The 461373-nt window shown below is 62.1% G+C and carries 419 protein-coding genes, 2 tRNA genes and 11 pseudogenes (1 of these 432 running past the window's edge); 216 read left to right on the top strand and 216 right to left on the bottom strand.

Features of this window, described 5'->3' with window-relative positions; translation table 11 throughout:
• Positions 1-432: pseudogene (locus RJT37_RS11570) on the bottom strand (IS4 family transposase) (its annotated part extends 681 nt beyond the left edge of the window); the annotation flags it as partial.
• 593 nt (positions 433-1025) lie between these two features.
• Here RJT37_RS11570 and RJT37_RS11565 point away from each other — a divergent pair.
• From RJT37_RS11565 to RJT37_RS11535, 7 genes and pseudogenes are all read left to right on the top strand, one after another.
• Positions 1026-1187, top strand: a complete 162-nt coding sequence (locus tag RJT37_RS11565) for a hypothetical protein (protein WP_313684593.1) — start codon at positions 1026-1028, stop codon at positions 1185-1187.
• Entirely contained in the window at positions 1184-2938 is a 1755-nt protein-coding gene (locus RJT37_RS11560) for an asparagine synthase-related protein (protein ID WP_313684591.1), read from the top strand. Before RJT37_RS11565 ends, RJT37_RS11560 begins: the two co-directional genes overlap by 4 nt.
• A gap of 186 nt (positions 2939-3124) precedes the next feature.
• Positions 3125-3487, top strand: a pseudogene (locus tag RJT37_RS11555) (transposase domain-containing protein); the annotation flags it as partial.
• A 280-nt stretch (positions 3488-3767) separates the two neighbouring features.
• Complete coding sequence (locus tag RJT37_RS11550; RefSeq protein WP_313684589.1) at positions 3768-4208, top strand: hypothetical protein; 441 nt, start codon at positions 3768-3770, stop codon at positions 4206-4208.
• A gap of 324 nt (positions 4209-4532) precedes the next feature.
• The gene (locus RJT37_RS11545; protein WP_313684587.1) at positions 4533-6380 is read left to right on the top strand and encodes an McrB family protein; all 1848 of its coding nucleotides are present in this window, start codon (positions 4533-4535) and stop codon (positions 6378-6380) included.
• A gap of 4 nt (positions 6381-6384) precedes the next feature.
• Positions 6385-7623, top strand: coding sequence for an McrC family protein (locus RJT37_RS11540; protein ID WP_313684585.1), 1239 nt, complete (start codon positions 6385-6387; stop codon positions 7621-7623).
• Between the two features lie 190 nt (positions 7624-7813).
• On the top strand, positions 7814-8725 hold the full coding sequence (locus RJT37_RS11535; RefSeq protein ID WP_390209153.1) for a glycosyltransferase family 2 protein: 912 nt from the start codon (positions 7814-7816) through the stop codon (positions 8723-8725).
• Between the two features lie 140 nt (positions 8726-8865).
• Here the strand turns inward: RJT37_RS11535 and RJT37_RS11530 are convergent, their stop codons facing one another.
• From RJT37_RS11530 to RJT37_RS11520, 3 genes are all read right to left on the bottom strand, one after another.
• Entirely contained in the window at positions 8866-9123 is a 258-nt protein-coding gene (locus RJT37_RS11530) for a hypothetical protein (RefSeq protein WP_313684581.1), read from the bottom strand.
• Positions 9124-9286: 163 nt separating this feature from the next.
• On the bottom strand, positions 9287-9544 hold the full coding sequence (locus RJT37_RS11525; RefSeq protein ID WP_313684579.1) for a hypothetical protein: 258 nt from the start codon (positions 9542-9544) through the stop codon (positions 9287-9289).
• A gap of 212 nt (positions 9545-9756) precedes the next feature.
• Entirely contained in the window at positions 9757-11457 is a 1701-nt protein-coding gene (locus tag RJT37_RS11520) for a DUF5797 family protein (RefSeq protein WP_313684577.1), read from the bottom strand.
• Between the two features lie 1020 nt (positions 11458-12477).
• On the opposite strand from RJT37_RS11520, the gene RJT37_RS11515 reads away from it, so the two are divergent.
• From RJT37_RS11515 to RJT37_RS11500, 4 genes and pseudogenes are all read left to right on the top strand, one after another.
• Positions 12478-12750 carry a GIY-YIG nuclease family protein gene (locus RJT37_RS11515; RefSeq protein ID WP_313684575.1) on the top strand — a complete coding sequence of 91 codons (273 nt, stop codon included), beginning with the start codon at positions 12478-12480 and terminating at the stop codon, positions 12748-12750.
• Positions 12751-12855: 105 nt separating this feature from the next.
• Positions 12856-15660 carry a DUF5797 family protein gene (locus RJT37_RS11510; protein WP_313684573.1) on the top strand — a complete coding sequence of 935 codons (2805 nt, stop codon included), beginning with the start codon at positions 12856-12858 and terminating at the stop codon, positions 15658-15660.
• Positions 15661-16288: 628 nt separating this feature from the next.
• Positions 16289-17172: pseudogene (locus RJT37_RS11505) on the top strand (IS1595 family transposase).
• Between the two features lie 61 nt (positions 17173-17233).
• Positions 17234-18871, top strand: a complete 1638-nt coding sequence (locus RJT37_RS11500; protein WP_313684572.1) for a glycoside hydrolase 5 family protein — start codon at positions 17234-17236, stop codon at positions 18869-18871.
• A 173-nt stretch (positions 18872-19044) separates the two neighbouring features.
• On the opposite strand, the gene RJT37_RS11495 is transcribed toward RJT37_RS11500, so the two are convergent.
• A complete protein-coding gene (locus RJT37_RS11495; protein ID WP_313684571.1) occupies positions 19045-19443 on the bottom strand; it encodes a DUF5518 domain-containing protein in 399 nt (132 codons plus the stop codon).
• Positions 19444-19766: 323 nt separating this feature from the next.
• Here RJT37_RS11495 and RJT37_RS11490 point away from each other — a divergent pair, with 323 nt between their 5' ends.
• Complete coding sequence (locus RJT37_RS11490; protein ID WP_313684569.1) at positions 19767-20108, top strand: ArsR/SmtB family transcription factor; 342 nt, start codon at positions 19767-19769, stop codon at positions 20106-20108.
• A gap of 1 nt (position 20109) precedes the next feature.
• Positions 20110-20427 (top strand): DUF7521 family protein, encoded by a 318-nt coding sequence (locus tag RJT37_RS11485; protein ID WP_313684567.1) that lies wholly within the window; start codon positions 20110-20112, stop codon positions 20425-20427.
• Between the two features lie 44 nt (positions 20428-20471).
• Here the strand turns inward: RJT37_RS11485 and RJT37_RS11480 are convergent, their stop codons facing one another.
• The 5 genes and pseudogenes from RJT37_RS11480 to RJT37_RS11460 form a co-directional block, all read right to left on the bottom strand.
• Positions 20472-21380 carry a CPBP family glutamic-type intramembrane protease gene (locus RJT37_RS11480; protein WP_313684565.1) on the bottom strand — a complete coding sequence of 303 codons (909 nt, stop codon included), beginning with the start codon at positions 21378-21380 and terminating at the stop codon, positions 20472-20474.
• A gap of 329 nt (positions 21381-21709) precedes the next feature.
• Entirely contained in the window at positions 21710-22000 is a 291-nt protein-coding gene (locus tag RJT37_RS11475; protein ID WP_313684563.1) for a hypothetical protein, read from the bottom strand.
• Positions 22001-22294: 294 nt separating this feature from the next.
• On the bottom strand, positions 22295-22669 hold the full coding sequence (locus RJT37_RS11470) for an HVO_A0114 family putative DNA-binding protein (RefSeq protein WP_313684561.1): 375 nt from the start codon (positions 22667-22669) through the stop codon (positions 22295-22297).
• Positions 22670-22769: 100 nt separating this feature from the next.
• Positions 22770-23029 (bottom strand): annotated as a pseudogene (locus RJT37_RS11465) (toxin-antitoxin system TumE family protein).
• Between the two features lie 1049 nt (positions 23030-24078).
• Positions 24079-24411 (bottom strand): hypothetical protein, encoded by a 333-nt coding sequence (locus tag RJT37_RS11460; protein WP_313684559.1) that lies wholly within the window; start codon positions 24409-24411, stop codon positions 24079-24081.
• 876 nt (positions 24412-25287) lie between these two features.
• On the opposite strand from RJT37_RS11460, the gene RJT37_RS11455 reads away from it, so the two are divergent.
• The 3 genes from RJT37_RS11455 (at position 25288) to RJT37_RS11445 (ending at position 27172) form a co-directional block, all read left to right on the top strand.
• A complete protein-coding gene (locus RJT37_RS11455) occupies positions 25288-25518 on the top strand; it encodes a DUF433 domain-containing protein (protein ID WP_313684557.1) in 231 nt (76 codons plus the stop codon).
• The gene (locus tag RJT37_RS11450) at positions 25518-25841 is read left to right on the top strand and encodes a DUF5615 family PIN-like protein (protein WP_313684556.1); all 324 of its coding nucleotides are present in this window, start codon (positions 25518-25520) and stop codon (positions 25839-25841) included. Before RJT37_RS11455 ends, RJT37_RS11450 begins: the two co-directional genes overlap by 1 nt.
• 170 nt (positions 25842-26011) lie before the next feature.
• A complete protein-coding gene (locus RJT37_RS11445) occupies positions 26012-27172 on the top strand; it encodes a hypothetical protein (RefSeq protein WP_313684555.1) in 1161 nt (386 codons plus the stop codon).
• A 445-nt stretch (positions 27173-27617) separates the two neighbouring features.
• Here the strand turns inward: RJT37_RS11445 and RJT37_RS11440 are convergent, their stop codons facing one another.
• Both RJT37_RS11440 and RJT37_RS11435 read right to left on the bottom strand, forming a co-directional pair.
• The gene (locus tag RJT37_RS11440) at positions 27618-27908 is read right to left on the bottom strand and encodes a hypothetical protein (protein WP_313684553.1); all 291 of its coding nucleotides are present in this window, start codon (positions 27906-27908) and stop codon (positions 27618-27620) included.
• 214 nt (positions 27909-28122) lie between these two features.
• Positions 28123-28395 (bottom strand): hypothetical protein, encoded by a 273-nt coding sequence (locus tag RJT37_RS11435; protein WP_313684552.1) that lies wholly within the window; start codon positions 28393-28395, stop codon positions 28123-28125.
• A gap of 73 nt (positions 28396-28468) precedes the next feature.
• On the opposite strand from RJT37_RS11435, the gene RJT37_RS11430 reads away from it, so the two are divergent.
• The gene (locus tag RJT37_RS11430) at positions 28469-28639 is read left to right on the top strand and encodes a hypothetical protein (protein ID WP_313684550.1); all 171 of its coding nucleotides are present in this window, start codon (positions 28469-28471) and stop codon (positions 28637-28639) included.
• A 59-nt stretch (positions 28640-28698) separates the two neighbouring features.
• On the opposite strand, the gene RJT37_RS11425 is transcribed toward RJT37_RS11430, so the two are convergent.
• Positions 28699-28971: a hypothetical protein gene (locus RJT37_RS11425; RefSeq protein ID WP_313684548.1), complete on the bottom strand. Its 273-nt coding sequence runs from the start codon at positions 28969-28971 to the stop codon at positions 28699-28701.
• A 190-nt stretch (positions 28972-29161) separates the two neighbouring features.
• A complete protein-coding gene (locus RJT37_RS11420) occupies positions 29162-29389 on the bottom strand; it encodes a hypothetical protein (protein WP_313684547.1) in 228 nt (75 codons plus the stop codon).
• Positions 29390-29768: 379 nt separating this feature from the next.
• On the opposite strand from RJT37_RS11420, the gene RJT37_RS11415 reads away from it, so the two are divergent.
• The 3 genes from RJT37_RS11415 (at position 29769) to RJT37_RS11405 (ending at position 32143) form a co-directional block, all read left to right on the top strand.
• On the top strand, positions 29769-30488 hold the full coding sequence (locus tag RJT37_RS11415; RefSeq protein ID WP_313684546.1) for a hypothetical protein: 720 nt from the start codon (positions 29769-29771) through the stop codon (positions 30486-30488).
• A gap of 330 nt (positions 30489-30818) precedes the next feature.
• On the top strand, positions 30819-31397 hold the full coding sequence (locus tag RJT37_RS11410; RefSeq protein WP_313684545.1) for a TlpA family protein disulfide reductase: 579 nt from the start codon (positions 30819-30821) through the stop codon (positions 31395-31397).
• A gap of 2 nt (positions 31398-31399) precedes the next feature.
• Positions 31400-32143 (top strand): cytochrome c biogenesis CcdA family protein, encoded by a 744-nt coding sequence (locus RJT37_RS11405; RefSeq protein WP_313684543.1) that lies wholly within the window; start codon positions 31400-31402, stop codon positions 32141-32143.
• Between the two features lie 1043 nt (positions 32144-33186).
• Here the strand turns inward: RJT37_RS11405 and RJT37_RS11400 are convergent.
• Positions 33187-33855, bottom strand: coding sequence for a helix-turn-helix domain-containing protein (locus RJT37_RS11400; protein ID WP_313684542.1), 669 nt, complete (start codon positions 33853-33855; stop codon positions 33187-33189).
• An 83-nt stretch (positions 33856-33938) separates the two neighbouring features.
• On the opposite strand from RJT37_RS11400, the gene RJT37_RS11395 reads away from it, so the two are divergent.
• Positions 33939-34754, top strand: coding sequence for an SDR family oxidoreductase (locus RJT37_RS11395; protein ID WP_313684540.1), 816 nt, complete (start codon positions 33939-33941; stop codon positions 34752-34754).
• A gap of 680 nt (positions 34755-35434) precedes the next feature.
• On the opposite strand, the gene RJT37_RS11390 is transcribed toward RJT37_RS11395, so the two are convergent.
• The gene (locus tag RJT37_RS11390; protein WP_313684539.1) at positions 35435-36394 is read right to left on the bottom strand and encodes a quinone oxidoreductase family protein; all 960 of its coding nucleotides are present in this window, start codon (positions 36392-36394) and stop codon (positions 35435-35437) included.
• A gap of 188 nt (positions 36395-36582) precedes the next feature.
• On the opposite strand from RJT37_RS11390, the gene RJT37_RS11385 reads away from it, so the two are divergent.
• Entirely contained in the window at positions 36583-37254 is a 672-nt protein-coding gene (locus RJT37_RS11385) for a helix-turn-helix domain-containing protein (protein ID WP_313684538.1), read from the top strand.
• Positions 37255-37501: 247 nt separating this feature from the next.
• Here the strand turns inward: RJT37_RS11385 and RJT37_RS11380 are convergent, their stop codons facing one another.
• The 3 genes from RJT37_RS11380 to RJT37_RS11370 all read right to left on the bottom strand — a co-directional run bounded on the left by RJT37_RS11380 (position 37502) and on the right by RJT37_RS11370 (position 40000).
• A complete protein-coding gene (locus RJT37_RS11380; protein ID WP_313684537.1) occupies positions 37502-37717 on the bottom strand; it encodes a PLDc N-terminal domain-containing protein in 216 nt (71 codons plus the stop codon).
• Positions 37718-37835: 118 nt separating this feature from the next.
• Positions 37836-39299, bottom strand: coding sequence for an amidohydrolase family protein (locus RJT37_RS11375; protein WP_313684535.1), 1464 nt, complete (start codon positions 39297-39299; stop codon positions 37836-37838).
• Positions 39300-39625: 326 nt separating this feature from the next.
• On the bottom strand, positions 39626-40000 hold the full coding sequence (locus RJT37_RS11370; RefSeq protein WP_313684534.1) for an ArsR/SmtB family transcription factor: 375 nt from the start codon (positions 39998-40000) through the stop codon (positions 39626-39628).
• A gap of 135 nt (positions 40001-40135) precedes the next feature.
• Between RJT37_RS11370 and RJT37_RS11365 the strand changes: the two genes are divergently transcribed.
• Positions 40136-40642: a GbsR/MarR family transcriptional regulator gene (locus tag RJT37_RS11365; protein ID WP_313684532.1), complete on the top strand. Its 507-nt coding sequence runs from the start codon at positions 40136-40138 to the stop codon at positions 40640-40642.
• Between the two features lie 14 nt (positions 40643-40656).
• On the opposite strand, the gene RJT37_RS11360 is transcribed toward RJT37_RS11365, so the two are convergent.
• A complete protein-coding gene (locus tag RJT37_RS11360) occupies positions 40657-41208 on the bottom strand; it encodes a hypothetical protein (RefSeq protein WP_313684530.1) in 552 nt (183 codons plus the stop codon).
• 39 nt (positions 41209-41247) lie between these two features.
• Positions 41248-42045 (bottom strand): hypothetical protein, encoded by a 798-nt coding sequence (locus RJT37_RS11355; protein ID WP_313684528.1) that lies wholly within the window; start codon positions 42043-42045, stop codon positions 41248-41250.
• A 123-nt stretch (positions 42046-42168) separates the two neighbouring features.
• On the opposite strand from RJT37_RS11355, the gene RJT37_RS11350 reads away from it, so the two are divergent.
• Positions 42169-43098, top strand: a complete 930-nt coding sequence (locus tag RJT37_RS11350; protein ID WP_313684526.1) for a hypothetical protein — start codon at positions 42169-42171, stop codon at positions 43096-43098.
• A gap of 26 nt (positions 43099-43124) precedes the next feature.
• Here the strand turns inward: RJT37_RS11350 and RJT37_RS11345 are convergent, their stop codons facing one another.
• Entirely contained in the window at positions 43125-43892 is a 768-nt protein-coding gene (locus RJT37_RS11345; RefSeq protein ID WP_313684524.1) for a hypothetical protein, read from the bottom strand.
• 264 nt (positions 43893-44156) lie between these two features.
• On the opposite strand from RJT37_RS11345, the gene RJT37_RS11340 reads away from it, so the two are divergent.
• Positions 44157-44984, top strand: coding sequence for an IS5 family transposase (locus RJT37_RS11340; RefSeq protein ID WP_313684522.1), 828 nt, complete (start codon positions 44157-44159; stop codon positions 44982-44984).
• Positions 44985-45113: 129 nt separating this feature from the next.
• On the opposite strand, the gene RJT37_RS11335 is transcribed toward RJT37_RS11340, so the two are convergent.
• Complete coding sequence (locus tag RJT37_RS11335; RefSeq protein WP_313684520.1) at positions 45114-45404, bottom strand: PadR family transcriptional regulator; 291 nt, start codon at positions 45402-45404, stop codon at positions 45114-45116.
• A gap of 143 nt (positions 45405-45547) precedes the next feature.
• On the bottom strand, positions 45548-46060 hold the full coding sequence (locus RJT37_RS11330) for a TspO/MBR family protein (protein WP_313684518.1): 513 nt from the start codon (positions 46058-46060) through the stop codon (positions 45548-45550).
• Positions 46061-46241: 181 nt separating this feature from the next.
• On the opposite strand from RJT37_RS11330, the gene RJT37_RS11325 reads away from it, so the two are divergent.
• Both RJT37_RS11325 and RJT37_RS11320 read left to right on the top strand, forming a co-directional pair.
• On the top strand, positions 46242-46451 hold the full coding sequence (locus RJT37_RS11325; protein ID WP_313684517.1) for a hypothetical protein: 210 nt from the start codon (positions 46242-46244) through the stop codon (positions 46449-46451).
• A gap of 246 nt (positions 46452-46697) precedes the next feature.
• The gene (locus RJT37_RS11320) at positions 46698-47408 is read left to right on the top strand and encodes a YIP1 family protein (RefSeq protein ID WP_313684516.1); all 711 of its coding nucleotides are present in this window, start codon (positions 46698-46700) and stop codon (positions 47406-47408) included.
• Positions 47409-47505: 97 nt separating this feature from the next.
• Here RJT37_RS11320 and RJT37_RS11315 read toward each other — a convergent pair whose 3' ends face one another.
• The 4 genes from RJT37_RS11315 to RJT37_RS11305 all read right to left on the bottom strand — a co-directional run bounded on the left by RJT37_RS11315 (position 47506) and on the right by RJT37_RS11305 (position 50853).
• Positions 47506-48267: a hypothetical protein gene (locus tag RJT37_RS11315; RefSeq protein ID WP_313684514.1), complete on the bottom strand. Its 762-nt coding sequence runs from the start codon at positions 48265-48267 to the stop codon at positions 47506-47508.
• A gap of 96 nt (positions 48268-48363) precedes the next feature.
• A complete protein-coding gene (locus RJT37_RS20790; RefSeq protein ID WP_486620753.1) occupies positions 48364-48477 on the bottom strand; it encodes a DUF8011 family protein in 114 nt (37 codons plus the stop codon).
• 657 nt (positions 48478-49134) lie between these two features.
• Positions 49135-50127 (bottom strand): hypothetical protein, encoded by a 993-nt coding sequence (locus RJT37_RS11310; RefSeq protein WP_313684512.1) that lies wholly within the window; start codon positions 50125-50127, stop codon positions 49135-49137.
• Positions 50128-50706: 579 nt separating this feature from the next.
• Positions 50707-50853, bottom strand: coding sequence for a hypothetical protein (locus tag RJT37_RS11305; protein WP_313684511.1), 147 nt, complete (start codon positions 50851-50853; stop codon positions 50707-50709).
• Positions 50854-51025: 172 nt separating this feature from the next.
• Here RJT37_RS11305 and RJT37_RS11300 point away from each other — a divergent pair, with 172 nt between their 5' ends.
• Positions 51026-51598, top strand: a complete 573-nt coding sequence (locus RJT37_RS11300) for a transposase (RefSeq protein ID WP_313689948.1) — start codon at positions 51026-51028, stop codon at positions 51596-51598.
• A gap of 364 nt (positions 51599-51962) precedes the next feature.
• On the opposite strand, the gene RJT37_RS11295 is transcribed toward RJT37_RS11300, so the two are convergent.
• Entirely contained in the window at positions 51963-52133 is a 171-nt protein-coding gene (locus tag RJT37_RS11295) for a hypothetical protein (protein ID WP_313684509.1), read from the bottom strand.
• Positions 52134-53365: 1232 nt separating this feature from the next.
• Entirely contained in the window at positions 53366-54604 is a 1239-nt protein-coding gene (locus RJT37_RS11290) for a PQQ-binding-like beta-propeller repeat protein (RefSeq protein WP_313684507.1), read from the bottom strand.
• A gap of 213 nt (positions 54605-54817) precedes the next feature.
• On the opposite strand from RJT37_RS11290, the gene RJT37_RS11285 reads away from it, so the two are divergent.
• Entirely contained in the window at positions 54818-55312 is a 495-nt protein-coding gene (locus RJT37_RS11285; protein WP_313684505.1) for a hypothetical protein, read from the top strand.
• A gap of 281 nt (positions 55313-55593) precedes the next feature.
• Here the strand turns inward: RJT37_RS11285 and RJT37_RS11280 are convergent, their stop codons facing one another.
• Entirely contained in the window at positions 55594-56079 is a 486-nt protein-coding gene (locus tag RJT37_RS11280) for a hypothetical protein (protein WP_313684503.1), read from the bottom strand.
• A gap of 539 nt (positions 56080-56618) precedes the next feature.
• Between RJT37_RS11280 and RJT37_RS11275 the strand changes: the two genes are divergently transcribed.
• Entirely contained in the window at positions 56619-57299 is a 681-nt protein-coding gene (locus RJT37_RS11275; RefSeq protein ID WP_313684501.1) for a DUF8127 domain-containing protein, read from the top strand.
• A gap of 59 nt (positions 57300-57358) precedes the next feature.
• Here the strand turns inward: RJT37_RS11275 and RJT37_RS11270 are convergent, their stop codons facing one another.
• The 3 genes from RJT37_RS11270 to RJT37_RS11260 form a co-directional block, all read right to left on the bottom strand.
• Entirely contained in the window at positions 57359-58180 is an 822-nt protein-coding gene (locus tag RJT37_RS11270) for an IS5 family transposase (RefSeq protein WP_313684499.1), read from the bottom strand.
• A 146-nt stretch (positions 58181-58326) separates the two neighbouring features.
• The gene (locus RJT37_RS11265; protein WP_313684497.1) at positions 58327-58806 is read right to left on the bottom strand and encodes a hypothetical protein; all 480 of its coding nucleotides are present in this window, start codon (positions 58804-58806) and stop codon (positions 58327-58329) included.
• A 61-nt stretch (positions 58807-58867) separates the two neighbouring features.
• The gene (locus RJT37_RS11260; RefSeq protein ID WP_313684495.1) at positions 58868-59803 is read right to left on the bottom strand and encodes a hypothetical protein; all 936 of its coding nucleotides are present in this window, start codon (positions 59801-59803) and stop codon (positions 58868-58870) included.
• A gap of 237 nt (positions 59804-60040) precedes the next feature.
• On the opposite strand from RJT37_RS11260, the gene RJT37_RS11255 reads away from it, so the two are divergent.
• Positions 60041-60628, top strand: coding sequence for a DUF8121 family protein (locus tag RJT37_RS11255; protein ID WP_313684493.1), 588 nt, complete (start codon positions 60041-60043; stop codon positions 60626-60628).
• Positions 60629-60798: 170 nt separating this feature from the next.
• Here the strand turns inward: RJT37_RS11255 and RJT37_RS11250 are convergent, their stop codons facing one another.
• Positions 60799-61212: a hypothetical protein gene (locus tag RJT37_RS11250; RefSeq protein WP_313684491.1), complete on the bottom strand. Its 414-nt coding sequence runs from the start codon at positions 61210-61212 to the stop codon at positions 60799-60801.
• 360 nt (positions 61213-61572) lie between these two features.
• A complete protein-coding gene (locus RJT37_RS11245; protein WP_313684489.1) occupies positions 61573-61791 on the bottom strand; it encodes a hypothetical protein in 219 nt (72 codons plus the stop codon).
• Between the two features lie 89 nt (positions 61792-61880).
• On the opposite strand from RJT37_RS11245, the pseudogene RJT37_RS20670 reads away from it, so the two are divergent.
• The 3 genes and pseudogenes from RJT37_RS20670 to RJT37_RS11230 all read left to right on the top strand — a co-directional run.
• Positions 61881-62063: pseudogene (locus RJT37_RS20670) on the top strand (hypothetical protein); the annotation flags it as partial.
• 8 nt (positions 62064-62071) lie between these two features.
• Positions 62072-62380, top strand: a complete 309-nt coding sequence (locus RJT37_RS20665; RefSeq protein WP_313689945.1) for a helix-turn-helix domain-containing protein — start codon at positions 62072-62074, stop codon at positions 62378-62380.
• Positions 62340-63146, top strand: coding sequence for an IS630 family transposase (locus RJT37_RS11230; RefSeq protein WP_313689942.1), 807 nt, complete (start codon positions 62340-62342; stop codon positions 63144-63146). Before RJT37_RS20665 ends, RJT37_RS11230 begins: the two co-directional genes overlap by 41 nt.
• 692 nt (positions 63147-63838) lie before the next feature.
• Here the strand turns inward: RJT37_RS11230 and RJT37_RS11225 are convergent.
• A complete protein-coding gene (locus tag RJT37_RS11225; protein ID WP_313684487.1) occupies positions 63839-64513 on the bottom strand; it encodes an AIM24 family protein in 675 nt (224 codons plus the stop codon).
• A gap of 814 nt (positions 64514-65327) precedes the next feature.
• Here RJT37_RS11225 and RJT37_RS11220 point away from each other — a divergent pair.
• Positions 65328-65548, top strand: a pseudogene (locus tag RJT37_RS11220) (IS5/IS1182 family transposase); the annotation flags it as partial.
• Between the two features lie 209 nt (positions 65549-65757).
• Here RJT37_RS11220 and RJT37_RS11215 read toward each other — a convergent pair.
• From RJT37_RS11215 to gcvT, 7 genes and pseudogenes are all read right to left on the bottom strand, one after another.
• Positions 65758-66606: pseudogene (locus RJT37_RS11215) on the bottom strand (aldehyde ferredoxin oxidoreductase C-terminal domain-containing protein); the annotation flags it as partial.
• 88 nt (positions 66607-66694) lie between these two features.
• On the bottom strand, positions 66695-66946 hold the full coding sequence (locus RJT37_RS11210; RefSeq protein WP_313684485.1) for a hypothetical protein: 252 nt from the start codon (positions 66944-66946) through the stop codon (positions 66695-66697).
• A gap of 227 nt (positions 66947-67173) precedes the next feature.
• Positions 67174-67443 carry a hypothetical protein gene (locus RJT37_RS11205; protein WP_313684484.1) on the bottom strand — a complete coding sequence of 90 codons (270 nt, stop codon included), beginning with the start codon at positions 67441-67443 and terminating at the stop codon, positions 67174-67176.
• An 84-nt stretch (positions 67444-67527) separates the two neighbouring features.
• Positions 67528-68973, bottom strand: a complete 1446-nt coding sequence (gene gcvPB, locus RJT37_RS11200) for an aminomethyl-transferring glycine dehydrogenase subunit GcvPB (RefSeq protein WP_313684482.1) — start codon at positions 68971-68973, stop codon at positions 67528-67530.
• A complete protein-coding gene (gene gcvPA, locus RJT37_RS11195; RefSeq protein WP_313684480.1) occupies positions 68970-70337 on the bottom strand; it encodes an aminomethyl-transferring glycine dehydrogenase subunit GcvPA in 1368 nt (455 codons plus the stop codon). The genes gcvPB and gcvPA overlap by 4 nt, the downstream gene beginning before the upstream one ends.
• A gap of 5 nt (positions 70338-70342) precedes the next feature.
• Positions 70343-70717 carry a glycine cleavage system protein GcvH gene (gene gcvH, locus RJT37_RS11190; RefSeq protein WP_313684478.1) on the bottom strand — a complete coding sequence of 125 codons (375 nt, stop codon included), beginning with the start codon at positions 70715-70717 and terminating at the stop codon, positions 70343-70345.
• A 51-nt stretch (positions 70718-70768) separates the two neighbouring features.
• Complete coding sequence (gcvT, locus tag RJT37_RS11185) at positions 70769-71866, bottom strand: glycine cleavage system aminomethyltransferase GcvT (RefSeq protein ID WP_313684476.1); 1098 nt, start codon at positions 71864-71866, stop codon at positions 70769-70771.
• Positions 71867-72331: 465 nt separating this feature from the next.
• Between gcvT and RJT37_RS11180 the strand changes: the two genes are divergently transcribed.
• Positions 72332-73078: an IclR family transcriptional regulator gene (locus tag RJT37_RS11180; RefSeq protein ID WP_313684468.1), complete on the top strand. Its 747-nt coding sequence runs from the start codon at positions 72332-72334 to the stop codon at positions 73076-73078.
• Between the two features lie 69 nt (positions 73079-73147).
• On the opposite strand, the gene RJT37_RS11175 is transcribed toward RJT37_RS11180, so the two are convergent.
• The 6 genes from RJT37_RS11175 to RJT37_RS11150 all read right to left on the bottom strand — a co-directional run bounded on the left by RJT37_RS11175 (position 73148) and on the right by RJT37_RS11150 (position 79983).
• Positions 73148-74305 (bottom strand): cobalamin-independent methionine synthase II family protein, encoded by a 1158-nt coding sequence (locus tag RJT37_RS11175; protein WP_313684466.1) that lies wholly within the window; start codon positions 74303-74305, stop codon positions 73148-73150.
• Between the two features lie 116 nt (positions 74306-74421).
• Positions 74422-74901: an ester cyclase gene (locus RJT37_RS11170; protein ID WP_313684464.1), complete on the bottom strand. Its 480-nt coding sequence runs from the start codon at positions 74899-74901 to the stop codon at positions 74422-74424.
• A 203-nt stretch (positions 74902-75104) separates the two neighbouring features.
• A complete protein-coding gene (locus tag RJT37_RS11165; RefSeq protein ID WP_313684462.1) occupies positions 75105-76094 on the bottom strand; it encodes an ester cyclase in 990 nt (329 codons plus the stop codon).
• A 365-nt stretch (positions 76095-76459) separates the two neighbouring features.
• Positions 76460-77461 carry an ester cyclase gene (locus RJT37_RS11160; protein ID WP_313684460.1) on the bottom strand — a complete coding sequence of 334 codons (1002 nt, stop codon included), beginning with the start codon at positions 77459-77461 and terminating at the stop codon, positions 76460-76462.
• A gap of 329 nt (positions 77462-77790) precedes the next feature.
• Positions 77791-78810 carry an ester cyclase gene (locus RJT37_RS11155; RefSeq protein WP_313684458.1) on the bottom strand — a complete coding sequence of 340 codons (1020 nt, stop codon included), beginning with the start codon at positions 78808-78810 and terminating at the stop codon, positions 77791-77793.
• Positions 78811-78981: 171 nt separating this feature from the next.
• Complete coding sequence (locus RJT37_RS11150; protein WP_313684456.1) at positions 78982-79983, bottom strand: ester cyclase; 1002 nt, start codon at positions 79981-79983, stop codon at positions 78982-78984.
• Between the two features lie 160 nt (positions 79984-80143).
• On the opposite strand from RJT37_RS11150, the gene RJT37_RS11145 reads away from it, so the two are divergent.
• Positions 80144-80938 (top strand): MBL fold metallo-hydrolase, encoded by a 795-nt coding sequence (locus RJT37_RS11145; protein ID WP_313684454.1) that lies wholly within the window; start codon positions 80144-80146, stop codon positions 80936-80938.
• A gap of 58 nt (positions 80939-80996) precedes the next feature.
• Here the strand turns inward: RJT37_RS11145 and RJT37_RS11140 are convergent, their stop codons facing one another.
• From RJT37_RS11140 to RJT37_RS11115, 6 genes are all read right to left on the bottom strand, one after another.
• Entirely contained in the window at positions 80997-81896 is a 900-nt protein-coding gene (locus RJT37_RS11140; protein ID WP_313684452.1) for an NAD(P)-dependent oxidoreductase, read from the bottom strand.
• Positions 81897-81992: 96 nt separating this feature from the next.
• A complete protein-coding gene (gene aldA, locus RJT37_RS11135; protein ID WP_313684450.1) occupies positions 81993-83435 on the bottom strand; it encodes an aldehyde dehydrogenase in 1443 nt (480 codons plus the stop codon).
• A gap of 175 nt (positions 83436-83610) precedes the next feature.
• Positions 83611-84477, bottom strand: a complete 867-nt coding sequence (locus RJT37_RS11130) for an ABC transporter permease (protein ID WP_313684448.1) — start codon at positions 84475-84477, stop codon at positions 83611-83613.
• Complete coding sequence (locus RJT37_RS11125) at positions 84477-85367, bottom strand: ABC transporter permease (RefSeq protein ID WP_313684446.1); 891 nt, start codon at positions 85365-85367, stop codon at positions 84477-84479. The genes RJT37_RS11130 and RJT37_RS11125 overlap by 1 nt, the downstream gene beginning before the upstream one ends.
• A 1-nt stretch (position 85368) precedes the next feature.
• Positions 85369-86418, bottom strand: coding sequence for an ABC transporter ATP-binding protein (locus tag RJT37_RS11120; RefSeq protein WP_313684444.1), 1050 nt, complete (start codon positions 86416-86418; stop codon positions 85369-85371).
• Between the two features lie 239 nt (positions 86419-86657).
• A complete protein-coding gene (locus RJT37_RS11115; RefSeq protein ID WP_313684442.1) occupies positions 86658-87830 on the bottom strand; it encodes an extracellular solute-binding protein in 1173 nt (390 codons plus the stop codon).
• 167 nt (positions 87831-87997) lie between these two features.
• On the opposite strand from RJT37_RS11115, the gene RJT37_RS11110 reads away from it, so the two are divergent.
• Complete coding sequence (locus RJT37_RS11110) at positions 87998-88768, top strand: IclR family transcriptional regulator (protein WP_313684440.1); 771 nt, start codon at positions 87998-88000, stop codon at positions 88766-88768.
• Between the two features lie 600 nt (positions 88769-89368).
• Positions 89369-90721 (top strand): hypothetical protein, encoded by a 1353-nt coding sequence (locus tag RJT37_RS11105; protein WP_313684438.1) that lies wholly within the window; start codon positions 89369-89371, stop codon positions 90719-90721.
• 96 nt (positions 90722-90817) lie between these two features.
• Here the strand turns inward: RJT37_RS11105 and RJT37_RS11100 are convergent, their stop codons facing one another.
• From RJT37_RS11100 to RJT37_RS11090, 3 genes are all read right to left on the bottom strand, one after another.
• Positions 90818-91759, bottom strand: coding sequence for a VOC family protein (locus RJT37_RS11100; RefSeq protein ID WP_313684436.1), 942 nt, complete (start codon positions 91757-91759; stop codon positions 90818-90820).
• A gap of 54 nt (positions 91760-91813) precedes the next feature.
• Positions 91814-92596: an HpcH/HpaI aldolase family protein gene (locus tag RJT37_RS11095; RefSeq protein WP_313684434.1), complete on the bottom strand. Its 783-nt coding sequence runs from the start codon at positions 92594-92596 to the stop codon at positions 91814-91816.
• A gap of 92 nt (positions 92597-92688) precedes the next feature.
• Positions 92689-93054 (bottom strand): VOC family protein, encoded by a 366-nt coding sequence (locus RJT37_RS11090; protein ID WP_313684433.1) that lies wholly within the window; start codon positions 93052-93054, stop codon positions 92689-92691.
• A 279-nt stretch (positions 93055-93333) separates the two neighbouring features.
• Here RJT37_RS11090 and RJT37_RS11085 point away from each other — a divergent pair, with 279 nt between their 5' ends.
• Positions 93334-94281 (top strand): NAD-dependent epimerase/dehydratase family protein, encoded by a 948-nt coding sequence (locus tag RJT37_RS11085; RefSeq protein WP_313684432.1) that lies wholly within the window; start codon positions 93334-93336, stop codon positions 94279-94281.
• A gap of 154 nt (positions 94282-94435) precedes the next feature.
• Positions 94436-95617 (top strand): aminotransferase class I/II-fold pyridoxal phosphate-dependent enzyme, encoded by a 1182-nt coding sequence (locus RJT37_RS11080; protein ID WP_313684430.1) that lies wholly within the window; start codon positions 94436-94438, stop codon positions 95615-95617.
• 543 nt (positions 95618-96160) lie between these two features.
• Here the strand turns inward: RJT37_RS11080 and RJT37_RS11075 are convergent.
• Complete coding sequence (locus RJT37_RS11075) at positions 96161-97099, bottom strand: ketopantoate reductase family protein (protein WP_313684428.1); 939 nt, start codon at positions 97097-97099, stop codon at positions 96161-96163.
• 145 nt (positions 97100-97244) lie between these two features.
• Between RJT37_RS11075 and RJT37_RS11070 the strand changes: the two genes are divergently transcribed.
• On the top strand, positions 97245-97658 hold the full coding sequence (locus tag RJT37_RS11070) for a dCTP deaminase/dUTPase family protein (protein WP_313684426.1): 414 nt from the start codon (positions 97245-97247) through the stop codon (positions 97656-97658).
• Between the two features lie 97 nt (positions 97659-97755).
• On the opposite strand, the gene RJT37_RS11065 is transcribed toward RJT37_RS11070, so the two are convergent.
• The 4 genes from RJT37_RS11065 to RJT37_RS11050 all read right to left on the bottom strand — a co-directional run bounded on the left by RJT37_RS11065 (position 97756) and on the right by RJT37_RS11050 (position 102119).
• Positions 97756-99081 carry an ATP-grasp domain-containing protein gene (locus RJT37_RS11065; RefSeq protein WP_313684424.1) on the bottom strand — a complete coding sequence of 442 codons (1326 nt, stop codon included), beginning with the start codon at positions 99079-99081 and terminating at the stop codon, positions 97756-97758.
• Positions 99082-99447: 366 nt separating this feature from the next.
• On the bottom strand, positions 99448-99849 hold the full coding sequence (locus RJT37_RS20535) for a DUF7970 domain-containing protein (RefSeq protein ID WP_345785365.1): 402 nt from the start codon (positions 99847-99849) through the stop codon (positions 99448-99450).
• The gene (locus RJT37_RS11055) at positions 99846-100721 is read right to left on the bottom strand and encodes a ParA family protein (protein ID WP_313684423.1); all 876 of its coding nucleotides are present in this window, start codon (positions 100719-100721) and stop codon (positions 99846-99848) included. The genes RJT37_RS20535 and RJT37_RS11055 overlap by 4 nt, the downstream gene beginning before the upstream one ends.
• 648 nt (positions 100722-101369) lie before the next feature.
• Positions 101370-102119 (bottom strand): helix-turn-helix domain-containing protein, encoded by a 750-nt coding sequence (locus RJT37_RS11050; RefSeq protein ID WP_313684421.1) that lies wholly within the window; start codon positions 102117-102119, stop codon positions 101370-101372.
• Positions 102120-102248: 129 nt separating this feature from the next.
• On the opposite strand from RJT37_RS11050, the gene dps reads away from it, so the two are divergent.
• The 5 genes and pseudogenes from dps to RJT37_RS20530 all read left to right on the top strand — a co-directional run.
• Complete coding sequence (gene dps, locus RJT37_RS11045) at positions 102249-102908, top strand: DNA protection during starvation protein (protein WP_246989069.1); 660 nt, start codon at positions 102249-102251, stop codon at positions 102906-102908.
• A gap of 46 nt (positions 102909-102954) precedes the next feature.
• The gene (locus RJT37_RS11040) at positions 102955-103338 is read left to right on the top strand and encodes a 2Fe-2S iron-sulfur cluster-binding protein (RefSeq protein WP_313684416.1); all 384 of its coding nucleotides are present in this window, start codon (positions 102955-102957) and stop codon (positions 103336-103338) included.
• A 7-nt stretch (positions 103339-103345) separates the two neighbouring features.
• Positions 103346-103831 (top strand): thiol-disulfide oxidoreductase DCC family protein, encoded by a 486-nt coding sequence (locus RJT37_RS11035; RefSeq protein ID WP_313684414.1) that lies wholly within the window; start codon positions 103346-103348, stop codon positions 103829-103831.
• A 22-nt stretch (positions 103832-103853) separates the two neighbouring features.
• Positions 103854-104003 carry a DUF7563 family protein gene (locus RJT37_RS20660; RefSeq protein WP_425604806.1) on the top strand — a complete coding sequence of 50 codons (150 nt, stop codon included), beginning with the start codon at positions 103854-103856 and terminating at the stop codon, positions 104001-104003.
• Between the two features lie 630 nt (positions 104004-104633).
• Positions 104634-105278 (top strand): annotated as a pseudogene (locus RJT37_RS20530) (site-specific integrase); the annotation flags it as partial.
• A gap of 1008 nt (positions 105279-106286) precedes the next feature.
• Here the strand turns inward: RJT37_RS20530 and serS are convergent.
• Positions 106287-107669, bottom strand: coding sequence for a serine--tRNA ligase (gene serS / locus RJT37_RS11030; RefSeq protein ID WP_313684412.1), 1383 nt, complete (start codon positions 107667-107669; stop codon positions 106287-106289).
• A 1438-nt stretch (positions 107670-109107) separates the two neighbouring features.
• On the opposite strand from serS, the gene RJT37_RS20655 reads away from it, so the two are divergent.
• Together RJT37_RS20655 and RJT37_RS11025 are read left to right on the top strand one after the other, a co-directional pair.
• Positions 109108-109656 carry a metal-dependent transcriptional regulator gene (locus tag RJT37_RS20655; protein WP_390209060.1) on the top strand — a complete coding sequence of 183 codons (549 nt, stop codon included), beginning with the start codon at positions 109108-109110 and terminating at the stop codon, positions 109654-109656.
• A gap of 28 nt (positions 109657-109684) precedes the next feature.
• Complete coding sequence (locus RJT37_RS11025; protein ID WP_313684410.1) at positions 109685-110182, top strand: molybdopterin-dependent oxidoreductase; 498 nt, start codon at positions 109685-109687, stop codon at positions 110180-110182.
• Between the two features lie 78 nt (positions 110183-110260).
• On the opposite strand, the gene RJT37_RS11020 is transcribed toward RJT37_RS11025, so the two are convergent.
• Positions 110261-110902, bottom strand: coding sequence for a helix-turn-helix domain-containing protein (locus tag RJT37_RS11020; RefSeq protein ID WP_313684408.1), 642 nt, complete (start codon positions 110900-110902; stop codon positions 110261-110263).
• A gap of 180 nt (positions 110903-111082) precedes the next feature.
• Here RJT37_RS11020 and RJT37_RS11015 point away from each other — a divergent pair, with 180 nt between their 5' ends.
• Positions 111083-112624, top strand: coding sequence for a COG1361 S-layer family protein (locus tag RJT37_RS11015; RefSeq protein ID WP_313684406.1), 1542 nt, complete (start codon positions 111083-111085; stop codon positions 112622-112624).
• A gap of 9 nt (positions 112625-112633) precedes the next feature.
• Entirely contained in the window at positions 112634-115129 is a 2496-nt protein-coding gene (locus RJT37_RS11010; RefSeq protein WP_313684404.1) for an efflux RND transporter permease subunit, read from the top strand.
• Between the two features lie 75 nt (positions 115130-115204).
• Here RJT37_RS11010 and RJT37_RS11005 read toward each other — a convergent pair whose 3' ends face one another.
• Both RJT37_RS11005 and RJT37_RS11000 read right to left on the bottom strand, forming a co-directional pair.
• Complete coding sequence (locus RJT37_RS11005) at positions 115205-116317, bottom strand: hypothetical protein (protein WP_313684402.1); 1113 nt, start codon at positions 116315-116317, stop codon at positions 115205-115207.
• Positions 116318-116857: 540 nt separating this feature from the next.
• Complete coding sequence (locus tag RJT37_RS11000; RefSeq protein WP_313684400.1) at positions 116858-117049, bottom strand: hypothetical protein; 192 nt, start codon at positions 117047-117049, stop codon at positions 116858-116860.
• A 474-nt stretch (positions 117050-117523) separates the two neighbouring features.
• On the opposite strand from RJT37_RS11000, the gene RJT37_RS10995 reads away from it, so the two are divergent.
• Positions 117524-117799 (top strand): DUF7521 family protein, encoded by a 276-nt coding sequence (locus RJT37_RS10995; protein ID WP_313684398.1) that lies wholly within the window; start codon positions 117524-117526, stop codon positions 117797-117799.
• A 16-nt stretch (positions 117800-117815) separates the two neighbouring features.
• Here RJT37_RS10995 and RJT37_RS10990 read toward each other — a convergent pair whose 3' ends face one another.
• The 4 genes from RJT37_RS10990 to RJT37_RS10975 all read right to left on the bottom strand — a co-directional run bounded on the left by RJT37_RS10990 (position 117816) and on the right by RJT37_RS10975 (position 122923).
• Positions 117816-119567 (bottom strand): cbb3-type cytochrome c oxidase subunit I, encoded by a 1752-nt coding sequence (locus RJT37_RS10990; protein ID WP_390209066.1) that lies wholly within the window; start codon positions 119565-119567, stop codon positions 117816-117818.
• 475 nt (positions 119568-120042) lie between these two features.
• Complete coding sequence (locus tag RJT37_RS10985; protein ID WP_313684394.1) at positions 120043-120696, bottom strand: hypothetical protein; 654 nt, start codon at positions 120694-120696, stop codon at positions 120043-120045.
• 36 nt (positions 120697-120732) lie between these two features.
• The gene (locus RJT37_RS10980) at positions 120733-122703 is read right to left on the bottom strand and encodes a heavy metal translocating P-type ATPase (protein ID WP_313684392.1); all 1971 of its coding nucleotides are present in this window, start codon (positions 122701-122703) and stop codon (positions 120733-120735) included.
• A 4-nt stretch (positions 122704-122707) separates the two neighbouring features.
• Positions 122708-122923: a heavy-metal-associated domain-containing protein gene (locus tag RJT37_RS10975; RefSeq protein WP_313684390.1), complete on the bottom strand. Its 216-nt coding sequence runs from the start codon at positions 122921-122923 to the stop codon at positions 122708-122710.
• A gap of 192 nt (positions 122924-123115) precedes the next feature.
• Between RJT37_RS10975 and RJT37_RS10970 the strand changes: the two genes are divergently transcribed.
• On the top strand, positions 123116-123640 hold the full coding sequence (locus RJT37_RS10970) for an ArsR/SmtB family transcription factor (protein ID WP_313684388.1): 525 nt from the start codon (positions 123116-123118) through the stop codon (positions 123638-123640).
• Positions 123641-123834: 194 nt separating this feature from the next.
• On the opposite strand, the pseudogene RJT37_RS20525 reads toward RJT37_RS10970, so the two are convergent.
• Positions 123835-124111, bottom strand: a pseudogene (locus RJT37_RS20525) (heavy metal translocating P-type ATPase); the annotation flags it as partial.
• 243 nt (positions 124112-124354) lie between these two features.
• On the opposite strand from RJT37_RS20525, the gene RJT37_RS10965 reads away from it, so the two are divergent.
• The 6 genes and pseudogenes from RJT37_RS10965 (at position 124355) to RJT37_RS10945 (ending at position 131700) form a co-directional block, all read left to right on the top strand.
• Positions 124355-125197, top strand: a complete 843-nt coding sequence (locus RJT37_RS10965) for a hypothetical protein (RefSeq protein WP_313684386.1) — start codon at positions 124355-124357, stop codon at positions 125195-125197.
• Positions 125198-125250: 53 nt separating this feature from the next.
• Positions 125251-125763 carry a gluconate 2-dehydrogenase subunit 3 family protein gene (locus RJT37_RS10960; protein ID WP_313684385.1) on the top strand — a complete coding sequence of 171 codons (513 nt, stop codon included), beginning with the start codon at positions 125251-125253 and terminating at the stop codon, positions 125761-125763.
• Positions 125760-127415 (top strand): GMC family oxidoreductase, encoded by a 1656-nt coding sequence (locus tag RJT37_RS10955; RefSeq protein ID WP_313684383.1) that lies wholly within the window; start codon positions 125760-125762, stop codon positions 127413-127415. The genes RJT37_RS10960 and RJT37_RS10955 overlap by 4 nt, the downstream gene beginning before the upstream one ends.
• Positions 127367-127607 (top strand): annotated as a pseudogene (locus RJT37_RS20520) (P-loop NTPase); the annotation flags it as partial. The gene RJT37_RS10955 and the pseudogene RJT37_RS20520, both read left to right, overlap by 49 nt.
• A 384-nt stretch (positions 127608-127991) precedes the next feature.
• On the top strand, positions 127992-130970 hold the full coding sequence (locus RJT37_RS10950; protein WP_313684381.1) for a PAS domain S-box protein: 2979 nt from the start codon (positions 127992-127994) through the stop codon (positions 130968-130970).
• Positions 130971-131040: 70 nt separating this feature from the next.
• The gene (locus tag RJT37_RS10945; RefSeq protein WP_313684379.1) at positions 131041-131700 is read left to right on the top strand and encodes a DUF7344 domain-containing protein; all 660 of its coding nucleotides are present in this window, start codon (positions 131041-131043) and stop codon (positions 131698-131700) included.
• Positions 131701-131718: 18 nt separating this feature from the next.
• On the opposite strand, the gene RJT37_RS20650 is transcribed toward RJT37_RS10945, so the two are convergent.
• Positions 131719-131976: a HalOD1 output domain-containing protein gene (locus tag RJT37_RS20650; protein WP_390209058.1), complete on the bottom strand. Its 258-nt coding sequence runs from the start codon at positions 131974-131976 to the stop codon at positions 131719-131721.
• 2445 nt (positions 131977-134421) lie between these two features.
• Here RJT37_RS20650 and RJT37_RS10940 point away from each other — a divergent pair.
• The 5 genes from RJT37_RS10940 (at position 134422) to RJT37_RS10920 (ending at position 139595) form a co-directional block, all read left to right on the top strand.
• Complete coding sequence (locus tag RJT37_RS10940; RefSeq protein ID WP_313684377.1) at positions 134422-135591, top strand: outer membrane protein assembly factor BamB family protein; 1170 nt, start codon at positions 134422-134424, stop codon at positions 135589-135591.
• 239 nt (positions 135592-135830) lie between these two features.
• The gene (locus RJT37_RS10935) at positions 135831-136553 is read left to right on the top strand and encodes a hypothetical protein (protein WP_313684375.1); all 723 of its coding nucleotides are present in this window, start codon (positions 135831-135833) and stop codon (positions 136551-136553) included.
• Entirely contained in the window at positions 136553-137860 is a 1308-nt protein-coding gene (locus RJT37_RS10930; protein ID WP_313684373.1) for a hypothetical protein, read from the top strand. Before RJT37_RS10935 ends, RJT37_RS10930 begins: the two co-directional genes overlap by 1 nt.
• Positions 137861-138626: 766 nt before the next feature.
• Complete coding sequence (locus RJT37_RS10925; RefSeq protein ID WP_313684371.1) at positions 138627-138941, top strand: hypothetical protein; 315 nt, start codon at positions 138627-138629, stop codon at positions 138939-138941.
• A 57-nt stretch (positions 138942-138998) separates the two neighbouring features.
• The gene (locus RJT37_RS10920) at positions 138999-139595 is read left to right on the top strand and encodes a helix-turn-helix domain-containing protein (RefSeq protein ID WP_313684369.1); all 597 of its coding nucleotides are present in this window, start codon (positions 138999-139001) and stop codon (positions 139593-139595) included.
• A 147-nt stretch (positions 139596-139742) separates the two neighbouring features.
• Here RJT37_RS10920 and RJT37_RS10915 read toward each other — a convergent pair whose 3' ends face one another.
• Together RJT37_RS10915 and RJT37_RS10910 are read right to left on the bottom strand one after the other, a co-directional pair.
• Positions 139743-140732, bottom strand: a complete 990-nt coding sequence (locus RJT37_RS10915; protein WP_313684367.1) for a sulfite exporter TauE/SafE family protein — start codon at positions 140730-140732, stop codon at positions 139743-139745.
• A 295-nt stretch (positions 140733-141027) separates the two neighbouring features.
• Positions 141028-141453, bottom strand: a complete 426-nt coding sequence (locus tag RJT37_RS10910) for a hypothetical protein (protein WP_313684365.1) — start codon at positions 141451-141453, stop codon at positions 141028-141030.
• 107 nt (positions 141454-141560) lie between these two features.
• On the opposite strand from RJT37_RS10910, the gene RJT37_RS10905 reads away from it, so the two are divergent.
• Both RJT37_RS10905 and RJT37_RS10900 read left to right on the top strand, forming a co-directional pair.
• Positions 141561-142583 carry an NAD(P)/FAD-dependent oxidoreductase gene (locus RJT37_RS10905; RefSeq protein ID WP_313684363.1) on the top strand — a complete coding sequence of 341 codons (1023 nt, stop codon included), beginning with the start codon at positions 141561-141563 and terminating at the stop codon, positions 142581-142583.
• 63 nt (positions 142584-142646) lie between these two features.
• The gene (locus tag RJT37_RS10900; RefSeq protein WP_313684361.1) at positions 142647-143867 is read left to right on the top strand and encodes an MFS transporter; all 1221 of its coding nucleotides are present in this window, start codon (positions 142647-142649) and stop codon (positions 143865-143867) included.
• Positions 143868-143890: 23 nt separating this feature from the next.
• Here RJT37_RS10900 and RJT37_RS10895 read toward each other — a convergent pair whose 3' ends face one another.
• The 5 genes from RJT37_RS10895 to RJT37_RS10875 form a co-directional block, all read right to left on the bottom strand.
• Entirely contained in the window at positions 143891-144634 is a 744-nt protein-coding gene (locus tag RJT37_RS10895; protein WP_313684359.1) for an NAD(P)H-hydrate epimerase, read from the bottom strand.
• 212 nt (positions 144635-144846) lie between these two features.
• A complete protein-coding gene (locus tag RJT37_RS10890; RefSeq protein ID WP_313684358.1) occupies positions 144847-145017 on the bottom strand; it encodes a hypothetical protein in 171 nt (56 codons plus the stop codon).
• Positions 145018-145036: 19 nt separating this feature from the next.
• Positions 145037-145534, bottom strand: a complete 498-nt coding sequence (locus RJT37_RS10885) for a dihydrofolate reductase (protein ID WP_313684356.1) — start codon at positions 145532-145534, stop codon at positions 145037-145039.
• On the bottom strand, positions 145531-145800 hold the full coding sequence (locus RJT37_RS10880) for a hypothetical protein (RefSeq protein ID WP_313684355.1): 270 nt from the start codon (positions 145798-145800) through the stop codon (positions 145531-145533). The genes RJT37_RS10885 and RJT37_RS10880 overlap by 4 nt, the downstream gene beginning before the upstream one ends.
• Positions 145801-145888: 88 nt before the next feature.
• Positions 145889-147538: a glutamate synthase-related protein gene (locus tag RJT37_RS10875; RefSeq protein ID WP_313684353.1), complete on the bottom strand. Its 1650-nt coding sequence runs from the start codon at positions 147536-147538 to the stop codon at positions 145889-145891.
• Between the two features lie 240 nt (positions 147539-147778).
• Between RJT37_RS10875 and RJT37_RS10870 the strand changes: the two genes are divergently transcribed.
• Positions 147779-148183 carry a hypothetical protein gene (locus tag RJT37_RS10870; protein WP_313684351.1) on the top strand — a complete coding sequence of 135 codons (405 nt, stop codon included), beginning with the start codon at positions 147779-147781 and terminating at the stop codon, positions 148181-148183.
• 96 nt (positions 148184-148279) lie between these two features.
• Here the strand turns inward: RJT37_RS10870 and RJT37_RS10865 are convergent, their stop codons facing one another.
• The 3 genes from RJT37_RS10865 to RJT37_RS10855 all read right to left on the bottom strand — a co-directional run bounded on the left by RJT37_RS10865 (position 148280) and on the right by RJT37_RS10855 (position 152646).
• Positions 148280-150259, bottom strand: a complete 1980-nt coding sequence (locus tag RJT37_RS10865) for a thiamine pyrophosphate-binding protein (protein WP_313684349.1) — start codon at positions 150257-150259, stop codon at positions 148280-148282.
• Positions 150260-150787: 528 nt separating this feature from the next.
• Positions 150788-151168 carry a winged helix-turn-helix transcriptional regulator gene (locus tag RJT37_RS10860; RefSeq protein ID WP_313684347.1) on the bottom strand — a complete coding sequence of 127 codons (381 nt, stop codon included), beginning with the start codon at positions 151166-151168 and terminating at the stop codon, positions 150788-150790.
• Positions 151169-151320: 152 nt separating this feature from the next.
• On the bottom strand, positions 151321-152646 hold the full coding sequence (locus tag RJT37_RS10855; RefSeq protein ID WP_313684346.1) for a putative ATP-dependent zinc protease: 1326 nt from the start codon (positions 152644-152646) through the stop codon (positions 151321-151323).
• A gap of 174 nt (positions 152647-152820) precedes the next feature.
• Between RJT37_RS10855 and RJT37_RS10850 the strand changes: the two genes are divergently transcribed.
• Both RJT37_RS10850 and RJT37_RS10845 read left to right on the top strand, forming a co-directional pair.
• Positions 152821-153864, top strand: a complete 1044-nt coding sequence (locus tag RJT37_RS10850; RefSeq protein WP_313684344.1) for a succinylglutamate desuccinylase/aspartoacylase family protein — start codon at positions 152821-152823, stop codon at positions 153862-153864.
• A 121-nt stretch (positions 153865-153985) separates the two neighbouring features.
• The gene (locus tag RJT37_RS10845) at positions 153986-155188 is read left to right on the top strand and encodes a hypothetical protein (RefSeq protein WP_313684343.1); all 1203 of its coding nucleotides are present in this window, start codon (positions 153986-153988) and stop codon (positions 155186-155188) included.
• A gap of 113 nt (positions 155189-155301) precedes the next feature.
• Here the strand turns inward: RJT37_RS10845 and RJT37_RS10840 are convergent, their stop codons facing one another.
• The 6 genes from RJT37_RS10840 to RJT37_RS10815 all read right to left on the bottom strand — a co-directional run bounded on the left by RJT37_RS10840 (position 155302) and on the right by RJT37_RS10815 (position 161608).
• Positions 155302-155799 (bottom strand): redoxin domain-containing protein, encoded by a 498-nt coding sequence (locus tag RJT37_RS10840; protein ID WP_313684340.1) that lies wholly within the window; start codon positions 155797-155799, stop codon positions 155302-155304.
• 200 nt (positions 155800-155999) lie between these two features.
• A complete protein-coding gene (locus tag RJT37_RS10835) occupies positions 156000-157874 on the bottom strand; it encodes a PAS domain-containing sensor histidine kinase (RefSeq protein WP_313684338.1) in 1875 nt (624 codons plus the stop codon).
• Between the two features lie 71 nt (positions 157875-157945).
• Positions 157946-158731 carry a sulfite exporter TauE/SafE family protein gene (locus tag RJT37_RS10830; protein WP_313684337.1) on the bottom strand — a complete coding sequence of 262 codons (786 nt, stop codon included), beginning with the start codon at positions 158729-158731 and terminating at the stop codon, positions 157946-157948.
• A gap of 67 nt (positions 158732-158798) precedes the next feature.
• Positions 158799-159155, bottom strand: coding sequence for a hypothetical protein (locus RJT37_RS10825; RefSeq protein WP_313684335.1), 357 nt, complete (start codon positions 159153-159155; stop codon positions 158799-158801).
• Positions 159156-159339: 184 nt separating this feature from the next.
• On the bottom strand, positions 159340-160788 hold the full coding sequence (locus RJT37_RS10820; protein WP_313684333.1) for a dihydrolipoyl dehydrogenase: 1449 nt from the start codon (positions 160786-160788) through the stop codon (positions 159340-159342).
• Positions 160789-161005: 217 nt separating this feature from the next.
• Entirely contained in the window at positions 161006-161608 is a 603-nt protein-coding gene (locus RJT37_RS10815) for an LURP-one-related/scramblase family protein (RefSeq protein WP_313684331.1), read from the bottom strand.
• 546 nt (positions 161609-162154) lie between these two features.
• On the opposite strand from RJT37_RS10815, the gene RJT37_RS10810 reads away from it, so the two are divergent.
• Both RJT37_RS10810 and RJT37_RS10805 read left to right on the top strand, forming a co-directional pair.
• On the top strand, positions 162155-162625 hold the full coding sequence (locus RJT37_RS10810; RefSeq protein WP_313684330.1) for a VOC family protein: 471 nt from the start codon (positions 162155-162157) through the stop codon (positions 162623-162625).
• A gap of 256 nt (positions 162626-162881) precedes the next feature.
• Entirely contained in the window at positions 162882-164483 is a 1602-nt protein-coding gene (locus RJT37_RS10805) for a long-chain-fatty-acid--CoA ligase (protein ID WP_313684328.1), read from the top strand.
• A 46-nt stretch (positions 164484-164529) separates the two neighbouring features.
• On the opposite strand, the gene RJT37_RS10800 is transcribed toward RJT37_RS10805, so the two are convergent.
• From RJT37_RS10800 to RJT37_RS10790, 3 genes are read right to left on the bottom strand one after another with little or no spacing between them, the layout of a single operon-like run.
• Positions 164530-165087: a Zn-ribbon domain-containing OB-fold protein gene (locus tag RJT37_RS10800; protein ID WP_313684327.1), complete on the bottom strand. Its 558-nt coding sequence runs from the start codon at positions 165085-165087 to the stop codon at positions 164530-164532.
• Positions 165084-166280 carry a thiolase C-terminal domain-containing protein gene (locus tag RJT37_RS10795; RefSeq protein WP_313684325.1) on the bottom strand — a complete coding sequence of 399 codons (1197 nt, stop codon included), beginning with the start codon at positions 166278-166280 and terminating at the stop codon, positions 165084-165086. The genes RJT37_RS10800 and RJT37_RS10795 overlap by 4 nt, the downstream gene beginning before the upstream one ends.
• 5 nt (positions 166281-166285) lie before the next feature.
• Entirely contained in the window at positions 166286-168232 is a 1947-nt protein-coding gene (locus tag RJT37_RS10790) for a 3-hydroxyacyl-CoA dehydrogenase/enoyl-CoA hydratase family protein (protein ID WP_313684324.1), read from the bottom strand.
• Positions 168233-168653: 421 nt separating this feature from the next.
• Between RJT37_RS10790 and RJT37_RS10785 the strand changes: the two genes are divergently transcribed.
• The 5 genes from RJT37_RS10785 to RJT37_RS10765 are packed head-to-tail and all read left to right on the top strand — an operon-like array spanning position 168654 to position 173592.
• Positions 168654-169949, top strand: coding sequence for an ABC transporter substrate-binding protein (locus RJT37_RS10785; RefSeq protein WP_313684323.1), 1296 nt, complete (start codon positions 168654-168656; stop codon positions 169947-169949).
• Between the two features lie 5 nt (positions 169950-169954).
• Positions 169955-170974 carry a branched-chain amino acid ABC transporter permease gene (locus tag RJT37_RS10780; protein ID WP_313684322.1) on the top strand — a complete coding sequence of 340 codons (1020 nt, stop codon included), beginning with the start codon at positions 169955-169957 and terminating at the stop codon, positions 170972-170974.
• Positions 170971-172080, top strand: a complete 1110-nt coding sequence (locus RJT37_RS10775) for a branched-chain amino acid ABC transporter permease (protein WP_313684321.1) — start codon at positions 170971-170973, stop codon at positions 172078-172080. Before RJT37_RS10780 ends, RJT37_RS10775 begins: the two co-directional genes overlap by 4 nt.
• Positions 172073-172888 (top strand): ABC transporter ATP-binding protein, encoded by an 816-nt coding sequence (locus RJT37_RS10770; RefSeq protein ID WP_313684319.1) that lies wholly within the window; start codon positions 172073-172075, stop codon positions 172886-172888. Before RJT37_RS10775 ends, RJT37_RS10770 begins: the two co-directional genes overlap by 8 nt.
• Positions 172885-173592: an ABC transporter ATP-binding protein gene (locus tag RJT37_RS10765; protein ID WP_313684318.1), complete on the top strand. Its 708-nt coding sequence runs from the start codon at positions 172885-172887 to the stop codon at positions 173590-173592. The genes RJT37_RS10770 and RJT37_RS10765 overlap by 4 nt, the downstream gene beginning before the upstream one ends.
• A gap of 85 nt (positions 173593-173677) precedes the next feature.
• On the opposite strand, the gene RJT37_RS10760 is transcribed toward RJT37_RS10765, so the two are convergent.
• Positions 173678-174298: a winged helix-turn-helix domain-containing protein gene (locus RJT37_RS10760; RefSeq protein ID WP_313684316.1), complete on the bottom strand. Its 621-nt coding sequence runs from the start codon at positions 174296-174298 to the stop codon at positions 173678-173680.
• Between the two features lie 186 nt (positions 174299-174484).
• Here RJT37_RS10760 and RJT37_RS10755 point away from each other — a divergent pair, with 186 nt between their 5' ends.
• Positions 174485-174922 carry a MaoC family dehydratase gene (locus RJT37_RS10755; RefSeq protein WP_313684314.1) on the top strand — a complete coding sequence of 146 codons (438 nt, stop codon included), beginning with the start codon at positions 174485-174487 and terminating at the stop codon, positions 174920-174922.
• An 85-nt stretch (positions 174923-175007) separates the two neighbouring features.
• Here RJT37_RS10755 and RJT37_RS10750 read toward each other — a convergent pair whose 3' ends face one another.
• Genes RJT37_RS10750 through RJT37_RS10740 form a run of 3 tightly spaced genes read right to left on the bottom strand, consistent with a single transcriptional unit; the run spans position 175008 to position 177627 of the window.
• On the bottom strand, positions 175008-175859 hold the full coding sequence (locus tag RJT37_RS10750) for an SDR family NAD(P)-dependent oxidoreductase (protein ID WP_313684312.1): 852 nt from the start codon (positions 175857-175859) through the stop codon (positions 175008-175010).
• Between the two features lie 26 nt (positions 175860-175885).
• Complete coding sequence (locus tag RJT37_RS10745) at positions 175886-176842, bottom strand: electron transfer flavoprotein subunit alpha/FixB family protein (RefSeq protein WP_313684310.1); 957 nt, start codon at positions 176840-176842, stop codon at positions 175886-175888.
• On the bottom strand, positions 176839-177627 hold the full coding sequence (locus RJT37_RS10740; RefSeq protein ID WP_313684308.1) for an electron transfer flavoprotein subunit beta/FixA family protein: 789 nt from the start codon (positions 177625-177627) through the stop codon (positions 176839-176841). The genes RJT37_RS10745 and RJT37_RS10740 overlap by 4 nt, the downstream gene beginning before the upstream one ends.
• 154 nt (positions 177628-177781) lie before the next feature.
• Between RJT37_RS10740 and RJT37_RS10735 the strand changes: the two genes are divergently transcribed.
• Together RJT37_RS10735 and RJT37_RS10730 are read left to right on the top strand one after the other, a co-directional pair.
• Complete coding sequence (locus RJT37_RS10735; RefSeq protein ID WP_313684306.1) at positions 177782-178927, top strand: acyl-CoA dehydrogenase family protein; 1146 nt, start codon at positions 177782-177784, stop codon at positions 178925-178927.
• A gap of 82 nt (positions 178928-179009) precedes the next feature.
• Entirely contained in the window at positions 179010-179771 is a 762-nt protein-coding gene (locus tag RJT37_RS10730; RefSeq protein ID WP_313684304.1) for an IclR family transcriptional regulator, read from the top strand.
• A gap of 446 nt (positions 179772-180217) precedes the next feature.
• On the opposite strand, the gene RJT37_RS10725 is transcribed toward RJT37_RS10730, so the two are convergent.
• From RJT37_RS10725 to RJT37_RS10715, 3 genes are all read right to left on the bottom strand, one after another.
• Entirely contained in the window at positions 180218-180604 is a 387-nt protein-coding gene (locus RJT37_RS10725) for a Rieske (2Fe-2S) protein (RefSeq protein WP_313684302.1), read from the bottom strand.
• Between the two features lie 2 nt (positions 180605-180606).
• The gene (locus RJT37_RS10720; RefSeq protein WP_313684301.1) at positions 180607-181746 is read right to left on the bottom strand and encodes an amidohydrolase family protein; all 1140 of its coding nucleotides are present in this window, start codon (positions 181744-181746) and stop codon (positions 180607-180609) included.
• 367 nt (positions 181747-182113) lie between these two features.
• Positions 182114-182881 carry an IclR family transcriptional regulator gene (locus RJT37_RS10715; protein ID WP_313684299.1) on the bottom strand — a complete coding sequence of 256 codons (768 nt, stop codon included), beginning with the start codon at positions 182879-182881 and terminating at the stop codon, positions 182114-182116.
• A gap of 134 nt (positions 182882-183015) precedes the next feature.
• Here RJT37_RS10715 and RJT37_RS10710 point away from each other — a divergent pair, with 134 nt between their 5' ends.
• The 9 genes from RJT37_RS10710 to RJT37_RS10670 all read left to right on the top strand — a co-directional run bounded on the left by RJT37_RS10710 (position 183016) and on the right by RJT37_RS10670 (position 195363).
• Complete coding sequence (locus RJT37_RS10710; RefSeq protein ID WP_313684297.1) at positions 183016-183810, top strand: IclR family transcriptional regulator; 795 nt, start codon at positions 183016-183018, stop codon at positions 183808-183810.
• 445 nt (positions 183811-184255) lie between these two features.
• Positions 184256-186271 carry a hydantoinase/oxoprolinase family protein gene (locus tag RJT37_RS10705; protein ID WP_313684295.1) on the top strand — a complete coding sequence of 672 codons (2016 nt, stop codon included), beginning with the start codon at positions 184256-184258 and terminating at the stop codon, positions 186269-186271.
• Positions 186268-187227, top strand: coding sequence for a uroporphyrinogen decarboxylase family protein (locus RJT37_RS10700; protein ID WP_313684293.1), 960 nt, complete (start codon positions 186268-186270; stop codon positions 187225-187227). The genes RJT37_RS10705 and RJT37_RS10700 overlap by 4 nt, the downstream gene beginning before the upstream one ends.
• Positions 187228-187345: 118 nt before the next feature.
• Positions 187346-187687, top strand: a complete 342-nt coding sequence (locus RJT37_RS10695; RefSeq protein ID WP_313684291.1) for an acetone carboxylase subunit gamma — start codon at positions 187346-187348, stop codon at positions 187685-187687.
• Positions 187684-189858 carry a hydantoinase/oxoprolinase family protein gene (locus RJT37_RS10690; protein WP_313684290.1) on the top strand — a complete coding sequence of 725 codons (2175 nt, stop codon included), beginning with the start codon at positions 187684-187686 and terminating at the stop codon, positions 189856-189858. The genes RJT37_RS10695 and RJT37_RS10690 overlap by 4 nt, the downstream gene beginning before the upstream one ends.
• Entirely contained in the window at positions 189855-191915 is a 2061-nt protein-coding gene (locus RJT37_RS10685; RefSeq protein WP_313684288.1) for a hydantoinase B/oxoprolinase family protein, read from the top strand. The genes RJT37_RS10690 and RJT37_RS10685 overlap by 4 nt, the downstream gene beginning before the upstream one ends.
• A 19-nt stretch (positions 191916-191934) precedes the next feature.
• On the top strand, positions 191935-193272 hold the full coding sequence (locus tag RJT37_RS10680) for a phenylacetate--CoA ligase family protein (RefSeq protein ID WP_313684285.1): 1338 nt from the start codon (positions 191935-191937) through the stop codon (positions 193270-193272).
• Between the two features lie 142 nt (positions 193273-193414).
• On the top strand, positions 193415-193885 hold the full coding sequence (locus RJT37_RS10675) for a helix-turn-helix domain-containing protein (protein WP_390209057.1): 471 nt from the start codon (positions 193415-193417) through the stop codon (positions 193883-193885).
• A 185-nt stretch (positions 193886-194070) separates the two neighbouring features.
• A complete protein-coding gene (locus RJT37_RS10670; protein WP_313684283.1) occupies positions 194071-195363 on the top strand; it encodes an MFS transporter in 1293 nt (430 codons plus the stop codon).
• A 41-nt stretch (positions 195364-195404) separates the two neighbouring features.
• On the opposite strand, the gene RJT37_RS10665 is transcribed toward RJT37_RS10670, so the two are convergent.
• Positions 195405-195728, bottom strand: a complete 324-nt coding sequence (locus RJT37_RS10665; RefSeq protein WP_313684281.1) for a DsrE family protein — start codon at positions 195726-195728, stop codon at positions 195405-195407.
• A 121-nt stretch (positions 195729-195849) separates the two neighbouring features.
• Between RJT37_RS10665 and RJT37_RS10660 the strand changes: the two genes are divergently transcribed.
• A complete protein-coding gene (locus tag RJT37_RS10660; protein WP_313684279.1) occupies positions 195850-196455 on the top strand; it encodes a class I SAM-dependent methyltransferase in 606 nt (201 codons plus the stop codon).
• Between the two features lie 39 nt (positions 196456-196494).
• Positions 196495-197304 carry a nucleoside phosphorylase gene (locus RJT37_RS10655; RefSeq protein ID WP_313684277.1) on the top strand — a complete coding sequence of 270 codons (810 nt, stop codon included), beginning with the start codon at positions 196495-196497 and terminating at the stop codon, positions 197302-197304.
• Between the two features lie 94 nt (positions 197305-197398).
• Here the strand turns inward: RJT37_RS10655 and RJT37_RS10650 are convergent, their stop codons facing one another.
• A complete protein-coding gene (locus tag RJT37_RS10650) occupies positions 197399-198481 on the bottom strand; it encodes a DUF2092 domain-containing protein (protein ID WP_313684275.1) in 1083 nt (360 codons plus the stop codon).
• A 96-nt stretch (positions 198482-198577) separates the two neighbouring features.
• Between RJT37_RS10650 and RJT37_RS10645 the strand changes: the two genes are divergently transcribed.
• Together RJT37_RS10645 and RJT37_RS10640 are read left to right on the top strand one after the other, a co-directional pair.
• Complete coding sequence (locus RJT37_RS10645; protein ID WP_313684273.1) at positions 198578-199279, top strand: ABC transporter ATP-binding protein; 702 nt, start codon at positions 198578-198580, stop codon at positions 199277-199279.
• Entirely contained in the window at positions 199279-200514 is a 1236-nt protein-coding gene (locus RJT37_RS10640) for an ABC transporter permease (RefSeq protein ID WP_313684271.1), read from the top strand. Before RJT37_RS10645 ends, RJT37_RS10640 begins: the two co-directional genes overlap by 1 nt.
• A gap of 50 nt (positions 200515-200564) precedes the next feature.
• Here the strand turns inward: RJT37_RS10640 and RJT37_RS10635 are convergent, their stop codons facing one another.
• Positions 200565-200849, bottom strand: coding sequence for a DUF7967 family protein (locus tag RJT37_RS10635; RefSeq protein ID WP_311172069.1), 285 nt, complete (start codon positions 200847-200849; stop codon positions 200565-200567).
• 163 nt (positions 200850-201012) lie between these two features.
• On the opposite strand from RJT37_RS10635, the gene RJT37_RS10630 reads away from it, so the two are divergent.
• Both RJT37_RS10630 and RJT37_RS10625 read left to right on the top strand, forming a co-directional pair.
• Positions 201013-201477, top strand: a complete 465-nt coding sequence (locus RJT37_RS10630) for a hypothetical protein (protein WP_313684268.1) — start codon at positions 201013-201015, stop codon at positions 201475-201477.
• Positions 201478-201670: 193 nt separating this feature from the next.
• Positions 201671-202054 (top strand): SaoD/DsrE family protein, encoded by a 384-nt coding sequence (locus tag RJT37_RS10625; RefSeq protein ID WP_313684267.1) that lies wholly within the window; start codon positions 201671-201673, stop codon positions 202052-202054.
• Between the two features lie 11 nt (positions 202055-202065).
• Here RJT37_RS10625 and RJT37_RS10620 read toward each other — a convergent pair whose 3' ends face one another.
• The 8 genes from RJT37_RS10620 to RJT37_RS10585 form a co-directional block, all read right to left on the bottom strand.
• A complete protein-coding gene (locus RJT37_RS10620) occupies positions 202066-202425 on the bottom strand; it encodes a 4a-hydroxytetrahydrobiopterin dehydratase (protein ID WP_313684265.1) in 360 nt (119 codons plus the stop codon).
• 302 nt (positions 202426-202727) lie between these two features.
• A complete protein-coding gene (gene solA / locus RJT37_RS10615; protein ID WP_313684263.1) occupies positions 202728-203861 on the bottom strand; it encodes an N-methyl-L-tryptophan oxidase in 1134 nt (377 codons plus the stop codon).
• A 68-nt stretch (positions 203862-203929) separates the two neighbouring features.
• Positions 203930-205036 carry a Rossmann-fold NAD(P)-binding domain-containing protein gene (locus tag RJT37_RS10610; protein WP_313684261.1) on the bottom strand — a complete coding sequence of 369 codons (1107 nt, stop codon included), beginning with the start codon at positions 205034-205036 and terminating at the stop codon, positions 203930-203932.
• 303 nt (positions 205037-205339) lie between these two features.
• Complete coding sequence (locus RJT37_RS10605) at positions 205340-206320, bottom strand: ornithine cyclodeaminase family protein (protein ID WP_313684259.1); 981 nt, start codon at positions 206318-206320, stop codon at positions 205340-205342.
• A 92-nt stretch (positions 206321-206412) separates the two neighbouring features.
• Entirely contained in the window at positions 206413-207861 is a 1449-nt protein-coding gene (locus RJT37_RS10600) for an aldehyde dehydrogenase family protein (RefSeq protein WP_313684257.1), read from the bottom strand.
• A gap of 61 nt (positions 207862-207922) precedes the next feature.
• Positions 207923-208888, bottom strand: a complete 966-nt coding sequence (locus RJT37_RS10595; protein WP_313684255.1) for a hypothetical protein — start codon at positions 208886-208888, stop codon at positions 207923-207925.
• Positions 208873-210591: a hypothetical protein gene (locus RJT37_RS10590; RefSeq protein WP_313684253.1), complete on the bottom strand. Its 1719-nt coding sequence runs from the start codon at positions 210589-210591 to the stop codon at positions 208873-208875. Before RJT37_RS10590 ends, RJT37_RS10595 begins: the two co-directional genes overlap by 16 nt.
• Positions 210592-210670: 79 nt before the next feature.
• Positions 210671-211066, bottom strand: a complete 396-nt coding sequence (locus RJT37_RS10585; RefSeq protein ID WP_313684251.1) for a universal stress protein — start codon at positions 211064-211066, stop codon at positions 210671-210673.
• Positions 211067-211268: 202 nt separating this feature from the next.
• Here RJT37_RS10585 and RJT37_RS10580 point away from each other — a divergent pair, with 202 nt between their 5' ends.
• The 3 genes from RJT37_RS10580 to RJT37_RS10570 all read left to right on the top strand — a co-directional run bounded on the left by RJT37_RS10580 (position 211269) and on the right by RJT37_RS10570 (position 215075).
• Positions 211269-212897 carry a BCCT family transporter gene (locus RJT37_RS10580; RefSeq protein WP_313684250.1) on the top strand — a complete coding sequence of 543 codons (1629 nt, stop codon included), beginning with the start codon at positions 211269-211271 and terminating at the stop codon, positions 212895-212897.
• An 81-nt stretch (positions 212898-212978) separates the two neighbouring features.
• Positions 212979-214115, top strand: coding sequence for a dipeptidase (locus RJT37_RS10575; protein WP_313684248.1), 1137 nt, complete (start codon positions 212979-212981; stop codon positions 214113-214115).
• Between the two features lie 192 nt (positions 214116-214307).
• Positions 214308-215075 carry an IclR family transcriptional regulator gene (locus tag RJT37_RS10570; RefSeq protein WP_313684247.1) on the top strand — a complete coding sequence of 256 codons (768 nt, stop codon included), beginning with the start codon at positions 214308-214310 and terminating at the stop codon, positions 215073-215075.
• Positions 215076-215579: 504 nt separating this feature from the next.
• On the opposite strand, the gene RJT37_RS10565 is transcribed toward RJT37_RS10570, so the two are convergent.
• Positions 215580-216743, bottom strand: coding sequence for a pyridoxamine 5'-phosphate oxidase family protein (locus RJT37_RS10565; RefSeq protein ID WP_313684246.1), 1164 nt, complete (start codon positions 216741-216743; stop codon positions 215580-215582).
• A gap of 278 nt (positions 216744-217021) precedes the next feature.
• On the opposite strand from RJT37_RS10565, the gene RJT37_RS10560 reads away from it, so the two are divergent.
• The 5 genes from RJT37_RS10560 (at position 217022) to RJT37_RS10540 (ending at position 220667) form a co-directional block, all read left to right on the top strand.
• A complete protein-coding gene (locus RJT37_RS10560) occupies positions 217022-217456 on the top strand; it encodes a universal stress protein (protein WP_313684244.1) in 435 nt (144 codons plus the stop codon).
• Positions 217457-217794: 338 nt separating this feature from the next.
• Entirely contained in the window at positions 217795-218247 is a 453-nt protein-coding gene (locus tag RJT37_RS10555) for a pyridoxamine 5'-phosphate oxidase family protein (protein ID WP_313684242.1), read from the top strand.
• Positions 218248-218392: 145 nt separating this feature from the next.
• Positions 218393-218698 (top strand): hypothetical protein, encoded by a 306-nt coding sequence (locus RJT37_RS10550; RefSeq protein ID WP_313684241.1) that lies wholly within the window; start codon positions 218393-218395, stop codon positions 218696-218698.
• 206 nt (positions 218699-218904) lie between these two features.
• Positions 218905-220047, top strand: a complete 1143-nt coding sequence (locus tag RJT37_RS10545; protein WP_313684239.1) for a pyridoxal-phosphate-dependent aminotransferase family protein — start codon at positions 218905-218907, stop codon at positions 220045-220047.
• A 221-nt stretch (positions 220048-220268) separates the two neighbouring features.
• Positions 220269-220667: an ArsR/SmtB family transcription factor gene (locus RJT37_RS10540; protein ID WP_313684237.1), complete on the top strand. Its 399-nt coding sequence runs from the start codon at positions 220269-220271 to the stop codon at positions 220665-220667.
• Between the two features lie 63 nt (positions 220668-220730).
• On the opposite strand, the gene RJT37_RS10535 is transcribed toward RJT37_RS10540, so the two are convergent.
• Complete coding sequence (locus RJT37_RS10535) at positions 220731-224699, bottom strand: PAS domain S-box protein (protein ID WP_313684235.1); 3969 nt, start codon at positions 224697-224699, stop codon at positions 220731-220733.
• A gap of 114 nt (positions 224700-224813) precedes the next feature.
• Here RJT37_RS10535 and RJT37_RS10530 point away from each other — a divergent pair, with 114 nt between their 5' ends.
• Positions 224814-225512, top strand: coding sequence for a hypothetical protein (locus tag RJT37_RS10530; RefSeq protein WP_313684233.1), 699 nt, complete (start codon positions 224814-224816; stop codon positions 225510-225512).
• A 109-nt stretch (positions 225513-225621) separates the two neighbouring features.
• Here RJT37_RS10530 and RJT37_RS10525 read toward each other — a convergent pair whose 3' ends face one another.
• A complete protein-coding gene (locus RJT37_RS10525) occupies positions 225622-226803 on the bottom strand; it encodes an outer membrane protein assembly factor BamB family protein (protein WP_313684231.1) in 1182 nt (393 codons plus the stop codon).
• 130 nt (positions 226804-226933) lie between these two features.
• Positions 226934-228474 (bottom strand): annotated as a pseudogene (locus RJT37_RS10515) (HVO_2922 family protein).
• Between the two features lie 233 nt (positions 228475-228707).
• On the opposite strand from RJT37_RS10515, the gene RJT37_RS10510 reads away from it, so the two are divergent.
• The 12 genes from RJT37_RS10510 (at position 228708) to RJT37_RS10455 (ending at position 240984) form a co-directional block, all read left to right on the top strand.
• Positions 228708-228890 carry a hypothetical protein gene (locus tag RJT37_RS10510; protein WP_313684229.1) on the top strand — a complete coding sequence of 61 codons (183 nt, stop codon included), beginning with the start codon at positions 228708-228710 and terminating at the stop codon, positions 228888-228890.
• 328 nt (positions 228891-229218) lie between these two features.
• A complete protein-coding gene (locus RJT37_RS10505; protein WP_313684227.1) occupies positions 229219-229827 on the top strand; it encodes a hypothetical protein in 609 nt (202 codons plus the stop codon).
• A complete protein-coding gene (locus RJT37_RS10500) occupies positions 229827-230540 on the top strand; it encodes a QcrA and Rieske domain-containing protein (RefSeq protein WP_313684225.1) in 714 nt (237 codons plus the stop codon). The genes RJT37_RS10505 and RJT37_RS10500 overlap by 1 nt, the downstream gene beginning before the upstream one ends.
• Entirely contained in the window at positions 230540-231979 is a 1440-nt protein-coding gene (locus RJT37_RS10495) for a cytochrome b (RefSeq protein ID WP_313684223.1), read from the top strand. Before RJT37_RS10500 ends, RJT37_RS10495 begins: the two co-directional genes overlap by 1 nt.
• Entirely contained in the window at positions 231976-232158 is a 183-nt protein-coding gene (locus RJT37_RS10490) for a DUF8120 family protein (protein ID WP_313684221.1), read from the top strand. Before RJT37_RS10495 ends, RJT37_RS10490 begins: the two co-directional genes overlap by 4 nt.
• Positions 232155-235103, top strand: a complete 2949-nt coding sequence (narG, locus tag RJT37_RS10485) for a nitrate reductase subunit alpha (RefSeq protein WP_313684219.1) — start codon at positions 232155-232157, stop codon at positions 235101-235103. The genes RJT37_RS10490 and narG overlap by 4 nt, the downstream gene beginning before the upstream one ends.
• A gap of 68 nt (positions 235104-235171) precedes the next feature.
• Positions 235172-236164 carry a nitrate reductase subunit beta gene (narH, locus tag RJT37_RS10480; protein WP_313689936.1) on the top strand — a complete coding sequence of 331 codons (993 nt, stop codon included), beginning with the start codon at positions 235172-235174 and terminating at the stop codon, positions 236162-236164.
• Positions 236161-236985, top strand: coding sequence for an ethylbenzene dehydrogenase-related protein (locus RJT37_RS10475; RefSeq protein WP_313684217.1), 825 nt, complete (start codon positions 236161-236163; stop codon positions 236983-236985). The genes narH and RJT37_RS10475 overlap by 4 nt, the downstream gene beginning before the upstream one ends.
• Entirely contained in the window at positions 236982-237713 is a 732-nt protein-coding gene (locus tag RJT37_RS10470) for a molecular chaperone TorD family protein (RefSeq protein WP_313684215.1), read from the top strand. The genes RJT37_RS10475 and RJT37_RS10470 overlap by 4 nt, the downstream gene beginning before the upstream one ends.
• Positions 237710-238615, top strand: a complete 906-nt coding sequence (locus RJT37_RS10465) for a DUF8068 family protein (protein ID WP_313684213.1) — start codon at positions 237710-237712, stop codon at positions 238613-238615. The genes RJT37_RS10470 and RJT37_RS10465 overlap by 4 nt, the downstream gene beginning before the upstream one ends.
• Positions 238612-239445, top strand: coding sequence for a HEAT repeat domain-containing protein (locus RJT37_RS10460; RefSeq protein WP_313684211.1), 834 nt, complete (start codon positions 238612-238614; stop codon positions 239443-239445). The genes RJT37_RS10465 and RJT37_RS10460 overlap by 4 nt, the downstream gene beginning before the upstream one ends.
• A gap of 69 nt (positions 239446-239514) precedes the next feature.
• Positions 239515-240984 (top strand): P-loop NTPase, encoded by a 1470-nt coding sequence (locus tag RJT37_RS10455; protein WP_313684209.1) that lies wholly within the window; start codon positions 239515-239517, stop codon positions 240982-240984.
• 153 nt (positions 240985-241137) lie between these two features.
• Here the strand turns inward: RJT37_RS10455 and dpsA are convergent, their stop codons facing one another.
• Both dpsA and RJT37_RS10445 read right to left on the bottom strand, forming a co-directional pair.
• Positions 241138-241686: a DNA starvation/stationary phase protection protein DpsA gene (dpsA, locus tag RJT37_RS10450; RefSeq protein WP_313684207.1), complete on the bottom strand. Its 549-nt coding sequence runs from the start codon at positions 241684-241686 to the stop codon at positions 241138-241140.
• Positions 241687-241824: 138 nt separating this feature from the next.
• On the bottom strand, positions 241825-242616 hold the full coding sequence (locus RJT37_RS10445; RefSeq protein ID WP_313684205.1) for a GTP cyclohydrolase III: 792 nt from the start codon (positions 242614-242616) through the stop codon (positions 241825-241827).
• Positions 242617-242784: 168 nt separating this feature from the next.
• Here RJT37_RS10445 and RJT37_RS10440 point away from each other — a divergent pair, with 168 nt between their 5' ends.
• The 3 genes from RJT37_RS10440 to RJT37_RS10430 all read left to right on the top strand — a co-directional run bounded on the left by RJT37_RS10440 (position 242785) and on the right by RJT37_RS10430 (position 244614).
• Entirely contained in the window at positions 242785-243639 is an 855-nt protein-coding gene (locus tag RJT37_RS10440; protein ID WP_313684203.1) for an HAD-IIA family hydrolase, read from the top strand.
• Between the two features lie 51 nt (positions 243640-243690).
• Positions 243691-244281 (top strand): DJ-1/PfpI family protein, encoded by a 591-nt coding sequence (locus tag RJT37_RS10435; RefSeq protein ID WP_313684201.1) that lies wholly within the window; start codon positions 243691-243693, stop codon positions 244279-244281.
• Positions 244282-244437: 156 nt separating this feature from the next.
• Positions 244438-244614 carry a hypothetical protein gene (locus RJT37_RS10430; RefSeq protein WP_313684199.1) on the top strand — a complete coding sequence of 59 codons (177 nt, stop codon included), beginning with the start codon at positions 244438-244440 and terminating at the stop codon, positions 244612-244614.
• Between the two features lie 29 nt (positions 244615-244643).
• Here RJT37_RS10430 and RJT37_RS10425 read toward each other — a convergent pair whose 3' ends face one another.
• The 3 genes from RJT37_RS10425 to RJT37_RS10415 all read right to left on the bottom strand — a co-directional run bounded on the left by RJT37_RS10425 (position 244644) and on the right by RJT37_RS10415 (position 246783).
• Positions 244644-245042, bottom strand: coding sequence for an OsmC family protein (locus RJT37_RS10425; protein ID WP_313684197.1), 399 nt, complete (start codon positions 245040-245042; stop codon positions 244644-244646).
• Positions 245043-245127: 85 nt separating this feature from the next.
• Positions 245128-245844, bottom strand: coding sequence for a metal-dependent hydrolase (locus tag RJT37_RS10420; protein WP_313689933.1), 717 nt, complete (start codon positions 245842-245844; stop codon positions 245128-245130).
• Positions 245845-246138: 294 nt separating this feature from the next.
• Positions 246139-246783, bottom strand: a complete 645-nt coding sequence (locus RJT37_RS10415; protein WP_313684195.1) for a phosphoribosyltransferase — start codon at positions 246781-246783, stop codon at positions 246139-246141.
• A gap of 113 nt (positions 246784-246896) precedes the next feature.
• Between RJT37_RS10415 and RJT37_RS10410 the strand changes: the two genes are divergently transcribed.
• The 3 genes from RJT37_RS10410 (at position 246897) to RJT37_RS10400 (ending at position 248408) form a co-directional block, all read left to right on the top strand.
• A complete protein-coding gene (locus tag RJT37_RS10410; protein ID WP_313684193.1) occupies positions 246897-247529 on the top strand; it encodes a dienelactone hydrolase family protein in 633 nt (210 codons plus the stop codon).
• Positions 247530-247718: 189 nt separating this feature from the next.
• Positions 247719-248207, top strand: a complete 489-nt coding sequence (locus tag RJT37_RS10405) for a DUF2267 domain-containing protein (protein WP_313684191.1) — start codon at positions 247719-247721, stop codon at positions 248205-248207.
• A 117-nt stretch (positions 248208-248324) separates the two neighbouring features.
• A tRNA-Ser gene (locus RJT37_RS10400) sits at positions 248325-248408 on the top strand.
• Between the two features lie 410 nt (positions 248409-248818).
• On the opposite strand, the gene RJT37_RS10395 is transcribed toward RJT37_RS10400, so the two are convergent.
• The 6 genes from RJT37_RS10395 to RJT37_RS10370 all read right to left on the bottom strand — a co-directional run bounded on the left by RJT37_RS10395 (position 248819) and on the right by RJT37_RS10370 (position 252033).
• The gene (locus RJT37_RS10395) at positions 248819-248968 is read right to left on the bottom strand and encodes a DUF7557 family protein (RefSeq protein ID WP_313684189.1); all 150 of its coding nucleotides are present in this window, start codon (positions 248966-248968) and stop codon (positions 248819-248821) included.
• A 423-nt stretch (positions 248969-249391) separates the two neighbouring features.
• A complete protein-coding gene (locus RJT37_RS10390; protein ID WP_313684187.1) occupies positions 249392-249841 on the bottom strand; it encodes an Hsp20/alpha crystallin family protein in 450 nt (149 codons plus the stop codon).
• A 328-nt stretch (positions 249842-250169) separates the two neighbouring features.
• Complete coding sequence (locus RJT37_RS10385) at positions 250170-250616, bottom strand: universal stress protein (protein WP_313684185.1); 447 nt, start codon at positions 250614-250616, stop codon at positions 250170-250172.
• Entirely contained in the window at positions 250613-250747 is a 135-nt protein-coding gene (locus RJT37_RS10380) for a hypothetical protein (RefSeq protein WP_313684183.1), read from the bottom strand. The genes RJT37_RS10385 and RJT37_RS10380 overlap by 4 nt, the downstream gene beginning before the upstream one ends.
• Positions 250748-250764: 17 nt before the next feature.
• Positions 250765-251517, bottom strand: a complete 753-nt coding sequence (locus tag RJT37_RS10375) for a proteasome assembly chaperone family protein (RefSeq protein ID WP_313684181.1) — start codon at positions 251515-251517, stop codon at positions 250765-250767.
• Positions 251518-251595: 78 nt separating this feature from the next.
• Positions 251596-252033: a universal stress protein gene (locus tag RJT37_RS10370; RefSeq protein WP_313684179.1), complete on the bottom strand. Its 438-nt coding sequence runs from the start codon at positions 252031-252033 to the stop codon at positions 251596-251598.
• A gap of 282 nt (positions 252034-252315) precedes the next feature.
• On the opposite strand from RJT37_RS10370, the gene RJT37_RS10365 reads away from it, so the two are divergent.
• From RJT37_RS10365 to polX, 3 genes are all read left to right on the top strand, one after another.
• Positions 252316-252549, top strand: coding sequence for a universal stress protein (locus RJT37_RS10365; protein WP_313684177.1), 234 nt, complete (start codon positions 252316-252318; stop codon positions 252547-252549).
• Between the two features lie 3 nt (positions 252550-252552).
• A complete protein-coding gene (locus RJT37_RS10360; RefSeq protein WP_313684175.1) occupies positions 252553-252699 on the top strand; it encodes a zinc finger HIT domain-containing protein in 147 nt (48 codons plus the stop codon).
• Positions 252700-252813: 114 nt separating this feature from the next.
• Positions 252814-254535 (top strand): DNA polymerase/3'-5' exonuclease PolX, encoded by a 1722-nt coding sequence (gene polX, locus RJT37_RS10355; RefSeq protein ID WP_313684173.1) that lies wholly within the window; start codon positions 252814-252816, stop codon positions 254533-254535.
• A gap of 106 nt (positions 254536-254641) precedes the next feature.
• Here polX and RJT37_RS10350 read toward each other — a convergent pair whose 3' ends face one another.
• From RJT37_RS10350 to RJT37_RS10340, 3 genes are all read right to left on the bottom strand, one after another.
• On the bottom strand, positions 254642-255046 hold the full coding sequence (locus RJT37_RS10350) for a helix-turn-helix domain-containing protein (RefSeq protein WP_313684171.1): 405 nt from the start codon (positions 255044-255046) through the stop codon (positions 254642-254644).
• A gap of 56 nt (positions 255047-255102) precedes the next feature.
• Complete coding sequence (locus RJT37_RS10345; protein ID WP_313684169.1) at positions 255103-255738, bottom strand: helix-turn-helix domain-containing protein; 636 nt, start codon at positions 255736-255738, stop codon at positions 255103-255105.
• A gap of 213 nt (positions 255739-255951) precedes the next feature.
• Entirely contained in the window at positions 255952-256122 is a 171-nt protein-coding gene (locus RJT37_RS10340) for a DUF7560 family zinc ribbon protein (RefSeq protein ID WP_313684167.1), read from the bottom strand.
• Between the two features lie 127 nt (positions 256123-256249).
• Between RJT37_RS10340 and RJT37_RS10335 the strand changes: the two genes are divergently transcribed.
• From RJT37_RS10335 to RJT37_RS10305, 7 genes are all read left to right on the top strand, one after another.
• Positions 256250-256981 (top strand): fumarylacetoacetate hydrolase family protein, encoded by a 732-nt coding sequence (locus tag RJT37_RS10335; RefSeq protein ID WP_313684165.1) that lies wholly within the window; start codon positions 256250-256252, stop codon positions 256979-256981.
• A gap of 53 nt (positions 256982-257034) precedes the next feature.
• Positions 257035-257646 (top strand): gluconate 2-dehydrogenase subunit 3 family protein, encoded by a 612-nt coding sequence (locus RJT37_RS10330; RefSeq protein ID WP_313684163.1) that lies wholly within the window; start codon positions 257035-257037, stop codon positions 257644-257646.
• Between the two features lie 46 nt (positions 257647-257692).
• Positions 257693-259270, top strand: coding sequence for a GMC family oxidoreductase (locus RJT37_RS10325; protein ID WP_313689930.1), 1578 nt, complete (start codon positions 257693-257695; stop codon positions 259268-259270).
• Between the two features lie 87 nt (positions 259271-259357).
• Positions 259358-260455, top strand: coding sequence for a histidinol-phosphate transaminase (gene hisC, locus RJT37_RS10320; RefSeq protein ID WP_313684161.1), 1098 nt, complete (start codon positions 259358-259360; stop codon positions 260453-260455).
• Positions 260452-260988: an adenylate kinase family protein gene (locus tag RJT37_RS10315; protein ID WP_313684159.1), complete on the top strand. Its 537-nt coding sequence runs from the start codon at positions 260452-260454 to the stop codon at positions 260986-260988. The genes hisC and RJT37_RS10315 overlap by 4 nt, the downstream gene beginning before the upstream one ends.
• A 28-nt stretch (positions 260989-261016) precedes the next feature.
• Positions 261017-261634: a CDP-alcohol phosphatidyltransferase family protein gene (locus RJT37_RS10310; RefSeq protein ID WP_313684157.1), complete on the top strand. Its 618-nt coding sequence runs from the start codon at positions 261017-261019 to the stop codon at positions 261632-261634.
• Positions 261635-262030: 396 nt separating this feature from the next.
• A complete protein-coding gene (locus tag RJT37_RS10305) occupies positions 262031-262432 on the top strand; it encodes a secondary thiamine-phosphate synthase enzyme YjbQ (RefSeq protein ID WP_313684155.1) in 402 nt (133 codons plus the stop codon).
• Between the two features lie 91 nt (positions 262433-262523).
• Here RJT37_RS10305 and RJT37_RS10300 read toward each other — a convergent pair whose 3' ends face one another.
• Both RJT37_RS10300 and RJT37_RS10295 read right to left on the bottom strand, forming a co-directional pair.
• Positions 262524-264953 (bottom strand): DUF2309 domain-containing protein, encoded by a 2430-nt coding sequence (locus RJT37_RS10300; protein WP_313684154.1) that lies wholly within the window; start codon positions 264951-264953, stop codon positions 262524-262526.
• Positions 264943-266430, bottom strand: a complete 1488-nt coding sequence (locus RJT37_RS10295) for a proton-conducting transporter transmembrane domain-containing protein (RefSeq protein ID WP_313684152.1) — start codon at positions 266428-266430, stop codon at positions 264943-264945. Before RJT37_RS10295 ends, RJT37_RS10300 begins: the two co-directional genes overlap by 11 nt.
• Before the next feature lie 388 nt (positions 266431-266818).
• Here RJT37_RS10295 and RJT37_RS10290 point away from each other — a divergent pair, with 388 nt between their 5' ends.
• A complete protein-coding gene (locus RJT37_RS10290; RefSeq protein ID WP_313684150.1) occupies positions 266819-267835 on the top strand; it encodes an amidohydrolase family protein in 1017 nt (338 codons plus the stop codon).
• Here RJT37_RS10290 and RJT37_RS10285 read toward each other — a convergent pair.
• The 4 genes from RJT37_RS10285 to RJT37_RS10270 form a co-directional block, all read right to left on the bottom strand.
• On the bottom strand, positions 267832-268317 hold the full coding sequence (locus RJT37_RS10285) for an Lrp/AsnC family transcriptional regulator (RefSeq protein ID WP_313684148.1): 486 nt from the start codon (positions 268315-268317) through the stop codon (positions 267832-267834). The genes RJT37_RS10290 and RJT37_RS10285 overlap by 4 nt on opposite strands.
• Before the next feature lie 208 nt (positions 268318-268525).
• A complete protein-coding gene (locus RJT37_RS10280) occupies positions 268526-269089 on the bottom strand; it encodes a hypothetical protein (RefSeq protein ID WP_313684146.1) in 564 nt (187 codons plus the stop codon).
• Positions 269090-269308: 219 nt separating this feature from the next.
• Positions 269309-270436, bottom strand: a complete 1128-nt coding sequence (locus tag RJT37_RS10275) for an aminotransferase class V-fold PLP-dependent enzyme (RefSeq protein WP_313684144.1) — start codon at positions 270434-270436, stop codon at positions 269309-269311.
• Positions 270437-270506: 70 nt separating this feature from the next.
• Positions 270507-271802, bottom strand: a complete 1296-nt coding sequence (locus RJT37_RS10270; RefSeq protein WP_313684142.1) for an outer membrane protein assembly factor BamB family protein — start codon at positions 271800-271802, stop codon at positions 270507-270509.
• A gap of 142 nt (positions 271803-271944) precedes the next feature.
• On the opposite strand from RJT37_RS10270, the gene RJT37_RS10265 reads away from it, so the two are divergent.
• From RJT37_RS10265 to RJT37_RS10225, 9 genes are all read left to right on the top strand, one after another.
• On the top strand, positions 271945-272931 hold the full coding sequence (locus RJT37_RS10265) for a metal-dependent hydrolase (RefSeq protein WP_313684140.1): 987 nt from the start codon (positions 271945-271947) through the stop codon (positions 272929-272931).
• A gap of 495 nt (positions 272932-273426) precedes the next feature.
• Positions 273427-274605: an FtsZ/tubulin family protein gene (locus tag RJT37_RS10260; RefSeq protein ID WP_313684138.1), complete on the top strand. Its 1179-nt coding sequence runs from the start codon at positions 273427-273429 to the stop codon at positions 274603-274605.
• Positions 274602-274919, top strand: coding sequence for a hypothetical protein (locus RJT37_RS10255; protein WP_313684136.1), 318 nt, complete (start codon positions 274602-274604; stop codon positions 274917-274919). The genes RJT37_RS10260 and RJT37_RS10255 overlap by 4 nt, the downstream gene beginning before the upstream one ends.
• A gap of 1 nt (position 274920) precedes the next feature.
• Entirely contained in the window at positions 274921-275997 is a 1077-nt protein-coding gene (locus RJT37_RS10250) for a hypothetical protein (protein ID WP_313684134.1), read from the top strand.
• On the top strand, positions 275994-278072 hold the full coding sequence (locus RJT37_RS10245) for a hypothetical protein (protein ID WP_313684132.1): 2079 nt from the start codon (positions 275994-275996) through the stop codon (positions 278070-278072). The genes RJT37_RS10250 and RJT37_RS10245 overlap by 4 nt, the downstream gene beginning before the upstream one ends.
• A complete protein-coding gene (locus RJT37_RS10240) occupies positions 278042-279340 on the top strand; it encodes an FtsZ/tubulin family protein (RefSeq protein WP_313684131.1) in 1299 nt (432 codons plus the stop codon). Before RJT37_RS10245 ends, RJT37_RS10240 begins: the two co-directional genes overlap by 31 nt.
• 3 nt (positions 279341-279343) lie before the next feature.
• A complete protein-coding gene (locus RJT37_RS10235; protein WP_313684129.1) occupies positions 279344-282379 on the top strand; it encodes a hypothetical protein in 3036 nt (1011 codons plus the stop codon).
• 1 nt (position 282380) lies between these two features.
• Positions 282381-283526 carry a hypothetical protein gene (locus tag RJT37_RS10230; RefSeq protein ID WP_313684127.1) on the top strand — a complete coding sequence of 382 codons (1146 nt, stop codon included), beginning with the start codon at positions 282381-282383 and terminating at the stop codon, positions 283524-283526.
• Positions 283513-286221, top strand: a complete 2709-nt coding sequence (locus RJT37_RS10225; protein ID WP_313684125.1) for a COG1361 family protein — start codon at positions 283513-283515, stop codon at positions 286219-286221. The genes RJT37_RS10230 and RJT37_RS10225 overlap by 14 nt, the downstream gene beginning before the upstream one ends.
• Before the next feature lie 20 nt (positions 286222-286241).
• Here RJT37_RS10225 and RJT37_RS10220 read toward each other — a convergent pair whose 3' ends face one another.
• From RJT37_RS10220 to RJT37_RS10190, 7 genes are all read right to left on the bottom strand, one after another.
• Positions 286242-289370: a PQQ-binding-like beta-propeller repeat protein gene (locus RJT37_RS10220; RefSeq protein WP_313684124.1), complete on the bottom strand. Its 3129-nt coding sequence runs from the start codon at positions 289368-289370 to the stop codon at positions 286242-286244.
• Between the two features lie 120 nt (positions 289371-289490).
• The gene (locus RJT37_RS10215) at positions 289491-290777 is read right to left on the bottom strand and encodes a hypothetical protein (protein ID WP_313684123.1); all 1287 of its coding nucleotides are present in this window, start codon (positions 290775-290777) and stop codon (positions 289491-289493) included.
• A 15-nt stretch (positions 290778-290792) separates the two neighbouring features.
• On the bottom strand, positions 290793-292799 hold the full coding sequence (locus RJT37_RS10210; RefSeq protein WP_313684122.1) for an ICP22 family protein: 2007 nt from the start codon (positions 292797-292799) through the stop codon (positions 290793-290795).
• A gap of 109 nt (positions 292800-292908) precedes the next feature.
• Positions 292909-294354 carry a hypothetical protein gene (locus tag RJT37_RS10205; RefSeq protein WP_313684121.1) on the bottom strand — a complete coding sequence of 482 codons (1446 nt, stop codon included), beginning with the start codon at positions 294352-294354 and terminating at the stop codon, positions 292909-292911.
• Positions 294354-297749 (bottom strand): tubulin-like doman-containing protein, encoded by a 3396-nt coding sequence (locus RJT37_RS10200; RefSeq protein ID WP_313684119.1) that lies wholly within the window; start codon positions 297747-297749, stop codon positions 294354-294356. Before RJT37_RS10200 ends, RJT37_RS10205 begins: the two co-directional genes overlap by 1 nt.
• 80 nt (positions 297750-297829) lie before the next feature.
• Positions 297830-301207 carry a tubulin-like doman-containing protein gene (locus RJT37_RS10195; RefSeq protein WP_313684118.1) on the bottom strand — a complete coding sequence of 1126 codons (3378 nt, stop codon included), beginning with the start codon at positions 301205-301207 and terminating at the stop codon, positions 297830-297832.
• A 160-nt stretch (positions 301208-301367) separates the two neighbouring features.
• A complete protein-coding gene (locus RJT37_RS10190) occupies positions 301368-302828 on the bottom strand; it encodes a DUF4397 domain-containing protein (RefSeq protein ID WP_313684117.1) in 1461 nt (486 codons plus the stop codon).
• A 336-nt stretch (positions 302829-303164) separates the two neighbouring features.
• On the opposite strand from RJT37_RS10190, the gene RJT37_RS10185 reads away from it, so the two are divergent.
• The 4 genes from RJT37_RS10185 to RJT37_RS10170 all read left to right on the top strand — a co-directional run bounded on the left by RJT37_RS10185 (position 303165) and on the right by RJT37_RS10170 (position 304882).
• Positions 303165-303443 carry an ArsR/SmtB family transcription factor gene (locus RJT37_RS10185; RefSeq protein WP_313684116.1) on the top strand — a complete coding sequence of 93 codons (279 nt, stop codon included), beginning with the start codon at positions 303165-303167 and terminating at the stop codon, positions 303441-303443.
• A gap of 63 nt (positions 303444-303506) precedes the next feature.
• On the top strand, positions 303507-303788 hold the full coding sequence (locus tag RJT37_RS10180) for a DUF8036 family membrane protein (RefSeq protein WP_313684114.1): 282 nt from the start codon (positions 303507-303509) through the stop codon (positions 303786-303788).
• A gap of 150 nt (positions 303789-303938) precedes the next feature.
• Positions 303939-304064, top strand: coding sequence for a hypothetical protein (locus RJT37_RS10175; RefSeq protein ID WP_311171987.1), 126 nt, complete (start codon positions 303939-303941; stop codon positions 304062-304064).
• 158 nt (positions 304065-304222) lie between these two features.
• Complete coding sequence (locus RJT37_RS10170; RefSeq protein WP_313684110.1) at positions 304223-304882, top strand: helix-turn-helix domain-containing protein; 660 nt, start codon at positions 304223-304225, stop codon at positions 304880-304882.
• Between the two features lie 28 nt (positions 304883-304910).
• On the opposite strand, the gene RJT37_RS10165 is transcribed toward RJT37_RS10170, so the two are convergent.
• Both RJT37_RS10165 and RJT37_RS10160 read right to left on the bottom strand, forming a co-directional pair.
• Positions 304911-305687: an MOSC domain-containing protein gene (locus RJT37_RS10165; RefSeq protein WP_313684108.1), complete on the bottom strand. Its 777-nt coding sequence runs from the start codon at positions 305685-305687 to the stop codon at positions 304911-304913.
• Positions 305688-305736: 49 nt separating this feature from the next.
• Complete coding sequence (locus tag RJT37_RS10160) at positions 305737-306009, bottom strand: hypothetical protein (protein WP_313684106.1); 273 nt, start codon at positions 306007-306009, stop codon at positions 305737-305739.
• A gap of 147 nt (positions 306010-306156) precedes the next feature.
• On the opposite strand from RJT37_RS10160, the gene RJT37_RS10155 reads away from it, so the two are divergent.
• Positions 306157-307527 carry an aminomethyltransferase family protein gene (locus RJT37_RS10155; protein WP_313684104.1) on the top strand — a complete coding sequence of 457 codons (1371 nt, stop codon included), beginning with the start codon at positions 306157-306159 and terminating at the stop codon, positions 307525-307527.
• A 72-nt stretch (positions 307528-307599) separates the two neighbouring features.
• On the opposite strand, the gene RJT37_RS10150 is transcribed toward RJT37_RS10155, so the two are convergent.
• The 5 genes from RJT37_RS10150 to RJT37_RS10130 form a co-directional block, all read right to left on the bottom strand.
• On the bottom strand, positions 307600-308415 hold the full coding sequence (locus tag RJT37_RS10150; protein ID WP_313684102.1) for a universal stress protein: 816 nt from the start codon (positions 308413-308415) through the stop codon (positions 307600-307602).
• Between the two features lie 304 nt (positions 308416-308719).
• A complete protein-coding gene (glyA, locus tag RJT37_RS10145; protein WP_313684100.1) occupies positions 308720-309967 on the bottom strand; it encodes a serine hydroxymethyltransferase in 1248 nt (415 codons plus the stop codon).
• 126 nt (positions 309968-310093) lie between these two features.
• Positions 310094-310948, bottom strand: a complete 855-nt coding sequence (locus RJT37_RS10140; protein WP_313684098.1) for a methylenetetrahydrofolate reductase — start codon at positions 310946-310948, stop codon at positions 310094-310096.
• A 151-nt stretch (positions 310949-311099) separates the two neighbouring features.
• Positions 311100-312443 carry a DUF8073 domain-containing protein gene (locus tag RJT37_RS10135; RefSeq protein ID WP_313684096.1) on the bottom strand — a complete coding sequence of 448 codons (1344 nt, stop codon included), beginning with the start codon at positions 312441-312443 and terminating at the stop codon, positions 311100-311102.
• A 164-nt stretch (positions 312444-312607) separates the two neighbouring features.
• Complete coding sequence (locus tag RJT37_RS10130; RefSeq protein WP_313684094.1) at positions 312608-313561, bottom strand: succinylglutamate desuccinylase/aspartoacylase family protein; 954 nt, start codon at positions 313559-313561, stop codon at positions 312608-312610.
• Between the two features lie 157 nt (positions 313562-313718).
• Between RJT37_RS10130 and RJT37_RS10125 the strand changes: the two genes are divergently transcribed.
• The 3 genes from RJT37_RS10125 to ilvA all read left to right on the top strand — a co-directional run bounded on the left by RJT37_RS10125 (position 313719) and on the right by ilvA (position 318573).
• Positions 313719-314456 (top strand): creatininase family protein, encoded by a 738-nt coding sequence (locus RJT37_RS10125; RefSeq protein WP_313684092.1) that lies wholly within the window; start codon positions 313719-313721, stop codon positions 314454-314456.
• A 284-nt stretch (positions 314457-314740) separates the two neighbouring features.
• Positions 314741-317290, top strand: coding sequence for a GcvT family protein (locus tag RJT37_RS10120; RefSeq protein WP_345785391.1), 2550 nt, complete (start codon positions 314741-314743; stop codon positions 317288-317290).
• A 20-nt stretch (positions 317291-317310) separates the two neighbouring features.
• On the top strand, positions 317311-318573 hold the full coding sequence (gene ilvA / locus RJT37_RS10115) for a threonine ammonia-lyase (protein ID WP_313684089.1): 1263 nt from the start codon (positions 317311-317313) through the stop codon (positions 318571-318573).
• 64 nt (positions 318574-318637) lie between these two features.
• Here ilvA and RJT37_RS10110 read toward each other — a convergent pair whose 3' ends face one another.
• From RJT37_RS10110 to RJT37_RS10095, 4 genes are all read right to left on the bottom strand, one after another.
• A complete protein-coding gene (locus tag RJT37_RS10110; protein WP_313684088.1) occupies positions 318638-319609 on the bottom strand; it encodes an electron transfer flavoprotein subunit alpha/FixB family protein in 972 nt (323 codons plus the stop codon).
• Complete coding sequence (locus tag RJT37_RS10105; protein WP_313684086.1) at positions 319610-320365, bottom strand: electron transfer flavoprotein subunit beta/FixA family protein; 756 nt, start codon at positions 320363-320365, stop codon at positions 319610-319612.
• 2 nt (positions 320366-320367) lie between these two features.
• Entirely contained in the window at positions 320368-322902 is a 2535-nt protein-coding gene (locus tag RJT37_RS10100; RefSeq protein ID WP_313684084.1) for a GcvT family protein, read from the bottom strand.
• A 309-nt stretch (positions 322903-323211) separates the two neighbouring features.
• On the bottom strand, positions 323212-323346 hold the full coding sequence (locus RJT37_RS10095; RefSeq protein ID WP_313684082.1) for a hypothetical protein: 135 nt from the start codon (positions 323344-323346) through the stop codon (positions 323212-323214).
• Between the two features lie 233 nt (positions 323347-323579).
• Here RJT37_RS10095 and RJT37_RS10090 point away from each other — a divergent pair, with 233 nt between their 5' ends.
• Positions 323580-325763 carry a heterodisulfide reductase-related iron-sulfur binding cluster gene (locus RJT37_RS10090; protein ID WP_313684080.1) on the top strand — a complete coding sequence of 728 codons (2184 nt, stop codon included), beginning with the start codon at positions 323580-323582 and terminating at the stop codon, positions 325761-325763.
• Positions 325764-325937: 174 nt separating this feature from the next.
• Complete coding sequence (locus RJT37_RS10085; protein WP_313684078.1) at positions 325938-326381, top strand: universal stress protein; 444 nt, start codon at positions 325938-325940, stop codon at positions 326379-326381.
• A gap of 125 nt (positions 326382-326506) precedes the next feature.
• Here the strand turns inward: RJT37_RS10085 and RJT37_RS10080 are convergent, their stop codons facing one another.
• Entirely contained in the window at positions 326507-326668 is a 162-nt protein-coding gene (locus RJT37_RS10080; RefSeq protein WP_313684076.1) for a hypothetical protein, read from the bottom strand.
• A gap of 572 nt (positions 326669-327240) precedes the next feature.
• On the opposite strand from RJT37_RS10080, the gene RJT37_RS10075 reads away from it, so the two are divergent.
• Complete coding sequence (locus RJT37_RS10075) at positions 327241-329010, top strand: BCCT family transporter (protein ID WP_345785364.1); 1770 nt, start codon at positions 327241-327243, stop codon at positions 329008-329010.
• Positions 329011-329360: 350 nt separating this feature from the next.
• Here the strand turns inward: RJT37_RS10075 and RJT37_RS10070 are convergent, their stop codons facing one another.
• Positions 329361-329579, bottom strand: a complete 219-nt coding sequence (locus tag RJT37_RS10070) for a hypothetical protein (RefSeq protein WP_313684073.1) — start codon at positions 329577-329579, stop codon at positions 329361-329363.
• Between the two features lie 48 nt (positions 329580-329627).
• Positions 329628-330194, bottom strand: a complete 567-nt coding sequence (locus tag RJT37_RS10065) for a hypothetical protein (protein ID WP_313684072.1) — start codon at positions 330192-330194, stop codon at positions 329628-329630.
• 99 nt (positions 330195-330293) lie between these two features.
• Between RJT37_RS10065 and RJT37_RS10060 the strand changes: the two genes are divergently transcribed.
• A complete protein-coding gene (locus RJT37_RS10060; protein ID WP_313684071.1) occupies positions 330294-330713 on the top strand; it encodes a hypothetical protein in 420 nt (139 codons plus the stop codon).
• 91 nt (positions 330714-330804) lie between these two features.
• On the opposite strand, the gene folP is transcribed toward RJT37_RS10060, so the two are convergent.
• Entirely contained in the window at positions 330805-333303 is a 2499-nt protein-coding gene (gene folP / locus RJT37_RS10055) for a dihydropteroate synthase (RefSeq protein ID WP_313684070.1), read from the bottom strand.
• Positions 333304-333661: 358 nt separating this feature from the next.
• On the opposite strand from folP, the gene RJT37_RS10050 reads away from it, so the two are divergent.
• Positions 333662-335386, top strand: coding sequence for a formate--tetrahydrofolate ligase (locus tag RJT37_RS10050; RefSeq protein WP_313684068.1), 1725 nt, complete (start codon positions 333662-333664; stop codon positions 335384-335386).
• 21 nt (positions 335387-335407) lie between these two features.
• Here the strand turns inward: RJT37_RS10050 and RJT37_RS10045 are convergent, their stop codons facing one another.
• Positions 335408-335668: a hypothetical protein gene (locus tag RJT37_RS10045; RefSeq protein ID WP_313684066.1), complete on the bottom strand. Its 261-nt coding sequence runs from the start codon at positions 335666-335668 to the stop codon at positions 335408-335410.
• Complete coding sequence (locus tag RJT37_RS10040) at positions 335637-336197, bottom strand: hypothetical protein (RefSeq protein WP_313684064.1); 561 nt, start codon at positions 336195-336197, stop codon at positions 335637-335639. The genes RJT37_RS10045 and RJT37_RS10040 overlap by 32 nt, the downstream gene beginning before the upstream one ends.
• A 513-nt stretch (positions 336198-336710) precedes the next feature.
• On the opposite strand from RJT37_RS10040, the gene fdhF reads away from it, so the two are divergent.
• Complete coding sequence (gene fdhF, locus RJT37_RS10035) at positions 336711-338834, top strand: formate dehydrogenase subunit alpha (protein ID WP_313684062.1); 2124 nt, start codon at positions 336711-336713, stop codon at positions 338832-338834.
• Positions 338835-338893: 59 nt separating this feature from the next.
• Here the strand turns inward: fdhF and RJT37_RS10030 are convergent, their stop codons facing one another.
• Together RJT37_RS10030 and RJT37_RS10025 are read right to left on the bottom strand one after the other, a co-directional pair.
• Positions 338894-340717, bottom strand: coding sequence for an aldehyde ferredoxin oxidoreductase family protein (locus tag RJT37_RS10030; protein WP_313684060.1), 1824 nt, complete (start codon positions 340715-340717; stop codon positions 338894-338896).
• An 86-nt stretch (positions 340718-340803) separates the two neighbouring features.
• Positions 340804-341184 carry a Rid family detoxifying hydrolase gene (locus RJT37_RS10025; RefSeq protein WP_313684059.1) on the bottom strand — a complete coding sequence of 127 codons (381 nt, stop codon included), beginning with the start codon at positions 341182-341184 and terminating at the stop codon, positions 340804-340806.
• A gap of 182 nt (positions 341185-341366) precedes the next feature.
• Here RJT37_RS10025 and RJT37_RS10020 point away from each other — a divergent pair, with 182 nt between their 5' ends.
• From RJT37_RS10020 to RJT37_RS09995, 6 genes are all read left to right on the top strand, one after another.
• Positions 341367-342761 carry an NAD-binding protein gene (locus RJT37_RS10020; protein WP_313684057.1) on the top strand — a complete coding sequence of 465 codons (1395 nt, stop codon included), beginning with the start codon at positions 341367-341369 and terminating at the stop codon, positions 342759-342761.
• Between the two features lie 59 nt (positions 342762-342820).
• Positions 342821-344683, top strand: a complete 1863-nt coding sequence (locus tag RJT37_RS10015; protein WP_313684055.1) for a BCCT family transporter — start codon at positions 342821-342823, stop codon at positions 344681-344683.
• A 158-nt stretch (positions 344684-344841) separates the two neighbouring features.
• The gene (locus tag RJT37_RS10010; protein WP_313684053.1) at positions 344842-345801 is read left to right on the top strand and encodes a tetrahydrofolate dehydrogenase/cyclohydrolase catalytic domain-containing protein; all 960 of its coding nucleotides are present in this window, start codon (positions 344842-344844) and stop codon (positions 345799-345801) included.
• A gap of 183 nt (positions 345802-345984) precedes the next feature.
• Complete coding sequence (locus RJT37_RS10005) at positions 345985-346404, top strand: VOC family protein (RefSeq protein WP_313684052.1); 420 nt, start codon at positions 345985-345987, stop codon at positions 346402-346404.
• Between the two features lie 139 nt (positions 346405-346543).
• Positions 346544-346711, top strand: coding sequence for a hypothetical protein (locus tag RJT37_RS10000; RefSeq protein ID WP_313684050.1), 168 nt, complete (start codon positions 346544-346546; stop codon positions 346709-346711).
• Positions 346712-347052: 341 nt separating this feature from the next.
• Positions 347053-347286 carry a hypothetical protein gene (locus tag RJT37_RS09995; RefSeq protein ID WP_313684048.1) on the top strand — a complete coding sequence of 78 codons (234 nt, stop codon included), beginning with the start codon at positions 347053-347055 and terminating at the stop codon, positions 347284-347286.
• A 501-nt stretch (positions 347287-347787) separates the two neighbouring features.
• On the opposite strand, the gene RJT37_RS09990 is transcribed toward RJT37_RS09995, so the two are convergent.
• The 5 genes from RJT37_RS09990 to RJT37_RS09970 form a co-directional block, all read right to left on the bottom strand.
• Positions 347788-348456, bottom strand: a complete 669-nt coding sequence (locus RJT37_RS09990; protein WP_313684047.1) for a DUF7546 family protein — start codon at positions 348454-348456, stop codon at positions 347788-347790.
• 110 nt (positions 348457-348566) lie between these two features.
• A complete protein-coding gene (locus RJT37_RS09985; RefSeq protein ID WP_313684045.1) occupies positions 348567-348779 on the bottom strand; it encodes a CbaC protein in 213 nt (70 codons plus the stop codon).
• Positions 348779-350566 carry a b(o/a)3-type cytochrome-c oxidase subunit 1 gene (locus tag RJT37_RS09980; protein ID WP_313684043.1) on the bottom strand — a complete coding sequence of 596 codons (1788 nt, stop codon included), beginning with the start codon at positions 350564-350566 and terminating at the stop codon, positions 348779-348781. The genes RJT37_RS09985 and RJT37_RS09980 overlap by 1 nt, the downstream gene beginning before the upstream one ends.
• A gap of 1 nt (position 350567) precedes the next feature.
• On the bottom strand, positions 350568-351089 hold the full coding sequence (locus tag RJT37_RS09975) for a cytochrome c oxidase subunit II (RefSeq protein WP_313684041.1): 522 nt from the start codon (positions 351087-351089) through the stop codon (positions 350568-350570).
• A gap of 4 nt (positions 351090-351093) precedes the next feature.
• Entirely contained in the window at positions 351094-351363 is a 270-nt protein-coding gene (locus RJT37_RS09970) for a ba3-type terminal oxidase subunit CbaD (protein ID WP_313690061.1), read from the bottom strand.
• Positions 351364-351463: 100 nt separating this feature from the next.
• Here RJT37_RS09970 and RJT37_RS09965 point away from each other — a divergent pair, with 100 nt between their 5' ends.
• The 6 genes from RJT37_RS09965 to RJT37_RS09940 all read left to right on the top strand — a co-directional run bounded on the left by RJT37_RS09965 (position 351464) and on the right by RJT37_RS09940 (position 357310).
• On the top strand, positions 351464-351673 hold the full coding sequence (locus RJT37_RS09965; RefSeq protein WP_313684039.1) for a DUF8131 family protein: 210 nt from the start codon (positions 351464-351466) through the stop codon (positions 351671-351673).
• 42 nt (positions 351674-351715) lie between these two features.
• Entirely contained in the window at positions 351716-352531 is an 816-nt protein-coding gene (locus tag RJT37_RS09960) for a sulfite exporter TauE/SafE family protein (RefSeq protein WP_390209065.1), read from the top strand.
• A 6-nt stretch (positions 352532-352537) separates the two neighbouring features.
• Entirely contained in the window at positions 352538-355117 is a 2580-nt protein-coding gene (locus tag RJT37_RS09955; RefSeq protein ID WP_313684035.1) for a heavy metal translocating P-type ATPase, read from the top strand.
• A 151-nt stretch (positions 355118-355268) separates the two neighbouring features.
• Positions 355269-356138: a universal stress protein gene (locus RJT37_RS09950; RefSeq protein WP_313684033.1), complete on the top strand. Its 870-nt coding sequence runs from the start codon at positions 355269-355271 to the stop codon at positions 356136-356138.
• A gap of 58 nt (positions 356139-356196) precedes the next feature.
• Entirely contained in the window at positions 356197-357189 is a 993-nt protein-coding gene (locus RJT37_RS09945) for a class I SAM-dependent methyltransferase (RefSeq protein WP_313684031.1), read from the top strand.
• 47 nt (positions 357190-357236) lie between these two features.
• Positions 357237-357310: transfer RNA gene (locus RJT37_RS09940), tRNA-Thr, on the top strand.
• 275 nt (positions 357311-357585) lie between these two features.
• Here the strand turns inward: RJT37_RS09940 and RJT37_RS09935 are convergent.
• Both RJT37_RS09935 and RJT37_RS09930 read right to left on the bottom strand, forming a co-directional pair.
• Positions 357586-360222 carry a calcium-translocating P-type ATPase, PMCA-type gene (locus tag RJT37_RS09935; RefSeq protein ID WP_313684029.1) on the bottom strand — a complete coding sequence of 879 codons (2637 nt, stop codon included), beginning with the start codon at positions 360220-360222 and terminating at the stop codon, positions 357586-357588.
• A 428-nt stretch (positions 360223-360650) separates the two neighbouring features.
• Positions 360651-361667, bottom strand: coding sequence for an AI-2E family transporter (locus RJT37_RS09930; protein WP_313684027.1), 1017 nt, complete (start codon positions 361665-361667; stop codon positions 360651-360653).
• Positions 361668-361822: 155 nt separating this feature from the next.
• Between RJT37_RS09930 and RJT37_RS09925 the strand changes: the two genes are divergently transcribed.
• On the top strand, positions 361823-362113 hold the full coding sequence (locus RJT37_RS09925; protein WP_313684025.1) for an amphi-Trp domain-containing protein: 291 nt from the start codon (positions 361823-361825) through the stop codon (positions 362111-362113).
• A 202-nt stretch (positions 362114-362315) separates the two neighbouring features.
• Here the strand turns inward: RJT37_RS09925 and RJT37_RS09920 are convergent, their stop codons facing one another.
• The 3 genes from RJT37_RS09920 to RJT37_RS09910 form a co-directional block, all read right to left on the bottom strand.
• The gene (locus tag RJT37_RS09920) at positions 362316-362585 is read right to left on the bottom strand and encodes a hypothetical protein (RefSeq protein WP_313684023.1); all 270 of its coding nucleotides are present in this window, start codon (positions 362583-362585) and stop codon (positions 362316-362318) included.
• Positions 362586-362732: 147 nt separating this feature from the next.
• On the bottom strand, positions 362733-363161 hold the full coding sequence (locus RJT37_RS09915) for a universal stress protein (protein ID WP_313684021.1): 429 nt from the start codon (positions 363159-363161) through the stop codon (positions 362733-362735).
• Positions 363162-363278: 117 nt separating this feature from the next.
• The gene (locus tag RJT37_RS09910; protein ID WP_313684019.1) at positions 363279-364364 is read right to left on the bottom strand and encodes a sodium:phosphate symporter; all 1086 of its coding nucleotides are present in this window, start codon (positions 364362-364364) and stop codon (positions 363279-363281) included.
• A gap of 379 nt (positions 364365-364743) precedes the next feature.
• Here RJT37_RS09910 and RJT37_RS09905 point away from each other — a divergent pair, with 379 nt between their 5' ends.
• The 3 genes from RJT37_RS09905 to RJT37_RS09895 all read left to right on the top strand — a co-directional run bounded on the left by RJT37_RS09905 (position 364744) and on the right by RJT37_RS09895 (position 368479).
• The gene (locus tag RJT37_RS09905) at positions 364744-365991 is read left to right on the top strand and encodes a Zn-dependent hydrolase (protein ID WP_313684017.1); all 1248 of its coding nucleotides are present in this window, start codon (positions 364744-364746) and stop codon (positions 365989-365991) included.
• Positions 365992-366675: 684 nt separating this feature from the next.
• On the top strand, positions 366676-367434 hold the full coding sequence (locus tag RJT37_RS09900) for an SDR family NAD(P)-dependent oxidoreductase (RefSeq protein WP_313684015.1): 759 nt from the start codon (positions 366676-366678) through the stop codon (positions 367432-367434).
• A 52-nt stretch (positions 367435-367486) separates the two neighbouring features.
• Positions 367487-368479 carry an arsenic resistance protein gene (locus RJT37_RS09895; protein WP_313684014.1) on the top strand — a complete coding sequence of 331 codons (993 nt, stop codon included), beginning with the start codon at positions 367487-367489 and terminating at the stop codon, positions 368477-368479.
• Between the two features lie 71 nt (positions 368480-368550).
• On the opposite strand, the gene RJT37_RS09890 is transcribed toward RJT37_RS09895, so the two are convergent.
• Together RJT37_RS09890 and RJT37_RS09885 are read right to left on the bottom strand one after the other, a co-directional pair.
• Complete coding sequence (locus RJT37_RS09890) at positions 368551-369849, bottom strand: hypothetical protein (protein WP_313684012.1); 1299 nt, start codon at positions 369847-369849, stop codon at positions 368551-368553.
• Positions 369846-370499, bottom strand: coding sequence for a hypothetical protein (locus RJT37_RS09885; RefSeq protein ID WP_313684011.1), 654 nt, complete (start codon positions 370497-370499; stop codon positions 369846-369848). Before RJT37_RS09885 ends, RJT37_RS09890 begins: the two co-directional genes overlap by 4 nt.
• A 513-nt stretch (positions 370500-371012) precedes the next feature.
• On the opposite strand from RJT37_RS09885, the gene RJT37_RS09880 reads away from it, so the two are divergent.
• The 3 genes from RJT37_RS09880 to RJT37_RS09870 all read left to right on the top strand — a co-directional run bounded on the left by RJT37_RS09880 (position 371013) and on the right by RJT37_RS09870 (position 374973).
• Complete coding sequence (locus tag RJT37_RS09880; RefSeq protein WP_313684009.1) at positions 371013-371792, top strand: IclR family transcriptional regulator; 780 nt, start codon at positions 371013-371015, stop codon at positions 371790-371792.
• 507 nt (positions 371793-372299) lie between these two features.
• A complete protein-coding gene (locus RJT37_RS09875) occupies positions 372300-373970 on the top strand; it encodes a class I adenylate-forming enzyme family protein (protein WP_313684007.1) in 1671 nt (556 codons plus the stop codon).
• A 70-nt stretch (positions 373971-374040) separates the two neighbouring features.
• Positions 374041-374973 carry an SDR family NAD(P)-dependent oxidoreductase gene (locus RJT37_RS09870; RefSeq protein ID WP_313684005.1) on the top strand — a complete coding sequence of 311 codons (933 nt, stop codon included), beginning with the start codon at positions 374041-374043 and terminating at the stop codon, positions 374971-374973.
• Between the two features lie 73 nt (positions 374974-375046).
• On the opposite strand, the gene RJT37_RS09865 is transcribed toward RJT37_RS09870, so the two are convergent.
• From RJT37_RS09865 to RJT37_RS09855, 3 genes are all read right to left on the bottom strand, one after another.
• A complete protein-coding gene (locus RJT37_RS09865) occupies positions 375047-375460 on the bottom strand; it encodes a Zn-ribbon domain-containing OB-fold protein (RefSeq protein WP_313684003.1) in 414 nt (137 codons plus the stop codon).
• Entirely contained in the window at positions 375457-376632 is a 1176-nt protein-coding gene (locus RJT37_RS09860; RefSeq protein WP_313684001.1) for a thiolase domain-containing protein, read from the bottom strand. Before RJT37_RS09860 ends, RJT37_RS09865 begins: the two co-directional genes overlap by 4 nt.
• A 294-nt stretch (positions 376633-376926) precedes the next feature.
• A complete protein-coding gene (locus RJT37_RS09855) occupies positions 376927-377745 on the bottom strand; it encodes an enoyl-CoA hydratase/isomerase family protein (RefSeq protein ID WP_313683999.1) in 819 nt (272 codons plus the stop codon).
• A gap of 142 nt (positions 377746-377887) precedes the next feature.
• On the opposite strand from RJT37_RS09855, the gene RJT37_RS09850 reads away from it, so the two are divergent.
• Positions 377888-379285 carry an aspartate aminotransferase family protein gene (locus tag RJT37_RS09850; RefSeq protein ID WP_313683997.1) on the top strand — a complete coding sequence of 466 codons (1398 nt, stop codon included), beginning with the start codon at positions 377888-377890 and terminating at the stop codon, positions 379283-379285.
• Positions 379282-380466 (top strand): NAD(P)/FAD-dependent oxidoreductase, encoded by a 1185-nt coding sequence (locus tag RJT37_RS09845; RefSeq protein WP_313683995.1) that lies wholly within the window; start codon positions 379282-379284, stop codon positions 380464-380466. The genes RJT37_RS09850 and RJT37_RS09845 overlap by 4 nt, the downstream gene beginning before the upstream one ends.
• Before the next feature lie 149 nt (positions 380467-380615).
• Here the strand turns inward: RJT37_RS09845 and RJT37_RS09840 are convergent, their stop codons facing one another.
• From RJT37_RS09840 to RJT37_RS09830, 3 genes are all read right to left on the bottom strand, one after another.
• The gene (locus RJT37_RS09840; RefSeq protein ID WP_313683993.1) at positions 380616-381752 is read right to left on the bottom strand and encodes an acyl-CoA dehydrogenase family protein; all 1137 of its coding nucleotides are present in this window, start codon (positions 381750-381752) and stop codon (positions 380616-380618) included.
• A 70-nt stretch (positions 381753-381822) separates the two neighbouring features.
• The gene (locus RJT37_RS09835) at positions 381823-382812 is read right to left on the bottom strand and encodes a C-terminal binding protein (RefSeq protein ID WP_313683991.1); all 990 of its coding nucleotides are present in this window, start codon (positions 382810-382812) and stop codon (positions 381823-381825) included.
• Between the two features lie 165 nt (positions 382813-382977).
• Entirely contained in the window at positions 382978-384660 is a 1683-nt protein-coding gene (locus RJT37_RS09830; RefSeq protein ID WP_313683990.1) for a thiamine pyrophosphate-binding protein, read from the bottom strand.
• 161 nt (positions 384661-384821) lie between these two features.
• Here RJT37_RS09830 and RJT37_RS09825 point away from each other — a divergent pair, with 161 nt between their 5' ends.
• The 3 genes from RJT37_RS09825 to RJT37_RS09815 all read left to right on the top strand — a co-directional run bounded on the left by RJT37_RS09825 (position 384822) and on the right by RJT37_RS09815 (position 387621).
• Complete coding sequence (locus tag RJT37_RS09825) at positions 384822-385952, top strand: amidohydrolase family protein (protein ID WP_313683989.1); 1131 nt, start codon at positions 384822-384824, stop codon at positions 385950-385952.
• The gene (locus tag RJT37_RS09820) at positions 385949-386308 is read left to right on the top strand and encodes a Rieske (2Fe-2S) protein (protein ID WP_313683987.1); all 360 of its coding nucleotides are present in this window, start codon (positions 385949-385951) and stop codon (positions 386306-386308) included. The genes RJT37_RS09825 and RJT37_RS09820 overlap by 4 nt, the downstream gene beginning before the upstream one ends.
• 176 nt (positions 386309-386484) lie before the next feature.
• Positions 386485-387621 (top strand): amidohydrolase family protein, encoded by a 1137-nt coding sequence (locus tag RJT37_RS09815; RefSeq protein WP_313683986.1) that lies wholly within the window; start codon positions 386485-386487, stop codon positions 387619-387621.
• A gap of 7 nt (positions 387622-387628) precedes the next feature.
• Here RJT37_RS09815 and RJT37_RS09810 read toward each other — a convergent pair whose 3' ends face one another.
• Positions 387629-388018 carry a hypothetical protein gene (locus RJT37_RS09810; protein WP_313683984.1) on the bottom strand — a complete coding sequence of 130 codons (390 nt, stop codon included), beginning with the start codon at positions 388016-388018 and terminating at the stop codon, positions 387629-387631.
• A 209-nt stretch (positions 388019-388227) separates the two neighbouring features.
• A complete protein-coding gene (locus RJT37_RS09805) occupies positions 388228-389115 on the bottom strand; it encodes an EamA family transporter (protein ID WP_313683982.1) in 888 nt (295 codons plus the stop codon).
• Between the two features lie 89 nt (positions 389116-389204).
• Here RJT37_RS09805 and RJT37_RS09800 point away from each other — a divergent pair, with 89 nt between their 5' ends.
• The 13 genes from RJT37_RS09800 to RJT37_RS09740 all read left to right on the top strand — a co-directional run bounded on the left by RJT37_RS09800 (position 389205) and on the right by RJT37_RS09740 (position 404291).
• A complete protein-coding gene (locus RJT37_RS09800; RefSeq protein WP_313683980.1) occupies positions 389205-390626 on the top strand; it encodes an aldehyde dehydrogenase family protein in 1422 nt (473 codons plus the stop codon).
• A 170-nt stretch (positions 390627-390796) separates the two neighbouring features.
• On the top strand, positions 390797-392290 hold the full coding sequence (locus tag RJT37_RS09795) for an amidase family protein (protein WP_313683978.1): 1494 nt from the start codon (positions 390797-390799) through the stop codon (positions 392288-392290).
• 132 nt (positions 392291-392422) lie between these two features.
• Positions 392423-393598, top strand: a complete 1176-nt coding sequence (locus tag RJT37_RS09790; protein WP_313683976.1) for an ABC transporter substrate-binding protein — start codon at positions 392423-392425, stop codon at positions 393596-393598.
• Positions 393599-393794: 196 nt separating this feature from the next.
• Positions 393795-394925 (top strand): ABC transporter ATP-binding protein, encoded by a 1131-nt coding sequence (locus RJT37_RS09785; protein ID WP_313683975.1) that lies wholly within the window; start codon positions 393795-393797, stop codon positions 394923-394925.
• Positions 394926-394927: 2 nt separating this feature from the next.
• Positions 394928-395833: an ABC transporter permease gene (locus tag RJT37_RS09780; RefSeq protein WP_313683974.1), complete on the top strand. Its 906-nt coding sequence runs from the start codon at positions 394928-394930 to the stop codon at positions 395831-395833.
• Positions 395826-396629: an ABC transporter permease gene (locus tag RJT37_RS09775; RefSeq protein ID WP_313683973.1), complete on the top strand. Its 804-nt coding sequence runs from the start codon at positions 395826-395828 to the stop codon at positions 396627-396629. Before RJT37_RS09780 ends, RJT37_RS09775 begins: the two co-directional genes overlap by 8 nt.
• Before the next feature lie 131 nt (positions 396630-396760).
• Complete coding sequence (locus tag RJT37_RS09770; protein ID WP_313683972.1) at positions 396761-397822, top strand: zinc-dependent alcohol dehydrogenase family protein; 1062 nt, start codon at positions 396761-396763, stop codon at positions 397820-397822.
• Between the two features lie 517 nt (positions 397823-398339).
• On the top strand, positions 398340-399893 hold the full coding sequence (locus tag RJT37_RS09765) for an ABC transporter substrate-binding protein (RefSeq protein WP_313683971.1): 1554 nt from the start codon (positions 398340-398342) through the stop codon (positions 399891-399893).
• Between the two features lie 16 nt (positions 399894-399909).
• On the top strand, positions 399910-400836 hold the full coding sequence (locus RJT37_RS09760; protein WP_313683970.1) for an ABC transporter permease: 927 nt from the start codon (positions 399910-399912) through the stop codon (positions 400834-400836).
• A gap of 2 nt (positions 400837-400838) precedes the next feature.
• A complete protein-coding gene (locus RJT37_RS09755) occupies positions 400839-401777 on the top strand; it encodes an ABC transporter permease (RefSeq protein WP_313683968.1) in 939 nt (312 codons plus the stop codon).
• Positions 401774-402748, top strand: a complete 975-nt coding sequence (locus tag RJT37_RS09750) for an ABC transporter ATP-binding protein (RefSeq protein ID WP_313683967.1) — start codon at positions 401774-401776, stop codon at positions 402746-402748. Before RJT37_RS09755 ends, RJT37_RS09750 begins: the two co-directional genes overlap by 4 nt.
• A complete protein-coding gene (locus tag RJT37_RS09745; protein WP_313683965.1) occupies positions 402745-403854 on the top strand; it encodes an ABC transporter ATP-binding protein in 1110 nt (369 codons plus the stop codon). Before RJT37_RS09750 ends, RJT37_RS09745 begins: the two co-directional genes overlap by 4 nt.
• Positions 403855-403979: 125 nt before the next feature.
• Positions 403980-404291 carry a hypothetical protein gene (locus tag RJT37_RS09740; protein WP_313683963.1) on the top strand — a complete coding sequence of 104 codons (312 nt, stop codon included), beginning with the start codon at positions 403980-403982 and terminating at the stop codon, positions 404289-404291.
• Between the two features lie 290 nt (positions 404292-404581).
• On the opposite strand, the gene RJT37_RS09735 is transcribed toward RJT37_RS09740, so the two are convergent.
• Positions 404582-405094, bottom strand: coding sequence for a DUF4188 domain-containing protein (locus RJT37_RS09735; RefSeq protein ID WP_313683961.1), 513 nt, complete (start codon positions 405092-405094; stop codon positions 404582-404584).
• A gap of 241 nt (positions 405095-405335) precedes the next feature.
• Between RJT37_RS09735 and RJT37_RS09730 the strand changes: the two genes are divergently transcribed.
• From RJT37_RS09730 to RJT37_RS09715, 4 genes are all read left to right on the top strand, one after another.
• On the top strand, positions 405336-405794 hold the full coding sequence (locus tag RJT37_RS09730; RefSeq protein WP_313683959.1) for a hypothetical protein: 459 nt from the start codon (positions 405336-405338) through the stop codon (positions 405792-405794).
• Positions 405795-406292: 498 nt separating this feature from the next.
• Positions 406293-406661, top strand: a complete 369-nt coding sequence (locus RJT37_RS09725; RefSeq protein WP_313683957.1) for a helix-turn-helix domain-containing protein — start codon at positions 406293-406295, stop codon at positions 406659-406661.
• Positions 406662-407301: 640 nt separating this feature from the next.
• Entirely contained in the window at positions 407302-407538 is a 237-nt protein-coding gene (locus RJT37_RS09720; protein ID WP_313683955.1) for a hypothetical protein, read from the top strand.
• Positions 407531-407884: a type II toxin-antitoxin system PemK/MazF family toxin gene (locus RJT37_RS09715; RefSeq protein ID WP_313683953.1), complete on the top strand. Its 354-nt coding sequence runs from the start codon at positions 407531-407533 to the stop codon at positions 407882-407884. The genes RJT37_RS09720 and RJT37_RS09715 overlap by 8 nt, the downstream gene beginning before the upstream one ends.
• Positions 407885-408074: 190 nt before the next feature.
• On the opposite strand, the gene RJT37_RS09710 is transcribed toward RJT37_RS09715, so the two are convergent.
• The 5 genes from RJT37_RS09710 to RJT37_RS09690 form a co-directional block, all read right to left on the bottom strand.
• Positions 408075-408614 carry a PIN domain-containing protein gene (locus RJT37_RS09710; RefSeq protein ID WP_313683951.1) on the bottom strand — a complete coding sequence of 180 codons (540 nt, stop codon included), beginning with the start codon at positions 408612-408614 and terminating at the stop codon, positions 408075-408077.
• Positions 408615-408935: a hypothetical protein gene (locus tag RJT37_RS09705; protein ID WP_313683950.1), complete on the bottom strand. Its 321-nt coding sequence runs from the start codon at positions 408933-408935 to the stop codon at positions 408615-408617.
• Between the two features lie 178 nt (positions 408936-409113).
• Complete coding sequence (locus tag RJT37_RS09700) at positions 409114-409422, bottom strand: chorismate mutase (RefSeq protein ID WP_313683949.1); 309 nt, start codon at positions 409420-409422, stop codon at positions 409114-409116.
• Positions 409419-410276, bottom strand: coding sequence for a shikimate kinase (locus RJT37_RS09695; protein ID WP_313683947.1), 858 nt, complete (start codon positions 410274-410276; stop codon positions 409419-409421). Before RJT37_RS09695 ends, RJT37_RS09700 begins: the two co-directional genes overlap by 4 nt.
• A 98-nt stretch (positions 410277-410374) precedes the next feature.
• Positions 410375-411040 (bottom strand): MaoC/PaaZ C-terminal domain-containing protein, encoded by a 666-nt coding sequence (locus RJT37_RS09690; protein ID WP_313683945.1) that lies wholly within the window; start codon positions 411038-411040, stop codon positions 410375-410377.
• A gap of 116 nt (positions 411041-411156) precedes the next feature.
• On the opposite strand from RJT37_RS09690, the gene RJT37_RS09685 reads away from it, so the two are divergent.
• Positions 411157-411621: a DUF5796 family protein gene (locus RJT37_RS09685; RefSeq protein ID WP_313683944.1), complete on the top strand. Its 465-nt coding sequence runs from the start codon at positions 411157-411159 to the stop codon at positions 411619-411621.
• A complete protein-coding gene (locus RJT37_RS09680; RefSeq protein ID WP_313683943.1) occupies positions 411621-411851 on the top strand; it encodes a DUF7508 domain-containing protein in 231 nt (76 codons plus the stop codon). Before RJT37_RS09685 ends, RJT37_RS09680 begins: the two co-directional genes overlap by 1 nt.
• Positions 411852-411885: 34 nt before the next feature.
• Here the strand turns inward: RJT37_RS09680 and RJT37_RS09675 are convergent, their stop codons facing one another.
• On the bottom strand, positions 411886-413025 hold the full coding sequence (locus RJT37_RS09675) for a DR2241 family protein (protein ID WP_313683942.1): 1140 nt from the start codon (positions 413023-413025) through the stop codon (positions 411886-411888).
• A complete protein-coding gene (locus RJT37_RS09670; protein WP_313683940.1) occupies positions 413018-413911 on the bottom strand; it encodes a CbiX/SirB N-terminal domain-containing protein in 894 nt (297 codons plus the stop codon). The genes RJT37_RS09675 and RJT37_RS09670 overlap by 8 nt, the downstream gene beginning before the upstream one ends.
• A 165-nt stretch (positions 413912-414076) precedes the next feature.
• Here RJT37_RS09670 and RJT37_RS09665 point away from each other — a divergent pair, with 165 nt between their 5' ends.
• Positions 414077-414598 carry a DUF7523 family protein gene (locus RJT37_RS09665; RefSeq protein ID WP_313683939.1) on the top strand — a complete coding sequence of 174 codons (522 nt, stop codon included), beginning with the start codon at positions 414077-414079 and terminating at the stop codon, positions 414596-414598.
• 7 nt (positions 414599-414605) lie between these two features.
• On the opposite strand, the gene RJT37_RS09660 is transcribed toward RJT37_RS09665, so the two are convergent.
• Positions 414606-415568 carry an L-lactate dehydrogenase gene (locus RJT37_RS09660; protein WP_313683937.1) on the bottom strand — a complete coding sequence of 321 codons (963 nt, stop codon included), beginning with the start codon at positions 415566-415568 and terminating at the stop codon, positions 414606-414608.
• A 139-nt stretch (positions 415569-415707) separates the two neighbouring features.
• On the opposite strand from RJT37_RS09660, the gene cysS reads away from it, so the two are divergent.
• A complete protein-coding gene (cysS, locus tag RJT37_RS09655; protein WP_313683935.1) occupies positions 415708-417192 on the top strand; it encodes a cysteine--tRNA ligase in 1485 nt (494 codons plus the stop codon).
• 421 nt (positions 417193-417613) lie between these two features.
• On the opposite strand, the gene RJT37_RS09650 is transcribed toward cysS, so the two are convergent.
• Positions 417614-417901, bottom strand: coding sequence for a DUF357 domain-containing protein (locus tag RJT37_RS09650; protein WP_313683933.1), 288 nt, complete (start codon positions 417899-417901; stop codon positions 417614-417616).
• A 153-nt stretch (positions 417902-418054) separates the two neighbouring features.
• Between RJT37_RS09650 and RJT37_RS09645 the strand changes: the two genes are divergently transcribed.
• The 4 genes from RJT37_RS09645 to RJT37_RS09630 all read left to right on the top strand — a co-directional run bounded on the left by RJT37_RS09645 (position 418055) and on the right by RJT37_RS09630 (position 423122).
• The gene (locus RJT37_RS09645; protein WP_313683931.1) at positions 418055-419122 is read left to right on the top strand and encodes an NAD(P)/FAD-dependent oxidoreductase; all 1068 of its coding nucleotides are present in this window, start codon (positions 418055-418057) and stop codon (positions 419120-419122) included.
• Positions 419123-419393: 271 nt separating this feature from the next.
• Complete coding sequence (locus RJT37_RS09640) at positions 419394-420818, top strand: MATE family efflux transporter (protein ID WP_313683929.1); 1425 nt, start codon at positions 419394-419396, stop codon at positions 420816-420818.
• 224 nt (positions 420819-421042) lie between these two features.
• A complete protein-coding gene (locus RJT37_RS09635; RefSeq protein ID WP_313683927.1) occupies positions 421043-422650 on the top strand; it encodes a BCCT family transporter in 1608 nt (535 codons plus the stop codon).
• 187 nt (positions 422651-422837) lie between these two features.
• Entirely contained in the window at positions 422838-423122 is a 285-nt protein-coding gene (locus RJT37_RS09630; protein ID WP_313683925.1) for a DUF7545 family protein, read from the top strand.
• Positions 423123-423186: 64 nt separating this feature from the next.
• Here the strand turns inward: RJT37_RS09630 and RJT37_RS09625 are convergent, their stop codons facing one another.
• The gene (locus RJT37_RS09625; RefSeq protein ID WP_313683924.1) at positions 423187-424032 is read right to left on the bottom strand and encodes a ZIP family metal transporter; all 846 of its coding nucleotides are present in this window, start codon (positions 424030-424032) and stop codon (positions 423187-423189) included.
• Between the two features lie 177 nt (positions 424033-424209).
• Here RJT37_RS09625 and RJT37_RS09620 point away from each other — a divergent pair, with 177 nt between their 5' ends.
• The 4 genes from RJT37_RS09620 (at position 424210) to RJT37_RS09605 (ending at position 428422) form a co-directional block, all read left to right on the top strand.
• On the top strand, positions 424210-424674 hold the full coding sequence (locus tag RJT37_RS09620; RefSeq protein WP_313683922.1) for a YbaK/EbsC family protein: 465 nt from the start codon (positions 424210-424212) through the stop codon (positions 424672-424674).
• Between the two features lie 125 nt (positions 424675-424799).
• Positions 424800-426893 carry an acetate--CoA ligase family protein gene (locus tag RJT37_RS09615; RefSeq protein ID WP_313683920.1) on the top strand — a complete coding sequence of 698 codons (2094 nt, stop codon included), beginning with the start codon at positions 424800-424802 and terminating at the stop codon, positions 426891-426893.
• Positions 426894-426904: 11 nt separating this feature from the next.
• On the top strand, positions 426905-428059 hold the full coding sequence (locus tag RJT37_RS09610; protein WP_313683919.1) for a phosphotransacetylase family protein: 1155 nt from the start codon (positions 426905-426907) through the stop codon (positions 428057-428059).
• 186 nt (positions 428060-428245) lie between these two features.
• Positions 428246-428422, top strand: coding sequence for a hypothetical protein (locus tag RJT37_RS09605; protein WP_313683918.1), 177 nt, complete (start codon positions 428246-428248; stop codon positions 428420-428422).
• Between the two features lie 127 nt (positions 428423-428549).
• Here RJT37_RS09605 and RJT37_RS09600 read toward each other — a convergent pair whose 3' ends face one another.
• The 18 genes from RJT37_RS09600 to RJT37_RS09515 all read right to left on the bottom strand — a co-directional run bounded on the left by RJT37_RS09600 (position 428550) and on the right by RJT37_RS09515 (position 447222).
• Positions 428550-429161: a plastocyanin/azurin family copper-binding protein gene (locus RJT37_RS09600; protein ID WP_313683916.1), complete on the bottom strand. Its 612-nt coding sequence runs from the start codon at positions 429159-429161 to the stop codon at positions 428550-428552.
• A gap of 110 nt (positions 429162-429271) precedes the next feature.
• Complete coding sequence (locus tag RJT37_RS09595) at positions 429272-430057, bottom strand: CBS pair associated ParBc domain-containing protein (protein WP_313683914.1); 786 nt, start codon at positions 430055-430057, stop codon at positions 429272-429274.
• Between the two features lie 90 nt (positions 430058-430147).
• Positions 430148-431617 (bottom strand): DHH family phosphoesterase, encoded by a 1470-nt coding sequence (locus tag RJT37_RS09590; protein ID WP_313683912.1) that lies wholly within the window; start codon positions 431615-431617, stop codon positions 430148-430150.
• Positions 431618-432097: 480 nt separating this feature from the next.
• Positions 432098-432235, bottom strand: a complete 138-nt coding sequence (locus RJT37_RS09585) for a hypothetical protein (protein WP_313683910.1) — start codon at positions 432233-432235, stop codon at positions 432098-432100.
• Positions 432236-432465: 230 nt separating this feature from the next.
• Complete coding sequence (locus RJT37_RS09580; RefSeq protein ID WP_313683909.1) at positions 432466-433980, bottom strand: NADH-quinone oxidoreductase subunit N; 1515 nt, start codon at positions 433978-433980, stop codon at positions 432466-432468.
• Positions 433980-435506 carry a complex I subunit 4 family protein gene (locus tag RJT37_RS09575; RefSeq protein ID WP_313683907.1) on the bottom strand — a complete coding sequence of 509 codons (1527 nt, stop codon included), beginning with the start codon at positions 435504-435506 and terminating at the stop codon, positions 433980-433982. The genes RJT37_RS09580 and RJT37_RS09575 overlap by 1 nt, the downstream gene beginning before the upstream one ends.
• Positions 435503-437524, bottom strand: coding sequence for an NADH-quinone oxidoreductase subunit L (nuoL, locus tag RJT37_RS09570; RefSeq protein ID WP_313683905.1), 2022 nt, complete (start codon positions 437522-437524; stop codon positions 435503-435505). Before nuoL ends, RJT37_RS09575 begins: the two co-directional genes overlap by 4 nt.
• Before the next feature lies 1 nt (position 437525).
• Positions 437526-437828, bottom strand: coding sequence for an NADH-quinone oxidoreductase subunit NuoK (gene nuoK / locus RJT37_RS09565; RefSeq protein ID WP_313683903.1), 303 nt, complete (start codon positions 437826-437828; stop codon positions 437526-437528).
• Positions 437828-438187 carry an NADH-quinone oxidoreductase subunit J gene (locus RJT37_RS09560; protein WP_313683901.1) on the bottom strand — a complete coding sequence of 120 codons (360 nt, stop codon included), beginning with the start codon at positions 438185-438187 and terminating at the stop codon, positions 437828-437830. The genes nuoK and RJT37_RS09560 overlap by 1 nt, the downstream gene beginning before the upstream one ends.
• Entirely contained in the window at positions 438184-438444 is a 261-nt protein-coding gene (locus RJT37_RS09555) for an NADH-quinone oxidoreductase subunit J (protein ID WP_103992159.1), read from the bottom strand. The genes RJT37_RS09560 and RJT37_RS09555 overlap by 4 nt, the downstream gene beginning before the upstream one ends.
• A gap of 187 nt (positions 438445-438631) precedes the next feature.
• Positions 438632-439093, bottom strand: a complete 462-nt coding sequence (locus RJT37_RS09550) for a NuoI/complex I 23 kDa subunit family protein (protein WP_313683896.1) — start codon at positions 439091-439093, stop codon at positions 438632-438634.
• On the bottom strand, positions 439090-440148 hold the full coding sequence (locus RJT37_RS09545) for a complex I subunit 1/NuoH family protein (RefSeq protein WP_313683894.1): 1059 nt from the start codon (positions 440146-440148) through the stop codon (positions 439090-439092). The genes RJT37_RS09550 and RJT37_RS09545 overlap by 4 nt, the downstream gene beginning before the upstream one ends.
• Positions 440148-441818, bottom strand: a complete 1671-nt coding sequence (locus tag RJT37_RS09540) for an NADH-quinone oxidoreductase subunit D (RefSeq protein WP_313683892.1) — start codon at positions 441816-441818, stop codon at positions 440148-440150. Before RJT37_RS09540 ends, RJT37_RS09545 begins: the two co-directional genes overlap by 1 nt.
• Before the next feature lie 82 nt (positions 441819-441900).
• The gene (locus tag RJT37_RS09535; protein WP_311172825.1) at positions 441901-442611 is read right to left on the bottom strand and encodes an NADH-quinone oxidoreductase subunit B; all 711 of its coding nucleotides are present in this window, start codon (positions 442609-442611) and stop codon (positions 441901-441903) included.
• Positions 442608-443021 carry an NADH-quinone oxidoreductase subunit A gene (locus tag RJT37_RS09530; RefSeq protein ID WP_313683890.1) on the bottom strand — a complete coding sequence of 138 codons (414 nt, stop codon included), beginning with the start codon at positions 443019-443021 and terminating at the stop codon, positions 442608-442610. Before RJT37_RS09530 ends, RJT37_RS09535 begins: the two co-directional genes overlap by 4 nt.
• A 172-nt stretch (positions 443022-443193) precedes the next feature.
• On the bottom strand, positions 443194-443844 hold the full coding sequence (purE, locus tag RJT37_RS09525) for a 5-(carboxyamino)imidazole ribonucleotide mutase (RefSeq protein WP_313683888.1): 651 nt from the start codon (positions 443842-443844) through the stop codon (positions 443194-443196).
• A 100-nt stretch (positions 443845-443944) separates the two neighbouring features.
• Positions 443945-445120, bottom strand: coding sequence for a 5-(carboxyamino)imidazole ribonucleotide synthase (locus tag RJT37_RS09520; RefSeq protein ID WP_313683887.1), 1176 nt, complete (start codon positions 445118-445120; stop codon positions 443945-443947).
• A 155-nt stretch (positions 445121-445275) separates the two neighbouring features.
• Positions 445276-447222 (bottom strand): flippase activity-associated protein Agl23, encoded by a 1947-nt coding sequence (locus tag RJT37_RS09515; protein ID WP_313683886.1) that lies wholly within the window; start codon positions 447220-447222, stop codon positions 445276-445278.
• A 236-nt stretch (positions 447223-447458) separates the two neighbouring features.
• On the opposite strand from RJT37_RS09515, the gene ribH reads away from it, so the two are divergent.
• Positions 447459-447863, top strand: coding sequence for a 6,7-dimethyl-8-ribityllumazine synthase (ribH, locus tag RJT37_RS09510; RefSeq protein ID WP_313683885.1), 405 nt, complete (start codon positions 447459-447461; stop codon positions 447861-447863).
• On the top strand, positions 447860-449008 hold the full coding sequence (locus RJT37_RS09505; RefSeq protein ID WP_313683883.1) for a pyridoxal phosphate-dependent aminotransferase: 1149 nt from the start codon (positions 447860-447862) through the stop codon (positions 449006-449008). Before ribH ends, RJT37_RS09505 begins: the two co-directional genes overlap by 4 nt.
• 128 nt (positions 449009-449136) lie before the next feature.
• Here RJT37_RS09505 and RJT37_RS09500 read toward each other — a convergent pair whose 3' ends face one another.
• On the bottom strand, positions 449137-449769 hold the full coding sequence (locus tag RJT37_RS09500) for a cyclase family protein (protein ID WP_313683881.1): 633 nt from the start codon (positions 449767-449769) through the stop codon (positions 449137-449139).
• A 153-nt stretch (positions 449770-449922) separates the two neighbouring features.
• Here RJT37_RS09500 and RJT37_RS09495 point away from each other — a divergent pair, with 153 nt between their 5' ends.
• Together RJT37_RS09495 and RJT37_RS09490 are read left to right on the top strand one after the other, a co-directional pair.
• A complete protein-coding gene (locus tag RJT37_RS09495) occupies positions 449923-451419 on the top strand; it encodes a sodium:solute symporter family protein (protein WP_313683879.1) in 1497 nt (498 codons plus the stop codon).
• Positions 451419-451646, top strand: coding sequence for a hypothetical protein (locus RJT37_RS09490; RefSeq protein ID WP_313683877.1), 228 nt, complete (start codon positions 451419-451421; stop codon positions 451644-451646). The genes RJT37_RS09495 and RJT37_RS09490 overlap by 1 nt, the downstream gene beginning before the upstream one ends.
• A gap of 59 nt (positions 451647-451705) precedes the next feature.
• On the opposite strand, the gene RJT37_RS09485 is transcribed toward RJT37_RS09490, so the two are convergent.
• Positions 451706-452668, bottom strand: a complete 963-nt coding sequence (locus RJT37_RS09485) for an NrpR regulatory domain-containing protein (protein WP_313683875.1) — start codon at positions 452666-452668, stop codon at positions 451706-451708.
• Between the two features lie 224 nt (positions 452669-452892).
• Here RJT37_RS09485 and RJT37_RS09480 point away from each other — a divergent pair, with 224 nt between their 5' ends.
• The 4 genes from RJT37_RS09480 (at position 452893) to rbcL (ending at position 457662) form a co-directional block, all read left to right on the top strand.
• Positions 452893-453090 (top strand): hypothetical protein, encoded by a 198-nt coding sequence (locus RJT37_RS09480; RefSeq protein WP_313683873.1) that lies wholly within the window; start codon positions 452893-452895, stop codon positions 453088-453090.
• A gap of 1 nt (position 453091) precedes the next feature.
• Positions 453092-454108: an agmatinase family protein gene (locus RJT37_RS09475; RefSeq protein WP_313683871.1), complete on the top strand. Its 1017-nt coding sequence runs from the start codon at positions 453092-453094 to the stop codon at positions 454106-454108.
• 111 nt (positions 454109-454219) lie between these two features.
• Entirely contained in the window at positions 454220-456241 is a 2022-nt protein-coding gene (locus RJT37_RS09470; RefSeq protein ID WP_313689927.1) for a DEAD/DEAH box helicase, read from the top strand.
• 113 nt (positions 456242-456354) lie between these two features.
• Positions 456355-457662 (top strand): type III ribulose-bisphosphate carboxylase, encoded by a 1308-nt coding sequence (gene rbcL / locus RJT37_RS09465; RefSeq protein ID WP_313683869.1) that lies wholly within the window; start codon positions 456355-456357, stop codon positions 457660-457662.
• 42 nt (positions 457663-457704) lie between these two features.
• On the opposite strand, the gene RJT37_RS09460 is transcribed toward rbcL, so the two are convergent.
• The 4 genes from RJT37_RS09460 to RJT37_RS09445 all read right to left on the bottom strand — a co-directional run bounded on the left by RJT37_RS09460 (position 457705) and on the right by RJT37_RS09445 (position 461039).
• On the bottom strand, positions 457705-458334 hold the full coding sequence (locus RJT37_RS09460; protein ID WP_313683867.1) for a DUF2238 domain-containing protein: 630 nt from the start codon (positions 458332-458334) through the stop codon (positions 457705-457707).
• Between the two features lie 85 nt (positions 458335-458419).
• Positions 458420-459400 (bottom strand): ribose 1,5-bisphosphate isomerase, encoded by a 981-nt coding sequence (locus RJT37_RS09455; protein ID WP_313683865.1) that lies wholly within the window; start codon positions 459398-459400, stop codon positions 458420-458422.
• Positions 459401-459491: 91 nt separating this feature from the next.
• Positions 459492-459929: a thioredoxin gene (gene trxA, locus RJT37_RS09450; protein WP_313683863.1), complete on the bottom strand. Its 438-nt coding sequence runs from the start codon at positions 459927-459929 to the stop codon at positions 459492-459494.
• A gap of 102 nt (positions 459930-460031) precedes the next feature.
• Complete coding sequence (locus RJT37_RS09445; RefSeq protein ID WP_313683862.1) at positions 460032-461039, bottom strand: sodium:calcium antiporter; 1008 nt, start codon at positions 461037-461039, stop codon at positions 460032-460034.
• Positions 461040-461373 lie beyond the last annotated feature (334 nt).

Raw genomic sequence — 461373 nt, 5'->3', positions numbered from 1 at the left:
GTAGCCGTCGTTCTCGTCGCTCAACTCGAAGCGGCGGTACTTGAAGTACGCTAGATCGAACAACACCAACTGATCTTCCAGCCGAGACCCCGTGGAAAATTCGGTGCCGTCGTGTTCTTTCTCGTCAGTGACGCTGAACCGATCAATCGTCTGGTCGGTGACGTTGTGGAGCAGGTGGAGTCGCGCTCCACCCTGCTCCACTCGCCATGGTTGGTAGGTGTCTGCGAGGAACCGGTACAACCGTAAAACAGTGCAGTCAGCGATCATCACGTCGCGGAACCAGTCGATGTTCGCGTCGACAGTACTTCACACGGTAACCTCGTCGAGCACGGCATCAACGAGGTCACGCAGATACTCCGCAAGCGTCGGTATCAGCCGCTGATAGAACCCGCTCGGTCAGAGTGAGGCGGTGGAATTGTAACTACGATAAAAACGTTTTCAGTCATAGAGTACTCAGAAAATGGACCGCCTCATCCTTATCTGAACACCGCCGGTCAGCAAGAATGAAGACGTGGGTTGCCCCATAGAGAGTTCACGACATCATGGAGGTCACTCGATTGCGACGTTTGGTCTTGCCCTCAACGTTCATGCACCGGCCAATCACGCGAGCTTGATGAAGCTGAATACGACCGATTCACCGAATCTATCCACGATTCTCCCGAAGAAGACGTCTTTGATTCGCTTGCATCTATAGAGCCACCAAATATCTACAACACTCTTGTGAAGCAGGTTGTTGATATCGAGCCCGGTCTTCTGTGAGATTCCCAGACCGCTGTTCAAGCTGATCCAAACGTGGTTTAGAAGCAACTCGTGCCGTGTTGGCTACTCGGCTAAATCGCAAGACAGTGATCCATCAACAATGTACTTCACAAGAGCGTATCTACAATTATTTCTGTCTGTGAGTATAATTATGCCACCTAGAGCGGCTTGATCGAGTTAACCTTGACTCTATTCAAGTTACTATTGAGAATTGAATAACGGTTCTCTACCCAAGTATATATGTAAGTGGTGCAGACATATGCGGTATGGCGTATACGGGGACAGATCCAGATGGAGGAATTGGATATGTGACTAAGGATGATCCGGACCCAAAAGAGTACGTCAAATCTAAAGTCCAAAATATAATTGCGAAAGTGGCTGGTATATTTAAGCCAACTTCAAGATATGGATCCGAGGAGGATGAATGACCGGTCTGTGTGCCGCATATGGAGACTCTGCTTCTGTCAGAGATACCAAGCAATTAGCAGAGGTGATGGACTATCGTGCATTAGGCGGCTATGATTGTATCTCGTTTTCAGACTGTACTCTTTGTCATTTACACTATAATTCGACAGACAAGCCGCATATAGACTCGCAGCCATTTGTTGAGGATAGTGCTGCAATTACTTTGGATGGTAGCATTGATAACCGAAGCGAGGTGCAAGATATACTCCGTCAGCATAGTACCACCACCTATGCTAATCTGACAGACGCCGAATTTCTCCTCTCTGCATATAGGGAGTTAGGTGCTGATTCCTTCAACCACATCTATGGGTCCTATGTTGGGGTAATCTACGATCGGACTACAAATAAAACCATTATCTTTCGTGGTTTATCAGGGGGTAGACACCTATATTATGCTAAAGAGGTACGGGGAAATACTACTCTCATAGCTTCAGAGGTCGAGGCATTGCTGCAACATCAAGCGGTAAATAGTACGGTCCATAAACAATCTGTATCAAATTACATATCTGGATCTATTAGTAGACAGCCAATATCCTTCCATTCTTCTATCGAACGGCTTCGTCAAGGCGAATACGTAGTGATCTCCGGTAATGAAACATCTCATCATCGTGTCGTAGCCAACGACGATCCAGTGGATGATTCAGGAGGATATTGTGCTAGTCAACTCCGCACGCAGATTACCCAAGCAATAAGCGATCGGGCTAAGAGTAAAAAGTCCGCTGGTGTGATGTTGAGTGGAGGACTAGATTCTTCAGCAATTGCTGCTGAGATGGCTCGACAGAAGGGAAGTCAGTCTGTCAAAGGATATTCCCTAATTTTCCCAGATGAAGAATCAATTGATGAGACCTCCAACATTCGTTCCCTGACCCAATCTTCAAACATTGAGTGTATTGACCTCCGGAAATCTGTTAAGCAGCTTTTTGACGAATACAATCCATTCAGGTATACATTCGGTCACCCATGTATCGATATGAGTTTGCCAATATTTGAAGCGATATTTGACCGGGCCTCTGCAGATAACATTGATATTCTTCAGACAGGTATTGGCGGAAACCTCCATGATGGGAACCGGCTATTTTATTCTGATTTAAGCTCCCTCGGAGAGTATCAAAAGATTGCACAAATTTCTAACGAAGACAGCGTATCTGCTTTGACTATCATATTGTATGCGTTGCTTCCGAGTATATTTTCGACTACTAGGGCGATTACAGAAATAGATAAACTAAATTCGTCCCCACCATCTCTTCATGAAAACGTTCTACCAACACATATGGAACGTTTTAGTCGACTAGAAACGCTCCGAACGTACATTAATTTAACTAACCCATACATGGATTATGCACTTGATGCCTGCCGACAAGTTGCATTATCACACGGAATAGAACTTCAGCATCCATTTTTGGATGGCCGCATTCTCAAAGCGTTGTTCCAAACACATCCGGCTGATCGGTTTAAAAACGGGTATTGGAAGGCCACATTTCGAGACGCTGTACGTAACTTACTTCCACAGGAGATAGTACGAACGCCGGTGTCAGAGAACACCTACAACCGTATCTCTGAACAATTTTCAAAGTTATATATTCAAGAGATGGATACAGAACGTCAAGCAGGTCGAAACACATCTAGCCAAGAGGAAGTATGGAGGAGAATCTGTGCGACAGAGTGGGTTAGAGAGGTTAGTGTTAACGGAGAAATAGATACACCACTTTCCTGACTTCGGTGAGTATGTAGAGCCGCTTACTTTGGCTTTGGTTTACCCAACTAATCGACTACACCTTCGCTGAATTAGCTGTTTGGGGTGGAAACGCGGTCGTGTTTAGTTAAGGATGAAGAGTGAGGCGGCGTGATTTTGTGGTGGTCTATGCCAGAAATCAGCCGCCTCAGCGGATGTACAGACTAGATTGATTTGGAGTTGTTGGAACGACAGCGGACACCTGAGCGTGCGATGAAGCTCAGTATTCAACTCCAGTTAGCGGGACTATCGCTGTCGAATACCGTCTCTATTCTCGAAGAGTTGGGTGTCGAGCGATCTCGCAAAGCAATCCACGACTGGGTGCAGAAGGCCGATCTACAGCCCGCAGAAGATCGAAGCCCGAATCACGTTGCGGTTGACGAAACCGTGATTCGAATCAACGATCAGCAGTTCTGGCTGTATGCTGCGGCTGCTCCCGATACAAACGACCTGCTGCATCTGTGGTTATTTGTAACGACAACGACTGCACTAACCGAGATTTTTCTGCGAGAACTTCGCCAGAAACACGACTGCTAACAATCTCTAATCGATTCCTGCCGGACCGAACATCAGGTCTTCACATTGAGATCAACCGTAACCAAAGCTGAATCTCGACGAACGTGTTGGTCAACTTCGTCCAGTAAGTGAAACACATCGGAGTAGTGGCCGCCGAAACACGAGGTCACAGCAGCGTGGGCAGCAAGTACGATCCAGCGGGGAAACTATGGATAGTTCGGGATCGGCAAGCGGGGAACTCGGCACTCCAGTACGTAGGTTTATTTGAGGCACTCGTGAGGCTGTGAATATCGAGATGTCTGAACGTTCAACGGAGGCGCTTGTTTCGGCGTACCTCTCGGACCGGGCGTGGGACGACCGTCGTGAAGCGGTGGTGAAGACGTCTGATATTGTACGGGAGACAGCTTCCGCTCTTCTCGAATCGGGGGTGGTTGGAACGCAGGAGTTGACCGCGTTGTATCGGCTCTGTATGAATGACAGTACGTACCCTGTATCGAGTAAGCGCAGTGAAATCGACGAGTTAGCCATTCCAGAAGAGACGAAGACATCACTCAAAAACCGCGTTGATGAGTCCGTTGGGACCGTTGGCGGGTTGCTGTTCCCTGTTGAGGTACCGGACGACGTCGAAGACGCAGTAACCGAGTGTCTTGACCAGTTATTGGCTGCGGACGATGGAGAGCAGTTGGACGATGCGGTACGACGGTTGGCGAGTGTGGATCTTCCAAACGTGGAATGAGGGAAGATCTCGCCGATCCTCTATTATCTGCATCCGGAGTACTACCCGGTCGTGAACAATATGTCTCGCTCCGGGATGGCGGAGTATTTTGCTGAGGAGATCTCGAATTCGCTCGCTGACTATCCGGATACTGCGGCGACGTATCGGTCGGTTCGGGATTCCTACGGGTTTCAAGATAATTTCCGGGATTTGGACTACTTTTTCGTGTGGGTGAATCAACGCGAACGGACGCAGGAACGCGTGTCAGTGGCGACTGACCGGTCGTATTATTGGGTGAATCAGGGGAATCAGGCTGAAATCCGGGATGAGTATATTCGAGCGAAAATGGATGGGGTGTGGCACCACGATCTCGACCAGGTTGACGCAGGGGACGTGGTATTCCATAATTTTGAGGATGAGTTGATCGGGATTTCGACGGTCACTGACTGGCGGGAACAGTACGCCTTCCAGGATGCGACGTTCCAGCGGGTCGGGGTTGAGTTCCAGTGGTTTGACGAACCCGTGTCGGTCGATGCTGAATTGAAGGGGCAACTCGACGATCCAGAGTTCCAGCAGAAGTACTATCCGGTGAACTCTGAGGGGAATTTGAAACAAGCGTACTTAGCGACGTTATCGCCCGCTGCTGCGGAGTTCCTGTTGGATCGCGTTGAGGGGTGGAGTCAACTCCGGACGGTAGACGCGGACCGAGAGGCCAGGAGTCCGATTCCTGAAAAGCCGGATGAGGCAACGACGTTAGCCCGGCAACTCGAAGACGAGAAACAAATCGTGCTGTACGGGCCGCCAGGAACGGGGAAGACATACACGGCGGAGCGATTCGCTCGATGGTGGGTCGCACAGCAAGACCACAGTGTGGCTGTCGAAGACCGGGTTGAGACGGTCACGTTCCATCCGTCGTTCACGTACGAGGACTTTATTGAAGGGTTAACCGCGGAGGCTAGCGACGACGGACAAATCGCGTATGAGGTTCAAGATGGGATTCTTAAGCGACTGAGTGAAACGGCGACCGACGCGTATGAGGAGGCGCAAGCCACCGGGACAGATGCACCGCGGTTCGTCCTCGTTATCGACGAGATCAACCGTGGGAATCTCGCGCAGATCTTCGGTGAAACGATCACGTTGTTGGAAGCGGACAAACGCGGCACGACGACGGTTCGGTTGGCCCATTCGGATTCGGAGTTTACGCTCCCGCCGAACCTGTACGTGATCGGGACGATGAACACGGCGGATCGGTCGATTGCGCTGGTTGATGCGGCGTTACGTCGACGGTTCCGTTTTATCTCGCGTCCACCGGCGTTCGACGCTGTGGTTGACGCATACGGTCTTTCTGAGGCGTCTGTAGAGGAGGGGAATGCGTTCGAGTCGCTGCTGGCGACGTCGATCGCAGCATTACAGGAACTGAACGATCGGATCGTCCAGTCGGCTGATCTCGGGAAAGGCAAGCAGATCGGGCACACGCGACTGTTCGGTGTCGACGCTGCGGAGGACATCCGTGATGTGTGGCGATACGATATTCTGCCACTGTTGGAGGAGTACTACTTCGGGCAGTTCGACCGGATTCGACAGGAATTGTTCGACGGCGGCGGCGAGGCGCTTTTCGACTGGCAGCGGAAACAGATCCGGGACTTCACCGTGCACGAGTTAGGCGACACGTTGAGTGCGTTCGTTGAGGGAGATGTTGAACTTCCGAGTGCCGCGCGGCGTACTGGTGGGGCCTCGGAGAGGACGCGGAGACAGTGGGACCGGGACACGTTCTTCGATACGATCGAAACGTCGTTCGATGACGAAATCACGGCTGTCTGCCGGGATTTCTTCGAGTTCGGGAGTACGGAAGCCGACCGCGTCGGGTACGGCACGGGGAAACAAACCGGGGCCGCGCAGTTCTACTGGGACGCCTACCGGGACGGTGATTACCTCGTGTATGAGCTTCGCACTGACGGGACGCTGCAGTTCCGGTTCTGGGGGGCCGAAAAGTACGACCCGGAGTTGTTTGAGGTGTTCTTAGACCGTATCAGACCGGTGCTTGAAGATCCAATCGACGTCGAGTACTTACTGTCCGAGGAGTTCACACGGTTACAAATCCCGCTTGAACGGGTACAGGACGACGAGTCCCGAGAACGGGTGAAAGAGGCGATCCGGACGTTCGTGACCGATGCCGCAGACCAAGCACCCTAACAGGATGTCATCAACTGCTGGTGACACACGGACGATCGAACTCGGGGAACACGATCGTTCAGCACCGCTTCGACTCTCCGAACCAGTACTAGAGACGATCGAATCACGGATTAACGAGTCAGCGACGCGACTGGGCTACGAGTACACCCAAGACGGGCGCGTCCGGCTGTCCTCATCATCGTACGTCGGGCTCGTGGCACTGCCGAACGGAACGCAGGTACGGATCAGACCGAAAGCTGCGGGCGGGAATTCCCTGCGATTGTTGTTGTACGCACACGGAGCGACATCGAAGACGATCGATGCGACGGTCGAAGCGCTGCAAGGCGACGTGTTCTTGGACGCGATCGGATCGTTGTTTGTGACGCGACTACAAGCACTCCTCAACCACGGCTTAGGGAAGAAGTACCGGACGACGGAAGCGCGTGAATCCCACCTCCGCGGGCGGCTTGACCTGCAGCGACAACTCGCCCGCGGCGGTGTCGGTGACTCTGAGTTCGCAGTCGAATACGAGACACTCACACACGACACGGTAGCGAACCAAGCGGTACTCTACGCGACACACGTGGTCGCCCGCCTTGTCACGGACCGCTCGCTGCAGAATGCGCTCCGGCAACGTGAACACCAGCTCCGACGAGACGTGACGCTCAGACCGGTCCACGGCGCGGAATTAGAGCAGATCCATTTAGATCGCCGCCACGACCATTACGAAGACATCCTCCGCCTTGCGAAGATCATTATTCAGGCGTCGTTCGTCGATAATCTGCAGGGCGGGACCCAGGAAACCTACGGGCTGCTCGTGAATATGAACCGGGTGTTCGAATCGGTCGTTGAGCGTGCCGCAACTGAAGGAGTTACAGATGCGGCGTGGAGTGTTGAGGCGCAATCTCACATCACCGGGCTCGTCACTGGCGGCCCACCGACAGTCAATATGTATCCGGACTTCGTGATTCGTGACGACGACGGACAGGTACGACTCGTCGGCGACGCCAAGTGGAAAACCGGATCACCGAGTCAGTCGGATATCTATCAAATGACCTCATATCAACTGGTGGATGATGTACCTGGGCTCCTCTTGTACCCTTCCCAGGACGGCGCGATGACGACAGACTACCGCGTAGACGACCGCCTTTCCTTGTACTTGCGAGAGTTACCGACAGCACACGACGTGACGGACTCCGAGTCACTCGGGGACGTATTATCAAGTGCGGTTACCGCTGTAGTCGAATCGCTCACGATCAATTGAGTGGCTGTACAACACTGTGTGGTGTGGCTGGAGTGCTCGTCAGAGACAGCACGCGAAACTCTCTGCTGGTCCTGAACTCACTCCTATAGAGGGGGGGTAGAAGAGTCCCCGCAGCCGAGGTAGGAAGCGTTCAATATAGTCGTAGCATATATCGAACGACTTTTGCGATATTTCCACGAGACAACAAACGATCATGTCCCCGCCGACAACCGTCCTCCTCCCGACAATAACGTGGTCGCCGGTCATCGCCGAGATCGCCACGCAACTCGGCCCATCCGATGAATTACTCATTATCTGTGACGACGCGTCTGATCCAGTTGCCGACTATGACGAGGAATTCCAGAACGTGCGGATCATCGTGGCTGGCGAACCCACGGGCTGTTCTGGCAAAGCACACGCGCTCGCAACAGGGATGGACGAAGCAACCAACCATCGCATCGTCTGGACTGACGACGATTTCCATCATCCTCAGGATTGGCTGGCTACGTTCCACGAGGCCTACGACAATCATGGACCTGTTTCGGAACTCTACTTCTTCGTCGGGAACGACCCTCTCTCAACGCTGCTTGAACCGATTTACGCCATCGGCGGTACGCTCGGGACGTACGCTGATGACAAACCGTGGGGCGGAGCCGTTATGTTCGAGCGTGATGATCTCGATTTGGAGTCGTTCCTCCGGGACCTCCGACGGACTATTAGTGACGACCAGTTGCTCTCAGAGTATCTAGAGACGACGACACTCAAGCGGATTCACCGGGTTGAGATCGGTGGGACAGTCCGTGAGACGCTGGAACGACACGTGCGGTTCACACAGATCATCCATCAGCACAACCCCTGGGATACGGCCACTATGGGCCTCGTTACGTTGCTGCTCGCAGCATTCAGTTTTGTCGCCCCTCTGTACGCAGGAATCGGTGTGACTCTCTTGGCCGCAGGTGTGTACACGTACTTCGGCGTTTGGCGCTGGACGGCGCTGCTGGCCTCTCCCGCTATCATCCTCCAGGTACCGTTGCTAATATACGCACTTGCACGCCGCACGTTCGTCTGGGGCGGGCGCCGCTACCGATGGCAGAGCAAATTCGACGTGGAAATCGTCGAGTAACCCTTTCCTCTCCTGTCCGTCACTAACATCGAACAGTAATGTGACCAGTACGCACGCAGACCCTCACGGCTGATTCGACAGTAAAACAGCGAAATAAACACCGTGGTACCCTTTCTATGACACCCTGGGAGCCTTCTAGGTTACTGTTTTCCCCGAAGCAGGTCGATTTGAGACCTCAGTTCCTCTTTTTCCATCTCAGCATCACCGCGCTCGCCTTGTTTTTCGATAGTGGTAGACTCTGAGAGTCCACCCGCAATCTTTTGCAGATCGGTGATTTTCTTTCTGTTCGCCTGACGCGGAGGCTTCTTTTTAGACGGCGCGATGGCGGCATTCTTCGCGCGGCGAATGCGTCGGAGTTGTGCCTTGATTTCTCGTTTACTTATTTTCTCAATAGTCACGATGACTCGACTTCGTCTTACCTGTACTTAAACACTCATAGCAATTCAGCATCCCTCCACCGATTTGGATGGATTCGCAGGTACAGCACAATGAGTTAGTCGCACACAAACGCGTGAAATACAGCCTTGTACAGCGTTCTATAACACCATCTCCTATCCGGTCTCACTCGGGATCCCGCGTCGTCGTATGTGTAGGATGATCCGGGCCATCAGTCACGGAGACGGTGTTGCCGTCTTCGTCAAGAATGATGATTGACTCGCCGCGGCCTGCCGTCGTTTGCGGCCCCTCGGAAAGGGAGTCGATTTCCGTGATTTTGTACGCGAAGTCGTCGTCGGAGGGTGCTTTCCACTCGTCCATTTTGATCACGCTGTACTGTTTCTCCTCGGGGTGGAGGTCCTCGTGGTCCTTCCAGCCAGCCATACGCGGTATGTCGTGAATCAGCGTGAAAAGACTCAGGTGTGAGAGGATTCTGGACACTGCGGGTGGAGCCCTGACCGGGAGAGACGAACTGGACGGGCGTCGGGGTCGTGCCGATGGGTGCTGGTACCCTACCACCGCGTGCAGGTGGGAGCGGTCAGTGATGCGATACTCATTCGGGGTGAGTTTCAATCCCGCCGAATTGCGAAGCGATGCTATGATCGTGTGGCAACCAACTGTCGAGCTTCCGCTGTCGGTCGAAGCATCCGGTTGTCGTCGCGTCGGTAGTAGCCGTCGAGTTCGGATTCGAGATAGGCGTGAATCTCAGCCCCGGTCTCCACGTCCCACGCGTCGGCCAGGTCACTGTTCGTCGCCGGTGCGAGCTCGACAAGGTCGCTGAGTCGGTTGAGCGCCTGATCGGACAGGGTGTGTCCAGGTTCAGCGTCGTGATGCTGGGTGAGCGTGTCGAGCAGGGACACTTCTTGAGCGAGTTCGTCGTCAATGGCGGCTGCTGTGTCCGCAAGGTAGGCCTGCATCGTTCGAAATGTCGCTTGGTATTGGTCCGGAACGCGAAGCGGGTCGGAATCCCGTTCCCACTGCCCGTCTCGCTGATCGTGCATCGGTGTCCAGTCGTCGTCACCGCGGACAGCGGTGAGCCATTCGTGAAGCGTACTAGCATACCGGGCGAGACACACTGCTTTCCGGATCCCGGTTGTCTCGAAGTACTCCGGGGATGTGCCATCGAGTGTGATCTGGACCCGGTCTGACTCGATGGTTCCGTCGATCTCCTCCCAACTCGCCACGAGGTCGATCTGGTCGGCTGGCGGGCCAGCGAGACGGACGAGGATAACTCCGCCCCGGGTTTCGCCGTCGGTAGTCGGCGACGGGAACAGTGTTGCGACGGACAGAATGTTCCCAGTCGATCGGTCCGCATTTGGGGTCCCGTAAATCGCGTCAATGTCGACGTCTCCATCCAGCTCTAACTGTAGGTCGAACACGAGTGGCGTGACCATATACTCGAATTCGTCGTCGAGTCGTTGCTTGAACTCGGTCGCCGAGTGGACGAAGTGGTGGTTGGCTCCGCGGACGTTTGAGAGCGAGGCAGCTAACTCAGGGTTTTCGTCGAGTCCCATTCCGACGAACGTGGTGTGGATCCCTCGCGCTGCCGCTTCGGTGACCGTTTCAGTGATCGTGTTCTGCCCGGTCGCACCGGTATTCGGCATCATATCGGTGAGGAATACGATCCGGTTCTCGACCTGTGTTGGATCTGCGCTGTCGTAGTCACCGAGGAGATCGATCGCTGTCTCAAGGCCTGCACTCATATTCGTGCCACCGCCTGCGGTCACGTCACGAATGTGCCCCCGAATCGCGTCGATTTCCGTCTCTCCGACGAGCGTGAGGGGTTTGGCGACGTGCGCCTGCGAGTTGTAGAGCACGACGCCGAACCGGTCGTCTGCTTCGAGATGCGTGGTGAGGGCTGCGAGGGATGCTGTCGCCGCAGCCATTTTCGTCTCAGTTGACGGGGAGTCTACTGACCGTTGGTGCCCGGTTTCATCGTAGTAGTACTGATCGAACTGACTGTTCATCGATCCGGACACGTCAAGTACGGCGACCAGATTGAGTTGACGACGTTCGAATGCGTCGACGCCGATCGTCGAATTGAGGCCGACTGTCAGGTAGTGTTCGGTCTGGCCTGTGAGTGGATGGGTGGTGACAGCTGTACTGTACGACGGGTAGAAGAGACTCGCACGATCGGTGCGGTCATCGCCAGTATCGAAGTAGTAGTCGTAGAACAACCCCTCGGTCGTGAGCGCGTCTTCTCCGGGGAGGTACCCTTCAGCAATGTTGTCACGGAAGTTATCGACGTCTTTGGCGCCTCCGGTCGCCATCCCGAGAGATTCCGACGCATCAGCCATCGACGAATTCAGCATCCTATGCTCAACTTGGTCGTTAGCCGGACGCCCGCCGTGTTCGAGATATCGTTTTAATTCACCATCAAGGATAGTAAGCGAGCACGACTCACACTGATAGTGAGGCTGCGGGGCGTGGGGACGCTGTCTTGTGTCTCGAAACGGTCGCCACTCGTCGCTGTCCGACAGCCGCTGCAGTTCTGACTCACTGGTGAGCACGAGATGTGAGCCTTCGTATCCGTGTTGTCTGAGCGCGTCACTGACCGCCTGTGGGGATGAGTGAAGTCCAGGAAAGAAGGTCAGCTCCGAGCCACAGTCAGGGCAGGGATGGGATGCAGCTTTTTTGAACTGAGCAGGGAACGCGTCACGAACGGTAAAATCAAGGTCGACACCGAGCCCATATTCTATGCGGTACGTCTCTTCGTCTACCAATGACCGCCGTTGGTCACCCACACTCCCGACGACGAATTGATTCCCATCGGTGTCTTCAACTTCGAATAACCCAACACCAGGTGGAGAATCAACACGGCTCAGAACGGAAACCTTGATTTCTGAAAGATAATGGCCGTGAGTGATCTCAGATTTACGTCCCATCTTGTACCGTGGGTCGCGTAATTGTTTATAGTTAGTGTGCGGGACTCAGTATAATCTTGACAGGATCTTGCTGCCAAGGGTTTGTCACTGTGTAACACGGATCCAAAGATACTGCTCTGTGAGAGGATTAATTCTTTCACCTGACTGGTCGGACGAGGGTTCGTGGTTAATCCGGCGCTCATCTGCGGCGGTCGCGTGCAATACCGGTTCTCGAAATCCGTGGATGAAAAAGTCCGCAACGATGTGCTCCCACGGATCCCCGCCGACCGGTGGCAGGACCTCAATCGCCCACTTCCTCTCCGGTTCGACACGTCGCTTGACGCGGTAGTGCTTGAGGTGTTGCCGCACTGTACCGGGTCGTTTCGCCGGTTTGCTGTGTATGTCGTAGAGTGCCGACACACACGACGATGGCGGCAGCACGCAGCGACTGAGTTGGGCAAACTGAAAAGCGACCGGTGGACTGGTGGACTCAACCAGGCCGAACGGATCATCTACGTCGGAGTCACGGTCAACCTCCAGCGACGGTTGTTGGAACACGTTGACGCGATAGATAGTGATGGCGCGGAGTTCACGCAAGTGTTCCCGCCGCTCCGCGTGCTTGACGTGTCGTGGTACCGTAGTTACCGGCGTGCTCACCGCGCAGAAAAGCGGGTGGCAGATGCGATCTCGGAACGGTTTTCGACCGATTACGTCTACCAGTCGTAACTCTGGCAGAAGAACCGAACGCATCGGGGATATATACGTAGCGGGGGTGATAGGTGTGATGTGATTCCTTGGTGGGTCTATCAAGAAGTTGCTCGTGAACTGGATGTGCCCAGTGCGACGATGCAGCTTGTTGTGCTCCTTGCTGATGGCGGGTATCTCATCGATGATCAGCCGCCGTACTTAGATTATACATTTCCATACGAATTCAGGACGAACAACGCGTGGCTCGCTGACGCGCCCGAGGAAGGGATCGAGTTTCTCAAAACCACCTATGGAAGTGACGCAGCAGTGGCTGGACTCCTCTGGTGTGTTGGCACCGAGGTTGCTGATTACACAAGCGAAGAGCTTGAGATGGCGAATTCGATTCTCGAATCGCACATCAAGGAGTACCTGAACGAGACGGTCAAAACGGAGGCTACGAGCGACGAGGTCAATCGTGTCATAGACTTCGTCAGTCCAGACGAGGAATCGACCGTGTCACAGATGCTGTCTCAATCGTCGACAGGGACTGGAGAAGACGGAGTTCTCAACCGGTTTGAAAAAGCAGAGTACGAGTCGAAAGACACCCAGGCGTACTGTGATTGTTGTGGTGCGACGCTTTCCAAACCGTTCCAATACCGTTGCCAAGCGTGTGGGGCTCGATTCCCCGGGTGGTTAGCACTAGTGTACGACGAAGGAGAGGAAGAAGGGAAATCGAAGTGGCGACAGCAGTTAGACGTAACTGTCGTTAGTCAGAACCGACCGAAGAGTGTCCTCATCCTCCAATCGGACGCGACGCTCCCAGGGTGGATTGAGGAGGGTGGTCGCGTTGGACACATTACCGATGCTGGACTGAAACCGATCGGGAAGGTCGTCAACACCGACGCCAAAGAGATTCAACTGGATTACGAAGGCACGGCGGCTGCTGGACTGACGGAAGGGGAGGCAATAACGATCTGTTCGTCGGAGTCGAGTATTGCGATCACGCAGCAGGCAGGGTTCCTGTTTGAGATGCACCAGGAGTTCTCACGGTGGCGGAATGCCGTAGATCCGCTCCCAGCTGTCGCGCGACTGGCTAAGAACGCCCCCCGATTGATCGACACGTTAGACCAGCCGACGCTCGATCGGCCAGAGCCCGAGACGCCGTCGAGTTGGACAGGACTCAGCGGGTTTGAACTAGACGACTCACAAAAGAAGGTGATCGCCGAGATTTGTGGGTTAACGCCGGGTGACCTATCCTTAGTAGTCGGACCACCGGGGTCAGGGAAAACGGAAGTGATTGCGAAGGCAGCGTCTGAACTGGCAACTCAGGGCGAGCGCGTGCTCGTAACGTCGCACACGAACATCGCTGTTGACAACGTTGTCGAGAAACTGGCGGCGCAGGGTGAGCATCGGGTGGTCCGCGCTGGGCGACCGGAAAAACTCTCGAAAGGGTCGAAGGAGCTGATGCTGTCGAAGGCGATCGAAACCAGTGATGATGAGACGGTGTCCGAGGTGCTTGCGGAGGTGGAAGCGTTAAAATCGAATATCAGCAGGCTTCGAGACAAAATTGGGAATCTACAAACGACACGGGCAGTCGAACGGTCCAGCCCGACCAACACGAGTCACTCGGCAACAGTTTCAGAAGAGATTGAGGAGAAGCAAGCTGAATTAGCGGAGCTCAGACGGACCATCCAGCAATTGCAGGACGAAGCGGAGGCGACCTCAACGCGAAGCGCCGACATCACCGGAGCGACGATTATCCGGTCGCAACTCGGTGGGCTCGCACAGGTAGAGTTTGATACCGTTATTATTGACGAGGCAAGCCAGATTCAGGTACCCCTCGGACTCTTAGGGATGGTGAACGCGAAAAAATGGGTGGTTGTCGGGGATCACAATCAACTCCGCCCCGTGATCAAGACCGTCAAATCGAATGATGGGAGTCCGCCAGCGGACGCGTCGATCTTTTCGTTCCTCCGCAACCGGTACGGAATAGAACGGTGGCTCACACACCACTATCGGAGCCACGAGGATATTATCGGCTTTGCGCAGCAAGAAATGTACGAGAATCGAATCACAGTTGCGGATTCCTGTCCGGAAAGTCACGACTGGAACCCAAGTTCGCCTGTAGACTCGAAAGCAGCAGCGATCGCTGACGGACCTCCAGTCGTCTTCGTCGACGTGGATGGAGCGGAAGCGTGGCGGAAACGGTTCAGCGGATCAATCAACACGTCAGAAGTTGCGGTTGTCAGTGAATTAGTTGAACAGTTCGTCACGCAGAGTTCGATCCCGTCCGAAGAGCTGGGCGTGATTACGCCGTACCGTGGCCAGCGAAGTATGATTGCCGACGCCACACCCGAGTTTGGCGAAGTTGAAATTTCGACGGTCGACGGCTTCCAAGGACGAGAACGAGACGCGATTATTTTCAGTACGGTAAACTCCGAGACAGGGGGGCTTCGGTTCTCGGGGAATCCGAACCGCTTCAATGTCGCCTCAACCCGCCCAAAAACCCGGTTTATAATGGTTGGCAACCGGTCAGCGATTGAGGCAAACGCTCCCGTCGGTAACACGCTCCGAACCTTCATCGAGTACGTCAACGAACACGGCGGGATCTTCGATTGGGAGGCTGGTGAGTGGGTGAATCATCGGACGCCTAGTTCCCAGTCCGATGACGAAGAGAGGTCGACAGACGAAACTGGAGACGACGATCAGATCGCCAAGACCGAAAACGAAGTTGTGCGGACGGACCGGAACTACGCACGGATCAAAGATCTCATTCGATTGGCTCCGACGTCGAACAGCGAACTTGCGAACGAATGGGGGCTGGCCGATGGGAAAACCGCGTTGGAGTTCCTACGGGACGAGTTACCAGGCTGTTTTGAACGCGATGAAAATCGAGCGATAAGACCGACCGCAAAGGCACGAAAAGAACTACAATCACGTGCCAAGTGATTGAGAGAGCCGTAGACTAAGGGGACATCACAGAGGCCGGACGAATCTGAGCAGCTCCCCACTCACAGAGACCGGAATTCGAAGGTGAAGTTCCCGCACTGTTGGCCGATCATCGTCCAGGACGGCTCATCGCTAACCGTCCTGCACTCGCTTCGGCCAGTGGGAAGCCACCGTACACGGCTGCGGAATGGCGTCGGGCACGGGAGATGATTCGAGCCGAGGCGCAGAAGATTCGGTTCCGGTTTGAACAAGCGACGGGGATCGTGGCTGAACACGAAACGGACGCGAAGCGAACGTGGATTGCGGAACTTGTTGAGGCGCTGCCGATACCGACGATTAATATTCTGCAGCGATAGACCCGTTGAAGGCGTCTTCGAACTATTCACAAGTGATTGCTTTCACCGAGGTACAAGTCGTACTCGCCAGTAGATAGACCTACTTCTTAGTACCCGGAGGGTGTCCCAATGCTGAGGACGTGTAAAGGAGTAACCGTCGTCGATCTGGACTCATCTACAGCGTGATGATTTATATCATAGTACGCTCTTGGGAAGCAGGTTGTTGGTCAGGTAGAGCTGCCGCTGGAGAAGCGTAGCGGGCAAGGGTGACGCTGCCGCGTCACCCGAATGCAATGTTCCCGTTTGAGTTGCTGAACTCAGAGGCGAGCGCCGCGAACCTGCTGGAGCAGGTTCGCTGGCGCGATGGCCTCTATTGCCCGCGCTGCCGGTCTGAATCAGTGATCAAACACGGCAGCTATCGAGAGTATCAGCGGTATCTGTGTAAGGATTGCGACCGCACGTTCAACCCCAAGACCGGCACGATCTTCGCGACGCGAAGATCGGCCTCGACAAGCTCTTGTTTGCGTTCTATACGTTGCTCAGGTTCAACACGAGCATCCGCCAACTCGACGCTGAACTCGACGTGTCGTATAGGTCACTTCGGCGGCGCGTCGAGCAGTTCGCCAGAACGCTCGACGCGCCAGCCATCGATCTTGTTGGCCCGGTCGAAATCGACGAAGTGTACGTGACTGCGGGGTTGAAAGGCCGCGAGCGCGACCAGGAGTCGCGCTCGCGTGGTCTCTCGAAACGTGGTCGCGGAAGCTATGACGAGGACAAACCGCCAGTATTCACACTTGTTGATCGTGGCAGCGATCAGCGATACGTTATCCCAGCGAAATCGGCTGACGAATCGACCGTGCGACTCCTCCTCGGCGACCGCGAGGAGGAGTCGCTGACCGTCTACACCGACGGATTTCGGGCATACGACCCACTCGAAGACGACGAGAACTTCCAGCGAGAAGCGGTGATTCACGGCGATGGCGAATACGTCGATGGAGACGCACACGTGAACACCTGCGAGAGCCACCGTCGCGCCAGCGACGCGTGGCTCTCGCCGCATCGAGGCGTCTCAAAAGACAAGCTCACGCTGTATCTCAGAGCGTTCCAGCTTCGCCGTCGAATCTTACGCAAACCCGGTCAAGAAGCTCTCAAAGAGGTCGTTCGAACTGTGCTCTGACTCACCAACAACGTGCTTCCTATGAGCGTCATAGTATAGATAAGCAGTTTACATTCTGGGTATGTCCGATCAGAGAGCGTCTCGCCGTCGTGTTCTTGCGGCGCTTGGAGCAACGGGAATGGGAAGCTTCGCAGGGTGTAGCGGTCTCCTTAAAGAAGATCCAACAGCGGATGGCAGTCAAACGGCTGGATCCTCACCCGGCTCTACCACTGATAGCTCTTTGAACACAGCTATTGCTAATGGTGATGCGCTTCGAATTACAGAATTCTCGTACGAGGAGACGTCTGTACGACAGACGGATGTCGTCACCCTCACGCTAACTGTTGCTAATGAAGCAGTAGAACCCGTAGAAGCAGATCTTGTATTTCAAACGGTTGAAGACGAACTTCACGCTGAAACGCAGTCAATTCCATCGGAGAGCACTACGACGGTGACTGCCCAACGAGAACTGCTTCAGACCGGTGAATATCCGTTCCAGGCTGCGGTCGTGTATGATGGGGCGGTCGTTGCAACCGTGGAAACGAGTATTAGTGTCGATGAGTTCCCGTCTTCGTTTGTGGGTGTCGAAGGGACTGACTTTACCCTCAACGACGGAACGATTTATTTGTCCGGTGCAGACGCGAACAGCGAGTTCCTCGTTGGGTTGACCCATCCGCATCACAAGCAGCTTCGACCGCTAGTGTTCGATGGCTTGGAACACATCGGTGCATCGGTCTTACGGCTATTCGTCAGTACCGCGCCGGTTGAGTATGGCGGCCCGTTCCCAGGCGAGGACAATGAGAAGTTCTTCAGACGGTTCGATATGGCGGTTACAGAGGCAAAACGACGAAATATTCGGTTGTCAATTCCGATTATGTCCGGGGGCCCGCACTATGATGCCCATCCCGTAGATCACCTCGTAAATCACGTCCCGGGATATGTGTACGCTGCCGAGACAGCAGCTGAGATTGATGATTTCTATCGAAACGAAGAGTGCATTGAGTTGTATAAAGAATGGGTTGAGGAATTGCTGACTCACGAGAACCACCTTACTGGTGTGGAGTATCGACACGACCCGACAATTATGATGTGGGAACTCGGGAACGAGATTGCGTGGACAGAACCGTGGACGCGTGAGAGCCAGACACTTCGCCCGTGGATCGAAGAAGCCGGGCCGTACGTGAAAGATCTCGCGCCGGATCAATTACTCACGACTGGAGTTCACGGATGGCCGGATGGTCGGAATGACTTCGTCGGGGATTATCAACCGGACTGTATTGATGCCTGTTCGCTACATTATTGGGTTGGTCCTGGTCACTACGATCTCTCGGAATCGGAAGCCGAGGCCTTACTTAAGGAGAAAATTGAGGCCGCTCACGACCGGTTGGAGAAACCGCTGTGGTTCAGCGAATACAACTGGGGACATCCAGCCCATCCTGATTCGCCGGGAGAACTCGCCGATGGATTCCTTGAAGAGCGGAACGGCAAACTCGAAAAGTGGCATACCCGTCTAGACGAATCTGATGTGGCTGCGACTGCAGTTCACCAGGTGAGTCCAAAAGAGGTGGTTGAAGGGTTGATGGAGAGGAAACGAAGCAGCACAACGATCTATCCGTTTGAAGATGACGGGACAGTCGAAGAGCTCCGTCGGTACGCTCGGCTGACACGGGAGAAGTCGACGGCAACAGCGGTCCCAGAGCTGGCTGACAGTGAGAGCTGAACAAACGAAAACACCATTGTAGAATCCCTCAGAGCGTTGGCCGTCTACTGCGTAGTGATTGATCGGTAAGTCACCTGGGCTGAGCGATTCCGGTGTGGGTATGGGAAGCCTTCTATGACACCCTGACGACGCCATCGTACTTTCCGATGACGTTCATATCGACGCCTCGTCACTTACCGTGTTACGCGGCTGCGACGATTAGTGACGGAGTCCGCTAGCCACGTCCCGATTCGGACGCCTACTTCACCGGCAAGCGCGGCGATTCCGAACCCGGTAATAATGAATCCGAACAGGAGCACACCCTCTGCGAGTTTGAACCACACCGGTTCGGTGAATCCTGCTGCGGCGACATACGTGTCGAAGACGGCCCAGAGAACCGGGAGTCCGCCAAGGATCCCGACTTGGATCCCCGCACGGCTTGTGTCGCTGTTCGACTGAGTAAGTAAGTAGCCAGTCAGGAGCCCGCCGAGCACCACGGCTCCCAATGACACCTCGGACCCGGTTTGCCAATAGCTGAACGCAGTGCACGGCAGCGCCACTCCCCCACCGAGAAGCACACACTTCCACCGCATCGAGATGTTTCGAACCCGGGGACCAACACGCGGCATTATCTTTAGGGACTACTCGCGGCGGTGACCACATAAATATCCGAATAACTGAAACGGATATTGCATCTACATCCAGTCACTCGATTACTCACACGTACGCTCCCTAGGCACTACTCACATACCCGGTCCGGGGTACCGTCTGTGTCTGTACGGTCTCTCCGACATCCGCCCCGACCGACAGGCGTACAGGTGACTGGCCGTTTCTCGTAGCTTCACCGACTGAAGCCAGACAGAACACGTGGAACGGCACAACACATATTGACACGACAGGAGATGGACCAGGTATCGTGTCCGACGTGCGAGATCCCGAAGCACTCGCAGATCTGCTCGGTGACGAGTGTGCACGCACGATTCTCATTGAGGCGAAAAAGGAGCCTCGCTCGGCGGCCGAACTGAGCGACTGCGCCGGGGTTTCAGAACCGACGGTCTACCGGCGACTCGAACGACTCCGCGAGTACGACCTGATCACCGAAGACATCCAGCCAGTCACCGATGGGAAGAACTACAAACTCTACCGGACAGAACTCGACGGCATCGAACTCGATCTCAGTGAGGACGGTTTCGAGATCACGGTCTCACGGCGGGAACGGATGGTTGACCGCTTTACGCAGTTCGTAGAGGGCCCCTGATATGCTCAATGTAACGCTCCAGTCGATCGGTCTCGAAACGCTCCGAACCGTCCGTCAGGCCAGCGAAGTGATCATCATACTCTTCGGGCTGGCAATTAGTTATCTCGCCTACAAAGCATACCGACAGAACCAGAGCCGTCCGATGCTGTTCATCGCAGTCGGGTTCGTTCTCGTGCTGTTCGTACCGGGCGCTACAGCGGTTGTCCTGTATCTGTTGCTGGACGTGCCCAGCCCCATCGTCAACAGTATCAACCAGTTCTTCGAACTTGCCGGTCTTGGATTGATTCTCTACGGCCTGTGGACCCCACGGCGAGACTGACACTACTTCTCGAATGTCGCAATCGACGCGGTCCTATCGAGGCGTCAGTCGGACGGGTCGGTAGCGCGGCGACCGGTAGAGGGGCTCTCGGCCACGGCTCCGTCAGCCGACCGGGAAGCCGTCCAGCGCGGCCGGACGGCTTCCCTGTGTGAGAGTGTTTCAGAACCATAACGGACGACGAACAAGGTAGCGAGGACCCCAAACGTCCCAGCCAGAATCGCCGCATATGGGACCGGCACCGCTGCCGCGCCACCGACAGCCTGCCCGGGGACGTTCACCGCGGCATTGATCGTCCCGTGAAACAGTACGGCACCGAGAACGCACCCGTCCGACGCGTTGTAGTACCACGTGAGGATGACAGCAAAACAGACCACGCTGGCAGTGTACAGAAGCGGTGAGAGCTGGTACACGTCGTAGACGAACATCGGGACGTGCCAGAGCGCCCAGACGCCACCGATGAGAACACTCGCGGTGAGCGCACTGAATCGCTTCTGGAGATGTGGGAGTGCGAACCCCCGCCACCCGAACTCCTCGTTCCCGCCGGTGAACACCGTCGCCATCACCAAACTCGTCAGGAAGAGCGGAGCCAGTTGCCCAAGCGAACTGCTGTCGGGAAGCCCCACGAGCGAGAAGACGACCACACCGATTCCGAGAGCTCCGACCACCGGGATCGCAACTGCGAGTCCGTACCAGCGGAGTGGTCGTCGCCAGTCAAACGCCGCTGCGAGCCAGGCGCGGACTGATTCACCGCGGAGACGCGTCACGACCGCTCCTGCAGCGCCAGGGCCGAAGGCACCCAGTGCTATCCCGAGGAATCCTAGTCCCGACCGCGGGACAGTTACCGAAAACGTCACCATCCATACCGTCCAGGAGAATCCGATCGCCAGTGCGGAAAACACCACGACCGGATGGTCATTGATCAGTCGTGCGAGCAGCGAGCGGGGTGATTGCATCACACTCGGGTAAACGGGTTGGATACCTCTCAGGGCCACCGACCGGCTTCATCTGCTGAAGCTACCGTCCACTCTTATCCCACCCGTCGATTGACCGGTACCAAACCAGGAGATCCACTTACCGGAACGCGTTGACGGGACAGAACCTCAACCGTTCTCTAATATAACCAGTAGTACCGCTTGAATCTTACCTGCTGTCAGTGACCAGTTCTACTGACGGACTGATTCATCCAACTTAGCGTGGAACCGCTACGACCGCTGTACCTTTGTTCTATATTGATCACGCGTGGATTATCCAGTAACGTTAAACGGAGATAGAATCGGAGCCATTACCTCGTGGATAGAACCAATCCACCCCCTACAGCGATGAGTCCAACTGGAGTGATGACTGCCGGAAGCGGGATACCACACTCATTCACTCCATCGGGTGTATACAGCAGATTTGAATCCTGAACTCCGATAATGCTGAGTCCTTCCTCCTGTCCCTCTGGGACACCCACATCAGTACAACCGCCGAATAGCATCCCGGGGAATGTACCAAGCTGCGCGAGGACAATACTCAACCCGATAATAAGTAAAACCCCGCCCAGAATTTTTCGCCGTTTGAGTATGGCAGCCATCACTCACTAATTCTACTGCTGGAGTGTAAGAACGAGGGAGAGTCAAAGAGTTCCAGTACCCATCTCAGGCACTATACTGATTGAGACGTGGGTTCTCTTGTATTGAGTGGGACATAAGTTTCCTGTAATGAGCGATTCCTGTTTAGTGTGGAAAGGCTTCGAAGACGTTCTTACACGCTAGCGGGCGTGCCGCCGTCATCGACAGCTCTTACTAATATAGTAGCGTTCGCAACTGATTGCTCATCCGATGGCACGCAGTCCTGCGATCAGATGAGCGAAGACTTGCGAACGCTACTATAGGTAGTCAATATGCATCTCAATTCGGTCGAAGGGTACGATGGGTTGCATCGCGCCGCCAGGCCCGCCGTCTTTGAGGTCTAGAATTCCGAGGACCTCCAGTTGCTTTAGATCCGAGTGGACATCGGAGACATCCCGATCGGCGAGGCGGGCGGTCTCGCGCATACTTTCAGGGGCGTGCTTGGCGATCGCTTGGATAAGTTCCAAGCGGAGCGGTGTGAGGCTATCGACGAGGTTGTCATAGCTGCCGAACTGGAGTGTTACTTTCTTGTCCTCGGCGTCACGGTCGTCGGTTTCGGCAGCTTGGATGAACTGGAAGGTGTCCTCACGGAGCTGTTCTCGGTCACCGACGGTGATGTGGAGCGTGGTCATAGTCGCGTTAGGATGGTAGTTGTCGTCGTGGTGTCGGTTGGTGTTCAGTAGGGCCGCGCGGATCGCCGTCGACGACTTCTCAGTACTCGTCCGCGCTCGCTTAGAACTCCACGAGCACCTCCTCCATTCCGGGGAGTTCGATATCGTCGGTAGTGCCGACGGCGGTGTGGAGTTCGTGCCCCTTCGTATCCTCGTGGGCGTTGTCGTACCGGACGAGTGTGAGGTCTTCGGGGGTGCCCAAGTGGAGCGTATACTTCCAGCCCCACGGGTAGGGTCGGTAGCCTCGGTCGGTCGAAGGACGACGTTCTCAACGAGACTAGCGGCAACGTGACTGTACTGGAAGCGAGGCTCCTGAGCCATCCCGTATGTGTTGGGTAGTCACACAACATCATAGGATCAGCGGTGGTGGAGACGAACGCGAAAGCCAGCACTTCTCACCTAGCAACGAGTCTGACTGTGACATTATTAGGTAAGAACGGTACGATGATCACGGTTGTTGAATCGTCAACAGGTGTTCCAACAGGGGTGTGTTCAGAACAGCCGCTTTGATCGGCCCGTTGACTTGGGAGCAAACGATTCTGTCTGCGTGAGAAGGCTCAGCAGGCAAAAAAATTTATAAAGACCGGCAGGGTTGACTCTGTTGATACCGTTGCTCAGTTTGATGATCATCCCTGGATAATGTATGTGAAGTGACTAGGTTTGAATCGGGTGTCACGTAGAGACGTTCTGTACGGACTTGGTGTCGGTGTGGCCGGTAGCGTATCGGTAGGTGTAGCGGGGACCAATTCGGTTCGAGCCCGGCAGGGGGCAGTGGACGCGTCGGTGATTTTCAACGATCAACAGTCGGCTGGGCGGACGCTTACAATCACTCGCGCCGCGTCGCCTGTTGATGCCTTCGTGATGATTCAAGATCAGAATGGGAAAATTCTCACTGCTGGACCTCAGCACCGCGTTAATCTGGATGCTGGTGAGGTAGTCGAGAACACTCTTTCACGTTGGTATCATCGGTTTCAGAGTCCCAACGTCTTGTTGCGCAGTTACAAGAGTCGAACGGCGGATCCCTCAACAGTACTTCTGCGTACGTAACCGTCGGATCTGGAGATCCTGCTGAATCGAGCGGGAATGAGACCACGGGTCAAGAGGTAGAGTACCGAGATTGGACGGTCGATACAGTAGCGGAGGTTGAGCCTGACGGAGCCGCAGTGGTCACAAAGACAGTGTCCGGTTCAGAGCTCCCTACGGAAGGGGTAGAACTATAGTAGCCTTTGCAACTGATTGCACATCCGATCGCACGCAGTCGTGCGATCGTGTGAGTGAAGACTTGCAAACGCTACTATAGGAGTGGCCGGGTTTAGGCGGTTCTCTGATTCGGATTCGTAGAAACAGCTTTATTGAAACTGTCGCACCCTTCAGCGATCAGCTGTTTCAGATGATAATTTGTCTGGAGAATAGGATTTCAACAGAGCCGAGAGCTGCGATGTACCAGTAATGACGGCGTGGATGAACGCTAGTGGGGCAGCGAGGAGGAACGCGAGTCCGAGACCGAGTTTTGTGAGGGTGACGAGCAGGCCCATCGTCAGTAGCTGGTGATCCGGGGGGTGGGCAACTGGAATGGGTTGTGCTGTACGGACCAGGACGTGATTGTAGGCGGGCTCGTCACGTCGACGGGCTTTCGCTGACGTGTAGACGTCCCGCGTGGCCCAGATCTCGTAGTCGGTGAGGCCATCGAAGAACGCCGCCACGGTCGTGTGCGCGGCCTCCGTGCCCGTCTCGTGCGTGTGAATCGTGTTAGGCCGTCAGCGGCAACCGCGTGCGTACCAGTCGCTTCGTTCGGCCTGACGACTCAACGCTTGGGATTCCTCCGGATTACCGGAGGAGGATGTCAAGATAGATCACGATGAGGCCGTGACCGACGCCATACCACCCTCTACAGACCTGACACCAACAGACCTGACTCACTGAACGGTACCCCAGTGCCCATAATTTACCCGTATGGCGGAACGAGTAGGGCATACCTCGGTTCGTATGAATACGATAGATCGCACTCAACAATCTCCGGATGGTGTTCACACTCCGGCTATCCAGTGTGATGCGTGCGAGTCCGCTCTCAATTCTCAGGGCGATCACAGGATCACCGTGCTACTACTGGATCACCTCACCGTGCCCGTTGTCGGTTGCGAGGATCATCTCGAGCGATTCGCCGCTGTGTGTGGGTACACGACTGAAGAGACGGCTACACTCTTGGACCACCGGCCAGCTGGTGGGATCCGTTGTCCAAGCTGTCAACTCTCGGTGTACAATACAGAACAGCCGGTCGTTCCGGTCCAAGACGGGGCCGTTGCCATCCTTGCGTGTCCTGAACATCAAGCAGAGGTCGTCACTCGGTTTCAGACAGGACTCGACACGCAGTCCCAGTTAACAGCGTCTCTCGAATTGTCATCGTAGGGTGTAGGAGAGGGAGGGGGTCAAAGCGGAGAACGGTGTCAGCGGACTCGTATCACAGTCAGTATGTTGCGTTCTCAGACCCGAATCAGCTCCGTGACTATGCGTGAGCATTAACCGAGACGAGACGGTTCCTCCGACCCTGTTTTTAAGTCGGTGTATGGCCAATCTAGCGTATGGGAATCGTCCGGGATTCAGAACACAGCGACAGTGCGCCGACGATCGAAGGGACGGGAATCCGGGTCAAAGATATTGCCTCGGCGTACGAACACAGCGGCTACGATCCCGACGAGATTACGCAGCTGTACCCCGATCTCAGTCTGAGTGACGTTCACCGGGCACTCGCATATTATTACGACCACATCGATGACTTCCGGTCGCCCTCGTCCGAACCAACGTCCGCATAATGCGACCGCTGTACTGCGACGAAAGTATCTGGATTCCCGTCGCTGATGGACTTCGCCGCCGCGGGTGGACAGTCCACACCGCCCGAGACGAGGGAACCCTCGGTGACCCTGACGGTGACCAGTTGCGGTACGCGGTCAAACAGAACTGGCTTCTGTTGACGTTCGATGATGATTTTCTCTCACTCGTCGAAGGCCAAGGGTTGGAACACAGGGGATTGCTGTATGTTCGACAGGCTGGACGGCAGATCGGCGATGTCGTGAAAGTCGTCGATGAACACCTCCAGTACAGATCCGAGGAGGATCAGTCGATCCAGTACCTGTGAAGTAGCGATACTCTCCCGTCAGTAGCGTCACTGGATATCGATCTGAACGCGCACATACAGGTGTCCACCCGTTCGTTGACAACCCACACGGAGTGGTCGTCGCTTCCGAGCGTCTCATCTCGGCACCCTTGCCATAGCTTCAAACACGTCCCCGTTGAAACGCAGTCAAGATGGACGAACCGGCGGTGTTTGAACAGGTGGTCGACGAGCTGGAAGCACGGTCGTACCAGCCGCTCGTCCACGTGCCGGGCGCGCACGAGGCGACGTACGCGGACGTCCTGGAGCGGTGTGACTCGCATCGAATCACGATTGGCGGACGGTACCCGGACGTGCTGGGCTTTACAAACACAGATCGCGTCTTTGCAGTGGAAGTGAAGGGGTCGTCGGGGCTGCTCCGCGGGATCGGGCAAGCACTCACGTACCAGCAAGGGGCGCACGTGTCGTTCTTGGCGGCTGCCGAGGAGACGGTGCAGCACCACGCGGAGTTGCTGCAGGCGAAAGGCGTGGGGGTGATCGGCGCGACAGACACCGGCGTTGCGACGTGGACGTCGCCGCCGACGTCGGAATCCCACGAACAAGTCGTGGATATCGAAGGGCAACTGTCGGTGCGGCTTCGGCAAAGCGACATCAGCGGGGATATTGCGACGTTGTCGCTCGCCCAACCGGTGAATTACCTCGCGCCGGTCGTGGCGATCGATCAGCACGGCCCGCTTGCCGGGGATGAACTCGTTGATGTCTTGGCTGCAGAGTACGCGTTCGGGGCCGGTGACAGCGCCCGTCAAAGCGCGGTGGCGTTAGGCTTACTGCAGGGGGGCGACCGCTATTCGTTAACCGAGCAAGGCGAGTTGGCGGCGACAGTCCTGCACGGGCACGGCGTGGCGACGCTGGCGGAGCTTGACGACGTCAAAGCCGATGTCGGGCGTTCGACCGTGTTCGAGACACACCAGCCGCTGGCGATTCTACTCCGGAACTGTTATGAGCGCCACCCGGAGTTCCGGTTGTTGTTGGATGCGTTGCGGAAAGAAGGCCCGCGGATCCAGTTCCCGGCGTTGCTTCGCCGGTTGGTTCACGAGTACCCGAACGTGTTCCTCAACACGTTCTGTACGCGGTCCGGACGGTCGAAGGCCCGAGAGTTGATCGAACGCGGGCAAACTACGCGACTGTACGAGGACGAGGCCGTCTGGAAGGACGTGATCCGGACGAACATCCTGTTCAACTTCGTCCAACAGTTGAAGCACATCGGCGTGCTGGCCGCGGACACACGGAGTCACAGCGGCGCGATTAGCGAGTACGACCCCGACGCGAAACCGTGGGTATTGCGAGACGCGTGACGGAGTATGTGTCCACGGCTGTGCTCGTCACGCCGACGCAGACACTAACGAATCGTGGTTTGAGCTGCCATCGGGTCGAAATGGATGTCTTAGACGTGTGTACCGCCTTCAGAGCAAGACGACAACTGCGACCGAACGGCCCTGATCAGGACTCGTTCAACGTGGCCGAATAATCATCGCGCCGCAATACGAACGGCTGACTGTGGGCGAAGGATACCAGCTGTAGTAGAGTGTCATAGAAGAGTTACCCCGGTGTTCATTTCACGATCTTACAGCCGAATCAGTCGTGAGACTTTGCTTGCATATGGATAATTTTGCCGTGTTGAATAACGACCTTTGGGTCACGATGAAACAATACCTGCCTTGTTATCACCAGAAATTGACCACTAACAAGCCGAATTAAATTCTAATTGCCTCGCTGGTACCGCTATTCACCACACGTTTTTTATGAATCTGCGTCTGAGCTCTCGGCTTGATATATTTGCGTATCAGACTGGGCTTCATCACTATTCTGATCAGATATTTCTGTATCTCTCGCCTCTCCGATTGCGCTGTCGAGTCGGTCACGGATCTGTTCGGCGACCTCAACGCTGTATGGCTCGTGCATCCCGCCGGTCTGGATCCAGACTTCCCCTTCTTCCGCATAAATATCGACGATAGAGAAATCTGGATTCTTGCGGTCTCGTTCCTCACCAAACTGCGGCGCGTCGTCGACAGTGCCCTTCGTATGCCCCATACCCGCTGATCGTGTTATCTTACTATAAAATTGGTCGTTCATCTGTTTCGAGTGGTGGTCGTTACACTGACGGTGACAGCAACTCCGCTGTATTGCACGCGGACCGTAGTAGGATGTGGATGAGTCGCATTCACTTCCGGTATGTACTTTATGTCTACTGATCGATTCACATATTCTGCGTAGCGTATCACCTCATAGAGACTCGGGATGAAGATCATCTATCGACGGCCTCGTTCTGTTCGAGTACGTGCAGGCTGGCGGCAAGAACGATGCCCCAGCCGAGCCCGGCGGCGTGACCCACGAGATTCGGTGTCGCCCCGGTAGCGTTAAGCGCTGACAGCGGTGGAAAGAAATCCCAGAGCAGTGTGCCGAGAACGACGCCAGTGAGGCCCAAAACGACCGTTTCCGGCACCCACGCGAGTCGAATGCCGGCATCCGACTGCGAGTGCGAGGCTGTGAGATACCAGCCACCGGCGACCACGGCCACGACGCCGAGACCAACAGTGCCAGTGACGGTGGCGCTCGCACTCCCGGTAAGGCGAATCCCGATGATAGCGACGATGAGCGCGCCGCCAGTGCAACTGACTGCCCACGCGACGGTGCTGCTGTGGCGGGCCTGTACGAACCGTCCGACGGCGACGATGAGGACGCCCGCAAAGCCAGCAACGATGTCGGAAAACCCGTACGTGACTGGGGTCCCGCCCGAGTACAGGACTGGCAGCAGCGCGTAGCTGGTGAGGCTCGTGAGGATTGGAAGGACGAACAGCAGGGCAAGTGTGGTTCGCCAGAACTAGCGTCGCACATTAGATGCCAGACTGTACAGGTACGGGAACCCGACGATGCGGACGTACCCGTCCAGGTTCTGGAGGAGGTGCGGTTCGGAGGCGTGGACGTACGCTGCGGTGAGCAACGTATACCCACGGACCTGCCCGTGATTGAACACGAGTGCGTCCCGGACGGAGAGTGGTGCGGAGTAGTGGATCCCGGCGAGCACCAGCGCGATGCCCACAAGCTCGATGACGTCACGGGGGTACGTCGGGAGTTGATACGGAGAGAGTGTCATAGCTGTAACAGCGCGGAAACCCACCCGTGAACAGTAGTTGCTGAATCGCGTGCACTTAGCGTTTCGGCGATGGAACGGATACGACTCAGAACTCCGTGCACCGGGTGCACACAGTTTAGAGCCAGTAAGAGAACCAACCGAATCTGTCCCCTTTCCCACTTCAGCAACTACTGTTTAGCCGTGGGTTAGCTTATTGACGGTACCGCTGGATACCGATCCAACTCAGGGAAATGAGTCCGATGAGTGACAGCGAGACAGCAAAGAAACTAGCTTGGGTGCCAAGAACGCTGGCGACTCCGAAGAAATTAGTCCGGTTGAAATACCCGACGCCGAGGAAGACGCTGACGACAACGACGGCAGCACCGAGACGCATCCCGAATTCTTTCAGGAAATTTCCGAAGGTAAAGTCACGAGCCATATCGCATTCCTCAAAAGATACTCACTTGGCGTTGGTGGAATTGTACCAAGCGGACACGAAGGGTCTGAATATCCGGGGCGTGATCTGCCGTCCTGCGCGTTCGAGCTCCGATTCACTAGCAAGGGGTCTAACTGAAGCGCCTGAATAGCGCGCTGAAATGACGGTCAGGATCTTCGGGAAATCCCTACGTCTCCGCAGCGAACACTACCACGAAGAAGCACAGCGTCGATGAGACTCACATTTCAGTTTCCGATGGGTTGACAGAGACCCCCACTGATGTCTGCGGACGCATATGAAGCGTCGGACTGCCGGTATCTTGATGGGTATGCTTGCGGTGGTGTGTTTCGGTCTTGTCCTTTCTGCCGTGTATCCGGCCACGATGACGGAACCACACGCAGCGAACGCTCCGAGCGAGCGATTCACCGTTGGTGAGACGGACTCGTTCAGCGCGACGGGGAGTCTCGTCGTGGACGGACAGGTGAGACTGGCATTCGACGGTGTCGTAACTGCTGATGGCGCCTGGTACCAGCGGGTTGTCGATGGCGATGTTGTGTCAGCGGCATACCAGCCCGACGCAACTGGCCCGGTCTACCACAAGCGAACGATTCCGGGGAGTGACAACGCCGAGCAGCAACGGGAACTGATTGCTGAGGATGAGAACCGCGTACTCGTCGATGAAGACCGGGATGGTGACAACGTGACAGTCATCGTCAAAGAGAACGGCACCGGCGTCACGCAGCCGGTGTCAGGAACGGCATCGGTGTTCGTCAACAGTTTAGTCGTCGCCGGATACGAGGCCGAAGGAACTGATTCGTCGGACGAGACAGTCTATAAGCCACAGTCAGGCTGGTACGACGGTCGAGAGCCGTACCGAATTACAGACGCCTCAGGTGCGGTACGGACTGACGCTGATTCGCACGTCGTCACAGCGGCGAACGTCTCCTGGGACACAACAGAACCTGCGGGAACGTACGCGGAGTACGTGCTGGTCCGGTCGTTCAGCGACGACCCGACGACGTACCGGATCACGTTCGAGTTTGAATCAGGCGACGCCGATCTTGAGCGACCACCGTGGGTAAGATCGAATCGATCTCACTAACAGTGTGTCATAGAATGTCACGGGAGTATTTCACGACTTCACAGCCGGATCAAGCCCAAGACTCTGCCTGTGCACCTTTTTTCCGCTCGGGTCGGCGAAGCCGACCGCTCGCGCAAAAAATCTGCACCAAAAAAGCCCGACGGCGACCGGCGGTCGCCGTCGGAGAACCGCTCGCTCACTCCGTTCGCTTGCGGATGCTATCGGACGGTAAACGCCCTATACTGAACGATTCGTCGTGAGACACCAGCACACTACTGAAGAACAGTCAAACACACGCTGAAGCTTTCGTCGCAAATATCGCATTTCACGACCGCATTTCAGACACAACATATGCCCTCCAGAACTCGTCGATCCGTCCTGGCAGCGATCAGCACTGGACTCGCCCTGAGCTTGGCTGGCTGTGCTGGTCAATTGGGGTCCAGTACGAACACACCGCAAGGTGCAACGAACACGAGTGTCGAGAACGACGATACCGACACAGACTCACAGTTAGCGCTCCCCTCAGTCGTCACTCACGACGAGTTTCCCGATGGGGACGTCGTCCTCAAACCGGACGGGAAAGTTGTGGTTCTGAATTTCTTCACGACGTGGTGTCGGCCATGTCAAGAAGAGATGCCAGCGTTCCGGAAACTCCGGGCCGAATACGACACGGAAACCCTCCATTTAGTTTCGATCACGCCGGAAGTGGACGAAGCACTGATCAAGGAATTCTGGAACGAATACGACGGCACCTGGCCCGTGGTAAAGGACCCAGGTCTCGTTGCGACTGATCGATGGAATGCGAACAGCTACCCAACAAACCTCGTGTTCGACACCGATGGAACACCGGCCACCGGAGAGAACCCGGAGGTCAGAGCCCGGACGTTTGACCAGTTCAACTCAATCATCGCCCCACTAGTGGAGTCGTGACGATGGCTGGACTAGCTCTCCCAGCGCTCTTTGGGCTCGCGTTTTCCGCTGGGGCGGCGACCTTCTTCGCCCCGTGCGCGTTTCCACTCCTGCCTGGCTACCTCTCGTATTTTCTGGGCGATACTGTTTCGACCGCCGATGGTGGGACCCCAGCAGCAACGGTGGAATCGGTGCCGATTGTCGCGCGAATCCGTCGCCCGCTGGCGCGTGCGGTCCTGGTGAGCGTCCTCGCTGGTGCCGGGATGACGGTTGTGTACGTCAGTCTTGCAGGCACTGCGGCCTATTTCGGAGCGCAAGCGCTCGCCGACATCGCAGTACTGGAAGTCATCGTCGGGAGCGTGTTCATCATCGCTGGGGGGCTGATGGTAGCTGGGTGGAAACCCTCCCACTCAGTGATTCGGCTGCCGGAGCGAAACCGGTCGCTCAGCGGGTTCTTCATCTTCGGTGCGCTGTACGCCGGGGCCGCAGCTGGGTGTACTGCGCCGTTGTTCATCGCCGTCGTCGCACAAGGAATAGCAGCCGGTCCAATGCTCGGTGTCGGGATTACGCTTGCGTACGCGCTGGGGATGAGCGCGGTGCTCGTTGCATTCACGTGTGTGACCGCCCTCGGTGGGTCATCGCTCACGGCAGCGCTCAGATCACATACACAGACGATCTACCGTATTGCTGGCGTACTGCTCGTCTGTTCCGGTGCGGCAGAGATCTACTACTACGTGTACGGCTTCCCGGAGGTGCTCCCACAATGAACCTATCCACTCAGTTGACCGCTGTCTGCGTCGTGTGTGTCATAATTACTGCGGGATGTGCTGTCCCACCTACCTCTTCGCAGTCGTCGCCTGCGTTGACTCCGAGTGACGTTACTGATACGAACACACTGATTCAAACGCATACTGCGACGCTTCGATCACAGCCGTTTACCGTTCACTCAACGACGACTGTCACGAACGAAACGTTCCAAGTGACAACCAATCAGACGTGGACAGTCGACCCAACCCCGCCTATACGGGCGCTCGCCGTTCGGACATCGACAGCCACCGGGGATACGTCAGTGGGAGCTCAACAGGCACCTTCCCGAGTTACAGCGTGGCGACACGGCACTGATACAACAGTTCGTGTCGATACCGGGACCGAGACCCACATCCGCGAAGTCACGTTACTCAATTCCTCTGTTCGACTCAACAGAGCACTCCACCGGCAACTCCTGTATAAATACAGCACGCGGCAGAACACGACTGTCGAGACAATCACTCGGAATGGAACCCGCTACTACCGGGTGCAAGCGAGTCTGAACGACACACACGTCACGTCAAATGCCTCGATGACACTCCTCGTCAACGGAGCGGGATACGTTCAGCGGATCGAGACGAAACAAACAGTCACGTACCGATCTGGGCCACGAGTCGTTACTGAAACAGTCCAGTTCAACCGAGTTGGCACGGCCACAGTCGATACTCCCCCGTGGGTAAACGAGACCGATCGGTTAGGATAGTCCGATAGTTGACCCGATGTGAGGCTATACACTCTAGAGGCGGAGCAGGCCGAGTGCCTCAGGGGCAAGCCCCGAGGCGATTCACGAACTGTGTACTGCACGCAGGAAGTGAGCCGCGCACACTATAGTAGCGTTTGCAACTGATTGCACATCCGATCGCACGCAGTCGTGCGATCGTGTGAGTGAAGACTGACAAACGCTACTATAAATGCCCTGATTCCGACGCTACCAGGAATGATACAGTATCGAAGTACAGTGATTCTCGTTTGTCACTACAACAGAGGACACGTATCAGGTAGATTACCTATCTCCGGCGTAATGTGCCTGAAGTGTCCGCGCTTCAGCTTTCCGCAAGTGTTCAGCAACAGTACTTGGCGCACAGTCTAGTTCCGCAGCAATATCTTCCTGACTAGTTCTCCGAGGGATGTCGTAGTAACCCATCTCTACGGCCGTTTCGACAACTTCGCGTTGACGGTCAGTGAGATAGGCTTCGATAGCAGTTGTCGTACCAGCAAGGCCGCCTATCGATTCGATAGCTACGTCAACAGGGACGGAAACATCTTCGATTGCATCCTGAACCTCGTTGTCAGGACCGAACATCGAGAATACTACCGTCCCACTTGGTTTGTATTCGATGGGAGGAACGACGATAAGACCGCCAGAGGAAATGGGTCCGAACATCTCTTGAAGCGAATCGGTCGTCGCATCCCGGACGTACACGTAGAAAGACCGCTCATCGATACGTTCCAAATCGTATCCGACGACCTCCGGGGTCTCTTGCATCGCGTTTTCAAGCGCGTCAGCGTCGCCGACGACGTAATGGAGGATACCTAATGCGTCACCAGTGTAGTTCCACTGTTCTGCGGTCGCTCGCTTGATGAATGGTGCCTCGGTTAGCACGCCGTACATCGGATGGATTTTGCCCGCCCGTCCATCATCGGCAGTGATGCGAACTCGGACGTGTTTCATAAGCGTCAGTACGCAATCATAAATATAAACCCACCGAGCAGACTCGGCGATACTCACTCTTGTTGAGCGACGAATTATTCCATATGATCCAAACGCTGGTGACCGGTGCAACAGGGAAACTCGGAACGGCACTCCGACCGCGGCTCACAGCGGAGGGCCACGCTATCAGAGCGGCTAGCCGCTCGCCCTCGGACGAATCTGGAGAGAGTGTCAACTGGGTAGAACTTGACTTGACCAAGGATCTGGACATCAAGTCGGTGCTTGAGAACATCGATGTTGTCATCCACACGGCGACGGCGCCGCAAGGCGACACGGAGGCGGTTGACGTACAGGGAACGAAACGACTTCTTGAGGCGGCCGAAGTGACCGGTGTGGAACACTTCGTGTACCCCTCAATCGTGGGTGTAGATGATATCCCGTTTTCCTACTATGAACACAAGGCTGTCGCTGAAACAGCGGTCGAGGAAAGCGATATTCCGACGACCATCGTCCGTGCGACGCAGTTCCACTCGTTCGTCGCTGAAATGCTGGATTTAGTAGCGAAATTCCCGGTGTGGCCTCTCCCGACAACCATACAAGCCCAACCCATCGCTGTCAGTGAAGTGGCAGACATTATTGTGGATCACGCGACGCTGACAGCGCACGATCGGATCGACCCCATCGGCGGTCCTGAGATTCACTCGGTGCGTGAACTCGCACAGGCATACCGCGATACGCGTGGTCTCCGACGACCCATTCTTAGTGTCCCCATCCCGGGTGACACTGTGGCGGCGTTTCGGGATGGCTATGCGACCTGTCCCGATCACAAGGTAGGGAGACTCACGTGGGAGGAGTGGCTCGCGCAACGATACGCGAACGGGCTAGACGAGGCTTCCACTCAGATGAAGTCACCAACGTGATCGCTGATGGATCGACGAACGGTCATTCTCACTACGGTGGGTGGACACATATTGTTGACCGTACTCCACGCGCTGGTTCACGTCGCTATCCCGGTCATCCCCGACGGAGAGGTAGCGGCTTTCGCTACAGTCTCATTATACGTTCTTCCTGTAGCAGGTGCAGGATTCGCGGTGAGTGGCTATCGACGAATTGGGGGTGCAGCCTTGGTTACGGCTGGCATCGCTATAGTAGCGTTCGCAAGTCTTCGCTCATCCGATCGCACGACTGCGAGCGATCGGATGAGCAATCAGTTGCGAACGCTACTATAGCTTCGTTTTCGAAGGGTCGTTCCACTTCATCAGCAATCCCGACCACGTTGCACACGTTGCGGAGCATACGTTATTCGGTGTGACAGCGATACTGACCACCGTAGGCAACCTCCTTTTGATTATGGCAGCATAGGTCTCAGCCCGAACGCGTCGGTAAGTTCGCAAGAACACTCTAACGACTATTGCGATGGACTAAAAGTCGGATTTGAGAAATTAACTTCCGTTGATAGTTTTGGAAGTGATTATTCGCCCTGGGATCTGTTCAGGACAGAGTACTGGTACGTCGGCGTACCGGTCTCTTCCACGGGGAGAACCTTCGTGGCGTCCGCCTTCCACCGCCTGTGAACTGGCCCCTCGTATTTCACCTTAGGTTACGGGGTCACGACAAGTTTCCCGACGTAGCCGCCAGCGAGTAGGTCTTGGTGAGCCCGATTGGCGTTCTCGAACGTATACGTGTCGGCGACGACCGCGGTCAGCGCATCCTGCTTCATTAGGCGGATTAGACGCTCCAATACTGGACGTCGGGTCGGATGATTATCCATCTTCAGCGGATAGATGGTCACTTCCTTATTGTAGAAGGGCCGTCCGTTCGTCTCCGGGATGTGGCCCATCGTACTGATAATTTGTCCGCCTTCCGCTAGGACTTCCAGATCCAAGTCAAGGTACTCTTCGAGCCGATGATCAAGGATCGTTTCCACGCCAGCGCCGTCAGTTGCGGCGAGGATCTCGTCGGCGAGCGCGTCACTATTGTAATCGAGCGCTGCGGTTGCTCCGAGATCCTGGAGTCGATCGCGCGCCCCTTCGGTTCCGGCGGTCGCAATCACCTCAGCGCCACTATGCGCGGCGATCTGGACTGCAGCGTGCCCAACTCCGCCGGATCCACCGTGGATCAGGACGCGATCACCCGCTTGAATACCCGCCAGTTCTTCGAGGGCTGTCCACGCCGTCGCACCCACGTTCCCGATGGCTGCGCCGACCGTCCACGCCACATCATCGGGGAGGTGCGCGACTTTCTCGGCTGGAACAGCGGCGTATTCGGCGAAGGTCCCGCCTTCCACTCTGTCCATCCCGGAGATGAAGACGCTGTCGCCCGGCTCGAAGTCTTCGACATCCGACCCGACCGCTTCGACGACTCCTGCGCCGTCGCCCCCGGGAATCGTCGGGAGCGGGAGATCACCGTACTGGCCAGCGCGGAACATCACGTCGACCCGGTTGACGCTGGCAGCTCTGATTTCAACAAGGAGTTTGTCGGGTTCGGGGGTCGGACGGTCCACCTCGTCGACTTGGAGCACGTCTGCGCTGCCGTGGTCGTGGTAGCGGACGGCTCTCATCGCTTGCCCACCTCGGTTTGAGGGGCCGCACTGGCACTCGACCGAACGATACGGCACTGCACGTCGCTCGTGACTGGGTTCGTCGTCATCACATCCGAATGATACAGTGCTATTGGGGTAGCGGTTCTGTGGAGTATACTCCAGGGATTTATATTGGGCAGCGGAGAGGAATGTCGAACGAAACACGTATGAAACACATCCGGATCACAGTCCGTCCGGACCTTGACCGGGCGCCCGGGTTTCTCCAGTACTTGCTGGAGGCAGATGCCGTCGAAGAGGCACGCGCGATGGACTGGAACCGTGGAGAATCAGCGCGGTCGACGCACCTGTACGCGATCGATGGGGATGGTGCGACGTTCGTCGAGTTGGCACGCGAGACAGACGGTATCGAAGCGGTCGAAGGTGCGGCTACCGACACCGGCGTGACGTATGCACTCGTCACGTTGCGGGACGCGGCGGTTCCGATATTCGGCGGGTCTGCGACGGCGATCGATCGCGCTGGACTGGTGGTGCGGCGCCCGCTTGTCTACCGTGAGGGCCGTATCCACGGGCACATCGTTGGCGACCCCGACACGTTACAGTCGACAATCGATGGCCTCCCGGCGGCGGTGAGTGTCCAAATCGACGCAATTCAGGAGTTTCCGAGCGCTGCGGTGGATCCGTCGACGACGCTGAGTGACCGCCAACACGAGGCGCTTCAGGTGGCCGTCGAGTTGGGGTACTACGACACACCGCGAGGAGCCACTCACGCTGACGTCGCAGCGGAGTTAGGCTGTGCACCTAACACCGCGAGCGAGCACCTCCAGAAGGGAGAAGCGAAACTTGTCAGGGCCGGACTTACAGCGTTCACGCCGTCGTAGGAGTAGGACACTGGAGGAGTGCGCAGCTAGTCCAGATCTCTGGTGTATGCGTGGTGTAGGATGTATATACCTATGATAAGCGTCCCAACAGTCGAAAGTATCTGAACTCTATTCGTAGCTGAATACTCCGCTAGACTCATTCCTAGGCTGAGGGAGCTGAGAATCACCGCTATGTATCCGGCAATGATCACCAACCACGGATACCGCAGCACTCGCTTCACAGCGGACATATTTCTAGGGGATCTGATCACCGCTTATCTCGGCCCAGTAGCAGGTAGAGTACGAACCCGAGCAACGGAGCGAGAAACACGACAATCGCCCAGAGAGAGGCGGATTGACTGCTATTCTGCTGTGCATCACGATAGGTCCACACAACTAATACGATTCCGACAATGAGGAGTAACAATCCAAAGAAGACAAACAATCCGGCTGCTGCGGACTGCAGGGGTACGGGGGAGGGCATACGGGCTATCATCCCATCGAAGTGTATGGTTCTTGTGGTGCTATTGTTTGTTCAGCTGAGCGGACGATTCGATCAGTGGACCGTTTCTCACCACAGTTTGGATTGTGACCATTTTTCACTATCTGAATCGATCTTTGAGGTGTTGCAGACCCAGTCGAGCCACGAGATGTGCTGGTCCTCGTTTTGGGAGGTCACGAGCGGTACGAAGATGGCTTGGCGGGTCACTTCCGCCGATATCTATCTCCCACCCAATTTCGTCGCTGAACCGTTCGACAGCGGCGGTAGCGCGTTCACACACGGCATCGGGGTTCATTGACCGAACCTCGTTGTCGTGCATCAGTAACTCACCGTCAACAATCGTTGACGCAACGTCGTCAGCCGTTGCTGTATTCACGACGACTGCTGGAATGTTCGTCTTCGGGATGAATTTGGGATCCGATAGGTCTAGTAGTATGAGATCCGCGTGCTTGCCGGGCTCAATGCTGCCGAGTTCGTCGGCGACGCCGAGCGCCTTCGCCCCGTCGATCGTAAGCATCCGGACCAGTTCCATCGAGTGGAACTGGTTCGTTCCAAACGAGAGGTTGGCCGCTAGCCGTGCCTGTCGGGCTTCGCCCAGCAGATCGCTGGAATCGTGCCAGTAGTGATCGTCGAGACCGAGTCCAACTGTTGTCCCTGCCTCCCGCAACGCAGGGACTGGTGTCCACTCGGTCTCACCATCTGGCTCCCAGTAGCAGAAGATTGACGGACAGTGGGCGACGGACGCGCCGGTTGCTGCCATCCGTTCGATATCCTCTTCGTCAGCAACGCGGAAATGTGCGGCGACGAGTCGTTTATTGAGTAGTCCAACCTCGTCCAGCAGTGAAAGTGAATCATCAGCGTCGTTCGCCCGGGCCATCGTATTGCTCGCGTCTAGTTCAAGTAGATGCGTGTGGACTGGAAGGTCGGGGTAGTCCGCCGCAAGCTCGGCAGTCCGTTCCCAGACGGCCCGAGAACACGACCAGTCGTCGTGGGGGCAGACTGTCGCTTGTACTCGCCCGTCGTAGCTGTCGTGATACTCCTCGATAAACGAGCGAGCGCGCTCGAATTGGTCGTCTTCGGGGATATCCCAGAACAAGTCGCTGATCCACGGGCCAAAGAAGCCTCGGAGTCCAGCCTCCCCGAAGGCTTCAGCCCCGCGACTCGGCAGCGCGTCCATCGCGTTCGTTGTCGTGATCCCGCTCCGGATGAAATTCAACGCGGCGAGATCACACCCCGCCTCGACGAGATACTCGTATTTGCCACGACCGAGCTGTTCACAAAGGGCAGTCATCTCGGCGAACATCTCGCCGAGGCTCATCTCGCTGAACGCCCCGATGAGCGCGGTCAGTTCCAGATGCGCGTGGGCGTTGATCAACCCAGGCATCACGAGGCGGTCGCTGCCATCGATGACGGTCTCGGCAGCTGTATCGGCGTCGTCCGATTCGGATGGTCGGACCTCTTGAATCACCCCCTCGTCGATGACGACCGTCCCGTTCCGATACAGTTGGTTGTGCTCGTTGACTGTCAGCACAGTCGCGTCGTGAATCAAGATATCTGGTGACATATCTAACCTATTCGTGGAGTTCGATCTCGATCGGGTCGCTGGATTTGAGGTTCGTACTGGCAATCAAATCTGGGTTCGGATCGGACGCAAGCTTGAACGTGTACGAGTCGAGTCACTGGATGCCGAGCGCATCTACGAAGTGGCCATACGGGAGCGGTAACGCCTCCAGACGCACACTGGTTGGGAAACGTCTCTGGCCGGGAGCACCCCGCCCGAAAAGGTGCTACTCCGACGTATCTCCGCACGGCCCGTACTCCGAGCCGTGAATCAGTACAGCCACGGCATCGTGAACCGATATTTGTGATCAAGGGAAAGCCCGCGTCGCTTCACCGACGGTCCGGCGAGCGTTCCGGTTCCTGATGAGTCGAATCGGCAAACTGGACGACTAATTCTTCAATTGTGAGGGCATACACGGTCATTTCCTTTCCTTTTTCGGAGTACCACGTTCCAACCGGCGTGACGAGATCGACATCACGAAGCCGATCCAAATGATACGTGACGTTCTGGATCGACTGCCCGATAGCGGTCGCAACGTCGGACGCCGTCCCCGGCTCTCGCTTGAGCGTGGCCATGATTTCCTGTGCTGTATCCGATGACAGAACCTGGAGGATATCGGAATGGGTCTCTCCACCGATGACGACGTCGGTCTGTTTCTCTGGGGTGTATTCGACTGACGGCTGGTGAGGGAGCGCACTGGACATTGACTTTGGGATGATTCGTTTTGTTTGTTCGGCTCACTCCGAACAAACGAATCAAACGATTTAACACTTACGGAGTCTTTGGGGTAGATATGACTCAAGAGTGGCCTCATCACGCCGACACACGAGGGATAGTGTATGAGTGAAGGCGACCGTGACCTCGCACGGGAACGTATCATCGAATCGCTGGAACAATCAGCCGAGGTGTATGGACTAAGCCGCAGTGCTGGACGCATCTACGGTGTTTTGTATTTTGCCCCGGATCCGCTCTCAATCCCGGAACTCGTCGAAGAAACCGGGTATGCCAAATCAACCGTCAGTAACGTAACGCGGACACTCACACGCATCGGGTTAATCCATCGTCGCTCCTCGGAAGGCGGCGGACGGCGAGTACAGTTCACGGCAGAACGCGAAATCTGGTTTATCCTGCAGGACGTATTCCAACAATACATTCAACGCGAGATCCAGACGACCCTGCGAACGATCCGACGAGCTGAAGAGCAACTCTCGGACTCAGAAGCCAGCGAAGCCGAACGGATCCGTGATCTTCAAGCGACCTACGAGGATCTTGAAGAGATCATCGAACTTGCATCAAACCTCTCTGCTGCCGAACTCCGTGAGGCACTCGAAACATACGAGGAGTAGGTTCCCGGCTCCCCTCACCAATACACAGTGTAGGTACAGCGACCGTCTCCGTTCCGGCGACAGGTAGCTCCGGTTTCCTCAATGAATACGAACGAATCCATCGACGCGTAGTGTTTCGCAACGCCTCTGATCAGGCCACGATCGAACGGACACGGGTACGGGTTGTAACACGTGACTGTCCCGGCCCGGTCGTCGGTTTGCTCGAATCGATACCACCCAATCTCTCCACCCCGGTGGTTCCGTTGATACGCCTCGTCGATCGATTGGAGCCCCGCAGGTACTGTGTCAAACTCATTCGGCCACTCGGCGACATCCGGAATTTGTTCACCGAGTCGGTCTAGCACGTGTGGTTGGAGCTCCTCAGCAATCGCCTCAAAAGCATTCAACCACGCCTGTTGTGGATACCATTCGTCAGGCGCTGGATCAGTAATCCCCTCGTCCGCTAACGCGTTCAACGCCCGTTCTTGATAGGCCGCAGAAAACTTCCCCATCCCTTCGTTGACAATCGTAAGCACCGTCTGCCCGTTGATTTCAACATCCTGATCGAACGCCTCGTAAGAAACCATTATTCCGTGATTCCGAGTCGTTCAACATAAATCCACGAGTCACGTGTCGGGACAGCCACTGCTCCACTCAGCCCCTGCGTCTTCGAACGATGGTCGCGTAATGGTGGTCGGCTCGTTATAGTCGGTGAACCGGAACGTGATCGTGGCGACGCCAGTGGCTCCGTTACCACGCACGTGGATTTCGCGTTGGACCTTCCGGACCTGGTTCGTCTCAGTGTCGATCCAGACACGGACTGTCGCGTTGTCGAGCGTTGCGCTGCCCTGTGTTCCGATGTTCCCCGTGGGGAGGTTCTGATCTGTTTGGAGTTGGTCTTCGGTAGGGTATGCGGTCACGACGGCAGTCTCAGTACCGTTCATAATGTGGGTCCCGTTCCAGTAGACGTTCGTGCGGTCCAGCAGCGTCAGTTGTTGGCCGAGCGGTGTGTAGTTGAACCACGGCGTTGATTCCGTGAGATTGTAGCGTGCCCACCCGAGTCCGGAACACTCGGTGGTGAGCGTATACCCATCCACGTACGCCCGTCGTGTATCCCGCAGGCCAACTTGAGTGTCTCCTTGAGCACCGAGCGTCACGTTCATCCGCTGTCGATTTGTGTTAACGACTCCATCACCCGCTATTTCGATGGATTCCGACCGGCTGTCATCACGGATCCGAACCTGGCCGTCGATCGAAACCCGGTAGGCCGTCACGTTCTGGGACGCGTTCTGGGCGTGCGTTACCGCATCGACCGCCTGTTGATCGCTGGGCGGGGCCGATGACCCGGTCAAACCCTGACACCCGGCAGTCACGACGAGCAAAACGACCACGAGCGCACACAGGGTCGAGCAGGGGAGCTGCACACCGACCCATCAGTCTCACGGGCAAAAGCGACTGGGAAATCTCAAACAACGGTTTGATTCACCTGTGTCGCTGCCTGCCGCCGTCACGGAGGAAGTTAAATACGAGTTCGTTGTACTTGGTTTATGTCTCTCCAGACCCGGACCGGCTCCGCTGTCCGTGGTACGTATCCGCTCGCAGTCGAGCTGGGACTCATTACGGCCCTGTTGATCGGCGTGTACCTGTGGCGGGAACTCGTCTTCGAAGTCGTACCCGCCGTGGGTGGTACGCCGCTGACAGTCGGTGGGACAGTGGTTAGTGCGTTCGTAGGTGGTGGCGTCCTCGTACTCGGGCTGGTCGGCTTCACTGCTGTGTACGTCAGATGGCGATACATTACTGTCGGACTCGGACTTCCGGCTCGTACTGACGGTGCATTAGTCGGTCTCGCTGTTCTCACACCCATTGTCTGTGTGGCGATTACCAAACTCACTGGTGCTGTGACTGCCGTGCCGTACAATTCGTTGACCAAAACCTCGGTTGCGTCCGACGCGGCTGTCGTACCTCTCCTTCTCATTACGGGGCTTGGGGTGAGTATCGGGGTGCCAATGCTGGTGGTGGTGTGTCAGGTGCTCATCCAAGGAGGCTTCGAGCAGGTCGTCAGTGCTGACACAGCGATTGTCCTGACAACCGTCCTGGCGGGGTTCGCAATGGTAAGCGGGACTGGCGGCCTCTCGACCGTCCCCGAGGCAGGAAAACTCATCGGTGCGGTCGTCTTCACGCTCTCCTTTGGCGTAGCCGTGTACGTGAACGAACGCGTTGACCGTACGTGGCTCCGGTATCTCGGGTTCGTGCCTGTCCTCCTCGTTACTGTAATCAGTTTCCTTTCGGGGATTGCGGGGATTGAGACGATCGCCGGAGCGCTATATGCGGGGACGCAACTTGCTGTACTCGGCATCGCAGCCTACACGTACACTGAAACGGAGTCTCTCCTTGTCCCAGCGATGGCCTATACGAGTCTCTTCTTGGCGAATAGGGCTGTTGTGGTCGTCTTCGAAGCAGGGATGCAAAACTGGTGATGTGTAGTAACAGGAAGCCTACCTCTTCACTGTAGGTCAGTATCGGTGGTGGTGTCCCACGTGAGTCCGGGTAGGGACTTACTGGCGATGTCAGCGATGAATCGCATCGTCATTATATTTGCAGCGAGGCCGAGGATCCCGCCGCCGATGATGCCGAGTGCCAGCCCGATCACTGGAATGTTCAACACGAGTGCCGTGGCTATCGGGGAGATTCCGAGGACGAACAACGCGAACCCAGCGGTGTACGAAACGTACGGGCCGCCTTGCGTTGCCAGCGCGTAGGACCGTTGAGCAGCGTCCACGACGCCGGTTTGGTGTAGTACAATCAGGTACGGAACAGGGTAAAACAAGTACCCGAGAATCACGAACCCGACGAGAGCAACGAGCAGAATCACGAACGTTGTACCGCCGAACCCTCCGGTGACGGCGCTGGTGCCGATGATACCCGCTGCAAGCGGCAATAACAGAAGGGTTGGAAGGCTCGTGATGATGAGAAACGGGATGAAGTGTCGCTTGCAATTCAAGACGAACGCGTACAGCTCCCCGTAGAGGCTGTTTCGAATACTGCCGAAGTACCCGGCAGTCAGCACCGCTTGAACCACCAAGAGTGCAGGCACAGTCACGATAGCGACGGGTAGGAACTCGATCGGAAGTCCCGTGTTGACGTTAACGCCGGAGTTTGGGACGCTCACGAACTGCCAAACGGTGATGACTGACACTGGCAGCCCGAATTTGAACCCGATGTGCCCTCCGTCGAACCTGAGGATCGCCAGCAGCTTGTTCGTGTTGAACAACGCGAAGAGGATCGGAACCCCCGCTAACGGGAGATGCTGCAGCGCACGTTCCCAGCCATCGGTGAGACGAGTCGTGAATTTCGGCATCAGAACGCTCTGAAAGCCACGGTCAGTCTATGGTGACACCCCGACTCCGTGCCTTGTCGTTGTCCGGGAGTGGATGTCATTGGAGGCGATTGGTTGCGAGGGCTCTGGTGAATCGCTGGACAGCGTCGGCTTCGACCGTCAGAACTAGTGGAATGAAGCGGGAAACCGCCGATGCCTATGTCGAAGATCTCCCGCTTCACGAAGAAAGCGGTTCAGTTAGCTAAAAATGCTGTCGGTGGCCGAGGCGAAGTCGCCGCCCCCGAAGGGGGTGGCGGCTTCGCCGACTACGCTGTCGTATCGCTCCATTGTCTTCGAGTTTACTTGGAGAAGTCCTACCGTGAGACGTTAGATCTGCTGAGCGAGATGCCACATATTCTCGGGGAGATCGGCCTCGACGCGGCCGATCTCTCGCATCACTCGACGCTAGTGAAGTGGTTTGACAGGATCAAGACAGCACTCTGGCGAGTGCTACTGCGCCTCTCGGCGCAGCTGCACGATCCGAGCGGTCACGCCGCGATCGACGCGACGTTTTTCGACCGCGAAAACGCCAGCAAACACTACTGCCGCCGGACGAATTACCGTGTTCAGACGCTCAAAACAACTGCTCTCGTGGACACAGAAAGCCACGCGATTCTGGACGTTCACTGTACGACCGAGAAACGTCACGACACACAGCTCGGCTGGCAGGTCGCCCGCCGCAACGCGGGCGACCTCGCCAGCCTCGCTGCGGACAAAGGCTACGATTGGATGGAGTTACGCGAGAAACTCCGCGAAGACGGCGTGAGACCGCTGATCAAGCATCGTGAGTTCCGGCCCATCGATCACGCGCATAACGCGCGGATCGATGGGCCTCGATACCGTCAACGAGCGATGTGTGAGACGGTTTTCTCGACGATCAAGCGCACGCTCGGCGACGCCGTGCGTGCGCGACCTTGGTACGGTGAATTTCGTGAACTCGTCCTGATGTGTGCGGTTCACAACATCAAGCAGGCGGTGAAACCGTGAAATCACGCTACGTCTGGCGATTCACCACGGCCGGATCGCCACACCTACGCTCCGACCGAACCTGCCACGTACTCCGGCAAACCTTCCACCACGACCCCGCAGGAGAGCCGGACATCGTATGTACGAGGATCACTCAACGATGTTTTCCCCGTTGAGGTAGGTATTTTCCCACTCTCGACGAGCGGCGATTTCCCGGCGGCCACGGCGCGTGATCTCGTAGGAATTGGTTCGACGGTCAATCTCGCCTTTCTCAACTAGTCCTTTGTCGACTAAGGTATCGAGATTCGGGTAGAGACGACCGTGATGGATTTCTCCTTCGTAGTATTCCTCAAGTTCGGCTTTGATAGCCAGTCCCTTTGGTTCATTCAACCCTACAATAGTGTACAAACAATCCCGTTGGAACTTTGTGAGGTCGTACATCGTGTTGTCCCCATACTACTGAGATTATCTAAATAAATGTGGGCTGTCGAACCACCAACGACGTATTGGGAGACTCTCACATTGGGTAAGCAACCGATGCGGATACTTGCGGACGCAGCCACGGTGTGTACTGCCAGTCGAGATCAGTTCAGTACCCAGAATCGGTAATTGAGGTACGCGGCAAAAGAGACCCACAGGAGGTATGGGACGAGGAGCAGAGCTGCACGCCGATCAACCCGGTTGAACGTCCACATTGTTGCGACGATGAGCAGCCAGAGCCCGCAGATGACGGCGAGGCCCAGCCCGATCTCTTGCAATCCGAAAAAGACGCCTGACCAGCCGAGATTGAACACGAAGTGGAGTGTAAAAACGCCGACTGCGAGCCGGACCGCAGCCGGTGACTCACCCGCCTGTCGCCAGACCAGCCACAGCGCGACGCCGACGAGCCCGAACAGGATCGTCCACACGGGGCCGAACACCCAGTTCGGTGGCGCAAGCGCCGGACGCTGCAGCGTCCCGTACCACTCCCCAAGCCCCTGGGCGGTAAGGAGCGCGCCAGACGCGCCCACCACTTCAACGGTGAGGACAGCAAGTCCAAGCGCGAGCAGCGGACGCGTCCGAGCGAGTTGGTGTGTCTTCGTTTTGACGGAGGGCACACAGTTCGATTCAGGGCACAGTCACAAAGATATGTGCCCCTCACGCAGCGAGAACCCGCTCTGGTACGTCGTGAGTTGGCCCGTTAGTGAGTTTACGGCCTCACAGCCGAATAATCTGTTAGAAAGCGTGTACAACGTGACTGGCTGGACTTTTTTCAGTCACGGCAACCGAAACTGGGGTATGGTACAGGTAGGAGTGTTGGTAAATGCGGTCGGGCTTCTCATTAGTATTACAGGTACCGTGGTCCTGTTCCAGCATACGACCAGCGAGTACCACTCGGCTATCGGGGATATCGGGTCGATAGCAGTCGCATATCTCGGTGTAATCCTCCTTGGAATCTCAATATCAATCACAGGAATCGGACTTCTACTACGAACGAACTCCGAGTAAGCAGGATACTGTAGCGTCGAACGATGAGCCTCCAAAACAGATTACCGATCGATACATAGTCTATCCGACGCGATACGAGAGTTCCTTAGACTGAGCGATTCCTGCTATTTGCGACTCATCTCTGACACACGCCTACGTCACGTCATTTTCAACAGATACGGCGTCAAGCGACAGGCCGATCTCGTCGTCACCAGGTCAAACCCTCTTCCGAGACGTTTTTCGCAGAGTCGATGCCAATCTCTTGCTATGCCGCCCTCCACGCCCCTCCTTCGACCGGATCGGTTCTTCGCTGAACGGGACACCGCCGCAGGACGCATTCTACTCGTTTTCTGTCTCCTCGTCTTCTCACTCCCTTTGGGAATCTGGGGTGTCGGGCAGGTACTCAAACTCCGGATCGACGGCACAGTACTAGTTGAGAACCCGAACCGACCCTCGGAGCGTTTCTGCGAGGGGGCTCCAGCATCGATGGACGTCGGCTGTGACGCCCCGGCACAGATCGAACAAAATATTGATACGGTCCTCTCCGAGGCGATTGGCCAACTCATCGGCCCGGCACTCCTCGGGACACTCATCGTGATCGTCGTCGTCGGTGGGTTACTCCATTTCGGCTCGTGGGTCCTCGGCGGTGAGAACGGCGTGGCGGCCTCGTTCGCCGTTGCGCTCTGGGGACTCGTCCCCTCGGTGGTCAGTCTGCTCTTCGGTCTCGGCCTCCTGTTCGTCCTCGTCGACCCGATGACAGTGACGCCAGCAAGCGATCCCGCGGTGGTGACTGCCCAGCTGCAAACGGATCTCACACCGCTGCAACAATGGAGTCCGCTCATCACGGGGATCACGACGCTGTGGAGCGCGATCATTTGGCGATTCGGTCTCCAACACATCCGCGGCTTATCATCCGGTGCAGCGACCGGTGTCGCCGGGAGTGTTGCAGTGCTCCTGTGGCTGGGGTCGTTCGTGTAGGCCAGCGCTCCCACAACGCGAGCAAGACAGCACTCCTAACTGCTGTTGCAGTCCGAAATATATCGAGCCAAGAATTGCAACAGCGCCATCGAGTCCACTACAGCACGCCGAGGAGAACGACTCCAAGGAGTATACTTGTGAAACTAACGAGCAGTCCGACAATTGAGGATTTCGTCATACGGAAGACTGTGTTTCCCGGTGGGCGGTCCGAGACAACGAGGGGATCGATCCCCGTGGCATCCTCAGTACTGCGTCCAACGACTGTCACACTGTCACCGGTTTCAGCCCGCTGTTCGCTGTATCGACGGGATCCGAGGGCGAGGAATCGGAACAGCGGCTGGAGAACTGCCGGTGGATCACGCCACACCGTCGTTTCGGGAATGTCATCGTGATCCCGTTCGAACGTCTGGATTTGTTCCAGCCGCGCCTCGTCAACCCGTTTCGTTGCGATGATGCGTTTCGTGAGTGTGACTGTGCGTGCCGGTTTGATGATGGGAACCGAGCCTGCGCTTGTTTCGACAGTGAATTCAACAGCACCGGTCGCTTCGTGAATCGTCACGTACCACGGAATCGGATTCAGAAGGTTGAGCCGCCGTTCCTCAATTTGATAGCGGAGTGCGACGCATTTCGTTTCACTGAACGGCGCTACGAGAGCGGCATCGTGGTGGGCAACTGTTCCTGACACTCGGACAAGCGACCCAGCCACCGAGTCGCCCGTATCCGATATCTCGGTGGCACGGTACACGCTCGTTGCTCGCCATACATATCGTGCACTCACAGCGAAGACAACGAGCCCGACAAGAAGCATCGCACCGCCAAAGAGCGTCGTTATAGAGGGCTGGAATGGAGGACTAGCCATTATGTGAATGTTCGATGGACTTCTGAGTAATCAGGTTGCTTACTGAGATATCCGAATTACTGAGCAGATGTATACTACAACCCTTTCGATGAACAGTTACGGTGTCACCAAGAGGGCGGCCCACCAGGCGAGAAACGCACCGACTGAGACAACTCGCAGTACGTCTGCTCGACGCCGCTGGTCACGCGGAAGTAGTTCGGCTCCACCCATAAGCACAAACCCGACCCCTAACAGGACGTACTCCGGATCGACGCTGAAGAACGTCCCTTGCGCATCCCCGACAGGGAGTCCGGCGATATGAGTCCACCTATCACGATCCCAAACCCGACCTGGATCCGATCGAACGTGCCGTTACGCGGCTCTCGAAAGAACGCCGCCTGGATTCGTTGCTGGAGGGCCGTTTACGGACAGATAGCGGACGGGCCAGTGCGTATCCTCCAAGCAAGAGACACACCACGCCTGTCGCTTCTGTCACTACCATCTGTTGTCTAGTTGGTGAGGGTGTCATAGAACATTTCGCACACCACACAGGATTCATTCAATACAGGGCGTTTACCGTCCGATAGCATCCGCAAGCGAACGGAGTGAGCGAGCGGTTCTCCGACGGCGACCGGCGGTCGCCGTCGGGCTTTTTTGGTGCAGATTTTTTGCGCGAGCGGTCGGCTTCGCCGACCCGAGCGGAAAAAAGGTGCGCACGCAGGGTCTTACGGCTTAATCAACTGCGAGGGTGTGAAATAAACACCGTGGTAACTCTTCTATGACACCCTGTAGTTGGTTCCAACTGGCGAACGCGTTCTAACCCTTCTGCCAGTCCCGTCGGAGACCCATTCGATCCCGACGCGTGGGACACCAGTCACCGGTTCGAAGTTACGTCTCCGGCTCAGTACTGAAGCGAAGGATGTACTCGTAATAGACGTCTTCGTATCGGATCATTTCGTCCTGGGTCGAGCGGACGCCAGCGTCTTTCCGGATGTTGCCATCGATGTAGGCGCGTTTGTCGAGTGCACGCAGAAGCTCCGCGTAGGCATCCGAAAACGGATGGGTTTCGCTGTACTCGTCGGCGCTGGCTTCGGCGAGGATCCGTTGGGCCTCGGTCGAAAGGTCAGTCTGTGAGACGCGCGCACCGACGAACGTGGCGGTGAGGATAGCCTCCATCCGTTCAGGGTCATCGGCAACAGGTTCTGCTGTCGGTCGGTACACCGGTTCGTGGAACTGCTCCCGGCTGACCGCCACTTCGTAGGTCGTGTCCCGGTACGTGACGTAGTCAGGACCGTCCTCGGCCAGGAGCTCGCTGTCATTACGAGCCGTCTCGCTTCGATACACGTACCCGCCACGCTGGACCAGCCCCACCGGATAGCCCCCCGCGTTGCCACGGGCCCGCGCGGCCATCTGTGCGATCTGGATGGCCCGCTGGTCGGCCTCAGGTAGCGGCCCGTCCTCACCCCCGTCGATGGTCCTCTCCGGGTCTTCCGCGGGCTCGAACAGTCGGAGCACCGGGTGGGTCTCGGTAACTTCGTCGACGATAACCGAGCCCAGTTGATAGTAGGTCCCCTCGTGCACGACGTAGGCGGGATCGTCGGGGTCGGCGAAGAACGGTTTCCGCAGTTGCGTCGTGTACGACTCGTCGTTCAACGCGGCATCAAGCGCTTGCACGTCCCAGTTGTCGTCGGGCTCCTCGCGCTCGTGCACGTACCGCTCTCGGAGTGGCCCGTCGACCTGCGCGAGTGACAGCCTCAGTGCCGTGTCGGCCCCCTCGGTTGCGGTATCGTTGCCGACTCCCCCACACCCTGCCAGGACACTGAGTCCGGCGGCCAGACCGCTCGCAAGTACGTGTCGACGAGAAAGCGAACTGTCGTGCATACAGCATCATCACCACAGATACCTAAAGTCATTCTCGAAGCACAAAGCAACGTTTTAATTAACCGGCTTTGTGAGGGACTGAATCTGTATAAATCACGCCGATTCAAGTGTTTCTGCCCACGCAATGAATCTCTCAAAGACAAAGAACACGGCGAGAAACACGACGGCAAATACGAACTACCGACGCACATCAAACTGCCCTGTGAAGGCTAAGACGTTGAAAATGTACGAGATTGACGCACCGACAAACCCTGCTACGTAGAGCGTTCTTCGGAGGTTCTTGAGCTACCCACCGCTGAACAGTAGTTGCTGAAGTAGGAGAGAGCCGATTGTCGTCGGGTTCGTTGTCTCGGTACGGTCGAGACAGCCGAGGCCAAACAGGTGAGTCGCGCCGCCTCGTCAGCGCTGTTCCCGGAGCTTGATTTCGGTGTTGCGGATAACGGTACCTATCCGAGCGAGGACTTCCAGCGAGTCCTCGCTCGGATTGCCTTCGACAACGAATTTGCGAACGCTGGCGCGAAAGCGTATCAACTCGCCCGTGGCGACGATGTAGATGTTGGAGCCGAGTCACGGAATCCACTAGCAAGAGCGCTGCTGTATCATCTTCGTGGACTTGACGCGGACGCGGTCGACGATCAGTTCGACCGCGTCCTCGATGCTGTCCTTGACGAAGCAGCCCGCAACCGGTTGTTCACGCGTCCCGTCGACGTTGCGATCGACGTTCACGACTGGCTGTACTACGGCGACAGCGACACACCGCACGTCTCACGGACTGATCCTGACCGGGGAACCGACTGCGCCTACAAGTTCGCCACCATCTGTATCGTCGATCCAAGCGTCCGATTCACGCTTGGGTGGGTGGCGCTGGACGGTGACGAGACCGACGAGTTGACGGAGGATCCGTCAACTCGTCTCCCAAGCACGGGAGTACGTCGACATCAATCGTGTCTATCTCGATCGTGGCTTCTATCGCGTCCATCTCGCGTTGGCGCTGGAGGAGTTGGGCGTCGAGTTCGTTATGCGTGCGCCACAGACACGGAAAGTACAGCGGTTCATCGCCGACCACGACGAAGACACGTTCGTTGCAGAGTACGAGATGGCGCGGTCGAACCCGCCGACGGGCCGGACGACAGTCCGGCTCGTCGTCGTGCCACATCGCTCCCGTGAGAACGACTATTTCTGTCTGGTGACCAACCGCGAGGTCACGCGTGATCTCGCTCAACCGCTGGCAGAAGCCTACCGTCGTCGGTGGGGTATCGAAACATCCTATCGAAAGGTCACGGAGTTTCTCCCGAAAACGTCGCCACCGACGTTCTCTGTCCGGTTGTTCTACTTTCTGTTTGCTGTGGCGCTGTACAATCTGTGGGTGTTGACGAACCTACTCCTCACACCAGACCGGGCGGTCGGGAGCACTCCCGTCCTCCCGACCGCCCTGTTCCGGCAGTTTCTCGGTCCCATTCCGGACGGATAACAGTAGAGCCGGTGATTGACTCGGGCTCTCCGCCCGAGTCAGACCGCCGCTAGCTACTGGCAAGACTGCCAGAACATCCCTCGTCGAAGGATCTTGGCCAGCAGACAGCAGCCACTCTCTCCAAACGGCAGAGCTGAACCTGAGTAACACCGACAGCACGACGCTTTCTCAGTAGTTCCTGCGGTCGAATCAGCAACTACTGTGAAGTCGTGGGTTTTCGCCTCGTACTTTCTATAAGCTACTACAGTGCTCACTACAGGCTACCTCCTGAGCAAGTGCGGTGGCGCGCCGCTGTATGCCCCGAACGACAACATACGTCGAGTAAATGGCGGATATGGCGCGGATGCGGAAGAGGTGGCGTCAGTTACGCCAGCGCAATCCCGGCACCGACGGCAACACTCGTCAGAGCGAGGCCGACGAGCGCGACTGTGGTCCGGTCGTAGTGTCCGTCATCGTCGTCGGAGTCGAACTCACTGCGACCGATCAGAACGCCGAGACCGACAGTAACCGCGGAGAGGCCACCGGCGAGCGCCAACGCCGTCCAGATTTCGAGTCCGTTCTGTGCGACTTCTTGTGCAGCCGTCCCGGCGAGGAAGACGCCGGTTGCTATCGGGGCCGCGGCTGTCGCTCTGTTGGAGGGAATTTATGAAATTCTCGACATGATTCGGAAAACCGTGTCGATGCGTTCCATAGTCCGTATAGATGCCGCACAGACCGGAGAGCCCGATTACTAGCTTCCTTCCGGGGGAAAGGGGATCAGCCCCGTCAGGACTGCCAACGCCCCAATTACGGTTACTCCTCCACCGAGTTGGAGTATGAGTACGACTATCGACGTGTACCCCATCGCACCTTTGGCTACTTCGCCAAGCAAGAGGATACAGAGCCTGAGTTGGAACACGATGACAACTCGGGGGTTTCGGAGAGCCTGAGTCGAATTAATCGAATTCACAACTAATCTGTTACCTATGTGATTTGAAACTTTTTCTATCCCGCTATCGAGTCAACTACATTCGAAATATAAAGGGATTCACACGTCATTCAGTAAACCTGTATTTGTCTAAACACGATTTTTACTACCTCTCGTAAATAAGCCGACGTATGTCAAGGGACTGGTCTCGCCGTGGAATACTTTCCGCAAGTGGTGCACTCACACTTGGGGCACTGAGCGGTTGTAGCAGTCTGCGCGGTGATTCAACACCCCTCACAGTTCGCCTTGCTAACCCCAGTGACCGAACGTATCGCGTTGAGCTGGAGATCTTCAAATCGGATGCAACCACCCTAACTGAGGCGCAGATACTCGACGAATCGTACACCGTGGAACCGACAGACGGTTTCACACGCCTTACACAGATCAAAAATCAACCCTATCACGTGCGAGCCCGCTTCAACGGACAAGGCCTCACCTCTCCGCAATATCAGTACGAGTACTACACATCCTGCGGGAGTAGCGAGAATCTTACTCCGACGTTGTCGGTCACGCTTCATCCCAAGTCTGAACACGACTCCAGATTCATCACCTTCAGTCAAACCGAGTGTCCCTGAGACTCCCCAGCCTCGCAGTCATCTCTCTTTGATTAGCTATAGAGCGCCGATGCGTCGCGCAAACTGAACATTCGAAACAGGTTGAGAGGATTGTACTTTATCGATACGCAATAGTATTCGACAGCCGATTCAGTAACATTCAGTTGAAAACTACTACCGTAGGTCGTTCAATTCAGGCCTTATAATACCAGAGCCAGGAAATCGCCTTACTGAATGGGTCTGCCGTTACTCCGTCAGTATCGTAACTGAAGGCGTAGTGTCTTCTTGTGTCACGACGACACCTGTCTTTGCATCGATTGTGATGCCCGTCAGTGGATGACCTGGCAAGGCCCAGCGATCTACTACTTCGCCGTTAGTCCGGTCGATCGCACCTATCTTGTGGGGTTCCTCGGAAAGTGGGGCGTACACGTGCGTCCCGTTCATCGCCAGTGGACCGAATTCTATATTGTCGGTCTGGGGTCCGCTCCACTGCCGGTCCCCAGTGGTCGCGTCAAGCGCGATGACTGTGGAATGCTCCCTCCCGTCGTCTGAAAAGGTGATACACTGTTCTTCGTCGAGCGCGATGTTCGGATGGATATGTGTTGCGGTGGGAATTGATTCGGCCCACACTTGCTCACCAGTTGCCTTATCAAAGGCAACGAGCTGGCGGCCAACCCAGAGATACACTCGACTGGCCCCCACGACTGGCGTGGAGACATTGTCACTGATCTCACTGCGCCATTCGAAGTCTCCAGAAGTAGGATTAATCCTGACGAGTTCACCTGCAGCATCGTCACTGGCAGGTGTACACGCATAGACATTTTCGCTTCCGCTCGCAATACCGACCGGGTACTCCCGAGCCAAAGGAGTGCTCCACAGTTGCTTCCCAGTCTGGGCATCTAGGCCGACGATAGATCGGCTTCTAGCCGCAATCACGGCTACCACGCCGTCCACGAAGACCGGCGCAGTCCCCGCGTACCCGTACCCACTCCGATACTCCCAAAACACCGACCCGTCGTTGCGATCAAGCGCGTACGTTGTCGCTCCTTGAACGAATACCGTCTCACCGACGACCGTTGGCGTCGTAAACGGTTTGTCGTATGCGAACCGCCACTGTTCGACGCCTGACGCGGAATCAAGCGCAAGAAGGCCCTCAAACGACGGCTCGGAAGACTCTCCCTCCGGGGGCAATTGTACTGGGATCACGAGTTGATTGGGAGAAAAAACCGGTTGACCCTTCCACCAGTCGTCAAGGTCGAGTACGGTGGTCGGTGATGCCGTTGAAGTGAGAGAACCGGTGGTGACGCTCCGGCGTGTGCACCCGCCGTGTTTGCTTCGCCACCCGTCCGTCCGTGGCGTTACGGTGGCGTCACGATTGTGTACTCGCTTCAGAACCCGGGGAATAGCGTCCAGACAGCCAGCAAGCCCGGCTGTTACAGCGGCACCAACTCCAGCAAGGAGGTGACGGCGGGAGGAGGAGACCATACACCCGCCTTCCAGAAGGACGCTAAAGGGCCTTGTGACACGCCTGTTCTGTGAAACTACGTGTAGTGAACATACTGACAGGGCGATTTGAGATTGAACCCGTGTAGGTGGTAGCCGCGCAGAACAACAGAAGGATGTCACAAGAGATTCGCTTGTCGTAAATAATCAGTCCCCGTTCAGAGGTCTTATTCGAGATCAAGATTAACTGCTCATATGCCCTCCTCATTCATTCGAGGCAAGCCTCTTCAAGCCCTCAAACTCACGGTTGTGATAGGCGCCCTTGTGTTCGGCCTATCCTCCTATGCCGGGGTTCTCCCAGGAGGAGGTCTGAACGGCCTGCTCTACTTCGCGTTCTTTCCTGTCATTCTCGCTGTTGTGGTCGTCTCCGAAGCGCTGTATACGGGATACCGACTTATCCGAACTGATGATCCGGTTGCTCGGCTCACGGCTCGACGCGCGTATACGGTGATCCGCGCTATCGAGTTGATCGTGGCTGTCGTCGCACCGACGATATTCTACGTCCTCATCGTTCAGTTAGGTAGTGAGGTTGCTGGCCCAGGCGCTATCGGACTGTTATTTATTGGAGTCGGCCTTGGCCTGATAGTCTACGGCTCGCTCTTGCTACGGACGGTCACCGAATATTACTACTATCGCAAGCGTTCCTCCCTGTCGAGAACTGATGAGCACGGCAAGCACGCTACAGAATAATAGAGTATGTGGTCGCCTCAGTTCGTGTTATTCGGGTCGAAGGCGTAGTAGATGACAGCCATTGTAATTCCTATTACGACTGGTCCAAAACTTCCATCACCCGGAAGGAAGAGTCGCACAGCAAATACACCCCCAGCAGAGACGAAGCCAATGAGAAGCGCGTAGGAACCACGAGAGAGGCCACGCACTTGATCATCCAGCTGCTGGTACAGACCGCGTAGAGAGCCCATATACATACTGATCATCGTCGGACGAATGTGTCTTGTCGGAGTCAGTGGTGGTTACGGGTCAGTTCGAAGTCGGTTGATCACTTTCCGGGCGATTGCGCCAGCAGTGAACCCGGTAACCGCAACTCCGGCCCCGATAATGGCGAGAGCGATCAACCCGTCTAACTGGACGACATAGCCGATGCGTTCGATAAGTGGCCGCGGCGAAATGTCCGTCGCCCACTCCGCCCGCCATCCGAGGAACCCAACGTACGTGAGTCCCCATCCAGTTACTAACCCGACCTGCCGATAACCTGTCCAGCACGCAGCGATCAGTCCGACGACGGCAGCGTGGAATGGAACGAAGACGACACCGCCAGAGTGATAAAAGATATCCAGTTCGTACGCGAGGAACGTTACCCCGAAGAGTCCGAGTGCCACCCCGATCAGTGCCGTCTGTTGCGGCGGCCCTTGTTTCGATCCGAAGAGGATTCTGCGGATAATAGTCGTAATCTCGGCTTGGCTCGTGGGAGACGGAGATTGGTGTTCCCCTGCGGTCATACTCACCTCTTTTGCGAGCGACGGCTAATATCCCCCGTACGGACAAAACCAGATTGCAGTAACAGTGAGTTGATCCATATGGACCCACGTGGAGGGCATCACTCTCGTTCGTGCTGTCTCCACCACCCCGGTATCTGAGCAGTACACTGCGAACTGCGTTCGGCTCGGGAGACTCGCAAACGCGATCTGCTGGCCACCTCAGTAGCTCTCGATTGGACGCACCGAACGAGCACAGCTCATACACAACGGGTACGCGATTGACATCCTCCTCCGCGTAAACGCGGATGAATCCCACGGCACCGCGCCGCTGGTTTGGGATATTAGGGTTTGCAGTCTACCGGCTCTGTTGAAATCCTGTTGGTCAGATACTATCTAAGGTGAAACAGCCGGTATGTGGCTGTCGAATCTATGATTTCGTAATAGTGAATTCAGGTCGTATTTTTGAGTCCTGCGAGCCCCATACGCGGTCCCTCTCCTGAATACTGGATGTCTCCGCTTCATCCGTACGATTTTCAGTTAAGCGACGAACAGGGTTTCTTATGGATTGGTCTTCTGTTACGCAATACCGCAGTGAAGCCGTGATCGTTGTCGGCTTCATTTTGCTTCTGAACCCGCTAATCGTGGGCACGTTTGACATCGGTGATCCGGACAGGTATCGATACGAGGCCAGTGAAGTCTCGTTCTCAGCGAACGGTACCTACACGTTCTCGACCCATCCCGTTCCTCTCGACTCCGATGTGGCGTGTTTTGGTGACGTTCCGAGTCGTTCCTGTGTGCTTGAGCGAGCTATCCACACCAACGGGGGTATCACGTACGATGGGCCCACGAAGCACTTCATAAACAACGAATACAGTTATGTCCACATATGGGAGGAAGGATTCTTCCAACCCGTTAGCGAAGAGCGGCAGAACGGGACTGTCTGGTACGGACTTGAGGCCGTCTCACAAGAGGAGGCACTCAGATATATCGCAACACCCCTAGAAAGGACTGACAAAGGCGTCCGAACCGCCATCGAAACTGGCGGCTACGAGACATCCGACGAACTCTCCGGTGCTCACGAACTTGTTCGGTTTAATGACAGTTACTACGTCGTTTATCCAACCGTGGTGCAGGAACATCAGGGAACAGAGCGGAGCCTAACAGTTATCGTACTCCAGTGGCTGCTCGGAATTGCTGGTGCAATACTGATTCTCCGCGGACAACGTCACCGAGTCGAATGACAAACAGCTGGATATCAGCCGCCTGATGACCCGAAATATTGTCCGTCTATATTCAACGTTCAGAGTGCTTTGTCGATGTTGTGAGTGATACAGGCGATCACAAGTTCACGGAACTGCTTCCACCAGCGTCGTGAGCGGACGAATGCGCCATATTTCCGTTTAATGCGAGAGTTTACCGTTTCGTTCTGACTACGTTGCCCGTAGAGGTCGGCGTCCAACCGGAAATTCCACGCCTTGTGGAGCGGCGAAAATTCTCGATGCTTTATGATAGGACGAACACCATCTTCACTGGCTAACGCCCGAAGCTTCTGGTCGTCGTATCCCTTGTCACCGAGGAGAATCGCTACCACACCGGTGTTTCGCTTGATGAGCGACGGTGCGATCTGTGAGTCGTGTTTTCGTGTCGTCGTCACGTGTAAGTCGATAATTGCGTTCACTCTCGTGTCCACGAGAAGTGTAACTTTCAACTGTTGAATCGGTAGCTTCGTTCGTTTCGTGTAGTACTTCGAGGCGTGACTCCGGTCAAAGCCAGAGGCATCGATTCCGACGACACCGTTGGTCGGGAGAAGCGTGACTGAGAGATTGAGAAGAACCCGCCAAACAGCTATGTCAAGGCGATTGAACGCCTTACTCAACGTCGAAGGAGAGGGAATTTCCGTCAGATCAATAGCACTCCGAATCCGAGGCATCTCGATAAGTTCGTCAAGGAGCGTCCGGTATATCGTATTCTTCCGTACCTTGAGACAGAGGAGGACGATGTGTTGATGAAGTGTGTACCGCCGTTTCGAGAATTTCGATGAGTAACGAGCGACAGCTCGCCGAGCCAAGTGATACGCTTGCTCAACGAACCGGAGTAACTGTGACTTCGGGAGGGCTTCCATTCGGTCAGACTACCGGGCGAACCTGTAACTCTCTGAGGATTTCAACAGAGCCAGAGCAGTCGAACCGGGGGATCAACACGGGAATTGAGTCGTTCCCGTCGGCGTCTATATTGAGGCCAGAAGCTAGTTTTTGAGAGGGACTGTATTCAACTGAGGGGAGGGGCTTGGACAGGCGGACGGCCAAGCAACCGCCACGCCGTCACGACGAAGATGATACCTGTTACGCCGGTACTGGCCAGTGGCGTCGGGTTGTCTGTCGGGGAGATGAGTGGGCCGCCGACGAATGCACCGAACCCCAGTGCGATGAGTCCGATGATGAGACAGACACTGCCGAGTGTCTGCAGCCAGGCTGACTGGTCACCATCGGTGGCACGAAGTTTCTGAGTGATACCTGCACCACTCACGGCGAGTACATACAGGAACAGCGGGAACGCGATCGGGTAGTAAGGGGTGAGAAACGGGAATGCTACCTCGGTGAGGTCGTAGGCGACGATCAGGAGGTAGGGCAGGATCTGTGTGGGTTGGAATGGAACGAATTTCAGGAGATACAATACGACGATGATCGCGTACGCGATGGCGACGTCACGACCAAGGAGGGCGTTCCGGAGTGTTCGACGGGAACCCATAGTTGCGTGTAGATGGGGCGGATATAAATATCAGGCCCCTCTCGGAGGACTGAGATTGACGCTAGTCTGCGTCGGTAATGTAGAGACCGTATCGGTACAGCGTGTCGTCGTACCAGAGGTGATGGCCGTTTGCGGCAGTCTCGACGTGTTCGAGATCGAGTACGTCAAGTAGCGTAGCGTACTCCGTTGAGAGCGGGGTCGTTTCTCGGTACGTGTCTTGTGCGGTGACTCGTTCGAGTAATTGTCGAACAGCCGCATCGAGTCCAGCTGGATCGAGTCGCGTATCGACTGTGGCGGCTAAAGCGGTGTCTCTGAACGCGTCTGTGGTCGTAGCGACTTCGATTGCGAGTGTCGTGTATGCTGGCTCGTATAACTGTTCAGTAGTGACGTTGAGACGGTAGGCCCAGTGGCCGTCGGAATCCATCGCTACAATACTCCCATCAAGATCGGCAGTGAGGCGGCTGTTCAGTTCGTACGGTCGCCGCAGGACGTAGGCATCATCCTGAAGGAGGTCGGCACTCCCACTTTCCCCGTTCGTGACGGTGTCACTGTGGAGGATTTTGATGACGCGGCCAACAGGTCGGGCGAGTGAATCGACCGTCGGGACATCCTCGGGGACTTGCTCCTCGGGGAGCGGCGTGGCACGGACGAGTGGCCGCTCCAGTCGCCGTTCGCCAGTGACGACGATTTTCGTCTGGTAGTACCGGTCATCATCGGTGACGAACTTGTCCTCGGGGAGCGGCTTGTAGCCGTAGGTTGTGTGCCGACCGTCGGGGAGTATGTCGGCTAGCGCACGATTAGCGGGCTGGTCGTATACGTCTTCACCTGGTTGGTAGAGGGCGTATTCGACGAGCGGTTGTTCAATACGATCGAGTGAGAACCGATATTCTTGTTTCGGATCCGTGGAGGAATCAGGCGTGAACGAGGCACAGCCTGCAAGAGCTGTGGCTACCGTTGTTCCGGCGAGGTGGAGGGCCGTTCGCCGTTTGAGGACCATACCGGTTGTTCTGCATCTCGGGTTGTCAATCTGTCGTGAACAGTTCGCCCCGACAACGCCACTCTGTGGTAACCTGCTCGCTGAGGCTGCCGTAGACGAGTTCCCCCACCACATCGGAACCGGTCACTACAAGTCATAGAGCGCGCAAGGGTGCCAGCCAGATGTGAGAGCGATCAGACCCAAATGCGGGTTTGAGCATTCTTCACGCCTTTATCTACTGACAACCTCCTTCCCCACGTGAACCGACGGACGTACTTTACATCGCTATGTGCTGCTGGCATCGCCGCAACAGCAGGATGTAGTACAATTTCGGGTCGCAAAACACTCTCTGAACCGACCGTGAATACGGACTCAAGCGGGAGGAAGGCTCTTATTTTCACAGCGAACGACGAGGAAGTCGGTCACTTGGGTGTCGATGGAAGCGTTACATCCGGACGTATCGACCTCTCGACTGAGATCTGGCACCAAGATGGGACGGCTGTGGAATCGATCAAACTGAGCGTCTGGATGCCTGAAACAGCAACAGAATCCCCCGCCGAGGTCACCGTCGTCTCACCAGTGGAAGGAGATAGTTCTCCACCACCATCGGTGGCACTCTATACGCCTGATCAGGCGCTCGGAACAGTCATCAAGATTACCGATTTAGACGACCTCGCAGACGAAACGATCAGCACGCTCAACCTCATCGTAATTCCGGGTTCGGAAACGGCGACACGCCTCACTATTCACACCACCATCGAACTCTCGAGTGGCGGCACCCTCGGTAGTGACTACACGCTGGATGGCGAACTCCAGTTGGCGTATCCACAGCTCACCGACAAGTGACGGAACGGCCCTCAACTGGTTGAGAATCAGTTACCACCACTTGGGTTACAGCCGTGAGTTGAAGGCTGTTTCAGACAGATTCCGTTGAAACTGGCCAGCTTGGACCACTCACGGCAGACTAGTAACCTAGTACCACAGTCGCTGGACCGCTCTTGCTCTGAGACGTTCGATCAGTACCCGTCGTAGCTGGTGCTGAGATCAAGCCGACCAGTATCGATCGTAGCTGGAGATTGACTCGGTCGTTCGGCCTCTATCGGACGAACGTAGCCCACCCGGAGATCGTCAGTCGCCTCTACCCAGAATTTCTCGACAGATGCCTGTCCAGCAAGAGGGAGTTCATTAAACGCAGTCCGTCGAGCCTGTGCGTGGAGATGGTCACCCGCATCGTTCACCGGTCCTAACGCGATTTTGTAGTTCACGCGACCGAACTCAGCCGTCAGTGTTTCGTGTCTCTCCGACGGTACGGAAACCGATGCCTCATCAATAGCTGGCTCAATATACTCTGGGTCGAAAGCTCCGAAGACCTCGTCTCGATCACGGTCGAACTGTAATCGAAGGATATCGGTCAAGACGGGTGGATCCATCCGGCTGAGTTCGACCTGTATCCTCTTTTGCCATACCAGTCCGGCTGCGCGCTGTGTCGTCTCTGCCGTCGTCGGACGCCCCGTGACGTTCGACTGATCAGTAGTCGAACAGCCAGTGAGAGAGGCGACACTGCCCGTCGCACAGAGCGAAAGGAATCGACGACGTGAGCGGGACGAGTTCACACCGGAATGAACTGTTCCGTTTGGTGTATGTTTTTCCCTCACGACTCGGTGACAGATGTCGTAGACTTGTAGACCCGTTCGACCAGTTGCTTCACCGACGAGATCGTGACACGATCATTCCGTGAAGTCGCTCAGCGGCGACTCGTCGTTCCTGAGATTCGTACGCCTGGTGCGGGGTCAGCCGCTTTGTGCGTCCAGTCGCTCCACGTCACTTGCACTTCGAGAGACCGCCGGTGTCTGAGAAGGACCGACGTGCTGCCCGAGACACGTCCCCACGACGAGGAGGCCGACCCCACCCATCAGCACCCCCAACACTGGAGCGATCAGCAGGAGGAGACCGGCGACCCCAAGATCAAGGGCGCCGATAACTACGGGATAGAGTGATTGGTGCGTCATCCTGTCTTCGTCTCGGTGTCGGATCAGCAAAAAGTCACTCAAGACTCAAACACCCACTAGTGTAGCTGCAGACTTGAACTGGCCAGGTTATGCTCTCAGAGAGCATATCTACACGAATGAGCAGGAAACAGCACGACATTACTCTCTCCGAGGAAGACCGGAACACGCTGGAGTGGTTCAGTTCTACTGGTGAACGCAAGGCCGAGGACATCACGCGGGCGCGGATTCTCCTGAAGGCCGACGAGGGGCTCACAGACTCGGTCATCCGTGAGCATCTCGGCTGCTCGATCGGTACTCCCTACCGAACTCGAAAAGCGTACACGGACGAGGGCTCGCGGCGATTCATCGCCGCAAGCCCGACCGCGTCTACGAGCGGAAACTCGACGGGGTTACTGAAGCACGCCTCATCAAACTCGCCTGTAGCGATCCCCCAGAAGGCCGGGGCCGCTGGACACTGCACCTCCTAGCCGACGAACTCGTCACCCTCGACGGGATCGACTTCGAGTCGATCTCTCACGAGACCTTACGACAGGCGCTAAAAAAACACCCTGAAGCCCCATCTCTCCGACTACTGGGCAATTCCAGCTGAGGAAGATGCCGACTTCGTCTACCATATGGAAGACGTGCTCGATCTCTACCACGAACCGTACGATGAGACCCGTCCAGTCATTTGCTTCGACGAAACCAGCAAGGAACTCCACGTACGCGACCCGCTCTCGGCCCTCCCGGGAGCGGGCGCGCGGATCGACACACACTACGAACGCAACGGCACACAGATGGTTTATCTCGCCACTGAACCGCTGACTGGATGGGTTGCCACCGCAGTCACTGATCGGCGTCGTACCACCGAATGGATTGACCGTATGGTCGAACTCGCTGATGAGCACTACCCGGATGCGGAGTGCATCCGGGTGGTGCTCGACAATCTTAGCACCCACAATCCTGCGGCATTCTACCGATTCTTCCCGCCCGACCAAGCACACGCGTATCTCAATCGCTTCGAGTTTCACTTCACGCCGACACACGGCAGTTGGCTCAATATGGCCGAAATCGAAATTGGTGCACTCAAGCGCCAATGCCTTGATCGACGAATCCGCACGCAGCGACCCTCCAGTCGGAGGTTGCTGCGTGGCAGGCCGGTCGAAACGCCGCTGACGGACTCATCGACTGGCAATTCACAACCGACGATGTACGTATCAAGCTACGCCAACTCTACCCGATGCCTCTCGAAGAAAACTAGCGGGACTACGGTTGAAGCTACACTAGCACGATCTAAAATCCGCAATAGCTCTCAGCTATTCATCGACGTGAGAGAGGGTTCAATACTGGTGAAATGCAAACCAAGAGATTCATAGTCATCAACTATCGACGGTTGTTCCGTCTCGGGGATTGCCTTCGGTTTCGGCGCCTTCCGTCCGGTATACTGTCTCTTCGGGTGTATCGTTACCACCATAGGAACTCCAAATCCTGTTCTCAGTTCCACGAACTCTCCGTCGTCTTGTGAGTCTCTGTCGATAATAGCGAGTCGAGGGGGGCCGTCTACCCTCTCGTCACTTTCAGTTGAGTGGAATAGCTCCCAGTCTCCTCTGTGAGTTGTCATTTGGTGCGACAAAGTTGCTCCTGAAGACTGGCAAATCAGCGACTTCGTATGGAAGAGACAGTAGAGGACCGATACTGAACTTCAGCCTTGGAAGCTCGTTTGAGAAGGATAACAGCAATACCGCCCAGAACGAGATTGGATCCCAGCAGAACAACTGTTGCAGGAACGACTGTATTCCAGAGCCCAGTAAACGCCGTTACCTCAAAGACTGACATCACGTCCGATTCTCCCACTACACTACTCCCATCCAAAGTGGTTCGCCTCACCTGGCGTTCAAAAGTTGCGCTAGCTACTCTATAGCCCATCTGGACTACGCGATTCCTTCTGCAGGTGGAGGAATAATAGTAGCGTTTGCAACTGATTACTCATCCGAGCGCACGCCGTCGAGCGATCAGCTGAGCGAAGACTTGCAAACGCTACTATATGCTATGGGACTCGCAATCGAACCTACTGATTCTGACTCTGGGTAACGGAACCCTCCTCGTTCGGTTGGACCACGACGAACCCGTCTGATCCGGTGAACTCCATTTGGATCGATTCACCGGATGTCTGCCCGATTTCGAGTTTCTTGTTCATTTCGACCGACGGTGAGAGGTTCGCACTCCAGGCGACGGTCGCGTCAGGATCGGTGAAAACGGGCGGTTTCAGGACGATCGGGTCACCGTGCGTCGTCAACGCGATTTCACCGGGGCCTGAGAGGTAGACGTTCGTGAGACCGCCGGCAGCGATTCCCGATAGACTACCGATAGTGTTGATCTCGTAGTCGATGCTGGCTTCAAATGCGAGCACATCATCGCCGTTGATCGAGAGCGACTCGTTGCGGTCAAGATCAAGTACCTGGACTTTCTTGCCCTGTTCGGCCACGTACAGGTGCCCGCTTCCCTCTGCTTCCATAACCGGTGTTCCTTCACCACTCACAGCCTCTTTTACGAAGCCGGTAATGCCACCTTCTGCCGATGACCGGCCAGTGAAGGTCATATCACCGGTGTATGCAACCATCGATCCGGCTTTAACCATCACCGTTCCATCAACCGGAATATCTAGGAGCCTATTGTTCGCTTTCTGAAATCCGCTTCTCCCTTCGGTCGGCGTGTTCGACACCGTGAACTCTTCTAAGTCCATCTGTACGACAAGACGTTCTATTGGCCTGAAATATAGACTTCTTGAAAACTAAAACCGAAATTTGAGAGACTCCCGTTCACCGCCTACTGACAGATCCAACTCGCTCAAGCAGGACTGAGAACTGATCGCCAGATTGTCTATCAGTTCCACGTACTATTCCAACGCTGATTTACAAATTCAAGGCCACAGGAGTGCAGCAAATACTCCATTCCACAATTTGTTTACCCGACCGAGATGGTAGCCCTGCTGGAAAGACTATGTCTGCACCAGTTAACGCATCGCCATATTACGTGCATTTGGTGAGTGCCACGCCGACCACCTCGCACCAGTCCCCTATAGTAGCGTTCGCAAGTCTTCGCTCGGCTGATCGCTCGACGGCGTGCGCTCGGATGAGTAATCAGTTGCAAACGCTACTATAACTGGGTGCCGAGATTCAGTGACTTCCACACCAATACATTACCAATGAACCACGGGAAGATTGCTTGGGGTACGATACATCAGCCATTACGAGGGACTTCCGGCTGTAGCCAAAACGAGTCGAGTCTCTGCGCTTGAAATGCCACTGCCGCGAGAACAAACAGAGCAGCGGTAGCCATCAGTACTCCGAGCACTGGGGCAACCACAAAAAGTACTCCAGCAAGTCCGATGTCGGCGGCCACGATAAAGATCGGATAGAGCGGAATATTCAACTGCGACATCATACGCCGTTATAGGAACGTCAAGGGCAAGAACCCACTCAAAACTCAAAGAGCTGTTGTAGGAAGGCTTCCTGAGGAGACGCTCCACTAGGAGCCACGAAGTATAGATACATTCACGGGTTCTGTTGAACGTCTCGCTCGGAGATTTGCCGCTGACCGGTGTCACCGGCATCGATGCGTCCGGGGTTGAGCGGGCGTAGGCATCAACTCACTACACGAAGCGAACGAATCTCACATCCAGCAGTTGAAGACAACGCTGTTGATCGATACAGCGACCAACGCCGTTCTCGACATTCACGTGACGACGACACGAAAGCACGATACCCAGATTGCGCCGGAGTAGCGAAAATCTATTCACTAGAGCACGAATGAGGGGATTTCAACGTGTTGCTCGATACCCAGGTCCCGTTTGAAGACTGTGGAGCAAGGTACTCAGTCGCCGAACTGAGTAAGCGGTGTCGATCCGACTGTGAGTCCTGATTGGGACAGTCAGAGGGGCCCACCGAGTAAGGTCATCGTCTCCGGCAATTGCAAGTTGATTTGCGGCTACAGCGATGTTACGGTGCCGCCCTTCGGAACAGTCCCGTCAGCGTTCCATCCGCGGAGTTCGTAATATTCGGCGAGTGCACTCTCCATTCCATCGATCTCGTAGGGCAGCGTATCATCGCTTCGGGTGAACCCCCGTTCGTTGTTGAAGTGGCGTTCCAGTTCCACGACCTTCGCACCGATCTGCAAAAGGTTCGTGTAAACTTCGCGGAACAAGCGCTCGTACCTCTCACTATTCATCATACTCCTAGAGAACTGATAAATTATTCCTGAGTGTATAAGCGCCCTGAGGTTCTCGTGTTCGATGACTTCGGCGGGTTTGTCGTTCTCGAACCCTTGCGGTGGGAGCGCTTGGACGCTGGGGACGAGCGGGTACTCCCGAACGAAAAAGGCCGAGTAGTTGTGGTCTGCACCGTGGTTTGACGTCGCGTACGACAGAGCTTGTCCGTTACAGACCCTCCCCTCGTGCGCCGGGAACTCCAGTCCCTTTGATGTCCAGTTCGGTACTCCGAGTTCCTCGTGACTCCGCGCGATGCCCTCGGCGAGTACGTCGCCGATCCCCTCACGATAAGCGATCTTGCGGACCGTATCGTGTACGAGTTCCGCGTCGCCGAATGCGCCTTCGCTGGCCAAGAAGGACGCGACTGTGTCGCCGCAGCTAATGGTGTCGAGTCCGAGTTCATCGCAGAGGTCGTTCGATTTCATTACGTCCACAATATCATCGACCGTACAATTCGATCTAAATGACATTACTGTTTCAAATTCTGGCCCCTCCGTTTCGACGCCGCGTTCTTCGTCCCTCGTCGGGAGCTTACAGGCGAACCCACACTGGGAGCACGTCCCATTCCGATTCCCGTGTGAAATCACCTGGAATCGGTAGCCATCCTCGTCGATCGCGTCCAGTAAGTAATCAGCGTTATCAACGAGAAGTTCGAGACTATTGAGCTGATGGCGGTGGTGAAGATCTGTCAGAAACCATCACGTCGTCTGTTTCGTCGTCGTCGAAAAACAACTGGAAATACAGTATTCCGGTCGTTTTAGCATCAACGGCACCGTACAGCCAGTAGTCGTCGTCCTTGATTCGGATCACCTTCTCATCAACCGCGAATTGATCCGAGCTTATCTCTGAGACGGTCTGTATTTCGGACTTCTGCACCCCATTCGTGAATGGGTGCGTGACCGCGTTCAACCCCAAACTTGTCGAGAATCTTACTTATATTCTTCAGCGGTATACTGGCAAGATATTTCAAATAAACAGTTAAATTATCGATTCAAAAGCCCTATTTGCTCTACAAGCTACAAGTCGACTACTCGATGTTATCACTAAAATAATTGAATACCTATATAAACCCTCAGAATTCCTCCGCCTCATCCTCTAACTTAACGCGGCCCATACAACAGCGCAGAGGCGTTTCATCAATTGAGCGTATGGATATCCAACTCCCGTTCGTTGGCTGGGGCTTCACGAATTGCTTCCGACAGCGTCGGGTGAGGGTGTATCGCGTCCGAAGGTCTCCCGTTGTCAGCCATTCGCTGGACATCGACGTCGATTTCGGCCGCTATTTCCATTTCTGACCCAGTCGGGGCGTCGTAGGCGACGTTCGCCGCCGAAATCAGCGCCTTCGAGGAGTTGCAGCCGCGGTTAAGACAGGTCCCACCGAGCGCATCCATCTCCACGAGCGCCACCTCAAGGTCATACTGGGCCGCTCGGATCGCAGCGACGTACCCGCCGGACTACTCCCCACGACGAGTTCCTCAGTGTCGTAGCGCTCAGTCGTCGTTATCCCTTACGTCCCGCCAGGAGAGCCGCGGATTCCGCGCGGCACTCGTCTGGTCGATACGTGCGGCCGCAGTCGTCGTGGGTGCCTCCGAGAGCTCTGCCGGCGTTTTTCGACTGGTCGCGGTAAACGCCTCTGCCAACACGTCGAGGTCTTCCTTGTTCAACGCCTCCGTCGGTTCGGTCATCAACGCCTCCTCAACAATCTCCGGCCACTTTGTGGTCGGTGGGTGGACTCCCTCGTCGAGCATTCCTTTCGCAAACTCCGCCGCGTCGACATCACCGGCACTGGCGACGAACTCGTGGTGGAACGGCCCGTACGGGATGTCGATGTCGATTTGAGAGGCCAGATAGTTGGCGTTCACGACGGCCATCGCGGAGGTGTCTTTCAATCCACCATCGCCGAGTCGCGAAATGTACGCGTAGGTCTTCAACAACACTAGCCAGTTGCCGTTGAAACCGTGGACCTTTCCGATGCTCTCATCGGGCTCGTAGAACTCGAAGAACCCCTCGTCGGTCTCGCGAACGTGGGGGTCGGGGAGGAACTCGGTGAGTTCTTCGACAACTCCGATCGGTCCCGCTCCCGGACCACCACCGCCGTGAGGCGATGCGAACGTCTTGTGTACGTTGTAGTGCATAATATCGAACCCCATATCGCCGGGGCGAGCACGCCCAAGTAACGCGTTGAGGTTCGCGCCGTCGTAGTACAGTAAGCCGCCCGCCTCGTGGACAGTGTCGGCGATCTCGGAGATATCGCGCTCGAAGAGGCCGAGCGTGTTCGGGTTCGTCAGCATCAGCGCTGCTGTCGAATCGTCTACGGCCTCTTCGAGTACTTCGACGGGCACCCGACCGTCCTCGTTGCTCGGGAGTTCGACGACGTCGTAGCCGGCCATCGCCGCGCTGGCGAAGTTCGTGCCGTGTGCCGATGCGGGCACGATTACCTCCCGACGCTCGTCGTCTTCGTTGTTCGACCGGTGATAGGCGCGCGCCACGAGGAGGCCGGTGAACTCCCCCGCCGCCCCGGCGGGCGGTTGCAGGGTGGCGGTCTCCATTCCGCCGATCTCCGCCAGATACTCCTGTAGTCCGTGGAGGACCGCGAGGGTTCCCTGTGCGTACTCGTCGGGACGGTCGGGGTGAATCGCACCGTCCTCCAACGCAGCGACGTCTTCGATGAACTTGGGGTTGTACTTCATCGTACAACTGCCCAGTGGATAGGGGCCGTGTTCGACCGAGTAGTTCATCTGCGAGAGCCGGGTGTAGTGGCTCGCGACCTCTGGTTCGGCCGGTTCGGGGAGGGTCAGTTCCTCGCGGACCAGCTCGTCGGGGAGGTCGACGTCGTCGTAGGAAACGGTCTGCATCCGCTTTTCCGACAGGAGCGGTTCGTTGACCACCTCGCCGCTGTCGGTCTCTCGCTCCCAGGTGGCCTGTCGGTAGTTCACGCGACCACCTCACGAACGGCCGCGACCAACTTATCCATCTCGTCGCTGTTGGTCTCTGTCACGCACACCTGGATCTCGAACTCGCCAACCTCGTGGACAAGAAAGCCGCGATCAGCCAGTTCCGAAACCACCTCGGTTGCGGGGCGGTCCGTCCGTGCGACGAACTCACGGAAGTGGTGACGATCGTCGACCGGAGCCGAGACGCCATCGACGGCATCGAGTCGAGCGGCGGCCTCGGATGCATTTATCACGCACTGCTCGGCGAGCTCAGCGAGGCCAGATGCGCCGAGCGAGGCGATGTGAATTGCTGTTCGCAACGCGACCCACGCCTGGTTCGTACAGATGTTCGAGGTCGCACGCTCCTTCCGGATGTGCTGTTCCCGGGTCTGGAGCGTCAGGGTATAGGCGCGCTGTCCGTCGTCCGTCTCGCTTATCCCGACGAGCCGTCCGGGGACCTGTCGGAGATACGCCTCCTTGACGGCGAACAGACCGAGTCCCATACCGTGGCTGGTCGGGAGGCCGAGGACGCTCGCATCGCCGATAACGATGTCGGCACCGAGGGCAGCCGGCTCCTTCAACAGCGCCAACGCGACCGGATCCGATCCGAGACAGAACGCCGCCTCGTGGTCTTCCGCGAGAGCCGCGACCGCCGACAGTTGCTCCTCGATCGCTCCCCGGGCCGTCGGTGATTCGGCGTACACCATCACGACGTCCTCGTCGATCAGTTCCGAAAGCGCGTCGAGGTCGGTGTTCCCCCCGTTTAGCGGATACGTCTCCGTCGTCAACTCCGCACCGTCGGCGTAGTTTTCTACCACGCTGCGTCGCTCCGAACGGACCGTCTCGGGGACGAGTACGCGCGACCCGCTGGTCTCTCGGACGCGGGCGGCGAGCAAAGCTGCCTCGCCGAGCGCGGTCGCGGCGTCGTACATCGAACAGTTGGCGACGCCGAGGCCGGTCAGTTCGGCGATCATCGACTGGAACTCGAAGAGCGCCTGGAGGAACCCCTGGGAGGTCTCCGGCTGGTACTGCGTGTAGGAGGTCAGAAATTCCGAACGCAGCGAGAGGTAGTCGACGACCGACGGCACGTAATGATCGTAGTGGCCGCGCCCGAGGAATTCGGTCCGGTCCGCGTTCCGTCCGAGCAGGTCCTCGATTTCGCTTCTGACCTCGTACTCCGATTTCGCCTCGATATCGAAGCTCCCCCGGAACGCGACCGCCTCCGGGACGTCGAACAGTTCTTCTACGCTGTCGGTACCGATCGCCGAGAGCATCGCTTCCACGTCCTGGGGCGTCTGTGGAGCGAAGGGGCTCGATTCGTCTGGATTATACGGCTGATCCGTTCTGTCGTCCTGTGTCTGTTGCATTGGCGTTATTCGATCTGTTTGCGGTAGTCGTCTGCGTCGAGTGCGTCGTCGGGAACCTGTCCGTCGACCTCGAAGAGCCAGCCATCCCCGTACGGATCGCTGTTGAGTAGTTCCGGTCGATCGCGGACAGCATCGTTCGTCGCGGTTACAGTCCCTGAAACTGGTGTGTAAATGTCTGAGACGGCCTTGATACTCTCTACGACGGCACAGGCCTTACCCTCCTCTAAGGTGTCGCCCTCCGCCGGAAGTTCGACGAACACGACGTCTCCGAGTTCGTCCTGTGCGAAGTCGGTGATCCCGATTCGTTCGGCCTCTTCGCGCTCGTCGATCCACTCGTGTGAGTCGGTGTACTGCAAATCAGCGGGTATTTCGTACGTCATCGTTTGTGAGAGTAGCTGGGGTTCATCTCTGTGGTCTGCATTCGGATCACGCTAGGCTCCACACGATTCGAGGAATGGCGTGTCGACGACGGTCGCCTCGACGGACCGGTCACGGATCGATACGGCCAGATCGGTTCCAGCAGCTGCAAAGTCGGGAGCGACGTACCCGAGAGCGATAGGGACCTCCAGTGTGGGACTCATCGTCCCACTGGTCACCCGTCCGATCAGGTCGCCATCGGCGGAGATCTGATGTCCGTGACGGGCGATCGCTCGCTCATCGAGGCGCAACCCGACGAGTTGTTCGTCGATCTCACCCTCTTTGGCCTGATCCAGGGCCGACCGACCGACGAAGTCTCGACCGTCAAAGTCGACGACGAATGCGATACCTGCCTCGAAAGGGTCGTGCGGTTCGTCTTCCGGGTGAAAGTCCTGTCCGGAGAGCAACAGTCCGGTTTCGAGTCTGAGGGTGTCTCGCGCCCCAAGTTCGCAGCGCGTGGTATCGTCGAACAGCCGGTCGATCGCTTTTGCCTCCTCGGCTGAGAAGAGAATCTCGACGCCGTCCTCACCAGTATATCCCGTTCGAGCCACGAGACACTCGACGTCTCCGACCTTCGTTGCCATCGAGGTGAACGGATCCAGCCTGTCGATCCGTCCCTCCGCCGCCGTATCGACCCGGTCGATCGCTTCCGGACCCTGTACGGCAATCATTCCGGTTTCGGCGGTTCGGTTCGCGATTCCTGCATCCAGATTCCAGCGGTCAGCGTGCTCACGCAACCGATCGAGTAGTTGCTCATCGTGTCCGGCGTTCGGAACAACGACGTACTCACTTTTCTCCGGATGATCGTAGACGACGATGTCGTCGATGATGATGCCGTCAGACCGGAGGAAACACGTGTATAGCGCCTCGCCCGGTTCGACACCTCGAACATCGCTAGGGGTGAGTCGATGCAACAACGTCTCCGCCCCCGGCCCATCGACAAGTAGCTGCCCCATATGACTCACGTCGAACAGCCCGACGTCTTCTCGAACGGCCCGGTGTTCCGCGCGGATCGAATCAAACGAAACGGGCATCTCCCACCCTCCGAAGTCTGTGAAGTCCGCGCCCGCTCGGAGGTGAGCTTCGTACAGCGGCGGTTGGTTAGGTGACACAGCAAATACTACGAATCTTCAAGTATATATGCGTTTTTGACTCGAATAATTTATTTTTATTTTATTTTGTCGCCCTGGTCTATCACTATGTGTGAATATTTCCCTCGATCAGGTTGAGACTCCGGATCCAGTCCGGGTCTGTCTGCACCACGATTCGAATCAAATTCCGCGTTTCCAGCCTGTCTACGGCGAATCTGGTGACTCACAGATCTGTGCGGAGGTTCGTACGTTGCTCGCGGTTCGATCGATACTGCCGGCAGATTCACGCTTGCCGAAAACAACAACTGTACACGTAGCTGATTCTGTAAGATTTTGTCCGCAACCGTGCATTTACTCTCCGTTCTACAGTCACGATCCAAGTATTCGCTCCCGAAACGGCGCTCGCCTCGGAAAGTACACAGTGCGAATCCCCGAAAAATTCGGTTCTCGTGAATATTTATATACTCTTCCGATCAATATTCTACTATGCTGGACCACGGACGTGAACTAACGACGACTGCTACCTCACTCCGGGTGGTTGATGTGATCAACCGTTTGGATGGTGCCCGGATGAGTGAGATCGCCGCAGAACTGGATCTGGCTAACAGCACCGTCCACGGCCACCTGACGACCCTTCGTAACCACGAACTCCTCGTGAAGGAGGGCAACGAATTCCATCTGGGAATCAAGTTCTTCCACCTGGGAGAGCAGGCGCGACAGCGAAAATCCGAGTACGGGATCGTTCGCCGGCACGCCCACGAACTGAGCAACCAACTCAACGAAGAGGTCGCATTCGCCATCACCGAGCACGGCCGTTCGGTCATCATCTTCGACGAAAACAACGACGCTGCAAAAGAGGGCTTCCAAGTGGGGAGATACTTCTATATGCACAACTCTGCGAGCGGTAAGGCGATGCTGGCAGAGTGGTCGCGCGAGCGTGTCGATAGAGTGATCGATCGCTGGGGGCTCCCCGAGGAAACCGAGAATACGATAGGGAGCCGAGAGGAACTGTACGCGGAACTAGAACGGACACGCGAACGAGGGTACGCAATCAACCGACAGGAGGCGCTCGAGGGACTGATGGCTATTGGGACGGCAATCACGAACCCCGACGGGAGTGTACTGGGTTCGCTCGACGTGTCGGGTCCGCCCTATCGGCTCTCTGAAGAACAGCTCGTCCCGGAGTTACGTGAGACTGTCTCACGGATCGAAACCGAAATCGCATCGCAATAGGGAGTTCTATCGTCCGCGTCTCGGTTCTCATCGGTACCGGCGGCGAGAACTCCTCTCGGTCAGGGGAAATCAAGAGAACAGTCGCTGGCTCGCGTTGTCAGCGCCCTGCGAGAGCGCCTCTAATTTGGCCCAGGCTATCTCCGGGTCGACCACGTGGTGGCCTGCCAGCGTCGCGAGACCGCAGTCGGGAGCCGCGAGTATCCGTGTGGGGTCCCCCACCACCTCTGCCCACTTGCAGAGACGGTCTGCGACCGTCTGTGGGTGCTCGATGATGTTCGTCTTGACGTCGACGACGCCCGGAGCCAATCGCCACTCGTCCGGGAGTGGATGTTCCTCGAACGCCCGCCACTCGTGGTGGTGTCTGGGGTTGGCATACTCGATCAACAACCCCCCGACATCGGCCTCGTAGAGAACCGGGAGGACGTCTTCGAGAGAGACGTCTCTGTGATGCGGCCCTTCGTAGTTGCCCCAACAGGTGTGCAACCGGATCTGCTCTCCGGGAATGTCCCGTGTGGCTTCGTTGATCGCCTCGATACGCCGACGGGCAGTAGCTTTGAATTCCTCGAGAGAGAGGTCTTTGAACTTCCGATGCCGCTCCGAAAGCAGGTCCGGGGCGTCGATCTGTAAGACCATCCCCTCGTCGGCGATCCGTTCGTACTCGTTTCGCATCTCTCTGGCCAATGCGAAGGTGAACTCGTCGTTCGAGTCGTAGTACTCGTTCCCCACCGAAGAGGCGATGACTCCCGGTGATGCGGCAGTCACAAACGACTCTGTGAATTCTACCTCCGTCCGGTCGACAGCCTGTCGGTACCGCTCGATCTCCGCATCGACGGACGACTCATCGACGTACCGGAGATCGTCGACGGCTACTGGCCTGGTTTGGGCCTCGGAGACGATATCCGGGAACGCTTTGCCGGCATAGGTGGGGAAGTCTTCGACGTCCGCCCATAGCGGACGGGGGATCGTCTGCTCGCTAAAGCCCTCCAGACGGTCGGCGACGTAGATGTGAAAGCCCGGACGAGACTGCTCCCCGTCGTTGGCGATATCGATGCCGACCTCAGCCTGCCGCCGCACGGCCCGGGTCGTCGCTTTCCTGACCGCGTCGTCGAGTTCGTTTCGATCGATCTCGTTTCCTTCCCCTCGTCGATCCAGTAACTCGATCAACTGCTCCGTCCGGGGAAGGCTCCCGACGTGAGTCGTAAGTATACGCTCGTCGCTTTGCTTCATTCTCTCTGAGAACTCCTCGTGAAGGTGCTCGAGAGCCTGTCCACCCGGAAAACTACGGAGCTGTCTGAGACTCCAACCCAGCACGCGTGTGTGCTCAATTTAGATCGTGAGTCCGCTTAGTAGTCGTGGATGGGATCGTCGTCCGGAGTGACGGCCTTGATGTATCCCAGTTTATCGTAGGCGATCCACTCTTCGACGTATTTCCACTCGCCGTCGACCTTCTGGATGAGACAGTTCGCGATGCCGAGATTGTCCTCGATTGTCTTTCCGGTCGGCGGTCCATATTCGGTCGGTCCGACGTTCTCGGCGGTGATCGTCCGCACCATCGACGTGTAGTACCCGTCTTCGGGGTTGCCCTCCCAGATGATCTTCTCGATGTTCATCTCCGTCTCGGGAAAGGCGTTCAGCCGAGCCAGGGTGTCTTCGACGAGCGCATCGGAGCCGACGATATCTCCGCCGCCGCCGTGGACCACCACGTCGTCGGCGTAGTACTCGTAGATCTTCCCGACGAGCTTCTCGTCCCAGATCTCCCTGGTGCTCTGCCGGATCATCCGTTCGACGTCGAGTTCGTCCGCCGTGCGCCAGTCTTCTGTCATTGACACGACCCCCCGGCCGCGTTCGCTACCCAGCTCTCGATATCTGTGACCGACCGTATCGCGGTTTCGAAGCTAATGTGCGTCACTAGTGAACCCTACTTGATGGTCGACAGCGTGTCTCTTAATTATTGCGTTAAGTCCGATCCCCGGTTCGTCAGTTGCCGACCGGATCATTCCAGCGGCTCGTCCCGATCAGCTGACGCTCAGAAGTACTGCCGATCGTCACGGAGCCGATCGAAAACGTCCACGCCCATCTGCTGGAGCAGATCGATCTTGTCGATGAACACCCAGTTCTCCGCGAGACGGTCACCCTCCCGCCGCCAGAAGTCCATCACGCGCATTTCGACTGGCTCTTCGGTCGCCGGAAGGCCCATCCACCCGTCGCCCAGGTGCGTCGCCCTGACGGACGGCCATCCCGTCGAAGCGCAGTAGTGGCCCTCGGCGAACCGGGCGACGTGGTCCCCGCCCTCACGGTCGGGGAACGCGGTGAGAAACGGCGCCTGGTGGTACTCCTGAAATCCATCGATCCCGCGAGTCGTGCCCGTCCCCGCCGGGCCGTACCACATAAAGTCCTCGTGCCAGAACGTCTCGAGACCCATTCCGTCGAGTCCCTCCTCCTCGTAGTCGTGAAGCCCGTCGATCATCCCCTCGACCACGTCAAGCGTCTTTTCGGACTCCTCTTCGTCCTGTTCGCCGAGGAGGACGCCGTCCTGCGTCGTCGGTCCTGGAATCACGACTTCCGGAGCGAGCGCCGGAACGAACCGATAGCCGGCCTGGCGCATCACGTCCAGAACGTCGACGAGCAGTCGGGTTTCGGCGATCTTTCCGTCTTCGACCCGGTGGAACTCGCCGTATCGAAGCCACGTCGCGTGCCCCGTCGCGGGAATATCGAGCCAGTCGTTCTCGAAGGTCCCGACAAGGTTCCCCGTCGCACACACCCATTCGCCGCCCTCGAACTCGCCACCGAACAGGATGTAGTCGTTCTTTTCCAGATCCGGGAACGATTCGAGGAGCGGTTCCCAGTAGGCGTCGGCTATCGCGTCGGTGCCTTCGACCGCGTTGATCGGCTCGGGGCCGTGCCACTCCGCGTCGGTATGGTAATAATCCGTGAGGAGGTCCCCAACACCCTCTGCAGTCGCCTCGTGAATTTCCTGTGAAAACTCGTGGACTAACCGCTTGCGTTCGCTCGTCATACGTTCACGCGTAAGTGGAGAGTAAGGCGGTAAAATAAGTACCGGTCGGCAGTCCCTGTCAGGATCGCTGAAATCCCTCGAATGGGGGATCGAGTACCCACAATAAGCACCACGAGTTATATCGGCGAGCACCCCTGTGGTTCTCATCAACGACTGTTATCGAGATTCGCCGTCTCCAGTCACCCGATCGATCGACTGCGGACGATCGGATGCGTCACCAGTTAGTCACGAGAGAATCGGGGGTCTGTGCGCTGTACTGTCGGCTGTGACGATGTGTGAATTTCTGGCACTTGCGGCCTGCGTCTGCCAGTATTAGAACCGTACCGGCACGTCCTCGTCGTGATCCGACACTGGGTCCCGGGCCACTAAACCGCTCCGGGATTGTTGCGGAGTCGTTCGAAAACGTCGACGCCAATCTGGTTGAGCAACTCGATGATGTCGATGAAGACCCAGTTCTCCGCCAGCAGGTCGCCCTCCCGCCGCCAGAAGTCGATGACGCGGAAGGTTACTGTCTCACCGGTGCTCGGGAGGCCAAACAGGCCGTCCCCGAGATGCGTGGCCTCACCGCTCGGCCACGCTGTCCAGGCGCAGTAGTCGCCTTCGGCAACACGGATGGCGTTCCCCCCGGTTCCGCGGTCGGGAAAGGCTTCCAACCACGGCCCTTGATGGAATTCCTGGAACCCGTCGACGCCACGGGTGGTACCGATGCCCGCCGGGCCGTACCACATAAAGTCCTCGTGCCAGTACGTGTCCATATCCATAACATCCAGATCCTCTCCATCGTACGAACCTAGCCCCTCGAAGATCATATCTTCGACCAACTGGAGGGTCTGTTTGGACGCTGATTCTTCTTGCTCGTCAAAGCGGAGTCCGTCCTGTGTTGCTGGACCCGGTCGAACGACTTCGGGCGCAAGTGCCGGGATGAATCGGTAACCCGCCTGTCGCATAACGTCGAGCACGTCAAACAGAATCCGCGTCTCTGCTATTTTCCCGTCCACCACGCGGTAGAGTGCACCGTACTGGATCCAGGTCGTCTGCCCGGTTGCAGGGATGTCGAGCCAGTCTTCGTCAAACGTACCGACAAACGTCCCTGCTGTACTGACCCACTGCTCGCTTTCGAACTCGTCTTCGAGGAGGATGTAGTCGTTCTTTTCGAGGTCTGGAAATGATTCCAGAAGCGGCACCCAGTACGCGTCGGCGATCGCGTCGGTGCCTTCGACCGCGTTGATCGGCTCGGGGCCGTGCCACTCGGCGTCGGGATGATAGTACTCGGTGAGGTGTTCTCCGACGTCCGCCGCGGTCGCATCGTGAACAGCTTGCGAAAACTCGTGGACTAACCGCTTGCGTTCGTTCGTGATAGGACTCACACCTACCTGACTGATCAATACAGTAAAATAACTATTGGTTGGTGATCTCTCTCGAACTGTACTCGGCTGATTCGACAGGAAGGCTGCGGCAACGCCGATGATACTACACCCGATATCCGCGGGTACCTGGTCCCGCCGATGACTGCTACTGATAACTCTCTCTGTGTCCCGACGAACGCCGTCTACGGGGGTGGTGCTCGGCGGAAAGGGACGAGCGTGATCACTATGACACGCCGGGGTTTTCGAAGTTCGAGATACTGGCGGCTGCAACGTGGGGGGAGAACGTGAGAAATCACAGAACTGCAGCAACTGGGTTTCGTTCCGCCCGATTACGACGTTCCGGTCCAGCGGACTGATTCGGGATTGTTTCGAAGTCGCTCGAAGACGTCCACACCGAGTTGCTCCAGGAGATCAATCATATCGATGAACACCCAGTTCTCCGCCAGCAGATCGCCCTCACGCCGCCAGACGTCGATAACCCGCATATCCGCGGAGTTTCCGGTCGCCGGCAGTCCAAGCCACCCGTCGCCGAGGTGCGTTCCGACAACTGCCGGCCATCCGGTCGAGGCGCAGTAGTTTCCTTCGGCGAGGCGGGCGTCGTGATGTCCGACTTCCCGGTCGGGGAACGCCTCCAGGAACGGATTCTGATGGAACTCCTGGAACCCTTCGATACCTCTGGTACTGCCGATGCCGGCGGGGCCGTACCACATAAAGTCCTCGTGCCAGTACTGTTCCATCCCCATATTTCCGAGGCCCTGTTCTTCGTACGAATTCAGTCCGTCGAACAGCATTCCCTCGACCAGTTCCATCGTCTGCCGGGATTCGTCTTCGTCTTGCGGCTCGAGGAGGACTCCGTCCTGGGTTGACGGACCCGGAACGATCACCTCCGGAGCGAGCGCCGGAACGAACCGGTATCCCGCCTGTCGGAGCACGTCCAGTACGTCGATGATGGTGCGCGTTTCGACGATCTTCCCGTCTTCGAACCGGTGGAACTCGCCGTATCGAAGCCACGTCGCGTGCCCTGTGGCGGGAATATCGAGCCAGTCGTTCTCGAACGTCCCGACGAAATTGCCCGTCGCACAGACCCATTCGTCGCCTTCGAACTCACCGCCGAAGAGGACGTAATCGTTCTTTTCGAGATCCGGGAACGCACGCAGTAACGGCCGCCAGAACTCTTCGACGAGTTCAGTCCTGCCTGTGAGTTCGTCGATCGGGGCGGGTCCGTGCCACTCGACGTCCTCGTGGACGTATTCGAAGAGCAGCTCGTCGACACTGTCCGCAGTCGTCTCGCGAACGCGACTGGAGAAATCGTCTAGTAACTGTTTGTTTTCCATCCTCTGTGTTGTCATAGCTCTCACCGATTGCGTCTTTCTCCTCGCGAAAAGGATAAAACACTGTCGGAGCCCCGAACGAATGGAGCGTTCCAAGTGTCGACTCGACAGTCGATTCCTTTTGATGACACTGTCGCGGGAACCGGAAAGCGACCGCTGATCCGTCGCTCATCGATGGCCTAGTGGCCGTCAAAAGTACTGCCGGTCGTTCCGCAGTCGCTCGAAGACGTCGACGCCGAGTTGTTCGAGCAGGTCGATCATATCGATGAACACCCAGTTCTCCGCCAGGAGGTCACCCTCCCGTCGCCAGAAGTCCATTACTCGCATCTCGACCGACGTCCCCGTCGCAGGAAGCCCCAGCCAGCCGTCGCCCAAGTGTGTCGCCTCCAAACTCGGCCACCCGGTCCACGCAGCGTACGTTCCCTCGGCCAGTCGGATGTCGTCGCTGTCAGGCCCCCGATCGGGGAACGCCTCGAGGAACGGCTGCTGATGGTACGCCTGAAACCCGTCGATACCGCGGGTCGAACCGATGCCGGCCGGCCCGTACCACATAAAGTCCTCGTGCCAGTACTCCTCCATCCCCATCCCCTCGAGTCCCTCGTCCTCGTAGGATTCCAGGCCCTCGAAAATCATCCCCTCGACGAGCTCCTGCGTCTGCTCGGTCTCGGCGGCGTCCGCACCGTCGAGGAGAATCCCGTCGGCCGTCGCAGGCGCCGGCGCAACGACCTCGGGGGCAAGTGCGGGCACAAAGCGAAAGCCGGCCTGCCGCATCACGTCCAGAACGTCGACGAAGAGTCGTGTCTCCGCGATCTTCCCATCCTCGAACCGGTGGAACGTCCCGTGTCTGAGCCACGTCGCGTGCCCTGTGGCGGGAATGTCGAGCCAGTCATTCTCGAAGGTTCCGACGAAGTTGCCTGCAGCACAGACCCACGTGTTGTCCCGAAACTCACCGCCGAAGAGGATGTAGTCGTTCTGTTCGAGATCCGGGAAGGACTCCAGAAGTGGCTCCCAGTAGCCGTCGTGAATCTCTGCTCGCCCGTTCAACTCGTCGATTGGGGCCGGACCCTGCCAGTTCGCGTCGGGGTGATAGTACTCCTCCAGTACGTCCGCGAAACGGTCGGCCCCTGTCTCCTGTATCGACTGTGCAAACTCGTGGACTCGCCGCTTGCACTGTCTCCGGTGATTGCTCATTGATATCTCCGGTCTGTAGCTTCACAACGCCGTTACAAAAAGGATGGGAGAACCGATCCACAGTGGATACTACCCCGAAGGCCTCAGCGATTCGATTTCCTCGTCGGCGAGACGGTCGAGGGACGATGGCTATTTGTATCTCGACGGAATCTCTCTTCGTATGTCTGAGACCGCTCCAGTCGTAAGAACGCTCGACATCGCCGATACCGTGTACGATATCACCTGGCAAGCCGCGGACGAAGGCCCCGAAATCACGCAGGGCGAGCGCCACCGAACCTACTTTTTCGACCTCCCCGGTGACGTGCCAACCCTCGTGGATACCTGCTTTCAGAACCGCGTCGAGTACCTCTTTGAAGGAATCGAACAGATCGGCGTCGAGCCCGAACGACTGATCATCACTCACCGGCATCTGGATCACGTCGGGGCGTTCGACGAGGTCGTCGACCGTTACGGCGTGGAAACGTGGGTTCCTGAAGACGACAACGTGGTCGAGATCGACGACTACGGGATCGACATCCAGACCGAGCCGGATCACCTCTTCGGCGACAACGAACAGATCGGCCGCTTCGAGACCGTACACGTCCCCGGTCACTCGCCCGGGAACTCCGTCCTCGTCGACGAGGAGGCAGGGATCGCCCACTGTGCCGATACGGTTTGCGGCTCCGACCGCCGCGGCCTCCCGCCCGGATATCTCATCCACCCGCCGCAGGCGACGCACACGAACCAACCACCTGAGGCCGCTGTCGCAGCGGAGAAGAACCTCGAAAAACTGCTGGGCTACGACTTCGACGTCGCTCTCCTCAACCACGGGACGCCGGTGTTCGAAGACGCCTCGAAGAAACTCGAACGATACGTCGACTTCGAGTCGAATTTCAGCGGCGACGGGCAGTCGATCCACGCCAACGATCGAAAGACGATCGACGCCGACGAACTGTACAGCCGTCTCGACGAGTAAAGTCGCCTACAGCCGTCTCGACGAGTAAAGTCGCCTACAGCCGTCTCGACGAGTAACGTTACTCGCCGCCGACCCGGTCTTCTAGTTCCTGCTCGAACATCTTCACGACCGCACCCACGTCTTCCTCACCGAAGCCCTCGTCGCTGGCCTGCGTGTAGAGGCGGTGAACCAGGCTCCCCATTACCATAGGGAAATCCTCCGAATCCGCCATATCGACGGCGAGGCCGACGTCCTTCCGGGCGAAGTCGACACTGAAACCCGCCTCGAAGTCGCGTTCGAGGACGCGCGGCATCCGGCTCTCGAACGCCACCGAGGTCGCACTTGCGTTCCCGAGGATCTCCCAGAGCCGCTCGCTGTCGATGCCGTATCGTGCGCCGAGCGCGACAGTCTCCATCGCCAAAAGCAGGTTCCCCATCGACATCGTGTTGTTCAGCAGTTTCATCGCGTGGCCGGCCCCTGAGGACCCAGCGTAGTGGAGTTCCGCACAGAGGGCCTGCAACACATCCTGTGCGTGCTCGGAGTCGAAGACGGCCTCTTTCCCACCGACGAGGCCAGTGAGCGTTCCGTCACGCGAGTTTTCCGGACCGCCCGTGATCGGTGCGTCCAGAATCTCCGCGGGTGTCTCCTCGACGGCGTCTGCCACGATTTCGGTCGTCGGCGGTGCGATCGTGCTCATCTCCAGAAACGTCGTATCGACAGACTCGTGTGCCAGTCCGCCCTCGCCGGTGTAGACCCCCTTTACGATCTCGGAGTTCGGAAGGCTCGTGATAGTGACGTCACTCTGTCGGGCCACGTCACGGCCGCTGTCGGCGACGATCCCGCCGTAGTCCGCGAACGCTTCCCGGGCCCCCGGCTGGAGGTCGTGTCCGTACACCTCGAATCCCTCGTCGAGCAGGTGCTTCGCCATATTGCCGCCCATTTTGCCGAGTCCAACGACTCCGGCTGTGGTCTCAACCATAGCAAAAATTCAGACTACCGTTTATTATATCTACCGACTACCGGAAGTGTGGCCGTTCGATGGGATCAGAGAGTCCGAGCTGTCAGCCGGAATCTCTCACTGGAAGTTGTGGTAGACCGACTTGATCTGCGTGTACTTCAGCGCACCGTGTTTGCCGTCCTCACCGCCCAGACCGGACTCCTTCCAGCCGATGTGATGGCCCTGCTGAGCGCCGCCACTTCCGTTGATAAACGTCTCACCGAAGTCGAGGTCCTCTGCGATCTGCATCGCGTCCCGATAGCTCTCGGTGAATACGTACGAGGACAGCCCGTAATGGGAGTCGTTGGCGTATTCGACGGCCTGAGCCACGGAATCCACCTCGATGATGGGAGCCACCGGGCCGAAGACTTCCTCGCTGACGACGTCCATCCCCTGGTCGACGTCGGCGAGGACGGTCGGTTCCACCCAGTGGCCGCCGTCGGTCGGGGGGTCGTGCACCGCGGCGCCGCCGGTGAGAACCTCTGCCCCCTGTTCGATCGCGCCTCGAATCGCTTCCTGCGTCTTCTCGCGTTCGCCCTCGCTCACCTGCGGCCCCATATCGGGGTCGTCTCTCGGGTCGCCGATCTCGAGTGCGTCCATCGCCGCGACGAACTGCGCTTGGAACTCCTCGCGGACGTCGGAGTGGACGTACACTCGCTCGACGCACGTACAGGCCTGTCCGGCGTTGATCGTCCGGGAGGCGACGATGTTCTCGACGGCGAGTTCGATGTCGGCGTCCGCGCAGACGATCGCCGGTGCCTTGCCGCCGAGCTCGAGGGAGACCCGCGTGAGGTCGTCGGCGGCGTTTCGCATAATCGCCTTTCCGGTATCGACGTTGCCGGTCATCGTCACGTAATCCACCTCGCTGTCGCTCACGAGTCCGGCCCCGACCGCACCACCGCCGGTAACGACGTTCAGTACTCCCTCGGGAAGATCGACCTCGCGGTCGACGATTTCGACGAGTTCGAGTGTCGTCAGCGGCGTCAGTTCACTGGGTTTCAGAACCGTCGTATTGCCCGTGACGAGGGCGGGTGCGAACTTCCGCACGAACACCGAGATCGGGAAATTCCAGGGAATGATCCCCGCGACCACCCCGTACGGTTTTCGCAGCAGACTGATGGACTGACGCGGTTCGCTCCCGGGCACGACGTCGCCCTCGATCCGCCGGTCCCACTCTGACATATACCGCGCGATGTCTGCGGCCGCGCGGATCTCGTACTCCGCGACGGACCGGGTCTTTCCCTGTTCGGCGACGAGGGTCTCTGCCAGCATTTCGGCGTGATTTTCGATCACGTCGGCGACTTCGCGGAGCAGATCGCCGCGTTCCTTCGCCGGGCGTCGTTCCCAGTCGTCCTGGGCGTTCCTGGCGGCTTTAGTCGCTCGCTCGACGTCGGCCTCAGTTGCGGAGGGGATCGATCGGATCTCGGTTCCCGTCGTCGGATCGTAGACCGGGATCGCCTCGCTGCCGCTCGGTTCCGTCCAGTTACCGTCGATGTATAGAGGTCTCTTGTCTGCAGCCATTCGAGCGAGGATTGGGACGAAAGAATAAATAAGTAGCTACTGAGAGCCGTTGGTCAGGGTCAGCTTCGAGAACAGAACCGTCCGAACGTTCACTTCTGTTGCCCGAGCGGTACTATCGGTGCGGTTAACGCCTCGATGACTGACGGAGAAAACGTGGCGGTGAATCGGATGTGTCTCAGGTGTCGACGGTGACAGCCTTGAAGCCGACCAGGCGGCCGATTAGCAACACGAGGACCAGCACCAGGAGGATCTGGACAGTCGCAGTGGCCGCGACTAGAGGGGACGATTCATACTGCAGGAAGAGGAACATCTCGACCGGCAGCGTCGTCGAGGTCCCACTCGAGAGGAACAGCGCGAGCAGCGAGTCCGTAAACGAGAGAATGAACGCCAGGAGGAACCCGGAGACGACCCCGCTTTTCATCAGTGGGAGCGTTACCTTTCGAAAGGCCTGAAACTTGGATGCGCCGAGGTTTCGCGCCCCTTCGACGAGTTCGGTGTCGACCGACTCGATCGCCGTCATCGCCGTGAGGAACGTGTACGGAATCGTGATGACCACGTGGCCCACTACGAGCTTTGCGAACGTCGGAACGAAGCCCAGGAAATTGAAATTGAGCGTTATCATCAGCGCCAGTGCAATGATCGCCGGCGGGATGATGAGCGGGGAAATGAAGTACATCACGACCTCGTTCTCGAAGGGGACCTCGCGACGGACGACGACGTACGCGGCGAGAATGCCGAGAACCGTCGAGATGGTGGCGGTGGTGACCGCGATCGGCAGGCTCACGAAAAAGAACGGGTCGAAGAACGAACTCACGAGGAACTCCTGGTACCAGCGCAGCGAGATCCCTGACGGGGGAAACGCCTGGGATTGGGTCGGGCTCAGCGAGATCCCGATCACGATGATGATCGGAAGGATCAGCGTGGAGACCGCCAGTCCGAGCAGGCCATAGTAGAGTACCCGCCCAGCGACGACTGCAGGGGTCGAGAGCGACCGCGAGTCCCGGCCGGTCAGCACGCTCGAGAGGGCGCTGAGGATGACCATCAGTCCCATCCTGAAACCCCCATTCGGTCGCGGACGAATGTAAAGTAGACGTACACCAGGGCCGTCGTGGTGAGTGTCAGGACCGTCCCGACGGCGCTCGCGAAGGGCCAGTTGAGACTGCTCACGGCGCTGTCGTATATCAACCGTCCCATCGTCAGATCCGAACGGCCGCCGAGCAGGTCAGGAGTCACAATGGAGTTCATCGTGAGGACGAACACGAAGATCGTTCCCGTGAGCAGACCGGGGAGGCTTAGCCGGAAGGTCACCTTGAAGAACGCTTGAAGCTGGTTCGCGCCGAGGTTGCGCGCGGCCGGGACGAGCGAGTCCGGGATGTCTTCGATCGACGAGTAGACGGGAAGGACGACCAGCGGGAGGTAGACCCCGATCAGTCCGATCGTGACCGATAGCGTATTCCCGAAGAGGTCGAGTTTGAAACCCGCTAGATCCATAAGGATAGTGTTGATTACGCCGTTTGTGGAAAAGAGCACGATCCACCCGTAGACCCGAACAACTGTCCCGACCATAAGCGGGAGAAACACCGAGAACAGCGCAAGCTGCCGCCGCAGCGGCGTGGTCGTCGCAATAAAGTATCCGAGCGGGTATCCGAGTAGCACACAGAATGCGGACACGATGAGAGATAGCTTGACTGTGTACCAGAGCAGCCCCTGGTAGAACGGATTGAGCAGAAGCTTCTCGTAGTGTTCGAGTGTGAAATTCCACGTGATGATGGTCGTCGCACTGTACTCGAAGAAGCTGATATACGCCGCATAGAGGATTGGCAGGATCAGAAAGACAAGCAGATAGATTGCCGGAGGCAGTGCCGGCAGGTACTCATCTACCCAGTCTGCCAGCCTGCTCGACTGACTGAGATCGGAGATAGCACCCAGCATACTATGCCTCCACGAGCCCGTACGTCTCGAGTCGGACGGAGACATCGTCACCCTTGCCATACTTCGGTGCCCCCAGGGCGGTGGCGAGGAGCTCGTTGTTCCCGACCTGGATCTTGTACTCGGTCACCGAGCCCAGATGAACCGTGCTGCGCACAGTCCCCGGGTAGGTGAGTTCTCCGTCGGACGTGTCGTCTGGGTTGATCGTAATGTCCTCGGGGCGAATGTAGAGGAGATCGGTGTTCGCATCGGCGTCTGCCTCGTGCATCGGGAGCGTGATGTCGTCGTTGTCGAATGTCACCGTATTGTTCTGGTGATCGAAGGAACTCGGGACAAAGTTCGAGTCGCCGACGAAGTTCGCAACGAACTTCGACTGTGGGTCCTGGTAGATCTTCGACGGTGGCGCGTACCTGACCTTCTCACCCTCGTGGAGTACGAGGACACGATCCGACAGCGTCAGCGCCTCGCGCTGGTTGTGTGTCACGTAAATCGAGGTGATCTCGAGTCTGTCGTGGAGATCTTTGATTTCGCGGCGCATCTGCTCGCGGAGCTGGCGATCGAGGTCCGACAGCGGCTCGTCGTAGAGAAGCAAGTCAGGCTCCAAGACGAGCACGCGAGCGAGCGCGACGCGCTGTTGTTCCCCCCCACTCAAATTCTGGATGCCACGATCCTGGTAGCCCGGAAGTGACACGATTTCGAGGATGTCGGCGACGCGCTCTTCGATCTCCGCCTCAGTGAGGTTTTCCCGATGCCGGAGCCCGAACGCCACGTTGTCGAACACAGACATATGCGGGAAGAGAGCCAAGCGTTGGAACACGAGGCCCATATTTCGGTCCTCCGGCGGTAGCCCGATCATCTCGTTTCCGGCGACGACGATGCTTCCCGCAGTGGGGTCGACGAATCCGGCGATCGACTTCAGCATCGTTGTCTTCCCGGACCCCGACGGACCGAGGATCGAGACGAACTCTCCTTCCTCGATGTCCAGTGAAACGTCGTCCACCGCGACGAGGTCCCCATATTCTTTTCGTAGGTTCTGGATGTTTACAAACGACATATCTCGGCTATAACTGAGATACCGTTCTTTGTATTTAATCTTTGGGAATGGCGTGCACGACGCACGGTCCCGACGACGTGACTGATGCACGACCGGTAGCTGCTACACAAGTAATCTGTACTTACTTCTGACAGAGCTGATCGATCAAAACAGTGGTACGACGGCCACCCAACGAGAAACTACCGTAGAACGGACGATCGCTGATCCGGGTTAGTGGTCGTCGATTGTCGGCGACGGTACTATGCGCTAGCGATAATCTCCTTGAAGCGCTGTCCGTCTTCCTGTTTCTGCCGTTCCACCTGGAGCCAGTCGATGCCAACATCGTACCGCTCTCTTTGCTCTTCGCTCGGATTCATCATCGGATGGTTCTCGATGGTCTCCTCGGAGATCAGCTCGCTTGCAGCCGGATTGGCGGGCGGATATCCCATCACCTCTGCGAACTTGGCCTGCGTTTCAGGGGCCAAATTCCCGTTTCCGAGAATTTTGGCCTGCTCGAGACGGTCTTCGCTGGTGTGTTTGGTGATCGGGTACCCCCAGTAGTCCTGGACGCTTCCACCCTCCGGAACCGAGAAGCCCATCGGGAGATCCTCTTCGATCTCCAAATTCTCGGTGCGGGCCGAGAGGAACGGCGCGACGTACATCTCGTCGTTCAAGAAGAGATTCCGGGCCTGGTCGATCTGATCGAAGATGACAGGATCAGTCGTCTCGACGAACTCGCGGAGCCACTCGAAGCCAGGTTCCAGGTTGTCGAGGTCGCCACCCTTGATCTTGTTGATGACGTAGAAGTATTTCGAGCCCGCATTGTCCCAGGGCTCGAATCCGACTTTCCCCTCGAGGTCGGGATCGATGAGTGAATCCCAGGTATTGAATTCTTTGTCGGTCTTGTCCTCCCGGTAGGCGATACCACGGGGGAAGTACACGGTCCCACCCATATACTCGTTTTTGAACGCCGACGGGATGTCGTCGTAGTTGTCGAAGTCCGACTGTTTGATTAGTGCGTCGTTCTGCCCGAGGAGTTCGGCGCGCTGCCCGTCCAGTTCGACGAGTTCGGAGGGGGGATTTTCCGGATCTCGTTTCAGTTCTGAGGTGTACTGTTCGGACGAGGCGGTGATGTACTTGTAGTTGTGTTCCTCCTCGTACGGTGGCTCGCCGTTTGCGAAGGGCTCAAAGAATGCAGCCCGTCGGCTTTCTCCCCAGCTACCGCCGCCGCCGCTCACGCGCACAACGGCCTTGTCGCCACCGGAACTGGCAGTGCTTCCGTCACCGGAACTATCGCCGTCACTCCCGCTGTCGCCGTCAGTGGATCCTCCTCCACCTCCTCCGGAACAACCGGCGAGCGCGGCGATCCCGGAACCTGCGGCCAGCGATTTGACTACCTTCCTTCTAGACAGGGGGCTGCTATTGTCACCCATAGGCTCACATACCCAAGCACCAATATAAATGTTTCCCCTACGGAGTGATACGTGCATTCCGTATTTGCCGCGACCTTTCTTACGGTATCTGTTCAATACGTTTGAACGATGGCGTGACTCAGGGGTAAAAGAAAAGATTGTTATAAAACAAGAACCTACTCCGTGGTATGAATCCGCAAGGTAATATCCTCAAATCCGTCGACAAGGTGTTCAAGATTGTTGAACATCTCAAAGTGAACGGCGGAAAGACCGTCACAGAATTATCACAGGAATTAGATATGCCGAAGAGCACCGTCCAGGTCTACCTGAATACCCTCTCGAAGAACAAGTTCGTCGTGAAGAACGGATCAAAGTACCAGATTGGGCTACAGTTCCTACAGTATGGAATGTACGCCCTCTGGAGTGAACCCGTATTCCCGAACGTTAAATCGAAAGTCGAAGAGTTAGCGGACTCGACGGGGGAACTGGCGGCCTGTTTCGTGGAGGAAATGGGCGACGCTGTGTACGTCTACGGGACAGAGGGGGATCGAGCCGTTCGGACAGACCTCACGATGGGAGACCGCTCTGACCTCCACTGCACGGCCAGCGGCAAGGCGATATTCGCCCACCTGCCGGAAGAGCGAATCGAAGAGATTCTGTCATCGGATCCGTTGGAACGGAAGACCGCGCAGACGATCACGGACCCCGATGAGTTACGGGACGAACTGCGACGGATACGGGAGCGCGGTCACGCGTACTCCAGAGAGGAGTCGATCGAGGGAATGCGCTCGGTCGCCGCACCGATAATGCTCGACGACGAGGTCGTCTGCTCGATCAGCCTCGCTGGTCCCGCAAACCGGTTCGTCGGCGAACGATTCACCGAAGAGGTCCCCGACATCGTGAAGGGTGCCGCCAACGAAATCGAGCTGAAACTGACGTACTCGGAAAGCGGTCTGTGACCGGAATCCGCTAGAACTCACGCGTTCGACGTACCTCCCAACGCCTGGCCGCTCGGGTGAGTGTTCTGATCTGCTATCGCATCACATATGTACGACCGTTATATTACGTCGTTTTCACCAGTCGATATTACTGGTCCTGTCCGGAACTCGGCATAACCGCAACCGGCACGAAACTAACCTATTTCGACGGTGACCTTTAATCGAACTCTAGACAGATAACAGACGTACATACATTAGGAATATACCCCCGGATCCAGTCTGACAGCCCCTCCCCCGGTTGAAACAGTTTAAATCACAGGCGTACATATGTTATTCTATAGGTCTGGATCGAATGCCACGCGCCTTTTGCTGTTCAACAATATTAAACACAAATCTGGAGAAAGATCGTGAGGGAGCGATCGGAATTTTCGACCCCTGAGTCACATCCGTAATACAGTCTCGTTGAACCGTACGAGGTTCCGCATCGTACCACGACTCCCGCTGCTCGTGTGGGAAAACCGGACCTGTCGTCTGCGGACCTGGGGAAGCAGCCACGGAAGATAGGCTGAACTGCCGCTTCTGGACACAAAAGTTAAATACCGGAACCGTATCCACTGTTGTATGGCTGACCGAAGCCTACAGACAGCTTTAGATGCGGCTCAGGACCCAGTGGGAATGCTCCAGCAGGCCGGCGGACGCTGGGTCTGGCCACAGGAAGTGAAACGCGAATACACGAACTGGATGGACGAGCTACGCGCCGCACGCGAAACGTGTGTCCTAGCGGACCTCTCTCACCATCAGATGGACCAGGTGATCGAAGGTCCCGACTCCTTCGACCTCCTGAAGCGTCTCTGCACGAACAGCTTCGAGGGGTTCGATGTGGGGAAGGCCAAGCAGGCCATCTTCTGCAATCCCGACGGCAAGTTCATCGGGGACGGAGTCCTCCAGCGACTCGAAGAACAGACGTTCGTGATGAGCGGCAAGGTCCCTGCCGCCCATTGGGTGGCCTACAACGCTGAGACGGGCGAGTACGACGTCGAGGAAACCATCCATCCCAAGTCCTCGAAGAACGACGGCGATCCGCATTTCTACACCTACCAGGTTCAGGGACCGAACGCGCTCGACGTGATGCAGGAGATCGTCGACGAATCGCTGACCGACATTCCATTCTTCAACTTCAAGCGAGTCACGATCGCCGGCGAAGAGGTCCGAGCACTCCGACACGGGATGGCCGGCGAGGTCGGCTTCGAGCTGCAGGGCCCCTACGAGCACGCTGATCTGATCAAGGACGTGATCCTCGAGGCGGGCCAGGAGTACGACATCCAGCGGCTCGGCACGCGAGCCTACGAACCGCTGAGCGTGAAACTCGGCTGGGTGACGACGCACGTTCCCGCGATATACACTGGTGAGGAGATGGCGGAGTACCGCGAGTGGCTGGACGCCAGCAGCTACGAAGGGACGTATTCGATCGCCGGGAGCTACCACTCCGACGACATCAGAGATTACTACGTCAGCCCGATCGACATCGGCTACGATCATATGATCGAGTTCGATCACGACTTCGTCGGCAGCGAAGCGCTGGAACAGGAGGCCGAGGATCCGCAGCGCACGCGCGTGACACTTATTTGGGACGACGAGGATGCGATCGGCATCTTCGCGTCGCTATTTGACGACGATGGACTCCCGAACAAACTAATCGACCTTCCGCGCGACCGATGGGGTGGCCACCACGACAAGGTGCTCAAGGACGGCGGCGTCGTCGGCATCTCGAAGAGTTTCGCGTACTCCTACAGCGATCGCGAGATGATCTCCATCTGCTCGATCGACAGAGAGTACAGCGAGCCCGGCACGGAAGTGAGCTTCATCTGGGGCGAGGAAGGTGGACACTCGCCGAATCCGACTGTCGAGGCACACTCACAGACGAAGATCTCTGCGACTGTCGCCCCCAGTCCGTATCTCGACGATTCGCGATAAGTCGGATCCGACGGTCAAAGCGACGCGTAGCGTCTGACGGTTACTGATTCGCGGACGCGATCTGGAATTTCAACGGCGTGCTCTCCGTGTGCTCGCTCAGTAGTAAACTCGTTCGAGAGAATCGATACCGCCGATCCACTGGTGGTCGTCGCCGTCGCTGATATCACCTTCCTCCCACGCGACTGGCTCCCAGTGAGGATCGAGGGTGAGGTAACTCCCCGTGTTGAACTCGATCCGGTGGCCGCTATTCGGGTCCCGCGCGTACATAAATTCGCCCCGCGAGATCCCGTGTTGCCCGATTCCGTCGACCGGAACCCCGTGTTCGTTCATCGCGTTGTGAGCCGCAAAGAGGTCGGTCGGCGAATCCACCGCGTAGGCAACGTGGTGAAGCGCAGGGAGATCATCCTCGCTTTCGGACTGGACAACGGCGACGTCGATCTTGGCCTCACAGGCACTCAGGAACGTCCCCCACCGTGAGCCGTCGGCTTCGTCATAATACTCCTGTACCTGATACCCCAGTTCGTCACGGATCCATTCAGCGCACTCGCGCGCGTCGGGATCCCAGATCTGTACGTGATCGATGCGGTTCGGAGCGACGGGATTGTTACCGGACGGGTCGTAGACCCGGTTTTTTAGCTTCGACCGCCGCTCGGCAGGTGGCTCGGGTTTTTCCATCGTTCCGTACAGTTCGAACCGGTGACCGTTCGGTATCTCGAACCGGATCGCCTCCCCCTGGCCGGGTTCTGTCCCCTCATCGACCCGCGTGATATCGATTCCCTGCTCTTCGAACCGCTGTGCGAATGCCGCCACATCTTCCGGCTCGGCGGTCTGCCAGCCGATGTGATCGATGCGCGCCGTATCACCCGCTGTGAGGCTGAGCGAGTGGTGATCGTGCTCGTCGACTGCCCGGAGAAACACGGTTTCGTCGACTCTCTCAACTATTTCGAGACCCACGGCATCGTGGAAGAACGACAGCGATTCTTCCAGATCCGGGGTTTCGAGCGAGACGTGGCCTAGCCGTGCGACTTCGGGTGCCATACGTAGACGAATAAATTCATCCTACATAAATCGACCGGCAACTGCCCGTCAGGGTTAGTTGTCCTTCCGGATCGAGGTGAGCCGCTCCCCGAGCGACGCCTCGATAGAACCGAGGTCGCCACCGACGCGGAGGATCTGATATCCGTCCTGCTCTGCGTCCGCGATGGATTGGGGGTCGTTTCTAATCCCTCCCAATGGGACGTCTGCAGCGACACAGGCGTCTTCGATAGCCTCGATTTGCCTCTCCACTTCGGGGTGAGTCTTGTTCGTCGGATGGCCCATCTGCACTGAGAGGTCGGACGGGCCGATGAACACGAAACCCAGCTCCGGGACGTCCAAGATCGCGTCGAGGTCGTCGACGGCGGTCGTCTTCTCGATCATCACCCCGAGACAGACCTCGCTGTCCTCCGTCTGGACGTAGTCATCAGCGGTGCCCCAGTTACTGGACCGCCCGCTGGCCTTGCCCCGTTCGCCGGGTTCGCCATCGTACTCGAACCGTGTTGCTTCGACCGCCTCCCGGACTTCCTCGGCCGAATCGACACGTGGAATGAGGAGGTTTCGGACGCCCGCATCCAGGACTTTCCTGACGAGCGGAGGGTCGCCACTCGGCAATCGGACGAACAGTTCCGTGTTTCCGGCTTCGGCCGCCCGGGTGAGGTCCTCGAAGAGCCGACTGTCGTACGGACTCGGACCCATATGTTCGAAGTCGAGCCAGACGAAATCGACCCCCAGTTCCCCGAATACCTCGATGACGGTCGGCGAGAACGTCGATGCTCGTGCCCCGTAGACGACACCACCCTCTTCGATGGTTCGACGAAGGCTATTGTGCTGATCCATTCGCACCTTGGCGTCGTGACCGGGCTGTAGTAACTATTTCGATGAGTCGATAAAAGTAGTCCGCGAGGGGAACGGCCCGCCGGAGGTGCCGCTTAGTCGTCGTCCGAGACGATCTGGAACCGGTTCCCGTCGGGGTCCCGGAAGTTCGTGATCGTCCGTCCGGTCTTGTCGACGTCGTACGGGCCGACGATCGAATCGACGTCGGCTTCTTCGAGGCGCTGGGACTCCTCCTCGATGTCGTCAACGCCGAACGCGATGTGGTTGATTCCTGGGGTTTCCTCGCCGGAGACCGTGTGGATCTCGAAGAGCGGCCCCTCGCCATCACCTGGGACGTACTCGTAGGACTCGCCGTGGTGTTCCGTCTGGCGGTGCTGTTCGTATCCGAGCTTCTCGAGGAACTCCGCCATCTCGGAAGCGTCGCTTACTTCGATCTCGATGTGGTCGATTTCACCAATCACACGATGCTCTGCTGCAGACAAGTATAAAAAAACATCGCCTTCACGTCGTGATTCCCCAAACACGAGTTCGAATATAGGCGAATCGGTCTACATTGGACCCTCCGGGACCTGAGCTACGGTTGGGTTGCCGTTCGGAGAGGCCAGCGATAGCTGGCTCTTCGGTTGGATTGTCTGCAGGCACCCCAAAGTATTACTTAAGAGCATATTAATATCGCATACAATTATTGCAGGTTAGTATATTTATAACTGGTTGCCGGCAGTCCACCCAAATGCGCAGCAATGGACACAATATTAGTCACCGGAGCGCTCGGCCAGATCGGTTCCGAACTCGTGCCGACGCTCCGAACTCGATACGAGGACGTGGAGGTAGTGGCCAGTGACATCGAACCTGACCCGGATGTGCCGGGACCGTACGAAGCGGTGGATGTGACGGACCGCGCTCAGGTCGAGGCGGTCATCGAGAAGTACGATGTCGATACCGTGTTTCACCTGGCCGCCCTCCTATCCGCTGCCGGCGAACAGAACCCGGACAGAGCGTTTAACGTGAACGTAGGGGGGCTGCACAACGTGCTCGAAGTCGGACGAGAGTACGAACTCGATCGTATCGTGATTCCGAGTTCGATTGCAGTGTACGGGCCAGCGACTCCGGACAATCCGTCCGAACGCACGATCCGTTCCCCGACGACGATGTACGGGATCACGAAGGTGCTGGCTGAGAATCTCGGTGCGTACTACCACGAAAAATATGATTTGGACGTGCGGGGGATCAGGCTCCCGGGAATCGTGAGCCACAAAACCAGACCGAACGGTGGGACGACCGACTACGCCGTCGATGCCTTCTACGAGGCAGTCTGGGAGGGTGAATACACCTACTTCGTTCGGGAGGACACCCGGCTCCCGATGGTGTATATGTCTGATGCGATCGATGCGCTTATCGCCCTCGCAGAGGCTGACGAATCGGACCTACAGTATCAGTGTGAGTACAACATATCGGCTTTGAGTTTCACGGCCAAAGAGCTGAGCGAGCGGATCGAAGAGCGGATCAACGAGTTCGATGCTCGGTACGATCCCGACGAACGGCAATCCATCGCTGACTCGTGGCCGAGTACGCTCGATGATACGGCCGCACGGTCCGACTGGGGATGGTCAGCCGAGTACGACCTCGATAAGATGGTAGACGAGATGGTTCACAATCTCCGCCAGAGGACCGAAGGAGCGCTATCGTGATCCGAGTCCCAACTCAACTGTGCACTCTCACCAGACCACCGATCAGCTGCCGGGACCGAGACACCTCTCATACTGATCACGGCCGCAGCTCACCACAGAGAATCCAGCGACCGTCGGCGAGGACGGCGATCCAAACAACCGGACCAATCAACATATGACACGAGATACGACGGCATACCTGCGAGAAAAATACGAAGCGATGGACGAACGCGGCGAAACGTGGCCCCTCAAGCAACTACAGACAGCATCCCAGGCGAGGCCAGTTGTCGAAGGAAGGGAGGTGATAATGCTCGCCTCGAACAATTACCTCGACCTGGCAAACGACAGCCGTCTCCGGACTGCAGCCGTAGACGCAATCGAGAAGTTCGGCGTCGGCGCAGGGTCAGACTGGTCTATCGCCGGCTACACCGAACTGCAGGACGAACTCCACGACGCCATCGCCGACTTCAAAGGAACCGAGGGTGGACTATCGTATCAGACCGGCTTTTCGGTGAACGCTGGCCTGCTTCCACAGTTGCTTGACGACGGCGACGTGTACGTCTCCGACGAATACAACCACGGGAGCATCATCGATGGCATTCGGCTCTCGCCGGCTGACACTCGCGTGTACAGTCACTCCGATATGGCCGATCTTGAGCGGGTTCTACGGTCGGTGAGCAGCGAATTCAATCGGATCATCGTGGTGACCGACGGGGTGTTCTCGATGGACGGCGACGTGGCAAAGCTGGACGAGATTCACCGCCTCGCCGAGGAGTATGGGGCTATGACGTACGTCGACGACTGTCACGGTGAAGGCGTTCTAGGTGACGGCCACGGCATCACAGCCGAGTTCGGTCTGGAAGACGAAATCGACTTTCAGATGGGGAGCTTCTCGAAGGCCTGCGGCGGGTTCGGCGGGATGCTTGCGGGAGATCAACACGTCGTCGATTTCGCGTACAACACATCGCGGACGTGGCTGCTGAGCGCCGGCTATCCCCCCGCCGTCGCGGCGGCAAACAAACGCGCCCTCGAGATCATCGACAACGAACCCCAACGCGTCCGGGACCTGTGGAACAAACGCGAGTACTTCCAATCCGAGTTAGAGGGGTTGGGTTTCGATACGGGGCAAAGCGAAACACCGATCGTTCCGGTGATGATCGGGGACAGCAACACGGCCAAGCAGTTTGCCGAGCGATTGTTCGAGGAGGGCCTTTTCGCCCTTTCGATCGTCTATCCGATGGTTCCACGTGGGGAGGCGCGAATCCGTAATCAAATAAATGTCGGGCTCTCCGAGACAGATCTCAACGAAGCCTTACGAGTGTACGAACAAGTGGGGCGAGAACTCGACATCATCTGACTGGGCGGTGAGAGTCCAGCAGATCACCGTCACCGGGTGTGAATCCGGATAGTCGGCGGCCTATTTCGAGGTGCCTCTTGTCAATGACACCGGTCGGCGAGATGTCTGTATTTCCCATCCCAGCCGCAATTGAACGGTCAAAAAGCTGTCCGGTTCGTTGCCTCGTTATCTGGACCAGCGATTGTGCCGGAACCTGTTTTCTGGTACGCTTTGTTTCCCCGAAGATAGCACTATCAAATATTCTATCAAACATAATTCATCGAAGAATATAGTAGACACAATATGTACTCTACTTATTACTTTTAAATTTACTTAATACGCTTAAGAAGCTGCTTAACGGCTTGTTTAGTAGAATTTTTTAAATATTCTTATAATAATTACTAAGTGTTATATGATGTTTACTATATTATTTCATACAACGACTTGATGGCATCAGATCCGAGTTCGGAAAATCCCCCTGCGGCATCGCTCGAATGGAAACGATTCGAACTGATATGGTTACTCGACAGCAGGGGTTTCCGCTCTGTGACTTGAGGATTCCAATTATGATTTTTCGTCAGAGGCTTCCGCCCGGTCCGCCCAGGGCCGCAACATCGCGTAGACGGCCTCGTTCATCGGGACATCAACTCCCACCTCGGACGCGTGACGAACCACCGAGCCGTGGAGCACGTCCAGTTCCAGCCGCTTGTCGTGGGTCAGATCGTAGTGCAAAGACGAGTAGCTCTCGGGATCGAGATCCCGAGCGAATTCTATCCAGTCCGCAACGACGTCCGTCGGGAGGTCGACGTCTCTCTCCTGTGCCACCGCGGTCACCTCGTCGATAATCCGGCGGTACATCTCCCAGGTCGCGTCCGTGTCCCGGATGGTGCCGAGGGGGAGTCGCGTGGTCGCGGTCATCCCCGCCTGTGCACAAATGAACGCGAACTTCCGCCAGAGTTCTACTTCGATGTCGTCCGCTAATACCGCTTCGACTCCCCGGCTCGCGGACAGCGCATCGTCGAGTGCTGTAATCCGCGCCGTCCGTTCACCATCGAATTCGCCGTAGACGAACCGTGCCGGACCACCGGTGTGCTCGACGACACCTGGCTCCTTGATCGTCGAGAAGACGTATGCGACACCGCCGACGACGTGCTCTCGGCCGATCGCGTCGGCGAGCCAGCGCTCGTTGTCGACGCCGTTCTGGAAAGAGACCACAGCAGTCTCCGCTTCGAGCAGTGGATCGAGATCAGCGGCCGCGTCCCGAGTATCGTAACCTTTCACACAGAAGAGGACGTAATCACACGGTCCGATCTCGGCCGGATCGTCGGTCGCTGGGAGATCGACCATCGTGTCGCCGGCGACGCTCTCGACGCGCAATCCCTCCGATCGCAACGCGGCGAGGTGCTCGCCCCGAGCGATGAGGTGTACCTCGTGACCCACATCCGCAAGTCGGGCACCGAGGTACGCACCGATCCCGCCGGCACCGAAAATCGCGAACTTCATATCGAAACCACGCCGGAATCCCGCTAAAATATTGCGTTGCAGAGACCGGACTCGCAGCATCTTCCCCGTAGCAGACCGAGGCACAGTTACAGCAGCCCCTCGCAGTGGCTCGGGGTTTTTGTCGCTGGACGATCCACTTCGCAGTATGAGCGACCTCGTCGACGCGGTCGACGGAATCATCCACGAACCCAGTCAGGTTCGCAAAGACGGCGGAGTCGATCTCACCGTGACGGAGATTCACGAAGTCCGGTCCCCGGGACGGGTGGACTTCGGCGGTAGCGAACTCGAACCCGCGGAGTTGGAACCGCATCCCAGGGTCTGGCGGAACCCTGACGACGACTACCAGTGGTGGCACCTCGAATCGGGAACCTATCTGATCGAGTACAACGAGTCGCTGTCGGAGACTGCGCTGCTCCAGCCACGGACCGAGATTCTCGCACGCGGCGGGACGCATCCGACGGTCCGCGTCGAGGAACTGCCTCGCGTGCCGTTGACCGTTGCCGGGGCGGGGCTTCGTCTCAAAGAGAACGCCAGAGTCTCGACGCTGCTACCCAGGTGAGAGGACACCCCCGGCTGCGGCGGCGCTGGCGGACACTTCGGCTAAATAGCTCCCGACCGGCCGTCGCAGCGGAGTGTGGGAACCCAGCGCTCGTCGCTCATTCTTCGACGGTTACAGAGACATCGAGCGTGTACGATTCGAGCACGTCGCGGCCGAGGAGCACGGAGTAGGTCATTTCGGACCGATCGGTGAGGCTCGCGGTGACGGTCCGCCAAGTGCCGTTTATCCGCAACTGGACGTCGACGAGCGGACGCGTTTCGGTGTCGCTCCCGGCTCCGGAACGGACTTCCGTCGTTCCAACTAGCGGCCCGGCGCCGACGCGGCCCGCGAGTTCGACGTCGATGCTGGTTCGTTCCGCTCCGGTGTCCGATTTCGCGATCACCGCCGCCGCGTCGTCCCGGCCAGTGATCCTGACTCGCGTCGTGTACCCCAGTAGGTCGTCGTCACTGTCACCCTCGTCCAGCGGCGGCTTACACTCTGGGACCGAGTCATCGAGCGTCGATTCGAGTTCCGTTACCCGGGAGGGGTCGACGGTTCCCCCAGCGCGCTCTATGGCCAGCCGCGCGATATGGGGCGCCACGGAGACGCCCGTTGCTTCATAGAGTCCCCTGAATCCGGCCGTGGCGTTGACTTCGAGGATGTACCACTCGCCGTCGATCGGCATCAGGTCCACCCCCGCAATATCGAGACCGAGAACCGCCGTCGCTTCCATCGCGAGACGACCTGGTTCCGCGTCGAGTTCGTCGGTAATCCCCTCGACCTCGCCGCCGAGCGCCACGTTCGTCCGCCAGTCGCCCTCAGGAGCACGCCGTCGCATCGCGCCCACGATTTCGCCGTCGACGACGTACACCCGGACGTCCGACGGGTGCTCGTCGCTGTCGGTCAGAAACTCCTGGACGAACGACTGCCTGTCGTCGATCCGCGAACTCACAGAATCGGCTGGCCCCACGACAGACATCTGTTTTCCGTTGGTGCCGATGGTCTGCTTGTGTGCGGCGAGGCCGGGGAGCCGCTCGGGCCACTCCTCGAACCTCCGCGGAGAGCGGGCGAAGTACGCGTCCGGAACAGGGAGGTCGGCCGCGGCGAGCGTCATCCCGGACCGGTATTTGTGGATTGCGCTAGCGACGATCCCCGACGGGTTCACGGCCGGCGCTGTCGACTCATAGAGCGCTGCCAGCTGAAGATCCTCGAACCGGTGGTCGCTCTTCGTGAGCAGCAACCGGTTGACGAGCACGTCGACGGCCGGTGACAGCCCGACAGTCCCGTTTTCGATCCACGACGTCACGTTCTCGTCGCGGATCCAGACCGGCTCGTGACCCAGCGCTCGGACGGCGTTCAGAATCGCCTTCGTCTCCTTGCTGTTGTGCGGGCTCAAGACGCCGACCCGCTGTGTCCTGGACGCGGTTCTAGAGTCGGCGCTCACGGTGCGTGAAACGTCCGTCTTTCCCCCCGTACCAGGCGGGTCGGAATAGGTGGTCATCGGAGCGGGCGTCTTTCCAGATTCGCAGGCTCGGACGTTATCCATTCCGAGGGTGTGCAAAATAGTTACAACTGTCCTACCGAGTTATTCCGACGGTAACGTACGCCGACGTATCGATGACTACTCAGGCAGCCGAGACGGTCGGGGGGACAGTCCGAGCCGGTGATGCAACGGAGTTCCGCTTTGCAGTAAGCAAGACGTATCTCGGCGATCTGGTCCGGATTCCGGTCTCGATCATCAACGGTCCCCGCCGCGGACCGACGGTATGTCTCTCGGCTGCGCTCCCCGATTTTCTTTCCGGAACGGTAGTTACTCCTCGAATGTCATTCCGTAGCCCCACTCTTCGAGATGTGCTTCGACCTCGTCGAGGTGATTCAGGCCGGCCATCATCAGAGCTTCCCGAAGGTCAGTGAGTGAAACGTCGTCGTCGAAGCGGTCTTCGAGCTCCCGCTGGGCATCGCGTTCACTACTCTTGGTTTCACTCTGGAGGAACAACGGGACACGATCACGGCCATCCTGCACACTGTCTCGCCGGAATTTGTACGGGATCTGCATAGACCGCCGCTTTCGTGACGATTGCGTTGACTCAGCCTCTGTCGTTTTGATCTCGGTTCTGGATGACTCGGTCGTTGTCGCTTCCCCTCTTGTCTCCGAACTCTCATCACCTGATGCGAAGGGGTCCTCGCCAGCACCCTCTTTCATCCCCGTCATACGGATAGCACCTCGTGGTCGAGGTCACCGGGAGTCGGCGGATTCGGGGCGTCGATCCCGACTTGCTGTTCTAGGTGGCGCGCAATGCGATCGAACTGTGCGAGCGTTTCGATCTCATAGTCGCGTCGTCGATCGCGGATTTCCCGGACGTACTCGAACGCCGAACACTGCTGCATCCAACATCCCTCCATCAGCGACGCCCGCTCGCCGATGATCTCTGGTATCGGGTAGTCGATTTCGTCGAGAATCGTCCGCTGGTCCCGCGTATTCTTGAACCTAACCGGGATCGCTGCAAGAACGCCTACCTCGACGTCCAATTGACCCTCGAGACCGGCAACAAGAGATTCGAGGCCCTTAACGGCCGCTCGCCCCTTCGCACTCGGTTCAACAGGAATAACGAGTGAACGTGTAGCGTGGATGGCGTTGTAGAGATGCGGCCCCTCGGTCGCTGGCGGGTCACAGATGAGAACGTCGTATTTGTCTGGGACGCCGGCCTCGCGGAGGACGCGGAGCAACTGTGCGTGCATCCCGAACGCCTCCCCCATCGCCTCCGCTTGGTCTTTTTCACGCTGGAGGTACTCGGCGAGGTCCGAGAGCATATTGTGTTCCGGGACGATGTCGACACCTTCGACAGTCCGAACGAGGTCCTCGAAGTCGCCACTTGGTCGGCGAATCATATGCCGAACGAGATTATCGACCGACTGGGTTCGATCCGAGTCGACGCCGAAAAGTCGGGAGAGATCCCCGTCTTGGGGATCGAGTGGAACGACGAGTGGTTTCAGGCCTGCTCGAGCGTGTGCGACGGCCAGGTTCGCGGCCGTCGTCGTCTTTCCTACCCCACCTGCTTCACTGTACGTTGAGTACGCTAACATACCCACACCGTAGATACTACCCACCTTGAAAGTTCGGTACGTTCATTCATTACTGTAGTTAACTATGAGAACTACTGGATTATATCGTTAAATACAACTAGTGAACACAACTAATGAACACACTCAATGAATGAACTTTATGAATATATTACTGGTGTGTATTGATGAATAATACTGACGGCGTATAGTGGGCTCGGAAATAACGGACGGGCAGTGGTCAGTTATCGAACGACAGGACCGGTTACTGTCTCAGCGAATGCAACCCTCGCTAACATCCGTGCTCTCGACATCAGGCTTATCGCCTGCTCGGGTGCCGGGGCGACAGGGGTGAGTGAGATGCCGTCGATAATCTCCTCCGGAATCGAAATAACGTTGTGGTCCTCCGCGTTTTTCGAGGGGTGCTCCATCGAGGAGACGGAGTGAACCGGGGATCGCTGACATCATCGTCTCTACAGTTCGAGTGAAGAGAACGTGGTTGTCTATAGTAGCGTTTGCAAGTCTTCACTCACACGATCGCACGCAGTCGTGCGATCGGATGTGCAATCAGTTGCAAACGCTACTATAGTGCATAAACTGAACTGGAGGGCATTCTGGGCAGAAGACGAGACCAGCGTTCTCAATGCATATGGGGCTACCTCCCTGCTCCAATTAGAGTGTCTGCTCGACAAACTGCGACATAATGCGGTCTTCAGCAGTCCGAAGCCGATACTGGACCGTCGAACGGGGTTCGTCGAGTATTGATGCCAGATCGGCGACGGAGACTTTTCGGGGCCGCTCGTAGTAGCCGTGATCGACTGCCGCTTTCAACACCTTCCAGTGTTCCGGCGAGAAGTCCGTGGCGATCCGCTCGGTCGCGCTCCAGTTGCCAGCACTGGTGATATGCGACACTGAGAGTGACACTCCATCGCGAAGATGCGATTCCATCGTGTCGTATACATCGCCGATAGGGTAGTCACCGGGAAAGAGAACGCGCCAGCGGTACTCGTCGCCGACGCGGCGGGATTCGAACACCGTCCCCTTCCAGACGTGATCGAGGACGAAACGCGGGAGTGAGTGACATTTCTTGATCTCGCGACGGAGCGTGTAGATCGTCCGGCTTGTCTCTCGACGATCGAGGACCTGATACGACCGCTCCGTGTCGCAGTTCTCGACGTCGAAACACTCGTTACAACGGGTCTCGTCTAGAAACACCGCGTCGAACGCGCTCAGCGCTTCATCGGTCCCCTTCGCGTGATCCAGTCGCCACATATGGTCGGAGTTTACAAAGATCGCAGACGACCACAGTGAGAGACTCTCGTACTGCCGGAAGACGTCCATCAGCTCGTCGACTCCCGACTCGAACTGGAGGACGAACTCGAACTCACGAGTCTCGTCGACTCTCACGGGGTCTCCACTCATTTTCGTCTAAAGCTAATCACTCCTAAGACAAAAATACCGGCGCTTCGTACTCTAATAACTATTTGATACAGTATGTTGGTTATTGCTAAACCAAGACTGATTGCTACTCCCGGGGTACGTAAGAATGCGATGTCCGACGAGAAAGAACACGGAAGCGGTTCGGTGGAACCAGGTGACACGAGCAAACGAGTCGGGGCCGAAGTAATTCGCGAGCGTGGTGTCGACCCCGAGGAACTCCGCGAGAAACTGATCGACGCCATCGGGGCGGAGTTCACGACGTACTACTACTACACGAACCTCCGAATGCACCTCGCTGGCGAGGAAGACTACAAGGAAATCACCGAGGACGCCCGCCTCGAGGATCGGGCCCACTTCGAGCTGGTCGTGCCCCGGATCTACGAGCTGGAGGGATCGCTCCCAAACGACATCCGTGACTTCGCGGATCGCGCGTCCTGTCCGGACGCCGAAGTGCCGACGCCGATGGACGACAGCGGCGGGTTCGACACGTCCGACCTGGAGGTCGAGGACATTCTCGAGGTGCTGCTGGAGGCAGAGCGGTGTGCCATCCGGACCTGGAGCGAGATCTGTGACATGACTCGCGGTGCTGACCCGCGCACCTACGATATGGCCCAGCGGATCCTCAACGAGGAGATGGACCACGAAGCCTGGTTCATCGAGCTACTGAGCAAGGAACGGGACGACGAAATCAACCCGGCCGGCCACTTCGCCCGCGGCGAACCGGGCGATGCGCCTTACTCGACGAACAACCGGTTCAACGACTCGGCCTGATTCCAGTCGTCGGCGCTCCCAGCCCCACCTTCCCCTACTCCCCGTTATGACACAATCGTCGAACGAAACGTGGACCGTCACGATCGTCGTTCCCGAGGACTCGTCGCTGGACGAGGCTGGTGAGACGTACGATCTCGAAGTCGGCGCGGACGAGACGATCCTCGCGGCCGCGCGTTCGGCGGGTGTGTGGCTGCCGGCCGACTGCCAGCAGGGCTGGTGTACCACCTGTGCCGCCCGCCTCGTCGACGGCGACGTTGTCCACCCGAACGCTCGTCGGTACTACGACGAGGACGACGAGGCCGGCTACATCCTGCTCTGTACGGCGAAGCCACGAACTGACACGACTGTCGTCGTTGACCAGTACGACGACTTTCTGGAGTTCAGAGCGGCCAATGACCGGCCACCGGGCAACTCGAAACTGGACTCGTAGACAGATTATGAGTACGAATGATACACAGTCGACTGAAACGGTCGACACGGATCACGCAGAGCCAGCATACGAGGCAGTCCTCATTTTCGATGGGGAGTGTCCTTTCTGTTCGGCAGCAGCGACAGCACTCCGACGACTCCCCGAAGTTGGCGTCGTTGAGTGGAACAACGACGCTGCACAGCACCTCCTCGCGGCCCAGTTCGACGATCCGCCGTTCGCGCCGGTACTTGTAGACGCAAGGGCGGACCGGCTGTGGATCGGCCCGGCCGCTGCAGGCGAACTGTGTGACCGTGCTGGGATCCCGACGCTCGTCCAAGATATTGTCGCGGACAACTTCGAGCGCGTCGGTGACGCGGTGCGGGGCGTCGCCGGTGCGAAGCGGGAGCCAGCCGATCTCGACGGGACGCGTTCGCTCAATGCCGCTGCTGCTGCCGAGTATCAGACGCTCGCAGCGAACGCTCGACGGACCCACAGGACTGGAGGATCCCACTAAATAGACCTGGAGGACACAGGATATGCCAGTCTGTGAAACCTGTGACGAACACGTTTCCGAGCGGTTTGCGCGAGTGTTCGGTGACGAAACCGGACGTGTGTATGCCTGTCCCAGTTGTTCCGCAAATGCTGGGATCGGTGAGGTGACGCGTGAGCGACGGCCCGAGCGTTAGATTAGCATTCGTATCCAGTCTCAGTACTGTATCGAGCAATTGGACGGATATTTGACCGTATCGTCATCAGTCTGTCGACGTGGCTCCGAGATGTGAATCTCGCCGCAGTGTCTTCGGCCAGATCACCCAGGAATCCTACATCGACTGCGTAGTCTCAACTACCCCTTCTGGGGATTTGATATAGCGACATAACATATACCAGCCCATCCTGATTAATTCGAGGGGTGGGGACCTGGAAACTCCTGGATTCGACGAATCCACTCGGCTTTTCGCCTGAACCTGAGTATTCTGGTAATTACGACCACGTTGAAGTACCCCGCTGCGGGGTGAAGCTAGAATACTGCTACGACCTCGAAAGACAGAATTCGATGGTGACCGGTACGCATACGACATCGACGTCGAGACCTCTAAGCGATTCCAGTCTGCACTGATGACGGTAGGGAAATCACCGTCCAGGGAGTTTCAGTCTACGAAACGGGTGACTTCGAAACTGTCGAAAATCGTTTTCTGGACAAGTTGCTGCCGATGAGTAGCGGCTCGGCCAGTTCCTGTGCTCGCAGCCACCTGAGTATGCTAAGGACGGCTTCGAGATGGTTGAACCAGGCCGATCGAATTCGAGCGGTTCCTCCAGGGAAAAGCCGCGGTGGCGACGATGCGAACTGCCGATCTAATCGGGACGCGAATTCGAGCGTTTCGTCGTGTGGGCCGCCAACGACGGCGGCGATGAAGGCCGGACTGAGATCGGTTCAAACGACATCGACCGAACCCCACTTTGAGATCTCGAGGAACGCGTCTTTCGGGAGTACGCCCGATACCTCGCGGGTGATCACAGGCTCAAACAGACCACTGTACAAACCGATTACCGCTATATCTCTCCGTGGTGTGGCTGGTGTGTCAACGAGAGAAATCCCAAGCGCCCTACGCTCATCGGGCGAGCTCGATGACCGTTCCCCGAGGAGGACGGCAGCAAGCCCGGAGATCAGCAGGCTTGGGCATTCGAACAGCACCACGTCCTTTCGGGGTATATGACGAGCGAACCCGTGACGCCATCGAGATGTACACGGAATTTTCGGAGGATGCCGATTCCCTTCACAGACAGCGAGCGCGCGATGAGGCACTGAAAATCGCTCGTGACCGCAGCCTCGTGTTCGTCCTCACGTACCCGGCTGTCCGCGTATCGGGGAACTGCTCTGGGACACGAACGCCCTGCGCCGGCAGAGCGTTCGCTTGGAAGAGATTGCAGACGCTACTATATGGAAATGGGACACCGCCTCGAAAGTCCAGAATGGATCCGCAGGGATTTTGTTTCCTGCGACCTTTCTGATGGGATCTCACCCTGATTACATAACTAACGTACAGTTGTTATAACAAAGACATCCCTCAGCATCTATAGTAGTGTTTGCAAGTCTTCACTCACACGATCGCACGCAGTCGTGCGATCGGATGTGCAATCAGTTGCAAACGCTACTATAGGCGTGTCAGAAACAAAATCTGCGTGTACTTTTAGAGCACGCTGGTAAACATTTTGAAAACCCTCATCCCGAATACATTCGGGATATCACTACGAGCGTTGCGAAGCAGATCGAACCTTGGAGAATTCCAGTGGGCACTGTGCAGATAGGATCGAAAAGTGAGGGGGGTCGTATTTGCTTGGTACCTATACCAGAAATCAGCCGCTTCACCGAGTGTTCTGGCTTCCCGGAATGAGAGTCTCTGCAGCGAGAGTGTTCCGAATTACACCGAGGTTGATGAAACTGTAACTCGCGTGAATTGCCAGCGCCACTGGCTGTTTGCTGCAGTCGATCCCGACACGAACCGTTTGTTGCACGTGCGACTGTTCTCGACCATACCAAGCGCTGATCGACCTGTTGCTCGCAGGACTCCAAGAGAACCATCTCGTCGACGACGCGATTTCCTGGTCGACGGTGTGTCGTGGCTGCAGCGGCCTGCCATCGCCACTCGCTCCGCCATCCTCCAGAGGAATCGGAACGCCGTCGAACGTGATTTTAAGAGCTGAAAAGTCAAACTGAAGTGATTGCCAATCATTTCAGACACGCTGATCCGAACACAGCAGAAACGTGGTTACAGGCTTTCGCCGTCCGCTGCAGTCAAGTACTCTGATACTGTCGGACATAAGTTCGTGGAACAGTTCGGCACCTCGTGATGTCGAGAATTTCCGGATAGGTACGTCCGACAGTATGAGCAATTTCCCAGCTCCACAATAGAAATCACAACAGAGCATAAATAACGGGTTAGCCAGCGAACGGGCGACGACGGTCGCCGTTATTCCTTTTTGCCAGCGCCGACAGCACTCTCACCCAGAGGTTCCTGTCCCTCGATCCGCTCCTGACCGCTCATATAGGGGCGGAGTTCTTCGGGAACCGTGACGGTGCCGTCCTCGTTCTGGTAGTACTCCAGGATGGCGACCATCACCCGCGGGACCGCCAGCCCGGAGCCGTTGAGCGTGTGGAGGTACTCCGCGGACTCGTGGCGTTCGGGGCGGTAGCGCAGGCCGGCACGCCGGGCCTGAAAGTCCTCGAAGTTAGACACAGAAGAGACCTCCAGCCAGCGGCCGCCGACGTCGGGGCCGTCGTCCATATCGTCGCCGGGTGCCCACACCTCTATGTCGTATTTTTTGGCCTGCGTGAATCCCATATCGCCAGTACACATATCCAGCACGCGGTATGGGAGTTCGAGGCGGTCGAGCACTTCAAGGGCCTCCTCTAGCAGGCTCTCCAGTCGGTCGTAGCTGTCCTCCGGTCGGACGAAGTTCACGAGTTCGACCTTGTGGAACTGGTGGACGCGGACGTAGCCGCGCGTCTCAGTCCCGTGTTCACCGGCCTCGCGCCGGAAGTTCGGCGAGAACGCCTGGTGTTTCACCGGCAGGTCGTCGTCCAGCAGTATCTCGTCTCGGTACATATTCGTCACGGGGACCTCCGCGGTTGGGATCAGCCACAGGTCGTCCTCGTCGATGTCATCATCCTGGCGCGCGCCTACCCGATAGGCGTCCCCAGCGAACTTTGGAAGTTGGCCGGTCCCCTCCATCGAGGCGGAGTTGACTGGGATGGGCGGGAGCACGTCCGAATACCCCTGTTCGCGGTGGACATCGAGCATAAACTGGACCAGCGCGTGTTCCAGTCGCGCCCCCTCGCCCTTGACGAACTGGAAGCCGCCGCCGGTGACCTTCGCGCCCCGCTCGAAGTCAAGAATGTCCAGTTGCTCGCCGAGGTCGTAGTGGGGGACCACGTCCTTGGGGAGGTCACGCAAGTCATCGAACCCTTCGCGATAGCGCTCGACGTTGTCGCTTTCGTCCTCGCCATCCGGGACAGACTCGTGAGGGATGTTTGGAAGTCTGAGCAGCGCCTTCTCCAGTTCGGACTCCAGTTTGTCTGCTCGCTCCTCGACGTCTTGGAGTTCGTCTTTGAGTTCCTGGGACCGCTCAATAGCCGCTTGAGCTGCCTCTTCCTCGCCTTCCTGTTTGAGCTTGCCTATCTCGCTGGACACCTCGTTGCGTTTCTGACGCAGGCTGTCGCCCGTGGTCTTCAGTTCGCGCCACTCCTCGTCGATCGCCAGAATCTCGTCAAAATCGATGCCTGTGACGCCCTTGCGCTCGATAGCGTCACGGACCGTCTCTGGGTTCTCACGGACGAACTGTCTCGATAACATACCAGTCGATTCTTGATGGCAGAAATTAGGCGTGTCGATTCACGTCGTTCCTCTGGTATCTCCACTTAGTATTCGAATTCGGAATGGAATCCGAACAATCACCAGCTACTTAAAAAAATTCACACTGGAATCATAACATTCACTCATATATATCCGATTTTTCCGTATAGTGTCCACTGAACCTCGAGAACCCACCGTTATTGATTTTCGCAGCCGGGAGACAGTGAGGGCCAAACTCTATACAAAACTCGTGCTTTCTAATCATCGATTACGAACACGGGTGGCACAGGAGCTACAGGTTGCAAAGCCGTTATAGTAGCGTTCGCAATTGATTGCTCATCCGATCGCACGACTGCGAGCGATCGGATGGGCGAAGACTTGCGAACGCTACTATAGCTAACAAAACTCGCGGTGATTTTGGCGGTAGTTCTGACGGGCGCCGAGAGCTCGGAGCCACGATTTCGCTGTCCGTCGGCTGACGTGGCCGAAAATCATCCTGAAGGAGATAGTTCGTCTTTCTATATTTCAAAAAATATATTTGATGGAATTTATATTCTCGTGTCGAGTCATCCGGAACCGGGACCCATCTTCGATAAGGACGTTCACTAAGTAATCGGTGGTTTCGACGAAAAACTCGACGTTATCGAGTTGTGATTGGCAATGTCGTTCGGTCAAAGACCATCGCGTCGTCTGTTTCGTTGTCGTCGAAAACAGTCTGTACTGCGATATTTCGTTCGTTTCGGGATCAACCGTACCGTCCAGGGGGTAGTCGTCGCCGTCGGGGCGGGTCACATTTTTCGGCCGCAACCTGATCCGCACTCACCGTCGAACTCGGCTGTAGATCGGCTGTATGCTTCCAGGTATGAATAGCGATGTGAATGTGCTCTGCCCTTACTTATCGAGAAACTAACTTACCTCTTGAAATTATATATAAGATGATCTCGTATGCTGTTCCGGCTCTTCTCCGCAACGTCAACCACCGGATTCGGAGCGACCACAATCGTCGGGGGAACGGAGCAAGTCTGGACTTCCGCGGCGATACTGCTTATGTGCCTCGGGATGCGTACTGATGGTGCGGCTAGTTCGACGAGTGGGCGCAAACTCATCCGAGGGATTACGCTGATCGAGGTGACTGGCGGGGAAATTCGAGAGATATTCCGAACGTCGCATACTGTTCGGTATCGGAAGATCGACAACCGCGATATCAGCGAAGAACAAGCACAGCGAGAGTACACGGAAGCGACGGTTATCTTCATCCTCTGGAAGATGTCCATCGCTATGGGCGTTGCCGTACTGCTGCGTGTCCTCTCCCACTGCTGCGTGTCCTCTCCCCGCCTCATTCGCTGGAATACGTGATTTTCGCCGTGATGAGTGATCAGAGCGGCGATGAACCTGTTCGGGACTTGGTTTTCTTATCTCCACCTGGAAACGACAGTTGATGGCTGCGTCAATATCAACCGAACCACAGTCTGAATGTACATACCCGAGTGAGTGTGCAGACCGCCGTGATGGGAGATATCTCACAGCCGCGTACTGGCTCACAACAGACGATTCAAATCGAATCTCAACGAGTGCGCTCAGCGACCGTTTGGATGTGACGCCCGCGACAGTCACTGAGATGTTCGGTCGACTCGACGCAAGCGGGTTCGTCGACTATACAAAACACGCCGGCATCCGGCTGACTGATCGCGGAATGGCGATTGGCCGCGAACTTGCGTGGCGGCAGTGTATCGTCCGTCGCTTTTTCGCTATCGAACTCGACTTCAGGCTCGATGCGGACAGCGGGTACCGGTTCGGTTATGTTCTCTCTGGTGACGAAATCGAGACTCTCCGTAGACTAATTGGGAGTAGCCCTGAAGACACCTGTCATAACAACGCTACCCACGGAAATAACCGTCTGGGCGTTGTGGACGACACTACGAAATATAGTAGCGTTTGCAAGTCTTCGCTCACACGATCCCACGCAGTCGTGCGATCAGATGAGTAATCAGCTGCAAACGCTACTATAGATACATATGACAGCCCTGAAACCACACGGCGTTCCCGAGAATGTTGATTCGGAGAGGTGGCAACTTGCGATCACCGGCGCGGTCACACGCGAACTGACATTTGATAGAACCGATCTCGAAGAGTTGCCGCTGGAGACGTTTACGGCTGACTTCACGTGCATAGAGGGATGGGTGGCTGAGGACTGTTCGTGGCGTGGCGTTCGCGTCGATGTACTTCTCGATCGCGCCGAGCCGACCGCGGCGGGCAGTCACGCGCTCGTTCACGCGATGGACGGTGAATACGTGTGCTCGTTTCCCCTGGCAACACTCTCGAATGCCGTTCTCGCGATCGAACTGGACGGTGAGTCGTTACCGGCCGAACACGGTGGGCCCGCCCGCCTCGTCCCGACTGGCGACGCCGACTGCTGGGAGAGTGTAAAATGGGTTCGGGAAATCGAACTCGTAACTTCTCCCCAGCCCGACGATGATACCGCAAAAACCATTGCGCTTTCTCGGATCGAGTGACCGTCTCGCTCGACGATCCAGCCTCCCTCCTCTGTGTCGGAGGTTTGCCATCCTAGACGCCATCAGCCACCGAGAAAATCACGATTGATGATACCGATTCAGATATTGCTCGATGATTTTCCCTTCGGCTCGGTGCAGTATATCGCTACAGGTCGATTTCGTGATATTTAGTGATTCCGCGACGACAGTCAAACTAGCTTCCCGTGGCGTATCGTAGTATCCGGATTCAAACGCAGTGAGTAACACCTCTTCCTGACGTTCTGTTAATACGGTCTCTTCGTGTCCGTCGTTGAAATCCTGAACCGATTTGACATCGTATGCCATTCCCGCGCCGTCAAGTTCCTCTGACAGACGTGATAGTTTCGAGTGTGACGTTAGGATCTCCCAGGAAGCGACCCCGTCCGAAATAACGAACGGCGTTTGCAGCGGGATACCAACGCGGGAGACGGGACGGAGCAGTAACGCGTTTTCCGTTTCGATCTGAACGATCGTTTTGGTTTCGTTCTTCCAGAGGAGATCTAACTCTCGGATGTCTTCTTCCTCATTTGCTTGCGCTATTATTTGAACGATATTCTCACCGTGAATTTCGAGTAGCGCAGTAGCAATCCCAGCATCGTACTGTGTAGATACGACTCGAAGTACGACTTCCGGGTACGAAGCGGAGAGTCTCGCGATCCACAGATCTTCCGGGACGGTTACGTTGATTTTGGCAAGCGGCATTGTATCACTGTTACATATCCAACCGGATCCGAGTAGCTGCGAACATGTTGGATCGTTACTGACGTGTGTCGAATAACCGTTAGGGCGTGTCTCCTCCTTAACTATTCACGTGCTTAGAGATCATTCAAAACCCAGCAGAAAGAGGAGAGTAGTGGTCGGTTCGGGGATTTCTCCAAATCTATGAAACGCCCCCTACTGGTCGCCGTAGTCGTTCTCTCGCTTCTCGTCAGCCCGGTCCCGGTGGCAGGACTCACCTCCAACCCCGACCTCCGGACGGTGACTGCCGATCGGACGCTGACACCCGGCAGCGTCAATCAGGTGTCCTTCCAGCTAGTGAACGATCCTGACGGCCCCGACGACAAGGTGCGGACGGCGACCAGCGTTCGCGTCCGACCAGGCAACACCGGGCCGCTCAAGGTGGAGACGAGCGAGCTGTTCGTCTCTAAACTGGCTGACGGGGATCCGGCGGACCTGTCGATCCAGGTGGACGTACCGAAAAACGTCGAGAGTGGCACCTACCGAATCCCACTCTATCTCACCTACGAATACGACAACGGGGCGGCCAACACTGTCGAGCGTCGCGTCACCGAGCATCTCCGGGTTCGTATCGAATCGGGGCCGCGGTTTACCGTCGTCGACACCGACTCGACAGCCGCTGTCAACGGGCAGGGGACGCTCGAAGTGACGATGCAGAACATCGGTGATCGGGAGTCGGTCGATTCGACGCTGACGCTCTCGTCGTCGAGTCCGGACGTCACGCTCGGCTCCGATCGGTCGAGCACGCGATTCGTCGACGCCTGGCCGGAGGGCGAAAACCGCACGTTCGTGTTCGACACCCGCGTGAGCGATGCGGCACAGCCGGCCAATTACTCGCTTACCGCGCAAGTCGACTACGAGCGTCCCGACGGCACGACCGGATCGAGCCCCGGCATCACTGTCCCCTTTCGAGCGCTCCCCGAAATGACGTTCACGATTTCTGACGTGGACAGTTCGCTCCGCGTCGGGGAGACGAATACGTTGTCCGGTACTGTCACAAACACCGGTCCAAAGGTTGCGGAGGACGCCGTGGTCACCGTCACAGACCCGGGACCGACGATTACACCGATCGAATCTTCGGTCGCCGTGGGATCGTTGGACCCTGGTGAATCGGCGGAGTTCGCCTTCGAGGTGGACGTGACGAGTAGTACCGAGGCAGGGCCGCGGCAGTTCCAACTGTTCGTCGACTACTGGGATCAGGAGGGCGCTACCAGGCAATCCGACGTTCTCCCCACGCGGGCCGAAGTGCGGCCCGAGTCTTCCGTGTTCGACGTCGAACCAGTCGACGGCACGGTCGCCGCAGGCTCGGGCGGAGAGTTCAGGGTCACAGTGACGAATACGCGTGAGTACGCTGTGACCGACGTCTCCGCGAAAATATACGCGGATTCACCGCTGTCGACAGCCGACGACAGAGCATTCATCGAGCGTCTCGACCCCGGTGAATCACGGGAGATCGTATTCGAACTCAGTGCCGACAGCGATGCGACGGCCAAGACGAATTCAGTGAAGATGGACTTCCAGTACGAGGACGCCGACGGGGAGACGATCGTCTCCGACACCCATCGGGCAGCGGTCACGGTAATTGAATCTACAGACGACACTAACCTCCCGCTGATCGGGGGTGTCCTCGTACTACTGATTGGGACTGTTGCGGGAGTATCGCTGTGGAAACTTCGACGGTCGTGAGTCAGCGCAATGACTGACCAGCACGGTCTTGTCTCGGCAGTAAGCGATGGGATTGTCGACCATCCGCTAACGATCGTAGTGCTGTTTGTGCTGCTTACCGGCGGGTTTGCGACTGGAATTGGCGAGATCCAGATGGAAGGTGGGACCGAGCAGTTCTCCGAGGATGTCGAAGCATATCAAACCAATGACTACGTCGACGAGACGTTCGGTCCCGCTTTCGAAGACGAACCGGGCACGACTCTCTTACTCCAAGACAGCCAGAACGTCCTCTCGAAACAGAGCCTCGTGAGGATGCTCCGAGTCCAGCACCGGTTGTCGGAACGGTCGTCTCAGCGGGTTCTCCAGACGACGAGCCCGGCACAGTTAGTAGCCGCCGAACTGGACCCATCCGCGACGACGACCGAAGCGCAACTCAGGGTACTACGGAGGGCGACAGAGACAGAGGTTCAGCAGGCTGTCCGAGCACAAGGGGCCAATCCGAAATTCACTCGGCTGATCGGTGAAGATTTCAACGCCCGTTCTGCGTCCTCATCAGCCGCAATCGGCGTTGTCACTCACGATGCGAACGGCGACGACCAGTTTCTTCAGCAAATTCAACTCGAAGCGCAGCGAGTCGCAACCGCTGCTGACGGAGATATTCGGGTCTTCGGATCCGGGATCACCGAATACGAGAACACACAGGTCCTCCGAGATTCCCTGGCGGCGTCCATTCCCGCCGTAGTCGTCCTTTTGGTGCTCTTTTTGGCAGTCGCCTATCGTGATCCGTTCGATCTGCTTCTGGCAATCGTTGGACTGGTGATGTCACTCGTGTGGACGTTCGGCTTCGTCGGAATCGCTGGCATACCATTCACGCAGTTACAGGTGGCGCTCCCGCCGCTTTTGATGGCTATCGGGGTGGATTTCGGCATCCATATCATCAATCGCTACCGGGAGGAACTCGAAGACGCACCCGACACACTGTCAGAGGCCGAGACCGGGATCACAGCGGCAGTTCGTCGCACGATTTCACCGCTGATGGTGGCTTTCTTTATGGTTATGGGGACCTCGGTGATCGGCTTTTCCGCGAATATGGCGAGCGGACTGTCACCGATCGCTGACTTTGGACTCGTTGCCGCAGTCGGGATCGTCTCGGTGATGTTGATCTTTGGCATCTTTCTGCCAGCCGCGAAACTACTCGTCGAGCGACTCCGGAGAGACACGCCGCTCCCGTCGTTCACCTCGAAGCCACTGGGTGCGGAAGATTCGATGCTCGGCAGGGTGCTCCCGTATCACCTCTCGATCACGAGCAAGGCTCCGGTACTGTTCGTATTTGTGCTAGTACTGACTGCTGGCGCGGCAGGCTACTACGGACAGGATGTCGAATCCTCATTCGAGAATGAGGATATGCTCCCGCCCGAAGAGATCTCGGGGTATTTAAACTACCTTCCTGCGGAAATGCAGCCGGGGACGTATACTGTCACAGGAAACATCCACTTTCTCGAAGAGAACTTCGAGACGACGGACGACGACACGGTTACGATCTATCTCCAGGGTTCCTTTGCGGAGGATTACGCTCTAGAGTCGGTCTATCGGGGTGGCGAAGATCCACCCTCGTCGTTTGTCACTGGCGAATCCAGACAGGCAGAGGCGACGAGTATCTTGACCGTGATTGACAAGTACGCCAGGGAATCACCGTCGTTTGCTGCACTTGTAGAACGAAGCGACCGGACCGGCAACGGCGTTCCGGACGTCAACCTCGACGTTATCTACGAGGAACTGTTGTCTTCCCCGTACGAGGAGGAGGCGCTTCAGTATCTGACAGCGGACTATCGGGAGACGCGGGTCGTGTACTCTGTGGAAACAGACGCGACTGACGCCGCGATTACGACCGACGCAGAGTCCGTCGCCGAGACGTCGTTCAGGCATCAGGCGACCGAGACAGGTGACGTCGTCGTCTTCCAGCGCGTCTCCGATGAGGTCTACAATTCGGCGGTGACAGCACTATTGCTCGCGCTTACCTTGGCAGTGGTCTTTCTGACGCTCACTTATTATGCACTCGAACGGCGGCCAGCACTAGGAGTCGTGACGCTGTTTCCGATCCTGGTGACAGTGGTGTTTTTAGTCGCAACGATGCGGTTTCTGGATATTCCGTTCAACACGCTCACCGCGACAATTCTCTCAGTCACGGTTGGTATCGGGATCGATTACTCGATCCACGTCGTCCATCGGTTTGTCGAAGAGTACGACACCCGGGGCAACGGACTTGCTTCGGCACGAGTCACGCTTCAGGGAACCGGAGGTGCACTGTTCGGAACAACGCTCACGACAGCAACTGCCGGGATCGCACTGTACTATCTCTCGATTACACCGATTCTCGTCCAATTCGGCGCCTTGATCGCATTCAGCGTCACCTACTCGTTCATCACTTCGGTCGTCATACTGCCGGTCGTCCTCGTTCTGTGGACCAGATGGGAATCCGTCCGTGATGCGGTACAGATCGGATTCATCGGGGGGACCCCGAAATAGGGGACGGGGATGCATCTCGTTTTCTCTGCTCGCATCGCTCGTAGCAGTATCCCGCAGTGACAGGCGACTCGCCGGTCAGCGGAGTACCCGACCGGCCATCAGGTATGCGTATCCCGTGACTCCTATCAAAGCGCCGGTTGATCCGCCTACGTGAAGCCACGAGTTGTCGACGGCTATCCCAGTTACCTGAACGGCGGTTCCAGCCCCGAGGAGGAGGATCGTGGCGATTCCGGCTTGGTCGCTTGCGCCCCACCACTCGTTCGAAATCGGAAAAAACTGGTAGGCGTAGCCGATGATCGTCAAAAACAGGAAGCCGTTGAGTACGAGCGGCACGTGGGCAGCGATACTTGGTGTCCAGCCGAGACCCACCACGTTCGCAGTTGCGATACCAACAGCGATGAGGCCCGAAAGGCCTCCTAATCCGATGCCGTAGAGACCAATACGGCGGTTTTCAGTACGATATGCGACCACAGCGACGAGGACAGCGTATCCTGCCACTGCGATCAATTCGACGCCTGCACCGACGACGAACCACGGTGATTGCCAGAAATTTGCCGACAACAGACCCGGTGCCACGGCTCCACAGAGCAGGACCAGCCACGAAAGTGATGTCGGTGGCGTGACGTTGAAAAATCCAGTCAGTAGTCTGATTCCGAGCGCGAAAATGAGCAGCGCAGCAAATCCGGTCGCATAGAAATGGACCACTGATGGGAACGTGCTTTCGATTAGCGTCGGAAACGTGGGCACTAACGAAATGAAACCAACTGTGCCGATACAGAGGTAACCGACGGCGACGGGGATCAGTATCATAACGAGTTGTGTCGTCCACTGTGGCCGGTTTTCCGGCGGTCTCATCGCTGCCGGATCGGCTGCTAGTGCCGGAAGAACTGTCCAGAGAAGGCCACCGACAAAGATGCCGATACCGATGCTCCAGAGAAGCGTTCCAATCGAGGTAAGCACATATTCGGCTCCCCAGAGTTCACCTCCCAGTAGCAGTCCGACAGCCACGTACGTGATACCGAGGTGGACAGCAGGGAGCCACTCTGTCGTGAGTGTCTCCCCAACGTATGATGGTACCAGCAGATACGCCATCCCAAAAACCATCGGAAGGACGGCCCCGAAAAGGCCGATAATCCCGACCGTTCGATAGGAAGTATCGAATACAAATGCGACTTGGAGGGCGGCCATCGAGAGGGCGCTTCCCATCGCAAACAAGCGCGTCCACAGACTCACGCCCCCAGCACCAACCATATCTGAACGACGACAGCTCGACACTAATAACCTGTCCACAGCATCTGAAGCCTCGATTTCCCCTTTCGAGAGGCCCTGAGTCGAACGAGCATTCGGATATTCCCACTTCTGGACGCAGTAGGTATACGAGCGTTTGCAACTGGTTGTCTATCCGACGCCACGCCGTCGTTCGATCGAGTGAGCGAAGGCGTACAGACACTACAGAGGGTGCCCCGTCCAATAGAGGCCTCATAACGATTACTCTCGTCTCTTACCGCCGAGCGCCATCCCCGTTGGCGGCGTTCGGCGGTAAAAAGTGAGAGTAATCATTATCAAACGGGCTCGGTTACTGCGCGGAATTCCCGGAGATGATCGGCAGTTCAACTTTGTGATCCTGCGGAAAACTCACAGCAGAAGTCGCTCAGCAAAATCAATCACGCAATATGGTGGAGGGGTGAGCCATCCATCAAAAGATAGAGAAGTATATGGCTCTCAATGTTACTCCTCAGCAGTGGTGTCGTCGACGAACAACAGTACCTCCTCTCCAGGGTTCAAACCGTCGACGAGCAGGCCGAACTCGTCCTGTCCCGTGAACGAGCGAACACGAGGAGTAGGGGCCTCTTCGTCGTCCCGCTCACAAACGAGTTCGATGGTTCCGTTGTCGTCAGCTCGAAGTGTGAACTCCCGCATACATCTCTGTACGACAGTCCCGCGTATAGATGTACGCTCGGATTCGTGTGGAATGATCGACGAAGTTCCTACCGCAGTATCTCAGCTCCCGGCGACAACTCCTTGACGATTCACTTAGTCGAGTGAAGGAGACTGTCGCGTCGGCGGAACGGAAAAACCCGTCACCGGTCACTGTGGATTAGCTGGAGGCAGCGTTACTAGCGGAGTACACCTGCGAGATCATCAAATTCACCGGCAACTACCGAGTGAAGGTGTGAACCGTCTCGGGGTCAAGCCCCGCGGCATTCGCCTTGCTTTGCACCGCCGGTGTAGTTGATTCGTTCGCGAGATGCCTATCCGGTCGTATATGATGTCTAGTCTGTCTCTACTCCTCCCAATGAACATATTCGGCAACAGCTCCAGCAGAGATCACCGAGTATCGCCGTCCACGATGATCACCACTGTGAGAACTTTCCTGTTGCGGGGGAGACTCGTATGAGCGTCACACCGGTAGCCGTCGGGCTGAAGACGGTCACTCTTGCGCTGGGCGGATTGATCACGTTCTACTCGCTTCGAGCGTATCGGCAGACCGGCTCTCCCGCACTCAGAGCACTGACAGTCGGCTTTGGGACCATCACTCTCGGCGCTTTGCTCGCAGGCGTCGTCGATCAGTTCTTGCCGCTGGATCCCAGCCTCGCGCTCATCGTCGAAAGTCTGTTCACGACAGTCGGGTTCGTGGTAATGCTCTACTCGCTGTACGTCGAAGCATAACCGCCCGTCCGGGGGTTTACTCCCCGGTCTCTTCGTGCTCAGATTGCTTATGTGAATTGACCACGCTTTCGGGAGCGAAATCGATTCCCCCATCCACGAGCGCGGTCCGCCGTGTCTCTTCGAGCCACTGCCATTCGTTCGTGAGCAGGCCGTCCCGTTCGAGGTTCCAGGGATCGGCGCTATCGATCTCCTTCCCTTCGACCCACGATGACAGCAGGTTCCAGACGAAGATCAACTGCCCGACAGTGAGGACGAACACCCCGAGAGTCGCGAGCTGGTGGAGGTCGGTGAAGTATGCCACGGGACCGACAGTGAGATCGTACCCGGCGTATCGGCGCGGCATCCCGCCGTAGCCGAGGAAGATCATCGGGAAGAACGTGAGGTTGGTGCCGACCATCGTGAGCCAGAAGTGCCACTTGCCGAGTGTCCGCTGGTACCAGCGACCCGTGACAAGCGGGAACCAGTAGTAAATCGCTGCGAAGATCGCGAACGCGATGCCGCCCATAATGACGTAGTGGAAGTGGGCGATGACGTGGTACGTGTCGTGGAGGACCATATCGATCGGGATCGCAGCCTCGAAGACGCCGGTGACACCGCCGATGATGAAGTTCGCGATGAACCCAATACAGAACAGCATCGGCGTCGCGAGGCGGATCCGGCCGCCCCACATCGTCGTGATCCAGTTGAACGTCTTCACCGCACTCGGGATCGCGATGGCGATCGAGACGGCCATAAAGGAGGCTTTCAGACGCGGGTCCATCCCGGTCGCGAACATATGGTGCGCCCAGACGCCGAAAGAGAGGACGCCGAGAGCGAGCGTCGAGTAGACGACGAACTTGAAGCCGAACAACCGCCGGCCCGCAAAGCGCGGCAGAATGTAGCTAATGAGCCCCATCGGCGGCAACACCAGGATGTACACCTCTGGGTGGCCGAAGAACCAAAACAGGTGCTGCCACAGCATCGCGCCGCCCTCGCCGACGAAAAATGTCGTCCCGAAGTTACGGTCGAAAAGCAACATCACGATCGCACTCCCCAGAAGCGGGAACGCAAAGAGGATCTGCCCGGACTGCACCAGCACAGTCCACGAGAAGATGTCGAGGTTCGCCCACGATACGTTCTCACCGCGTCCCGTGAAGATGGTCGCGATGAAATTAATCGCGCCCATCGTCGCTGACACTCCCGTTAAATGCAACCCGAGCAGCATCAGATCGATCCCGGGGTTCGACTGCTGAACTGAGAGCGGTGCGTACATCGTCCACGCGGTCTGTGCCCCCTCGATCCCGACGCCGAGCGGGTCGAGGATGACACCGGCCCAGATGAGGATCGCTCCCGGCGGCAGCAGCCAAAAGGCGATGGCGTTGATCCGCGGGAAGGCCATATCGTCGGCGCCGATGAGCAGGGGGATCAGGTAGTTCGAGAACGCCGCGAGCATCGGTGTTCCGAACAGAAACAGCATCGTGATTCCGTGGGTGGTCAGGAGTGCGTTATACGTGGCTTCGCCGAGCAGGTCGACTGGTGGCGTCAGGAGTTCCGTCCGCATCAAGACCACAGCGATGCCACCCCACGCGAAGGAGAGCACGGCGAAGACGCCATAAAGAAGCCCGATGTCCTTGTGGTCGACAGTCGTCAACCACCGAAGCAACCCACCGGGCTTCTCGGCGTGGCCACGGACAGTCCCGGATTCACCGATACCGCCAGCGGGGGTGTACGATCGCCACGACTCGACCCGTGCAATCCAGGCGGCGACAACTAGCAGAAACAGTCCCATTACGGCGGTGAGTGCAAGTTGACTTGAACCGATCGGCATACACCCCCGCTTTTTTTGATAAGCGGACATCGTCCTTATCGGGAACATATTCGCGACGCAGTGAGAACCGTCTCGTACTGATTACTCTCGTCTCTTCACGCCGAGGGCCGTCAACGGGGTGGCACTCGGCGGCAGAAAGCGAGAGTGATCATAATCAGCGCAGGCGAGAGCCGTACCGAGCACGGATTTGGACCGGGAGATTCGAAAGCCACGTGACAGGCCGCTCAATCCGGGTCTCCGGAACCCGGATGATACACCAGCCGAATTCGAGACGGTCGTGTTCTTCGACGACGTGGCGACTCATCGTCACGGTGTTGTCCGTTTGCGCACCACAGCGCTGGCAGCGAAATTTCATCGTCTGAAATACTGAACAGCCACGCAGGAACGTTCGGGCGAATATATTCGTCAGGTACGGTTTGACAGCTCGGCGTGTCGGCTACACTCGTTCGACAGTGAACAGCGAATCATCAGAGAGCACAGCCTGAACGCGACGATGCCAGGCCGTAGCGAAGACCTCCCGCTGTTTTTCGTTGGCCGACCCGTCGAGAATCGTTTGAAGATTCCCGATCGCGGGGCCACCCTCTGGGACATCACTCACGTGGTAGGTCACTTGAACCGTTTCGTCGGTGTCGGTTCGTCGAAAGCGGAAGGTCGGCTCCGGGGTATCCGCGTCGAACGCCTCGAACAAGAGGAGGCCGAGACGGCCACCGTAGCCGCCCGCAAGGCCGCTGAATCCGTTGTCGTCGGTTGCGCCGGTGATGTACGAAATAATCCGGCTCATCACGCCATATGCGGCGTCATCCCGTGGGCCCGCTGCTTGCACCTCGATGTCGCTTCGGACAGGATATCCGTCAGGGTAGAGCGCGTCGAGCCCCCGCTGGGTGATCCGATAGGCGCCCGAGGCAGTCGGACAGGAGTGTCCCGCTTGTTTTACTACGTCCGAGTAGGCGATGACAAACGGATCGCCGGGTTTCAGGACAGCCAGTGCTTCTGCGACCGGATCGCGTATTTCGATCGGATCGACATCGTAGTCGGCAGCCAGTTCGGTTTCTGCGCGTGCCGAATCGCTCGGGGTCTTGGTTGGTGTCATAGTTTGTTAACGTGAAGTATTTGATTCACGTCGCGGTCAGTGTCGGAGGAGCCGCATCCCGTTGAGGATGACTGCCAGGACGCTGGCCTCGTGAACCAACATCCCGGCGGCGAGGGTAACGTAGTTGGTGAGCACACCCGCGAGAAGGACAGTCACGGTCAGCACCGCAAGGGCGACGTTCTCAAGGACGTTCCACCGGGTCGCCTTGCTCAACGTGACCGCATACGGAATCCGTTCGAGGTCGTCGGCCATCAGCGCCATATCAGCCGTCTCGATCGCGGTGTCCGTCCCCGCGGCTCCCATCGCGATACCGACGTCTGCAGTCGCCAGCGATGGTGCATCGTTGATACCGTCACCGACCATCGCAACGATGTGACCATCGTCTTGGAGATTCTCGATGACAGTCTGTTTGTCCTCGGGAAGCAGTTCAGCGCGGTACTCGTCGATGCCGACCTCCTCGGCGACTGCGGCGGCGGTCCGCTCGTTGTCGCCGGTGAGCATCACCGTCTCGATACCGGCGTTCCGGAGCGCTTCGACGACACCTGGGGCAGCCTCCCGGAGTTCGTCGTGCATCGCGATCACGCCGATGACGGTGCCGTCCCGCACGACGTGGACGGCCGTCTCACCGCGCTCCTCACGACCGCGGACGTACTCGGCGACAAACTCCGGAACGTCGATGTCGCGATCGTCCAGCAGTGCGCGGTTGCCGACGGTTATCTCGTGGCCGTCGGCGTGGCCGACGACACCCTTGCCGGCGACGACCTCGAAGTCGTCAGGATCGGGAACCGACTGGCGCCCCGCAGTTGTATCGTCTGCCTTTGCGACTGTCGCGCCACCGTCCGTCACAGCGGTCGGGCGCTCGCGAGCTGCGTCGACGATTGCGTCGGCGAGATGGTGTTCGCTTTTCTCTTCGACGGTCGCTGCGAGCGAGAGGACCTCCGCAGCAGCCACGTCGAATCCCTTGACATCGGCGACAGCGAGGGCGGTCTTGCCGCCCTCTTCATTCCGCGGCGGCGAAGCCGCCGCGCGCGTCTCACCTTTCGTGAGGGTGCCGGTCTTGTCGAAGGCAACCAGGTCGATCTTGCCGGCGCGTTCGAGGTGTTCGCCGCCCTTCATCAGCACGCCAGACCGGGCGGCGTTGCCGATGGCCGAGACGATACTGACCGGCGGCCCGATGACGAGCGCCCCGGGACAACCGATGACCAAAAGCGTCAGCGACAGGATCGCGTTCTGTGTAACCGCATACGCTCCGATGGCGAGCACGATGACGCCCGGCGTATAGTACCTCGCGAACCGGTCGATGAGACTCTCCGTGGGAGATTGAGCCTCTTGCGCCTCTTCGACGCGGCGGATGATGCGTTCGAGCGTCGTATCCGAGCCCGCACCAGTCGTCTGGATTTCCAGGGCCCCTTCCTGGTTGACCGTGCCCGCGTAGACTTCGTCACCGTCGGCTTTGTGGACGGGAGCACTCTCGCCTGTTACCGGCGCCTGGTTGACGGCACTCTCACCGTCGACGACGTCGCCGTCGACCGGGATTTTCTCGCCGGGCTTGACGATAACGGTCTCACCCTCCTCGACGTCGCGGGCGGGTACTTCCTGATGTTTGCCGTCGCGGCGCACAGTGGCCGTGTCCGGCGTCATCTCCAGTAGTTCCTGCAGCGCGGAGCGGGTCTTGCGCATCGTCCGCCCCTCGAGATAGCTGCCGAGACTGAACAGGAAGACGACGGCGGCGGCCTCCCAGTATTCACCGATGATGATGGCACCGATAGCAGCCAGCGTTACGAGCGTCTTGATACCGAGCGTCCGGTTTGTGACCTCGTGGTAGGCGGTTTTGGCGATGTCGTAGCCACCGACGAACGTGGCGAGGACGAGAATCGCGGCGCTTGCTATATCAAAACTCGTGAGGTGGCCGAGGCTCCAGCCGCCGCCGTAGAGTAAGCCACTCGTCGCCGTGACGATAGCCTTCCGGTGTTTGCGGTAGTACAGCGTGATCGATTGTCTGTTCATATTATTAGGCGATCTGGGGCGTGTAGCCCTGGCTTTCGATTGTCTGTGCGAACGCGTCAGGGTCGGCAACGCTGTCGTCGTACGTGACTTCGACGCGCCCGGTCGAGTAGTGGACATCGACGTCTTGAACGCCGTCAACGTTCGAGAGCGCGCGTTCGACCGTGGACGCACAGGTCGGGCAGTCGAAGTCGAGCACACGGAACTGGGTTGTTTCGCTCATCACGGTTCTACGTAGTACTCATACCGCAATAAGTATTTTTTAGATGATATGTTCAAATATAGACATTGGGTGTTGAAACAGTCCAATGGGTCATCTGGTGCTTCGAGGTCCCGACCGCAACGCCAATCGATTGAACCGTTCGTTCGTGGTGGTCTCCGCTACCTTTTCCCGCACGAGTCTCGCAATTCGGGTATGAGCGACTCCGATACCGACCATCCTCTCGACGACATCGCGATCAGGGATCCCCGTGTTTCGGACGCCATCGACGAACCGATGCGCGCGATGATCCTCGACATTCTGGCAGAGGAGGCACGGACAGCAGGCGAGGTTCACGGCTGCCTCGCTGACCGAGGGATCGACCGGACTGAAAACACCGTCCGCCACCACATCAACGAGCTACGGGACTCCGGACTTGTCGACGTCGTTCGCTTCGAGGAGGGACGTGGCGGCACGACGAAGTACTACCACGCCAATACGATCGTTCTCTCGTACTCCCTGCCGGATTCAGCCGATGCCGCCGTCGAGGAGATGATCGACGCCGTCGAGCCGCAGATTACGGACGCACTTGACCTGCTCACTGCGGAGTACGAAGCGTCAATCGAGGAAATCACGATGGAGATGCAGCCCTGCGACCATTGTCGGAATCAGAAGTACGAGACGTACGTCCTTCTGACGGTCCTGCGGCGTGCATTCGTCCGGGCTCACCGGCAACAATGAGTGGAGAAACCTGTCAGCGATGGCGACGTCCACCGACCGAACGGAAGTGAGAGGCTCCAGTTCGACTACCGAGCGAATCGACCTTTTAGGCGTGAAGCGGTCGAATTCGAAGCTCTCTACGAGGGCTCCTCGATCCTTCCCACGTACATACCACCACGCGAGTTCGAGATCACCACGGAGCCCGTTCAGCCAGGCTAGCCGAGCAACCGAAGCCCGTTCAGCGAGACGAGAACTTTCGAGCCTTCGTGACCGACCACTGCGAGCGGTCGTGGGATACCTCGGAGGAGGATCGCGACTGTGAGTGCGATTGCGCCGAAGGCAATTGCGAGATTGACGTGAGAGTCCGACGAGTCTTGCGTCCGGGGCCGAACACGTAGGGAATCTTGCTGAGGTCCTCACCCATCAACACAACGTCGGCAGTGTCGACGCGACGTCGGTTCCCGCGCCGGCCATCGCTACGCCGAGGGGCGCTTCGCTCACGCTGGAGATCTCGGACAACCCGCTCGTAGTGATGGTCGAGTCCGGAATTCTGTTCGCGGCGGACGGCACCGGGTGATACCGTCGGTCGTCGCAAGTTGCCGGTATCTCTACGCCGGTTCGGCGAACTCCGGAAACGATTGATGACCGACCTGACGACGGGCCATCACCGTGATATCCAGTTCCGGAGCGGATAAAGCCGCGGATAATTATATGCCGGCCCCGGGAAGTTCGGTTATGGCCACCGCACTCTCCCCGAACAGACGAACCGCCCTCGTCCTGGCGGTCGGCCTCGCAGTGCTCTGTGCGAACCTCTTTGCGGGATGGCTGTTCGGAGTCCCACTCGGATACGGGTTCGCGCTCCCGCTGGGGGTCTTTCTCGGGCCCGTCGGCGCGGTCGGAGTAGCACTCGGGGGCGCCGTCGAGGCGCTGCTCGCAGGGGAGGTGCCGGCCGTAGCGGTCGCCAGGGGCCTCTCTGACCTGCTTCTCGTCGGCCTCTGCTACGCGCTCTGGAACGGTCGAGTGGTCGCGAGACCGGCCGACAGCGCCCGCGCCGTTGGCGGGACGCTTATCGCCGCCGCTGCGGTCGCTCTCGTCGCAACCGCCTTCGGTAGCACGGCCCTTGCGACGTTGCGCTCGCTCGTCGGGCCGTATTCGGTTGCGCTGGCGGGTCCAGCGCTCCTCGGGGACCGGCTCCTTTCGGCCATCGTCGTCGGTCCCCCGCTGCTGGTGCTAGTGTCCGGAGCGACCAGAGTCGGGGTTGCGCCCCCGCTTCGAGGGCCGCGGGTCGGTCCAGCTCGGCTGGTGGCGGTGGGTCTCGTGACAGTCGCGTGGGCTGGGAGCGCCTTCACACTGAGTCTCCTCCGTGGGGACATTGTCGCGTTCGACAGTACCCGTGCGACTCTCGCTGGGGCTCTCCCGTCCTCGCTCGAACCGATCGTGCTCGGACTGTTGCTGGACGAATACTGGCTCGTGCTGGCGGGGTCGTTCATCGCCGCGACGCTCGCGGTCACGCTCTGCCTCTGGTGGCGCCAGCGAACACCGCGGGTGCGGCGTCAGAAAAGCCATCCTAATCGGTGAGAGCAGAGGTAGTTCCTCAATAACATAGTTCTCGCTGACGAACACGCGTCCCGATGGAGGTCACACGGAGAGACGCGCTCGCGGCCCTGGCGACGCTTGGCGTCGGTAGCGCAGTCGCCGGCGAGGTTCGCGAACCCGACAGCGACCTTCAGGACGTCATTCCGACCGTCGCGGCGGTGGCGTCGGTCGTTTACCCCTCGGCCGTCGATGTCACCGACGAGTACGTCCGCAACTACGTTGCCGGGCGGACACAATTACAGGACAACTACGAACGACAGGTCGTCGATCTGTGCTCGGTCCTGGACGCGAACGCACGGGACCGCTACGGGTCCGCGTTCCGCTCGCTGCCGATCCGGCGCAGGGAGACGGTGCTCCGGGAAATGGGCATCGACCGCGCCAAGTCCGCGCCCGACGGGACCGTCGAACAGCAGTTCAGGTACTACGTCGTCAACGACCTGCTGTACGCCCTGTACACGACGCCCGTGGGCGGGCGGTTGCTCGGCATCGAGAACCCACCCGGACACCCGGGCGGGACCGAGGCGTACCAACGAAGGGGCGAGCGATGACGGCGAGTGGTACTGCGGGAGCGGCGGACGTCTGCATCGTGGGGTCGGGGCCGGCTGGAGCCATCCTCGCCGCCTCGCTGGCCGGCCGCGGCCACGACGTCGTCGTCCTCGAGGCCGGCCCGCGGTTTGCGTTCGAGTCACGCACGGCGCGGATGGACCGAGCCTTGCGGCCGGAACACGACGACCTCGACGTCTGGGATATGGGTGGACCGCGGGACAGGTACACGTCCTCGGGGCCCTACGAGTACGACCTCAACCGACATCGCGTCAAGGGGATCGGCGGGACGACACTGCACTGGGGCGGGATGACGCCGCGACTCCACCCGGAGGACTTCGAGATGGAGACCCGCCACGGAATCGGGAGAGACTGGCCCATCTCTTATGAGGACCTCGAACCGTACTACCTGCGGGCCGAGGAGGCGATGGGTGTCGCGGGCGAGCCAAACCGGTTCAGCGGTCCGCGGAGTGGGCCATATCCGCTGGCGCCGGCGGAATCAAGTTACTCCGACGAAATCTTCGCGGAGGCCTGTTCCTCGCTCGGGATCGAACTGGTTCCGAAGCCGCTCGCAATAAACACCGAACCCTACGACGGCCGGAGCCAGTGTGTCGGGTACGGGACCTGTAGCCCGGTCTGCCCGTCCGGCGCCAAGTACGACGCATCCGTCCACATTCGCAAGGCCGAAGAACGGGGTGCACGCGTCGTCACCCGGGCGCCGGTCCAGCGGCTGGAACACGACGACAGCGGCGAGCGGGTCGTCGCGGCCGTTCACGCGACGCCCGACGGGGATACGCGGCGACAGCGCGCGCGCCAGTTTGTCGTCGCCTGCGGGGCCGTCGAGTCGATCAGGCTCCTGTTGCTCTCGACGTCGCCACAGTATCCCGATGGGCTGGCCAACTCCAGCGGCGTGCTGGGGGAGTACTTTATGGAACATCCTGGGGGCGGCCTGGTAGGCCGAGTGGACGAACCGACGCGACAGCACCTCGTCGGGTACGGGACGAGTATGTGCGAGCAGTTCTACGACCACGACAGCGGCCCGGAGGGATCGTTCCTCATCGACTTCGGCAACAACGCCGGACCCGAGCCGATCGACCTCGCCCTCGAACAACTGTCCGACTCTGGACGGATCATCGCTGGCGACGTCCTCGCTCCGTTCGAGGGAGACCCGTGGGGAGACGCGCTTCAGGAGCGCCTCTCCGAGGAGTACGGCGGCTACCTCCGCTGTAACGGCTGGGTCGAGCAACCCCCGCGACGGGAGAATAAGGTCTCGCTCGATCCCTCGAAGACCGACGACCACGGTAATCCCGTGCCGGACCTGACGCTCTCGTTCGACGGCCCCGAGAGTGTGATCCTCGAACGAGTCCGGGACCTCTGTCGGGAGATCCTCGAGGAGTGCGGGGCCACAGAAATCCACGGGCACTGGTCGCCCGACGACCCCTACGTCGGATCCCACCATATGGGAGGAATCCGTATGGGACGTGATCCGGCGGAGAGCATCGTGAACGCGGAGCTGCGAGCGCACGACCTGTCGAACCTCTTCGTGAGTTCGAGCGGCGTGTTCCCCACCTGCGGCGCGGCCAATCCCACACTGACTATCGCCGCGCTGACGCTCCGACTCGCCGACCACATCCACGGGAGACTCTCCGACGGGTGAGCGGACCGATACACTCCAGCGAGGAGGGCAATCCATTACCGATCCGTTCGGAGAGTATGGACGTACTGAGCGTCGGCCTGATGGAAACTGACGCTCCGCTCGCCTGCGCGGAGCGATGGCTCACGACGCGCTCTCTGCTCTCTTCGGGACACGGCGTGGCGGAACGACGACGTCCACCTGGTAGATCTGCCTCGGAACAGTTACGTGGCCTCGACCGCATCGAGCAAGTCTCGTAGTCGGGGTCGTTCGCAGGATCTTCGGCAACCCAGCGGTAGTAAGTTGGGCGCAAAGGGGCTTCGATGAAACAACCATTAGCCGTGTCAGCTTACACAGCCAACACACTCGCCAAGATAGATTGCGAGCGGGAGGGCTGCTGAAGATACATTGAGAAAGGCCAGTTGCCCTTTGACGAATTCTTCCGCTGTGAACAGTGGTCCGATGAATTCGCACTCTGAGTTCAGCAAATAAGTCGGGAACTGCGAGACCTCTATCGGGAACGCCGTGCGAGCTACAGATGATATGTACAGCACCCGGTACCGTCGACGGAACTATACTCCTTGACATTAATGTCCGATTATGAATTCTCACCCGTCACAGGACATTTACGCCGAAACCTTGGCTGTCTTCGATCAGAACGAGCAGCAGTACGAACCGCTCACCACCCCGGAAGTAGCGGACGTGCTCGACGCTAAACGTCGGACTGTGTACAAACGGTTGCAGAAACTCGTCGATCGTGGAGAACTCGAGACAAAGGAAACAGGCTCTAATTCTCGGGTCTGGTGGCGGCCACCGACTCCTTCATCTACGACGCTCCCTGACGTTAGCACTGACCGAAAACCCCGTTCCGAAGGCGATTCTCCTGATGAGAGTACTCCACCGGAAGTCGACACAACCGACCGAGTGTCATCACAGTCGGAAAAGGGGCTGAACGGCTCTCAGAGTTATCGGGAGATTTTCGAAGCAATTCCCGTTGGCGTTACCCTCCGCGATGCATCCGATGGCACACTCATCGACGTAAACCAGCAGTACTGCGAGATGCTCGGGTACAGCCGCGAGGAACTTTTGGCACCCGACTCCGAGAGAGCGCACGCCAACGTGCCGCCATATACTACCGCTAAAGCGGATCAATATATTCGACAGGCGGAAACTGACGGCCCCCAAACCTTCGAGTGGCTCGACCAGACAAAAGAGGGAGAGCAGTTGCCGGTTGAGGTCCACCTCCGACAGACAACACTCGATGGCGGGGACAAAATCCTCGCAGTTGTCCGCGATATCACCGACCGCAAGGAACGCAAGCGAAAACGCGAAGAGGCGAATCAGCAGCTGCAGGCGGTGGTAGATACCGTCGAGGCGGCGATCTTCATCAAGGATACTGAGGGTCGATATCAGCTGATGAACGACGAGTGTAAAAAACAGCTGGGGCTTGACCCGGGAAAAGAAATCGTTGGCCTGACTGACGAAGATCTGTTCCCACCGGAGACTGCTGAGCAGTATCACACGGACGACAAGCGCGTCCTCGAGCAGGGTGAGACGATCAGAGTCGAAGAATCAATCCCGATGTCGGAGGGAGTACAGACCCATCTGACGCTGAAGTCACCACTATTCGACGGTGACGGGCAACTGGCCGGCGTCTGCGCTGTCTCGACCGACATTACCGATCGGAAGGACCGCGAGCAGAAATTACAGGCTCGCTCAACAGCGATGGAATCGTCCATCGACGGGATGGCGATCCTCGATGCAAACGGCGAATACGCCTTCGTAAACCAGGCCCATACTGATATTTATGGCTACGACGACCAGGATGCATTCCTCGGTGAGACGTGGCAGATGTGCTACGACGAGGATGAAATTGGCAGGTTCGAGACCGAGATAATGCCGACACTCTACGATCAAGGTGCCTGGCGTGGGGAGGTACGCGGGCAGCGCAAAGACGGTACAACCTTCCCGCAGGAACTCTCGCTGTCGGTGACCGACGACGACGGCATTGTGTGTGTCGTTCGTGATATCTCTGGCCGTAAGGAGCGCGAAGGGGAACTCCGTGCCGCCCGCCGATTCAACGAGGAACTGGTCGAAAACGCTCCCTTCGGGATGTTCCGACTCGACGAGGACTTACAGATCACGTACGAAAACCCGCGGGCACATGAGATCGTCGGTCTCCCCGAGGACAGGGACTCGTCGCCAGCAATCGGTGTCGACATCCGAGAGCTTCCATCGATCGTCGAGACCGGCAAAGCGGATCTATTTACCCGTCTGCAAGACGGCGAAACGATCGAATTCGAGTTCCCATTCGAATCGATCTACGGCAAAGAGGCATACTTCACCGGACGTGGGGTCCCGCTGTATCGAGGCGGCGAGTTCGACGGTGGGATCCTGATGGCCACCGACATCTCGGATCACAGACAGTACGAACGGGAACTAGAACGGCAGCAGGAGCAACTCGAGGCCCTCAACGATCTCCACGGAGTTGTTCACGAAATCACCGAGGCAGTCATCGAGCAGTCGACCCGAGAAGAGATCGAGCGCGCGGTGTGTGACCGGCTGGCCGCATCCGAGTCGTATCAATTTGCTGCGTTCGCTGACATTTCGCTCTCGCTCAGCTCGGGCGACCAGGCGGGTCAGGGACCGACCGGGGAAGCCGTGCGAACACAGGAGATACAGATCGCACAGAACCCACTCGAGGGCTCGGACTCCGAACCGTGGCACCAATACGCAGAGGAGTACGGGTTCAAATCGGCGGCGGCGATTCCTATCGTTCACGGGGCCAGACTGTACGGAGTGATCAGCGTCTACTCGGAACGCACCGATGCGTTTGCCACGGAGGAACGGGAGGTACTCGGGCAACTCGGTGAGGTGATCGGCCACACGATCGCCGCACTCGATAGGAAACGTGCGCTGATGAGCGACGAAGTCATCGAACTCACGCTTCAGATTCCACAATTGCTGGAGTCGCGAGACGTTTCGGTGACGGCCGACGAGACGGTTACGATCAAGCGGACGATCCCACTGGGCGACGACGAGTATCTTATGTACGGGACGGCGACCCCAGATGCTCTGGATATGATATACGCGATGGGCGAGCAGTTCCCAGACTGGAAATCCGTTCGTACGTTCGGCGAGACGGACGGCGAGGTCCGATTCGAACAGCGTCTCTCGAGTCCTCCAGTGACCTCGATTATCGCAGATCAAGGGGGCCACTTTGAGGAAGGGCGGATCGAAGACGGGGAGTACAGCCTAACCGTCCATCTCCCACCGGGGGCTGATGTCCGGCAGATTATCGCCGATATTCGGGAGATATACCCGAGTGTGGAATCTCTCAGCCAGCGACAGATAACTCGTGAAGAATCCTCGCCACACCAGACACTGAGTCTCCTCACGGAAAAGCTGACCCAGCGCCAGCGGGCGGCGCTCGAAGCAGGGTACCACGGGGGCTTTTTCGAGTGGCCCCGTGACCGATCTGGCGAGGAAGTCGCCGAGTCGCTCGACATTGGTGCATCAACGTTCCATCAGCACATTCGAAAGGCCGAGAAGAAACTCCTTGACGTGGTATTCGCCTGAACCGGACTGTGACAACGTAGTCACAAATTTTCGGCGACCAAATTATAGTCATCCACGAGTTCTTGGAACTATGGACAGCGGCGAACAACTGCCGTCGGAGGACCACGGGGAGTATGAGCCCCTCTCGGTCCTGACGGATACGCGCCACCGAAAGGTCCTTTCTATCTTATTGGATCAGACGCATCCACTGACGGAACGGGACCTTAGCCTCCAAGTTGCGGCTCAAGAGACGGGTAAGGAACCGGCGGAGGTGGCCGTCGAGGAACACGAGACGATCCAAGTGGATCTGTATCACCGGTGTCTTCCGAAGTTAGAGGCTGCCGGATGGATCGAGCGGTCTCCGGAAGGAGTGATCACTACTGAGTCGCTTGTGTCCTGGGATGAAAACTCGTCGGCTCCCGATCTACAGAACCCTGAACATCCGTTCTGGGAGGCGGTTAGCACGCTTTTTGCACGCCCCCGCAGAATGGAATTGGTTTCAATCATTGCCAACCAACCCCCCAACCTCTCTCTGGAGGAATTGGCTACCGAACTCGAGGAGTGGGGGCCTGACTCTCGGACAGCTGAGCAACGTGAGAGCGAACCCGCCCTTCTCAGTACGCTTCATCACATAGATCTGCCGAAGTTAGCGGAGGCTGGACTGATCGAATATGATCACGATGAAAAAACGATCACCCGTACGCCTACCCTAATGACGCTCCTTAATCAGAGTGATCTCAACGACAGGTAGTCAAAAGAGAGATACCGATTAATAGGGTTCACTGACCCGTACGGACTCTGGTTCAATCGTCACTTCGTATTTCTCATACTCAAACTGTAGCTGATCAATCGAGTCCGAGGTCTCGAATAACCGATCTAACGAATCTACGTCTATGGATTCCTGCAATGGCGGCAAATCCAGGAGCGGTCTGTCCGCTAGAGGTTCAACGGCTCGTAGAACGGCCTCGCTGACATACTCTTCTTCGCCGATTTCGACGACACACTCCGATTGATTTGGATCAGTCACAATGGATAATGTGCCCTTCCCCCCCACAATTAAAATATCTTCTCTATGGAACTGGCCTCAACTATCGCCACAATTATTGCTCGGTATCTTTGAGAAATGAGAAGCGGGACGCGGTGTATCCAGTAGACGAGTCTCGACACACTTTGGCTCTGATAGAATCCGTCATACCATATTCGCAAGCGCGAATGTACGGGTGGTCCGATCCAGCTCACTCGAAAGCAACGAACACAACTCGCGCAGGAGAGCCCACCTTTTTATTGCGTCGGGTCGCGCGCAGCGCGACCACTCCTTGCAAAAAGCTGGACCAAAAACCGACCGACCCCCCCGTCTCCGGAAGAGCGAGCTCTTCCGTGCTCCCGTTCGCTCCGTCCAGTCGCTCACGGGAACTCCGGCGGCTCCGTCGGTGAACCGCTCGCTCCGCTCGCGGATGCTCGATACGCACTCTCGAACTACCGGCTGTTTCATACGGTATTGTGTCTGAAAAATGGCTTTCACCACGCATCCCCCATAACGTGGTCCCGAGTGGTTGCGATGAATCCCCAAACAAAGATCCACGTGAAAAGAATGACGAATGTAACCATCGTCGAGGATAGCAGGCCCATCGCTGCTGCCAGGTCTAGCAATACAGAGTACGAGAACAGGCTGATTACCACTGCGATAGTTGCTGCCATAACACACTCGAGAGACCGCCAGACCGTGTCGAATCGAGGGTTAGCACCTTTGATTTGTTGAGGACGCCCTCCCGTGTTTTTTGGTGTGGTCATACATACCACTATTCTAGACTTTGATGCTAATTCATTATAAATACACCGCACGGTTTTCATTCCATTATAGAACCAGTTGGTTCTGAACTCTTCGCAAGTGCGGTTCTACATCTGGGTCAGTAAATCTAAGCTGATACTGATTACTCTCGTCTCTTATCGCCGAGCGCCGCCAACGGGGATGGCGCTCGGCGGTAAACAGTGAGAGTAATCAGTATGAAAGCGACTAACGCAAACCGCTTGGTACAGTCACATCCGGTTTCGACACGTTCTCCTCTCCTATTTGTTGCTGGGATTACTGACAAAAGAGAGATCCAGTAACTGATACTATAGTGGCGTTTTGACCTTACAGGACCCTTTTGCAAGTAAGATAGAGATTCTCGGTGTGTCCCCGAATGAGCCCTCCACTCAGTTACTTCCGGGATTTGACTTTACAAGTCACCAGCGGGATCTCGGATTCGGTATCGGACTGCTTGTCCTTACTATTGGGGAGGCTAGTATTCGATACTACAGATTGATCACTGGGAGTACTACTCTCCATCCTGATGCACGGCTTGTATGGCGACCGCTAGCCCGGGCGGTTCACAATGACGCTGCTCTGTATGTGGCTCCCGCGACAGATAACAAAACACCGTTATTCGAGTTCCTCAATCTCCTTGTCGCAGCGACAGACGCGTATGCGTTCAGTTTTCTGCTCTTGGTCGGCTTAGCGAATGGACTGAGTGCCCTTCTTCTTTATCGCTTGTTTGTTCGACACACGATGTGGCGAACGGGTCTGCTCGCAGCGATCGGATTCGTTCTCGTCGTCCCAGTAATCAAAGGGCACTACATCAATGTTCGATCGTTCGCTGTCTGTGCGTTTTTGTTAGCACTTTCCAGTCGGCGAGCAGTATGCTGTGGGACTGCCGTCGCTGTCGCAGCCCTCTTTTCACAGTACCTGATCGTCGGTTTTCCCATAATCTGTTGGTGGATTCTCGCTCCCCGGGGAGATAGACGAACGGATACGCCACGAACGTGGCTGATTCGATTTGCCGGCGCGGCGATGACGCTCATCGCCGTTACCTACGGTGCCGTCTTCGTGATCTGGGGATGGCCATCATTTATTGGCAGTCTGTATTGGACGACTGGCGTTGCAGAGCAGTACTTCACCGCATATGGCCCGTCCGTATGGATCGGGCAGCGGGCTTGGTGGAAATATACCTTGGCACTCATAGGGATCATCGTAACTATCCATAGATTCTCGTCGGACCGGTCGGCGAGAAATCTATGAGGACTTACGATGATCCCTATCACAACTCGACTATGGCCGCTTCTCGTACTTGCCGCGGCTGGGACGATAGCTGTCGTTGCAAGACGAGTCCCGATGGGCGAACCGTCGGAGAGAGGAAATTCTCGATCACAACTCCTGACCCTTATTGTCGGGACCACCGGGCTGTTTAGTGCATTCCTGTTGGTAAGACCGTATCATACCTATTGGCTGTACCCGCTCCCGTGGTTGGTCGCATTAGCAGCCCTCGCTGTCCGGACAGCTGTTCCCGGATACACACTAACGCCAGCTCAGCGTTAGTGTCTGAACCGGCCTGCTGGTTCCGGAACGGCAATCGGCCGTTCCAGGAATGGTGACTGAGCGTCTCGGATGGAAAAACCACAAAACGTATTGAAGTAGCTCCCGCCGGATGGCTGTATGCCCTCCAGACGAAGTGTACTCGCCTCTATTGGGAGTCTCGCAACCGTGGCAACTGCTGGCTGTCTCGACGTCAGCAGCGACATAGATCCGGGAACCAGCACCGATACTGACTGGCCTATGCCGGATTTCGATAGCCGGGCCACTAGCTGGGCCCGAGATGCAGCCGCTCCCCGAGAGACCCCAGCGGAGCGCTTCCGAATCGACCTCCCGAGTCCGACCGATCGCCCCGTCGTCGCCGACGGGACCGTCTTTCTCCCGACAATGGGTGGTCTGATCGCGCTTGATACCGCCGACGGCGAGGAACAGTGGCGATATGCACCCGCGGAAGCTGCCCACTTTTTCCCATCTCCGGCAGTTCACGACGGAACAGTGTACGTCACCGGGGAAGATCCCGGCTTGGTCGCACTAGATGTCACCGACGGTACGGTCAAGTGGACTGTCGAGAGCGACGATCGAATGCGAGCGCCGCCCGCCCCGACCAGAGACTGGCGTGCGCTCTATGTTGGCGATGATGCGGGCCGAGTCGTTCGTGTGACTCCAGACGGCGAAATCGAATGGACTACCGACGTGTACGGATCAGTGACGCGGCTGGTCGCCCACGAACCTGCTGGGGTGTTCGTCGGGACGACGGCAGGCGAGGTCCACGCCCTGTATGACGAGCAGGGGGTCTGGCGGCAGCCGGTTCCGGGAAAGGTGACTGCACTCGCCGGGACCGAGGGAAGCGACGTCTACGCCGCGACCTTCGGTGGAGGGACTCTCCGACTCGCTGGCGGTGCCCACGCCGGGCGTCCACGCTGGCATACTCCGGACGGGCCGACAGCACACCGATCGTTCGTGCTAGCCGAGTCCAGTCTGTTCGGTACGGACGGGGCCGGACTTACGCGTCAAAACCACCGCACTGGTGAGCGTGACTGGCGGCTCGGGGACGACTACTTTTCAGCGCCAGCAGCTGGTGGTGATACAGTTTACGTCGGCGGACGAAGAGAAGTGGCAGCGTTCAAGATCAGCGGTGGCCTCGGAATCGGCGGGGCCCGTTTCGAGGCCCGGCGCTGGACCTACAGGTTTGGCGAAGGGTCCGGTGGTAACCCCACCGTCGCCGATGGCGCGTTGTTCGTTCCGATCACGGGAGGAGAAGACACCGAATCGGGGTTGTTGGCGCTGGAGTGACCGATCGATCACTCCACTCACAGCGAGGCCAGAGTGACTCTTTCAGGACTGCTTTAGTAGCGTTTGCAAGTCTTCACCTACTCGATCGCACGACAACGGGCGATCCGATGCGTAATCAGTTGCAAAGGCTACTACAGTTGGCAGTCGACGGCCGAACATACGGATCTGAGGTGAGCGCTCCGCACCCAGGGAAATATGGTTGGTTTTTAACACACTCCCACCCGAAAAACGGGTGAGTAATGGTCACCCCGACACGTCGTGCCCTCCTCCACGGAGCCGCGGGACTCGCCACCGGCCTCGCCGGATGTAGCGAAGTGCTCGACGGCTCCACCGAATCGACGCGCACAGCACCGCAAGCTAGCAGGAACGATGGTTCAGCGTCCGGATCGGTGACGGATCCAGAGATCCACCTGATCCGCGTAGACACTGATCGGCCACCGATATGGCTCGCAGAGTCGAACAGCGAATCAAGCGGTCGTCCGACTCCGAGCCAGCGTAACCGCTGGCGCGATTCCATCGTCGTCGACGGACCTGACCGTGCAGACAGTCTCGATATCGGGGAGCCCGTAGACCGCGAACAGGTCGAGTCGTTTGTCGCGGCAACGGACTTCACCACCGAGACAGTCTACGTCGAGATGGGAGCCGTAGAGGAGTGTTTCCGGCTCGATCTCTGCCACATCAGCTGGACACCGAGCAGTATCTCGACTGACTACACCCGGCGGACCAGACCGTACACGGCGCAGTGTGCAGTCGACGAGTGGGTGACCGAGGCCCGACTCATCCGGATTCCCGACGCGATCGAGGCCGACAACGTCAATAAATACTCGTCTTCAATCGGAACCGGAACCTGCGACCGGTACCGAGGCAACGCCGGGGAAGAGGCCCGAGCCGAGCCTCCAGCCGCCAACGAGAACGCTGTTCGAAAAGAAGCGCCACCGGTCGATTCCGGAGGTAGCCGGTGATGAACGAGGAGAGCGCGCCCGCGACAGATCGGGGCCGGATGACCCGCCGGGGGGTGCTGGCACTGGCCGGAACGAGCGTCCTTGCTGGCTGTAATGGCCTCACTGGAATTGGGGGCGAGCAGGAACCGACGATACGAGCCTCCGACCTGCCGGACATCGACCCCGACGAGGATCCGGACCCGGTTATACCCGAATCGGTTCCCGTCGACATCGCCCCAGATCACTTCGACGCTGCCCGGAACAGGGTCACGACACTACTCGCAGAGCTTCCGACGCCGCTGGGGCCGGGAGATATCCCGAACGGCTATATCCGCCAGCAACTCTCCGACGCTGCAACCGACGCCACCACCGGGCTCAACGACGCGCGCAATGCTCCGACGGGACTGGTGGCACTCGAGTCACTCCGGCGAGCACGTGCCGAGGCCCGGTACGCCGCCGCTGGGTGGGCAGTCGACGATCAGGATCTCTCGGTCGAGCCCATACAGCAGGAGTACAGGCAAACCGTCTCGGACGCCAAGTCGGTTCGGGATGCCCACGAGTACGTGGGGAGTGACCCTGTTCGAGCAGCGCTTGTCCACGCTCGTATTGAGAACACACTGCAACGAGTGATCGACAGTCGGGAGCCCGCAACGGAAGAGAACGGCCTTATGTACGTTGCAGAGTGGGGTGAGACAGCCGAGTCAGCACAGGCACACCTGGACGATGTACGCCATCTCGACGAGCAGTTCACGACGTCGCTGCCTGCGGACGCTGGCACTGTCGAGGAGACACTCACCGAGGCCGCCGAGTCGTTACTCGCGGACGTCCGGTCGCGCAGGTCGGGCTTACCGTCGGAGCCGACCGCAGAGGAGTGGGACATCCCCGAGCGGGTGATCGGCGACCTCCGCCGGGAAGCCGACGACGGGGTTGCTCGTGTCGCAGACGCGAACGGGCCAGCCAGTGCCGTGATCGACGCGCATAGACGCCTCACGCAGTTCCAGGCCCTGGACCGTCTACAGGAGCGTGTCGATGACGGCGAATTGTCCCGACCACAGAGTGCCGAGGCTGTCCGAGAAACCCGGTCGACTGCCTACGATGCTCTAAATGCAGCAATCGAGGAGAGTTCCGCACCGGATTTGACGCGAGCAGCCCTCACCAGTGCTGCGTGGCGAGTCGTAAGTGCCGACTGGGAACTCGCCCGGTACGAGGGAGAGATCGCCGTGTCACGTCTCGATACTACCATCGCTGAGTACACTATCGCGACTGCCATCGGACGGACAGCTCCAGGTATCTCAAAACAGGCTGTCGAGACACTGATGAGTAAGTAATCAGTGGTAACAACAAGGTCGTCAATAACCGAATCGAGGACGACGAAGGGACGGAAGATCCGGAGGGGAACATCGGTGTTGGCATCCTGGTCGAGGACAATATTGACAACGAATTCGATCCCGTCGCGGACAACAACAAAATCATTCAAAACACAATCACCGGCTTCGAAACTCGGGTCGAAGACGAAGGAGCTGCAACCAAAGTACGACCATTCGACCCCTGAGGATCGCCGGAAGAGACGAGCCATACGCTCTCCGCACAGGGGTCTCGTTCCGCTGCTTCGTCGAACGCGGTGTGGAGATATGCGCGGGCTGTCTCTGCAGTGTTTTACAGAATGCAAGGAGAATGCCCAAGGGTCGTTCGAAAATCGATGATTATCGTGATGACGAGACGCTCCGCGTCTCGAAGGACCTCTTTGACCGGGGTCAGGACAGCCACGCGGATGCTGAAATCCAGCAGGTGACGCGTGGAACGTATGCATCTTGAAAATCACAGGCCACAACGCCCGGCCTGCAATCCCGTTGTGGGATAACTCCGCGTTCACGAGGAGGAAGCCAACAGAGTATTCTCGTCTCAACACGGACGCTGAACTCCTTTGCACACTCGCGAACAAATTAATAGGAGATGGTCGGTACCGTAAGGAAACGACCAAAGTCACCGGCCCGACGTGCACCACTGCTGATTGCGGGTCTGTCGGTCGGCAGCTGTCTCACAGAATAGTCGGACGCCGCCCTGACGACACGCAAGAACTCACACTCCACCACGATGCCCGTAACAAGACGAAACGTCCTTTCGCAACTGGCAACTCAAACCGATGCCGAGCGACAGGAAACGACGACGACGGCGGCGCTCGCAGCTGCATTGGCCGTCGACGAGGACGAGATCGAACGGCATCTGGACGGGCTACTGGCGTGTGAGTTGGCCCGGAGAGACGCAGACGACAGTATCAGAGTGACCGTTACTGGTGAGGAACTACTGAACCTCGATACCGACGAACTAGTGATCGTCGAGCCTCAAACTGAGGGCGTCGAGCCTCAAACTGAGGGCGGCGAGCCTCAAACTGAGAGGTCGGACCGGTGACGGGGCGGAATTTATGACGGACCCACGTGATTGTACCCTAACGGAGATGCACCCGCGATGACCACCGACGAGAGGGACGGATCGATGGCAGATCGAGAAGAGATCAACTACGACCCCGCGTCGAGCCGGTATCACGTCTACGAGTGTCCCGATTGCGACAACGTCGTCCTCGCGCTTGGCCGGGACGAACCACCGATGTCGTGCCACGGCGAGTCGATGGTGCGCGTGACCGATCCAGATATCACCGTCAAACCCCCGGACGTCAAGCAGGTATTGCTCCAGGCGTTTGGACTGCCGAAAGCCGGATTGGATATCTGCCTGTGTGTCATCGGCGACGGCCCGCTCTCGGCAAACGAGGTCGCCGAGACGCTTGGCTACGACCGGAGCACAGTGACTCGCTACCTCAACAAGCTCGTGGACCTCGGGTTGCTCCGCCGATCGGAGCTCAATCGGGAGGGCGGCGGCGTCGTCAACGTCTACCACTCGATCGACCTCGAACGGATGCGGCGGGAGACCCTGATCGGCTTTTACGTCTGGGCCGGCGAAGCGGCCGCGCTCATCGAGGACGCGAACATCACGAAACAGGAGTACCTCGACGAGAACCCCAACCGGGAACTCCCGGACATCTTCTGGGAGGCCTTCCCCGACGACTGATACTGATTTCTCCCACTCGTTTCCGCCGAGCGTCGTCACCCGGGTGGCGCTCGGCGGCAAGAGACGAGAGGACTCAGTATGATCGGTCTCTTCCCTCGATCCTGTTTCCGCTCGCGGCGGGCGGGGAACCGGTTCCGCGTGCGCCCCTCAAGCAAGCAGTTCGCTCGCGAGGACGATCACGCCGACGAAGCCGAAGACAACCCCGAGGGCCGGTTCCATCACTTCACTCGGAACGTATTTGCCGACGCGCGTCCCGACGGTGCCGCCGATCAGGACACCGGGGATCGACCACGCGACGACGTACCAGACGGGTGTCGCCGCGAGCGCGTGGACCGCCGCCCCGGCAAACGCGGCGACGGCGAGCACGAACACGCTCGTCGCGACCGCGACACGGGGCGGCAGCCGACACCGGACGATCAGTTGTGTGGTCGTGATTTCGGGGAGGCCGGCGCTGATGAGTCCGGTCACGAAACCGCCGACGGTCGCCAGTCCGACACCCGGTAGTCGCCAGCATTTCGCGTACGTGAACGTCTCGCCGTCTCTCGACCGGATCGTCGTCTCCCCACGACCCTCGTTTTTTCGCCGGAGAAATTGCCCCTCGCCCTCACCCGGGACACAGTCTTCGGGCGAATCGTGAAGCACGAGGAACGCCCCGAGTGCGAGCAGTCCGATCCCGAAAGCGAGTTTGAGAAGCGTCGTCGGGACGTAGTGCGCGGCGATGGCCCCCACGACGACCGCCGGGATAGCGCCGAGGAGGAGCCACTTGGCCGTCGCGTAATCGACGACCCGCTGTCGGACGTAGTTCAACAGGCCGTTGCCCATCCCGAACACTTCGGTCAGGAGGCCGGCACCGATCGCCTGCGACGGCGAGAGCCCCACGGCTAACATAAAAAACGGGCTGAAGAACAGCGCGCCCGAAACGCCCGATGCCAGCGCCACTCCGGAAAACAGGATCGACGCGGGAAACACCCACCAGTGGGCCAGAAACTGTTCGACCGGGAACCCCGCCAGAAGCGGCACCGACTGGAGGAGGACTGATGTGGGTTCGACCGTGGAGGCTACACTCGAAAGCGGGATACCGAGCATCCCCAGTAACGAGACGACGCTGACAACGCCCAAAGCGCGAGTTCCCGTCATCGCTCCGACGCACTGACCGCTCGCTCGTGGGTGCCGACCGGACCCCGCCAGCTACTTCCGTTCGCACAGCCGGTTCTCCATTGCCACGAATGAATCGTCGTTTCCATCGTATCCAGTAACCCGAAATCTTCGCCGTTCGTCGAACCGAAACCCCCGTCGTTCGTGGTCCGGATCGGGTGTCGATCGCTACGGTCTCGATCCGGGTGAGTCGACGGCCGCCGAACCCCGTTCGGGAGGATCGAAAGCAGCCGATGCTCGCTCGCTGCCGCATCGCACGCGGCGGCTATCACACCGCTCACGCGAGAATGCCGAGACCCAGGAACGCGCCCAGCACGACCCCGTAGACGACGTGGACCGTCCCGAACATCACCATCATCCCCTTGTCGGGTTCCATCCCGAGGACCATCCGCATCCAGAACATCATCCCGCCGATCATCAGGACGATCCCGTACACGATCCCGAGTCCGATCGCGACCCCGAGAGAACCGAGTGATAGTCCGAGCACCGGAACGCCGACTGCGAAGACGACGCCGGCGACGATGCCGTAGATCAGGTGTAACACCATCCCCGGCATCGCGTGATCCCCGGGCTCTCCACCCGCGACCTTCGCGACGAGGCCCGCGGTCGGCGGGGGGTCGTCGTCGCCCATCACCATCATCAAAGCAGTCATTGCGATCGTTGCCGCGAGCCCGCCCGCCAGACCGGCGATAACTGATGCCATCGTTCGACCGAACAGACGAGAGACGCGTATTAAGCCACGACGCGGGTGTTGTACTCGCTTGCACACTCGCGAAAAGACCCTTGTACACCGCTGCGGAGGTGGTGTATATGAGCACAGATGAAACTCACCACGAGTACGAGGTCGTCGTCGTCGGTGGCGGCCCAGCCGGGATGACGGCGGCACTGTACAGCACGCGACTCGGACACGATACGGCAGTCGTCAACCGCGGCGGCGGCCGCGCGGCGATGATGCAGGAGGTCCACAACCTTCTGGGCGTCAAAGAGGAGACGAGCGGGGCGGAGTTCCTCGGTATCGGTCAGGAACAGCTCGAGGCCTACGGCTGCGACATCCACCGCGATATGGTCACGTCCTGCTCGCGCGAGGACAGTGAGAAACTGCACCTCTCCGGCAACAGCGGAACCTACGCCGCCGACCGGGTCGTGCTGGCGACCGGGTTCAACGACGTCAGACCGGATCCGCCGTTGCCGCGTACCGGCCGCGGACTCCACTACTGTCTCCACTGTGACGCGCATATGTTCGTCGACGAGCCCGTGTACGTGATGGGCCACGCCGAGAGCGCCGCCCACGTCGCGGGGATTATGCTCAATTTCACCGACGAGGTCGATATACTCACGCGGGGCCACGACCCCGAGTGGAGCGCGGAAACCGCGGAGATGCTCGACGGCCACCCGATCAACGTCGTCGAGGAGGACGTCTCCGGCGTCCAGAACGGAGAGGACGGGTGGCTGAAAGCACTGGAGTTCGAGGACGGATCCGTCAGAGAGTACAAAGGCGGCTTCGCGATGTACGGCGCGGAGTACAACAACGGCCTCGCGCTGGAACTCGGCTGCGAGATCAACGACGACGGCTCGATCGTGGTCGACGACCACGGGCGGACATCGGTCGACGACGTCTACGCCGTCGGCGACTGCACGCCCGGCCACAACCAGGTCCCGATCGCACTCGGCCAGGGCGCGAAAGCCGGGATCGACGTCCACTTCCAACTCCGGGACTTCCCGCGTGATCCGGACCTCCTCGACGAACAGGGGCCGGTCCGTTCCGAGGAGGTGCCGGGACTTCCCGACGAACTCCTCGAGCAGGCCGTCGACTTCCACACCTACGGCGAATGAGAGTGTCGGGAAGTTCTCGAACTACTGGCGCAGTCGGAAGAGCCGCACTCAACGAATGAGATAATGGCCGAAGACGTCACCTACGCTCGGAAATATCAGGTTCTCACAGTACTGGCGACAGCCGAATTACTGGCGATGACGCTCTGGTTCAGCGTCTCGGCAGTCGGTCCGGAGTTGGCGGTGGCCTGGGGTCTCTCAGCGACCGAAACCGCGTGGCTCACCAACGCGGTCCAGCTCGGGTTCGTCGTCGGCGCGCTCCTCTCGGCGCTTTTCACCGTCTCCGACGTGATCAAGCCGCGCTACCTGTTTTCGGCTTCGGCAGTCGTGGGTTCGGCTGCGACGGTTATCATTGCGACGAGTGTCAGTTCCTTTCTCCCGGCAGTGGTCCTTCGGTTCCTGACCGGAGTGGCGCTCGCAGGGGTATATCCTCCCGGGATGAAGATTATGGCGGGTTGGTTCCGAGCCGGACGGGGGTTCGCAATCGGCGTATTGGTCGGTGCACTGACCGTCGGTTCCGCGATGCCTCACCTCCTGCGCGGCGTCGGTGGCGTCGGACAACCCACACCCGTTTTGCTCGGTGCTGCGGGCCTCGCTACGGTCGGTGCCGTGCTGGTCCTGTTCGTGGAACCCGGCCCGTATCAGGCACCGGCGGCCCCCTTCGATCCGGGTGCGATCCGTCGGATCGTCGGGGACCGGGCGACGACCCTCGCCAACATCGGCTACTTCGGCCATATGTGGGAACTGTACGCGGTCTGGGCCTGGATTCCGGTGTACCTCTCTTTGAGTTTCACCGCGAGCGGTGGCGAGACCGAAGCCTTCGCCGCGTTGGTGACCTTCGGGACTATCGCGATCGGCGGGATCGGTGCCGTTCTCGCAGGCATCAGCGCGGACCGGTTAGGTCGGACGACCGTCACCAGTGCCAGTATGGTCACGAGTGGCGGTGCCTGCCTGGCCGCCGGGTTCGTGTTCGGTGCCCCGACGATCGTGGTCGTCCCGTTCGTCCTCCTGTGGGGGTTCGCTATCGTCGCGGACTCCGCACAGTTCTCGGCTGCCGTCTCTGAACTCGCCGACGATTCGTACGTCGGGAGCGCACTCACGTTCCAGACCGCGATCGGCTTCCTGCTAACGCTGGGCTCGATTCAGTTGACGCCCCTCGTCGCGGATCTGATCGGGTGGCGGTGGGCGTTCGCCCCGCTTGCAATCGGCCCCGTGGTCGGCACGGCTGCGATGCTCAGACTGCGTGGCCGTCCCGAAGCTAAGTTACTCGCTGAGGGCCGGGGATGACGATCCTCTCGTAGGGATCGTTCCTACTGACCGTCGGGCCCCGACCGTTCCAGTTCGACCCAATCACCGTCCGAAAACGGGGAATTGTACGCGATATCGAGCCGGTGGAAGACGACGTTCGGGATCCCGATATCCGCGAGATACAGGTCGTTCTCGACGGCGTGGAGTCCCGTTTTCGGAAGTGCGAGCGTCACCGTACGGTCGGGCCTCGCTCTGATTCCGTGTGTGTCTCCCGTCGTCGCGTCCAGTCCGGACGGCACATCCAGCGACACGACGGGCTCCGATCGACTGTTCAGTGCCTCGATGTAGTCACTCGCCGGCGGGCGAACCTCGCCGGCGATCCCGTACCCGATGAGCGCGTCCACGACGACCGGAGACCAATCCGCGCCGGCGAGTTCCTCGGTCCCGGTCGTGATCGGGACGGACATCTCGTCGAGAATCCGTGCCTGGTGAGCCGCCGCACCTGTCAGTTCCGACGGCGCCCGATCAAGCACTACCCGGACAGCCACGCCGCGGTTCGCGAGGTGCCGCGCAGAGGCCATTCCGCCGCCGCCGTTGCCGCCGTTGCCGGCCGCGATGACAACACCGCCTGCATCGTCGCGGATGTCCCGGACGTGCCACGCGAGCGCTCGCCCGGCGTTCTCCATCATCTGCAGCAGCTCCAGCCCCACTTCCTCGACGGCGACGCGGTCGACCTCGCGCATCTCCGCGGCGGTGATCGCTGTGACGCCGTTGCCGTCCACAGTGCGGAATTCGGTCCGGGTCATACCTCCCTGTTGGGCGGTACTGACAAATATTTCGCAGTGAGTGGGAGGTAACCATCGGTCGCTGTGCGGGGCGTGGCTGAGAATTCTGTCTCCTGCAGCAGCACGGACGGTGTGCACGTTCAGGACGTTCTTCCTCGGGACGCTATCCCGAGCGTCGGCCCCATCGTTCGGCCCCGAGTACTTCGGCGACGATGACGACGACGTGATGGTCGTCAACGGCGACCCGCCGAGAGCGTCGATTCGAGCCATTCGACGATGGCGACCCTTTCGTCGGGCGGGTCCTGCGTGTCGACGCTCATAAAGGTCCCCAGAAACTGGAAAAGCTCCGTCTGGTCGTTCGCGAGCGAAGCCTCGAGATCGTCGGGAGGTGGCGGGATTGTCATCCTCGAGACAACATTGTCCTCAGGACGATCCCCGCTCCCACTCTTCGAGCGTGAACCGGTCGTACGCCACGGTCTTGACCCGACTCCACTCGGCTGTATCCCACTCGGGGAAGTAGGCGTCTCCCTCGTACTCGCCAGGGATTCGACTCAGAACCATCCGATCAACGGCCGGCTGAAAGAGTCCGTAGATGCCGGCACCGCCGATCACGTATCCTTCTTCGGCCCCGAGCGATTCGACGGTCGCGATCGCCTCCGCGACGCCGGAAGCAGGGTACGCCGTCTCAACATCGTACCCGGTTTCCGAGCGGCTCAACACGATCTGGGCCGTCCCGGGAAGGTCACCACGCATCGAGTCGAACGTCACCCGTCCCAAGATTACGGGCGAGTCGGCGATCCGGTTGCGGTACTGCCGTTTGTCCGTCGGAATGCTCGGCCAGGGGATCTCACCGTCTCGCCCGATGACGCCGTTTTCCGCCACGGCCGCGACGCTCGTCAGTTCGACGTCTGTCCCCGTCATTCGCAATCCAGTTCGCAGTCGTACGTTCGGCTGTAGATCCAGTATCCGTCCCCCGTCGGCGGCATCGGCGAGGCGTGGTCCATCGAGAGTTTCGGATCGTTGTCGCGGTCGAGCGTCTCGACGAAGTACCACTCGCCGTCCGGCTCGGAGATGTTGACCCGGTACTGCCACACGTAGATCCGTCCCGGATCCACGTACACCGCATATGAGTCCGGGATGACGTCGTTGCGGGTCGGTGTCGGCTCGGGAGTCGTTTCAATCGCCATAGTCCATCGTGGTGCCGTACGGATTAGGAGCTATCGCGCGATGCCCTCGGGGACGCACGCTGGCGATACTTTTATTTTGGAGCTTTCGTCACTGGCCGACTCCCGCGTATTCGACGCCTGTCAGCTCTGCGATGTCTTTTTTCCAGGTCGTCAGATCCTGCCGGTTGAATCCCGCGAGGCTGTCGTGGCCGCAGGCGCGAGCCAGCATCTTCATCAGTTCGACCGTGGCCTCGAAGAAGTTCTGGAGCCCCTCCGCCGCGGATTCGACGACGACCCGGCTTCTGAGATCCTCCCGCTGTGTCGCGATCCCGACGGGACAGTTGTTCGAGTCGCAGGCGCGCATCCCGAGACAGCCGATCGCCTGCATCGCCGAGTTGGCGACCGCGACGCCGTCTGCGCCGAGTGCCATCGCCTTGAGGAAGTCCGATTCCGTCCGGAGTCCGCCCGTCGCGATGAGCGTCACGTCCGACCGGCCGCGCGAATCGAGGTGACGGCGAGCGCGGGCCAGGGCGGCCATCGTCGGGACGGAGATGTTGTCCTTGAACACGTCCGGTGCCGCGCCGGTCCCGCCGCCGCGGCCGTCGAGAATGATGTAGTCCGCACCTGCCTCAAGTGCGAAGTCGATGTCCTCTTCGACGTGCTGGGCGGAGAGTTTGAACCCGATCGGGATGCCGCCGCCGACCTCGCGGACCCGCTCGGCCATCGCGGCGAAGTCCTCGGGCGTCCGCAACTCCTCGAACCGAGCAGGGCTAACCGCGTCAGTGCCCGGCTCGAGGCCGCGGACCTCGGCGATGCGACCCTGGACTTTCTCACCCGGCAGATGGCCGCCGGTTCCCGTCTTCGCCCCCTGTCCGGCTTTGAAGTGGAACGCCTGGACCCGTTCGACGAGGTCGAGCTCCCAGCCGAACTTCCCCGTCGCGTACTCGTAGAAGTACCGCGAGTTGGCCGTCTGCTCTTCGGGGAGCATCCCGCCTTCGCCTGAACAGACGCCCGTGCCCGCGCGATCGGCCCCCATCGAGATGGCGACTTTGGCCTCCTCGCTGAGCGCGCCGAAACTCATATCGCTGACGAAGATCGGAATCTCCAGTTCGAGTGGGTTCTCCGCGTTCGGGCCGACGACCAGTTCGGTGTCGACGGGTTCCTCGTCGGCGAGCGGCCGCCGCGCCAGTTGCGCCGTCAGGATCTGGAGGTCGTCCCAGCTCGGGAGTTCGCTGCGGGGAACGCCCATCGCCGAGACGCTGCCGTGCTCGCCGATCCCCTCGGGGCCCTTCTGTGCGAGTTTCTGGATGTAGTGGGTGTACGGTTCCGCCTCCTCGTCCGGCTCGCCGTAGAACTCCGGGTTTGCCGCGCTGTCGGCCTGGTCGGGTTCCTCGTACGGCTGGGGGTTGTCCTCGGCCCACTCCGCGACTTCCGCGGCATCCACGTACACGGCGTCGTCGGCCTCGTCGACCCAGGCCGTGAACGTCGCCAGGACCTCGGAGTTGTCGTACTCGCTGATCCCCGTGTCGACGCGGTAGTCCCAGCCGTGGACGCCGCAAATGAGGTTGTCGCCCTCGACGCGGCCGTCGCCGAGCAGCACGCCTCGGTGGAGACACCGGCCGTACAGGACGGACACCTCCTCGTCGTACCGGACGACGACGAGGTCGACGTCCGCAACGCGTACGTGTCTCGGCTCCCGGTCCGGCAGGTCGCTCCACGTCGCGACGCGTTCTGGCGACTGAGCGTCGGTCCGGCTCATTCGTCTCTCCCTCGCTTCGAGCGGAGTCGGGACTGACGCGCATTTCGTTTTCGTCCGCCTATTCGGTACTCCTCTTCGCAAAACACCGTACTCGATAGTCGGTATTGCCTGCGTTCGTGTCCTGAAACCATACTGTTCACTTCCTGCAGAGTTCCCAGAGGAATAGAACTGCTGGGCGTGTGTGTAACCGACACCCACGCTCGCTGTGGCGCTATATATTTGCCCCCCGAATGATCGGGTATGGCAGACGAATACCCGGACCGACAATCCCTCGCAGAGATCGAAGCGACGATCGGATCGATCAAAAAGATGCTCGCCGTCGGCGCCGTCTTCGCCGCCGTGGGGTATCTGTTGATCGGTGCCGCGCTGTTCTTCGAGCTGACGTCGTTCCATCCGCTCTTGGAGAATTTCTTCGCGTCGTTCCCCGACACGAGTCTCGCGGGTGGCAGTGGTGGAACGCGCGGCGGCGCCGTCAACGCGACGCTTGCGGCGATCCACAAGTGGCCCTCGACGCTCCTGTGGCTCAAACTCGGCGGCGTCGGCCACATCCTCGTCGGCATCTTCATCGCCCTCGGTGCCATCGTCCGCGCACTGAGCGTGATGCCCCACCGGCTGAGCTACGAGATGGAGCGGGCACAAGAGTGATTCCCGAACGCGTTCAGAGCCGAGAGCAGTACCGCGACGGTCGATAGAAGAGTCTCGCCGCGGGAACACCCTCGATCCCCATCCTCGAATCCAGACTCACACGGGATCGGAATCGGTCAGGATCTCGACCAGTGCGGGGCCCTCGTACTCGATCGCACTTTCGAGCGCGTCGTCGAGGTCGGCGCTGTCCTCGACCCGGACACCGTACCCGCCGCAGTTCTCGGCGAAGGCGGCGAAATCCGGGTTCACGAGATCGGTCTGCCAGACGTCCCACCCGCCGGTCCGCTGCTCCTTGCTGATCTTCCCGAGCTCGTCGTCGTTGAGCAGGACGTGCGTGAGATCCATCTCGTATTTGACGGCGGTCGTGAACTCGCTCAGGTACTGGCCGAACCCGCCGTCGCTTGAGACCGAAACGACGGGACACCCCGTGAACCGCGACTCGGCTTCCTGCGTGGCCGCCCACGCGCCGAGCGCCGCCGGGAAGGCGAAGCCGATCGACCCGAGGTATCCCGACATGAGAACGGACTGTCCCTCCGGCTCGAAGTACCGGCCGAACGCGTAGGTGTTGTTGCCGACGTCGACGGGGATGATCGCGTCGTCGGGGACGATCCGACTCATCGCCTCGAAGGCGGTCGCGTAGTTGATCCCGCGCTCGGGCGGTTCCGCCCGGCGCGTCGACTTCTCCTCGCGCCAGATTTCCCACCGTTCTGCGAGCTCCTCCCGCTGGCTCTCGGCCGCGAGGTCGTCGTCGAGACGCGCGTCCAGTTCGTCGACCGTGACGCCGATCTCGCCCCACACCGGCACGTCGACGCTGTGGAACTTCCCGAGCGTCATCGCATCGAAGTCGACGTGGATGATCGGTTTGTACTCGGCGATGCCCGTGTGGTTCGAGAAGCTCGCCCCGAAGACCGCGAGGAGATCCGACTCGTTCATGAAGTGGCTCGCGATGGGCGTGCCGCTCCGGCCGAGAACACCGCCTGCGAGGGGGTGGGAGTCGGGGATCTGCCCTTTCGCCTTGAACGTCGTCAGCACCGGGCAGTCGAACCGCTCGGCGAGGTCGACGATGGCGTCCATCTCGAACCGGGCCCCGTGGCCGACGATGATGACAGGGCGTTCGGCGGCTTCGAGCAAGTCGACCGCGTCTCTGAGAGCGTCTTCGGGTGGAGAGATGTCGCGCTCGGTGATCCGGCCCTCCGGATCGCCAGCCTCGACATCCGCTGCGGACTGGGTCTGGATCTCGTCGGGGAAGATCAGATGGGAGACGCCGCGTTCGAGGATGGCCGTCTTCGCCGCCCGCGTCGCGAGTTCCGCGTGCTGGCTGTCCGGCAGCACCGTCGCCTCGAATTCGGCGACGTCCCCGTACGCGGCTTCGAGATCGACCTCCTGGAAGTTCCCCGTCCCGAGCACCTGCGAGTCGACCTGGCCGGTGAGAGCGATTGTCGGAGATCGATCGACGTTGGCGTCCCACAGTCCGGTGAGCATATTCGTCGCGCCGGGGCCGGCGATCGAAAAGCAGGCGGCGGGGCGACCGGTAAGCTTCCCGTAGGCCGACGCCGCGAACGCCCCGGCGCCTTCGTGGCGCACCCCGTAGTACGAAAGATTGCCCTGCGCGGCCTCCCGTCGGAGCGCATCCGCGAGACCGAGATTCGAGTGGCCGACGATGCCCCAGACCTGGCGGACACCCCAGTTTCGCAGCGTCTCGGCGATGACGTCCGAAACGGTTCGCTTGTGTGGCGTCTCCTCCGTGAATCCCACGTAGATGCCGTCCTCGCGTTCCTCGACCGGAAAGGTCTCGACACAGTCGTCGTGGGGGCCGGGCGTCTCGCCCGTGAGTGGATCGAAGTCCCAGCCGTGCCAGGGGCACCGGAGCTGTCCGGTCTCGATCGATCCCTCACCCAGCGGGCCGCCCTGGTGGGGGCAGTTGTTGTCGAGTGCGGCGTACTCGCCGTCGTAGTGTGTCACTGCGACCGTCGTTCCACCGCAGCTCACCGCTGTCACCCGTCCCTCGGGCAATTCGCCGTGTGAGAGCGCTTTGTACCACCGCAAGCCAGTTCCCGGATCGGTATCGGAGGTCATTCGTCCTACCGAACCGGCCCTATCCACCTAATTATAAGGTAACTAGGAGGTTACCGGGTGGCGGAGCGACGCGAAACTGCGGTTGCATCGGGTCACTCCGTTACCGCCAGGTTGCCGTGAGAATATATCCGTCGCCCACAAACAAAAAGATGGAATCGGCCATCGGCGACACGTGTTCCCCTCCCCCCACCGCTGGAGCCGATTCCGCCTCGACTTTTCGCAACAGTCGGCCTGTCGTGGAGGCTCGGCGGTTGTGGAGTACTCAGGTACCGACGTGTTTGCCAGTCTTCGCTCCCACGATCACATACTGTCGTGTAAGCGGCTGAACGACCGGTCGCGACGATAGCCCTCACCTCGGAAGCCGAAGAGGCGGCAGGTCAAGGTCCGATCCAGCGGGACTGTCCTGTCGGCGACCTCGCCGAACGGCCATCCCCGGGGCCCTCAGTTATCCCTGTTGGGCTCGGTTCGAGGTCACTGTTTCGAGAGATTCACAGCGGGTCGGTGACGAAGGCCACGGTCTCGCCCGTCTCAGTCGACCCCGTCGGGTTCCGCGAGGTGCTCGCGCCCCCAGTCCCGCATCGCGTCGATCACCGGTTCGAGCGACCGGCCGTGTTCGGTGAGCGAGTAGCGGACCCGGAAGGGCTTCTCGCTGATTACCTCCCGCGTGACCAGGTGGTTCTCCGAGAGGTCCTCCAGGCTGTCCGAGAGGACCTTGCTCGAAATCCCGTCGATGTCCTCCTTGAGTTCGTTGAATCCGCTGGGGCCGTGTTCGATGAGGCGGTGGATGATGACCGGGTGCCACTTCTTGCCGATGAGCGACGTCGTGGTCGTGACCGGACACCACTCCTCGCCGGCACACCAGACCTCCAGTTGCCCGACGCTGTCGGGTTGCTCTGTGCTCTCTACCATAGCCAGTGTCCTCCGTTCGTCGACATAATGGTCACGTATAGTAATCAAGTTGTATTATGTAATCTGATTCGGCTATTCAACGGAGATGCCACCTCCGGGAAATCGCGGGCGGAGTCGAGTGACACGTACTCGCGCGCATCGTGTCACACTGATCACTCCTCGACGGTCCGGGAGATATCGAGCGTGTACGATTCGAGCACGTCGCGGCCGAGGAGCACGGGGTAGTTCATTTCAGACCGATCGGTGAGGCTCGCGGTGACGGTCCGCCAAGTGCCGTTTATCCGCAACTGGACGTCGACGAGCGGGCGCGTTTCGGTGTCGCTCCCGGCTCCGGAACGGACTTCCGTCGTTCCAACTAGCGGCCCGGCGCCGACGTCCCCGGCGAGGTCGACGTCGATGCTGGTTCGGTCCGCTCCGGTGTCCGATTTCGCGATCACCGCCGCCGCGTCGTCCCGGCCAGTGATCCTGACTCGCGTCGTGTACCCCAGTAGGTCGTCGTCACTGTCACCCTCGTCCAGCGGCGGCTTACACTCTGGGACCGAGTCATCGAGCGTCGATTCGAGTTCCGTCACCCGTGAGTGATCCACCGTACCGCCGGCACGCTCTATGGCCAGCCGCGCGATATGGGGCGCCACGGAGACGCCCGTTGCTTTATAGAGTCCCCTGAATCCGGCCGTGGCGTTGACTTCGAGGATGTACCACTCGCCGTCGATCGGCATCAGGTCCACCCCCGCAATATCGAGACCGAGAACCGCCGTCGCTTCCATCGCGAGACGACCTGGTTCCGCGTCGAGTTCGTCGGTAATCCCCTCGACCTCGCCGCCGAGCGCCACGTTCGTCCGCCAGTCGCCCTCGGGAGCACGCCGTCGCATCGCGCCCACGATTTCGCCGTCGACGACGTACACCCGGACATCGGACGGGCGCTCGTCGCTCCCGGTCAGAAACTCCTGGACGAACGACTGCCTGTCGTCGATCCGTGGACTCACGGGATCACTCGGTTCCACGACCGACATCCCGTGCCCGTTGGTGCCGATGGTCCGCTTGTGTGCAGCGGTGTCGGGGATCCGCTCGGGCCACTCCTCGAACGTCCGCGGAGAGCGGCCGAAGTACGCGTCCGGAACAGGGAGGTCGGCCGCTGCGAGCGTCATCTCGGTCCGGTACTTGTGAAGGGCGTCGGCGACGACGCGGGACGGGTTCACGGCCGGCGCCGTCGACTCATAGAGCGCTGCCAGCTGGAGATCCTCGAACCGGTGGTCGCTCTTCGTGAGCAACAGCCGGTTGACGAGCACGTCGACGGCCGGTGACAGCCCGACGGTCCCGTTTTCGATCCACGACGTCACGTTCTCGTCGCGGATCCAGACCGGCTCGTGACCCAGCGCTCGGACGGCGTTCAGGATTGCCTTCGTCTCCTTGCTGTTGTGCGGGCTCAATACGCCGACCCGCTGTGTCCCGGACTCAGTCCGGGACTCGGCGCTCACAGAACGCGAAACGTCCGTCGTTCCCCCCGTACGCGGCGGGTTGGAAGCGGTAGTCATCGGAACGGGCGTCTTTACGGATTGACGGGCACGGAGGTTACCGGTTCTGGGGGTGTGCAAGACAGTTACAACCGCCCTATCGAACTATGTCTGCGGAGGACGTACGTGGGAACAGCGATGGCCACAGAGGAGGTCGAGGCGTTCACGTTCGACGGTGGACGGGTCGAGCCGGGAGAGACAGCGGAGTTCCGCTTTGCGGTGAGCGAGACGTATCTCGGTGATCCGGTCCGGATCCCGGTCACAGTCATCAACGGTTCTCGGGCCGGCCCGACGGTGTTCCTCTCGGCGGCGATCCACGGGGACGAACTCAACGGCATCGAGGTGGTGCGCGAGATCGCCCAAGAGTGGGAGCACGACGAAGTCTGCGGAACCATCGTCTGCCTGCCCGTCCTGAACGTGCAGGGGTTCACCACGCAACAGCGATACCTGCCGATCTACGAACGCGATCTCAACCGTGCCTTCCCCGGCAAAGCGGACAGCACGAGTTCGAACCGAATCGCCCACCGGATCTACCGCAACTTCATCGAACCCTGCGACCTCGGCCTCGATTTTCACACCTCCACGCGGGGGCGGACGAATATGTTCCACGTGCGCGCCGATATGGACAACGAGGAGACTGCCAGGCTTGCGCGAGCGTTTGGAACGAATCTCATCATCACTGGAGAGGGCTCCTCCGGAATGCTCCGTCGGGAGGCGACCGAAGATGGAATCCCCACAATCACCCTCGAGATGGGGGAGGCCCACCGCTTCGAGCGGGGGCTGATCGATCACGCCCTGGAGGGCGTTCGGAGCGTCTTCGCCGAGTACGGCATCTATCAGCAGGAGACGGTCCGCTGGCCAGGCTGGCGGACCATCGTCGAGGGCTGGAGCGAGAAGACGTGGCTCAGGGCGGACGCGGGCGGTATCGTCGAGATGCTGTACGAACGGGGTGATCTGGTCCACGAGGGCGAGACCATCTGTCGGATCACGAACCCGTTCAAGACGGACGAGACGGTCGTGGAGGCTCCTTTCACGGGACTGCTCGTCGGCGTGCTCGAAAATCCGGTGGTCTATCCCGGAAACCCGCTCTGTCACTTCATCAAAGTCGACGAACCACAGGAACGGATCATCGAGGACCGCACCGGGCGCCCGCACGTGGAGACGTCGTCGGGGGAGGAGTGAGCTTCTCCATTCGGTGCTCAGTTCGTAGTATACAGGCTACCAACAACGGTTAGAGCTGCCCTGATCGAGACGTAATATTTTATTGGTCGATTCATTCGGTACTGCCAATAGAGTACATCCGATGAGCACCCCACTCGAAGACTTTGGCTACCCGCTCGGGTTCGAGGTCACAGACTGGACATCGCCGTTATTGGACGCACCCGAACCGCGCCTCGGACAGTCACAGCAGACGCTCGTCCGCTCGCTCTCGGGGATGCAGAAGGAGGCGCTCGTGACCGATTCCGTCTCCGGGACCACGTGGCGCCTCGTCAGCGACGAGGGTGAATACCTCGACGGCGACGACATCGCGCCCGCGCCACTCGCGTTTATGACGACCGGGACGGTGAGTTCCTTCGCGACAGAACTCCTGGCGCTGGCTGAGGACCGCGGGATCGAGATCAACGACGTCACGCTTGTACAGGACAACTACTACACGATGAACGGATCGGCGCTCCGCGGGACGATGACGGGCGGCGCGCTCCCGGTCGAGTTGTCGGTCGACCTCGACGCCGATGCCTCTGCCGACACACTCTGTGATCTCGCGGAGACGGCGACGCGGACGTCGCCGGTCAACGGCCTCGTAACCGACGTCCGCGAGAGTACGTTCGAGCTGTCTCTGAACGGCTCAGCCGTGCCGGTGGAGGGGGATGGAACGGCAACGGCGACCTCCGTCGACGATCCAAAGGCAGTCTTCGACGATCTGGCATACGAGGCAGCGGAACAGGATCGACCGATCATCCATCGGACCGGTCGGACGACGGACCCGCTCCCGGACGCCGAAGAGAAGTACACGAGCGGCAGCGGATCGAGTCTCCGAGAAGACCAAGACCGCGTGCTCCACATCCGCGGCGTCTGCACCATCGGCGACGAAGGCGCCAAAACCGTCGAGGTCGAACTGTACAGTCCGATCGGCACGGTCTTCGAGTTACGGTCCGACGAACCGGCGAGCCACGGCGGGCGCGGTCGAGCCCCCCCGGTGATGACCTACGTTGCCGCGGGGCTGGGATTCTGCTTTATGACGCAGATCGGCCGCTACGCGGACATCGTCGACAGAGATCTCGACGCGTACCGGATCGTCCAGGACACTCACTTCTCGCTCGGAGCGAGAGAACGCCGAGAGGAACCCGGCGCAGCCGAACCAGTCGAAACGGCTGTGTTCCTCGACGCCGACGAATCCGAATCGTCCGCGTACGACATCCTCGATATGTCCGAACAGACGTGCTTCCTCCACGCACTCTGCCGGAGTGATCTCGAGGCCCCGAACGTCGAGGTCACGACGAACTGACTCTCTCGCTCTCCGGTCTCGTTCCCGTGAACGGTTGGGGATGTTGCATACTCGACACCCGACTACTGTCCCCCTCGGTGTGGAAAGTCGTGAAATCGGTTCGGAGGGGTTTCTCAGCGGGACGGAATCAGCGCCCCGAGGGCCTCTTCGATCTCCATCCAGTCGGGCTGTCGGCTCGGATCGTCCGTGCTCCAGGCGAAGCGAACCGTCCCCTCCGTGTCGATGAGGAAGACCGCGCGCTTTGCGACCCGTTTGTGGCCCTTGAACTCCTCGTAGAGGACATCGTATGCTTCTGCGACGCTTCCGTCTCCGTCCGAGAGCAGCGCGTAATCTAACCCTTGCTCTTCTGCAAACGCCCGATGACTGAACGATCCGTCGGTGGAGACCCCGAAAACTGTCACCGACTCCTCGAGACCGAACCACTCGACGTCGTGCAAGTCACACAGATTTTCCGTGCATTTGGGATGGAAATCGAACACGTAGAAGTTCAGGAAAACCGGACCGCCCCGAAGCGCGTCCGATAGCCGATACACCGACGGGTCCCCACCGTCCGCACCCACCCTCAGCCCCGGAAGGGCAAACTCGGGTGCCGCAGCTCCCTGGTCGATCATCCTTCGACTCGGAGCCTGCCCTGGTTTCGCGGGTCGATACAGCTGTCCGATGCCCTGACGCTCTTATGTTTCATACTCGGTCGTGAGTGGGATACACGTCGTATTAATGCTCTTTCGGGTGTGCAAAGCGTACCCAACGCCGCCCAGACTCGAACGGCCTCGGTCCTGTCCAATCGCCGTCCTACCGTGTGTCGGACGTCCTAGACCGCATCCTCACTGGAAGCGGTCGGGAGTTCGACGACGAAGACCGTTCCTGGGCCTCCAGCGGCGTCTTCGAACGCCGCGGCCGGTCCGTCTTGAACCCGCACGTCGCCGCCGAACCGTTCGATCACGGTCTCGACGAGGAACAGCCCGAGACCGGTCCCCTTGCTGTCGATGCCTTTCTCACCCTTGTCGAAAACCGAGTCCTTCCGTGCGTCGGGGATACCAGGACCGTTGTCGGTAATTCTGACGGCAACGTGACCGTCGCGCTCGGATGCAGATATCGCGACCTTCGGGAGCCTCTCGTCGTTGTGTTGAACGGCGTTCTCGATCAGGTTGCGAAAGGCGGAATTCAGCATTTCGTTCGCGGCGACGTCCACGGCGGGGAGCGGCTCCTCGACGGTGATCTGTGCCTCGGAGTGCGACGATCGACAGTTCTCGATTTCGGCTTCGAGCGTCTCTCGGAGATCCACTGGCTGTCGGTCCCCGTCCTCGCTGAGCATCACCGCAGACAGTTCTCGCGCCGTCCTCGTCAGGCCGACCGCGTGGGCAGCACTTTCGAGTACTGTCTCTAGATACTCGGCCGCATCACTCGCCTCCTCGACGTGATCAGCGAGCATCTCGCCGTAGGCGGTCACCAACTGGAGGTCGTTCCTGATATCGTGCCGCAACATCTGGTTCAGGACATCGAGGTTGTCCCGCTGTTCGGTGAGTTCCTGTTCGAGTTGCTTCTGTTCCGTTATCTCGGTACTCACCGCGACGAAGGCTCCGAGTTCGCCGGCGTCGTCCCATATCGGCGCGATCGTCTGGTCGGCGTAGTACTCGCTGCCGTCTGCCCGTTCGTTGACGATTTCGCTCTGCCAGACCTCCCCCGAGAGGAGCGTCTCCCACAGATCCGCGAAGAACGCTTCGTCGTGAGTGCCCGAGTCCAGAATGTGGGGCGTCCGCCCGATGGCCTCCTCGGCCGCGAATCCAGTCTGCCGCTCGAAGGCCGCGTTGACGTACTCGATCCTCCCGTCCGTGTCGGTGATGAAGACGGCGTGGGCGGCCTGCTGCACCGCCTTTTTGAACCGCCGCAACGCCCGTTGTCGTTCTTGTCGATCGCTTACGTCCCGGGCAACGCTGAGCAGCGCTGGATCGCCCCGGTACCGCGTTTTTGAGGTGCTGATCTCGACGGGGATCTTGCGGTCCGCAGCGGTCACAAGCGTCGTCTCGAACGTCACCGACTCCTCCTGTTTGACCCGCTCGACCAACGTGTCGTACCGTCCGGCGTCGTCCCGCGACGACAACTCACGCGGCGAGAAATCCAACAGTTCCGCTTCCGAGTACCCGAGACGCGTGACGGCAGCCTCGTTGACGTATCGCATCGTGCCGTCCGCGTCGTGGAGAAACACGAGGTCGTTCAGGCTATCGAGGATTCCCTCGAGTTCCGCGAAGGTCCGCTCTGCTTCCCGTTTTCGCTTCCGACGCTCGGTCACGTCCCGGAGCATCGCGACCATCCGTGTCGGCTCACCGTCAGTCTCACCTTCCGGGAGCACAGCTCCGGAGATCTCTGTCGAGACCACCTGCCCGGATTTCGTGACACAGTCGAGATCGTCCGTCCAACCGGAGCCGTTCTCGTACACCTGCGACAGAAACTCCGCTCTGATACGGTCCATCTCCCCCGGATGCAGGTCGGCGGGATCCAGCGACAGAAGCTCTTCGCGGGAGTATCCGAGCATCTCGCAGGCGGCCGGGTTGGCGTCGACGAACGCTTCGCTCTCGAAGTCGACGATCAGCACGGCGTCGTTGCTGTGACGGAAGATCTTCTCGTACCGCTGGGCACGCAGCGCCGAGTCGGAAGTGCCGTCCGAATCGGACCCGGAAACGGTCATACGACAGGTAGGTGTGCCGGTTCTGTTTAAAACCGCCGCGGGCAGGCAACCGAGGGACACAGACGCCCGGTTCAGGGGATGCCGAGTCCGCCAGTCACCAATCGGACCCCGACGACCGTCAACAGCCCGAGGACGGCGAACCGCCGCGTCCGCTCGGAGATGCCGCTCCTGAGCCGTTTGCCGACGGCGACGCCCGCGACTGCCGGCAGCGCGGCCGCAAGCGACGCGGCGGCGACCGTCGAACTCGGGTAGAGCCCCAGTACGCCCGCGACAACCACGCGAATGCCGTTCAGGCCGAGGAACACAAGCGCGACGACCCCGACGAAGAGACCGTGGGAGAGGTCGAAGCTCCGGAGGTACGCGATCAGCTGGACGCCGACGTTGGTGCCGCCGAAAAGCAGCCCCGACGCGGTGCCGACGCCGACCATCCCCGCTCGCGATCTGCCGAGATCGCTGTTGCCAACCACCGTCCACGCTGGCAGCGGGATCCGCCGCTGTGCGCTCAGGACGAACGCCAGTGTGAGGGCGCCGAGTCCGACGCGAAGCGGCGCTTCCGGGATCCGGTCGAGCACTGCCATTCCGACCACTGTCCCGACGAGTGCCGCCCCGATCAGCGGCCAGAACCGCCGGCTACACGTCCGCAGCTCCCGGCGGGAGAGATCGCTCACGAGAGAGAGGTTGACTGCGAAGATCGGGACGATCATAAACACGACCGCCGTTGCTGGATCGATCATCGTCGCCAGCGCCATCGTACCGACGACGGCGAACCCGAAGCCGGCGACCCCGTTGGTTGCGCCGGCGACGAGCACGACGGCTGTCACGATTGCGATCGTCGTCGGTGTGGCCGCCAGGATCATAGTGTACGACTTCGATAGATTCGGGGGTGCAAAACAGTGTGTGGGGTGCCGCTCCGCCGGAGAAGTTTCAGAAGGTGAGGACTTCGTAGCCTTCGTCGACAAGCGAGCGGATGCTCGGGTGGCCGTCGTGGTCGTCGAGGGTCACCAGCCCGGAGTCGGCGACCGCGTCCGCGACGCCGAAGGCGCCCGAACAGTAGTCACAGACGGCGCTGTCGTCGCGGACAGTCTGGTAGAGTCCGTGGAGGTCGTGGTCCTCGTCTTCGAGTTCCGGAATCCACTCCGTGCCCGCGCCGTCGAATATGACTTCGACGTCGTCGCCGTCCGTCTCGGCGAACTCTTTGGCGGCTTCGAGTCCGTTGACGATGCGACCGAGATTTTCGTGTCCCTCTGTGCCTGCCAGAATGATGACTGCTGCCTTCGCCATTACATACCCACCGACGGTCCCTGCGGGTATATGACGTTGGCAGGCGTGCGACGGACCTGTCTCCGCGACCAAGATTTAAATAAGGGAAGGGGTATCCGAGCATCAGGAAGGCCAGCAGATCCGAAACGGAAGCCGTCACGTGAGCCGAGGCAATTTGGGATCGGCGACGTCCGTTCGCGCTACCTCAATGGGAGTGCTCGTGTCCGCCGCGGGTGAACTGCCCCGAGAAGCCACGCTGGACGACCTCCGACAGTGCGGGGTGGATGTGGACCGACTCTCTGATGTCCTGTACCGTTCCCGACCCGGCCTTCATTGCGACGACGACCTCCTGAATCAGGTCAGAGGCCTCCGGCCCGATGATATGACAGCCGAGGATAGTCCCGTCGAGGTCGATGATCGCCTTCAGGAACCCGTCGGCGTGCATCGCGCTGCCGCGGGCCGTCCGGTCGTACTCGTACGTCCGGGTGGCATACTCGGTGCCGGCCGTGCGAAGTTCTCCCTCGGTCGCACCCACACCGGCGACCTCGGGGGAGGCGAACACCGCAAAGGGCATCGCAGTGTAATCGACCGGCGAGAGTTCCTCGCCGAAGAGGTTCCGGGCGACCGCCTGCGCCTCGTGGTTGGCGCTGTGTTTGAGGAGGTACTCCCCGACGATGTCGCCCAGCGCCCACACGCCCTCGGCGGTCGTCCGCAGGTACTCGTCGGTCTCGACGAACCCGCGGTCGTCGGTGTCGACGCCCGCGGCCTCGACGTTCAGCAGGTCGGTGTTCGGCGTCCGTCCGGCGGCGACCAGGAGTGCATCGCCAGTGACCGTGACGGCCTCCTCGTCGACCACGCCACCGTCCTCACCGTACTCGTAGGGCTTGGCTTCGACCGTCACCGAGCCGTCCGATTCCGAGACCGCGGTGGCCGCGTGGCCGGTGTGGACGGTGAAGCGCTCGGCGTACCGCTCCGTGAACGCCTCGGCGACCTCCCCGTCGGCGGTCGGCAGGAGATTCGGCCGCCGGCCGACGATGGTCACGTCGCTGCCGAACGTCCCGAAAAAGTGCCCCAGTTCGGCCGCGATGTACCCACCACCGACGACGACGAGATGGTCCGGCGGCGTCTCCAACTGGAGCGCTTCGGTGCTCGTCAGGTAGTCGACGTCGTCGATGCCCTCGATCGGCGGAATCGACGGTCGGGTTCCCGCAGCGACGAGGATCGTTTCGGCGCGCACGCGTGCTCCCTCGTCGGCGCCGTCGACGATTTCGACTGTCCGGCTGCCCGAGGGATCTCCCCCCTCGCCGGCGACGAACCGCCCTTCACCCTCATAGAGGGTATGTTGCGACGACGAGCGGAGTCCTCGGCGAATCGCGTCCGAATCCTCCGAAACGTCCTCGTTGACCTCGCGGACGATATCCGCGAACGCGACGTCCGTCACCTCGGCCTCGATGTTGAACTCGCCTGCGCGTTCGATCGTCTCCAGGACGTCCGCGTGGTAGAGTAACTGCTTCGAGGGGATACAGCCCCGGTTGAGACACGTGCCGCCGAGCGTCCCCTTCTCGACGATGGCCACCGACTGCCCGCGGTTCGCGGCGTTCGCGACGTCGAGCCCGGAACCGGAGCCGATCACCAGGAAGTCAACTTCGTCCATAGGGTACCCTCGGGGCCCTTGTGTAAGAATCATCCGCGGGCGTGCAACCCCGAACCCGACCGGCATCGAACGGTTGGGCTGATCGATCCAGTCCGGGGAGGCGTTCCCGCCCCTGGTCCTGCCAAGCGGACGCGTAGGGCCGTCGCGCCCATCCACAGACCGACTGGCGTCTTTCGTCGCTCGAATGAGTTACCGTGTCAAAGGCGAACCCGCCGACCTACTTGTTTTCGAGCGCGTCGAGAACACACGCGGTGGCGATCACCGCCTCCTTCGGGACCTCGCTGGCGTCGTCGATGGTGACAGTATAGGCGTCTCGGAGTGAGAACTTCCCCTCGATGTCGCCGACGTGATCGCCCTCGGCGTCGAAGATCTCGTATTTGTTCGGGACGAGATTCGCGACGGAGATCAGATGCCGAAGCGCCGCCAGCAGTTTGTTTTTCGATCGGATGGTCGCCAGCACCGCTCCCGAGTCGGGATCCCGAACCGTCCAGTTTTCCACGAAGAGCGAGAAATCCTCGTCGAGAACGACGACCTCCTCGCCGGTCCCCGCGTCGATGATCGCGTAGTTCCCGGCGATGTCGAGAATCCCACCGGCCTTCACGGTAAACGCGTCTTCGCCGTCGCCGTTGACAAAGGGGAACTCTTCTTTCATCTTGAAGAGCTTCTGCTTTCCGCGCAGGGCGACGTCGCCGGCGCTGTCTCGGACGACGTACTTGTTCCGGATCATCGACTGCTTGACTTCGTAGCGGTCGTCGTCCAGATCGATGGTGGAGATGTTGTAGGGCTGTGCCGATGACGGAGTTGAGGAGGGCTCGGGCATAGATAGCCAAATGGACTACGGTCGAAATAAGCTTTTCACTCGGTCTTTGACGAGTTTTTCCCCGTTGCTATCGCTAGAAGAGTTGCATAGAACCACAAATCACACTTGGAAAATATGTACTGGTATATGATATTTTTGCGATATCGGCAACGGTCCGGACTCGCAATTTCACGGGAAATATTCTCCCCTGCCAACGGTTAGCGTCTTTGTTGCTGACACGTCGTAGGTCTCGCCGTGTGAAGTTCGGATTCCTGAACCACTCGTATTTCGATCGCGTCGGTATTCAGCAAACAAAGTGGATAAAAGCCGAGATATCACCATCAATTTCCAAATATATAACGTGAATGTATAGTGTGATTATCTTACTTTCTTAGAGCTACCGTTGGTTCAAGCAGCTACCTGGCGGGAGTGGACCGAGTTCTTCCAGGGACATTCAAATGCAGTCTGTTGATGGGGTTACGAATCTGCCCCATATCCGTACCGTCCAACCGGGAGAAACGCGCTACAAAGCAGTTTTACGAGATGCTTGCAAACTCGGGAGACGAGATGGCGCCGAACATTCGTGTCGATCATATCGGTATCGCAGTCGAATCAGTCGCGTCCGCCGAGCCAGTCCTGACCGCCCTGGGCTGTGAGAAAATCATCGACGACACCGTCGAAGACCGCTTCCGCTGGGTCTACTACTTGGTGGGCGACGCATCAAGAATCGAACTCATCGAACCGCTCGCCGAAGACTCGTTTCTGACGGAGTATCTAGAGCGGCACGGACCCGGACTCCATCACGTCACACTCGAAGTCGCTGATATCGACGAGGTCATCGGATCGCTCGATAGCGCGGGCATCGAGACGATAGACCGCCGATCCTACGACGAGTGGACCGAGGCGTTCGTCTCGCCCCGGAACGAGACTGGCGTCCTGTTCCAGCTGATGGAGTACACAGACGCGTTCACCGACGGCCGCGACTTCGACGAGGAGTCGTTCTTTATGAATGGAGTGCGGTTGAGCACCGAAGAGTAGCGCCGGAATCCGTGTGCTGTGTCCACAGGGTACATTAATTTAGTTGCAGTCAGCGTGGCATAGTAATAGGATGGTAAACCTTATCGAAAGTTTAAAATCGATTGTTAATCAGTACACGAACAGCAGCGTGGGAAGGCAACGATTAGCAAAACCACCCCGTCGGAGGTGGTTGCTTACGGCCGCCGCTCGGGTCGCGGAAGCCCTCTCGGCGGACGACCCGCTTGCTTCCCACACCGTAACTCACGGCTGATCACCTATGCACCGACCACTACTCACGACGGACTTTCTGGATCGCGCAGTCGAACTGTTCGGCGACGACACCGGCGTCATCGCCGAAGACGGGACCGAATACACGTACAACGAGGTAGGCGAACGCGTCGACCGGCTCTCGGATGCGCTCTCGAAGTGGGGCGTCGAGAAGGGCGACCGCGTCGCGCTGCTGTCCCCGAATTCGCATTACTTCATCGAGACGCTGTACGCGACGATGCAACTCGGGGCGCTTTTCGTCCCGCTGAACTTTCGGCTACAGCCGGACGAGTACGACTACCTCATCGACGACTGCGCTCCGGACGTCGTCGTCGCCGATTACGACTACGCGGGGAAACTCGAACACCTCCGTGACGAGAGCGACGTCGACGAGTGGGTCGTGTACGACGCCGACCGCTACGACGGCGAGACCGGGGACTGGCACGACTACGAGTCCGTGCTGAGCGATGCCGACCCCGACGCGGTCGAACGGCCCGACATTAGCGAAGACGACGACGCGACGATTCTCTACACCAGCGGCACGACGGGTGATCCGAAGGGCGTCGTCCACACCCATCGCATCCAGCACTACCACGCGATGGTCCACTCTCACCACGTCGAGTTCGAGGACGACGACACGCTGCTTTGGACGTCGCCGATGTTCCACATCAACGGCTGGGGGCACATCTACGGCCTCACGGGAATCGGCGGCAGACACGTCATTCAGCGGCAGTTCGACCCCGCGACGGTGTTCGAGCGGATCAACGAGTACGACGTCTCCTACCTCGGCGGCGCGCCGACTGTCCTGAATATGCTCTTGGAATACTACGAGGACGCGGACGTCCCCTCGACGGGCGAGAAAGACGTCCGCGTCGAGACGGCCGCGAGCCCGCCGCCGAAGAAGACGATCAGGCGTACGGAAGACGAACTCGACTGGCGGATCATCCACGCCTACGGCGCCACCGAGACCGGTCCGATCGTCACCACCAGCAACTCCCGGCGCAAGATCGACCAGGGGGACAAATACGACATCATCAACAAACCCGGCTTCGCGACGCTCAACACCGAGATCAAGGTCGTCGACGAGGACGGCGACGTCGTCCCGACGGACGATCAAACGAAAGGTGAGGTCGTCGTCCGCGGCAACCAGGTGCTGGACCGCTACTGGAACAAACCCCAGAAGACCGAGCAGGCCTTCAACGACCGCATCGACGGCTGGTTCCACACCGGCGATATCGCCACCTGGGACGAGAACCACATGCTCACCATCGTCGACCGGAAGAAAGACATCATCATCTCCGGGGGCGAGAACATCTCCAGCATCGAGGTACAGGACACGATCTACGACCACCCGGAGGTGAAGGTGGCCGCCGTCATCGGCGTCCCACACGAGAAGTGGGGCGAGACGCCGAAAGCGCTCGTCGTCAAACGCGAGGGATCAGACCTCACCGAAGACGAACTAATCGAGTTCTGTCGCGACCGACTCGCCCACTACAAATGTCCCACGAGCGTCGAGTTCCGCGAGGACCTCCCGCAGACCTCGACCGGGAAGATCCAGAAGTTCGAACTTCGCGAGGAACACTGGGACGACGCCGAACGCGACGTGAACTGACCGGAGGGAGGCAGCCGTTCGACGATTTTTCGAAGGACCTGCTCGATCAGACCGGAACGAACCGGTAGAACACGCGATCCTGCTCGGTCGGCCCGTCGATGTCCATCACCTTCAGTCGGACCGGATCGCCGATGTCGAGGTCCTCGTACGCGGCGTCGTCGATACGCGCCGAGAGCCGCACCGGACCGAGGTCGACGACGCCGACGACGAAGGGCGGGTCGTCGGTCATCCCGATCGGCGCAGTGCCGCGCACCTCGGTGAACGAGTGCATCTCCCCCTCGTGGGGAAGGTCCGTGTATTCGAGGTCGTCGCTGTGACACTCCGGACAGACGATGCGCGGCGGGAAGTGGATCGCCTCGCAGTCGGCACACTCGGTGGTCGTGAGCGACCCCGCACGGAGGTTGTCGTAGAACTCGTGAATCTGCGTGTGCTCGGGATCTTGGAGGTCATAGAAGTCCAAGAGCACCGGGAACTCCACCGTCTCGGGGAGCGTGACTGTGCCCCGGGGCGGCCCCTGTTCCTCGCCGCCGTCGGTTCGGAGTCGCTCGTTTGCGCCGCTTCTCTCGCTGTGCTCGTTGCCCTGTGGTCGGTCGTGACTGGTCATTGTGGGTCCCTCGCGAGGGTCATAACACTGTGCACCGAGGCGCTGCCGCTGAGGTTGTGGATGAGCCCAGTCTCGGGGTCGTTCGGCACCTGGCGGGCGGTCGGCACGTCGCCGGCGAACTGCCGATAGACTTCCAGCGCCTGACAGACACCCGTCGCGCCGAGCGGGTGGCCACACCCGAGCAGGCCGCCGCGGGGGTTGACCGCGACGTCGCCGTCGAGGTGGCTGCGACCCTCCTCGATGAACTGCCCGCCTTCGCCCTCTTCGGCGAATCCGAGCTGTTCGTACTCGATGATCTCGCTGATAGAGAAGCAGTCGTGCACTTCTGCGACGTCGAGTTCCTCGACGGGATCCTCGATGCCAGCCTCCGCGTAGGCTTGCTGGGACGCCTCGCGCGCCTGCGGCCACGTCGTCAGCGATGGGATGTTGTTGACGGAGTTGCTCGCTTGGCAGGACTGGCCGCTGCCGGTGATGTACGCCGTCGTATCTGTACCCAGCTCCGCTGCTTTCTCCTCGCTGACGAGGATGACGCCCGCGGCCCCGTCGGTGATTCCGCTACAGTCCAGCAGCCGCAGCGGGGGTGCGATCTCGTACGACTCCAGCACGTCGTCGACGTCGACGTGCTTCTGGTACTGCGCGAAGTCGGTTTCTGCGGCGTGGCTCTTGTTCTTCGCGCTCACCATCGCGAGCTGTTCCGGTGTCGTTCCGTGCTCGTGCATATGGCGCTGGGCGTACTGGGCGAACCACGAGGGACCGTTGAGCCCGTTGACGCCGTCGAACTCGCGATCCAGCACGTTCGTCATATTCGACTGGATCTCCGGCATGTGCTCGCGGTCTATGTTCATCTTCTCGACCCCGAGCACGAGCGCGACGTCGATCTTGCCGGCTTCGATCGCCAGCCACGCGTAACGGAGCGCCGCCTGCCCGCTCGCGCAGGCGAGTTCGGTCCGCGCGAGCATTCCGTTCACGTCGACGCCGAGCAGTTCGGCGACGAGCGGCGCGACGTGGCTCTGGAACGCGAAGCGTTCCGGCTGGACTGCCCCGACGAACAGTCCCTCGACGTCGTCGGGCTCGATCCCCTCGACGTCGTCGAAGGTCGCTTTCCCGGCCTCCTGTGCGAGATCCTTCCACGTGGCGTCGCGCTCACCCCACTTCGTGAGCCCGCCGCCGACGATTGCTGCGTTCTGTGACATACGAATCAGTCCTCGAACTCCGGTTCGCGGTCGGCTCTGAAGGCCTGAACGCCCTCGATCATATCGTCCGTGGTGGTCAGGAGACCGAAGCCTTGGCTCTCCAGTTTGAGCCCCGCATCGAGGCTGGCGTCCTGCCCTTCGTTGATCACCTGCTTTGCCACCTTGAGCGCCGTCTTCGGGCCCGAAGCGATGTCGTCGACGAACTCCGTGACCGTATCGTCGAACGCCTCGGGGTCAACCGCGCGATTGACGATCCCCCAGTCGGCCGCCCGCTCGGCGCTGAAGTGGTTGCCGCGGAAGATGATCTCTTTCGCGCGCGGCTCGCCGACGAGGCGTGTGAGCCGCTGGGTCCCGCCGCCGCCCGGGATGAGGCCGAGGTCGACCTCGGGGCTGCCGAACGTCGAGGTCGCCGTGGCGAGACGGATGTCGCAGGCGAGCATCAGCTCGAAGCCGCCGCCGAGACAGAAGCCGTCGATGGCGGCGACCGTGGGTCGGTCGAAATTGTAAATCTGCTCGATCGACTCCTCGACGTCCATAATCTCGGTCGGCTCGTTGGCCATAAACCCGGTAATGTCCGCGCCCGCAGAGAAGGCGCGGTCGCCCGCACCGGAGAACACCACACACGAGACCTCGTCGGCGTCGTGGTCGTCCAGCGCGTGCCCGACTTCCGCGAACATCTCCTCGCTGAACGCGTTGAGGCGTTCGGTCCGGTCGAACTCGATCGAGAGGACGCCGCGGTCGTCGAGATCGACGTTCAGGAACTGGTAGGGCCACTCGCCAGTGTAGTCGTAGAAGCCTTTCCCGGCGTCGACGCCGGTCTCGCCGGCCTCGACGCGTTCGACGAGGTAGTCGGCGGGTTCATAACGAGGTGCGCCGGTCTCCTCGTAGAGCGTTTCGAGCTTCTCGAGGACGGTGTCGAGCCCGAGGTTGTCGCCGACGCGGCAGGTCCCGAGCGGGAACCGGCCCCCGAGCCGGACGCCGAGGTCGATGTCCTCCGGCGTCGCGACGTCGTTGCCGACGAGTTTGGCGGCCTCGTTGACCATCCGTGCCTCGATCCGGAGCGTATCGAAGTCGTCGCCGTCACCGGGTTCGTAGGTCGGTCCCTGGCCGTCCTCGTACTGATAGTAGCCGGTCCCGCTCTTGCGCCCGAGTGTTTCGTTTTCGACCATCTCGACGACCGACGGCGGGACCTCGTACTCGCTGGCGTCGAGGAAGTCGTAGGCGATGTCGATGCCGCCGTAATCGTTGAGCTCGAAGGGTCCCATCGGGTACCCGCGGTTGTACACCATCCCCGCGTCGGCGGCTTCGATCGTACACTCGTCGGTGTCGTACATCCACGCCGCCTCGCCCATAAACGGCACGAGGACGTTGTTGACGACGAAGCCGTGGACGTCCTTCTTCACGTCGATGCCGGTCTTCCCGATGGATTCGACGTACGCGTGAACGCGCTCGATCGTTTCCTGGCTGGTCTCCCCGCCGTGAACGACCTCGACGAGGTCCATCTTCACCGGCGGGTTGAAGTAGTGGGTGCCGACGACCTGTTCGGGGCGGTCCGTCGCGGCCGCCATCTCCGTGATCGAGAGGCCGGACGTGTTGCTCGCGAGAATCGCGTCTTCCGGGGCGTGTTCGTCCACCTCGGCAAACGTTTCTCTTTTGAGCTCCATCTTTTCGGGGACCGCCTCGACGACGAGGTCGGCGTCTTCGACGGCGGCTTCGAGGCCGGTGTATCCCTCGACGCGAGCAAAAACCTCCTCGGCTGACTCGTCGATCTGACCCTTCTCTTCGAGTTTGCCGAGACTCCACTCGATGTTGTCGAGGCCCTCCTCGACGAACTCCGTTTCGATGTCGCGGATTGATACCGTATATCCGGCCACCGCAGCAACCTCGGCGATGCCGTGTCCCATACTCCCGGCACCGAGGACTGCGACGTGTTGGACGTTCGACTCCTGCATCAAGTACTATGGGGATAACGTAGCTATTCAATCTTGTGGTGGAATAATCGATTGTATACAAAAATAGCATATCGAGGAAAGACTGGTTATTATAAAACACTCTTAGATACATTTTGTTAGCATCGCGTGAGTGGTCTCGCCTGGGAATCACAGTGATTGTCGCAAGTCCGCAGAGACCTCTCGCCGGCGGTATGAAGCGGACCGACGAATTGTTGGGAGAGTCGCTATCGGATCCTGCCGGACTCCGGCAGTCGGACACTGCTCGGGAGAGTGGCACGGACCTCTATCGTGCGTTCGGGGTAGCAGAGTATTTCTAACAAGATGTCTCTACTACCGGGTGCTCGTTTACTATCTACCAGTAAAGGGTATAAATCCTTAACGAAAGTATTATAATGTTATGTCCTAAGTGGGTGAGTGAACCATGAGTTCACCTACCAGACGGTCGGTTCTGAAGAAGGCGGGAGCGGCGTCAGTCATTGCTACTACGGGGCTTGCAGGTTGTTCCGGTGGCGGTGGCGACTCCGGTGGTGATGGCAGTGACGAGGATTCCGGATCAGGTGGAACGACAAGCCAGGACACTGGACCGAGTTCACTCCACGTGGGCGTGTTCAACCCACAGACAGGCCCCTTCGCCCCCTGGGGGTCGTCACTCAGGACTGGTGCGGAACTCGCGGCGACAGATCTCGAAAACGAGTTCGACATCGATATCGAGATCAGCACGTACGACACCGAAGTGAACCCGAGCGCATCGTTAGAGCGGATGAAACGCGCGGTGACGTCGGACGGGATCGACTTCGCGCAGGGGGCACTTTCCTCCGCCGTGTGTACGAAGATCGGGACGTGGGCGTCCGATAACGGCGTGTCGTACATCGCCGACGGCGCGTCCGACACGCTGACGGGAGAGAACTGTCTGCCCCATATGTTCAGCACGTACTCCTCGAACACGATGCTTGCCAGGTCCATCGGCTCGCGGATGGCCGACATCGCGGACAACTGGTACCTGCTTTACTCCGATTACATCTGGGGGCAGAACGCACAGGAGATCTACATTAACGAGATCGAAGCAAACGGCGGCACCGTCGTCGAATCCGAGGCGACCCCGTTCCCGAACGACGACTACACGTCGTTCCTCAACAACATCCAGAACTCCGAGGCGGACGGGATCGGTCTCGTCCTTCCGGCGCTGGACAAGCGGCTGGCGATGAAACAGCTCCGGAACAAGGGGATGCACGAGAACTTCAAGCTGATGGGACATCAGGCCGAGGACATCGCCTACTGGGGGCTGAACCAGGAATCGGCGGCGATGATGGACATCGCCTCTGTCGGCTGGACGAACTCGCTCGAAAGTGCCCAGGACTTCAGCCAGCGCGTCGCCGACGAGGGCAAGACGGACCCGTTCGTCCGCCACGCGAACGCCTACATCGCGATGGATCAGCAGGTCCGGGCGGCGCTCCGCGCGGGCTCCACTGACGCCGAGGCGATCCGCGGCGAACTGGAGGGACACACCGTCGAGAGCCAGAACGCACTCGACATTATGCCGGGCGAACTCGAGTGGCGGGCCTGCGACCACCAGCTCGTCCACCCGACCTGGGCCATCTCCGGTCGGGCGATGGAGGATATGCAGGACGATCCCTACAACGCGTGGTTCCAGATCGAGGCGACAGCCGCCGGCGAGGACGTGATGCGATCCTGTGAGGAGACCGGCTGCTCGTTGTGAGACGAATGAACGAAATTCCGATCCCTGGATCAAACCGCAGCACTACCCCCGCAGCCGCGCTCATCTGGGGCGCCTTGCTGCTTTTGACAGTGATGAGCGCAGTCGCGCGTCCCGGCCTGTTCGTCGATCAGGCTGTCGGGGGGCTCGTGTACGGGCTCGTGTTGGTGCTGATCGCGCTGGGGCTGTCTATCGTCCTGGGGTTACTCGGGATCGTGAACTTCGCCCACGGGGCGCTGTTTATGCTCGGCGCGTACTTCACTTTCCAGTTTATGGAGGTGTGGGGAGTTTCCTTCTGGGCCACCCTGGTCCTCGCGCCGCTGGCAGTCGGTCTCGTGGGTGTCGTCATCGAGCGGTCCGTGCTGCGCCACCTCTACGACGAAGATCCGCTGAACGGACTGCTGGCGACCTTCGGGATCGCGATGATGCTCGGGGAGGCGACCCGGGCGACCTGGGGCGGCTCGCCGCTGAGTGTGACGACCCCGGAGGTGCTCGATCTGGGATTGAACCTGGGCGTCACGACCGTCTCGCGTATCAGGATCTTCACCGTCGTCGTCTCGGTCGTCGTCATCGCGGCGGTGTACCTGCTCATCGAGCGGACCGACTTCGGGCTGTCCGTCCGTGCGGGGGTGCTCGACCGTGAGATGGCCGAGTTCCTCGGGGTGAATATGAACGTCCGGTTCATCTCGATGTTCGTCCTCGGGGCGGCTATCGCCGGGCTCGGGGGCGTGCTCCGCGGAAGCGCGGTCGGAATGGAACTCGGGATGGCGAACCAGTTCATCATCCTCGCGTTCGTCGTCGTGGTCGTCGGCGGCATCGGCAGTCTGTTCGGGAGCGTCGTCGCCGGGATTCTCATCGGCGAGGCCTCGTACCTGACGCCCCTGTATCTGCAGACGCTCGCCGACGTAACGAGCATCCAGGCGATCAACATCCCCGGAATCAGCGGGCTGGTTCCGTACCTGGTGATGATCGTGGTGCTGCTCGCCCGACCGCGTGGGCTGTTCGGTCAGGAGGGGTTCCTCGAATGAGCCACGAGTCCGACGAAGGCTTCGCGTCGAACCTCCCGCTGACAGCGCTGCGTCGGTATCAGGTCCCGATCGGTGCGCTGCTTTTGGTGGTCCTCGTGCGTCCGATCATTTCGCTCGACGCCCTCCTGGGCTACGGAGCGGTCGCCAACACCATCCTCATCTGGATGCTGTTTGCGGCGTCGTTCAATCTCCTCTTGGGGTATACGGGGCTGCTCTCGTTCGGTCACGCGATGTTCCTGGGGATCGGCGCGTACGTCACAGCGATCGGTCTCTCGCGGTTCGATTCGTCGTTCGTGTTCTCGGCGACCGTCGCCCTCCTGCTTGCGGGGGTAGTCGCGTACCTCATCGGCCGGATCACGGTCCAGAAGGGCGAGATCTACTTCGCGATGCTCACACTGGCGTTCGGGACGACCGCACACTTCATCGCGAATTTCAACCCCGCCGATCTGACCGGCGGGACGACCGGCATCGCCGGCGGCGCAGTCCCGGCGTGGATCGAGACTGAGCGCGGTCTCAAGTACGTGAGCCTTGGTGGCTTCGAGTTCGACTGGTACTACTTCGTCGCCGTGGCCGTGTTCCTCGGGTTGCTGATACTGTGGCAGATCGTCCGATCACCGTTCGGTCGGACACTCATCGCCATCCGCGAGAACGGGGAACTCGCCCGCGCAATGGGCATCAACACCTACCGGTACAAGGTGTGGTCGTTCACGCTGAGCGCGATCATCGCGGCCTACGCCGGCACGATCCTCGAAATCAACGAACAGGGCGCGACGCTCTCGCTTCTGACGGTCGTCACCAGCGGCGACGTCATCCTGATGACCGTCCTGGGCGGGGCGAACTACTTCTTCGGCCCGCCGGCGGGTGCGTTCATCTGGCTGTTCGCCGAGGACTACCTCACGGATTTCGAGATGCTCGTCTTGCCCGCATCGGAGCTACCGATCGTCAGCCTCGAACTGGCCGGCGTGCTCGCCTACTGGCAGTTCTTCCTGGGCCTGCTGTTCGTGATCGCGGTCCTCATCGCGCCGCGTGAAGGGGTCTGGGGACTCGCCAGAGGCGGTCTCGAACGTGTTTATGAACGATTCGGATCCGAGGGAGACGATGTCTGACCAGCAAATCACGACGACAGACCGACCGAACGGAGACAGAGACCCACAGTCCGCTGCTCTCGGCGCGACGGGCCTCACGAAACGGTTCGGCGGCATCGTCGCCGTCGACGACGTCGACCTCGCCGTCCCGGAAGGCGAACTGCGGGCCATCATCGGTCCCAACGGGGCCGGGAAGACGACGCTCTTCAACGTCCTCACCAACGCGCTGGCGCCGACCAGGGGCTCGGTGTATCTCCACGGCGAGGAGATCACCGACATCGCGCAGGAACAACGGCCACACCGCGGGCTGGCCCGGTCGTTTCAGTCCAACCAGCTGTTCAACGAACTGAGCGTGCTGGAGAACGTTCGCATCGTCGTCCAGACGATGGAATCCGGGCCGTTCTCGTTCGATCTGCTCGGCGAAGGCCGCACGCAGTACGTCGAGCAGGCACTCGACGTTCTGGATTCGGTCGGCCTGACCGACAAACGCGACGTCGAGGCGAAGAACCTCTCCCACGGAGATCAGCGACGCCTCGGGATCGCGATGGCGATCGCGACCGACCCGTCGGTGCTGTTGCTCGACGAACCGACGAGCGGTCTGGGATCCAGCGAAACCGAACAAGCCACAGATCTCATCGAGTCGGTCCAGGAGGATCTCGGCCTGACGCTGCTTTTGATCGAACACGATATGGAGATCGTCCTGTCGATCAGCGATCGCATCACCGTGCTCGATCAGGGACAGGTGCTTGCGACCGGAACCGCCGACGAGGTGCAGAACAACGAGGAAGTACAGGAGGCGTACCTCGGTGGGATGCGGGAGGAACTATGAGTCTACTCGAAATCACCGATCTGGAAGCCGGCTACGAGACCGGACAGGTGCTCTTCGGCGTCGATCTGTCGGTCGAGGAAAACGAGGTCGTCTCGCTGCTCGGTCGCAACGGCGCCGGCAAGACCACCACGATGCACGCCATCGTGGGCGCTGACGTGCCGCGTGTGCTCGGCGGTTCGATGACGTTCGACGGCCAGGACCTCCGGGCCCGCCGCAACTACGAGATCTCCGGGCTCGGCCTGAGTCTCGTGCCCGAAGGTCGGCGGTGCTTCCGGGATCTCACGGTCGAAGAGAACCTTCGGCTCGCGGCGAACCACGCCACTGATCCGCTGTCGGTCGAGGAGATGCTCGATCAGTTCCCGGAACTCGAAGAGATGCGGGACCGCCCCTCGAAGAATATGAGCGGCGGGGAACAGCAGATGCTGGCGATCGCCCGCAGTCTCGTGACGAATCCGGAACTCATCCTGCTGGACGAACCCTGTGAGGGACTCGCCCCGTACATCGTCCGCCGGATCGAGTCGATTATCGAGGAGATCAACGCAGAACGGGACGTGAGCGTTCTCCTCGTCGAACAGAACGTCGCGGTGGCGATGGCCGTCGCCGAGCGACATTACATCCTCGACGAGGGCGAAATAGTTACCGAGGTCTCGACCGCGGAACTCCGCGAAGACGAAGCGCTCAGACAGGAGTACCTGGGCGTCTAATCTCGTACGGTCGGCTGTACCGATTTGCCGGTGATCTCCTCGGACGGTATCGGTGATCGCCGCTAAAGGGCTACAACCGACCGTATCAGCCTTCCTCGGATTCGAGGTGATCGAACAGCCCCGGCGTCGTCCCGAACTTCAGCACGTTCGTCATCGTCGAACTGCGGACGTTGTTGACGACCTTTCCGTGTTCTTTGTAGAACTCGTGGAGCCACCGGGATTCGGCCTCCTGGCTCGGGAACATCATCACGGCCTTCCACTGATAGACGCCGTCCGCGAGGAAGTAGAAGATCGAGTACTGGCTGTCTCGGATGTGCTCCATCGCGTCCCGCCAGTTGTCCGCGAAGTGCTCCGGGTTGAACATAAACTCCATCAGCGCGAAGACGAAGTACGACTCGTGGGGGATGAGCGCCTCCCGAAAGACGCCTTCGTCACGCATATTCCGAATCGCCTTGCTCACGGTCACGTGACTCACGTCGATTCCGTGTTTCTCCGCTAACACGTCCGTCACCTCCCGCGCGGACAGTTGCGGATCACGGGCCAGTTCGCGGAGGATGATCACGTCGCGCGTCTTGAACTCCCAGTCCGGGGTGTTGTCGGTGGTTCCCCCATCGCCCTCCGACTGATCTCCTTCTGCGACCGCGTCGGTCGAAAAGAGCGCCTCAGCGACGTTCTCGTCCTCGACTCGGTCGCTCGGATCGACCATCTATGACCCTCCTTGGCCCCCGCCGTTCGTTCGAGATTCGCTCGACTCGGAAGCGATGAGGGTCTTCGTACGAAAATCCCGCCTCGAAAATGCGCGGTGGAAATTCATATGCGTTAAATCCGGACTGACTGGTAAATAATTTTCGTAGAACATTATTTATTGTAAAGGACTGTATGCTACACATCGATGCGCTACTACGAGGACTTCGAGGTGGGGGAGACTCGGACGTTTGGCGGCTACACGATCACGGAATCGGAGATCATCGAATTCGGCGAACAGTTCGATCCACAGCCGTATCACACGGATCCGGAGGCCGCAGAGGAGAGTATGTACGGCGGCTTGATCGCGAGCGGCTGGCATACGACTGCGTTGACGATGCGACTGCTGACCGAGCACTTCACAGCCGAAACCGACTTCCTCGGCGGCACTGCCGTCGACGAACTCAGATGGACCGAACCGGTTCGCCCCGGCGATACGCTCGGAGTGACGACCGAAATCGTCGCGAAAGAGCCCTCGACGGATCGGTACGGACGGGTCCGTACTCGAATACGCGTCCACACGCGGTCGGGAGACTCCGTCGTGACGATGGAAGCGGTGATGCTGTTCGGGTATCGGGACGCCTGATACCGACTGTTGTACTCCCTTGTCGGTGTCTGCCGGTACCGAGGGTGGCGAGCACTGGAAAAGTCACAACAGTATGAGAGAAGAGTCAGTTACGCTCCGGCCGGAGATCCGTCCGGGACCGGTTCGCCTCGTCGCCGAAGACTGATTCGATCCGCGTTTCGAGTGCATCGACGTCCCAGCCCCCCTCGTTGAACGCGACGCGCTCCAGTTCCGGGTTCGACACCAGGCCGACGCTGTCGCCGGCGGCCCGGATCGTACAGCCCGAGACGTCCGCCGCCTTCTCGCTTGCGAGGAACGCCGCGACGGGTGCGACTTTCTCGGGCGGATACTCCTCGGGATCGAGAAACGAGTCCGTCATCGTCGTGTGGGCTATCGGCAACAGGGCGTTGACGCGGACGTCGAATCTGTCGAGTTCGGCCGCTGCCGTGCGCATCAGCCCGAGCACACCCGCCTTTGCCGTGGCGTAGTTCGCCTGTCCGACGTTTCCGAACGCGGCCGGACTCGTCACGCAGACGAACGCCCTCCCGTCGGAGCGTTCCTCCGCGTTCGTCTGCCAGTGTCTCGCAGCGCTCCGCAACAGGCCGAAATGACCGCGGAGGTGAACGTCCGTGACCTGCTCCCACGCCGCGTCGGTCATCTTCGTGAGATACGAGTCACGAATCAGTCCCGCGTAGTTGATGATGCTGTCGAGTCGGCCGTATTCGTCGACGACCGACGCGACGAGCGCCTCGGTGTACTCGAAGTTCGTGACGTCGCCGAGATCAGTCGTGGCAGTCCCGCCGGCCGCTCGAATCTCCTGGGCGAGGGTCTCCGCTTCGGTCTCTTGGGTCGGCAGATCGTTGATGACGACCGTCGCCCCGTTGGCTCCCAGTTCGCGAGCGGTGGCGCTCCCCAGCCCCCCTGTACCGCCCGTGACGATGTGCACAGTTCCGTCCATTGTGTCGATTGCTCGTCCGCCCGAACCTACTCGAAGGCGTCGATGAGTTCCGGAACGACCTCGAAGAGGTCGCCGACGACGCCGTGGTCCGCAACGTCGAAGATCGGTGCGTCAGGATCCGTGTTGATGGCGACGATGGTCTCTGCACCTTTCATTCCGGCGAGGTGCTGGACCGCCCCGGAGATGCCGATTGCCAGGTAGACGTCCGGCGTGACGGTCTTCCCCGACTGCCCGACCTGCCGGTTCGGCGGCAACCAGCCGTTGTCCACGATCGGCCGGGACGCCGACAGCGTCGCACCGGTCACATCGCACAGTTCCTCGATCAGTTCGAGGTTCTCCTCCTCGTCGATCCCGCGACCGATACTCACCAGGAACTCCGCTTCCGAAATATCGACGTCGCCAGCAGCGACCGCCTCGAACCCGGTGACAGTCGAACCGACGGCGCTCTCGTCGATCGTGACGTCGGCCTCGCGGATTTCCGCGCGCCCGCCGTCCGGTGCCGGGTCCCACTCTCCCTCGCGGAGCGTCAACAGACAGGGGAGTTCGGTCACTTCGAGGTCGGCCTCGACTTTCGACCCGTACCGCTCCCGCGTCGCGATCAGCGATCCCTCCTCGATCCGCGCGTCGACCAGATTGGTCACGATCGGCCAGTCGAGTCCGCGTGCGACCGCAGGCGCGTAGTCGAGTCCGTTGACGCTGTTCGGCGTCACCAGAACCTCGGGCTCGATCTGGTCGCACAACTGTTCGATCGCCTGCGTGTAGACGTCGTGGTTGAACCCGTCGCCCTCCGCGACGGTGTGAACGACATCGACGCCCTCGCGATCGAGTTGGGCGGCGAACGTCGAGGGTTCCCCGCCGATGATGGCAACGTGGACCGCACTATCGAGGTCGTCGGCGAGACTCCGTGCCCCGGTGATGAGCTGGTAGCTGACGTCTCGGAGTTCGCCCTGTCTGTGTTCGGCGATCGCGAGCACGCCGCTCATCCGTCGATCACCCCTTCGTCCGTCAGTACCGTTGCCAGTTGCGACGCCTGCTCGTCAGGACTCCCGGACAGATATTCGGTTTCGCTTTCGCTCTCCGGGATCCGCATCTCACGGTGTCGCAGGCGTTCAGGAGGCGCATCGAGTCCGAGATCAGAAAGCGACTGAACGTCGAGCGGCTTCGCGTGCGCCTGGCGGATCCCGCGAAGGCTCGCATACCGGGGATCGTTGATCCCCGTCTGGATCGTCAACACCGCCGGGAGGTCGACCTCGGTCAGTTCTTCGACGCCACCCTCCAGTTCCCGGTGGACGTGTGCCGTCGTGGCCGAATCGTCGAGTTCGAGATCGTTGACGACTGCGGCCCACTGGTACCCGAGGTCGCGGGCAAGTGCGACACCGGTGGCTCCCCAGGCGTCCTCGCCGGACTGGACGCCGGCGAGCACGAGATCAGGCTCTTCCGTCTCGGCGACGGCGGCCAGGATCTGTGCTTTCGAGGTGGGATCGAGAACGGCACGGTCCTCGAGTGTGTCGTCCCAGACGCGCAGGGCGCGATCGGCGCCTTTCGCCAGTGCCTCCCGAACAACCTCCTCGCTCCGTTCGGGACCGATCGTCACGGCGACGACTTCGACGTTCTCCCGCGCCTCCTTGATCTGCACCGCTGCTTCGATCGCGTAGTCGTCCCACTCGTTGAGGTCGTAGGACAGATACTCCGCAGGCACAGCGTCTCCGTCGATCGCGAATTCGTCGTCTACTGAAGCCACCTCCGTCGCGGTGGTCAAGATTCGCATAATCCAAGTATAGTAACCAAGCGTTAATATTTATCGGTTATTTGCAACCGATATGAATCTGTAGACGAATATAGGTTTCCATCATAATCGTAATTCGGCCTAATCTGGCCATCGACCCCCCAGATTTAGGTGCTGTGAATCGCTACCAGCATCTATGGACTTCGAGATTCCGTCCGCACAACAGGCGATGCTCAAAGAGGTGCGCAAATTCGGCGAAAACGAGATCCGGCCGGTCGCGAGTGAATACGACCGGGAAGAGAAGTTCCCTCACGACATCCTCGAGCAGTCCGCACAACTCGGTCTGCTCGGGGCACAGTTCCCAGTCGAGTACGGCGGGGTAGACGCCTCTCCGATCGAGCGCGTGCTGATTACCGAAGAGCTGTTCGCTCACGACCCCGGAATCGCCCTGGCGATCACGTCGACCGATTTCGGGAGCGAGGTCCTGCTTGAATTCGGCACCGAAAAGCAGTGTGAGGCGTATCTCCCGCCGATTACCGACGCTGAGACGATTATGGGGGCGGCGATCTCGGAACCGCAGGCCGGTTCGGACGTCTCGTCCGTCGCCACCCGTGCGGAGAAAGACGGCGACGAGTGGGTCATAAACGGGAACAAGATGTGGATCACGAACGGTAGCGTCGGCGACTATTTCGTGGTGCTCTGCAAGACCGACCCCGACGCCGACAGCCGCCACGGCGGGTTCTCACAGATCATCGTCGAAGCCGACCGGGACGGCTTCGAGGCCGACAAGATCACCGGAAAGATGGGCGTCAGAGCGAGTGATACGGCCGAACTCGTTCTCGATAACGTCCGTGTCCCCGAGGAGAATCTCGTGGGAACGCGGGGGGAAGGCTTCTATCAGCAGATGCAGTTTTTCGACGAGACGCGCATCATCGTCGCCAGCCAGGGCGTCGGCATCGCGCGCGGGGCCGCCGAACGGGCAAAGGAGTACGCACAGGAACGGGAGCAGTTCGGCCAGTCGATCAGTGAGTTCCAAGCGATCCAGCACAAATTCGCGGAGATGTTCACGGACATCGAGGCGGCGCGGCACCTCACACGGAGAGCGGCGTGGGCCGTCGAGAACGACCACGACGACGCGACGAAACTCGCTTCCATGGCGAAAGAGTACGGATCCCGCATCGCCGTCGAGACGACGCAGGAGGCGGTCCAGATTTTCGGGGGATCCGGATACGTCAACGATTTCGACGTCGAACGCTTCTACCGCGACGCGAAGATCACACAGATCTACGAGGGCGCGACGGAGATTCAGAAGAACATCATCGCGCGCGAATTGCTCTCCTGATCTCCCCCGAAGGAGCCGATCTCGGATCGATTGCGTCTAACATATCCAAACGATTAATGAGATACGCCGGGGTATGGGATCTATGGAGGGATCGACACCCCCGATCAAATCAGTACTGCGGGCCTTCGAGGTGCTCCAGGCGATCTGGGAGCACGATCAGGTGGGTCCGTCAGAACTATCGGATCACCTGGATGTCTCGAAGAGCACCGCCCACGTGTATCTGCGGACGCTGGAATCGACGGGGTATGTCGTCAACGACGACGGAACGTACCGACTCAGCTACAAATTCCTCTCGATGGGCTCCCGGCTGAAGTTCCGGAGCAGACTGTTTCACACCGCCCGCGACGTGATGGCGGCGCTCGCGGAGGAAACCGGCGAGCTAGTCGCTCTCTTCGTCGAAGAGGACGGCAGATCGATCCTTCTCCACCAGGAGACCGGCGATCGATCGCTCCAGTTGGGTACCTATCCCGGGATGTCGCTTCCCTTGCACTCTCACGCGTCGGGCAAACTGTTTCTCGCTCATATGAACCCCCAACGGCGGAGCGAGGTCATCGATCGCTATGGGCTGGAGGCAGTCACCGAGGAGACGATCACTGATCGGGCGAATCTGGAGAGTGTCCTTGAGAAAATCCGCGAGACAGGGTTTGCCTTCGACTGTGATCAACAGGTGACGGGGATGGGAACCGTTTCGCTCCCCGTCTTCGTGGAATCCGAAGTCAAGGCCACGTTGGCAGTGGCTTCTCCGACAGGGAGGCTACAGAACGAGTCTTACCGCCAGGAACTGCTTCAGCAGCTCCGCGGGGCGGTGGATACACTCGGGATCAACTACCGGTATCAGAACTAATCCGATCCACGACGCCCCTGTGAAGCAAAGCGGCGTCATTTATCCAATATTGTTGGACGTATATCGTTCACAGCCTGTTACGAGCGAGCGAGATTTAAAAACTAGCGTGACCTCTGAAACTTGATCACTACCGAGTCCATTCTGTCGGGCTATTTCGGATCCCGCACTGACGGACGAAGCGATTCGCCGATATCCGCTATGTCCAATAATATTAGACGAAGAGGCGTCCAATCACGGTTGGATTTCCACAGCCCGAACATTTCCTCACCGCCGTACACCCCACTACCGGGGTCGACAGGACCAGAAAGCAGCTCTGTGACTTCCGCAGAGCTACACTGCCACGACGGTCCGGACGCTATCGATTCGGCAGCGCCGCGGGCGACACACTACAACCGCTACACGGCCACGACGGGTTGGATGCAAGGGTCGGGGTCCTCTCTTGGCTCTCAGATCCGGACGAAGACGTTCTCGTCACGGACTGCAACGTCGAACGTCGCGATGCGTTCCCCGGACACCTCGTTTTTCCCCGTTTCGAGGTCCCACTCCCAGAGGTGCCACGGACAGGAGACGGTGCATTTCTCCTCGTTTACGCCACCACGCGACTCGGTCCACGTGTGATCGGCGTTGATCTTCCGTTCGCCCGCCTTACACAGCGGGGCGTTCTGGTGCGAGCAGCGGTTGCTGATCGCGTACAGATCGCCATCGGCCTCGAAGATGGCGATCTCGATACCGTTTACGTCCACAGCGATTCCGTCGTTACCGGCTTCAAAGTCGGCTATTTCGGCGACCTTCGTGTACTCGTCGCCGTCGATGGTGGTACTTTCGCTTGACATTATCACAGGCGCAGGATCTCCCTGGCGTTTCCGTGCAGGATGTCGTCGCGCAGTTCCTCGTCCTCGCGGAAGGCCCGGCTGGTGAAGAACCACGTCGGCGGGTCGAGCGTCTGGTGTGGCCAGTCCGAGGAGTACATAAACGTGTCTCCGGCCATACTCAGATCGAGCATACTCCGCGCATCTCCGGCCCCGCGCGGCAACGCGAACGGCTGGGTACAGACGTAGATGTTGTCACGGAGGTACTCGCTCGGCGCCCGACCGAGGTACTCTTCGCCCTCCGGGAACTTCCGCGGCGTGATCTGGATGTCCTCGGGGTGCATCTCGTAGAACTCGTCCAGCCGGTACCGCAGGAACGGAATCCACCAGTGGCCGGCCTCCTGGAAGACGACGTTCAGGTCCGGATACTTGTCGAAGACGCCCCGCATAATCATATTCGCCGTGTTCACGATCCCGTGGATCGGCCAGTCGAGTCCGAGCACCTCAGTCCACGTGAGCATCTCGTCGCCGATGTAGGAGTGCTGGGGCCAGAAGGCCAGGGAGCCGTGGAGGATAAGCGGCAGTCCGAGCGACTCCAACTTCTCGAAGACGGGATCGAACTCCTCGACGCCCCAGGGTTCGCGCGGATCGAACCAGCTGTAGACGCCGACGACGCCGTCCTCGTCGCCCCAGCGATCGAGTTCGGCCAGCGCGTGGTCGACGTCCCACTTGGCGATCGACAGCGCCGTCGGGATCCCCTCGTCGACGAAGTGATCGAGCATATAGGAGTTGCCGGCCTTCAAGACGGCGTTTTTCAGCACCTGATGGTGCTGCTGGGGGAGCATATTCAGCCCCGCGTTGACGATGGGCGTGTCGATCGAGAACTTTTCACAGGCCTCCCGGACGTCTTCTGGATACTCCGCGCGACCCTGCGTGAACAGGCCCTCGGTCCCTTCGGAGATCGCATAGGCCGCGTCCCACTTGTCCGGCATCGGCCACATTCCGAACTCGGTCGTCAGGCGATCCAGGGCCCTGTCGTTGTCGACGTACGGGCGGAGTTCTTCCTCCAGGGGGTTCACGTGGAAATCCATGTCGATGACTTCCACGTCGGCGGCCTCCTCCGGAACCTCCACGTCGGAGTCGAGCCTCCTGATCGATGATTCCATAGTCGGAGTGAGGGAATAATATAATATATATTCTTCGGTATATTTTCGGCGGCCCACTCGTGACCTTCCCAATCCGGAGGGGACCGTCGACCGCATCGCATTTCGGTATACGGGAAACAGATCAGACTGGTAGTCCCGGACGGTCACGGTGGAAAAAGTCGGTGATAGCCGAGTTTCGGGGCGCTATGAAACGCTGATTGTCGAATTTGCCACGTCCTTCCCGTTCGAATTCGGGGTGCCAAATTTCGATATAGCCGAAAGAGTAGACCCTGAACGGGTTTTTAGATAACATATGTACCTCTGTTATTTCACATCGCCAAATATCTGCGTGTGATAGCTTTCCATCCCTCGGAGACGGGAACTCCCCCTACTCGTACGTCAGTTTGAGTTCTATCTCGTTCGATGCAGTGGTAACCAGTTCGATGAGTCGTTGTTTCCGTGACTCGGTTCGCATCCGTGCGACCGGTTCGGCGATTGCAACTGCCCCGTACACGCGGTCGTTGGCTATGATGGGCGCTGCGACGGCCGAAACACCCTCCGCGGTCTCGTGTTCGTTCGTCGCGTATCCCTGTTCGCGGATCCGATCCAGTTCCGCGGTGAGTTCTTCCCTCGTGGTGATCGATTCGTGGGTCCGCTCCGGAAGGCCGTGGCGCGAGATGACGTTCTCGACGTGTTCCGGGGGAGCGAAGGCAAGCATCGCCTTCCCCGAGGCTAGGCAGTGCATATACTCCCGCTTGCCCAGTCGCTCGTGCGTTTCGATGGACTGTTCGCCCATCTCCCGGGCGAGGTAGACGGCTTTGCCGGCTTCCTCCACCATCAACCAGACGGCGGCACCGCTTTCGTCTGCCGTCTTTTTCAGCGGCTCACGAGATTTTTTATAGACCGGGAATCGATCCCGCGCCGCGGCTCCGAGATCGAAGAATCGCAGCGTCAACCGGTATCTGCCGTCGTCCTTCGCGAGGTATCCTCGGTACGTGAGCGTTTCCAGATAGTCATAGAGCGTGCTATCGGAGACGTCGAGTTCGCCGGCGATGTCGGTGAACGTCGGCTCCCCCAACGCGTGGACCGTTTCGAGGATATCGAAGGTACGGAGTGCAGATTTGATCTGTCGGTTCGGTGGATCGCCCCCATTCATATGGGTGTACTCTCGGTATGGGCAATAAAAACATTCGCCTCCGACGTGGGCTCGGGCGGGAGAGGGTACGCAGACGCCGGAAGAAGCCATTTGGTAATAACAAAAACTAAGAGGTGGAGTGACAATGTGACAGTATGGCACACGACACAGGGAAACGAACTATCCAATCTATCGAACGTGGATGCGAACTGTTGGATTACCTCCGTCGGAACGGGCCGTCGACGATCGCCGAGATGGAATCACACTCGGCGCTCTCGGCGGGGAGTATCCACACGTATCTCTCGACGTTGAAAGATCACGGGTTCATCGAGCAGGAGGACTCACGCTACCGGCTCGGCGCGATGTTCATCCCGTTCGGCGTCCGTGTCCGGAACCGCTCGACCCTCTACCCTGCCTCGAAAACGATCATCCACCAACTCGCACACAGCACGGGCGGATGCGTCCATCTGATGACCGACTACGACGGTCGGCTCCTCATTCTCGACGAGGTGTACGGGGAGGATGCGGTCGACAAGGACTTTCACTTCAAAAAGCGTGGACAGCTTCAGCATGACATCCACTGTACGGCGGGCGGGAAATCGATCCTCGCTTACCTCTCGGAACAACGGGTAAACGAAATTCTCGACAGTCACGGTCTGCCCGCCCGGACGTCCCACACGATCACGGACCGCCAAGAGCTGTTCGACGAACTGAAGCGGGTACGCGAGCGGGGGTATGCGCTCAACGAACAGGAACACATGCCCGGTATTCGTGCGGTCGGTGCTCCCATCCGGCACGACGACAGCGGAGACGTGATCGGAACCGTCAGCGTGTCCGTCTCCGCGGCGAGCTGGACCGGTGATTTCTTCAGAAGGGAACTACCGACCATCGTAAAGAAGGCGGCAAACGAAATCGAGATACGGATTCACTCGCAGGAGCGCGATTCCTGAGTCGGCCGCCGGAATCTCGATTTCCCCCGCCGACCGTGATTTGCTAATACAGAAGTGTTCGATTCCAGTCGATGGTATAGTAGCGTTTGCAAGTCTTCGCTCATCTGATCGCACGACAGCGTGCAGTCGGATGAGCAATCAGTTGCAAACGCTACTATAGGTGCGACGAGACCGTCTCGGTCCGAGGGGCTGGTTCGTTTTATCGACATAATTCACTACTAAGCGATCGTAAACAATTGCAGCACGGTCGGACAGAGGCCTCCAAGCGACCGGTCATCGGAAGCCGTGTTATGCCGGGAGCGGATCTGAAACCGCTGAAAATGTCTATTTCGAACTGCGTTGGGAAGCTTTGGCAATCACAAATATTGATCCACACAGTGTGCCTGTTAGTATCAAACAATTGAAACGGAATGTTTATAATGATTGTTTACTATGGCCAGACCGTATGGCGGAGGAAAACTACTACGTAAGCGTAGACACAGGTGGCACCTTCACCGACGGATACGTGTCGTATCCGGGAGGGTCCACGACGGTCAAGGTCCCGACGACGGACCACGACCTCACGGTGTGTTTCCGCAACTGTATCGACAAGGCAGCGGACAAACTGGAAAAACCAACCGAGGAGTTTCTCGTCGACACCGACGTCATCCGGTTTTCGACGACGATCGGGACGAACACCATAATCGAGCGGACAGGACCGAAGATCGGACTCATCGTGACCGGCGGCAAGGAAGCGGACCTGTTTCGCGCGGAAGACGACAGCGGGCTACTCACGAGCGAGGACCTCGTTGTCGGCGTCGAAGAGCGGACCAGCGCCAACGGAGAGGTTATCGAACCCGTCGACGCCGACGAGGTGCAGTCGGCGGCGAAGACGCTGATGAACCGGGGGGCGAAGCTCCTGCTCATCAGCTTCGCCAACTCGTACCACGACGAGACCAACGAGGAGCGGGCCCGAACCGTCATCGAGACGGAGTATCCGCCCCACTACCTCGGTCCCAACCAGGTGCTCACCGCGAACGAGGTCAGTAGCCGGCCGGGCTACCGGACCCGGACCTACACCGCGCTCGTCAACGCGTACGTCCACCGCCCGATGGCCAGATCGTTGTACAAGGCGGAAGACGACGCCCGCAACAGCGGGTACTCGAATCCGCTTCTGATCGGGCAGTCGACCGGCGGCGTCGCCGGCGTCTCGAAGACCGTCGCGTTGCACACCTACAACTCCGGCCCCGTCGCCGGCGTTCTCGGTGCGGATGCGTTCCGGGAACTGTACGACCTCGACTCGGTGATGAGCGCCGATATGGGCGGGACGAGTATCGACCTGGGAACGATCGTCGATGGCGAACTCGACCGGAACCTCCTGCCGGAGGTCGCCGGACTACCGGTCCACGTTCCGATGATCGACGTCCACACCGCCGGCGCGGGCGGCGGGAGTATCGCGTCGGTCCGCGACGGGGAACTCTCCGTGGGACCGGAGAGTGCCGGTGCGGAGCCGGGGCCGGCCTGCTACGACCTGGGCGGGTTCGATCCGACCACGACCGACGCGGACGTCGCCCTGGGATACATCGACCCGGACTACTTCCTCGGCGGCGATCAGCAACTGAACGCCGAACGGGCCGAGGAGGCGATCGAGCGCCAGGTGGCCGACGCGCTCGACGTCTCGGTTGCGGAAGCTGCGTTGCAGATCCGAGAGCGCGTCGACCAGAACATCGCCGACAGCATCGAAACGCAGCTCGCCGAACGCGGGGAGGATCCGGAGGACGTCACGCTGATCGCCTACGGCGGCGCCGGTCCGACCCACTGCTGTACGTTCGCGGAAAAGGCCGGCCTGAGTCGCGTCATCACCGCGCCTGCGGCCGCGGAGTTCAGCGCCTTCGGCGGCGCCACGCTCGACGTAGAGCACCGCTACTCGGAGGCGTTCGGGGAAACGATCACCGGCGACGCGCCGTCGATCGACACTCGCGCGTTCGACCGGACCGTCGAACAGCTGGAGGCGGAGGCCGTTCAGGATATGGCCGGCGAGGGGTTCGACGAGGCGGACGTCCGGCTTCAGACGTCGATCCTCGCCCGCAGGGGGTCGGAGATTCGGGAAGTAACGGTCCCGTCCCGCCTCGACGGGGGGGACGACCTCGATCCGGTGATCCAGGCCTTCGATGCGGATGCCGAAGACGGGATCGATCTCGACACGGTGGTCCTCACCGCAGTCGGGCCAGTCGCTACCGAGACGCTGGAACCGCAGGATATGGAGGGTGAAGATCCGAGCCACGCCCGCAAGGGTTCCCGTGAAGCCTACTGGCCGGTCGACGGCTGGGCGGAGACGGGCGTGTATCAGCGGGAGGATCTCCGGCCCGGCAACGTCGTCGAGGGGCGGGCGCTGATCGAGGCGACCGACACGACCTACGTCGTTCCCTCGGCGTGGACGTACCGAATCGACGAGTACGGAAACGGAATCATCGAACGATGAGTTTCGGATCGCCGCCGGCCGTCGAGTACTTCGAGGGGTTCTCGGAGAGCCGTCCGTTCGTGCCGCTCGTCGACACGCTGGCGGCGGAGATCAATCAGATCCCCCACGAGGAGTTCCACCGCGACGCAACTCACTCGGCGAACAGCCGAAAGCGCGCCCAGCGGCTCTTCGAGCACGACGCGGTCGTGACCACGCTGGATCGGACGCTGTTGTGTGACGTCCTCGATGCCGCCGTCGAGTGGAGCGACCAGACAGACAGTTTCGTCGTCGAATCCGTCTCGGGCGCGACTGAGCTGAACGCGCCGTCCGACGTAACGGCGGCGGGTCGCGTCCCGGTCGCACTCGAAGTGACCGAACGGCTCGCTTCGACCCTCGACGACTGTGCGGTCGTCGGCGGGATCCCGGGACCGGTGGCGACGTTCAACGAACTGCTGGGCGACGCGAAAATCGACGCGAACCGGGGAGCAAACGAGCTGATCCGGGAGGTCTTCGGTGACTTGGCGCGGGCGTACGGCCGTGCCGGCGTCGACGCGTTCCTGGTCACCGAGTTCGCAAGCGGCGCCCAGTCGCTGTCTGCGGTCATCGAGGCGGACGTAGCGGCCCTGGAGATGCTCGGGAACATCGCGGAGTACTTCGGGGTCCCTGTGGCGTTCGTCCCCGAAGGTTTCGACGTCGATGTCGCCGCCGAGATCGTCGAAGCGACCGGCGTCGACGGCGTGTTCGTCGACAGCACGGATCCGGCGTCTGTGGCCGACAGCTTCCCCGACGTCCGCGTCGGGGGCGGGATCACGCCTGAACTCCTGGCCGAGTCGACCGGCGAGATCGAATCGACGATCGAGTCCCGGTTCGCGGGCGCGCCGACGTCGGTGTTCCCGGCGAGCGGCACAGAAATCCCGGCAGCGATCCATCCGACAAAACTCCAGGCCGCAGCTCGGGCGGTGGAGGCGACGCTATGAGCTGTCCCCATAGAACGCAGATGAGACGAACGAACGACTCACGTGATACGGCTAGACGAATCAGAATCGATGACTCGACCGAATCCACGCCAACAACACACGAACGGAGACTGAGAATATGAGCACGACGAAACAGATCACCGAATACCTGGAGATCGATCTCGACGACCGGACCTGGGTCTGCACGGAGTGTGCAGAGACCATCGGTCCGGCCGACGAGAACTACAAGCGGGGGTGTCTAGTTCGGGAACGCCATCCCCACGAGGTCCACCGGCCGCTGATCGAGGACGCGGAGTATTCGTTTGCGCCCGATCCCGAATGGGTGCGAATCGTCGAGTTCTACTGTCCCGGATGCGGGACGATGATCGAAAACGAGTATCTCCCGCCGGGACACCCGATCACCCACGACACCGAACTGGACATCGAGACGCTGATCGAACGTCACGAGGAGTCACAATGACGACGCGGATCAACATCGACGCGGGCGGAACGTTCACCGACTGTTTCACGGTCCACGACGGCGAGGCTGTCTCCGCGAAGACGCCGACGACCGAACACGATATGTCGGAGTGTTTCTTCCAGGGGATCCGCAAATGCGCGGGGCAACTCGAAGTCAATCTCGAGGATCTCATCTCGGACGTGGACTCGATCCGGTACTCCACGACGACCGCGATGAACCGACTGATCGAGCGGAAGGGTCCCAAACTCGGGCTGCTCACCACCGCAGGAGTGCAGGACTACCCGCAGATCGGTCGCGGGCCGCGCTGGGCGGACGGCCTCACCGACAGCGAGCAACGCAACATCTCCGACGCGAAGAAACCGGAGTATCTCGTCCCCGACTCCCGAACCAAGGGGATCCGCGAACGCGTCGACAGCGAGGGCAACGTCCTGCGCCCGCTTGACGAAGCACACGCCCGCGAACAGATCCGCGACCTCGTCGACCGCGGCGCGCGGGCGATCGTCGTCAACCTCCTGTGGTCCTACGAGTACCCCGAGCACGAACAGCGGATCCGGGAACTCGTCCGCGAGGAGTACCCCCCGTCGTATCTGGGAAGTATTCCGGTGTTCCTCTCCTCGGAGGTGATGCCGACGAAACAGGAGTACGAACGGACGAACACGACGCTTCTGGACGCCTACCTCTCGGAGTTGATGCAGGAACACATCGCCGACATCAAAGAGCGGCTGGAGGCGTTCGGTTACGAGGGCGACGTCCAGATGTTGCACAACACCGGCGGGATGGCCGAGTCCTACAAGACCACCGCCGTCGAGACGTTCAACGGCGGCCCCGTCGCGGGACTCAAAGGCGGCGAGTACCTCTGTGACCTCCTCGGCTACGAGAAGGCCGTCGTGACGGATATGGGTGGCACCAGTTTCGACATCGGCATTCTCACCGGCGGCGGCGTCCAGTCCTACGAGTTCGAGCCGATCATCGACCGGTGGCGGGTCTCGGGGACGATGATCGAGTCGAAGTCGATCGGTGCGGGTGGCGGCTCGATCGCGTCGGTCAACGACGAACTCGGCGGCCGACTGGAGGTCGGTCCCGAAAGCGCTGGGGCGGATCCCGGCCCCGCCTGTTACAACCGCGGGGGCACGAAGCCGACGGTCACCGACGCCGACGTCGTCCTCGGGTTCATCGATCCCGAGAAGTTCTACGCTGGGAACCAGCGGCTCGCCGTCGAGCGGGCCGAGGACGCGATCGAGACCCACGTCGCCGACCCCGCGGGGATGTCGATCACCGAGGCCGCACGGAACATCCGCCGGATCGCCGACGGGAATATGGGGAACACGGTCCGCAAGGAGACGATGCTCCGCGGGCACGACCCCCGGGAGTTCATCCTCTATAGCTTCGGCGGCGCGGGGCCGCTGCACGCGGCGTCGTTCTCGTCGTACCTCGACATCGACACGGTGGTGACGACGCCGTACTCGCCGGTGTTCTGCGCGATGGGCTCGGCCACGATGGACACGCTGCACATCTACGAGCAGTCACGGTCGATGTTCCTGCGGGAATCGGGCGAGGAAGCTGCGTACGAAATCGACTACGACGTCTTCAACGGCGTCGTCGACGACCTGAAGGCGAAGGGTCGACGAGACATCGAAAGCGAGGGATACGATCCCGACGACATCACCTACGAACTCGAACTCGACATGCGTTTCGGCGGGCAGATCCACGTCGCGCGGGTCGGATCGCCGCGACTCGAAGTCCACGACGAATCCGACGTCGAGGCGATCTGTGACCACTTCATCGACCAGTACACCGAGCGGTTCTCCTCGTACTCGGTGACGCCCGAACACGGGATCACGGTGGAGAACTTCGCGCTGAAGGCGCGCGTCGACAGCCCCGACATCGACCTGCCGACAGAACCCGTGGGAGAGTCGACTCCGGATCCCGCCCGAGACGGGGACCGCGACATTCTGTGGGCCGACGCCGACGAGTACCGTTCGACTCCCGTCTTCGAGTACGACGAGATGCGTCCGGGGATGACGGTCGAGGGGCCCGCAGTCGTCGACGCAGACTACACCACGACCGCCGTTCCCGAAGGGTGGACCTACCATCTCGACACCTACCGCAACGGCATCCTCGAACAGACGAGCGACGGAACTACCGACCAACAACCAGGAGGAACCCAATGACTGTCAATCGCGACCAACTGATCGACTGGCTCGACCTCGAAGAGCCCTCGGCGGAGGAACTGGCCTGTATGGACGAACTCGACCACGGGGACTACGAGATCTACTCCGAGCGCCTGCGGTTGATCCTCGACGAGGGGATCGACGTGTTCGTGCGTTCGGGGGTCTCGCAGTTCATCGCCGCCCGCGACCTGGCGGTCGCCATCTACACGCCGGAGGGCGACCTCATCGACTCGGCGGCCGGAGCATACCTCCACGTCGTCACGGGGATACCGCCGCTGAAGTACGTCATCAACAACTTCGCCGACGACGAGACGGTCGGCGTCGAGCCCGGTGACGTCTTCTACGCGAACGACGCGCTGTACGGCGGCATCCACAACCCCGACCAGATCGCGTTTATGCCGGTCTTCCACGAGGGCGAAATTATGGCGTGGGTCTCGGCGGCGGTCCACACCACCGAAACCGGCGCGATCGAACCCGGCGGAATGCCGATCTCCGCGCGGACGCGGCACGACGAGGGAATGAAACTCTCCCCGATCAAGATCGGCGAGAACTACCAGCTCAAGAGCGATATGGTCGAGATGCAGAAGAACTTCATCTCGCGGGCCCCGCGGATGCACGAGATCGACCTCCGCGCCCGCCTGACGACGTGCGATCGCGTCAGACGCCGGGTGAAGGAACTCATCATCGAGAAGAAGGGGCCGGACTTCTTCAGGGGCCTCATCCGGCGCAACATCGAGGAATCCCGCGAGGGCGCCAAAAAGCGCGTGGAGTCGTGGAACGACGGCACGTTCCGGACCGTCCACTTCGCCGACTCCGTCGGCTACGAGGACGGGCTCTGGCGTCTCAAGGCGACGATGGAGAAGGAGGGGCCGGAGATCCTCATCGACTACGCCGGGACGTCGCCGGAGAACGACGGGTCGTTCAACTCCCAGCCGGTGGCCTCGATCGCGCACACGGCGAACTACCTCTTTAGCGTCCCGTTCCACGACCTGCCGAAGAGCAACGGCACCTACGACCTGATCGACTTCGACATCCCGAAGGGCTCGATCCTCTACCCGGACGCCGAGGCGGCCACCGTGCAGGCCGTGATGGTCAATCAGGTCGTGATGGACTCGACTACGACGCTGTTCTCGCGGTCGATGTACGACGCGGAGACCGAAAACGAGCACGTGACGGCGCCGATGGCCAACACCGGCGCAGGCTATGCGTTCGGCGCGGTCAGCCAGCACGGCGAACCGGTCGCCGACCTGATGTCGCACGCGCTCAACACCGACGGAACCGGCGGGCAGGCCCGTCGGGACGGCGAGGACGAGGCCATCTTCCCGTGGTGTCCGTTCGGGCACGCCTCGAACATGGAGTTCGTCGAGAACGAGTACCCGTTCACCCACCAGTACTTCCGCCACGGGACCGACTCCTGTGGGCACGGCAAGCACCGCGGCGGGATCGGGATGCAGTTGGCGTATATGCAGCACCACGTCCCGGCGGTCGAGTGGCTGTCGATCTGCCACAACTCCAAACTCGTGACCGGGCAGGGACTGTTCGGCGGGTATCCCCCGCGCACGATCCCCGGGGTCACGATCACAGACTCCGACCTGAAAGAGCGGATGGCGAACGGCGAGTACGTCCCCGACGACCTCATCGAACTGCTCACGGAGCAGCCGCTCGATGCGGACTACAACATCACGAGTCACGTCCGCGAATCCCAGCCCTACGAGAACGGCGACCTGTTCGTCGGTCATTCCGGCGGCGGCTGCGGCTACGGCGACGCGCTCGAACGCGATCCGGAAGCCGTGATGGACGACATCGAGGCCGACCGCGTCTCCCACTGGGCGGCGAAGAACATCTACGAGATCGAGTACGACGAGGAATCGCTGACCGTCGACGAGGAAGCGACGGCGAAGCGCAGAGAGCAGTACCGGGAGCGCCGCCTAGAGGAGGCGGTGCCGTTCGACGAGTTCGAAGAAGAGTGGTCGGAGAAGCAGCCGCCGGAGGAGATCCTGCAGCATTACGGGAGCTGGCCCGACGCGGCGAAGGAAGGTCCCGTGATGCGGATGTAGCCTCCGGAGGCGACAAACTATGACCGAGACATACGATCAGATCGAAACGGCGCCCTGGAACGAGGTCCTCGCCCGCCACGAGTCGCTACTGAGTGAGCAACTCGCGTACCTGGCGGAGAACTCCGAGTACTACAGCTCGAAATTCCACGAGTGGGATATCGATCCGACCACGATCGACACACTCGCCGAATTTCGCGAGATCCCCTTCACGACGAAGGAAGACGAGCGCCGGAATCAGGCGAACCCCTCGCCGGAGCGGCCGCTCGGAAGCCACCAGGCTGTGCCGACCGAGGAGCTGAATCGAACGATCTCCTCCTCTGGAACGACCGGCAAACCCACCTACTTCGGACTGACAGAAGCGGATCGCGATCACTGGAACACGGTGATCGAGCGCTGTTTCTACGCGACGGGCATCCGTCCGGAGGAGACGGTGATCTTCGGCGTCGGACAGACGATGGTGCCGGGGGGGACGCCCTACTTCGAGGCGATGACAGAACTCGGCGCGAACGTGGTGCCCGCCGGCGGGGGCACCACGGAACGGCTGCTGTCCGCGATACAGGATTTGAACGCACCGGTGCTTTTCACAACGACTTCTCATCTCCGCTATCTCACGGAGCGTGCACCGGAAATTCTGGATCACGGCGTCGACGAGTTGCCCTCGGTCAAACTGATCGGCGGAGGGGGTCCCGGGATTGCAACCCCGGAGATCCGCCAGACCCTCTACGATGAGTGGGACGCGACCCTGGTCCGCGAGTTGATGGGCCTCGGCGACGTCATCGGCTGTATGTGGGCCGAATGCGAGGCCGAGGACGGGATGCACTACTGCGCACAGGGCCACGCCCACGTGGAACTGATCGACCCCGACACGGGCGAGGTCATTCCGTTCGAGGAGGGTACCGAGGGAGAACTCGTCTACACGCCGCTCGGCCGCGAGGCGACGCCGTTGCTCCGGTACCGTTCGGGAGATTACGTCCGCGTGACCGGGACGATCTGCTCCTGCGGGCGGACCTCGCCCCGGATGCAGTGTATCGGCCGCGTCGACGAGATGCTCATCTACAAGGGGATGAACGTGTTCCCGTCGGCAATCCGTGATGTCGTCGCCGAAGTCGAGGGAGCGCTCCCCTACGCTCGCGTGAAAGTCCCATCGACGGACACTGTGCACTTCGAGTCGCCGATACCGGTCGACGTCGTCTTGGATCCGGCGTCGGATCGCAACCCGAGCGACGTTGCCGAGGATGCGGCCGGCCGCATCCGCTCGCGGCTGAAAGTTCGGATCGACCCGAATCCGGTTCCGAAGTCGGCGATCGAACTCTCCGAATACAAGACGTCGCTTGTGGTGGTTGAAAACGAGTCGTAGGGACGAGCGCACTCGTCGGCTATCGCTCACCAGATCGGTGAATCAGTGTCAATCCGAAAAAACCACCAACACACCGGACGACCCGCTAGCTGGTCTGGCCAGATCATCAGAACTATTTACTCAAAATGTATTGGTAGCGCTGATGATCGACCTTTCGCACGTTACTACAGGAGAACTCAGAGCGGCGCTCGAGGACGTCGAACGAAAGAAGCCTACTCAGCGGCTGACAGCGGCGATCGCATACAAGAACGGAATTACACAGACGGAACTCGCTGAGTGGTACGGCGTCCAGCGGAAGACGATATACAACTGGCTTACGCGATTCGTTACGGCGGAAGACTCCGCATCGCTGGCCGCTTCTGCGAGCGACAGTCCCCGCCCGGGGCGACCGCGTCGACTCTCCGAGTCCGAGTTCCAACGGTTCAGAGAAACACTCCGAGAACCGCCCGAAAACGTCGGATTCGACGCATTTACCTGGACACCTGCACTCGTCCGACAGCATCTTCGGGAGACGTTCGATGTCGAGTATTCAGTATCGAGTGCCCGGCGGTTTCTGGAGGAGTTCGAATCGGGGCCCCGGTCCACACCAGGTCGGGCCACCGACAAGGAATGATCCTGATGAGTAAAGACTTCTGATATAACGGAGAAATCGATCTCGGGATGCGCGCTCGACCCCGGGCCGTAGTACTATATTAGTGATCGCCTTTCTCCTGCGGTCCTCGTGCAGTGTGGGCAGGTATGAGCATATCACTCCGCGGCCACTACCTTTGATTGGGAGCGGTGACAATCACACGGTAGATGCGCGAGTCGCCGCTCTTGGATCCACGAATCTTTTCGCTGGCAGTCGCGCGGATGGTCAGCGCGCTTGCGAACTCCTTTCTCGTCGTTGTGCTTCCGCTGTACATCGGAAGTCAGGCGGTCCGGCTTCCCGCGCTGACGGGATCGACAGTCACGGTTGCCGGGATTCGGATCGCCGTTAGCGTGGAACTGTTGATCGCGATCGTACTATCCCTGTTCGGGTTTCTCAACAGCCTGAGCCAACCACTGACGGGGTCGCTATCCGACCGAACGGGTCGCCGGAAGCCGTTTTTGCTCTTCGGGTTGGCGCTTGTCGCCAGCGGTAGTGCGGGGTATCTGATTTTCACAGACTACGTTCTGGTTCTGGCGATGCGAGGCTTGCAGGGTATCGGCGCGGCGTTTTCGATCCCGATCTCCGTCGCCCTCGTGAACGAACTATCCGATCCGGAGGAACGCGGCAACAACTTCGGCCTGTTCAACACCTTCCGGCTGCTGGGATTCGGCGTCGGCCCGCTCGTCGCAGGGGTCGTCGTCGCCGGCGGTCCATACGTGCTCACCGGAAAGTCGATCTCCGGATTCGACGCCGCGTTCCTCGTCGCGGTCGTCGGCGCTGCAGTGAGTTTCGCGCTCATCACGCTGTGGATCAGCGATCCCGAGCGGGCCGAGGAGACCGCCGGCGAGGATATCTCTATCCGCGTTCGCGGCGAACACGGCGGCTTGGACCCGGTCTTCGCTCTGGGGATCGCGACCATCGTGATGGCGCTGTCGATCGCCCTCTACGCACCGCTCGCGAACGTCATCAACGAACGGCTCAACCAGGGGAGTTTCCTGTATTCGATCCAGTTCGGCGCGACGGTGTTCGCGAACGTGCTGTTTCAGTTGCCCCTGGGGCGCTTGAGCGACACCTACGGGCGTCGACCGTTCCTGATCGGCGGATTCATCCTGTTGCTGCCGACGACGCTGGCACAGGGACTCGTCACCTCGTCGACGGGAATGATCGTCGCCCGCTTCCTGCAGGGTGTCGCTGTCGCCGCGGTGTTTGCTCCGTCGCTGGCGCTGGCCGGCGACCTGGCACGCGAGGGCGCGTCTGGATCGACACTATCACTCCTGACGATGGGGTTCGGCCTGGGTATCGCGGTCGGCACCCTGCTTTCGGGCCTGCTGGTGAGTTTCGGGTTCGTGGTGCCGTTCGTCGTCGCGACCGCCGGCGGAGCGATCGGTCTCGTGTTGGTAATCACGCAGGTGGTCGAACCTGATCCCGACGAGACGGTCGCCGCTCCCGCCGCGGACTGAACTGCTTCCGTTTCGATGAATTGAGCGTGTGGAGCGCTAGGCTATCCCACTGTGAGCACCTTGTCGGCGGACTCGACGATGTCGAGACAGTCTTCCATCGTTCCGCGGGGTCTGAGATCGTCCGCTTCGAGGTCTCGGGAGTCGAGACACGTCCCGCAGGCGGAGAGATGACCCCCGTTCTGGTCGTATTTGCGCATCACACCGTGCGGGTTGAATTTCGGATGGTCGAGGTCGGGGGCCTCGACACCGTCACCGAGGAGGAACACTTTCACTGCGTTTTCGGCGTCGAGCGCGGTGTTCGCCAGCCGAAACGCGTTCCAGACCCGTTCGGGATCGTTCGTTTCGAGGATGATTCCGAGGTCCATACTTGCGATTTCGAGAGCCGAAACTTGAACGCACACCCCAATTCTCCGACACAGGAAATCAGAATCGCAATTAAACCACGTCTCCCGCACGATACAAGAACTGTCGGGACAAAAATTACGTATGACCGATGTCGAGAGCTTCGTTCGCTTCTGTGAGAGCGAGTTCGGTACGGCCGTGATGGAACGTGAGGCCGCGTACATCGAGCAATACCTCGCTCCGGAGGACCGGATCCTCCACGTCGGCTGCGGGATCGGGGCGCTCGAAGAACGACTCCCGAAGTACGACGTGGTCGGCCTCGATCGCTCGCCGGCGATGATTCGGACTGCGCGAGAACGCGTCGCAGCGCCGTTCGTCCTCGGAGATGCGACCGCACTTCCCGTCGCGACCGGCGCCGTCGATACATTCGTTTCCGTCGCAACGCTCGGATTCATCCCCGATATCGACGCAGTGCTCGCTGAGGCCGTTCGGGTCCTCGATACCGATGGTACGTTCGTTGCGCTGATCCTGAATACCCGGTCCGAGTACGTCCGCTCGGGCCTCCGACGGGAGGGGTCCTACTTTCAGCGGCTGTTCCATCGGGATACCGACGCGCTGACGGATACGATTTTCGAGTACGTCGACGGTGACAGCGAATATTTCCTGGGCGTCGCAGACCGGACTGTCGTCGAGAGTAGGGATCCGACGACTGCCGCCATCGTCGCGGTTGTCGGAACGCCAGCGAGGTGACCACAATCTCCTTTGGGGGATTCCCCGAACACCCTCCGTATGACCGACTCGCCGGAACCCGATCGATCCCCGCTCCTCGAGGCGAAAGCGTTCGACGAATCCTCCGTGTTCACGCCCGACTCGCTGCTGGAAAACGCACGCCGCCAGAAGGACCTCCCCAAGCGATCGGTCCCGGATATCTGTGTTCTCGACCCCGACGGCGACATCGTCCGCCAGCTCGCTGCCTCGGGCGACGCCTCGAAAGACCCGACCTGGCCCGGCTACCACACGGATCTGTATCGGTTCGAGCGCAACGGTGAGGAGTTCGGAATCGTCGGCTGTGCCGTCGGGGCCTCCTTCGCCGTGCTCGTCGCAGAGCAACTATTTGCTGCCGGTTGCCAGTTTCTCGTTAGCATCACCTCCTCGGGGCAGATCATCCCGAAGGACGACCCCCCGTATTTCGTGCTCATCGAGCGGGCGCTCCGCGACGAGGGAACGAGCCACCACTACCAGTCCAGCGGTCGGTACGTGTCGATCGATCCCGAACTCGGCGCGCGTGTCGAGGACGCCTGCGACGCCGTCCCGCGACCCGTGTACCCGGGAACCACGTGGACGACAGACGCGCCCTTCAGGGAAACGGAGACCGCGATCGAACGCGCCCGATCGGAGGGTATCCTCGCTGTCGAGATGGAGGCGTCGGCCCTCTATACGTTCGCGGCGGTCCGCGACCGACCGGTCGTGTGTTTCGCGTACGTGACGAACCAGATGGGACAGACCGAGACGGATTTCGAGAAAGGCGACTCTGAGGGGAGCCGAGACGCGCTCGCGGTGGTCGACGCGGTCGCGACCGCCTTTCGGTCCGAGAAGTGAACTCGCGAGCTAGATCCCAGGACAACGGCCGAACGGCAAGGACGCGAGACGAAAAAAGTTGAGGGCGCCGAATTCGATGGGTGATTGGGAACCGTTATCGGGACAGGTCGCCGGCGACCGCCACAGCGCGGTCAGTGGATCCTTCGACGACGACAGCCGTCGTCACACCGTCGTCGGTCCAGGCGGCGATCGCGCGGTCCTCCGCAGTCGTGACGGTGACCGTCTGCCCGTCGATCGTCGTGGTGGATGCGTTCTCCGACACGCGATCGAACCGGTCTGTAGCGGTGGTCGAGACGATGCTGACGTTGCCGTCATCGGTGACGTAGCGTTGGCCGACGATCGTCTCGTTCTGTCGGACAGTGACGCTGGCCTCCGCGAACGTTCCGTCCAGGCGGGGCAGCGAGAGATCAGTCGCCTGCTGGGCGGCCGCGAAGTCGTCGTACTGATCGTGGGGCGTCAGCGCGATCCGGTTGTTCGGCGGTTCGAACGTACTCTCGTGGATCGAGACGTTGAATGCGGTCGATTCGACGGCGACGACAGTCCGGTTCGTTCCGTCGGTGGTGACCGCACGCACGACTCGGTAGTCGTCCTGGGCGACCCAAAGCGAGGTGGTAGCGTCCACCTCAGGGTGGGTGAGTTCGACCTCGTAGGTACTGATTCCGTCGACCGTCGGCGTCCCGACGAGCGTCGCCGACACGTTCGATTCGTTGAATTCCGGCGGCCTCTCGGGTGAGAGTTGTGCGTCGGACTCGCCCGGCGCCCCAGCCTGGCCGGTCGCAGTCGGAGAGAGATCGGGAGCAGCGCCGGCTTCCACCGCTTCAACGGGCCACGCGGCCGAGTGGTTCGGACCGACGGCCCAGACAACCGACCCGTTCGAGCCCGTCCGGTACGTCGTGCCGTCGTGGGTGACGATCGTCCGACTCCTGTTGTCGGCGGCGGCAGCGACTTCGACGGTCGCGGTCGTCGACGTGGTTTCGTTTTCGACTGTGACGCGCGCGGTGCTCGTCACGGTCTCGGCTGACTCGTACCGCTGCTCGACGCGGTCGAGGACCTCGTCCCCGGTTGGTTGCTGAAGCGACCCGAGCGCGCCCGTGACGGCCGCTGATCCCGCGAGGACAACAACGAGCACCACGAGAACGCCCAGCAGGCCGCGGCGTCCACCCAATCTCGGTAACATAACAGTTGATTACGACTGGACAGTAAAGTGTGTTCTTGCTCTCCCACGCCCGCTGGCGGAAAACGCTCATACCCGTCGCCCGCCAAATGCGATCGAATGGCGCAGGCAGACACCGATGACGTGGTTACGCTGTCGAACGTGCGGAAGACCTATCGGCTCGGCGGCATCGTCGAAGCGCTGGCCGACGTGTCGCTGTCGTTGCCGAGAGGATCCTATACGGCGGTGATGGGCCCGAGCGGATCGGGGAAGAGCACGCTGTTGAATCTCGTGGGGGGCCTGGATACCCCAACGGAGGGCCAGGTCACCGTGGCGGGACAGGACCTCGCGGCAGCCAGCGAGGCGGAGCGGGCGGCGGTTCGCGGCACGCAAGTCGGGTTCATCTTCCAGACGTTCAATCTGATGCCGCGGCTCACGGCGCTCGAGAACGTGACAATGCCACTCGTCTTCGACAACTGGGAGCGCTCTCGACGCCGTGAGCGGGCTCGAGCGCTGCTTTCGGACGTCGGATTGGGCGACCGACTCGATCACAAGCCGACAGAGCTCAGCGGCGGGCAGCGGCAGCGGGTCGCCATCGCCCGCGCGCTGGCACCGGACCCGGAGCTACTGCTTGCCGACGAGCCGACCGGCAACGTCGACACCGAGACTGGTGACCGAATTATGCGCCTGCTCGATGAGCTCCATACTGCCGGGAACACGATCCTGCTCGTGACGCACGAGCGACGGATCGCAGAGCGGGCAGAACGCATCGTCCACGTTCGGGACGGCAGTATCGAACGGACCGAGGAGCTGACCGACTGATGGATCCGCGTGAATCGTTCACGATCGCGGCCCGATCGATCCGATCACACAAACTGCGCTCGACGCTCACGGTGATCGGTGTCGTCATCGGGATTGCCTCGGTGGTCACCTTCGCGACGTTCGGCGCCAGCGTCGAGTCCGAGATCGTCGGGAGCATCGCCGATTCCGGGGCGAACAATATCTACGTGCTCGGGCAACCAGCCGACGAGGAAGGGTTCGAGCAGGCGCTCCAGCCGCTCTTTACCGAACACGATATCGACCGGCTGTCGGAGTTGGAGGGAGTCGAGGCCGTCATTCCGCGGGGATCGATCCCGGCCAACTCGGTGAGTCACGGCGGCGATACGGTCTCGATCCAGCAGCTCACGGCGACGACGCCGACCGCCGTGACGAACGAGACGCTCGTCGCGGGGCGGAGCTTCCGCAGCGGCACAGACGAGGTGGTCCTCAATCGCGTCGCCGCGGAGACGACCTTCGAGGAAAACATCACAGCTGGTGACGAAATAACCGTTCGCCGGACCGGCGAGACGGTGAACCTGACGGTCGTGGGGGTCGTCAACGGGACCGCGGGTGAACTCCCTGTCGGCAACTTCGGACCCCAACCGCAGTTCTACGTCCCTGCGGACCCACACTATCAGGCCGTCGTCGAAAGCCCCGCCACGAACGCCAGGCAGCGCGCGTATCCGCAGATCACGGTCGTCTCTCAGCCGGCCGAAACACTGGCCGTCACCGAAGCGATCGAAACGTATCTGGCGGAAGAATCTGACGCGGGGCAGCTTGCCCCCGCGGGCGTCGATCTGGTGGCGCGAACCAGCGGGGACTTCGCCGAGGAGATCAGCGACGTGATCGACCAGATCACCCGGTTCGTCACCGGGATTGCGGTGATCGCCCTGGTCGTCGGCGCGATCGGCATCGCTAACATAATGCTGGTCAGCGTCACCGAACGGACCCGCGAAATCGGGATTATGAAGGCGGTCGGAGCGCGGAACCGCGACGTGATGGAACTGTTTCTTCTCGAAGCGACGTTGCTGGGAACCGGGGGCGCGTTGCTCGGACTCCCGCTGGGGCTCGTCGTCGGCTGGGCCGCGACCCGTTACGCCGAGGTCGGGTTCGCATTCGCGCCGTACTGGACGGCGCTGGCCGTGCTCGTGGGGGTGCTCGTGGGCGTTGTTGCCGGGCTCTATCCCGCCTGGCGGGCGGCGCACGTCGACCCGATCGACGCCCTGCGGTACGAGTGATCATCTGGGAAGCTCCGCTACAGGGAATTCGGCGTACGGCCCGAGGGAGATCAGATGACGTCGTCTGGCGCGTGTTCGTCTGCCATCCGCGTGGCTTCGGCGGCATACCGCTCCCGGAGTTCCGGTTCGTCGACCGGCCCGAGATTGTCCGGGTCGGCGTCGACGGCGGCGGTCGTATCGCGTACGTCGGTAAAGGACGTCAGCGCCCGCTCCTTCCGGAAGTACTGCTCACCGTCGGTAGTGGCGTAAGTGAGGATAATGAGGTTCTGTTCGTCGTCGGAGTACGTCCGCTCGACCAGCCAGACGCGGACGGCATCCGCTGAATTCTGTTTCATACTGGTCTCTTCGTCGGTGAACCGGAAGTCTGTGGCGGTGAGATAGCCGCTGACGACCCGCTTGTCGAGTCAGCACTTTGGGAGCTCAGGAAAGCGGTAAAATGCATCCGCCGGAGACCACCACAAAGCGCTTACAGGACCGATCGAATTCTTCGGTACGCAGATGGTCCCTCCGTTCCTCACTACGAAGCCCCTCCAGGCGTGCAAGTTCCTCGGCGTGGCCGCCAGCGCCTTCGTTCTGATCGGCATCGTCTTCGAGATTGTTCCGATCGGGAGCATCACAGTGCTGTTTTTCGTGCCGGTCGTCGCATTCGTGCTTGCGGTGGTCATCACCGCCGAGACGGTACTCGCTGGCTATCGTGTCGTGCAAAAGGGAACGTCGCTTGCGGAGCGATCCTCAAGAGATCCGGTGTACAGCGTCGTTCGCGTGGGAGAATTCCTCTTTGCACTCCTGGCGGTCGGCGCGTTCGGTGTTCTTCTCGTGTTGCTCCCCGACGGACCAATGTCGGGACCGGGAGCGCTCGGTCTCTTCTACATACTCGTCGGTCTCAGTCTGCTGATTCTTTTCGGAAGTCTCGTTCGGTCGATCACCGAATACGTTCGATTTCGGCGAGGTAAGTCGACCTGAAATCACCGAATACGTTCGATTTCGGCGAGGTAAGCCGACCTGAAATCACCGAATACCTTCGATTCCGGCGGAGTAAGCCGACCTGAAAAATAGGAGCGAGCTCCGAGCGTTCACCTACAACGGTCACGTCAGAGACGTCGGTGATTCACGCCGCTGTCGGTAGAGGGAATCCTCATCGAACCGAGAGGCGGGTATGGATGTCGCGTACATCTTTGCGACTGCCGGCCAGACCATCGACTACGTTCTCGGAGAGATGATCCTCCCGCAACTGGAGACCGATACCCACGGCGTCGACGTCGCCGGGATGTTCTTCTTCCACGACAACACCTACGCGCTCCGAGACGGCGATCCGCTCGGCGACCGACTCGCCACAGTCGCCGACGAGCGGGACATCCTCCTGATGCTCTGTGACCAGTGTGCGACGAAGCGTGGACTCGCGGAGTTCGATCACACCGACGACGCGGGGCGTGATCATTACCGGTCAGTCGGGACCGTCGAAAACGCTACCGTCGGCTGCTTCCCCGACCTCTATGCGGCGCTCGGGGATGACGGCGTGGATAACGTCATCACCCTATAGGTGCGAGTCAGCTATGCGCCAGGCGCGTAGTCCTCGTGGATGCGATCCATCCGGGCGGCCATCACGAAGTCGGCGTGATGCAGGCCGTCGATCTTGTGTGTCCACATTTCGACGACCACTTCACCCCACGCCAGGTGGATGTCGGGGTGATGCCATTCCGCTTCTGCGAGTTCGCCGATCTCGTAGGTGAACTCCAGGGCGTCTCGGAAATCCTCGAACTCGTAGCTCCCTTCCAGGTGGTGCCCGTCGACGACGTCCCAGACGTCGGCATCGATCTGTTCGTACAGCGACGTCAACTCCTCGCCGGCGAGTGGTTCGTCGTCGCTCGTGCATGCCTCACACTCCTGATCTGCCAGGGCCTTCTCCGTCATACATAACGGATGGTTTTGGAGTCGGTTGAGTCTTTCCTCCGGATGAGTTGCCCCGGTCACCAAGATATTTATATAAATTTTCAGTGTAGTATATATTATTGTCTTATTTTAGTATCTGATGACAGTATGGTGGAGTTCGAAAAAGGATAGGAGCCAACAAACCGATTAATAACGATTAACAGGGGATTTTAATCCAGATACCCGAACTCCACTCCCACTTTCGTCCCATATATTAACTATTATTGATATCTGTTACGTTAGTATTATCCTCAAACTTCGAAAACTTCGCCAGGAGCCGGTTGTCAGTCGAATCGGTCCGCACCGAACAACCCGATGTCGAGGTCAGTTTCCCCGGAAATAGCCAGACTGGCGAGAATCTCTCCGATCGCGCTCGCGTATTTGAATCCGTGGCCGGAGAACCCCGCGCCGACGGTGATGTCCGATCGGTCGGGAAGCGTATCGACGATGAAGTGATTGTCCGGCGTATTTGTGAACAGACACGTGGCGAGTTGCATCGTCGGGCCCGCGCCCTCGGGGAACGTGTCCTCGGCGTACGACCGAAGGAGGTCTTCGTCGTCTTGATTCGGCGTTCTGTCCATCTCGTCGGGATCGACAGCGTTCCCGAAGTGATTGAACTTCCCGAGTTTGAATCCAGGCACGTCGTGTTCGGGGAATCCGTAGAAGTGGTCTTCTTCCGTCCCGTGGACGAAGACCGGGAAATTATCCGGCGCGAACAGGTCCGGATCGGACGTCCCGAACCACGCGAGTGCCTGCCGGACGGGCACCGCGTACGCCCCGAACTCGGGCAGGAACTCGCTCGTCCACGCGCCTGCAGTGATAACAAGCTTGTCGGCTTCGTACGTTTCCCGTGACGTGGAGACACGGATGTCTCCGTCCGATTGGGTAGTGAAGTCCTCGACAGGTTCACGGGCGCGGATTTCGGCACCCGCTGCGCGTGCCGCCTCGACGTGGGCGATGATACCCTGCTCGGGGACCAGAAACCCGCTCTCCGGTTGGTATACCGCGCGGTGGTCCTCGGGAATCCCGTACCCGGGGAATCGCTCGTTTACTTCGTCACCGGTGAGGATCTCGTGGTCGATATCGTGTTCCTCACAGGACTGTCGGGAGCCCGTGAACACGGTACTATCCGCTGGGCCTGCGTCGATACCGCCCGTGATGTGGAGCAGGTCCCGTCCGGTTTCCGATTCGAGTTCCCGCCAGTTCTCGTAGGCACGTTCGACGAGCGGGAGATACGCGGGATCTTCCGAGGGGGCCCGCCGGATGATTCGCGTGACCCCGTGGGACGATCCCATCCCGTGCGGGATGTCGTACCGTTCGAGAGCGAGCGTGTCGATGCCCCGGTCCGCCAGGTGATACGCTGCTGCGCTACCCATTCCGCCGACGCCGATCACGATCACATCGTAGTAGTCTGACATAGTGAGAGGTATCTACTCCTTCAATTTGGGCTCTTTCCCCTGAGATTTGTACCTGCTGATTCGACCCATCAGTACGGCTTGGTGAAGTACGGCTCTGAGAACAACCGCAGCGTCTGGCCGAGGTCTGCTTCCCGGGCGTTCTCGTAGACGTGGCTGGCCCAGGCGACGTCTTCCATCGGCAGTCCCGGCGCGAACAGGATCGAGGTTCCGTCGGTCGAGGCGGTGTCGTCCTCGCCGACGAGTTCGTGAAGCGCTCTGAGATCCGCGCGATCGATATCGAGCCCAACGCCGTAATCCACCGCCGCGCCGATCGCGTTGAAGATCTGCCAGTCGACCTGGTTGGCGAACTCCAAGGTGTTCTGGGGAATGTCGCAGAAGATCCGGTCCGAGTCGAACGCCGAAAGCGGCATCCGGAGGTCGCCCAGTGGGATCACCAGTGAATCTTCCTCCAACCACGAGGGGTCGATTTTCGGCGGCGGAGACGCAGTTGTGGCGACCACTGTCACGTCGGCGCCAGTCACCGCCTCGGCGGTCGAATCGATCGGCGTGATCTCGGCGTCGACGTCGTCTCGCATCTCCGTCTCGAAGGCCTCGGCTTTGGACAGTTCCGGGTGGAAGATCCGGATCTCTTCTAGGGAGTCCAAGGCTTCATCGAGTGCGAGAGCGGACGTCTGTCCGATCACGCCGGGACCGATGATCGTCGCGACGCGAGCACGGTCGCCCTGGATCTGTTTCGCGCCGATCCCGGCGACAGCACCGGTCCGCATCGAACTGATCACTTGCCCGTCGGTCAGGAACAGTGGCCGGCCGCTCGCGGGATCGTTGAGCGTGATCGTGTGCAGCGAGCGGGGCAACCCGTACTCGTCGGGATTCGTGACGTTCGATCCGTACCACTTGATCCCCATCTTGCGGATGTCGCCGCCGACGTAGGCTGGCATCGCGCTGAACCGCCGGTCGGGACCGCCACCCAGGTCTTCGCCCTCCAGTTTCCCCGGGAAGGTTGTGACGTGCCCGTGCATATGCTGCCCAGCATCACCCATCGCGACTCGGTTGCGGTTGTACAGGTCGAACGCGTATTCGATCGTCTCCACGCAGGGTCCCATCGCCGCGGCGCCCGCCTCGACTGCACCCTCCTGTGGAAGGAACGTCAGTTCTAGCGGCTGATTGTCAGGCATCATCAACCGTTCCGTAGCAAAACCATATATTTGTTGGGGTCGATCCAAAATATGTATGTCCGACTCAGAACCGCCGTACTGAACGACTACGTGTCGAGGATGCCGATGTTCGAGGCTGCGAAATCACAGGGAGAGCATTTTGGAGCGGGGCAGTCGTTACTTTCCACAGAAACCTCGGTCAGCACTCTGAAGCTACGACGCAGAAAAGATCGGTCCCGTGCTGGCGACCCCACTAGCGGATGCCGTTGTTGACCGATCGAAAAGCGACTGAGAGGTCTCGACCGACACCGGGAAACAAACGGTTCAGACGAACTCGAACTCGCTGATGCCGTTCGATGCTCCGGTTCTGTGGATGCGCTCCGCGAGCGCGATGTCGAGCGCACCCAGGCCGATCGGGACGAACAGCGTGAAATCGTCGGCAGTGATTTGGTCCTCGTACCCGCCGGTAAGAACCGACCCGATCGTGGTGTCGATGTCGTCCTCCGACAAAACGCCTCTCTCTGCGGCATCGGCGAGACTACCCCGCTGCAGACACTGGTCGACCTGATCGACGACGATGTGGTCTGTGGCGAGGATGGCATCGTCCGGCAGTTCCCGATACGATCCCAGCGCGATGACGAACGCCGCATCGTCGAGCCACTCGGCCTCGAGAACGGGCGTCTTGGAATCTGTGACAGTAATCACAGCATCCTGTCCGGCCGCCTCGGCGGGGGAGTCGGTGACGACGATTTCGGCGTCGGTTTCCGGTTTCAGGTCCGCTGCAAAGTCGCGTGCAGCGTCCGGGTCGACGTCGTATACGCGAAACTCGTCGATGTCCAGGAGACTATCGATCGTCGACACCTGGAAGCCGGCCTGGAATCCCGCGCCGAACACGCCGATCGTCGACGGAGTCTCCGCGGGGAGATGCTCGAGCCCCACGACGGACTGTAAGGCAGTCCGTACACCTGTCACGTACATCCCCTCCATCACGGCAGTAAACGCCCCGGTCTCCAGGTCGAACAGGAGAATCTGGGAACTGATCGGGATCTCCGCATCGAGATCCCAGGTCGCGACCGCCCATTTCATCCCCGCGACGTCGAGCCAGTCGACGTACGCGGGCATATCGATCGAGAAGGCGTTGTGGTGCGGCCATCCCCCGTCGTCCCCGAGGTGCATCGTGAGTTTCGGCGGATTCAGGACTCGGTCGCGGGCGAGTTCGGTGTACGTCTGTTCGACGGCAGCGAGCGAGTCGGCGAGGTCCAGGTGAGTACGGATATCCTCTTTCGCGTATAGTTTGGTAGCCATTGTCAGTGGGTCGACGGCGTCGGCGGATCGGTCGGGTGCAGTTGGTTGTGATGGCGGTACGTCGGGACGATTGCGGCGTCAGTCGACCGGGGTCACGGATCCGTTCGGTACACCACCTTCTCGTGCGTGTAGAACTCGTAGGCGCGCTGTCCCATCTCCTTGGCTTGTTCCGAGGAGGAGGCCTTCATTCCGCCGAACGGCATCTGGATCTGTGACCCGGTCGTAGTCCCGTTGACTTTGATGACGCCCGCCTCGACCTGTTCGGTGAACTGCCGCGCAGCGGCCATATCCGACGTGAAGATGCTGGCGGAGAGCCCGAAGGCGACGTCGTTGGCGACGGCGACGGCCTCGGTAAAGTCTCCGACTTCCATCACCGAAAGCACGGGGCCGAACACCTCCTCTTGGGCGATCTGCATCTCGGATTCCACGTCACCGAAGACGGTTGGTTCGATGAAGTAACCCGAATCGATGTCCTCGGGCCGGCTGCCGCCGGTCAGAAGCGTCGCACCGTCGTCGGCGGCGACATCGACGTACTCGAAGTTGGTCTCGTCCTGATCGGCCGACACCGCCGGACCCATATCCGGATCGTCCATCCCTGGCCCGATCGACAGCGACTCCGCGCGCTCGACGACTGCCTCGGTCACCTCGTCGGCAACGTCCTCGTGGACGATCAGACGGCTCGTCGCCGTGCAGGCCTGGCCGGTCAGCCCGAAGGCGCCGGCGACCGCCGCGTCGGCTGCCGCATCGAGGTCCGCGTCGGGCATAACCACGAGCGGGTTCTTGCCACCCATCTCGGTCTGGACTGGAATCCCGCGGTCGGCGACCGATTCCGCGATGTGTTGCCCCGTCCCCGTCGAGCCGGTAAACGAGATCCCGTCGATGCGTTCGTTCGTCGTCACCTCGTCGCCGACGGTCGATCCCGATCCGACGACCAGATTCAGTACGCCGTCCGGCAAGCCGGCCGCTTCGATCAGTTCGACGAGCCGCTTTGCGATCATCGGCGTCTCCGAGGAGGGCTTGAACACCACCGTGTTGCCGGTCGCGAGTGCCGTCGCGAGCTTCCACGACGGCGTCGCGATGGGGAAGTTCCACGGAGTGACGAGCGCCACGGTCCCCAGCGGCTCTCGGAACGTGTAGGTGAACGTCTCGGGATCGCTCGACGGTACGGTATCGCCGGTCGCCGTCCGGGCATAGCTGGCGATATAGCGGAAAAGCTCCGCGGCTCTGGACACTTCCGCGCGGCTCGAGGAGATCGGTTTGCCCTCCTCGCGGGTGAGCGTCGCCGCGAGTTCATCCAGGTTGTCCTCGATTCGGTCGGCGACGTCGTAGAGGATCGTGTCCCGCTCGTCGGGTGTCGTCGCCGCCCACTCGTCGCTCGCGGCGTCGGCCGCTTCGACCGCCGCTTTGGCTTGCGCTCTGTCCGCCTGCGGGAACGAGATGACGGGGTCGTCGGGTGCCGCCGGATCACGAACCGTCATCGTCTCGTCGCTTTCGCCCTCGATCCACTCGCCGTCGATGTACTGGTACTTTGTGTCTGTCATTTTATCAGTTTTCTGTCACTATTGCGTGTGTCGAATACGGTTGATCGCTCGTCGTGGACGCTCACTCGTTGATGTCGAACCCCGCACCCTGATACGAGCCCTCGAACTCGGGAGCGAGGATTTCGCTGCTGTACTCGAAGATATCCCGCCAGATCGACTCCTCGATTTCGACACCGTTGTTCAGCAGCTTTTCGACCCGCGGACCGACGCTACTCGGATGGAACGTCTCGGTGAACTCGGCCTCCCGCCGGTCGAGGAACTCCTCGACGGTGTTCTGTGCGCCGCCGGCGTACCGCGGATGGTCGGGATCGATACAGATCGTGACGAACCCGGATTCGACGTCGAGTTCGGAGCGTGCGGAGGCCTCCAGAGAGCTCCGCAGGAGCATCGTCAGCAGGTGTTCCTCGGCGGCGAGTTGCTCGTCGACGGAGGTGGTCAGAAGCGACTGAACCAGCGGGCTCTGCCGTCGCTGGTGTAGCCCCGCGTCGACGATTTTCGTGATCTCGGTCTGGGTCACCGACGGCCCGTCGAGTGTTTTCTCGACGACGGTGGGGTACGGCTCCTCCGGCACACCCAGGATGGCCCCCGATCCCTTCTCGTCGGCGTACAGTGTCAGCGCCACGTAGCCACGCTTCCCCGCCCGGTAGGCCTGGTGTCCGAGCGCGTCCAGCGTATCGTCGCCGGCGGCGGTGCTCGTACAGGCGATGCCGAGCCCGTTCTGCTCCGCCAGCGAACAGCTCAGGTCCACAGTGGGGTTGGCCGAGACGATACTCGGCTGGGCGCCGCTGTCGACGACGGAGATCTCGGCACCGTCTTCGTCGATCGACAGGCACGATCGATCGAACTCTTCGAGATCGCCTAACAGGCCGTGGAGCGTCGATAGCCCGGTTCCCCGGTAGGCTTCCATCCACCAGACCGTTTCGGCGTTCGCCCGAGCGGGGCCCTGGTCGAAGCCCGCCACGTAGAAACACCGTTCGGCGAGCTGTAGCACCTCTCGAATGCTCAGATGCATTAGTTCTCCCTCCATATGTCGGCTCGCTCTGGTTTCTCGGGATACAGCCAGTACGATTCGTCGCCGTGTTCGACGTCGACGGGCAGCGGCGCGCCCTGGAAGAACGTGCCGCGCACCCAGCCCTCGGATTTGGGGTGCGCCTTCTGGATTCCCCAGATTGCTTTGAGACACGAGATCAACGAAAGCGGGACGAAATCCCTGCCGAGCGGGTTCGCCCGGACCTCGGCGTACGGGAGGTTGTGGACGGTCTGGATGCGCTCGACAATGCTCCGGTGTTCCGGATGCTGAAGCAGGAACTCCGCGACTGTATCGGTCGCATCGAACGCCTGCAGGTCGAGTTCGAGGCGCTGGACCTGCCGTGCGATGTCGATCGGCAGCCCGTACTCCTCGTACTCGTGTTCGCCCCTGATCCCGAGGCGCGGCTCCTCGCTGTCGATGGAGCGATACCAGAAGTACCGCTGAGTGCCCGGTTCGGTCAGATCGATATCGAGGGCCCACTGGTAGCTCGAGAGGATCTGCGACTCGAGTCTGTCGAGCGTCATCCCGGGAACGATATCACTTTGCTCTTTGATCGTCAGCGTGTTCTCCAGTCCCTGAGAGACCTCCGGGTACACGTCGAGCAACAGGGAGTGCAACACCTCCTGGGTCTCCATTCCGAGTGTCTCCTCGGCCCACGCACAGAGATCAGCCCAGAGTGTCGGTTCGCCGGCGGCCTCCTCTCTGGCCGCAAGCCGGTCGTCGATCCGGGTCAGTCCGTCGGCGATAAGATCCTTCGACTGGAAGAAGTCCTTGGTGTCGCTCTCGTCGGCCCGGAACCACCGGATCGCGTCCCCGAGCAGGCTCTCGAACTGGCGGACTTCCTCGGTCGTGGGTTCGATCGTCTTCACTCTGGCCAAGGCGACTTCCCGGGCCCGGATCCAGGTGTGGATCAATTGGGGGTGGTTGATCACGTAGTGGATGATACCGATTCCGGAGGAGTTGCCGGTCCCGAGGTACCGTTTGATCTCGTAATCCAGCGTGGTTGCCTCGGAACTCCGAGAAGCCGCCATCTCCTCGGCGACGTCGAAGCCGTAGATTCGGAGCATCCAGATCGTGAGCATCTGCGCCATGTACGGCCCGCCCAGCGGGTGGTCGTCGTCCATCGCTTTGAACTCCTTCGTTCCGTTGAGTCCGTTGCCGTAGTAGCCCGACGAGCGCGTGAGATAACCGCCCTTCGCTAACCGATCGATGTCGGGCTGGTGACCGGCTGCCAGCGACTCGACGACATGATCGAAGGTGCTGGTACTCCGGTTCCCGCGCGTCCAGATCAGGATGTCGGACGTCGCGCGTCCCTCGCGCACCTTCGGCAGTTCCTCGTATTGGGACTCCATCAACTCTTCCGTCGGTTCTCCCTCACAGAGGAACCCCCACATATCCCAGTCCTCGGCGACGATCCGACCGGTGTGATCTCCCTCTCCGGCCTCGTGGGAGAAGACACAGAAGGAGAATCGACGCGACGGCGTGTCGATGCTGTACACCGCGCGGCCGACGCCGTGCTCGTCGTAGCCGCCCTCGGCGCGCTCGATCTCCCACTGTTCGCGCGTCATCTTGTCCATCAGGAGACGCGCGAAACTCAGCCGCGTCTGTTTGAGCGAGGCGAGCCGCTCGGGTTGCATCAGCTCCGATGCATCACGGAGCGGGCCCGCCTCGAATCTATCCATTTCTCTATTCACTGGCATTCATAACGGAGGTGCTCGCTCCCCAGATTAAAATCTTTGGGTGTTGGTGGCAGGCGGCCCGCGCGCCGCTTCACCACGATTAGCCGGTGACGACGACGGGACGTTCGGTGGAATAGATCACGTCCTGAGTGCTGCTCCCGACCAGTACCTTCGCGACGCCCGAGCGCTTTCGGCCGCCCATCACGATCTGGTCGGCGTCGATCTCGTCGGCGTGGTCGATGATCTCCCGCGAGACCGTCCCGACCGCCGCCGCGCGTTCGACGGCCACACCTGCCCCTTCCAACTCGTCGGCGGCGGCGACCGCCGAATCGACTTCCTCGAAGTCGCGTGGCCCGTCCGAGTACTCCTCGCGTGGCGTGACGTACAGAACCGTCGCTCGAACCTCGTCTCCGGCACCGGGAAGCGACGCCACGTATTCTGCCTGGTGTTTCGCTCGCTCTTCGTCCTGATCGACTGGTACGAGTACTTCGTACATCGTCTCACGATCTTTTATCCTAATATTTAAAATTAGGGGAGATTCACGATGATACAAGATCTGCTGGAGTGCACGGACGGACTTCTCCGTGGTAAGAGATGTTTCACGCCAATAGTCAGATTCCGTTTTCAGGTCGCGGAACGGGCCGCGACTACCAAAAATTATAAGTAATAAACACCTGGGAAGATTGGGTAGACATAGCATGTCAAGTTCGTCAGAAACGGGAGTCATCGGAGAATTCATCGACGAGATCGACCCGATCCCCTTCGTGGTCGGGGCGTTGGTGACGTTGGCCTTCGTCCTCGTGGCCGGGTTCAGAACAGACTGGATGAGTACACAGTTGGGCACCGCCTTCAACGTGTTCGGGCAGGGCCTCGCCTGGATGTACCTCGGTTCGATGAGTGCCCTCCTGATCGTCGGTGTTTACCTTATGTTGAGCAAGTACGGGCGCATCAAACTGGGTGATGGGGAACCCGAGTACAGCTACTTCTCGTACGTGGCGATGTTCTTCTCGGCTGGCCTCTCGGCGGGGATCGTGTTCTTCGGGCCGGTCGAAGCACTCACCCACTACAGCAGCGTGCCGCCGCTCTTTTCGAGTGGGATCGAAGCCAACACCCAAGCTGCGATGGTGCCGGCGCTGGCGTACAGCATCTTCCACTACGGCGTCCACGCGTGGGGTGGCTACCTCGCAATCGGCATTCCCGTCGGGTACTACGTGTACAACTACGGGATGCCGATGCGGACCTCGACCGCGCTCGCGCCGCTCATCGGCGAGGAAAACCTCGACGGTATCGTCGGCAAGACTGTCGACACGCTGGCAGTCGTCGCGACGCTCGGCGGCATCGCGACCGGACTCGGGTTCATCGCCCAGCAGTTGCTCGCCGGGGTAACGTATCGGACTGGGATCCAGTTCGGCAACGTCGAGACGATCATCGCAGTCGTCGGCATCACGGTGATCTTCACCATCTCGCTCGTTGCCGGCGTGGACCGGGGTATCAGGCGGCTGTCGGACTTCAACATCGCGATGATGGTGGTTCTCCTGATCGTCGCTCTCGTGCTCGGACCGACGCTGAACGTCCTGAACACCGGCGTGGCAGCGCTCGGAACGTACGTGCAGAACATCGGCCAGATGAGCCTCTTCACCGGGAGCGGCACCGAGGGCGGTGCCACGTGGACGTCCTTCTGGACGGTCTTCTACTGGTCGTGGTGGATCGCGTGGGCGCCGTTCGTGGGCCTGTTCCTCGCTCGGATCTCGAAGGGGCGCACCATTCGAGAGGTACTCTTCACGGCGCTCATCACGATGACGAGCGTTTCGTTCATCTGGTTCACTGTCGTCGGTGGCACGTCGATGTGGTTGCAGAACGCCGGCGCCGTCGACATCCTCGGTGCGGTCGGCGAGTACGGCGACGGCGTCGCCGGCTACGTGCTCTTCGAGTCGTTCGTGCTGGGAGACCTGTGGGGAACCATCTTCCTGATCCTGGTCATCACCTTCTTCGCAACCTCCGCTGACTCGTCGACGCTCGCGGTCGCGTTCCTGACCACAGGCGGGAAAGAGGATCCCTCGAGCCTCAACCGCGTGTTCTGGGGCGTCCTGCAGGGAGTCATCGCCTCCATCCTGATCGTCCTCGGGGGCGCCAGCGCGCTGCGGACGTCGGTCATCATCACCGGGGCTCCGTTCGCCATCGTGTGTCTGCTCGCATTCGGACTGTTCCTCGTGCGGTTGGGCCAGGATCACGACGCGATGGTGTTCGAATCCGGCTTCTCCTGGTTCAGTAAACCGGATCAGAGCGTGACACCGGACGAGAGCACTGTGCCGACTGACGACGACTGACGGCCGCTCCGCTTTTGATTCTCGATTTCTCGAAGGGCTCACAACCGAACCATTAATACCGTTCGCTGTTTCGTGCCGGATATGCCCGATCGAGCGCCCGTTTTCGACTATGCAGCCTCCGCTCCGTGGGAGCAGGTCATCAGAGCGTACGGCGGCCGCGAGGAACTCAACGAGGAGATCAGACGGCTGGTCGCCGATGGCGCCTCAAAAGACGAGTGCTGGGAGCGGATCTGGGACCACGAGGCCCGCCGGTTCGAGACGGACGCGGAGTTCCGGAAGGCTGTCCAGCGTGTCTATCAAACTGCGGGAGTCGATGTCATCAGCGTCACCCCGTGGGTCCACGAGCGGGGCGTCCCCGAACACGTGGGTCAGCGGCGCGACCTGTCGCGCTGGCAGTCACGGTTCACTGCTGCAGATTGGCTCCGGAAGATCACCTCTCCCCGAGACGTCCGGGAGGTGGCAGAAACGGACGAGGTGGGAATCATCCTGAACACTCAGAACGTCGGCGGTGCCATCGATGGCTCTCTGGAGACGATCGACGTCCTGTACAACGAGGGCGTCAGGATCTTCCAGCTCACGTACAACTACCAGAACCTGCTCGGGACCGGGTGTAACGATCCCTCCGAAGGTGGGCTGTCCTCCTTCGGCCGGGAGGCGGTGGACCGAATCAACGAACTGGGCGGCATCGTGGACCTGTCTCACTGTGGCAAGCAGACGACGCTCGATGCGATCGAATACTCGGACGATCCCGTGGCTGTCACCCACGCCGGCTGTCAGGCAGTTGCGGACCACTACCGCGGGAAGTCCGACGAGGAGATCGAGGCACTCGCCGACGCAGACGGATATATGGGGATCGTCGGTCTCCCGTGGTTCATCGCCCCGGGCGACGAAAACCCGACACTGGACGTCCTCGCGGACCACCTGGAACACGCGAGTTCGATCCTGGGGCCAGACAACGTCGGAATCGGAACCGACTTTTTCCCCGCGGATGCGCAGTTCCCCGAGGAGCTGTTGAGTTACTACAAGGAGTTCATCATCGGTCTCGGGTTCGACCGCGAAAAGGTCGAAAGCCGAACCATCGCGCGCGGTATCGGCGAGTTCGAGACCTACGAGGACTGGCCGGTTATCCCCCAGAAGCTCGGCGAGCGGTTCTCGGCAGCCGAAGTCGAGGGAATCCTGGGCGAGAACTTCCTGAACTACTGGGAGCGTGCGGTCTAACGCGTGACGGCCTAACGGGGGAGTCTGTTGCAACTGGTTGCCGATGTAGCCCGATCAGTTCTCTCGTGTTGAAAACCAGATCCACAGCCAGCAGTTTCGTTATGCAGATACCGAATCTTATCGATCGCTTTCGGGGGTATGTGCGTGAACCAGTTACGAACATATTAGTCGCTACAGGCCTTGCAGGGTAGTATGGGCCTTGACGACTCACCCAAACGATCCGTGAAAACGGCGGATACGATATTCGGGATTGTCGAATTCCTCCTCGAGAACGGTGGGTCGGGGGTGAAGGAGATCGCCGAGAGCCAAGAGATGGCCCAAAGCACCGTCCACAGTCATCTGGCGACCCTTCTCGATCACGAATACGTGGTGAAAGACGGAACGACCTACCGGCTGAGCCTGAAGTTTCTCGATCACGGAATCCACGTGCGGGGCGAACTACCGCTGACGCGGGCCGCGAAACCGGTTATCGAACAGCTCTCCGACGACACTGGGGAGGTTGCGTGGGTAGTGGTCGAGGAACACGGCCGGGCGGTGTACCTGATGAAAAGCAGCGGCGAAAACGCCGTGCGTACCCGTGGGCGGGTCGGGCGGCGAACGACGATGCACGACATCGCGGCCGGAAAGGCAATTCTCGCTCATCTGCCGGAGTCACGAGTAGGCGACATCATCGACGCCTTCGGCCTCCCAGAGCGGACCGACAACACGATTACCGAACGCGAAACGCTGGATGAGGAACTCGAATCGATCCGGGACCAGGGGTATGCGATCAACGACGGCGAAACGACTGAGAAGGTTCGCGCGGTGGCCAGCCCGATCATCTGGGACAACGAGGTCCGCGGAGCGGTCGGTATCGCCGGTCCAAAACATCGGCTGAGCGGTGAGCGGTTCACCGAATCGATTCCGACAAAAATCCTGGAAGCCGTCGATACGATCGAACTGAAGCTTGAGTATCAGTGACAAACTTGATTCGGTATTTGCATAACAGTCGGTTCAGTAGGAGATTCCGTTTCTTCGGAGTGTGAATCCTCCGTGGGACGACCAAATAAAACAGATGTACGCTTGTTATTTTCGAAATCAGTCTTCCACTGCAGGCCTCTCACCGAAGTGTCTGTTTAGCAGGTCTCGTTGGCTCCCCCGAGCGACTCTCACTGCGATTTCGACCGTAAACTGGGTTGTGAAGAATTATAAAATCAATTATAGTAACTATTTAGTATAATTTAGTATGTATTTTAAAGACACTGAGTAAATGAATTTTTTCCAGTTCGAGTATCGTATCTCACAACTTATCCACGCAGATTTTTATTTCCGACTGTTTTATTGTTGATTGGTTCTTGTTCTACGACCCCCCCAATACTACTATCTAATTTCAATTTTATATAAGAATATATTTTATTTCTTTTATTATAGCCGCAACTACTCCCCCGACCATCCGCTTACTGAGAGGATAGCTTCCTGGGACGATTACATCGATCCGACGCTCCGCCGGCCGGTGATCGACGTGGGTTCGAGAACGTACCAGTCGAAGTCGAGATTTGCGAGATCACGAGTGAAGATATCGACAGACGCCATCTCGCTTTCGGCGAACGCCGAGAGTCCGTCGCGATCACGGATTTCCTCGTTCGAGAGGCGTGATACTGACCCATCGACGATGACGCTCCGCCATTTGTCAGGCCGTTCGTACTGGGAGACTACGAGCGAAACTGCCGTCGACTCTTCCAGTCGTGATTGTTTTTCGCTCCCGTCGAAGGCAGCCATATGCATAAACAGTACCCGCTTGTCAGCGTCGTATCCGTACGAAATCGGGACCGCATACGGTGGCTCGCCGCTGAACGCGAGGGTCCCGTAGCCCTCGCTTTCGAGAAATGCGTCCATCTCCTCCGCCGACATACGCGCGCTCGCAAGGCTCCCGCCCGACGACTGGCTCCCGCCCGACGACTTTCGGTTCCGGGATTCGCTGGGTGCGTCTTCCTTTGTCCCGGGTGTTCCGGCTGACCGCTCTCGTTTGGCATCGGGCGCTGACGCCGATCCCGTCTCCAACGTCGATGCGTCCTGATCGACGACGTTCTCGAACAGCGACCGGAACAACTGGAGCGCTTGCTCGTCGGCGACGTCCGGCTGGAGGTGGGCGTGGACGTCGGCACCGGCCCCCTGAAGCGTCGCAAGCACGGTGTTGAGAAATCGGTAGACGAGTTCGGTGTCGTGGTAGGGAAGCAACGATTCGATATCCCGGAGGCAGATTTTCACCTGGCCCTCCTCCTGTTCCCACTTTTCGATCAGTTGGGAGAACGCGATCGAGATTCCAGTGAGATCGTCCGGGCTCACTCTGAATCCGTACAGCGGCGTCTGATCGCCGACCTCTGTCACTTCGGTATCTTCCTCCGCCTGCGGGGTGGTGATGATAACCGCCGCCTCGGACGGATCGTTGATCTGTTCGAGTCGTGTGTCCAGCGCGTCCCGAACGGATTCGAACGACTGCGTCGCTGTCACCTGCACCACTCTATACTCGCTTTCGTCGGTATCCGCGAAGACCTCCGTACACAACGCCTCCGAGAGATCGATTCCGGACGATTCCAGGTATAATGTCGGCCCGGAGCGCGCGGGCTGTCGCGGCTGTTCATTCGTCATAGTTCGGGCTTTCTGGTGGTGTGTATTATAATGATTACTCTCCCTTTGTACCGCCGAGCGACATCCTCGTTGGCGGCGCTCGGTGGGAAGAGACGAGTGTAATCACCATTAGGCGCTTTGCAGCTGCCTCTAGAGCCATCGATCCGGGTAGATACACACGAACGTCCCCGCTGGCTTGGGACCTGAACACTGATCTACCATCCGTCCCGGTCGAGCAGTTCCCGACGAGTGGTCCCCTCGACGTAACACTTACTTGATATTGAGTACAAAATATTCGTATGCGACTGTTGATCCCGTTCGACATCGTCCCGGTGGAAACTCAGGTGCCCCAGAGCGCATTCGGCGTCGCGCCTGCAAGTGAACGCGCAGTACGGTATGCGCTCGAGATTTATTGCGATCACGACGACCTCGAGATCATCGCGGTGCAACTCACCACCGATACGATCGATCTCGAGGAGAATATGGGTGTCGCCGAGATGCGGAAGATAGCTGACGAACTGGGCGCGAACGCGGAGATCTCGATGCACTCCGTACAGGATCTCGACTCGATGGCGGACCTGAGACAGGAGATTCTGGACGTCGTCGCCGAGGAGGACATCGAAACGGTCGTGATGGGCTACGAGGAGGACTCATTCGCCGATGCGATGTTCGCCGGCAGTACCCCGGAACAGATCCTCGAAGAACAGAAGACGCCCGTTGTGCTCGTTCCGTAACCCGAAGCGACCCGTCTGGACGGTGGTGCAAAATCGGGTCCTGAGGGAGGATCCGCTATCTCAGGCCGGAGGCGTCGTAACGGGGTGAGACTCACCCCTCCGCGGCAGTTCGCTGGTGAACTATCTGGAAGGCGTACAGAGCCGGCAGATGAGCACCCAAGCTATCGGGCCACGCTCGACGATAGCAGCAATAGCTCAACCACTAATTTTCCCGTATAAACGCCGATATTGTTTTCTAATGTCTCGCTAGTTACCCCAAATATAGTACTCTCCCACGTATTTATTCATATTTGGGAACTGAATCAAACCATTTATATCGGTGTTTCATATCAGGGACTATGACATCCGGAAACGAATCACTGTATGGCAAGCAGATGACGGAATCGGAGATCGATCAGTTCCTCGAAGAGCGCGGGTACGGCGTCCTTTCGATGGTGGCCGACGGCGTTCCGTACGGTATCCCGCTATCGTTCGGGTACGACGGGAGCGAACGCTTGTACTTCGTGTTCGTCGGATATTCCGAACAGTGGAAAAAGATGACTTTCGCCGATGAGTCGGAAACTGTGAGTCTCCTGGTCCTCGACGTGGAATCCGCATCGGAATGGCGGAGCGCGATCGTCACCGGCTCGTTCGACCGCATCACCGCCGAAGAGTGGGAACAGGCCCGTGAACTGATCGCAGAAAACGCCTTCAAGCCCGATCTGCTCGTCGACGTCGACCGACAGGACAACCCGCAGGTGTGGGTCCTCGAGGCCGAGGAAAAATCCGGGCGGGCCGTCGGGATAGACTGATACTGTCGGCTGTACCTACTGCAAGAAATTTGCGACCCCGAGATCGCGAAATTCTTCACAGACCGGCAGCCAGCAGTACGAGCTCCACCGATAACTGTGAGCCGACGCCCGATATTCATCCGTCTCCGGACCCTACGAGCCGTCGATGTCGACGGTGTGTGCGCTCTGCCGACGGCGGATCCCGACCGAACGACTCGCTGACCCCCAGGCCGTCCAAGAGCATCATCTCCGTCCCGAGCGCCGTGCGGAGAGCGCAACCGTGATGCTGTGTCGTCCCTGCCACAAACAGGTCCACGCGCTCTTCACCAACGAGGAACTGCGCGAAGGGTTCGATACGGCCGAGAAACTGCGGGAAGCCGATCGACTGGCGGACTACCGCGAGTGGATCCGCGGGACTGAGCATCTCAATATCGACGTCGACACGAGCCAGCACGTGCGAAATCGGCGATAAGCCCCCACGATCGCATCGTCCCGTCTCAGGTCGTGTTTCGTTACTGGATAGCTCTCCAGAAATGCTCTTAGGTGGATCTGAAAGGAGCCACGTTCCCGCTGATTCCAGTCCTCACCAAACAGGACCAGCAGGCCGAGGAGTGTGGGTAGCACGGAGGGAACCGATTCCTGTCCTTTTTATTTCACAGGTGACCTACCGGAAAGCGTATGCAGCAACCGCCAGAGACCGAGCCACTCAACCCGCCGGAACGAACCCTGATGGGGCCGGGACCGAGCGAGGTCCACCCCCGCGTACTCCGGGTGATGTCTGCACCGCTCATCGGCCACCTGGACGCCGCGTTCATCGAGATTATGAACGAGGTCCAGGAGCTTCTCCGATACACGTTCCAGACCGACAACAAATGGACCATCCCGGTCAGCGGGACCGGCTCCGCGTCGATGGAGACGGCCTTCGCGAACGTGGTCGAACCCGGCGAGACCGTCCTCGTCCCGACGAACGGCTACTTCGGCGGGCGAATGGAGTCGATGGCACAGCGGGCCGGCGGCGACGTCGTCACCGTCGACGCCCCGTGGGGTGAGCCGCTCCAACCCGACGACGTGGCCGCGGCCTTCGACGAGCACGACCCCGACGTGTTCGGATTCGTCCACGCGGAGACGAGTACGGGAGTCCTGCAGCCGCACGTTTCCGAACTCACGAGCATCGCCCACGAGCACGACGCCTACGTCATCGCGGACACGGTCACCTCTCTCGGCGGCGTGGAACTCCGCGTCGACGAGTGGGGGGTCGACGTCGCCTACTCGGGCGGCCAGAAGTGTCTCTCCTGCCCCCCGGGTGCGAGTCCGCTGACGGTCAACGATCGCACGATGGAGAAGGTACTCGACCGGGACACGGAAGTCCGCTCGTGGTATCTCGACCTCTCGCTTCTGGAAGGCTACTGGGGCGAGGAACGGGCGTACCACCACACTGCGCCGATCACGAACGTGTACGCGCTCCGGGAGGCCCTGCAGTTGGTCGCCGAAGAGGGGCTCGAAGCCCGCTGGGAACGGCACCGCGAGATGGCGACGAAGCTCAAGAATGGACTGGAGGATCTCGGCTTCGAGTTGAACCCAGACGACGAGTTCTGGCTGCCGTCGCTCAACGCAGTCCGTGTCCCTGACGGCGTCGACGACACTGAACTCCTAGACTACCTCAAGCGCGAGTACGACATCGAAGTCGCCAGCGGCCTCGGTGCGCTGGAAGGCGAGATTCTGCGAATCGGCTGTATGGGCTACTCCGCTCGCCCGCAAAACATCGAGTTCCTCCTCGCCGCCATCGAGGACGGGCTCGAAGCGCAGGGCTTCGAGCAGTAGCGGCTCCGAAACGCCCGCTCGGTCGACCGCGCCGCGCTGTCGTGGACACCCGTGGGTTCTCGATGGACCCCCTGCTCTCGTGGTGCCAGTCCGCTGCGGACACGTAGTCGGTGGGGAGCCCAGCGTCCCTTAAAAAAGGACTATCTATCTAGCCTGGCCAGTCACGGGGGTCGACAGTTGTAGTGAAACCGCTTGTAGGGATAGAACCCGACCGACTGTGTATGCCGCACCTCCTCTCGAAGGAACCGATCACTGACCGACCCGATCCGGAGCCCGAAGTCGTCGGACTCGATAGCCGCGATTCTGAGGACGTCTTCTCGGTGCTCGCCTCCGAGAGCGCCCGCTCGATCCTGGCCGAACTGTACCGGGACCCGGCGACGAAATCCGAACTCGCCGCCCGGGTCGGGACGTCGATTCAGAACGTCAGCCACCACCTGGAGAACCTCTCGGAGGCCGGACTCGTGGACGTGATCGACGAGTGGTACTCCGAGAAGGGACGGGAGATGGACGTGTACGCCCCCGAATCGAGCCCGTTCGTGCTGGTCGTCGGCAAACAGGACGCCGTTTCGGACGCCCGCCGGTCGATCGCTTCCGAGCCGACGCCGCAACTGGGCGACTGACATCGGTTTCGGAGCACGTGTCTGCCCGTGGGCGACCTCGATGATTCCGAAACCGTGGGGAGTTCACTCTTCACCGAACAGCAGCCCGAACGTCTCCCGTTCGGCGATCCGAAGGTGCTTGTTGAACGTCGGCTGCGTGATCCCGAGGCGTTCTGCGACCTCGCTGCCGTCGTGGTCCCGCGGCCACTCGAAGTATCCCGCCGAGAGGGCCGTCCGGAGCACTTCGAGCTGTCGATCGGTGAGTTCCGCGCGTACCTGGTCGCTCAGCTCCATCGGCGTCTGCTCCCGTTGCCGGTGCTGTCGTTTTGCGACCAGTTCCAGGGACGGCGCGATGTCGCTCATCCGCTCGACGAACGACCGGACGTCGGTCTGCGTCGGTACCTCGACTCTGATGACCGTCCCACCGGGATCCGCTCTAGCTTCGCGCAGTCGACCCCCGTACGCCGCCAGTGGAGCCCCGAACCACTCGTCGGTCCGCATCTCCACCACCAACGGGTCGGTCTCGGTTACGACGTTGACCGACCCGGGCAGCGACCGTCGCGCGAGCTCCGGCCCGTCCTCCGGTATGCCGCCGGCGAAACTGAAATAGACGCTCACGGAGCCGTCTTCCCGAGCGGCAGTCCGTTCGAGTCGCACGGTACAGTCGGCAGCGGTAGCAGCGCGAGCGAACGGGAGGGCGTCGCCCGGACCACGGAACTCCAGTTCGACGGTCTCGTCGGATTCGAGGGCTCGTCGCCGCTCGATCGCCGACAGTGCGTTCGCAATCGTCTTTCCCAGCTGTCCGAGCACGTCACGTTCGCGGTCCGCGAAGGCCTGCGGCGTGTCGGTGCCGATCGTCAGCACGCCGTGAACGATTCCCTCGTGCATCAACGGAACGGCACAGAGCGACTGGTAGCCCGCCGAAAGGGCGTTTTGCCGCCAGTTTCCGGACAGCCCCTCGTCCACTAGCGAGTTCACCACCCGGACCGATTCGTTGCGCCAGGCCGCCACGGCGGGGTGGGGATCTGCCGCACCGTCGGTCGTCGTCAGATCCATCGCCGCGACGTACTGTTCCCCGGTGCCGACGACTGCCCTCGCGGTGAGCCGGTCGCTGCCGACCTCGACGCCTCCGATCCACGCGAGATCGTACGGTCCGGCGTCGACGAGCCGCTCACAGACCGCGGTTTCGACCTCAGTACGGCTCGAGGCATCGGTAACCGCCGCCTCGACCTGCTGGGTGAGGCTGGCGATCCGGTCCAGGCGCTCCGCCCGCTCGGTCTGTGTCCGGAGCTGTTCTTCCTGTGCGGCCAGCCGTTTCTGCCCACGGAGGTGATTGAGTGCAGCTTCGAGCGTCGCAGCGAGGATGTGTGCCCCCTGAACACTTTCGGAATCGAGCGACTGCTCGGCCGTCCCGACCAGCAGGACACCGTGGTTCCCGAGTGTGAGAACCCGCCAGGCGTCGAGAGACTCGGGAATCCCCGATGTGCTCTCCGAGATGACACTCCTGGCGTCGGTCCCGGTCCTGGCGGAGGTCACCGGCTCCCCGGTCGCGAACGCGTCCCAGAGCGGCCCGTCGTCCGGTCCGACAGCATCGAGACCAGCCTCGGCGAGAAGCGGGCCGGCGAGCGACTCGGGGCGAAGCACGCCGTCCTCACCGTCGTAGAGGAACGCGCCGATCGCGGGCAACTCCAGTGTCTCACTACCCGCCGTGACTGCCGTTTCGGTGGCTTCTGCGGGGGAGTCAGCCGTCACGAGATCGTCGGTCGCCTCCTCGAACGACGCCACGCGTCGCTCCCGTTCTTTGCGATCGGTTACGTCGCGGTTCACGGCGATCCAGCGATCGACGTCGCCGCGGTCGTCGTACACGGGATATCCACGGACGCTGATCCACCGGACCTCGCCGTCCTCGTGTCGGACACGATACTCCAGTTCGTACGTGTCCTGTGGCTCGCGGTCCGGATCGGTGAGATCCGTGCGGATCCGTTCGTACTCCTCCCGGAACCACTCTCTGTCGTCGGGATGGACCCGTTCGATGAACGCCTGGGGGTTCTCGTAGATCCGGTCAGTCGGGATATCCCAGAGTTCCTCGAAGGACGGAGAGGCGTAGTAGACCTCCGTTTTGTCCGGCGAGGACATATAGATGGCCTCGTCGACGCGTCTGGCGATCACGCGGAGATTCCGCTCCGTTCGCTTCCGTTCGGTGACGTCGCGGCTGACGATCACGACCCGCGGCGGCCCGCGATCCCACTCGAGCGGGTAGTACTCGGAGTGCACCCACCGGATCCCCCCGTCCGGGCGTCTGATCCGATACTCGACGGAGTATCTGTCCGACGCGGTATCGGATTCCACGTCGTCGACGATGCGGTCGACGAACGCCCGGTAGTCACCCTTGTCGTCCGGATGGAGCGTATCGAAGAACCCGTTTTCGTACGTCTCCCGGATCTCGTCGAGCGTCTGCCCCCAGATCTCCTCGTACCCGGAGCTGAGGTACTCCGGGGGCTGTGAGTCCGTCGGCAGTTCCTCGACCGGGGTGAGATAGACCGCTTCGTCGATGCGGTCCAGGATCGCACGCAGGCGCTGCTCCGTGCGGCGGTGTTCGGTGACGTCCCGACCGAGCCCGAGATACCGCTTCTCGCCGCCGATTTCTGCCGTCGTCCCCTCGATTTCCAGCCAGCGATGCTCGCCGTCGGCGGTTTCGACCTTCCACTCGACAGGTTCCGCCTCTCCCGATTCCATCACTCGTTCGACGACCGCCCGGGCCTCGGACATCGTGTACCCCTCGTCGGTAACGCTGACCCCGTCGACGTTTCGGTCGAGGATCTCCTCGCGGCTGTAGCCCAAAAGCTCGCACATCGCCCGGTTGGCGTCGACGATCTCGCCGGTCTCGGGGTCGTTCACCGTGATCGGGCTGTTGACGCCGTCGAAGATCTGCGCGTACTCGCGTTCCCGGCGTTTCCGTTCGGTGATGTCGCGGACGCTTCCGAGGATGCGCTCTTCGCCCCGAATCTCGACGACGCTCAGGTGAACTTCGACCGGGAACGTCTCCCCGTCGGCCCGCTGGTTGCGCCACTCGAAGAGCTGTGGGCCCTCCTCGCGTGCCATCTCGATCTGCTCCTGTGTCCGCTCGTAGGCGAATTCGGGCGCGGTGACGACGTCGATCGTCTCCCCGATCAGATCCTCGCGGTCATACCCGTTCATCTCGCAGAAACGGCTGTTGACGTCGCGGATCTCGCCGGTTTCGGGATGGTGGACCACGAGCCCGTCCGAGACGTTCTCGAAGAGGTTGCGGTAGGTCACTTCGAGTTCGCGGCGTTCGGTCACGTCACGGGAGACGACGAACACCTGATCCGCCCCGGAAGCAGTGGCCGGCGTGATCGTCGCCTCCAGCAGTCGGTTGTCGCCGTCGGCCGTCTCGATCCCCCACTCGACGGTTTCGGGGTCGCCGGTCGTGGCGACCCGCCGCTGGAGTTCGTAGGCGCTCTCCCCCGTGTATCCCTCAGCCTCGACACTGAGCCAGGAAACGCCGCGGTCAAGTAGCGTCTCCCGGTCGTAGCCTGTCAGTTCGACCATCCGCTCGTTGACATCGACCAGGTTCTCGGCCCACGGGTCGTGCAGACAGACGCCGTCGTTGATAGTGTCGAAAAGCGTCCGCATCCCGCGCGGATCGCCCGCCGAGGTGACTGCCGTAGCGATCCGTTCCCCGACGAGATCGGGATCGGTGTCGAGCAACTCCCGAGGCATCGCCTCGTCGGCCCCGACGGCGAGCGCCTCGGTCACGCGGTCCGTAGTCCAGGTGTCGGCCAGGATAACGACAGCGACGGAATCCGACCCGTCGCCCCATCGACTGGCTGCGTCGACGACGTCGATCGTCGAGCACCCACCGTCGGCGACCACGCAGTCTGCCCGTTCGGTGTCGATACCACCGGCTGTCGGCTCGACCGCGTCTATCTCGAAGTCGATGCTGGCGTCGTCCTCCCATCCGGTCAGCGCCTCGACGACCCGATCTCCTCCCACCACTGCGATCTGCAGTGGACGGGCCCCCACGGGAAACATACACATAGTCCCTGGTTCGACGGTTGTAAATCGTTCGTGTGCGGGGTGTCGGAAGGTGAGCGGGGGCGAACCGGAGAAAATCACATGCCGTTGCGGAATAAACGGGGCACAACGATGTCACAGACTGACGACGCCGCCGATCCGCCACGAGCGTGGGTCGAGTCGTTCCACGAGAGCGAGGCGGAGGTCCGCGACGTGCTGGACGGGATCAGAGAGCAACATCTGCTCGGCGAAACCGAGGCGGTCCGCGAACGGTTACGGGCCTTCGGGGAGGCGGAACCGGGCATCTTCCGCCTCGTCGCGCTCGTCACCATCGACATCGAGACAGTCTACGACGACCTGGCGGAACAGTACGAGGACGGAGAGGCGCCGACCGAGGAACTCCGCGCCTTGGGCCGGGAGTATCAGCGGCTTTCGGACGAAATCGAACTGGTGTTCGCCGAACAGACACAGGATCTCCAGAACCCGATGCCGCAGGTGAAATGTGCGTTCCGGTACTCCGAATCGATCAAACTCCCCCGCCTGGGGTACGACGTCTACTCCGGGGACGTCAGGCTCTGTGAGTTCGCTCATCCCCCCTCGCAGGCACTGATGTTCGCCCGGACCCTTCTGGCGAGCACCCGGGAGTTGCTCGAACGCGTCGACGCGAACGACGACGAAATCGCGGCCAACGAGCGCGAACGCCTCGCGTACGTCTACGAATCCCTGACGGACGAACTAGAGGCCTTGGACCGGTACGTCACGCAGGGAACCGACGAATCGCCGGCCGAAGCGAACGCCCAGGAGGTGTACGACGACTGGTCGTTCAACTGAGGAGGGCAGTCGGCGACAGCACCAAGAAAATCAGAATGTTGTAGTCTCGTCCCGATGCTCGCCGGTATCGGTGGGTGCGAGTGCCAGGAAACTGTTACAATAGTCACTATTAGAGCTTTTCGCCACAGGACGAACAGTAACTGTCCCCCGGATCGACCGCGGCGCCACAGGCCGAGCAGTAGCGGGTCTCCTGTCCGGTGTCGGCGCCGGGCGTGAAGACCTCGGTCTCGGACGAGCCCGAAGAAGCGGGAGTCTCGCCGATCTGCTTCGGACCTGACCCTGCGCCGTCGTGGCCCTCCGGCACGTAGACGCTCGTCTCGTCTGCGCCGCCGCCGATCGGGACGGTGTACAGGTACCCCTCCTCGGAGCCGACGTAGAGGGTTTCGCCGGCGACGCTCGGCCGTGCGTAGACAGGGCGTTCCGTATCGAACTTCCAGTTGAGTCGCCCGGACGAGACGTCGATTTCGGTGACGGCCCCGTCGTAGGTCACACAGTAGACGACACCGTCGGTGGCGGTGGGGACGCCGACTTCCGCCCCGAACTGGGCCTGCCAGGCGACGTCGAACCGCCGGGTCGAGACGTCGAACCCGAAGGCGGTGTCACCCGCGCTCACCACGAGCGTCTCCCCCTCGCGGACCATCCCGCGGCACGGGGAGCGCCCGAGCGAACGTGCCGCAAGCGACGTCCCGGTCCCCCTGTCGAGGACGTGGAGGGTACCGGGGTGCGTCCCGACGTAGAGCACGTCGTCGACGACGACGGGCCCGACGTCGACGGGGCCGCGGGCGTCGTAACGCCACTCTTCGAACCCACTCCGCCGTCGGAGCGTGGCGACTTCGTGGCTGTCGCCGCCGACGTAGATGGTATCGGCGGCGACCGTGGGCGTCGCCGAGATCCCACCGTCGGCGTCGTACCGCCACCGTTCCCGGCCGTCTCGCGCGTCGAGAGCGTACACGCGACCGTCGTGGCTGCCGACGAACAGGTCGTCGCCCTGGACTGCGGGGGCGCCGTAGATCGCGTGGTCGGCCTCGAAGGTCCACACCTCCCGCCCGGTCCGGATGTCGAGGGCATAAAGCGTCCCGTTATCGGTGCCGACGAAAACCGACTCCCCGTTCGAGACCGGCGCGTGCATCAGCTGGGTGCCGCTCACGGAGAACTGCCACTCGATCTGTTTCGAGTGCTCCGTGACGGCCATTAGCTGGTCGTCGCTGGCGAGAAACAGGCGGTCGTCCGCCGCGCGAAGCGAGATGAGTGGCGTGGTCGGTCGCCACATATCGACGCTCTCGGAATCCATCGGGCGCCGGTATGACGAGCAGCGTGAAAAAATCGGCTGCTACACGAGCGCGGTCGGCTTCGCCGTGGGCCAGTCTCGAAGAACTCGCCGCTGGTTCGTCGGTGGAAACCGGGCGCCGACTGAAGATCGGTTACGCGTCCAGTTCCGCGCCCGGTGCGTTCCGCTTGACGCTCTCGATGCCGTCTCTGGCGCCGCTCCGGTCGCTGTATCCCTCGCCGCTGTCCAGCAGGATGTTCCCGTTGCGGTGGCGGAGTCGCCACCGGTGCTCGCCGGCGTTGTCCTCGTAGATCTCGAACGCCGCCGCCCGATTTCGAGGACGTCCGCGTCTGGCGCATATTCCTTTACCCGTTCGGCGGCCTCCTCGGCGCCGCTTCTCGATTCATACCCTTCGCCGCTGTCGGCGAGGATCTCGTCGTTGCCGGCGAGCAACCGCCAGCGGTATTCGCCGGCGTTGTCCTCGAATATCTCGAATTCCAGTTCGTCGATCCGCTCGCGGAGCCGGTCGATGGCCCGGTTAGCGTCGTTCCGCCGTGTGTACCCCTCGCCACTGTCTGCGAGGACCTCGCCGTTGCGGTGGAGGAGCCGGAAGCGCCACTCGCCGGCGTTGTCCTCGTACACCTCGAAGCCGGTCGGATCGAACCAGAGGTAATCCGCCGGCCCGACGTACTCCCGGAGGCGTTCGATCGCCCGCTTTGCGTTGCCGCGGGAGGCGTATCCCTCGCCGCCGTCGGCGATGATGTTCCCGTTCTCGTGCCGGAGTCGGAAGCGGGCCTCGCCCGCTTTATCCTCGAAGACCTCGAAAATAGCCTGGCTCTCCCGCTCTTCGACGGGCTCGAACTCCACCTCGGGTTCGGGGAGTTCCGCTTCCCGCTCGAAGAGGAGCGTCTCGGCGCCGAGCGCGTTCCGGCGGACGCTCTGCATTCCCTTCTGGGCGTTGTGCTTCCGGGTGTATCCCTCGCCGCTGTCGGCGATGAGATTCCCATTCCGGTGTCGGAGCCGCCAGCGCCACTCCGCTGCACTGTCCTCGTAGACCTCGAATCGAGCCTGACTCGCATAGAGGTCGTCGATCCGTGCTTGCAGGTCTGCCGTCACGGCTTCGCTGGCGTCCGAGTCGGCCTCGACTTCCGCAAGTTCGTCTTCGAGCCGATCCCGCTCCGCTCTGACCTCGGCCAGTTCCGATTCGAGCGCAGCGCCGCGGCGCTCGCTGCCTTCCAGATCTTCCTGGGTCACACCCGCAACGAGCGGCCCGAGGGCGCCGCCAACCCCGATGATTACGAGTCCGACCGCGTAGAGGGCAATTACCGGTTGATTGCCGGTCCCGACGAACCAGTTGTTCGGGAATATCAGGACGAACCAGACGGCTGCGAGGAAGCAGATCGCCTGTCCGAGGTACGCCGCATAGTTCGACCAGGACGCGAGCGGGAGTCTGATCACCGGCCCGGCGACAAGCATCGCCATTCCGACGGCCGCGATGAAGATACTCGCTTCTCGGACCGTGAACGCGGTCGTTCCCGGTGAGGAACTCGGCAGAAAAAGAAGGATGCCGAGCGTGCCGAGCACGAGACCTGTCAGGAACACCCAGTACCCCCTGACCTCGTCGTGCGTCGTCGGTTCGCCCACCCGGTCTCGGTAGATGCGATACAGGATTCCGTTCTCGTTACTAAATGACATAATCCATCATTATAATTATGGCCCCAACGTATAAATCGTGCTACGAGTTTGGTCAGATATCCGTATATTTGTGAGGTACATCACCACAAATATTCCGAGACGTGTCCGCTAATCTAACTGATAGGAAAGGATCGAGGGGATTCCCGCAAAAATTGGACCGCTACCACTACGTCCCAGTCGACGTTTTAGGTGTACCAAAACCATTATATCTGTCCGAGCGCCAACTCCGGGTGATGGACGGAATAAACGCGATCGACGCGAACGGACCGACCGAGTCCGACGGGGAGTTTGCGCCACCGGTGGCCGAAATCTCCGCTCACCAGTCCTCGCCTGATCGCGTCGTACTGACCGAAGACGGGAACTGCGACGGGTGGATCGCCTTCGACGTCGACGCTGCGGTTTCGCTCGATCGGTGACGCAGGAGCGGTTGCGTTCTCCCTTCTAATCGTCTCCGATACAGCGTGCGCTACCCACTTTCCGGCCGATCGGAGACTCGTCTGACTCCTGTGCTACCCACTTTCCGGCCGATCGGAGACTGGCTACAATAGGGCGTGATCCTCGGCGGTGCCTTCGCCGGGTGACTTCCACCAAGATGTTCGGGCCGTTTCCCGGAATCGGGGATCGCGGAAAGATATATTTTCCTTCATTATAAATCGGTCAGATAACACAGGAGCATATTCCGATGTTCCACCTCCGAAGCACCCGACCGTCCGATCGTGACCCTCACACACCGGGTGATGCGTGATGCGGCGGAAGACAGCGGTCGTCGTCGCCATCGTCGCCCTGGTGTTGATTCCGACGTGGTTCGTGGCTAGTCACGGTGAACCGCCCGCAGAGGAAGTCCAGATCGACCGGGGCGTCAGCGACATTCGGCCGCTCGAAGGCTTCGTCGATGCGCCGAACAAACTCTCGCCGAGCCAGGTCGGCGTCATCGTCTGGGTGGCGCTGCTGGCTTTGCTCGGCGTGGTGTCGTTCTTCCACCGGTTTATGAACCGCGCCGCACGGCCGCCCGAAGGGACCGGATCGCCCGGCGACCGCACGGGGGAATCGCCCCCTGAATCGGTCGCGGACGGGGGGACGATCACGCTGCCGTGGCTGGAAACGGAGGATCGCTGGGTCGTGGAGTATCACGGCGCCAGCGACGCCATCGAGGGACTGATCGCGATGGGCGGGTTGACGGTCCTGTCGATCACCTTCGCGGCCCTCTTCACGGGCGAATATTTGACGCTCGCGCGAACGCAGTACTTCGGCGTCTACGCGTTCGGGATGTTCCTCTCGTTGACTGGACTGACAGTCTCCTACTACGCGTGGTTTATGCCACACATCGAAGTGGCCGAACGGAGGGACCACTGATGAGCGAGAAACCCCCACACGTACCCGAAAACCGCCGGGAACGGGCTGATGAAGAGCGCCGCCCTTCCGCAGGAGAGACGCGACCGCCGGAGGACTGTCCCTGCGCTGCAGACGGATCGGCGAGGCCGACTATCTACGGGGAGTTCTGGCGCGACTCCAGAGCCGAGATGGAACGACGGGACTACGCGAAGGCGCTTGCGACCATCGGCGGCGTGACCGCCCTCGCCAGCCTGACGGCGCCGCTGATCGGTCTGACGCGGGTGTTCGAGCGGTCTTACACGGGGCCGGTGTACTCCGATGGCGTGGCGCTCGTCGACGACACGGGCCAGCGGATCTCCGAAACTCGCCTCGCGGAGGGTGAACAGCTGACCGTCTTCCCCGAGCCCCGGCCGGGAATCGACCGGGCGCCGACGCTTCTGGTCCGGTTCCCGGAGGACGCGTACGGCGACGGGACGAACCTCGAGTACACCGTCGGCGGCTACGCCGCCTACTCGAAAGTGTGCACCCACGCGGGGTGTATGGTGTCGGACCGCGACGACGACGTGCTGGTCTGTCCCTGTCACTCGGGGCGGTTCGACCCGCTCTCGGGCGCGAGCGTCGTCGGCGGGCCCCCGGGACGGGCACTCCCGCAGTTGCCGGTCACGCTGTCGAGCGACGGGTATCTGATCGCGACGGGCGACTTCGAGGGGCCGGTCGGCCCCGGGGGTGAATGATGCGCCGCACCGAGCGAATCTACGGGTGGTTCGACGACCGCCTGGGACTGAGCGAGGCCCAGTCGTTCCTCGGGAAGGCGTTCCCCGCCGAGGACTCCTTCCTGCTCGGGGAAGTCGCCCTCTTTTGTTTCCTGCTCCTGGTGCTCAGCGGCGTCTTCCTCGGCTTCTTCTTCGAGCCCAGCACGAGCGACGTCGAGTACGAGGGCAGCGTCGCGGAGTACCAGGGCGAGGAAATCCCCGAATCGTTCGCGAGCGTGCTGAACATCACCTACGACGTCCCCTTCGGAATGCTCATCCGGCGTATGCACCACTGGGCGGCCCACCTGTTCATCGCCTCGATGTCGTTGCACATGTTGCGGGTGTTCTTCACCGGTGCCTACCGGAACCCCCGCGAGATCAACTGGCTCGTCGGGACGGGACTCGCCGGGCTGTCGATGTTCGCGGCCTACACCGGCTACGCGCTCCCCTTCGACGAGTTCGCCAGTACCGCGGTCGGCATCGGCTACAACGTGACGCTGTCGATCCCGATAATCGGGGAACTGCTCGGACAGCTGGTCTTCGGTGGCGATTTCCCCTCGACCGCCACCATCCCGCGGTTCTACTTCTTCCACGTGCTCTTGCTACCGCTCGCCATCGCGGGGCTGCTCGCGGTCCATATGGCGATTCTGATACGGCAGAAACACACGGAAGCCGAGCGCGACGGCGACATCGAGGGCGCCACACCGGGAGAGACCGTCGACGAGACGGACGACAGCGTCGTGGTCGGTCTCCCGGCGTTCCCGAACCAGCTTGCGGTGAGCGCGGTCGTGTTCTTCCTGACGCTTGCGACCCTCTCGCTGCTCTCCGGGTTCCTGCCGGTTCACAACGTCGCAGCGTACGGCCCGAACGACCCCGCGACGACGCCGACGCTCATCATGCCGGACTGGTTCCTGATGTGGGGGTACGGTTTCCTGAAGCTCACGCCCTCGTGGATGAGTTTCGACGTGCTGGGCATCCACATCAGCGCCGAGTTCGTCGGCGGGTTGGTTCTCCCGGGACTCGTCTTCCTGGCGGTGGCCGCCTGGCCGTTCATCGACGACGTCTCCGAGCCGGTCCACTTTTCGGCCGATCCGATCACGCGACCGTGGCAGACCGCCGTCGGCATCGCCGGCGTGGTGTTCATCATGGTGGCGTCGATTGCGGGGATGGACGTCATCCTCGCGGAACTGCTCGGGACCTCCACGGCCGCACTCAAACCGTTCCTGACGGGCGCGCTCGTCGTCGTCCCGCTGGCAGCGGGGCTTCTCACGTACGCGACCCTCGGCGGCTTCGAGAGCGGGGGCGGGGGCGGCCCTGCGACGACCGCGGCCGACGGCGGGGTGAGCGGGGACGCGGCCGCAGACCCGGAAACCGATGGGCCGCCGTCGCCCGACGGAGACGGCGGGGGTGAGAGCGGATGACGACGACCCTCACCGCCCGGCAGTTCCGCTGGCTCGACCGGACGACGAAACTCTGCGGCGTCGCGCTCGTCGCGGCCGGTCTCGACGTCGGCGGCGATACGGCTGCCGGCCTGGCGCTCGGGGCTGCCGGTGCCGCGCTCGCGCTGACGACCGTCTTCATCGACACTGATACACAATGAGCAAACACCACGAGACCCACGACGACACGACCGACGGCGGTACCGCTCGCCGGGACTTCTTGAAAGGCATCGGCATCGCGGCCACCCTGGGACTGACGGGCCTCGGCAGCGCGGAGGATCACTACGCGATGGACGGCCTGGAAGTCGTCGACGACCCGATCGGCTCCTATCCCTACCGGGAGTGGGAGGACCTCTACCGCGAGGAGTGGGACTGGGATTCGACGGCCCGCAGCACCCACGGCGTCAACTGCACGGGCAGTTGCTCCTGGGAGGTGTACGTCCGCAACGGCCAGGTCTGGCGCGAGGACCAGGCCGGCGACTACCCGCAGTTCGACGAGAGCCTGCCGGACCCGAACCCGCGGGGCTGTCAGAAGGGCGCCTGCTACTCCGATTACGTCAACGCCGACGAGCGCATCCTCCACCCGCTCCGCCGGACCGGCCAGCGTGGCGAGGGCCGCTGGGAGCAGATTTCCTGGGACGAGGCGCTGACGGAGATCGCAGAGGAGGTGATCGACACGGTCCTCGACGGCGAGTACGACGCGATCAGCGGCTTCACGCCGATCCCCGCGATGAGCCCCGTCTCCTTCGCGTCGGGGAGCCGACTGGTGAACCTCCTCGGCGGCGTCTCACACTCCTTCTACGACTGGTACTCGGACCTCCCGCCGGGCCAGCCCATCACCTGGGGCACCCAGACCGACAACGCCGAGAGCGCCGACTGGTACAACGCCGACTACCTTATGGCGTGGGGGTCGAACGTCAACGTCACGCGGATCCCCGACGCGAAGTACTTCCTCGAGGCCGCCTACAACGGCACGAAGCGCGTCGGCGTCTTCACCGACTACTCCCAGACCGCGATCCACTGCGACGAGTGGATCTCCCCCGACCCCGGCACCGACACCGCGCTCGCGCTCGGGATGGCCCGGACCATCGTCGACGAGGGGCTGTACGACGAGGCCCACCTGAAGGAACAGACCGATATGCCGCTGCTCGTCCGCGAGGACACGGGGAAGTTCCTCCGGGCCGGAGAGGTCTCGGGGCTGCGCGTCGACGCCGACCGGCCGGATCACGTGTTCGTGATGCAGGACGCCGCCGGGAACGTGCGCGCCGCGCCGGGATCGCTCGGCGAACGCGACGGCCAACACGACGCCTCGGCGAGCATCGAACTGGACTTCGACCCACAACTGGCCGTCGACCGGACCGTCGGAACGACCGACGGCAGCGTCAGCGTCCGGTCAGTCTGGGACAACCTCCGCGAGGAGCTGTCGACGTACACGCCGGAGTTCGTCCACGAGGAGACCGGCGTCGGCCGCGAGACCCACCAGCGGGTCGCCCGGGAGTTCGCGGGCGTCGACCGCGCGAAGATCATCCACGGGAAGGGCGTCAACGACTGGTACCACAACGACCTCGCCAACCGGGCGATCCAGTTGCTCGTGACGCTGACCGGCAACCTCGGCCGGCAGGGCACCGGCGTCGATCACTACGTCGGCCAGGAGAAGATCTGGACGTTCAACGGCTGGAAGCAACTCACCTTCCCGACGGGCAGCGTCCGCGGCGTCCCGACGACGCTGTGGACCTACTACCACGGCGGCATCCTCGGCAACACCGACGAGGAGACCGCCGCCCGGATCCGGGAGTCGATCGACAAGGGATGGATGCCGCTGTACCCCGAGGAGCGCGAGGACGGGACGCGCCCCGACCCGTCGATCCTGTTCGTCTGGCGGGGGAACTACTTCAACCAGGCCAAGGGCAACGTCGCCTTAGAGGAGGAACTGTGGCCGAAACTCGATCTGGTCGTCGACGTCAACCACCGGATGGACTCGACGGCGCTGAACAGCGACATCGTGCTCCCGGCGGCCAGCCACTACGAGAAGTACGACCTCTCGGTGACGGATATGCACACCTACGTCCACCCCTTCACGCCCGCCGTCGAACCGCTCGGTGAGGCGAAGTCCGACTGGCAGATCTTCCGCGAACTCGCCGCGAAGATCCAGGAGATCGCGGCGGACCGCGGGATCGATCCGATCCCGGACCGGTCGTTCGACCGCGAGATCGACCTCGCCTCGATCCACGACGACTACGTCCGCGACTGGGAGACCGGCGAGGCGGGCGCTCTCCGGGAGGACCGGGCCGCCGCCGAGTTCATCCTCGAACACTCAGAAGAGTCCAATCCCGAAGGGACTGACGAACAGATCACGTTCGACGACATCGACGGGACCGACGAGGACGCCCCCGCGCGACTGCTCGCGGCGGGCGATCACTGGACCTCCGACATCGAGGACGGCGAGGCGTACACGCCCTGGCAGGACTACGTGCAGGACAAAGAGCCCTGGCCCACGTTCACGGGGCGACAGCAGTACTACATCGACCACGACTGGTACCTCGACCTCGGCGAGGAGTTGCCGACACACAAGGAGCCGCCGGATCCGATGACCGACTTCGTCGACGACGAGGGTGAGGAGGGCGACGACGGCGACGGCGACGCGGAGTACCCGCTGGGCTACAACACCCCGCACAGCCGCTGGGCGATCCACTCGACGTGGCGGGACAACGAGAAGATGCTCCGCCTCCAGCGCGGGGAACCGACGGTCTACATCAACCCTGAGGACGCCGACGCGCGGGGCATCGAGGACGGCGACAAAGTCCGGATCTACAACGAACTCGACGACGTCGAGGCGATGGCGAAGATCTACCCGAGCGGCGAGCCCGGGACCGTCCGGCACTTCTTCTCGTGGGAGCGGTTCCAGTACCCCGATCGGAACAACTTCAACTCGCTCGTCCCGATGTACATGAAACCGACGCAGCTCGTCCAGTACCCCGAGGACACCGGGGAGCACCTCTACTTCTTCCCCAACTACTGGGGGCCGACGGGCGTCAACAGCGACGTCCGCGTCGAGGTCGAACCGATCGACGACGCCGGGAGCGAAAACGGGGGTGACGACCAGTGAGCTCGCAGGCCGACGGGGACGACGACACCACCGTCGACCTCGCGGAGGGGATCGACCACCAGGTCGCGATGGTGATGGACCTCAACAAGTGCATCGGCTGTCAGACCTGCACCATCGCCTGCAAGACCAACTGGACCGACGGCGGCGGCCGGGAGTACATGTACTGGAACAACGTCAACACCCGCCCCGGCGCGGGATACCCCCGCGACTGGGAGGAGATGGGTGGCGGCTGGGACGAGGAGGGAAAGGAACGCACACCCGGCGAACTCCCGTCCGAGGAGGACTACGGCCGCCCGTGGGACTTCAACCACGAGGAGATTATGTACGAGGGCAGCGACGCGCCGCTCCGGCCGATGGACGACGCCGCCGACTGGGCGCCGAACTGGGACGAAGACGAGGGCGCCGGCGAGTACCCCAACTCGTATTACTTCTACCTCCCGCGGATCTGCAACCACTGCACGCACCCCTCCTGTGTCGAGGCCTGCCCCCGCAGCGCGCTCTACAAGCGCGAGGAGGACGGCATCGTGCTTGTCGACCAGGACCGCTGCCGGGGCTACCGCTACTGCGTCGAGGGGTGTCCGTACAAGAAGGTCTACTACAACGCGATGAAGAAGGTCTCCGAGAAGTGCATCTTCTGTTACCCGCGCATCGAGGGCGAGGGTCCCGACGGGGAGACGCGGGCGCCGGCGTGTGCCGAGGACTGCCCGCCGCAACTGCGGATGGTCGGTTACCTCGACGACGAGGACGGCCCCATCCACAAACTCGTCAACGAGTACGAGGTGGCGGTCCGGCTCCACCCCGAGTACCGGACCGAACCCAACGTCTACTACATCCCGCCCTTCGCCCCGCCACAGCACTCCGAACAGGGTGAAACCCTCGATGCCGAACGGATCCCCCGGACCTACCTCGAAGAGCTGTTCGGACCCAAGGTCAACGAGGCGCTCAACACCATCAACCGCGAGCGCGACCGCGTTCGCCAGGGGGAGGAAAGCGAACTGATGGACCTGTTGACGACCACCGAGATGGACGACCACTACCGGCTCGAAGTCTTCGACCAATGAACCGAAACGAACGCCTCATCACCGGACTGCTCGCAATCGTCGTGCTCGCGACCGTCGCGCTGACGCCGGCGGTCGTCGACGCGCGACCGGCCTACGAGATCCCCGTCTACTACGCGACGGAGGGCGAGACGCTCGCCGCCGCAGACGGCGAGGAGTGGAGCCGGGCGGCAGCAGTGACGGTTCCGCTCGGCAGTTCCGGGTCGGCGGTTCCCTCGTCTGACGACGTCTCGGTCGAGCAGATGCGGATCGAGGCCGCCCGGACGGAGAGCCGGCTCTACCTCCGCCTCTCGTGGGCGGACGGGACGCGCGACACCTCGGCCGACGAGATCCGCGAGTTCGCTGACGCCGTGGCGGTCCAGATGCCCGCGAACACGAGCAGCCGGCCGCCGATCGCGATGGGCGGTCCGGACAACCGCGTGAACGTCTGGTACTGGGCCGCAGACGGGCGAAGCGAGGAACTGCTCGCAGGCGGGCCGGGGACCACCACCCCGTACGAGGAGTCGCAGGTCACGACCGACGCGACCTACAGCGACGGGCGCTGGCAGGTGGTCTTCTCCAGACAGTTAGCCGCAGAGAGCCAGAACCGGACTGCAGTTCCGACGCAGTCCGATATGGACGTCGCGCTCGCGGTCTGGAACGGGTCGAATATGGAACGCTCCGGACAGAAAGCGGTCAGCGAGTGGTACTACCTGGCGCTCGGGCCGGACTCGGGCGGACCGCCGTACGAGATCATCCTCTGGACCGTCGCCGGTATCGGTATCGTCGTCACGACGCTCGTGACCATCCAGGGAGTTCGCAGAACGCGGGAGGGCGAGTCGTGACGACCTCCGAATCTCCGGTCGAGTCCGGAGACGACGAGCCGCCAGCGGCCGACGACCCACCAGCGGCCGACGACATCGCCACCGACCCGGCGGCCCGCGGTGCGGTCTACGCGCTGACCGCTCGGCTGTTCGGTGCGCCGGACGATGCGCTCTACGGTGACCTGACGGAGGGGTCGATCGACGCCGAACTGCGCGCGCTGCTCGACCGGACCGCACTGGACGTCGCACCGCCGGAGTTGGTCCCCGACGACGACCGGGAGACGCTCTCGGCGCGGTACAACGACCTGTTCGTGGTCGGCTACACCGAGGTCGTCGACAAGACCGACGGAACCATCGACAGCCGCGGCCCGCCGGTCTCGCTGTACGAGTCCGATTACCGGAGCGACGTGTCGTGGAACGACGTGAATCTGGATCTGGCGCGGGCCTACGAGTACTTTGGCCTCGACGTCGACAGCGACGAGCGCCGCAACCACGACCACCTCCGGATCCAACTGGAGTTTATGAGCTACCTCTGCCGCCGCGAGGCGGCGGTCGATCCGGACGTCGCCGCTGCCCGCCTCGACTTCCACGACCGCCACCTCAGGATCCTGACCGCGGGCGTCGCCGACGCGCTCGACGAGGAGCCCGGGACCGGGCTATACGGCCGACTGGCGGCCTTCCTCGATCGGTTCGCCGAGGCGGACGTCGACGACCTCGCGGAGCGACGAACGGGAGGTGAGACGCCGTGAGCGGCGGAGCACTCGGCAGCGAGCCGAACCCGGAGTACGACTCCGTAAAGAGTTACGCCGCCAGGATCGACCGTCGCTGGGTCGTTACCGGAGCGGGGGTCGTCAGTCTCGGCGCCGTCGCAGCCGTCAGACTGCTCGCCGTCCTCCACAACGCGCCGTTCGATCCGCTGGCCGTTCCCACCGGGGCGATCCCGGCAACGACGGCCGCCGTCTCGTTTCTCCTGGCGCTGTCGCTCGCTGCGGTCGCGCTCGCGAGCGCACGCTCGCCGGTCAGGATCGGCCTCCTCTTTGCGGCCACCTTCGGGGGGCTTGCCACCCTCAATCAGGCCGTCACGGTTCCGGCGGCCGTGGCGATCACCGGTGGCGGCGCTGTCGCGCTGCTGGGAACACTCAGCGTCCCCGAGACGTACCTGACGTTCCGACGGGTGGCTCTCGCCGCGGGGTTCCTCGCGGCGCTCACGGTCGCGCTCGGGAGTTCGGTCGGCCTCCTCGACGGGGGTCTGCGCGGCCTCGGCGGCGTACTCACGCTCGGGGTAGTGATCGCCACGGGGGTCCGTGCAGAGAGCGACCGGATCGCGCTCGCCGCCGGGGGAATCGCCGCGGCCGCCGTCGTGGGCGCGAGCCTGACCAGTCCCTTCGTTCTCGGGAGCACGTTGCTGGTCGGGTTCGCGATCGTCGGCGTCCCGCACGCCCTGGCCGCGCTCGCCGTCGGCGCGGCGGTGTCGGTCGTCGTCGTCGGTCTCCGGCGGGGCGAGTGGTCGCTCGCGGCCGGCGCCGGCCTGCTGGTCCTCGCGGGCGTGCCAGTCTCCGTCCCGCGGGCGATGGCGCTACTGCTCGGCGCGACGCTCGTCGTCGGCGACCTGGAGACGCTCCTCGGAGAGACCGGGGGTGAACCCGGATGAGAGACGAGGAGGAGGCGACCGACGGGCCCACCGATCCGCGCGTCGACCCGGAAGCGAGTCCCGGGTTCGGCGAGGATCCCGACGGCCTGTCCGACATCGAGGTGAGTCGCGACGTCACGATCGGCGAGGCCACGCCCCGGGAACTCCGAGCGAGCGATACCGCGCCGGTCGCCGACGCCGACGTCGCGGAGAAGCTCGCAGACCTCAGCGAGGGGGATGCCGTCGAACGTCGGCGCGCCGCGCTCGCACTCGGCGAGCACGAACCCTCGGGGGCGATCGTCGAGGGACTGCTCGCGGCGCTCTCCGACGACGACGCGGACGTCCGGCAGTTCGCCGTCGAGACGCTCGGGGAACTCGACGCCGAGGCGGCGGGGGAGGCGATCGTCGCCACGCTGGACGATCCCGATCCGTGGGTGCGCGCCGAGGCGCTCGTCGCGCTCGATCGGCTCGACCGAACGCGGTTCGAGTCCCACATCGAGGCGGCCCTGTCGGACGAACACCACGCAGTCCGCCGGAACGCGGCGGTGTCACTCTTCAAACTTCGAGGGGAGGAGACACTCGAGGTCCTCCTCGACCAGACGAGAGACGAGAGCGAGCGCGTCCGCGAGTGGGCGGCGCACCTGCTGGCCGGCGTCGACGACGACCGGGCCGAGAGACGGCTGGAGGAGCTGGCGGCCGACGAGTCCGAACCAAAAGTGGTCCGTAGCACGGCCGCCCGGTCGCTCGAAGCGGATCCCGGGAAGTTCCGCCGACAGTTCACTGGCGGCATCGAGGGCGGAACCGACGACGACCCCGCCGACAGTCGGCTGAACAGACAGCCGGACCTCTAAGAGGGCCGGCGAAAAAGGTGATGTACCCGATGATCGATTTTCTCTCACACGTGCGGGGGGACGGATACGATGACTGAAGAGCCGAGCGGGGACGATCCGGATGGTCGGACCGGCAGTGATCCGGATGGTCGGACCGGCAGTGATCCGGATGGTCGGACCGGCAGTGATCCGGATGGCCCATCCGGCAGTGATCCAGATGGCCCATCCGGCAGTGATCCAGATGATTCAACCGGCAGCGACACCGACACCCAGGCCGAAATCGACCCGGACGGATCGTCGACCGATGCGCCGGAGACGCTGGCGGACGCCGTCGAGGCAGCCCTCCGGGACGTCAGGGATCCGAACGCTGGCCTGTCGGTCTTCGAGGCGGGGCTCGTCGAGAACATCCACGTCGTCGACGGTCGCGTCACCATCGAAGCCGACGTGACCGACTTCCCGCCCCGGGACGCGGAGCTGGTGACGGAGACGATGGTCCGCGCCGTCGGCGACGTCGACGGCGTCGAGGCGGCACACGTCGAACACGTCCGACCGGAACCGGAACTCTCGGATAGAACGGTCGGGGTCGGCGCGGCCGACAAAATCGTCGCGGTCGCGAGCGCGAAGGGCGGCGTCGGCAAGTCGACCGTGGCGACGATGCTGGCGTGTGCCCTCGCCGCCGACGGGAAGCAGGTGGGCCTGTTCGACGCCGACGTCTACGGGCCGAACGTCCCGGAGTTGCTCTCGGTCAGCGGGCCGGTCCACTCCGACGACGACGGTAACCCGATTCCCGTCGACGCGAACGGGCTGGAGGTGATGAGCGTCGGTCTGCTGTCCTCCGAGGCACCGCTGGCGTGGCGCGGGGCGATGGCCCACGACGCGCTGTCTGAGCTGTTCGAGGAGACCGCCTGGAGCGATCCCGACACGCTCGTCGTGGATCTGCCGCCCGGGACCGGCGACGTCGCGCTCACCACGCTGCAGGACGTCCCGATCGACGGGGTCGTCTTCGTGACGACGCCGTTTCACGCCGCCGTCTCCGATACGCACCGCTCGCTACAGCTCTTCGAGGAAAACGAGGTGCCGGTGCTCGGCGTCGTCTCGAATATGGGCGAGTTCGTCTGCGAGGAGTGCGGGACAACCCACGACCTCTTCGACGGCCCCGATCCGATCGAGGCGCTCGATGCGCCGCGCCTCGCGGAGGTTCCTTTCACCGCCGAGATGCAGGACACGCTCGCGCCCGCCGACGCGGGGCTCCCCGACCCCGCCCGGGAGCTTGCGACGAACGTCGAACGCCGCCTCGAGGAGGTGTGGACCGTCGACGTGCCCGAGGACGCGGTCGATATTCGGGGGCTCTCGCCCGAGGAGCGCCACGAGCGGGTTCGAGAGCGGTTCGCAGCGCTCGATCCCGGCGAGGACTTGTTCCTGGTGAGCGACCGGGATCCCACGCCGGTCCGGAACTACCTCCTGGACCTCGCGGGGGAGGACGCCACCGAGATCCGTCCGTTCGAGGTCAAACGACAGAACCCGGAGACCTGGTTCCTCCGGACGGCCCGGCCCGAGTAGGGCTCGGTTCCGGGGGTGCATCGCCACCGCACTGCCACCTGATCGGTTCTGAGAGTTCGGAATGGATGCCGGAACCGCTCGGAAAAAACACCGCCGAAGAACGGGGCAGTCCGTCCGAGTGGGCGGGCGCTGGACGGCTGAATGGGCGCCGACTTACTGCGTCGCCGATTCCAGGACGAGCGAGTCGTCCTCGAGGTAGTGTTCGACGTGGTGTGCCGCGTCCTCGACCTCGATGAGGTTCTCCCGCAGCAGATGCGCGGTCGTGTGGTCGCCGAGGTTCTCCGCGAGTTCGACGTGGTCGCGGAGCGTCTCGATGATGTCGCCGTACATCTCCATATCGTTGCGGAGCGACGTCCGGATGTCGTAGACGTCCTCGTCTTCGGGCTCGACTGTGGCCTGTTCTTCGAGCGCGCTCATCCCGGCGACCGGGACGCCACCGAGCGCCTGGGCGCGTTCGGCGAGTTCGTCCGCGAACGCCTCGGCCTCTTCGGCGGCCTCGCCGAGGAAGAGATGGAGGTCGCGGAACTCCGCGCCCTCGACGTTCCAGTGGTGCTTGCGCAGCTGGTGATACAGCACGTAGGTCGACGCGAGGTCGGTGTTGAGCGCGTCGACGATCTGTTCGGCCTTCTCGGCGTCCATCCGGAGCGCTTCGCTTCCCTCAACCTCGTCGGCCTGCTGTCGGACTGTCCGTTGGGTGCTCATTGCGATCAACAGTTGGTTCGCCAGGGGCTTAATACTTTGAGTTTAGGAAATATATTTTTCTCAATCGCGAATCCTGGTGCCCCCGTACTGGCCGATACCGGATTTTTTTGACCGTGAATCGCCGGAGAGATACCGGTGTCAGTCCGTCGCCACTCCGACGTCTTCCTTGGGCGCGCTCAGTTCGACCGCCGTCCCGTAGTGTCGGCAATCCTCCAGCGCGTGCTTTGCGTCCATTCCCGCGATATGCGGGTTCTCCGCTTTCCCGACGCCCACTTTGAGTTCGACGCCCGCGTCGGCTTCCACCTGGGAGATAGCCCCGTGGTAGTCGTCTTCGTCCATCGCCGGACAGACGGAGATGATGTTGTCGCCGCCGACGAAGAAGGACAGCGCCCCGTGTTCCTCGCGGAGGTGCCGCATCAGGGTCGCATACCCCTGTTCGATCCGAATGAACGAATCGAACTCGTTGAGCCGGTCGGTGTACTTCCCCGTCGCGTCGTTGACGTCGAAGTGAGCGATCTGCACGTCCGACGGCGTCCGCCGGTCCGTCGTCAGGTAATCGCCGGCGAGCACCTCGCGACGCTCGCCGTCCTGTGCCGATCCGGCCTGCTGGAGCCCCGCTGTCGCCCGTTCGAGCGCTTCGATCGGCGAGGGATCGACACCAGTGCCGAGGCTGATCGAGACGGGATAACGGTTCCCGATCGACTCCTGGAGGAGTTCGTGGTCGTCGCGGTCGAGCCCGTTCGTGATCGCGACCATATTGTCGAAGCGCGTGAAGAAGACGTAGCCGTCGCGACTCCCGACGAACTGAGCCAGGTCGGCAAACAACCGCGATTGAAGCGTCTGGAGGTCCATCTCACGACGTGGATCCGGTGTCACGGTCCACGGCCCGTAGTTGTCGATCTGAATGAGTGTGAGCTGGGAGTTCGTCACGTCCGTCCCGAAGGACGTGACATATATCGGTCTTTCCGTATCAGATTGGTTTTCCGTCTCAGATCTGGAACGGAGCGGGGATGAAAGCGGCCGACCGGAAACCAGCCCGCTGCCGACCGCCACGAACCGCCCGCTACGTTCAACAGCCTCCCGTCCTAACCTCGGATGATGGGTGTTCGCGGAGTAATCTTCGATGTCGACGGGACGATCGTCCGGGGGGAGCAGCCGCTGGAGGGAACTGACGCCGGCCTGAACGCAGTAGAATCAGCGGGACTCGATCGGCTCTTCGTCTCGAACAACCCGACCAAACCGCCCGAGGCGTACGAGGACCGGCTCGCGAGCGCCGGGATCACCGTCGACGCCGACGAGATCATCACCGCCGGCACCGTGACCGCACGGTATCTCACGGAACGGCACGCCAAAAGCGAGATCGCGGTTGTCGGCGAAGCGGGGCTGGTCGATCTCCTCCGGGACACCGGCCTCTCCGTACTCCCGTACGGATCCAGCGCCGACGCTGTCGCCGGGAGAACAGACGGCGGCGAAGCCGCTACGCCGCCCGGAATCGACCCTGATGTCCTGGTCGCCTCAGTCGATCGAAGGTTCGACTACGAGACGCTGCGCGAGTGTCTGTGGCTCCTCGAGGATCCGGACGTCACCTTCGTCGGCACCGACCCCGACGTCGTCATCCCGGCGGCCGAGGGCGACATCCCGGGCTCCGGGGCGGTTATCGACGCGATCGCGAACGTCGCTGGGCGCGATCCGACCACGGTGCTCGGGAAGCCGAGCAAGCCCGCCCGCCGGATGGCACTAGAGCGGTTAGGGCTCCCGCCGGAGGACGTCTTGGTCGTCGGCGATCGACCCGATACGGACATCGCCTTCGGCAACCGTGCGGGGATGGCGACCGCACTGGTCCGGACCGGCGTGTCGGTCGAAACGGGGCGGAGTAGCCCCGATGAGGACCCCGACTTCGTCCTCGATTCGCTTGCGGGCCTCGAAGAGGTGCTGGCGACGCTGTCGGAATAACACGCACAATAGTTATAGACGCTGGGACGAAATAATCAGTGAGGTAAAACGATGGGCAAGAACATCCTGATGATCGTCGGCGACTTCGGCGAGGATTACGAGACGATGGTACCGTACCAGGCCCTCGAGATGGTCGGCCACGACGTCGATACTGTGTGTCCGGAGAAAGAGGCCGGCGAGACGGTCAAGACCGCGATCCACGACTTCCGCGGCGACCAGACGTATCTCGAGGAGCGCGGCCACGACTTCGAGGTCAACACGACCTTCGAGTCGATCGATCCCGCAGACTACGACGCGCTTGTCGTTCCCGGCGGCCGCGCACCCGAGTATCTGCGCACGCACGACATCGTTCTCGACACCGTCCGGCACTTCTTCGAGGAGGACAAGCCGGTCGCGGCGGTCTGTCACGGGCCGCAGATTCTCGCCGCCGCGGGCGTCCTCGACGGCTACGAGATGACCGCCTACCCCGCCGTTCGTGCCGAGGTCGAGGCCGCCGGCTGTTCGTGGGTCGACGAGGTCACCGTCGACGGCAACCTCGTCACCGGTCAGGCGTGGCCGGACCACCCCGAGTGGCTCGCGGCGTTTCTCGACCTCCTGGGGACGGAAGTCGAGGCGGGCGAACCGGCAGTCGCGGACGACTGATATTCGGTCGGACGGGAGCCGCCGGGATCGCACTCCCGAATTTCGTAACCGCTCTCGAACGGAGCCCAGACGGTACGAGCCACGCAGACGATCCCCATCGCGTGGTATGGTACCGTCTGACAAACTTTTATATAGCTTCGTCGCGAGATACCGTGTATGGAAAGTCAGCCGAACAGCCCATACGTCTACTCGGAGGATGCCCCCGAGCCCGTCGACCCGTACGTGTCCCACGACGAGGTCGAAGAAGATCCCCTCCCCGACCCGGAAGGCCGGGACGTCGTGATCGCCGAGGGGCGAGCGATGAGTTTCCGGGCGTACAATCGGCAACGGTAAGCCGCCGGATCACTCCTGCTACCGTCCAGTCAGAACGCGTCGCCGTGGACCGCCGCCTCCGCGCGCAGTTCCTCGCGGAGCGCCGAGTGGACGTGGCAGATGTCTTTCGCGCGGTCGAGGATCTCCGCGAGGGTGTCGTGGTCGAGATCGGCCTCGACATAGACGTCGAAGCGGATCGCTTCGAGGTCGTCATCGTCGTCGAGATCGGCGTCGGCGTCGATCTGGATCTTCCCGAGGTCGTCGTGGCCGCGCTGCTGGCCGCCGACCCGGAACGCTGGGAGGAAACAGGACGCGTAATCGGCGACGAGCACGGCGTTCGGGTTCGGTCCCGCCTCGTCCGTCGCGTCGATCGTAAGTTCGAAGTCGCCCACCTGACTCGTGCTTGCGAACCCTTCCTCGCTGATGGTCGAAGTCTGAATGTCGCTCATCGGATACACACAGGGTCGGGGCCATCTAAAGGCTGCCGACCGCCCGGGAATCGACGGTCCTCGGTCTCATCCGGGCGTTGCCCGATCACTCCAGAACGAACATCTCGTCGCCGTCGAGGACGTGGACCTCGGCACCTGTCCCGGTCGCCTTCACCTCGCGGACGAAGTCGTCGGTGTCGATCTCGATCGGGGGGAACGAGTCGTAGTGCATCGGGAAGACGTGATCGACGTCAAGCCAATCGGCCGCGATGGCCGCCTGGACCGGTCCCATCGTGAAGTGATCGCCGACGGGGAGCGCGGCGGCGTCGGGTTCGAGATACGGCCCGACGACGTCTTTCATTTCGGACATCAGGCCGGTGTCGCCCGCGTGGTAGAACGTCGTCGTGTCCGGATCGGACTCCTGGGTCGGCTTTTTGTCGCTGATGAGGAAGCCCACCGGCGTGCCGAGGCTGTACTCGTAGTCAGTGTTGAGCCCGTTCGTGTGATCGGCGCGGTGCATCGTCACGAACGCCTCGCCGCACTCGACGGTGCCGCCGATGTTCATCCCGATCGAGTCCGTAAAGCCGACCTTCGATTCCATATACCCGGTCATCTCCGGGACCCCGACGACCGTCGCGTCGGTGAATGCGCCGGCGTCGGCGATGTGGTCAGCGTGGCCGTGCGTCAAAAGCAGGTAGTCCGGCGTCTCGGCGTCCGCGGCCGAGAGATCTGTCTTCGGGTTGTCGAAGAACGGGTCGATCAGGAAGGTTGTGCCGTCGACGTCGACGTGCCACGTGGAGTGGCCGTGCCAGGTAAGTTCCATCGTCATATCCACGCAGTAATTCGAATGGATCGACAATAAAGCGTACTATCGAGAGACACTGCTGGTCGCAGAGCGGGCTACGGCGAACCGAATTCCCCCGCCGCTCTCGCCTTCGGACTCGGGGATCCGCGGTGACGTGTTTGAACCAATCCCGCGTGGAAGACGGCATCGAAGAAATCGATTGGTTCGAGTGAACAGTTCTCGTGGTCCGGAAACGACGCCGTCCTTCGAGGTTGCGGCCGGCCGAACGAACCGACTGCGGTCGAGCGCCCGCGCAGCAGAGCACAGCGGGAGTCACTCCCCCGAGTCGAGGTACGCTATTGCTTCTTCGTCACTGACCTGATCGAATCGGTCGTAGAACTGTCCGACTCCCCTGAAGTCCCTCGGCGTCTGGAGGCAGACGACTGCGTCGGCCATCTCCTCTAGCTCCCGAACGGTTTGCGGCGGGCCGACAGGTATCGCCAGAACGATGCGGTCCGCGTCGCTCCCTTCGAGCTTTTCCAGACACGCTCTGGCAGTCGACCCCGTGGCCACGCCGTCGTCGACGACGGCGACGGTCTTTCCAGTCAGGTCCGGTTCCGGCCGGCCGTCCCGGTAGCGGTCGGCCTTCTGACGCGCGTTCTCCGCCTCCTTCTCGCGCTCCCGGTCGAAGTACGCGTCGTCGGACCCCGTCCCGCGAAACGCCTCTTCGTTGCGCCAGACGCTGCCGTCGCTGGCGACAGCGCCGATGGCGTACTCCGGATTTCCCGGGGCGCCGATCTTCGACGCGACGACGATGTCCAGCGGCACGTCGAGTGCGTCGGCGACAGCCCGTCCGAGCGGGAGGCCGCCCCGGGGGATGGCGAGCACGATGTCGACGTCTGGCTCCTGCTCCCGAAGTGCCTCACCGAGTTGTTCGCCCGCTTCGGCACGGTCTCTGAATCGGTCAGGTTCTGGCATAGTCCCTCACTAGGGGTCAAGCGGGTTCGGCGACCTGTAGTCTGCGGATATTCTCGGGAATCGGTAACGACAGTTGCCATAAAGGCGGGCGAGAACGTCAATCCAGAGAAGAGATGACGGAGACTCAGCTACAGATCCCTGTCGACGATGTGGAACTCGAGGGGAACCTGGACGTCCCGGCGGAAGCATCGGGGCTTGTGGTGTTCGCCCACGGGAGCGGCTCCAGCCGGAAGAGCCCGCGCAACAACTTCGTCGCAGAGGTCATCCGAAAGCGGGGGCTCGGGACACTCCTTTTCGATCTGCTCACCGAGGAGGAAGACCGGGTTCGTGAGAACCGGTTCGACATCCCGCTACTCACGGACCGCCTCGTCGCCGTTACCCGGTGGCTCCAGGATCGCGACGCCACACGGGGATTGAACATCGGGTACTTCGGCTCCAGTACCGGTGCTGCATCTGCACTCCGGGCGGCCGTGCGTCTGCAGGGAGACGTCAGCGCGGTCGTCTCCCGCGGCGGCCGCGTCGACCTGGCTGAAGAGGTCCTCAGCGACGTTCACGTGCCGACGCTTTTCATCGTCGGCGGCGCCGACACGCAGGTGCTCGAACGCAACCGTGAGGCCTACGAACGACTCTCCTCTGAGAAGGAGTTACACGTCGTCGAGGGAGCGGGACACCTCTTCGAGGGGGAGGGTGAACTCGAGGAGGTCGCGGACGTGGCCGCCGACTGGTTCGCCGAGACACTCCGCTGAGCGCCCGCGGCACGTCGTCGACTCGGATAGAATCTCCACAAATTCTCGGCCGACGGGAAACTATTGATTTTGCACGCGAACGCGACACCTGTCCGTCCCAGGCGCGGTTGACAGCGAAAACGAGACTGTTTTCACGAAATGGGAAAGGCCGTCCGGTTTGACGTCTGAGAGCGTCCATTGAGTACTCGTATGAAATTCGATGAGTTCATCGGTCAACTGCAGCACCGACTGGAACTGTCCGGGACGGGCGAGGCAGTGCGAGCGGCCCGAGCGACGTTGTTGACGCTTGGGCAACGGATTCCGCAGGGGAACGCCGAGGACCTCGCCGCGTCGCTCCCGATGGAGATCAAGTGGTATCTGACCGGTGCAGTCCACGAACACGGCCAGCGGTTCGACTGGCAGGAGTTCGTCGACCGGGTCAGCGAGATCGAGAGCGCCGACCCCGCGGATGCGGCCTATCACGCACGCGTCGTCGTCGACCTCGTCCATTCGCTGGTCCCCGAGTCCGACTTCCAGCAACTGCGTGACTCGCTTCCCGAAAGCGAGGACGAGGAGAACTGGCGCAAACTCTTCGAAATTGTCGATGCTGGCGGCTGGGGCGACGCCGAGGAGGCACAGACGGGTGGCGGCCCACAGTCCGAAGCGACGGACCAGGGCGAAGGCGACGTAGGGGACTAACCTCTCTCAGAGACGTCGGAGTAGTCGGACCCGGACTCGATCGTCGGTGGCGGACGTCTCCGTTCCGGGACGGAGAGCGTCCGATCGCGTCCGGATTCGGTACGGATCGACCGCTGTGGTGGGATGACAGAGTGGACTAACGTGCCTGCCTGGAAAGCAGGTGGCCGAGAGGCCTCGTGGGTTCGAATCCCACTCCCACCGCGTAGCGGATTACGCGATCAGCCGATCTTCCGCTTACCGGATTACGCGACCGGCCGATCTTCCGCTTACCGGATTACGCGACCGGCCGACCTTCCGCTTACCGGATTACGCGACCGGCCGACCTTCCGCTTACCGGATTACGCGACCGGCCGACTTTCCTCGTACCTCCCTCATAATGTGATCTCGTCACGTATCGGTCCGGGTCCCCCGTCCCCCAGCGCCTCTCACCGGACGGTCCAATTCGCGAGAGTCCGACAGCACGACCGGCGGGGTCGAATAGGGACGCGGCTGGACTGCCTCCTGCTCACGTCGGCTTCGAGCAGTTCGAGGCCCTCCGGCCGCAGCTCGCAGGGCGGTCTGCGGATCTCCGAGGCGAATCCCCGCGCTGGCGGGTCACGCGGCAGTCGTGGTTACTCGGAGTAGCCTTCCGTGAGGAACGTCCCTTCCGTCTCGTACATCGACACCAACTCCTCGATGAACTCTTCGTGGGATTCGTCCTCCTCGAGGTGGCCGTCCAGTCGCTCTTTGAGTTCGTCACTGATTTCGAGCGTGTATGTCATAGTGGGCGACGGTGGGATTCCGTCACCAGTTGTATCGTAGTGCGGAGGTTAATACTTCACCCTGCGATTCTCGCCCCATAGTACTCACCGATCGATACTTTCGACTGGTTTCTGACGCCCCCGGCGTGAATTCTGCCTGCGATGTACGGGACGCTGAAGGGCTCTGTTTCGTCGCTGTCGTAGCACCGCTTCTGGGCGGCAGAGGGTTCATCGACAGGGATTACTGTAGCGGCGGTGACGTCTTCTTCGAGTGCCGCCCAATACTCCGATGCTCTCGTCAGTGCAGCCTCTGCCAGCTACAGTAGCGTATGCAACTGATTGCTCATCCGACCGAACGCCGTCGTGCGATCAGATGAGCGAAGACTTGCAAACGCTACTGTCGGATCCGTCGAAGGAAACGAGGAACCTCGTTGGTCTCGGTGATCAGTTGATGTCGATCTCGGTCGTCTCTGCGGCTGGTTCGGTCTTCGGCATCCGGACCGTCAGGACACCGTTACTGTAGCTTGCCGAGACGTCTTCGGCCTCGATGTCGACGGGAAGCGGAACGGAACGAACGGCGGATGCACGGCGACGCTCCTGTCGGATGTACTCGCTGGTCTCCTCTTTTTCGGACTCCTCGTGTTCGGCTTCGAGTTCGAGCGTTTGACCGGTCACTCGAACGTCGATGTCCTCGGAGTCGAATCCGGGCAGTTCGGCGGTCAACACGAGTTCCTCGTCGTGGTCTTCCAGATCGATCCTGATCGACGACGTCGTCGTCGTCGGTTCCATTGGAAGCTCCTCGCTGTCCCACTTTCGGGCTATCTCATCGAACTCTTCGTGCATTCGCTCGAAGACCTGCGTGAGGTCCTTGAACGGGTTTGTCGGTTTAGCCATCTCTGAACGAGAGTACGAGCCCAGACCGAATCAAAAGTTCCATCCTTCTCATCGCGCGGGAATACCGACGTGCTCGTGCCGGGGTGGTCTGCGGAGGATGACTGCGGTGGTTTTCCTGGATCGACTTCCGGGACGCGAAAGCGGGGCGGTCCAGCCGGTGACAGTCTGCGCCCGACGGTCCGTCACCGCCGTTGCTTTCGGCGTCGTTTTCGGTTCGGCCAGAGTCCGGATTTCGGTGTGCAGCGACCGCCGGGACCTGCTGTGGGACCGGCTCGATCGCACCCGGCCGCTCCCTGAGCGCGCACCGGCGGCGTCGCTGCCGGCGCTGTCATCGAACGAGCGTCACCGGAACCGACGCGCGACGCGCCACGATCTCGGCGATGCTTCCGTACACGGGCCGCTCGCCCTCGGTCCGTCCGTGCGCTCCGAGCACGATCTGGTCGACATCCTCCTCGTCGGCGTAATCGACGATGATTCGCTTCGGATCGCCGATCTCGGAGGCGGTGTCGACCTCGCGGTCGTGATCGGCGGCGATCTCACTGGCCTCCTCGAGGAGTCGCTCCGAGATCTCCTCGGCTCGCTCGTACCACTCTTCGGACCCCATCAGGGGCTCATACGAGGTGTCGAAGTCGGGGTACGCGCCGTAACTCGGCTCGAAGAGGTCCACCACGTGGAGGACGGTTATCGACGCGTCCGGGAACTCCCGCAGCGCGTGACGAAGGGCCTCGTGGGACAGCGGCGACCCGTCGACCGGCACGAGGACGTTCTTCGTCATTCGCCCGCCCCCCGGACGGTAGTCGGTCCGAACAGTTCCCGATCGGGTGTGAACCGATCGTCCTCCCTCTGGTGGTTCATCGGTACGCTCCCGTCGGATTCGGGTTCAGTAGGGGACTCTGGTACTTCCATTGGTCTGAGAACTCGTTTCACTGGTACATCCCCATCCGCGGTTGCTGTTGCTGTTCCTGCTGTTGATACTGCTGGAGTTGCTCGGCGATCTGTTGTTTCTGTTTTTGGATCTCCTCGGACTGTTCGAGGAGTTCTTCGGTGTCGATGTCGAACTCAACGAGCGGTTCCAGCGCGTTCTCGATGACGGCACGGGCGGCCCCCGGGTCGGGAATGTAGGGGTTCGAGCGGACGATGAGCACTGCCGCCGGAACGTCACCGTAGTAACAGTCCCGCAACAGCGCCCCGGTAACGCCGCCGATGACGCCGGACCCCTCCGCCAGGGAGATCCCCGCGTCGGTGATCTCCTCCTCCAGTCGATCGGTGGTGGCGACGCCGACGACGTCCCCGATCTCGCTTTCGGACTCCGCCGGTGCACCGGCGAGGAAGACGGCACGATCGAACTCTTCGGCAACGTCGCTCAGCACGCACTGACTCAACGATTCGACCGCCGTCGGATTGATCGGGACGTCGCTCTGAAGCGTCATTACGGCCGGATCCTCGCCGGCGTATACGCGGACGGCGTCCCGAACCCGACCCTCGTCGAACGACGCGACCGGCGGAAAGTCTTCGGAGACGATGGTCCCGTGTTGCTCTAAGTCGAGTTGCTTCGTGATCTGATCGACGGCGATCGACGCGACCAGTCCCAGCCCGGGAAGTCCCTCGATGAGCGTCGGTGATTCGGCCGTCAGTTCCGTCTCCTTCTGGAAGCGCGTCGACGAATTTGCGTTCACTACGTAACACCCATTCGGGTGAACGCCTCGTGGCCTCTTATCGACGGTCCTCGTTACCGTTCTGCGGGAACGGGGTGACTACGACTCCGACTCGGACAGCATCGGGACCGTCACCACCGGCACCTCGGACAGTCGAACGACCTTTTCGGTGACACTCCCGAGGAGATATCGATCCAGCCCCGTCCGTCCGTGGGTGCCCATCACGACGAGGTCGACGTCGTTCTCGTCGACGTAATCGAGGATCGCGTGGTGGGGTACCCCCTGCGCGACGGTTCCCTCGATCGTCTCGACGTCGGCCGCCTCCGCTTGCTGGATCACCTCGTCGATCGCCTCCTGGCCGATCTCTTCGAGCGCAGCGAGCGTCTGCGCGGACGTCGTTTCGACTGTCACGTTCGTATTGACAACGTAGAGGGTATGAAGCGTTGCACCGTACTTCGTAGCGAGATCGATACCGTGTTCGATCGCCCCACGGGTGCCTTCGCTTCCGTCCGTTGGGATCAGGATGTCGTCGTACATACGAGAACTCTCTCCCCGTATAAGTAAAACAGCCCCGTTCGTTTCAGAGAACCGAGAATCCATCCGGGCGTCCCGGTGGGAAAATACGAGGTGGAGATCGGCGACGGGCTGGAAGAAGCGACCGAATCGCTTCGGGAGGAGCTGAAACGTCGCTTCGACGTCTGAAAAGTTTGAATTCGATGCCTTTTCGGTTGCCGTTACCCGCCCTGCCCGCTCGTCTGAACAAGACCTCTCCCACGCGGGCAGTATACTTACGCCTCGATCCCGTAGGTGTCGACTCGGATGTGTCAAGACATCCTCGTCCCGACAGACGACAGCCAGGAGGCCGACGCCGCAGTCGCTCGCGCGCTCGATCCGGCGCGAACCGGCGAGGCGACCGTCCACGTGGTCGACACGAGCCTCGACCTGATCGCGATGGGAACCCGGGGCCGGGTCGCGGAAACGGATCGGCTGTTCGGGAGCACGACCGCGAGTATCGTCCGTCGTTCGACCGTACCGGTCCCGACAAGGAGCTAACCGATGAGCATCGAGGGCCTCTGTCAGATCTGTGAGGCGGCGCCCGCCGAGCACCAGTGTTCGCGCTGTGGGGCGCTCGTCTGCAGCAGCCACTACGACAGCAAAACCGGGCTCTGTACCGACTGCGCTGCGGAGCTCGGCGACCGGTAGTGGACCGGACCGTCCGGTCCGCACGGCGCTCCTGCCCGACTTACGAGTTCCTGGGAAGGAGCGTCCGGATACTTACCGGACGAGCGAGTAGCTCAACCCAGGAGGGAGACCGCAATGAAGAACCAGGAAGTGGCGGACATCCTCGATGAGATCGCCGATTTCCTCGAAATTCGGGAAGAGGAGTTCAAACCTCGCGCCTATCGGACCGCTGCACGGAACATCGAGTCCCTCTCGGAGCCGATCGAGGACGTGGCCGAGCGCGGCGAACTCACGGAGATCGAGGGGGTCGGCGACTCCATCGCAGCCAAGGTCTCCGAATACCTCGAAACGGGCGAACTGGAGTACTACGACGAACTCAAGGCCGATCTCCCGATCGACATCGAGGCGATCACCAGCGTGGAGAGTGTCGGCCCGAAGACGGCGAAGAGGCTCTATCTGGAACTCGGCGTTGCGACGCTGGAAGACCTCGAACGCGCGGCCGAGGAAAACGAGATCGCACCCCTGGACGGGTTCGGAGAGAAATCCCAGCAGCGAATTCTCGACCACGTCGAGCGGGCAAAAGAGGGGCAGGAACGAATGCTCCTGGGCCGTGCCTTCCCGATCGCCCGGGCCGTCGAGTCGCGGTTACGGGAGTCGGACGCGTTCGACCGGATCGACGTCGTCGGCTCGTTCCGGCGGCGCCGGCCGACGGTCGGCGACATCGACATCCTGGCCAGCGTGTCGGATCCCGAGGCGGCGATGACGGCGTTTTGCACCGACGACGACGTGAAGGAAGTCCTCTCGCGTGGCGAGACGAAGGCGTCGGTCGTGGCCTCGGGTGACCTCCAGATCGACCTGCGGATCGTCGACAACCCCGAGTACGGGGCCGCCCTCGTCTACTTCACCGGGTCGAAAGCACACAATATTACGCTCCGGAACCGGGCGATCGATCGCGACTGGAAGCTCAACGAGTACGGGCTCTTCGACGTCGGCGAGGTAGACGACGCACGCGGGCGACAGCGCGCGGGAGACCGAATCGCGAGTGAAACCGAAGATGCCGTCTACGACGCCCTGGAGCTTTCGTGGATCCCGCCGGAACTTCGCGAGGACACCGGCGAAGTCGACGCAGCGGCAGCGGGGGAACTGCCGGATCTGGTATCGACCGACGACGTCCGGGGCGATTTACAACTCCACACCGAGTATTCCGACGGGACCCACAGCGTCCGCGAGATGGCTGCCGCCGCCGACGAGCGGGGACTCGAGTACGTCCTCGTGACCGATCACGGTCCCCACGCTCCGATCCCGAGTACACTCGATTCGGCGGCGTTCGATGAGCAAAGAGCGGAGATCGAGGCGGTCGACGAAGACGTCGAGGTCACGATCCTCCAGGGCGTCGAAGCCGAGATCACCGAGAACGGACTGGAGATCCCTCCCGAGTGGTACGAGGCCTGCGACCTCGTGGTCGCGGGGATACACAGCCGACCGTCCGATCCCACCGAGCAGGTGATCCGGGCGCTCGAGGAGTTCCCGGTCGACGTCCTCGCACACCCGACAAACAGGCTGATCAACGAGCGCGATCCGCTGGAACTCGATATGGACGCCGTCGCCCGGACGGCCGCTCGGGAGAACGTCGCTCTCGAAATCAACGCGCAACCCGAACGGCTGGATCTCGTCTGGCAGGCCGTCAAAGAGCATCGCGACACCGTCGCGTACGTCGTCTCGACGGACGCTCACACGACCAGCGAACTGGACTTTCTGCATCTGGGCGTCTCACAGTCCCGACGCGGCTGGTGCGAGCCGGAACACGTCCTCAACACGCGTTCGCTTTCGGACCTGCTGTCGTTCTTCGAGAGCTGACACCGTTGCCGTCGATGATACTTCGGCGTGCGCTCGACGACAAGGCCCAGAATACGGGGCGAGTCCGCAGTGCCCCGGAACGGCCAGATGACTTCGATCGCACCGGTCACTGAGCGGGCGAACCGATACGTTCGGCGTCCCGCCGGTTCGCCACGTGCAGCGCTGTCTCCCCCGAGGGGGTGAGCGAGACGATCACGCTCTCCACCAGTCGACGATACTCGCTTGTGTGCTTGCCGGAGTTACGGATGCGAGTCCCTTCTTCGAGCAGTCCGGCGTCGGTGAGGTGATCGAGTTTCCGGTACGTCGTCGAGAGCGGCAGGTCGCACGTTTCAGAAACCTCGGCCGCGGTGAGTGCGACGTCGCTGGTCGCATCGAGAATATCGCGGCAATCGGGGTCGTTGAGCGCCTCGAGGAGTACCTGAATCGCGGTTTCGTCTTCTACCCTCCGGACGTGCTCCGCGGCCGGGTCGAGATGATAGCCGATCGCAGGTGATGGCAGTGATAGTCCCATATACGTACGTTTGTCATCCATCGGGAGGAAGGCGCACCCCCGATATCCGGGCAGGTTTATAAAAGATCGTCGAGAATCTTCGATTCCGCCGCAGTGAGATGTTCTCTGAAGGTGGATGGGTGGATGTCGAGTTCGGCGGCGACCTGCGTTGCGTTGGTCTCCCGCGGCCGCTCGAAGTATCCCATCTCGTGTGCGGTTTCGAGCACTTCGAGCTGGCGAGCCGTGATCCTGCCTCGATCCACCAGCACGCTGTCTCGGTCGTCCGCTTCCGTCGGCGACCGAACTAACCGCTTGATGTCCACCTCCGGAAACCGTTCGCGGAGTGCGCCGACGACCTCCTGGAGCTGGTCGTACTCGGCCGCATAGAACACCACGGTGAGTGTGCCCTCCGCTGCGATGTATCGAGTGACCGGACACCCGTGGGCACCGAGACATTCGCACGGACAGCTTACTCCGTCGCCGTGCGTCAGCCGGTATCGGTGCGTCTCCCCGTCTGAGAAGACCCGCGTGACGTCGCCGTCCGGGACGTGGTCTTCGTCCGTCGAAAATTCGGTCACGCTCTCCGCACAGTCGGGCGGGCAGATGTTCGGCGATATCGAGTCGATCGTCGTCTGGGCCGCCCCCGAGAGTTCCACGATCGGACAGACGTCGGAGGCGGGAATCTCGACTGTGGTTCGGATCCCGGTCGGCATAAACGCTCCTAGTGATCCTCGTGGCGGTGTATAATTATAGGGAGGTTACGATGGGTCGACCGTGCGGACGCACGCCGCGGAAGCGCTGAAGCGAGGGTGTCCGGCGAGATACTGAAGCAAGGTTGGCCAGAGAGATACTGAAGCGAGGGTGTCCGGCGAGATACTGAAGCGAGGTTGGCCGGAGAAATACTGAAGGGAGAGTCTCCGGAGAGATCACGGCGAGCCAGAGGTCGGGTTACGGACGAAGGCATCGGGCGTCACGGACGCCCCGCAGATGACACATCCCTGCTCGACGAGTTCGTCTTTCATCGACTCGTTCACCACCAGCCGTTCGCAGCACTCGACGCAGACGAAAACGTACTCTCCCCCCTCCACGCTGTTCATTGTGTGTTATGATATACAATCCCGAAGTAAATCACCTCCTTTGTTTCCAAGCACGTGAAAACGCCGCGCCCCGTCGGCCGGAGTCCAGATAGAAAGAACGAAACGCCACAGTGACGAATCCGCAGATATGCACACAGTCAAATTCAGAGACCCGGCCGGATCGACCCGACGCGGCGAGTGGCACGGCGATCACGTCTCCTTCGGCGGGCGGACGTACGACCTCGACGAAATCGACGTCCTGCCACCGTCTGAACCATCGAAGATCGTCTGTATCGGCCGCAACTACGCCGATCACGCCGCGGAGATGGACAACGAGATCCCCGACCGTCCACTCCTCTTTCTCAAACCCCCGAACGCGGTGGCGGGCTACAACGACACGGTGACGCTGCCGGCCGGCAAGGAACGGATCGACCACGAGGCCGAGATCGCGGTCGTGATCGGCGATGCGGCACGAAACGTCGCGGCTGACGAGGCGATGGAGTACGTCGCAGGCTTCACCTGCCTGAACGATCTTTCGAACCGCGATGACCAGCGGCAGGAGACAAACTGGGTCCGGGGGAAGGCCTTCGACAACGCCGCGCCGATCGGCCCGGTCGTCGCCTCTCCCGACGAGGTGCCCGAAGACGCGACGATCGAACTCCGCGTCAACGGCGAGACGCGCCAGTCCTCCTCGCGTGACCACCTGGCGTTTTCGGTCCCCGATCTCATCGAGGAGATCACGACCTACCTGACGCTGGAACCTGGCGATATCATCGCGACCGGCACGCCCGCCGGAGTCGCACCGCTCGAAGACGGCGACCACGTCGAGGTCGAACTCGACGGCGTCGGCGTCCTCGAACACGACGTCCGGATTCCGTAGCGGCGCTGTCCGGAAAGGCAACTCCTAAGTTTAGGCTAACCTAATCCGGGGGCGTGGAACTGACGCGACGCGACGCGCTGGCGGCACTGTCGGCCGCAGGGGCGACAGTTGGAGCCGGCGTACTCGTCGGCCGCCTGGACCCGCCGCGAGCAGACGCGGGCGCGGCCGACGCCCAGGAGTCGAATCCGACGGATTCGCCGGACCTCTCGACCGATCTCCTCGATTTACTGGATGCGGCCGCCGAAGTCGTCTATCCAGACGACGTCGAGGGCCGCCGGGCGTTCGTCGAGACGTACGTCCTGGGGCGCGTCGAGAGCCGCCCGGCGTACCGCACCGGATTGCGCGAAGCCGCCGCCCAGTTGGATGCGACCGCCCGCGACTGGCACGGAACGGCCTACGCTGACCTCGAACCCGACACGAGAGACCAGTTGATCCGCGATCTGGGCGTCGAAACCGCCGATCCGGATCCCGAGGGACCGATCACCGACCGGATCCGCTTTTATATCGTCAACGACCTCCTCTTTGCGTTCTACTCGTCGCCGACTGGGGGACGGTTGGTCGGTATCGAGAACCCGATCGGCCACCCTGGCGGGATCGAGAGCTACCAGCGCGCCTCGATGGAGGAGATGCCAGGCGGAAAAACGGGAGGTGGCGACGGTGAGTGATCGCCGCCGGGCCCGCAGTCAAGACGACGGCGGCGCGGGCGACGCTATCGACCGCACCCCGTCGTCGCGGGCGGACGTCTGCGTCGTCGGGGCCGGTCCCGCGGGCGCACTCGTCGCTCATCGACTCGCAGAGGCCGGGAGGGACGTGGTCGTCCTGGAAGCCGGCCCCCGATTCGACATCGCTGATCGGACGGAAGCGCAGGAGCGCCACATCCGACCCGGGATGGGCGACCCCTGGGAGATGGGCGGGCCGCGGGATGCCTACAGCACCGCCGGCCGGGAGTACCCGCTAAACGCTGCGCGGGTGAAGGGCGTCGGCGGCTCGACCCTCCACTGGCAGGGGATGGTGATGCGGCTGCACGAGCGGGATTTCGCGCTCGCAACGCGCCACGGTGTCGGCACCGATTGGCCGATCGACTACGACGACCTGCGCCACTACTACGCCGAAGCCGAGCGCGCGCTGGGAGTGGCGGGCGCGATGGACAACCCCTACGCGCCGCCGCGGGAGGAGCCGTTTCCTCTCCCGGCGTTCCCGCCCTCCTACTCGGATTCGCTCTTCGCGGAGGCCTGCGAGCGCCTGGAGATCGATATGCATTCGGTGCCGAACGCCCGCAATCCCGAGCCGTACGACGGCCGCGCGGCCTGCCAGGGATATGGGACGTGTAAACCGGTCTGTCCATCCGGGGCGAAGTACACCGCCGAATCGCACATCGAGAAGGCGAGGGCGGCCGGCGCGCGCATCGTCGACCGCGTTCCCGTTCAGCGGTTGGAACACGACGAACGCGGGGAGACGATCGAGGCGGCGGTGTACGCGACGCCCGACGGGACCGAACACCGGCAGCCCGCCGTGCAGTTCGTCCTCGCCTGCGGCGGCGTCGAAAACGCCCGACTGCTCCTCCTCTCGGCATCCGACCAGTATCCCGACGGACTGGCAAACTCCTCGGACGCGGTCGGCCGGTTCTTTATGGACCATTTGTTCGCGGGAGCCGGCGGGCGGCTCGACGAGCCGACGCGCCAGAACCACGTCGGATTCAACACCAGCGAATGCCACCAGTTTTACGACGATACCGAACCGGTCGAGGGCGTCAAACTCGAATTTCTCAACTACGCCGGCCCCTCACCAGTGATCGAGGCGCTCGGCGCCGACGCGTGGGGCGACGAACTGCTGAGTCGACTCCGCGAGTCCTACGGGACCCACGTCGCGATCGGCGGACTCGTCGAACAACTCCCGGATGCGGAAAACCGGGTCACGCTCGATCCGGACCGCCGCGACGACCACGGGAATCCGGTCCCGCACGTCGAGTGGTCGATCTCGGAGCGGACCGAGCGAGCGATCCGCCGCGCTAACGAGATCCAGCACGCGATCCTCGAGAAACTCGGCGCGTCGATCGAGTGGACTGTCGGCCCGGATGCCACCGGACCGGCGTTCCACCAGATGGGGACGACGCGGATGGGCGAGGATCCCGAACGGAGCGTCGTCGACGCCGACTGCCGGACGCACGACCTCTCGAACCTCTGGCTCGTCGGTTCGTCGGTTTTCTCCACGGGCGGGGCGATGAACCCGACGCTTACGATCGCTGCGCTGTCGCTCCGGGCGGCGGGGGCGATCGAGGAATCGCTGTAGGTCATCGCCGACGACTCGGAGACGGATTCGCCGTCTCCACCGATCCGAGACGTACCCTTCAAGACCCGCGGGCAACTGCGTACGTGTATGCAACCCAGGGACCTCTCCGCACACGAGGCATACGTACCCGGACGCGGGGCCGAGGAGGTGGCCCGCGATCTCGGGATGGACCCCGAGGAACTGACGAAACTGTCGTCCAACGAGAACCCGCACGGCCCGAGCCCGGACGCCGTCAGGGCGGTCGAAGCCGCCGCCGCGGACGTGAACGTCTACCCGAAGGCCTCCCACACGGATCTCACCGATCGGATCGCCGAGAAGTGGGAGATCGACGCCAAACAAGTGTGGGTCAGCGCCGGCGCCGACGGCGCGATCGACTACCTCTCGCGGGCCTTCCTGGAACCTGGCGACGAGATTCTCGCTCCCGATCCCGGCTTCTCGTATTATCCGATGTCGGCGCGGTACCACCACGGCGAGGTGTCGACGTATCCGCTCTCGAAGGCCGACGACTTCGAGCAGACCGCCGAAGGCGTTCTGTCGTCGTACGACGGCGAGCGAATCGTCTTCGTGACGACCCCCCACAACCCGACCGGCGCAGTACTCGACGGCGGGGAGATCCGGACCCTCGCGGAACGCGTTCACGACCAGACGCTCGTCGTCGTCGACGAGGCCTACGCCGAATACGCCGAGGAACCGTCGGCGATCGATCTCCTCGGCGAGTACGACAACGTCGCGATCCTCCGTACCTTCTCGAAGGCCTACGGCCTCGCCGGATTGCGAATCGGCTACGCGGCCGTCCCCAGCGAGTGGGCGGAGGTCTACGCGCGGGTGAACACTCCCTTCGCCGCCAACGAGGTGGCCTGCCGCGCCGCGCTCGCGGCGCTCGACGACGACGACCACCTCGAACGCTCTGTCGAAACCGCACGCTGGTCTCGCGAGTATCTCCGCGAGGAACTGGACGTGCCGACGTGGCCCTCGGGCGGCAACTTCGTGCTCTGTGCGGTCGGCGACGCCTCAGCCGTCGCCGACGCATCCCAGCAGCGTGGCGTCATCGTCCGCGACACCTCCAGTTTCGGCCTCCCCGAGTGTATCCGGATCTCTTGCGGGACCCGCGAGGAGACCCGCCGGGCGGTCGAGGTGATCAACGACGTCGTCGCTGACATCCGACCGGAGGCCGTCGAACTGTGACTCGGGTCGCGCTCAGCGGAACGCCGGGGACGGGAAAGACCTCTGTCTCCGAGGCAGTCCAAGCGCTGACGGACGTCGAGGTGGTCCACCTCAACGAGGTGGTCCGCGAGCACGACCTCGTGGCGGAACACGATCTCGACAGAGACTCGCTCGTCGCAGACATCGAGGCCGTCGGGGCGTGGCTCGACGACTATCGGAACGAGTCCGACGATGGGGGCGACCTCCTCGTGGAGTCGCACCTGTCTCACCTCCTCGACGTCGAGAGGGTGATCGTGCTCCGCTGTCACCCGGAGTCGCTGAAACCCCGACTCCGCGAGCGCGGCGAATCGGAGGCGACGATTGCGGAGAACGCCGAGAGCGAGGCGCTGGATCTGATCCTCGCGGAAGCGGTCGAGATGCACGGCGAGGACTCTGTTTGGGAGATCAACACGACCGACCGAACGCCGGAGGCAGTCGCTGAGGACGTCGTCGCCGCTATCGAGGGCGGGCTAGCGCCGCGGGTCGGCGTCGTCGACTTCGTCGAATACCTATGAGTGCGGTCCCGCTCGCTGGAGGACCCCGATGACCTTAGATCAGTACCGCGATCTCGCGGATCGGCTGTTGGAACCGTTCGTTGCCGTCGCTGACCGGCTGGGACTGAGTCCGGACGGCGTCAGCCTCGCCGCGTTCGGGTTCGCGGTCGCTGCCGGCGGCGCGTTCGCGGTCGGGTCGCCGCTGTGGTACGTCCTGGGTGCAGCGTGTGTGTTCGCGAACGGCTGGCTCGACCTCGTCGACGGGGCACTCGCCCGGGCGCAGGGTATCGAGAGCGACGGCGGCGACCTCCTCGATCACGTGCTGGACCGCTACGCCGACATCGCGATGCTCGTGGGGCTCGCGGCGGGTATCGATGCGTACGCGCTGGGCCTGGCAGCGGTGACGGGCGTCCTGATGACATCGTACCTCGGCACCCAGATCCAGGCCGTCGGACTCGGCCGGGCCTACGGCGGTCTGGTCGGACGGGCGGACCGGCTGGCGATCATCGGCACGGTGGCGGTCGTTGCGGCCGTGTCGATTGCCGTCCCCGCCGTCCCCGCCAGGCCCTTCGGACTCTCTCTTGTCGGCTGGCTGCTTGTCTTCTTCGCCGTGGTCGGTCACCTGACCGCGCTGCAGCGGTTCTGGGGCGCCTGGTCGGATCTCTAACAGACGGGTTACGAGCCGTTCGTGAGGCTTCTGATCCGGAGGGAGGAGACGCGTGTCCCCACAGACGGATGAGTGCGAACAGTCGGCACACGTTTCGCTCCCCGCGTCGACGTGCCGAGCTACCGCTGCCCGACGCGGGGCCGTTCTTACGTCACGGTGAGCGGTGGCCGCGCAATCTGATATAAACCTCCGGACGAGCCTCCCGGTGCAGGTCGGCGGGGGGAACTCGATCGAAATGCCATCGTAGCGAGAGCGGCAGGGGCCGATGAGCCCGAAAATCGGCAGTGGGATCCAAGCGTCACACGCGGCACGCCGCCGGTGACCGCGAATTCGGACCTCGAATGTCGACTCGGAGCCACAGCCAGACTAAACACGTTCTCTCTCGTACCCTCTGCTATGTCGATTACCGTAAAGTCGACAGACAAGACGGATACAGTGGATGTGACCGACGACGTCGCAGCCGAGGTCCCATCAGACCTCACCCGCGGCACCTGTACGGTGTTCGTCCAGCACACGACCGCAGGCGTCGTCGTCAACGAACCGGAGTCACGACTGCTGTCGGACATCGAAACCGCGCTCGGGCGGATCGTACCGGACGAGGAGCGATACAGTCACGACGAGATCGACGACAACGCCGCCGCGCACCTCCGTGCGATTTTCCTCGGCGAGAGCGTGACCGTCCCCGTCGTCGACGGCGACCTCGATCTCGGACGGTGGCAGTCGATCCTGTTCGTCGAGTGCGACGGTCCCCGGACGCGAACGCTGGAGGTCACGACGACCCCGGCGGTCAGCGACTGACGGTGATTGCAGCGCAGTCGAACAGAAACCCGACTAGCGATCCTCATCGAGGGAAACGGGTTGATGTGGGAGGTTTCAGAAGTCGCAGCGGCTAATCGTCCGCGACCGAGGCGGTCGCCGAGAGGTCGGGGCTGACTTTCGGCTGCTCCGAAATCCGCATCCACGTCAGTTCGCCGTCGTAGTGGAACGCCCGGTGATCCTGTGTCGGATCGACGACCGTCAAGGAGAGCCAGTGGTTGTCCAGCAGCTCGATCAGCTGGTCGTGTTCGGCGAGTACCGCAGTCACGCGGTCGACCGGCGCGTGGATGACAGTCGAGAGCCGGAGCGGCTGGTGGTAGGGCTCGTCGTCGGCGCTTCGGAGAGACTGCAGCGGCAGGCCCCCCATCAGATCGCCGCCGTTGCCCTGATAGACGCCGACGTTGCCGACGGGATTGTGCGTTACCTTCGAGCCACTCCCGTAGACGGCGTTGTCGACGGTCGCGAAATAATACTGCGTGTTGATCCACTGGGTAACCACCATCGGGCCGGTCAGGATCGCCGCCAGCGCGTCGCCGTCGGGATCGGTCCGCCAGTCGTAGGAATGCAGGAAGGACCGACCGTCCAGATCGAGGCCGTCGGTCAGCGAACGGGGTCCGACGACGAACCCGGCGTTTCCGGCGAGGCCCCACTCGGGCCGCGTCTCCGCCCAGTCGGCGGCACGACGCCGGGTCTCGCGGACTCCCGAGTCAGTCTCGGCGCCCATATCACCAGCCCGCTCTGCGGCCGCACCGGCGCGTGCGACTTCGAGGTCGGCACGCAGTTTTTCGATGTCGTTGGCGTGGGTCTCGGGGACATCTCCCGCATACAGTTCCACCTCGTCGGTCGTCGTGTTGTGTTCGCCCGCGAGGAATACCGTATCCTCCGGGACGTCGATCCCGCGCTCGCGGAGTTCACGCCTGACCGCGTCCTCGTTGCAGATTGTCGCCAGGACACGGGCGTTCGGGCCCCCGGGATTACCGGCGCACGCGCCGCAGTCGAGACTGGAATCGAAGGGGTTGTTCGCGGTCTGGCTGGCGTGCCCGGCGAAGACGAACACCCTGGCGAACTCCTCGATCCCCATCAACTCGAATGCCGTCGCGGCGTACTCGACCTTTTCGTCGAGCGTCAGGCCCGCGGGCAGGTCCCCTTCCGAGTCCGGATCGTGATCGACTGCCGGCGCACAGAAGTCCGCTTCGTTGGGGACGTGGGCGTCCTTCCTGTCGAGGAAGCCAGCGAAGCCTGCGGGACTTAGCGTCCGAACGGCCAGCGCAAGCCCGTATCCGACACCGGTGCTTTCGACGAAACTGAACGCCGTCGCGGCGTTGGACTTGAGGCTCTTGATCGCAGATTTTCCGACCTGCAGCGCGCTCTGCCAGCGATCGTACGCCCCCCGTGTCTCGTCGGTCGTCTGCTGCGGCCGGTCGCTGATCCGGTGTTCCGCCTCGAGGATCGGTGGACAGGCGTCCACGCTCACGTCCGAGTCGTACCCCGTATAGCGCATCGGAACCCCGAAGAAGCCGGCGTAGCCGTGGGTCTCGTAGTTGCCGGTGGATTCGATGTGACGCCGGATGATCTCAGAGCGCGTATCGATGCAGAAGACCAACTGCGCGTCCGGACGGTCCCCGCCACGAGCGTCGTCGAACGATGCACTCGCGTCGGTGAGCGACTCGACGAGTTCCGAGCGGTAGCTCGCTTCCCACGCGTTCAGCCAGACCTCGGGCAGCGGCACCCGGTCCGGATCCAACTCACCAACCTCTTCGACTTGTGGGGCCTCGCTCGGAGCGAGCGGTGCATCGAACTGGTCGGCGAGCACCAGCCGAACTGCGAGGTAGCCAGAGAGGGTAATCGGGTACGTCGACTGCCACTCGTCGCCGTCGGCCGCGCGCTGTTTGATGAACCCTGTCCACCCCGGAAGGCTCGCGAGGTGGAACTCGAAGATTTCTACCCACTGACCGACGGGGTAGTCGGTGAGACTGTCGCGAATCGCCTCGATGGGATCCGCCGGGAGCGTCGCGAGCGCGCGACTGTCGGGGATGTTGCCATCGTAGGGGGCAACGCCTCGGAACGCCTCGTAGAACCCCTGTTCGCGGGTCGGCATCTCCCACGCCGCACGTCCCTGATCGAGGAAGGCTGCCAGCCACTTCGTCAGGACAGCCTCGACCTGCTCCGTTTCGGGCGCCGCTTCTGACGTGCTGGTCGACTCTGCGGCAGCCAGCCGGTCCAGCGAGGTCTCCGGGTCCATCTCGTACCCGTTGGACCGAAGTTCCCGCTGCAACTCATACGGCTCAATCCGGCCGGCGTCCCAGGCGTCCCGGAACACGTCGGCGCTCGGGTAGCCGTCGCCACCGAGCACCTGTTCTGCGGCTTCGACGGCCTCGTGGAATGGCTGGTCTTCGAAGCCGGCCAGCGGGTTTGCCGTCACGAACGAGTGCAGCGGCCAGAGCGACCCCACCGATTCGGCCGCCGATTCGATGCTCTCCTCGATTGCGAAATCAGTACTCATTGTATTCCTCCGTAGCAGTCAGTAGGGTTTCGGCTGGTGGCTGGGTCGCGTTCACGAGCGCAACGTACAGGCGCCGGCTGCGTTTGTAGATCCCGGTCTCGATGGCGACGTACGCCACGACGAACGCGACGGCGACAAGTCCGTGGAGGACCGTCAACTCCGCCGGTTGCCCGACCGCGGGCAGCCCAGCCAGGAGCCCGGTGATCGCGCGGTAGACGGTGGCGTAGACCGCAACTGCCGGCAGCACGACAAGGGGGAGGGCTCCGTACCGGAGTGAGGTCGGAAGCGAGGCCTGTGTGACGACCTCGCGGCCAGCGTGGACCACGGTCAGGACGACGACGAACGTGAGCAGCAGTCCGCTGTCGAGTTTCGTTCCCTTGCCTGTAAGCGCGGCGAAGAGGCCGCCGCCGACCAGTGCGGTGAGACCGATACCGATCACGTCGACGGCGCCCAAGGCTCCCCACGATTTGGTCTGCCGGGGACTCTCGTGTTGGATCCGGCTTCCGGACACGAGGAACTGATAGGCCTTGTAGAAGCCATGGAGGATGAGGTGTGTGACAGCCGCTCCGAAGAAGCCGAGTCCGGCCTGGAGGATCATAAAGCCCATCTGCCCGATCGTCGAACAGCCGAGTTGGCCTTTGATGTCCGTCTGAACGGTCTTCAGGAGTTTTCCGCCCAGCGCACTCGCCGCTCCGATCGCGACGATGGCCAGCATCAGGCCGGCGTCGACGGTGACGACGGGCGCAAACCGCGTGAGCAGAACCCCGCCGGCGTTGACGAAGCCGGCGTGCATCAGCGCCGAGGCGGGCGTGGGGGCCGTCATCGACGAAAGCAACCACGTGTGGAACGGAAGCAGCGCCGACTGGATCATCGCCGCTAGCACCAGGGCAGCGGCAGCCGACAGCAGAATCGTCGACGGCGTCGTTGCGGTGGCGGAGAGGGCTCCGGAGATCGTCGTGGCCCCGGTTCCCCACCAAAGCACCGCGAGGGCTCCTCCGAGGACCGCGCTACTTGCCACGAAGTACCGACGCGCCAGCGAGGCTGCGGACTGCGCCTGTGGCCAGTTCTCGACGTGGCCGATCAGGTCGGCCATCACGAGCCCCATCGCAAGCCAGGCCAGGCCGAACACCGCCAGGTGGTCGGCTGAGACGAGAACCATCACCATCAGCGTGAACGCGAACACGCGGCCGAAAAACCGGTCTATCGTGCGACTGCCGGCCAGGTAGCGCCGCGAGTAGCTGTGGACGATCCCGCTGAAGAACGTGACGGTCACCCACATCACGACCGTCAGTCCGTCGACCTTCGCGAGGCCCGCTATCTCCCACCCACCGGTGTTTCGGAGAAACACAACCACTGCAGCACAACTCAGTATCCACAGCGTCCAGACGACTTTCGTCAGGACCGCTGGGACGCGTGAGTTGCCCGTCCGCGGGGTCGGAAGCTGTCCCACCGTCGTCGACTGCGTTTGTCCTCCCATCGTTTGATCCGTCTGCGACCGACAACTCCGCCCCGGATGATCTCGCATCCGGATAACGACTATCGGTCGCGATTACCAGAAATACGAACAGAACGCCTAATAAATCTATCTATATTACCAGAACGTTCTCCAAAACCAGATTATAGAACATTATGGTTTCGGGCGGTCAGTCGACAGTTCCCGAAACCGATAGCCGAATTGGATGGGTGCGTTTCCGAGGATCGGAGACCCTCACAGAGGGCTATCAGTCCATCACTGACGACTCGAAGTCACCAACGGCGTCTCAAGCCATAGCGGTCTCACAGGACGACTCTGTGAAATCAGAATACCGCTTCGTTCGTATTCTCCCGTCAGTAAATCATATCGTTACGGCGTTCGGGGTTCCAGTATGGAAGAAATCGCCGGGACGATCCTCGCCGGTGAATCGTTCGAGCCGGTTCGCGGGCGCGTGATGATCGACAACGGCCGCATCACGGCTGTCGAAGAGGCGGAGACAACGTCCCAGTTGATCATCCTGCCCGCGTTCGTCAACGCGCACACGCATCTGGGTGACTCGGTCGCGAAAGAGGCGGCCGTCGGCCACTCACTCGAGGAGGCGGTGGCCCCACCCAATAGTCTGAAGCACCGCCGGCTTGCGGCCGCGGATCCCGCAGAACTGGTGGCTGCGATGCGCCGGACGCTACGATATATGCAACGGACAGGTACGGTCTCGTGTCTGGATTTCCGAGAATCGGGAATCTCCGGTGCTCGTGCACTTCGGAACGCTGCAGAATCGGTCGATCTTGACCCGTTTATCTTCGGCTCCGGAGACGCGTCAGTTCTCGACGTTGCGGACGGATACGGTGCCAGTGGTGCCAACGACGACGATTTTCGCTCGGAGCGCGCTGCCGCCGCGGAGAGGAACCGGCCGTTTGCTATCCACGCCGGCGAACCGGATCCGACGGATATCGACCCCGCGCTCGATTTGGATCCTGACTTGCTCGTCCATATGGTACACGCGGAGCAGTCCCACCTCGACCGGGTTGCAGAGCAGGAAGTTCCGGTCGCGGTCTGTCCCCGTGCGAACGCCGTCCTCGACGTCGGCCGCCCGCCGATACGGGAGTTACTCGATCACACGACCGTCGCGCTGGGGACGGACAACGTGATGCTGAATCCGCCGTCGATGTTCCGAGAGATGGCCTTCACTGCGAAGCAGTTCGATGTGACCGCCCGAGAAGTGCTGCAGATGGCAACGAGAGCCGGTGCCGATATCATCGGCCGCGAGAGTGGTATCATCGCATCCGGGCGGCCGGCAGCGCTCGTCGTGCTCGATGGCGATTCGGACAACTTGACTGGTACGGCGGATCCGGTGGAGGCGGTGGTCCGACGGGCGACCGCGCTAGATATCGAGCGGGTCGTTGTCTAAGGGCTTTTCTCACGGGACGTTTCGGGATCGAATTTGCCGAAGGGTGTCGTCTCGTGACTCCGGACGAGGACCTCGTCGGCTACCGTTAGCCCCATATCGAGCAGTTCCTGTGCGACCGGAGTGATGTCGTTGTCCGATTCGCCGACCGCCGTCACGAGGAGATTCTGATCGCCGGTGACGAGCTCCTGAACCGAGACGACGCCGTCGATATCGAGGATGTCGGGCACGATGTCGCCGCGCTCGGGGATCGACGCTGTACAGAAAAGCAACATTCGGAGCGGGTACCCGGAGCGCTGATAGTCGACCTCGGCACTGTAGCCTTTGATCACCTCCTCCGATTCGAGCCGTTGGATGCGCTTGCGGACGGTACTGCTGGAGGTCCCGGTCCGATCTGCAATCTCCCCCGACGACATATTTCTGGCATCCTCCTGCAACGCATACAGGATCGCTCTGTCGACGTCGTCGATATCCTGATCACTCATAGGTGTATGTCCGCAGCACGGGTACTTTACCTTTGTACGTCTCCGAATCGCTCGGACTGATGGCTCTCTGCGTCGCCACCGTTTCGAGATCACACGATACACCAAAACGCCGGATCGGTCCGATCGAACCCTGCTGAATCAGAGGAATTAGGTATAGCAATCCTCAGTTCACTACTGGTGTCAACGGGAATTCCGAGACCCGGCGTGGTTAGCCGCCGAGACTGCTCAAGAACCCATCCGCGCTCTCTGCGTCTTCTTCCGGCTGTTCGTCGCCCCCGCCCTCGGGGGCGCTATCGTCATCATCCGCCACCGCTTCCTTCGATTCCTCGTTTTCTTCCGCCTGGGAGGGCGTCTCGACGTGACACGAAACGGAGGCCGACTCGCCGTTCTGGGTCGTTTCGACCGCCCATATCTGTCCACAGCCGAGCAACGTCTCCCAGTTGTCGCCGGCCTTGCGGTCGACCGACACCAGGATCTCGTCGGTTTCGGCATCGCGCCCGGCATATTCGATCCGGAGTAGTTCGCCGTACACTCGCAGTCCGGACGGCGAATCGAGTCGGGCCGGCGTCCGATCCGTCCGACCGTCGGGCCCCTCCACTACTACCTCGACGACCGGAACATCCCCTTCGGGTTGCTCTACTGTCACCTCCAGGGCGTTTTCCGTCACTTCTACCTCGGTTAGATCGATGAAGGAAGCCGATCGACCAGTGGCTTCCGCTACCCGTTGTCGAAGCGGTTCAAGCGGGACCCTGATAGTGTCGCGTCGTGGCATCTCTTGGAGGTTCTACAGCGGGGGGACGTATGACTTCTCCGGCACGGGACTTGAGCAGGCGAGATTCGTTGTCACCCGACCGAAGATCGACCAGCTGCCGGAATATAAATCACATACCGGTATATCAAATAGGTCTTGAAGGGTGGAGTCCCAGGGTACACTCCCGAACCGGAGTCAGCGAACCAAGAGCGATCTGGAAGGGAAAAAAGCGAGCGGAAGCTACCAGGCCAAGTCGTGCAGCCCAGTCAGGAGCCTGTCGACGTCCGCGGGCGTGTTGTACACGTGGAGCGAGGCCCGAACCGCACCCTCGGGTTCGGGGAGTGACCGGACGACGACGTCGTACTCCGTGCGGAGCCCCTCAACGATCGATTCGGGGTCGTCGACGCGAACGGTCACCAGCCCCGATTCCGGGTCCCGCGGGCTGATGAGCCGCCCGTCCGGAACGCCTTCGATGAACTGGACCGCGAGATCGCCGATGTGTGATTCGATCGTATCGAGCCCGATAGACCCGATCAGATCGACCGACGCCGAGAGTGCAGCGTAGGGAGCGGGGTTCGTCGTCCCCACCTCGAATCGCGGCGCCCCGGTTTTCAGCGTGTAGTCGACAGCGCCCGAGTCCTCGACGCTCCGGTATCCGATTGCGGACGGCTGGAGGTCGGCGACGACCTCGCTATCGACGTAAAGGAAGCCGCCGCCCCAGAGTCCGAGCATCCACTTGTGACTCGCCATCGCGACGGCGTCTGCACCCCAGTCGGTCACGTCGACGTCGTACTGGCCTGGGACCTGTACCGCGTCGACCAGGACAGACGCCCCGGCGTCGTGGGCTTCGGCCGTCAGTTCGCCCACCGGCAGCCGCGTCCCGTAGTTCCAGGTCAGTGCGCTGAGACAGACGAGATCCGCATCCGCGATTGCGTCGCGGTAGGCGTCGCGGTCGATTCGGCCATCGGTCGTGGGAGCAATCCGCACCTCACACCCGCGGCGTTCGAGCCGCTGCCAGGGAAGGATTCCCGCAGGGTGTTCCAGATCCGTCCGGACGATGACATCCCCCGGTTCCCATTCGAGTGCCGACGCGAAGCGGTTGATGCCGTCGGTCGTGCTCTGGGTCAGCGCGATCTCCTCGGTCTCGGCGCCGATGAAACTTGCCGCATCGGCGCGAACGTCATCGTACAGATCGAACGCATGCGGATAGGGACCCTCGTTGCTGGCTGCTTCCCATTCGTGGGCCTCAATCGCGTCCTGGGCAGCCTCCACGATCGGTCGTGGGGTCGGGCCGCTCGCGCCGGTGTTGAGATAGCGGACGTCGTCGAAGACAGGGACAGCGTCGCGGACCTCTGCAGGCGTCGTCATTAGATGCTGTTTTGCGGGGTCGGCACTTAGAGGCTGTCGACTGAGAGGCCGTGCTGACTGGAAAGCCGGCTCATCCGGAGTATACGCGCGTCCGGTGGTTCGAATCATCGCCGGCAGACCAGTCCAGAGCATAGACCACGCCGTCGCCGCTGTCGTGGTTAGCGACGATGAGTCGCTCCGCCGTTTGGAGCGCTCCGACGCTGCTGTTCCCGCCAGCGAAGGTCCACAGCGGTTCTCCAGTCTCCGAAGACACCAGATACACTGTCCCTCCCTGGCAGACGGTGAGGAATTTGTCGTCGACGTGACTGACAGTCTCCCGGGTGCTGAAAGTCCCGGACGTCTCGAACTCCCATTTTTGCGTCCCGGTTGAGAGAGTGAGGGCTTCGATGGTGCCGTGGTCGTAGATCAGAACCGTCCCTCCACGCAGAGCGGCCCCGGTTCCAGGTTCGTACGACCCGGTTTCGGAGTGCCATTTACAGGTCTGCGTATCCAGGGTGACCAGATGGACCGCGTCCGCTGCGCTGTCGAAAGTGACCGATTGAGCGACAACTGTCGCCTGAAACGTTCCGACAACGGCGTAGTCGTCGTTCGCTGCCAGTGGTCGGACGACGGGGAGCGTTCGATCCGGGGTGAACCGCCACTGCAGCGTACCATCTGTCGTATCGATAGCGACGAGCGAGCGGTCCCGACTACTCGTCACCGCGACTTCGTCGGTGAGAATCTGCCACGCCGGGTCGTCACTGTTCGTATATGGATTGACACCGACCCTTGGGTCGACGTCGGTGCTCCTCCACTGTCGAGTGCCGGTAGTGGTATCGAGCGCCACAAAGGCCCCGGGAGCGACCAACCCGCCGGTGTCGGTATCGACGGTGCCGACGCCCAAAAGACCGTGAGCCAACAGATCTGGAACCAACGCGTTCGCGTCCGAGACAGTCGTACGCCACAGTCGATTCCACGTCGACGAATCAACAGCCGTGACGGTATCGTCAGTCCGGTAGAACAGCGTTCGGTCGTCGACAACCGTATCAGAGAGGTCCGCACGCAGATCCCAGACCCGAGTCCCGGACTCAAGCGAGACTGCGACGAGCGTGACAGGGTCTTCGCCTAGCACATCACGCGACCCCTCCGAGACGATAGCGGCGTTCGAGGTTGTCCCCTCGATGGCAACCCGCTTCTCGAAGGTTTCCGCCCAGAATCTGTTTCCGGTCGCCGGATCGACGGCTGACAGTGACCGATCGCCGGCGACGAGCAAGGTTCCGTCCGCGGCCTCGACAACCTCCGGTCGGGCGCTCCCGACCGCCCCATCCGGTTCTGCTGCGGCCGCATCGTAGGTCCAGTGGATCGCGGGCCGGTCCCTAGCACCCATACGGCATCCATCCACGGAGACGCACAAATATATGCGGGTCGGAAAGACGTTGCTGAAATACCTGACATCCCGGGAGAGACCCGCTACCACGCCACATCCGGAGGCGAGCGCTTATGTACTCAGAGAGAGAATTATCGGGAACGTGTTTATTGGCCACGCCCTCCTCGCGTTCGCGCTTGCGGTGCTGTTTGCGGAGTGGCGAGGCTGGCCCGCCCGGCGTGCACTGACGCTCGGTGCCGTGATGGGCGCGTTTGCGGCACTCCCGGACGTCGACGTCGTGTACGCTGTCGTCGCTCTCGACGCCGGGCGGTTCCTCGGTAACGGGCTCCCGCCGTCGGCGTTCTGGGAGGCCGCAAACAGCGTCCACCGGTCGATGACGCACTCGCTGCTGATCGCGCTGGTGGCAGGCCCCCTATTCGGTATCTGGACCCTCCGCGGTCGGACGCCCAGAACCGTCGCGACTCGCTCTGTGGCGGCCGCCGTTCTCGTCGGAGTCGTCGGCGTCGCCATCGCCGTAAGCGGGCCACTCGGCGGAATCGTGATGGGCGCGTTCGTGGCCGTGGGCGTCGCCATCGCGGCGGCGACGCGTCGGGTGACGAACCTCTCGGCGCGAACCGTCGGGCTCGCGGCCACGATCGGCCTTCTCACGCATCCGTGGGGCGACCTCGTGACCGGACAGCCCCCACAGCTGTTGTACCCGTTCGAGACAGCAGTCCTCTCAGAGCGGATCGTGTTGCATCCGGACCCGACGATGCATCTCCTCGGAGCCTTCGGTATCGAACTGGCGACGATCTGGTTCGCCACGCTCGCGGTTGTCGTCGTCACGGACCGGACACTCTGGACCGTCACGGACGGCACTGCGGGGCTGGGAGCGACGTACGGCGCTGCCGCGTTCGTCCTGGTTCCGCCGACCCTCGACGTGTCGTATCACTTCGTGTTCTCGATCCTGGCGGTAGGCGCCGCCTGCGGCGTGCTCTCGTGGTACCGGACGAGGCCGAGGCTGCCGCCGGTGACGCGACCAGCGGCGGTTGACCTCGGCGCCGGCTTCGCCTACTGGGGGATCGCCCTCGCCGGAACGACCCTCGCGCTCGCCGGCTATGCGGCCGTGTACGCCGCGATGTGGCTCTGAAGCCGGGATATCGAGCGTCTCCGTCTACCTCGTGTGCAGAACTCCGTCTACCTCGTGGATGATACTCCATCCATACCGTGGCGATCTCCGTCTACGTCGGGGGCGATAGTGTACCAGATTCCCGACTCCGACCCGGCTGGCCGCGTTTCAAGAGGTGGTAGCAGCTCGCGACCGGTTCGACCCGCGCGGCGCTGCTCGCCGTTGGGTCTCCGAAAAATATCCGTGGGACGACGTCCGACGTTCGCTCGTGTACCCCTACCCGGGCGCCCGTCGAGGCGTTCGTCCGTGACCGTACAGGACAATTCAACGATACGAGTAAAAGTCTTGTGTATAATTCCGGGGGACGGGCCGGGGGCGCCCGTCGCTGAGTGCGTTCGATCGCGGTCCCGCACCCGGGGAAAGACAGGCGGCCGGGACGGAGTCGGATGATGGCGTCGGGACTCCCTGGTCGTCAAGTATAATAGGCCTGTTCCGAAAACTCACAGCAACTGTCATATGCAATATCTCTTTGTGGGGGCGGGGCAGGCGGGGACCCAGATCGTCGATCAGATATTCGCACACGACAACATCGACCTCCGGGCGGAGGCGATCGCGTTCAACTCGACGATCCAGGACCTCGAACGGCTCGACAACATTCCGCAGGAACGGTGGTACGGCATCTCGCGAAACCAGGGGCTCGTGGGCGGGACCGAACGAGGGTTCGAGGAACAGGTCACGGGCGGGTTCGGACAGACGCCGACCGCGTCCGACGAGGTGATGAAGCGAAACGAGGGCGAGGTCGGCCGCGTGCTCGACGAGGTGTACGCGGAACTGGAGGCGGATCCCTCGACGCTGCAGTACGCGTTCATCTTCCTGGGCTTCGGCGGCGGCACCGGCTGTGGGATCGCGCCGCATCTCGCCCGGGAGATCCGATCGTACTCGCCGTCGGAGATGGACATCATCGCTGTCGGTGTGCTTCCGAACACCCAACTGGTGGACGCGACAGGCTGGGAAGACGACGATGACGCTGGCGGCGGTCAGATCACCCAGTGTCAGAACACGGTGTTCGGCCTCGACAACCTCGAAACGGAGGTCGAGAGTATCGTCCTCGTCGACAACCAGCGGCTGGCGCTGGACGTTGCGCAGGGAAACGAGTTCAGCGACTACAACCGCTACGTCGCCGACGCGTTCCTCGACATCGTCCTCGGCGCCGAGCGGGAACGGACCGGCGGCGACCTCGACGTCCAGATGCAGGACGTCGATCTGCAGGACCTCGTCCGTTTCATCGACGGCGACGGGTTCCGTGCGGGGTACGCCACGCTCGGGCGCGGCGTTCGACAGACGGAGTCGCTACTCGGGTATCTCACCCCGGGGAAGATCGGTCGACGTCCGATACGGGAGACCGAACTGATCGCCGACGCCATCGACCGGCAGACCCTGGACGGGTTCACGCCGACCGACGCCGAAAGCGCCGTCGCAGTCGCGCAGGCGCCCGCCTGGTGCTGGAACGAAAAGGAGATCTCACTCGGTGCGGTCTACGACGAACTCCTGTACTACTGCTCGGATGCGAACGCCGGGTGGGCCGTGACGAAGCGCAATCTGGCGTCGGTGACGACAGCGTTCCGGTTCGAGCGGGAGAACCTCGATCGGATCGCGGAGATCGAACGTATCGCGGAACGGGAGGGATCGACGTGAGAGAAAAGGACACGCTTCGGTGGTGGCGCTCGCGGCCGAGAGCGACGCTTCTCGCGAGCACGATTGTGCTCGTCGTGGCCGCGGCCCTTCTGCTCCGGATCGGTGCGGGACCGGCAGCGGCACAGGGGACAGGCGACGCCGGGAACTTCGCCGCCCTCGTCGACCGCACAGAACGCAATCTGCGACTCGTCGCACGGATCAGCGAGGCGAACGCCGAGTGGATCAACCACCTGCGCGGCGTGGGCGCACTCGTGGGACTCGCGCTCGGAATCGGCATCGGATCGATCGCGACGTATCTGAACCGGAGGCCCTGAGATGCGAGTGAACGGAATCGTGCTCGGCGTGGTGGTCGGAATGGTGCTTCTTGCGGGAGTCGCCGCGCCGACCACGGCACAGTCGGGCGACGACGCGAGTTCGATCTGTCCGGGCACTGCGGGAGACAGCCTCGTGGTAGTGCTCCCGGACGGAACGGCAGTACAGCCCGGTGACTCGGCCACGCTATACGCCGGGACGGGGGGCGAACTCGTCCTCTGTTCCGGCGGTGAGTTCGACACCAACCCGACCGGCAGCCGCTGGGAGCTGAACGGCGACGCGATCGACGGCATAACGGTGGAGGGAAGCTCGGAGTACCGCTACGAGATCACCATCGCGAACGTGGACGAACGGGTCACCATCGACTTCGGGGCCGACTCGGCTATCTCCGGGCCCTCGGAAGTGAACACCCCCGATATCGAGGCCACGGCGGGAACCCTCGACGTCGTCTCGGTCGGCGGCTCGGGGCCGTACCGGATCTCCTTCGCCGACGAGGACCGGCTGACGAGGTTCCAGGATGCCAACGACACGTACGTGTCGACGGCAGGGGAGATGCGCACGGCAGCGGCGGAGATCAACGCCGACGGCGCCGCCGTCGATCGGGGTCGGATCATAGAACTCGATCAGACGACGGCGTTCCGGGACAGCTACGACACTGTTCAGCGGTCGCTCTTCGCCGCCGCGGCGGCCGGCGACGCGGATGCCACGGCCGCGATGGGGGCGTATGCGGATCACCGGGAGGAGACAGTGACGGCAGTCCAGAACGATCTCAGGGCGGCCAACGAGAAGCTCGGTTCCCGGGCGAGAAACGGGGCAACGTCGCTCCTCCTCAACGTAGTCGGCTTCCTGATCGTCGGCGCCGTCGTCGGCGGCGCACTCGGACGGTACGTGACGGGCAAAATCCTCGGCGAAGTCGCGCACAAGCGGAGCCGGACTTCGGCGGTTGACTTCAGTCCACGCCAGCTAGCAGGACAGTTGGGTGCTGCGGTGCTTCTGCTTCTGGCAGCGACGGGTATCGTATGGTACTTCGGGCTCGTCGATGCACTCGTGGCAGCTCTCAGGGCGGTGATCGGACTATGAAATCGACACGACGGGACGCGCTGACGGCCGGCGGTATCGTATTCGCACTCGCGCTCGCGGGACTCGCGGTGTTCCTGTTTTCGGGGTCTGGGGAGGCAGTGCTGTTCTTCGCTGGGGGGGTTCCGGTGATTCTGCTGGTGGGCGGATTGCTGTGGCACCGCCGCGTCACCCGCTCGTCGAGTGAGACCTCACCGCGGATCGAGTCCCGGAGTCGGGACCTCGCCGACGACCTCGAGGAACTGCTCGAAACCTACGAGCGGCTGGACCGCGAGACGCCGTGGAACCCCTCCGAACACGCCGACCAGATCGAGGATCTCAAACGTGGCGTGGAGAACCGTGGGTTCTCGGTCACTGCCGGAAACGGCGGCTACGACGTCGAGGTCGTCGAGTACCAGATGGGCGAAGGCCAGATCACTCAGTATCAGACGAACGTCGGGAACATCCTCGAAGACCGGCTGCGCGCCGGCTTCAGGGAGTTCGTCGAATCGAAAGTCGGAGAGATGAACGAGGGAATCGAGCGGCTGCGAGACGCGGATCTCCTCGCGGAACCCGAAAGCGAGGCGATGACCGTGGTCGGGGCCGATGCCGGGGAACCCACGGAGTTGACCGAGCGGCTCGAATCCCACCAGGAGGAGTTCAGGGATCGACTCGGCGATGCCGTCGCCCGCGTCCACGACGTCGCGGGAGAGCCCGTCGTCGACAGAGCCACCCTGGAGGCGTACGTCGCCGACGGCCAGTACCGGAAGGCTGCCGACCACGTCATCGAGGTGGCAGCGGAGATCGAGGACGCCGAGCGGTCGGAGTTCCAACAGAAGCGGGCGGAACTCGAAGACCTCATCGAGACGGTGCAGTCGTCGTCAGTGGCGGGGTACGCCTCCGACTCCCAGTTCCAGAAGATCGACGACGCCGAACGGGAGCTGGCCGACCTCGACTCCGCGTTCGATCTCGATCGGCTGGAATCGGAACTCCGGCCGCAGGTGTTGTCGGCGTGTGCCGAGATCATTTCGGATCTCCAGGACGAACTGACAGCATACCTCGGCACCTTCAGCGATGCTGACGCTCCGCCGGACTACTTCGAGCGGCCTGCCGTTCTGGATCGCTCTCCCCGCGAGGAATTGCGGGACGCCCCGGACCTACGGGCGTTCCGGAGCCGCTGGGAAGGGTTCGTGGACGATTTCGTCGCGGCGCTCGACGAGGCCGCCGACCGCGAGGGTGCCATCCTGGCGTACGACGACGCCAGCGGGAAGGTCGAGCGGACGCTCGCGACGGAGGGTGAGGTGACGCCCGGCGAGGTTCCGTACAACCCGGCCGCCCCGATGATGGAACTGTACGCCTACCGCAACGATGACGTGACCTACTTGGAGAGCCGGCCCGCGCTCACGCAGGGTGCCGACGTCGCGGCCCAGGAGTTCGATCTGACCGTCGAGGTCCGACTCGACCCGCCGGAAACCCGCGATGTTACGGTCGAAACGAGGATCAGAGACGAACGCCGACGCCTCACCCGGACCATCGATGGCGCCGGAACGTTCGAGTTCGACCCCCTGCTTGGCGGGAGCGCGACCGTGACCGTCTCGACGGACGACGACCGGTACGGCCGGCGGGAAACGGAGGTCACGCTCGATCGTGACCGGACGGTCGACGTGACACTGGCCGAAGAGACCGCGATCGACCGGCTCTGTGACGGGATGCGTACGGACGCCGAGCTCCTCCTCGACGAGGTAGCCGGCAGGGTCGACGCCCGCTACGACCAGCAGGGATATCTCACCGACGGGATGGACATCGGCGTCCAGGACAAATACCGCCCGTGTGTGCTCGCACTCTGGGCTGACGATGCCGGGCTTTCAGTCCGTGAGGAGAGCGACGGCGTGTTGGTGTACGACAGAGAACGCCTCGAAACGCAGTTGGCGGACCTCATCGATCAGAAACTACCCGACGAGAACGAAATGTGCTACGACGACATCCGGGAACGATACCTGACAGTGCCGGCGAGTGATGAACTCCTCTGCGACCTGCTGCGGCAGGTCGAAACCGAGGTCGACTTCGAGTGGACCGACGAAAAGGTGGTGATCGCCTGATGGCCGCCGACGACCGCGACGGGCGCGCCTACACGACCCTGGGAATCGTCGCCGTCGGGCAGGGCGGCGGCAACATCGCCATCCAGTTTCTCACTCGGAAGGACAACCCCGGGATCGACGAGCGAGTCGTGCTCGTCAACACGAACGACACCGACATTATGCGGAACATCGACCGCAACGAGTCGGACCTCGCGATCGATCGGGAGACGCTCTCCCGCGAGCACGTCGAGACGTTCGGCGGCGCCTCCGTCGGCGTCGGCAACGACTTCTTCGAGGGCGAACGCCTCGCCGAGGAGGACTTCGAGACTATCTTCCGGCCGATAAACAACAAGATCAGCGGCTCTGAGGCGCTGATGTACTCCGTCGCCCTCGGCGGCGGGAGCGGGAACGGGTCGGTCCCGTACATCATCGATCAGCTCTCACAGGGCCCGGATGGCGGAAAGACGGCGGATATGAACGCCGCGTGGCTCGACGGTATCACGCAGTTCGCTCTGGCGGCGTGGCCGTTCGACTACGAGTCCGCCCAGCGACACTACAACGCGATCTGTGGCCTCTCGCGGCTGTTGATGCGCGAGGACGGCGAGCCGAACGCCGATATGACGATCCTCGCGTCGAACACTCGGCTGAAGGAGCTCGCGTTGCAGGACGACGAAGACGACGTCCGACAGGACAGCCGCGGCGACTACGTCGACGACAAGACGCTGGTCAACGAGCGGATCATCGACGCCATCGACCTGTTCATCAGCGCCGGTCGGCTCTCGGAGAGCACCATCGACGTCAAAGACTACGTGGAGAAACCGCAACTCCACGGCGCCTACCACGGGACGTTCGGGACGGCGATGGAGAAACCGACCGGGCTGGACATCGACCTCGCGATCGAAAGCGCCGTCGAGAACGCATTTGTGCCGCTGGATCCCTCGACTGCGAAAGCGGCGTACGTGATCGTCCGCGCGCCCGAACGGAAGATGCAGTCGGGCGAAGTGACGATGGGCCGCGTCGGCGAGGGCTTCGCGAAGTGGAAAGCCGAGAACGGCCTCCGCGGGACAGTCGGGATGGAAACCCTCGCGCAGGCACCCGGCCGGCGCAACAGTATGGACGTGCTCGTCTTCCTGGCCGGCTTCGATCTCGGCCCCCTCTTCGAGGAGTCCTGGGAGTTCTACGAGACGGAGAAAGAGGGCCTCAGACGCGGCGAGTCGACCGATCAGCTCGCCCGGGTCAAACGGATCGAGGAGAACCTCAGACAGTACCGTAACCGGCTGGAGGAGTGACAGATGCGAGGAAACCGTCACCGATCACGGCTCGTCGCAGCGTTCGTGGCCGCCCTCCTCTGTCTCGCGGCTGTCGGGGCCGTCGTGCCGCAGGCTGGCGCACAGAACGGGGCCGTCGACGGCGACATCCGACAGACCGACGCGGGCGGACTGGCGGTCGAAATTCAGAATGGGACCGGGCCGTTCCAGGGCCAAAATGAGACCGTGACGATCAACGTCGCGGGCGCATCGATCGAGCAGGACCGAGCCCCCACCGGCGGCAGTTACACGTACCAACTCGAGGCCGCGCAACTGGCCGACGCGGACACGCTCGCCACCGACGACCTCTCGAATGCGACGGTCACCGTCGAACACGAAAGCGGCGCTAACTTCTCCAGAACGGGACTCGATCTCCGATACGCCCGGTTCGGCGACCGTTCGGGGAGCTTCACCGACGACGGACGGCTCCGGATGGGTTTCGACGTTGCAGTAGGACTCCCGGAAGGAACGACGATCCCCGTAGCCGTCGCGGTAGACGGGACGACGGCGGACGTCGACGGCACGCTCTCGCGATCGGATAACACCTCCGCGGTCGTGATCGATCGGGGGACGCTCGACGACCTCGGCGTTCTCGACGCGCCCCGGGAAGTGACTGTCGAAGGACGGACCGGCTATCTCGACGGCTCGACGACAGTCGACGTCGGGAACGTTGCCGCGGCCGCGACGACTGCCGAGCGGGATTCCGGGCGTCTCTCCCTATCGAACCCGCTTTTCGTCGAAGGGCGGACCTACGTCGTCGACGGACAACCGGCGAACGACGACGGCCAATATCTCGTGACGGTCGACGCCGCAAGCGACGGCGAACTCCGGCTGAACAGTTCGGCGCTGCTTGTCGCCTCCGAGATCGAGGTAACCGTCGAGCGGAAGGGGAACACGCTCCTCGACAGCGAGACAGTGGCGGTCGAATCCAGAGCGCTATTGGCCGACCCAAGCGACGATCGCACGACCGTTTCAGTTCCCGCGCTCGCCGAGGCGGACCGAACGGTCGCCGGCCTGTGGGTGAACACGAACGGGTCGGGCGTCCAGCACTTCGACGCGAGTCTGAATACCTCGACAGGGACGCTGTCTCTCGGAGAGTCAGCGTCGCTTCCGGCGGACACGACCGCACTCCTGATCGAGTTTGCGAACGGGGGATCCGCGTACGCGACGCTCGATAGCGACGGAGGCGGTGGCGACGGCGGTACGGGAGACGGGACGAACGCGGTCACGGGGCCGCTTGGAGGGCTTTTCCAGTCTATCACGTCCGACCTGTTCATCTTCGCTGGGGTCGCCGCCATCTTCGTCCTGGGGATCGTCGTCGGAGCGGTCGTCCTGCGCCGCAACCGCCGTCTCGGCCTCTCACCCAAGATCCCGTTCGTGGGCAGCTCAGGCGGCTCTTCACCCGGAACGTCGCCGGACGAGCCCCCGACGGTGAACGTAACGGTGGACGTCGTCGACGAACAACTCGGCGACTCGTACGCGGGGGCCGAGGCAGTCGTGGCACGAGAGGTCGAATCCGAGGGACGCAATCAGATGAGCGGCGACGCCCGTAGCCAAAGCAGCGGCTTGAGCGGAACTGGACGGCCCGACAGTCAAGGTGGCCGCCGAAACCGTAACCGTGCTAGAGATGGCCGAACCGGCGGCGGGATCCCGGGAAGCACTCGAAGCCAGGGAATCAACACGACGAACGACGAAGAGCGGATCAACCTCACCGGCGGCGAAGGCTCGACCGAACTCGAAGTCGGAACGTGGGCGTTCGAGGTCGTCGAAGCTGACGTGACGATCGCCCGACGGCAGGTCCAATTGGATCCAGGGATCGATCGCGATCGGGTGCCGATTTCGGTGCAGCCTCGCGAGATCAATGTTCGGGTGACCGGCGGACTCGACAACGAGCCGCTCGAGGGCGCTCGCGTCCGTGCCGAACCCGACGTCGGAACGGCCGATCCACCGAAATCGCTACCGACGGATCCCAACGGCCAGGCGGCCTTCCGGATCCCGCGATCAGCCTCGGCCGTCACGTTCGCTGCGGAGTACGATGACCTGCCCGGCGAACAGACAACGGTCCAGGCCGAGCACGCCGCGAAGTCGGGCGCAACCGTGGAACTGACACCGGAACTGGGGACGCTATCGATCGAGACGAGCGTCGGCGACCGTGAGTGGGCGGAGGTCGACGTCGAGGTGACACCCGTCGACGGCGACGCGGTGGCCTACGCGGAGCCGGGCACGATCACGACAGAGGAATCCGCGCAGGCGCGCCAAGAGGTCCCCGTGGGACGGTACGAACTCGCTGCCCACCCACAGATTTCGGGGCTGGAGACCGAGCGAAGCGTCGAGACGGTCACGGTCGAGGCCGATCGGACGACGAGCGTGACACTCTCCATCGACGCCACGTTTTCGCTATCGAACGCACAGCAAAAGCGACAGGCGGCGCTCCGTGATCGGATCGAAGCGCTGAGTAGCGAACCCGATCACGACGTCGCGATTCCGTACTACTACGGGACCGTGCTGTCGGCGGTCCTCGATCTGATCGACGAACTCGAAACGAGTCCCGAGCGCGCGCTCGAAGCGAACGTCGAACCGGGTTCAGCCGTCGATGCGGTGCTCTCGGCGGTCGACGAGGGGATCGGAGCCGTCGAAGGAGCGATGTCGGAGTGGCGGAACATCAAGCTGTTCCGTGGGATCGACGCGACCGTGGTCGAGGCGTCCTGGCAGGGTGACGTCGATCTGGAAACCTTCCTCGACCGCGCTGCCGAAGGTGCCGACCACCAGCGCCGGGCGCTGCGGGATCGGCTCGCCGAGACCGACGAGTTCCTCGATAAGCGGTGGAGCGAGGTCGGCGAAATCGGGCCCGCGCGGATGGTCCACGACGAGATCGGTGATCTGGCCCGACAGTCCGGGGACGTCGACGACGAACTGACGGCCGTCGCACAGGCGTACGTCGGCGTGTGTCTGCTCGATGCGGTCGAAGAGCTGTTCGAACACGACGCGCTTCGAGAGCGGCTCAACAGCGGGGGACACTGAGATGGGTGTCCACAGACTCCTCGGGGCGTTCGTGGTCGCGATGGTGCTCGTCTCCGCGACGGGCGCTGCGGCAACAGCCGCGGCGGCACCGTCCGCAGGAATGGGAGAGTCAGTCGCACCCATCAGCGAACCCGTCCCGGCAACAGAAAGAGCCCGGGAAGCGGTGGCGAGCGACGGCACCGTCGCGCCGCGTGATCGGAGCCAAGTCGAGGCCCCCGTCGACGTCGACGCGCCGGAGACGAGCAACGAGTTCCTCGCGGCGTTCCGCGAACTCTCGGACCGCGAGTCACTGGAGACCTACAGCGAGTTCGAGGTGATCCGGACGCAGGCGATCGTCGCTGTCCAGGCGGGCGAGTTCGACACAGCCGACAGAGAGCGGATGCGCGCGGTGCTGCGAACCCTCGTGCGGTTCGACCAGGCGTACCGCGCTGCGGCCGATGGGGACCTCTCAGGCGGCCTGCAGACCGCCCGGGAGACGCGGGAGACGCTGTCGACGCTCGAATCCGCCGGCGGGACGCAGTACAGTTCCCTGGCCGGCGTGGCGCTGGACCGCTTTTTCCGCTCGCTCGGGGAGCAGTTCGAGGAGCGCTCGCGGCAGGGGATCAGCACTCCGGAGCGGGTCGCCGCCCTGGAACGTGCCGGCGAGGCCTACCGCCTCGGCGGCGAGAGCGAGCGGTTCGCGGAAGTGACAGTCCGGGCAGAGAGCCTCGCGAGCGAGTACGAACGCGACCGCGCGGAGATGAACGAGTCGATCGCGGCGGCACAGGCGTTCGGAGAGCGCTGCGGCGAGACGTGTACGAGCCCCGTCGCCGCCGTCACGTCCCACACCGTCGGCGTGTTCAGCCTCTACAGCGACGCGCGTGCCGCAAACGCCGAAACCAGCGAGGCAGTCCGCATCGCGCAGTCGCACAACCTCGGCGAGCGCACCAGGGAGGTCCAGGCGATCGCCGACGACAGTTCCGGGACGCTGCTCTCGCTTGCGATCGGGTCGGCGCTCGTCGTCTTCGCCTACGCGCTCGTGCTCGCCATCCCCACGATGTTCGTCGCAAGCCGGATGTCCCAGTGGGCGATCGACCGACGGGCGGCGTCGGTCGGTTCGATACTCACACCGCGGCCAGCGGAGGTGACGACCGATGGCGGCGAGTGAACCCGTCCGGGCGCTCGCGGTCGTGCTCGCTGCTATCGTTGCGCTATCGGTCTTCGCAGGCCCGGCCGCCGCAGTGACCGGGAGCGTCGACCTCGACGAAGCGCTGGACAATCAGCAGCGCAGCGAGGACCTCACGTTCACGTTCACCGCCTCCCAGAACGGCAGCGTCGACGCCCCCGATTCAAATCAGTTCCAGGGCGGCGACGTCGTCTTCGAGTTCGACTCGTGGAACGACCTCGATAGCGGCGCGTCGGGATCGTCGTCCGGCTGGACAGTCGAGAACGGCCACACGTACGAGGTCACCTACGAGGCGACGGCGTACTCCGGGGCCAGCGGTAGTGAAGACTGGTTCGTCTCGATCGACTACGACGGCGGCGGGACCGCGGGAAGCGAGACGCTGACACTGAACGTCGACGTCCTCGAACCCGCCTTCGGTGGCACCACGCGCCCGGAGGAGACGGTGACGTTCACCGACGACAACACACAGACCGAAGACCTCGACGTCGAGTTCGAAAACACCGGACAGGGCGTGATGGTGCCGGAGTCGGTTTCGGTCGACAGTTCGCCCAGCGGGGTCGACGTCTCGGTGGATTCCCTTTCCGGACAGGTCGACGCCGGCAGCACCGGCACTGCATCGCTGGATGTAAGTGTCGATCCGTCGGTGTCCGAAGGCACCTACACGATATCGGGGACGATCACGGACAATCTGGGGAAGAGCCAGTCGTTCGATGCCGATATCGATGTGCAAAAGCCCCCGGTCCTCGCCGCCGACGACGTCGACGTGGGCGGCGTGCTGCGCGGCCAGTCCGAGACGGTCGAACTCACTGTCACCGAGACCGGCGGGTTCGAGGGGATCGACGGCGTCAGCGTGAACGTCGTGGGGACCGACGAGGACGGCTCCGTCGACGTCGAGGGCGCCGGGTTCGTCAGTACCGACGCGGGCGGCAGCGACACGGTCGACGTCGAGGTGACCGCGAACAGCGACGCACCGCAACACGCGGACCTCGACTGGCAGATCGAGCTGACGCCCGACGACCCCGACAGCCCGACCGAGACGATCAACGTCGACGGCGAGGTGTACTACCCGGCGAACCTCGGCTCCGTCGACGGACAGGGCGCACAGAACGTCTTCGACGTCCCGCGCTCGGAGGCCGACGTGCAGGTGACAGAAACCACTGTCAGCTTCGAGAACACAGGCGATCTGGATATGGAGGTGACGGACGTCTCCGCGAGCACGGACTCGCCCGACGTCGAGGCCAGCATCGAGGACGCTCCCGACACCGTGGGGGGCCTCTCGACCGGAGACGCGACCGTCGTGCTGGCAGCCGATCCCGACGCCGCCGAAGGCAGCCATTCCTTTACCGTCGACGTCGACACCGCCTCCGCCGGATCGGGATCGATCACGCGCGAACTCACGATCGACCACGTGCCGGAACTCGGCGTCGACCGGGAGACCGTGGATCTGGGCGACGTCACGGTGACGAACCGGCAGACGACGAGCGTCGACGTCTCGGAGGTGCTGGAATACGAATCGGTGCCGGACGTCGAGGTGACGCGCGTTTCGGGGCCCGATCAGTATCTGACGGTGGCCGAACAGCCGACGGAACTCGACGCCGGCGAATCGGCGCCGCTCGTGTTCGCCATCTCGTTCGACACGTCGGCCGAACTCTACGAACAATACCGGTGGGAGTTCGAGGTCAGCGGCGAGGGCGTCGAGACGCAGACGGTGACCGTGATCGCGCGGCCGACGCCCTTCATCGACAATATCTCCGAGCGCCTTTCGACGTACGAGGGCGGCTCGGGACCGCGCGCGGCGACGGCCAGCGGGATGAGTGAGGCTCTCGGCAGCCTCGAATCGCAACTCAGAGACGGACAGGAGGTCCCGGAAGGCGACCTCACGGAGACCATCGCCGCCGGCGAGACCGCCCTGTTGTTGCTTGAGTCACTCGACGCCGCCGACGCCGCGCGGTCGGAGAACGGGCCGGAAGCATCCCAGGAGGACGTCCTTCGAGCCCGAGCGACCCTGAACGCGATGACGGAGTACGTCGACCGCATCGAGTCCGAGCCCGTCGGCGCCGCCGCGGGCGAGTCGCTGGCGGCCGCACGGACGGCGACCGACGAACAGGTCACCGCCCAGGAGGAGTACTACCGCTCGCAACTGCAGGGAGACAACGGCGATCCCACGACGCTCCAGCGGGCGAACGCGAACCGTCAGCTCGCCCGGCTGGCAGAGATCCAGGGCGAAACGGAGCGGGCGGCAGAACTGAACAGCAAGGCCTCGGCAGCCTTCGAGACGTATCTCTCGCAGGTCGACGAAGCTGCGAGCGACGTCGAAACGGCGCGAACGACCCGGGCGTCGATCCGGGAGAGCGCCACCCTCGTGCTCTTCGAGCAGCCGCTCGTCTTGAACCCGGCGCGGCTCGATCCGATGTCGGCGAAGATAGAGCGGATGGACGCAGCCTACGCCTCGGCAGCCGAGACCTACGCCGCTGCCGGCGCGACCCAGGAAGCCGACGCAGTACGCACAGAGCGCACAGCGGCGAGCCAGCGTCTCCAGCTCACGCAGTACGGCCTGTGGGGTGCGACCGGGTTCTACGGCCTCATCGTCGCTGGCTTCCTCCTGAACACGGGCCGGAACCTCTACGCCTATCTGCAAGACAGACGGACCGTCCAGCTGGGCGCCGAGCTGCAGTGACTCGGTGGGTCACGCCCGATTCAGGACCGTTCGAAGGGCGTCGAGAGCGTACCGGGCTCCGTCGGTTCGATCGTCGCTTCGGGATCGTCGCCAGCGTCGACGGACCACGCTGCGGCGTCGGCTGACCGATCTCCCGTGACGACAAGCGTCGCCGTCATCGATTCCGCCGCCGATTCGTCGCTGTCTGTCCTGTCGTCACCGGCTGTCGCTTCGCTGTCTGTCGCGTTGTCGCCGGGTGTCGCTTCGCCGCCTGTCGCGTTGTCGCCGGCCGTCGGATCGTCGGCGAGAGAGGCGACCACCTCGACGGGGAGTTCGATCGCTTCGGCGTCCGTCGTGCATTCGATGCGGTGCGTCGCCGACTCGCCGGGCGGGATCCCCGCGAGCGTCGACGCCGAGTAGAGATACTCGTCGGGGACGTCGCCTTTCGCCTCCACCCGGACGTCGAGCGGCACGTCGCTGTCGTTGTCGACTCGGAGCACAACGTTGGTGTCTCGATCCCCGAGGACGTCTATCGCCTCCACTGCGACGGATACCGGAATCGACGCGCGTTCGCGGACCGGTGCGAGCGTGCGGATCGGCCGGTTGCGACCCTCGACCCCGACGAAGGTCAAAGACGGATCCTCCGCAGGGGTCCCTTCGTAGGTGGTGGCTCCGTATCCGACCGCGTCCGGAGAGACCTCGAAGTCATCGAAGGTGGCGCTCCGCGAGAACCCCCGGGAGCCGATCTCGACGACCGAACACGCCCGATCGCGATCATTCCGAACCGCCACGCAGACGTCCGTCTCGGTGGCGCGTTCGGACAGGACGGGCCGGACGACGAGCGACGACGGCTCGACGTCGACGGCCGTCTCGGGCAGCGAGGTCTCGTACTCGTCCGTCCGCGCGGTGATGCCGGGGATCGGCACCGGTGTGGATCCCCAGGCGGCGTGATATCGCAGAACCTGCGTCTCTTGTTCGGCTGGCACAGTCACGTCGATCGTTTCGGTGCCCCCGCCCGACGAGATGGTCACTGACCGCTGTTCCGTCGTCACATTGTCGATCGTCACCGTTTCCTCGACCGCATGTCCCTGCGGAACGGCGTCTGCGTCGAACTCGCGGGACAGGTCGATCGGATCGGGAGCCGTGAGACGGTTTTCGGCCGTGAGGTCGTCTCGCGTTTCCGCAGCCACCGTATCCCGGTCGGCATCCGCCGTCTCCGTGGGCGTCGCCGGCGCTGTCCTGTCCGACTCCGCGTCGGCTGACGATTCGGTCGCCGATGCCGACGACGCCGACGATGCCGGCGATGAGGGGTCGGAGCGATCGGATATCTGTTCGGTCGCCGAGTGTCGGGCCTCGGCTGACCTGTCTGTTGTCGAATCCGGTTGTTTCTCCCCGCCGGCCGAATCCGCGGTCGATCCCGTGGCTGACTGCGACGCATCGGCCTGCGCTCTACTCCTCTCGCCGAGGGCGGCGCGGTCGACCGCGACGACAGTCGTCGCCGCAGTGACCGCCGTCTCAGCCCGAACTTCCGTCCGGCCATCGACCAGTGACGGAATCGCGACCGTCAGTTCGGCACCGGGAGCCAGTGACACGGATCGCTCGAACCCGTCCGGGAGATCGTCGCCCGTGACGCGGAGTGAATCCACAATCCGCACCGAAGCCTCGTTCGAGAGACGGACGTCGACGAACCCCTCCTGGGCCGAAACCGAGAGGGAAAGCGGCTCACTGGGCAGCGTCACCGCTCGGCTGACCGGCTCCCGGGCGTCCGCCGGGACGATCTCGATCGTGTCGGTATCGAGCGGGATCGAGACCGTCCGCGCAAGCGACGACTGACCGGGGTTCGGTACCACGTCCTCGCCGGACGAGATCGTGAGTCGAGGGAGTTCGCTGCCGTCTTCAGTTCCCACAGTAACGTCGAACACTGCAGCTCCGTTCTCGATGGCGTGCCAGTCCGTCTCGACGGCGAGCGGGGACTGCCCGCCGCGGACGGTGAGTGGCTCCGCCGCTCGTGTCTCGTGCGACTGAGCGGCGCTGGGGGCGCCTCCTTCGAGAAACGCGACCGTCGCTGTCGCCGTCCCCGCCGCCGCGTCGGAGAGTGTGAACGTCACCGATGTCTCATCCCCGGCGTCCAGCCGAACGGCCCGAGATTCGGGCTGGAACGTCGCATCGTCGCTTTCGATCCGCACGTCCCCACGCACAGACGAGCCACGGCTCTCGATATCGACGGTGACCGCCTCGCCGACCCGGACGGTCGAATCCCGCACCGTCAGACCGACGGTCGGGAGCGACCCGGTGGGTCGAAAGACCTCGGCCTCGGTGTCGTCGATCCGGCAGGCCAGCGATCCCTCGGTCGTGACGAAGATTCGGCGCTCCCGGCTGCCAGAACGCCGAACCGCCTCGCGGCGGGACTCCCCGGCGTCGAACGTGTTGACTACCGTTACCTCGCCGGTGGCGTCGAGACTGAGGAGTCGGTCCCCGGCGGACGCGTAAAGAACGCCCGTTCCACGCGGGGCCAGCCAGTCGGTCTCCTGTTCGCGCGTCCACTGAATCTCACCGGTAGCGAGTTCGACGCCAGCAAGGCGACCACCACGAAGCGCAACGACGGCTAGACCGTCGAGGGCACCAACCGCAGTGATCGCCCCGTCGAGGTCGACTTCCGTCCGGAGCCGTCCCCCGGTATCGAAGACGGTCAGATACCACGAGGCACTGGCCAGAAACCGGCCATCACGCCCGGCCAGGTGGATTCGGTCGCTGACCTCAGCGTGCTTCCGGTCGGTACGGAACCGTATCGACCCGTCGTGAGCATCGAGGCCGACGAACTCGCCTGCGGCCGTCGCCGCGAGCACAATCGAGTCGCCAGGGAGCGAACAGAGCGCCTCGACGCCGGCGATGGTTGCGTCCCACGCCGGGTCGCCGTCGAGCGTGTACGCCTGGAGTCGCGAACTGACCCCCACGTACAGCAGGGGATCGACGGCGAGCCCTCGTGGTCGTTCCCCGATACGGATCTGTCTCGACTCCTCCGCGTCGGCTGTGAGTAGGGTGACGTCGCCGGATACCGAGCCGAGCGCGATCCGCGCGTCGCCGACGGCCGAGCGGACAACCGAACCCGTATCGACCGACCGGACCGGCTCATACGCGTCCGCAACGTCTTCGTCTCCTCGCCCGCTCACGGCTGTCGCCCCCGCTCGGCGGCCGGTCTCCCCGCGGCTGCGAGTTCGGCGGCATTCGCCGGCCTTCGATCACTCGACATAGGGGCACCTGTATCGTGGAGTGATAAAAAGTCAACTCCCTTAGGGGCCGGTAGCGGCGAAACTGTCCGTAGCCAAGACGATCACGACCAGGAGGAATCCGCCGACGGCAGCCGCGAGTGCCGTCGCCGCGGCGACCGCTCGAACCCGGTTTTGCCCCCGCTCCCCGGTCGGTTCGACCGCGACCTCGTACTGCGCGACGGTCGTCCGGAGCGTCTCCCGTGCGGCATCCTCGCCGGCGGCCGCGACGAGCGCGGAGAGCGCGTCCGTTGCCCGTTCGGCCTGAGCACGCGCGGTATCGGGGATCTGCTCCAGAGACGACTCGGCGCTGGGGTCGTCTCGCGCCACTCCGGTCCAGAAGACGGCGCCGAGCCAGACTACGCCGCCGGCGAGGCCGAGGAGGTGGAGCGGAAGGCGCTCCGGGGAGAACGGGACCACACCGGGCCAGAACGCCCCCGCGAGGAGGCCGAAGATGAGCGCACCCGGCAGGGCAAACCGGAGTGTCCGTCGGAATTCCCTCCGGTCAGCGGCCGATTCTCCGGTCCGGACGAGTCGGCGATCGAGGTCGCTGACTGGCTCGCTCCCGCTATATGCTACGCTGAGGGCCGTCGGGACGTCGACCCCCGACGCTGCTTCGGTTTCCTCGGCAAACGATTCGGTAGCTCTTCGGAAGGCGTCTACTGCGGCCTCCGCCCGCCGCCGGTCGAGCCACGCGTGGAACTCCGGGCCGGGCGCTACGCCGTCGGCCTCCCGGGAGGGTCGAACGTAGACGTCCGCGCCGGCGATGGTCTCGACGTCCGGCGTTTCAGTGACCGCGACGGCGTACTCGGGATACGTCTCCCGGAGATAACCGAGCGTCGCGGCCGCAGTCTCGTAATCCGGGACGAGCAGGTCGATCCCGCCGATCGCATCGACCGCTCCGCGGAGGTCCGCAGGGTCGAGCGAACTCGCCGCGAGGTCGCTTTCGACCGCGGCGAGTGCATCCCGCTCGAAGGCGGACCCGTCGGCGATGGCATCGAACAGTGCCTGCGTCCCGCCGATTCCGTGCTGGATCGTCCAGTCACGACTGTCGGCGACCTCCTGAACGTGTTCGACCAGTCGAGCCAGGAGATCCTCGTCGCCGTCGGCCTCGTAGGTCGCGACGAACTGCTCCGGACTCCGACGGTGGATCGTCACCTGTTCGCGGACCAGCCCCGCACCCGGATCGTAGAACATCGCGACACCGGCGTTGAACTCACGCTTGATCCGGTCGAGCCGTCGGTCGGGCGGTTCCCCTGCGGAGTCGTACACCGGGCGTCCGCCGCTGCCGTAGATGCGGAATCGGCTCATCAGAGACCCCCTTGGTTACTCGTTGATTCGCTCCATAAACTGCCGCGCGCCCTTGAGTACCGAGGCGGGCCCGCTCGTGTCGATTCGGAGTTCGTCCGTCCCCGCGGGTTCGTCGTTTTCGATCTCGTACCACAGCAGAAACAGCGGGTCCGCGTCGCGCCCGCCGAAGACCTGGTTGATCGCCCCGGTCTGCTCGCGGACGATCTCGTCGCGGACGTGTTCACAGAAATCTTCGTATGCGTCCGCTTGCGGGAGTTCGTCGGGTGATTCGGCCGCCTCGAAGTCCTCGAGCATCCAGTCGGCCATCGTGCCGACGATGACGATGTCCTTCTCGGGGTAGACCGACCGAAGCGACTCGTACCACAGGAGGTAATTTTCCAGGTCCTCCCGGTCGGGACCTTTGATCGCGTAGGTCTGCCCATTGTACTCGATCGGCCGGATGTCGGTCCAGCGGTGATCGTCTATCTCGTCGGGTGTGACGACCCTGTCCTGCAGATAGTCGGGGACGGTCTCACGGTCGATGACCGGGGCGACGAAGTCATCGAGCGGGAGCGTCAACACGATCCGGTCGGCGTTGTGAACACAGCCCCGCACGCCAGGAATCATCTGGTCTTGGTTGGCCGCCTCGCGGACGGCCTGGGTCGCCTGTTCCCAGGATGACTTCGGATCGAGACCGGTGTTTTCAGCTCCCCCGTCGGATCCCCCGAAGAGCCGACTGCCGTCGTCGGTGTGGTCGCCGAACGTGCGGCCGTTCTCCCCCCTCCCGAAGTCCCCACCGGCGTCCGGAATCGGGTCGGATTCAGGGCTTCCAACGTCGCCGCCGAGAGACTCTGACGTCTCCTCGGGATCGTCATCGAACGGCGCGTCCCACTCGCCGCCGTCGTCATCGACCGCCGCAGACGTCCCGTCCGATTCGTCGTCCTCCCCAGTATCGGAGAAGGGTACATCGAAATCGGATGGATCGCCGCCGTCGGCGACCAGTTCGGCTTCCTGGCCCTGTGCGATCCGCCGCGCCTCCGCGACGACCTCGTCGAGGATCTCACCGAGGACTTCGCCGGGGTAGTCGACGGCGCTGAATCGGACGCGGGTCGGGAGGAACCGCCCCCACGAGTACGGGAGTTCCAGCAGCGTCGGCTGACTCCCCCGGGCGTTCCGGGACCCCGGCTGGACCGACGACGACGTCGGATCCGGGAACTGGCCGTTCTCGATGCGCTGGCGCAACGTGCTCACGCGGTTTGCCGCCTGTCCATCGGGATCGACGTGGTCCCGGATGTAGAGGTGGATCCCGCCGAAGACGGCGCTTTTGCCGCTCCGTTTGGGGCCGATCATAATGACGTTGAGATTGCGTTCGTACGTTGTGAAGTACCGCAGCGACGGGAGGAGCACGGCAGCCCCGATGAAGTGCGCATAGGCGTTTGTCCCGTCCAGTCCCTCGAAGACGAACGGGCGGAACACGATCCCATCAGATACCGCCAGGACGGGGCTCTGATAGGCCACGTGCGCCTCGATGAGACCGAGAGCGACGAGCACCGCAGCGAGACGGAACATAATCCGGGGAATCTTCGGATACTCGCGGGGTTTCGTCGCGAGGCTATCGGGGGTGACCCCGCCGGCCCAGAGCGTGATGCCGGCCGCGACGAGCGCGGTGAGGACCGTGTTCGGGCCGAAACTTGTCGCCAGCGGCTCGATGAAGACACCCCGCGGGAGGAAGATCGTCGGGATTGCGACAAGCGTGGCGAGTGCGATGACGGCGCCCTGAACGTACTTGAACGAGTCCAGAAGCAGCCCGACGACGAGGCCGACGAACACACCGAGCGGGATGTAGTAGAAGAACGTCGCCGAGACGCCCACGGCGTTCATCGCCCCCCGCAGGGCGTTCCGTGAGAGCCCCCACGACCCCCACGCGGTCGCCAGCAGTTCGATGACTAAGACGCCTGCAGCGAGGAGAAGACCGATCGAGAGAAAGAACAGAAGCCGGCGCTGTCGCCTGTTTTGCGGTGTCAACGACGGGAATAGTGCCATACGTATATGAATATCGGGTGATATAATAAAAGCCTCCCTACGAAGTGAAACCACCCCGGCCTTACCTGGAGGCTCCGAAACGGCCCACAGAATCCGATCGGGACCTCGCTCAGAGGGACTGCAGGACGTCCTCGTATCCCTCACCGTCCTTCTCGTCGGAGACGGGGAGTACCCGCCCGCGGCAGTCGCTGCCCAGCCGCAGCAGTTCGGTGCGGAGGAACTGGAGGAACTGGCCGTCGTCGAAGGCTTCGGCCGAGTGAAGCGCGAGGGCCAACTCGCCGCCCGTCGCGACAACGTACACCTCCGGCATCGACGCCCCAGTGCACGCCGAGACGATTCCGTCGTAGACGCCGCCGCCGTCGTCTTCCCGACTGCCGTCCCTGCCGGTGTAGTCCCGGTTTCGCACCCACGATTCGTCGAAGTCAGCGCCCTCCTCGATCAGCGACTCCCGGAGCACGTCCGACATCGGCGCCAGCAGCAGGATGACGTCCGCGCGAACGAGACGGTCCAGATGCGCCCCTCCCGAACGGCGGAGCAGCGACTGCACGGATCCCGGCGCTGCGAGCAGGAGATGGCGACGGAACGCGAACCAGAGCCGCGAACCCAGCGAGGAGCGGCGCTCAGCGACCTCGGACATCGCGTCGGCGTCGGCCGCCGTTACCGGCCTGATGTTGTCGTAGGACACCTCCCGGCGCCGGGCGAAGAAGCCGTTCCCGGGACGGAACTCGAAGGCGACCCGGCCAGAGATTCGCGGGAGCGACGCTTCCTGGCTCCGGGCGGCGTTCAGAACGTCGCCGCCCTCCAGTGAGGTCGCCTCGTACCGCCTGTTGCGGTCCGCCGTGTCGTAGAGACCGCCCAGGAAGCGAGCGACGGTCTCCTCGTCGGGCGAGGAGATGACCACGTCCGTGACGTCGGAGTACCGCGTGAAGTAGCCCAACAGATACACCAGGGCGAACACGGAGCCCAGGTCGACAAGCGGCGTCAGCGGCCCTCCGGCCACCTGGTCGATCGTCGGCGTGTTCTCGACGACGACGATCGGGCTCTCGTAGGTGAGGTACCGCTCGACGAAACCCACGATCGCGATGCCGGCGACGACGGCGTAGAGCGCCCGGGCGGCGTTCGGAAACGCGGTCCGGCCATCGCCGAGGAGCGGCGGCGACGCGCCGACCCCGACCACGACGACACCGAGTGCGACCCCGACGACCGCCGGGACCGGATGCGAGAGGAAGTCGATCCGCCACCGTCCCAGCACGACCAGCGTGGGAACGAACACGAACACGACGGCCGCCAGGAGCAGCACGCCCTGGACGTGCTTGTCGTCGTCGAGCGCGAACGCGACGACGAGCGTGACCGTGAACAGGGCCGCGAAGACGACGACCCCGGTGATGCCCCAGCCCATCGTGCGGCCGAACCCGTGGACGAGATGGTAGACGAGGCCGTGATCGTCCCACGCCGCGATCAGCATCCGCGACGCCAACGCCGTGGCCACGAGGATGGCCACGAGCGCCCCGGCGAGCCGGAGCGCCACGGCCCGTCGCGAGTCCGACCGCGTCATTATTCGTCGGCCGTGAGATCGATCGTGCTACGGAAGGTCCGCTCCCCAACGTGATCCTCGAGTAAGGTCTCGACCATCTCCTCTTCGGTCGCATCGAGGAGCGTGTACAGATCCTCGGGATCGTCGAGGTTCAAAAGGAAGTCGCGGTAGACGAACCCACCCTCACCGTCTCCCCCGATGGTGTGGTCAGTCCCGTCGACTCCGTGGACGTGTCGGATGCGGACCGCCTCGCGAAGTTCCTCCCGCTGGGACTCATAGGAGTTCTTGTAGCCCCGGTTCGGCTGGAGGATCGCTCGAATGTTGTCCAGGAAGACGCCGCCGACGAAGGTGACCATCGAGAGGTCCCACGGGGCCCCGAAGCCGATCGACTCGTGGCTGTACCCGTTTGCGTTGCTCTCGAAGTGGAGCTTCGATTGGTCGAACGTCTCCTGAACCTGCTTGAAGATCGGGTGGCCGGGGTTCTGCTGGTCGGTCTCGAACGTCCGGCTCATAAACACGTTCCCGATGTAGTGGCCGTCGTAGACGGTGTTGCGGACGTCGGCGTAGTCCCCGCTGGCGCCGGTCTTGATCTCGATTCGGCGGCGCTGGAGACCGAGCGTCTCGTTGTTCTCGACGACGTTCTCCGCGAACTGCTCGAAGTGCGATCGGATCTTCTGCATCTCCTTGGAGTCGCTCCGGTCCCAGATTCGCGAGGCGGCGATGTCCTCGTACTGGAGCAGGCCGGACTGATCTTCCGACTTCGTCTTCTTGAGGTACGGACTCTCGGAACTGGACACGTAACTCGTCGTGTCGCCGGAGTCCGGACGGTCGGGGCCGGTGTCGGAGAAGGAGTCGTCGTGTTCCATCACGATCTCCCGGAGGTCCTGGTAGATGGTGGTGCGCCGGTCGGTCTCCTCGATCCGGTCTTGGAGAGCCGCACGTTTCGCCTCGACGGGGCCGAGGAACGCGTCGTCGAGCGCGCGGTGGACGATCCCCTCGTCCCGGTAGCCGCTCCCGTCGGCGAGCAGTGCGTCGAACACGTCCGCGGCCGAGTCTTCGTCCAGTCCCGTGGAGAGTCGCTCGCGGAGTTCGTCGGGCGCCTCGCCCGCGTCGCCGGGCCACTCCAGATCGAACCCGTCGCCGTTCCACTGCGTGCGGTACTCCTCGACGGTCTCCGCGACGTCGAACTCGCCGATCGTCGACTCGAACTCCGAGATGACGGACTCCAGACGGCGATCGCGCTTCTCTTCGAGGTCCGCGGCGACGTCGCCGAAGAGGTCCTCGGCCGCCAACGAACACTCGAAGTCCTGCTCGAAGTTCCCACGCTCGGCCGTCGGCTCGATGGTGACGAGGTCACGATCGACGCCGTCGAGGTAGCCGACGTACTCGTCCTGCAGTTCCTCTTTCTTGCCGAGGAGGTCACGAACGAACCCGGTGTTGTTCAGTTCGTGCCACGTCTCGTAGGCCTTCTTGGTGTACTTGACCGTGTCTTCGATCGCGGTCCGGTCGACGGGATCGAGGCCGACCTTCTGGAGCCGATCGTTGAGGAGCCCGAAGTCGAATGAGAAGGCGTTCGCCGGGATCTCCGAGGGATCGTTCGCGTTCGTGATCGTCCGGAACACGTCCTTGAGATCGTCCTGCAACTGCGACAGCTGGGACTCGATCTCGTCGGCGTGGTTCTGCAGTTCGACGAGAAGCTCCATATCGTCGGCGACGGCGTCCTGCCACGACTCCGCGCGGTGGTCCCGCATCGTCTCCAGGTCGGATTCGAGGTCGGTCAGCAGGTTCAGGTTGCGCTCGTGGCTGTCGGTCTGCTGTTCGAGTGTGTTGATGCGATCCGCGAGGCTCATCCCGCCGACCCAGCCGTCCCGGTCCGTGTGGATAGCCGAGTTCAGCGCCTCCCGAACCTCGTCTTCGTCGATGATCTTGATGACTCGCAGCAGGTTCGCCCGGAGTTTTATCGCACGGAGTTCGTCGCGGAACACCTCGGCCAGTCGCCGCTCGTCGGGCTCGGCGGGGTACTTGTCGTCGACGGGTTTGAGATTCTCCACCCGGTCGGGGAGGGTGGTGACGAGGTGCTTTTTGAACTCCTCGTCGGAGAGATCCGAGGTCTGCTCGCGGTGCGTCTTGACCCACCCCCCGAGTTGATCGCGCCAGTCCGCCAGCGCCTGGTTGTTGACGTGGCCGAACGTCTGTTCGTCCTCGATCCACGACTGGAGTTCGTCGAGGCGGTTGCGGAGCGCACTCGCCTCCTCGCCGCTGAGCGAGAACTGATCGTCGTTGACGTTCAGCCCAGCCTGCTGGGCCTTCTCCAGCGCGTCGCCGACGTCGCCGCTCCACTCGTCGATGAAGAACTCGTGCAGCGATTCGTACAGCGACAGCTCCGCATCCAGCGCCGCCCGCTTTTCCTTCCTGTACGTTTCGATGTTGCTCGCGATCTCACGGATGTCGCCCACGTCGTACCGGAGGATCTGGGGGACGGCGACGGTGAACGGCGCGTAGGCCTTCGGGATCCGGTTCGGTTTGCTCTCGTCGAGGAAGCTGGAGAAGTTGTTCGACGTCGCCTCGCGGGCGACGATGGTCTGGACGAGTGCGTCGTGGAACGTCTCGCGGTTCTCCAGGTCACGCGCGGGGCCGAACGGGACCACGACGATGTTGGTGAAGGGGTTGTCCCCCTGGAGCGCCAGATACTCGAGTTCCGACAGCGCAGCGAAGGCGTTCGCCGTGCGCCGGTCTTTCTCCTGCAGGCCGGGGATCGTCGCGATGAGGTGAACCTCGTCGACCTCGTCGGTGATGAGTTTCGCCAGATCGAGGAACATCCCCGAGCCGGTACCGCCACCGAGACCGACCACCATCGTCGCGGTCTTCCCGTCGATCCGCCGGTGGAGCGCCTCCATCCGACCCTCGTCGGTCCGGCTCGCGTGGAACAGTGCCTTGCTCAGGCCACGGCGACGGAGGACACCCTGAGCGTACCCGTCGGTCAGCATCGTGTCGTTGTTCTCCAGCCACCACGCGTCGATGCGGGCCTTGTTCGCGATCTTCCTGACCGTCGTCTCGGAGGTCAGTCCCGGTCGCGAGATCAGCTCGTTGGGTGCGTCGTCGAGTGGGTTGATGTACTCGAGCTCCGTGCTGACCGTGTCCTCGGGGCGACCGGACTGTCTCGCGATTCGCTTGATCCGGTCGTTGATCTCCTCGACCTGGTTTTCGTCTTTGTCCTGTTCGTTGGTGGCCGTGTCGATGATGAACGCGTTGAAGCCGTCCGGCGTGTTTCCGTTACGCTTCTCGACCCCCTCTTTGAGTATCCAATCTTGGGACAGGTAGTGTTTGACCGTCGTCTTGCCGGCGTTGCCGATGCCGATGATGTTGTCCGGCAGATTGAAGTACCCGCCCTGCCCGCTGTCCCCGTCACTTGACATTAGTTTTCTTTTGAAGAACGAACCGGTATAAGTATTGCCGTAGGGACAGATCGGGGGACGGAGTCAGAACGCGGCGGCTCTCAGCCGAGGTCGATGTCGACGGTACTCTGGAACGTCTCGCGGGCGACGTAGTCGTCACGCAGCCTGTCTACCAGGTCCGACTCCGTGGTGTCCAGCGGTGGTTCGAGGTCCTCCGGATCCTCGACGTCGATCAGCGAATCGCGGTAGACGTAGCCGCCCTCGCCCGCGTCGCCCAGGGTCGGATCAGTCCCGTCGAGACCGTGGGCGTGTCTGCACCGGACGGCGTCGCCGAGTTCCGACCGTTCGGACTCGTAGGCCTCCTTGTACCGATCGATGCCCCGGATGTTGTCGAGGAAGACGCCGCCGACGAACGTGACCATCGAGAGGTCCCACGGCCCACCGACGCCGAGCGACTGTGAGCCGTACCCCACACCAGTGCTGTCGACGGGGAGAGGCGCGTTTTCGAGTTCCGCTTCGACCATATCGAAGATCGGGTGATCGGGAGCGCTGTCGGACGCGAACGCCCGACTCAGAAAGACGGTGCCGACAGTGTAACCGTCGTAGACATTCTGCGCGTCGGCGGCGGCGTCCTCACCGGCCGGCGGTGACTCGATGCGGCCTTCTCGCAGGCCGACCAGATCCCCGTTCCGGCCGACGGTCTCCGCGAAGTGTCGGAACTGGCGTTCGATCCGCTCCATCTCCACCGAGTCGCTCCGGTCCCAGATTCGTGAGGCGGCGATGTCCTCGTACTGCAGCAGCCCCGATTGATCTTCGGCGCTCGTCATCGTGAGGTACGGGTCGTCGGTCCCTTCGCCGGAGGCGACGACATCTTCGGTCTCGGGCCGCGCCGGGCCGAAGTCGTCAAACCGCCTCCTGCGGTCCAGCAGGATCTCTCTGAGCAGTTCCTCGCGTTCCCGGCGGGATTCGAGACGCTCGAGGGTCGATTCGAGTTCCTCGCGTGCGGTCCCGACCGGCCCGAGGTAGGTCTCCTGAAGCGCTTCGCGGACGGTGCCCGGTGAGTCGCCGCCCCGACCCGGAGCGACCAGTTCGTCGAACGCCGCGTCGACGCGGTCAGTCTCGAACCCGGCTTCGAGCCGTCTGTGGAGCTGTTCAGGCGCGTTCTCGACGGCCTCCGGCCGCGCTATATCGATCCCGTCGCCGACCCAGCGCTCGCGGTGGGAATCTACTGCCGCGGCGTCGTCGACCGCCGCGAGCGTCCGCTCGAACTCTCCCACGACCGCGTCGGCGTGCCTCGCCCGCTCGTCGGCCAGCGCGTCCCTGATCCGGTCGAACTCGTCTACTGCGACGGAACGACACTCGAAATCGACCGTTCCGAGGTCCTCGCCCGCCGAAGGCGCGACGGCGACGTACCGGTCGTCGATCGCGGAGATGGCCTTCAGATACCGGTTTTCGGCCTCCTCCCGGCGGTTGAAGACCCGACCGGCGAAGCCGACACCCCGGTAATCGTACCACGCCTCGAACGCCTCGGCCGTCCGATGGATCGATCCCCTGACTGCGTGGGGGTCGATGGGTTCCAGGCCCACGGCTTCGAGCGCGTCGTTCAGCGGGGCGAAGTCGTACTCGAACAGTTGATCGGGGAGTTCCTCGGGGGAAGCCGCGCGGTTGATGCTGGTGACGGCGTCCTCGATCTCGTATTCGAGGTCCTCGAGCCGCTTTTGGATCTCGTCGCTGGAGGCGTTGATCTCCACGACCGCCTCGAGGTGGTCCGCGACGGCGTCGTGCCACGAGTCGATCGCCGCCTCCCGCATCTCGACCAGGTCGTCCTCGAGGTCTCCCAGCACCTCGAGGTTCGTCTCGATCTCTTCGATCTCGCTCCCGTGTCGGTCGAGTTGTTCTTCGAGGTGCCTCGCCCCGATCCAGGTATCGGCGTCGGGATCCATCGCCGCTGCGATCGCTTTCTCGACCGGTTCCGCGTCGGCGTCGCTCCCGCCGATCAGCTTCCGCGCCCGGAGGAGATCCGCACGGAGCGCGATCGCCCGGATCTCATCGCGGATGAGGCTGTCGAGTGCCTGTTCGTCCGGCTCCGCCGGATAGCGATCCTCGGGCGGTTGAAGCGTCTCCACGCGGGACCGGAGGCGGGCTGTGAGTTCCCCGACGAACTCCTCCGTTGGCCGGTCGCCGACTGCATCGCTGATCACGTCCCGCCAGTTCGCCAACTGATCACGCCACTCGTGATTCGCTTTGTTGTCGAGGGAGTCGAAAGCCTCCTCGCCGAGCCACGCTTCGAGTTCCTCGATCCGGCCACGGAGGAAGTAGGTGTCCGCCTCGTTCAGCCAGAACTCCTCGTTACGGCCGTAGACGCCGTCCCGGGCGTCATCGAGCGCCTCGCCCACGTCACCGCCCCACTCTTCGATCAGGACCTCCCGGAGTTCGCGGTACAGGTCCAGTTCTGCGTCGAGCGCCTCGCGCTTCTCATCCCGGTACGCGCGGAGGGTTCGGGCGACGTCCTTGACGTCTTCGACGGTGTACCGGAGCGTCTGCGGGACCGCGACGGTGAACGGGGCGAAGGCGGGTGGCAAACGGTTCGGTCCGCTCTCGTCGAATCGATCGACTGTGGCCAGGTTCTCCCGGGTGACGATGGCCTTCGTGACACCGTCGAGGAAGCCCTCGTGGTCGTCGAGGTGGCTGGCTGGGGCGAAGGGAACGAGGAGGATATTCCTGAACGGGTTCTTTCCCTGCAGCGCGAGATACTCCAGTTCCGACAGCGCGGCGTAGGCGTTCGCGGTTGCCTCGTCGGATTTCTCGGGGTCGGGCAGAATCGCGACCAGATTGACCGGGTCCTGGTGCTTGCTGGCGACCTGTTTTGCCAGGTCGACGGCCATCCCCGATCCGGTCCCGCCGCCGAGGCCGACGACGAACGTCGTCGAACCGTCCAGTTCCGCCGGTAACGCCGCCATTCGACCGTCGCCGGCCTGGCTCGCGTGGAGGAGGGCGTTGCCCAGTCCGCGCCGACGCAACAGGCCGTTGCCGTATCCGTCGAGCACCATCCGTTCGTCGTCTTCGAGCCACCACGCGTCGAGACCCGCGTCGTCGGCGATGTCCCTGACGGTGGGTTCCGAGGTCAACCCCTCGCGGGAGACCAGTTCGTCGGGGGCGTCCTCGATCGGATTGATGTACGTGACTTCGGTGGTGACGATCTCCGACGGACGTCCTGACCGCTCGGCGATCGCTTCGATCCGCTCGGTGTGCTCGCGGACCCGCCTCTCGTCATCCTGCTGTGAGGAGGTCTCGGTGTCGACGAGGTAGGCGTCGAACCCCTCCGGAATCACCCACGAGTCGAATTCCGCGACCCGCTGTTCGAGGATCCAGTCCTGAGACAGATAGTGATCGACGACCCGCTTGCCCGCGTGCCCGATCCCGACGATGTTGTCGGGGAACGCACACCGCCCCTGTGTCCCGTGATAATCGGCCGACATAGCCGGAACGAGTCTGTCGGATCAGATAAAACTGTGCGAAACAACAAACAGCTGACGAATCGTGGGGGGTGGAGATTCCCCGGGAAAATCGTGTGCGGGAACCGCCCGTCGGAGGGGCGTCAGCGAGGGACCACCGCGCGGAACGGTAGAGATCGAATCGCTAACTCATCATCGCGCCCGCGTCCTGGGCGACGATCAGATCGAAGGGCGTGTCCGCGGGCTCGTCCTCTGGCGTGAGGTAGCCGGCCGCAAAGGCCGTGTACACCGCTTCCCCGCTCAGCGCGAGGTCGAAGTCGGCGACGACGTCGCCGTCGTTATTCTCGGTGTCGCCGCGGATCTGAGCGACATACTCGCCGGCAGGTACCTCCGTGTATCCGTACTCGCCGTACGCGACGCCGTCGAACAGGGCGTCACCGGTAGACTCGACGGTCACGTCCACCGCGGGCGCGTCGGGCGAGGCGTGAACGACTCTGAGGCGGGCGGTGTCGGCCTCGGGCGCCGCGTTGTCGTCCTCCAGCACCAGCGGCTCGAACGGTTGATCGGCGTCTTCTGCGAGTTCGCCGACCGCGGCGATCGTGTACGCGTCGCCGGCCGCGACGTCGACGTCACCCGCGAACACGGATGCGTCGGGATCGCCCGCCGCGGTGATCTCGACCGCCCGAGAGCCGGCCGGCACGTCGAGATAGTCGCTGACGGCGCCGAAGGGTACATCTTCCAAGACTGCATCGCCCTCGACGTAGACGTCCACGTTCGGGGCGTCGGGTGAGAGATGCGCCACGCGAACGTTCGCGGGGTCGGCTCCGCCGTCGCCGCCCGCATCCTGCGCGACGAGCAGGTCGAACGGCGTGTCAGCGGGCTCGTCGTCGGGCGAGAGGTAGCCCGCCGCGAATGCCGTATACACCCCGCCGCCAGCCAGATCGAGGTCGAAGGAGGCGACGACGTCGCCGTCGTTGCTCTCGGTGTCGCCGCGGATCTGGACGGTGTACTCGCCGGCCGGGACCTCGACGTAGCCCGCTTCGCCGTACGCGACGCCGTCGAACAGGGCGTCTCCGGTAGACTCGACAGTCACGTCCACCGCCGGCGCGTCGGGCGAGGCGTGCACCACTCGCACGCGTGCTGTCTCGGCCCCGGGGTCGCTGTTGTCGTCCTCCAGAACCAGCGGTTCGAACGGTTGATCGCCATCATCCGCGAGTTCACCGACTGCGGCGATCGTATATGCTGCCTCCGCCTCGACCGGGACCGGTCCCGAGAAGACGGATGCCTGGGGGTCGCCCGCCGCGGTGATCTCGACCGATCGCTCGCCCGCCGGGACGTCGAGGTAGTCGCTGACAGCGCCGAACGCGACGTCCTCTAACACCGCGTCGCCCTCGACGTAGACGTCCACGTTGGGGGCGTCGGGCGAGAGGTGTGCGATGCGGACGGCCGCGGTCCCGGACGGCGTCTCGTCGGGAGTTTCGGTCTCCGTCTGGGTTTCCATCGGCGTATCCGTGGGTGTCTCCGTTGGGGCGTCGGTCCCGCCGCCACCACCGTCGCCGCTACAGCCGGCGAGTCCGATCGTGGCTCCGGTTCCGATTCCGAGCAGAACGCGTCGTCGCGTGGAAGTTGGTCTGTCTGATGACATCCACCAGAGTCGAGGTATGACAGGTTAATAATCGATTTCGCAACTCCGACTAAAATCTCCCTCAAATTCCTGTAAATTGTCTCTCAGAGGTCTGAAATGGCCCCTTCTTCCTTCGTGGTCGAAAGCGTTTTATGCACTATTCTCGGATATGTGAGGTGTGAGGAGCGCGCGAACAACACCGGCTCGAGCCGGAGGGGCACAAGCGGTAGTGGATCGCCTCCGAGCGGAACGGAACGGCCGGTTCGCCTGCGAGTGGTCGGCGTCGCCGGATTCCCCCGAGTGGGTACTCCGGTCCGCCGGTGGATTGATTATGGCGCGTAGAAAACCACTCGAAGGATGGATACGGTCCTCTGGCAGACGCTCGCCGGCACACGCGGAGGGCCGAACCGCGCCCGTATCCTACGCGCACTCGACAAACGACCGCGGAACGCAAACCAGCTGGCCGAGGATTTCGATCTGGCGTACAACACGATCAGACACCATCTCGAGGTGCTCGAGGACAACGGGATCGTCACCAGCAGCGATGCGAGTTACGGCACGGTCTACCTCCCGAGCGACAGGGCGAAGAACCACTGGGAGACGGTCGAGCGGATAATCACACAGCTTGAGGAGTAAAATGACACACGAACTAATCCACTGCCTGCCGAACGGCCCCGAAAGTCGACGGGGGGTGCCGAAATGAGTCTCGTATTGGACGCCGCCCGCGTTGCTGCGGCGCTCAACATCCTGCTCCTTTTGGTCATTATTGGTATCTGGGTGCAGACGTACCGTGAGATCCGTGCACCATTCACGCTGGCCTCCATCGTGTTCGCGTCGTTTCTCCTCGCGGAGAACGCAGTCGCGCTGTACTTTTATTTCACCGCCCCGGCGATGCCCGCGATCGCCGTGCAGGTGATGATGCTGCTGCAGATTCTGGAGACGGCTGGAATCAGCGTCCTCACGTATATCACGTGGCAGTGACGCGACCACGCCCCGGCAGCGACCGGTGACCGCTCGGCGGGAGTTAGGAGAGCTCGATGGGGGGGTCAGGGGACGTTCACGGCGCACGCCTGTGGCCCGCGACAGTGACACTTTTTGTGTGCGATCCCTATCTCCGATGGGGTGAGTAAGATGCCCCTGGTACCGCACTATCCGACCGACGAACCTCGGCGTGACCGTCGCACCCCGGACATCGACGAGATCGTCGACGACATCCTCGGGAGCGGCAACGACGACCCTCAACCGGTCGTCGGGTGACCCGAGGCTCCGGTGTGCGGCACCATTTTTTATTCCCCAGTCGAATTGACACACGACGAAGATCCGGGACCGATAAACCGACAGACACTATTGCCCCGCCGGAGACCGGACGATAACGACTGGCTCCGCCGACGATCGGTGGGGCAGAGGAACACACAATGTCGATCACTGCAAAGGTACACATTTCCCACGAGCATCTCGCGCTCATTCCGACGCTTCGGAACCTCGACGGCGTCAAGATCCGGGTAATCACCCAGGGGACGACCGATCCCGGGTCGACGAACTTCCCGTTTCTCATCGAGTACGACGACCACGAGGAACTCGAATCGATGCTCGAAGACGACGTGACTGTCGAAACCTTCGAGTTGGTCGACCGGACCGACGACACCGCCATCTACTACATCGAGCACACGCCCCAGACCAGGCTCATAAGCGGCGTCGTGACCGAGGAAAACGGCTTTCTCGTCCACACCGAGACGAAGGACGACGGCTGGCTGGTCCACCTGCTTTTGCCCGACCGCGCCGCGCTCAACTCCATCTGGGAGTACGCGATCGCAAACGACATCGCGCTCGACATCATCGAGATCTACAGCAACGAGGACGCCGGCGGGGAGTCCTCCTACGGCCTCACCGACGAACAGCGGACCGCGCTTCAGCTCGCCTTTGCCGAGGGCTACTTCAACGAACCCCGGGACATCTCCCTGAGCGAGGTCGCCGCGGAGATGGATCTCTCCTCGACGGCGATGAGCGGGCGGCTCCGCCGGGGGATGCGCAACCTCATCGCGGCGACGATTGCCGAGCGGGACCGCGACGAGTGAGCTGACAGCGGGCCGTTTTGTGCGGATATTAGCCGTGGACGGTTACGTCGTCGCCCACGCGAAGCCGTTGTCCACGGTCCGACTCCGGAACCCCGGCGATGAGCATCACCGAGTAGAGGTGCTCGAAGGCGTCGGCGTCGGCCCACACCGGGAACGTCTCCTCCCGTCGTTCGACGAACCGCTCTCGGAAGTCCGCGAGTCGCTCGCCGGTGTCCGGGTCGCGCTCGGGGACGACACACCGTCCGCAGGGTTTGATGCCCTCGAAACCGACACTCCCGATACGAAAGGTCGGGGCGTCCTCGCCGACGAATCGGTCCTCCCAGAACGCCGGGACGCCGTCGATCTCGATGTTCGCCCGCAACCGGCGTCGGACGCTCTCGGGCGTCAGGTTCTCGAACCACGAAGCGATCTCCCGCAGCGTGGCCGTACTGACCACCGACGGCCCGAGTTCCCGACGGTCGACGAACCCGAGCGTCGAGTCTCGCTTGAGTGTGAGATCGATCCCGAAGAAATCGCTGAACCACGTCGCAGCGCGCTCCCGCTCCTGTTCCTGATCGAGCACGAACCGCTGCGTCTCGCCGTCGGGCGTCGCCACCGCGAGCGTCCCCGTCTCCGGCTCGAAGTCCGTCGTGAGGTCGTGGACGCGGTCCGTCCGTTTCCCGTTGAGCACGTCGCCGTCTTCGTCGAAGAGTGCGAACTCGCGGTCGTGTTCGAGCGTCCCGCCGTCGAGGACGTCCGCGCCCTCAACCGCTACCCCGTCGAGTCCCTTCACCGGATACACTCGGAGCCCTGCCAGATTAGCCATCGACTGCTCGTTCGTCTCTCGGGGGTTTCATCGTTCGGTCCGATCGGCGTCACTTGGGCCGCTGTTCGCCGTCCGTCAGAGTCACCGGACGCAGTGCGGTAGCGTCTTTGTCGTAGCCGAGCCACCGGCTGAGCACGACCGCGACAAGCAGGAGATAGACGGGAAAGAGCAACACGAGCACGTATCCAAGAGCCAACGGCGACAGCACGCCGGTCCAGTAGAGGAGGCCGATGACCACCAGGCCGGCGACCGCACCCGCCGCTGAGCCGAGCCGGAACGCGCGGGCCGCATCAGGACCGGGGGCGGGTGGAGCCTCAACCATAGACCTGCTACGTTTTCCAGGAAAATAAACGGCGCGCGATATGGAGTGCTATACCACGGTGAACTCCCCTCGATCCCTTCGGAGGGGATAAATGTACGGTACTTTCAAGGCCACCTTTTATTTGGATATGAGGACGTCTTTTATCGGATGACAGGGGATCACCCAAACCACCCAAGTGTCGACCAGTCCGATCGCTCCGTCCCGCGAAACCTCCGACAGACCGGGGATCCGGGGATCGAAATGCTCGTCTCGACTCGCGTCCGCAAATCCCCGTTCTTCCACAAGTCGTTCGTCGAGAACGGCGCGTGGCGCTGTAGCGTCTACAACCGCATCTATCACCCGCGCGGGCTGGTCAAGCCCGAGGACGGCGGTGCCATGGCCGAGTACGACGCACTCACGAACGCGGTCACGCTGTGGGACGTCGCAGTCGAGCGCCAGATCCGCGTGAAGGGCCCCGACGCCGAAGCCCTGACGAACTACGTGGTCACCCGCGACGTGACCGGGATGGACCCGATGGACGGGAAGTACGTCATCCTCTGTAACGAGGAGGGCGGCGTGCTCAACGACCCGGTCCTGCTGCGCCCCGAAGAGGACGAGTTCTGGTTCTCCATCTCGGACTCCAACCTGATGCAGTGGCTCCAGGGTGTCAACGTCGACAACGACTTCGACGTCGAGATCGACGAGATCGACGTCGCCCCGATGCAGATCCAGGGCCCCAAGTCCGAGGACGTCATGGTCGACGTCGTCGGCGAGGAAGTCAAGGATATCCCCTACTACGGCCTGATGGAGGCCGAGATCAACGGCGCCAGCGTCCTCATCAGCCAGACTGGCTTCTCCGGCGAGGCCGGCTTCGAGATCTATGTTCGGGACGCCCACAAGGAGGCCGACAACGTGTGGGACCCCGTCCACGAGAGCGTCAAGGCCCACGGCGGTCGCCAGATCGCGCCCGGCCACCACCGCCGCATCGCCGCGGGGATCATGTCCTGGGGCCAGGACCTCGACTTCGAGACCTCGCCGTTCCAGGTCAACCTCGGCTACCACGTGCCCGACGACAAGGAGGCGGACTACATCGGTAAGGAGGAACTCGAGCGGCAGAAAGAGCAGATCGAGAACGGTAACTACCCGTTCACGCACAAGCTCGTCGGCCTCAAGATGGCCGGCGAGCCGATCCGCGACTACGCGCCGGACTTCTGGCTCATCTCCGACCCCGAGACGGGCGAGGAGTGCGGGTACATCACCTCGCCGTGGTGGAACCCGGATCTGGAGACCAACATCGCGATGGGCTACGTGCCCGCCGAGAAGATCCAGGAAGTGACGGACACGCCGCTCAACGACGAAATCTACGACGAGGAGCTCGACCTAGAGTTCCAGGTCCACCTCCCCGACGAGTACTCCGAGGAGCCCGGCGAGCCGACCTTCGCCACCTTCGCGAAGGTCCCGTTCAAGGAGTCGGTCAACCCGAGCGCCCGCGAGCAGGCCAAGCTCAACGCGCGCAAGGAAGCCGAAGAGAACAACTGATCGGCCGCGCAGACCCGCTTTCGGGCCACGGGTGAGGTTTCGCAGCGGAGTTGGAGACGGGGCCGACCGATCCTACCCGGTGAGCGTCACCGGCCGGTCGGCCGAAAGCAGCACGTCCTGCGTGATACTGCCGAGCAGCACTTTCTGCACCCCCGATCGCTTGCGGCCGCCCATCACGATCCCGTGAGCGTCCCGCTCGGCGGCCGCTTCGAGGATCTTCTGTGAGACGTTGCCGCCGATGCCGACGCGCTCGACGTCGATTCCTCGGTCGGCCAGGTCGTCGGCGGCCTCGACGGCCGCCTCGTTGTCCTCGAAGGAGTGCGGCGGCGCACCCTTGTAATCCTGCCCCGGGAAGACGTGCAGAACGACAGCTTTCACGTCAGGACCGGCGCTCCCGAGTTCGGCGACGTACGCCGCCTGCTTCCGGGCGTGCGATTTGTTCTCGCTGACGGGGACGATAACCGTCCGCGGCCCCTCTTCGATGAGCATCTCTGTGCCGGTGATCGTCACCGGTCGCTCAGTGGAGATGAAAACGTCCTGCACAGTGCTGCCGAGCAACACCTGAGCGACGCCGGACCGCTTTCGGCCGCCCATCACTATCTCGTGGCTATCCAGTTCGTCTGCAGTTCGGAGCACCGTCTCCACGACGCTCCCCTCCTCGACCAGACGCTCGACTGACACACCTTTCGCCTCCAGGTGATCGGCGGCCCCGACCGCCGCGTCGATGGAGTCGAACACGACGTCGACTGCGTCCGCGTTGCCGGGAGGGTCCACATACAGCACTGTCGCCTCGACGTCCGCGCCGCTCTCTGCCAGATTCGCTGCGTATCTCGCCTGATGGAGCGCTCGATCCACCTTCCTGTCGACCGGAATCAGCATACGGTACATACCATTCTAGTATAGTATTTGATATAACAAATAACCGTTCGTAATTCCCAGGAGCCGAGAATCCGTGCGTTTCACCCATCGAAAGCACGATTCGCCGATCGCACACGAACTGGCGTATCCGGCAGTTCGGCCTCCGATCTGCGGCAAGGGACGACGGTCGACGATGCACTGTCGGACGCCGCCGGTTACCAGATTGTTCCCCACCAGGCCCTTGTCCCGCACTCCTATACCGACTGATGTACTGTTTCCCGCTGTCAGAGCATCGTCCGGTGTGATCGGCGGTAAGCGACCACAGCGATCCACGTTAGTCGTACAGCGGGTACTCCTCTGTCAGCTCCGCAACCCGGGATGCGATCTCCGAGCGCACTCTTCGGTCGTCCGGGGCGTCCACGGCGTGCGCGATGAGATCGGCGACTTCGCGGGTGGCCGCCTCGTCGAACCCGCGAGTCGTGATCGCGGGAGTGCCGAGTCGGATGCCGCTGGGGTTGAACGCCGAGCGCGTCTCCCCCGGCACCGTGTTCGCGTTCATCACGATGCCCGCGGATTCCAGCGCCGCTTCGACGTCTTTGCCCGTCGTCTCCGGGTGGGAGGGGCGCAGATCCGCCAGGATGAGGTGGTTGTCCGTCCCGCCGGAGACCAACTCTAGACCGTGCTCCTGCAGTTGGTCGGCCAGCGCTTTCGCGTTCGCCACCGTCTGTTCGGCGTACGCCTGGAAGTCAGAACTGAGTGCTTCCTTGAATCCGACGGCTTTCCCCGCGATGTTGTGCATCAGCGGCCCGCCCTGTGTGCCGGGGAACACCGCGTTGTCGATGGCGTCGGCGTACTCGGAATCGCAGAGGATCATCCCCCCGCGCCCTGCACGGATCGTCTTGTGCGTCGAGCCCGTCACGAAATCCGCCACTCCCACGGGCGAGGAGTGCACGCCCGCCGCGACCAATCCAGTGATGTGGGCGATGTCTGCCAGGTGGTACGCGTCGACCGCGTCGGCCGTCTCCTGAATCCGCTCCCACTCGACCTCCCGCGGGTACGCGGAGTACCCCGAGACGATGATGTTCGGATCGAACGACGCCGCCAACTCGTCGAGGCCCTCGTAGTCGACGTAGCCAGTGTCGGCATCGACCTCGTACTGTTCGACCTCGTAGGTCTGCCCCGCGAAGTTCGCGGGATGGCCGTGCGAGAGATGCCCGCCGTGAGTCAAGTCCAACGAGAGGATCTTGTCGCCCGGGTCTAACATCGCGAGATACACGCCCATATTGGCTTGCGAGCCCGAGTGCGGCTGGACGTTCACGTGGTCGGCACCCCACAGTTCTTTGGCTCGATCGATCGCTAACTGCTCGACCTCGTCGGCGTACTCACAGCCCGCGTAATACCGCTCGCCCGGATACCCTTCCGCGTACTTGTTCGTCAGCGCACTCCCCTGGGCTTCTAAGACTGCCTCGCTGGCGTGGTTCTCGCTGGCAATCATCGCCAGCGTCTCGTTCTGTCGCCGCCGCTCACCGTCGAGTGCATCGGCGACGGCCGGATCGACCGCCGCGAGTCGCTCGCCTGTCATACAGGCGTAGGTGGGGCTGAAACCGGATAATTCCCCGTTTTCGGCACAAAATGACAATTGAGAATCAGAATGTGTCGGCGGCGACCTGCGAACTCGGGGTCCCCCGGAACGGACCAGAGCCCCCGATCAGCTGAGTCGGTTCTGCCGCCAGCGTTCGAGATCGTCCGTCTGATTGAAGGTGTAGACGTGAATGCCGCGGATCTTGTAGGTGTCGTCGTCGACGTACGGCGCCAGGCCGTCGATCAGATCGTCCGGTTTGTATCGCCCTCGCGACCCGACCAGTTCCTTGACGAACCCGAAGATACCCGTGGTTTTCCGGAGGAACTTCACCGAGTCGCCCACGCCGACCTTCCGGGAGATCTTCAGCAGTTTCTGGTAGTTCATCACGCCCGGAATCCCGATTTCGACGGGGAGGTCGATACCCCGGGCACGGAGGTCCTCGATCCACTCTAGGATCGTCTCGGGGTCGTAACACAGCTGGGTGACGATGTACGTCGCGTACGGCGCCTTCTTGTCCATCGCCTCCGCGAGGGTCTCCTCCGAGAGGAAGTCGTGTCCCTCGGGATAGCCCGTGATGCCGACATCCTCGAACTCGTACTCGAGGTCGTCGAGGGCGACGAGTAGATCGTACGCGGACTCGAACTCGCCGACGGGCTCTTCTTTGTCGCCACCGGGCACGAAGATGTCGGTGACGCCCGCTTCGGTGAGACGTCGGGCGATCTCTTCGAGTTGCTCGGGACCTTCGATGTAGCGAGCGGCGATGTGCGGAATGACTTCGTAGCCGGCCGCGGCCGCTTCTTCAGTGCGCTCGATCGTCCGCTCGATGCCCAGTTTCGGGGACGTCGTGATCGCGATGCTCGCGCCGTCGGGTAACTGGTCGATCTCGTCGTCGAAGCTGTCGAACGGCATCAGCTCGAATCGCGCCGCCGTCAGAAGATACTCTGCACCGTCGCTGGCTGCGGTTTGCGTGCCCAGTGACATCCTTACTGGTCGAAGGGAGGGGACACACTTCTGTCTGTGGGTACAACGAATAACCATTTTAAGTATAGTGCCGTTTGCAAGTCTTCACATACTCGATCGCACGACGTGCGATCGGATGCGTAATGAGTTGCAAACGCTACTATAACACCGCTCAGGCGCTGTCCGGAGCACACTGTCGGATCCGCGCCGCCACGGTGTCGTAGGAGACCTGTCGCTCCGGATCGTCGGAAACGCGGCGAAGCACGAGATCGAGGATGTTGAGTTGCTGCAGGAGGTGACGGGTCCGTGTCCCGGAAAGGTCGAGTTGTCGTTGCACCTCGTAGACAGTTCGGGCGTCGACGACAGCGTCGGCGACGTCCCGAAGCGTGAGCGATTCAGGGAGGCCGATCCCGTCGGCGAGGAGCTGTTCGTCGGGAAGCGGATCGGATCCCTGAGCCGAGTCGGGTGTCGACTCGATCGGATCCGCTTCGGGTGTCGACTCGCTCGGATCCGCTTCGGCTGTCGACGCACCAGTTGTCGTGTCTGCGAGCCCCTCGTCCGACTCGCTCGCCTGCACGTCCGGCGCAGCGCCGTCGGTGACGTCGCCGTCCGACGATCGGTCCGCCTTGTCGGTCTCGTAGGATGTCGGCGTGTGCACGCCGGCTTCGATGGTGTACCGACGGACGGTCTCCGCGGAGACGTCCATCACGATCCGGTCGCTCATCTCCGCGAACGTATCGCAGGTCTCGTAGAGCCGTCTGAGGTACGCGGTGTCCTCGTACGGTGGAACCGACTCGTCGCGGACGTCTTCGAGGCTCGAATCGGAGCCAGTCGCGTCCGCGGAATCCTGCCGGCCGGGTCCGGAAGCAGCGAGTGAGGAGACGGCGGTTTCGCTGCCGTCGGTTGCGCCGGGCGACGATTCAGCCGCTGTGATGGATGACAGCGACGACGAGGCGGCCGACGACGACTGTCCCGCCGCCGGGACCGAATCAGCCGAAGCCGATCCGATGGGGTCCGACGACTCAACTGCGCGGGAGTGGCTCGTCGGCTCGTCCACGGACGCGGCCTCGCCGCTGTCCACCTGAGAACTGGCTGTCGCTTCACGTTCCGGATTCGTGTCCGAGGGCTGTTCCGCCGCGGCTGCTTGTTGGGCTGCTGCGGTTTCGCCGATCACGATATCGAGCGTCACGAGCAGGTCGTCACCCTCGATCGCAGCGCCAGTCTGGCTGACGTCGACCGGCAGCCCGTCGGGGGAGCGATCGGCGATCGTCTCGACGAACGTCGGTCGGCGGTACGTCAGGCTGAGACCGTCCTCAGTTAGCGTGGCCGACTGCGGCGCAAACCCCACATCCTCGGAGACGGGGAGAGGAATCCCAACCTCGACCGTGGCGCACAGAGACCCCGCAGCCGCCTCCTCGGTGGACGCTTCTGTCCGGTGGACGGACCGGCCGTCGGCGTCGAGTTCTTCGAGCACCCGGGAGAGCGCAGCGAACGGAGAATGAGTCTGTGGCGCCATCTCACTGGTAACACGTATCACACTGTGATCTGTTAACGATGGGTGCGGAATACTGAGGGCTTTCAAGTGGTCAGGCTGCTGATCAGACGCGTTTGAAGTGGGCGAACGAGAGCACCACCAGTCGGGGCTCTTACAGATCGTGATGTGAGACTTCAGCACTCCTATCAGACGTCGGTCGCGATGCTCGCGAGCCGTTCGCCCGCAACGACGACGCCCCCGTGGCCCACGGAGTAGACAACGCCGTCCACGGTGGCTGTCACCGTCTCCAGGCGCTCGAACGACATCGGATCGAACACCGCGCCGAGTTCCTGCTCGGCTTCGACCTCGTCGCCGACGCCGAGATCGGATCGTAGCTCGAACAGCCCCGACGTGTCGGCAGTGACCCGGGGAGCGTCGTCCTGGAGCAGTTGTTGTTCGGGCGGGGACTCCGGGGCTGCCGGCAGCGACCCGAGTTCCCGGAGCACGTTCCGAACGCCCTCGACGCCGGTGTCGACAGCGGGTTGTCGGACAGTTCGACTGTTCGAGAGCTCCGCGGTGATGGCCGGCACGCCCGCTCGCGCCGCTGCGAGCCGAAATTTGCCGGAGAAATCGTCGCCGTCGATCGAGTCCGAGTCCGCCAGCAGGACCTCGGTGCCGAACGCCGACGCCAGAGCACGGGCGTCGTCGTCATCGGCACGGAAGCGGACGTGTTCGAGCATCTCCGGCATCCCGGTGTGGAGATCCACTGCAGCGTCGGCGGCTTCGACGAGCGGCCACAGGCTCGCGACGAGTCGCTCCTGGAAGCTTCCCCCCTCGTCGCCCGGCCAGATGCGGTTGAAGTTGGCGTTCAGCGCGTCGTAGGCCTCGGGCGTGAGATACGAGCGGTGGTCGAAGGCGAGGGGGTTTGCCACCGGGACGACGACGACCGTCCCGGCGAGGTCGGCGTCACGCAGGTGTCCGTGCAGCCGACGGAGCGCCGCGGGGCCGTTGAGTTCGATGCCGTGCTGGGCCGCCTGCACGAACACCGTCGGGCCGTCGCCGCCCGCGTACCGGTGGACAGTCACGGAGACGTCGCGTCCGGACGGGAGGTGTCCGAGGCGACGCTCGGTCGTCGTGTGCGTGGCCGGTTCGTAGTTCATACCGGGAGAGAGCCCCTCGGTGGCAAAAAGATCCCGTGCCGGGAAGAAATCCGGCACGTAAACAAGGCCCCCTACGGCGACCACGGACTGTGGGGAACGACGCGGGACCGACCGGGCGGTCCGCATTTTTATGGGACCGCTCGGCGAGGGATGGCGTATGGACCTGACAGCAGAGACGTGGACCGACGCGGAGACGTCGGATGCGGAGGTCGCGCTTCTCCCTGTGGGAAGCACCGAACAGCACGGCCCACACGCGCCGCTCGGGACGGACACGCTCAACGCCGAAGCCGTCGCCGAGGCCGCCGCCGACCGCTACGACGACCCTGTCGTCGTCGCACCAGCGATTCCGGTCGGGATCGCCGAGGAGCACCGCCGCTTCGCCGGCACGCTGTGGACCTCCGAGTCGACCCTCAGGTCGTACGTCCGCGACGTCGTCGGCAGCCTCGCCGCCCACGGCTGGGACCGCGTCGTCGTCGTCAACGGTCACGGCGGAAACATCGCAGCCTTGAAGGAAGTGACCGCGCGCATCGTCCGCCACGACGACGCCTACGCCGTCCCGTTCACGTGGTTCGACGAGGTGGGCGAACACACCTCGGAGATGGGCCACGCCGGCCCGCTCGAAACTGCGCTGCTCCGCCACGCGAACCCCGAGACAGTCCACGAGGATCGGCTGGACGAGGCGGCCGAGGGCGGCAGCGACCGCTGGGGCGACTGGCAGGGTCGTGTCAATCTCACGGTCGACGTAGAGGAGTTCACCGAGAACGGCGTCGTCGGGGATCCGCGAGACTCAAGCGAGGAACTCGGCGCGGAACTGCTCGATCTGTCGGCGGCGGCGCTCTGTGATCTCCTCGACGCTATCCGGGATCGCGACCCCGGCCCGCGGGTCGACCAGTAGGCCGCCGCGTTCGCCTCGACTATCGGAGCGTTTGCGAGTCTTCACTCGGTCGACTCGGAACTTGATCGCACGACCACGTGTGATCAGATGTGCAATCAGTTGCAAACGCTACGATAGATATCTCGGGTAGTTGTCACGCTGTGGATCCTGCCCGGGGCTTCGAGCCTGACGCGGTCTGTCCGGTGAACTGCGGATACCGGACCGTAGAGGCCTTATGACGGCCGCTCGCAGCACCCACCGTTGTATTTATCCCCGTGACAGGGTCATCGATGAACGGGACCGAAATGAGTGCAGAACTTCCGTCAGAGGCAGAAACCGTCGTCATCGGTGCCGGGGCGGTCGGCTGTAGCGTCGCCTACCACCTCAGCGAACTCGGCGCCGAAGACGTCGTCGTCGTCGATCAGGGACCGCTGCCGGTCACCGGGGGTTCGTCCGTCCACGCACCGGGGATCATTTTCCAGACGTCGCCCTCGAAGATCCAGACGAAGACAGCCCACTACACGAGTCGGCTGCTCAAAGACGCTGGTGTCTACGACGAGGTGGGCGGCATCGAACTCGCCCGCAGCGAGGCTCGGATGGACTTCCTCCGCCGGCGCGTCGAGTGGGCGGAATCGTACGGCCTGCCGGACCCACAACTCCTCTCGCCGGCGGAGGCCACCGAACACCTCCCGCTGGTGGACGAAGACGAGATCCTTGGCGGCTACTACTCCCCCACCGACGGTCGTCTCGACGGGATCGCCGCCCTCCAGTGGTACATCGAGCAGTCCGACGCCGACTTCTACGGCAACACGGAATTGACCGATCTGGACGTGGCCGGCGGCCAGATCAGCGCGGTCGAGACGAACCGTGGGACGATCACGTGTGACCGCTGTGTGCTCGCGACCAACAACTGGGGCTACCAGACCGGGAAGATGGCGGGGCTAGACCTGCCGATCGCACCCGTCGAACACCAGTACGTCGTGACGGAGCCGATGGCGGAACTCGCGGACGCCGAGTCGACGTTCGGCGAAAACACGGAGGGCCTCGACGTCCCGGGGAACCGGGACATCCAGGAGGCGATGAGCGAGAGCCCCACCCGGCCCGTCGGTCGCGATCAGGACAACTCGCTGTACTTCCGGACCCACGGCGACCGCCTCGGGATGGGGTCGTATAACCACGAGCCCCTCTCGGTTGATCCGGACGCGATGGGGACGAACACCGAGGACCGCCAGGCGTCGGTCCGCGGGTTCACGACGGAACACTGGGAGCGGCCGACCCACCCGGATCGCGAGAAATCCCCAAAGCAGGCGTTCGACGAACTGCTGCCCGCGAGCGCCGACTACGAGTACGCAGCCACCGAGAACGGGATCTTCGTGTTCACGCCCGACGGGATGCCTGCCGTCGGGCCGACAGCGGCCGTCGACGGCCTCTGGAGCGCCCTGGCGATCTGGTGGACCCACTCCGGCGGCTACGGCCGCATCGTCGCCGAGTGGATGGAGAACGGCGTGCCCCGGCTGCCGTCGGGACCGGTCGAGACCGGCGGTGTGCACGTCCGCCGGTTCGAGCCACACGCCGGCGAGAAAGATTACTTCGTCGACAAGGGGGCAAAGCGCTACGAGCAGGTCTACAGCATCGTCGAGCCGCGCTGGCAGCCCGACAACCACCGGGGGCTCCGGACGAGCCCGTTCTACGGGAAACAGGAGGAACTGGGCGCGGAGTTCTACCAGTCGGGCGGCTGGGAGGCCCCACAGTGGTACGAACACAACGCCGACCTCGTCGATCGTTACGAAGACCAGATTCCAGACCAGGAGGGCTGGCAGGGGATCAACCGATCGGCGATCGAGGGTGCCGAACACCTCCACACCCGCGAGGCCGTCTCGCTTTTCGATATGTCCTCGTTCAGCAGCATCATCGTCGGGGGCACGGACGCGGGCGCGTTCCTCCAGCGGATCTGCAGCAACGATGTCGACATCCCCGTCGGCAAGGTTCGGTACTCGCTGCTCCTGAACGAAGGGGGCGGCATCCTGGCGGACGTCACCGTGGTCCGACTCGACGACGACCGGTATATGGTCACCACCGGCGGCGGCAACTCGCCGGGCATCCACGGGAACTGGCTGAAAGAACACGCCCCGGAGACGGTGTCGGTCCAGATCGACGAGGGCGGGATGAGTACGATCGGATTGTGGGGGCCGAACGCGCGGCTTCTCCTTCAGCGCTGTACCGACGCCGACGTCTCGAACGGGGGGTTTCCGTACTTCACGGCGAAAGAACTCTACGTTGGCGAAGTGCCCGTGATCGCACTCCGCGTCTCGTATGTCGGCGAACTCGGCTGGGAGCTGTGGGCACCCACCGAGTACGGCCGGCGCCTCTGGGAGACGCTCTGGGAGGCGGGCCAGGATCTCGACGTCCGGCCGATGGGCGGCGGCGCCCTGGAGTCGATGCGGCTGGAGAAGGGCTACCGCCTCTGGGGAACGGACATCGACACCGACTCGAATCCCTACGAGGCCGGCCTTCCCTTCGCCGTCGACCTCGACACCGAGTTCGTCGGGAAGGAAGCACTCGAAGCCGCCAAGGCGGACGGCATCGACAACAAGATCACGCCGATTACGCTGGACGAGTCGACGGACATCCTGTCGACCGGGCGGCCGATACTGAAAGACGGCGAGGCCGTCGGCTACGTCCAGGCCGCCGACTTCGGCTACAGCATCGGCGAATCGATCGCGTACACGTATCTCCCGGCAGCCCACACCGAGGCCGGCACCGACGTGCAGGTCCGGTGTGAGGGCGAACTGTACGACGCGACTGTTCGGGACGAACCACTGTTCGATCCCGGCCGCGAACGGATTATCCGGTAGGAGCACACGAGCACGTAACGATGACAACGACAGATCACGAACCGGCGACAGACGAACTGCCAGTGCAATACGTCGACATCGAGCGGGCGCGCGAACGCCTCGACGACGACACCGTCGTCAAGCAGACACCGGTCGAGCGGAGCACGTCGCTCGGGGCGCTCGTCGACGCGGAGGTCCACCTCAAGATGGAGCACCTCCAGTGGACGGGGTCGTTCAAGACCCGCGGTGCGTACAACAAGATCAGCCAGGACGTCGAAGACGGCGTCACCGAGTTCGTCGCCGCGAGCGCCGGGAACCACGCCCAGGGCGTGGCGCTCGCAGCGACGCGATGCGGCGCGAACTCGACGATCTATATGCCCGAGGACGCGCCGCAGACGAAGGTCGACGCCACCCGGAGCTACGGGGCCACAGTCGAGTTGGTCGGCAAGGACTTCCAGGAGACGATGTCCCACGCCAAGGCCGCCGTCGAGGAGATGGCGGACGCCGAGTTCGTCCACGCCTACGACGACACCGACATCATCGCCGGCCAGGGCACTCTGGGCTCGGAAATGTACCACGACTGCCCCGACGCCGACACGGTGATCGTTCCGATCGGCGGCGGCGGCCTGATCAGCGGCATCTCGACGGCGCTGAAGCATCTCTCGCCGGAGACGCGCATCGTCGGCGTGCAGGCGACGGGCGCCGAGACGGTCCACGAGAGCCTCGACAAGGGGATTCCCGTCACGCTCGACGAGGTCGACACCATCGCCGACGGGATCGCAACCGGCGGCATCTCCGAGACGACGCTTTCGATCATCCGGGCCAACGTCGACGAAGTCGTCACTGTCACCGATACCGAGATCGCACAGGCGATCCTCTTCCTGATGGAGCGGGCAAAACAGGTCGTCGAGGGCGCGGGCGCGGCCTCGGTCGCGGCGCTTCTGAGCGACGACCTCGACGTCTCGGGGGAGATCGTGATGCCGCTTCTCTGCGGCGGCAACCTCGATATGACGCAACTGCAGACCGTCCTGGTCCACGCGCTGACCCAGCGAAAGCAGCGCATCCGACTCCGGGTGCGGATCGACGACCGACCCGGGAAGATGGAGGACCTCTCCGGCATCATCGCCGAGCAGGAGGCGAACATCCACAACGTCAGACACGACCGGTCGGTCGAGGATCTGGAGGTCGGCGAGGCGTATCTCGTGTTTACTGTCGAAACCAGCGGCGCAGAACACGCCGGCGGGATCGTCGACGCGATCGAAGCAGCCGGCTACAGCGTCGAGGACGTGACGCGCGGGTCATAGGCTAGAGTGGTCTCGTTTTCGGGTCGAAGAAGGAGTTCGGGAAGCCGCGAGTCCGGCGCTCGCCTCAGTCGGCGAGACCGCGGGTCTGCAGTTCCTCGGTGACTTCCGGAATCGTCTCGTGCAGGTCGGCGACGACGGCCCAGTCTGCCTTCTGGATGATCGCCGCTTCCGGATCCGTATTCACCGCGAGGATGTTCTCGGCGCCCTTGCAGCCGACCATATGCTGGACTGCGCCGCTGATCCCGGCGGCGATGTAGATCTCGGGGGAGATCTTGTTCCCAGTCTGGCCGATCTGGTCGTCGTGAGGCCGCCAGCCCTCGTTGACCGCGGCGCGCGAGGAGCCGACCGCGGCGTTGGGGATCTGCTCGGCGAGTTCTTCCAGCGCGGAGTAGTCGCCGTCGGTCCCGCGACCGCCGCCGATGACGACGCGGGCCTCCCCGAGCGGGACGCCCTCGATGTCGGACTCCTGGACGCGGGAGAGTTGCACCCGCAGGTCGCCGTCCTCGAGGTCCGGCGAAAAGGCGCTCACGTCGGCGGCGCCGTCGCCGCTTTCGGTCGGCGAGACCTCGTTGGCCGCGACCGTCAGGAGGTTGGTGTCGGCGGTGAGTTCGGCGTGCTCGATGAGCGTGCCACCCCACCGCTGTCGGGTGATCCCGTAGGTGTCGCCGACCTCGACGTCGGTGACCTCGGCGGCCATCGTCTCGTCGAGTTTCGCCGCGGCGTGCGAAAGCGTCTCCGCACCGCGGTCCGTCCCGGGCGCGATGACTGCCTCGGTGTCAGCCGCCTCGGCGCACTGGACGACTGCCCGGGCGTACGCCTCGGGCGCGTAGTCGTCGAGTTCGCCCTCGTCGACAACGTTGAGAACCGCGGCGCCGTAGGCGCCGACCTGTTCGGCGATGCCTTCGGCTTCCGGGCCGAACGCGATCGCTTCGAGCGATTCGCCGGTGTCGTCGGCGACGTCACGGGCGAGCGTCAGCGCCTGCAGCGAGACGTCGTCGACTTCGCCGTTGTCGTGTTCGACGAGTGTGAGTACCATCTAGACCACCTCCAGGTCTTCGAGAACGTCGACGACGTTCTCGGCGGCCTCGGGGCTCTCGCCGAGGATCTCGGCGGGGCTGTCGTCGGTCTCCGGCACTTCGAGTTCGACCAGTTCGAGGCCGCCCGCTTCCTTCTCTGGCTCGATGTGCTCGACGGAGGCCTTCCGCGCCTGCATCTTCGCACGCATCGACGGGTAGCGCGGCTCGTTGAGGCCCTCCTTGACCGTGACGACCGCCGGCAGGTCTAGTTCGTACACCTCGGAGCCGCCGGGGATCTCGCGTTCGGCGACGATCGAGCCGTCCTCGACCTCAAGCTCTTTGATCCCGGTGACGCAGGGGAGATCGAGCTGCTCAGCGACGTGGACGCCGACCTGGTGGTTCGCGGCGTCGGCAGACTCGTTTCCGAACAGCAGGAGGTCGTAGTCGGTGTCGTCGTCCTCGATCGCCGAGGCGATCGCGTTCGCCGTCGCGGCGGGGTCCCACTCATCCTCATCTGTTTCCAGCAGTATCCCGTCGTCGGCGCCCATCGCGATGCCCGAGCGGAGCTGTTCGGTCGCGTCCCCGCTGCCGAGCGTCAGGACAGTCGCGTTGCCGCCCTCGTCTTCGACGAGCTGGACGCTCTCCTCGATGGCACACTCCTCGTGCGGGCTGATGGTGAAGCCCAGCGAGGTGGTGTCGATGGACAGGTGGTCGTCCGTCAGCACGACCTTCGAGCCCGTTTCCGGGACGCGTTTGATGGCTGTGAGTATCTCCATGATCAGTAGTTGTTCTTGAACAGCCGTTCGTTGTCCGGGTCGAAGACGCCGCCGTAGCCGGCGACCTCGACCTCGACGGGGTAGTGCTGGCCGAAGTACTCGACCTGCAGTTCCTGGCCCTCAGTGGCGTACTCCTGCGGCAGGTAGCTGAGCAGGAGGTGCTTGCCGACAGACGGGCCGGTTCCGGCGGAGGTCACGTAGGAGCGGCGCCCCTCGTCGTCGACGAGGACGTTGCCGTCGCCGTCGAGGATGGGTTCTCCGCCCGTCATGAAGCGGCGCTCACCGCCGTCTGGTGCGTGGTCCGTCACGGACAGCGTACACAGGGTGGCGGTGTTCTCCTCGTCGATCGCCGCCGCGTAGGCGTCCTTGCCGACGAAGTCTTCGTCCTTGACGCCGTGGAGCGTCAGGCCGGCCTCGGCGGGGGTGTAGTCGATTTCGAGTTCCGCGCCCATCAGCCGGTAGCCCTTCTCCATCCGGCCGGTCTCGCCGTAGACGCCGGTACCGACCGGGCGGATGTCGTAATTCTGGCCGGCCTCGTGGATGGTGTCCCAGAGGCGCTGGCCCTTCTCCATCGGGGCGTAGATCTCCCAGCCGAACTCGCCGACGTAGGAGATGCGGAACGCCTTGGCGTTGACCGCGCCGATGGTGACGTCCTTCATCTCCGCGAAGTCGAAGCTGTCGGACGTCATCTCCTCCTCGGCGATGCCGTTCATCAGTTCCTCGGCGTCCGGTCCCCAGACGCCCAGGGTACACAGCTCGGAGGAGCGGCCGATGAGTTCGGCGTCGCCCTCGAGGTGGTTTCCGAACCACGTCTTATCCTGGCCGGCGTGGGCGCCGCCGGTGATGACGCGGTAGTGGTTCTCGCCGAGTCGGGCGATCGTCAGGTCGGAGACGAAGCCGGCGTTCGGCGCCAGCACCGGCGTGTACACCGAGGAGTCGACGTCGAGATCCATCGGCGCCACGCAGATCCGCTCCATATTCTCGTAGGCGTCGCTGCCGACGATGTCGAAGATGCCGAAGCCGGTGTCACCGATCATCCCGACGTTGTTCCGCAGGTGCAGATGTTCGCCGAGGATGATCTCGGACCACCAGCGGTTGTCCCACTCGTTGGGACGCTTGAGACCCTCGATCTCGTCTTCGTACTTCTCGACGAGGTCGGCGTTGGACTCGAACCAGCGCGGGCGCTCCCAGCCGCCGGCTTCGAAGAACTCGGCGCCGAGGTCCTTCTGCCGGTGGTAGAACCCGCTGGTGCGGAGCGGACGGACCGTCTGCCACTGCTCGCGCGGGTGGACGATGCCGTAGGTCTTCTGGAAGCCCTCGGCGCCGCGGGCCTTGACGAACTCCTGGTTCTCGCCGTACTCGTCGAAGCGGGCGACGTGGTCGTGGGCGACGATGTCGATGTCCGGGTGACCCTTCGTCATCCACTTCGAGACCTCCCGGGCGATCGCGGGCGCCTCCTTGATCCAGATGGCGGCGCACGACCAGAGGCCGTCGACCTCCGGAATCGGGCCGAGAAGCGGGTGGCCGTCGGGCGTGACCGACAGCAGGCCGTCGATCGAGTGACGGATGCCGGCGTCCGGATCGTCGAGGACCTCCGGGATGATCTCTAAGGCGTGCTCCATCGACTGCTCGAAGGCGTCCTCGGTGAGCGGCGGCTGGGTCGGCGAGAGCGGCGACTCCTCGATCGAGGGGACGTCGTCGACGTCCCAGAGGATCGGCCGGTGCTCGTAGGAGCCGACCTCGATGTCGTTGCCGTGCTGCCGCTCGTACATCTGGGTGTCCATGTCGCGGACGACGGGGTAGTTGATCTCGCCCTCGCCGTCCTCGAAGCGCTCGATCGGGCCGACAGAGACCATCTGGTGGACCGCCGGCGACAGCGGGATGTCGACACCCGCCATATCCGCGATCTTCGGGCTCCACAGCCCCGCGGCGATGATGACCTCGTCGGCAGAGACGGTGCCCTTGTCGGTCTCGACGGCGGTGATCTCGCCGTCCTCGACGTGGAGGTCCGTTACTTCCGTGTTCGGCGCGGTGCGGAGTGCGTCCCGATCCTTCGCCTCCTGGCGATAGAGTTCGCCGGCGCGGAGCGGGTCACAAGTGCCGGCCCCCGGGCTGTAGAAGCCGCCCTTGATGATGTCCGTGTTGATGTACGGGACCAGTTCCTCGACCTCTTCCGGCGTGAGGAGTTCGGCCTCCTCGCCGAAGGATTTCCCGGAGACGACGCGCCGTTTGAGCTCCTCCATCCGCTCTTCGGTCCGGGCGACCTCGATCCCGCCGGATTCGTTGAAAGTGTCGAACTCCCGGTAGATGTCCCGGCTGTCGGACGTCAGCTGGGTCATATCCTTGCTGTGGTCGACCGGGAAGATGAAGTTCGACGCGTGGCCGGTGGAGCCGCCGGGATCCGAGAGCGGACCCTTGTCGATCAGGAGGATGTCGTCTCGGCCCCGCTTCGACAGTTCTCCCACGAGAGAACTGCCGACGATACCGGCGCCGATGATAACTGTACCTGCGTTCGATGGGAAGTCGTTCGTGCTCATCGATTGCTAACCTCGTGTTTGATTTCGCTCGTCAGATGACGGTCGGTTCTCCGCTGGTCGGAGTGTGCTACGTCCACATATCTACTACTTAGGCCTAGCCCCATATGATCTTACGGTTACGGTGACTCCCCTAACAAACTGCCCCTGTACTATAGAACGTCATTTTATGCGCCCCGGCCGGCCGCGAATTCCTCGCGAGGGTCGCCGAGAACGGGCCCTCTCGTCGGCCGGCGGAACGTTGGTCACGACCTTGCGGGCGAGGCCGTCTCCGCTCCCACGATCCTACCGTATCGCGGCGGAGTGGGTTCGCTACAGTGCCAGAAAGAGCAGGAACGGGAGAACGAAAAGCAGCACGAACATCCCCAGTAGCCCGAGGCCGTAACTCAACAACGTCGCGATGCTCGTGGTCCACGCGGGATGATCAAGTTGGGCAGGGGGATTCATCGATTACAGGTTGCAGCGAATCAAACATAAGCGTGCGGGACGGGGCGGCGACTCTCGGGAGCGCGTTCCACAACCTGTTGTGAGAACGATAGTACGTTCGCCGGATACGGTGCGAATCCGCGTCTCGAACTCGAAACGGAGACACTCGGAGTCGCCCGTTTTCGGATCGGGGTCGCCGTTCCGCTGTCGAACGTACCAACCTTTATCATTGGATTCGAGAATCTCTAGCCGTTATGGTTGCCGAAGGGGCGACGACCCGACCGACGTTCTGGCGTATCGGCCACCTCGGCGAGGTGGTCTTCTACCTCCTCGCCGTGGTGACGATCCTGATCTTCCTGTACGGCGCATACAAGCGGGTCGACCGCTACACCGCCGGGACGGAAGACTGGTTCGAGCGGCTCGATAACCTCCCGGGGCGGATCGTCTCCGCGACGCGGATCGTCCTCTCGAACCGGAAACTCTTCGACCGCGACACGGGCGGCGGCGTGATGCACGCGTTCATTATGTGGGGCTTTCTGACGCTCCTGATCGGGACCACGATCCTCGCGATCGATATGGACATCTACCAGCCGATCACCGGGGCGCTGGGCACGGAGCAGTCCTTCTTCGTCGGCGACTTCTACCTCTCCTACTCCTTCGTGATGGACGCGATGGGACTGCTGTTCGTCGTCGGTGTCGGCGTCGCCCTCTACCGGCGCTACGCCGTCCGGAAAGAGCGCCTGTGGGGCAAACACACGAGTCTGGAGGACGACTTCTTCATCTGGGCGCTGTTCCTGCTCGGCGTCGGCGGCTACGTGACCGAGGGCATCCGCATCCTCGGCACCGGCTTCCCCTCCTTCGAGACCGTCAGCTTCGTCGGCTGGTTCCTCGCTGAGGTCTTCGCGGTCGCGGGGATGACCGAGTCGGCGGCGGCGGCGGTCTACCCGTTCGTCTGGTGGTCCCACTCGCTTCTGGCGTTCGCATTCATCGCAGCGATCCCATTCGGGAAGCCCTTCCACATGCTCTCGTCGTACGCTAACATCGTGGCACGCGACGAGAAGGCCGGCAAACGCCTCCCCGGCGTGCCCGCCGATCTCGACGCCGACACGGGCGCCGAGGCCATCGACGACTTCTCCTGGAAGGAGATCCTCGATCAGGACGCCTGTACGAAGTGCGGCCGCTGTTCGACGGTCTGTCCGGCGAAGGAGTCCGGCCGGCCGCTCGATCCCCGGGACGTCATCCTCGATCTGAAGCAGTACCGCGAGGACCTCGACGCGGGCGAGACCGAGGCGGTCGACATCGTCGCCGACGGCGGCGAGAGCGTCGTCGACGCCGCGACGATGGAGTCGTGTATGTCCTGTATGGCGTGTATGGACGCCTGCCCGGTCGACATCGAGCACCTGAAGTCGTTCACCCGAATGAACCGGCAGCTCACAGACCAGGGCGACGTCGACTCCAACGTCCAGGATATGTTCGACAACGTGATGGGAATGGGCAACACCTTCGGCGACCCGCCGGACGAGCGCGCCGCCTGGGCCGACGAACTGGACTTCGACGTCACCGACGCTCGCGAACAGGAGGTCGAGTATCTCTGGTACGTCGGCGACTACCCGAGTTACGACGACCGGAACAAGAAGGTCGCGCGGTCGCTTGCGAAGATTCTCGAACACGCCGACGTGGAGTACGGTATCCTCTTCGAAGAGGAGAAGTACGACGGCAACGACATCCGCCGACTCGGCGAAGAGTTCCTCTACGTCGACCTCGCGGGGTACCACGTCGAGCGCTTCGAGGAGGTCGATCCCGAGAAGATCATCTGCACCGACCCCCACTCCTACAACACGTTCAAAAACGAGTACCCCGAGGTCAACTACGACGAGTTCGCCGACGAGCCGCTGATGCAGTTCGAGTTCGACGGCGAGTGGAACCAGGATGGCGAAATCGACGTCCTCCACTGGACGCAGGCGATCGAGGAACTGGTCGAAGACGGCGGTCTGGGTCTGCAGGGGAACGAACTCGACTACACGGTCACCTACCACGACCCCTGTCACCTCGGCCGCTACAACGACGAGTACGAGGCGCCGCGGGAGATCATCCGCGCGACGGGCGCGACGCTCGCGGAGATGCCGCGCAACCGCAGTAACTCCTTCTGTTGTGGTGGCGGTGGCGGCGGCCTCTGGATGGACATCGACGAGGAGTCGAAGCCGAGCGAAGAACGGATGCGGGAGGCGCTCGAGGACACGCCGGCCGGCGACGCCGTCGAGAAGTTCGTCGTCGCCTGCCCGATGTGTATGACGATGTACGAGGACGGCCGCAAGACCGGCGGCTACGAGGACGACATCGAGATCGTCGACGTCGCGGAACTGCTCGTGGAGGCCATCGAGGCCGGCCCCGGCGTCGAGGCGAGCGGTTCGGGGCAGGCGGCCGGACAGGCGGACTGAGACGGACTGCCGCAACTTTTCACGTCACGATCCTGAGATCGGTTTCGGGAACACGGGGAGAACGCGGTCAGTGCGGCCGCCGACCTGTCGTTCGTACTGCTCCGGTGAACCGACACGAGCCCCGGTCTCGCGGAAAGTTATTTGTGAACGGGTCGTGACCGTACGTCCGGAGCGATGTACGAGGAGATACTCATCCCCTACGACGGGAGCGGCGAAGCCGAGAAAGGCGCGATGCACGGGATCGAACTGGCGGCGGCACTCGGCGCGAATGTAACGGCGCTCTACGTGATCGACCTGCCGGGGGCACCGCGGGCGCTGGCCCTTCGCGACGACGAAGAAGAGATGCGGGAGCGATACCGGGAGTACGGCGAGGAGGTGCTGGACGAACTCTGTGAGATAGCCGCCGAACACGGCGTAGAGTGCTCGACCGCGTTCAGAACCGGCTCTGTGGCCGAAGAGGTCGTCGACTATGCCAACGACGAAGGGATGGACGCCATCGTGATGGGTTCGGCGTACCGCGGCGCTATCGGCTCGCTGTTGGGTGGAACCGCAGAGAAGGTGGTCAGGACCTCGCGAGTGCCGGTGATAACCCAGCGGATGAACGTCGACGATATCTGAGCGGTGAGGCACACACCGAACCGATAGTAGCGTTTGCAAGTCTTCACTCACACGGTCGCACGACTGCCTGCGATCGGATGAGCAATCAGTTGCAAACGCTACTATAGTCGTAGAGCAGGCGAAGATCAGTTTTCCACCAGGTGATTTTCCCGGTAGTAGATGACGATGCTGGCACTCAGAAAGCTCATCCCCGCGACGGTGTAGTCGCCGAGAGTCATCTGGTAAAGCGCGAACGCGAAGAGGACGACGACGACGACGACAGCCACGGATGCGAGCAGGTTCTTCATATACGAACAGTTACGTCGCTCGGTATAAACGTACGGCTGTCCGATCAGAGAAACTGGCGACAGTGACCGCGGCCCTGCACGGACGGCGATCGGTGTCGTTGCGTACGAAACACAGATAGTCATTGTGCTGATATTTTGTGCAAGGAGCTCGGAGTTTTCAGATCTCGGAGACGATTTGTTCGCCGTCGCTCGTCAGCCCCCGGCCCGGTATGCAGGGTCGGTGTCTCCAGAGCCGCAGCCGCAAACCGGCGGAACTGGCGCCGATTCGGCGATATAGGCACCTCCCTTCCGCGAAAACGTCGGCGTTAGTGTCTTACTGGCGAATATTGCCCAACCTTTATTGTAATTGAACGACAGCGAATCTATGAGGTATAGTAGCATTCCACTCAGGAGTGACCAAACGACGGCGGGAGATAGTCGGATTGTCCCGACAGAAAAGCACAGTACGGCGACATAGACAACCGGTGTCACGGTCTAAATGACGACGGCACAGACGAACTGCCAGGCACGACTCGGCAATCGTACAATGATAACGAACGATCAAACGAGACAAGGCGAAACGGAGGGAATATATGTCAGATAAAGAAACGACTGGAGAAATGTCCGACGGGCTACAGGTGGAGCTGTTTCATCCGGAATCGGACCGCGAACCCGGTGACACGAACATAGCGAAGTGGGGGTTCGACGTCCATCCCGTGGTGTTCCCGGTAGCGCTCGTGCTCATCGCGCTGTTCATCGCTGCAACGATCATCCTCGGTGAGAGCGCGTCGGCCGCGTACACGTGGTTGTTCAACTTCATCGGGGAGAACTTCGGCTGGTTCTACCTGCTGTCGGTGAACATCTTCATCGTGGTGCTGTTGTACTTCGCGTTCGGAAAGTACGGGAACATCAAGATCGGCGGTGTGGAGGCCGAAAAGGAGTTCAGCGACTTCTCCTGGATGGCGATGCTGTTCAGCGCCGGAATGGGGATCGGCCTGATGTTCTTCAGCGTCCTCGAACCGGTCTTCTACTTCTCCAGCCCGCCAGGGTTCTGGGGAGTCGAAGCGGGAACCGGCGCCGCGGCCTCGGCAGCGATGGCCCAGACGTTCTTCCACTGGGGCTTCCACCCGTGGGCGATCTACGGGCTCGTCGGCCTCGGGCTGGCGTTCTTCTCGTTCAACCGCGGGCTCCCGCTGACGTTCCGGTCGATCTTCTGGCCGCTCTTGGGTGACCGCATCTACGGGTGGCCGGGGCATCTGATCGACCTCGTGACCGTCTTCGCGACGCTGTTCGGCCTGGCGACGTCGCTCGGCCTCGGTGTCGCACAGGTGAACCGGGGACTCGCGTACGTTTCAACGGAGATCCTTGGCGTTCTTGGAAGCTTCCCGAACAACACGATCTCACAGATCGTCCTCATCGCGGGGATCACCGCCATCGCGACGATGTCGGTCGCGGCCGGTCTCGACGGCGGGGTCAAGCGCCTGAGCACGGTGAACCTCTATCTGATGTTCATCCTGCTCGGCTTCCTGCTCATCGTCGGACCGACGATCTTCGTCCTCGGGACGTGGGTCGAAGGCCTCGGCGCGTACTTCGGCAACGTCGTCGAACTCGGCTTCTTCCGCGGTGCGATGGGCGCCGGTGGCGGCACTGTCACCGCCTGGACAGTGTTCTACTGGGGCTGGTGGATCGCGTGGTCGCCGTTCGTCGGAATGTTCATCGCGCGCATCTCGAAAGGACGGACGGTCCGCGAGTTCGTGCTCGGGGTCCTGTTCCTCCCGTCGCTGTTCTCGACGCTCTGGCTGTCGACGTTCGGCGGCAGCGCGCTACAGACCGCCGTCCAGACTGACGGCGCCGGCGCGGTCGTCGGCGCGTACAACGAACTCGGCTACGGCGCCTTCGAGACGCTCGGAATGTTCGTGATGCTCGAGCAGTACCCGCTCGGCGCCATCACGGCGTCGCTGGCGACGCTTCTCATCATCACGTTCTTCGTCACGTCCTCGGACTCGGGGTCGCTCGTCATCGACCACCTGACATCGGGCGGCAAACACGACGTGCCGAAGACCCAGCGCATCTTCTGGGCGGTCACCGAAGGTGCAGTCGCGGCGGTGCTCCTGTACGGGGGCGGCCTCGGCGCGCTGCAGACGGCGGCCATCACGACCGGGCTCCCCTTCGCGGTGATCCTGTGTCTGATGTGTTACACCGTCTATCTGGGGCTCGACAACGAGTACCAGATCCTCGAATCCCAGGAGTTCGCGGATCGGATCCAGAATATGACCGAGGAGGGCGACGTGGACGTCGTGACCACTGGCGGCGATATGGTCACGGACGTCCAGGGAGGTGACGAGTCAGCCAGCAGCGACTGACCTTCGGTATCACGCGAAACTAGTTTTGCGGAGCGGGGGCCGTTTTCCCGTCTTCCCGGTCGAACTGGGACACGATTGCGTCGGTAGTTGGTATTTTACCGCCCAATCGACAACCGACTGGAGGTCTCTCAGGGACATAGCAAACTCCCAGGAACCCCCGGCCGCTGGCGGGTCCGGATTCTAGGTCCGCAATCGGTTTCAACCCATAGTAGCGTTTGCAAGTCTTCACTCACACGATCGCACGCAGTCGTGCGATCGGATGTGCAATCAGTTGCAAACGCTACTATACTTTGCCGGCTACGGTCGGGGGACTGCCGCCGGAAGGGGTCGACGGTTCTTGCCTGCGGCGGTCAGTAGTAGTCCCACTCGTCGTCTGAATCGCCGCGGACCACCTCGTCGTCGTCGGTCTCCTCGTCGGGCCAGCGGACGCCGTCGCCCCGGAGCTGTTTGTACGCGTACGCCGCCATCGCGACAATGAACAGCCCCAGCACGAGCGCCCCGAGGATGCCGGCAAGCTGGGCGACAGATTCGAGCAGCCCGCCGCCGAACGTCTGGAGCATTGGCGCCATAGCTTACCTACGGAGGCGACGAGAAAGAGTCTTACCCACGCCTGCGAACTACCCGTTCCGCTCGGACTCGACGGTCCGTTCCCCGTGGATCCATTGCTGGGTCGTGCCGCCGAGCCCAACGGCGGGGAGGACGAACCAGGCAAACAGCGCGGGCGTCAACGGAAGCACGAGCCACGGGAGCGCGCTGAGTCCGGCACCGACGACCGCGCCTGGCCAGGGCCGCCTCGCCCCTTCCATCTCCGTGATGTACGAACCGACCACGAGATATCCGAGTCCCGCGAGCACAACAAGACCGATGCTGACGAGGACGCCAATACCGTAGACCAGTATCGGGCCGCCGGCGCCGACGCGAGCGGCCTGTGAGAGGACGTAGCCGCCGACGAACGCCACCAGCGCGAACGGAATAACCCCGTAGACGGTCCCGACCGCCGAGCCCTCGATCGCGCGATCGATCGCCTCTTCGACGATCGTTTCTCGGCTGACGAGGAGTCCAACCGCCGCAGCTAAAATCACCAAGAAAGAAAACCCCGCGTAGTAGACGGTCGGCAACCCGAGGAGCGCCGACGGATCGCCGATCTGCGCGGTGATGCCGACGATCGCGCCCTGATCAAGCATATGTGGAGGAGTCGGCGGAGCCACGGGAAAATCTGTCGACCGAGCAGGTCCCGCACACGACGCCGCGTCATTTATACTCGACAGGTCCTATGAAAGCGTATGGGACGGCTCCTGCGATCATTGCTCGGCGTCACAAAACGCATCGCCGTAGCAATCGCCAGGCCGCTCCAGCGGGGGGATGGGCCGAACAAGTTCCGACTGTCGGCGGTGGACACCGCGACAACGACGTACGACGGCGACGAAGGGTGGGCGAAGCGCCCGCCAGCGATCCTCGAATGCCCGCGGTGCGGCGGGGACATCCCACAGCGTCACTCCCGAGACGACATCGACTGTCCGCACTGCGTCGCCGAGTTCGACTATCAGGAGTTCCCGAATCTCGACCTGAAGCAGCTCACCTGTCCGGTGTGTCGCAGCGAGATGGTCCACGGCCAGCGGCACCCGGAGTCGTTCGACCTCGTCGAGTGGGCGACCTGTAACGGCTGTCGGTACCACTGGGAGTACAAGCATTCGTACTCCTGAACGACCCCGGCTCGGGCTCTCTGGCCGCTGAAGCCCGCGTTCGTCCTCTCCTCGCAGAAACCCGGAAGCGACCCGTATCCGAGGCGGCGGTTCAGTTCCCAGGATCCAACTGGCCGGTGGCAGCCCCGATTGCCGCGACGTTTTCTGCCACGTCGTGGACGCGGACCACGTCGGCTCCCCGGTCGGCCGCGATTGCTGTCCCGGCAAGGGTCGGTGTGAGCCGGTCGTCGTCGGCGTCGTCGACGGCTTTGAACATCGATTTCCGGGAGTGGCCGATGAGGACGGGACAGCCGAGCGCTTCGAGTTCGCCGAGGCGGTCGATCAGCTCAAAGGATTCGATCGCTGACTTGCCGAACCCGCAGCCGGGATCGATGACGATCCGGTCCCGGTCGATTCCAGCCCGTTCGGCGCGAATCAGCTGTTCGTTTAGTTCCGCCATCACGTCATCGACCACGTCGTCGTACGTCGGGTTCCGATCGGGATCGACCGGGACCGAGAGGCTGTGCATCAAAACGAGCGACGCGTCGTGATCGGCGACGACGAAGGGCATCTCGGGGTCCGCCAGCCCGGAGACGTCGTTGACGATATCGGCCCCCGCTTCCAGGGCAGCGTCCGCTACGGCCGCCTTCCGCGTATCGATCGACACCGGGACGTCGAACGCCGAGAGTGCTTCGATCACCGGCACGACGCGGTCGATCTCCGTCTCGGTCGGGACCGGTTCAGCACCGGGGCGAGTGCTCTCGCCGCCGACGTCGATGATGTCGGCGCCCGCGTCGATCATCTCCTCGGCCCGGGAGACCGCCGCCTCGTGGGCCTCGTACTCGCCGCCGTCGTGGAAGCTGTCGGGGGTGACATTGAGGATACCCATCACCGCGGTGCGGTCGTCGGTGATCGGCTCGAGCCCCGCGTCGGGAGCGGGGTCGACGGGATCCAGCCGCCGTTCGAGCTGTGCCGCCAGCCGCCGCAGTCCCAACCCCTCCGAGGCCAGGTCGTCAGCAAGCTCCCGGAACTGTGCCGTCGTGCCCCCCAGCACAGTCGCGACCAACTTCTCGGGGCTGCCAGTCGTTGAGCGCCGACACTGGCCGCCGATGTCGGTCAGCCGATCCGCGATCCGCTGCGCCTGGTCGGGCCGGAGGTACGTCCGGAAGAGCCGGCGGTCGATCTCCTCTGCCGTGGTCGACTCCCGGTTCGGGGCGCCACCGGCAGCGGTGCCGGATCCGTCCATTCTGCCGATGGGATCCTCCACGTCCGCTCGATCCTCGAACAGGGCGCCGACGAGGGAGTGCTCAGTGTGTGACGGGCGGGTTCGGGCCGTCGGCACGAGGAGCCGGGTCCATCGATCCCGGGCTTCCGCGACCGCATACAGCGATCCGGTGACCAGGACGAAGTCGTCGGGATCGGCCGCTTCGATCGCTCGTTCGGTCGCCTCGGGAACCGACGGAACCGCCTCGACAGTGTCGGCGTAGTCTTCGAGTGTGGCCGCGAGCGTGTCAGGGTCCTCTGCGCGGTCGAGTTCCGGCCGGGTCGCGTATGCGGCCGCGATCGGCGGGAGCGAGTCGATCATCTCGTCGTACGCCTTGTCGGACATCGCGGCGAAAACGAGATGCAGATCCTCGTACTCGTAGCGGTCGAGCAGACCGGCGAGCGTCGCCGTCGCCCCGGGGTTGTGGGACCCGTCGAGAGCGATCATCGGCTCCGTCGACATAATCTCGAAGCGCCCCGGCCACAGGACGGCTCTGAGCCCTTCAGCCATCGTGTCGGCCTCGACAGAGGCCACCTGGCGGGCGAGTGTGGCGGCGACGCCGGCGTTCGTGGCCTGGTGGGCGCCGAGCAGCGGGAGGTTCGTCTCGACCTCCCAGCCGGGGCCGACGATCGAGATCTCGTTTTCGACGGCAGATCGCATTCCGGTCTCGACTGCGACGACGTCGGGATCGGAATCGGGCGGCCCGACCGAGATGGCGTCGGTCACATCGCGAATGGCGTCGAGCGCCGCGCCGTCGGCGCCCGTGACCAGTGGAGCGTCCTGGGGGGCGACCTGTGCCTTGTCGCGTGCAATCTCTGCGATCGTATCGCCCAGAAGCTCAGTATGTTCCAGGCTGACGCTCGTGACGGCGCCGGCGACGGGGTCGACCGCGCTGGTGGCGTCGTATCGGCCGCCGATCCCGACCTCCAAGACCGCAACGTCGACGTCTTTCTCGCTGAAGTGGCGGAGCGCAACCGCGGTCAGCACCTCGAAGTGGGTCGGTTCGTCGTCGTCCGCCCGGAGACGGTCGATACACGGACCGATCTCTTTGGCGTAGTCGGCGACCTTCGATTTCGGAACCGGCCGCCCGTCGACGCGTACCTGTTCACGAAAGTCGTTCAGGCTGGGCGAAGTAAAGAGGCCGACGCTCACGCCGGCACGCCGAAGCACGCTTTCGAGCATCCGCGCCGTCGATCCCTTGCCGTTGGATCCGGCGATCTGTACGCAGTCGACGTCGAGGTGCGGATCGCCGAAGTGCGAGAGCATCCGGGCTGTCGTCTCGATGCCGAGCTTCGGCCGGCGCCGCTGAAACGAAGTGAGATAGTCGGCGGCCTCGTGATACTCCATATCACGTATCGGCGGCGGTTGCCTGATTAACCTATCGGGGTTGGACGCGCGTAAGTATAACTTTTCGTACGTTTGATCGTGGGCCGGTGAATCGAGTATATCGGACAGTTGATTGCGGCGGTACGTCCGAGGAAACTCGGGTTCTCCAGTGCTAGATGAGACCAAGGTCCCCCCAAAACGACCTGATATCGGCTATTCTCCGGTTCTTGCCGTTTCAGAAACCTGTTGTGTCCGCGGGTCCGGGTCCGACAAAATCGGATTACTCTGGGAACTGCCACAGATCACGAAACACGTCTTCTCCGAGATGTTTCACTTTCTTCCGATACCCTTACGTGACCGCCGCGGGTCATCACAAAGTATGACGGAATCAGACGGGGACGGCGGGTTCCCCACAGATTACGAGATCGCAAAGGCGACCGACAAAGAGCCGATCCTCGACGTGCTCGAACCCTGGGGCATCGGGAACGACGACGTCGAACTCTACGGTGACTACAAGGCGAAACTGTCGAAGGAGGGCGTCGATCGTCTCCGCGACAACGCCGAGAACAAAGAGGGCAACCTCGTCCTCGTGACGGGGATGACGCCGACGCCGATGGGTGAGGGCAAGACCGTGACCACGGTCGGCCTCGGGCAGACGCTCAACCACGTCGGCGAGGACGCGATGATCGCGATCCGCGAACCGTCGCTCGGGCCGGTCTTCGGCGTCAAGGGCGGCGCGGCCGGCGGCGGCTACTCGCAGGTGCTTCCGATGGAGGACATCAACCTCCACTTCACGGGCGACCTCCACGCGCTCACCTCCGCGCACAACCTCATCTCCGCGATGCTGGACGCGAAGATCTCCCAGAGCGACGAGTTCGACATCGACGTCAACGACGTCTCGTGGCCGCGCGCGATGGACATGAACGACCGCGCGCTCCGCGACATCGTCATCGGCCTCGGCGGTTCGAGCGGCGGCACGGCGCGGGAGGATCGCTTCCTGCTGACGGCCGCCTCGGAACTGATGGCGGTCCTCTGTCTCGCGGAGAATCTCGGTGACCTCAAAGAGCGCGTCTCCCGGATCATCCTCGCATACAACAAAGAGGGCGACGTGATCACCGTCGACGACATCGACGCGACGGGCCCGGTCACGATGCTCCTGAAGGACGCGATCAAGCCGAACCTCGTCCAGACCATCGAGGGGACGCCCGCGTTCGTCCACGGCGGTCCGTTCGCGAACATCGCCCACGGGACGAACTCGCTGATCGCCGACAAGACGGCCTTCGGGATGGGCGATTACCTCGTCACCGAGGCCGGGTTCGGCTCGGACCTCGGTGCCGAGAAGTTCATGAACATCGTCTGCCGCCTCGGCGATATGACGCCGAATGCGGTCGTGCTCGTCTCGACCGTACGCGCGCTGAAGTACCACGGGATGGGAATGTGGCCCGCCGACCTCGAGGAGGTAAAGAAGGCCGGCGTCGACGAACTGGAAGCCGGCTTCGCGAACCTGGATAAACACGTCCGGAACCTCCAGAAGTTCGGCGTCCCGGTCGTCGTCGCACTCAACCGCTTCCCCGACGACACCGACGAGGAGATCGAGGCCGTCGTCGAGCACTGCCGCGAGGACCTCGGCGTCGAGATCGCCGAGTCGAACGTCTTCGCGGAGGGCAGCGAGGGCGGCGTCGACCTCGCCGAGCACGTCATCGACGCGGTCGAGTCCGGCGACGAGGACGACTTCGACCACCTCTACCCCGACGAGGCGTCGATCAAAGAGAAGATCGAGACGGTCGCGACGGAAGTCTACGGCGCCGACGACGTCAACTACGTCGGCAGCGCCGAGGAGGACATCGAGCGCCTGGAGGACCTCGGCTTCGACGATATGCCGGTCTGTCTCTCGAAGACGTTCCACTCGCTGAGCGACGATCCCTCGAAGAAGGGCGCCCCGTCCGGGTGGGAACTCGACGTCCGCGAACTGTACCCCTCCGCGGGTGCGGGCTTCCTGGTCGCGCTGACGGGCGACGTGCTGGACATGCCCGGCCTGCCGGCGACGCCGGCCGCCGCGGGGATGGACATCGACGAGGACGGCAACATCAGCGGCCTGTTCTAGGCCGCGCGGTCGCGGGCGGATTCAGCGGTTTTCGACGCGGCTTTTTTGCGGACGTGATCGACCGAGCGCCTGCGCTGGCGAGTCGTGGACGCCGACAGCCGAACGGTCGATGACGCCGACTGCTGACCGGTCGATGACGCCGACAGCCGAACGGTCGATGACGCCGACAGCCGACCGATCGATGACGCCGACAGCCGAACGGTCGATGACGCCGACAGCCGACCGATCGATGACGCTGACAGCCGAACGGTCACTGGTCGCTGCCGAGGACCCACACCGCACGGTAGAGGTCCCAGAGGTCGCGGTCGCACCGCTCGGCGACCGATCGGTACGCGTCGAGATACCGCTCGTAGTCGCTCACGTCCGGCGTCTCTGGGTAGGCCTCGTCGAGTTCGCCCGTCTCCTGCAGCACCGACCACTGGCGCTCGTCGATAACGACGTAGTTGTCGGGATCGATGTACTGGCAGAACGCCGAGCCGACGGGCACGTCGACGCCCGCGAGGTCTGTCAGACGCGAGAGTTTCTCCGCGGCGCCGTCTGCCGCGACGGCACCGGTGATGGCGTCGTGGACCTTCTCGTAGTCGTTTTCGTCGTAGGCGTCCTCGATCGCCCGTCGGTCGGCGTTCGGGATCGTTCCCAGGAACCGACGGCCGTACCACTGGACGACCCACTCGGCGTCCCGCCAGCCGTAGTCGCCGCTGGCGAAGGTATCCGGCAGTAACTCGATGTGCTCGGCTTCGGCGGTCGATAGCGGCTGGACTGAAGGGTACTCGCGAACCTTCTCGTCGACGACGTCGGCAGTGAGTTCCATACGCGTGGTAGCCGCGCCAGGATCCTTATCCTGTCGACTGTGGGAGAATTTCGGGCGCTCGTCACCAGCCGCGAAGGTCGGAAAACTTTGTAGCTATTTCTCCATATTTCGCGGCTCTTAGCTCGCAGCAGCAACAGTCCCAGAATCTGAACAGCTGTAGGTCGCGTATTTTCGCTGCTTCCAAACCAGCAGGTGAAACCGCTGCGGAGTTCAGCAGCGGTCGCGCTGGCTCCCCTCCCGCCCCGTCGGGGCGAGTTCCGCCGCGCGCGAACCGGAATCCCCGCCGCGCAGCAAAAATCGTCCGCGATGTGACGGCTTTTGGAACGTCCCGTCGCCGCCTGTCAGCTATCGGCGGGACTGACAGTTCACTGTACGTTTCAGTCCCGAATTCCGGGTAAAACGGCCATTTCAGGTGTTCGTCCGGGTATCTCGGCGATCGTGTGTGAGAAAGATTGATACGGATGGCAGGGCAGGATACAATCGAGATGAGCCATCACGCGGAGGGATCACGCTATGTCGAGTGACGAACAGGATCAGGAACCGGTCAAGACCATCTGCCCGTACTGCGGTGTGGGCTGTGGGATCCAGGTACAGCCAGGTGAGGACCCGGGCGATATGCGATTCATGCCCTGGGGCGACGCGCCGGTCAACGACGGCCGCGTCTGCATCAAAGGCGGAGCGGCGACACAGGTCGTCGACCACGAGGACCGACTCACGGACCCGCTGATCAAGGAAGACGGCGAATTCCGCGAGGCCTCCTGGGAGGAGGCCTACGAGCGGATCGTCTCGGAACTCGAGGAGGTCCGCGAGGAGCACGGTCCCGATGCGATGGGCTTTTTCGGCTCCTCGAAGACGATGAACGAGGAGAACTACCTCCTCCAGAAGCTCGCGCGCCGCTACGGCACCAACAACGTCGACAACTGTACGCGGATGTGCCACGCCTCGACGGTGTGGGCGCTGCGGACGAGCCTCGGCGCGGGCGCGATGACCAACAGTATGGAGGACCTCAAAAACGAGGCCGACCTCTTCTGGATCCAGGGCGCAAACCCCGGCGAGCAGCACCCCATCGCCAACAGTAACTACTTCCGGCAGGCGGTGCTCGATGGCGCGACCGTCATCCAGGTCGACCCCCACGCGAACAAGACCACGCGCTCGTTCGACATCGAGGAGACCGAGCGCCACCAGCACCTCCAGGTCGAACCTGGTGCCGACATCCCGCTTCTCAACGTCGTCCTGAAGACGATTCTCGAAAACGACTGGGTCGACGAGGAGTTCATCGCAGAGCGCACCGAGGGCTTCGAGGACCTCGAGGAAACCCTCGAAGACTTCGACAAGGAGGAGGCCGCAGAGCAGGCCGGCGTCCCGCTGGAAGACATCGAACTCGCCGCCGAGAAGTACGCGAAGGCCGACAACGCCGCTATCTTCACCGGGATGGGGATGAGCCAGCACACCTGCGGCGTCGACAACGTCCAAAACGAGATCAACCTCGCTTTGATCACGGGCAACGTCGGCCGCCCCGGCACGGGCGTCAACCCGCTACGCGGCCAGAACAACGTCCAGGGGACAAGCGACGTCGGCGCGATGCCGAACGTCCTCCCGGGCTACCAGCTCGTCGACGACGACGAGGCACGCGAGAGCGTCGAGGAGGTCTGGGGCTTCGAGATTCCGGACGAACCCGGGCTGACGAACGTCGAGATCACCTCGAACATCGGCGAGAAGATTCACGGGATGTACGTGATGGGCGAAAACCCCGTGATGTCCGAACCCGACGCCAACCACGTCGCCGAACTCTTAGACGAGGTCGGTTTCATGGTGGTCCAGGACATCTTTATGACCGAAACCGCCGAGTACGCCGACGTCGTGCTGCCGGCGACGACGTGGGCCGAGCGCGGCGGCACCGTCACCAACACCGACCGTCGCGTCCAGCGGATGCGAGGGGTGCAGAAGGTTCACGAGAACACCAAACACGACCTCGAAATCCTCTCGGAGGTCGGCACCCGCCTCTTCGGCGAGGGCTTCGACTTCGACACCCCCGAGGAGGTCTTCGAGGAGCTCCGTGAGGTCTGTCCGATCTATCACGGGATGTCCTACGACGCACTCGGCGAGGAGGGCCTCCACTGGCCCTGCTATGAACCGGGCGACGAGGGCGACCAGTTCCTCTACGAGGACAGCTTCGACACCGAGAGCGGTCTCGGGCAGATCGAAGGTGTCAACCACCAGCCGCCGAAGGAGACGCCCGACGACGAGTACCCGCTCATCCTGACCACCGCGCGGCTGGAGGAACACTACAACACCGGGACGATGAGCCGCCGGTCGCCGCGGCTCAACAAGCAGTACCCGGAGAACTTCGTCGACGTCCACCCGAACGACGCCGAGCGCTACGGCATCGAGGACGGCGACAAGATCACGGTGAGGTCCCGGCGCGGCGAGATCACCGTCGAGGCCCACGTCACGGAAGACATCAAAGAGGGCGTCATCTGGACCACGCCGCACTTCGCGGCCGCCTCCGCCAACGCCCTCACGAACGCCGTCCTCGACGAGCGGGCGAAGATCCCCGAGTACAAGGCCGCCGCCGCCGAGATAGAGGTCGGGGTCGAGCCGTCCGACGCGGACCCGGAAGCGCCCGCAGACGACTGATCGGCCTCACACCCGCTATTCTGTCGCTGCCGGTTTTCGAACGAACGTCTCTGTCCCGCTCAGTCGTCTCTGCTCGCCAGCGACTCCGCGGCGACGGGCGTGTCGTCGTCGACGACGTCCAGGAGATCGAGTCGATCCAGTAGCGATCGCGTCGGAATCCCCTCGGGACTCCACCCGCGGGCGGCGTAGTACTGTTTCCGCAGGCGATCGAACCAGCCGTCGGTGATGGCTTGCCCTGCCGCCGAGCCGGACGCGAGCGGGCGCCTGAACGCGGCCGGTAGCGACTCGTCGGCAGCGTCGAACCCTTCGCGAACGTTGAACAGGCGGGTCAGCGTCCAGGTCCGCTCGCCGACCCGGAGCAGTTCCGCCGGGTCGGTCGGCGCGGTCGCGTCGACTGTCGACAGCCATTCGGCCCCGAGGTCCTCCTCCAGAGTGGCCCCGGCGAAGTCGTCGGCGATCAGACACCACAGAACCGACGTGATCGTCTGTTCGCGGATCACGAGTCGAACGCGATCAGCATCGTCCCAGGAGTCGCCCTCGAAGACCTCCGTTTCGACCGGAAGCGACCGCCGGTGGCACGCGCCGCGATCGCTGGTCGCGTACGCCAGCGCCGTCGTCGGCGATCCACGCGGATCGTAGGCGGGGACCTCCATCGACTTGATCGTCGGAACGAGGTCACTCCCGCCAAGTCGGTTCGCGGCGGCTTCGACGCCGTCCGCGAGCGCGTCTGGCGCACCCGGTTTTCGGGCCGCGATCGCCTCGATGAGTTCCTGTGCGGCCGCTTCGTCGCCGAAGGAGAGGTCGGCGTTGACTGCAGAGCCGAGATCGACGATCCCGTCCTCGTCGGCGCGGATCGCCCACGCGACGGCGTTGCCGGCGCTGATGACGTCGATCCCGAGCCGATCGCAGACGTCACCCAGCGTGGCCACGGCGTCGAAATCGTCGATCCCGAGGCCGGCGCCGAGCGACATCGGGGTCGCGCCGCGCGGCACAGACTCGCCCGTCTCCGTCTCGACGCGGAACCCGCCGGGGATCCCGCTGTCGTCGCCCCGTTCGCGGTCAATCGTTGCTTTCTTGGCCGCTTCGATGCCGATGTCCGTCGCGCTCTCGAAGGAGCTTTCCTGCCAGCCCCGGGTGGAGAGGACACCGACCTCGTCGGCGAAATCGACGGTTTCGAGCGTCGCACTGGCAGCGTGCCACCGGCCGACGTCGTGTTCGCGGTAGCGGCGTTCGTACTCGTCCCGGAGCGCCGCCACTCCGGCGGACGGCTCCGGTGGATGGCCGCGCGCGACAACGGCTTTCAGCCGCTTTGCGCCCATCACCGCTCCCGCGCCGCCGCGGCCCGCGTGGTGGTCGCCGCCGTCGGAGGCGATAGTCGCATACCGAACCTCGTTTTCGCCCGCCGGACCAACACAGGCGACCGCTCCGTCGTAGGCGTCGCAGGTTTCGACGACGTCGCGACCCCACAGTTCCGGTGCCGAAGACAGTGTCGCGTCGTCGTCTTCCAGTTCCAGTACGGTCGGGTCGTCGGCCTGGCCGGTGATGGCAACGCCGAGCGCGCCGTCCAGCGCGCCCACGAGCGACGTGGCGAAGCGGCCGCCGCTGTAGGAGTCCAGAAACGTGCCCGTCAGCGGCGAGCGGGTGATCGCCGCAAACTGCGGCTCACCGGGGAGGAGACCGCTCAGCGGCCCGAGCATAAACAGGAGGTAGTTGTCCGCTCCGAGCGGGTCGGTCCCGGGAGCCAGTCTGTCGTAGAGATACCGCGCCCCGAGTCCTTTTCCACCCACATAGTCGGTCAGCCACCGATCCGGGATCGGTTCGCGCTCGATCGTCTCCCGGTCGAGATCCACGTGGAGGAGGTGCTTCGAGGCCGCGGGAGTCATTCACGCAGAGGTAGCGCGCGAAGACTCATTAAGCGTTTGCTACGCGGAGGGACGCGATTCGACGTCTCGCGCAGTCCAGTTGGACGCTACTCGGTCGTCGCGATCGCCTCGATCTCGACGGCGGCGCCCTTCGGGACGGCTCCCGCCCCGACGGCGCTCCTGGCGGGCGGTTCCTCCTCGAAGAACTCGCTGTAGGCCTCGTTGAACGCGTCGAAATCGTCGATATCGTCGAGGAAGACCGTCGTCTTGAGCACGTCGGAAAGCGAGAGCCCCTCGGATTCGAGGATCGCCTCGACGTTCCGGAGACACTGCCGCGTCTGCTCGGAGACCGGTTCGTCGTCGAGGAGTTCGCCGTCGGTCGTCAGCGGCAGTTGGCCGGCCGTGATGAGGAGGCTGCCGTTCGTGGTCGCCTGACTGTACGCGCCGACCGCCGCGGGTGCATCGTCGGTGCTGATGGTTCGCTTCATACGCGCTTGACTTTCCTCTCGGACTTGTTAAAAGCCGGCAGACGGCAGCGACCCGACACATCGTGTCAGAGAACTGTATTGTTGTGGAGGCGACCGCCGGATGCGTCGGTCGCTACCGACCAACTCCGCCGGGCTCCCATCCGGGGGTATAGTTTTTACCTCGGGACCCGGACGTCACGGTAGTGGTTGACTCACACGACGAGTCCGGGGAGCGGCCGTTCGAGAAGATGTTTTACCCGACGGACCGGGTGCCGTTCGTGGAGTGGCGGGAGTTTTCCGGGGCGAAATCGACCGTCGCGCTGACGGTGGCGGTGACGGTGCTGGCGTTCGTGACCGGTCTCTCGAATTTGAGTCAGACGGAGGTCGTCGTCGACGGACCGCTCGCCGCCGTGATCCCGATGGCGGAGCCACTGGCCCGGTTCGGGGGCGTTCTCCTGGCGTTCCCGCTCTCCATCGCCGCGTTCGGCCTCCGGCGCAGAAAGCGGATCGCGTGGCTGCTCGCGGCGGCGGTGCTCCCGGTGCTGCTTTTGCTGCCGTTTCTGACCGGGCGTCCGACGGAGATTCCGCTGTTGATGCTGGTGATCGTCACCTACCCGCTGTTGCTCTGGAACCGCGGTGAGTTCCGGGACACGCTGGATCTCTCGTCGCTGCAGATCGCCTCGCTTTCGGCGATCATCGGCGTCGGCCTCTACGGAACCATCGGCGCATACGGCCTGCGGGAACAGTTCCTCGAACTCAACACGTGGGGGGACGCGTTCTACTACGTCATCGTGACGATCGCGACGGTGGGCTACGGCGACATCACGCCGGTAACAGCGGAGGCGAAGCTGTTTTCGCTTTCGGTGATCCTCTTCGGCACCGGCGCGTTCACCATCGCCGTCGGTGCGCTGATCGGCCCGGCGATCGAATCTCGGATGGCGGCCGCATTCGGAACTATGACTGCATCAGAGCTATCGCTCCTCGAGGACCACGTTGTGGTGCTCGGCTACGGCGACGTGACGGAATCGTTTCTCGATCGGTTCGGCGACGAGGCGGATATCGTCGTTATCACCCCGGACTCGACGGATACCTCGGAGTTGACCGACCGCGGGGTGGAGGTGCTGACCGACGACCCGACCGACGAAAAAGCGCTCGAAGACGCCAGAGTCGGCGACGCCAGGGCCGTTGCTGCCGCCGGCGACGACGACGCGAAAAACGTCCTTGCAGTGCTGGCGGCGCGGAACGTGAACCCTGACGTCCGGATCGTCGCGCTCGCGAACTCGGAGACGCACGTCGAGAAACTGCGCGCCGTCGGAGCGGACGAGATCGTCGACCTCCGGGCGGTCGGGGGGCAACTTCTGGGGGCTTCGGTCTTCGAGCGCGAACCGGATCTGTCGGGATCGACAGCCGCGACCGAAACGGCTGCTGGCGACGCAACCGACGCCACAGCTACTGAGGACGCCACGGCTACTGACGACGCAACCGACGCCACGACTCCGGGGACAAGCGCCGATTCCGACCAGAACGACCGTGAGGCCGAAGCGACGGAGAAACGGGACGGACCGGAGACCAAGGTCGGTTCCGAGGCGGACGAATGACCTCCCGGGCACCGCACCGAGCCGGCAGTATAATGGCGATTAACGGTAACTATTGACGTATGAGTGGAACGGATGCCGTCGATCCGGCCGAGAGCCTGGCGGGGCTGCTCCTGTGGCTGTTTATCGGATCCGGGGCGGTTGTTCTGGTCGGCTTCTTCTTCCCCTCGTTCGTCGGCGGGGCGCTCGGAGGCCAGACCTGGCTACTGCTGTCGTTGACGTTCTTCGGCTCCGGACTCGGTTACCTCGCCGCACTCCCCTACGAGGGGATCGAGAGGTTTTCGCGGACCTCGTCGCTCCTCCGGATCCGCCGCGGGAACGTCCGTGCACTCCTTTCGGATGTCGTCTTCGCTCACGATCCAGTCGTCCTGGGGTTGCCACTGCTCGTGTTCTCGGCGTACTTCGGGCTGCAGGTCCTCGTCCCGCCGGCGACGACCGCGGCTGTCGAGACGCTCTCCTCGGGTCTCCTCGAGGGGTTCGGTCTCCCGCTGCTCGTCATCGTGCTTCTGGCAGTGGGGTTCTGTGCTGCGCTGCTGTTCGGGCCGTGGGGCGATATCAAACTCGGCGGGGACGACGTCGACCCGACCTACACCTACCCGACGTACTTCGCGCTCATCTTCACCGCCGGGATCGCCGCGGGGATCGTCTTCTGGGGGCCCGCCGAGGCGCTGTTTCACTACCAGCAGCCACCGCCGTACTTTGACGTGGCGCCCCAGTCGGACGCCGCCATCGGTGCGGCGCTCGTGTACGCGCTGTTTCACTGGGGCGTCTCGGCGTGGAGCGCGTACGCGGTGATCGGGATCCCGATCGCGTACTACGTATTCGAGCGCGGCGCTCCTCTTCGTGTGTCGTCGATTCTAACGCCGTTCGTCGGCGTCGACGGGCTGGATTCGGCGTGGAGTCGGCTCGTCGACACCCTCGCCGTCTTCGCGACCATCGGCGGCGTCGCGACGTCGATCGCACTCGTCAGCCAACAGTTCCTCGCGGGCGTGGAGTTCCAGTGGGGCGTCCCGCCGGGCGGCATCGGGCCGATTCTCTTCGTGTCCGGGCTCGCAGCGGTCTACGTCCTCTCGTCTGTCTCGGGCCTCCACCGCGGAATTCGCCGAATCGCCGGGTTGACCGTGGTGCTTTTCGGCCTGTTCGCGCTGCTCCTGCTCGTCGTCGGCCCGCGCTCGTTCGTCGTCGACCGCGGTACCGACGCCGCCGGCGCGTATCTCGTTCACTTCCTCCCGATTAGCCTCTATTCGGGGAGTTCGTGGGTGACAAACTGGACCGTCTGGAACTGGGCGTGGTGGTTCTCGTGGGCGCCGTTTGCGGGCACCTTCCTCGCGGCGCTTTCGCGCGGCCGCCGGATCAGGACGGTCGTGTTCACGAGCGTGGGTGCCACGTCGGCGGCGACAGGCGTCTGGTTCCTCGTGTTCGGCGGGACGTCGCTGTCGATCCAGTCGTCGGGCCGCGCTGACGTCTTGGCGGCCATCGCCGACCGCGGGGGATCGGAGGCCGTCGCCGGCTTTCCGATCCTGTCGGCGCTGCCGCTGGGAGAGCTCCTGATGTTCCTGTTTCTCGCCCTCATCGTCGTGTTTATGGTGACGTCGGCGGACACCGCGACGCTGATTGTCGCGATCCTGGCCTCCCAACGAGGCGTCGCTCCTTCCCGAGGGAGTATTATCCTCTGGGGGGGATTCCAGGCTGCTGTCGCGCTGGCAGTGATCCTCCTCGGCGGCGGGGAGACGCTCCAGGCGCTTGCGGTGCTGACGGGCGCTCCCTTTGCCGTGTTGGCGTTGCTCGCGATGGGCGGCCTGGTGCTTGCCCTCTCCCGCGAGGAAGGCGGAAAGGAGCACACGTCGATCGTTCGACTGATTCTCCGCAGACTCCCGAACGTGCAGGCGCATCACGATATCGAACCACCGGATCGGAAAAAGTGAGTTCCACTGTCGGGAGAGCACGGCGTTGGACAGGCCCCACGGTATCAATACCCTGACTATTCACCGTCGCAACATAATGCCGTTCGCGAGGAACTCCCTATCGAACTCGGACACCGGCGTGTGCCACCCAAACTGCCGCGTCGTGACCATCTCGAACGATGACAACGATCATAGACGGCAACGAAATCGGCGCGCAGATCCGCTCGGCGGTCGGGGAGTGCGTCGAGACACTGACCGCGGCCGGCGGCGACCCCAAACTGGCCGCCGTACTGATGTGTGATGGCGGCGCAGGCCGCACGTACGTCTCGATGAAGCGACAGGCGTGTGCGGACGTCGCGATCGACTGCGATCGCTACGAAATCGATCCGGAAGCGCCCGCAGAGGCTCTTTACGAGCGGATCGAGACGCTGAACGGGGACTCGTCGGTCAACGGCATCACAGTGCAGACGCCGCTTCCCGATCACGTCGACGTGCGCGAGGTCCGCCGGCGGATCGAACCGGCGAAGGACGTCGACGGGCTTCACCCCGAGAACCTCGGCCGGCTTCTCACCGACGATCCGCGGTATAAACCCTGTACACCCCACGGGATCCAGATGCTTCTGAGTGCGTACGACATCGCGACTGAGGGAACCGACGTGGTGGTGGTCGGGCGCTCGACCGCGGTCGGCAGGCCCACGGCGAATCTGTTCTTCGGCCGGGGGCCGGGCGGTGACGCGACGGTGACCGTCTGTCACTCGCGGACCGACGACCTCGCCGCGAAAACACAGGACGCCGACATCGTCGTCGTCGCTGCGGGAGAGCCGGGGCTGATCGACGGCGAGATGCTGTCGGACGGCGCCGTGGTGATCGACGTCGGACTCAACCGTGTCGAGGCCACAGACGAGAGCGGGTCGCAGGTCGTCGGCGACGTCGACTACGACAGCGCCATCGAGAAGGCGGCCGCGATCACGCCGGTTCCGGGCGGAGTCGGACCGCTCACCACCGCGATGCTCCTGTACAACACCATTGTGGCCGCCAGCCGCCAAGCGGGCGTCGACGTAGACCTGCCGGAACAAAGCGACCTCGACGTCCCCGAAAACGGCGACAGCAGCCGGACTGTGACTATCGATTCTGCGTAGGTCGACTGAACCCTTTTGCCGACGGGTCGGCAGGACGTAGGTCGACTGAACCCTGTTGCCGACGGGTCGACAGAAGACTTGATCGCAGTCGATAGGAGACTCGGGCGCAGTCAAAAGAAAACTCGGACGCGGGCGACAGCTTTCGGTGGCTCTTTTCGGCCGCTGTCCGAACCGAGAGTGGAAATGAACGAACTCAGCGCTCACCACGTCGGAGTGACCGTTTCGGATCTCGATCGCGCCGTCGCGTTCTACCGCGACGTCCTGGGGCTCGACGTCCGTTCGCGGTTTTCAGTCGGGGGTGAGGCGTTCGCAACCGGCGTCGCCATCGACGGCGCCCGCGCCGATTTCGCCCATCTGGATGCCGACGGCGTCCGTCTGGAACTGGTCGCCTACGATTCGACAGACGCAACAGACGCCCATTCGACGCTCGATGAAGCCGGAGCGACGCACGTCGCGCTCGCGGTCGAGGACATCGAATCGTGGTACGACGGACTCCCGTCGGACGTCGAGACGCTGAGCCCGCCGCAGACGACCGAAAGCGGTACCACCATCTGTTTCCTTCGGGACCCGGAGGGAAACCTCGTCGAGGTCCTCTCGGAATGAAGTCAGACGTTTGATCCGCAATCGGGTGCTAGCATCGAATAAGATACGAATAAAATCGTTATAGACGAATAGGAAATAAAAATACCCGGAGGAGTACTAACCAAGCCTCATAGGGGTCCCGTGCATACCGATATATACGATGGCAACGAAAACGACCAACGATCGCAGCAGCACCAAATCACCGGAATTCGACATCTACCTCCCCGCGATGCCGATCTCCTCGACGCTTTCGAGCGTCGAGTCGTTCCTCGGCAAACACCTCGGCCGCCACGGCCGCGTCCTGATTCCGGACTCGTACAACAAGTAATACTGACCGACACAGGTCTGTGAAGAATTTCGCCGCCCGGGGCGGAGAGTATCCTGAAATAGTTTCTCCGACAGTATAAGCCGACCCCCCCACGGTGGTGCTCGCTCTCGTAGCGTGTGCAACAGATGATGCGACCGACCGCACCCAGTCGTGCGATTTGGTGTGTATTACTGTTTTTGTGCCGCCGAGCGCCGAAGGCGGGGATGGCGCTCGGCGGGAAGAGACGAGAGTAATCGGAGAACAGACGAACGCTACTGCAGGCTGAACCGCCCGAGCCGATTCCCGATTGCTGAAAACCGGATTGTGTTTATATGCTTACCGACCTCGTACTGTTATCTGAGATGAGTCATTCACAACCCAGTAAATCATTCGCGTTCGACCCTATCAAGACCGTTATCGGCGTCTTTGTGGTTCTCGGGATCGTTCTCACGGCGGTCGGTGGGTACGCGCTGCTGCAGACGTTCGGCGGCGGCCTGAGCGTGATTCCGCCTGAACTGATAATGACGGCCGTCTTCGGTGCGTTGCTCGTCGTGACCGCGCTCGCGACCCGCCGCCACGTGCCGAAGCGGCGCTGATAGTGATTACTCTCACTGTTTACCACTGAGCGCCGTCACCGGGGGGGTGGCGCTCGGTGGTAAGAGACGAGAGTAATCATTACGAGGGAGCGGCCACGCGTTTTCCGTTAGAACTCACGGACGGGCGCTGCCCGCCGAAAGGCTTACACCGAGGTGTGTGTTACTGATTCTCAACCGACAGTGGTCACCGACCCCACGTTCCCCGAGTGCTGTGTCACCTGTCCGCACCTGAATCAGGTCACGGCTTCGTGTACCCACGACCTCAGGCAGGTGGTAGTCCGAGAAGTCGACAGCGGCGAACCGTGCCCGGTGTACGTGAGCGAACGAGGGGAAGCGATGCGACAACTGGCAGAATCGTTGAGCGAATGACGGTTACCCTCACGGTTTCCCGCCGAACGCCGCCAGCGGGGGTTGTACTCGGCGGGAAGAGACGGGAGTAGTTGTTGTGAGAGCCTCCTTTTACAGGCTGTCAAATGCCACGGGGCTTGATCCAGAGGCGGATCACCGCCGCAACGTGCCCCACAGCGCCGCTATCGTGAACACGTAAAGCGCCGTCGACAGATCGTAGGCGTACGACGAAGAGGCCGCTCCGGCCACTGCCGTCGAGGCTCCGCCCAGAACGCCGGAGAGTGCCGCAGCGACGACTGGCCCGACGCAGCTCACGCAGGTGACGAGTCCCAGGACGCCCGAGAGGGCGCCTGCACTGGCCCGGGCGATGCTCGTGTACACGAGCGCCGTGAGCGCGAGATACCCGACAGTCTCGTATGGAACGAGCGACAGCGCCACCGGGCCATCGACCAGAAGCACGGGACCCCATCCCGGAATCGCGGGGAGGAGATCGACCGAGACTGGTCCACCCGATCCCACGGCGACCCATCCGCTCACCCACGCGAGCACGCCGAGGTACACGGTCGCGACGGCAGCGGCCGCGGCAGTCCGGCGGTCCGTGGGCCGGGGGACGTCGACCGCGCCGACGGCAAGCACCGCGAGGTTCAGCCACACGAACGGATAGAGGACGTAGCGTGGAGCCATCACGGCAGTGTCGCTCGTCAGCAGATAGCCCGCCACGACGACGAACTCGACCGCACAGAATACGACGAACTGTTTCGCGACTCGCACCGCTGATTCGGGAAGCGGGCCGCGGCGTTCGTCGGTGAGATGCAGTTTCATCGATTGTGTGGTCGCAGTAGCACCGTCTCGTGGTGAGTGTTCTCGTCGCTCCGGTGAGCACCGGACGAGGTGGGCCCACACCGGTAGAGGCGGGAACGATCAGTCTCGGATCACGACGCCGACGCGTCGTCGCCGGGGTCGGGTGACAACCGACCCATGACGTAGACAATCAAGAGCGCGACGAGGAACACGGCCTCAAAGACGATGACGGCGACGAACGGCAGATCGACGCCGAAGAACCCGGCTACCGTCCGTAGTTCGATCGCCACCGGGATCGAGAAGGCGATCAGGATCAGGAAGACGGACGGCGGTAGTTCGCGCATCAGCGCACCCCCAGAAGCGAGTCGACGACTGACTCGACCGGTGCCGTTCCTGCGAGGGAAGCGAGGGAGTTGTCCGACAGCGTTCCGAGGACGGTGTCGGCGAGCGCCTCCAGCGTGACGGGATACTCCGTCGCGGAACCGAGCAATCCCGCATCGGAGACGATGCTGAGGATCGGCAGCGTGTAGGCGAGGATCACGAGCAGGACCGCGATGCCGGTCCACAGCGAGAGGTTATCGAGGACAAGCGGCGCGCCGCTCGGCGGAGAGAGCGGTTCCGGGATCGTGTCGTCGACGGGCGTTCCCACCCGGTCGTCGGCCCACGTCGCGGCGATGTTGAACAGGAACAGCACGACGCTGAGGAACAACAACACGCCCCCGAACGCGATCTGCCACCGGATCTCGCTAACACTGCCGACTGAAGCGACGAAATCGAAGTTCTGGTACTGCGGTTCGGCCGTCCGCCGCGGGATGCCGAACAGCCCCGCGCGGTGCATCGCATTCGACATAAACACCATACCGACGAACCAGACGACGACCTGCAGGAGCCCGATCGGACGGCTGTACAGCGTCTTTCCGGTGATCTGCGGGAGCAGCCAGTAAGTGCCGGCCATGAACGTCAACGCCACCGCGGTGCCGACGGTCATATGGAAGTGTCCGGGCACCCACAGCGTGTTGTGAATGAGGTAGTTGATGTTCATCCCGGCGTTGATCATCCCCGAGAAGCCGCCGGCCGCGAACATCAGCCCCGCGAGCGCCATCCCGGTGAACGCGGGATCCCGCCACGGGAGCGCGCCGAGCCAGCGGAGATAGCCCTCGCCGCCGCGCTGCCGTGCGCCGTGTTCGACGCTGGCGACGACGGTGAAGGCGGTCAGAAGCGACGGTAAAAGCAGGAACATCGTGTTCGTCATCGCGATGAACTTGAACCCCTCGGCGATCCCGGGGTCGACGTACTGGTGGTGGATGCCGACCGGCGTCGACAGTAGCACGAACAGCACGAACACGACGCGGGCCAGCGGGTCGCTGAAGAGCCGACCGCCCGAGAGCTTCGGCAGCACCGTGTACCAAAGCAGGTACGCGGGCATCAGCCAGAAGTAGACGACCGGGTGGCCGAAGTACCAGAACAGCGTCCGCGTGAGCAGTGGGTTCACCGTGTCGATGAGCCCAAGCGACCACGGGATGAGGAAGAACACCACGGAGACGGCGACTCCGAGCGTCGAGACGTACCACATAATCATCGTCGTCAGTACCATAAACGCCTGCAGCGGAATGCGCTCGTCGGGGTGTTCGGCCCGCCACTGCCGGTACGCCAGGAACCAGTCGGCCCCGGCTATCCACGTACCGACGATGAACATCGCGAGGCCGATGTAGAAGATCGGATGTGCCTGCAGCGGCGCATAGAACGTGTACAGGACGTCGGCACTCATCGGAATCTCCGGGAACAACCCGGCGAGGATGGCGACCGCCGCGAACACCGCTCCGGTCGTCATCAGCCCGAACCACGCCCACGTCAATCGGATGTCCGGTGCGGGGTTATCGAAGCTCCGCGTGATCCCCCACTGGAACACGCCGGCCAGGAAGAAGATGGTGAACACGAGCGCCAGCAGCACGCCGTGGCCCGTCAGCAGCGTGTAGTAATCGACCGAATCGATGAAGCGGAACACGTTCGTACGGTGGAGCGCCTGGATCACCCCGAACAGCGAACCGATCCCAAGCGAGACGAACGCCACCACGAACGTTGCCTGTACGACTTTTGCCTCCGCCGGATACCTGTCGACGAACGTTGCCATCTCAGTTCACCTCCATACTCTCGTTCCACTGACTCTGCGGCACGACCTCGATCCGGCCCTCCATCGCGTGATGGGCGGAACCGCAGTACTCGTTGCATAGCAACCCGTATTTGTCTTCCGAGCCCTCCTCGAACTGCACCGTGATCGTCGAGATCTGGCCGGGGATCACCATCGTATTGGCGTTGGTGCCGACGACCTCGAACCCGTGCACGACGTCGCGCGAGGTGACGTGGAAGGTCACCTCCGAACCGGCCGGCACGCGGATCGGTTCCTGGGTCCCCGGCTCGAAGCCGAACTGGTAGGCGACCACGTAGACGTCGTACTCGTTCGGTCCGTCGGCGTAGGTGCCGGGTTCGCCGAACTTCGGATGTTCCTCGACCGCGTTCGGATCGATCTGGCCGCCCTCGTCGTCGACCATCGCGATTCCGGCCCCGACCGCGCCGTAGGAGACGGTCGCGATGAAGCCGACGATCAAAAGCAGTGCCCCCGCAAGCCAGATTTTCTCGTATCTGTGTATCTCCATTGTCTCACCCGATCACCGTGAGGTCCCCACCGAGAAACTCCACGAAGTACATAAATATCCACATCGCCCCGACGATCAGCATATAGATCGCGATGAGGATCAGCGTCCCCACAGGATCGAAATCGTCGTGGTCGATCTGTCTGACGACGCCCGAGCGTCCCGATCCGATCACGTATCCCTCGTCGTCGATCGCGTCCGGTTCGGGAATCGGAGGTCCACCGTCGCCAGAAGGAGTCGCCACCTGGTTCGCTTCCTCGTCCGACTCGGCTGACATACACGTCGCTATTGACTCGATGTCCTTGAACGAATCGACAGATTCCTACGTCGTGGGAATCGCCGAAATCGCGATTGGAACCCGGCCAATACTGGCCTCTATGCGATTGACGCCGCGACTCGCCGGATCGGCCGCACTGCTCGCGCTGCTGCCAGCCATCGCGTTCGGGGTCGCCATCAACTGGTGGGCAGGAGCGATCACACTTGTCAATATAATTATTATAGAGGTGTCGCTGTATCTCCTGATGTCCCCCACCGAGTCCGAGGGCCACGGCGGCCACGACGACGGTGGTGCAGACGAGGCGGTCTAATCCGGCGTGGCACCGCTCGAAGCCGTGGGAACGACCGTGACGATGTTGCTGAGAGGCGGGGCCCCTCCGCTCGTCGTCGACGTCGGCTCGGTCTCCGGTTCGGAGGTCGAAGCGGTGGTTTTCCTCGTCGTCGGCGCCCTGGGAGGTGCGCACTGTCTCGGGATGTGCGGACCGCTCGTGAGCGTCTACGCCGACCGGCTCAGCGAGCAGGAAGAACGCGACGTCGGGCTGTCGGTCCGACAGGTCAGACAGCACGGGCTGTTCAACGTCGGGCGGGCGGTCGGATACGCGATCGTCGGCGCCGTTCTCGCCACCGTCGGGGCGTTCGCCTTCGGTGCGGCGGACGCCGTCTTCGCCGTTGGTAACGGTCTCCGAGCGGCAACAGGGATCCTCGTGGGCGCGTTCATTATGACGACCGGTGCCGCGTATCTGGCCGGCGGCAGTGGTCTCCATCTCAGCCTCCCCGGACCCCTCTCAGGGGGCTTCGCCTACGTGAGCACGGCCCTCACGGGCCGGGTCGACGCCTTGGTGGGCGACTGGCGCATCGTGGGACTCGGGTTCGGTCACGCGTTCCTGCCCTGTCCGATCACCTATCCCGCGTACCTGTATGCGTTCACGATCGGGGACCCGGTCCGGGCGGCGTTGCTGCTCTCGCTGCTCGGAGTCGGGACGCTGCCGACGCTTTTCGTCTACGGAACCGCGCTCGGATCGCTGTCAGTCGGTCGTCGCCAGTCACTCCACCGCGTCCTCGGCGCGGCTTTTCTCCTCCTTGGGTATTTACCGCTCGCGCACGGATTGATGCTCGTCGGGATTCATATTCCGCATCCGACCGTCCCGATCTACCAGCCGCTCGGGTGACACCAGATGCCAGCTGACAACACGGACACTGACGCCTGCTCGCTCTGTGATCTGCCGACGCCGGACCCGCCGGTGGCCGACGACGAAGTTCCGGGCGCGTACTGCTGTCGCGGGTGTCTGGAGGTCGCCCGGTCGCTCGGGGGTCCCGAGGCCGCGGCCGACGCCGACATCGAGTCGGAACTGGGAGACACAGAAGGTGGGGAACCGGCCGAGGAGCCACCCGAGGACGCGGAACAGACCTATCTCTCTGTCGACGGGATGCACTGTGCGACCTGCGAGACGTTCATCGAAACGACCGCCGACGGCCAAGACGGCGTCTACGCCGCCGAGGCGTCGTACGCGACAGATATGCTCGCAGTCACGTACGACCCCGAATCCACCGACGTCGACCACCTGGGAGAGCGGCTGAGCCGTTACGGCTACGAGGTCTCCGACCCCGAGTCGACGGCGGGGGAAGAACAGTCGGGGCTCGCGACGTTTCTCATCGGCGGTGGCGTCTTCGGGATGATGGTGATGGTCTGGTACGTGCTGTTTCTCTATCCCACGTATCTGGGCTTCCAGCCGTTCGTCGACCTCGGCGGCTACGACGGGCTCTACATCCTCGGAAACGTCTGGGTGATGTCCTCGATCGTTCTGTTTTACACCGGCTATCCGATCCTCCGCGGCGCATACGTCAGTGTGCGCGCGGGACAGCCAAATATGGATCTCCTGGTCGCGCTGGCGGCCGTCGCCGCGTACGTGTTCAGCGTCGGGGCGATGCTCGCAGGACGAACGCACGTCTACTTCGACGTGAGCGTCGCGATTGTCCTCGTCGTCACCGTCGGCAACTACTACGAGGATCGGATCAAAGCCCGCGCCGCGAGCCGGCTCTCGGCGTTAACCAGCGCCCGGGTGGGGGAGGCGACACGGCTCACCGCCGATGGCTCAACCGAAACCGTCTCCGTCGAGGATCTCTCGGCAGGGGATCGAGTGGTCGTACGTCCCGGCGAGCGCATCCCGACCGACGGCGTCGTCGTGGCCGGTTCAGCGGCGGTCGACGAATCGCTGATGACGGGCGAATCGCTGCCCGACCGACGCGGCCCCGGCGAGGAGGTGCTCGGCGGAACCGTCGTTACCGACGAACCGATCACAGTCGAGGTCGGGGAGGGCGCGACGAGTACGCTCGATCGGCTCGTGGAACTGCTCTGGGAGATCCAGTCCTCGCGCTCGGGCGCCCAGCGCCTCGCGGACAAACTCGCGACTGTGTTCGTGCCGCTGGTGCTCACGCTCGGCGTCCTGACCGCCGCCGGATCGCTGGTGACGGGGACGGCGCCCGGCGCCGCGATCCTCGCGGGCCTGACCGTGCTGATCGTCTCGTGTCCGTGCGCCCTCGGGCTGGCGACGCCGCTTGCGGTCGCCGCCGGGATCCGCGACGCCGCGAAGGCCGGCGTCGTGGTGGCCTCCGAAGCCGTCTTCGAGGACGCGACGGACGCCGACGTCGTCGTGTTCGACAAGACCGGAACGCTGACCGACGGTCGGATGCGGGTGGTCGGCGTTCTCGGGCCGGACGGTCCGAGCGAACCGACAGCCGGCGCAGGCGACAGGCCCGCGGCAGACGGCGGCCAGATCGCAATCGGGGACGGCACAGCGGCCAGCGACACCACGGCGGAAACGGCACTGACACTCGCTGCCGCGGTCGAGCGCTACGACTCGCATCCGATCGCCGACGCCATCGTCGAGGCGGGACCCGACTCGCTGCCGGACGTGACTGCGGCGACGACGGACGCGAAAGGCGTGAGCGGTCGAGTGCCGTCGAATTCGATCCCCGCAGCGGAGACCGACGGGAGCGCGTCGAGCGAGGGGTCGCTCGACGTGGTCGTCGGGCATCCCCAGGTACTCCGCTCCGCCGGGCTGTCGATTCCTGACGGACTGGAGACGGCCGCCGAGGGGATCCGCGAAGCCGGTCGCGTGCCCACGTTCGTCGGCTGGGAGGGCGAGGCGAGGGCGGTCCTCGACGTCGGCGACACGCCGCGGCCGGGATGGGAATCCGTCGTCGCGGACCTGAGCGAGGAGCGGGAGATCGTCGTTCTGACGGGCGACGCCGAGCGGGCGGCCGAGTCCTTCCGTCGCCATCCGGCGGTCGACGACGTGTTCGCCGGCGTCCCGCCGGAGGCGAAGGCCCAGACGGTCGAGCGACTCCGCTCGCGGGGCACCGTCGCGATGGTCGGCGACGGCTCGAACGACGCGCCCGCGCTGGCGAACGCCGACGTCGGCATCGCGCTCGCGTCGGGGACCGACCTGGCGGGGAGTGCTGCCGACGCTGTGATTGTCGACGGGGGACTGGCCTCCGTGCCGTCGGTCTTCGAGGCCGCGCGCGGCACCAACCGGCGGATCCGGGAGAACCTCGCGTGGGCGTTCGTTTACAATCTGGTCGCCGTCCCGCTGGCGATCGCCGGCGTGTTGAACCCGCTTTTGGCGGCGGTCGCGATGGGCACCAGCAGCCTCCTCGTCGTCACCAACTCCTCGCGGTCGATCCTCGCGGGGCCGGCGGATCCGACAGAAGGAGAGTCGACGGCCACGGATCGGGAGTCCGGGAGTCGCCGGTGACGTCCGGATCGGGGAGCGGCGGAGCACAGCACCGCGGCGGCAGCGAAGGACTGGACCGTTGCGGGGGGCGGTCGCCACCGTGGCCCGGGGCGCTTCACCGTCTCGTCTCCGGAGGATCGGGTTTTTCTCTCCTCCCGACGAACGGCCCGCTATGAGCGATCGAGTCGACGTCGGCATCGATCGGATCCTGGTACCGCTTGACGGACACGAGGCTGCGGCGTCGGCACTCGATCACGCGATCACGCTCGCGGAGAACGTCGACGCCGGGATTCACCTGCTTTCGGTGGTCGACGCCTATCGGCTCAAAAGCGTCGACCAGCGGCGGTCGATCGAAGCGGAACTCGAAGACGTCATCGCGGATGCTGCAGCGGCGGTTCAGACAGCGGAGATCCCAGTTACCACAGCCGTCGAAGTGGGATTTCCGCACAAAGAGATCCTGAACGCCGTCGCGGACCACGACGCCGATCTGATCGCGATGGGCACACGCGGCCGGACGGGGCTCGATCGCCATCTACTCGGCAGCGTCGCCGAAAAGGTGGTCCGGCTCTCGACGGTTCCGGTGCTCACCGTCGGCGACGATGCAGTGGGAACGCGTCCGTATCGAAACATCCTCGTCCCGACCGACGGCAGCGACGCCGCACAGCCCGCCGAACGGCTGGGGATCGCGCTGGCCGGGCGGTTCGGTGCCACCGTCCACGCGCTCTCGGTCGTTCCCGAACTCCGGATCGGGTCGCGGGAGACAGAAGACGCGTACGAAGCGGCCTCACGGGACGCGATCGAGCGGATGAAGGAACACGGCGGAGAGAACACCGACATCCGCGGAGGGATCGAGCACGGCGTCCCCCATCGGACGATCTTGGATCACTGCGATGCGGTCGACGCAGACCTGATCGTGCTCGGGACGCACGGACGGACCGGCGTGGAACGCTTCGTGCTCGGCAGCGTCGCCGAGAAGGTCGTCCGCCTCGCCGAGCGGCCCGTGCTGGTCGTTCCAGCCCGGACTGGTGGAGGGACCGACTGACGAACCGTCCGCGGCCCGAAACGTCACGCTTACTCCGGTCGCCCGCGACCGTCGGAGTATGACCGTCCCCTGCGTCCGCGTCCCGACGAGCCGGGGCGAGGAGACGCGACAGGCGCTCGCGGAACGGGACCTGCTCGACGGGACGCACGAGATCGACGTCGAGTCGGGGGAGCTCTATATTCCGGTCACCGACGCGGCGGCGGTCCCCGAGGAATACGAGGTCGTCGAACGCGCGGTCCCGACACGGGAGACGCAGACCACGCCCGCGGACGTTCTCGGATTCGAGCCGTCCTACGAGCGACTGGGCGAAGTCGTGATTCTCGACGAGGACGACGACGCCCGTGCCCGGGAGATCGCAGAAGCCGTCGTCGAATCGGATCTCACCGTTCGCACCGTCGTCAACCGCGCGTCGAAGGTGAAAGGCGATCTCCGGGTGCGCGAGTGGGACGTGCTGGTCGGCGAATCGACCGAGACCGTCCACCGGGAGTACGGCCACGAGTTCCACCTCGACATCGCGGAGGTGTACTTCTCGCCGCGCCTCGCGACCGAGCGGCATCGTGTCGTCTCGCAGGTCGACGCCGACGAACGCGTCGTGGATATGTTCGCCGGCGTCGGTCCCTTCGCCATCCCGATGGCCGCTCGCGGGGCGACCGTCGTCGCCTGCGACCTCAACCCGACCGCCGTCGACTACCTCAGGGAAAACGCCCGGCGCAACGCTGTCGACGAGCGGGTGACCGCAATCGACGGCGACGTCCGGGACCTCGTCGGCGAGTGCGAGGGCTGGGCCGATCGCCTGGTGATGAATCTCCCGCACAGCGCCGACGAGTTTCTCGATACTGCTGTGGCACTCGCGGGCGAGGACTGTCTCCTCCACTACTACGACATCCAGCACGAGGACGATCCGTTCGGCCCCGGGGAGAGCGCCATCCGGGCGGCCGTCGCAGAGAGCGAAATCGACTACGCGGTGTCTGTCGAAACCGAGCGAATCGTCCGCTCGTATGCCCCCCACGAGTACAACGTCTGTCTCGACGTTCGGCTCACGGCGCGGTGATTCGGAAGCCTTTTCTTACTCATCGCAGTACGGTCGAGTGCGTCAGTGCCGGTGTAGCTCAGATTGGCAGAGCGATTCCTTCGTAAGGAATAGGCCGAGGGTTCAAATCCCTCCACCGGCTCTGCAGCAAAATTCTAGGTGGCTCACGCACTCTTACTGCGAGAGTGATCCAGAGGGAAACATCCGGACCTTTAGAGACAGACTCGACAGCGGCGACCGCGTCGACAGCGACGCCCACACGATGCGCTGTTGGCGTTCGAGGAGACATCCGGGAAACATTGTTCACCCGTATTGAGCGGCCTGTTACCCGATTTTCGTCTCCTTTCCCGCACCCAACTCGGGCTTGCCGGTCTCGCCCTCCGAACCGTCGTCTTTTCCGGGTGACATCGGGATATCTCAGTCGACCGTCGTCCGCTGGTTCGCGTCACTTCGATTCGAGTCCGATCGCCTGACGAACGCCGCGACTGCCAGGTAGAGCGGCAGACAGAGGGCAACGACGCCGGCGAGCACGCCCCAGTCCGCCAGCGAGAGCGGGACCGTCTCGAAGTACTGGTTGAGCGGCGTGTAGATGACCGCCAATTGCAGGGCGAGTGACGTCCCGACCGCCACCCCGAGCCAGCGGTTCGAGAGCGTGGGCGTCTCTCGCAGCCAGCGGATGACGTAGAGTTTCACGAATTCGAGCAGGACGAACCCGGTGAACACCATCGTCGTCACGTACGGCGTGACACTCGATGCGCCCGCGAGCGTGAAAAACATCAGGCCGAGCATCACAGTTGTCGTCACGGCACCGGTACCCCCCATCACGCCGAGCATTTCCCCGTCGATGATGCCCTGGTCGGGATCGCGTGGCGGCCTGTCGAGGATATCCTCACTCGTTGGGTCGGTTCCCAGCGCAAGCGCCGGCAGACCGTCGGTCAGCAGGTTGATCCACAGAAGCTGGACGGCCGGCAGGACCAGGTAGCCAAAGAGGGAAGCCAGAAAGACGATTGCCACCTCGGCGACGTTGGCCGACAGCAGATAGGCGACGAACTTCCAGATGTTATCGAAGATCGCCCGCCCGCGTTCGACCGCCCGCCCGATGGTGGCGTAGTTGTCGTCGAGCAGGACGACGTCGCTGGCCTGTTTCGCGACGTCGGTCCCCCGGATCCCCATCGCGACGCCCACGTCCGCGTTCTTGAGTGCAGGCGCGTCGTTGACGCCGTCGCCGGTCATCGCGACGATGTGGTCTCCGGCCTGAAGTGCCCGCAGGATCCGTACCTTGTGTTCCGGGGAGGTCCGCGCGAAAACGTCGACGGTCTCGACTAGGTCGGCGAGTTCGTCGTCGCTCATCGATTCGACCTCCCGACCCTCCATCACCTCGCTGCCCATCCCGAGCGATTCGGCGATCGCCGCCGCGGTGCGGACGTTGTCGCCAGTGATCATCTTCACGTCGATGCCAGCTCGCCGGGTTGCGGCGATGGCGTCCGCGACCTCCTCGCGGGGCGGGTCGATCATCCCGACCAGCCCCAGAAACGTCAGGTCGTCACCGGCCATCGCCTCGGCATCCTCGGCTTCCGCGATAGCGAGCACGCGGAGTGCATCGTCGGCGAAGGCCGTCGTCTGCGTGTTGATGCGGTCCCCGAGTTCGTCTGTCAGTTCCACTGTGCCGTCTTCGGTGCGCACCTGCGAGGACTTCTCGAGGACGACCTGCGGTGCACCCTTGACGTACGCCCCCTCCTCGTGAACGGTCCCCATCCACTTTCGTTCCGAAGAGAACGGGACCTCGTCGGTTCGGGGGTAGTCCGCGCGGAGTTGGTCGACGTCGATTCCGTGTTCGGCGGCCGCGGCGACGAGTGCCTGCTCGGTCGGGTCGCCGGAATCGAGCGTCGCGTCGTTGCAGAGTGCGCCAGCACGCAGCAGGTTCGCGACCCGAGCGGGCAGTGACTCGCCCAGGTCGTCGATATCGATGACGTCGTCGGGCAGCCACAGGCGATCGACCGTCATCTGTCCTCTGGTGAGTGTGCCGGTCTTGTCCGTGCAGATGGTGTCGACAGAGCCGAGCGCTTCGACCGCCGGGAGCCGGCGGACGAGCGCGTTCTCGTCTGCCATCCGTCGCACGCCGAGCGCAAGCGTCAGGGTCACCACAGCGGGCAGGCCTTCGGGCACTGCGGCGACTGCCAGTGACACGGCCGTCAGCCCCGCCTGGACCAGTGGCGTGTCCTGCAAGAGCAAGAGGGGAATGACGAGAGCAGCCAGCCCCACCACACCGATCCCGAGGTTCCGCCCGACCGTGTCCAGTTCCGCCTGCAGTGGCGTGTCGGTCTCCTCGGTCGCCGCGAGTTCGCTGGCGATCGCCCCCATCTCCGTGTCGTCACCGGTGGCTGTCACGACCGCCACACCGCGACCTCGCGTGACGTTCGTCCCCTTGTACACCATACTCTCACGTTCGGCCAGGGGCGTGTCCGCGTCGACCGGGTCGGGTGACTTCGCGACGGGCATACTCTCACCGGTCAGCGACGCCTCGTCGACCTCCAGACTCGTCGTCTCGAGTACTCGGGCGTCGGCGGGAACGACGTCACCGGCCTCGATCTCGACGATGTCGCCGGGGACGATCTCGGTGGCCTCGACCTCCGTCACTTCGCCGTCCCGGCGAACAGTTGCGATCGGCGCGGTGAGTTCCCTGAGCGATTCGAGGCTCTGCTCGGCACGGTAGTCCTGGACGAAGCCGAACACGCCGTTGGCGACGACGATGACGACGATGAGGACGGCGTCCACGGTGTGGTCGGCCCACACCGAGAGGATGGCCGCTCCGAGTAGCACCCAGATGAGCGCGCTGTCGAACTGTGCGAGGAATATCCGGAGCGTGGACCGCCCCGCACTGCGCGTGAACTCGTTTGGTCCAAACTGCTCGCATCTGCGGGCCGCCTCGTCACTCGCCAGCCCTGCCGGGTCGCTCTCGTGGGCGTCGAGGACGCGGTCGATCGACTGGCTGTGATCCAGGCCCGTCCCCGGTTCGTGGTCGTCACCCACGGTGGCTGACTGCGGATCGGTCATGGGTCGTTGACCCGTCGACTCGGCTCCGGACGGTCCTTCCGATCGGTTGGGGTGCCGGATCGTCGCTGTTGATCCACCCGCCCCCTGCACACCTCGCAGTCAGTCGAGTCGAGCGTCGACTGGCGCATAGAGCAGGGGTTGTAGGAGCATAGAGAAAAACCCGGCTGGTAGTTCTTGCCCGGACGAGAGGGACGAGTCAGATGGGGACGATGATCACAGTACGTGTGACGGCAGCCAGGCCGAGTACCGTCGTGCAGCTTCCTCAACTGTCGAGTTCTCGGACGACAGTAACCGGATCTGATGCACGCTTGACGACCGCTTGGGCGACGTTCCCGAGCAGTCGAGATGGCTACTGACGGCCGCCTCTCTGTTCGCGACTCTGTCAGAAATTTCGGAGATATATTGTTCGACTGATTAGGAACCGTCTGTCAGCCGATGTCTCTCTCGTCGAGCCGGGACCAGTTTTCCAAGCCAACGCGAAGAGCGGCTTTGAGTGCGCCGAGGATGACGGGGCCGAAGAACAGTCCCATAATCCCGAACGCGTACGCCCCGCCGAGGATACCGAGGAGGATGACGGCAGGATTGAGCTTCGCGTATCTGTCGACGGCGAATGGACGGAGATAGTCGTCGGTGAGCCCAACTACGACGACGCTGTAGACGAATAATCCGACCGCGAGCAGCGGTTCGCCAGTGAGGTACAGGTAGACCACCGCCCCGCCCCAGACGGGGATCGCACCGACGAGCGGAACCATCGCGAGAACGATCATAACGGCCGTCCAGAACACCGCATTGGGAACGCCAGTAACGACGAGCCCGGCTCCAGCGACGACCCCCTGGACGATGGCGACGAAGACGTGTCCGAAGAGAACGCCCCACATCACGTCGTTAATCTCGGTGTAGAGCGCGCGCTGGCTGTCCATTGGGAGGGGGACCGTTCGGTGGAGCCAGTTGACCAAGTCGTCGCGGTCTTTGAGAAGGTAGTAGACGAGAAAGAGTGCCAACGCGATCCCGATGAGGTGGAAGGTGATCGTCCCGAACGCTTGGGTCGACCGGTCGAATACGATCGTCCCGATTTCCCGCCCAGAGCTAACGAGTTCGCCTGCGATATCGACCTCTTGTCCGGTGAGTTCCTCGATCCGGGATTCGACCACCTCAAGCTGCACCGGATCAGTGTCGAAGTTCTGGAGGATCCGGTCGGCTCTATCCACGACAGTCGCGAGGACGACTACGAACGGTGCGACGAATCCGGCAACTGCCAGGACCACGAGCGAGAGGGCGGCTACCATCGGCGATACGTACGCTTCGAGGCGGATCTGCAGCGGATAGAGCACGTAGGCGAGGAGGACAGCACCGAGGACGTACTGGAGAAACGGCTGGATCAGCATGGCCGACAGCACGAGGAGGGTGACGACGAGGGCGAGGAGAAACCCCTTGCTGAGGTTCACAACTGTGAGTTCGTCAAGCGATGACAAAAAGATTCGATATCCATCACCGCTGTAGACCACTTTGACTGCCATCGACTGTCAGGGATATCCGGACTCAGCCGAAGCCAGTCGTCCACAGCCCCACTTATCCGTCTGTGTGTCAAACAAGATACCGTATGCCTGAAGAGGTCCTCTTTCAGTCAGAGGGATCCCAAAGTCGAGCGGAGATCGCGTCGTATCTTCGTCGAGTCGCAGACAAACTCGATGCCGGCGGCGATATCACCCTCACCGCCGGCGAGCAGTCAGTGACGATGACACCTTCTGCTCAACCGACGTTCGAGGTAAAAGCCGAGCGCGAAGGACCGACCGATAGTCCTGGTGAGTTGAGTATCGAGTTGGAGATCGAGTGGGCTGAAGGTGGAGATGTCGGAAACGGTGAACGCGGTGGTGGGTTGGAAATCGAGTGAAGGCGGTTCTCTGTGGCGAATCGGTGTTTTTGCGGAGATTACCGGCGAGGGTAGAGATTTCCTGGCTTGTATGGATTATTGTTCTGTCTCCGATTCCAAGACAATATCCCCGCTTGGCGGCATTTCTGTCTGACCCAACTGCCAGAGGTGCCGAATGAGTCTCCAAGTCGGATTCAACAACCACAAGAGACGAAGCACCCGATCACGACTCGATCTCTCTGATAATTTCGTCGGCTTGCTCACGAGCTTTTTGCTCACCCACGTTCTTCTGGATCAACACGGACTGGACTACCCAATCATCGGTGGCATCCCGCTTCCCCATCCGAACCTCGCTTCCCTCCGAGACGGAATCAGAGGTACGGTCAGCCCAGTCTGGCGTCCGAATTTGATCGAACTGGTCAGGGTCCCGATACCGAACGTGGATGTACTCGTCTTCTGTTGTAATCGACTTGGCCTCTGGAATTCGTGCCATAGCTGTTCGTAGGACAAGGAAATGCATAAATCAGCGGGTCAAATCGAAACTGAAGGGTCACGAGAAGTACTCGCCAGCTATCCAGATCGAGAGCCTTTTTCTCTGTGGTTCACCGTTTCAGGGCGAATCTGGAGGTACAGTTTGCGGTCACCTGACGACAGTCACAGGGACTGATGCACGCTTCATCACCGTTTCAGCGACCGAACCCATAAGCATTCGAGCGACACCCGAGCGTCCGTGGCTTCCGATGACGATCACATCGATGCCGTGTGTGTCCGCGTACTCGAGGATCTCGTCTGCGGCCTTGCCAATCTCGCTTGCCGTCTTAACTACCTGGTCGTGCTCGTCTGCCTTCGCCTCGGCCTCGGCAAGCAGTTCTGCCGATCGTTCCTGGGCCCGTTTCCGGAGCGTTTCGTCTCCGACCAGTGCTTTCGCGCTATAGCTCTCTTCGATGTAGTCGATAACGTGGAGGACAGTGATCGACGCATCCGAGTACACCTCGAGCGCGTGCGCCAGCGCCTTCTCCGACAGCGGTGTTCCATCGTATGCAACGAGTACCTCGTCGACGGCGTCCATACGCAGAGATGCGTGTCAGAGGCACATATAGGCGCGGGAGCACACGGGTCTGGGGAAAGAGGCGCCCCCCGCATTGGCAGACCTCTCCCGATAGAACAGACTGTCTCGGCCGCAGAACTAGATCGGAAGCAGGAACAGAAGTATCGGGAGGACAATCAACGAGATGAGAAACCCGGCCAAGTATCGACGATCAGTAACGAGTCGGGTTTGGATTGTCTCGACAGCCTGGAAGTACGTCGAGAATCGAACCAGTGTTCCGACCGTTATGATCGTTCCGACCGCCACAAGTGAGAGCACGATAGCCACGCCCTGTGGGGATTCCAGCAGTACGGCGATCACAACCGTGTCGAAGAAGGTGCCGATATTCGCCCCCAGGACGTAGGGAACGATCTCCTGCCGTTTGATGTAGTTGCGATTGTAGAGCGGCACGACGACTCCCAGTGAGAACGCGACGCTGGTCGTGACGCCGGTAAGGAGGATACCGAGTCCAAACGCGGTCCATTTGTGCTGAAATCGGCGGAAGAACCGCTTGCGGAGCCATTCGGTATCGATCCGCTTGAGCACCCGGTCGAAGAGCGTGAGGCTGCCGAACAGCACGAGAACGGCTACCACGAGTGCCAGACCCACACCGACGGTATCGACGATGGCACCCGTCACCGGATTGAATACCGCCAGTGGATCAAACGAGAGTTCGATCCGGTCACTGACGCCCCCGAATCCCGTCTGGAGTCTCGGCAACAGGAGATACCCGAAGACGGTCGCCGGCACATAAATCGAGTGGGACAGGAGGAACGTCAGTATCCCCAACCCAGTCGCCTCGCTGAACGAATAGCGCCGCTTCTGGAAGTAGTCCAGCATTCCGATCAAGAGTACGATAGCGGCGCCCCCGAGGCGTGAGCCAGCGAGCATCAGGAACAACTGTGAGGCCGTGAGGATCCCGGTCTTGAACAGCGAGACGGACAGGGCCGCCACTACTGATCCGTTGGTGAGTACGTACGTGGCGAGCCAGCTTGCACCCAGAGCCTGCCCACTCCCGGCGACGTACCGCCTGAAGAACCGTTCGAGCGGAACGGCCGCGGCCGCTGTGGACGCACCCAGCAGCTGGACTGCGAACAGGAATAGCAGCAGCGAGACGACAGCACCGACGATTACTGGCCCGGATTCGCGCCCTCGTGTCAGTATCTCATCGATGTTCGATGCCACGGATTCTATCTCTATAGCCTCGTGGTAAGCGCACAAAGGTTACGCCGTGAGAGGAGAGTTCCTGCTATGAGGGCGTGGTCGAACTCGGAAACAACACCCAGGGCCGGGTCGATTGCCGGTCGGTTCCAATCAGTGCGAGGGTTGTCTCACCCACGACCGGGACAACTGTATCAGCTGCCGAGGATTTCAACGGAGCCAGTTCTCCAGAACGCCAAGGCGGATGCGGCGAGGCTTGCTCCCGAGCCGGGTGCCCCACGGTCGGGGCCAACCGTCTCGTACTGTCGATCTATCCCGGCAAGGAACACAAGGCGACCTCCCAGGACGGTATTCGGAGAACCACCCCCCGTACATTTATTCGTCCGTCAGCGCAGGTACTGATATGGAAATCGACGCCGGACGGCTCCGGCGAGACATCACTGAAAACGCCCAGTTCGGTAGTGTCGACGCCGAAGAGGGCAGAGGGCGGACAGTACTCACCGGGAGCGACGCGGACAGAGAAGCCCGCGAGCGCCTCATCGAAGAACTCGAAACGATCGGCCTCGAGGTGCGTGTCGACGCCGTCGGCAATATCGCCGGTCGGTGGACGCCGCCGTCCTGCGATCCCGATGCGGCACCTGTCGCCGTCGGGAGTCACCTCGATTCGGTCCCGAACGGGGGCATCTTCGACGGCCCGCTGGGAACCTACGCCGCGGTCGAGGCGGTCCGGGCGATCCAGGAGAGCGAGGAGACGCCCGATCGTCCGATCGAAGTCGTCTCGTTCACCGGGGAGGAGGGCGGCCGGTTCGGTATCGGGACGCTCGGATCGTCCGTCGCGGCGGGACAGCGCCGGGCCGTAGAGGCGCTCGCGCTCGAAGACGCAGAGGGCATCACACTGGAAGAGAGCCTGGAGCGGATCGGGTTCGCCGGATCGGCCGAGATCGACGCCGGCGAGTGGGATGCGTGGCTCGAACTCCACATCGAACAGGGAACACGGCTGACGGAAGCAAGGGCCGGCGTTGGAATCGTCGATTCGATCGTCGGGATCACCAACTGTGAAGTCACGATCACCGGTGAGGCAGACCACGCCGGATCGACCCCGATGTTCGAACGGCGGGACGCACTCGCCGCCGCGTCGGCGTTCGTGCTCGACCTCGAACGCGCGGCCGAAGAGCTCGCCACGGAGAACGAAGCCGCTGTCGGGACCGCCGGCGAGGGAACCATCAGCCCAAACGCGCGAAACATCGTTCCCGAGGAGGTCCAGTTCCAATTAGACATTCGGGACGTCGCCCACGACACTATGGACCGACTGGTCGACCGCTGCCGGTCGAGCCTCGCACGACTCGAACGTCGTCGTGGCGTCGAGACGTCGCTCGAGCGCTACCGTGACAGCGAGCCGAGTCAGATGAGCGAGCGATGCATCGCCGCTGCCGAGGAGGCCGTCGAGACGGGCAGCATCGACGCGATCCGGTTACATTCCGCAGCGATGCACGACACCGCGAACGTCGCGGCAGTCACGGACGCCGGTCTGCTGTTTGCCCCGTCGGTCGATGGCGTCTCCCACTCGCCGCGGGAGTGGACTGACTGGGACGACTGCGCCGTCGCGACCGAGGCGCTCGCGGAAACTGTCCGAATCCTGGCAGCGACGTAGGTCGTGGGCCGGCTGCCACCATACGGAGGTCCTGGCGCTTTCCGAACCGGTCCTCGATGCAGGTCTATGACGCGATAAGCGATCAAGCCACCACAGCTCGAGGACGCACCCGGGAACGGCTACAAGCACGCGATCGTCGACGGCGGAACGTACTCTATGGCGGGCCAGGTTGCGATGGACGAACACTCGAACGTCATCGGGGAGGCTATCGAGACTCACGTGCGGAAGGCCTACGAGAACGCCGAGATACTCCCGGAAACGATCGACAAGGCGTTCGCTGACCCCGCGAAAGTCAGACCGTTCCGGGACACGAGCAGCTGGCGAACGAAGGCTGCCTCGTGGAGATCAACTCGAGGTCCCGCTCACGGACGAGGATGTGGACGGAATCGACCCCGACGGCGACGTGATTCGAGAGATCTGAGAGACGATCCGGCGCAGCCGTTCAGATCGATCGATGGTACACGACCGATATCCTCGCTTGATCGAGTGGACCAGATTCTCGGGATGATCTTCTTCGGGATCGGTGCGACAATCGTGAACGACCTGTCACCCTCGACCTGCTGCTTGTGTGGGAGTTGCCTGCGGTCCACCCACAGCAAACCAGTCGATACCTCGCTGTTCGATCACCGAGCCACAACCCCGAGTGTGCCCATCATTTTTTACAGACCCGCGCACAGTACCGCTATGACTTCCGAAGACCCCCTCGACGGAAAGGTTTCGATCGTCACCGGTGCCGGTGGCGCCATCGGCGCGGGAATCGCCAGACACCTCGCTGACGCCGGCAGCGACGTCGTCCTCGCCGTCCACAACGACGAGGACGTCGCAGAAGAGATCAGGGACCGGGGGCAACGCGCCCACACAGTTCAGGTCGACGTCAGCAACAAGGACAGCGTCGATGCGATGGTCGAGGAGGCGCGTTCGGAGTTCGGCCGCATCGACGTCGTCGTCAACAACGCGGGCGCCCTCACGGTGGGGTCGATTATGGAACTCGACGAGGACGACTGGGATCGGGTGATGGACGTCAACGCCAAGGGGACATTCCTCGTCTCGCAGGCGACCATCCCCTACCTCCGGGAGACCGAAGGGACGATCATCAACGTCTCGTCGATCTCGGGGATGATCGCCGCCCCGGACCACAGCCACTACGGGGCATCGAAACACGCCATCAACGGCCTCACAAAATCGCTGGCGATCGAACTGGCCGAGGACAACGTCACCGTCAACGCCCTCTGTCCGGGGATCGTCGCCTCGAAGATGTGGACCGAACAGCTCACCCCCGAAAGCGAGGAGTCCTTCGAGGAAACCGTCGATCGCGTCATCCCGCTGGGCCGCGATCAGACGCCCGCGGATATGGGCGAGGCGGCGGTCTATCTCGCGACGAGCGAGAACGTCACCGGCGAGGAACTCACCGTCGACGGCGGAATTATGCAGAACATCGTCTGATACTGACTGTTGTGAGCGGAGGTCGTTTCCCGCCCGGGCGTCAAGTCGGGATATGGACCCGCCGGACTGGCTCGAACGCCGACAGGTGGCCGTCTACGCGGTCGCCGTCGTCCTCGCGGTCGGGGTCGGCGTGGGACGTCCGGCCGCAGCCTCGTGGATCGAACGGCTCATCGATCCGACCCTGGCCGTCCTGCTGTACGTCACGTTCCTCGAAATTCCCTTCGTACGACTCCGCCGGGCGGTCAGCAACGGTCGATTTCTCGCGGCGGCACTCGGAATGAACTTTCTGATCGTTCCCGTCGTCGTGTGGGGGCTCACCCGGTTTCTCTCCGGGCGGCCGACCGTGCTCGTCGGTGTTCTCTTCGTCCTCCTGACGCCGTGTGTCGACTACGTCATCACCTTCACCGAACTGGCCGGGGGCGACGCAGAGCAGATCACAGCCACCACGCCCGCACTGCTGTTCGTGCAACTGCTTTTGCTCCCCGCGTACCTGTGGCTGTTCGTCGGCCGGGACGTCGCCGCAGTCATCGAAGCCGGACCGTTCATAGAGGCGTTCGTGGCGCTGATCGTGCTCCCGCTGTCGCTCGCGTGGCTCACTGAACTGTGGGCCGAGCGATCGGCCCGCGGGGACGGCTGGCAGCGCGCGATGGGGTGGCTCCCCGTCCCGATGATGGCCACGACACTCTTCGTCGTCATCGCCTCCCAGTTGCCCCGAGTTCGGGGATCGATCGCCGGTATCGCGACCGTTGTCCCGATCTACGTCGCGTTTCTCGTGGTGATGCCGCTCCTCGCCCGGACAGCTACGAGATCGATCGGGATGGACGTCCGCGAGGGACGGGCGCTGGTGTTCACGTCCGTCACCCGCAACTCGCCTGTCATCCTGCCGCTCGCGCTCGCGCTGCCGGCAGGTTACGAGTTGGTTCCGGCCGTCGTGGTCACGCAGACGCTCGTCGAACTGATGGGGATGGTCGTCCTCACGCGCGTCGTGCCGGCGTGGCTTCTCCCCGAATCAGACGTGGCAACCCCAGGGGTACAGTCGGGCTAGTCCTGCGACGGGGTCGACCGATTCCATCGCTGTGACGGCCAGCTCCTCCGGGCGGACGAAATCAAACTTGGTCACCGACCTGTGCCCGATTCGAGTCGTTCGAGAACGAAAGCAGTCGCGGCCGGAACTGCCCGAGCATAGAGTTCCGCCCGTGCGAGTTCGGCCTGCATCCGTACCGGGTCAGCGTATCCGTCCTCGATCATATCTGCGCCATATGCGAATACACCCAGTACAGGACGGGCGATGAGCGCTGCCAGGCGACGGTCCTCGGCGGTTTCGATCGCTTCGAGGGCTTCCCGTGCCCGCGCTGCCGTCTGCCTGACCGACTCGGCGGTCACCGGCTCCTGGTAGGCGCCCTCCCGAAGTCCGTCGATTACGGTTCGGAAGGCCTCGATAGCAGCGAGTGCCTGGCCGGCCTCAACCACGGCCGTGGCGTAGTTGCCGTCGGCCCGGTTCGCGTCGTGATCCTCCACCGCCGATTCGACCCGTCGTTTGGCATCGTCGTACAGCCACCGCCCTGCTGTTCCGGACAGGTCGGCCCTGAACGGGCGCTCGTCGGCGTCGAGAAACTCCCGGACGCTGGATTGCGTCCGATGGACAGCAAACCGGAGGCGGTCCGACGACTCGATCAGCCGTGACCACTGCGAGGGAGGATCGGTACGCTCGCTGAGATACGCTTCGCGCAACCGACGGGCATCAGTGAGAGTGGCCTGCGCGTGTTCGACTCGTCCCACGGCATCACCGGCCTGGAAGGGCTCACTGACCGGGGCCGACGGATACACCGGCGTCGGGCGGACTCGACGGCGACAGTCCGCGATCAGATCCTCGAGTGGGGCGTGTGCGAGCACTGCCTCGATTGGCGACGACGCTCGATACTCGTGAGCAGCGATGAACGAATGCAGCACCTCACGCAGCGTTTCACGACGGTTTGCAACGGCCTCCGCGTCGTCTTCGCCTATCGCCGCTCGATAGGCACCCCGAACGGTCGCCGCCGCCTCTCGACGGCTGCGCCACTCGGAGAGTTGTTCCCTCGGCCAGGGCTCCTCGAAAGCCTCGGTAAGTCGGTCTGCGGCGTGCTCTCGGTCTGACTGGAGTGATGCAGCGACGGCGCTGTTTGGGACGTCCGGATCCTCTGGCACCGCAGCGAGCAGTTCGCGAGCGCGTTCCTCGTGGGAGTCTGCAACCTTCGCCGGGACAGTGATCGGAAACGGCGACGGCGGCCACTCGATGGAGCCAATCATATCCGGCGAAAGCGACACGTCATCGGGACCGTCCTGCTCGTCGCTTCCGAACGGGAGCGCAGAACAGCCTGACGCTCCGGCGAAAGCGACGGTGGCAAGTCCGGAGAGCACCCGTCGACGTGACGTCATTCGTCGCCACCTCCGCGGGCGGGCGTCACGGTCGCGTTGAAATACTCGCCGTGCGGCGAGAGCCGACAGGAACTCGACATCCCGCGGCCGCTCCCCCTCGATCGTTCGGCCGCGATGGGCAGTCGGATCGCGAATCCTGCGGTGTGTATCTCGCCGGCAGCACAGTCGACATCTGCGGGACGGAAGGTTTCACAAAACTGCGCGTGTGGGTGCAGGTCTCCCCCTTCGAGTTCGTCCCACTCGACAGTGGCCGACTGGAGCCGAATCTCTTTGCAGGCCTCGACGGGCATCGCCAGGAGATACAGCGACGAGGAGTCGAAGTTCGTGGCCGCGGCGAACGACCGGAGTTCTTCGGCCTCCGGAACCGTCCCGAAAGTGAGTTCGTCGATCCCCGCTTCGGAGACGAGAACGCGGCGGCTCAAGCGAGCAAACCGGGCCTCCTCGTCGGTGACTGTCGGTAACTGCTCGCGAGTGGTGAATAACACGGCACCAGCCTCGTTGCGGACGGAACGCACGTCGTAGTCCAGAACTGAACGCCTGTTCCCGCGGCGGTCGATCGTCGGTCGCTCGGGCTCACCAGCACAGCCAGCCAGTGCGGCGAGTCCTGACGCGACCGCCTGGAGGGCGTGACGGCGGGTCAGGTCGGGCATCGTCACCGTCTTCGAATAGCGGTGTAAAACCTCTTTTGGACCACTTTACCGCAGGAATTCCGTTAGGCCTCGAAGGTCCCCAGTGAATTGTCGCCGTCCTCTTTCGGCGGCTAGCGACCGACGGCCTGGAAGGCCGAAGGGGTTTCGACAAATCCCGCGTGCGGCTACCCACTTCCACTCGCGGTCACGGAGGACCGAGCGGTGCTACTCGCCTCCCCTGCGAACCTCCCTTCAGGATGCCAGGGTAGTCAGCTCCTGAGATGGTAAGGGGGAGCGTCGGTCAGGCCGAAGTGAGTTTGTAAGGGGGAGCGTCGCTCACGCCAGGGAGAATTCTTCGAGTTCGTGCCGGCGGACTGGCTATGCTCGCGCTCAGTCTGCCCCGACAAGAGAAATATAATAATCTCTACAATAAGTCAATATTGTAATATCTCTTATCTATTTTACTGCGCGTGGGTAGCCGACCGATTGGTCCCCACCGAGTGAACTTTACTATCAGACATCCTACGACATAGTATGACCGGCGAATCACCGCGGAAAATACAGTCTCTGGAGACGGCGCATCGCATCGTTGAGGCGCTGCAAGAACTGGATGGGGCCGGTGCGAGCACGGTCGCCGATCACCTTGATATCGGCCGTAGCACAGCGTATCAGTATCTAATGACGCTCCGGGAGGATGGATACGTCACAAAACGCGACGGGATATATCATATTGGTTTAAAATATCTAGATCACGGGATGTATGCGCGCGACAATCACCCTATGATCGAGATATCGCGGCCCTCGCTCCGCGAGTTGGTAGACGAAACTGGGGAAATTGGATGGTGTACGACCGAAGACAACGGTAAACTTGTCACGCTTGATATTATTGTCGGTGAGCGGAATTTAAACACTAAATTCCGCGGACGCATCGGCAACCGGGAGTATATGCATGCACACGCCAGCGGAAAAGCAATATTATCGGGATACAGTGATGATAGGATAAATGATATTATCGACAGATACGGGTTGCCGGCGTACACTCCGCAGACGATCACCGACAAAGAAGAGTTGCTGACGGAGATAGACCGCGTGCGCGAGGACGGCGTGGCCTTCAACGACGGAGAGGCAATAAAGGGATACCGTGCGGTGGGTGCACCTGTGGCACTGGACGGCGAGACGATCGGGTCGATCACTATCGGCGGCCCGAAGAACCGGATGCCCGACGAGTACTTCGGGGAGACGCTCCCGGAACTCATCCGCGGGGTGATCAACGAGATCGAACTCCGCGGCTCGGTCTCGTCGCCGTGGCAGTGACGCTGTTCCCGCAGCGAGTCGAGTCCGTGGATTTCATAACATATGTACACTTGTTAATCTGCTTGTTGATCTGAGCAAATGGTGTATCGGCGACTACACGGCGCCGGGCAATCTGCTTCGGTAGAAATGTTGTTTGTATATATCAACGGATGTCGTGAAGCAATCGGCCAAAGTTGACTTCGAGCCTCCGCGAACAGGTTTAGTTTATAACTTGCCTCCACTCACTCCCGGAGGCCGAGCGGCTACGGCACTACCGAGCCACATCTTGGCCCGCCTTCGTTTTCGTATGTCGACGCGAAGCTGAACTCGACGAAGCGGAGTACATTCGTCCGTTATCTGTTGACGTAGCTCAATAGCAATTGGAGAGGACCACGATACTGTTTGTCATATGAAAACGAAATCCGACGCGCACGTGCAGGGCGGCGTCGGCCGAAGCGCTGGACTGGCGATACACTTTTGAATCCCGTTTGGTAATAGTGGTCACACACATCGCGGTAGGGGTAAGTGATGCAGGACTTCACAAACGAGACTATCATCTGGGAAGACAACGTCGTAACGCACCGATTGGATGCCTTCCCGCGGGTCGAGGAGACTGAGCACCGTGGAAGTACGGTCCGCGCGTACACGGACCGAACTGAGTCACTGTTCGAGCTATTTGCTTCCGCGGTCGCCGAGACGCCGGAACGGGAATTCCTGGTCTTTCCCCGTTCGGACCGCCGTCTGACATACCGGGAGGCAGCCGATCGCGTCGATCGGTTAGCCGCGGGACTACGATCAGAAGGGATCTCGATGGGCGATCGGATCGTCCTGCTCGTCGACAGTCGGATCGAATTCGTCGAATCGCTGCTGGCCGCGGCGAAACTCGGCGCCGTCGTGAGTCCGCTGAACACTCGCCACTCCCCGGAAGAGATCCGCGGGATGTTTACCGACGGCGATCCGGCCCTCGTGATCGTCGAAGACGAATACGCCGACAAACTCGACGGTTCGGCCTACGAGACCCCAAACGAGAGGACGTGCGTGCTGGACGCGATAGGGACGGCACAGCCATATGGCGGGTTACTGGATCACGATTCCGGGGAAGCGATCGACTCGTCCGTCACGTCGACCGACCTCCTGACGGTGATGTACACATCCGGCACGACAGGGCAGCCGAAATCGGTTCCGATCGACAACTTCCAGGGTGTCAACGCGACACTGAATAACGTCTACGTTCACGACATCCAAGACGCGAGCCGGATCCTCGTTCCATCGCCCCTGTTTCACGTCACCGGGCTCGTCTGCGGCCTCCTCACGTCTATCGCCGTCAACGGTACAGCAGTGGTTATGCGGGAGTACGACCCACAGCGGTTCCTCCGCTACATCGGCGCCGAGCGCGTCAACTACTGTATGGGGGTTCCGACACACATCGTCCTGGCCGCCGAGAAGGTCGACGAAGGGACACAGGACACGTCTTCCTTCGAGAAGTTCGCGTACGGCGGCGCGCCGATGCCGCCCGATGCGATCCCGAAGATCCGCGATGCCTTCCCCGACCTCCAGTTGTACCACTCGTACGGGAAAACCGAGAACTTCGCCGGTATTGCCGCGATGATCCCGAATCAGTACATCGACGACCACCCGGAGGTCGTGGGAATGCCGACCCCGACGATGAAGTTCGCCGTCGTCGACGAGAACTACAACCGACTGCCACCCGGAGAGATCGGCGAACTGGCGATGTACGGTCCCTTCGTGGCTGAACGGTACCTGAGTTCGCCGGAAGAGACCGACGAGGAGTTCCGCGACGGGTGGCATTACACCGGCGACATCGGCCTCATCGACGAGTCCGGATTCATCAGGCTCCGCGGCCGCAAAGGCAATATGATGATCCGGGGCGGAGAGAACATCTACCCCGTCGAAGTCGAGGACGCGCTCCTGTCTGTCCCCGGGGTTCGGGAGGCCGGCGTCACCTCGTTCCCCGACGACGTCCTCGGTGAGCGGATTATCGCTGTCGTCGCGCCGGAGGAGGGACACCGGGTCACCGAGGAGATGCTCAGGTCTGCCTGTGAGGAGCGGCTCGCCGAATACAAGATTCCGGATATCTTCCGGGTCGTCGACGAACTCCCGCGGAACCCAAACGGGAAGCTCGAACGGGGCGAACTGGTTCCGAAACCGCTGCAGTTCGGGATCAAATTCGGCGGCTGAGTCGGCGGAGTCGCGTTCTACCGTACTGTGGGAAAAACTTATTCACCGTGCACGGGATGACGTAGACGGAATGTTAGAAGATACGGTCTGCATCGTCGCAGGAGCAGGTCGCGGTATCGGCAAGGAGACGGCGAAGTTGATGGCCTCGGAGGGGGCGTCGGTCGTCGTCAACGACCTGGGCGCCGATCTCTCGGGCGAGGGTCAGGACGTCCAGCCAGCACAGCAGACGGTCGACGAGATCGCCGAGGCCGGCGGGGAAGCGATGGCCCACTACGGCGATATCACCGACCTGGAGTACACCGACCAGCTTATCGAGGATACCGTCGACGAGTACGGCGCCGTCCACAGCATCACCAACTTCGCCGGAATCCTGCGCGACCGGATGATTTTCAATATGTCCGAAGAGGAGTGGGACGCGGTCATCGACGTCCATCTGAAGGGCCACTTCTCGCTGCTCCGAAACGCCTCCCAACACTGGAAATCGCGGTACGAAGAAGAGGAGTTCGAGCGGCAGCGATCCTTCCTCGGCGTGTCCAGTTCGGCGGCCATCGGCTGGGCGGGGCAGCCGAACTACGCCGCCGCGAAGGCCGGCGTCCTCGGTCTCGTACGGAACTCCGCACAGGAACTCGAGCGGTACAACGTCCGGGTGAACGCCCTGTGGCCCGAAGCGTACACGCGAATGTACAAGTCCATCCCCGAAGAGTACCAGCCGGATGGGATGACAGACGAGACCCACGGCCCACAGCTGGTGGCACCGCTGCCGGCATTCCTGGCGAGCGAGGAGGCCACAGACATCACCGGCTGTACGGTCGGGCTGGGATCGGGCGAACTCTCGTTCATCGACGACCCGGACCGCGTCCGGAAGATCATCAAGGAGGTCCCAGCGGATACCAAAACGGGCGGCTGGACGCCCGAACAGATTGCAGACGCCTGGGATAACCTCACCGACGGGTACGAGACCAAGCGGACGTCGAAGCCGAGTATCCCCAACGTGCAGAACTGAACGAGCCGCCGTCGATAGCGTTGTGCGGTGCGATCAGATCCGAAATATCCGATCGAAAGTTCCGCTGGGCGAACTAGTCCCCCGTCGGTTCGAAGACCGGGATCGACACGTCGTCGCTCGCTGTCGGGACAAAGGTTACTTCGACCGGAGTACCGATTTCTATCGAGTCCGCGTCGCAGCCCTGGAGTGCGGTAAGCATCCGCGGTCCTTCGGCGAGTTCGACGTAGGCGAGCACGAGCGGGAGTTCGTCCTCCGGCCACGCACCGACGGTCATCGTTTCGGTATACGCGTACACTGTTCCCGTGCCGTCGGCTTCGATCCAGTCGACGTCGTCGCCCAGACAGTCCGGACACCGCGCCCGCGGGTAGTAGAACGTCAGTTCGCAGTCGTCGCAGCGGCGGAGCAGCAGTCGGCCCTCCGCCGCCGCTTCCCAGTATGGCGCCGTTTCCGGAGTGACAGCCGGGACGGGTCGCGGTTCCCAGCTCATCGATCGGCCCTCCCGAGGACGGCCGTCGAACCGGCGTGTCTGGTCCCGAGATAGCCCCCCGTGCCGTGCGCGAGCGCGACCGTCGCGTCGGGCACCTGTACCGGCTCGTTTGCCTCTCCCCGAAGCTGTCGGACGGCCTCGATCACTTTCGTCATCCCGCCGCGGTCCGGATGATTCGAGCACAGTCCGCCCCCGTCGGTGTTGAACGGAAGTTCCCCGTGGGGCGCCTGGAGCGTCCCGCCTTCGACGAACTCGCCGCCGCGGCCCTTCTCACAGAAACCCAGGTCTTCGAGCGTCTGCAGCACGGTGATGGTAAAGGAGTCGTATATGGAGACGTAATCGATGTCGTCGGGATCCACGCCCGCTCGCGAGAACGCCCGCGGGCCGGACTTCCGCGCGGCGGTCTCGGTGATGTCGATCCGGCCGGCGTCGTGGTGATCGACCGCCGCGGCGTGCCCGAGGATCTCGACGCACTCGCGATCGATCTCCCGTCGTACGTCCTCGGAGACTACGACGAATGCACCGGCGCCGTCGGAGATGACACAGCAGTCCAGCAGGTGGAGCGGGTCGCTGACCATCCGCGAGTCGACGACCTCCTCGACGGTCACCGGCTCCTGATACATTGCGTGCTCGTTGTGCTGGGCGTGCTGCGACGCCGCGACCCGGATCTCGGCGAGCTGCTCCGAGGTCGTCCCGTATTCGTGCATATGTCGACGGGCGGCGAGGGCGTACTGTGGCAGCGTCTCGGCGCCGTAGATCGACTCGAAGTTCTCCTGCATAATCGTCTCCTCGTGTTCAGGGTGGCTGCGCTCGTCGGTCCGCATCCGCCCCGCCAGCGTAACCAACGCGACGTCGCACTTGCCGTCGGCGATCGCGCTTGCCGCCTCGCCGACGTGGTTCACGTACGCCGATCCGCCGTCGTCGGTCGAGTCGAAGTACGACACGTCGAGTCCGAGGTAATCCGCCATCGCGAGCGGCGGATAGCGGCCGACCTGGTAGTTCTCGCCGGCTGTGAGGTAGCCGTCGACGTCGTCCGCCGCCAAGCCGGCGTCGTCGAGCGCGCCGGCGGCGGCCTCCGCGTGTAACTGTGCGATCGACTTCTCCGGTGCCTCTCGTGTCGGGTGTTCGAACGCGCCCGCGATGTAGGCTGTGGTGTCCGAGCTCGTACTCATTGTAAGTTCGTATCCTCCGGTAACTGCACGACTGCGTCACGTGGCCAGCTCATAATGATTACTCTCGTCTCTTACCGCCGAGCGCCGACGACGGTGGTGACGCTCGGCGATAAAAAGTGAGGGTAATCATTATCAGTCACCACCAGACGGTTTCCGAGCGGGAGGTGATTAGTGTTCGGGTCCAGTCAGGAGTGACGTCTAGACCGAGCATCGTCGGTGATTTCCGCGATGCGAATTCCGTACCTGGATCCGCTCATCGATGCCGTACCGACCGCGTGCAATCGCCGGCCGACCTCACTTCCCCTGCCACTCCGGCTCCCGGTCGGCAGAGAAGGCCGCGGCACCTTCCGCGTAGTCGTCGGTGTGCAGCAGCGGGAGATACGCACGGTACTCGTATTCGATCCCATCGCGGAGGCCGACGTTGCGCGACTGGTTGATGGTGTCCTTGATAGCCCGGAGGGCGAGCGGCGGCTTCCCCGCGAGTTCTTCGGCGAACTCGTCGACGGCAGCCGGGAGTTCCTCCGCCGGGTGGGCCTCGTTGATCAACCCGTCCGCGGCGGCTTCCGATCCGGAGAGGAACTCGCCGGTCATACACAGCTCCTTGGCCCGACTCGGGCCAACCAGGAGCGGCAGTCGCTGTGTCGTTCCCACCCCGGAGGGGAAGATTCCCAGGTCGACCTCGGGGAAGCCGAGTTCGCTCTCCTCGCTTGCGATCCGGAAATCACACATCAGCGCCAGTTCCAGGCCACCGCCGACGCAGTACCCGTCGATCTCGGCGATCACCGGCGCGCCGAACGACTCGACGCTGAACAGCGCCTCCCGGAACGATGACGCGGTGAACGGATATCGCTCGCCGCCGATGTCGTCGACGTCGACGCCGACACAGAAGGCGTCGTCGCCCGCCCCGGAAATAACGACGCACCGGACCGAGATGTGGTCTTCCTCCCGGTCGAGTCCGTCGAACGTTTCGATCGCGGTCGGCAGTTCGTCGAGGGTCTGTGTCGACATCGCGTTCAACGAGTCGGGTCGGTCGAGGACGATGCGGCCGACGCCGGTCTCGTGGTCGAACTCGCATCGGATGGTCTCGAACTGGTCGCTGTAGTCCGTCGCCATATCGGGTTGATCCTGCTGTCCACAACTACCTAAAGCTTCACCAGCAGATCGGACCGCGGCGCACCTGATCGCATCGGCGACCACTCGAACGCGGCGGGAGCGCGCCGCAATAATTTACTTCTTCGCGCTGCTGTGTGAGGGTATGCCAACCGGACCCCCGCCTGCGGAGCTTCATCTCTCCCAGCGGCCCGCCGTGACGGAGCCGATTCCTGGCCCACGGTCCAGCGATCTTCTCGACGAACAGGCCGCCAAGGAGGCCAACACCGTCGCCTATCCGCTGTCGCTGCCGATCGCGATCGACTCGGCACGAGGCGCGACGATCGAAGACGTCGACGGGAACGTCTATCTCGACTTCTCAGCCGGGATCGGCGTCGCGAACGTCGGCCACTCGAACCCGTACGTCGTCGACGCCGCCAAGGACCAACTCGATGCGGTCGCACACACCATCGACTTCCCGACGGAGGCCCGCCTGGAGTTCATCGACGCGCTGGATTCGATCGCACCGGGGACGCTGCCCGGCAACAGCCGGATCGCCTTCGGGGGTCCGACGGGAACCAACGCGATCGAGGCGTCGATCAAACTGGCGAAGTACAACACGGGCCGGAACGGAATCGTCGGCTTCGAGGACGGCTATCACGGCGGCACGATGGGCGCGCTCAGTCTCTCCGGGTGGTCCTCGTACAAGAGCGACTACACCCCCTTACTCCCGGACGTCGTCCACGTTCCGTACCCGCGCCCGCAGGACTACGAGACGCCGGAGGCTGCGCTCGACGGCGCACTCGAGGAGATTCGAGCAGTCGTCAGCGGACGCGCGGACGGACTCGAGGAACCGCCCGCGGGGATCTGGGTAGAACCCATCCAGGGATCCGGCGGCGTCGTCGTGCCCCCGGAAGGATTCCTGGAGGGACTCGCCGAGATGACCGCCGAACACGACGTCCTCCTGATCGTCGACGAGATCCAGACAGGGATGGGCCGAACGGGCGAGTGGTTCGGCAGCGATCACGCGGACATCACTCCTGACGCGATGACCGTCGGCAAAGCCGTCGGCGGCATCGGACTACCGCTCTCGGCAACGGTGTACCGCGAAGAACTGGACACGTGGGGCCCGAGCGCACACGCGGGGACCTTCCGCGGGCACGTCCCGGCGATGGTGGCGGGGACCAGGGCGATCGAGTACATCGACGAGCACGATCTGCTCGACCGCGCGACGCGGATCGGCGCGTATCTGCAGGATCGCTTCGGAGAGATTCAGGAAGACTGTCCCCACCTCGTCGACGTGCGAGGTCGCGGACTACTCGTCGGCGCCGAGTTCCGTGACGCGGACGGCTCTCCGCTCTCGGATCTCGTCGATTCGATCCAGTCGCGCTGTCTCCAGCGTGGTCTCGTGGTCTGGACGGCTGGAATCGAGGGTCACGTCCTCAGACTGCTCCCGCCGCTCGTCCTCACCGACGAACAGGCGCGTGTCGGGATGGACATCATCCAGGACGTCGTCGAAGAAGTGACCGCGGAGACTGATACTCGGCGGGGAGACGGAGTATGACAGAGGGCACGATCGGCATCGTTGGCGGGGGAATCACCGGCGTCTGCACGGCCTACTACCTCTCGAAACGCTCCGATCGTCGCGTCGTGGTGTTCGAAAGTGACGAGGTGGCCGCCGAGACGACAGCGAAGTCGGCGGGGTACGTCGGCGTTCGCGCCAGCCACACGCAGGCCCACAGAGCGTTGCTGACGCACAGTATCCGACTCTACAACCGTGTGATCCGGGAAGCCGGAGCCGACGTTCGGCACCGGCTGCTCGGCGGACTCAACGTTTCGACGACGACAGATGGACGCGCGGCGCTTCGCGCTCGGCATCGCTCACTGACGGAAGGCGATGAAGATTCCAACTCGGCGTTCGCCGAGTTCTTCGAGGGGGATTCGTTGCGCGAGTCACTGCTGTTGCCGGACGTCCGACTCGGTGAACTCACGGCCGCGTGGTTCTGGCCGAACTACGGGTACGTGACGCCGGCCTCGCTGGCTGCGACCTTCGCCCAACGCGCTCGAAACGCGGGCGCAACCTTCCGGACGAACACCCGCGTACTCGAACTGGAACGCGACGCCACCGGGTCGATCTCGGCTGTCCGGACGGACAGCGGTCGGACGACAGTCGATCAACTGGTGTTGGCCGCGGGCCCGTGGAACCCGACACTGGCACAATCGGTCGGTGTCGACCTCCCGGTCCGCCACAGTTTCGCACCAGGGCTGGTGCTCGACGATCCGACGGGGAGCGTCCACCCCAGCCTCACGCACCACGAGTCAGGCGTGTACATCCGTCCCCACGACGACGGACAACTCTTCGCCGGCCACTATCAGGGTGACTTCGACGACGCCGCTCCCGACGTCGAGGATCCGGAGATCCCGGAGACCATCCCGACGGACCTGCGAGAGAACATTCTCGATGCGGCCGGGCAGCTTCTGTACGGACTCGACGACCCGACCGTCAAAGACGAGTGGGTCGGCCTGCGGAGCCTGACGCCGGACGGAAATCCCATCGTCGGCTGGACAGCCGTCGACGGTCTCCTCGTGGCGACGTACAACGCGACGGGGATCCAACACGCGCCGGCAGTCGGCGACATCCTGAGTCGGCAACTGCTGGACGGCGACCCAACTCAATACTACGACGCGGTCTCGATCAGTCGGTTCGACGGCCACGACGATGTACAGGACGGTCCGTCCGCATAGGCCGGACAGGTGTAAGAAAGAGTCGAGACAGACATTCGGCAGCGTCGAGACACACGTCCCGCAGCGTCAGGATGCTTCTTTCGCATCGAGTCGGAAGAAAACAGGGCCCTCGCTACCGTCGATCCGTCGAAACCGGAGTATTCGCGGGCTTACTCGTCGAGGACGGATTCGGCGATGATGCTCCGCATCACCTCGTTCGTCCCGTCGTAGATCTGGGCGACCTTCGACCAGCGGAGATACTCCTCGACGCGGTACTCCTCCAGCAGGCCGTACCCGCCGTGGAGCTGAATCGCGTCGCTCGCCACGTCCTCGGCCAACTGCGCGGCCAACAGTTTCGCCATCGCTGGCTCCTCGGCGAGATCGACGTTCTCTTCGAGATCACGCGCCGTCTTGTAGGTGAACGTCCGGAGCGCCTCGATTCGGGCTTCGTAGTTCGCGATTCGGTGGCGAACAGCCTGCCGATCCTTGACCGGCTTGCCGAACGTCTCGCGATCGGAGATGTAGTCGATCGTTCGGTCGAGCGCCCCGCGTGCGGCCCCGACCGAACTCGCGGCAATCTCGAGTCGGCTGCCGTTCATCGTCCGCATCGCCTGGTAGAAGCCGTCCCCCTCCTCGCCGATACGCGCCTCGACGGGGACCCGAGCGTCATCGAGGTGGAGTTCGCCGAGCGCCATCGCCCCCGGTCCGACGTAGTTGTCGAGTTCTTCGCGGTGGAACCCGTCGGTGCCGGCCTCGACGACGAACGACGAGATTCCCCGGTGCGGCGGGTCGGTGTCGCTCGTCCGGGCGAACACGAGGACGGCGTCGGCGATGTGGCCGTTACCGATGAATATCTTCTCGCCGTTCAGGACGTACTCGTCGCCGTCGCGTTCGGCTCGCGTCTGTATGTTCGCGAAGTCGGATCCGCCACGGGGTTCGGTCATCGCCGCGCCCGTGATCATCTCGCCGTTCGTCACCGGCCGAACCCACCGCTCGGCCTGTTCGTCGGCCCCGTCCTCGGCGATGATCTCACACCCGAACATCGAGCCGGTGATCGCCTCGGCAATCCCCGGATCCGCCGCGTACAACTCTTCGCGCACCAGCAGACTACCGGTGACTCCCAGCCCACCGCCCCCGTACTCCGCCGGGAGCATCGAGGTGGTGAGGCCCTGGCTGGCGGCCTCCTTCACGATCTCTGTGGGGTGTGTTCCGGTCCGTTCGTGCTCGACCGCCGCAGGCTCGATTCGCTCCTCGGCGAAAGACGCTGCTCGGTCCCGGAGCTCTGATTCCGCATCGGACAACCTCATACGAGTGACGCTTCGTTCGCACGGTAAATATAGGCATGGGACGGACGGTCCACCCGAGGCCGTGGGAAAATTACTCGGCGTCGAGCGCTTCGGGGTTCACGACCCCGTCGACGGCCTCCCCTCGATACGCAGCGGCGGCGATCTGGGAGCCGCGTCGCCGGACTCGTTCGACGGCACCCGGCGAGAACCACGCCGCGTGCGGCGTCACGATGGTGTCCGGGTGGTGGAGCAGCGGATTATCCGGCGCCGGCGGTTCGGTGGCGAGGACGTCGAGTCCGGCGCCCCGGAGCGGTCCGTCATCGAGGGCAGCCAGAAGTGCGTCCTCGTCGACGAGTTTCCCTCGGGCCGTGTTGATCAGAATCGATCCCTCCGGCATCCGCTCGAAGACCGAGGCGTCGAAGCGCTCTTCGGTCTCCGGCGTCAGCGGCGCGTTCAGCGAGAGGACGTCGGATCCCTCGACGAGTTCGTCGAACGAGACCGGTTCGGCGCCGGCGTCCCGGATCTCCTCCTCGGAGAGGTAGGGGTCGTGGGCGACGACGTCGAACCCGAACGCGTCCGCTTTCGCCGCCGCGTGGCGAGCCTTGCGGCCGAACGCGAAGAAGCCGAGCGTCTGGGTCGTAGCCGTCCTGACCGAGTCCGCTGCCCGCCAGTCCCAGCCGCCGTCGGCGGTGTGGGCCTCGTACTGCGGGAGGCCGCGGAGCAACGCCACTGCGAGCGTCACGATGTGTTCGCCCACTTCCTCGTCGCAGTACTTCGGCACGTTCGTGACGGCGATCCCTCGCTCCGTGGCCGCCTCGACGTCGACGTTGTCGACCCCGGTGGCGTAGCAGGTGACGACCGAACACCCCGTGGCGTCCATCGCCGAGGCCGGGACGGCGGCGTAGTGGGTGAGTAAGATGTCGGCCGCGTCGACGACCTCGCCGATATCCTCCCCGCTCGTGTCGACGGTCTCGAACGTGATCGAGCCCAACTCCGCCTCCAGCGTCGACCGTTCGATTTCTACGTCACTGAAGCCGTTCGGATCGATATGGACGATTCGAACCGGTGTCTCGGAAGACATCACGTGTACACTCAAGGGACTGCCACATACTTCTTTGGTCCTGAACTGCGTTCCCGCGACGGCGAGGGCCACCGCGTCCGTCTCTCAATGTGAATACTCTCCGCTCTCCCCGCCGAGTGCCGTCACGGGGGTGAGCCTCCGCGGGAAACGTGAGAGTGATCAGTATCAGTCACGGACGGGCACGTCGACGACGGCGGGTTCGGCGGACTCGATAGCGGCGGTCAGCGTCTCGACCAGTTCGGACTCCTCGGCGACCCGGTACCCGTTCGCCCCGTGGCTCTCGGCGTTCGCCGCCAGGTCGACCGCCGGATCGAAATCCATCCCGACGTACTCGTAATCATCGTCCGATCCGCCGTAGATATCGAGCATCCCGTCTTTCAGAATCCGGTAGTTCCGGTTGTTCGGGACGACGACAGTCAGATCCAGGTCGTATCGAGCGGCGCTGTAGAGAGTCTGCGGATAGTAGAGATAGGAGCCGTCACCGATGAATCCGACGACTTGGCGTCCGGTATCGCCCTGTCTGTGGGCGACCGCAGCACCCACGGTCGCGGGGAGACTGTACCCCAGTCCCCCGTTTTTGTTCGAGACGAACTGTTCGGGACCGGGTCGCATACGAGAGAGCAGGGCGAATTTGCTGGTGTTGCTCTCGTTGAGCAGATAGCTGTTCGGGGCGGCGTCGGCGAGCGCCTCCGCCAGCATTTCCTTCGATATCTCTCCATCGGAGCCTGATTCGGTCTCGACACCGAGGAACGACGCCGCTTCCGAGCGGCGATCTGCGAGGTCCCCCGTGCGCGCTCGCCGGTGCTGTTCCGAAACCGCCACCGAATCCGCTATCTCCTGCATCACCGACGCCGGGTCGCCGACGATGGCGACGTCCGCCGGATTGTTCTTAGCGATATCGGCGTCGTCGACGTCGATGTCGATTACGGTCGCCTCAGACGGGATGTAGGGCTCGTCGTACGGGATGTACGGCGTGTTCGTCGTACACCCCACGAACACCAGCGTGTCGGCATCGAAGGCCGCGCGCCCCATCTCCGGATCCGGGGTGAGATACGAGACCCACTGGTCGTGGTCCGGCGGGAAGTTGATCTCGCAGGTGTTCATTTCGCTGTACACCGCACACCCGGTCGCTTCGGCAAGACTGACGGCTGCGTCGATCGCGTCCGGCCCCGCTCGCGCCACCCGATCGCCGAGGACCAGTACCGGATCGTCGCCGGATTCCAGCGCGGCTACCGCGGCTTCGATCTGCGAGGTGTCGCCGCGTCCGGGCGAGGGTACGGCACCGAGTCGCTCGGGGTCGTCCGTCGTTTCCGCGCTCATCACGTCCATCGGAAGCCCGAGGAAAACCGGCCCCATCGGGGGGGTCAGCGCCGTCTTGACCGCGCGTCTGACCATCGTCGGGATGTTCGAGACGTCGTTGATCTCGGCACTCAGCTTGCAGTACTCGTCGACCATCCCGGCGAGTTCCCCCGAGAGGATCGGCTCCTCGTGCTGGAAGTCGGTGCTGTGGTTGCCCGCCGTGACGAGAAGCGGCGTTCCGGACCACGCTGCGTTCTGGATATTGCCGAGTCCGTGCGCCAGACCGGGGGCGACGTGGAGGTTCACGACGCCGAGCGGCATAACCGACTCGTCGTGGTGGGACTGGTACCGGCGCGCGCTCGCGTAGCCGCCTGCCATCCCGACGGCGATGTCCTCGTGCAGACCGAGGATGTATGTCAGATCGGAGTCGGCGATCGCACGCATAATCGGCAACTCCGTGGTTCCGGGATTACCGAACAGATGCGTGACCCCGTAGGACTCCAGCGCTTCGACGAACAGCTCCGCACCGGTCGAGTGTTCAGAGTGCATGGTTTTTGTCAACAGCACTCAACACGCTACGCTCCAGTGGCAAAAATTGTCTGATCGTATCGGATCGGCTGACTTCCGGTTCGGCAGTCCCACCGACGTGTCCCCGCTGGCGATCCAGACCGTCACAACACTTTTTATCCGGATTCTACAAATCGTTAGTAATGACACAGAATATCAAACAGCAGTCCCTGACGTCGCTCGACGAAGTCGAGACGATCGTCGACGCCGACGCGCACGCCCAGGCGTCCTGGGACGACATCCGCGCCCACCTCGACGACGGTCACGAGCGCTTCGAGTCGTTCTTCGAGTCCTCGCCCGCGCCGGGGAGCGAGATGAACCTCTATCACTCCCCGACGCCGACGTATCTCTACGAGGATATGAAAGAGCGGGACGACGACGACACCGGACTGTACGACGATGCCGGCCTCGAACAGACGGCGGCGGTGACAGAACGGATCGGCGTCGACGCGGGAATCGTGAATCCGACGCTCATCCTCAATCTGAATTTCATCCGCGAACGCGACTATGCGGTCGCGATTATGCAGGGCTACAACGACTGGCTGGTCTCGGAGTTAGACCAGTACGACAATATGGTCGGGAACCTCCTCGTCGCCGCGCAGGACCCCCACCGCTCCGCCGAGGAGATCGACCGACTCGCGGACGAAGACGACATCGTCGGGGTCCAGTTGCTCGGGACGGCGCTCGTTCCCCCGGCCGGTCACGCTTCCTACGATCCGATCTACGAAGCGGCCGAAGCGAACGGCCTCCCGATCAGTATGCACACGAGCGGCGCCGGGATGAAGCCGTTCCCGGAGCAGTCGTTCTGGGCGGAGACGTATGCGGAGGATCACGTCACGCAGCACCCCTTCGCACATACGGTGAACGCGACGTCGCTCCTGCTCAACGGCGTCCCGGAGCGGTTCCCTGAGCTAACCTTCGTGTTCCAGGAGGCCGGGATCGGCTACGTTCCGTACCTGCTCGGCCGACTGGATACCGCCTATCACGAGTTCCCCTCCGAGGTCCCGGCGCTTTCCGAACGCCCGAGCGAATACGTGTCCGAGCAGTTCTACTGGTGTACGCAGCCACTCGGCCATACCGCGGAGACGCCGCGCGACCTGGCGTGGCTCGTCGAACTCGTCGGGCCGGAGAATCTGATGTTCGCCGCGGATGCACCACACCCCGACTTCGATACGCCCGAGGAACTCTTCGATCGGGTTCGGGCGTACTTCAGCGCCGACGAGGTGACCGCAATGATGGGCGAAAACGCGATCGAGGTGTACGATATCGAATGAGCGACCGGTACGCAATCGCCGAGGAGGACGACTTCGACGGGGACGGCTCACGAGTCATCACGGAAGTCGAAGGTCGAGAGATCGCCGTCTTCCGCCACGACGGCGACTATTACGCCTTGGCGAACTACTGCATTCATCAGGCTGGCCCCCTCTGTGAAGGCCCACTCAGCGGGAACATCACGACGGACGACGAGGGGTGGGACTGGGAGTACGACGACGAGGAGCGGTACATCGTCTGCCCCTGGCACGGGTGGATGTTCGACATCGAAACCGGACGGAGTCCCAAAGACGAGCGATACGGTGTCCCGACCTACGACGTCGAGGTCGAAGATGGCACCGTGTACGCCGTCGGGTGACTCGCGCCGGCGCCGTCGTCGTTACTGTCGCTGTCCTGCGACCAAATTCGCACAGGCGCCGCCGATCGGAGTGAATCGAAACGAACTACCTCTGCACAGGTGTCGCCGATAGGTTCGTCTCCGCGAGGGGGTGGGTCCGCGATACTATTATGTATCCCGAATCGCAACTCGCCAATATGCTGGATAGCGCACTGAAAGTACCCGAAGCTGATCGTCTCGAAAGCGTCAGCGACCTTGACCGGGTCGTCGACGCCGACGCGCAGGTGCAGGAGACGCCCGAAGATTTGTTGGACCATATGGACGAATCGTCCGGCGCCCACCGCGTCATCTCGCTCACCGAACTCCGGCACGATATGATCTACGCCGGTCCGTCCAGTTATCCGCTCTACGAGTACAAGCGGACCAACGGCGGCGGCGAGGCCGTCGCCGATGACGACGTCGACGACACGATCGGTGCGACCGAACTCGCAGAGCGGGCGCGCTCCGTCGACATCGATAGCGGGGTGGTCAATCCGACGCTGAACCTCGGCCTCTCGGAGGTCAACAACGACCGCTTCGCGGTCGCCCTGGCGAGCGCGTACAACGACTGGTTGCTCTCGGAACTCGACGACTGTCCGAACCTCGTGGGGAACGCTGTCGTCGCTCCCCAGCACCCGGAGCGCGCGGCCGAAGAGATCGACAGAGTCGCCGACGAGGACGACATCGTGGGGGTGCAACTGCCCGCGAGTGGCCTGCTTCCACCGCCGGGGCATCGTCAATACGAACCACTGTACGACGCTGCTGAAGCGCACGACCTCCCGATCGCGATGAAGTCGACCGTCGGGAACAAGAGCTTCGGACAGCAGTACTGGTGGGCGCAGTCGTTCCCGGAGGACTTCGTCTACCAGCACGGGTTCGTCCAGATGCGCAACCTCACGTCGATACTGTTCGAGGGGATCCCCGAGAAGTACGATCTCGACTTCGTCATCCAGGGCGCAGGGATCGGCTTCGTCCCCTCGTTTACCCATCGGCTGGACGACCACTATCTCGAACTCGGATACGAGATCCCGGCGCTCTCGAAGTTGCCGAGCGCATATCTCGGAGACTCCTTTTACTGGACGACACAGCCGATGAACCAACCGGCTGACGACGACCGGCTGTTCGCTGCGATGGCGAATATGGTCGGCCCCGAGAACCTCCTGTTTGCGTCGGACCTTCCACACGGAGTCAGCGACCTTCCCGAGACGGTCGTCGATCGCCTGTCGGACTCGGTCACTGCCGACGAACTGGCGGACATACTGGCCAACAATACCGAACGCGTGTACGGCCTGTAGGCGTCGTTCACTCGGTGACGGCGTCTGTCACTGCGGTCTCGAATGCGGCCGCAGTAATCTCGTATCTCGTGTTCCCTGCTTCGGTGCGGGTCCGCTCGATCGAGCGGACAGCCTCGTCGTCGACCAGAATCTTCCAGGCACCCCCCTCGTGGGGATCGACCGCCCGAATGCGGACCTCCACGCCGTACGTCGACTCCAGCCGGTCGATGAGTTCCGTCGTGACCGTTCCGTCGGCCAGCCGTGGCGGACGATACGGTCGCATCTCGTGCTCCCGGAACTCTTCGACGTTGCGGCGCCACCACTCCGGGAACTCCTCTAAGTCGACATCGGCGTACGGGGACTCGTCGTCGAACCCGGGTGGCAGATTCGCCGGCCGCGGCGGGTCGCTGTCTGACATAGGCGGGATTTCACCACTGGACGGTAATAACCGTACCGTGCGACTCATACTGATTACTCTCGTCTCTTACCGCCGAGCGCCACCCCCGTCGATGGCGTTCGGCGGTAAAAAGTGAGAGTAACCATTATAGTAGCGTTTGCAACTGATTACTCATCTGATCGCACGACTACGTGGGATCGTGTGAGCGAAGACTTGCAAACGCTACTATATTACACCGCGGTTATTCCCGCCCCGACGACGGTCAGCGCCGCGCTGACGACCGTACGCGCGGTGACCGTCTCGACGTCCTTCAAAAAGAGGTGAGCCAACGCAGTCGTGAAAAGCGGTGACGTACTCACGAGCGGTGCGACGATCACCACCGGCCCGTTCGCGAGGGCGGTAAACATCGTGAAGACGGCGGCCGCGTTTGCCAGCCCCGAGCAGATGAAGTACATATCGGAGCGGTCGGGCGTCGTCAGCACCTCCGGATGATAGCTCAGGGTGTGTCCGACGACCAGCGGCAACGCGCTGGTCAGATTGATCGCTGCGGCCTCCAGCGGCGTCGCAGTCGACGTCTGAAACCCGAAGCGATTCACCACGTTGCTGATGGCGGCGAACACCGCCGCCGCCAGCGGGAGCAGGAGCGCTTTCGAGAACCGCAACTGGACGTTCGTCCCGGCCGATAGCGAGAGTAATCCGACGCCGGAGACGATCAAGATTACACCCACGGCGGTGAACAGCGTCAGCCGTTCACCCAAGGCGAGTGCCGCCAGCACTGTGGCAAAGAGCGGTTGCGTATAAAAGAGGACGTTCCCGACGCTCGCGCCCACGAGTCGAATCCCACGGAACCACGCCAACCACGCGAACGAGGTACCGACGATCCCCGAGACGGCGAAAATAGTGATGTCCGCGACGGGCAACCGGGTCACGGAGAGATGACCCGCCCCCCGCCCGAGGAGTGCGGCCCAGAAGACCGCGGCACCGACGAAAAGAACGATGAGCGTCGCTCGACGGGGTTGGCCGCCCCGTTCCATCCCACGCTTGGAGAAGACTGGCCCGACTCCCCAGAACGCGCCCGAAACGAGCGACAGCGCGACGACGAAAGCGGTGGCTGACATTGCTCCCACGGATACGGCGTCGTGGGGGGAGCAAAAGCGTTCCGTGCGAGCGACAAAAACTTATGGTATCCTCTACCACACTACGGCTGATGGAGCCCCTGTACATCAGCGGCGAGTGGATCGAACCGGATGCCGGGCGGATTCGTGCCACCTCTCCGATCGACGGGAGCGAACTGGGAACGGTCGCTGCCGGCACGGCGGAACACGTCGACCGCGCCGTCGCGGCGACTGAACGCGCCTCCAAACAGCTCCGCGAAATGAACGTCCATCGCCGTGCGGACGCGGTCGAAGCCGCGATGGACGCGATCGAAGACCGGGCCGACGAGATCGCCAATACGATGACATCGGAAGTGGGGAAGCCGCAAAGCGAGGCCAGAGAAGAGATCCAGAGTGCTGTTCGATCAGGTCGCGAGTACGCTGCCGACGCGGTCCGGCTCTCCGGTGAGGTGACACGATCGCAGTACGACGATCGTCACAACTTCACCCGGCGGGAGCCCTACGGGCCCACCGGGATCATTACCCCCTGGAACTACCCGTTCGAGATCCCGACCGATCATCTTTCGGCGGCGCTGGTCACTGGAAACCCGGTCACGTGGAAGCCCGCTTCGGATGCTGTGATGACCGCCGCGCACATCGCGGAGGCGTTCGCGGGGACGTCGCTTCCCGAAGGGGCCTTCAATTTCGTTCCCGGTGCGGGCGGGACTGTCGGTGCGGCACTGAGCAGTCATCCGGACGTCAGGCTGCTGGCGTTCACCGGGAGCACCGACGTCGGACAGCGAATTGCAGCGACGGCGGCGGAGCGGAGCGCCGAGTGCTTGCTCGAACTCGGCGGCAAGGATCCGGTGTTGGTTCTCGACGATGCCGACGTATCGAAGGCCGCGGACGCGATCGTTCTGGGGAGCAACTACAACTGCGGCCAGTCGTGCTCGGGGTCCGAACGCGTGATCGCGACGGAACCGGTCTACGAGGAGCTGGTCGCGGCAGTAACCGAGCGAACCCGGGAACTCACCGTCGGAGATCCCCGCGACGCCGAGACCGACATCGGACCGCCGATCAACGACGACGTTAGGGAGACGACAGAGCGGCATATCACGACGGCGACCGAGTCGGGTGCGCGCGTGACCACGGGCGGGTCCGTCGGCGAGCGGTACGTCGAGCCGACGGTCCTGGCCGACGTGGACCCCGAAATGCTGGCGGCGACCGAGGAGACGTTCGGCCCGCTCACGCCGATCATCCCCGTCGCGGACCGCGAAGAGGCGGTGGCGGTCGCCAACGACACCCGATACGGGCTCCAAGCGGCCGTGTTCACCGAGTCCATCCGGAACGCACACCAGGTGATCGACGGGCTTCGATCGGGAGGTATCGTCGTCAACGGGACGAACAACTTCTGGGAGCACCAGTTGCCGTTCGGCGGGTTCAAAGAGAGCGGCAGCGGCGGCGAGTACAAGGGTCACTGGCACCTCGAATCGATGACCCAACTGAAGTCGGTCGCCATCGACTACGGCGAGTGAGAGGACGGTCCACGCCGGTTCCATCGGGACTGGTCGCCGTCGCAGGCGTGATACGCGGATTGTGAACTGCTCTGACGCCCGTTTTTCGCAGGCGGAACGGTGCCCGAGGGCGATCGCGGGCATCCGGAGTACCACCACGATTAATGATGATCCGGTGTGGGTTCCCCGCTATGGATCTTTCACCACCGACGACAGGGGAACTTCGATCGGCAGCAGAGCGGTTCGATTTTTCGCTGACCGATGACGCGCTCCCGGGGTTCGAGCGCCGTATCGGCGAGCAACTGGCGTGCTTCGACGTCCTCGGAAAGTACGACGAGCCGGGGGGAACGCTCGAGCCGACAGCCTGGTCGAGAGACGAGACCGATCGGTGGGACGACGAGGATCCACTCAACGCCTGGATCACCCGGACCACCGTCACCGGTACGGAGTCGGGGCCGCTCGATGGCCTGTCCGTCGCGGTCAAGGACAACATCGCTGTCGCGGGCGTGCCGCTGACCTGTGGCACACGAACGCTCGCAGACTACACCCCGGCGGTCGACGCGACGGTGGTCTCGCGGCTACTCGATGCCGGGGCGACCATCGCCGGCAAGACGAATATGGACGAACTGGCGTTCTCCGGACTCGGCGACACGAGCGAGTACGGGCCGACGCGCAACCCCGCCGATCCGACGCGACTGGCCGGCGGTTCGTCCGGTGGGAGTGCAATCGCGGTCGCAACGGGTGAAGCAGACGTCGCTCTCGGCACCGACCAAGGTGGATCGGTCAGAGCACCCGCCGCCTGGACTGGCGTAGTCGGGCACAAACCGACGCACGGGCTGGTACCCTACAGCGGCTGTGTCGGCCTCGAACCGGCGCTGGATCACGTGGGGGCGCTGGCGTCGGACGTGGAAACCGTCGCTCGTGTTCTCGACGTCCTCGCGGGCAGCGACGACGTCGATCCGCGACAGCCCACGCCGCTCCCGGTCGATGCGTACCTGCCGCGGGTCCGAGACCCGATGGACGACCTCCGCGTGGCCGCGATCGAGGAGGGGTTCTCCCAACCGACAGGTTCGACGGACGTCAACGAGGCCGTCGAAGAGAGGTTACGGGCACTCCGCTCCGGGGGAGCGACCGTCGACAACGTCTCGGTGCCGATGCACGCCGACGGAATGGACATCTACTCCGCGTCGTTCGCGTGTTCGCTCGCGATCGCGATGCGCGGCGGGTGGGACACCGAGCGCGCAGGTCGGGAATCGATCGATCCGGTGGAACGGGCTGTTCTCGAACGGGTCGGTGGGGCCCTTCCGAACACGGTCAAACAGACCGCGCTGCTGGGTGAGTACGTACTCGAACGGGCCCCGGAGGCCTACGCGGAGGCGATGCAACTCCGACAGCGACTCGAACGGCAGTACGAGGCTGTGCTCGCGGAGTACGACGTGCTCGCGATGCCGACCACGCCACGACAGGCCGTCGGCTACGACAGTGAAACCGGGCGAGCGACCGTCGCGGAGGAGTACACCCCGCTGACGAACACGGCCCCGTTCGACGCCACTGGGCATCCGTCTCTCTCGGTGCCAGTCGGGCATCGCGGTGACCTCCCCGTGGGACTGATGCTCACCGGCGCTCACTTCGAGGACGCGACAGTCTTGCACGCTGGGCGATGTATCGAACGGGCCCGTCCGTAGCAACGAACCCGTAGGCGTGTCACTGAATGAACGTCTAGTCCCGTCTCCGTCCGCCCAATTCACGACTGACGGTCCACAGATCGTGACGTCTGTGGGGAAGCTTTATACTGTTTGATACTGACACACACACTGATGTCACGAGACAGCGTCAGTAGTGGAACAGGCAGTAACAGCATTGGTTCACGGATCAATCGCCGGTCGTTCATCGTCGCGGGTGGTGCAGCGGCTGTCTCGGGACTCGCCGGGTGTACCGGGGGAGGCGGGTCGGGCGGCAACACCGACACCGACAGCGACACCGATGCCGGTTCCGGGAGCGGATCGGGAGCGACGACAACGGCCGATTCCTCGACCACGATCAGAGTCTCGGTATGGAGTGGTGATTACGCGGAATACTTCCGGAGTACGGTGAAGAAGCTGTATGAAGAAGAAACCGGAAATACGATGGAGGTTATCCCGGGGTGGAACGAGATTCTCTCGAAAATCAAGGCTGCTCCCGAAGACAATCCGCCCTACGATCTGACAGTCACGGACGGGTACTTCTACTACGCCGGGCGTCAGGACGACCTCTTCGAGCCGGTGGACTACGACAACGTACCGAACATCGACAACGTCTACCCCTACCTGAAGGAGTTCCGCCCGACGAAGTACGGCGCACCGACCGACGGTTCGCCGATGTCGATCATCTACGACAAGACGCGCGTGGACGACGCGCCGTCGAACTGGGGGGAGTTCGGCGAACACGACGCCGACAAAGGGATGGAAGGCGGCTTCTACGTCTACCCGATTCATTGCGCTGCGATCGCTGCCCAACAGGAGGAAGGCGCTCAGGAGCTATACAGCGAGGATACGATCGACGTGGTCTACGACACCCTCCGTGACTTCGACGTCGACGCGTGGTATGGTTCCGGGGCGGAGGTCTGGGAGTTTATGCGACAGGGCCGGACCGCGATGTCGCAGTGGTACTTCGACGGCGTCGTGAAGGCCGAAGAAGTAGAGGAGTACGAAGCCGTCGTGCCGACGCAGACGACCGCCTACTTCGACCACTACTGTCCGGTTCGGGGCTCGGACAAGAAAGCCGAGGCCGAAAACGTCCTCAACTTTATGCTCCGACCCGAGATCCAGACCGCCTGGCACGCTGAAGGGAAGAATATGATGTCGACGGAAGACGTCGAGTACTCCGAGATCGGTTCGGAGTACCATCCGAAGTCGAACGAGGCGTACCAGAAGATCTCCTTCCCGGACTGGACGAAGCTCTCGGAGTACTCCGGAAAGCTGTCGGAGGAGTTCTCGAAAGTCAAGAGTTCGTGAACCCAAAGAGCGAGCAGCGTTCCGACCCTCGTCGAGCCGTGGCCCGTTCGCGCTCCGATCAGTCGCGTTCGACGAAGCAAGCCGGCAATCAGTCTCAGCAAAACAATTATGTTATCTAATGAAAATCGGGAACACGTGCCAACGATTAACGGATCTGATAAAATAGACGACACGAACCGAAAGGAGGTACTCCGGGATGTCGAGCATACGAGCTGAGGACATCGCAAAGCGGTTCGGGAACTTCGTCGCCGTCGACGACGTTTCGTTTTCCGTCGAGGATGGGGAGCTGTGGTGCCTCCTCGGACCGAGCGGCTGTGGAAAATCAACAACCCTTCGGATGCTGGGCGGACTCGAACGTCCGACGTCCGGCAGGATCTACATCGACGACACGGACGTGACAGAGACACGAGCCTACAACCGTAGTACGTCCGTCGTCTTTCAGAACTGGGCGCTTTTCCCACAGAAAACGGTCCTCGAAAACGTCACGTTCGGGCCGAAAATGCAGGGAGTCGGCAAACAGGAGCGCATCGAACGGGCGGAGAAGTACCTCGGGATGATGGAGATGAAGCCGTTCAAAGACAAACCGTCGATGGACCTCAGCGGCGGACAACAACAGCGGGTTGCGCTCGCCCGGTCGCTGGCGATGGATCCGTCGGTGCTCCTTCTGGACGAGCCCCTCTCGAATCTGGACAAGCGGCTGAAAGAGCAGATGCAGATCGAACTCAAGCGGCTCCACGACCAGCTGGGGAAGACGATGGTCTACGTCACCCACGACCAGAACGAAGCGTTCACGCTCGCCGACCGGATCAGCATTATGAACGACGGCAACCTCATTCAGGTCGGTGACCCGCGCGAGGTCTACGCCGATCCGAAAAACCAGTTCGTCGAGGAGTTCCTCGGGGACACGAACATGGTGTCGCTCTCGATCGAATCGATAGACGGAGGCGACGTCGTGGTGACGCTCGGCGACGGACAGCGGCTCTCGATCCCCGTCGACTCACCCCAGAGCCTCGAGGCCGGAGACACGCTCACTGTGTCGTTCAGACCCGAGTTTCTGGATGTCGAAGTCGAGCACGGACCCGAGGCACAGGCGCTCAGCGCAGACGGTCAGGGACAGGAAGACCTCGCGAGTCTGGTCGGCGACGTTACTGACACGCTCTACAGAGGATCGACAGTGCGACACTACATCGAGGTCGGCGGTGCAGAGCTGTTCATCGAGGACAAAATCGACCGGAGCGACAGAGTCGAGCGGGGAGACACCGTCTCGGTCACTTGGAACCCCGCGGAACTCCTGTGCTTCGATGGACAGGGGACCCGCGTGGCATAACCATGAGCGCAACGCCCAACCTCAGTCTCGACCGTCTCGGGCTGTTTCTGAAGCGCGGCTCCACCCGCGCCAGGCTGCTTTTGATCCCGATTGCGGTCTTCGAGACGGTGTTTTTCCTCCTCCCGCTTCTGTACCTGTTTCGGCTGAGCCTCTACCGATCGGGGAACTCCGCGGCGTTCGTCCCCGGAACGCTGAGCTTCGAGAGCTACGCGACGATACTGACGTCGTCGTTCGTTCACCAGATCCTCTTTTTCACGGTGAAGATGGCCGTCATCTCGACGGTGATCACGATCGCGATCGCGTTCGTATACTCGTATGCGATCTGGCAGTCGAGCGGCCTCAAGCGGACGGCGCTTCTGTTCTCCATTGTGCTGCCGCTCCTGACGACCCTGGTCGCCAAACTGTACGCGTGGCTCGTGTTGCTCTCTCCCAAGGGGACGACCAACGCACTGCTTTTGGACGTCGGGATGATCGGTCAGCCGCTACCGCTGATGTACAACTTCTTCGGTGTCATCGTCGGCCAGGTGTACATCATTCTCCCGTACGCGGTGCTGGCGATCTACAGCGTGATGAGCACCCTTGATTGGGAGACGGTCGAGGCCGCCCGGGATCTGGGTGCGAGCCGGCCGCGATCCGTGCTCGAAGTCGTCCTTCCGGGATCGATGCCCGGCATCATCGTCGGAACGATCGTCACGTGGGCGTGGGGCATCGGAGCCTATGCCTCGCCCTCGTTGCTCGGCTCCGGCAGCGAACGCACACTGTCTATCGAAGTCGAGAGCCGGATGCTGACCGAGTTCAACTGGCCGGAGGCAAGCGCGATGTCACTCCTGATGCTCGTCTTGGTGCTTTCCACAGTGATTATACTGTTCAACGTGATGAACCGCTTCGAGGGGGAACAGAATGCTTAGACGGGAATCGATCGAGACGGCGCTGTTCCGGTCGTTCTACGGACTGGTCTTCGTCGCTATGCTAGCGCCGCTTTTGATCGTGATGGGAACCTCCGTCGCCGAGAGCGGCCACTTGCGGTTCCCCCCGGAGCAGGTTTCGCTGAAGTGGTACGTCTCGTTCCTGAGCGACGAGCGGTGGATCGGCGCGGTCTGGAACAGCCTCATTACCTCAACCGGAACGATGTTGATCTCCACGACGCTGGGTGTGACGGCAGCACTCGGCGTCCACGGGACGGATTCGCGTCTGACCAACGTTCTCGTCCCGCTCGCGCTGCTGCCGCTTTTGATCCCCGCCGTGGTGATCGGGGTCACCCTCCTGATGTTCCTGAGCCGATTCGGCCTCCAGCAATCGTACGTGGGGATTATCATCGCTCACTCCCTGTGGGCGACTCCGCTCGTCTTCTTCATTATGCAGGCCGTGTTCACTCGCTTCGACTGGGAACTCAAGGATGCCGGCCACGACCTCGGGGCGACGCCGCTCCGAAACTTCGGTGAAGTGATGCTCCCGAACATCCGACACGGGATCTTCGCGTCAGCGATTATCGCGTTCATCATCAGCCTCCAGGAGTTCATTATGGCGTTGTTCCTGTCGGGGTATCAGACGCGAACGATCCCGGTGTTGGCCTGGGTCTCGCTCCGACAGTCGCTCTCGCCGCTTATCAGCGTCGTCTCGACACTGCTGATTCTCGGTGCGCTGACCCTGCTCGTTCCGGCCGCGTTCGTCGTGGGGTTAGAACTGCTCGCGAAACAGCTCTGAGCGACACTCGCTTCCTGGAGGCATTTTCACCGCCTGGCAGGACAGTCCGCCCGACACGCCGAGACGAAGGCGAGACTGGTCGAGAGAGTGGTGATCGGTACAAATATATTGGATTGTGTCGATGCGGACGTATGCGAGCCGCCGTCCTCAAAGAGTACGGGGAGCCGCTAGTCCTCGAACAACGACCGGAACTGGAGCCCGACGACGACGGCGTCGTCGTCCGAACCGAAGCCTGTGGGATCTGTCGGAGCGACTGGCACGCCTGGCAGGGCCACGGCGCGTGGATCGATAGCCAGGTGCCGACGGACTTCGTGCTCGGACACGAACCAGCGGGGACGGTCGTCGCAGTCGGGGAGGAAGTCGACACGCTGACGACGGGAGACCAGGTCGTCGTCCCGTTCAATCTCGGCTGCGGAACGTGCGCCTACTGCACCAGCGACCGGGCGAACGTCTGCCCGAACCGACAGGCGATCGGGTTTTCACCGGGGATCCCGGGCGCCTTCGCCGAGTCGTTCCACGTTCCCACCGCGGACTTCAACGTCGTCCGACTCCCGGAGGACGTCTCGCCGACTGAGATGGCCGCGCTCGGGTGTCGATTCGTGACTGCGTACCACGCGCTCGCACATCGCGTCGACCTCACGCCCGGCGACTGGGTTGCGGTTCACGGGTGCGGCGGTGTCGGCCTGTCGGCCGTGCAACTCGCCGACGCTCTGGGCGCCCGCGCCGTTGCAATCGATATCGACGAACAGACGCTCTCGCTGGCGTCGGATCTCGGCGCGGCAGCACTCGTCGATGCGAGTGAGAACGAGGACGTCCCCTCGGCGATCCGAGACGTGACGAACGGCGGCGCCGATGTGTCGATCGACGCACTCGGCGTCGCTGAGACGTGTCGGAACTCGGTGCAGTGTCTCGACCGGACCGGACAGCACGTCCAGATCGGGCTGACGACCGAATCGGAAGCCGGCGAGATCAGCCTCCCGATCGATCGGATCACTGCCCAGGAACTGAACCTGGTGGGCTCGTACGGGATTCCGCCGACGCAGTACGACGAACTCTTCGGACTACTCGAGGCGGGCGCAATCGATCCGGGTGCACTCGTCACAGACCACGTCGCTCTCGATACGGTACCGGACCGACTCGCGGCGATGGGGGCGTACGACAACGTCGGGGTCGAAGTAGTCACGGAGTTCTGACTTTTACGGCTGCGACTGATTTAATTCTGCTCGAACAAGGTGTAATAAATCCGGTTAGGTCGTGAGACTTCGGTGCGTGCAACGAATTCGGCGGCAGACTGGTAACGAAAAACCACCATTCGGCTCTGTATAGTCTCATAAGGGCTCTTATCGTCTCGTGTCGGTGTTTAACGCCGGGGGCGGTTGTCAGTTACCAGTTACAACAGTCCTCCTCACAGGTCGTTCTCCGATGTTTGTTCGGTTTCAGGCCTCGAAACAGTTTCCGTCTCCGGATGATACGGTTCGTTCCCCTTCGGCGCGTAAGTAACCGCCCGGACTTTCGACAGTAAAAAAATTTTTGTAGCTGTGTTCATAGATGGCATACGTCATGCGGAGACGCAAGCTCCTCAGAAAAAGCGCACTGCTAGGTGCAGTCGGACTCGCCGGGTGTAGTGGCGACCAAGACGGTGCCCAAACCGGTCTCGACACGGAAAGTGGCGGGGAGACTACTACCGGAAGCAGTACCGATTCGGGCAATATGGATGATTCGGGCGACGGAGGGACGGTACGAATCGGCCTCCCCGAACCGGTCCCGACGATTATGGACACCCGCAAAGCGGCCGACGATGGGGCCCACAACTTTCGTGTCATCAGCACGCTAACCACGTTCAATCGAGAGGGCGCTGTCGAACCACACCTGGCGACCGACTGGTCGTTCGAGAACGACGGCAGCGAACTGGTGATGGACCTCCGGGAGGACGTCGTCTTCCACGACGGCTCCGAGTTCAACGCCGAACACGTGAAGTGGCACATGACGGACTTCCTCGCGAACGGGGGCGGGACGTCCTACATCGTGAGCAAGGTCGACGACGTCGTGGTGGAAGACGAGTACCGTGCCCGGGTGAACTTCAGTTCTCCGGATCCGTACATCCTCTGGGATCTGGCGTCCGCCTGGGGACAGATTCACAGCCGCGAGGCGGTCGAGAAGTACGGCGACGAGTACGGGCAGAGCGGCAAGGTCGTCAGCGCCGGTCCGTTCAAAGAGGTCGAACACGATACGAGTCACGCGATACTCGAACGGTTCGAGGAGTGGGACTGGCCCAAGCCCTGGGAGGAGGAGGTGTACGACGTCGACGCCGAGATCCGGCCGAAACGGCTCGAATATGAGGCCTACGAGGAGACGGCCACCCGGACGTCCGCCTTCGAGGCCGGTGACGTCGACGGGCTGATCGCCGGCGTGCCGTACTCGAAATATCCGAACTACCAGGAGAGCGACGAGTACAACACGGGGACCCCGCCGGCGAGTACCGAGCAGATCTTTATTATGCTCAATCTGAATCCGGAGACCAGCACCGCCCCGGTGCTGGCTGAAGATCTGAGCCTCCGGAAGGGAATTTCGTACGCCATCGACCGGCAACAGATCGTCGACATCGTGTTCAACGGGGTCGGCGAACCCGCACCGAACTATCTGGTTCCCACCGTCGACGCCCACGACATTCCCGAGGAGTACAACTACACCTACGATCTCGAAAAGGCGCGTTCGGTGATGAGCGAGAACGGTTGGACGGTCAACCCCGACGGCGTCAGCACGAAGAACGGTCGCGAGGCCCGCTTCACGTTGCTGACGCAGAATACGGAACTGTCGCGGCGACGGGCGACGCTGATCAAAGAGCAGCTGAAGGATATCGGCGTCGTGATGGAGGTGAGTACCACTGACACCTCGACATTCAAAGAGGACGTCGGCAGCGGAAACTTCGCCGCCGGAATGTCGACGTTCTACGACTGGGGCAACGCCGACCAACTCTGGTGGGCGGTGAGCGAAGACGCGGAGGATTCCTACTACTTCAACTCCAACGCGTGGCAGCAGTTCCCCAAAGCGACCGAAATAACGAACCGGGCGCAGAATGCGACAACGCTCGAAGAGCGGACGCAGCGGTACAAGGAAGCGCACAAGTATCTGCTCGAGGATGTGGTTCCGGTGATCTACCTGATGTATCCGAAAGCAGCCGACGCCTGGGGCGACCACGTCGGTCACTGGAAACCGCACTACAAAGGCGCCCCGATGTGGCCCGTCGAAAGCGAAGAGTGGTAGGCAAACCGATCTACTGATGAGTTTTCAGTCATATCTCGCACGGCGGACGCTGGGACTGATCCCCAAACTGCTCATCGCATCGGGAGTCGTGTTTATGCTGGTCCAGATCACTCCCGGCGATCCCGTCACGACGCTTGCACCCCCCAGAGCGAGCCCCGAACAACTCGAAGCCCTGAGAGACAAGTGGCGACTCAACGAACCGTTGTACGTCCAGTATCTGACGTGGCTGGCGAATATGCTGCAGGGCGACCTCGGGCTATCCGCCGCGACGCGTCGACCGGTCAAGGATATGATCGCCCTCCGGGTCCCGATCAGCCTCCGGTTCTCGGCGCTGGCGCTGTTTATTTCGTACGCCATCGCGATCCCGTTCGGTATCATCGGCGCGATCAAACAGCACACCGTCTGGGACTACCTCTCGATGGGCTTCGTCCTCCTGGCCATCTCCTTTCCCAGTTTCTGGTTCGCGATCATCCTCATCCTGATCTTTGCGATCCAGTTACAGTGGGTTTCCGCCGTCGGATACGGGACGATCGGACTGCTCGTTCTCCCGGCGGTTGCACTCGGACTTCGGGGAAGCGCGATCGAAACCAGAGTGATGCGCTCGTCGATGATCGAGACGCTCAACGAGAAGTTCATCACCGCGTCCCGCGCCCACGGACTCCCCGAACGAAGCGTCGTGTTCAAACACGCGCTCCGGAACGCGCTCATCCCGATCATCACGCTGTTCGGGCTCCGACTGGGGTACATCCTGGCGTCCGGACTGGTGATCGAGATCGTGTTCAACCGCCCAGGCGTCGGTCACCTGCTCGTCGACAGCATCTTCAAGCGTGACTATCCAGTCGTCCGCGCCATCCTGATGATTCTGGTCACGACGATCATGCTCGGTAACTTCCTCGCCGACATCCTGTACGGCCTGGTCGACCCCCGGATCCGCTATGAGTGACAATGAGTGAACGCACGTCTACTGAAATCGACTGGGAAGGGATACTCGAAGAGTGGAACGAAGAGGTAGAGGAGATCAGCAGCGCGGAATCCCGGTTCGAACGTGTCTGGTACTTCATCAAGGACCTGTCGAGCCATCGTCTGTCCATCGTCGGTGGAATGTTACTGGTTCTCGTCGTCGTCGTCGCCATCTTCGCGCCGCAACTCGCCCCCTACAGTCCCACTGCGATCCATCCGACGGCGATCAGAGCCCCGCCGTCGGTGGCGCATCCGATGGGAACCGACAGCCTCGGACGGGACATCCTTTCGCGGGTGATCTTCGGGACTCGGATCGCACTCCAGATCGCCGTCACGTCGATGGGGATCGCTTTCGTCGTCGGCTCTCTCCTCGGTGCGTTGGCCGGATACTACGGCGGCTGGGTCGACGCGGCTGTCCGGACGGCGATCGACACGACGTGGGCGTTTCCAGCGATCATTATGGGACTGGCGCTGGCGTCAGTTCTCGAACCGAACCTCACGACAGTTCTGGTCGCCATCGGCCTGGTGTTCTGGGGTGTCTTCGCCAGACTCGTCCGCGGGGAGGTCCTCTCGCTTCGGGAACTGGACTTCATCAAGGCGTCGGAGGCCATCGGACTGAGTGATACGATGATCATCTTCAAACATCTCATCCCGAACGCGATCATTCCCGCGTTCGTCGTAGTGACGCTGCAGATGGGGAACGCGATCGCCGTCGCAGCGTCGCTGTCGTTCCTCGGACTCGGCGTCCAACCCCCGACCCCGTCGTGGGGGATTATGCTGTCTACCGGTCGGCAGTACATCACCTCGGCGTGGTGGATCTCGGTATTCCCGGGACTGGCGATCGTGCTGGTGATTATGTCGTTTAACTTCCTCGGCGAGGGACTCCACGACACGATCGATCCGAAACTGGAGGACAAACGATGACACAGAAACTGCTCGAAATCAGCGATCTACACACCTCGTTCCACACCGACGCGGGAACAGTGAACGCGCTTCGCGGCGTGAATCTAACCATCAACGAAGGTGAACGCGTCGGTCTGGTGGGCGAATCCGGTAGCGGCAAGTCGGTCACCGCACAGTCGGTCCTCAGACTGGTCGATTCGCCGGGCGAAATCGTCGACGGATCGATCGAACTTCACGGACAGGATCTCCTGTCGCTTTCGAAGTCGCAGATGCAGCGCGTCAGGGGACGTGATATCACGATGATCTTCCAGGACCCCTCGACCTCACTAGACCCCGTCTACTCGATCCGAAGCCAGATGATCGAGAAGATCGGACACAATCGGAACATAAGCGATGCGGAGGCGGAGTCGGTCGCAATCAAATATCTCGAGAAGGTCGATATGCCGAACCCGAAGCGGATCCTGGATAGCTACCCGCACGAATTGTCAGGAGGAATGAAGCAACGTGTATCTATCGCGATGGCGTTAGGATTCGATCCGGATCTGATAATTGCAGACGAACCGACGACTGCCCTGGATGTCACCGTCCAGAAAAAGGTAATAGATATTTTCCGTGAGGTCGTCGAAGAGGAAGACGTATCAGTTCTATGGATTACTCATAATTTAGGAGTAGTCGCGGAGTTCTGCGACAAAATCGGGGTCATTTACGCCGGGGAAGTCGTCGAGTACGGAAGTGTGTACGACATCTTCGATCGACCGACTCACCCCTACACACGCGAACTGTTACAGACGATTCCGAATATCGAGCGGGCGGACGAGGAGTTACGTGTGATCGAAGGAACGGTCCCAGATATGCGGGAGCCACCGAGCGGGTGTGCTTTTCACCCGCGATGCCCCGATGCGGAGCAGCGGTGTGAGACGACGCACCCCGACAAGGTCGAGGGTCGGGATCACCAAGCCTCGTGTCTGGTGCACGACGCGGAGGACCAATGAGCCGCCGCACACAGCCACGCGCGGATGCGATGACGGACGAGCCGCTGCTGAAAGCCAGGGCCGTGAAACAGCACTACCCCATCAAAGAGGGTATCTTCCGACGACAGACCGGAACGGTACGCGCAGTCGATGGTGTCGACCTCGACGTCTATCCCGGTGACACACACGCGATTGTCGGCGAATCCGGGTGTGGGAAGAGCACACTGCTGGAGACGCTTCTCGGACTCGAAGAGCCGACAGACGGGACCGTCTCGTTCGAAGGGACCCCGATCAACGAGCTCTCCAGCAGCGAAAAGCGGGCCATCAAAAGCCAGATTCAGATCGTCTTTCAGAACCCCGAATCCTCACTCGATCCGCGGAACACGATCGGGCAGATAGTCAGCGAACCGCTTCACCTGCATACGGATGCGACGACGCAGCAGATCGACGCCAGGGTGGTGAGCCTGCTGGACGACGTGGGACTCGGCCCACGGTACTACGGGCGCTATCCGCACGAACTCTCCGGCGGCCAGCAGCAACGCGTTGCGATCGCTCGCGCGATCAGTCTGAACCCCTCGCTGCTTCTCTTGGACGAACCCACGAGCGCCCTCGACGTGAGCGTGCAATCGAAGATACTCCGACTGCTGGACGAGATCAAGGACGAATACGATCTGACATACGTGATGGTGACGCACGACCTCTCGGTGGTGCGTCACTTCGCGACGCACGTCTCGGTGATGTATCTCGGCAACATCATCGAGAAAGCGGCGACGGAAGATCTGTTCACGGACCCGAAACACCCGTACACGCAGGCGCTTATTTCGGCCGTTCCAGTTCCGGATCCGCATCACACCTCAGAGAACGATATTACGCTTCCGGGGAGCGTTCCCGAGCCCAGTGATCCTCCCGAGGGGTGTCGATTCCACCCGCGGTGTCCGATCGCGACAGACGAGTGCTCCGAAGGCTTCCCCGAGTTCGAATCGCACGACGAACACGACGTTCGTTGCATCCGCGTCCCGGAGGCAGAAGATCTGGGCTCAAGAGAGGACAGTGCCGCAAGCACAGACGACGGTCGCTCCGGTACCAGTTTCTCAGCGGCCCATCCTGAGGACGGGGGGCGGGAGTGAGCCGATCGTATTCGGCCAGCCGATTTGAACTCGGCCGCTGAATCGAACCGGACCCACGCTGGTTGCCCGATCGCGACTGTCAACGAAGCATAATATATAAGCGAGGTAGCTGTCTCGACGATGATATGGTGGATCTGCTTTTTCAGGATGTCGTACTGGACTCAAGAGGGACCAGAACTACCGAGAACGGTGTACTCGTCGACAAAGGCTGGCGAGCAACCTGCAAAACCTGTTCGACGGTTCACAAGGTAGATCTGGCAGAGTTTGACGTACCAGTGACAACGTTCGACAGCGGGGAGAAACACATTCCGGTGGACGACGAAGTGTTCCGGTTTGTGGCCGAAATGCGTGCCTGGAACTGTTGCCACGAGGGAGAGGAACCGTACGATGGATTTCCGGAAGCGCCTTCGGCCCCCTACGGAGTAAAACTGGGATGAATGCATACTGATTGCTGTAACTTTCTCCTGGTACCCGACACGAAGAGACGAGAGTAATCAGTGCCAGTACGTCGACCGAAACGCCGCCGCTGTCACTGGCTGTGGCGTTGACGGGCCGGGAGGGTCCGAATCGAAGGCCTCACTGTCGAGTGACGGCGTGCTGTGAAACCCGTCCAGCGATACTGGTTCGGTCGCCTGACGGGTGATCCCAGTCGTCGGGAGAGACAGTCGAAGCGTCTTGCTGACGACGGTTAGCGTATACTCGAGAAACACCGCAGGAAACCAGACGACTAGCGTGAGTCTATGCGCCCCGTAGCCGTTTTGCGGTGTCCGGTGGCGGGAACAATATCGGTATCGTCGCAGGCCGCAAGCCCGTGGGCTGGCATATTGTTGTAGACGGTTTCGTACTCGCCGTCGGTGACGAGGTAGGTTTCGTGCCGGATCCCGACTGCCGCGTCGTCTTTGGTACCGTTCCGGTAGTACTCCTGCCACGCCGGGTAGTGGGACTGATCGCCGTCGCGGGCGTATTCCCGGAGTGATTCGAAGGAATCCCAGTACTGGACGAACCCGATGTTGCGGATCCCCGGGCCGAGGACCGTCCTACTGCCGAGGAGACCCGATTCGGAATCGGTGAGAAGTTCGCGCAGCATTCGCGGTGCAACCAGCAGGACCGGGAGCCACCGGTGGAGTTTCCAGAACGCGTTGATTCGCATCCCGATGTGGAACACGACGAACTCTTCGTCGCGTTCGGCTGCGACTTTCTCCCGGTAGATTCCGTTGTGGTCCGGATCAGCGTTTAACATCGGACGTGTCTTCGGAGGGCTATTCCTTGCAGTTTGACCCAAGATGTTGGGATTTGCCGGCCCAGACTCCGTCGTCGGGAATGGCCTCGGCGGGAAGAGACGAAAGCCGTCAACGGAGGTTGCGCTCGGCGGTAAAGATGAGAGTAATCAGTGGCAGCAGACATCTGCACCTTCGCCGTGAAATTCTGCCATCCCAAGATGTTGGGCAAATTCTGACTGGTGAGTGTGGTAACCTACACGTATGGAAATCAAACGAAAGCTTCCGGTCGAACTGCCGACGGAGAACACGAATCTCACGCGGGCCTTCCTGCTGTTCGCGGTGATCCCGACGGTTCTGGGAGCGGCGCACCACGTCGACCATATCATCCGCGGCAACCACGTCGGGTGGCCGATCACCCCACACGTGAACGCGTTCACGTTCAGCCTCGCGATCTACCCGCTCCTCGGGATCAGCCTGTATCTCACGCTGACCCGACGCGTGGAAGCGAAATACTGGTCCGGGTTCTTCGCGTTCAGCGCCGGAATGCTCGCGTACTTCCACATCAGCCCGTGGGCGATCGAACCTCCCCGCGACGTGATGGTTCCGTACACCGATCCGGTGTTCGGGTACCTCGCGTTCGGAATCGTGCTCGCACTCATCGCCTCAGTCGTCGTCGGCGCCCTGTACGCCGCGGCGCTGTGGTACCACCATCCTGACTGATACCGATCACTCATACTGTCGGACACAGCTGTTTCAAGATATTCGCCGCCTCGGGCGGCGAAATTCTTCACAGACTTATGTCCGGCAGTATCAGTATGAGTAGCGCTTTCTGTCAGAAGGCCGCGCTGGAACTGACCGGTACGGCAGTATCGCAGTTGACACTTTAATACACAGCAGTCCTCACACGTGAAAGACAGGCGTCCTGCTTTGGTTCTCTGTCGTCCAGCAGAATGATGATCCGTGCCCGGTTCCGAATGGCCCTCTCGGAGGAAATCTGGCCGTACGAGGTATCGACGTCGTTCCCGGATGCGACACTTCGACTCCACACCGGCGTGCCGAAAGGCGACCGTGCGCTCGAACTCGGTGAAGTCCGTGCCGCAGACCCGAAAGCCGTCTCCGAGGCCATCCGAGGCCATCCCGACATCACGGGCTACGATGAACTGTACCTCGACGATACGCGAGCGATCGGGCAGTACGAGGCCGACGAAAAGAGCCTGTATGAGTTCCTGTGGGCATCCTCGCTTCCCCCCGGAATTTCCGATTACCGTCGAAGCCGGCGAGATGGAGTTTGCCCTGACTGCCACACAGCCACAGTTCGAGGCGTTCGGCTCAGGACTCGACGAAACTGGGAGACAGTACGAGTTGCTCTCGCTGGTCCACACCGATGATCGAGACCCGCTGCTGACCGGCCGGCCACGCGAATACCTCGCTATTGCTCACAATCACGGGTTCTTCGACGTGCCGCGGGAATCGACCCTCGCCGAGATGGCCGACACGCTCGATGTAGATCCATCCAGTGCGAGCGAGACGATCAGACGGGCTGTAAACCGTGTTATCGAGGACTTCATCACAGCACACGATGGATGACGTGACTATCTCTCGTTGGCTCTGATAGGGCGTGAATCAACGTTTCGGTTCTACAGCGACTCTTTCGGGTCGGTTCTCGCTTCTGAGGCTCGTACTGAGATGGGTGATATTGCGATTTGAGTTTCGATCTGTTCGGTCTTTCCCGCACCCGTCGACATCGCACTCGCTGAAGTACTGTTCCTGATCGTCCCAGTACTCGGAGTCTCGATAGCCATCAGTTGGCTGTCGTTGTCGCCTCGGTCGTGCTTCGAGGGCGTGAATGCGTCTCGTTTTGTGACCGACAGAGACATTGTGGCGACCGAGAAGACGTCGAAGCTGGGCGGTGTGGCCTCCACACAGGGCGGCGGACCGTTCAGTAGCCGTTATCTGGACGTGGCGATCGTGCCGTCGGAAGCCACTCTGCTCAGCGAAGTCACTGCCCACGAAAGTTCGCTTTTTGCCAGGCACATCCGTTCAGAGCCGACGGGAGCGCCTATCCGTCAGAACTTATTTCTCCGGGCTCTCTTTCGGTCTCCGTGGACTGTCTCTGTTCGACCTTGTTCTGGTAGCTGAAATCCATAATATATTCTGTAACTTCTACGGGAAGTCCGTGGGTAATAGTGGGTAACACATATCAGCAGCGGGTCCGTACCGTTCCCCGATGAAAGTCGACGCAACAGACCTCAAAACGAACGAGACGGACGACCGGGGTCGAATCTACCTCGGCACCGAGTACGCGAACAAGCGCGTAACCGTCGCCGTCGTCGAGGTGGAGTCCGACCGGCCAGACGACGACGAGCTGGCGACCGCCTATCGGGAGGCCTCCGAGAGCGCGGAGGCACTCGCCGAGGAGTGGAGGGAAACGTCCGACGAAGCGTGGGAACGCCTCGATGAGTGACGGGACGGACGTGCGACGGGGCGACGTGGTTATCGTTCGACTCGACCCCGCCGAAGGACACGAGATGAAGGAGACGCGGCCGGCCGTGGCCGTTCAAAACGATATCGGAAACCGAAACTCCAGCACGACCATCGTCGCGCCCGTCACGGGAACCTACCGGGAGTATCCGTTCGAGGTGTTCGTCGAGGCGGACGGGTCACCGCTGAAAAAGGATTCGTCAATCCGGCTCGACCAGATTCGCACCGTCTCGGTTCCTGAACGGATTCACTCGGTCGTCGGTTCACTCAACGGACCCACGATGGCTGAAGTCGACGAGGCGTTACAGCTGAGTCTCGGCCTCGACTGAGCTACCGGCCCTCTCTTTGTTCGACCTTGTTCAGGTAGCTGAAATCTATGATGGATTCTCTGGAATAGTGTCCAACAGCACGTCCAATACGACAGAATTCAGGATACAAAGGACGTGTATCGGTGGCGTATTTAAATGATCTGACCTTTCTCCACGGAGAGTCGTGGCTAGCGCGTGTCTAACAAGTCGATCACGTCGGATCGGGTTGCTCGTTATCGCGTTGCTGTCGAAGCGTGGACCGCGCCCGCTCGACGTAGGAGTTCGACGACCAACTGCGAGCGTCACTCATCTCGGCCAAGAACTCGTCGGCAGCGTCCGGCAAGATCGCGTCGTTGCGAACCAGCGCGGTGAGGAGGATGGGCGTCGTGACGAGGCGGGTCTCGGCCAGCGAGGCGTGGATGAGCGCAAGTCGATTGAACTCGTCACAGAGCAATTGCACGGCGTCGATCTCGTTCGCCAGCGTGACCGCCGCGTTCTCGCCGTCGTCCAGCGGGAACGTTTCGTCCGGTTCGATGGAACGAGTCTCCAACGCAGAGCGACGGTCGAGAACCGCCTGTGCCGCCTCACCGGATGCGTCGTCGTAGGACGCCGTCTCGGTGAGTTCGCCGACGACCTGCTCTGGGACGACCACGGTGTGCGAATCGAGGAGGAGGTCGAGTGGATTCGGTGATGTGCCTGCCACCGTCCCGAGGCTTACGAGAGCCGACGTGTCGGCGACTATCAGAACCATCTACGAGTCGGCCAGCTCCTCCGCGACCTCGTCCACGAATTCGTCGGTCAGTTGCTCCTTCAGCAGTCGGAAGTTGGCGGCTTCCTCGTGCCCGACGAGGGCTTTCAGTTCCTCGAACGTGATGTCGTCGTCGTAGAAGGCCTCCGCGATCTCCTGTTTCACCTCGTCAGAGTGCGCGGCGTCCCGCAGGTAGTCCCGAAGCGCGGAGATGAGGATGTCCGTCCGATCCGTCTCGAACACCGCAGCGAGCGCGTCGGCCCGATCTACCAGGCCCCTCGGTGCACGGAACTGGACGCGCTTCTTCTTTGATTCGGAACTCATATGTGTACATTGTGAGTGCGGGAGCAAAACGATTGCCCTCTTGTCCCTACCACCTCCTTCGGAGCCACCGAAACCGGAGATGGTGTTTCTCACCGAGCCTGGATCGAAAGAGCAGCTATCGGAAGAATACTTTGTGGACTAAACGGACTCTATACGGCTTGTATTGTCGAATTTCGAGCTATCGACTCTCTCTTTGCTCCACTTTGTTCAACTCGATGAGCAACCTGAACACGGCCTTCACGAGGTTCGAGTCGACATCGAAGTGATCGGCGTTCCGCCCGGCCCGTTCCATTACGCGCTCCTCTTGGCCTTCGTCCGTGGTGGGGAGCCCACGATCCGCTTTCACCTGTGCGACCGAGTCCGCCACGTACGTCCGGCGGGCGATCAGTTCGACGATCTCGCGGTCGATGTCTTCGATCTCTTCGCGCAGTTCGTCCAGCGAGGGTTCCTCCTCGCGATCGCCGTCCGTGTGTTCGTTTCGGGTCATTCGAGTCGTGCTCCGTCAGTTCGCGTGGTCGTCCGCCAAGTCCGGCCGTCCCGTTCGTTCCACTGTGCCTGTACGCGGTCGACCCCGTCGCTTCCGGGTTCCGCCACGGCGACGACGCTCGGTCCGGTGCCCGAAAGCGAGACGCCCGCGACGTGCGGCATCGCCTCGACTGCGGGATCAGCCGAGAAGCCGAGCGCCGCCGAGAACGCCAGACCGTTGACCGTCATCGCCTCGGCGTAGCGGCCGTCGAGCGCCAGGTCCGCGACCAGATCAGCCATCGGCGCGACGTTGCCACACCGGTCGACGTCGGCGTCGGCACTGTACGCTCGCTCCGGTGGCGTCCAGACGAGAACGTCCCACTCCACCGTATCGTGGGCGAGGAGTTCGTCCTCGGCGTTGTCGGTGACGGTGACGCCGCCGAGCATCGACGCCGAGGCGTCGTCGAACGCGCCCGTGACGGTGACACCGACGTCGCGTGCGGCGCGAACGCCGAGGCGACAGGCTGCAAGCGGTTCCGGATCCGCCCCCAGCGCGTCGGCGGTCGCCAGAACCGTCGCGTTCGCCGCTGCGCTGGAGCTTTTCAGGCCGGCGGCCATCGGAACGTCGCTTTCGGTTCGGACCGTACCGCCCGAGACGTCGCCGTCGCCGTAGGTCTCGATCGCGAGTTCGACGCAGCGCTCGATCAGTCGGGTGTCGGTGTCGTCGTCCTCGGCGATCCGTCCCGTTACCGTCCCGGAGTCGTCGAGATCGACGGTCGCGGTCGTCTCGACGTCGATGGCGAACGCCGACCCGACGCCCGTCGAGAGGGCGTTCAGCACCGTTCCGGCCCCCAGTGCGACTGCACGACCGTGCATACACGAACGCTATCGAGCGTGGTAAAAGGTGTAGCGGTTGCGGGTCGGCCTCGCGTGGGAGGTGGCGGGTGGTGCCGCGGACGCAGAACGGCAGGCGGCTACGCCGAGTTGTCGCGCCGGATCATCCCCAGCACGCGCCAGCGGACGACCGTCTCGCCGTCCGGGTCCTGCCCCATCACGTCGACGTCGATGTGGCCGCGGCGCGGATCCGACTCGGAGACGCGCTTGTCGACGATTTCGACCGCGGCGGACAGCGAGTCACCCGGCCGGATGGGGCGGTACCACCTGAGTTCGTCGACGCCACGGCCACCCAGGAACGCGATCCGACCGAAGAACGCCTCGGTCGCGAGCCGACTGCAGACACAGAAGCTGTGCAGGCCGCTTGCGACGAGGCCGTCGAACGGCGCGGCGTCGTCGACGTCGTCGCCGATATGGAACGGTTGCGGGTCGTACTCCGCGGCAAAGTCGACGATCTCCTCGCGGGTGAACGTCACTGTCCCGTCAGCGACGTAGCGGTCGCCCACGGCGACGTCCTCGTACGTCAGTCGCTCGGCTGAGGGGCTCGCGTCCGTTTCGGATTGTGCTGCGGTGGTATCCGTCTCGGATTCTGCCGCAGCGGTTGCCGTTTCGGACTCTGCCGCGGGGACGTCCGTTTCGGACTCTGTCGCGGGGACGTCCGTCTCGGATTCTACCGCGGGGGCGTCCGTCTCGGATTCCCCCGCAGAGATGTCCGTCTCCGGGGCGTCGCGGTCCTGATCGCTCACAGTCGCTGGGTCACTGGCCGGCGTGAAAACCGCTGCGTTCGCGAACGGCTCTTTTGCGCCGCCGCGCCAGCGACGCCATCGCGGTCCTTTTGAATCGGACGCTCGAAGACGAATGTATGAGCGCGCGCAACGACGTCCCGCCGAGCACCGTCGGCGTCGAACTCCTCGACCACGGCGTCGAGGTAGAGTACACCGACGGGCGGACGACGCTGTACCGGGGCGTCCCCGAGCCCGTGACCGACACGCTCACGACGCCGCCGAAGAAGGAAACGCACGTTCTCGTTACGGATCCGACCGAGACCGAGGGCGTGATGCTGTACGTCAACGACCTGAAGACCCACGACGACATCCTCGAATCGACCGGTGTCGGCCGGGTGATCCTCGACGACGGCGAGGAAGAAGAGCTGTTCCCGGGCGTCACCGTGCGCCGCCCCGGCGGGATGCGCACAGAGATCGAAGCCGATCCCGAGGTGGCGCGGGGCCGCGTGTTCGTCTTCGTCGAGGACGACTGGAGCGAAAAATCGTACGAGTTCGTGCAGGATACCGAAGACGCAGACGAGGGTGACGGCGAGGCCGACTGATGGCGCTCAGAAAGTGCTGGCGGCCGCTGAGTCGCGGAACGGTCGGCTCGGCACCCGACGCCTACGGACTCATCGAGTTCGGCGACGGGGACGGCAACGTGATCGAGGCCACTGCGGGATTTCTTCCGGATGCCCTCCGCGAGGAACTGGCCTACGGCGAGGCCGAACAGGTGCGGTGGGAACGCGCCCAGTCGAAGGCACACGCCGAGCAATTGCTCGAAGAGCGGTAGGAGGGCGTCCGAGGTCGGGGTCTCACTCCCGGGGTCAGTGCTCGTCGCCGTGTTCGGTGTGCCCGTCTTCACCGTCCTCTGGGTGCGTCGCCGTCCCCGACAGGTTCCCCTCGTCGTCGAACCGCTTGGCTCTGAGGTATCTGGCCCGGTACCGGTTAGCACCCTCGTAGACGTCGGCCTCGCGGATCTCGTCGGTGCGGTCGTCGGCGACGGCGTCGATGATGGCCTCGATCTGCTCCTTTTCGGAGGGCGTTAGCTCGAACTCGTAGGTCTGTGTCTCCTCCTCTTCGAGTTTGGTCCACTTCCGCGCGGCCGCGACGACGAGCGAACACGGTTCGCGGCAGGGGAAGGCTCCGTCCCCGCCGTCGGCGTCGAGTTCGTGGTCCGCGTCGTACTCCCACTCGCGCCGCTTGAGACACTGGGAGTCCACACAGCAGGCCTCCGCCATCCAGTCGACGGCCGCGGGCGGAAGGTCTTCGACGACGTCATAGATGCCGGTCTGTCGCTCAGCGGTCTCACGCCAGTGGGTGACGTCGAGTTCGCCCTCGCGTTCGAGGTTCCAGTTGGCGACGGAGGCAGGATAGAGGACGTCCAGCGTCTCGACGGCGTCGCGGCCGTCGAGGTCCGGGAAGACCCACCCGGAGACGAGCGACGGGGCAGTCTTCAGGGGCCGGTACCGACCCGTCTCGTCGTAAGTCGCGATCTCCCGCGCGGCGAGTGGGTCCTCGTAGACGTCCAGTTCCGCCGTGTCGACCCCGTCGTCGTCCGCGTGGCGGACCTCGTAGCGACGGTGCCCGTCGGCTGCGAGCGTTGCGGTGACGAGGACGTCGCCCCATTCCGTCTGTAGTCCCGATCGGAGCGCCTCGTACCGCTCGGGAACCGAATGCTCCTCGGCCACCTCGGCGTGGCGGAGGAACGCCCGACGATGACGCCCCGAGTGGCCGACGACTTCCTCCCAGTAGTACCAGTTGGTGATATACGGCGCGACGTCGTCCTCGTGCGCTGTCGCACGGACGTCGGCTTCGGTGAGGTTCTCGCGACGAACGTCGGACTCGTCGATCTCGAGGGTGTATCCGGCGGAATCCGCCGTGATGTGCAGGCCGTCGAAGTCGACTCCCGAGTCCGCCGCGCGATCGAGGAGGGCATCGAGTTGGGTGTCCCGCACGTCAGTCACCCGCCGCCGGCGTCTCTCCGTCGACGTCCGTCTCGCGGGTCTCCTCGCGGACGGTCGCGATCGCCGACTCGATGTCGGCGCCGGCGTCGGCGGCGCGTTCGAGCACCACGTCGGCCATCAGCCCCTCGGTGCCGACCGCGCCGGCGTACCAGATGCGATGGCCGTCGACCTCCGCGGGGACGTCGTAGCCCGTCCGGTAGTCGTCGGTCAGGCCCATATCCTCCGGGATGTCCTCCTGGGTGTGGAACCCGTCCGCGACGAAAAGCGGGACGACGACGACGTCTTCGGACTCGAAGTAATCGGTCACGTCGTCGACCTCTGGCTCTTCGTCCATATAGAGCGCCTGGACCTCCTCGAAGCGGTCGAGTTCGCGGACGCGGTCGGCGTGGTACTCGATCGCCTTCGCGGAGTTCTCGTTGCGTTCGGTGCCGTGGCCGACGACCGCGAAGCCGAAGCCCTCGCCGACGTCGGGGTCGCCGGTCACGGTCTCCGCACGGCGAACCAGCACGTCGGTCATCGCCTCGTGCGTGCCGACCGGGCCGCAGTAGTGGACTGTCTGGCCGGTGTCCTCGGCGGTGAGCGTCGCGGTGTCGGCGCTCAGACCGTCGGAGTCCCACTCGGCTACGTCCCAGCCCGACAGGCGGAGCTCCCGCGGGATCACCTCTTCGGTGAAGTATCCTTCACTGATGAAAAGCGGGACGACGTAGACCTCCTCGGACTCGACAGTCCGGAGCACTTCGCGTAGCGACGGTTCCTCCTTCCAGAAGCCCGTCTTCACCTCGTCGAACGCGCCCGTCGCGCGGATGGTGTCCGCGTGGCGGTGTGTCGGTGCCGACGAATCGGGGTTGAGATGCGACCCGTGTGCCACGATAACCAGCGCTTGCATACCCGATCTGTGTCCGGAACGCCCTTAGGGACTTCGGGTTCCGAAAACGTTTCTTGGGGTTTTCGGAAGGTGAAATTCAGCCAGTGGGGCCGGCAGGGGCGGGCGGGAGCGAACTCGGCTCCGACACCCCCGGAACTTTTGCGCACCTCGAACGAGGACACCTGTATGTCACTTGCCGCCGAAACGCGGGCCGCGGTTCGGGCCCGTCCGTGGTTGCTTCGCGCGCTCCGGGCGGGCGTGGTCAACTACGCGGCCGCCGCCGAGTCGCTCGACGTCGAGGGCGAGACCGAATCGATCGCGACGGCACTGCGCCGGTTCGCCGAGGATCTACCGGCTGCGGGGACACAATCGCGTGAGGTCACCGTTCGGATGCGGAGCGGGGTCGGCCTCGCTGGCGTCGACGTCGACGGTGGGAACGGCCCGAGCGACCCTGACGCCGCGGCGCTGCTTTCGGTCGTCGACTCGTCGATCGTGACCGCCGACGGGAGCCTCACGGCCATCGTCGTCGAGGGGGCAGTCGACGCGCGGGCGCTGTCTGCCGTCGTCGACCGACTTGCTGCCGAGAACGTCATCGTCGACGCCGCCGGCGTCGCGGACGGCGACCTGGTCGTGGTCGTCCCCCGCAACGACGGCGCGAACGCGCTGCGACTCGTCGAATCGGCGCTGTCGGCGGTACCGACCCAATAAACGCGGGTCAGTCGACGTTCAGTCGGTCGATCGATTCGCGAACGACGGCCGCGGAGTCTTCGAGTGCCCTCTGCTCTCCGTCGGAGAGATCGAACTCCAGGACATCGCGGACGCCGGCCCGGTTGACGGTACAGGGGAGGCTCAGATAGACGTCGTCGATCCCGTACTGCCCGTCGAGCAGCGTCGAGACCGTGAGGATCGAGTCGCCGTCGCCGAGGATACGCTCGACGGTAGCCGTCACCGAGCGCGCGACGCCGTAGTTCGTCCGTCCCTTGCGCTCGATGATCTCGTAGGCGGCGTCGCGGACCTCAGCGGAGATTCGCGTTTCGAGCAGGTCGGTATCTTCGATCCCGCGCTGGGCGCAGTAGGATTCAAGCGGAATGCCACCTAGATTCACCGAATCCCAAACGAGGACCTCGCTGTCGCCGTGTTCCCCGATCACGTACGCGTGGACGTTCGCCGGATCGAGGTCGAACTCCCGGCTCAACGCGTGCCGAAAGCGAGCCGTATCCAGCACGGTTCCGGAGCCGATCACCCGCTCGGCCGGCAGGTCCGACACCTGCCAGGCGACGTACGAGAGGACGTCGACCGGGTTCGTGACGACGAGCAACACGGCATCGTCGCGGAGCCCTGCAGTGATCTCCGGGACCATCTCCGCGAAGATATCCGCGTTGCGTTCTACCAGATCGAGCCGCGTCTCGTCGGGTGCCTGGCTCGCGCCCGCAGTGACGATCACGACGTCGGCGTCCCAGCAGTCCTCGTATCCGCCGGTACGAACCGTCACCGGCGAGGTGAAGTACGCACCGTGTGCCAGATCCATCGCCTCCCCTTCGGCCCGCCCGTCGTCGATGTCGACGAGCACGATCTCGCCGACGAGTCCGCTGTCCATCAGGGCGAAGGCCGCGGACGACCCGACCGCACCTGCGCCGCCGACAATCGCGACCGTCCCTTTCCCGCGTCGAGCGCTCATAAACATATATTATTCCGGAGCCGAGTAAACAGTAGCGGTCGGTGCGCCCGCGCCGACGTCCCCTCCGGCCACCGCAGAGAGGCGTCCGTGACCGTCCGTTCCGACGGGTTGAAAAACGCGTCCGGAGAATGGGAGGGTGATGACGCTGTCCGTGACCAACACCCTGACGGGCGAACGCGAGGAGTTCGAACCGCGGAACGACGAGGACGTTCTGCTCTACGTCTGTGGGCTGACGGTCTCGGACGACGCACACCTCGGGCACGCTCGCCTGTGGGCGCACGCCGACGTGATGCACCGCTGGCTGGCTCACGAGGGCTACGACGTCCGGCACGTCGAGAACTTCACCGACGTCAACGAGAAGATCGTCGCACGGATCGGCGAAGCGGGCGAGAGCGAATCCGAGGTCGCCGAGCACTTCTCGTCGCACGTGATCCGCGATATGCGCGGGCTGAACCTCAAGCGCGCCGAAGTGTATCCGCGCGTCTCGGAGCACGTCCCCGAGATCGTCGACCTCGTGGAGACGCTCGTCGACCGGGGCTACGCCTACGAGTCGAACGGCTCGGTCTACTTCGACGTCACCGCCTTCGACGACTACGGGAAACTCTCGAACCAGCGCCTCGACGAGATCGAAACGCAGGGCGCGGCGGCGGAGCGCTCGGAAAAACGCCACCCCGCGGACTTCGCGCTGTGGAAGGCCGGCGCGGTCGATCCCGGCGACATCGCGGAGCATCGCGACGCCGACCTCGATCCGATCGAGGAACCGGAAGGCCTGACCTGGGAGTCGCCGTGGAGCGAGGGCCGGCCGGGGTGGCACGTCGAGTGTTCGGCGATGTCGATGACGCATCTGGACGATACGATCGATATCCACGTCGGCGGGAGAGATCTGGTCTTCCCGCATCACGAAAACGAGATCGCCCAGAGCGAGGCGGCGACCGGCGAGCAGTTCGCCCGCTACTGGCTCCACGTGGGCCTGCTACAGACGGCGGGCGACAAGATGTCTTCGAGCCTCGGCAACTTCCTCACCGTCGACGAGGCCCTCTCGGAGTACGGCGTCGACGTGGTTCGGACGTTCTACCTCTCGACCGCCTATCGTAGCGAGCAGACGTTCGGCGAAGCGGAGATGCGCGAGGCCGAAGAGCGGTGGGAGCGACTCGAACGCGCCTACGAGACCGCGGTCGACGCCTGCGACAGCACCGACGCTTACGCGAAGGTCGAAGACGAGGCGTTCCGCGACACCATCGCGGAAACCCGGGAGTCGTTCCGGGCGGCGATGAACGACGACTTCAACGTCCGCGAGGCGATGGCCGCGCTTTTAGAACTCGCGACGGCGGTCAATCGCCACGTCGACGACGCCGACGCCTACGACTTCTGGGCGCTCAGAGAATCGATCGAAACGTTCGAGGACCTCGGCGGCGAGGTCTTCGGCCTCTCGTTCGGCGACGAGGCCGCGGGTGAGGGGACGGTCACGCTCGCCGAGGAACTGGTCGAGCTCGTCTTGGAGGTCCGCGAGGCCGAACGCGAGGCGGGCAACTACGAGCGCGCCGACGAACTGCGCGACGACCTCGTCGAACTCGGCGTCGAGGTACAGGACAGCGACGACGGACCGACCTACCGGTTCGAATAGCGGACGGAAAACGGTCGCTCGGTGTGGTGAAACGCAAGCGCTGTTGAAATCCACACGTGGAGAGAGATCTCGACCGGTTTGGGAAATATACAGCGCATATCCGAGTGAGTATAAATGGATTATACGATTAAGCCACACAGCCATGCAGTCTCCCGCCGTTCATTGATGTATGGCACAGAGAAACCACGCGGGCGATCAAGCAAGAGACACTGAATCAAAATTCTACCTTCCCGGCGCGTCCGGTCCCCAGGCGGTGCCTACCCGGGTTGAGCGGTACGTCCGGCGTCTACTCCGCCAGCGGGGCACGTATCGGATCCGCATCAGCCGCAAAGAGCACTAGCCGTTCTCGCCGTGGTGCTGACTGCACGCTCTGGAACGTGCACGTCACTCCCTATTTTGATCGTTTAAAAGTCCGGGACGCCTACTCGACCGTGAACAGGTCGGTGGCCTCGGGCACCGAAAACAGCCCCATCCGGACGCCCGCATCCAACCAGCCGTACCCGTAGGAGAACGCTGCCAACGCGTTCACCGGATCGTCGTCCTCCCGGAAGTGCCGCCCGTCTTCGAGATACGACTGCGCCATCTCCCGGATCTCCGCGGCAGTCTCGCCCAGGGGCGTTGCCTCCGGAACAGCGATCTCTGCGGCTCCCAGCGCGTCGGCGAGCATTCCCTCGTAGCGGTTCGTCTTCTCGGTCAACTCCGCCGTCATATGCCGTACTCCTCGCTCCGGCAGTATATATTGCGCCCGTCGGTGGCGGCAGTTGTACCCGGCAGTAGTATTGTGAACTATGTACAAGACAGTCTGGCGGACGGTGCGCACGACAGCGGAACCTAAAAGGACGCGTCCACCGAACGAATGGATATGACAGAGGACACCGACGAGATCGTTGATCACCGACCGCTCATCGTCGCCGGTTCGGGTATCGCGGGCCTGTCAGCCGCGATCTACGCCGGGCGGTCGAACAACGACCCGCTCGTCTTCGAGGGCGATGAACCGGGCGGACAGCTCACGCTGACCACGGAGGTCGACAACTATCCGGGCTTCCCCGAGGGGATCTCCGGTCCGGAACTCGTTCAGAATATGAAGGCGCAGGCCGAGCGGTTCGGCGCCGAGATCAAAAACGGGATGGTCGAGGCCGTCGAGGGGGACGAACGGCCGTTCACGGTCCGGATGAAGAACGGTGACGTCTACACCGCCGACGCCGTCATCGCCGCCTCGGGCGCGTCGGCACGGACCCTCGGGATTCCCGGCGAGGACGAGCTGATGGGCTACGGCCTCTCGACGTGTGCGACCTGCGACGGTGCGTTCTTCCGCGACGAGAAGATCCTCGTCGTTGGCGGCGGTGACGCCGCGATGGAGGAGGCGAACTTCCTCACCAAGTTCGCCTCGACGGTGTACATCGCCCACCGCCGCGAGGAGTTCCGCGCGGAGGACTACTGGATCGACCGCGTGATGGAGAAAGTCGACGAGGGCGAAATCGAGATTATGCGGAACACGGAGGTGACGGAACTCCACGGCAGCCGCGAGGACGGGATGGACCACGTCACTTTGGTCTCCCATCCAGAGGGCCACCCCACGGAGAAACTCGACGACCCCGACACCGAGGAGTTCGACTTCGACGTCGGCGCAGTGTTCTACGCAATCGGCCACACGCCGAACACGGAGTATCTCGAAGATACCGGCGTCGAACTCGACGACGAGGGGTACCTGCAGGCGAAGGGCGGCGACGGCGGCGGCCAGACGGCCACGGACGTGCCCGGCATCTTCGGCGCGGGCGACGTCGTCGACTACCACTACCAGCAGGCGGCCACCGCCGGCGGGATGGGCGTGAAGGCCGCTCTCGACGCCGACGACTACCTGGAGGAACTGGAGCGGAAAGGCAAAGCCGCCGCGGGCGGTGAGGTTGCGGCGGCCGAGAGCGACGACTAACACCCACCTTTTTTCACCGGGGCCTCGCGCTGCCGGAGGCAGCGCTCGACCCCGGCCAAAAAATCTGGACCAAAAAAGACCGCTCGCTTCGCTCGCGGTGAACGCCGCGCTGCGCGCGGCGATGCTGGAAACAATTAAAAAAGGACCGCTGTCGACAACGGAAGCACTTAGCGACTTGGTTACGATTCACTGACTCTCAGGGGCGGCGAATTACCGGCGACCCTCGCCTGCGAACGCAACCGATTAGCCGACGGCGACTCACCATCGGAACGTGTCACGCCTCCGCCGTACCGGATCGACCCTCGCCCGAGCACTGGCGAGTGCGGGCGTCATCGACGAACGCCGGCTCGAAGACACCCTCGAGTTGGCGTGGCCGCGGATCGTCACCGGCTTTGCGATTATGTCCAAGCGGACGGTGGATCTGGCGCTCGTCGGGATCGTCATCGGATCGACGGCGGTCGCGGGGCTGACGATCGCGAACGCCTTCTGGATGGTCGCGAAGTTCCTCGCGATCGGCCTGGCGGGCGGGACTGTCTCGCTGGTCTCACAGAACTACGGCGGCGGCGACGTCGATCGGGCCGCCGCGGTCGTCCGCCTGAGTGTCCTCCTCGCGTTCGCGGTCGGCGTTCCGACAGCCATCGTGTTCGGCCTGGCCGCGGAACCGCTCGTCGGCCTCGTCGGCGACGATCCGGACAGCATCCGCCACGGCGCGACGTACCTCGCCATCGTCGCCCCCGGACTCCTGTTCGAGTATCTCAATCTGATCGCCAGTCGGACGTACGCCGGCGTCAGCGACACCTTCACCCCGATGGCGATGCGGGCCGGTGGCGCCATCGCTAACATCGCGTTGTCGTCGTTCTTTGTGCTCGGACTGGGGATGGGCGTCGCGGGAGCGGCGTTCGGGACCACGCTGGCGACGGCACTCGTGACAGTCGCGTTCTCGTGGGGGATGACGGGGCGGAACTACCTCCGCGGCCGCGGTGCCAGCCCCGTCCCGCTCACCCTCTCGCGGCCGTTCGTCGACCGCGAACTGCTCCGCCAGATCGCGCAGGTGTCGGCACCGCTCATCGCCCGGCGGGTCGCACAGGGGCTGGTTGTGTTCCCACTTTTGGCCATTGCGGCCACGTTCGGTCCCGTCGCGGTCGCAGCTGTCGGCGTCGGCCGGCAGGTCCGCGCGCTGCTCGGGAGCTTCTCGTGGGGCTTCTCCATCGCGGCCTCGACCCTGGTCGGCCAGGAACTCGGGGCGGGCGAGGAAACCGAAGCCGAGGCCTATGGCTGGGGGATCGTCCGCCTCTCGGCGCTGGTCTACGTCGGTGCCGCCGCCATCGTCGTCGCGTTCGGTGATCCGATCGCAGGCGTGTTCGTCGACGACCCGGCGAACCGCGAACTCTCGGCGTGGTTCGTGCGGGTCGCCGCGGTCAGCGTGATCGCGCTCGGCATCGACGGATCGATCACGGGCGCACTCCGCGGCGCGGGCGACACCCGCGTGCCATTTATCGCTGCCCTCGCCGGGCTGTATCTCGTCGCGCTCCCGGTCGCGTGGCTCGGAACCGTTATCCCGGCACTCGGCGTCGGCGGCCTCCTGATCGCGCTGTTCGCGGAGACGGCTGTGCCGATGGTAGTGAATCTCCGTCGCTTCCGATCGAACCGCTGGAAGGCCGTCAGCCGAAGTTATCGTCCCGGCGCGGCCGACTGATACTGATTACTCTCGTTTCTTACCGCCGAGAACCGCCAACGCGGTGGAGCTCGGCGGTAGAACGTGAGAGTAATCATAACGACTGTGACCGCGTAAGCGAAGACGTGCAAACGGGACGATAGCGATCGGCGGGACCCCTCGGCGGCGGGGTCCTGCGTCCCCACTTCAACGGGTTGCATATGTCGTCTCAGCTTTGACAACCCGTCACGCGGAGACGAAACTGTATGCATACGGTGCGTGCGATCCTGAGACAGTTCGTGGACGAACTCGACTCTGTGGTGTTCGGCGTCGGGTTCTTGGTATCACTAACCGCCATACTGGTCTTTTTCTCGAATCCGGAAGCCTCGGCGGACCGGATGGGACGGATAAACGAGTACCTCTGGACCGAATTTATGTGGGTGTACATCGGGACGATGTTCCTGATGGTGACGTTCAGCCTCTGGCTGATGTTCGGCCGCTGGGGAGACATCAAACTCGGAAAGCCCAATGACGATCCCGAGTTCGGCCTGCTGTCGTTCTTCTCGATGATGTTCTCGGCCGGCATCGCGGCCGGCATCGTGTTCTGGGGGCCGGCGGAGGCGCTGGCGCACTACGAGACCGTTCCGCCGCTGATCGGTGCCGAGGCGGGAACGCCCGCGGCGGCGGTCGGCGCGATACAGTATACGCTCTTTCACTGGGGAATCTCCTATTGGGTCCCGTACCTGATTGTGGCGCTTCCGATTGCCTACTACGCGTTCCGCAAAGACGCACCGATGCGCGTCTCGACGCTCATCGCGCCGTTCGTCGGCGTCGAAAACCTCGATGGCTTCTGGGCGAAGACCATCGACGTGCTGGCTGTCTTCGCGACCATCGGCGGCATCGCGACGACGCTTGGCTTCGTCGGCAGACAGTTCCTCACCGGCCTGCAGTACACCGCCGGCGTCTCGCTCGGCGACGCGGGGACGGTGCTCGTGATCACTGGCCTGACAGTCGCCTTCACCGTCTCGGTGACGCTCGGCGTGAAGAAGGGAATCGCGCGCGTCTCGCTTTTCAATATGGCCGTCTTCGCCGGCCTCGCGGTCGCGACGTTCCTCCTCGGGCCGACGAACTACATTATGAACACTGGACTCCAGGCAGTCGGGGGCTACTTCGGGGAGTTCCTCACGATGAGCCTCTACACCAACGCGACCGGCACCGGCGAGTGGGTCGGTAACTGGACGGTCTTCTACTGGGCGTGGGTGTTCTCGTGGGCGCCCTTCGGCGGGCTATTCGTGGCCCGCATCTCGAAGGGGCGGACGATCCGGCAGGTCGTCGCGACGGCGCTCATCGGCGCCACAGCCTCGACGATCCCGTGGTTCCTCTCGATGGGCGGCAGCGCCATCTTCTTCGAGCGTAACGACATTGCACCGATGCTGCAGATGGTCGACCAGTATGGCGTCTCCGTCTCCGGGTTTCCGCTGTTCGGAGCGCTCCCCTTCGGCGACGGCCTCGCAGCGGTGTTTATGCTGCTCGTGGTGACGTTCTTCGTCACGTCGGCAGACTCCTCGACGCTGGCGCTTGGGATGCTCACCACCGGCGGCAAGCAACACCCCTCGACGGTCAATCGGCTCATCTGGAGTGGACTCATGGGAGGCCTCGCGTCGCTTCTCATCGTCGGCGGCGGCATCGACGCCCTCCGCTCGTCGGCCATCATCACCGGGTTCCCCTTCGCGATCATCTCGATCGTCGCTATTGCGGGAATGGTCTGGGAGTTCCAGTCGGTCTCGCCGCTGCTCTCCTCGGATACGGATGGGACAGTCGTGGAGGCGACCGACACCGCGGCGATGTCCTCACCGACCACCGACGACGACTGATAATGGTTACTCTCACTGTATCCCGCCGAGGGCCACCCCCGTCGACGGCGGTCGGCGGGAAGAGACGAGAGTAATCATTAGATACTCACGGTGGCAAGCACTGCTGTAACTGGGTATCGGTGATCACAACTCCGCTGTTCACGGCCGCTTCCCACAGACCCTTATGCCACGCCGCCGGAGGGGGAGTATGGTCGACACCGAGACCTACACGATCGAAGCGCCGAACGGCGACGTCGAGGAACTCGAACTCCCCGAGGGACTCGCCGACGTCTTCACCGAAGCGGGCGAGTCGTCGACGGCGGTCGTCGGCGACCTTCTGGTCCAGTCGTTCGCACAGCAGGCCCACGCGGTCGTCCATCACGGCCAGGGCGAGACACCCGCCGATCTGGAAGCGCTGAACGAAAAGATGGAAGACCTCTTCGAGGAGCGGTTCGGCGTCCCGCTCGACGAGGCGATGGGCCACAGCCACTGATCGGCTTCTGACTTTTGCCGACGCGTGAGAGAACAGACAGCAAAGAGACGCGATCTTCGGACTCTTAGACGAAGGCGAGCGGTATCATCGCCAGCACGCCGGCAGCGACGCCCCCGAGCAGTTCTCGGCGACCGTCACCCGGGAGACCCTTGCCGACCGCCAGCGCCTCCGGAATGAACTCCGTGAGCACGAGATAGATCATCGCGCCGGCGGCGAAGCCGAACCCCGCGGGTAGAAACTCCCGGGCGACACGGACAAAGTAGAACGCGAGCACCGCACCGATCGGCTGCGGCAGGCTCGAAAACACCGACCACCAGACGAGCTTCCAGTTCGCGACGCCCATCGACCGCAGCGGAATCGAGATGGCGACGCCCTCGGGAACGTTGTGGATCGAGATGGCGATCGTCATAAAGATCGCGAGCAGCGGCACGACGAACCCGAAGATCTGGGTCCCGCCCGACAGTCCGAGGTCCGCGAAGGAGACGCCGACGGCCACGCCCTCGGGGAACGAGTGGATCGTCAGGACCCCGAGGATGAGCACGAGCTTTTTGAAGTCCGCTTCGGCGTACTCCCGCGGATCGACGTCCGCCGCCTCGATGAGGTCGTGAGCGACGTAGACGAGGACGACGCCCGAGAGGAGCCCGACGCCGAGTAAGAGGAGTTGTCGTCGCGGGATCGGGCTGACCGAAACGCCGCCCAGCGATACCTGGATGTAGGTCCCCAGCGCCTCTAAGACGAGTCCGAAGACAGACGCCGAGAGCATAATCCCGGAGGCGATCCCCCACAGCGTGACGTTCCAGCGGTCGCTCATCTCGGCGACGAAAAAGAACGGAACCGCGCCCAGCCCCGTCGCCAGCGCGGTGATCAGGCCCGCGATGAACACGAAGGCGAACGACCACAGCTCGACCATACGGGACGGTAACCGGTCGACGAACATAACTATTTCATATTCCTTACCGTTTTGGCAGGCCTAAAAACACCAGTCGGGGCCGAACGGACGCTCGATAGCGACACGTAAAATCAGATTTCTTATGATTCTCGCTCGTCCGGCGAAGTGTTCTTCGGGACCGCGCTCACAGAGGGGAGTATGCACCAGCGCGCCCGCGCCTTCCGCGATCGGGTGATCGAAGAGTACGAAATCGAGCCGCGAATCGAGGAGTTCCCTGACGGAACGGAGACCGCCGCCGACGCGGCCGAAGCGATCGGCTGCGAGGTCGGGGCGATCGCCAGCAGCCTCGTGTTCTCGGCCGCCGGGGATCTCGTGGTCGTCGTCACGAGCGGCGCCAACCACGTCGACGAGCCCCGACTGGCGGTACATCTCGGTGTCGACACCGTATCGATGGCCGATCCCGCCGAGATCGAGGCCCAAATCGGGTGGGCAGTCGGTGGCGTCCCGCCGCTGTGTCACGACGCCGACGTGCCGGTGTATCTCGACGACACCCTGCTGGAGTACGACACCGTCTGGGCCGCCGCTGGCGCGCCGACGGCCGTGTTTCCGATCGACCCGGAACGGCTCCGGCAGGTCACCGACGCGACGACGATCACGGTATGAGTCGCGATCGCGGCCCGTTCCGACCGGCGGGGAAAGCGACTCTCGGTCCTGTCGATGCCGTCACGACCCGGGTGGATGAGAATCCACACCTGATTTTAAGCGTCGACCACGAGTAGATCGAACTGATGGGAGAGTTATCCGAGCTATTCGCCCCCGAACGCATCGCCGTCGTGGGCGCGACGGACCGCGAGGGCTCCGTCGGGGACGCGATTATGCGGAATCTTCTCGACTCGTTTGCGGGCGAGGTCGTCCCCGTGAACCCGAGCCGCGAGTCGGTGTTCGGTCGCACGGCGCTCGACAGCGTGGGCGAGGCCGACGCCGACCTCGCGGTAGTGGTGGTCCCCCCCGACGTCGCCGTCGACGTCGTCCGTGAAGCCGGTGAGACGGGTATCAAAAACGTCGTCGTCATCACCGCCGGCTTCGGCGAGACCGGCAGCGACGGCGCGGCCCGGGAACAGGAACTGATCGACGTCGCGACGGAGTACGACATCAACCTCGTCGGCCCCAACAGCCTGGGTATTATGTCGACGCCGGTCGGGATGAACGCCACCTTCGGTCCCGAGGACGCCACACCCGGCCGGATGTCGTTTATGAGCCAGTCCGGCGCGTTCATCACGGCCGTCCTGGACTGGGCCAACGACCAGGGCATCGGCTTCAAAGACGTCGTCTCCCTGGGGAACGAGGCTGTCCTCGACGAATCCGACTTCATCAGTGCCTGGGGAGACGACGCCGAAACCGACGTGATCATCGGCTACCTGGAGGGGATCGACGACGGGCAGAAGTTCATCGAAACCGCCCGCGAAGTCACCGCTGAGACGCCGATCGTCCTCGTGAAGTCCGGCCGCACCGACGCCGGCGCGCAGGCGGCGTCCAGCCACACCGGGACCATCGCTGGCTCCGATGAGGCCTACGAGACGGGACTAGAGCAGGCCGGCGTCATCCGCGCCGAATCGGTCCAGGGACTGTTCGACGCCGCGCGCGTCCTGGAGAGCCAGCCCCTCCCGGCGAAAGACGGCGTCGCGATCGTCACGAACGCCGGCGGTCCGGGGGTGATGACGACCGACGCGATCGGCGACTCGCGGCTCTCGATGGCCTCCTTCGAGGACGCGACCCTGGATGCCTTCTCCGAGGCGCTGCCGCCGGAGGGAAATATCTACAACCCTGTCGACGTCGTCGGCGACGCGGACAACGAGCGGTTCCGGGAGGCTCTGGACGTCGCCCTCGCCGACGAGAACGTCGGCAGTGGACTCGTACTGGCGTGTCCGACGGCCGTGCTGGACTACGAGGGGTTAGCCGAGGACGCCGCGGCGCTGCAGGAGAAACACGACAAGCCCGTCGCTGCCTGTCTGATGGGCGGGAAGCGCGTCAAGCGTGCCGCAGAGACGCTGTCGGCAGCGGGGATCCCGAACTACTTCGATCCCGCCCGGGCGGTCGGCGGCCTCGACGCGCTCGCGGAATTTCGGGACATCAGCGTCCGCGAGTACGAGGCGCCACGCACCTTCGAGGTCGATCGAGAGCGGGCCCGCGAGATCCTCTCCTCGGTCGAACGGCGGGCGGACACGCGCCTCGGCGTCGAGGCGATGGGACTGCTCGACGCGTACGGGATCGAGACGCCGGCGGGCGGCATCGCCGACGCGCCGGTCGACGCCCTAGAGATCGCAGAGGACATCGACGGCGACGTCGTGATGAAGATCGTCAGCCCGGACATCCTGCATAAATCCGACATCGGCGGCGTCAAGATCGGCGTCGCGAACGAGGACGTGATCGACGCCTACGAGGATCTGGTTTCCCGGGCGCGCAACTACCAGCCTGATGCGACGATCATCGGCGTTCAGGTGCAGGAGGCCGTCGATCTCGACGAGGGCGTCGAAACGATCGTCGGTATGAACCGCGATCCGCAGTTCGGCCCCCTGCTGCTTTTCGGCCTCGGCGGGATCTTCGTCGAGACGCTCGAGGACACCGCCTTCCGAGTCGCCCCAGTTTCAGAATCCGAGGCCGAAGCGATGACGCGGGAGATCGATTCCGCGCCGCTCCTGCGCGGCGCACGGGGACGCGACCCCGTCGACATCGCGGGCGTGATCGAGACGATCGAACGGCTCTCACAGCTCGTGACCGACTTCCCCGCAATCCTGGAACTGGACATCAACCCCCTGGTGGCCACACCCGACGGCGTCGAAGCCGTCGACGTGCGGCTCACCGTCGACCCAGAAAAACTCTGAGGAACCCACCGATGCAAAAGACCCTACTCGTCACCTCGATCGCGGAAAGTACCGGCAAGACGGCAGTCACGCTCGCGCTCGGCCAACTCGCCCAGGAGCGAGGCCGTGCCGTGGGATATATGAAACCGAAAGGGACCCGGCTGCAGTCGAACGTCGGCAAGACGCTCGATCAGGACCCGCTTTTGGCCCGTGAGCTTCTCGATCTCGACAGCGAGGTCCACCAGATGGAGCCGATCGTCTACTCGCCGACGTTCATCGACGGCGCGATCCGGGGCCAGGAGGATCCCGACGAACTCGGCGCGGTGGTCGAGGAGCGCTTCGCGGAACTCGCTGCGGGTACCGATCTGATGCTGGTAGAGGGCGGCGGCGCCTGGTCCACCGGCGGCATCGTCAACCTGACAGACGTCGACATCGCAGAGCGGCTCGACGCCGACGTCCTCCTCGTCGCCGATTACGAGACGGCAAGCGACCTCGACGACGTCCTCGCGGCGGCCGATTCGTTCGGCGATCGGCTCGACGGCATTTTGTTCAACGCCGTGCCCGACGCTGCCTTCGATGGCCTAGAGCAGGAGGTCGTTCCCTTCCTGGAAGGGCGGGGGCTCCCGGTCTTCGGCGTCGTCCCGCGAGAGCGCGACCTCGCCGGTGTGACGGTCACGGACCTCGCGGACGAACTGGGCGGTGAACTGCTGACCGAAGGCGACCGTGAGGCGTACGTCGAGCGGTTCCTCGTCGGCGCGATGGGCGGGGATACTGCCCTGCGGTACTTCCGCCGCACGAAGAACGCCGCAGTCATCACCGGCGGCGACCGCTCGGAGATCATCGCCGCCGCGCTCGAAGCCCCGGGCGTCAACGCGATCATCCTCACTGGCGGGCACCGACCGCCCGGTGCCCTCCTCGGCGAGGCGGAGTCGAAGGGGGTCCCCGTGCTGCTGGTGACGGGCGATACCCTCTCTGTGATCGACCGCGCGGAGACGATCGTCAACACCGGACGCGCACGCGACGAGGCGACGATCACGCGGATGGGGGAACTCCTCTACGACCACGCCGACATCGACGCGATTCTCGGTGACGGATCCGCCAAGGAAGCGTCCGATGGCGGCGGCGGGACGGACTCCGATTCCACGGCAGGGGACGACACCGACGACGGATCGACCGCTGAGGACTGATGCGACGGGCCCGATGTCGTGCGTCTGAGCCCGGTTCCGGCGCGCCTGTCTCGGAAGCGCCGCCGGGTGAATGCCGCGAACGCACTCGACGGACGACCCGTTCTATGCTTCCGACGACGACAGAAACAGGATCCTAACGCCGCGTAATAGGTGATTAATTAATATTCCTGCCGTCCGCGCATCCCTATGGAGTTCGACTGGCTGCCATACTTCAACTGCGCGGCGTGCGGGACCGAATTCCCGTCGGACAGGGTCCAATACGACGAACTTGGCTACCCCGTGTGTCCGGACTGTGAGGCGCGCACCGGGCCACTCGCGAGCCTCGAAGCCGTCGACGCTGCCGAGAGCGGCATCGCTGATTAGGCTACTCGGCGGGGCGACCTCTCTGTTCCCGCGGTTCGATACGCGTACGGCGCCGACGTGACCGTCTGCCGAGCGTGCTCGACCGCGTTCAGACGTGGCGTGAACCGAGTCGTAGACTCCTGGTTCGTCACCGCTCGTCTTCGTCGGTCATCTCGTAATCGCCGCCGTACTTCAGGAAGACGTACGTGAGTGAGAGAACGGCGACGAACGCACCCGTCACCGTCACGAGCAGACTCTTCGCGGCGTCGGGGACGGTCGGCACGGCCGGCCCGCCCGTCTCCGTCGTCGCCCCGCCCGGCGTGACTTCGACTGTCCCGAGCATCCCCACGCTCTCGTGTGGGATACAAAAGTACTCGTAGGTCCCTTCGACCTCGAAGGTGTGTCGGTACGTTTCGCCCTCGGGGATGTCGCCGCTCTCTGGATCGCCGGCGGAGTACGCACTGCGCGCTTCCGATTCGACGTCGAAACCGCCCGAGGCGAAGTAGTCGGCTTCCTCGGGAATCTCGTCTTCGTAGGCGGTGACTGAGTGCCCGATGGTCCCGACAGTCTCCCAGACGACGGTGTCGCCGGGCGCGATCGTGATCGAATCCGGGTCGAACACCAGATTGTCGGTCATATCTACGGTGTGAGTCGCCCCGTCCTGTGCGGCCGCCGTTCCGGCCGAACCCCCGGCAGCGCCGATCCCCGCGGCTGTTTGGAGAAACAGACGCCTGGAGACTCCGTTCGAGCTCTGGTCCATATCCACAACACACTGGGAGGTAAATTAGTAAGTGGGAGACTTCTCACGTCGCTGGCGGCGACGGACCCAGCATCCGCGCGAGAGTGAGGCTCATCCGAGATGCGTGACTCTCACTCTTGCAAGCGCCGCGTGGTCTCGACCAGCGGGTGGCGACCGTAATCGAGGATCTCGATGTCGGCGATCGAGGACAGCCCTTCCTTTTCGGCGGTGCGCTGCATCCCCAGTTCGACGCGTTCGTCAAGGACGATCACCGAGGCGTCCATCTCCTCGATGCCCAGCTGGTGGGCCGCCATCACGCGGTGGTGGCCGTCAGCGAGCAGGAGTTCGCCGTCGTTGTCGATGACGACGAGCGGCTCGGCGAGTCCCCGCTCGAGTTCGTACTGTCGCCCTTCGAGTTCGTCGGCGTAGACGCGTCCCTGCGAGGGGGTGAGCTGATCGAGCTCGACAGACCGGCTCTCCTCGTGTATGGATACGTCGTGAATCTGTTCCAGCGTTCGTCGAAGTTTACCCACCTTCTCGGGCGTAGCGCGTTCGATCTGCGAGCGGACGACGTCGGTATTCGAGATGATGCCGACCAGATTGCCGGCGTCGTCGACGACCGGGAGTTTCTGGATTCCCGAGCGGAGGATGACGCGTGCGGCATCGATCACGTTCATATCCGGATGGGCGACGATGATGTCCTCGGCCATCACAGTGAAGATCGGATCCTGATCGTCCGTCAAAAGGAGATCGCTGGCCGAGACGAATCCCTCGACCTTCCGCCCCTGCGAAACCGGAAACCCGTTGTGTCCCTCACTTTCTTTGATCCGGCGCGCCACGTCGGCGACGGTGTCCGTCGGCGAGACCGTCTGGACCTCCCGCGTCATATACTCGTTGACTTTCGGTCTCTCACTCATTGCAGTGACTTTGCGTTCCCCGCGCAAAAGACTACTCCCACGGAGCAGCAATGATTGCTTTCCGGTTGGGTTTGCCGTCTCCTCCATCGATCACCACTCCTCGAAGGGGAACTCCGAGGCCCACCCAGTCTGGGTGTCGTCGACGTCTATAAGCGTCGTAGCGTCCTCCAACGTCTCGAAGATCCGTCCCGAGATGACGTCGGTAACGACCGATTCTACCGCTTCCTCGGAGTTGTCGTCGGCCTCCGAGAGAATGCCGAGCGAAATCTGTGCACCGGCCATATCGGCGTGGCCGCCGGCACTACCGATGGCATCGAGTGCGTCCCGAAGCGTCTCACCGAGGTCGACGTCTGTCCCGCGTGCGCGCCCGGAGACGTACACAGTACCGTCTCTGAACCCGTACACGACGGCGATGTGGATCCCCTCCATATTCAGCAGGTGGTCGGCGGCCTGCGCGAGGGCGTCCCGATCCCGGATCGTACCCACGTTCGACAGGAGCACTTCCCCGCGCACGTCCCGGTCGCAGATTGCCCGCGAAAGCGTCTCCAGTACCTCCGCAGTCATACTCGGGGACTCCACCCGATCGAGAACCGACAGATCGACCCGCGGCAGGAGCCACGCGGCGGCCTCGAAGTCGGCGACGGACACCTCGCGGGCGAAGTCGTCGGTGTCGACCCTGATCCCGAAGAGCAGAGCGGTCGCAAGCGACTGGCCGGGATCGAGTCCGATCCGCCGGAGATAATCCGCAAGCAGCGTGCTCGTCGCGCCGATGTCGTGGCGGAGGTCGACGAAGTCCGCGTCCACAGGCCCCCGCGGCGGGTGGTGGTCGACGACGATGTCGACCTCCGTGTCGGGCGGGAGTCCGTCGTTGACGCCCGGTCGGGAGTGGTCGACGAGCGCGACGCCGCCGTAGTCGTCGATGACGCCGTCTGCCAGTTCGACGACATCGAGTTCAAGCAGGTTCACCAGTGCCTGATTTTCCTGGTGGGAGATCTCCCCGAAGTAGCACGCATCTGCCGGTGTCTCGACCACGCCGGCGATCCGAGCCAACGCGAGTGCGCTGGCAATCGCGTCCGGATCGGGGTTGTCGTGCATCACGACGGCCAGGCGGCCATCGATCCCGCGAAGCTCGTCGAACAGCCGATGCAGTCGCTCTGCCCCGGGGCTGACGGTCAGTTCGCTCACGCGGTCGACGAGCACCTGTTCGACGTCGACGAGTCGATCGGCGATGCGGTCGATGCGCTCACGCGTCTCGGCGTCCGTATCTCCCGGGAGATACACGACGATACAGGCGTGGGGGTACTGCTCGCGAGCCTGTTCGGCGGCCGTCGCGTTCGTTTCGACGTTGTCGCTCGCGGCGAAGACGACGTCGACATCCCCGTCGGGGAGCGCCGACGCCTCATCGGGGGCGCGGCGGTCTGTGTCTGCCCCGCTGTCCGCCATCTCCTCGACGACCTCGCCCCGCTGTGAGACGACCGTGAGTTCACCGGGCCACTCGGCGATGCGGTCGATGGCCGCCCGCGCGGCCGACCCGCAGCCGAGGACCAACCGCCGTTGCATATGGCTTTGTCTGAGACCACACCATTTTACTTCGTCGGGTCGCGCTCCGCGCGACCACTCTTTGCAAAAAGCTGGACCAAAAAGACCCCGACTCCGACGCCTCCGGAAGAGCAAACTCTTCTGTGCTCCCGTTCGCTCTTTTCAGTCGCTCACGGGAACTTCGGCGGCTCCGTCAGTGAACCGCTCGCGAAGCGAGCGGATGCTAACAGCGTTTGGAGGTGGTCGCTTCTTCGTTCTCACAACCTCTTCCGGGCGAGCTTACGACTGCCGAACCCGGACGTGATAGATCCGTAACAACCTGTATAGTCCCCACAAAAGCAGTGGTCTCGGGATGCTAGCCCGGTACTATACCGAGCAACCCGGTAGTGGCGCTCGGATCTGTCCCTGTCGGGACGAGCAATTAGTTCTTGGCGGCGAATAAATGTCTTCTGATTGACTCGAAGTGTCGGCCCTATTCTCTGCGTCAGGAAGTGTGATTCCTCACTTTCGGCGCTGTTCGAGATGACGACTCCCGGCGTGTCCGCGGAACACGTCGAGCGACCAGCGACCGGCCGCGAGGAGCGCGTCCCACACTCGACGCCAGCCGTTGGATTCTGTATCCTCCGAAGCAGACGTCATCGTAACTGGAGAATCGGACTCGGACCTATTAATCATACCCCCGCCCCCGCCGTACGGTATTCACGATCCGGTATTGAATCAACGAAGGAAAATGTATACTAAGCATCCGCGAGCGAAGCGAGCGGTTCACCGACTGAGTCGCCAGGCGACTCAGTCGGGTCTTTTTTGGTCCAGCTTTTTGCGAGGAGGGTGCGCCGCAGGCGCACCCGACGAAGTAAAAAGGTGGGTTCCTAAAACAGCGCAGCAGCCACGCCCTGGGCGGTCTCGATGACCGGCCCGAAGGCCGGGAGCAGGAGCAGCGTCCCGATGCCGGCGAAGAGGACAGCGGCGTAGAGGCCGACCGGCCGCTTCTCGATGCCGAAGTCACCCTCCGGCGGTTCGATCCACATTGCCTTGACAACGCGACTGTAGTAGAACAAAGACAGCGCGCTGTTGATCGCGCCGACTGCCGCGAGCCACCAGAACCCGGCCTCGATCGCCGAGTAAAAGAGGGCATACTTCGAGAGGAAGCCGCCGAACGGCGGCAGGCCCGCAAGGCTGAACATGAACACCGTCATCGCGACCGCGGCGATCGGTGCGACCGACGCCAGCCCGTTGTAGTCCTCGAAGGTCCGGCCGACGCCCCAGTGTTCGACCAGGGCGATGAACAGGAACGCGCCCGTGTTCATGAATCCATAGACCAGCAGATGGGCCATCGACGCCCCGAGGACGTCACCGTTCGGCCCACCCGCCGTGAGCGCCGCGAGGCCGATGAGCGCGTACCCCGCGTGACCGATCGAGGAGTACGCGAGCATCCGCTTGACCTTCTCCTGGGTCGCCGCCGCGAAGTTGCCCAGCGTCATCGTGACGACCGCAAGCACCTGGAAGGCGAGCACCCAGTCGACGCCCGCCGGGATCGCCCCGAGCGGGAAGGCCTCGACGAAGACGCGGAACGCGACCGCGAAGCCGGCGGCCTTCGACGCCGACGAGAGGAACGCCGAGATCGGCGCGGGCGCGCCCTCGTAGGCCTCCGGCGCCCAGAAGTGGAAGGGCACGGAGGCGGTCTTGAAGGCGAACCCGCCGACGATCATCAGCGCACCGAGGCCGACGACACCGGTCATCTCGGTACTACCGACTGCCGAGGCGACCTCACCGAGAATCAAAGAGCCGGACGCGGCGTACACAAGGCTGATCCCGAAGGCCAGCACCGCCGAAGAGACCGCGCCGATAAGGAAGTATTTCAGCCCCGCCTCGACGCTGCCGCGGTCCGTCTTGAGGAACGCGACGAGCGCGTACGAGGGCAGCGAAGCCAGTTCCAGGCTGACGAAGACCGTCGCCAGCGAGTTCGCCATCGACATCAGCGTCATCCCGGTCGCCGCAAACAGGACCAGCGAGTAGAACTCCCCGCGGTGAGACTGCTCCCGCAGATAGTCGTAGGCGGCGACGGTCACCATCGCGGTGACGATCGTGAAGATGAGCGTGAAAAAGAGGCTCATCCCGTCGACGACCAGGGCGTCGCCGTACAGCGAGATCGCCCCGCCGGTCGACACCTGGCCGGTGCCGGCGACGAGGAACCACGCCGTGATACCGAACGACAGCAGCGCACCGGCTGTCGAGACGCCAGCCAGGAGGGTGTTGCTCGTCTCCCCGGGCTGGATCGTGTCGATCCCGAGCAGGACAAGTCCGGTCAGCCCGAGCACGATCGCGGGCGCAAGCGCCGTCCAGGCGGGAACGGCGTCCGTCTGGAGTGCGATCACGTCGAGCATCAGATCCCACCTCCCGTGAGGATCGGATTAACGGCATCCTGGATCATCCCGAAGAAGAGGTCAGGCGCGACCCCCAGGACGATCGTCAGGAGGAGCAGTACCGCGAGCGGCGCGACGTCGTGGAACGGCGCCTTCGTGATCTCGTAGTCGTCCTCGAAGCTGAAGGGACCGAACAGGGTCCGCTGCATCGCAAAGAGCAGGTACCCCGCGACGATCACGATGCCGAACATCGCCACCGCGGTGAAAAGCGGCATCGCCGAGTGGACCGTCGAGGCGAAGGAACCCTTGAAGATGAAGAACTCGCCCGCGAAGCCGGCCATCAGCGGCAGGCCCATATAGCCGAACGCGCCGGCCACGAAGATGCCGGCGGTGACGGGCATCCGGTCGGCGATCCCGGACATATCGCCCACCAGCCGCGTGTGGGTCGTGTTGTAGATGACGCCGACCGCCATAAACATCAGCCCCGAGATGAGGCCGTGGGCGATCATCTGGAACGTCGCGCCACCGACCCCGTAGGTCGTGTACGCGACGAGGCCGAGGATGACGTAGCCCATCGAGGAAACAGAGGAGTACGCGACGATGCGCTTGAGGTCCTCCTGTGCGAGCGCGAGCAAGGCCCCGTAGATCACGCTGATCACCGCGATGCCCGCGATCGGGACGACGAGCGCCGTCGCCACGTCGGGCATCATCGTGAAGTTGAACCGCAGCAGCGCGTAGGTCCCCATCTTCAGGAGGACGCCGGCCAGCATCACCGACACCGGCGTCGGCGCCTCGACGTGAGCGTCCGGCAGCCACGTGTGCAGCGGCGCGACGGGCACCTTCACCGCGAAGCCGAGGAAGATCGCCACGAAGGCGACCGTCTTCAGCGTCGCGGCGTCCAGTCCCGCGAAGCCGCCGAGTTCGCCGGCCCGCAACGCCTGGGCGATTTCCGGCAGCCGCATCGACGACACCGAGTCGCCGAGGCCGAACACCAGGGCGACGAAGCCGATGAACATCACGAGCGACGCGATGTTCGTGTACACGAAGAACTTGATCGCGGCGTAGCGGCGGTTCGGGCCGCCCCAGACGCCGATGAGGAAGTACATCGGAACGAGGACGGCCTCCCAGAAGACGAACCACGCGAAGAAGTCGAGCGCCGCGAAGACGCCGAGCAGGTTCGCCTCCATGAACAGCATCAGCCCGTAGAACTGCGACTGCCGGTCGTCGATCGGTGTCCACGCGCTGACGATCGCAAGCGTCGACAGAATCGTCGTCAGCACGATCAGCGGCAGGCTGATTCCGTCGACGCCGACGAACCAGTGTAAGTCGAGGCTGCCCAGCGTCAGCCAGACGAAATCCGTCTCGAACGCGATCGACCCGCCGAGCAAGGCGTTGCCGCTCGCGTCGTACTGTGCCCACATCCAGAGGCTCCCGAGGATCGGGAGCGCGCTGAGTGCCGCCGCGAGTCGGCCGGCGTATTCGTCGGGGGCGACGAACACCACCAGCGCGGCGATGAACGTGACTGCGATGAGCGCTTCGATAATCATACGAACCAACCTCCGAGGATGCCGAAGGCAAGCAGCAAGGCCGTCAGACCGAGCGTCAGGAGCACTGCGTAGTTGCTCACCACGCCGGTCTGGATCCGCCGGACGCGACCGCCGGCGAACAGGCTGACGCCCGAGACGCCGTTGACGACGCCGTCGACGACGCCGCCGTCGAACGTGTTGGCGGCGCGGGCGATCGGCCGGGTGACGCCGTTCGCGAGCCAGACCTGATACTCGTCCTGGTAGTAGTTGTTGAACAGAAGCGTCTTGATGCCACCGAGCCGGTCGGTGTGACGGATCGGTTCGGGGACGTTATACAGCAGGTACGCGACGCCGGAGCCCGCCAACGCGAGCCCGAGCGAGACCGCACCCGGGATGAGCGGGCTCAGTTCGACGCCCGCCGCGCCGTAGCCCGCGAAGTCGTGTAGCAGCGTGCTGTAGTGCTCGGTCGTCAACCCGGCGAAGCCGTGTTCGAGCCACGAGTGCAGGAACTCGATGTGCAGCCCCGTCACCTTCGCGACGGGAACCATATTCACGAGTCCGGCCGTCGCGGCCAGGACGCCGAGGACGACGAGCGGGCCCTTCACGTTCCAGTGGACGCCGTGGGGGTCTTCGGCCGTCTGCGTCCGCGGCTTGCCGTGGAACGTCAGGAACACCATCCGGAAGGTGTAGAAGCCGGTGAAGAAGACGGCAAGAAGACCCATCGCGTAGGCGCCGAGCAGGATCGGGTTGCCGTCGAGACCGTGCAAAAGCGTCTCGTAGAGCACCTCGTCCTTCGACCAGAAGCCGGCGAAGGGGAAGATGCCCGCCAGCGCGAGCGACCCCGAGAGGAACGTGTAGTAGGTCACGGGCATCTTGTCCTTCAGGCCGCCCATGTCCCACATATTCTCGTTGTGATGCATCGCGATGATGACCGACCCGGCACCCAGGAACAGGAGCGCCTTGAAGAACGCGTGGGTCATCAGGTGGAACGTCGCGGCGACGTAGCCGCCGCCGCCGAGCGCGAGCATCATATAGCCGTACTGGGAGATCGTCGAGTACGCGAGCACCTGCTTGAGCTCCCGTTTGACGACGCCCATCGTCGCCGCGAACAGCGCAGTGAAGCCGCCGATGAAGGCGATGATCGCCAGGGCGTTCGGCGACAGCGCGTAGAAGCCGTACATCCGCGCGACCAGATAGACGCCGGCCGCGACCATCGTCGCCGCGTGGATGAGCGCCGAGACCGGCGTCGGACCCTCCATCGCATCGGGCAGCCAGGTGTGCAGCGGGAACTGCGCGGACTTGCCGATCACGCCGCCTAAGATTAGCAGGCCGACGATCGTGAACCACGTCTCCGGCGCGAAGCCGAACGTCGAGACCGACGCCGCCTCGCCGCGGAGCGCGGCCTCGGCGAGCGCGGGGAACGACTCCGACCCCGAGAACGCCGCCGTGCCGAACGTCGCGAAGACGGCGACGACGCCGACGAGGAAGAAGTAATCGCCAAAGCGAGTGACGAGGAACGCCTTCTTCGCCGCGCTCGGCGGCCCCGGCTCCCGGAAGTGGAAGCCGATCAGCAGGTACGAACAGAGCCCGACGAGCTCGAAGAACATGAACGCCATCAGCAGGTTGTCCGCGACGACGAAGCCGAGCATCGACGCCGTGAACAGGCCGAGGCCGGCGTAGTAGCGCGGCAGACCGATCTCGCCCTCGTCGTTCATATAACCGAGACTGAACACGTGGACGAGGAATGCGATCAGACTCACGATGAGTACCATCAACGCCGAGAGCGGATCGATCAGGACGCCGAACGTCAGATCGACCGCGTCGAGCCCTTCGGCCCAGGTGTAGATCGTCGCCTGATACGTGCTGCCGCCGGCGACAGTCAGGACTGTCGCGACCGACAGCAGGAGCGATCCCGCCGTCGCGGCAATCCCGGCGTAGGCGCCGCCCTTCGGCAGGCGGTCGCCCGCCGCGAGCGCGACGAGGAACGAGACGAACGGCAACAGTACGATCGCGGGTGCGAAATCGAGTATTCCTGCCATCTTACCACCTCATCGTCGTCGCTTCGGTGACGTCGACGCCGTCGAAGTTGCGGTACAGCACCAGGATGATCCCGATCCCGATCGCGACCTCGGCGGCGGCAAGCGCCATCGTGAACAGCGCGAACGTCTGCCCCGTGACGTTCCCCCAGACGAAGGAGAACGCGACGAGGTTGATGTTCGCGGCGTTCAACATCAGTTCGACCGACATCAGGAACAAAAGCGCGTTGCGGCGGGTCAGGATGCCGAACAGCCCGATACAGAAGACCGCCGCCGACAGGAGCAGATAGTACTCCGGCGGGACCATCAGTCGTCACCTCCGTCGAAGAGCGTTCGCTTCAGTTCCCGACCGCCGTCGGCCAGGAGCTGTCGGCCGCCCTCGTCGCCCTCGCGGGTCGCGAGGTGGACGGCGCCGTCGAGGGCGACGTCCAGCGTCACCGCGATGAGGATAAAGGCGACGAGGAAGCTCTCGCCCGCGACGTCTCCCAACTCGAGGTTGAACATCGCGTAGCCGATACTGGCCGTGATGTTCGCGCCCTCGGCGAACCCCTGCGGTTCGGGGAACGACGCCGAGAGGATGGTTGCGGCCATCACCACGAACAGCGCTGCGGCCGCAAGTCCGGGCACGAGATGCGATCCGAGGTTCAGTTCCGGTTTCGTTGTCATGTGCTACTCACCTCCGGTTGTGTCCGCGTCAGCATCACGGCGAACGTGATGAGAATCAGAACCCCGCCGACGTAGACGAGGATCTGCATGGCGGCGAGAAACTCCGCCTGTAACATCACGTAGTGCACCGCGACGCTCAAGAGCGCGCCCCCGAGCAGGAGTGCGGAATGCCAGACGTCCCGCACGAGGACGACGCCCAGGCTGCAGCCCACGGTCACGAGGGCAAACAGCGCGAACGCGATGGTTTCATAAACCATTGTATGTGTCTCCTTGAGGTATCCCTTTGAAGATTTCGAGAAGTCCCCGAGCGGACGCCGAGCCGAACGGCCGTCCGGCGGCGGTCTCCCGTAGACTCCTCACCTCGTAATGATTACTCTCACTTGTTCCCGCCGAGCGCCACCTCCGTTGGCGGCGTTCGGCGGGAAGAGACGAGAGTAATCATTGTCACTGGTAGTCCACTTCGCCCTCTCCCTCGCCGATCCACGCGTCGCGGTCCGGCTCACGGGAGTTGAGCGGGTCGATGTCCTTGTACCACGGGACGTTTTTCAGCTGTTCTTTGTTGTACACGAAGTCGTCTTTCGTGTCGGCGACGAACTCGAAGTTCTGCGTCAGCAGGATGGCGTCGACGGGACAGACCTCCTCACACAGCCGGCAGTAGATGCACTGTCCGATATGGAGGTTGTACTGCTCACCGTTGCGCTTTTCGTCCTGCACGATCTGAATCGTGTCGTTCGGACAGACGTTCTCGCACTGTCGACACCAGATGCAGCGCTCCTGGCTGAACTTGTGCACCCCGCGGAACCGGGGGCTGACTTCGGGTGCGACGTCCGGGTACTCTACCGTGAACGTCTCCCCGTCCAATGCGTGTTTCATCGTCGTTGCCATCGATTTGAGTACGCCGATCATGCTATCACTCCCACGATTACGGCCGTGAGCACCAGGTTCGCGAAGGAGAGCACGAGCATCCCCTTCCAGCCGACGTCGAGGAACTGGTCGACGCGGAGCCGCGGCACCGCAGAGCGCGCCCACTGGGTGAACAGGTAGAACGCCCAGATCTTGATCGTGAACCAGACGAAGCCCGGCAGGACCGGCCCGGCTGGGCCGCCGAGGAACAGCGTCGCCGCCAGGGCGCCGCCGAGGAAGATGTGGATGAACTCCCCGAGGTAGATCAAAACGAAGTACACCGAGGAGTACTCGGTCTGGTATCCGGCGACGATCTCGGTCGGGGCCTCCGGTACGTCGAAGGGGTTGCGGCCGACCTCCGCGAGGTTCGCAACCACGAACAGCGCAAAGGCGAAGGGGTTGACGAACGCGAACCACTGCGGGATCGCGACGCCGGCCACCGTCAAGAGCGGATCGGTCTGCTGGGCGACGATCTCGCTCATCTGCAGGGAGCCGGTGAAGATGATCACCGACGCGCCCGTCACGACGAGCGGGATCTCGTAGGCGATGTTCGAGGCGATCGCCCGGAGGCCGCCGAGCAGCGAGTACTTGTTGTTCGAGGCGTAGCCCATCATCACCAGTCCGAGCGAGGCGATCGACGACGCGGCGAACGCGAAGACGATCCCCGTCTCGGGATCAGCCAGATGGATGCCGCTACCCATCGGGATGACCGCGAAACCGAGCAGCGCCGAGAACGGCACCAGAAGCGGGCCCAGGTCGTACGCCGGCCGGTCGACGCCCTCGGGAATCACGAGTTCCTTCGAGAGCAACCGGACGGCGTCGGCGACGATCACGAGCAGGCCGAACGGCCCGACCCGGTTGACGGCGATGCGGTCGGTGAACGACGCGGTGATCTTCCGTTTGGCCCACGGGCCGGCGACGGCCGTCTGGACCAAAAGCAAGTTGGCGATGATGAACGCGCCGATCAACCCGCCGACGATCTGTCCGACCGTCCCGGAGAGTCCGAGCAGGCCGGCGATCCGCTCCGGCAGGAGCACCTGCGACTGCAGCGGCCCCATCAGCGATCCACCTCGCCGAGGACGATGTCGAGGCTACCGAGCGATGCGACCATATCGGGGATGTACTCGCCGGCGGACATCTCCGGCAGCGTCTGCAGGTTCGAGAAGCACGGGCTGCGGATCTTGAAGCGTCCCGGTTTCTCGGTGCCGTCCGCGCGGATGTAGATGCCGAGTTCGCCCTTCGCCGCCTCGACGGCCCGGTAGATCTCCTTGTCGTCGTCCGGGCGGAGCGTCCGCGGGACGTTCGACTGGATCGTCCGCTCGTCTTCGGGCCAGTCTTCGAGCAGGTCGACACACTGCTCGATGATCTTCGCGGACTCCTCGACCTCCCGGAGGCGGACGAGCAGGCGGCTGAAGTTGTCGCAGCCGTCTTCGGTGACGACGTCCCACTCCAGTTCGTCGTAGTAGCCGTAGGGGTCGTCCCGGCGAAGGTCGTAGTCGATGCCGGAACCGCGGGCGACGGGGCCGGTCGCGCCGTAGGATTTCGCGACCTCCGGCGGGAGCACACCCGTGTCGATCGTCCGCGCCTGCAGGATCTCGTTGGAGGTGATGAGGTCGTGGTACTCCTCGAGTGCCTCCGGGAGGTCCTCCAGGAAGTCCCGGATCATCTCGAAGAAGTCCTCGCGCGGTTCGGGCAGATCCCAGACCACCCCGCCCAGCCGGAAGTAGTTGAACATCATCCGCTGGCCGGTGAGCTCTTCGAGGACGTTCTGGACCTTCTCGCGGTCCCGCATCGCGTACATAAAGATCGCGGTGAAGTCGCCGTAGACGTCGAGGGCGAAGGTTCCGACCGCGAGCATGTGCGAGGCGATCCGGCAGAACTCCGCGCCCAGCGTCCGGATGATCTGGGCGTACTCGGGGATGTCGATGTCGTTCAAGTCCTCCGCCGCGCGGGCGTAGGCCCACTCGTTGAGGAGGCCCGACGAGGCGTAGTCCCACCGGTCGGGGTACGGCATAATCTGGTGCCGGTAGGTCTTCGTCTGACACATCTGCTCCTCACAGCGGTGGAGGTAGCCGATGTCGGGATCGACGTCCGCGACCTGCTCGCCGTCGAGCACCGTCTTGACGTGGAGGACGCCGTGCGTGGCGGGGTGGTGCGGCCCGATGTTGATGTACATCGTGTCGCCCTCCTCCTCGCGGTGATCGTCGGCGAGGGGGTTCTCCCACTCTTTGAGCGTGACGATCTGCGGGCGGTCCTGATCGTAGTTCTGCGAGAGCGGGTGGCCCTGCCAGGTGTCCGGCAGGAGGATCCGGCGCAGGTCCGGGTGGTCGTCGTAGTCGATGCCGATGAGGTCGTACGCCTCCCGCTCGTGCCAGTCGGCCGTCCGGAAGACCGGTTCGGCGGACTCGCTGACGGGGTCGTCCTTCGTCGTCGGGACGACGACGCTGACCTCTCGCTGTCGGTCGTCGAAGCTCGTGAGGTGGTAGATCGACTCGTAGCGGTCCTCACGCTCCTCGGCGGTGACAGCGGAGAGGTGATCGAAGCCGGCCTCGTCGCGCAGGCGACGGAGCGTCTCCTGGACCGTATCGGGGCGGATCACCACGCCCGGCGCATTGACGTGTTCCTCGCGGTCGACGACGAGATCGCCCAGCAGCTCTTCGATCTCGTCACCCGTCGTCGGAAGGACCTCGACGGCGCCCTCGTCGGGCGTCGGTTCTTCCAAACTCACGCGAGACACCTCCGGTGTCGAGCGTTAGCAGATAAGTCGCAGCCCGCGCAGCCGTCTGGCGAGCAGGAACGTCTTAGCGTGCTCATGGCGAATCAGCCCAGTTGTACCGCATCACCAGATCCTCCTCGTCGATCTGGTCGGCCAGTTGCTCGACGATCTCGTCCTGTTCGAGGTCGTCGAACTGTTCGAGTTCGTACGGCTTGACCGTCACCGGGCTGGACTCGCCCTCGGCGATGCGCTGCTGCAGTTTCGCGACGCCGTAGATGAGCGCTTCGGGGCGCGGGGGACAGCCCGGGACGTGGATGTCCACGGGGATGACCTCCTCGGCGCCCTTGATCACGTTGTACCCCTCCTGGAAGGGGCCGCCCGAGATCGTACACGAGCCCATCCCGACGACGAACTTCGGCTCGGGCATCTGGTCGTAGACGCGCTTCATCCGCGGGGCGAACTTCGAGACGATCGTGCCCGGGACGATGATGACGTCCGCCTGTCGCGGCGACGCGCGGGGGACCCCGGCCGCGAAGCGGTCGAGGTCGTGTTTCACCGAGTACGTGTGCATCATCTCGATGCTGCAGCAGGCGATTCCGAACTGCAGCATAAACATCGACGAGCCGCGGACCCAGTTCATGAACTGGTCGAACTTCGTGAGGATGAACGGCGAGGAGCCGAACGCCTCCCGAAGCTTCGAGTTGAACCGGTTGTCCGCGCCGCCGCCCGTCATCCGGGCGTCTCGCGTCTCGGTCTGTACCTGTGTATCGTCCGTAACGAATGGTCTGTCCTGTTGGCTGCTCATACGTTTCTCTCCGTCTTCCGGCGGTTCGCCAGCGGGCTTTTGACCCACTTGACTGCGCCGTTGCGCCACGCCCAGACCAGTCCGACGACGAGCACGCCGACGAATACGAGCATCGGCAGCAACACCGTCGAGAGGGCGACACCCTGGTCTAATGCGGGCCGATAGATGACGGCCCACGGGAAGATGAGAACGGTTTCGACGTCGAACACGACGAACAGCAGCGCGACCATGTAGTACTGGATGTTGAACTGGACGCGCGCCGTGCCGGTCGGTACCTCACCGCTCTCGTAGGTGGCGCGTTTACCTTGTTCGGGTACCGACGGGCGGAGTATCGCCGAGACGGCCATCATCCCCAGCGGGATTCCGACGGCGACGAGCCCCAGGGCCCCGATTGCGATCCATTCACTCATTCCGTAGTCTCCCTGACGTTCGAGGGGTTAGGAGCGCCCCCCCATAAGCGTTGATTTATACACCGGGGTCCGCTCGCGATACAGGCGGCGGTATCGGGCCGTGGCTATCCGGGTTTGTGACATTTGCCGCCTCGAGTGGCGAAATCCTACACGGTTGTGAATCCGTCGGCGGCTACTCCTCGTTCCGTCGCTCGCGATACTCGTCGACGCCGAGATCGTGGAGGTCCCGGGAGTCGCGGGCGACCCCGCCGACGAGAGAGTCGTGGTACTCGACCAGCCGCTCCCGTATCTCTTCGTACTCGCGCGCGAGGATCTGCGCGGCCGACAGCGCGGCGTTGAACGACTTGCCGGCGTCGACGGCGACGATCGGCGCGCCGGTCGGCATCCCGATGACCGAGTCGACTGACTTCTCCTGGACGGGCACGCCGATCACCGGCACGGGATAGGCGATCGAGGCGGTCATATTCGGCAGGTCGGCGGATTTCCCGCCCGCGCCCGCGATCACGACGTCGAGGCCGCGCGCCTCGGCCGTCTCGCCGTAGGCGTACATCAGTTCGGGGGTCCGGTGCGCGGAGACGACGTACGTCTCGTACGTGAAGCGCGCGTCGGGCGCCGCCTCGAAGTCGGTCTGCTCGGCGAAGCCGAGGCGATCGAGGGCCTCGTGGGCGCCGGCCATCACGTCGAGGTCGGAATCCGAGCCCATTATGATCCCCACGTCAGGTGTCGTCGCCGGGTCGGCATCGGCGTCGGCCTCCGCGTGCAGGCGGTCGATCAGATCCTGTACCGTCACGTCTGCGTCGCCGTCGGGCGTGTACTCTGTCATTGCTGGCTCCTGTGTGGATTCACTCTCGGACAGTGTAGTTGTATTCGATTCGCAGCCGGGAGTTCCCTCGGGGTTCACTCGCGCGGTAGCATCCACCGGCTCAATCGAAGGTGAGTGCCCGTCTAATATCTCTCGCGTGCGCGAGAAGACCGTCGATATCGTCGCGATCGGCTGCCCCCGGGTCCACCGTCCCGTCACCGGTAACTGTCACGTGTCCCATCTTCCGGAGCGGTCGAACCTCGTCTTTGCCGTACCAGTGCAGGGAGGCATCGCCATCTTCGAAAACGGCGTCGACGTTCCCGAGGCGGGCCGAGCGCGGTTCCTCGACAGTACCGAGGATGTTCGACATCACCGTCGGACACCGCAGGCGAGTCGATCCGAGCGGCCACCCGAGCACGGCGCGGACGTGCTGTTCGAACTGTGAGGTGCGCGCGCCCTCGATGGTCCAGTGTCCGGAGTTGTGGGGCCGCGGGGCGATCTCGTTGACCAGGATCTCCCCCTCGGTCGTCTCGAACAGTTCGATCCCGAAGACCCCGCGCCCCGAGAGCGTCGAAAGCACGTCGCGGGCAACCGCCTCGGCGCGTTCGAGCACGCCCTCGCTCGTCCGCGCCGGGAGGATCGTCTCCCGGAGGATCTCCTCCTCGTGGACGTTCTCGCCCGCGGGGAAGGTCCGCACCTCGTCGTCACCCTGGATAGCGATCACGGACAGCTCCCGCGCGAAGTCGACGAACGTCTCGGCCATCGCCGGGCCGCCGACCGCGTCCATCGCGGCCTCGGCGTTGTCGGGGTCGGTGACGGGCACGTTCCCGCGGCCGTCGTAGCCGCCGGTCCGCGCTTTCAGCATCACCGCGTCGAACTCGTCGAGCGCCGCCCGGAGATCCTCGGCGTCGTCGACCTGCCGGAACGGGGGGACGGGCACGCCCGCCTCCCGCAGCGTGCGCTTCTGGATCAGTTTGTCCTCGATCGTCTCCAGCGTCGACGGCGCCGGGTTGACCGAGAGGCCGTACTCCGTGGCGACCCGGTCCAGCAGGTCCGCGTCCGCGAGTTCGATCTCGAAGGTCAGGGCGTCGACGCGCTCGGCGAGTTCGCGAAACGCCTCGGGATCGTCGAACTCGCCGACGATCTGCTCGCGGGCGACCGGCGAGGCGGGGCAGTCCGGAGTCGGATCGAGGACGACGACCTCGACGCCGAGCGGCGCGGCCGCCTCGGCGAGCATCCGACCGAGCTGTCCGCCGCCGACGACGCCGAGCGTTGGTCCGGGTAGGGTGACGGTCACGAGCGACGGTACCGCAGGATATCGAATAAACCTTGTCGAACGATGCGGACTCACATATGAACACGGCGGGCGCCTCCGACTGCAGTCGTGGGTTATACTGACAGCGGAGTCGACGCGAGGAGTCTGATCGTCGTCCCGTCGCGTGAGACGCCGAGCTACTCCGGGGTGTCGGCGTCCGATCCGCCGACCCGCTCCGGGGCGACCCGCTGCAGCCGCTCGTCTTCGATGAAGACCACGACGTCGTCGTTCCAGAGCCGGAACTTGTGCTCGAAGGCGGTGTAGCCCGTCAGTTCCGCGGCGACCTCGCTCCGGTCGTACCCCTTCGCGATCACGACCGGCGGCGGATCCGAAAGCGCCTCCGTCTTGGTCGCGTCGGGCGGTGAACTGGTGACCTCGGCGCCGTACCGTTCCAGATACCACGGCAGCGGGAGGCGATCGTGCCACGCGGGGCCGCCCGGCGGCGCGGTTCGCAGCGACGACTCGTTGCGGACGTAGAACACCTCGCCGTCGCTCCCGGGCGGCCGCGAGCCGACGAAGAGTACGTCCGGGCCGTCGTCGTTGTCGGCAGCGAGCTCGCCGACGATCTGCACTGTCGGCTTCAGGGAATTTTCGGGCTGTGCCCACTGCAAGACCTGCTTGTCTGCCTCCTCCGCTGAATTGAAGTACGCGGCGTTGGCCGCGGCCGCCCCGCTCAGAGCCGCGAGCACCACGAGCGCCGCGAGGCCGACACTCACTGCATCGCGCGCGGCCAGCGACTCGCGGCTGGAGTCGATCACGAACGCGAGGCCGACGGCGGCCGGAATCGCGAGCGGAACCACGACGTGGACTGCGGCCCAGGGCGCCTGGATGTCGGTCGCGATGGGATAGCCGAACAGCGACGCGACCGCCCAGTAGGTCGCGAAGGTGACGAACTCCCGCGGACCCGTGCCGCGGATGCCGTATCGATCGATGAGGACGCCGAGGAGGCCGAACGCCAGGAGCGCGGGCGCGCCGTAGACGAGCGTTTCAGCCAGGTCCTGCAGGAACGGCAGGTACGGGTGATCCTGGTGGCTCCCGCCGGCCCAGGTGTCGGCGAACTTTTCGGCCGCGCCGACCGTGCCGGCGTCGACGACCTGGGGAATCTGTCCGGGCGCAGTAAAGGCCTGCCAGAGGTCCGGACGCGGAGCATAAAAGAAGAGCACGACACCGAGAAACAGCGCGAGTGCTCCCACCGCCGTGCCGAGGACGCGCCCGAGTGAGGAGCGGGAAGTATCGCCGTGGGCGAGCAAGCGGTCGACGACTGCCGTCCACCAGCCACCGACGACAGCGCCCGCGGATTCCCCGCGGGCCCGCGCGGCGAGCAACCGATGGTCGGCGAGCAGCGCGCTCGCGCCGAGGAAACAGAGGACATAGAGGATCGCGTTCTCCTTCGTCGTAAAGGAGAGACCGAGCGAGGCGGCCGCCGGGAACGCATACCGGAGCCGTCCGGTGTCGAACCCGCGGACGACGAAGCCGAGCGCGAACACCGCAAAGGCCGCCACGAGAACGTCGTTACGCATAAACCGGGAGTAGTAGACGGCGAGCGGATTCAGCGCGAGAAGCGCCGCGAGCGCGACGACTTCGGTCCGGCGGAGGCGCTCGCGGAAGAGCCACGCCGCAACCGGGAGCAGGCCACCGACGACCGCCACGGGAAGCCGCGCAGCGAAGTCTGAGACCGGCATCAGGGCGAACAGCCAGTCGTTGACGATGGGGAGGAACGGCCCGTGGACGATCGGTCGGTAGGAGTGAACCCCGGTTTCGTGATACCGGAGGATCCAGTAGCCGACGCGGCCCTCGTCCCAGTGGAAGATCCGGCCGCCGAGTGCGAAAAGCCGGAGCGCGAGCGCGACGAAGGTGGCGACGCCGACACCGAGAAGCACATACCGGTCTGCAGAGAGCGATCGCCACCACGGGGCGTCGCGTCCGGGCGGGTCTGTATCGGTGTATTCGTCGTTACCGACGTCTTTGTCGGGAGCAGCCGGGTTCTCCGGCGCCGGGACTGGCTCGTCGGTCGCTTCGTCGCCGTCGTGACTGTCGGTGGAGGGCATCTCGGAGGTGTCGGACGGGCCCTCGTCAGGGCTCATTACAACCCTCTGATCAACCACGCCATTACAACTCTTGTGTTTGCGAATCCGACTATTTGAGTTTCTCCGCTCGAATCGCGGTTTTCAGGCGAGAGATTCGAGCAGGGGCGGGCGCGTGCCGGTACCCCTTGATACTGAGTACTCTCACTGTTCATCGCCGAGCGCTGCCCGTTGACGGCGCTCGGCGGGAAGAGACGAAAGCAATCATTATGAGACCGCCGGGCGAGCGCCGGAGTATGGTAACTCTCGGACTGGTGGTGGCCGAATTCAACGCCTCGGTCACCGAGCGAATGGCGACGGCCGCCAAGGAGGCGGCCGAAGAACGGGACGCGGCAGTCGGTGCTGAACTGTCGGTTCCCGGCGTGTACGACTCGCCGCTGGCGGCCGATCGACTGGCGCGACGGGACGACATCGACGCGGTGGCTGTCGTGGGCGCCGTCATCACCGGGGACACCGACCACGACCGGGTCATCGCCGACGCGACCGCGCAGTCGCTGACGGAGATCAGCCTCGATCGCGACGTGCCGGTCACCTTCGGCGTCTCCGGCCCCGGCCAGAGCGGGGCCGAAGCGCGGGAGCGGATCGAGAAAGGTGCGGAAGCGGTAAACGCCGCGGTCGATATGGTGGAGACGTTGGCATGAGTTTCGACTTCGCAGCCCGCGTCGAACGGGTGGAACCGAGCGCGACGCTGGCAATCAGCAACAAGGCGAGCGAACTGGAAGCGGAGGGCGTCGACGTCGTCGACCTCTCTGTCGGGGAGCCGGACTTCCCGACGCCGGAGAACGTCGTCGCGGCCGGACAGGACGCGATGGACGCCGGACACACGGGCTACACGTCCTCGAACGGCATCCCGGAACTCCGGGAGTCGATCGCGGAGAAACTCCGCGCGGACGGCCTCGACGCCGCGAGCGAGGAGGTCATCGTCACCCCCGGCGGGAAACAGGCGCTGTTCGAGACGTTCCAGACCCTGATCGACGATGGCGACGAAGTCGTCCTGCTCGATCCCGCGTGGGTCTCCTACGAGGCGATGACGAAGCTCTCGGGGGGGTCGCTGAACCGCGTCGATCTGGCGCCGTACGACTTCCAGCTGGAACCGGCCCTCGACGACCTCACGGAGGCGGTTTCCGACGAAACCGAGCTGCTGGTCGTCAACTCCCCGTCGAACCCGACGGGCGCGGTCTACTCAGATGCGGCGCTGGAGGGCGTTCGCGACCTCGCAGTCGAGCACGACATCACCGTCATCTCCGACGAGATCTACCAGCAGATCACCTACGGCGTCGAGCCGACGAGTCTCGGCACCCTTGAGGGGATGAGCGACCGCACGGTCACGATCAACGGCTTCTCGAAGGCGTACTCGATGACCGGCTGGCGGCTCGGCTACCTCCACGCCCCCGAATCGCTGATCTCGCAGGCGGCGAAACTGCACTCCCACTCGGTGTCGTGTGCGGTCAACTTCGTCCAGCACGCCGGCCTGGAAGCACTCGAAAACACCGATGAGGCAGTCACGGAGATGCGCGACGCGTTCCGCGAGCGCCGCGATATGCTCGCCGAGCTCTTTGCAGAGCACGGCGTCGACGTCCCCGTCGGGGACGGCGCGTTCTATATGATGCTACCCGTCGACGAGGACGATCAGGCGTGGTGTTCGGGCGCCATAGAGGACGCCCACGTCGCGACCGTCCCGGGCTCGGCGTTCGGCTCACCCGGCTACGCGCGGATCTCCTACGCCGCAAGCGAGGAGCGACTCAGGGAAGCGGTCGACCGGCTGGCGGAGCACGGCTACACCTGAGAAGCGCGATCAGGTCGAACCCTCTGTTCGAACTTTTTGCGGCGCAAAACGAGGGAGAGAAGCGATCTCTATTGCCTGAGAGTGCCCAGTTGAATGGAGATCCCAAGGTGGCATACTAGTTCCGGGATTCAGACGACGCCGACCGCGCGGATCGGGGCACCGTCGCCGCCGAGGGCCAGCGGATAGGCCCGCAACTCGAAGTGATCGACGACCGCCTCGAGGCCGGTGAGGTTCTCGACGATCAGACAGTCCGCATCGAGCAGCGTCTGATGGGCCGGGAGCCCGTCCGGTTCGTCGGCGGACGCCGCGTCGGTCGGCGTCGGATCGGGGTTCAGCGTGTCGGAGGCGACGGCCAGCCCCCTCTCGACGCAGCGCTCCGCGGCCGCGGGCGACAGATACGGATGGTCGAGATATCGATCCGTCCCCCAGTGGTCGTCCCAGCCGGTCCACAGGACCAGACAGTCGGCCTCCTCGTCGGGGACTCGCTCCGGCGGGACGGGCTCACGCGGGCCGAGATCGCGGCAGTCAACCCGGACTGCGTCGAAGACGAACTGATCGATATCGTACGCTTCGAGGGTCTTTCCGTCCGGAAGCACGTGCGCGGGCGCGTCGATGTGAGTGCCGGTGTGGCTGCCGAGTTCGACCGCCGACACGCGGTACCCGTCGGCATCGTGGGAGGCGTAGTCGTGAACCGTCACGTCAGGGTCGCCTGGGTAGGTTTGCATTCCCGTCTCGATCGGATGGGTCAGATCGATAGCCATCGGAGCGGAGTTCGTGGCGCGGGTACGTAAGCCATGCCACTCCTTTCCACAATATTTATATACCTGGTTAAACTTTGCACCTTTTGATATGGTAATATATTACCACCATCGGCGGCGGGCGGACGGCCAGCGCGCAGCGCGGGGTGACGGACCGTGGTAACACAGCTTACGGGCGGTGCCCTGCTGGCGGTGTGGGGGATCGCGATGATCGCCTTGAGTTACTACATCTACCAGCGGCAGTCAGTCACCGACACAGAGGAGTTCATCACCGCTGGGGGGCGCGCACAGCTCGGATTGACGACAGCCTCCTTTGCGGTCACCTGGATGTGGGCCGGGGACATCCTCGGGGTCCCCCAGTACGTCGGGATCACCGGCGTCGCGGGGATCTGGATGTACGCCGCGCCCGCGGTCCTGTCGTCGTTCGTGGTCATCCCCTTCGCCCTGCGGATGCGGAAACTGTTCCCGCAGGGGTTGACGTACAGCGAGTACTTCATCGAGCGATTCGGGAAGTGGGCGCACCTCGCGGTGATCCTGGTCATCCTCTACACGATGGTGCTCGGCGGGGTGATCCAGTTGTTCGTCGGGGGAAGCGTCATCGGCGGCCTGACCGGCATCGACCCCAACATCGTGATGGCGGTGCTGATGGGCGTCATCGGGATCTACATCCTGCTCGGCGGCCTCTGGGGGTCGATGACGACCGACTTCGTCCAGTTCGTCAGCGCGCTCGCGCTGACGCTCGTCTTCGTCCCGTTGCTCCTGGTCGAGGCCGGCGGCCCGGGGCAGGTGTACGAGGGGATGGTGACGAACCTCGGCGAGCAGTCGGCGCAGTTCCTCTCGATGGCGAATTTCAACGCTATCGAGGGGCTTTTCCTCCCCTACGCGCTCGGCCTCGGCGTGTGGGGCGTGGTGTCGCTGGCGACGTGGCAGCGGGTGTTCGCCGTCCGCCGGGACAAGACCTCCCGGTTCCTCACTATCGGCGGGATCGGCGTGTTCACCACGATCGCGATGTACTCCGTCATCGGCTTCGTCGGGCTCGCGGCGTTCACCGACGTGGCCCCGGGCAACCTCTCGATCGAAGCACTCGGGCTCCTGCCCGACTGGGCAGCGATCATCTTCCTGCTCGTTGCGCTCATGGTGCTCGGGTCGTCGGTCGACTCGTATCTGACCGCGATCGCGAGTCTCACCTCGCGTGACATCTACTACCGTCACCTCAACACGGACGCCTCCGACGACCAGCAACTCAGAGTCGCTCGCGGTGCCTCGATCGGTTTTGCTGCCGTCATCTTCGCGGCGACAGTGTTCGCGCTCGGCTCGATCAGCTTCGTCCAGCTGCTCTTGATCGGCGGCATCGGCGCGTCGGCGCTGGTCGGCCCCTTCGCGCTCTCTTTGTTCTGGACGAAGGCCTCCCAGACGGGCTTTGTCACCGGTGTGATCGTCTCCCAGCTCGTGACGGCGTTCCTGCTTGCGGCCAGTTACGACGTCGTCGTCACCAGCCCGACGCTCAAGCTCTGGGAGATCATGGCCGTCGGCCACCTCGTCTCGACGGGGCTCACCCTGCTCGTCAGTGCGGCGTCGCCGGACGACTTCCGTTTCGAGTCTATCGCACAGGAGGGCTCGGCCGTCGTTACCGACGGAGGTGACGACCAATGATGAGCAAAGGCCTCTTCACGGGGATGATCGTGCTGTTTTGGGCCGCGGAGGCGCTCTTCGGCGCGCTCGTCCTCTACTGGTTCGTCACCCAGGGCTTCGACAGCGACAAGGATACCGCCAGAGACGGGCCGGTCGAACTGGAGGACAGATCAGTGACCCTGCGCTCGTTGGGGATGTGGGCCGCGTTCTTCGCGGCGATCATCCTCGGGATCGTCGTCGGCGCCTGAACACAGGAGAGTTTGCCTCGCCGCCCCGATCGTCTCGTTTCTGCTTTCTGCTATGGTGATCACAATCGCTCGCGGAGAGCAGGCGCTGGCTCGAACGTGCTCCGGGGTCGCAGGCCGTCGAGGGAGTCCCACTCCGAGAGCAGGCCGTGTTCGTGCAGCAGCGCGAACGCCATCTCGCCGACGCCGCCGTAGGTGCAGGAAGCGAACTCCCAGCCCTGCGTTCCGGCCGGGACCTGCCCGGATTCGCGGGGACGACGGAACGACAACACCCCGCCGATCCGGTCGCGCGTCGCCGTCGAGAGGTCCTGCGCCTCGTCGAAGCGAGTAAGCGGGAACTCCCGGCTGTCGACGATCAAGACGCCCTCGCTGTCGTGCAGGATTCCGTCCACGTCGGTGCGATCGGCCTGGACGAGCAACCGCACCACGTCCATCGTCGATCCCTCGCCGCTGATGGCGTCGATGTAGCGGGTGATCTCCCCGTCGTACTCCACGAGCCCCGCGGTCACGAGCCGTGCATTGATGCCGCGGGAGAGCAACACGCCGTCGATCGTGATGCTCGACGGGACCGCGAGCTTGACGGTGCGACCGCGTTCGACGACCGAGACGGGGACCGGGCCCACTTCGGATTCGTGAAGTGAAGTCAACAGGTCGAAGGCCTCATCGACGCGTGCTGCCGGCACGCGGCCGGCTCCGGCGACGACTTCCCCCCCGTCCTCCGCGGGATCGTACGTCACCTCGCTGGTCAGCGTGGCGATCCGTTCCCGGATCCGTTCGAGCCGACCGCTGACGTCCCCCCGTTTCAGTTCCTCGCGGCCCTCCGAGGTTAGCTTTCGCCCTTTCCCGGATACCTTCTCCGTCAGATTCTGGTCGTCGAGTTCCGAGAGCAAAAGCCGAATCGTCCGGTCTTTGATCGAGTAGCCCCGCTGTTGCATCAGATCGACGAGCCGGATGCTCCCGATCGGTTCGTTCTCGTCGATAAGACGGAGCAGGTCGTATCGCCGTCGTTCGCCCCCTGACGCCATCGGTTACTCCTATAGAGGGGAGGCCCGATTAAAAACCCTCGACACTGCTCGCTGGAGTGGAAACGGATTACCGTATAAAGTGTTTTTCAGATACAACGTTCGATTGGCTGCCGGTTCCGTTAAACACGCGCCAGTAATCTCTGGAGCGGAAATTTCTCACCTCAAGATTTTTGAAGAGGTCGACACAACGCACCGGTAACGGTGGAATACGAGTTCCAGATACAATGTCACGACAAGCAGACTCATCACAACTGGCCGGACGGTACATTCGCAAGCAGGGACGCAGTATCGGCGTCGAGGGGTCCCACCGGAACCTGCAGCGGTTCCAGCCACCGCTGACGGTATCCCGTGACCACCTCCAGTGTACCGTCGAGCGCCTCCAAACAACGATCGAAGCCAGCCAGGACGAACCGAGTATCTGAGATGGAAGACGAAACACAGGACAGTCGGGCGACAGCCTTTCGCGAGTCGACCCCCGGAAGCGCCGTCGAACTGCCGTACGCCGGCTTCGAGACGTTCCTGAAACGGGACATCGCCGACGTCGAGGACGTCGCCGGCGCCGACGTCGCCGTCCTCGGGGCACCCTACGACGGAGCGGTCAGTAATCAGCCGGGGGCGCGCTACGGCCCCCGTGCTCTCCGCCGTGCCAGCGGGTGGCTGGCGTATCTCTCCGGATACAAAGGCGGGCTGACGAACATCCGAACCGGCCACCAGGTCGACTTCGGCGCCCTGGACCTGGTCGACTGTGGCGACGTCCCCGTCTTTCCGATGGATCGGGAGACGACCGCCGAGTCCATCGCCGCACACGTCGCCACCGTCGCCGCACAGGACGTGATGCCGGTCCTCCTCGGCGGCGATCACTACTGTACGTTCCCGTCGTTCCGGGGATTCGCCGAGGGGGGCGGCCACGACACCGTCGGCCTAGTTCAGATCGACGCCCACACCGACACGGTCGCCGAGAGCGCGCTCCACGGCGAGCACTTCCACGGCTCCTCGACGCATCACATCGCCGACTCGCCGCACACCGACTACGAGCACGTCTCGCAGGTCGGAATCCGCGGCTACGAGTCCCCGGACTTCTTCGAGTTCGCCGACGAGAGCGGCCTCTCGCTTTTTACCATCCGTGATGTCGAGCGTCGCGGGATCGAGGCGGTCGTCGAGGATGCGATCGCGGCGGCCGCTTCCGATGCCGACGCGGTCTACGTCACCTTCGACATCGACTCGGTGGAGCCGTCGGTCGCGCCGGGCACCGGGACGCCCGAACCGGGCGGGCTGAGCGCCTCCCAGGCGCTTTCGGTGATGGAGACGCTCGGCACGCACGACGCTGTCGGTGCCGCCGATCTGATGGAGGTCGCCCCCACGCTCGATCCGACGGACAACACCTCGCGGCTCGGTGCGTACCTGCTGACGACGCTGCTCGAACAGCAGTTCGCTCGGTAGGACGCGAGCCGTCACCACTCCATCCACAGCGCAGACGACTGCCCGGACCGAGTACTTCTCGACCCCGAAGGTGCCGCGAGTTTTTATGTGATGACGGTCCCACCCACGGATGTGCACGTTCGGGACCTCCCCGTCTCCGCCGCTGTCCGCGAACACTACCGCGCCTCGGGCATCGAAGAACTGTATCCGCCGCAGGCCGCGGCCGTCGACGCGGGCGTCACAGCGGGGGCAAACGTCGTCGCCGCCATCCCGACGGCGTCGGGGAAGACGCTGATCGCGGAACTGGCGATGCTGACGGCCGACGGCCCCGCCCTCTACGTCGTCCCGCTTCGCGCGCTCGCACGGGAGAAGTACGATTCCTTCGCGGAACTCCCCGGTGTGAGCGTCGGCATCTCGACGGGCGATTTCGACTCACCCGCGGAGGAACTCGGCGACGAGGACGTCGTCGTCGCGACGGCCGAGAAGGTCGACTCCGCGATCCGCAACGGCGCCTCGTGGGTGGAAGACCTCGCCTGTGTCGTCGTCGACGAGGTCCATCTGCTGGGCCGGGAGCGCCGCGGCCCGACGCTCGAAGTCACCCTGGCGACGCTGCAGCGACGAGCGCCGGGCGTCCAGATCGTCGCGCTCTCGGCGACGGTCGATAACCCCGAGGACGTCGCCGCGTGGCTCGACGCCGAACTCGTCGAATCGACGTGGCGGCCGGTCGATCTCCGGACCGGCGTCTACGACGGCGACGGCGTCCGCTTCGACGATGGGTCGACGCTCGGTGTCGACGTTGGCCCCGTGGGGCCAAACGAGGAGATGGACACCGAAGTCACGGCGGCGCTCGTCGCCGACGCCGTAGACGACGGCGGGCAGTCGCTTTCGTTCGTCCGGTCGCGTCGCGAGGCGGAGTCGCTGGCGGCCCGCCTCGCCGAGGAGGACCTCGGTGGCGGGGAGGGGAAGGAAAGCGACCAATCGAAAGACGCCCGCGACGACCTCGCGGAGGCGATCCGCGCGGTCGACGGCACGTCGACGGCCCATCGACTGGCGGATGCCGCCGAGGCCGGGGTCGCGTTCCACCACGCCGGCCTCGGGAGCGATCACCGTGCGCTCGTCGAATCCGCGTTCCGCGAGCGCAATCTGGCGGTGATCTGTGCCACTCCGACGCTTGCGGCGGGCGTCAACGTCCCCGCGCGTCGCGTCGTCGTCCGGGACCTCGAACGCTACACCGGCGAGGAGATGGCGGAACTCCCTGTACTCGAAGTCCACCAGATGTGCGGCCGCGCCGGACGGCCCCACCTCGATCCCTACGGCGAGGCGATCCTCGTGGGCAACGAGCGCACCGCCGACGACCTCCGCGAGCGGTACGTCGAGGCCGGCCCGGAGGCCATCGAATCCCAACTGACCGCCCGGGAGGCGCTCCGGACGCACGTCCTCTCGGTCGTCGCTTCGGGCTTCGCCGACTCGAAAGCGGGCGTGCTGGATCTGCTCGACGCGACCTTCTTCGCCCACCAGTCGCCGGACGTCGACCTCTCGGGGCTGCTCGACGACGTCGCGGCCGAACTGGCCGCGATGGAACTGCTCGACGTCGAAGAGGGGGACGTTAACAAGGAGGACGGCGGTGAGTGTGCAGCGCTCGCTGCGACCGACCTCGGCGGGACGGTCTCCCGGCAGTACGTCCGTCCCGAGACGGGTGCGGCACTCGCGGCCGGAGCGAGAACGATCGAATCGATGACCGAGGAGACAGTCACCGCACTCACGGCGCTGGGTGTCGTCTGTGCGACGCCGGACATGCGCGGGACGTACCTCGGGAACCGCGAACGCGCCGAGATCTACCGGTTCGCCTCGCAGCACGCCGCCGAGTTCACCACCGCCCCGGACGAGGCGGAGGACTTCGAGGCGTGGCTCCGTGCGGTCAAACTCGCCCGCCTTTTGACGGAGTGGAGCGAGGGGGCGACGATCGAGACGCTCGTCGATCGGTACCGCGTCGGCCCCGGCGACGTCGAATCGCACGTCGAGCGCGCGCGGTGGCTCCTCGGTGCGGGCGACGCCGTCGCGCGGACGCTGGGTGTCGATGTCGAGATCTTCGGGACGGTCCGAGAGCAGCTCCCTGCGGCTCCGGGAGGCGACGGAGAGCCGCCACGTCGGTGACCCTGCTCAGTCGAGCGATCTCGACGGCGCCTGGGAACTCCCGGGCGGCCCCGACGATCTCGATCGAAATCGACGGCGGATTTTATATCCGCTTGTCGCGAATTTCGAGCGGGATGACCGGAATCACTTACGAGGACTTCATCGACCTCTCGTACGAGCCCGCGCCCGCGGATCTCGTCTGCACGTTCCGCATCGTGCCCGCCGAGGGGATGGACGTCGAAGCCGCAGCCTCCCGGGTCGCCTCCGAGTCGTCGAACGGGACGTGGGCGGCGTTGCCGACCGGTGAAGGGTTCACCGATATGGGCGCGACGGCCTTCGACGTCGACGCCGGAAGCGACGATACCGGCAGAGCCATCACCGCCGCGGACCCCCGCGTGGCGGACGACACCACCGAGATCAGGGTCGCGTACCCCGAGGGCCTGTTCGAACCGGGCAGTATGCCCCAGGTCCTCTCGTGCATCGCGGGCAACATTATGGGGATGAAAGCCGTCGACGCGATCCGACTGGTCGACTGCGAGTGGCCCGAGGGGCTCGCAACGTCGTTCCCGGGGCCGCAGTTCGGCTCGGCGGTCCGGTCGGAAATCTTCGGCGTCGAGGATCGGCCGATCCTCGCGACGGTGCCGAAACCGAAGGTCGGGCTCTCGACCGAACGACACGCGGAGGTCGGCTACGAGGCGTGGACCGGCGGAGTGGATCTGCTGAAGGACGACGAGAACCTCACCGATCAGGCGTTCAACCCGTTCCAGGACCGCCTGATCGAGAGCCTCGCCCAGCGGGACCGCGCCGCCGAGGAGACCGGCGAGCCGAAGTCGTATCTCATCAACGTGACCGCGGGCACGAACGAGATGCTCGAACGCGTCGACCAGGTCGCCGCCGAGGGCTGTGAGTACGTGATGGTCGACGTGATCACGACGGGCTGGGCGGCCGTTCAGACGGTCCGCGAGCGCTGTGCGGAACTCGGGCTGGCGATCCACGCCCACCGGGCGATGCACGCCGCCTTCGACCGCCTGCCGAACCACGGGGTCTCGATGCGCGTCCTCGCACAGATCGCCCGACTCGTCGGCGTCGACCAGCTCCACACCGGCACGGTCGGCCTCGGAAAACTCGCAAACGAGGACACCGTCGGCATCAATGCGTGGCTCCGGAAGGACCTCTATGGCCTCCGGGACGTCCTCCCGGTTGCCTCCGGCGGTCTCCACCCGGGCCTCCTGCCCGATCTCCTCGACGCGACCGGGACGAACGTCTGCGTGCAGGCCGGCGGCGGGATCCACGGCCATCCCGATGGCACCCACGCAGGGGCGAAAGCGCTCCGGGCGGCCGCAGACGCCTACGCGGCGGGCATCTCACTCGACGCGAAGGCCGAAGAGAGCCCGGCGTTGCAGACGGCGATCGACGAGTGGGGGACGGAGACACCGCGGTAGAGGACGGAGACACCGCGGGGGGACGCCACGAGAGGAGGGACGCTATCGGTACGAGCCTCGGTCCGAGTCTGTAACCGATTCGGGGTCGGGGTCGCCGAACGCCTCGGCGGCGTCGACGCCCACGCGGTTCCGATAGGCCGCTGTGGCGACCGCGAAAACGCCCGCTCCGGCGGTGTTGACGACGAGGTCGACGACCGTGTCGACGACGTAGAATTCGAGCGACCAGTGGTGCCAGAACCGCTTGAACAGGAACTCGTAGACCTCGAAACCCGCGCCGATCGCGAGCACTGCGGGAACGACCCACAGCGGCGCGCGGAGCGTCTGTCCGCGGAAGGTGAACGCGAGCAGCGCCGCGACGCCGAGGCCGCCCATCGCGTGCGTTAGGAGATCCCACCACGGGATCACGGTGTAGACGTTGTAGATCACCCCGCCGAAGTGCAGGCCGGTGACGAGCACTGACCAGAGCGCAATCGCTGCCCACGCGGCAGTCAGGTGGTCGCCACGCGGGAGTTCACGACGGAGCCGTGTAGCCAACCGCGTCGGCCACGAGCGGAGGGGGCGGTGCGTCGGATACCCGGCCGTCCGGGTCGTTGCCCACGTCGCGAGGAGCGTGAGGAGGAGGGAGCCGACCCCGACGACCAGTTTCGGGGAGAGATGCGGGGGCGTCGCCATCGCCCTGCAGTCGCCGACCTGTGGGTAAAACTCTTCTGTGCCCGGGAGAGCCGTCGCGACCGGCGCTTCCCACCGTCGGGTCCGATTACGGTTCCTGCCAGGGCTCGTCCGTTCCTTCGCCGAACAGATCCCGCATCAGCGTGACGATGCTCTCCGGGGGGAACTGGCCGCGTTCGGTGACGATCGCGTCGACGTATCGCGGCGGCGTCACGTCGAAAGCCGGATTCAGGACGGTCGGGTCACCGATCTCCGCTGCGGTCGCCTCGTCGACGATTTCAGTTTCGTCGCGCATCTCGATGTCGACGATGTGGCCGGTGAGCGTGTCGGGGTGAAGTTTGATCGTCTGGGCCGCACAGACGATTGGAACCCCGCGATCGCGGGCGTTGACCGCGAGCCCGCTCGTGCCGATCTTGTTGATGACCGACCCGTCGGCGGCGATGCTGTCGGCGCCGACGAGGACGTGATCGGTGTCGTCGAGATACCGTCTGGCCGCGGAGTCGACGATCAGCGTGACATCGACGCCCATTTCCGAAAGCGCTTCGGCAGTGATGTGACCCTGGTTCCGCGGTCGGGTCTCCTTGACGAACGCCGATAGCGACTTCCCCTGTTCGACGGCGGTTTCGACGCAGGCGAGGACGTCCGTCGAGTGACAGTGCGTCATCACCGTGTCGCCGTCGCGGAGGCGGTGTGCCCCGACGCGGCCCAGATCGTTCTGTGCGGTGTCGAGTCGGTCGCAGAACTCCGAGACGCTCGCGCGGACGCTCGCCCGGAGCTGGCCGATCGTGTCGCCGTCGACATCCTGGAGGACATATCGGAGCGCATTCGGGAGGCTCACCGCTGTCGGGCGGGTGTCGTAGAGGACGCGGGCGGCCGCGCGCAGTTCCGCCCGGAATTCTGCGGGCGTCTCGGCCGTGCTGGATTCGGCCTGTGTCCCGAGTGCGCGCGCGGCAGCGTCGGCGATCGTCGCCGCGCCCCGAATCTCCATTGTGCCGATGTCCTCGGCGACGCGGTGGACGTCCTCCACTACCCGATCCGCCGGATCGCCGTCGATGCCGTGGTCGGCCATACCTGTCGTTCGAGGCGCTGACCAATAAGAACGGGTGTCGGTGGGGTTAGTCCCGGAGCCGCGATCCCGAGTGCTGGCCGAAGCCGCCGGCCTAGAGGTACTGCTCGATCAACGAGCGGAGCGTCGACTCGTCTTTGACACCCACGATCTGCTCGACGGGGTCGCCGCCACTGAAGAGCAGGAGCGTCGGCACGCCACGGACCTGGTACTGCTGGGCGAGTCCCTGATTTTCGTCGATGTCGACCTTCGCGACAGCGGCGTCCGTCGACTCCGCGAGTGACTTCACCGTCGGCTCGATCATCTTGCACGGACCACACCATTCCGCGTGGAAGTCGACGAGCACGACGTCGTATTCCGAGACGACGTCCTGGAACTCGCCGACGCCGTTCACGTGGATCGGTTCAGCGGGTACCACGTTCTCCTCGGCCTCCTCGTCGGCTTTCGATCCATCGTTCAGTTCCGACGCCAGTTCTTGGCGTTTCTGCTCTCTGATCTCGTCGAGCGTCTCGTCGGATTGTGACTCGCTCATCACCTCCCGCTACGGAGGGCAGTAATAAAACAGTTTTGCAAGTATTCAACAATACAACTGGGCGGTGTATGTGACAGATTATTACGGCCGCAACCGGGGCGATCAGATCCCACGGACCGTCTCGACCGCCCCGACAGTCTCGAGGGTCATCCAGAGGAGAAACAGCCCATAGAGAGCCAGGAAGCCGTAGGCTTCGAGATCGGTGAGTTCCAGGTCGGTCCGGACGAAGATGATAAACACGATCGACGCGAGCGTGAGAAACCCCATCGTCGGGATCGCCACGCGGAAGTCGATCGTCGCCGACCCGGCCAGGAGAATCCCGACCGGGATTGCCACGAGGAGGTTGAACGTGTTGCTACCGAGCACGTTCGTGAGGCTCGTCACGTCCTCGTCTCGCTTCGCCGCACGAATGCTGACGATGGCGTCCGGGAGACTCGTCGCCGCGGCGAGGACGGTCAGTCCCCACAGGAACGAGGGCGTGCCGAACGTCGCGCCGAACGAGAGCGCGGCGCGCACGAGCCCTTCGACGCCGACGCTGATGAGCGCCAGGGCGAAGAGCAGCGTCGCCCAGGTTCGGCGCGGATCCACCTCGGGCGCGCCGTCGGCGACGTGGTCACTCGCGTCCGCGTAGTGCAGGAAGACGTAGACACCGTATGTCGCAAGCGGGAGGACAGCTAAGGCCGGCGTCAGGATAGCTGCGCTGTTGGTCCCGCCGGGAACGTAGGTCGCCCCGAGCGCGAACACGAGAAACAGGATCAGCACGCTGATGATGTAGAACTGCGCGTCCTTGTGGACGATATCGCGCGTCGCCCCCAGGGTCTCACTAGAGAGTGCAGACAGCGCAGGAATGACGAGAAGATTGAAGATCGCGCTCCCGACGATCGCCCCGACGCCGAGGGAGAACTCCCCGTGGACGACCGTGCTGATAACGACCGAACTGAGCTCGGGAAAACTCGACCCGACCGCGACGACGATCGCGCCGTGAACCGCCACCGGGAGCCGGTAGTACCTGCTGAGGCGTTCGGCCGCCCCCTCGAAGAGCCCGCTTCCCTTCCAGATGACGGCTGTCCCGACGACTGCGAGCAGCACGGAGACGGCGAGGCCGGCCATTGGGAACGCATACCCAGTGCGGGGTGAAAGAGGTGTTCCCTTTCGCTACTTGCGAGAGCAGCGGGGTCGCAGGCGTGGCACAACGAGGGTGCGAAGCAGACGGGACACTTACTTGAAGAGCTTATCGTACTCCGCCTCCGGGAACCGTACCTGAATCTGAATGGTATTCGAGCGGTGGTCGGAACCAGGGACGGGATCTTCCGCAGAGAGGAACTGAACAACGTCCTCCCCGACTGGAGAGACGTCACCGTTGATGAGCTCCTGTAGGCAATCGGCATTCCCTGCTACGCGTTCGTTTCAGTAATCACCAGGTTTAGCGCAGGTGAGTACGTAA

Source organism: Halobellus marinus, assembly GCF_032113415.1.
GTDB classification, from domain to species: Archaea; Halobacteriota; Halobacteria; order Halobacteriales; family Haloferacaceae; genus Haloquadratum; species Haloquadratum marinus.
The sequence above is the reverse complement of the archived record's forward strand: the minus strand, read 5'-3'. Positions and strand labels throughout refer to the sequence as shown.

Excerpts from the sequence above, each read along its gene's own strand:
- RJT37_RS10685 (WP_313684288.1), top strand. The coding sequence starts at position 189,855 with ATGACTGTCAATCGCGACCAACTGATCGACTGGCTCGACCTCGAAGAG.
- RJT37_RS10570 (WP_313684247.1), top strand. The coding sequence starts at position 214,308 with ATGGGCCTTGACGACTCACCCAAACGATCCGTGAAAACGGCGGATACG.
- RJT37_RS11180 (WP_313684468.1), top strand. The coding sequence starts at position 72,332 with ATGCTGGACCACGGACGTGAACTAACGACGACTGCTACCTCACTCCGG.
- RJT37_RS10250 (WP_313684134.1), top strand. The coding sequence starts at position 274,921 with ATGCGAGTGAACGGAATCGTGCTCGGCGTGGTGGTCGGAATGGTGCTT.
- RJT37_RS10010 (WP_313684053.1), top strand. The coding sequence starts at position 344,842 with ATGACAACGATCATAGACGGCAACGAAATCGGCGCGCAGATCCGCTCG.
- RJT37_RS10080 (WP_313684076.1), bottom strand. The coding sequence starts at position 326,668 with ATGAAGAACCTGCTCGCATCCGTGGCTGTCGTCGTCGTCGTCGTCCTC.
- RJT37_RS11290 (WP_313684507.1), bottom strand. The coding sequence starts at position 54,604 with ATGGTCTCCTCCTCCCGCCGTCACCTCCTTGCTGGAGTTGGTGCCGCT.
- RJT37_RS11520 (WP_313684577.1), bottom strand. The coding sequence starts at position 11,457 with ATGGCTGATGCGTCGGAATCTCTCGGGATGGCGACCGGAGGCGCCAAA.
- RJT37_RS10580 (WP_313684250.1), top strand. The coding sequence starts at position 211,269 with ATGTCAAGTTCGTCAGAAACGGGAGTCATCGGAGAATTCATCGACGAG.
- RJT37_RS10005 (WP_313684052.1), top strand. The coding sequence starts at position 345,985 with ATGAACGAACTCAGCGCTCACCACGTCGGAGTGACCGTTTCGGATCTC.
- RJT37_RS09725 (WP_313683957.1), top strand. The coding sequence starts at position 406,293 with ATGAGTTCCTGTGGGCATCCTCGCTTCCCCCCGGAATTTCCGATTACC.
- RJT37_RS10140 (WP_313684098.1), bottom strand. The coding sequence starts at position 310,948 with ATGTCACTGGGCACGCAAACCGCAGCCAGCGACGGTGCAGAGTATCTT.
- RJT37_RS10910 (WP_313684365.1), bottom strand. The coding sequence starts at position 141,453 with ATGGCATCAGTTATCGCCGGTCTGGCGGGCGGGCTCGCGGCAACGATC.
- RJT37_RS10860 (WP_313684347.1), bottom strand. The coding sequence starts at position 151,168 with ATGGTAGAGAGCACAGAGCAACCCGACAGCGTCGGGCAACTGGAGGTC.
- RJT37_RS09885 (WP_313684011.1), bottom strand. The coding sequence starts at position 370,499 with ATGCCCGACCTGACCCGCCGTCACGCCCTCCAGGCGGTCGCGTCAGGA.
- RJT37_RS09645 (WP_313683931.1), top strand. The coding sequence starts at position 418,055 with ATGACAGAGGACACCGACGAGATCGTTGATCACCGACCGCTCATCGTC.
- RJT37_RS11405 (WP_313684543.1), top strand. The coding sequence starts at position 31,400 with ATGGCTGGACTAGCTCTCCCAGCGCTCTTTGGGCTCGCGTTTTCCGCT.
- RJT37_RS10575 (WP_313684248.1), top strand. The coding sequence starts at position 212,979 with ATGCCCGATCGAGCGCCCGTTTTCGACTATGCAGCCTCCGCTCCGTGG.
- RJT37_RS10185 (WP_313684116.1), top strand. The coding sequence starts at position 303,165 with ATGGATACGGTCCTCTGGCAGACGCTCGCCGGCACACGCGGAGGGCCG.
- RJT37_RS10840 (WP_313684340.1), bottom strand. The coding sequence starts at position 155,799 with ATGATCGACCAGGGAGCTGCGGCACCCGAGTTTGCCCTTCCGGGGCTG.
- RJT37_RS11320 (WP_313684516.1), top strand. The coding sequence starts at position 46,698 with ATGCCGCCCTCCACGCCCCTCCTTCGACCGGATCGGTTCTTCGCTGAA.
- RJT37_RS09625 (WP_313683924.1), bottom strand. The coding sequence starts at position 424,032 with ATGGTCGAGCTGTGGTCGTTCGCCTTCGTGTTCATCGCGGGCCTGATC.
- RJT37_RS10960 (WP_313684385.1), top strand. The coding sequence starts at position 125,251 with ATGGAGGTCACACGGAGAGACGCGCTCGCGGCCCTGGCGACGCTTGGC.
- RJT37_RS09485 (WP_313683875.1), bottom strand. The coding sequence starts at position 452,668 with ATGGCGTCAGGGGGCGAACGACGGCGATACGACCTGCTCCGTCTTATC.
- RJT37_RS09585 (WP_313683910.1), bottom strand. The coding sequence starts at position 432,235 with ATGACGTCTGCTTCGGAGGATACAGAATCCAACGGCTGGCGTCGAGTG.
- RJT37_RS10155 (WP_313684104.1), top strand. The coding sequence starts at position 306,157 with ATGACAGGGGATCACCCAAACCACCCAAGTGTCGACCAGTCCGATCGC.
- RJT37_RS10930 (WP_313684373.1), top strand. The coding sequence starts at position 136,553 with ATGAACGAGGAGAGCGCGCCCGCGACAGATCGGGGCCGGATGACCCGC.
- RJT37_RS11335 (WP_313684520.1), bottom strand. The coding sequence starts at position 45,404 with ATGTACGACCTCACAAAGTTCCAACGGGATTGTTTGTACACTATTGTA.
- RJT37_RS09650 (WP_313683933.1), bottom strand. The coding sequence starts at position 417,901 with ATGACGGCGGAGTTGACCGAGAAGACGAACCGCTACGAGGGAATGCTC.
- RJT37_RS09975 (WP_313684041.1), bottom strand. The coding sequence starts at position 351,089 with ATGGAGATACACAGATACGAGAAAATCTGGCTTGCGGGGGCACTGCTT.
- RJT37_RS09685 (WP_313683944.1), top strand. The coding sequence starts at position 411,157 with ATGAGCGCGCGCAACGACGTCCCGCCGAGCACCGTCGGCGTCGAACTC.
- RJT37_RS11170 (WP_313684464.1), bottom strand. The coding sequence starts at position 74,901 with ATGACAGAAGACTGGCGCACGGCGGACGAACTCGACGTCGAACGGATG.
- RJT37_RS10180 (WP_313684114.1), top strand. The coding sequence starts at position 303,507 with ATGAGTCTCGTATTGGACGCCGCCCGCGTTGCTGCGGCGCTCAACATC.
- RJT37_RS09445 (WP_313683862.1), bottom strand. The coding sequence starts at position 461,039 with ATGGCCGGCCTCGCCGTCTCCGTGCTGCTCGCAGTCGTCGGGACAGCC.
- RJT37_RS10660 (WP_313684279.1), top strand. The coding sequence starts at position 195,850 with ATGACCGATGTCGAGAGCTTCGTTCGCTTCTGTGAGAGCGAGTTCGGT.
- RJT37_RS11470 (WP_313684561.1), bottom strand. The coding sequence starts at position 22,669 with ATGACCACGCTCCACATCACCGTCGGTGACCGAGAACAGCTCCGTGAG.
- RJT37_RS10995 (WP_313684398.1), top strand. The coding sequence starts at position 117,524 with ATGAGCGTCACACCGGTAGCCGTCGGGCTGAAGACGGTCACTCTTGCG.
- RJT37_RS10655 (WP_313684277.1), top strand. The coding sequence starts at position 196,495 with ATGACCGACTCGCCGGAACCCGATCGATCCCCGCTCCTCGAGGCGAAA.
- RJT37_RS11140 (WP_313684452.1), bottom strand. The coding sequence starts at position 81,896 with ATGGTTGAGACCACAGCCGGAGTCGTTGGACTCGGCAAAATGGGCGGC.
- RJT37_RS10895 (WP_313684359.1), bottom strand. The coding sequence starts at position 144,634 with ATGACCCGGACCGAATTCCGCACTGTGGACGGCAACGGCGTCACAGCG.
- RJT37_RS11085 (WP_313684432.1), top strand. The coding sequence starts at position 93,334 with ATGGACACAATATTAGTCACCGGAGCGCTCGGCCAGATCGGTTCCGAA.
- RJT37_RS11110 (WP_313684440.1), top strand. The coding sequence starts at position 87,998 with ATGAATCCGCAAGGTAATATCCTCAAATCCGTCGACAAGGTGTTCAAG.
- RJT37_RS09985 (WP_313684045.1), bottom strand. The coding sequence starts at position 348,779 with ATGCGCGAACTACCGCCGTCCGTCTTCCTGATCCTGATCGCCTTCTCG.
- ilvA (WP_313684089.1), top strand. The coding sequence starts at position 317,311 with ATGACAACGACAGATCACGAACCGGCGACAGACGAACTGCCAGTGCAA.
- RJT37_RS11125 (WP_313684446.1), bottom strand. The coding sequence starts at position 85,367 with ATGCTGGGTGCTATCTCCGATCTCAGTCAGTCGAGCAGGCTGGCAGAC.
- RJT37_RS09480 (WP_313683873.1), top strand. The coding sequence starts at position 452,893 with ATGTCACGACAAGCAGACTCATCACAACTGGCCGGACGGTACATTCGC.
- RJT37_RS11365 (WP_313684532.1), top strand. The coding sequence starts at position 40,136 with ATGAGTGAAGGCGACCGTGACCTCGCACGGGAACGTATCATCGAATCG.
- RJT37_RS10370 (WP_313684179.1), bottom strand. The coding sequence starts at position 252,033 with ATGTACGACGACATCCTGATCCCAACGGACGGAAGCGAAGGCACCCGT.
- RJT37_RS10635 (WP_311172069.1), bottom strand. The coding sequence starts at position 200,849 with ATGAAACAGAATTCAGCGGATGCCGTCCGCGTCTGGCTGGTCGAGCGG.
- RJT37_RS10340 (WP_313684167.1), bottom strand. The coding sequence starts at position 256,122 with ATGAACAGCGTGGAGGGGGGAGAGTACGTTTTCGTCTGCGTCGAGTGC.
- RJT37_RS11440 (WP_313684553.1), bottom strand. The coding sequence starts at position 27,908 with ATGGGGCATACGAAGGGCACTGTCGACGACGCGCCGCAGTTTGGTGAG.
- RJT37_RS10165 (WP_313684108.1), bottom strand. The coding sequence starts at position 305,687 with ATGGCTAATCTGGCAGGGCTCCGAGTGTATCCGGTGAAGGGACTCGAC.
- RJT37_RS10235 (WP_313684129.1), top strand. The coding sequence starts at position 279,344 with ATGCGAGGAAACCGTCACCGATCACGGCTCGTCGCAGCGTTCGTGGCC.
- RJT37_RS10920 (WP_313684369.1), top strand. The coding sequence starts at position 138,999 with ATGACCACCGACGAGAGGGACGGATCGATGGCAGATCGAGAAGAGATC.
- RJT37_RS10815 (WP_313684331.1), bottom strand. The coding sequence starts at position 161,608 with ATGCCCGAGCCCTCCTCAACTCCGTCATCGGCACAGCCCTACAACATC.
- aldA (WP_313684450.1), bottom strand. The coding sequence starts at position 83,435 with ATGGCTGCAGACAAGAGACCTCTATACATCGACGGTAACTGGACGGAA.
- RJT37_RS10540 (WP_313684237.1), top strand. The coding sequence starts at position 220,269 with ATGCCGCACCTCCTCTCGAAGGAACCGATCACTGACCGACCCGATCCG.
- glyA (WP_313684100.1), bottom strand. The coding sequence starts at position 309,967 with ATGACAGGCGAGCGACTCGCGGCGGTCGATCCGGCCGTCGCCGATGCA.
- RJT37_RS20790 (WP_486620753.1), bottom strand. The coding sequence starts at position 48,477 with ATGGGTGGAGCCGAACTACTTCCGCGTGACCAGCGGCGTCGAGCAGAC.
- folP (WP_313684070.1), bottom strand. The coding sequence starts at position 333,303 with ATGGAGTATCACGAGGCCGCCGACTATCTCACTTCGTTTCAGCGGCGC.
- RJT37_RS09505 (WP_313683883.1), top strand. The coding sequence starts at position 447,860 with ATGAGTTTCGACTTCGCAGCCCGCGTCGAACGGGTGGAACCGAGCGCG.
- RJT37_RS11360 (WP_313684530.1), bottom strand. The coding sequence starts at position 41,208 with ATGGTTTCTTACGAGGCGTTCGATCAGGATGTTGAAATCAACGGGCAG.
- RJT37_RS10505 (WP_313684227.1), top strand. The coding sequence starts at position 229,219 with ATGCGGCGGAAGACAGCGGTCGTCGTCGCCATCGTCGCCCTGGTGTTG.
- fdhF (WP_313684062.1), top strand. The coding sequence starts at position 336,711 with ATGTCGAGTGACGAACAGGATCAGGAACCGGTCAAGACCATCTGCCCG.
- purE (WP_313683888.1), bottom strand. The coding sequence starts at position 443,844 with ATGACAGAGTACACGCCCGACGGCGACGCAGACGTGACGGTACAGGAT.
- RJT37_RS10700 (WP_313684293.1), top strand. The coding sequence starts at position 186,268 with ATGAGTTTCGGATCGCCGCCGGCCGTCGAGTACTTCGAGGGGTTCTCG.
- RJT37_RS09665 (WP_313683939.1), top strand. The coding sequence starts at position 414,077 with ATGTCACTTGCCGCCGAAACGCGGGCCGCGGTTCGGGCCCGTCCGTGG.
- RJT37_RS20535 (WP_345785365.1), bottom strand. The coding sequence starts at position 99,849 with ATGACGGGGATGAAAGAGGGTGCTGGCGAGGACCCCTTCGCATCAGGT.
- RJT37_RS09875 (WP_313684007.1), top strand. The coding sequence starts at position 372,300 with ATGCAGGACTTCACAAACGAGACTATCATCTGGGAAGACAACGTCGTA.
- gcvPA (WP_313684480.1), bottom strand. The coding sequence starts at position 70,337 with ATGCAACAGACACAGGACGACAGAACGGATCAGCCGTATAATCCAGAC.
- RJT37_RS09895 (WP_313684014.1), top strand. The coding sequence starts at position 367,487 with ATGGACCCGCCGGACTGGCTCGAACGCCGACAGGTGGCCGTCTACGCG.
- RJT37_RS10990 (WP_390209066.1), bottom strand. The coding sequence starts at position 119,567 with ATGGGACTGTTTCTGCTAGTTGTCGCCGCCTGGATTGCACGGGTCGAG.
- RJT37_RS10260 (WP_313684138.1), top strand. The coding sequence starts at position 273,427 with ATGCAATATCTCTTTGTGGGGGCGGGGCAGGCGGGGACCCAGATCGTC.
- RJT37_RS10800 (WP_313684327.1), bottom strand. The coding sequence starts at position 165,087 with ATGACCAGTCACGACCGACCACAGGGCAACGAGCACAGCGAGAGAAGC.
- RJT37_RS10075 (WP_345785364.1), top strand. The coding sequence starts at position 327,241 with ATGTCAGATAAAGAAACGACTGGAGAAATGTCCGACGGGCTACAGGTG.
- RJT37_RS09745 (WP_313683965.1), top strand. The coding sequence starts at position 402,745 with ATGAGCCGCCGCACACAGCCACGCGCGGATGCGATGACGGACGAGCCG.
- RJT37_RS09545 (WP_313683894.1), bottom strand. The coding sequence starts at position 440,148 with ATGGGGCCGCTGCAGTCGCAGGTGCTCCTGCCGGAGCGGATCGCCGGC.
- RJT37_RS10980 (WP_313684392.1), bottom strand. The coding sequence starts at position 122,703 with ATGAACAGACAATCGATCACGCTGTACTACCGCAAACACCGGAAGGCT.
- RJT37_RS10030 (WP_313684060.1), bottom strand. The coding sequence starts at position 340,717 with ATGACTCCCGCGGCCTCGAAGCACCTCCTCCACGTGGATCTCGACCGG.
- RJT37_RS09740 (WP_313683963.1), top strand. The coding sequence starts at position 403,980 with ATGGTGGATCTGCTTTTTCAGGATGTCGTACTGGACTCAAGAGGGACC.
- RJT37_RS09825 (WP_313683989.1), top strand. The coding sequence starts at position 384,822 with ATGACACAGAATATCAAACAGCAGTCCCTGACGTCGCTCGACGAAGTC.
- RJT37_RS11260 (WP_313684495.1), bottom strand. The coding sequence starts at position 59,803 with ATGGTCCTCAAACGGCGAACGGCCCTCCACCTCGCCGGAACAACGGTA.
- RJT37_RS10295 (WP_313684152.1), bottom strand. The coding sequence starts at position 266,430 with ATGGGAGGACAAACGCAGTCGACGACGGTGGGACAGCTTCCGACCCCG.
- RJT37_RS09550 (WP_313683896.1), bottom strand. The coding sequence starts at position 439,093 with ATGATCGGCGTACTCAAATCGATGGCAACGACGATGAAACACGCATTG.
- RJT37_RS10875 (WP_313684353.1), bottom strand. The coding sequence starts at position 147,538 with ATGAGCCGGACCGACGCTCAGTCGCCAGAACGCGTCGCGACGTGGAGC.
- RJT37_RS09615 (WP_313683920.1), top strand. The coding sequence starts at position 424,800 with ATGGGAGAGTTATCCGAGCTATTCGCCCCCGAACGCATCGCCGTCGTG.
- RJT37_RS09995 (WP_313684048.1), top strand. The coding sequence starts at position 347,053 with ATGAGTCATTCACAACCCAGTAAATCATTCGCGTTCGACCCTATCAAG.
- RJT37_RS10195 (WP_313684118.1), bottom strand. The coding sequence starts at position 301,207 with ATGTCGGCCGATTATCACGGGACACAGGGGCGGTGTGCGTTCCCCGAC.
- RJT37_RS09990 (WP_313684047.1), bottom strand. The coding sequence starts at position 348,456 with ATGAAACTGCATCTCACCGACGAACGCCGCGGCCCGCTTCCCGAATCA.
- RJT37_RS10105 (WP_313684086.1), bottom strand. The coding sequence starts at position 320,365 with ATGGAGATACTCACAGCCATCAAACGCGTCCCGGAAACGGGCTCGAAG.
- RJT37_RS09500 (WP_313683881.1), bottom strand. The coding sequence starts at position 449,769 with ATGGCTATCGATCTGACCCATCCGATCGAGACGGGAATGCAAACCTAC.
- RJT37_RS10500 (WP_313684225.1), top strand. The coding sequence starts at position 229,827 with ATGAGCGAGAAACCCCCACACGTACCCGAAAACCGCCGGGAACGGGCT.
- RJT37_RS09950 (WP_313684033.1), top strand. The coding sequence starts at position 355,269 with ATGAGCGATCGAGTCGACGTCGGCATCGATCGGATCCTGGTACCGCTT.
- RJT37_RS11080 (WP_313684430.1), top strand. The coding sequence starts at position 94,436 with ATGACACGAGATACGACGGCATACCTGCGAGAAAAATACGAAGCGATG.
- RJT37_RS09555 (WP_103992159.1), bottom strand. The coding sequence starts at position 438,444 with ATGGTTTATGAAACCATCGCGTTCGCGCTGTTTGCCCTCGTGACCGTG.
- RJT37_RS09595 (WP_313683914.1), bottom strand. The coding sequence starts at position 430,057 with ATGAGTGAGAGACCGAAAGTCAACGAGTATATGACGCGGGAGGTCCAG.
- RJT37_RS10680 (WP_313684285.1), top strand. The coding sequence starts at position 191,935 with ATGACCGAGACATACGATCAGATCGAAACGGCGCCCTGGAACGAGGTC.
- RJT37_RS10725 (WP_313684302.1), bottom strand. The coding sequence starts at position 180,604 with ATGTCAAGCGAAAGTACCACCATCGACGGCGACGAGTACACGAAGGTC.
- RJT37_RS11165 (WP_313684462.1), bottom strand. The coding sequence starts at position 76,094 with ATGACGAGCGAACGCAAGCGGTTAGTCCACGAGTTTTCACAGGAAATT.
- RJT37_RS10060 (WP_313684071.1), top strand. The coding sequence starts at position 330,294 with ATGGGACGGCTCCTGCGATCATTGCTCGGCGTCACAAAACGCATCGCC.
- RJT37_RS10420 (WP_313689933.1), bottom strand. The coding sequence starts at position 245,844 with ATGGAACTTACCTGGCACGGCCACTCCACGTGGCACGTCGACGTCGAC.
- RJT37_RS11550 (WP_313684589.1), top strand. The coding sequence starts at position 3,768 with ATGTCTGAACGTTCAACGGAGGCGCTTGTTTCGGCGTACCTCTCGGAC.
- RJT37_RS11380 (WP_313684537.1), bottom strand. The coding sequence starts at position 37,717 with ATGCCCTCCCCCGTACCCCTGCAGTCCGCAGCAGCCGGATTGTTTGTC.
- RJT37_RS11225 (WP_313684487.1), bottom strand. The coding sequence starts at position 64,513 with ATGGACTTAGAAGAGTTCACGGTGTCGAACACGCCGACCGAAGGGAGA.
- RJT37_RS11285 (WP_313684505.1), top strand. The coding sequence starts at position 54,818 with ATGCCCTCCTCATTCATTCGAGGCAAGCCTCTTCAAGCCCTCAAACTC.
- RJT37_RS10270 (WP_313684142.1), bottom strand. The coding sequence starts at position 271,802 with ATGGGTGCTAGGGACCGGCCCGCGATCCACTGGACCTACGATGCGGCC.
- RJT37_RS10565 (WP_313684246.1), bottom strand. The coding sequence starts at position 216,743 with ATGACGAATGAACAGCCGCGACAGCCCGCGCGCTCCGGGCCGACATTA.
- RJT37_RS09880 (WP_313684009.1), top strand. The coding sequence starts at position 371,013 with ATGACCGGCGAATCACCGCGGAAAATACAGTCTCTGGAGACGGCGCAT.
- dps (WP_246989069.1), top strand. The coding sequence starts at position 102,249 with ATGTCCGACGAGAAAGAACACGGAAGCGGTTCGGTGGAACCAGGTGAC.
- RJT37_RS10590 (WP_313684253.1), bottom strand. The coding sequence starts at position 210,591 with ATGCCAGTGAATAGAGAAATGGATAGATTCGAGGCGGGCCCGCTCCGT.
- RJT37_RS11310 (WP_313684512.1), bottom strand. The coding sequence starts at position 50,127 with ATGCACGACAGTTCGCTTTCTCGTCGACACGTACTTGCGAGCGGTCTG.
- RJT37_RS10640 (WP_313684271.1), top strand. The coding sequence starts at position 199,279 with ATGGATCCGCGTGAATCGTTCACGATCGCGGCCCGATCGATCCGATCA.
- RJT37_RS10915 (WP_313684367.1), bottom strand. The coding sequence starts at position 140,732 with ATGACGGGAACTCGCGCTTTGGGCGTTGTCAGCGTCGTCTCGTTACTG.
- RJT37_RS10130 (WP_313684094.1), bottom strand. The coding sequence starts at position 313,561 with ATGAACTACGAACCGGCCACGCACACGACGACCGAGCGTCGCCTCGGA.
- RJT37_RS10040 (WP_313684064.1), bottom strand. The coding sequence starts at position 336,197 with ATGGAACTCACTGCCGACGTCGTCGACGAGAAGGTTCGCGAGTACCCT.
- gcvH (WP_313684478.1), bottom strand. The coding sequence starts at position 70,717 with ATGACGTACGAAATACCCGCTGATTTGCAGTACACCGACTCACACGAG.
- RJT37_RS09865 (WP_313684003.1), bottom strand. The coding sequence starts at position 375,460 with ATGAGCTGGGAACCGCGACCCGTCCCGGCTGTCACTCCGGAAACGGCG.
- RJT37_RS10280 (WP_313684146.1), bottom strand. The coding sequence starts at position 269,089 with ATGCCACGACGCGACACTATCAGGGTCCCGCTTGAACCGCTTCGACAA.
- RJT37_RS10600 (WP_313684257.1), bottom strand. The coding sequence starts at position 207,861 with ATGACAGACACAAAGTACCAGTACATCGACGGCGAGTGGATCGAGGGC.
- RJT37_RS10645 (WP_313684273.1), top strand. The coding sequence starts at position 198,578 with ATGGCGCAGGCAGACACCGATGACGTGGTTACGCTGTCGAACGTGCGG.
- RJT37_RS10390 (WP_313684187.1), bottom strand. The coding sequence starts at position 249,841 with ATGGCTAAACCGACAAACCCGTTCAAGGACCTCACGCAGGTCTTCGAG.
- RJT37_RS10765 (WP_313684318.1), top strand. The coding sequence starts at position 172,885 with ATGAGTCTACTCGAAATCACCGATCTGGAAGCCGGCTACGAGACCGGA.
- RJT37_RS10970 (WP_313684388.1), top strand. The coding sequence starts at position 123,116 with ATGAGCGACTCCGATACCGACCATCCTCTCGACGACATCGCGATCAGG.
- RJT37_RS20655 (WP_390209060.1), top strand. The coding sequence starts at position 109,108 with ATGGCTGCGTCAATATCAACCGAACCACAGTCTGAATGTACATACCCG.
- RJT37_RS10530 (WP_313684233.1), top strand. The coding sequence starts at position 224,814 with ATGTCACAGACTGACGACGCCGCCGATCCGCCACGAGCGTGGGTCGAG.
- RJT37_RS10550 (WP_313684241.1), top strand. The coding sequence starts at position 218,393 with ATGTCGACGGTGTGTGCGCTCTGCCGACGGCGGATCCCGACCGAACGA.
- trxA (WP_313683863.1), bottom strand. The coding sequence starts at position 459,929 with ATGAGCGAGTCACAATCCGACGAGACGCTCGACGAGATCAGAGAGCAG.
- RJT37_RS10610 (WP_313684261.1), bottom strand. The coding sequence starts at position 205,036 with ATGCCTGACAATCAGCCGCTAGAACTGACGTTCCTTCCACAGGAGGGT.
- RJT37_RS11400 (WP_313684542.1), bottom strand. The coding sequence starts at position 33,855 with ATGAAACACGTCCGAGTTCGCATCACTGCCGATGATGGACGGGCGGGC.
- RJT37_RS09945 (WP_313684031.1), top strand. The coding sequence starts at position 356,197 with ATGACCGTCCCCTGCGTCCGCGTCCCGACGAGCCGGGGCGAGGAGACG.
- RJT37_RS10880 (WP_313684355.1), bottom strand. The coding sequence starts at position 145,800 with ATGGCGATTGAAACGACTCCCGAGCCGACACCGACCCGCAACGACGTC.
- RJT37_RS09970 (WP_313690061.1), bottom strand. The coding sequence starts at position 351,363 with ATGTCAGCCGAGTCGGACGAGGAAGCGAACCAGGTGGCGACTCCTTCT.
- RJT37_RS11450 (WP_313684556.1), top strand. The coding sequence starts at position 25,518 with ATGCGACCGCTGTACTGCGACGAAAGTATCTGGATTCCCGTCGCTGAT.
- RJT37_RS09815 (WP_313683986.1), top strand. The coding sequence starts at position 386,485 with ATGCTGGATAGCGCACTGAAAGTACCCGAAGCTGATCGTCTCGAAAGC.
- RJT37_RS10050 (WP_313684068.1), top strand. The coding sequence starts at position 333,662 with ATGACGGAATCAGACGGGGACGGCGGGTTCCCCACAGATTACGAGATC.
- RJT37_RS09635 (WP_313683927.1), top strand. The coding sequence starts at position 421,043 with ATGCATACGGTGCGTGCGATCCTGAGACAGTTCGTGGACGAACTCGAC.
- solA (WP_313684263.1), bottom strand. The coding sequence starts at position 203,861 with ATGTCAGACTACTACGATGTGATCGTGATCGGCGTCGGCGGAATGGGT.
- RJT37_RS10350 (WP_313684171.1), bottom strand. The coding sequence starts at position 255,046 with ATGGGACTATCACTGCCATCACCTGCGATCGGCTATCATCTCGACCCG.
- RJT37_RS09710 (WP_313683951.1), bottom strand. The coding sequence starts at position 408,614 with ATGGTTCTGATAGTCGCCGACACGTCGGCTCTCGTAAGCCTCGGGACG.
- RJT37_RS10585 (WP_313684251.1), bottom strand. The coding sequence starts at position 211,066 with ATGTACGAAGTACTCGTACCAGTCGATCAGGACGAAGAGCGAGCGAAA.
- RJT37_RS10710 (WP_313684297.1), top strand. The coding sequence starts at position 183,016 with ATGGCACACGACACAGGGAAACGAACTATCCAATCTATCGAACGTGGA.
- RJT37_RS09535 (WP_311172825.1), bottom strand. The coding sequence starts at position 442,611 with ATGAGCAGCCAACAGGACAGACCATTCGTTACGGACGATACACAGGTA.
- RJT37_RS10275 (WP_313684144.1), bottom strand. The coding sequence starts at position 270,436 with ATGACGACGCCTGCAGAGGTCCGCGACGCTGTCCCTGTCTTCGACGAC.
- RJT37_RS10835 (WP_313684338.1), bottom strand. The coding sequence starts at position 157,874 with ATGACCGTTTCCGGGTCCGATTCGGACGGCACTTCCGACTCGGCGCTG.
- RJT37_RS11105 (WP_313684438.1), top strand. The coding sequence starts at position 89,369 with ATGGCTGACCGAAGCCTACAGACAGCTTTAGATGCGGCTCAGGACCCA.
- RJT37_RS09840 (WP_313683993.1), bottom strand. The coding sequence starts at position 381,752 with ATGAGGTTGTCCGATGCGGAATCAGAGCTCCGGGACCGAGCAGCGTCT.
- RJT37_RS09580 (WP_313683909.1), bottom strand. The coding sequence starts at position 433,980 with ATGCTCGACGTGATCGCACTCCAGACGGACGCCGTTCCCGCCTGGACG.
- RJT37_RS11475 (WP_313684563.1), bottom strand. The coding sequence starts at position 22,000 with ATGGCTGCCATACTCAAACGGCGAAAAATTCTGGGCGGGGTTTTACTT.
- RJT37_RS11130 (WP_313684448.1), bottom strand. The coding sequence starts at position 84,477 with ATGGTCATCCTCAGCGCCCTCTCGAGCGTGCTGACCGGCCGGGACTCG.
- RJT37_RS09820 (WP_313683987.1), top strand. The coding sequence starts at position 385,949 with ATGAGCGACCGGTACGCAATCGCCGAGGAGGACGACTTCGACGGGGAC.
- RJT37_RS09900 (WP_313684015.1), top strand. The coding sequence starts at position 366,676 with ATGACTTCCGAAGACCCCCTCGACGGAAAGGTTTCGATCGTCACCGGT.
- RJT37_RS10245 (WP_313684132.1), top strand. The coding sequence starts at position 275,994 with ATGAAATCGACACGACGGGACGCGCTGACGGCCGGCGGTATCGTATTC.
- RJT37_RS10425 (WP_313684197.1), bottom strand. The coding sequence starts at position 245,042 with ATGAGCGACATTCAGACTTCGACCATCAGCGAGGAAGGGTTCGCAAGC.
- hisC (WP_313684161.1), top strand. The coding sequence starts at position 259,358 with ATGCAACCCAGGGACCTCTCCGCACACGAGGCATACGTACCCGGACGC.
- RJT37_RS11540 (WP_313684585.1), top strand. The coding sequence starts at position 6,385 with ATGTCATCAACTGCTGGTGACACACGGACGATCGAACTCGGGGAACAC.
- RJT37_RS11420 (WP_313684547.1), bottom strand. The coding sequence starts at position 29,389 with ATGGCTCGTGACTTTACCTTCGGAAATTTCCTGAAAGAATTCGGGATG.
- RJT37_RS09890 (WP_313684012.1), bottom strand. The coding sequence starts at position 369,849 with ATGACGTCACGTCGACGGGTGCTCTCCGGACTTGCCACCGTCGCTTTC.
- RJT37_RS10945 (WP_313684379.1), top strand. The coding sequence starts at position 131,041 with ATGGACAGCGGCGAACAACTGCCGTCGGAGGACCACGGGGAGTATGAG.
- RJT37_RS10460 (WP_313684211.1), top strand. The coding sequence starts at position 238,612 with ATGAGAGACGAGGAGGAGGCGACCGACGGGCCCACCGATCCGCGCGTC.
- RJT37_RS09475 (WP_313683871.1), top strand. The coding sequence starts at position 453,092 with ATGGAAGACGAAACACAGGACAGTCGGGCGACAGCCTTTCGCGAGTCG.
- RJT37_RS11565 (WP_313684593.1), top strand. The coding sequence starts at position 1,026 with ATGGCGTATACGGGGACAGATCCAGATGGAGGAATTGGATATGTGACT.
- RJT37_RS10230 (WP_313684127.1), top strand. The coding sequence starts at position 282,381 with ATGGGTGTCCACAGACTCCTCGGGGCGTTCGTGGTCGCGATGGTGCTC.
- RJT37_RS10560 (WP_313684244.1), top strand. The coding sequence starts at position 217,022 with ATGCGACTGTTGATCCCGTTCGACATCGTCCCGGTGGAAACTCAGGTG.
- RJT37_RS10760 (WP_313684316.1), bottom strand. The coding sequence starts at position 174,298 with ATGGTCGATCCGAGCGACCGAGTCGAGGACGAGAACGTCGCTGAGGCG.
- RJT37_RS11070 (WP_313684426.1), top strand. The coding sequence starts at position 97,245 with ATGAGCGACCTCGTCGACGCGGTCGACGGAATCATCCACGAACCCAGT.
- RJT37_RS11275 (WP_313684501.1), top strand. The coding sequence starts at position 56,619 with ATGGATTGGTCTTCTGTTACGCAATACCGCAGTGAAGCCGTGATCGTT.
- RJT37_RS11430 (WP_313684550.1), top strand. The coding sequence starts at position 28,469 with ATGAGCGCGCCGCCAGTGCAACTGACTGCCCACGCGACGGTGCTGCTG.
- RJT37_RS10085 (WP_313684078.1), top strand. The coding sequence starts at position 325,938 with ATGTACGAGGAGATACTCATCCCCTACGACGGGAGCGGCGAAGCCGAG.
- RJT37_RS10525 (WP_313684231.1), bottom strand. The coding sequence starts at position 226,803 with ATGGATTCCGAGAGCGTCGATATGTGGCGACCGACCACGCCACTCATC.
- RJT37_RS11040 (WP_313684416.1), top strand. The coding sequence starts at position 102,955 with ATGACACAATCGTCGAACGAAACGTGGACCGTCACGATCGTCGTTCCC.
- RJT37_RS09680 (WP_313683943.1), top strand. The coding sequence starts at position 411,621 with ATGGCGCTCAGAAAGTGCTGGCGGCCGCTGAGTCGCGGAACGGTCGGC.
- RJT37_RS11270 (WP_313684499.1), bottom strand. The coding sequence starts at position 58,180 with ATGGAAGCCCTCCCGAAGTCACAGTTACTCCGGTTCGTTGAGCAAGCG.
- RJT37_RS10870 (WP_313684351.1), top strand. The coding sequence starts at position 147,779 with ATGGCAGACGAATACCCGGACCGACAATCCCTCGCAGAGATCGAAGCG.
- RJT37_RS10900 (WP_313684361.1), top strand. The coding sequence starts at position 142,647 with ATGGCCGAAGACGTCACCTACGCTCGGAAATATCAGGTTCTCACAGTA.
- RJT37_RS10775 (WP_313684321.1), top strand. The coding sequence starts at position 170,971 with ATGAGCCACGAGTCCGACGAAGGCTTCGCGTCGAACCTCCCGCTGACA.
- RJT37_RS10750 (WP_313684312.1), bottom strand. The coding sequence starts at position 175,859 with ATGGACGGAACTGTGCACATCGTCACGGGCGGTACAGGGGGGCTGGGG.
- RJT37_RS10170 (WP_313684110.1), top strand. The coding sequence starts at position 304,223 with ATGTCGATCACTGCAAAGGTACACATTTCCCACGAGCATCTCGCGCTC.
- RJT37_RS09965 (WP_313684039.1), top strand. The coding sequence starts at position 351,464 with ATGCGATTGACGCCGCGACTCGCCGGATCGGCCGCACTGCTCGCGCTG.
- RJT37_RS10715 (WP_313684299.1), bottom strand. The coding sequence starts at position 182,881 with ATGAATGGGGGCGATCCACCGAACCGACAGATCAAATCTGCACTCCGT.
- RJT37_RS11265 (WP_313684497.1), bottom strand. The coding sequence starts at position 58,806 with ATGGGTTCCCGTCGAACACTCCGGAACGCCCTCCTTGGTCGTGACGTC.
- RJT37_RS11415 (WP_313684546.1), top strand. The coding sequence starts at position 29,769 with ATGACGGAACCACACGCAGCGAACGCTCCGAGCGAGCGATTCACCGTT.
- RJT37_RS10805 (WP_313684328.1), top strand. The coding sequence starts at position 162,882 with ATGCACCGACCACTACTCACGACGGACTTTCTGGATCGCGCAGTCGAA.
- RJT37_RS09575 (WP_313683907.1), bottom strand. The coding sequence starts at position 435,506 with ATGATTATCGAAGCGCTCATCGCAGTCACGTTCATCGCCGCGCTGGTG.
- RJT37_RS10965 (WP_313684386.1), top strand. The coding sequence starts at position 124,355 with ATGGCCACCGCACTCTCCCCGAACAGACGAACCGCCCTCGTCCTGGCG.
- RJT37_RS10310 (WP_313684157.1), top strand. The coding sequence starts at position 261,017 with ATGACCTTAGATCAGTACCGCGATCTCGCGGATCGGCTGTTGGAACCG.
- RJT37_RS10795 (WP_313684325.1), bottom strand. The coding sequence starts at position 166,280 with ATGTCACAGAACGCAGCAATCGTCGGCGGCGGGCTCACGAAGTGGGGT.
- RJT37_RS10850 (WP_313684344.1), top strand. The coding sequence starts at position 152,821 with ATGGCCACAGAGGAGGTCGAGGCGTTCACGTTCGACGGTGGACGGGTC.
- RJT37_RS10705 (WP_313684295.1), top strand. The coding sequence starts at position 184,256 with ATGGCGGAGGAAAACTACTACGTAAGCGTAGACACAGGTGGCACCTTC.
- RJT37_RS11035 (WP_313684414.1), top strand. The coding sequence starts at position 103,346 with ATGAGTACGAATGATACACAGTCGACTGAAACGGTCGACACGGATCAC.
- RJT37_RS10475 (WP_313684217.1), top strand. The coding sequence starts at position 236,161 with ATGAACCGAAACGAACGCCTCATCACCGGACTGCTCGCAATCGTCGTG.
- RJT37_RS09705 (WP_313683950.1), bottom strand. The coding sequence starts at position 408,935 with ATGAGTTCCGAATCAAAGAAGAAGCGCGTCCAGTTCCGTGCACCGAGG.
- ribH (WP_313683885.1), top strand. The coding sequence starts at position 447,459 with ATGGTAACTCTCGGACTGGTGGTGGCCGAATTCAACGCCTCGGTCACC.
- RJT37_RS11500 (WP_313684572.1), top strand. The coding sequence starts at position 17,234 with ATGTCCGATCAGAGAGCGTCTCGCCGTCGTGTTCTTGCGGCGCTTGGA.
- RJT37_RS09515 (WP_313683886.1), bottom strand. The coding sequence starts at position 447,222 with ATGAGCCCTGACGAGGGCCCGTCCGACACCTCCGAGATGCCCTCCACC.
- RJT37_RS11315 (WP_313684514.1), bottom strand. The coding sequence starts at position 48,267 with ATGGCTAGTCCTCCATTCCAGCCCTCTATAACGACGCTCTTTGGCGGT.
- RJT37_RS11495 (WP_313684571.1), bottom strand. The coding sequence starts at position 19,443 with ATGCGGTGGAAGTGTGTGCTTCTCGGTGGGGGAGTGGCGCTGCCGTGC.
- RJT37_RS10095 (WP_313684082.1), bottom strand. The coding sequence starts at position 323,346 with ATGAATCCCCCTGCCCAACTTGATCATCCCGCGTGGACCACGAGCATC.
- RJT37_RS10545 (WP_313684239.1), top strand. The coding sequence starts at position 218,905 with ATGCAGCAACCGCCAGAGACCGAGCCACTCAACCCGCCGGAACGAACC.
- RJT37_RS10625 (WP_313684267.1), top strand. The coding sequence starts at position 201,671 with ATGGATGTCGCGTACATCTTTGCGACTGCCGGCCAGACCATCGACTAC.
- RJT37_RS11155 (WP_313684458.1), bottom strand. The coding sequence starts at position 78,810 with ATGACAACACAGAGGATGGAAAACAAACAGTTACTAGACGATTTCTCC.
- RJT37_RS09735 (WP_313683961.1), bottom strand. The coding sequence starts at position 405,094 with ATGTTAAACGCTGATCCGGACCACAACGGAATCTACCGGGAGAAAGTC.
- RJT37_RS09600 (WP_313683916.1), bottom strand. The coding sequence starts at position 429,161 with ATGGACCAGAGCTCGAACGGAGTCTCCAGGCGTCTGTTTCTCCAAACA.
- RJT37_RS10380 (WP_313684183.1), bottom strand. The coding sequence starts at position 250,747 with ATGGAAGTACCAGAGTCCCCTACTGAACCCGAATCCGACGGGAGCGTA.
- RJT37_RS09590 (WP_313683912.1), bottom strand. The coding sequence starts at position 431,617 with ATGCAACGGCGGTTGGTCCTCGGCTGCGGGTCGGCCGCGCGGGCGGCC.
- RJT37_RS09805 (WP_313683982.1), bottom strand. The coding sequence starts at position 389,115 with ATGTCAGCCACCGCTTTCGTCGTCGCGCTGTCGCTCGTTTCGGGCGCG.
- RJT37_RS10090 (WP_313684080.1), top strand. The coding sequence starts at position 323,580 with ATGGTTGCCGAAGGGGCGACGACCCGACCGACGTTCTGGCGTATCGGC.
- RJT37_RS10110 (WP_313684088.1), bottom strand. The coding sequence starts at position 319,609 with ATGGTACTCACACTCGTCGAACACGACAACGGCGAAGTCGACGACGTC.
- RJT37_RS09835 (WP_313683991.1), bottom strand. The coding sequence starts at position 382,812 with ATGTCTTCCGAGACACCGGTTCGAATCGTCCATATCGATCCGAACGGC.
- polX (WP_313684173.1), top strand. The coding sequence starts at position 252,814 with ATGAAGAACCAGGAAGTGGCGGACATCCTCGATGAGATCGCCGATTTC.
- RJT37_RS09460 (WP_313683867.1), bottom strand. The coding sequence starts at position 458,334 with ATGGCGACGCCCCCGCATCTCTCCCCGAAACTGGTCGTCGGGGTCGGC.
- RJT37_RS11390 (WP_313684539.1), bottom strand. The coding sequence starts at position 36,394 with ATGAGAGCCGTCCGCTACCACGACCACGGCAGCGCAGACGTGCTCCAA.
- RJT37_RS09700 (WP_313683949.1), bottom strand. The coding sequence starts at position 409,422 with ATGACCCGAAACGAACACACGGACGGCGATCGCGAGGAGGAACCCTCG.
- RJT37_RS11010 (WP_313684404.1), top strand. The coding sequence starts at position 112,634 with ATGACTGACCAGCACGGTCTTGTCTCGGCAGTAAGCGATGGGATTGTC.
- RJT37_RS11485 (WP_313684567.1), top strand. The coding sequence starts at position 20,110 with ATGCTCAATGTAACGCTCCAGTCGATCGGTCTCGAAACGCTCCGAACC.
- RJT37_RS10345 (WP_313684169.1), bottom strand. The coding sequence starts at position 255,738 with ATGCCGACCGGGATCCGAACCACAGTCGAGATTCCCGCCTCCGACGTC.
- RJT37_RS11120 (WP_313684444.1), bottom strand. The coding sequence starts at position 86,418 with ATGTCGTTTGTAAACATCCAGAACCTACGAAAAGAATATGGGGACCTC.
- RJT37_RS10785 (WP_313684323.1), top strand. The coding sequence starts at position 168,654 with ATGAGTTCACCTACCAGACGGTCGGTTCTGAAGAAGGCGGGAGCGGCG.
- RJT37_RS09605 (WP_313683918.1), top strand. The coding sequence starts at position 428,246 with ATGGAGTTCGACTGGCTGCCATACTTCAACTGCGCGGCGTGCGGGACC.
- RJT37_RS09860 (WP_313684001.1), bottom strand. The coding sequence starts at position 376,632 with ATGAGTACGAGCTCGGACACCACAGCCTACATCGCGGGCGCGTTCGAA.
- RJT37_RS10495 (WP_313684223.1), top strand. The coding sequence starts at position 230,540 with ATGCGCCGCACCGAGCGAATCTACGGGTGGTTCGACGACCGCCTGGGA.
- RJT37_RS10670 (WP_313684283.1), top strand. The coding sequence starts at position 194,071 with ATGCGCGAGTCGCCGCTCTTGGATCCACGAATCTTTTCGCTGGCAGTC.
- RJT37_RS10650 (WP_313684275.1), bottom strand. The coding sequence starts at position 198,481 with ATGTTACCGAGATTGGGTGGACGCCGCGGCCTGCTGGGCGTTCTCGTG.
- RJT37_RS10535 (WP_313684235.1), bottom strand. The coding sequence starts at position 224,699 with ATGTTTCCCGTGGGGGCCCGTCCACTGCAGATCGCAGTGGTGGGAGGA.
- RJT37_RS11370 (WP_313684534.1), bottom strand. The coding sequence starts at position 40,000 with ATGTCCAGTGCGCTCCCTCACCAGCCGTCAGTCGAATACACCCCAGAG.
- RJT37_RS10410 (WP_313684193.1), top strand. The coding sequence starts at position 246,897 with ATGACGGAGACTCAGCTACAGATCCCTGTCGACGATGTGGAACTCGAG.
- serS (WP_313684412.1), bottom strand. The coding sequence starts at position 107,669 with ATGTTATCGAGACAGTTCGTCCGTGAGAACCCAGAGACGGTCCGTGAC.
- RJT37_RS10205 (WP_313684121.1), bottom strand. The coding sequence starts at position 294,354 with ATGACGCGGTCGGACTCGCGACGGGCCGTGGCGCTCCGGCTCGCCGGG.
- RJT37_RS11455 (WP_313684557.1), top strand. The coding sequence starts at position 25,288 with ATGGGAATCGTCCGGGATTCAGAACACAGCGACAGTGCGCCGACGATC.
- narG (WP_313684219.1), top strand. The coding sequence starts at position 232,155 with ATGAGCAAACACCACGAGACCCACGACGACACGACCGACGGCGGTACC.
- RJT37_RS11245 (WP_313684489.1), bottom strand. The coding sequence starts at position 61,791 with ATGACGCACCAATCACTCTATCCCGTAGTTATCGGCGCCCTTGATCTT.
- RJT37_RS10890 (WP_313684358.1), bottom strand. The coding sequence starts at position 145,017 with ATGACAATCCCGCCACCTCCCGACGATCTCGAGGCTTCGCTCGCGAAC.
- RJT37_RS10300 (WP_313684154.1), bottom strand. The coding sequence starts at position 264,953 with ATGAGTACTGATTTCGCAATCGAGGAGAGCATCGAATCGGCGGCCGAA.
- RJT37_RS11055 (WP_313684423.1), bottom strand. The coding sequence starts at position 100,721 with ATGTTAGCGTACTCAACGTACAGTGAAGCAGGTGGGGTAGGAAAGACG.
- RJT37_RS10790 (WP_313684324.1), bottom strand. The coding sequence starts at position 168,232 with ATGCAGGAGTCGAACGTCCAACACGTCGCAGTCCTCGGTGCCGGGAGT.
- RJT37_RS09530 (WP_313683890.1), bottom strand. The coding sequence starts at position 443,021 with ATGAGTGAATGGATCGCAATCGGGGCCCTGGGGCTCGTCGCCGTCGGA.
- RJT37_RS10305 (WP_313684155.1), top strand. The coding sequence starts at position 262,031 with ATGTCGATTACCGTAAAGTCGACAGACAAGACGGATACAGTGGATGTG.
- RJT37_RS10100 (WP_313684084.1), bottom strand. The coding sequence starts at position 322,902 with ATGAGCACGAACGACTTCCCATCGAACGCAGGTACAGTTATCATCGGC.
- RJT37_RS09630 (WP_313683925.1), top strand. The coding sequence starts at position 422,838 with ATGGTCGACACCGAGACCTACACGATCGAAGCGCCGAACGGCGACGTC.
- RJT37_RS09955 (WP_313684035.1), top strand. The coding sequence starts at position 352,538 with ATGCCAGCTGACAACACGGACACTGACGCCTGCTCGCTCTGTGATCTG.
- RJT37_RS09765 (WP_313683971.1), top strand. The coding sequence starts at position 398,340 with ATGGATGATTCGGGCGACGGAGGGACGGTACGAATCGGCCTCCCCGAA.
- RJT37_RS10950 (WP_313684381.1), top strand. The coding sequence starts at position 127,992 with ATGAATTCTCACCCGTCACAGGACATTTACGCCGAAACCTTGGCTGTC.
- RJT37_RS11425 (WP_313684548.1), bottom strand. The coding sequence starts at position 28,971 with ATGACACTCTCTCCGTATCAACTCCCGACGTACCCCCGTGACGTCATC.
- RJT37_RS11145 (WP_313684454.1), top strand. The coding sequence starts at position 80,144 with ATGTCTGAGACCGCTCCAGTCGTAAGAACGCTCGACATCGCCGATACC.
- RJT37_RS10430 (WP_313684199.1), top strand. The coding sequence starts at position 244,438 with ATGGAAAGTCAGCCGAACAGCCCATACGTCTACTCGGAGGATGCCCCC.
- RJT37_RS10335 (WP_313684165.1), top strand. The coding sequence starts at position 256,250 with ATGCACACAGTCAAATTCAGAGACCCGGCCGGATCGACCCGACGCGGC.
- RJT37_RS09830 (WP_313683990.1), bottom strand. The coding sequence starts at position 384,660 with ATGCACTCTGAACACTCGACCGGTGCGGAGCTGTTCGTCGAAGCGCTG.
- RJT37_RS10620 (WP_313684265.1), bottom strand. The coding sequence starts at position 202,425 with ATGACGGAGAAGGCCCTGGCAGATCAGGAGTGTGAGGCATGCACGAGC.
- RJT37_RS10630 (WP_313684268.1), top strand. The coding sequence starts at position 201,013 with ATGGTCCCTCCGTTCCTCACTACGAAGCCCCTCCAGGCGTGCAAGTTC.
- RJT37_RS10555 (WP_313684242.1), top strand. The coding sequence starts at position 217,795 with ATGACATCCGGAAACGAATCACTGTATGGCAAGCAGATGACGGAATCG.
- RJT37_RS09785 (WP_313683975.1), top strand. The coding sequence starts at position 393,795 with ATGTCGAGCATACGAGCTGAGGACATCGCAAAGCGGTTCGGGAACTTC.
- RJT37_RS10935 (WP_313684375.1), top strand. The coding sequence starts at position 135,831 with ATGGTCACCCCGACACGTCGTGCCCTCCTCCACGGAGCCGCGGGACTC.
- RJT37_RS10755 (WP_313684314.1), top strand. The coding sequence starts at position 174,485 with ATGCGCTACTACGAGGACTTCGAGGTGGGGGAGACTCGGACGTTTGGC.
- RJT37_RS10210 (WP_313684122.1), bottom strand. The coding sequence starts at position 292,799 with ATGGCACTATTCCCGTCGTTGACACCGCAAAACAGGCGACAGCGCCGG.
- RJT37_RS10000 (WP_313684050.1), top strand. The coding sequence starts at position 346,544 with ATGGCAACGAAAACGACCAACGATCGCAGCAGCACCAAATCACCGGAA.
- RJT37_RS10885 (WP_313684356.1), bottom strand. The coding sequence starts at position 145,534 with ATGACGGGGACAGACGTCGAACTGACGAGCGTCGCGGCCGTGGCGGAA.
- RJT37_RS11000 (WP_313684400.1), bottom strand. The coding sequence starts at position 117,049 with ATGCGGGAGTTCACACTTCGAGCTGACGACAACGGAACCATCGAACTC.
- RJT37_RS10955 (WP_313684383.1), top strand. The coding sequence starts at position 125,760 with ATGACGGCGAGTGGTACTGCGGGAGCGGCGGACGTCTGCATCGTGGGG.
- RJT37_RS11375 (WP_313684535.1), bottom strand. The coding sequence starts at position 39,299 with ATGTCACCAGATATCTTGATTCACGACGCGACTGTGCTGACAGTCAAC.
- RJT37_RS10665 (WP_313684281.1), bottom strand. The coding sequence starts at position 195,728 with ATGGACCTCGGAATCATCCTCGAAACGAACGATCCCGAACGGGTCTGG.
- RJT37_RS09610 (WP_313683919.1), top strand. The coding sequence starts at position 426,905 with ATGCAAAAGACCCTACTCGTCACCTCGATCGCGGAAAGTACCGGCAAG.
- RJT37_RS10125 (WP_313684092.1), top strand. The coding sequence starts at position 313,719 with ATGGACCTGACAGCAGAGACGTGGACCGACGCGGAGACGTCGGATGCG.
- RJT37_RS10135 (WP_313684096.1), bottom strand. The coding sequence starts at position 312,443 with ATGGCGCCACAGACTCATTCTCCGTTCGCTGCGCTCTCCCGGGTGCTC.
- RJT37_RS09755 (WP_313683968.1), top strand. The coding sequence starts at position 400,839 with ATGAGTGAACGCACGTCTACTGAAATCGACTGGGAAGGGATACTCGAA.
- RJT37_RS10985 (WP_313684394.1), bottom strand. The coding sequence starts at position 120,696 with ATGACACCAACCAAGACCCCGAGCGATTCGGCACGCGCAGAAACCGAA.
- nuoK (WP_313683903.1), bottom strand. The coding sequence starts at position 437,828 with ATGGTCCCGCCGGAGTACTATCTGCTCCTGTCGGCGGCGGTCTTCTGT.
- RJT37_RS11020 (WP_313684408.1), bottom strand. The coding sequence starts at position 110,902 with ATGCCGCTTGCCAAAATCAACGTAACCGTCCCGGAAGATCTGTGGATC.
- RJT37_RS09800 (WP_313683980.1), top strand. The coding sequence starts at position 389,205 with ATGGAGCCCCTGTACATCAGCGGCGAGTGGATCGAACCGGATGCCGGG.
- RJT37_RS10675 (WP_390209057.1), top strand. The coding sequence starts at position 193,415 with ATGATCGACCTTTCGCACGTTACTACAGGAGAACTCAGAGCGGCGCTC.
- RJT37_RS09935 (WP_313684029.1), bottom strand. The coding sequence starts at position 360,222 with ATGACCGATCCGCAGTCAGCCACCGTGGGTGACGACCACGAACCGGGG.
- RJT37_RS11015 (WP_313684406.1), top strand. The coding sequence starts at position 111,083 with ATGAAACGCCCCCTACTGGTCGCCGTAGTCGTTCTCTCGCTTCTCGTC.
- RJT37_RS10740 (WP_313684308.1), bottom strand. The coding sequence starts at position 177,627 with ATGCGAATCTTGACCACCGCGACGGAGGTGGCTTCAGTAGACGACGAA.
- RJT37_RS10510 (WP_313684229.1), top strand. The coding sequence starts at position 228,708 with ATGGACGGAATAAACGCGATCGACGCGAACGGACCGACCGAGTCCGAC.
- RJT37_RS10940 (WP_313684377.1), top strand. The coding sequence starts at position 134,422 with ATGCCCTCCAGACGAAGTGTACTCGCCTCTATTGGGAGTCTCGCAACC.
- RJT37_RS11525 (WP_313684579.1), bottom strand. The coding sequence starts at position 9,544 with ATGGCTGGCTGGAAGGACCACGAGGACCTCCACCCCGAGGAGAAACAG.
- RJT37_RS10070 (WP_313684073.1), bottom strand. The coding sequence starts at position 329,579 with ATGGCGCCAATGCTCCAGACGTTCGGCGGCGGGCTGCTCGAATCTGTC.
- RJT37_RS20660 (WP_425604806.1), top strand. The coding sequence starts at position 103,854 with ATGCCAGTCTGTGAAACCTGTGACGAACACGTTTCCGAGCGGTTTGCG.
- RJT37_RS11280 (WP_313684503.1), bottom strand. The coding sequence starts at position 56,079 with ATGACCGCAGGGGAACACCAATCTCCGTCTCCCACGAGCCAAGCCGAG.
- RJT37_RS11395 (WP_313684540.1), top strand. The coding sequence starts at position 33,939 with ATGATCCAAACGCTGGTGACCGGTGCAACAGGGAAACTCGGAACGGCA.
- RJT37_RS09715 (WP_313683953.1), top strand. The coding sequence starts at position 407,531 with ATGAGTGACGGGACGGACGTGCGACGGGGCGACGTGGTTATCGTTCGA.
- RJT37_RS09915 (WP_313684021.1), bottom strand. The coding sequence starts at position 363,161 with ATGGACGCCGTCGACGAGGTACTCGTTGCATACGATGGAACACCGCTG.
- RJT37_RS10435 (WP_313684201.1), top strand. The coding sequence starts at position 243,691 with ATGGGCAAGAACATCCTGATGATCGTCGGCGACTTCGGCGAGGATTAC.
- RJT37_RS09960 (WP_390209065.1), top strand. The coding sequence starts at position 351,716 with ATGTTGCTGAGAGGCGGGGCCCCTCCGCTCGTCGTCGACGTCGGCTCG.
- RJT37_RS11545 (WP_313684587.1), top strand. The coding sequence starts at position 4,533 with ATGGATGGGGTGTGGCACCACGATCTCGACCAGGTTGACGCAGGGGAC.
- RJT37_RS10975 (WP_313684390.1), bottom strand. The coding sequence starts at position 122,923 with ATGAGCGAAACAACCCAGTTCCGTGTGCTCGACTTCGACTGCCCGACC.
- dpsA (WP_313684207.1), bottom strand. The coding sequence starts at position 241,686 with ATGAGCACCCAACGGACAGTCCGACAGCAGGCCGACGAGGTTGAGGGA.
- RJT37_RS09850 (WP_313683997.1), top strand. The coding sequence starts at position 377,888 with ATGCCAACCGGACCCCCGCCTGCGGAGCTTCATCTCTCCCAGCGGCCC.
- RJT37_RS11560 (WP_313684591.1), top strand. The coding sequence starts at position 1,184 with ATGACCGGTCTGTGTGCCGCATATGGAGACTCTGCTTCTGTCAGAGAT.
- RJT37_RS11025 (WP_313684410.1), top strand. The coding sequence starts at position 109,685 with ATGACAGCCCTGAAACCACACGGCGTTCCCGAGAATGTTGATTCGGAG.
- RJT37_RS10290 (WP_313684150.1), top strand. The coding sequence starts at position 266,819 with ATGGAAGAAATCGCCGGGACGATCCTCGCCGGTGAATCGTTCGAGCCG.
- RJT37_RS10770 (WP_313684319.1), top strand. The coding sequence starts at position 172,073 with ATGTCTGACCAGCAAATCACGACGACAGACCGACCGAACGGAGACAGA.
- RJT37_RS10440 (WP_313684203.1), top strand. The coding sequence starts at position 242,785 with ATGGGTGTTCGCGGAGTAATCTTCGATGTCGACGGGACGATCGTCCGG.
- RJT37_RS10865 (WP_313684349.1), bottom strand. The coding sequence starts at position 150,259 with ATGACCTCCGATACCGATCCGGGAACTGGCTTGCGGTGGTACAAAGCG.
- RJT37_RS10720 (WP_313684301.1), bottom strand. The coding sequence starts at position 181,746 with ATGGAATCATCGATCAGGAGGCTCGACTCCGACGTGGAGGTTCCGGAG.
- RJT37_RS10925 (WP_313684371.1), top strand. The coding sequence starts at position 138,627 with ATGCCCGTAACAAGACGAAACGTCCTTTCGCAACTGGCAACTCAAACC.
- RJT37_RS09720 (WP_313683955.1), top strand. The coding sequence starts at position 407,302 with ATGAAAGTCGACGCAACAGACCTCAAAACGAACGAGACGGACGACCGG.
- RJT37_RS11325 (WP_313684517.1), top strand. The coding sequence starts at position 46,242 with ATGGTACAGGTAGGAGTGTTGGTAAATGCGGTCGGGCTTCTCATTAGT.
- RJT37_RS10780 (WP_313684322.1), top strand. The coding sequence starts at position 169,955 with ATGAACGAAATTCCGATCCCTGGATCAAACCGCAGCACTACCCCCGCA.
- RJT37_RS09775 (WP_313683973.1), top strand. The coding sequence starts at position 395,826 with ATGCTTAGACGGGAATCGATCGAGACGGCGCTGTTCCGGTCGTTCTAC.
- RJT37_RS10405 (WP_313684191.1), top strand. The coding sequence starts at position 247,719 with ATGAAATTCGATGAGTTCATCGGTCAACTGCAGCACCGACTGGAACTG.
- RJT37_RS10745 (WP_313684310.1), bottom strand. The coding sequence starts at position 176,842 with ATGAGCGGCGTGCTCGCGATCGCCGAACACAGACAGGGCGAACTCCGA.
- RJT37_RS10735 (WP_313684306.1), top strand. The coding sequence starts at position 177,782 with ATGGACTTCGAGATTCCGTCCGCACAACAGGCGATGCTCAAAGAGGTG.
- RJT37_RS10415 (WP_313684195.1), bottom strand. The coding sequence starts at position 246,783 with ATGCCAGAACCTGACCGATTCAGAGACCGTGCCGAAGCGGGCGAACAA.
- RJT37_RS11100 (WP_313684436.1), bottom strand. The coding sequence starts at position 91,759 with ATGGCACCCGAAGTCGCACGGCTAGGCCACGTCTCGCTCGAAACCCCG.
- RJT37_RS10065 (WP_313684072.1), bottom strand. The coding sequence starts at position 330,194 with ATGCTTGATCAGGGCGCGATCGTCGGCATCACCGCGCAGATCGGCGAT.
- narH (WP_313689936.1), top strand. The coding sequence starts at position 235,172 with ATGGTGATGGACCTCAACAAGTGCATCGGCTGTCAGACCTGCACCATC.
- RJT37_RS11075 (WP_313684428.1), bottom strand. The coding sequence starts at position 97,099 with ATGAAGTTCGCGATTTTCGGTGCCGGCGGGATCGGTGCGTACCTCGGT.
- RJT37_RS10215 (WP_313684123.1), bottom strand. The coding sequence starts at position 290,777 with ATGAGCCGATTCCGCATCTACGGCAGCGGCGGACGCCCGGTGTACGAC.
- cysS (WP_313683935.1), top strand. The coding sequence starts at position 415,708 with ATGACGCTGTCCGTGACCAACACCCTGACGGGCGAACGCGAGGAGTTC.
- RJT37_RS10175 (WP_311171987.1), top strand. The coding sequence starts at position 303,939 with ATGCCCCTGGTACCGCACTATCCGACCGACGAACCTCGGCGTGACCGT.
- RJT37_RS09925 (WP_313684025.1), top strand. The coding sequence starts at position 361,823 with ATGCCTGAAGAGGTCCTCTTTCAGTCAGAGGGATCCCAAAGTCGAGCG.
- RJT37_RS10395 (WP_313684189.1), bottom strand. The coding sequence starts at position 248,968 with ATGACATACACGCTCGAAATCAGTGACGAACTCAAAGAGCGACTGGAC.
- RJT37_RS09905 (WP_313684017.1), top strand. The coding sequence starts at position 364,744 with ATGGAAATCGACGCCGGACGGCTCCGGCGAGACATCACTGAAAACGCC.
- RJT37_RS10120 (WP_345785391.1), top strand. The coding sequence starts at position 314,741 with ATGAGTGCAGAACTTCCGTCAGAGGCAGAAACCGTCGTCATCGGTGCC.
- RJT37_RS09490 (WP_313683877.1), top strand. The coding sequence starts at position 451,419 with ATGAGCAAAGGCCTCTTCACGGGGATGATCGTGCTGTTTTGGGCCGCG.
- RJT37_RS11410 (WP_313684545.1), top strand. The coding sequence starts at position 30,819 with ATGCCCTCCAGAACTCGTCGATCCGTCCTGGCAGCGATCAGCACTGGA.
- RJT37_RS09730 (WP_313683959.1), top strand. The coding sequence starts at position 405,336 with ATGGAAATCAAACGAAAGCTTCCGGTCGAACTGCCGACGGAGAACACG.
- RJT37_RS09980 (WP_313684043.1), bottom strand. The coding sequence starts at position 350,566 with ATGGCAACGTTCGTCGACAGGTATCCGGCGGAGGCAAAAGTCGTACAG.
- RJT37_RS09845 (WP_313683995.1), top strand. The coding sequence starts at position 379,282 with ATGACAGAGGGCACGATCGGCATCGTTGGCGGGGGAATCACCGGCGTC.
- RJT37_RS09790 (WP_313683976.1), top strand. The coding sequence starts at position 392,423 with ATGTCACGAGACAGCGTCAGTAGTGGAACAGGCAGTAACAGCATTGGT.
- RJT37_RS10820 (WP_313684333.1), bottom strand. The coding sequence starts at position 160,788 with ATGGACGAAGTTGACTTCCTGGTGATCGGCTCCGGTTCCGGGCTCGAC.
- RJT37_RS09670 (WP_313683940.1), bottom strand. The coding sequence starts at position 413,911 with ATGCAAGCGCTGGTTATCGTGGCACACGGGTCGCATCTCAACCCCGAT.
- RJT37_RS09760 (WP_313683970.1), top strand. The coding sequence starts at position 399,910 with ATGAGTTTTCAGTCATATCTCGCACGGCGGACGCTGGGACTGATCCCC.
- RJT37_RS10730 (WP_313684304.1), top strand. The coding sequence starts at position 179,010 with ATGGAGGGATCGACACCCCCGATCAAATCAGTACTGCGGGCCTTCGAG.
- RJT37_RS09855 (WP_313683999.1), bottom strand. The coding sequence starts at position 377,745 with ATGGCGACGGACTACAGCGACCAGTTCGAGACCATCCGATGCGAGTTC.
- RJT37_RS09695 (WP_313683947.1), bottom strand. The coding sequence starts at position 410,276 with ATGCACGGTCGTGCAGTCGCACTGGGGGCCGGAACGGTGCTGAACGCC.
- RJT37_RS10285 (WP_313684148.1), bottom strand. The coding sequence starts at position 268,317 with ATGAGTGATCAGGATATCGACGACGTCGACAGAGCGATCCTGTATGCG.
- RJT37_RS10190 (WP_313684117.1), bottom strand. The coding sequence starts at position 302,828 with ATGTCATCAGACAGACCAACTTCCACGCGACGACGCGTTCTGCTCGGA.
- RJT37_RS10595 (WP_313684255.1), bottom strand. The coding sequence starts at position 208,888 with ATGGAGGGAGAACTAATGCATCTGAGCATTCGAGAGGTGCTACAGCTC.
- RJT37_RS09560 (WP_313683901.1), bottom strand. The coding sequence starts at position 438,187 with ATGACAACGAAACCGGAACTGAACCTCGGATCGCATCTCGTGCCCGGA.
- RJT37_RS11005 (WP_313684402.1), bottom strand. The coding sequence starts at position 116,317 with ATGGCCGCCCTCCAAGTCGCATTTGTATTCGATACTTCCTATCGAACG.
- RJT37_RS10845 (WP_313684343.1), top strand. The coding sequence starts at position 153,986 with ATGAGCACCCCACTCGAAGACTTTGGCTACCCGCTCGGGTTCGAGGTC.
- RJT37_RS09870 (WP_313684005.1), top strand. The coding sequence starts at position 374,041 with ATGTTAGAAGATACGGTCTGCATCGTCGCAGGAGCAGGTCGCGGTATC.
- RJT37_RS11350 (WP_313684526.1), top strand. The coding sequence starts at position 42,169 with ATGTCTCTCCAGACCCGGACCGGCTCCGCTGTCCGTGGTACGTATCCG.
- RJT37_RS10690 (WP_313684290.1), top strand. The coding sequence starts at position 187,684 with ATGACGACGCGGATCAACATCGACGCGGGCGGAACGTTCACCGACTGT.
- RJT37_RS10150 (WP_313684102.1), bottom strand. The coding sequence starts at position 308,415 with ATGTACCGTATGCTGATTCCGGTCGACAGGAAGGTGGATCGAGCGCTC.
- RJT37_RS09795 (WP_313683978.1), top strand. The coding sequence starts at position 390,797 with ATGGATCTTTCACCACCGACGACAGGGGAACTTCGATCGGCAGCAGAG.
- RJT37_RS11050 (WP_313684421.1), bottom strand. The coding sequence starts at position 102,119 with ATGAGTGGAGACCCCGTGAGAGTCGACGAGACTCGTGAGTTCGAGTTC.
- RJT37_RS10025 (WP_313684059.1), bottom strand. The coding sequence starts at position 341,184 with ATGAAGCGAACCATCAGCACCGACGATGCACCCGCGGCGGTCGGCGCG.
- RJT37_RS09750 (WP_313683967.1), top strand. The coding sequence starts at position 401,774 with ATGACACAGAAACTGCTCGAAATCAGCGATCTACACACCTCGTTCCAC.
- RJT37_RS09810 (WP_313683984.1), bottom strand. The coding sequence starts at position 388,018 with ATGTCAGACAGCGACCCGCCGCGGCCGGCGAATCTGCCACCCGGGTTC.
- nuoL (WP_313683905.1), bottom strand. The coding sequence starts at position 437,524 with ATGGCAGGAATACTCGATTTCGCACCCGCGATCGTACTGTTGCCGTTC.
- RJT37_RS10695 (WP_313684291.1), top strand. The coding sequence starts at position 187,346 with ATGAGCACGACGAAACAGATCACCGAATACCTGGAGATCGATCTCGAC.
- RJT37_RS09780 (WP_313683974.1), top strand. The coding sequence starts at position 394,928 with ATGAGCGCAACGCCCAACCTCAGTCTCGACCGTCTCGGGCTGTTTCTG.
- RJT37_RS10830 (WP_313684337.1), bottom strand. The coding sequence starts at position 158,731 with ATGATCCTGGCGGCCACACCGACGACGATCGCAATCGTGACAGCCGTC.
- RJT37_RS10605 (WP_313684259.1), bottom strand. The coding sequence starts at position 206,320 with ATGGCTACCAAACTATACGCGAAAGAGGATATCCGTACTCACCTGGAC.
- RJT37_RS10490 (WP_313684221.1), top strand. The coding sequence starts at position 231,976 with ATGACGACGACCCTCACCGCCCGGCAGTTCCGCTGGCTCGACCGGACG.
- RJT37_RS10365 (WP_313684177.1), top strand. The coding sequence starts at position 252,316 with ATGTGTCAAGACATCCTCGTCCCGACAGACGACAGCCAGGAGGCCGAC.
- RJT37_RS11385 (WP_313684538.1), top strand. The coding sequence starts at position 36,583 with ATGAAACACATCCGGATCACAGTCCGTCCGGACCTTGACCGGGCGCCC.
- RJT37_RS09660 (WP_313683937.1), bottom strand. The coding sequence starts at position 415,568 with ATGAGCGCTCGACGCGGGAAAGGGACGGTCGCGATTGTCGGCGGCGCA.
- RJT37_RS10160 (WP_313684106.1), bottom strand. The coding sequence starts at position 306,009 with ATGGTTGAGGCTCCACCCGCCCCCGGTCCTGATGCGGCCCGCGCGTTC.
- RJT37_RS10825 (WP_313684335.1), bottom strand. The coding sequence starts at position 159,155 with ATGGCGAAGGCAGCAGTCATCATTCTGGCAGGCACAGAGGGACACGAA.
- RJT37_RS09455 (WP_313683865.1), bottom strand. The coding sequence starts at position 459,400 with ATGGCCGACCACGGCATCGACGGCGATCCGGCGGATCGGGTAGTGGAG.
- RJT37_RS10810 (WP_313684330.1), top strand. The coding sequence starts at position 162,155 with ATGGCGCCGAACATTCGTGTCGATCATATCGGTATCGCAGTCGAATCA.
- RJT37_RS11480 (WP_313684565.1), bottom strand. The coding sequence starts at position 21,380 with ATGCAATCACCCCGCTCGCTGCTCGCACGACTGATCAATGACCATCCG.
- RJT37_RS10385 (WP_313684185.1), bottom strand. The coding sequence starts at position 250,616 with ATGACGAAGAACGTCCTCGTGCCGGTCGACGGGTCGCCGCTGTCCCAC.
- RJT37_RS10455 (WP_313684209.1), top strand. The coding sequence starts at position 239,515 with ATGACTGAAGAGCCGAGCGGGGACGATCCGGATGGTCGGACCGGCAGT.
- RJT37_RS09620 (WP_313683922.1), top strand. The coding sequence starts at position 424,210 with ATGCACCAGCGCGCCCGCGCCTTCCGCGATCGGGTGATCGAAGAGTAC.
- RJT37_RS11115 (WP_313684442.1), bottom strand. The coding sequence starts at position 87,830 with ATGGGTGACAATAGCAGCCCCCTGTCTAGAAGGAAGGTAGTCAAATCG.
- RJT37_RS09920 (WP_313684023.1), bottom strand. The coding sequence starts at position 362,585 with ATGGCACGAATTCCAGAGGCCAAGTCGATTACAACAGAAGACGAGTAC.
- RJT37_RS10905 (WP_313684363.1), top strand. The coding sequence starts at position 141,561 with ATGAGCACAGATGAAACTCACCACGAGTACGAGGTCGTCGTCGTCGGT.
- RJT37_RS10225 (WP_313684125.1), top strand. The coding sequence starts at position 283,513 with ATGGCGGCGAGTGAACCCGTCCGGGCGCTCGCGGTCGTGCTCGCTGCT.
- RJT37_RS10200 (WP_313684119.1), bottom strand. The coding sequence starts at position 297,749 with ATGTCAAGTGACGGGGACAGCGGGCAGGGCGGGTACTTCAATCTGCCG.
- RJT37_RS11175 (WP_313684466.1), bottom strand. The coding sequence starts at position 74,305 with ATGAAGCAAAGCGACGAGCGTATACTTACGACTCACGTCGGGAGCCTT.
- RJT37_RS09770 (WP_313683972.1), top strand. The coding sequence starts at position 396,761 with ATGCGAGCCGCCGTCCTCAAAGAGTACGGGGAGCCGCTAGTCCTCGAA.
- RJT37_RS11250 (WP_313684491.1), bottom strand. The coding sequence starts at position 61,212 with ATGGATCCACCCGTCTTGACCGATATCCTTCGATTACAGTTCGACCGT.
- rbcL (WP_313683869.1), top strand. The coding sequence starts at position 456,355 with ATGACCGGAATCACTTACGAGGACTTCATCGACCTCTCGTACGAGCCC.
- RJT37_RS11150 (WP_313684456.1), bottom strand. The coding sequence starts at position 79,983 with ATGAGCAATCACCGGAGACAGTGCAAGCGGCGAGTCCACGAGTTTGCA.
- RJT37_RS11095 (WP_313684434.1), bottom strand. The coding sequence starts at position 92,596 with ATGGATCAGCACAATAGCCTTCGTCGAACCATCGAAGAGGGTGGTGTC.
- RJT37_RS11340 (WP_313684522.1), top strand. The coding sequence starts at position 44,157 with ATGTCGAAGATCTCCCGCTTCACGAAGAAAGCGGTTCAGTTAGCTAAA.
- RJT37_RS11445 (WP_313684555.1), top strand. The coding sequence starts at position 26,012 with ATGGACGAACCGGCGGTGTTTGAACAGGTGGTCGACGAGCTGGAAGCA.
- RJT37_RS10015 (WP_313684055.1), top strand. The coding sequence starts at position 342,821 with ATGAGTGGAACGGATGCCGTCGATCCGGCCGAGAGCCTGGCGGGGCTG.
- RJT37_RS10360 (WP_313684175.1), top strand. The coding sequence starts at position 252,553 with ATGAGCATCGAGGGCCTCTGTCAGATCTGTGAGGCGGCGCCCGCCGAG.